This is a genomic window from Pseudomonas sp. NFX224, assembly GCF_048565165.1.
Classification (GTDB): Bacteria; Pseudomonadota; Gammaproteobacteria; order Pseudomonadales; family Pseudomonadaceae; genus Aquipseudomonas.
Window position 1 is genome coordinate 3,036,357 of sequence record NZ_CP183416.1, and the last position, 453,880, is coordinate 3,490,236.

Annotated in this window: 414 protein-coding genes, 2 tRNA genes, 4 rRNA genes, 1 other RNA gene, 5 pseudogenes and 1 riboswitch (2 of these 427 only partly in view); of the genes and pseudogenes, 237 read left to right on the forward strand and 189 right to left on the reverse strand. The window is 59.6% G+C overall.

Annotated elements, in window-relative coordinates; translation table 11 throughout:
* From ACNYC6_RS13645 to ACNYC6_RS13675, 7 genes are all read left to right on the forward strand, one after another.
* Positions 1 to 887, forward strand: the 3' portion of a protein-coding gene (locus ACNYC6_RS13645; protein WP_419712704.1) for an AMP-binding protein. It extends 718 nt beyond the left edge of the window; the window shows 887 of its 1,605 coding nt (coding positions 719-1,605); its start codon lies off the left edge, out of view; the stop codon is at positions 885 to 887.
* Positions 888 to 917: 30 nt separating this feature from the next.
* Positions 918 to 2,039 carry a saccharopine dehydrogenase family protein gene (locus ACNYC6_RS13650; RefSeq protein WP_419712705.1) on the forward strand — a complete coding sequence of 374 codons (1,122 nt, stop codon included), beginning with the start codon at positions 918 to 920 and terminating at the stop codon, positions 2,037 to 2,039.
* Between the two features lie 85 nt (positions 2,040 to 2,124).
* The gene (locus tag ACNYC6_RS13655) at positions 2,125 to 2,898 is read left to right on the forward strand and encodes a methyltransferase family protein (RefSeq protein ID WP_419712706.1); all 774 of its coding nucleotides are present in this window, start codon (positions 2,125 to 2,127) and stop codon (positions 2,896 to 2,898) included.
* Entirely contained in the window at positions 2,892 to 3,269 is a 378-nt protein-coding gene (locus ACNYC6_RS13660; protein WP_105641075.1) for a hypothetical protein, read from the forward strand. Before ACNYC6_RS13655 ends, ACNYC6_RS13660 begins: the two co-directional genes overlap by 7 nt.
* Positions 3,270 to 3,295: 26 nt before the next feature.
* On the forward strand, positions 3,296 to 4,111 hold the full coding sequence (locus ACNYC6_RS13665) for an SDR family NAD(P)-dependent oxidoreductase (protein WP_105641074.1): 816 nt from the start codon (positions 3,296 to 3,298) through the stop codon (positions 4,109 to 4,111).
* A 24-nt stretch (positions 4,112 to 4,135) separates the two neighbouring features.
* Entirely contained in the window at positions 4,136 to 4,912 is a 777-nt protein-coding gene (locus tag ACNYC6_RS13670; protein ID WP_419712707.1) for a glucose 1-dehydrogenase, read from the forward strand.
* A gap of 188 nt (positions 4,913 to 5,100) precedes the next feature.
* Positions 5,101 to 6,597 carry a DUF1254 domain-containing protein gene (locus tag ACNYC6_RS13675; RefSeq protein WP_419712708.1) on the forward strand — a complete coding sequence of 499 codons (1,497 nt, stop codon included), beginning with the start codon at positions 5,101 to 5,103 and terminating at the stop codon, positions 6,595 to 6,597.
* 110 nt (positions 6,598 to 6,707) lie between these two features.
* Here the strand turns inward: ACNYC6_RS13675 and ACNYC6_RS13680 are convergent, their stop codons facing one another.
* Positions 6,708 to 8,075, reverse strand: a complete 1,368-nt coding sequence (locus ACNYC6_RS13680) for a DUF1329 domain-containing protein (protein WP_419712709.1) — start codon at positions 8,073 to 8,075, stop codon at positions 6,708 to 6,710.
* A 286-nt stretch (positions 8,076 to 8,361) separates the two neighbouring features.
* Between ACNYC6_RS13680 and ACNYC6_RS13685 the strand changes: the two genes are divergently transcribed.
* Complete coding sequence (locus tag ACNYC6_RS13685) at positions 8,362 to 10,242, forward strand: DUF1302 domain-containing protein (RefSeq protein WP_419712710.1); 1,881 nt, start codon at positions 8,362 to 8,364, stop codon at positions 10,240 to 10,242.
* 484 nt (positions 10,243 to 10,726) lie between these two features.
* On the opposite strand, the gene ACNYC6_RS13690 is transcribed toward ACNYC6_RS13685, so the two are convergent.
* On the reverse strand, positions 10,727 to 10,882 hold the full coding sequence (locus tag ACNYC6_RS13690) for a hypothetical protein (protein WP_371919693.1): 156 nt from the start codon (positions 10,880 to 10,882) through the stop codon (positions 10,727 to 10,729).
* A gap of 796 nt (positions 10,883 to 11,678) precedes the next feature.
* On the opposite strand from ACNYC6_RS13690, the gene ACNYC6_RS13695 reads away from it, so the two are divergent.
* From ACNYC6_RS13695 to ACNYC6_RS13730, 8 genes are all read left to right on the forward strand, one after another.
* Positions 11,679 to 12,899, forward strand: a complete 1,221-nt coding sequence (locus tag ACNYC6_RS13695) for a LuxR C-terminal-related transcriptional regulator (protein WP_419712711.1) — start codon at positions 11,679 to 11,681, stop codon at positions 12,897 to 12,899.
* A gap of 397 nt (positions 12,900 to 13,296) precedes the next feature.
* The gene (locus ACNYC6_RS13700; protein WP_158259209.1) at positions 13,297 to 14,679 is read left to right on the forward strand and encodes a DUF1254 domain-containing protein; all 1,383 of its coding nucleotides are present in this window, start codon (positions 13,297 to 13,299) and stop codon (positions 14,677 to 14,679) included.
* Positions 14,680 to 14,690: 11 nt separating this feature from the next.
* Positions 14,691 to 15,698, forward strand: a complete 1,008-nt coding sequence (locus tag ACNYC6_RS13705; protein WP_105641067.1) for an AAA family ATPase — start codon at positions 14,691 to 14,693, stop codon at positions 15,696 to 15,698.
* Between the two features lie 5 nt (positions 15,699 to 15,703).
* Complete coding sequence (locus ACNYC6_RS13710; RefSeq protein ID WP_419712712.1) at positions 15,704 to 16,639, forward strand: DUF58 domain-containing protein; 936 nt, start codon at positions 15,704 to 15,706, stop codon at positions 16,637 to 16,639.
* Positions 16,636 to 17,106, forward strand: coding sequence for a DUF4381 family protein (locus ACNYC6_RS13715; RefSeq protein WP_419712713.1), 471 nt, complete (start codon positions 16,636 to 16,638; stop codon positions 17,104 to 17,106). Before ACNYC6_RS13710 ends, ACNYC6_RS13715 begins: the two co-directional genes overlap by 4 nt.
* Positions 17,096 to 18,097 carry a VWA domain-containing protein gene (locus ACNYC6_RS13720; protein ID WP_419712714.1) on the forward strand — a complete coding sequence of 334 codons (1,002 nt, stop codon included), beginning with the start codon at positions 17,096 to 17,098 and terminating at the stop codon, positions 18,095 to 18,097. The genes ACNYC6_RS13715 and ACNYC6_RS13720 overlap by 11 nt, the downstream gene beginning before the upstream one ends.
* Positions 18,090 to 19,667 (forward strand): VWA domain-containing protein, encoded by a 1,578-nt coding sequence (locus ACNYC6_RS13725; protein WP_419712715.1) that lies wholly within the window; start codon positions 18,090 to 18,092, stop codon positions 19,665 to 19,667. The genes ACNYC6_RS13720 and ACNYC6_RS13725 overlap by 8 nt, the downstream gene beginning before the upstream one ends.
* The gene (locus ACNYC6_RS13730; protein ID WP_419712716.1) at positions 19,667 to 20,995 is read left to right on the forward strand and encodes a hypothetical protein; all 1,329 of its coding nucleotides are present in this window, start codon (positions 19,667 to 19,669) and stop codon (positions 20,993 to 20,995) included. Before ACNYC6_RS13725 ends, ACNYC6_RS13730 begins: the two co-directional genes overlap by 1 nt.
* 1,712 nt (positions 20,996 to 22,707) lie before the next feature.
* Here the strand turns inward: ACNYC6_RS13730 and ACNYC6_RS13735 are convergent.
* The 3 genes and pseudogenes from ACNYC6_RS13735 to ACNYC6_RS13745 all read right to left on the reverse strand — a co-directional run bounded on the left by ACNYC6_RS13735 (position 22,708) and on the right by ACNYC6_RS13745 (position 25,110).
* Positions 22,708 to 24,273 carry an EAL domain-containing protein gene (locus ACNYC6_RS13735; RefSeq protein WP_419712717.1) on the reverse strand — a complete coding sequence of 522 codons (1,566 nt, stop codon included), beginning with the start codon at positions 24,271 to 24,273 and terminating at the stop codon, positions 22,708 to 22,710.
* A 157-nt stretch (positions 24,274 to 24,430) separates the two neighbouring features.
* Positions 24,431 to 24,622: pseudogene (locus ACNYC6_RS13740) on the reverse strand (hypothetical protein); the annotation flags it as partial.
* Positions 24,623 to 24,691: 69 nt separating this feature from the next.
* Positions 24,692 to 25,110: pseudogene (locus ACNYC6_RS13745) on the reverse strand (diguanylate cyclase domain-containing protein).
* A gap of 369 nt (positions 25,111 to 25,479) precedes the next feature.
* Here ACNYC6_RS13745 and ACNYC6_RS13750 point away from each other — a divergent pair.
* The 17 genes from ACNYC6_RS13750 to ACNYC6_RS13830 all read left to right on the forward strand — a co-directional run bounded on the left by ACNYC6_RS13750 (position 25,480) and on the right by ACNYC6_RS13830 (position 47,192).
* Positions 25,480 to 26,328: a response regulator transcription factor gene (locus ACNYC6_RS13750; RefSeq protein WP_419712718.1), complete on the forward strand. Its 849-nt coding sequence runs from the start codon at positions 25,480 to 25,482 to the stop codon at positions 26,326 to 26,328.
* Between the two features lie 87 nt (positions 26,329 to 26,415).
* Positions 26,416 to 27,561 (forward strand): ABC transporter ATP-binding protein, encoded by a 1,146-nt coding sequence (locus tag ACNYC6_RS13755; protein WP_419712719.1) that lies wholly within the window; start codon positions 26,416 to 26,418, stop codon positions 27,559 to 27,561.
* A gap of 38 nt (positions 27,562 to 27,599) precedes the next feature.
* The gene (locus tag ACNYC6_RS13760; protein ID WP_419712720.1) at positions 27,600 to 28,742 is read left to right on the forward strand and encodes an ABC transporter substrate-binding protein; all 1,143 of its coding nucleotides are present in this window, start codon (positions 27,600 to 27,602) and stop codon (positions 28,740 to 28,742) included.
* A gap of 31 nt (positions 28,743 to 28,773) precedes the next feature.
* Positions 28,774 to 29,691 (forward strand): ABC transporter permease, encoded by a 918-nt coding sequence (locus ACNYC6_RS13765; protein ID WP_419712721.1) that lies wholly within the window; start codon positions 28,774 to 28,776, stop codon positions 29,689 to 29,691.
* 1 nt (position 29,692) lies between these two features.
* The gene (locus tag ACNYC6_RS13770) at positions 29,693 to 30,520 is read left to right on the forward strand and encodes an ABC transporter permease (RefSeq protein ID WP_419712722.1); all 828 of its coding nucleotides are present in this window, start codon (positions 29,693 to 29,695) and stop codon (positions 30,518 to 30,520) included.
* A complete protein-coding gene (locus tag ACNYC6_RS13775; protein ID WP_419712723.1) occupies positions 30,513 to 31,985 on the forward strand; it encodes an aldehyde dehydrogenase family protein in 1,473 nt (490 codons plus the stop codon). The genes ACNYC6_RS13770 and ACNYC6_RS13775 overlap by 8 nt, the downstream gene beginning before the upstream one ends.
* 309 nt (positions 31,986 to 32,294) lie before the next feature.
* Positions 32,295 to 33,386: an iron-containing alcohol dehydrogenase PsrA gene (gene psrA / locus ACNYC6_RS13780; RefSeq protein WP_419712724.1), complete on the forward strand. Its 1,092-nt coding sequence runs from the start codon at positions 32,295 to 32,297 to the stop codon at positions 33,384 to 33,386.
* A gap of 114 nt (positions 33,387 to 33,500) precedes the next feature.
* Positions 33,501 to 34,796: an MFS transporter gene (locus ACNYC6_RS13785; protein WP_419712725.1), complete on the forward strand. Its 1,296-nt coding sequence runs from the start codon at positions 33,501 to 33,503 to the stop codon at positions 34,794 to 34,796.
* 55 nt (positions 34,797 to 34,851) lie between these two features.
* Positions 34,852 to 35,724 (forward strand): LysR substrate-binding domain-containing protein, encoded by an 873-nt coding sequence (locus ACNYC6_RS13790; protein ID WP_419712726.1) that lies wholly within the window; start codon positions 34,852 to 34,854, stop codon positions 35,722 to 35,724.
* An 87-nt stretch (positions 35,725 to 35,811) separates the two neighbouring features.
* Positions 35,812 to 36,639, forward strand: coding sequence for a phosphonoacetaldehyde hydrolase (gene phnX / locus ACNYC6_RS13795; protein ID WP_419712727.1), 828 nt, complete (start codon positions 35,812 to 35,814; stop codon positions 36,637 to 36,639).
* Between the two features lie 950 nt (positions 36,640 to 37,589).
* A complete protein-coding gene (locus ACNYC6_RS13800) occupies positions 37,590 to 38,906 on the forward strand; it encodes an MFS transporter (RefSeq protein WP_419712728.1) in 1,317 nt (438 codons plus the stop codon).
* 20 nt (positions 38,907 to 38,926) lie between these two features.
* A complete protein-coding gene (locus ACNYC6_RS13805; RefSeq protein WP_419712729.1) occupies positions 38,927 to 39,892 on the forward strand; it encodes a 2-hydroxyacid dehydrogenase in 966 nt (321 codons plus the stop codon).
* Positions 39,893 to 40,008: 116 nt separating this feature from the next.
* Positions 40,009 to 40,911, forward strand: coding sequence for a LysR family transcriptional regulator (locus ACNYC6_RS13810; RefSeq protein ID WP_419712730.1), 903 nt, complete (start codon positions 40,009 to 40,011; stop codon positions 40,909 to 40,911).
* 130 nt (positions 40,912 to 41,041) lie between these two features.
* Positions 41,042 to 41,668 (forward strand): glutathione S-transferase family protein, encoded by a 627-nt coding sequence (locus ACNYC6_RS13815; protein WP_419712731.1) that lies wholly within the window; start codon positions 41,042 to 41,044, stop codon positions 41,666 to 41,668.
* Between the two features lie 63 nt (positions 41,669 to 41,731).
* Positions 41,732 to 43,762 carry a pyridoxamine 5'-phosphate oxidase family protein gene (locus ACNYC6_RS13820; protein WP_419712732.1) on the forward strand — a complete coding sequence of 677 codons (2,031 nt, stop codon included), beginning with the start codon at positions 41,732 to 41,734 and terminating at the stop codon, positions 43,760 to 43,762.
* Positions 43,763 to 43,891: 129 nt separating this feature from the next.
* Complete coding sequence (locus ACNYC6_RS13825; protein WP_419712733.1) at positions 43,892 to 45,088, forward strand: DUF3142 domain-containing protein; 1,197 nt, start codon at positions 43,892 to 43,894, stop codon at positions 45,086 to 45,088.
* Positions 45,075 to 47,192, forward strand: a complete 2,118-nt coding sequence (locus ACNYC6_RS13830; RefSeq protein WP_419712734.1) for a hypothetical protein — start codon at positions 45,075 to 45,077, stop codon at positions 47,190 to 47,192. Before ACNYC6_RS13825 ends, ACNYC6_RS13830 begins: the two co-directional genes overlap by 14 nt.
* Before the next feature lie 3 nt (positions 47,193 to 47,195).
* On the opposite strand, the gene ACNYC6_RS13835 is transcribed toward ACNYC6_RS13830, so the two are convergent.
* On the reverse strand, positions 47,196 to 47,825 hold the full coding sequence (locus ACNYC6_RS13835) for a LysE family translocator (protein WP_419712735.1): 630 nt from the start codon (positions 47,823 to 47,825) through the stop codon (positions 47,196 to 47,198).
* A 145-nt stretch (positions 47,826 to 47,970) separates the two neighbouring features.
* Here ACNYC6_RS13835 and ACNYC6_RS13840 point away from each other — a divergent pair, with 145 nt between their 5' ends.
* Positions 47,971 to 48,444 carry an Lrp/AsnC family transcriptional regulator gene (locus ACNYC6_RS13840; protein ID WP_419712736.1) on the forward strand — a complete coding sequence of 158 codons (474 nt, stop codon included), beginning with the start codon at positions 47,971 to 47,973 and terminating at the stop codon, positions 48,442 to 48,444.
* A 45-nt stretch (positions 48,445 to 48,489) separates the two neighbouring features.
* Here ACNYC6_RS13840 and lpdA read toward each other — a convergent pair whose 3' ends face one another.
* Positions 48,490 to 49,890 (reverse strand): dihydrolipoyl dehydrogenase, encoded by a 1,401-nt coding sequence (gene lpdA, locus ACNYC6_RS13845; RefSeq protein ID WP_419712737.1) that lies wholly within the window; start codon positions 49,888 to 49,890, stop codon positions 48,490 to 48,492.
* A 213-nt stretch (positions 49,891 to 50,103) separates the two neighbouring features.
* Here lpdA and hflK (ACNYC6_RS13850) point away from each other — a divergent pair, with 213 nt between their 5' ends.
* The 5 genes from hflK (ACNYC6_RS13850) (at position 50,104) to cfaB (ending at position 57,443) form a co-directional block, all read left to right on the forward strand.
* Complete coding sequence (gene hflK, locus ACNYC6_RS13850) at positions 50,104 to 52,062, forward strand: protease modulator HflK (RefSeq protein WP_419712966.1); 1,959 nt, start codon at positions 50,104 to 50,106, stop codon at positions 52,060 to 52,062.
* Positions 52,059 to 53,099 carry a protease modulator HflC gene (gene hflC, locus ACNYC6_RS13855; RefSeq protein WP_419712738.1) on the forward strand — a complete coding sequence of 347 codons (1,041 nt, stop codon included), beginning with the start codon at positions 52,059 to 52,061 and terminating at the stop codon, positions 53,097 to 53,099. Before hflK (ACNYC6_RS13850) ends, hflC begins: the two co-directional genes overlap by 4 nt.
* Complete coding sequence (hflK, locus tag ACNYC6_RS13860; RefSeq protein ID WP_419712739.1) at positions 53,096 to 54,154, forward strand: protease modulator HflK; 1,059 nt, start codon at positions 53,096 to 53,098, stop codon at positions 54,152 to 54,154. Before hflC ends, hflK (ACNYC6_RS13860) begins: the two co-directional genes overlap by 4 nt.
* The gene (locus ACNYC6_RS13865) at positions 54,151 to 56,061 is read left to right on the forward strand and encodes a heavy metal translocating P-type ATPase (RefSeq protein ID WP_419712740.1); all 1,911 of its coding nucleotides are present in this window, start codon (positions 54,151 to 54,153) and stop codon (positions 56,059 to 56,061) included. Before hflK (ACNYC6_RS13860) ends, ACNYC6_RS13865 begins: the two co-directional genes overlap by 4 nt.
* Before the next feature lie 194 nt (positions 56,062 to 56,255).
* Complete coding sequence (cfaB, locus tag ACNYC6_RS13870; protein ID WP_419712741.1) at positions 56,256 to 57,443, forward strand: C17 cyclopropane fatty acid synthase CfaB; 1,188 nt, start codon at positions 56,256 to 56,258, stop codon at positions 57,441 to 57,443.
* Here cfaB and cls read toward each other — a convergent pair.
* A complete protein-coding gene (cls, locus tag ACNYC6_RS13875) occupies positions 57,440 to 58,879 on the reverse strand; it encodes a cardiolipin synthase (protein WP_419712742.1) in 1,440 nt (479 codons plus the stop codon). The two genes, cfaB and cls, sit on opposite strands and share 4 nt — an antisense overlap.
* A 132-nt stretch (positions 58,880 to 59,011) precedes the next feature.
* Between cls and ACNYC6_RS13880 the strand changes: the two genes are divergently transcribed.
* Positions 59,012 to 59,533: a DUF3617 domain-containing protein gene (locus ACNYC6_RS13880; RefSeq protein ID WP_419712743.1), complete on the forward strand. Its 522-nt coding sequence runs from the start codon at positions 59,012 to 59,014 to the stop codon at positions 59,531 to 59,533.
* A gap of 35 nt (positions 59,534 to 59,568) precedes the next feature.
* Here the strand turns inward: ACNYC6_RS13880 and ACNYC6_RS13885 are convergent, their stop codons facing one another.
* The 7 genes and pseudogenes from ACNYC6_RS13885 to ACNYC6_RS13915 form a co-directional block, all read right to left on the reverse strand.
* Positions 59,569 to 60,462 (reverse strand): His/Gly/Thr/Pro-type tRNA ligase C-terminal domain-containing protein, encoded by an 894-nt coding sequence (locus tag ACNYC6_RS13885; RefSeq protein WP_419712744.1) that lies wholly within the window; start codon positions 60,460 to 60,462, stop codon positions 59,569 to 59,571.
* 128 nt (positions 60,463 to 60,590) lie between these two features.
* Positions 60,591 to 60,800: pseudogene (locus tag ACNYC6_RS13890) on the reverse strand (carbonate dehydratase); the annotation flags it as partial.
* Positions 60,797 to 61,672 (reverse strand): metal ABC transporter substrate-binding protein, encoded by an 876-nt coding sequence (locus ACNYC6_RS13895; protein ID WP_419712745.1) that lies wholly within the window; start codon positions 61,670 to 61,672, stop codon positions 60,797 to 60,799. The pseudogene ACNYC6_RS13890 and the gene ACNYC6_RS13895, both read right to left, overlap by 4 nt.
* An 11-nt stretch (positions 61,673 to 61,683) precedes the next feature.
* Positions 61,684 to 62,550 (reverse strand): metal ABC transporter permease, encoded by an 867-nt coding sequence (locus tag ACNYC6_RS13900; RefSeq protein WP_419712746.1) that lies wholly within the window; start codon positions 62,548 to 62,550, stop codon positions 61,684 to 61,686.
* The gene (locus ACNYC6_RS13905) at positions 62,550 to 63,218 is read right to left on the reverse strand and encodes a metal ABC transporter ATP-binding protein (RefSeq protein ID WP_419712747.1); all 669 of its coding nucleotides are present in this window, start codon (positions 63,216 to 63,218) and stop codon (positions 62,550 to 62,552) included. Before ACNYC6_RS13905 ends, ACNYC6_RS13900 begins: the two co-directional genes overlap by 1 nt.
* Positions 63,215 to 64,111 carry a GTP cyclohydrolase FolE2 gene (gene folE2 / locus ACNYC6_RS13910; RefSeq protein ID WP_419712748.1) on the reverse strand — a complete coding sequence of 299 codons (897 nt, stop codon included), beginning with the start codon at positions 64,109 to 64,111 and terminating at the stop codon, positions 63,215 to 63,217. The genes ACNYC6_RS13905 and folE2 overlap by 4 nt, the downstream gene beginning before the upstream one ends.
* A gap of 143 nt (positions 64,112 to 64,254) precedes the next feature.
* A complete protein-coding gene (locus ACNYC6_RS13915) occupies positions 64,255 to 64,632 on the reverse strand; it encodes a glutamine synthetase (protein ID WP_419712749.1) in 378 nt (125 codons plus the stop codon).
* A 142-nt stretch (positions 64,633 to 64,774) separates the two neighbouring features.
* Between ACNYC6_RS13915 and zigA the strand changes: the two genes are divergently transcribed.
* Positions 64,775 to 65,980: a zinc metallochaperone GTPase ZigA gene (zigA, locus tag ACNYC6_RS13920; RefSeq protein WP_419712750.1), complete on the forward strand. Its 1,206-nt coding sequence runs from the start codon at positions 64,775 to 64,777 to the stop codon at positions 65,978 to 65,980.
* A 4-nt stretch (positions 65,981 to 65,984) separates the two neighbouring features.
* Here the strand turns inward: zigA and ACNYC6_RS13925 are convergent, their stop codons facing one another.
* Entirely contained in the window at positions 65,985 to 66,341 is a 357-nt protein-coding gene (locus tag ACNYC6_RS13925; RefSeq protein ID WP_419712751.1) for an NADH:ubiquinone oxidoreductase, read from the reverse strand.
* 25 nt (positions 66,342 to 66,366) lie between these two features.
* Between ACNYC6_RS13925 and ACNYC6_RS13930 the strand changes: the two genes are divergently transcribed.
* A complete protein-coding gene (locus ACNYC6_RS13930) occupies positions 66,367 to 67,332 on the forward strand; it encodes a CobW family GTP-binding protein (RefSeq protein ID WP_419712752.1) in 966 nt (321 codons plus the stop codon).
* A gap of 3 nt (positions 67,333 to 67,335) precedes the next feature.
* Here the strand turns inward: ACNYC6_RS13930 and ACNYC6_RS13935 are convergent, their stop codons facing one another.
* Positions 67,336 to 67,749, reverse strand: coding sequence for a DUF3301 domain-containing protein (locus ACNYC6_RS13935; RefSeq protein WP_419712753.1), 414 nt, complete (start codon positions 67,747 to 67,749; stop codon positions 67,336 to 67,338).
* A gap of 119 nt (positions 67,750 to 67,868) precedes the next feature.
* Between ACNYC6_RS13935 and pdxY the strand changes: the two genes are divergently transcribed.
* On the forward strand, positions 67,869 to 68,741 hold the full coding sequence (pdxY, locus tag ACNYC6_RS13940) for a pyridoxal kinase PdxY (protein WP_419712754.1): 873 nt from the start codon (positions 67,869 to 67,871) through the stop codon (positions 68,739 to 68,741).
* Positions 68,742 to 68,833: 92 nt separating this feature from the next.
* Here the strand turns inward: pdxY and ACNYC6_RS13945 are convergent, their stop codons facing one another.
* Positions 68,834 to 69,316 carry an acyl-CoA thioesterase gene (locus tag ACNYC6_RS13945; RefSeq protein ID WP_095194575.1) on the reverse strand — a complete coding sequence of 161 codons (483 nt, stop codon included), beginning with the start codon at positions 69,314 to 69,316 and terminating at the stop codon, positions 68,834 to 68,836.
* A gap of 286 nt (positions 69,317 to 69,602) precedes the next feature.
* Here ACNYC6_RS13945 and ACNYC6_RS13950 point away from each other — a divergent pair, with 286 nt between their 5' ends.
* Positions 69,603 to 71,366, forward strand: a complete 1,764-nt coding sequence (locus tag ACNYC6_RS13950; protein ID WP_419712755.1) for a cation:proton antiporter — start codon at positions 69,603 to 69,605, stop codon at positions 71,364 to 71,366.
* Between the two features lie 21 nt (positions 71,367 to 71,387).
* On the opposite strand, the gene ACNYC6_RS13955 is transcribed toward ACNYC6_RS13950, so the two are convergent.
* The 4 genes from ACNYC6_RS13955 to uvrD form a co-directional block, all read right to left on the reverse strand.
* Complete coding sequence (locus tag ACNYC6_RS13955) at positions 71,388 to 71,795, reverse strand: SMI1/KNR4 family protein (RefSeq protein ID WP_003187120.1); 408 nt, start codon at positions 71,793 to 71,795, stop codon at positions 71,388 to 71,390.
* A gap of 138 nt (positions 71,796 to 71,933) precedes the next feature.
* Positions 71,934 to 72,812 carry a Tim44 domain-containing protein gene (locus tag ACNYC6_RS13960; RefSeq protein ID WP_419712756.1) on the reverse strand — a complete coding sequence of 293 codons (879 nt, stop codon included), beginning with the start codon at positions 72,810 to 72,812 and terminating at the stop codon, positions 71,934 to 71,936.
* A 179-nt stretch (positions 72,813 to 72,991) separates the two neighbouring features.
* A complete protein-coding gene (locus tag ACNYC6_RS13965; protein WP_419712757.1) occupies positions 72,992 to 73,432 on the reverse strand; it encodes an EamA family transporter in 441 nt (146 codons plus the stop codon).
* Between the two features lie 83 nt (positions 73,433 to 73,515).
* Complete coding sequence (gene uvrD / locus ACNYC6_RS13970; protein ID WP_419712758.1) at positions 73,516 to 75,699, reverse strand: DNA helicase II; 2,184 nt, start codon at positions 75,697 to 75,699, stop codon at positions 73,516 to 73,518.
* Positions 75,700 to 75,958: 259 nt separating this feature from the next.
* On the opposite strand from uvrD, the gene ACNYC6_RS13975 reads away from it, so the two are divergent.
* Positions 75,959 to 78,829, forward strand: a complete 2,871-nt coding sequence (locus ACNYC6_RS13975; RefSeq protein ID WP_419712759.1) for an EAL domain-containing protein — start codon at positions 75,959 to 75,961, stop codon at positions 78,827 to 78,829.
* A 62-nt stretch (positions 78,830 to 78,891) separates the two neighbouring features.
* Here ACNYC6_RS13975 and ACNYC6_RS13980 read toward each other — a convergent pair whose 3' ends face one another.
* A complete protein-coding gene (locus ACNYC6_RS13980) occupies positions 78,892 to 79,206 on the reverse strand; it encodes a hypothetical protein (protein WP_419712760.1) in 315 nt (104 codons plus the stop codon).
* A gap of 347 nt (positions 79,207 to 79,553) precedes the next feature.
* Here ACNYC6_RS13980 and hexR point away from each other — a divergent pair, with 347 nt between their 5' ends.
* Both hexR and ACNYC6_RS13990 read left to right on the forward strand, forming a co-directional pair.
* A complete protein-coding gene (gene hexR, locus ACNYC6_RS13985) occupies positions 79,554 to 80,420 on the forward strand; it encodes a transcriptional regulator HexR (protein WP_007927594.1) in 867 nt (288 codons plus the stop codon).
* 201 nt (positions 80,421 to 80,621) lie between these two features.
* Positions 80,622 to 80,834 carry a PA3496 family putative envelope integrity protein gene (locus ACNYC6_RS13990; protein WP_419712761.1) on the forward strand — a complete coding sequence of 71 codons (213 nt, stop codon included), beginning with the start codon at positions 80,622 to 80,624 and terminating at the stop codon, positions 80,832 to 80,834.
* On the opposite strand, the gene ACNYC6_RS13995 is transcribed toward ACNYC6_RS13990, so the two are convergent.
* Positions 80,776 to 81,738: a LysR family transcriptional regulator gene (locus ACNYC6_RS13995; RefSeq protein ID WP_419712762.1), complete on the reverse strand. Its 963-nt coding sequence runs from the start codon at positions 81,736 to 81,738 to the stop codon at positions 80,776 to 80,778. The genes ACNYC6_RS13990 and ACNYC6_RS13995 overlap by 59 nt on opposite strands.
* Positions 81,739 to 81,928: 190 nt before the next feature.
* On the opposite strand from ACNYC6_RS13995, the gene ACNYC6_RS14000 reads away from it, so the two are divergent.
* Positions 81,929 to 83,344, forward strand: coding sequence for an acetyl-CoA carboxylase biotin carboxylase subunit (locus tag ACNYC6_RS14000; RefSeq protein WP_150704976.1), 1,416 nt, complete (start codon positions 81,929 to 81,931; stop codon positions 83,342 to 83,344).
* A gap of 11 nt (positions 83,345 to 83,355) precedes the next feature.
* On the forward strand, positions 83,356 to 85,164 hold the full coding sequence (gene oadA / locus ACNYC6_RS14005) for a sodium-extruding oxaloacetate decarboxylase subunit alpha (RefSeq protein ID WP_419712763.1): 1,809 nt from the start codon (positions 83,356 to 83,358) through the stop codon (positions 85,162 to 85,164).
* Positions 85,165 to 85,335: 171 nt separating this feature from the next.
* On the opposite strand, the gene ACNYC6_RS14010 is transcribed toward oadA, so the two are convergent.
* The 4 genes from ACNYC6_RS14010 to ACNYC6_RS14025 all read right to left on the reverse strand — a co-directional run bounded on the left by ACNYC6_RS14010 (position 85,336) and on the right by ACNYC6_RS14025 (position 89,528).
* Complete coding sequence (locus tag ACNYC6_RS14010; RefSeq protein ID WP_419712764.1) at positions 85,336 to 87,492, reverse strand: autotransporter domain-containing protein; 2,157 nt, start codon at positions 87,490 to 87,492, stop codon at positions 85,336 to 85,338.
* A 268-nt stretch (positions 87,493 to 87,760) separates the two neighbouring features.
* Positions 87,761 to 88,432: a GNAT family N-acetyltransferase gene (locus ACNYC6_RS14015; protein ID WP_419712765.1), complete on the reverse strand. Its 672-nt coding sequence runs from the start codon at positions 88,430 to 88,432 to the stop codon at positions 87,761 to 87,763.
* A 17-nt stretch (positions 88,433 to 88,449) separates the two neighbouring features.
* Positions 88,450 to 88,896: an N-acetyltransferase family protein gene (locus ACNYC6_RS14020; protein ID WP_419712766.1), complete on the reverse strand. Its 447-nt coding sequence runs from the start codon at positions 88,894 to 88,896 to the stop codon at positions 88,450 to 88,452.
* A 2-nt stretch (positions 88,897 to 88,898) separates the two neighbouring features.
* Complete coding sequence (locus ACNYC6_RS14025) at positions 88,899 to 89,528, reverse strand: FMN-binding negative transcriptional regulator (RefSeq protein ID WP_419712767.1); 630 nt, start codon at positions 89,526 to 89,528, stop codon at positions 88,899 to 88,901.
* A 92-nt stretch (positions 89,529 to 89,620) separates the two neighbouring features.
* Here ACNYC6_RS14025 and ACNYC6_RS14030 point away from each other — a divergent pair, with 92 nt between their 5' ends.
* A complete protein-coding gene (locus tag ACNYC6_RS14030) occupies positions 89,621 to 91,174 on the forward strand; it encodes a PLP-dependent aminotransferase family protein (RefSeq protein WP_419712768.1) in 1,554 nt (517 codons plus the stop codon).
* On the opposite strand, the gene ACNYC6_RS14035 is transcribed toward ACNYC6_RS14030, so the two are convergent.
* The 4 genes from ACNYC6_RS14035 to ACNYC6_RS14050 all read right to left on the reverse strand — a co-directional run bounded on the left by ACNYC6_RS14035 (position 91,175) and on the right by ACNYC6_RS14050 (position 102,793).
* Positions 91,175 to 95,779, reverse strand: a complete 4,605-nt coding sequence (locus ACNYC6_RS14035; protein WP_419712769.1) for a dermonecrotic toxin domain-containing protein — start codon at positions 95,777 to 95,779, stop codon at positions 91,175 to 91,177.
* A 142-nt stretch (positions 95,780 to 95,921) separates the two neighbouring features.
* The gene (locus ACNYC6_RS14040; RefSeq protein ID WP_419712770.1) at positions 95,922 to 100,499 is read right to left on the reverse strand and encodes a dermonecrotic toxin domain-containing protein; all 4,578 of its coding nucleotides are present in this window, start codon (positions 100,497 to 100,499) and stop codon (positions 95,922 to 95,924) included.
* A gap of 149 nt (positions 100,500 to 100,648) precedes the next feature.
* The gene (locus ACNYC6_RS14045) at positions 100,649 to 101,749 is read right to left on the reverse strand and encodes a polyamine ABC transporter substrate-binding protein (protein ID WP_419712771.1); all 1,101 of its coding nucleotides are present in this window, start codon (positions 101,747 to 101,749) and stop codon (positions 100,649 to 100,651) included.
* A 15-nt stretch (positions 101,750 to 101,764) separates the two neighbouring features.
* Positions 101,765 to 102,793 carry a histone deacetylase family protein gene (locus ACNYC6_RS14050; protein WP_419712772.1) on the reverse strand — a complete coding sequence of 343 codons (1,029 nt, stop codon included), beginning with the start codon at positions 102,791 to 102,793 and terminating at the stop codon, positions 101,765 to 101,767.
* 190 nt (positions 102,794 to 102,983) lie between these two features.
* On the opposite strand from ACNYC6_RS14050, the pseudogene ACNYC6_RS14055 reads away from it, so the two are divergent.
* From ACNYC6_RS14055 to ACNYC6_RS14070, 4 genes and pseudogenes are all read left to right on the forward strand, one after another.
* Positions 102,984 to 103,188 (forward strand): annotated as a pseudogene (locus ACNYC6_RS14055) (hypothetical protein); the annotation flags it as partial.
* Between the two features lie 10 nt (positions 103,189 to 103,198).
* Positions 103,199 to 104,656, forward strand: coding sequence for a DUF1254 domain-containing protein (locus ACNYC6_RS14060; protein WP_419712773.1), 1,458 nt, complete (start codon positions 103,199 to 103,201; stop codon positions 104,654 to 104,656).
* A gap of 41 nt (positions 104,657 to 104,697) precedes the next feature.
* Positions 104,698 to 106,110: a DUF1254 domain-containing protein gene (locus ACNYC6_RS14065; RefSeq protein WP_419712967.1), complete on the forward strand. Its 1,413-nt coding sequence runs from the start codon at positions 104,698 to 104,700 to the stop codon at positions 106,108 to 106,110.
* A 12-nt stretch (positions 106,111 to 106,122) separates the two neighbouring features.
* The gene (locus ACNYC6_RS14070) at positions 106,123 to 107,070 is read left to right on the forward strand and encodes a SphA family protein (protein WP_419712774.1); all 948 of its coding nucleotides are present in this window, start codon (positions 106,123 to 106,125) and stop codon (positions 107,068 to 107,070) included.
* A gap of 129 nt (positions 107,071 to 107,199) precedes the next feature.
* Here the strand turns inward: ACNYC6_RS14070 and ACNYC6_RS14075 are convergent, their stop codons facing one another.
* The 3 genes from ACNYC6_RS14075 to ACNYC6_RS14085 form a co-directional block, all read right to left on the reverse strand.
* Positions 107,200 to 108,192 carry an AraC family transcriptional regulator gene (locus ACNYC6_RS14075; RefSeq protein WP_419712775.1) on the reverse strand — a complete coding sequence of 331 codons (993 nt, stop codon included), beginning with the start codon at positions 108,190 to 108,192 and terminating at the stop codon, positions 107,200 to 107,202.
* Between the two features lie 173 nt (positions 108,193 to 108,365).
* Complete coding sequence (locus tag ACNYC6_RS14080; RefSeq protein ID WP_419712776.1) at positions 108,366 to 109,370, reverse strand: asparaginase; 1,005 nt, start codon at positions 109,368 to 109,370, stop codon at positions 108,366 to 108,368.
* Between the two features lie 140 nt (positions 109,371 to 109,510).
* Complete coding sequence (locus ACNYC6_RS14085) at positions 109,511 to 110,956, reverse strand: alanine/glycine:cation symporter family protein (RefSeq protein ID WP_419712777.1); 1,446 nt, start codon at positions 110,954 to 110,956, stop codon at positions 109,511 to 109,513.
* 370 nt (positions 110,957 to 111,326) lie between these two features.
* Between ACNYC6_RS14085 and ACNYC6_RS14090 the strand changes: the two genes are divergently transcribed.
* Positions 111,327 to 112,223 (forward strand): peptidoglycan DD-metalloendopeptidase family protein, encoded by an 897-nt coding sequence (locus tag ACNYC6_RS14090; protein ID WP_419712778.1) that lies wholly within the window; start codon positions 111,327 to 111,329, stop codon positions 112,221 to 112,223.
* Between the two features lie 22 nt (positions 112,224 to 112,245).
* Here ACNYC6_RS14090 and ACNYC6_RS14095 read toward each other — a convergent pair whose 3' ends face one another.
* The 3 genes from ACNYC6_RS14095 to phoB all read right to left on the reverse strand — a co-directional run bounded on the left by ACNYC6_RS14095 (position 112,246) and on the right by phoB (position 116,030).
* Positions 112,246 to 113,586, reverse strand: coding sequence for a hemolysin family protein (locus tag ACNYC6_RS14095; protein ID WP_416128716.1), 1,341 nt, complete (start codon positions 113,584 to 113,586; stop codon positions 112,246 to 112,248).
* A gap of 387 nt (positions 113,587 to 113,973) precedes the next feature.
* Positions 113,974 to 115,260, reverse strand: a complete 1,287-nt coding sequence (phoR, locus tag ACNYC6_RS14100) for a phosphate regulon sensor histidine kinase PhoR (protein ID WP_419712968.1) — start codon at positions 115,258 to 115,260, stop codon at positions 113,974 to 113,976.
* An 80-nt stretch (positions 115,261 to 115,340) separates the two neighbouring features.
* Positions 115,341 to 116,030, reverse strand: coding sequence for a phosphate regulon transcriptional regulator PhoB (phoB, locus tag ACNYC6_RS14105; RefSeq protein WP_034149326.1), 690 nt, complete (start codon positions 116,028 to 116,030; stop codon positions 115,341 to 115,343).
* A gap of 151 nt (positions 116,031 to 116,181) precedes the next feature.
* Between phoB and ACNYC6_RS14110 the strand changes: the two genes are divergently transcribed.
* Complete coding sequence (locus ACNYC6_RS14110) at positions 116,182 to 116,568, forward strand: hypothetical protein (protein WP_419712779.1); 387 nt, start codon at positions 116,182 to 116,184, stop codon at positions 116,566 to 116,568.
* Positions 116,569 to 116,613: 45 nt separating this feature from the next.
* Here ACNYC6_RS14110 and ubiA read toward each other — a convergent pair whose 3' ends face one another.
* The gene (gene ubiA / locus ACNYC6_RS14115; protein ID WP_419712780.1) at positions 116,614 to 117,504 is read right to left on the reverse strand and encodes a 4-hydroxybenzoate octaprenyltransferase; all 891 of its coding nucleotides are present in this window, start codon (positions 117,502 to 117,504) and stop codon (positions 116,614 to 116,616) included.
* Positions 117,504 to 118,055 (reverse strand): chorismate--pyruvate lyase family protein, encoded by a 552-nt coding sequence (locus ACNYC6_RS14120; RefSeq protein ID WP_419712781.1) that lies wholly within the window; start codon positions 118,053 to 118,055, stop codon positions 117,504 to 117,506. Before ACNYC6_RS14120 ends, ubiA begins: the two co-directional genes overlap by 1 nt.
* 198 nt (positions 118,056 to 118,253) lie before the next feature.
* Here ACNYC6_RS14120 and ACNYC6_RS14125 point away from each other — a divergent pair, with 198 nt between their 5' ends.
* The 3 genes from ACNYC6_RS14125 (at position 118,254) to ACNYC6_RS14135 (ending at position 120,060) form a co-directional block, all read left to right on the forward strand.
* Positions 118,254 to 118,421 carry a rubredoxin gene (locus ACNYC6_RS14125; RefSeq protein WP_007954349.1) on the forward strand — a complete coding sequence of 56 codons (168 nt, stop codon included), beginning with the start codon at positions 118,254 to 118,256 and terminating at the stop codon, positions 118,419 to 118,421.
* A gap of 20 nt (positions 118,422 to 118,441) precedes the next feature.
* Positions 118,442 to 119,590 (forward strand): NAD(P)/FAD-dependent oxidoreductase, encoded by a 1,149-nt coding sequence (locus tag ACNYC6_RS14130; RefSeq protein ID WP_419712782.1) that lies wholly within the window; start codon positions 118,442 to 118,444, stop codon positions 119,588 to 119,590.
* 194 nt (positions 119,591 to 119,784) lie between these two features.
* Positions 119,785 to 120,060 carry an HU family DNA-binding protein gene (locus ACNYC6_RS14135; protein WP_003213368.1) on the forward strand — a complete coding sequence of 92 codons (276 nt, stop codon included), beginning with the start codon at positions 119,785 to 119,787 and terminating at the stop codon, positions 120,058 to 120,060.
* Positions 120,061 to 120,191: 131 nt separating this feature from the next.
* Here ACNYC6_RS14135 and ACNYC6_RS14140 read toward each other — a convergent pair whose 3' ends face one another.
* From ACNYC6_RS14140 to ACNYC6_RS14160, 5 genes are read right to left on the reverse strand one after another with little or no spacing between them, the layout of a single operon-like run.
* A complete protein-coding gene (locus ACNYC6_RS14140) occupies positions 120,192 to 120,827 on the reverse strand; it encodes an SCO family protein (protein WP_419712783.1) in 636 nt (211 codons plus the stop codon).
* Positions 120,824 to 121,723, reverse strand: coding sequence for a heme o synthase (gene cyoE / locus ACNYC6_RS14145; RefSeq protein WP_419712784.1), 900 nt, complete (start codon positions 121,721 to 121,723; stop codon positions 120,824 to 120,826). Before cyoE ends, ACNYC6_RS14140 begins: the two co-directional genes overlap by 4 nt.
* A complete protein-coding gene (locus ACNYC6_RS14150; protein WP_419712785.1) occupies positions 121,711 to 122,784 on the reverse strand; it encodes a COX15/CtaA family protein in 1,074 nt (357 codons plus the stop codon). The genes cyoE and ACNYC6_RS14150 overlap by 13 nt, the downstream gene beginning before the upstream one ends.
* Positions 122,785 to 122,794: 10 nt before the next feature.
* Positions 122,795 to 123,388, reverse strand: coding sequence for a hypothetical protein (locus tag ACNYC6_RS14155; RefSeq protein WP_419712786.1), 594 nt, complete (start codon positions 123,386 to 123,388; stop codon positions 122,795 to 122,797).
* Complete coding sequence (locus tag ACNYC6_RS14160) at positions 123,354 to 124,094, reverse strand: SURF1 family protein (protein ID WP_419712787.1); 741 nt, start codon at positions 124,092 to 124,094, stop codon at positions 123,354 to 123,356. Before ACNYC6_RS14160 ends, ACNYC6_RS14155 begins: the two co-directional genes overlap by 35 nt.
* A 70-nt stretch (positions 124,095 to 124,164) precedes the next feature.
* Between ACNYC6_RS14160 and ACNYC6_RS14165 the strand changes: the two genes are divergently transcribed.
* On the forward strand, positions 124,165 to 124,368 hold the full coding sequence (locus tag ACNYC6_RS14165) for a twin transmembrane helix small protein (RefSeq protein ID WP_008064738.1): 204 nt from the start codon (positions 124,165 to 124,167) through the stop codon (positions 124,366 to 124,368).
* 3 nt (positions 124,369 to 124,371) lie between these two features.
* On the opposite strand, the gene ACNYC6_RS14170 is transcribed toward ACNYC6_RS14165, so the two are convergent.
* The 4 genes from ACNYC6_RS14170 to coxB form a co-directional block, all read right to left on the reverse strand.
* Entirely contained in the window at positions 124,372 to 125,259 is an 888-nt protein-coding gene (locus ACNYC6_RS14170) for a cytochrome c oxidase subunit 3 (RefSeq protein WP_419712788.1), read from the reverse strand.
* Positions 125,260 to 125,284: 25 nt separating this feature from the next.
* A complete protein-coding gene (locus ACNYC6_RS14175) occupies positions 125,285 to 125,836 on the reverse strand; it encodes a cytochrome c oxidase assembly protein (protein ID WP_034149469.1) in 552 nt (183 codons plus the stop codon).
* Positions 125,837 to 125,914: 78 nt separating this feature from the next.
* Complete coding sequence (gene ctaD / locus ACNYC6_RS14180) at positions 125,915 to 127,501, reverse strand: cytochrome c oxidase subunit I (protein WP_419712789.1); 1,587 nt, start codon at positions 127,499 to 127,501, stop codon at positions 125,915 to 125,917.
* A gap of 82 nt (positions 127,502 to 127,583) precedes the next feature.
* Complete coding sequence (gene coxB / locus ACNYC6_RS14185) at positions 127,584 to 128,711, reverse strand: cytochrome c oxidase subunit II (protein WP_419712790.1); 1,128 nt, start codon at positions 128,709 to 128,711, stop codon at positions 127,584 to 127,586.
* 371 nt (positions 128,712 to 129,082) lie between these two features.
* On the opposite strand from coxB, the gene ACNYC6_RS14190 reads away from it, so the two are divergent.
* On the forward strand, positions 129,083 to 129,733 hold the full coding sequence (locus ACNYC6_RS14190; RefSeq protein ID WP_419712791.1) for a hypothetical protein: 651 nt from the start codon (positions 129,083 to 129,085) through the stop codon (positions 129,731 to 129,733).
* 110 nt (positions 129,734 to 129,843) lie between these two features.
* Here the strand turns inward: ACNYC6_RS14190 and ACNYC6_RS14195 are convergent, their stop codons facing one another.
* From ACNYC6_RS14195 to ACNYC6_RS14205, 3 genes are all read right to left on the reverse strand, one after another.
* Positions 129,844 to 131,370, reverse strand: a complete 1,527-nt coding sequence (locus ACNYC6_RS14195) for a SulP family inorganic anion transporter (protein ID WP_419712792.1) — start codon at positions 131,368 to 131,370, stop codon at positions 129,844 to 129,846.
* A gap of 90 nt (positions 131,371 to 131,460) precedes the next feature.
* The gene (locus ACNYC6_RS14200; RefSeq protein WP_419712793.1) at positions 131,461 to 132,192 is read right to left on the reverse strand and encodes a carbonic anhydrase; all 732 of its coding nucleotides are present in this window, start codon (positions 132,190 to 132,192) and stop codon (positions 131,461 to 131,463) included.
* A gap of 242 nt (positions 132,193 to 132,434) precedes the next feature.
* Positions 132,435 to 133,493 (reverse strand): PA0069 family radical SAM protein, encoded by a 1,059-nt coding sequence (locus ACNYC6_RS14205; RefSeq protein ID WP_419712794.1) that lies wholly within the window; start codon positions 133,491 to 133,493, stop codon positions 132,435 to 132,437.
* A 219-nt stretch (positions 133,494 to 133,712) separates the two neighbouring features.
* On the opposite strand from ACNYC6_RS14205, the gene ACNYC6_RS14210 reads away from it, so the two are divergent.
* Both ACNYC6_RS14210 and ACNYC6_RS14215 read left to right on the forward strand, forming a co-directional pair.
* Positions 133,713 to 134,015, forward strand: a complete 303-nt coding sequence (locus ACNYC6_RS14210) for a hypothetical protein (protein WP_419712795.1) — start codon at positions 133,713 to 133,715, stop codon at positions 134,013 to 134,015.
* Positions 134,016 to 134,499: 484 nt separating this feature from the next.
* Positions 134,500 to 135,144 carry a tyrosine-protein phosphatase gene (locus ACNYC6_RS14215; protein ID WP_419712796.1) on the forward strand — a complete coding sequence of 215 codons (645 nt, stop codon included), beginning with the start codon at positions 134,500 to 134,502 and terminating at the stop codon, positions 135,142 to 135,144.
* Positions 135,145 to 135,186: 42 nt separating this feature from the next.
* Here ACNYC6_RS14215 and ACNYC6_RS14220 read toward each other — a convergent pair whose 3' ends face one another.
* Both ACNYC6_RS14220 and prlC read right to left on the reverse strand, forming a co-directional pair.
* A complete protein-coding gene (locus tag ACNYC6_RS14220) occupies positions 135,187 to 135,474 on the reverse strand; it encodes a YheV family putative zinc ribbon protein (protein ID WP_419712797.1) in 288 nt (95 codons plus the stop codon).
* A complete protein-coding gene (gene prlC, locus ACNYC6_RS14225; RefSeq protein WP_419712798.1) occupies positions 135,471 to 137,522 on the reverse strand; it encodes an oligopeptidase A in 2,052 nt (683 codons plus the stop codon). The genes ACNYC6_RS14220 and prlC overlap by 4 nt, the downstream gene beginning before the upstream one ends.
* 89 nt (positions 137,523 to 137,611) lie before the next feature.
* Here prlC and ACNYC6_RS14230 point away from each other — a divergent pair, with 89 nt between their 5' ends.
* Both ACNYC6_RS14230 and ACNYC6_RS14235 read left to right on the forward strand, forming a co-directional pair.
* On the forward strand, positions 137,612 to 138,157 hold the full coding sequence (locus ACNYC6_RS14230) for a gamma carbonic anhydrase family protein (protein ID WP_419712799.1): 546 nt from the start codon (positions 137,612 to 137,614) through the stop codon (positions 138,155 to 138,157).
* A 28-nt stretch (positions 138,158 to 138,185) separates the two neighbouring features.
* On the forward strand, positions 138,186 to 138,836 hold the full coding sequence (locus tag ACNYC6_RS14235) for an HAD family hydrolase (protein ID WP_419712800.1): 651 nt from the start codon (positions 138,186 to 138,188) through the stop codon (positions 138,834 to 138,836).
* A 42-nt stretch (positions 138,837 to 138,878) separates the two neighbouring features.
* On the opposite strand, the gene ACNYC6_RS14240 is transcribed toward ACNYC6_RS14235, so the two are convergent.
* A complete protein-coding gene (locus ACNYC6_RS14240; RefSeq protein WP_419712801.1) occupies positions 138,879 to 139,952 on the reverse strand; it encodes an aminopeptidase in 1,074 nt (357 codons plus the stop codon).
* Positions 139,953 to 140,011: 59 nt separating this feature from the next.
* Between ACNYC6_RS14240 and ACNYC6_RS14245 the strand changes: the two genes are divergently transcribed.
* Both ACNYC6_RS14245 and ACNYC6_RS14250 read left to right on the forward strand, forming a co-directional pair.
* Complete coding sequence (locus ACNYC6_RS14245) at positions 140,012 to 140,434, forward strand: hypothetical protein (RefSeq protein ID WP_419712802.1); 423 nt, start codon at positions 140,012 to 140,014, stop codon at positions 140,432 to 140,434.
* 40 nt (positions 140,435 to 140,474) lie between these two features.
* Positions 140,475 to 140,894 (forward strand): hypothetical protein, encoded by a 420-nt coding sequence (locus tag ACNYC6_RS14250; RefSeq protein WP_419712803.1) that lies wholly within the window; start codon positions 140,475 to 140,477, stop codon positions 140,892 to 140,894.
* A gap of 6 nt (positions 140,895 to 140,900) precedes the next feature.
* Here ACNYC6_RS14250 and ACNYC6_RS14255 read toward each other — a convergent pair whose 3' ends face one another.
* Together ACNYC6_RS14255 and ACNYC6_RS14260 are read right to left on the reverse strand one after the other, a co-directional pair.
* Positions 140,901 to 141,134 (reverse strand): DUF1161 domain-containing protein, encoded by a 234-nt coding sequence (locus ACNYC6_RS14255; protein ID WP_419712804.1) that lies wholly within the window; start codon positions 141,132 to 141,134, stop codon positions 140,901 to 140,903.
* Between the two features lie 165 nt (positions 141,135 to 141,299).
* Positions 141,300 to 141,731: an OsmC family protein gene (locus ACNYC6_RS14260; RefSeq protein WP_419712805.1), complete on the reverse strand. Its 432-nt coding sequence runs from the start codon at positions 141,729 to 141,731 to the stop codon at positions 141,300 to 141,302.
* A gap of 241 nt (positions 141,732 to 141,972) precedes the next feature.
* Here ACNYC6_RS14260 and ACNYC6_RS14265 point away from each other — a divergent pair, with 241 nt between their 5' ends.
* Entirely contained in the window at positions 141,973 to 142,974 is a 1,002-nt protein-coding gene (locus ACNYC6_RS14265) for an LLM class flavin-dependent oxidoreductase (RefSeq protein ID WP_419712806.1), read from the forward strand.
* A gap of 67 nt (positions 142,975 to 143,041) precedes the next feature.
* On the opposite strand, the gene ACNYC6_RS14270 is transcribed toward ACNYC6_RS14265, so the two are convergent.
* The gene (locus ACNYC6_RS14270) at positions 143,042 to 143,263 is read right to left on the reverse strand and encodes a DUF1161 domain-containing protein (protein ID WP_419712807.1); all 222 of its coding nucleotides are present in this window, start codon (positions 143,261 to 143,263) and stop codon (positions 143,042 to 143,044) included.
* A gap of 123 nt (positions 143,264 to 143,386) precedes the next feature.
* Positions 143,387 to 143,602: a dodecin gene (locus tag ACNYC6_RS14275; RefSeq protein WP_008027736.1), complete on the reverse strand. Its 216-nt coding sequence runs from the start codon at positions 143,600 to 143,602 to the stop codon at positions 143,387 to 143,389.
* Positions 143,603 to 143,759: 157 nt separating this feature from the next.
* Here ACNYC6_RS14275 and ACNYC6_RS14280 point away from each other — a divergent pair, with 157 nt between their 5' ends.
* Entirely contained in the window at positions 143,760 to 144,086 is a 327-nt protein-coding gene (locus tag ACNYC6_RS14280) for a DUF883 family protein (protein WP_416128692.1), read from the forward strand.
* On the opposite strand, the gene ACNYC6_RS14285 is transcribed toward ACNYC6_RS14280, so the two are convergent.
* The gene (locus ACNYC6_RS14285; protein ID WP_419712808.1) at positions 144,083 to 144,976 is read right to left on the reverse strand and encodes a LysR family transcriptional regulator; all 894 of its coding nucleotides are present in this window, start codon (positions 144,974 to 144,976) and stop codon (positions 144,083 to 144,085) included. The genes ACNYC6_RS14280 and ACNYC6_RS14285 overlap by 4 nt on opposite strands.
* Before the next feature lie 112 nt (positions 144,977 to 145,088).
* Between ACNYC6_RS14285 and trpB the strand changes: the two genes are divergently transcribed.
* The 3 genes from trpB (at position 145,089) to ACNYC6_RS14300 (ending at position 147,685) form a co-directional block, all read left to right on the forward strand.
* Entirely contained in the window at positions 145,089 to 146,309 is a 1,221-nt protein-coding gene (gene trpB, locus ACNYC6_RS14290) for a tryptophan synthase subunit beta (protein WP_419712809.1), read from the forward strand.
* Complete coding sequence (trpA, locus tag ACNYC6_RS14295) at positions 146,309 to 147,121, forward strand: tryptophan synthase subunit alpha (RefSeq protein WP_419712810.1); 813 nt, start codon at positions 146,309 to 146,311, stop codon at positions 147,119 to 147,121. The genes trpB and trpA overlap by 1 nt, the downstream gene beginning before the upstream one ends.
* A 120-nt stretch (positions 147,122 to 147,241) precedes the next feature.
* Positions 147,242 to 147,685 (forward strand): anti-virulence regulator CigR family protein, encoded by a 444-nt coding sequence (locus ACNYC6_RS14300; protein WP_419712811.1) that lies wholly within the window; start codon positions 147,242 to 147,244, stop codon positions 147,683 to 147,685.
* A 51-nt stretch (positions 147,686 to 147,736) separates the two neighbouring features.
* Here ACNYC6_RS14300 and ACNYC6_RS14305 read toward each other — a convergent pair whose 3' ends face one another.
* The 10 genes from ACNYC6_RS14305 to ACNYC6_RS14350 all read right to left on the reverse strand — a co-directional run bounded on the left by ACNYC6_RS14305 (position 147,737) and on the right by ACNYC6_RS14350 (position 157,594).
* Complete coding sequence (locus tag ACNYC6_RS14305) at positions 147,737 to 149,698, reverse strand: DUF4105 domain-containing protein (RefSeq protein WP_419712812.1); 1,962 nt, start codon at positions 149,696 to 149,698, stop codon at positions 147,737 to 147,739.
* On the reverse strand, positions 149,695 to 150,015 hold the full coding sequence (locus ACNYC6_RS14310; protein ID WP_419712813.1) for a DUF2388 domain-containing protein: 321 nt from the start codon (positions 150,013 to 150,015) through the stop codon (positions 149,695 to 149,697). Before ACNYC6_RS14310 ends, ACNYC6_RS14305 begins: the two co-directional genes overlap by 4 nt.
* A 28-nt stretch (positions 150,016 to 150,043) precedes the next feature.
* The gene (locus ACNYC6_RS14315; protein WP_419712814.1) at positions 150,044 to 150,361 is read right to left on the reverse strand and encodes a DUF2388 domain-containing protein; all 318 of its coding nucleotides are present in this window, start codon (positions 150,359 to 150,361) and stop codon (positions 150,044 to 150,046) included.
* Between the two features lie 106 nt (positions 150,362 to 150,467).
* Positions 150,468 to 150,785, reverse strand: a complete 318-nt coding sequence (locus tag ACNYC6_RS14320) for a DUF2388 domain-containing protein (protein WP_338584074.1) — start codon at positions 150,783 to 150,785, stop codon at positions 150,468 to 150,470.
* A 333-nt stretch (positions 150,786 to 151,118) separates the two neighbouring features.
* Positions 151,119 to 151,271, reverse strand: a complete 153-nt coding sequence (locus ACNYC6_RS14325; protein WP_370694728.1) for a DUF1127 domain-containing protein — start codon at positions 151,269 to 151,271, stop codon at positions 151,119 to 151,121.
* 383 nt (positions 151,272 to 151,654) lie between these two features.
* Positions 151,655 to 153,148 (reverse strand): acetyl-CoA hydrolase/transferase family protein, encoded by a 1,494-nt coding sequence (locus ACNYC6_RS14330; RefSeq protein WP_419712815.1) that lies wholly within the window; start codon positions 153,146 to 153,148, stop codon positions 151,655 to 151,657.
* A gap of 214 nt (positions 153,149 to 153,362) precedes the next feature.
* A complete protein-coding gene (locus ACNYC6_RS14335; protein ID WP_419712816.1) occupies positions 153,363 to 154,799 on the reverse strand; it encodes an NAD(P)(+) transhydrogenase (Re/Si-specific) subunit beta in 1,437 nt (478 codons plus the stop codon).
* Complete coding sequence (locus ACNYC6_RS14340; RefSeq protein WP_003187010.1) at positions 154,799 to 155,122, reverse strand: NAD(P) transhydrogenase subunit alpha; 324 nt, start codon at positions 155,120 to 155,122, stop codon at positions 154,799 to 154,801. Before ACNYC6_RS14340 ends, ACNYC6_RS14335 begins: the two co-directional genes overlap by 1 nt.
* A gap of 15 nt (positions 155,123 to 155,137) precedes the next feature.
* Positions 155,138 to 156,259 carry a Re/Si-specific NAD(P)(+) transhydrogenase subunit alpha gene (locus ACNYC6_RS14345; RefSeq protein WP_419712817.1) on the reverse strand — a complete coding sequence of 374 codons (1,122 nt, stop codon included), beginning with the start codon at positions 156,257 to 156,259 and terminating at the stop codon, positions 155,138 to 155,140.
* Between the two features lie 435 nt (positions 156,260 to 156,694).
* On the reverse strand, positions 156,695 to 157,594 hold the full coding sequence (locus tag ACNYC6_RS14350; protein WP_419712818.1) for a LysR family transcriptional regulator: 900 nt from the start codon (positions 157,592 to 157,594) through the stop codon (positions 156,695 to 156,697).
* A 157-nt stretch (positions 157,595 to 157,751) separates the two neighbouring features.
* On the opposite strand from ACNYC6_RS14350, the gene ACNYC6_RS14355 reads away from it, so the two are divergent.
* The 8 genes from ACNYC6_RS14355 (at position 157,752) to rrf (ACNYC6_RS14390) (ending at position 166,188) form a co-directional block, all read left to right on the forward strand.
* A complete protein-coding gene (locus ACNYC6_RS14355; protein ID WP_419712819.1) occupies positions 157,752 to 158,933 on the forward strand; it encodes an acyl-CoA dehydrogenase in 1,182 nt (393 codons plus the stop codon).
* Positions 158,934 to 158,945: 12 nt separating this feature from the next.
* The gene (locus ACNYC6_RS14360) at positions 158,946 to 160,166 is read left to right on the forward strand and encodes a CaiB/BaiF CoA transferase family protein (protein ID WP_419712820.1); all 1,221 of its coding nucleotides are present in this window, start codon (positions 158,946 to 158,948) and stop codon (positions 160,164 to 160,166) included.
* 575 nt (positions 160,167 to 160,741) lie between these two features.
* A 16S ribosomal RNA gene (locus ACNYC6_RS14365) occupies positions 160,742 to 162,278 on the forward strand.
* Between the two features lie 80 nt (positions 162,279 to 162,358).
* Positions 162,359 to 162,435: transfer RNA gene (locus ACNYC6_RS14370), tRNA-Ile, on the forward strand.
* Positions 162,436 to 162,465: 30 nt separating this feature from the next.
* A tRNA-Ala gene (locus ACNYC6_RS14375) sits at positions 162,466 to 162,541 on the forward strand.
* Positions 162,542 to 162,787: 246 nt separating this feature from the next.
* A 23S ribosomal RNA gene (locus tag ACNYC6_RS14380) occupies positions 162,788 to 165,679 on the forward strand.
* Positions 165,680 to 165,848: 169 nt separating this feature from the next.
* Positions 165,849 to 165,964, forward strand: a 5S ribosomal RNA gene (rrf, locus tag ACNYC6_RS14385).
* Positions 165,965 to 166,072: 108 nt separating this feature from the next.
* Positions 166,073 to 166,188, forward strand: a 5S ribosomal RNA gene (rrf, locus tag ACNYC6_RS14390).
* The 16S, 23S and 5S rRNA genes sit together here with 2 tRNA genes alongside, the layout of an rRNA operon.
* Positions 166,189 to 166,322: 134 nt before the next feature.
* On the opposite strand, the gene ACNYC6_RS14395 is transcribed toward rrf (ACNYC6_RS14390), so the two are convergent.
* The 8 genes from ACNYC6_RS14395 to ACNYC6_RS14430 all read right to left on the reverse strand — a co-directional run bounded on the left by ACNYC6_RS14395 (position 166,323) and on the right by ACNYC6_RS14430 (position 177,614).
* Positions 166,323 to 168,824: a TonB-dependent siderophore receptor gene (locus ACNYC6_RS14395; protein ID WP_419712821.1), complete on the reverse strand. Its 2,502-nt coding sequence runs from the start codon at positions 168,822 to 168,824 to the stop codon at positions 166,323 to 166,325.
* A gap of 89 nt (positions 168,825 to 168,913) precedes the next feature.
* On the reverse strand, positions 168,914 to 169,930 hold the full coding sequence (locus ACNYC6_RS14400; protein WP_419712822.1) for a FecR domain-containing protein: 1,017 nt from the start codon (positions 169,928 to 169,930) through the stop codon (positions 168,914 to 168,916).
* A complete protein-coding gene (locus ACNYC6_RS14405) occupies positions 169,927 to 170,427 on the reverse strand; it encodes a sigma-70 family RNA polymerase sigma factor (protein ID WP_419712823.1) in 501 nt (166 codons plus the stop codon). Before ACNYC6_RS14405 ends, ACNYC6_RS14400 begins: the two co-directional genes overlap by 4 nt.
* Positions 170,428 to 170,622: 195 nt before the next feature.
* Entirely contained in the window at positions 170,623 to 171,090 is a 468-nt protein-coding gene (locus tag ACNYC6_RS14410) for an SRPBCC family protein (RefSeq protein ID WP_419712824.1), read from the reverse strand.
* A 29-nt stretch (positions 171,091 to 171,119) separates the two neighbouring features.
* A complete protein-coding gene (locus tag ACNYC6_RS14415; protein ID WP_419712825.1) occupies positions 171,120 to 174,536 on the reverse strand; it encodes an amino acid adenylation domain-containing protein in 3,417 nt (1,138 codons plus the stop codon).
* 13 nt (positions 174,537 to 174,549) lie between these two features.
* On the reverse strand, positions 174,550 to 175,479 hold the full coding sequence (locus tag ACNYC6_RS14420) for a diiron oxygenase (RefSeq protein WP_419712826.1): 930 nt from the start codon (positions 175,477 to 175,479) through the stop codon (positions 174,550 to 174,552).
* On the reverse strand, positions 175,476 to 176,252 hold the full coding sequence (locus ACNYC6_RS14425; protein WP_419712827.1) for a DUF3050 domain-containing protein: 777 nt from the start codon (positions 176,250 to 176,252) through the stop codon (positions 175,476 to 175,478). Before ACNYC6_RS14425 ends, ACNYC6_RS14420 begins: the two co-directional genes overlap by 4 nt.
* A 651-nt stretch (positions 176,253 to 176,903) precedes the next feature.
* A complete protein-coding gene (locus ACNYC6_RS14430) occupies positions 176,904 to 177,614 on the reverse strand; it encodes a GntR family transcriptional regulator (protein ID WP_419712828.1) in 711 nt (236 codons plus the stop codon).
* A 198-nt stretch (positions 177,615 to 177,812) separates the two neighbouring features.
* Here ACNYC6_RS14430 and lapG point away from each other — a divergent pair, with 198 nt between their 5' ends.
* Entirely contained in the window at positions 177,813 to 178,505 is a 693-nt protein-coding gene (gene lapG, locus ACNYC6_RS14435) for a cysteine protease LapG (protein ID WP_419712829.1), read from the forward strand.
* A 14-nt stretch (positions 178,506 to 178,519) separates the two neighbouring features.
* The gene (gene lapD, locus ACNYC6_RS14440) at positions 178,520 to 180,466 is read left to right on the forward strand and encodes a cyclic di-GMP receptor LapD (protein ID WP_419712830.1); all 1,947 of its coding nucleotides are present in this window, start codon (positions 178,520 to 178,522) and stop codon (positions 180,464 to 180,466) included.
* A gap of 138 nt (positions 180,467 to 180,604) precedes the next feature.
* Here the strand turns inward: lapD and ACNYC6_RS14445 are convergent, their stop codons facing one another.
* A complete protein-coding gene (locus ACNYC6_RS14445; protein ID WP_419712831.1) occupies positions 180,605 to 180,970 on the reverse strand; it encodes a tryptophan synthase subunit beta in 366 nt (121 codons plus the stop codon).
* 231 nt (positions 180,971 to 181,201) lie between these two features.
* Here ACNYC6_RS14445 and ACNYC6_RS14450 point away from each other — a divergent pair, with 231 nt between their 5' ends.
* From ACNYC6_RS14450 to ACNYC6_RS14465, 4 genes are read left to right on the forward strand one after another with little or no spacing between them, the layout of a single operon-like run.
* Complete coding sequence (locus ACNYC6_RS14450) at positions 181,202 to 182,098, forward strand: TauD/TfdA dioxygenase family protein (protein WP_419712832.1); 897 nt, start codon at positions 181,202 to 181,204, stop codon at positions 182,096 to 182,098.
* A gap of 18 nt (positions 182,099 to 182,116) precedes the next feature.
* Complete coding sequence (locus ACNYC6_RS14455; protein WP_419712833.1) at positions 182,117 to 183,142, forward strand: ABC transporter substrate-binding protein; 1,026 nt, start codon at positions 182,117 to 182,119, stop codon at positions 183,140 to 183,142.
* Between the two features lie 5 nt (positions 183,143 to 183,147).
* Positions 183,148 to 184,008 carry an ABC transporter ATP-binding protein gene (locus ACNYC6_RS14460; protein ID WP_419712834.1) on the forward strand — a complete coding sequence of 287 codons (861 nt, stop codon included), beginning with the start codon at positions 183,148 to 183,150 and terminating at the stop codon, positions 184,006 to 184,008.
* Between the two features lie 21 nt (positions 184,009 to 184,029).
* Positions 184,030 to 184,896 carry an ABC transporter permease gene (locus tag ACNYC6_RS14465; RefSeq protein WP_419712835.1) on the forward strand — a complete coding sequence of 289 codons (867 nt, stop codon included), beginning with the start codon at positions 184,030 to 184,032 and terminating at the stop codon, positions 184,894 to 184,896.
* Between the two features lie 24 nt (positions 184,897 to 184,920).
* Here the strand turns inward: ACNYC6_RS14465 and ACNYC6_RS14470 are convergent, their stop codons facing one another.
* Complete coding sequence (locus tag ACNYC6_RS14470; RefSeq protein ID WP_419712836.1) at positions 184,921 to 185,895, reverse strand: RHS repeat-associated core domain-containing protein; 975 nt, start codon at positions 185,893 to 185,895, stop codon at positions 184,921 to 184,923.
* 224 nt (positions 185,896 to 186,119) lie between these two features.
* Here ACNYC6_RS14470 and ACNYC6_RS14475 point away from each other — a divergent pair, with 224 nt between their 5' ends.
* From ACNYC6_RS14475 to ACNYC6_RS14490, 4 genes are all read left to right on the forward strand, one after another.
* Complete coding sequence (locus ACNYC6_RS14475) at positions 186,120 to 187,037, forward strand: LysR family transcriptional regulator (protein ID WP_419712837.1); 918 nt, start codon at positions 186,120 to 186,122, stop codon at positions 187,035 to 187,037.
* Positions 187,038 to 187,256: 219 nt separating this feature from the next.
* Positions 187,257 to 188,789 carry an MFS transporter gene (locus ACNYC6_RS14480; RefSeq protein ID WP_419712838.1) on the forward strand — a complete coding sequence of 511 codons (1,533 nt, stop codon included), beginning with the start codon at positions 187,257 to 187,259 and terminating at the stop codon, positions 188,787 to 188,789.
* Positions 188,790 to 188,815: 26 nt separating this feature from the next.
* The gene (locus tag ACNYC6_RS14485) at positions 188,816 to 189,880 is read left to right on the forward strand and encodes an HlyD family secretion protein (RefSeq protein ID WP_419712839.1); all 1,065 of its coding nucleotides are present in this window, start codon (positions 188,816 to 188,818) and stop codon (positions 189,878 to 189,880) included.
* The gene (locus ACNYC6_RS14490; RefSeq protein WP_419712840.1) at positions 189,877 to 191,412 is read left to right on the forward strand and encodes an efflux transporter outer membrane subunit; all 1,536 of its coding nucleotides are present in this window, start codon (positions 189,877 to 189,879) and stop codon (positions 191,410 to 191,412) included. Before ACNYC6_RS14485 ends, ACNYC6_RS14490 begins: the two co-directional genes overlap by 4 nt.
* 7 nt (positions 191,413 to 191,419) lie before the next feature.
* Here ACNYC6_RS14490 and ACNYC6_RS14495 read toward each other — a convergent pair whose 3' ends face one another.
* On the reverse strand, positions 191,420 to 192,178 hold the full coding sequence (locus ACNYC6_RS14495; RefSeq protein ID WP_419712841.1) for a slipin family protein: 759 nt from the start codon (positions 192,176 to 192,178) through the stop codon (positions 191,420 to 191,422).
* A gap of 2 nt (positions 192,179 to 192,180) precedes the next feature.
* Positions 192,181 to 192,711 carry an NfeD family protein gene (locus ACNYC6_RS14500; RefSeq protein WP_419712842.1) on the reverse strand — a complete coding sequence of 177 codons (531 nt, stop codon included), beginning with the start codon at positions 192,709 to 192,711 and terminating at the stop codon, positions 192,181 to 192,183.
* A gap of 196 nt (positions 192,712 to 192,907) precedes the next feature.
* Here ACNYC6_RS14500 and ACNYC6_RS14505 point away from each other — a divergent pair, with 196 nt between their 5' ends.
* The 8 genes from ACNYC6_RS14505 to ACNYC6_RS14540 all read left to right on the forward strand — a co-directional run bounded on the left by ACNYC6_RS14505 (position 192,908) and on the right by ACNYC6_RS14540 (position 199,611).
* Complete coding sequence (locus tag ACNYC6_RS14505) at positions 192,908 to 193,369, forward strand: aminoacyl-tRNA deacylase (RefSeq protein ID WP_419712843.1); 462 nt, start codon at positions 192,908 to 192,910, stop codon at positions 193,367 to 193,369.
* A gap of 131 nt (positions 193,370 to 193,500) precedes the next feature.
* Positions 193,501 to 193,746 (forward strand): DUF2789 domain-containing protein, encoded by a 246-nt coding sequence (locus ACNYC6_RS14510; RefSeq protein WP_419712844.1) that lies wholly within the window; start codon positions 193,501 to 193,503, stop codon positions 193,744 to 193,746.
* A gap of 103 nt (positions 193,747 to 193,849) precedes the next feature.
* A complete protein-coding gene (locus ACNYC6_RS14515) occupies positions 193,850 to 194,278 on the forward strand; it encodes a MarR family winged helix-turn-helix transcriptional regulator (RefSeq protein ID WP_419712845.1) in 429 nt (142 codons plus the stop codon).
* Complete coding sequence (locus tag ACNYC6_RS14520; protein ID WP_419712846.1) at positions 194,275 to 196,347, forward strand: FUSC family protein; 2,073 nt, start codon at positions 194,275 to 194,277, stop codon at positions 196,345 to 196,347. The genes ACNYC6_RS14515 and ACNYC6_RS14520 overlap by 4 nt, the downstream gene beginning before the upstream one ends.
* Entirely contained in the window at positions 196,344 to 196,553 is a 210-nt protein-coding gene (locus tag ACNYC6_RS14525; RefSeq protein WP_338584109.1) for a DUF1656 domain-containing protein, read from the forward strand. The genes ACNYC6_RS14520 and ACNYC6_RS14525 overlap by 4 nt, the downstream gene beginning before the upstream one ends.
* A complete protein-coding gene (locus ACNYC6_RS14530; RefSeq protein WP_338584110.1) occupies positions 196,550 to 197,437 on the forward strand; it encodes an HlyD family secretion protein in 888 nt (295 codons plus the stop codon). Before ACNYC6_RS14525 ends, ACNYC6_RS14530 begins: the two co-directional genes overlap by 4 nt.
* A complete protein-coding gene (locus tag ACNYC6_RS14535; protein WP_419712847.1) occupies positions 197,434 to 198,882 on the forward strand; it encodes an efflux transporter outer membrane subunit in 1,449 nt (482 codons plus the stop codon). Before ACNYC6_RS14530 ends, ACNYC6_RS14535 begins: the two co-directional genes overlap by 4 nt.
* 93 nt (positions 198,883 to 198,975) lie before the next feature.
* Positions 198,976 to 199,611, forward strand: a complete 636-nt coding sequence (locus ACNYC6_RS14540) for an NADH:ubiquinone oxidoreductase subunit N (RefSeq protein ID WP_419712848.1) — start codon at positions 198,976 to 198,978, stop codon at positions 199,609 to 199,611.
* A gap of 15 nt (positions 199,612 to 199,626) precedes the next feature.
* On the opposite strand, the gene ACNYC6_RS14545 is transcribed toward ACNYC6_RS14540, so the two are convergent.
* Both ACNYC6_RS14545 and ACNYC6_RS14550 read right to left on the reverse strand, forming a co-directional pair.
* Complete coding sequence (locus ACNYC6_RS14545) at positions 199,627 to 201,120, reverse strand: YifB family Mg chelatase-like AAA ATPase (RefSeq protein WP_419712849.1); 1,494 nt, start codon at positions 201,118 to 201,120, stop codon at positions 199,627 to 199,629.
* Between the two features lie 178 nt (positions 201,121 to 201,298).
* A complete protein-coding gene (locus tag ACNYC6_RS14550; protein ID WP_419712850.1) occupies positions 201,299 to 201,559 on the reverse strand; it encodes an accessory factor UbiK family protein in 261 nt (86 codons plus the stop codon).
* A 419-nt stretch (positions 201,560 to 201,978) separates the two neighbouring features.
* On the opposite strand from ACNYC6_RS14550, the gene glnK reads away from it, so the two are divergent.
* The 4 genes from glnK to sutA all read left to right on the forward strand — a co-directional run bounded on the left by glnK (position 201,979) and on the right by sutA (position 204,755).
* Positions 201,979 to 202,317 carry a P-II family nitrogen regulator gene (gene glnK, locus ACNYC6_RS14555; protein WP_002555808.1) on the forward strand — a complete coding sequence of 113 codons (339 nt, stop codon included), beginning with the start codon at positions 201,979 to 201,981 and terminating at the stop codon, positions 202,315 to 202,317.
* A 35-nt stretch (positions 202,318 to 202,352) separates the two neighbouring features.
* Complete coding sequence (locus tag ACNYC6_RS14560) at positions 202,353 to 203,690, forward strand: ammonium transporter (RefSeq protein ID WP_419712851.1); 1,338 nt, start codon at positions 202,353 to 202,355, stop codon at positions 203,688 to 203,690.
* 214 nt (positions 203,691 to 203,904) lie between these two features.
* A complete protein-coding gene (locus ACNYC6_RS14565) occupies positions 203,905 to 204,330 on the forward strand; it encodes a secondary thiamine-phosphate synthase enzyme YjbQ (RefSeq protein ID WP_419712852.1) in 426 nt (141 codons plus the stop codon).
* A gap of 101 nt (positions 204,331 to 204,431) precedes the next feature.
* Positions 204,432 to 204,755, forward strand: coding sequence for a transcriptional regulator SutA (sutA, locus tag ACNYC6_RS14570; protein ID WP_419712853.1), 324 nt, complete (start codon positions 204,432 to 204,434; stop codon positions 204,753 to 204,755).
* Positions 204,756 to 204,862: 107 nt separating this feature from the next.
* Here the strand turns inward: sutA and ACNYC6_RS14575 are convergent, their stop codons facing one another.
* Genes ACNYC6_RS14575 through lptM form a run of 6 tightly spaced genes read right to left on the reverse strand, consistent with a single transcriptional unit; the run spans position 204,863 to position 209,473 of the window.
* Complete coding sequence (locus ACNYC6_RS14575; RefSeq protein ID WP_419712854.1) at positions 204,863 to 205,570, reverse strand: HAD family hydrolase; 708 nt, start codon at positions 205,568 to 205,570, stop codon at positions 204,863 to 204,865.
* The gene (xerC, locus tag ACNYC6_RS14580; RefSeq protein WP_419712855.1) at positions 205,567 to 206,466 is read right to left on the reverse strand and encodes a tyrosine recombinase XerC; all 900 of its coding nucleotides are present in this window, start codon (positions 206,464 to 206,466) and stop codon (positions 205,567 to 205,569) included. Before xerC ends, ACNYC6_RS14575 begins: the two co-directional genes overlap by 4 nt.
* Before the next feature lie 2 nt (positions 206,467 to 206,468).
* Positions 206,469 to 207,194: a DUF484 family protein gene (locus tag ACNYC6_RS14585; protein WP_419712856.1), complete on the reverse strand. Its 726-nt coding sequence runs from the start codon at positions 207,192 to 207,194 to the stop codon at positions 206,469 to 206,471.
* Positions 207,195 to 207,207: 13 nt separating this feature from the next.
* Complete coding sequence (gene dapF / locus ACNYC6_RS14590) at positions 207,208 to 208,038, reverse strand: diaminopimelate epimerase (protein ID WP_419712857.1); 831 nt, start codon at positions 208,036 to 208,038, stop codon at positions 207,208 to 207,210.
* Positions 208,039 to 208,042: 4 nt separating this feature from the next.
* Positions 208,043 to 209,290 carry a diaminopimelate decarboxylase gene (lysA, locus tag ACNYC6_RS14595; RefSeq protein ID WP_419712858.1) on the reverse strand — a complete coding sequence of 416 codons (1,248 nt, stop codon included), beginning with the start codon at positions 209,288 to 209,290 and terminating at the stop codon, positions 208,043 to 208,045.
* 9 nt (positions 209,291 to 209,299) lie between these two features.
* Positions 209,300 to 209,473 (reverse strand): LPS translocon maturation chaperone LptM, encoded by a 174-nt coding sequence (gene lptM / locus ACNYC6_RS14600; protein ID WP_419712859.1) that lies wholly within the window; start codon positions 209,471 to 209,473, stop codon positions 209,300 to 209,302.
* Positions 209,474 to 209,676: 203 nt separating this feature from the next.
* On the opposite strand from lptM, the gene cyaY reads away from it, so the two are divergent.
* The 3 genes from cyaY (at position 209,677) to rnk (ending at position 210,775) form a co-directional block, all read left to right on the forward strand.
* Positions 209,677 to 210,009: an iron donor protein CyaY gene (gene cyaY, locus ACNYC6_RS14605; RefSeq protein WP_150734040.1), complete on the forward strand. Its 333-nt coding sequence runs from the start codon at positions 209,677 to 209,679 to the stop codon at positions 210,007 to 210,009.
* 4 nt (positions 210,010 to 210,013) lie between these two features.
* Positions 210,014 to 210,238, forward strand: a complete 225-nt coding sequence (locus ACNYC6_RS14610) for a DUF1289 domain-containing protein (protein WP_419712860.1) — start codon at positions 210,014 to 210,016, stop codon at positions 210,236 to 210,238.
* 126 nt (positions 210,239 to 210,364) lie between these two features.
* A complete protein-coding gene (rnk, locus tag ACNYC6_RS14615) occupies positions 210,365 to 210,775 on the forward strand; it encodes a nucleoside diphosphate kinase regulator (protein WP_419712861.1) in 411 nt (136 codons plus the stop codon).
* Between the two features lie 7 nt (positions 210,776 to 210,782).
* Here rnk and ACNYC6_RS14620 read toward each other — a convergent pair whose 3' ends face one another.
* The 3 genes from ACNYC6_RS14620 to ACNYC6_RS14630 form a co-directional block, all read right to left on the reverse strand.
* Entirely contained in the window at positions 210,783 to 213,629 is a 2,847-nt protein-coding gene (locus ACNYC6_RS14620) for a class I adenylate cyclase (RefSeq protein WP_419712862.1), read from the reverse strand.
* 193 nt (positions 213,630 to 213,822) lie between these two features.
* Complete coding sequence (locus ACNYC6_RS14625) at positions 213,823 to 214,068, reverse strand: TIGR02647 family protein (protein WP_057712785.1); 246 nt, start codon at positions 214,066 to 214,068, stop codon at positions 213,823 to 213,825.
* Positions 214,069 to 214,294: 226 nt separating this feature from the next.
* Entirely contained in the window at positions 214,295 to 214,579 is a 285-nt protein-coding gene (locus ACNYC6_RS14630) for a hypothetical protein (protein ID WP_075946455.1), read from the reverse strand.
* Between the two features lie 124 nt (positions 214,580 to 214,703).
* Here ACNYC6_RS14630 and ACNYC6_RS14635 point away from each other — a divergent pair, with 124 nt between their 5' ends.
* Both ACNYC6_RS14635 and ACNYC6_RS14640 read left to right on the forward strand, forming a co-directional pair.
* Positions 214,704 to 215,363, forward strand: a complete 660-nt coding sequence (locus ACNYC6_RS14635; protein WP_419712863.1) for a glutathione S-transferase family protein — start codon at positions 214,704 to 214,706, stop codon at positions 215,361 to 215,363.
* Positions 215,364 to 215,562: 199 nt separating this feature from the next.
* A complete protein-coding gene (locus ACNYC6_RS14640; RefSeq protein ID WP_419712864.1) occupies positions 215,563 to 216,237 on the forward strand; it encodes a glutathione S-transferase family protein in 675 nt (224 codons plus the stop codon).
* A 50-nt stretch (positions 216,238 to 216,287) separates the two neighbouring features.
* Here ACNYC6_RS14640 and argH read toward each other — a convergent pair whose 3' ends face one another.
* Positions 216,288 to 217,682, reverse strand: a complete 1,395-nt coding sequence (argH, locus tag ACNYC6_RS14645) for an argininosuccinate lyase (RefSeq protein WP_150705413.1) — start codon at positions 217,680 to 217,682, stop codon at positions 216,288 to 216,290.
* 455 nt (positions 217,683 to 218,137) lie between these two features.
* On the opposite strand from argH, the gene ACNYC6_RS14650 reads away from it, so the two are divergent.
* The 7 genes from ACNYC6_RS14650 (at position 218,138) to rsd (ending at position 224,567) form a co-directional block, all read left to right on the forward strand.
* The gene (locus ACNYC6_RS14650; RefSeq protein WP_075946453.1) at positions 218,138 to 218,884 is read left to right on the forward strand and encodes a LytR/AlgR family response regulator transcription factor; all 747 of its coding nucleotides are present in this window, start codon (positions 218,138 to 218,140) and stop codon (positions 218,882 to 218,884) included.
* A gap of 138 nt (positions 218,885 to 219,022) precedes the next feature.
* Positions 219,023 to 219,964 (forward strand): hydroxymethylbilane synthase, encoded by a 942-nt coding sequence (hemC, locus tag ACNYC6_RS14655; RefSeq protein ID WP_419712865.1) that lies wholly within the window; start codon positions 219,023 to 219,025, stop codon positions 219,962 to 219,964.
* Entirely contained in the window at positions 219,961 to 220,728 is a 768-nt protein-coding gene (locus ACNYC6_RS14660; RefSeq protein WP_419712866.1) for a uroporphyrinogen-III synthase, read from the forward strand. Before hemC ends, ACNYC6_RS14660 begins: the two co-directional genes overlap by 4 nt.
* Positions 220,729 to 220,744: 16 nt before the next feature.
* Positions 220,745 to 221,896 (forward strand): uroporphyrinogen-III C-methyltransferase, encoded by a 1,152-nt coding sequence (locus ACNYC6_RS14665; RefSeq protein ID WP_419712867.1) that lies wholly within the window; start codon positions 220,745 to 220,747, stop codon positions 221,894 to 221,896.
* Positions 221,893 to 223,131: a heme biosynthesis protein HemY gene (locus ACNYC6_RS14670; protein ID WP_419712868.1), complete on the forward strand. Its 1,239-nt coding sequence runs from the start codon at positions 221,893 to 221,895 to the stop codon at positions 223,129 to 223,131. The genes ACNYC6_RS14665 and ACNYC6_RS14670 overlap by 4 nt, the downstream gene beginning before the upstream one ends.
* A gap of 254 nt (positions 223,132 to 223,385) precedes the next feature.
* Positions 223,386 to 223,937 carry a disulfide bond formation protein B gene (locus ACNYC6_RS14675; protein ID WP_419712869.1) on the forward strand — a complete coding sequence of 184 codons (552 nt, stop codon included), beginning with the start codon at positions 223,386 to 223,388 and terminating at the stop codon, positions 223,935 to 223,937.
* 171 nt (positions 223,938 to 224,108) lie between these two features.
* Entirely contained in the window at positions 224,109 to 224,567 is a 459-nt protein-coding gene (gene rsd / locus ACNYC6_RS14680) for a sigma D regulator (protein ID WP_419712870.1), read from the forward strand.
* A gap of 59 nt (positions 224,568 to 224,626) precedes the next feature.
* On the opposite strand, the gene ACNYC6_RS14685 is transcribed toward rsd, so the two are convergent.
* Positions 224,627 to 225,292, reverse strand: a complete 666-nt coding sequence (locus tag ACNYC6_RS14685) for an FKBP-type peptidyl-prolyl cis-trans isomerase (protein WP_419712871.1) — start codon at positions 225,290 to 225,292, stop codon at positions 224,627 to 224,629.
* 194 nt (positions 225,293 to 225,486) lie between these two features.
* Here ACNYC6_RS14685 and ACNYC6_RS14690 point away from each other — a divergent pair, with 194 nt between their 5' ends.
* Complete coding sequence (locus ACNYC6_RS14690) at positions 225,487 to 226,623, forward strand: AlgP family protein (RefSeq protein ID WP_419712872.1); 1,137 nt, start codon at positions 225,487 to 225,489, stop codon at positions 226,621 to 226,623.
* Here ACNYC6_RS14690 and ACNYC6_RS14695 read toward each other — a convergent pair.
* Positions 226,620 to 227,084 (reverse strand): TIGR02444 family protein, encoded by a 465-nt coding sequence (locus tag ACNYC6_RS14695; protein WP_419712873.1) that lies wholly within the window; start codon positions 227,082 to 227,084, stop codon positions 226,620 to 226,622. The genes ACNYC6_RS14690 and ACNYC6_RS14695 overlap by 4 nt on opposite strands.
* Positions 227,085 to 227,134: 50 nt before the next feature.
* Here ACNYC6_RS14695 and ACNYC6_RS14700 point away from each other — a divergent pair, with 50 nt between their 5' ends.
* The 3 genes from ACNYC6_RS14700 (at position 227,135) to rhtB (ending at position 230,366) form a co-directional block, all read left to right on the forward strand.
* Positions 227,135 to 229,045, forward strand: coding sequence for an ATP-binding cassette domain-containing protein (locus ACNYC6_RS14700; RefSeq protein WP_419712874.1), 1,911 nt, complete (start codon positions 227,135 to 227,137; stop codon positions 229,043 to 229,045).
* On the forward strand, positions 229,045 to 229,626 hold the full coding sequence (locus ACNYC6_RS14705) for a mechanosensitive ion channel domain-containing protein (RefSeq protein WP_419712875.1): 582 nt from the start codon (positions 229,045 to 229,047) through the stop codon (positions 229,624 to 229,626). The genes ACNYC6_RS14700 and ACNYC6_RS14705 overlap by 1 nt, the downstream gene beginning before the upstream one ends.
* 107 nt (positions 229,627 to 229,733) lie before the next feature.
* Positions 229,734 to 230,366 (forward strand): homoserine/homoserine lactone efflux protein, encoded by a 633-nt coding sequence (gene rhtB, locus ACNYC6_RS14710; protein ID WP_223443875.1) that lies wholly within the window; start codon positions 229,734 to 229,736, stop codon positions 230,364 to 230,366.
* 55 nt (positions 230,367 to 230,421) lie between these two features.
* On the opposite strand, the gene ACNYC6_RS14715 is transcribed toward rhtB, so the two are convergent.
* The 4 genes from ACNYC6_RS14715 to ACNYC6_RS14730 are packed head-to-tail and all read right to left on the reverse strand — an operon-like array spanning position 230,422 to position 233,574.
* The gene (locus tag ACNYC6_RS14715) at positions 230,422 to 231,162 is read right to left on the reverse strand and encodes a penicillin-binding protein activator LpoB (protein WP_419712876.1); all 741 of its coding nucleotides are present in this window, start codon (positions 231,160 to 231,162) and stop codon (positions 230,422 to 230,424) included.
* 3 nt (positions 231,163 to 231,165) lie between these two features.
* Positions 231,166 to 231,753 carry a penicillin-binding protein activator LpoB gene (gene lpoB / locus ACNYC6_RS14720; RefSeq protein WP_419712877.1) on the reverse strand — a complete coding sequence of 196 codons (588 nt, stop codon included), beginning with the start codon at positions 231,751 to 231,753 and terminating at the stop codon, positions 231,166 to 231,168.
* Positions 231,754 to 231,789: 36 nt separating this feature from the next.
* Positions 231,790 to 232,161: a DUF1425 domain-containing protein gene (locus tag ACNYC6_RS14725; protein WP_419712878.1), complete on the reverse strand. Its 372-nt coding sequence runs from the start codon at positions 232,159 to 232,161 to the stop codon at positions 231,790 to 231,792.
* Between the two features lie 15 nt (positions 232,162 to 232,176).
* Positions 232,177 to 233,574, reverse strand: coding sequence for a COG3014 family protein (locus ACNYC6_RS14730; protein WP_419712879.1), 1,398 nt, complete (start codon positions 233,572 to 233,574; stop codon positions 232,177 to 232,179).
* A 305-nt stretch (positions 233,575 to 233,879) separates the two neighbouring features.
* Here ACNYC6_RS14730 and ACNYC6_RS14735 point away from each other — a divergent pair, with 305 nt between their 5' ends.
* Both ACNYC6_RS14735 and ACNYC6_RS14740 read left to right on the forward strand, forming a co-directional pair.
* Positions 233,880 to 235,778, forward strand: a complete 1,899-nt coding sequence (locus tag ACNYC6_RS14735; protein ID WP_419712880.1) for an FTR1 family protein — start codon at positions 233,880 to 233,882, stop codon at positions 235,776 to 235,778.
* A gap of 108 nt (positions 235,779 to 235,886) precedes the next feature.
* The gene (locus ACNYC6_RS14740; RefSeq protein ID WP_419712881.1) at positions 235,887 to 236,342 is read left to right on the forward strand and encodes a YaiI/YqxD family protein; all 456 of its coding nucleotides are present in this window, start codon (positions 235,887 to 235,889) and stop codon (positions 236,340 to 236,342) included.
* 120 nt (positions 236,343 to 236,462) lie between these two features.
* On the opposite strand, the gene elbB is transcribed toward ACNYC6_RS14740, so the two are convergent.
* Complete coding sequence (elbB, locus tag ACNYC6_RS14745; RefSeq protein WP_419712882.1) at positions 236,463 to 237,131, reverse strand: isoprenoid biosynthesis glyoxalase ElbB; 669 nt, start codon at positions 237,129 to 237,131, stop codon at positions 236,463 to 236,465.
* 115 nt (positions 237,132 to 237,246) lie between these two features.
* Here elbB and ACNYC6_RS14750 point away from each other — a divergent pair, with 115 nt between their 5' ends.
* Positions 237,247 to 238,479, forward strand: a complete 1,233-nt coding sequence (locus tag ACNYC6_RS14750) for a sterol desaturase family protein (RefSeq protein ID WP_419712883.1) — start codon at positions 237,247 to 237,249, stop codon at positions 238,477 to 238,479.
* Here ACNYC6_RS14750 and ACNYC6_RS14755 read toward each other — a convergent pair.
* Positions 238,463 to 239,092, reverse strand: coding sequence for a DedA family protein (locus ACNYC6_RS14755; RefSeq protein ID WP_419712884.1), 630 nt, complete (start codon positions 239,090 to 239,092; stop codon positions 238,463 to 238,465). The two genes, ACNYC6_RS14750 and ACNYC6_RS14755, sit on opposite strands and share 17 nt — an antisense overlap.
* Positions 239,093 to 239,352: 260 nt before the next feature.
* Between ACNYC6_RS14755 and hemB the strand changes: the two genes are divergently transcribed.
* Positions 239,353 to 240,366 (forward strand): porphobilinogen synthase, encoded by a 1,014-nt coding sequence (gene hemB, locus ACNYC6_RS14760; RefSeq protein ID WP_419712885.1) that lies wholly within the window; start codon positions 239,353 to 239,355, stop codon positions 240,364 to 240,366.
* Between the two features lie 18 nt (positions 240,367 to 240,384).
* Positions 240,385 to 242,607, forward strand: a complete 2,223-nt coding sequence (gene ppk1 / locus ACNYC6_RS14765; RefSeq protein ID WP_419712886.1) for a polyphosphate kinase 1 — start codon at positions 240,385 to 240,387, stop codon at positions 242,605 to 242,607.
* Between the two features lie 159 nt (positions 242,608 to 242,766).
* On the opposite strand, the gene ppx is transcribed toward ppk1, so the two are convergent.
* The 5 genes from ppx to ACNYC6_RS14790 form a co-directional block, all read right to left on the reverse strand.
* Positions 242,767 to 244,269: an exopolyphosphatase gene (gene ppx, locus ACNYC6_RS14770; protein WP_419712887.1), complete on the reverse strand. Its 1,503-nt coding sequence runs from the start codon at positions 244,267 to 244,269 to the stop codon at positions 242,767 to 242,769.
* Positions 244,270 to 244,475: 206 nt separating this feature from the next.
* Entirely contained in the window at positions 244,476 to 245,213 is a 738-nt protein-coding gene (locus ACNYC6_RS14775) for an amino acid ABC transporter ATP-binding protein (protein ID WP_419712888.1), read from the reverse strand.
* The gene (locus tag ACNYC6_RS14780; protein WP_419712889.1) at positions 245,200 to 245,850 is read right to left on the reverse strand and encodes an amino acid ABC transporter permease; all 651 of its coding nucleotides are present in this window, start codon (positions 245,848 to 245,850) and stop codon (positions 245,200 to 245,202) included. Before ACNYC6_RS14780 ends, ACNYC6_RS14775 begins: the two co-directional genes overlap by 14 nt.
* Positions 245,847 to 246,515: an amino acid ABC transporter permease gene (locus tag ACNYC6_RS14785; protein WP_338583790.1), complete on the reverse strand. Its 669-nt coding sequence runs from the start codon at positions 246,513 to 246,515 to the stop codon at positions 245,847 to 245,849. Before ACNYC6_RS14785 ends, ACNYC6_RS14780 begins: the two co-directional genes overlap by 4 nt.
* Before the next feature lie 22 nt (positions 246,516 to 246,537).
* On the reverse strand, positions 246,538 to 247,323 hold the full coding sequence (locus ACNYC6_RS14790; RefSeq protein WP_338583789.1) for a transporter substrate-binding domain-containing protein: 786 nt from the start codon (positions 247,321 to 247,323) through the stop codon (positions 246,538 to 246,540).
* Positions 247,324 to 247,579: 256 nt separating this feature from the next.
* Between ACNYC6_RS14790 and ACNYC6_RS14795 the strand changes: the two genes are divergently transcribed.
* From ACNYC6_RS14795 to ACNYC6_RS14820, 6 genes are all read left to right on the forward strand, one after another.
* Entirely contained in the window at positions 247,580 to 248,287 is a 708-nt protein-coding gene (locus ACNYC6_RS14795) for a FadR/GntR family transcriptional regulator (protein ID WP_419712890.1), read from the forward strand.
* A 121-nt stretch (positions 248,288 to 248,408) separates the two neighbouring features.
* Positions 248,409 to 248,738, forward strand: a complete 330-nt coding sequence (trxA, locus tag ACNYC6_RS14800) for a thioredoxin TrxA (protein WP_003206727.1) — start codon at positions 248,409 to 248,411, stop codon at positions 248,736 to 248,738.
* Positions 248,739 to 248,985: 247 nt separating this feature from the next.
* A complete protein-coding gene (rho, locus tag ACNYC6_RS14805; RefSeq protein WP_003206716.1) occupies positions 248,986 to 250,245 on the forward strand; it encodes a transcription termination factor Rho in 1,260 nt (419 codons plus the stop codon).
* A 140-nt stretch (positions 250,246 to 250,385) separates the two neighbouring features.
* Positions 250,386 to 251,852 carry a 4-hydroxy-3-polyprenylbenzoate decarboxylase gene (ubiD, locus tag ACNYC6_RS14810; protein WP_419712891.1) on the forward strand — a complete coding sequence of 489 codons (1,467 nt, stop codon included), beginning with the start codon at positions 250,386 to 250,388 and terminating at the stop codon, positions 251,850 to 251,852.
* Positions 251,852 to 252,820 (forward strand): CDP-6-deoxy-delta-3,4-glucoseen reductase, encoded by a 969-nt coding sequence (locus ACNYC6_RS14815; RefSeq protein ID WP_419712892.1) that lies wholly within the window; start codon positions 251,852 to 251,854, stop codon positions 252,818 to 252,820. The genes ubiD and ACNYC6_RS14815 overlap by 1 nt, the downstream gene beginning before the upstream one ends.
* Before the next feature lie 206 nt (positions 252,821 to 253,026).
* Positions 253,027 to 253,695 (forward strand): gamma-glutamylcyclotransferase, encoded by a 669-nt coding sequence (locus ACNYC6_RS14820; protein WP_419712893.1) that lies wholly within the window; start codon positions 253,027 to 253,029, stop codon positions 253,693 to 253,695.
* Here the strand turns inward: ACNYC6_RS14820 and glpT are convergent.
* Positions 253,671 to 255,020 carry a glycerol-3-phosphate transporter gene (gene glpT / locus ACNYC6_RS14825; RefSeq protein WP_419712894.1) on the reverse strand — a complete coding sequence of 450 codons (1,350 nt, stop codon included), beginning with the start codon at positions 255,018 to 255,020 and terminating at the stop codon, positions 253,671 to 253,673. The genes ACNYC6_RS14820 and glpT overlap by 25 nt on opposite strands.
* A gap of 328 nt (positions 255,021 to 255,348) precedes the next feature.
* On the opposite strand from glpT, the gene ACNYC6_RS14830 reads away from it, so the two are divergent.
* Positions 255,349 to 255,963, forward strand: a complete 615-nt coding sequence (locus ACNYC6_RS14830; RefSeq protein WP_419708060.1) for an energy transducer TonB — start codon at positions 255,349 to 255,351, stop codon at positions 255,961 to 255,963.
* A 47-nt stretch (positions 255,964 to 256,010) separates the two neighbouring features.
* On the opposite strand, the gene ACNYC6_RS14835 is transcribed toward ACNYC6_RS14830, so the two are convergent.
* Positions 256,011 to 256,988 carry an NADPH:quinone oxidoreductase family protein gene (locus ACNYC6_RS14835; RefSeq protein ID WP_419708061.1) on the reverse strand — a complete coding sequence of 326 codons (978 nt, stop codon included), beginning with the start codon at positions 256,986 to 256,988 and terminating at the stop codon, positions 256,011 to 256,013.
* A gap of 150 nt (positions 256,989 to 257,138) precedes the next feature.
* Here ACNYC6_RS14835 and ACNYC6_RS14840 point away from each other — a divergent pair, with 150 nt between their 5' ends.
* Positions 257,139 to 257,546 carry a flagellar basal body-associated protein FliL gene (locus tag ACNYC6_RS14840; RefSeq protein ID WP_419708062.1) on the forward strand — a complete coding sequence of 136 codons (408 nt, stop codon included), beginning with the start codon at positions 257,139 to 257,141 and terminating at the stop codon, positions 257,544 to 257,546.
* A 124-nt stretch (positions 257,547 to 257,670) separates the two neighbouring features.
* Here ACNYC6_RS14840 and ACNYC6_RS14845 read toward each other — a convergent pair whose 3' ends face one another.
* Positions 257,671 to 258,123 carry an EVE domain-containing protein gene (locus ACNYC6_RS14845; RefSeq protein ID WP_419708063.1) on the reverse strand — a complete coding sequence of 151 codons (453 nt, stop codon included), beginning with the start codon at positions 258,121 to 258,123 and terminating at the stop codon, positions 257,671 to 257,673.
* Positions 258,124 to 258,320: 197 nt separating this feature from the next.
* On the opposite strand from ACNYC6_RS14845, the gene ACNYC6_RS14850 reads away from it, so the two are divergent.
* Positions 258,321 to 258,476: a hypothetical protein gene (locus tag ACNYC6_RS14850; RefSeq protein WP_008048702.1), complete on the forward strand. Its 156-nt coding sequence runs from the start codon at positions 258,321 to 258,323 to the stop codon at positions 258,474 to 258,476.
* Positions 258,477 to 258,510: 34 nt separating this feature from the next.
* Here ACNYC6_RS14850 and ACNYC6_RS14855 read toward each other — a convergent pair whose 3' ends face one another.
* The 4 genes from ACNYC6_RS14855 to ACNYC6_RS14870 form a co-directional block, all read right to left on the reverse strand.
* Positions 258,511 to 259,116: a 5-formyltetrahydrofolate cyclo-ligase gene (locus ACNYC6_RS14855; RefSeq protein WP_032831317.1), complete on the reverse strand. Its 606-nt coding sequence runs from the start codon at positions 259,114 to 259,116 to the stop codon at positions 258,511 to 258,513.
* 86 nt (positions 259,117 to 259,202) lie between these two features.
* Positions 259,203 to 259,381: non-coding RNA, 6S RNA (gene ssrS, locus ACNYC6_RS14860), on the reverse strand.
* Positions 259,382 to 259,411: 30 nt separating this feature from the next.
* A complete protein-coding gene (locus ACNYC6_RS14865; protein WP_008055229.1) occupies positions 259,412 to 259,729 on the reverse strand; it encodes a cell division protein ZapA in 318 nt (105 codons plus the stop codon).
* A complete protein-coding gene (locus ACNYC6_RS14870) occupies positions 259,726 to 259,935 on the reverse strand; it encodes a TIGR02449 family protein (RefSeq protein WP_007982902.1) in 210 nt (69 codons plus the stop codon). Before ACNYC6_RS14870 ends, ACNYC6_RS14865 begins: the two co-directional genes overlap by 4 nt.
* A gap of 193 nt (positions 259,936 to 260,128) precedes the next feature.
* Here ACNYC6_RS14870 and ACNYC6_RS14875 point away from each other — a divergent pair, with 193 nt between their 5' ends.
* The 10 genes from ACNYC6_RS14875 (at position 260,129) to gcvP (ending at position 272,510) form a co-directional block, all read left to right on the forward strand.
* Positions 260,129 to 260,686: a YecA family protein gene (locus ACNYC6_RS14875; RefSeq protein WP_419708064.1), complete on the forward strand. Its 558-nt coding sequence runs from the start codon at positions 260,129 to 260,131 to the stop codon at positions 260,684 to 260,686.
* 27 nt (positions 260,687 to 260,713) lie between these two features.
* Positions 260,714 to 262,048, forward strand: a complete 1,335-nt coding sequence (pepP, locus tag ACNYC6_RS14880) for a Xaa-Pro aminopeptidase (RefSeq protein ID WP_419708065.1) — start codon at positions 260,714 to 260,716, stop codon at positions 262,046 to 262,048.
* Positions 262,045 to 263,232: a 2-octaprenyl-6-methoxyphenyl hydroxylase gene (gene ubiH, locus ACNYC6_RS14885; RefSeq protein WP_419708066.1), complete on the forward strand. Its 1,188-nt coding sequence runs from the start codon at positions 262,045 to 262,047 to the stop codon at positions 263,230 to 263,232. Before pepP ends, ubiH begins: the two co-directional genes overlap by 4 nt.
* Positions 263,225 to 263,710 (forward strand): DUF4442 domain-containing protein, encoded by a 486-nt coding sequence (locus tag ACNYC6_RS14890; protein WP_419708067.1) that lies wholly within the window; start codon positions 263,225 to 263,227, stop codon positions 263,708 to 263,710. Before ubiH ends, ACNYC6_RS14890 begins: the two co-directional genes overlap by 8 nt.
* Positions 263,711 to 263,719: 9 nt before the next feature.
* Positions 263,720 to 264,937 carry a 2-octaprenyl-3-methyl-6-methoxy-1,4-benzoquinol hydroxylase gene (locus tag ACNYC6_RS14895; protein WP_419712969.1) on the forward strand — a complete coding sequence of 406 codons (1,218 nt, stop codon included), beginning with the start codon at positions 263,720 to 263,722 and terminating at the stop codon, positions 264,935 to 264,937.
* 123 nt (positions 264,938 to 265,060) lie between these two features.
* Positions 265,061 to 266,065: an extracellular solute-binding protein gene (locus ACNYC6_RS14900; RefSeq protein WP_419708068.1), complete on the forward strand. Its 1,005-nt coding sequence runs from the start codon at positions 265,061 to 265,063 to the stop codon at positions 266,063 to 266,065.
* Positions 266,066 to 266,207: 142 nt separating this feature from the next.
* Complete coding sequence (locus tag ACNYC6_RS14905) at positions 266,208 to 267,824, forward strand: ABC transporter permease (protein ID WP_419708069.1); 1,617 nt, start codon at positions 266,208 to 266,210, stop codon at positions 267,822 to 267,824.
* A gap of 156 nt (positions 267,825 to 267,980) precedes the next feature.
* A complete protein-coding gene (gene gcvT, locus ACNYC6_RS14910; protein WP_419708070.1) occupies positions 267,981 to 269,063 on the forward strand; it encodes a glycine cleavage system aminomethyltransferase GcvT in 1,083 nt (360 codons plus the stop codon).
* Between the two features lie 50 nt (positions 269,064 to 269,113).
* Positions 269,114 to 269,497, forward strand: coding sequence for a glycine cleavage system protein GcvH (gene gcvH, locus ACNYC6_RS14915; protein WP_419708071.1), 384 nt, complete (start codon positions 269,114 to 269,116; stop codon positions 269,495 to 269,497).
* Between the two features lie 139 nt (positions 269,498 to 269,636).
* The gene (gene gcvP, locus ACNYC6_RS14920) at positions 269,637 to 272,510 is read left to right on the forward strand and encodes an aminomethyl-transferring glycine dehydrogenase (protein ID WP_419708072.1); all 2,874 of its coding nucleotides are present in this window, start codon (positions 269,637 to 269,639) and stop codon (positions 272,508 to 272,510) included.
* 66 nt (positions 272,511 to 272,576) lie between these two features.
* Here the strand turns inward: gcvP and ACNYC6_RS14925 are convergent, their stop codons facing one another.
* The 3 genes from ACNYC6_RS14925 to ACNYC6_RS14935 form a co-directional block, all read right to left on the reverse strand.
* Positions 272,577 to 272,894 carry a DUF2388 domain-containing protein gene (locus ACNYC6_RS14925; protein ID WP_416129568.1) on the reverse strand — a complete coding sequence of 106 codons (318 nt, stop codon included), beginning with the start codon at positions 272,892 to 272,894 and terminating at the stop codon, positions 272,577 to 272,579.
* Positions 272,895 to 272,970: 76 nt separating this feature from the next.
* Positions 272,971 to 274,755, reverse strand: a complete 1,785-nt coding sequence (locus ACNYC6_RS14930) for a GspE/PulE family protein (protein WP_419708073.1) — start codon at positions 274,753 to 274,755, stop codon at positions 272,971 to 272,973.
* Between the two features lie 90 nt (positions 274,756 to 274,845).
* Complete coding sequence (locus ACNYC6_RS14935) at positions 274,846 to 275,184, reverse strand: hypothetical protein (protein ID WP_419708074.1); 339 nt, start codon at positions 275,182 to 275,184, stop codon at positions 274,846 to 274,848.
* 126 nt (positions 275,185 to 275,310) lie between these two features.
* Between ACNYC6_RS14935 and ACNYC6_RS14940 the strand changes: the two genes are divergently transcribed.
* Positions 275,311 to 275,775 carry an Lrp/AsnC family transcriptional regulator gene (locus ACNYC6_RS14940; protein WP_419708075.1) on the forward strand — a complete coding sequence of 155 codons (465 nt, stop codon included), beginning with the start codon at positions 275,311 to 275,313 and terminating at the stop codon, positions 275,773 to 275,775.
* 101 nt (positions 275,776 to 275,876) lie between these two features.
* Here ACNYC6_RS14940 and ACNYC6_RS14945 read toward each other — a convergent pair whose 3' ends face one another.
* Positions 275,877 to 277,247: an inorganic triphosphatase gene (locus tag ACNYC6_RS14945; RefSeq protein ID WP_419708076.1), complete on the reverse strand. Its 1,371-nt coding sequence runs from the start codon at positions 277,245 to 277,247 to the stop codon at positions 275,877 to 275,879.
* Positions 277,248 to 277,403: 156 nt separating this feature from the next.
* Between ACNYC6_RS14945 and argE the strand changes: the two genes are divergently transcribed.
* Both argE and argA read left to right on the forward strand, forming a co-directional pair.
* Positions 277,404 to 278,552, forward strand: a complete 1,149-nt coding sequence (gene argE, locus ACNYC6_RS14950) for an acetylornithine deacetylase (protein WP_419708077.1) — start codon at positions 277,404 to 277,406, stop codon at positions 278,550 to 278,552.
* Positions 278,553 to 278,696: 144 nt separating this feature from the next.
* The gene (argA, locus tag ACNYC6_RS14955) at positions 278,697 to 279,995 is read left to right on the forward strand and encodes an amino-acid N-acetyltransferase (protein WP_075946396.1); all 1,299 of its coding nucleotides are present in this window, start codon (positions 278,697 to 278,699) and stop codon (positions 279,993 to 279,995) included.
* 59 nt (positions 279,996 to 280,054) lie between these two features.
* Here argA and tauA read toward each other — a convergent pair whose 3' ends face one another.
* A complete protein-coding gene (tauA, locus tag ACNYC6_RS14960; protein ID WP_419708078.1) occupies positions 280,055 to 281,044 on the reverse strand; it encodes a taurine ABC transporter substrate-binding protein in 990 nt (329 codons plus the stop codon).
* Between the two features lie 353 nt (positions 281,045 to 281,397).
* Here tauA and ACNYC6_RS14965 point away from each other — a divergent pair, with 353 nt between their 5' ends.
* From ACNYC6_RS14965 to ACNYC6_RS15005, 9 genes are all read left to right on the forward strand, one after another.
* Complete coding sequence (locus ACNYC6_RS14965) at positions 281,398 to 282,735, forward strand: OprD family outer membrane porin (protein WP_419708079.1); 1,338 nt, start codon at positions 281,398 to 281,400, stop codon at positions 282,733 to 282,735.
* A gap of 417 nt (positions 282,736 to 283,152) precedes the next feature.
* Positions 283,153 to 284,490: an OprD family porin gene (locus ACNYC6_RS14970; protein ID WP_419708080.1), complete on the forward strand. Its 1,338-nt coding sequence runs from the start codon at positions 283,153 to 283,155 to the stop codon at positions 284,488 to 284,490.
* Between the two features lie 296 nt (positions 284,491 to 284,786).
* A complete protein-coding gene (locus ACNYC6_RS14975; protein WP_419708081.1) occupies positions 284,787 to 285,425 on the forward strand; it encodes a peroxiredoxin in 639 nt (212 codons plus the stop codon).
* A gap of 873 nt (positions 285,426 to 286,298) precedes the next feature.
* Entirely contained in the window at positions 286,299 to 286,892 is a 594-nt protein-coding gene (gene ssuE / locus ACNYC6_RS14980; RefSeq protein WP_338583761.1) for an NADPH-dependent FMN reductase, read from the forward strand.
* Positions 286,893 to 286,981: 89 nt separating this feature from the next.
* A complete protein-coding gene (locus ACNYC6_RS14985) occupies positions 286,982 to 287,947 on the forward strand; it encodes a sulfonate ABC transporter substrate-binding protein (protein WP_419708082.1) in 966 nt (321 codons plus the stop codon).
* Between the two features lie 39 nt (positions 287,948 to 287,986).
* Positions 287,987 to 289,135: an FMNH2-dependent alkanesulfonate monooxygenase gene (gene ssuD / locus ACNYC6_RS14990; protein WP_419708083.1), complete on the forward strand. Its 1,149-nt coding sequence runs from the start codon at positions 287,987 to 287,989 to the stop codon at positions 289,133 to 289,135.
* Between the two features lie 8 nt (positions 289,136 to 289,143).
* Positions 289,144 to 289,926: an aliphatic sulfonate ABC transporter permease SsuC gene (gene ssuC / locus ACNYC6_RS14995; protein ID WP_056854057.1), complete on the forward strand. Its 783-nt coding sequence runs from the start codon at positions 289,144 to 289,146 to the stop codon at positions 289,924 to 289,926.
* Positions 289,923 to 290,729: an aliphatic sulfonates ABC transporter ATP-binding protein gene (ssuB, locus tag ACNYC6_RS15000; protein ID WP_419708084.1), complete on the forward strand. Its 807-nt coding sequence runs from the start codon at positions 289,923 to 289,925 to the stop codon at positions 290,727 to 290,729. Before ssuC ends, ssuB begins: the two co-directional genes overlap by 4 nt.
* Positions 290,730 to 290,762: 33 nt before the next feature.
* A complete protein-coding gene (locus ACNYC6_RS15005) occupies positions 290,763 to 290,978 on the forward strand; it encodes a TOBE domain-containing protein (protein WP_007967989.1) in 216 nt (71 codons plus the stop codon).
* A 64-nt stretch (positions 290,979 to 291,042) separates the two neighbouring features.
* Here ACNYC6_RS15005 and ACNYC6_RS15010 read toward each other — a convergent pair whose 3' ends face one another.
* Positions 291,043 to 291,681, reverse strand: a complete 639-nt coding sequence (locus ACNYC6_RS15010) for a TetR/AcrR family transcriptional regulator (RefSeq protein WP_419708085.1) — start codon at positions 291,679 to 291,681, stop codon at positions 291,043 to 291,045.
* Positions 291,682 to 291,919: 238 nt separating this feature from the next.
* Entirely contained in the window at positions 291,920 to 293,296 is a 1,377-nt protein-coding gene (locus tag ACNYC6_RS15015; RefSeq protein ID WP_008026026.1) for a glutamine synthetase family protein, read from the reverse strand.
* A gap of 678 nt (positions 293,297 to 293,974) precedes the next feature.
* Here ACNYC6_RS15015 and ACNYC6_RS15020 point away from each other — a divergent pair.
* From ACNYC6_RS15020 to ACNYC6_RS15050, 7 genes are all read left to right on the forward strand, one after another.
* Positions 293,975 to 295,333 (forward strand): glutamine synthetase family protein, encoded by a 1,359-nt coding sequence (locus ACNYC6_RS15020; protein ID WP_419708086.1) that lies wholly within the window; start codon positions 293,975 to 293,977, stop codon positions 295,331 to 295,333.
* Positions 295,334 to 295,392: 59 nt separating this feature from the next.
* Positions 295,393 to 296,757 (forward strand): aspartate aminotransferase family protein, encoded by a 1,365-nt coding sequence (locus tag ACNYC6_RS15025; protein ID WP_419708087.1) that lies wholly within the window; start codon positions 295,393 to 295,395, stop codon positions 296,755 to 296,757.
* Between the two features lie 173 nt (positions 296,758 to 296,930).
* Positions 296,931 to 298,043 carry a polyamine ABC transporter substrate-binding protein gene (locus ACNYC6_RS15030; RefSeq protein WP_419708088.1) on the forward strand — a complete coding sequence of 371 codons (1,113 nt, stop codon included), beginning with the start codon at positions 296,931 to 296,933 and terminating at the stop codon, positions 298,041 to 298,043.
* A gap of 189 nt (positions 298,044 to 298,232) precedes the next feature.
* On the forward strand, positions 298,233 to 299,330 hold the full coding sequence (locus ACNYC6_RS15035; RefSeq protein WP_419708089.1) for a polyamine ABC transporter substrate-binding protein: 1,098 nt from the start codon (positions 298,233 to 298,235) through the stop codon (positions 299,328 to 299,330).
* Between the two features lie 73 nt (positions 299,331 to 299,403).
* Entirely contained in the window at positions 299,404 to 300,546 is a 1,143-nt protein-coding gene (locus ACNYC6_RS15040) for an ABC transporter ATP-binding protein (RefSeq protein WP_419708090.1), read from the forward strand.
* Positions 300,547 to 300,581: 35 nt separating this feature from the next.
* Positions 300,582 to 301,463 (forward strand): ABC transporter permease subunit, encoded by an 882-nt coding sequence (locus ACNYC6_RS15045; protein WP_419712970.1) that lies wholly within the window; start codon positions 300,582 to 300,584, stop codon positions 301,461 to 301,463.
* A complete protein-coding gene (locus tag ACNYC6_RS15050; RefSeq protein WP_419708091.1) occupies positions 301,460 to 302,353 on the forward strand; it encodes an ABC transporter permease subunit in 894 nt (297 codons plus the stop codon). The genes ACNYC6_RS15045 and ACNYC6_RS15050 overlap by 4 nt, the downstream gene beginning before the upstream one ends.
* Before the next feature lie 142 nt (positions 302,354 to 302,495).
* On the opposite strand, the gene ACNYC6_RS15055 is transcribed toward ACNYC6_RS15050, so the two are convergent.
* The gene (locus ACNYC6_RS15055) at positions 302,496 to 303,137 is read right to left on the reverse strand and encodes an HD domain-containing protein (protein WP_419708092.1); all 642 of its coding nucleotides are present in this window, start codon (positions 303,135 to 303,137) and stop codon (positions 302,496 to 302,498) included.
* Positions 303,138 to 303,345: 208 nt separating this feature from the next.
* Between ACNYC6_RS15055 and ACNYC6_RS15060 the strand changes: the two genes are divergently transcribed.
* A complete protein-coding gene (locus tag ACNYC6_RS15060) occupies positions 303,346 to 304,311 on the forward strand; it encodes a GlxA family transcriptional regulator (RefSeq protein WP_419708093.1) in 966 nt (321 codons plus the stop codon).
* A gap of 68 nt (positions 304,312 to 304,379) precedes the next feature.
* On the opposite strand, the gene ACNYC6_RS15065 is transcribed toward ACNYC6_RS15060, so the two are convergent.
* Positions 304,380 to 306,791 (reverse strand): penicillin acylase family protein, encoded by a 2,412-nt coding sequence (locus tag ACNYC6_RS15065; RefSeq protein ID WP_419708094.1) that lies wholly within the window; start codon positions 306,789 to 306,791, stop codon positions 304,380 to 304,382.
* A 111-nt stretch (positions 306,792 to 306,902) separates the two neighbouring features.
* A complete protein-coding gene (locus ACNYC6_RS15070; protein ID WP_419708095.1) occupies positions 306,903 to 307,484 on the reverse strand; it encodes a DUF6436 domain-containing protein in 582 nt (193 codons plus the stop codon).
* Between the two features lie 95 nt (positions 307,485 to 307,579).
* On the opposite strand from ACNYC6_RS15070, the gene ACNYC6_RS15075 reads away from it, so the two are divergent.
* Positions 307,580 to 308,527 carry an alpha/beta hydrolase gene (locus tag ACNYC6_RS15075; RefSeq protein ID WP_419708096.1) on the forward strand — a complete coding sequence of 316 codons (948 nt, stop codon included), beginning with the start codon at positions 307,580 to 307,582 and terminating at the stop codon, positions 308,525 to 308,527.
* A 92-nt stretch (positions 308,528 to 308,619) separates the two neighbouring features.
* On the opposite strand, the gene ACNYC6_RS15080 is transcribed toward ACNYC6_RS15075, so the two are convergent.
* A complete protein-coding gene (locus tag ACNYC6_RS15080) occupies positions 308,620 to 309,372 on the reverse strand; it encodes a DUF2059 domain-containing protein (protein ID WP_419708097.1) in 753 nt (250 codons plus the stop codon).
* Positions 309,373 to 309,480: 108 nt separating this feature from the next.
* Between ACNYC6_RS15080 and ACNYC6_RS15085 the strand changes: the two genes are divergently transcribed.
* Complete coding sequence (locus ACNYC6_RS15085) at positions 309,481 to 310,113, forward strand: 2OG-Fe(II) oxygenase (RefSeq protein WP_419708098.1); 633 nt, start codon at positions 309,481 to 309,483, stop codon at positions 310,111 to 310,113.
* Positions 310,114 to 310,115: 2 nt separating this feature from the next.
* On the forward strand, positions 310,116 to 310,601 hold the full coding sequence (locus ACNYC6_RS15090; RefSeq protein ID WP_419708099.1) for a DUF523 domain-containing protein: 486 nt from the start codon (positions 310,116 to 310,118) through the stop codon (positions 310,599 to 310,601).
* A 75-nt stretch (positions 310,602 to 310,676) separates the two neighbouring features.
* Here the strand turns inward: ACNYC6_RS15090 and ACNYC6_RS15095 are convergent, their stop codons facing one another.
* Positions 310,677 to 311,261 (reverse strand): transporter substrate-binding domain-containing protein, encoded by a 585-nt coding sequence (locus ACNYC6_RS15095; RefSeq protein WP_419708100.1) that lies wholly within the window; start codon positions 311,259 to 311,261, stop codon positions 310,677 to 310,679.
* A gap of 135 nt (positions 311,262 to 311,396) precedes the next feature.
* Here ACNYC6_RS15095 and ACNYC6_RS15100 point away from each other — a divergent pair, with 135 nt between their 5' ends.
* Together ACNYC6_RS15100 and ACNYC6_RS15105 are read left to right on the forward strand one after the other, a co-directional pair.
* Positions 311,397 to 311,822, forward strand: coding sequence for a DUF4399 domain-containing protein (locus ACNYC6_RS15100; RefSeq protein ID WP_419708101.1), 426 nt, complete (start codon positions 311,397 to 311,399; stop codon positions 311,820 to 311,822).
* A gap of 67 nt (positions 311,823 to 311,889) precedes the next feature.
* Positions 311,890 to 311,985: pseudogene (locus ACNYC6_RS15105) on the forward strand (N-acetyltransferase); the annotation flags it as partial.
* 77 nt (positions 311,986 to 312,062) lie between these two features.
* On the opposite strand, the gene serA reads toward ACNYC6_RS15105, so the two are convergent.
* Complete coding sequence (gene serA, locus ACNYC6_RS15110) at positions 312,063 to 313,292, reverse strand: phosphoglycerate dehydrogenase (protein WP_419708102.1); 1,230 nt, start codon at positions 313,290 to 313,292, stop codon at positions 312,063 to 312,065.
* Between the two features lie 206 nt (positions 313,293 to 313,498).
* On the opposite strand from serA, the gene ACNYC6_RS15115 reads away from it, so the two are divergent.
* From ACNYC6_RS15115 to ACNYC6_RS15130, 4 genes are all read left to right on the forward strand, one after another.
* Positions 313,499 to 314,893 (forward strand): FAD-binding oxidoreductase, encoded by a 1,395-nt coding sequence (locus tag ACNYC6_RS15115; protein ID WP_419708103.1) that lies wholly within the window; start codon positions 313,499 to 313,501, stop codon positions 314,891 to 314,893.
* Between the two features lie 38 nt (positions 314,894 to 314,931).
* Positions 314,932 to 315,597: a fumarylacetoacetate hydrolase family protein gene (locus ACNYC6_RS15120; RefSeq protein WP_419708104.1), complete on the forward strand. Its 666-nt coding sequence runs from the start codon at positions 314,932 to 314,934 to the stop codon at positions 315,595 to 315,597.
* Positions 315,598 to 315,680: 83 nt separating this feature from the next.
* A complete protein-coding gene (locus tag ACNYC6_RS15125) occupies positions 315,681 to 316,607 on the forward strand; it encodes an SdiA-regulated domain-containing protein (RefSeq protein WP_419708105.1) in 927 nt (308 codons plus the stop codon).
* Between the two features lie 116 nt (positions 316,608 to 316,723).
* Complete coding sequence (locus ACNYC6_RS15130) at positions 316,724 to 317,641, forward strand: SdiA-regulated domain-containing protein (RefSeq protein ID WP_419708106.1); 918 nt, start codon at positions 316,724 to 316,726, stop codon at positions 317,639 to 317,641.
* A 145-nt stretch (positions 317,642 to 317,786) separates the two neighbouring features.
* Here ACNYC6_RS15130 and rpiA read toward each other — a convergent pair whose 3' ends face one another.
* A complete protein-coding gene (gene rpiA / locus ACNYC6_RS15135) occupies positions 317,787 to 318,461 on the reverse strand; it encodes a ribose-5-phosphate isomerase RpiA (protein WP_207267642.1) in 675 nt (224 codons plus the stop codon).
* Positions 318,462 to 318,608: 147 nt separating this feature from the next.
* On the opposite strand from rpiA, the gene ilvA reads away from it, so the two are divergent.
* Positions 318,609 to 320,123 carry a threonine ammonia-lyase, biosynthetic gene (gene ilvA / locus ACNYC6_RS15140; RefSeq protein WP_419708107.1) on the forward strand — a complete coding sequence of 505 codons (1,515 nt, stop codon included), beginning with the start codon at positions 318,609 to 318,611 and terminating at the stop codon, positions 320,121 to 320,123.
* A 39-nt stretch (positions 320,124 to 320,162) separates the two neighbouring features.
* Positions 320,163 to 320,588: a DUF2269 domain-containing protein gene (locus ACNYC6_RS15145; protein WP_419708108.1), complete on the forward strand. Its 426-nt coding sequence runs from the start codon at positions 320,163 to 320,165 to the stop codon at positions 320,586 to 320,588.
* A 93-nt stretch (positions 320,589 to 320,681) separates the two neighbouring features.
* Here the strand turns inward: ACNYC6_RS15145 and ACNYC6_RS15150 are convergent, their stop codons facing one another.
* A complete protein-coding gene (locus tag ACNYC6_RS15150) occupies positions 320,682 to 321,338 on the reverse strand; it encodes an HAD family hydrolase (RefSeq protein WP_419708109.1) in 657 nt (218 codons plus the stop codon).
* A gap of 143 nt (positions 321,339 to 321,481) precedes the next feature.
* Here ACNYC6_RS15150 and ACNYC6_RS15155 point away from each other — a divergent pair, with 143 nt between their 5' ends.
* Both ACNYC6_RS15155 and ptsP read left to right on the forward strand, forming a co-directional pair.
* Positions 321,482 to 321,961, forward strand: a complete 480-nt coding sequence (locus tag ACNYC6_RS15155; RefSeq protein WP_007897732.1) for an RNA pyrophosphohydrolase — start codon at positions 321,482 to 321,484, stop codon at positions 321,959 to 321,961.
* Positions 321,962 to 321,983: 22 nt separating this feature from the next.
* Positions 321,984 to 324,263, forward strand: a complete 2,280-nt coding sequence (ptsP, locus tag ACNYC6_RS15160; protein WP_419708110.1) for a phosphoenolpyruvate--protein phosphotransferase — start codon at positions 321,984 to 321,986, stop codon at positions 324,261 to 324,263.
* Positions 324,264 to 324,336: 73 nt separating this feature from the next.
* Here ptsP and ACNYC6_RS15165 read toward each other — a convergent pair whose 3' ends face one another.
* Entirely contained in the window at positions 324,337 to 325,083 is a 747-nt protein-coding gene (locus ACNYC6_RS15165) for an NRDE family protein (protein WP_419708111.1), read from the reverse strand.
* A gap of 131 nt (positions 325,084 to 325,214) precedes the next feature.
* Between ACNYC6_RS15165 and ACNYC6_RS15170 the strand changes: the two genes are divergently transcribed.
* The 3 genes from ACNYC6_RS15170 to ACNYC6_RS15180 all read left to right on the forward strand — a co-directional run bounded on the left by ACNYC6_RS15170 (position 325,215) and on the right by ACNYC6_RS15180 (position 327,907).
* Positions 325,215 to 325,997 (forward strand): sulfite exporter TauE/SafE family protein, encoded by a 783-nt coding sequence (locus tag ACNYC6_RS15170; protein ID WP_419708112.1) that lies wholly within the window; start codon positions 325,215 to 325,217, stop codon positions 325,995 to 325,997.
* Between the two features lie 76 nt (positions 325,998 to 326,073).
* Positions 326,074 to 326,886: a prolipoprotein diacylglyceryl transferase gene (gene lgt, locus ACNYC6_RS15175; RefSeq protein ID WP_338583725.1), complete on the forward strand. Its 813-nt coding sequence runs from the start codon at positions 326,074 to 326,076 to the stop codon at positions 326,884 to 326,886.
* A 49-nt stretch (positions 326,887 to 326,935) separates the two neighbouring features.
* Positions 326,936 to 327,907, forward strand: coding sequence for a thymidylate synthase (locus ACNYC6_RS15180; RefSeq protein WP_419708113.1), 972 nt, complete (start codon positions 326,936 to 326,938; stop codon positions 327,905 to 327,907).
* Positions 327,908 to 328,034: 127 nt separating this feature from the next.
* Here the strand turns inward: ACNYC6_RS15180 and cadR are convergent, their stop codons facing one another.
* Positions 328,035 to 328,484 carry a Cd(II)/Pb(II)-responsive transcriptional regulator gene (gene cadR, locus ACNYC6_RS15185; protein ID WP_075946353.1) on the reverse strand — a complete coding sequence of 150 codons (450 nt, stop codon included), beginning with the start codon at positions 328,482 to 328,484 and terminating at the stop codon, positions 328,035 to 328,037.
* Positions 328,485 to 328,569: 85 nt separating this feature from the next.
* On the opposite strand from cadR, the gene ACNYC6_RS15190 reads away from it, so the two are divergent.
* The 6 genes from ACNYC6_RS15190 (at position 328,570) to ACNYC6_RS15215 (ending at position 336,486) form a co-directional block, all read left to right on the forward strand.
* Positions 328,570 to 330,828, forward strand: a complete 2,259-nt coding sequence (locus ACNYC6_RS15190) for a heavy metal translocating P-type ATPase (protein WP_419708114.1) — start codon at positions 328,570 to 328,572, stop codon at positions 330,826 to 330,828.
* Positions 330,829 to 330,844: 16 nt separating this feature from the next.
* Entirely contained in the window at positions 330,845 to 331,708 is an 864-nt protein-coding gene (locus ACNYC6_RS15195; RefSeq protein ID WP_419708115.1) for a LysR family transcriptional regulator, read from the forward strand.
* A 219-nt stretch (positions 331,709 to 331,927) separates the two neighbouring features.
* Positions 331,928 to 333,004, forward strand: coding sequence for a putative 2-aminoethylphosphonate ABC transporter ATP-binding protein (locus ACNYC6_RS15200; protein ID WP_419708116.1), 1,077 nt, complete (start codon positions 331,928 to 331,930; stop codon positions 333,002 to 333,004).
* On the forward strand, positions 333,004 to 334,728 hold the full coding sequence (locus ACNYC6_RS15205) for a putative 2-aminoethylphosphonate ABC transporter permease subunit (RefSeq protein WP_419708117.1): 1,725 nt from the start codon (positions 333,004 to 333,006) through the stop codon (positions 334,726 to 334,728). The genes ACNYC6_RS15200 and ACNYC6_RS15205 overlap by 1 nt, the downstream gene beginning before the upstream one ends.
* 39 nt (positions 334,729 to 334,767) lie before the next feature.
* Entirely contained in the window at positions 334,768 to 335,793 is a 1,026-nt protein-coding gene (locus ACNYC6_RS15210) for a putative 2-aminoethylphosphonate ABC transporter substrate-binding protein (protein ID WP_419708118.1), read from the forward strand.
* A 135-nt stretch (positions 335,794 to 335,928) separates the two neighbouring features.
* Positions 335,929 to 336,486 carry a phosphonate degradation HD-domain oxygenase gene (locus ACNYC6_RS15215; RefSeq protein ID WP_419708119.1) on the forward strand — a complete coding sequence of 186 codons (558 nt, stop codon included), beginning with the start codon at positions 335,929 to 335,931 and terminating at the stop codon, positions 336,484 to 336,486.
* Positions 336,487 to 336,535: 49 nt separating this feature from the next.
* Here ACNYC6_RS15215 and ACNYC6_RS15220 read toward each other — a convergent pair whose 3' ends face one another.
* Positions 336,536 to 337,900, reverse strand: coding sequence for a GTPase/DUF3482 domain-containing protein (locus tag ACNYC6_RS15220; protein WP_419708120.1), 1,365 nt, complete (start codon positions 337,898 to 337,900; stop codon positions 336,536 to 336,538).
* Positions 337,893 to 339,263: a DUF2868 domain-containing protein gene (locus ACNYC6_RS15225; protein ID WP_419708121.1), complete on the reverse strand. Its 1,371-nt coding sequence runs from the start codon at positions 339,261 to 339,263 to the stop codon at positions 337,893 to 337,895. Before ACNYC6_RS15225 ends, ACNYC6_RS15220 begins: the two co-directional genes overlap by 8 nt.
* 85 nt (positions 339,264 to 339,348) lie before the next feature.
* On the opposite strand from ACNYC6_RS15225, the gene ACNYC6_RS15230 reads away from it, so the two are divergent.
* Positions 339,349 to 339,861: a dihydrofolate reductase gene (locus ACNYC6_RS15230; RefSeq protein WP_419708122.1), complete on the forward strand. Its 513-nt coding sequence runs from the start codon at positions 339,349 to 339,351 to the stop codon at positions 339,859 to 339,861.
* 122 nt (positions 339,862 to 339,983) lie between these two features.
* On the opposite strand, the gene ACNYC6_RS15235 is transcribed toward ACNYC6_RS15230, so the two are convergent.
* Positions 339,984 to 341,375 carry an L-cystine transporter gene (locus tag ACNYC6_RS15235; protein WP_419708123.1) on the reverse strand — a complete coding sequence of 464 codons (1,392 nt, stop codon included), beginning with the start codon at positions 341,373 to 341,375 and terminating at the stop codon, positions 339,984 to 339,986.
* A gap of 241 nt (positions 341,376 to 341,616) precedes the next feature.
* Between ACNYC6_RS15235 and ACNYC6_RS15240 the strand changes: the two genes are divergently transcribed.
* Both ACNYC6_RS15240 and ACNYC6_RS15245 read left to right on the forward strand, forming a co-directional pair.
* Positions 341,617 to 342,672 (forward strand): haloacid dehalogenase-like hydrolase, encoded by a 1,056-nt coding sequence (locus ACNYC6_RS15240; protein WP_419708124.1) that lies wholly within the window; start codon positions 341,617 to 341,619, stop codon positions 342,670 to 342,672.
* Between the two features lie 471 nt (positions 342,673 to 343,143).
* A complete protein-coding gene (locus tag ACNYC6_RS15245; RefSeq protein WP_419708125.1) occupies positions 343,144 to 343,431 on the forward strand; it encodes a DUF6124 family protein in 288 nt (95 codons plus the stop codon).
* A 178-nt stretch (positions 343,432 to 343,609) separates the two neighbouring features.
* On the opposite strand, the gene ilvD is transcribed toward ACNYC6_RS15245, so the two are convergent.
* The 3 genes from ilvD to ACNYC6_RS15260 form a co-directional block, all read right to left on the reverse strand.
* Positions 343,610 to 345,451 (reverse strand): dihydroxy-acid dehydratase, encoded by a 1,842-nt coding sequence (ilvD, locus tag ACNYC6_RS15250; RefSeq protein ID WP_419708126.1) that lies wholly within the window; start codon positions 345,449 to 345,451, stop codon positions 343,610 to 343,612.
* Between the two features lie 256 nt (positions 345,452 to 345,707).
* On the reverse strand, positions 345,708 to 346,910 hold the full coding sequence (locus ACNYC6_RS15255; protein WP_419708127.1) for a multidrug effflux MFS transporter: 1,203 nt from the start codon (positions 346,908 to 346,910) through the stop codon (positions 345,708 to 345,710).
* Positions 346,911 to 347,040: 130 nt separating this feature from the next.
* The gene (locus tag ACNYC6_RS15260; RefSeq protein ID WP_419708128.1) at positions 347,041 to 348,237 is read right to left on the reverse strand and encodes a class I SAM-dependent rRNA methyltransferase; all 1,197 of its coding nucleotides are present in this window, start codon (positions 348,235 to 348,237) and stop codon (positions 347,041 to 347,043) included.
* A 231-nt stretch (positions 348,238 to 348,468) separates the two neighbouring features.
* On the opposite strand from ACNYC6_RS15260, the gene ACNYC6_RS15265 reads away from it, so the two are divergent.
* Genes ACNYC6_RS15265 through ACNYC6_RS15275 form a run of 3 tightly spaced genes read left to right on the forward strand, consistent with a single transcriptional unit; the run spans position 348,469 to position 350,502 of the window.
* On the forward strand, positions 348,469 to 349,284 hold the full coding sequence (locus tag ACNYC6_RS15265) for an HDOD domain-containing protein (protein ID WP_419712971.1): 816 nt from the start codon (positions 348,469 to 348,471) through the stop codon (positions 349,282 to 349,284).
* A gap of 31 nt (positions 349,285 to 349,315) precedes the next feature.
* Positions 349,316 to 350,128: a bifunctional DNA-formamidopyrimidine glycosylase/DNA-(apurinic or apyrimidinic site) lyase gene (gene mutM, locus ACNYC6_RS15270; protein WP_419708129.1), complete on the forward strand. Its 813-nt coding sequence runs from the start codon at positions 349,316 to 349,318 to the stop codon at positions 350,126 to 350,128.
* A gap of 53 nt (positions 350,129 to 350,181) precedes the next feature.
* Positions 350,182 to 350,502, forward strand: coding sequence for a multidrug transporter (locus ACNYC6_RS15275; RefSeq protein WP_419708130.1), 321 nt, complete (start codon positions 350,182 to 350,184; stop codon positions 350,500 to 350,502).
* A 133-nt stretch (positions 350,503 to 350,635) separates the two neighbouring features.
* Here the strand turns inward: ACNYC6_RS15275 and ACNYC6_RS15280 are convergent, their stop codons facing one another.
* The 5 genes from ACNYC6_RS15280 to ACNYC6_RS15300 all read right to left on the reverse strand — a co-directional run bounded on the left by ACNYC6_RS15280 (position 350,636) and on the right by ACNYC6_RS15300 (position 355,263).
* Positions 350,636 to 350,887, reverse strand: a complete 252-nt coding sequence (locus ACNYC6_RS15280) for a YfhL family 4Fe-4S dicluster ferredoxin (RefSeq protein ID WP_003195146.1) — start codon at positions 350,885 to 350,887, stop codon at positions 350,636 to 350,638.
* A gap of 102 nt (positions 350,888 to 350,989) precedes the next feature.
* A complete protein-coding gene (gene coaD, locus ACNYC6_RS15285) occupies positions 350,990 to 351,469 on the reverse strand; it encodes a pantetheine-phosphate adenylyltransferase (protein ID WP_419708131.1) in 480 nt (159 codons plus the stop codon).
* Between the two features lie 115 nt (positions 351,470 to 351,584).
* A complete protein-coding gene (locus ACNYC6_RS15290) occupies positions 351,585 to 353,180 on the reverse strand; it encodes a GMC family oxidoreductase N-terminal domain-containing protein (protein WP_419708132.1) in 1,596 nt (531 codons plus the stop codon).
* Positions 353,181 to 353,258: 78 nt separating this feature from the next.
* Entirely contained in the window at positions 353,259 to 353,804 is a 546-nt protein-coding gene (locus ACNYC6_RS15295) for a twin-arginine translocation pathway signal protein (protein WP_419708133.1), read from the reverse strand.
* A 28-nt stretch (positions 353,805 to 353,832) separates the two neighbouring features.
* On the reverse strand, positions 353,833 to 355,263 hold the full coding sequence (locus tag ACNYC6_RS15300) for a coniferyl aldehyde dehydrogenase (protein WP_419708134.1): 1,431 nt from the start codon (positions 355,261 to 355,263) through the stop codon (positions 353,833 to 353,835).
* A 147-nt stretch (positions 355,264 to 355,410) separates the two neighbouring features.
* Here ACNYC6_RS15300 and ACNYC6_RS15305 point away from each other — a divergent pair, with 147 nt between their 5' ends.
* On the forward strand, positions 355,411 to 356,079 hold the full coding sequence (locus ACNYC6_RS15305; RefSeq protein WP_419708135.1) for a TetR/AcrR family transcriptional regulator: 669 nt from the start codon (positions 355,411 to 355,413) through the stop codon (positions 356,077 to 356,079).
* Between the two features lie 49 nt (positions 356,080 to 356,128).
* Positions 356,129 to 356,983: a sulfurtransferase gene (locus ACNYC6_RS15310; RefSeq protein WP_419708136.1), complete on the forward strand. Its 855-nt coding sequence runs from the start codon at positions 356,129 to 356,131 to the stop codon at positions 356,981 to 356,983.
* Between the two features lie 85 nt (positions 356,984 to 357,068).
* On the opposite strand, the gene ACNYC6_RS15315 is transcribed toward ACNYC6_RS15310, so the two are convergent.
* From ACNYC6_RS15315 to ACNYC6_RS15335, 5 genes are read right to left on the reverse strand one after another with little or no spacing between them, the layout of a single operon-like run.
* Positions 357,069 to 357,896, reverse strand: a complete 828-nt coding sequence (locus tag ACNYC6_RS15315; protein WP_419708137.1) for an AraC family ligand binding domain-containing protein — start codon at positions 357,894 to 357,896, stop codon at positions 357,069 to 357,071.
* A 3-nt stretch (positions 357,897 to 357,899) separates the two neighbouring features.
* Positions 357,900 to 358,898 carry a hydrolase gene (locus ACNYC6_RS15320; protein WP_419708138.1) on the reverse strand — a complete coding sequence of 333 codons (999 nt, stop codon included), beginning with the start codon at positions 358,896 to 358,898 and terminating at the stop codon, positions 357,900 to 357,902.
* A gap of 60 nt (positions 358,899 to 358,958) precedes the next feature.
* Positions 358,959 to 359,573, reverse strand: coding sequence for a 16S rRNA (guanine(966)-N(2))-methyltransferase RsmD (gene rsmD / locus ACNYC6_RS15325; protein WP_419708139.1), 615 nt, complete (start codon positions 359,571 to 359,573; stop codon positions 358,959 to 358,961).
* On the reverse strand, positions 359,573 to 361,063 hold the full coding sequence (locus tag ACNYC6_RS15330; protein WP_419708140.1) for a M16 family metallopeptidase: 1,491 nt from the start codon (positions 361,061 to 361,063) through the stop codon (positions 359,573 to 359,575). The genes rsmD and ACNYC6_RS15330 overlap by 1 nt, the downstream gene beginning before the upstream one ends.
* Positions 361,056 to 362,411: a M16 family metallopeptidase gene (locus ACNYC6_RS15335; protein WP_419708141.1), complete on the reverse strand. Its 1,356-nt coding sequence runs from the start codon at positions 362,409 to 362,411 to the stop codon at positions 361,056 to 361,058. Before ACNYC6_RS15335 ends, ACNYC6_RS15330 begins: the two co-directional genes overlap by 8 nt.
* Before the next feature lie 343 nt (positions 362,412 to 362,754).
* Between ACNYC6_RS15335 and ftsY the strand changes: the two genes are divergently transcribed.
* The 4 genes from ftsY (at position 362,755) to rpoH (ending at position 366,896) form a co-directional block, all read left to right on the forward strand.
* A complete protein-coding gene (gene ftsY, locus ACNYC6_RS15340) occupies positions 362,755 to 364,239 on the forward strand; it encodes a signal recognition particle-docking protein FtsY (protein ID WP_419708142.1) in 1,485 nt (494 codons plus the stop codon).
* Positions 364,236 to 364,907: a cell division ATP-binding protein FtsE gene (ftsE, locus tag ACNYC6_RS15345; RefSeq protein ID WP_095057385.1), complete on the forward strand. Its 672-nt coding sequence runs from the start codon at positions 364,236 to 364,238 to the stop codon at positions 364,905 to 364,907. The genes ftsY and ftsE overlap by 4 nt, the downstream gene beginning before the upstream one ends.
* On the forward strand, positions 364,904 to 365,926 hold the full coding sequence (ftsX, locus tag ACNYC6_RS15350) for a permease-like cell division protein FtsX (protein WP_419708143.1): 1,023 nt from the start codon (positions 364,904 to 364,906) through the stop codon (positions 365,924 to 365,926). The genes ftsE and ftsX overlap by 4 nt, the downstream gene beginning before the upstream one ends.
* Positions 365,927 to 366,041: 115 nt before the next feature.
* Entirely contained in the window at positions 366,042 to 366,896 is an 855-nt protein-coding gene (rpoH, locus tag ACNYC6_RS15355) for an RNA polymerase sigma factor RpoH (protein ID WP_047534555.1), read from the forward strand.
* A gap of 73 nt (positions 366,897 to 366,969) precedes the next feature.
* Here the strand turns inward: rpoH and mtgA are convergent, their stop codons facing one another.
* Positions 366,970 to 367,692 (reverse strand): monofunctional biosynthetic peptidoglycan transglycosylase, encoded by a 723-nt coding sequence (gene mtgA, locus ACNYC6_RS15360; protein ID WP_419708144.1) that lies wholly within the window; start codon positions 367,690 to 367,692, stop codon positions 366,970 to 366,972.
* Between the two features lie 74 nt (positions 367,693 to 367,766).
* Between mtgA and ACNYC6_RS15365 the strand changes: the two genes are divergently transcribed.
* The 4 genes from ACNYC6_RS15365 (at position 367,767) to trmB (ending at position 370,019) form a co-directional block, all read left to right on the forward strand.
* A complete protein-coding gene (locus ACNYC6_RS15365; protein ID WP_419708145.1) occupies positions 367,767 to 368,138 on the forward strand; it encodes a DUF423 domain-containing protein in 372 nt (123 codons plus the stop codon).
* Positions 368,139 to 368,228: 90 nt separating this feature from the next.
* Complete coding sequence (gene thiS, locus ACNYC6_RS15370; protein WP_160386128.1) at positions 368,229 to 368,429, forward strand: sulfur carrier protein ThiS; 201 nt, start codon at positions 368,229 to 368,231, stop codon at positions 368,427 to 368,429.
* A gap of 60 nt (positions 368,430 to 368,489) precedes the next feature.
* Positions 368,490 to 369,284 carry a thiazole synthase gene (locus ACNYC6_RS15375; RefSeq protein ID WP_150701761.1) on the forward strand — a complete coding sequence of 265 codons (795 nt, stop codon included), beginning with the start codon at positions 368,490 to 368,492 and terminating at the stop codon, positions 369,282 to 369,284.
* Positions 369,285 to 369,293: 9 nt separating this feature from the next.
* A complete protein-coding gene (gene trmB, locus ACNYC6_RS15380; RefSeq protein WP_419708146.1) occupies positions 369,294 to 370,019 on the forward strand; it encodes a tRNA (guanosine(46)-N7)-methyltransferase TrmB in 726 nt (241 codons plus the stop codon).
* 132 nt (positions 370,020 to 370,151) lie between these two features.
* Here trmB and ACNYC6_RS15385 read toward each other — a convergent pair whose 3' ends face one another.
* The 9 genes from ACNYC6_RS15385 to ACNYC6_RS15425 all read right to left on the reverse strand — a co-directional run bounded on the left by ACNYC6_RS15385 (position 370,152) and on the right by ACNYC6_RS15425 (position 376,879).
* Positions 370,152 to 370,475 (reverse strand): DUF3392 domain-containing protein, encoded by a 324-nt coding sequence (locus tag ACNYC6_RS15385; protein WP_175387412.1) that lies wholly within the window; start codon positions 370,473 to 370,475, stop codon positions 370,152 to 370,154.
* Positions 370,476 to 370,484: 9 nt separating this feature from the next.
* On the reverse strand, positions 370,485 to 371,690 hold the full coding sequence (gene hemW / locus ACNYC6_RS15390) for a radical SAM family heme chaperone HemW (RefSeq protein ID WP_419708147.1): 1,206 nt from the start codon (positions 371,688 to 371,690) through the stop codon (positions 370,485 to 370,487).
* Positions 371,687 to 372,283: an RdgB/HAM1 family non-canonical purine NTP pyrophosphatase gene (gene rdgB / locus ACNYC6_RS15395; RefSeq protein ID WP_419708148.1), complete on the reverse strand. Its 597-nt coding sequence runs from the start codon at positions 372,281 to 372,283 to the stop codon at positions 371,687 to 371,689. The genes hemW and rdgB overlap by 4 nt, the downstream gene beginning before the upstream one ends.
* Positions 372,280 to 372,714, reverse strand: coding sequence for a DUF4426 domain-containing protein (locus ACNYC6_RS15400; protein WP_338583686.1), 435 nt, complete (start codon positions 372,712 to 372,714; stop codon positions 372,280 to 372,282). The genes rdgB and ACNYC6_RS15400 overlap by 4 nt, the downstream gene beginning before the upstream one ends.
* 26 nt (positions 372,715 to 372,740) lie before the next feature.
* Positions 372,741 to 373,361, reverse strand: a complete 621-nt coding sequence (gene metW, locus ACNYC6_RS15405; protein ID WP_150718507.1) for a methionine biosynthesis protein MetW — start codon at positions 373,359 to 373,361, stop codon at positions 372,741 to 372,743.
* A gap of 7 nt (positions 373,362 to 373,368) precedes the next feature.
* Positions 373,369 to 374,508 carry a homoserine O-succinyltransferase MetX gene (gene metX / locus ACNYC6_RS15410; RefSeq protein WP_419708149.1) on the reverse strand — a complete coding sequence of 380 codons (1,140 nt, stop codon included), beginning with the start codon at positions 374,506 to 374,508 and terminating at the stop codon, positions 373,369 to 373,371.
* Positions 374,509 to 374,714: 206 nt separating this feature from the next.
* Positions 374,715 to 375,302 (reverse strand): YggT family protein, encoded by a 588-nt coding sequence (locus ACNYC6_RS15415; protein ID WP_419708150.1) that lies wholly within the window; start codon positions 375,300 to 375,302, stop codon positions 374,715 to 374,717.
* Positions 375,303 to 375,326: 24 nt separating this feature from the next.
* Positions 375,327 to 376,145 (reverse strand): pyrroline-5-carboxylate reductase, encoded by an 819-nt coding sequence (gene proC, locus ACNYC6_RS15420; RefSeq protein WP_419708151.1) that lies wholly within the window; start codon positions 376,143 to 376,145, stop codon positions 375,327 to 375,329.
* Positions 376,146 to 376,180: 35 nt separating this feature from the next.
* On the reverse strand, positions 376,181 to 376,879 hold the full coding sequence (locus tag ACNYC6_RS15425; protein ID WP_419708152.1) for a YggS family pyridoxal phosphate-dependent enzyme: 699 nt from the start codon (positions 376,877 to 376,879) through the stop codon (positions 376,181 to 376,183).
* Between the two features lie 56 nt (positions 376,880 to 376,935).
* On the opposite strand from ACNYC6_RS15425, the gene ACNYC6_RS15430 reads away from it, so the two are divergent.
* Positions 376,936 to 377,970: a type IV pilus twitching motility protein PilT gene (locus tag ACNYC6_RS15430; RefSeq protein WP_419708153.1), complete on the forward strand. Its 1,035-nt coding sequence runs from the start codon at positions 376,936 to 376,938 to the stop codon at positions 377,968 to 377,970.
* A gap of 92 nt (positions 377,971 to 378,062) precedes the next feature.
* Here the strand turns inward: ACNYC6_RS15430 and ACNYC6_RS15435 are convergent, their stop codons facing one another.
* Entirely contained in the window at positions 378,063 to 378,683 is a 621-nt protein-coding gene (locus tag ACNYC6_RS15435; RefSeq protein ID WP_419708154.1) for a C40 family peptidase, read from the reverse strand.
* A gap of 249 nt (positions 378,684 to 378,932) precedes the next feature.
* Here ACNYC6_RS15435 and ACNYC6_RS15440 point away from each other — a divergent pair, with 249 nt between their 5' ends.
* Positions 378,933 to 379,364: an NINE protein gene (locus ACNYC6_RS15440; protein WP_419708155.1), complete on the forward strand. Its 432-nt coding sequence runs from the start codon at positions 378,933 to 378,935 to the stop codon at positions 379,362 to 379,364.
* A gap of 94 nt (positions 379,365 to 379,458) precedes the next feature.
* On the opposite strand, the gene ACNYC6_RS15445 is transcribed toward ACNYC6_RS15440, so the two are convergent.
* From ACNYC6_RS15445 to gshB, 7 genes are all read right to left on the reverse strand, one after another.
* Positions 379,459 to 380,730, reverse strand: coding sequence for a dihydroorotase (locus tag ACNYC6_RS15445; RefSeq protein ID WP_419708156.1), 1,272 nt, complete (start codon positions 380,728 to 380,730; stop codon positions 379,459 to 379,461).
* Entirely contained in the window at positions 380,727 to 381,731 is a 1,005-nt protein-coding gene (locus ACNYC6_RS15450) for an aspartate carbamoyltransferase catalytic subunit (protein WP_419708157.1), read from the reverse strand. The genes ACNYC6_RS15445 and ACNYC6_RS15450 overlap by 4 nt, the downstream gene beginning before the upstream one ends.
* A gap of 27 nt (positions 381,732 to 381,758) precedes the next feature.
* Positions 381,759 to 382,262 (reverse strand): bifunctional pyr operon transcriptional regulator/uracil phosphoribosyltransferase PyrR, encoded by a 504-nt coding sequence (gene pyrR, locus ACNYC6_RS15455; protein WP_419708158.1) that lies wholly within the window; start codon positions 382,260 to 382,262, stop codon positions 381,759 to 381,761.
* Positions 382,263 to 382,342: 80 nt separating this feature from the next.
* A complete protein-coding gene (gene ruvX, locus ACNYC6_RS15460; RefSeq protein WP_150734164.1) occupies positions 382,343 to 382,780 on the reverse strand; it encodes a Holliday junction resolvase RuvX in 438 nt (145 codons plus the stop codon).
* A complete protein-coding gene (locus tag ACNYC6_RS15465; RefSeq protein WP_419708159.1) occupies positions 382,780 to 383,352 on the reverse strand; it encodes a YqgE/AlgH family protein in 573 nt (190 codons plus the stop codon). The genes ruvX and ACNYC6_RS15465 overlap by 1 nt, the downstream gene beginning before the upstream one ends.
* Positions 383,353 to 383,454: 102 nt before the next feature.
* Entirely contained in the window at positions 383,455 to 384,354 is a 900-nt protein-coding gene (locus ACNYC6_RS15470) for a TonB family protein (RefSeq protein WP_419708160.1), read from the reverse strand.
* Between the two features lie 64 nt (positions 384,355 to 384,418).
* Positions 384,419 to 385,372 (reverse strand): glutathione synthase, encoded by a 954-nt coding sequence (gene gshB, locus ACNYC6_RS15475; RefSeq protein WP_419708161.1) that lies wholly within the window; start codon positions 385,370 to 385,372, stop codon positions 384,419 to 384,421.
* 225 nt (positions 385,373 to 385,597) lie between these two features.
* On the opposite strand from gshB, the gene pilG reads away from it, so the two are divergent.
* From pilG to madM, 16 genes are all read left to right on the forward strand, one after another.
* Positions 385,598 to 386,002: a twitching motility response regulator PilG gene (pilG, locus tag ACNYC6_RS15480; RefSeq protein WP_056854372.1), complete on the forward strand. Its 405-nt coding sequence runs from the start codon at positions 385,598 to 385,600 to the stop codon at positions 386,000 to 386,002.
* 57 nt (positions 386,003 to 386,059) lie between these two features.
* Positions 386,060 to 386,425, forward strand: coding sequence for a twitching motility response regulator PilH (gene pilH, locus ACNYC6_RS15485; protein ID WP_056853968.1), 366 nt, complete (start codon positions 386,060 to 386,062; stop codon positions 386,423 to 386,425).
* 10 nt (positions 386,426 to 386,435) lie between these two features.
* Positions 386,436 to 386,969 carry a chemotaxis protein CheW gene (locus ACNYC6_RS15490; RefSeq protein WP_419708162.1) on the forward strand — a complete coding sequence of 178 codons (534 nt, stop codon included), beginning with the start codon at positions 386,436 to 386,438 and terminating at the stop codon, positions 386,967 to 386,969.
* A 153-nt stretch (positions 386,970 to 387,122) separates the two neighbouring features.
* Complete coding sequence (locus ACNYC6_RS15495) at positions 387,123 to 389,183, forward strand: methyl-accepting chemotaxis protein (protein WP_419708163.1); 2,061 nt, start codon at positions 387,123 to 387,125, stop codon at positions 389,181 to 389,183.
* 48 nt (positions 389,184 to 389,231) lie between these two features.
* Complete coding sequence (locus ACNYC6_RS15500; RefSeq protein WP_419708164.1) at positions 389,232 to 395,261, forward strand: Hpt domain-containing protein; 6,030 nt, start codon at positions 389,232 to 389,234, stop codon at positions 395,259 to 395,261.
* A complete protein-coding gene (locus ACNYC6_RS15505) occupies positions 395,254 to 395,721 on the forward strand; it encodes a chemotaxis protein CheW (RefSeq protein ID WP_419708165.1) in 468 nt (155 codons plus the stop codon). Before ACNYC6_RS15500 ends, ACNYC6_RS15505 begins: the two co-directional genes overlap by 8 nt.
* A gap of 346 nt (positions 395,722 to 396,067) precedes the next feature.
* Complete coding sequence (locus ACNYC6_RS15510) at positions 396,068 to 397,168, forward strand: RHS repeat-associated core domain-containing protein (RefSeq protein ID WP_419708166.1); 1,101 nt, start codon at positions 396,068 to 396,070, stop codon at positions 397,166 to 397,168.
* Positions 397,169 to 397,271: 103 nt separating this feature from the next.
* The gene (gene mdcA / locus ACNYC6_RS15515) at positions 397,272 to 398,942 is read left to right on the forward strand and encodes a malonate decarboxylase subunit alpha (RefSeq protein ID WP_419708167.1); all 1,671 of its coding nucleotides are present in this window, start codon (positions 397,272 to 397,274) and stop codon (positions 398,940 to 398,942) included.
* Positions 398,942 to 399,817 (forward strand): triphosphoribosyl-dephospho-CoA synthase, encoded by an 876-nt coding sequence (locus ACNYC6_RS15520; protein WP_419708168.1) that lies wholly within the window; start codon positions 398,942 to 398,944, stop codon positions 399,815 to 399,817. The genes mdcA and ACNYC6_RS15520 overlap by 1 nt, the downstream gene beginning before the upstream one ends.
* Complete coding sequence (locus ACNYC6_RS15525) at positions 399,817 to 400,116, forward strand: malonate decarboxylase subunit delta (RefSeq protein ID WP_034147532.1); 300 nt, start codon at positions 399,817 to 399,819, stop codon at positions 400,114 to 400,116. The genes ACNYC6_RS15520 and ACNYC6_RS15525 overlap by 1 nt, the downstream gene beginning before the upstream one ends.
* The gene (locus tag ACNYC6_RS15530; RefSeq protein ID WP_419708169.1) at positions 400,109 to 400,960 is read left to right on the forward strand and encodes a biotin-independent malonate decarboxylase subunit beta; all 852 of its coding nucleotides are present in this window, start codon (positions 400,109 to 400,111) and stop codon (positions 400,958 to 400,960) included. Before ACNYC6_RS15525 ends, ACNYC6_RS15530 begins: the two co-directional genes overlap by 8 nt.
* Positions 400,957 to 401,760 (forward strand): biotin-independent malonate decarboxylase subunit gamma, encoded by an 804-nt coding sequence (mdcE, locus tag ACNYC6_RS15535; protein ID WP_419708170.1) that lies wholly within the window; start codon positions 400,957 to 400,959, stop codon positions 401,758 to 401,760. The genes ACNYC6_RS15530 and mdcE overlap by 4 nt, the downstream gene beginning before the upstream one ends.
* Positions 401,754 to 402,374: a malonate decarboxylase holo-ACP synthase gene (locus tag ACNYC6_RS15540; RefSeq protein WP_419708171.1), complete on the forward strand. Its 621-nt coding sequence runs from the start codon at positions 401,754 to 401,756 to the stop codon at positions 402,372 to 402,374. The genes mdcE and ACNYC6_RS15540 overlap by 7 nt, the downstream gene beginning before the upstream one ends.
* Positions 402,371 to 403,282 carry a malonate decarboxylase subunit epsilon gene (gene mdcH / locus ACNYC6_RS15545; RefSeq protein ID WP_419708172.1) on the forward strand — a complete coding sequence of 304 codons (912 nt, stop codon included), beginning with the start codon at positions 402,371 to 402,373 and terminating at the stop codon, positions 403,280 to 403,282. The genes ACNYC6_RS15540 and mdcH overlap by 4 nt, the downstream gene beginning before the upstream one ends.
* A 64-nt stretch (positions 403,283 to 403,346) precedes the next feature.
* A complete protein-coding gene (gene madL, locus ACNYC6_RS15550) occupies positions 403,347 to 403,739 on the forward strand; it encodes a malonate transporter subunit MadL (RefSeq protein WP_338583659.1) in 393 nt (130 codons plus the stop codon).
* A 5-nt stretch (positions 403,740 to 403,744) separates the two neighbouring features.
* Positions 403,745 to 404,509, forward strand: coding sequence for a malonate transporter subunit MadM (madM, locus tag ACNYC6_RS15555; protein ID WP_419708173.1), 765 nt, complete (start codon positions 403,745 to 403,747; stop codon positions 404,507 to 404,509).
* Between the two features lie 112 nt (positions 404,510 to 404,621).
* Here madM and ACNYC6_RS15560 read toward each other — a convergent pair whose 3' ends face one another.
* Entirely contained in the window at positions 404,622 to 405,536 is a 915-nt protein-coding gene (locus tag ACNYC6_RS15560) for a LysR substrate-binding domain-containing protein (protein WP_419708174.1), read from the reverse strand.
* A gap of 131 nt (positions 405,537 to 405,667) precedes the next feature.
* Between ACNYC6_RS15560 and trhA the strand changes: the two genes are divergently transcribed.
* Positions 405,668 to 406,285 (forward strand): PAQR family membrane homeostasis protein TrhA, encoded by a 618-nt coding sequence (gene trhA / locus ACNYC6_RS15565; RefSeq protein ID WP_419708175.1) that lies wholly within the window; start codon positions 405,668 to 405,670, stop codon positions 406,283 to 406,285.
* A 107-nt stretch (positions 406,286 to 406,392) separates the two neighbouring features.
* Here trhA and ACNYC6_RS15570 read toward each other — a convergent pair whose 3' ends face one another.
* Positions 406,393 to 407,112 carry a 16S rRNA (uracil(1498)-N(3))-methyltransferase gene (locus ACNYC6_RS15570; RefSeq protein ID WP_419708176.1) on the reverse strand — a complete coding sequence of 240 codons (720 nt, stop codon included), beginning with the start codon at positions 407,110 to 407,112 and terminating at the stop codon, positions 406,393 to 406,395.
* Between the two features lie 87 nt (positions 407,113 to 407,199).
* Positions 407,200 to 408,606 carry an adenosylmethionine--8-amino-7-oxononanoate transaminase gene (locus tag ACNYC6_RS15575; protein ID WP_419708177.1) on the reverse strand — a complete coding sequence of 469 codons (1,407 nt, stop codon included), beginning with the start codon at positions 408,604 to 408,606 and terminating at the stop codon, positions 407,200 to 407,202.
* Between the two features lie 221 nt (positions 408,607 to 408,827).
* Here ACNYC6_RS15575 and ACNYC6_RS15580 point away from each other — a divergent pair, with 221 nt between their 5' ends.
* A complete protein-coding gene (locus ACNYC6_RS15580) occupies positions 408,828 to 410,582 on the forward strand; it encodes a flavin monoamine oxidase family protein (protein WP_419708178.1) in 1,755 nt (584 codons plus the stop codon).
* Between the two features lie 413 nt (positions 410,583 to 410,995).
* Here the strand turns inward: ACNYC6_RS15580 and ACNYC6_RS15585 are convergent, their stop codons facing one another.
* Positions 410,996 to 411,268 (reverse strand): hypothetical protein, encoded by a 273-nt coding sequence (locus ACNYC6_RS15585; RefSeq protein ID WP_419708179.1) that lies wholly within the window; start codon positions 411,266 to 411,268, stop codon positions 410,996 to 410,998.
* Positions 411,269 to 413,175: 1,907 nt separating this feature from the next.
* Between ACNYC6_RS15585 and ACNYC6_RS15590 the strand changes: the two genes are divergently transcribed.
* Complete coding sequence (locus tag ACNYC6_RS15590; RefSeq protein ID WP_419708180.1) at positions 413,176 to 413,727, forward strand: cytochrome b; 552 nt, start codon at positions 413,176 to 413,178, stop codon at positions 413,725 to 413,727.
* Positions 413,728 to 413,759: 32 nt separating this feature from the next.
* The gene (locus tag ACNYC6_RS15595; protein WP_419708181.1) at positions 413,760 to 414,347 is read left to right on the forward strand and encodes a YceI family protein; all 588 of its coding nucleotides are present in this window, start codon (positions 413,760 to 413,762) and stop codon (positions 414,345 to 414,347) included.
* A 176-nt stretch (positions 414,348 to 414,523) separates the two neighbouring features.
* On the opposite strand, the gene ACNYC6_RS15600 is transcribed toward ACNYC6_RS15595, so the two are convergent.
* From ACNYC6_RS15600 to ahcY, 5 genes are all read right to left on the reverse strand, one after another.
* Positions 414,524 to 416,398 (reverse strand): DEAD/DEAH box helicase, encoded by a 1,875-nt coding sequence (locus ACNYC6_RS15600; RefSeq protein WP_419708182.1) that lies wholly within the window; start codon positions 416,396 to 416,398, stop codon positions 414,524 to 414,526.
* A gap of 223 nt (positions 416,399 to 416,621) precedes the next feature.
* Positions 416,622 to 417,437, reverse strand: a complete 816-nt coding sequence (locus tag ACNYC6_RS15605; protein ID WP_419708183.1) for a substrate-binding periplasmic protein — start codon at positions 417,435 to 417,437, stop codon at positions 416,622 to 416,624.
* 87 nt (positions 417,438 to 417,524) lie between these two features.
* Positions 417,525 to 418,607, reverse strand: coding sequence for a hypothetical protein (locus ACNYC6_RS15610; RefSeq protein WP_419708184.1), 1,083 nt, complete (start codon positions 418,605 to 418,607; stop codon positions 417,525 to 417,527).
* A 77-nt stretch (positions 418,608 to 418,684) separates the two neighbouring features.
* The gene (gene metF, locus ACNYC6_RS15615; RefSeq protein WP_419708185.1) at positions 418,685 to 419,530 is read right to left on the reverse strand and encodes a methylenetetrahydrofolate reductase [NAD(P)H]; all 846 of its coding nucleotides are present in this window, start codon (positions 419,528 to 419,530) and stop codon (positions 418,685 to 418,687) included.
* A gap of 158 nt (positions 419,531 to 419,688) precedes the next feature.
* Entirely contained in the window at positions 419,689 to 421,098 is a 1,410-nt protein-coding gene (ahcY, locus tag ACNYC6_RS15620; protein ID WP_419708186.1) for an adenosylhomocysteinase, read from the reverse strand.
* 23 nt (positions 421,099 to 421,121) lie between these two features.
* Positions 421,122 to 421,223: riboswitch (S-adenosyl-L-homocysteine riboswitch) on the reverse strand.
* A 198-nt stretch (positions 421,224 to 421,421) separates the two neighbouring features.
* Between ahcY and ACNYC6_RS15625 the strand changes: the two genes are divergently transcribed.
* Both ACNYC6_RS15625 and ACNYC6_RS15630 read left to right on the forward strand, forming a co-directional pair.
* Positions 421,422 to 421,826, forward strand: a complete 405-nt coding sequence (locus ACNYC6_RS15625; RefSeq protein WP_419708187.1) for an acyl-CoA thioesterase — start codon at positions 421,422 to 421,424, stop codon at positions 421,824 to 421,826.
* A 72-nt stretch (positions 421,827 to 421,898) separates the two neighbouring features.
* Positions 421,899 to 422,795: a formate/nitrite transporter family protein gene (locus tag ACNYC6_RS15630; protein ID WP_419708188.1), complete on the forward strand. Its 897-nt coding sequence runs from the start codon at positions 421,899 to 421,901 to the stop codon at positions 422,793 to 422,795.
* A 3-nt stretch (positions 422,796 to 422,798) separates the two neighbouring features.
* Here the strand turns inward: ACNYC6_RS15630 and ACNYC6_RS15635 are convergent, their stop codons facing one another.
* On the reverse strand, positions 422,799 to 423,968 hold the full coding sequence (locus ACNYC6_RS15635) for an MFS transporter (RefSeq protein ID WP_419708189.1): 1,170 nt from the start codon (positions 423,966 to 423,968) through the stop codon (positions 422,799 to 422,801).
* 232 nt (positions 423,969 to 424,200) lie between these two features.
* Between ACNYC6_RS15635 and ACNYC6_RS15640 the strand changes: the two genes are divergently transcribed.
* Positions 424,201 to 425,034, forward strand: coding sequence for an EamA family transporter (locus tag ACNYC6_RS15640; RefSeq protein WP_419708190.1), 834 nt, complete (start codon positions 424,201 to 424,203; stop codon positions 425,032 to 425,034).
* Positions 425,035 to 425,065: 31 nt separating this feature from the next.
* The gene (locus ACNYC6_RS15645; protein WP_419708191.1) at positions 425,066 to 425,449 is read left to right on the forward strand and encodes an MAPEG family protein; all 384 of its coding nucleotides are present in this window, start codon (positions 425,066 to 425,068) and stop codon (positions 425,447 to 425,449) included.
* Between the two features lie 97 nt (positions 425,450 to 425,546).
* Here the strand turns inward: ACNYC6_RS15645 and ACNYC6_RS15650 are convergent, their stop codons facing one another.
* Entirely contained in the window at positions 425,547 to 426,719 is a 1,173-nt protein-coding gene (locus tag ACNYC6_RS15650; protein WP_419708192.1) for a murein transglycosylase A, read from the reverse strand.
* 128 nt (positions 426,720 to 426,847) lie between these two features.
* Here ACNYC6_RS15650 and ACNYC6_RS15655 point away from each other — a divergent pair, with 128 nt between their 5' ends.
* Entirely contained in the window at positions 426,848 to 427,297 is a 450-nt protein-coding gene (locus tag ACNYC6_RS15655; RefSeq protein WP_419708193.1) for a c-type cytochrome, read from the forward strand.
* A 65-nt stretch (positions 427,298 to 427,362) separates the two neighbouring features.
* On the opposite strand, the gene ACNYC6_RS15660 is transcribed toward ACNYC6_RS15655, so the two are convergent.
* From ACNYC6_RS15660 to ACNYC6_RS15675, 4 genes are all read right to left on the reverse strand, one after another.
* Positions 427,363 to 427,758 carry a DUF1090 domain-containing protein gene (locus ACNYC6_RS15660; protein ID WP_419708194.1) on the reverse strand — a complete coding sequence of 132 codons (396 nt, stop codon included), beginning with the start codon at positions 427,756 to 427,758 and terminating at the stop codon, positions 427,363 to 427,365.
* Between the two features lie 99 nt (positions 427,759 to 427,857).
* On the reverse strand, positions 427,858 to 429,537 hold the full coding sequence (gene ligB / locus ACNYC6_RS15665; RefSeq protein WP_419708195.1) for an NAD-dependent DNA ligase LigB: 1,680 nt from the start codon (positions 429,535 to 429,537) through the stop codon (positions 427,858 to 427,860).
* 206 nt (positions 429,538 to 429,743) lie between these two features.
* Positions 429,744 to 430,934, reverse strand: a complete 1,191-nt coding sequence (gene metK, locus ACNYC6_RS15670) for a methionine adenosyltransferase (RefSeq protein ID WP_419708196.1) — start codon at positions 430,932 to 430,934, stop codon at positions 429,744 to 429,746.
* 18 nt (positions 430,935 to 430,952) lie between these two features.
* A complete protein-coding gene (locus ACNYC6_RS15675; protein WP_419708197.1) occupies positions 430,953 to 431,948 on the reverse strand; it encodes an ArsR/SmtB family transcription factor in 996 nt (331 codons plus the stop codon).
* 271 nt (positions 431,949 to 432,219) lie between these two features.
* Between ACNYC6_RS15675 and tkt the strand changes: the two genes are divergently transcribed.
* The 6 genes from tkt (at position 432,220) to fba (ending at position 438,494) form a co-directional block, all read left to right on the forward strand.
* Positions 432,220 to 434,217: a transketolase gene (gene tkt, locus ACNYC6_RS15680; protein ID WP_419708198.1), complete on the forward strand. Its 1,998-nt coding sequence runs from the start codon at positions 432,220 to 432,222 to the stop codon at positions 434,215 to 434,217.
* A gap of 184 nt (positions 434,218 to 434,401) precedes the next feature.
* The gene (gene epd, locus ACNYC6_RS15685; RefSeq protein ID WP_419708199.1) at positions 434,402 to 435,460 is read left to right on the forward strand and encodes an erythrose-4-phosphate dehydrogenase; all 1,059 of its coding nucleotides are present in this window, start codon (positions 434,402 to 434,404) and stop codon (positions 435,458 to 435,460) included.
* Between the two features lie 24 nt (positions 435,461 to 435,484).
* Positions 435,485 to 436,648: a phosphoglycerate kinase gene (locus ACNYC6_RS15690; RefSeq protein WP_419708200.1), complete on the forward strand. Its 1,164-nt coding sequence runs from the start codon at positions 435,485 to 435,487 to the stop codon at positions 436,646 to 436,648.
* Between the two features lie 35 nt (positions 436,649 to 436,683).
* Positions 436,684 to 436,905 (forward strand): hypothetical protein, encoded by a 222-nt coding sequence (locus ACNYC6_RS15695; protein ID WP_419708201.1) that lies wholly within the window; start codon positions 436,684 to 436,686, stop codon positions 436,903 to 436,905.
* 56 nt (positions 436,906 to 436,961) lie between these two features.
* Positions 436,962 to 437,291: an MliC family protein gene (locus tag ACNYC6_RS15700; RefSeq protein WP_419708202.1), complete on the forward strand. Its 330-nt coding sequence runs from the start codon at positions 436,962 to 436,964 to the stop codon at positions 437,289 to 437,291.
* 138 nt (positions 437,292 to 437,429) lie between these two features.
* Positions 437,430 to 438,494: a class II fructose-bisphosphate aldolase gene (gene fba, locus ACNYC6_RS15705; RefSeq protein ID WP_007913760.1), complete on the forward strand. Its 1,065-nt coding sequence runs from the start codon at positions 437,430 to 437,432 to the stop codon at positions 438,492 to 438,494.
* Positions 438,495 to 438,731: 237 nt separating this feature from the next.
* Here fba and ACNYC6_RS15710 read toward each other — a convergent pair whose 3' ends face one another.
* The gene (locus tag ACNYC6_RS15710; protein WP_419708203.1) at positions 438,732 to 439,034 is read right to left on the reverse strand and encodes a hypothetical protein; all 303 of its coding nucleotides are present in this window, start codon (positions 439,032 to 439,034) and stop codon (positions 438,732 to 438,734) included.
* 762 nt (positions 439,035 to 439,796) lie between these two features.
* Positions 439,797 to 440,465: a polysaccharide lyase family 7 protein gene (locus tag ACNYC6_RS15715; RefSeq protein ID WP_419708204.1), complete on the reverse strand. Its 669-nt coding sequence runs from the start codon at positions 440,463 to 440,465 to the stop codon at positions 439,797 to 439,799.
* A gap of 320 nt (positions 440,466 to 440,785) precedes the next feature.
* Between ACNYC6_RS15715 and ACNYC6_RS15720 the strand changes: the two genes are divergently transcribed.
* From ACNYC6_RS15720 to ACNYC6_RS15730, 3 genes are read left to right on the forward strand one after another with little or no spacing between them, the layout of a single operon-like run.
* A complete protein-coding gene (locus ACNYC6_RS15720; RefSeq protein WP_419708205.1) occupies positions 440,786 to 442,909 on the forward strand; it encodes a putative bifunctional diguanylate cyclase/phosphodiesterase in 2,124 nt (707 codons plus the stop codon).
* Positions 442,910 to 442,954: 45 nt separating this feature from the next.
* A complete protein-coding gene (locus ACNYC6_RS15725; protein WP_338583623.1) occupies positions 442,955 to 443,455 on the forward strand; it encodes a M48 family metallopeptidase in 501 nt (166 codons plus the stop codon).
* Positions 443,456 to 443,476: 21 nt separating this feature from the next.
* Entirely contained in the window at positions 443,477 to 443,776 is a 300-nt protein-coding gene (locus ACNYC6_RS15730; RefSeq protein WP_419708206.1) for a winged helix-turn-helix domain-containing protein, read from the forward strand.
* A gap of 66 nt (positions 443,777 to 443,842) precedes the next feature.
* On the opposite strand, the gene ACNYC6_RS15735 is transcribed toward ACNYC6_RS15730, so the two are convergent.
* The gene (locus ACNYC6_RS15735) at positions 443,843 to 444,295 is read right to left on the reverse strand and encodes a GNAT family N-acetyltransferase (RefSeq protein WP_419712972.1); all 453 of its coding nucleotides are present in this window, start codon (positions 444,293 to 444,295) and stop codon (positions 443,843 to 443,845) included.
* 256 nt (positions 444,296 to 444,551) lie between these two features.
* Between ACNYC6_RS15735 and ACNYC6_RS15740 the strand changes: the two genes are divergently transcribed.
* The gene (locus tag ACNYC6_RS15740) at positions 444,552 to 445,289 is read left to right on the forward strand and encodes a substrate-binding periplasmic protein (protein WP_419708207.1); all 738 of its coding nucleotides are present in this window, start codon (positions 444,552 to 444,554) and stop codon (positions 445,287 to 445,289) included.
* 27 nt (positions 445,290 to 445,316) lie between these two features.
* Here ACNYC6_RS15740 and yccS read toward each other — a convergent pair whose 3' ends face one another.
* The 6 genes from yccS to ACNYC6_RS15770 all read right to left on the reverse strand — a co-directional run.
* Complete coding sequence (gene yccS / locus ACNYC6_RS15745) at positions 445,317 to 447,500, reverse strand: YccS family putative transporter (protein WP_419708208.1); 2,184 nt, start codon at positions 447,498 to 447,500, stop codon at positions 445,317 to 445,319.
* A gap of 130 nt (positions 447,501 to 447,630) precedes the next feature.
* A complete protein-coding gene (locus ACNYC6_RS15750; RefSeq protein ID WP_419708209.1) occupies positions 447,631 to 448,809 on the reverse strand; it encodes an NAD(P)/FAD-dependent oxidoreductase in 1,179 nt (392 codons plus the stop codon).
* Between the two features lie 144 nt (positions 448,810 to 448,953).
* Positions 448,954 to 450,291: an ATP-dependent RNA helicase DbpA gene (gene dbpA, locus ACNYC6_RS15755; RefSeq protein ID WP_419712973.1), complete on the reverse strand. Its 1,338-nt coding sequence runs from the start codon at positions 450,289 to 450,291 to the stop codon at positions 448,954 to 448,956.
* A 105-nt stretch (positions 450,292 to 450,396) separates the two neighbouring features.
* Entirely contained in the window at positions 450,397 to 451,824 is a 1,428-nt protein-coding gene (gene mdtD, locus ACNYC6_RS15760; protein ID WP_419708210.1) for a multidrug transporter subunit MdtD, read from the reverse strand.
* Between the two features lie 153 nt (positions 451,825 to 451,977).
* The gene (locus ACNYC6_RS15765; RefSeq protein ID WP_419708211.1) at positions 451,978 to 453,315 is read right to left on the reverse strand and encodes a TldD/PmbA family protein; all 1,338 of its coding nucleotides are present in this window, start codon (positions 453,313 to 453,315) and stop codon (positions 451,978 to 451,980) included.
* Positions 453,315 to 453,880, reverse strand: partial view of a TldD/PmbA family protein gene (locus ACNYC6_RS15770; protein ID WP_419708212.1) — the end only. Its footprint extends 877 nt past the window's final position; only the last 566 of its 1,443 coding nucleotides appear in the window; its start codon lies beyond the right edge, outside the window; it ends in the stop codon at positions 453,315 to 453,317. Before ACNYC6_RS15770 ends, ACNYC6_RS15765 begins: the two co-directional genes overlap by 1 nt.

A 453,880-nucleotide genomic window follows, 5' to 3' on the forward strand; every position in this document is an offset into this window, starting at 1 on the left:
CCTTGGCATTGGGGTTGTCCTGTGTGTTGTCCAGGCGTTTCACCAAGTCCAGGCTTTGGGAGATTACCCGGCGTTTTGGCTGTACCAGCTTCACGCTGTTGGGCGGCATGACCACCGCGTTGTACGCAGAGCCCAAGCGGGCGGATGACGCCGACAACCCCGTGCGCTTCGTGATTTCCGCTGGCATGCCGAAAGCCATCTGGAGTGATTTCGAGCAGCGTTTCGGCGTGCAGATGCTGGAGTTTTACGGCGCGGCCGAAGGTGGCTTGACCATCAAGCCGATTGGCGTCGGCCCGGTAGGCAGCATCGGCAAGGTCGCCCCCAATCTGCGTTACCGAATCGTCGATGATCATGGTCAGGACTGCCCTCCGGGTACGCCGGGTGAATTGTTGTTCCAGCCGGTCGATGGCAGCCCGTACAGGGTCGAGTACTTCAACAACCCCCAGGCTTCGGCAAAGAAGTGCATGGGGGGGTGGTTGCACATGGGCGATGTCGTGCTTGAAGACGCCGAAGGCTGGCTGTTTTTCCAGTACCGCCAGGGCAATGGCATTCGCCGCAACGGTGACTTCATCAACAGCGCTTTTATCGAGAAGGCCATCGCCGAGTGTCCGCAAGTCGATGACGTTTATGTCTATGGCATTCCGGCAGCCAACGGCGTGCCCGGCGAGAAAGATGTGGTGGCGGCCGTAGTGCCCAAAAACCTGGAAAGCTTTGATCCGCAGAGCATCTATCGCGTCTGCCGCGAAAAGCTCGAATCCAACTTTGTGCCGAGTTACCTGCAGGTACTGGCACAGATCCCCAAGACCGCTTCGGAAAAACCCCAGGACCGATTCCTGCTCGAAGCGTTTGAACAGCAGCCGGGTTGTGTTCATCACGAAGCCCGTTAAGACCCAGAACCAATAACAAGAGGAACCACCATGTCTGCAGCTCGTAAGGTATTGATCTATGGCGCCAGTGGTTACACCGGCAAATTGATTGCCGAATCCCTGGCCCGACGCAACATTCCATTTTTCATGGCCGGACGCACCCGTGCACGCCTTGAGGCGGCACTGGCCGTGGTCGAAGAGCGTCATGGCCAGGCCGTGGACGCCGAAATTGTCACCGCCGACAACACCGTTGAAGCACTGCTGCCGCTGTTCGCCGACGTCGACGTTGTGATCAACGTCGCCGGTCCTTTCATGCAGATCGGCTGGCCGGTGGTAGAGGCTTGCCTGGAAGCCGGCTGTCATTATCTGGACACCACCGGTGAGCAGGACTGGACCGCCGCTATCGGCGAAAAATTCGGCCCGGCGTTCGCGGCCAAGGGCCTGCTGTTGTGCCCGGCCAACTCGTTCATGTGGGCCGCCGGTGCACTGGCCGCCGAAGTGGTACTGGAAAACCCGGAAGTCGACAGCCTGGACATCTGCTACCAGATCGACAATGGCCTGCCTTCCGAGGCTTCGACCAAGTCATTCCTGCGCATGGTCTGCAACGACGTCTCGCAGTATTACCTGGAGCAGAACGAGTATAAGGCCTGGCCGAACGATGTGGCTTACCAGGTGGCGGTGCCGTATCGCAATGCGATGCTCAGCGCCCATCCATGGGGTGGCGCGTGTGAGCCGGTGTGGTTCAAGAACGACCCGCGCGTACGCAATTGCAAGGTGCTCACCGCCGTTGGCGAGCACATGATCGGCCCGGTGATCCAGGCGATCAAAGCCTTTAACGCCGCCGCCCCGGGGATGAATCAGGAGCAACGTGAAGCGTTCACCAACGCCATGGGCGACCAGATGGACAGCGGTGAGCCGCCGAAGGATTCGGTCGATGTGCAGCGCGGTGTGATTGTCTGCCTCGGTCAGGGTCGACAGGTCACCACCAGCTACGTGATGAACCTGTCCGCGGCCTACACCTGGACCGGCGAGATTTGTGCCGAAGCGGCCCAGCGTCTACTCGACGGCCAGTTGAAGAACAATGGCTTCCAGTCCTCGGCCAAGGCATTTGGTCATCGTGAACTGATCCAGCGCTTCCATGAGTTGGGCTACTGCAGCGCATTGCCTGCCTGATTTATTTTCCGGGTCCGGGGTTCGGTCGTGCGTTGCCAACGCCCGTGCCGCACCCTGGACGACTGAGTGCCGATGGAGAACAATAATGACCCGCTCCAGCCTGCCTGCTACTCAACCCGCACCGATGTGGGTGCGGCAAGCGCAACGTATTACGACTTACTTGACTGAAGACCTGGGTGGCGGTCCAAGGCCGTTGAAAATGGCTTGGGCCGTCAACACGCACAAGGTCATTACCGGTTTCATCATTTTCGCAATGATGTGCCATTTCGATAATTTCAGCGTCGGCGCCTGGGTCTATCTGGGATTGCATGGCATCTACGGCTACTGCTGGCTGATCAAGGACGCGACCTGTCGCGATGCCAACTTCGATCGCCGCATTACCCTGGCCGGGACCGCCGTGCTGTACTTGGGCCTGATCGCCTGGTACTGGGCGCTGCCCTACCTTTTCATTTCCAGACACATCGAGCCCGGATACCCATTGCTCGCAGCGTGCATTGCCGTGCACACCCTGGGCGTGGTGTTGATGGTCGCCGCCGATTTGCAAAAGAACTTCATCCTCAAGTTGCGCAAAGGGCTGATCACCGACGGTGTATTTGCCTACACCCGCAATCCCAACTACCTCGGCGAAATCATGATCTACGGCACCTATGCCGTGCTCGCGGCACACTGGCTGGGTTGGGTTGTCGTGCTCTGGTGCTGGCTCGGCCTGTTTTTGCCACGCATGCTGGCCAAGGACGCCTCGTTGTCGCGCCACCCGGGTTGGGAAGACTACAAAGCCGGTAGTGGCCTGTTGCTGCCCTCACTGCGCATTGTGCTGGCGCCTTTCAAGGCTGACGCCAAGGAGGGTGGCGTATGCTGATTCATGCGCGCTGGCTGTTTGGATTGGCCGCACTGTTCAACTTTTCAGTGGCCTTTGGCTTGCTGTTGCTTGATACCTGGCTGGGCCCTTTGCTGCAACTCAATGAGGCCACCGGCAGCAATCTTGCGCTGCGTGACCTGGGCTTGATGCTGATTGCCTCTTTCGGTTTCGCTTACCTGTGCACTGCCTATTCACCCGGCCGTTTCAGGCCTTATGTCGGTCTCGGCGCAGGGGCCAAAATCCTGGTAGTGGTTGCCATTTTTGGCCACTGGCTGGCCGGCAATATTGGCTGGCAACTGCCTGCACTGGCGCTGGGTGATGTGCTGTTCGCCTGGTTGTTTCTGAGTTTCCTGCGCCAATACCCCGCCTAACCTAAAACAAAAATAGAGAGTCGACTATGAACACGGTATTCAAATGCTTTGAGCTTGAAGGCAAAGTCGCCTTGGTAACCGGCGCAGCACGTGGCCTCGGTGCAGAAACAGCTGAAACCCTGGCAAAGGCAGGCGCGAAAGTGGTGGTTAGCGATGTCTTGATGGCTGAGGCCGAAGCGACGGCCCAGCGTATTCGCGAGTTGGGCGGTGAGGCGTTGGCACTGGGGCATGACGTCACCAACGAGCAGCACTGGGAACAGGTGGTACAGGCGACCGTCGAGGCTTTTGGCGGTCTGGACATCCTGGTGAACAACGCCGGCATTGAGAAGATGGCGCTGTTCACCGAAGCCTGTGTCGAGGACTTCCGCCTGATGCATGAGGTCAACGTCACGGGAGTATTCCTGGGCATCAAGCATGCGGCGAGGGCCATGCGCCCGGAGGGTTCGGCGGGCAAGGGTGGTTCGATCATCAACCTGTCTTCGGTGGCCGGCCTTGTCGGTATGCCAGCGCTGGGTGGCTACTGCTCGTCCAAGGGAGCCGTGCGGCTGATGACCAAATCCGCGGCGGTGGAGTTTGCGCGACTGGGCTATGGCATCCGTGTCAACTCGATCCATCCAGCCATCATCAAAACTGAAATGGGCATCAATGTGGTGCGCGGACTCGCAGCCGTCGGCCTTGCACCGGATGAAGCGAGCGCCGATGCCTATGTCGAATCCTTGCATCCCATTGGCTATGGCCAGCCTCAGGACGTGTCCAGTGCAGTGCTGTTCCTGGCGTCAAGCGCTTCGCGCTGGAGCACCGGCAGCGAACTCGTCATCGACGGTGGCGCCAGCGCCTGCTAACTCGTTTATCTGGAGATATGTGCAATGACTCGTTTATTGGAAAAAGTGTGCCTGGTCACCGGGGCCGCCAACGGTATTGGTTTGGCGATTGCCGAGGCGTTCCTGCGTGAAGGCGCCAAAGTCCTGTTGACCGACATCGATGAGGCACGCGGTACGCAGGCAGTCGAGCGCTTGCAGGAACAAGGTTTCAACGCCGCCTTTTTGCGTCACGATGCCAGTTGCGAGGAGCAATGGACGCAGGCGATTTCTACTGTGGTTGAGCGCTGGGGCCAGCTTGATGTGTTGGTGAACAACGCCGGGATCGCCATTCTCGCCGACGTTGAGCAATTGACCCTGGCACAGTGGCGAAAAACCAACGCGATCAACCTCGACGGAGTGTTCCTCGGCACCCAGCAAGCCATTGCCGTCATGAAAAACCGTGGCGCTGGCTCGATCATCAACGTGGCCTCGATCGAGGGCATCATTGGTGAGCCGATGGTGCCGTCGTATAACGCCAGCAAGGGGGGCGTGCGGATTTTTACCCGCGCGGCCGCCGCCCATTGTGCCCGTAAGGGCTATGGGATCCGGATCAATAACCTCTGCCCCGGCTATGTTGCGACCTCAATGATCAGTGGCGGACTGGAGAGCATTGGCGGTGATCTGGCGCAGCAGTTCCAAAGTTACCTGCAGCAGCGCATTCCCATGGGGCGGCTCGCCGCACCGGAAGAAATCGCCAAGGTGGCACTGTTCCTGGCCTCAGACGATTCAACCTACATGACCGGCTCCGACCTGGTGGTCGATGGCGGCTACCTAGCGCAGTAACCCTCAGTACTGCGCTGGTTTTGGCGAAGCATCGGCAACCCTGGTGCTTCGCTTTTTTTTGCCTGCTGCAAACACCGCCCCCCACGCGGGGGATCCAAGCCCACAGGGGTTTTTTGCATAGTCCTGGCTGCCCAGATAGGTCCAGGCCAACGCGGGGCTCGCAGACAATCATAAAAAAGGAAATGCGTATGCGCTATTCGATGCATCCGGGCGTACTCACGGTTGCGCTCATGAGTACCACCGTACTCGCTGCTGTTCCCCATCAAAGTATCCAGCCGCCGCCGGTCGATAGCATTCGGGTCGACCGTGTCGAGCCCGGCGACAAGCCCGCCCTCAAGGTGATGTATCGTGCACGACAACTGGATGCCTATTCGCTTGGCATTCAGGCGTATGTCTACGGATGGCCGGCAGTGGAGAACTATCGGGTGTGTTCGCGCATGCTTGATCCGGACTTTCGCCATCACGCGGCACTCAACAGTTTTCGCCACGAGCCGACACCCGCCGATGACCAATACCGCCTGTTCGTGACGCCCAATGGCGACCTGCTGTACTCGGAAGCCTGTCTGGACTTGAGCCAGGAACCTGTGATTTTGCATGTCCCCGACACTCAGGGCATGCGCTACTGGACCGCCCAGGTCACCGATGGCTACACCGAGACCGTGGCCAATATTTCCAAGCGTTCGGTGGGCAATGGGCCTGGTGACTATGCCCTGGTCGGGCCGGGCTGGAAGGGCACCTTACCCAAGGGCGTCACTGCGGTGCCGGTCGATACCAACAGCGGATTTATCCTGGTTCGCACCTTCTTTGAAGACCAGGATGATCTGGCTCAGCGCACGCGGGTGGTCCAGCAACAGTTCAGTCTCAAGCCGCTATCGGTATTCGTCGGTAAAAAAGACTGGAAAGCCCCAGAGTTGCCAGCCGATGACCCTCGCCGCAAGGTGCCGGTCGAACAGCAGGAACTGTCGACGTCGCTGGAATTCTTCCGCGTTCTCAACCAGGCCATGGCCGCCGCCGGCCCGCGTCCCGGCGAAGAAGCGCTGTGGGCACAGTTGCGTCGTATCGGGATTGGCCCTGGACTGGAGTTCGATCCGGAAAAACTCGATACCGCTACCCGCGAGGCGTTGCAGAGAGCGATCACCGACGGCTGGCAACTGGTCCAGGACCGCTCCGCAACGGCGCGCACCAAGTTGGTCAACGGCTGGGGGGTACCGCAACTGGGCCAGCCCGTCGGCGCCTTTGGCTATGACTACTTGCAGCGAGCCGGCGTCGGTCACCGTGGCATCTATTCCAATACCGCTGACGAGTATGCAGCGATGGCGGGAATTGCCGATACCGACGGCCAGCCACTCAATGGCAACAATCACTATGTCCTGCATTTTGACAAGGGCGCTTTCCCGGCCGTGCAGGCCTATTGGGGTCTGACCATCTACCGGCTGCCGGAGCGGCTTTTCTATCCCAATCCGACTGGACGCTGGACGGTAAACAGCGTCGACAAATCCCTCAAGTACAACGACGATGGTTCTCTGGACGTGTACATCCAGCGACAAGCGCCGCAAGGGCAGGAGGCCAATTGGCTGCCGAGCCCGGATGGGCCGTTCCAGCTGATTCTGCGGGCTTATCGCGCAACCGATCCGGGCATCTTCAATGGCGATTGGGCGCCTCCGGCGATTCGCCGGGTGAACTGATTCAGGGGGTTGATGGCGGGCTTGTCGGAGATCGGCAAACCCGCGCAACGAGCAAAAAGAAGCCACCCGAAGGTGGCTTTGCAAAGGGAAGTTGATTTGCTGTCAGGCGTTTATTTCACCCCGGCAGAGCGTAGGGCGGCCGGGCTGTAGTCAGTCGTCGACGCCTGGAAGTCGAAGTCATAGAAACGCTTCTCTTCGTTGGCCATGCCCAGCGCCAGATAGCGACCCGATTGCAGGTCGTAAAGGGTTTCCAGCGCATAGAACGGTACTTGATGGTCGTAGAGTTGCATTTCATGGGCTTCGGCGACGCGCCAGAGCATGCCGCGGCCATCGTAATGATCGATCTCGGCTGCCTGCCAGGTGTCCTCGTCGAAGTAGAAGTGGCGCTTGGCATAGATATGGCGCTCGCCGGTTTTCAGGGTCGCCTCGACTTCCCAGACGCGATGCAGTTCATAACGTGCCAGGTCCTGATTGATATGACCGGGTTGCAGGATGTCGTTGTATTTGAGCTTGGTCGAGGCCAGCGCGAAGCTGTTGTAAGGGATGTAGATTTCTTTCTTGCCGATCAGCTTCCAGTCATAACGATCAGGGGAGCCGTTGTACATGTCGTAGTTGTCGGAGGTCCGCAGGCCATCGGTGGCAACCCCCGGTCCGTCATAGGAAACCTGCGGGGCGCGGCGCACCCGGCGCTGACCGGCACTGTACATCCAGGCCATGCGCGGTTCCTTCACCTGATCGATGGTCTCGTGGACCAGCAGGACGTCACCCGACAGGCGCGCCGGTTGCAGTACCCGTTGGGTAAAAAAGAACATGACGTTACTGTTTTCGGCGGGGTTGTAGTCCTTGAGCTGGGTGCGGAACGTGAATTGATCCTGGAAGGTCACCAGCGTGTTGCTGCCGTTGGTTTGCGGCGTGGCCTGGGTAATGACCCGACGGAAACTGCCGCCGCGATAGCGGGTGATGTGGTTCCACACGACTTCCACGCCGCTCTTGGGGATGGGGAATGGAATGGCCGTGTCAAAGTTCTGCAGGCCGTTGCCACCTTCGATGAGCTGGGTGGTGGTGGCATTCTTTTTCGCCGCGGCGTACACCGAGTCGGGCAGGGCAGCCGTGCGATGGGTCGTGTAGACCGGCATCCGGTAGCTGTCGCCGTAACGCTTGAACATCTCGATCTGGCCAGGCGTGAGTTTGTCCTTGTATTGATCCATGTTCGCCTTGGTGATGGTGAACAGGGGTTTTTCGTTGGCGAACGGGTTGCCCAGGAAACCATTGGCATCGACTGGTGCTGCGGTTTTTCCCATGCCACCGGTCCACGCCGGAATACTGCCGTCGGCGTTGCCTGCCTGTTGGGCGCCGATTGGGGTCAGGGTCTTGCCCAACTGGGCGGCTTCGTCGGCGGGAACCGCGGCAAGTACTGCACCAGAGAGTGCTGTGAGCGACAGAGCCCCGGCTTTTAGCCAGGTTGTTATTGGAGTCATTGAGTCTTTCCTCGACGAGCAAAAGTGAGACGGACTTGCATGAAGACGCCCGGAGAAACGGGCGAAGGCAATTGCCTTGAGCACAAACTAGCGATCACGCACTGGCTAGAACGTCCCCCGGATGGGGGGCGGCAGTGGGGGGCAATATCGGCCGCAGGCTCTGGCATCGGGATCGCAAAACTCATCCCCCGGGATGAGTTTTGCGATTCACTCCTTCGTCTCTTACCGCACCGGCAAGCAAGCCTTTAGCGTTGGCAACCAACAATAAAACCAATAGGGAAGCCACATGCATAACCTCAACAAGGGCTGGATTTTCCAGCGCGCGGTGCTGGCTGCCGCCATCGCCCTGGGCTGTGTCGTCGACGCACAGGCCGTTGCCTTCAACATCGGTGAAATCGACGGTTCGTTCGACTCCTCGTTGTCCGTGGGTGCCAGTTGGGCGACCAGCAGCCCCGATCGCGATCTGATCGGTGGCAACAATGGCGGCGACGGCCTGGCGCAGACCTCCGATGATTCGCACCTGAACTTCAAGAAAAATGAAACCTTCTCGAAGATCTTCAAGGGCATCCACGACCTGGAACTCAAGTACGGCGACAGCGGTGTCTTTGTACGCGGCAAGTATTGGTACGACTTCGAACTCAAGGACGAAAGTCGCCCGTTCAAGGACATTGATGACCACGGCCGCAAGGAGGGCGCCAAATCTTCCGGCGCGCAAATTCTCGACGCGTTCGTCTATCACAACTATCAGGTTGCCGATCAACCAGGCTCCGTGCGCCTTGGCAAGCAGGTGGTGAGTTGGGGGGAGAGCACGTTCATCCAGAACGGCATCAACTCGATCAACCCGATCGACGCCGCCGCTTTTCGCCGCCCGGGTGCCGAAATCAAGGAGGGCCTGATTCCGGTCAACATGTTCTATGTGTCGCAGAGCCTGACGGAAAACCTGGCGGCCGAAGCGTTCTACCAGCTTGAGTGGGACCAGACCGTCGTCGACAACTGCGGGACCTTTTTCGCCCAGCCCGATGTGGTGGCCGATGGCTGCAACAACAACCTGCGGGCGTTGGCACCGCGCTCGGCGATTCCGGCGGGCGGCCTGGCCGCCTTGCAAAATGTCTTTGGGGCCGACATCGATCAGGAGGGTGTGAAGGTTCCCCGAGGCCCGGATCGGGATGCACGTGACGACGGTCAGTTTGGTATTGCCCTGCGCTACATGTCCGACGCACTCGACACCGAGTTCGGTGGCTATTACATGAACTATCACAGCCGCCTTCCATTCTTCAGCGCCACGGCGGCCAGCCAGCAGGTGTACAACCAAGCGCAGGCAGTGCTGACCGGTCCTGCAGCCGCCTTGCAGCCAATCGCCGTGGCGGCCAATTCCCAGTACTTCATCGAGTACCCGGAAGACATTCACCTGTACGGCCTGAGCTTTTCCACGACGCTGCCGACCGGTACCGCCTGGTCGGGTGAAATCAGCTATCGGCCCAATGCACCAGTGCAGTTGAACACCCAGGACATTTTGTTCTCCGCGGTCGGTCCGTTGGGCGGGCCGGTCCTGCCCAACGCTTCGCTGCTGAACGTCGCTCCTGGCCAGGACTTGCACGGCTATCGTCGCAAGGAGATCACCCAGTTTCAGAGTACCCTTACGCACTTTTTCGACCAGGTCATGGGCGCCGATCGCCTGACGCTGGTCGGTGAAGTGGGCGTGGTGCATGTCGGCGGCCTGGAAAGCAGTTCCGACGCCCGCTACGGTCGTGATCCGGTCTACGGCCAGGGGCCGCTGCCGGCGAGTGCCGGGGGAGCCATCGATACCTGTCGCCAACTCAACCTGGGCACGGTGGGAGCCAATGGCAAAAACCTGACCCGTTTCTGCAAGGACGATGGCTATGTCACCAGCACTTCCTGGGGTTACCGTGCCCGGGCAATCTGGGACTACAACAACGTGTTCGCCGGAATCAACCTGAAGCCGAACATTGCCTGGTCCCACGACGTCGAGGGGTACGGCCCGAACGGTCAGTTCACCGAAGGCGCCAAGGCCGTCAGCCTTGGGCTCGATGCGGTGTACAGCAACACCTATAGCGCAAGCCTGTCTTACACCAACTTCTTTGGCGGCGACTACAACACCTCGGTTGATCGTGACTTTGCTGCGTTGAGTCTCGGCATGAACTTCTGATTGCTGCCGGTTTTTCCCATCGGATTTAGGCGGCTCACGAGCCGCTCTTTTTTGTTTTCATCGGCGGCCGGACATCCCCCATCGAGGGGGTCATAGCGTTGCATTCGCTTCGATACCCTTAGTCGAACTCAAGATGCGAGTTCCCCATGTCTTTGGCAATCACCCATAAAAAACCGCACGCGCCGCACTGTGTCCAAGCCATTGTGCCGCGCCCGCGTTTGCGCCGGGCGTTGCTCGACGCCCCTTGGCCGGTGCGCCTGCTCTGCGCCCCGGCAGGCAGTGGCAAGACCTTTTTGCTGCATGAATGCGCCCAGCACTGTCCCGTCGATACGCGCCTGCTTTGGTGCGACCTGAAAGGGCAGTCATTCGGAGCAGACGGTTTCATCGAAGTATTGGCCCGGCAATTAGGCGTGTCGCATGACATGGCCAGCGTACAAACCTGCCTTGAACAACAGGCGACCCCTCTGTGGCTGATGGTCGACGATTATCCCCGCACCACCGACAATGCCTTGGACAGCGTGCTCAACAGCTTTCTGCTGTCGACTTCCCACCAGGTCCACTGGTGGATCGCCAGCCGTCGACGACCCAATTGCCAACTGATGCGCTTGTTACTGGAAGGGAAACTGCTGGAACTTGGCATTCGCGAATTGGCCTTGACGAACTCTGAGCTGGAGGAGTTGCTGGGACGTGAAACGCTTCAACTCGCTCCGTGCGCTGCGCAGCAAATGCTGGATTCGACTGGGGGCTGGTACGCGGGGATTCGGATGCAGCTCCTTGGCCAGCGGCGTGGGGTGAGGCCTGTCAGCCCCCATAACGGCTTGCTGATAGAGCGATACCTGGAGAGCGAAGTGCTCAATGGGCTACCGCCGCAGTGGCGTGAGTGGCTTTGCACTTTGGCTTGTTTGCCAGGTTTTGATGCCGCGCTTTGCGATTACCTGATCGGAACAGTCGGTGGCGGCCGACTGATGAGGCAGCTGTATGAGACGGGCCTGTTTGTCGACTCGATGTACTGTGGCGCTGCACGCTACCGTGTGCAGCCTGCGGCAGCCGGGCTGTTATCGGCACGACTGTCCCTTGAGCAAAAAAAAGCATTGTTCATTCGCGCATGCCACTGGTGTATTGCTGCGAAACAGGAGCACCAGGCCATCGAATATGCGTTGCTGGCCGGACAGGAGGACGTCGCTGTGTCCGTACTGCAGACGTTCAGCCACGATCGTTTACTGCAAGGTCAGGAGCTGGCGCGGGTACTCCACTGGTGCGAGCAGTTGTCGGTGCCGAGGTTGAGCGACTCGCTTGAACTCGTGACCCTGGTTGCATGGGCGCAGCTACTTGGTGGTCGTCTGGCACAGGCACAACGCTGGACGAACCGTTTGCAGCGCTTTATGCCGCAGCCTGATGCGAACAGGCAACGCGCGGGACTGGCACAGTGGCAAGTATTGACCGCGACCATCGCCTGTCATCGAGCTGATACCCCAAGCCAGGAGCTGGCGCTGGAAGACGCCGTGGACTGTCTGGCGGAGGATGCCTGGGTGCAACGGTCGCTGGGGCAGGCCACGCTAATAGAACTGGCGCTGAGCGAAGGACGGCTAGGGCTCGCTCGGCAGCGCATTCGCAGTGCCTTGGCGATGGCTCGTCGACACGCCAGCCTGGCGATTGAAGGGATTTTGTTGCTGCAGTATGTCGATTTTCTGGAAGTTCGTGGCGAGTTGAAGCGTGCAGACATGCTGCTTGATCGAATGTATTTCGAACTCAAAACCGTTTCCAATACCGAGACTGACTTTTTGGGTGCCCGTATACGCATACGACACGCCGGGGTCCTGGTGCAATTGGGTCGCTGTTCAGAGGCGACGCGTTTTTTTCAGTCGGGCCTCGAGGCGTCGCTTGCGTGTCAGGATCCGCTGGCTATTCGGGGGTATCTGGGCCTTGCCGACATGGCGGCGACAAAGAACGAACTGGAGCAGGCATTCATTCACTTGGGCAACGCCAGTCGCTTGCTGCAATGCCAGCAAGTCGCGCAACCGCTCTATGAGTGCCAACTGACGCTGGCCTACTCAAGGCTTTGGTTATGCCAGGGACAGCACGCTAAAGCAGAGCGCGCATTGGCTCAGTGCCTGGCGTTGTATCAAGGCCGAACGGTTCTCGGTCATCCGGAGTTGCTGCCACGTCTAGCGCTGCAGCTTGCGCAAGTGCAGATGGCCGCAGGTCACAATGTCATTGCCGGGCTGGAGGACATGCGCCTGGAGGCGCAAGCGCAAGGCCGCTGGGCACTGGTGTGCAAGCTGTGGCTCTGCCTCGCCCAGGCATTCGATTTCAATGGTCAGAGAAGCCAGGCCGGGCATGCCTTGATGGAAGGCTTGAGGTTGTCCCGCCGACTCGGATTGAGCGGCATCGAGCGAAGTTTCAAGATGCAGGGGCATGGGCTAATGGTGATCGATCAAGCATCAAAAATTTCAGTCAGCGATGTCAGGCTCAGCCGGCGGGAACTCATTGTCCTGGAAATGATTGCCCAGGGATTGTCCAACCGGGAAATTGCCGAAGGGCTGCACCTTTCATTGCATACCATCAAAAGTCACGCGCAGAAGATTAACGCCAAGCTGGGGGTATCGAGCAGAAGCCAGGCCATTGCCCAGGCAAAGTTATTGGGGATGATCGCCTGAGCCTTGTGTGATGAGTCAGCACCCGAAAACAGGCACCGATTTCCCCCATCAGGGGGATCAAGCCCGGGTGAATATGCCGCCAAAGTCTTGGCTGTCTATGACCTGAGTGCTGTGGCAATTTCATGGACAGTGACTATGCTCAGGCCCGGATATTTCCGTCGTCGTTACCCTGCGCATTCACCGGGAGGCGAACATAAGGGGTGCGAGCGGAGAGCGCGAAGTCGGGATCGGACAATACTTTCCCAGCGCTGCCGAGTATCAAGCGACCTTCACTCCGGCTTTGTTTTTTTGACCATTTTTCAAGGGACTACCCGCTATGACGTTCACCAGGAACCTGCTCGCTTCGCTCATCAGTTGTTCGATATTAGCCCTGTCAGCCCCAGCGATGGCGGGGAAGATGGAAAGCGAGGACTCCGCGATTGGAAAACTGGAGTTCGATGGTGGTTATCCTACCCAGCCCACCATGACCAAGCTGCTGGGCGAGATGGATTTGATGCGGGCGACCGACGCCTATCTCTGGGGTATTCCTGCTGCCGGGATGATCGAATGGAAGAACGCCCAGAACAACGTCTTCAAAATCCAGGATGGCCAACTGGTCTCCTACATCACCCAGAAGCAGAAGCAGGGCATTCTCACGCCTAACTACACAACCCCCTACATTGCTACCTTCGCCGATCTGTCCAAGACCGGCCCGATTGTGCTGACCCTGCCCAAGGGCCTGATGGCGGGCATGGTCATGGATGTACATCAGCGTGTTCTGGAAGACCTAGGTGTGGTAGGCCCGGATAAGGGCGAAGGTGGCAAATACCTGTTCCTTCCGCCGGGGCACGAGCCCATCGCGCCTGAGGGTTACTTCGTGATACCGGCGAAGTCCAACATCGTGTTTTTCGGCGTGCGCTTGTTGGGCAAGGACAAGGCCGAGGCTGTCAAGACCCTGGTGCCGCAGATCAGTACTGCGCTCTATAAAGACGGCAAGCTCGGTGAGAGCTGGCCCGTGCTCCCGGCCGGCGAGCAGCCATGGAGCCAGACGCCACGCACCGGCATGGACTATTGGAAGAGCATCAACCAACTGGTGCAGCAAGAAGTGGTTGAGGATCGTGACCGCTTCATGATGGAACACTTGCGGTCCCTCGGCATCGAGAAGGGTAAGCCCTTCGAACCGGACGCCAATCAGAAAACAGCCCTCGAAAAAGGTGCCGTGCTGGGCCAGGCCATGGCCAAGGCCAACAACTACGCCAAACGTTTCGAACCGCCATTCTGGAAAGGGACGCACTGGAAACATGCCATCACCGTGAGTACCAATCAGCGCGCGGAGAACTGGGACCAGTTCGACGAGCGCGCCTCCTGGTTCTATGAAGCGGTCTCGATCTCCAAGGCCATGCTCACCCAAACCCCGGGTGTGGGGCAGCGGTATATCGTGACTTACCAGGACAAGGACGGTAACTGGCTGACCGGCGAGAACACCTACAAACTGCACGTTCCCGCGAATGTACCCGCCAAGCAGTTCTGGTCCTCCACAGTGTATGACGAGAAAGAGCGGCAGATGATCGTCAATGACGAAAAAGCGCCGGACATTGCTGCCGGCAAGCAGGGGCTGAAGGAGAACGCCGACGGTTCGGTGGACATTTACTACGGACCCAAGCCGGTGAAAGGCTTCGAACAGAACTGGGTGCAAACCAATCCCGGCGATGGCTGGTTCACCTACTTCCGCTTTTATGCGCCGACCGAAGCTTTCTTCGACAAGTCCTGGACGCTGGGCGATATCGAAAAGGTCAAATGAGTACCGGTCCCATGACCGCACTGGCGCAGGTTCTAGCCCTGGAACAACGCATGAGCCGCTCGATCATCGGTCAGGAGCGGGTCGTGCGCAGTATTCTGCTGTGCCTGTTATGCGATTCCAACCTGCTGCTTGAAGGCATGCCCGGGCTAGCCAAGACCCGTGCCATACGCAGCCTGGCCAATAATCTGGATGCGAGCTTCCGGCGCATCCAGTTCACCCCGGACCTGCTTCCTGCCGACATCACAGGCTCGGAAATCTACGTGCCGGATGCGGCCTCGCTGGAGGCCGCGTTCCAGTTCCGACAGGGGCCGGTGTTCGGCAACCTGGTGCTGGTGGACGAGATCAATCGAGCCCCGGCCAAAGTACAGTCGGCGTTGTTGGAGGCCATGGAGGAACGGCAGATTACCGTCTCCGGCAAGACCTATCGGCTGCCCCGACTGTTCATGGCCCTGGCCACACAGAACCCGGTGGAGCAGGAGGGCACCTATAATTTGCCAGAGGCGCAACTCGACCGCTTTCTGATGAAGATTCAGGTCGATTACCCGTCGGCAGACAGCGAAAAAGGCATCCTCGACCTGGTCCGCGGTGAACAACAGCGCTCTTACGCCGAAGCCGAATCTGCGTCCGACGAAGTAACGGCGAGCGAGGCACCCGAGCGACTCTCGGTGGAGGTGGTGTACCAAGCCTGGCGCGCGGTGGCTGAAATCCACGTCAGCGAGCCGATCAAGGACTACATCGTCGGCATCGTCCAGGCCAGCCGCTATCCCGGGCAGCACGATGAGGAACTTGCACAATGGCTGTCGATCGGGGGCAGCCCGCGAGCCACCCTTGGACTGGAACGTGCCGCGCGGGCTCACGCCTGGCTGGCAGGTCGAGATTATGTCGACGATGGTGACGTGCGCGCGGTAGCCCATGACGTTTTGCGCCACCGTCTGGTGCTGTCGTTTCAGGCGGCAGCCTCGGGAGTGACGGTCGAACAGGCGATTGACCGGATCCTGAGTCTCGTCATTGCGGGTTGATACCGATGAAAACCGATGAGGGTGTCTACGTCGACCTGGAGGAATTGATCGCCTACGGCGCGGTGACCCAACAGATGGCCGTCAGCTTCTCACGGGTGAGCAATAACCTGCAGCTGGGTAATCGGCCGTCGCGCCTGAATGGTCGCGGGGGGGCATTCGATCAGATCAGGCCCTACCTGCAAGGCGATGACGTGCGCGACATCGACTGGAACGTTACCGCGCGCATGGGCGGTGCACCCTTCGTACGGGTCTTCAACGAGGAGCGGCAGCGCACGCTGCTGGTACTGGTCGATCAGAGCAGCGATATGTTCTTCGGCACCCGCGTACAGCTCAAGTCGGTGCTGGCGGCCAGGACCGCCGCGCAGTTGCTTTGGCTCGCGCAACATCGTAAACAGCCCTTCGGCGTCGTCATCGCCAGCGAGCAGCAGGTCTTCAGTTGTCCACCACGCCAGCACCGAGGGCACTTGATCCACGTATTCGCGCAACTGGTGCACGCTAACCGTGCGCTGGCTGCCGACGCTGGCGAGACTCACGCGGTGGCGCAGATTCCACTGGCCTTGCGCCGGCTGCTCCGACTGGTGTCCCGTGATGCCCTCGTAGTCCTAATCAGCGATTTCCACAATTTCCACGACGAAGCCTGGTTGCTGGTCGACGAAATCGCCGCCCGGACACAGGCCTTGGCGATTCCGGTCTTCGACGGAATCATCGACAAATGGCCGAAGCAGGGACAGTTCCTGGCCACCTACGGCGGCATCACGGCAGAATTACGTTTTTCCTCCGGCCAGCAGCGCCAGGGTATCGAGAACCGCGCCCGACGTAATCTTTCTGTACTGGAGGCGCGCCTCGCCCAGGCGGGGATGGGGGTGTCGCCGTTTTGCACCTATGAGTCGGCGCAGACCCAATTGAGTAGGGCGCTGAGCCTGGTGGGCGGTGGAAGATGAGTACGCCGATGCGCAGCGAAGTGCCTGGAATGGACTTGCCTGACCTGGCTGAGCTGGTTATGCCCACGCCGGTGAGCCTGTTTCCGCAGACCCTGGCCTGGCAGTTGCTGCTCGCTGCCATCGTGCTCGTGCTGTTGATTTACCTGCTTGTGCATTACCGTCGCTATGTGCGTCGACGTTGGCGACGCCAAGCGGTAAGTCTGGCATCGGCGGCGCGAGTAAGTGGCAGCAGCAATGACTGGTTCGTACTGATCAAGCGCGTGTGCCTGCTGCACATGCCCCGCGGGCAAGTGGCGGCGCTTGACGATGACGCAGTATTGGCGCGTCTGACAATGCTGGATGAATCTGCACGCCAGGCGTTGCTCGACCGTCATTATCGGCACGCAGATCGGTTGACCGATTCGACCAACGAGAAGGTGGCCGACGCGTTTGACCACTGGCTCAAGGGGCTGCCTGATGCTCGATAGCGTGTTGGCGCTGCTGCACAGGCTCACATTCGAATGGCCGTTAATGTGGCTGGCGCTGCCGATGCCACTTCTGGTTCGACTGCTGCCGGCGCCACGCCTTGTCCACCGTGACAGTGTGCGCGTGCCCAACCTTGCGAATCTGTTGGGGCCTGATCAACGACCTGCCTCCGTGCCTGGGCAGGATCGGCTTCTCTGGGCCGCGTTTGCTTTCTTCTGGTGCTGCCTGGTGTTTGCCACCACTCGCCCGCAGTTGCTCATGCCAGCCAGTTACCGCGAGGTCCCGGTGCGTGATCTGGTGCTGGTTCTGGACGTTTCGGCATCCATGGCCACCGAGGACATGCAAGACGGCAAGGGTGGCAGGATCACCCGCATGGCTGCTTTGCAGGAGGCGGTGCGCGCCTTTATCGAGGCACGCAAGGACGACAACATTGGCCTGATCGTTTTCGGTAGCCAGGCCTATCCGTTCGCGCCGCTAAGTCGCGATCACCGCGTACTGTTGGAGCGTGTGGACGAGTTGAAACCGGCCATGGCAGGGCCACAGACCAGTATCGGCGACGCGCTTGGCAGTACGGTGAAGCTGTTCCGCAATGTGCCAGCTTCGGGTGAGGGCATGGAGCGCGTGGTGGTACTGCTGACCGATGGTAAGGACACCTCATCGGTATTGCCCCCCGAGGTGGCCATTCGCCTGGCCCGTAAGGAACACGTGAGCATCCATACCATTGCACTCAGCGAGGGCACGGATGAAGGCAGCGACTCGCAATTGTTGCGCAGGATCGCCAGCGAGACGGGGGGCACCTTCCACATTGCCAGCCAGAGTGCCCGATCGCTGCAGGAGGTTTATGCCAACCTTGACCGCATTACCCCACGCAAAGTGCGCAAGCTGGGCTGGTCCTACCGCCAGCCGCTGTACTGCTATCCATTGCTGGCGGCGTTGGGTGGCCTCGGCTTGATCGTCTTGCGGCTGAGGCGAAAGCGAGGCGGGCATGACTGACCTGCATTTCCTGCGTCCCTGGTGGTTGCTCGGCGTCGTGCTCTGCGCCCTGTTGACCGTCGTCGCTCGACGGCGACGTACCGGCCGTTCGCAATGGCATCAGGTACTGGACGCCAAACTCGCCAGCGCACTGATCCGGGCCCACACAGGCCGCTATAGTGTGGGTACGGTTGAACTACTGGGGCTGCTGGTTTGCCTCGGACTGCTGGCCTTGGCTGGACCGACCTGGAGCAAGCAGTTGCCGGACGAACTCAAGGACCAGGCGGCGGTAGTCATTGTGTTGGGCAACGGCAACAGCATGTATGCCGGGGACATTGCTCCCAATCGCAACCGCGCGGCCAAGGGCAAGATCGAGGGCCTGCGGCGCCTGATGCCGCAAGCTACGTTCAGTGTGATCGCCTATGCCGGTACCGCTCACCTGGTGATCCCTGCGACCCGTGACGACAGCTTCTTCGAGCTGTTTCTCAACCCTCTGGAACCGGACATCATGCCGGCCAATACGCTGGCAAACTCCGGCCTAAGCATGGCCCTCGACCTGGCGCGGCAGGCCGCTGCCAGCGCCAGCATGCCGGCTAATATCGTTCTGATCACAGATCGTCTGTCTGCCCAGGAGCGCGATGATCTCGAGGCGTTCTACAAGGATTTTACCTCCATCGAAGTGTTGGTCGTTGGCACCGCAGAGGGAGGCCCCCTGCGCTTCGCTCCGGCGAATATGGCACCGTCGGAAACGGGAGTTTCGCTGGACTACTTCGCCGCTCTGAAGGCAGAAGGCATGCCTGTCACGGGAATTGGCAGTGACGATCAGGACCTGACCTGGCTGCAACAGAACATTCGCCGCACTCTGACCCGGACGCACAACGGTGATAACCAATGGCACTGGCAGGATAGCGGCTACTGGCTGGTACTTGCCATGTTGCCGTTGGGACTGCTGCTGCAGCGCCAACTACGCGCGCTCAGCTTCTTTCTGCCTTGGGTGCTGCTGACGGGGGCGTACACCCCCGATGCCCGTGCGGACTGGCAGGATCTGTGGTGGACTGCCGATCAGCAGGGCCAGCAGGCAATGGACAACGGGGATTACGCACGCGCGGCGCAGCGCTTTACTGATCCTTACCGTAAGGGGCGGGCCTATTATTTGGCCAAGGACTATCCCCAGGCTGCCGCGGCGTTCAGCCAGGTTCAAACGGCACAGGGATACTTCTATCTTGGCAACAGCCTGGCCCAGCAGCAGCGCTACCAGGCAGCGCTCAGTTCCTACCGCCAGGCTTTGTTCCTGAAAAGCGATTTCGTCGAGGCTCGCGATAACGCCAAGGCGATGCAGGCACTGCTGGACGAGTTGGCGAAACATCCTGGTGAGCGGCAAAAAGCACAGCCCGGTGACAATGACTTTAGCTCCATTCGCATCGACCTCCAGCCTCGACAAATCTCGCAGGGTGCTGGCCCCATCGCGCACACCATGAGCGATGGTGAGTTGAACCAGTGGATGGCCAACGTGAAGTCATCGCCAAGGGATATGCTCAAAGCGCTGTTCCTGTTACAGACACAGGAACGCTACCAGCAGGAGGGGCGCTGATGTCCAGGTGGTTGTTGGCCGTCGCGACGTTGTTTGTGTCATCCATGTTGGCCGCCGCAACACTTCCTGCGTGGCAGGCTACAGTGGACATACAGCCGCTTGGCATGGCGAAGTTGCCGGACGTTGTGGTGCCCAAACAGAGCGTGATATTAAAAGTCACTGTGTGGATGCCGGAGAAGGTCAATTGGTATCCGCGCTATCCGCAGTGGGACATGCCCGGTGCAGTCCTGTTGCCGCTGCTGATGTTGTCGCCGACAATTGAACGCGAACAGGCCGGCTCCACTCAGCGGGGCGCGACCCAGAATTACCTGCTCACACCGCTGGCGGAAGGCACCCTGCGACTGGCGCCGACGCAGATCACGGTTTACCCGGATTTAGCGGATTCGCCCGTCTTGCCGTTCGCGCCTATGCAATTGCAGGTGGCGTTGCCAAACGCTGCCGGCTCAATCGAACAGTTCCTCCCGGCAACGGCCCTCAAGGCCACCCAGCAGTTCTATTTGCAGACGGGTGAAAATGAGCCGCAGGAGGTTGCCCCGGGTAATCTGGACCAGTTGATGCTGCAAAACGGACAGGTACTTGAACGCCGAATTACTATCGAAGCTCAGGGCATCCAAGGTAACCAGATCCCACCACTGCCTGTCGATGGCGATTCGCTGCAGCATCAGGCGCAAGCGCTCGACCTGAACAATTATGGCGATTTCACAGGTGGCAGGCGTATCGAACACTGGTTTTATGCACCTGGGGAGCAAAATCGCATCCAGCTGCGACCCCTCGCGGTCCGCTGGTACGATCTGGGCTCGGGTACATTCAAAACCGAGCATTTGGCCGGGAGCACGATTCACGCGGTGGCGCACGAACAAGTTGATTCGCGGCTGCGGCTTTCCTGGTGGGAACGACTGACACTGCTGTCGTCGCGGCAGATGGTCGTGTTACTTGCAATCTGCGTCTTATTGGTCGCTATCATCCGTTATCGGCGATTCATTCTATTTGCTTTGCAGCATGGGATGAACAGTGGCCGTCGCTGGGTGCGTGAGACCGAGGGTTTTCAGTTCCTCAAACTGTGCGGTTACATCGGCGTATGCGGCTTGGGCAACGGCGGCGCACAGCATGCTCTCCAGCATTGGTTACAGGGCGGGGTCGTTGGTGAGCATCTGGAAAGCTGCGAAGCTATTCAGCGATTGAATAGGAGTCGGTACGGTGTGCAAATTTCGAAGATGCCGTCACGCTTGGACGTTCTCGGTGAATTGCTGATCCTGCGTCGTCGACTTGAGACCGTTGGTAGAACCCCGCTCAGGAGTCGATACGACTTACCTGGGCTGGAATGCTGACTCTCCTGGCGTTACGCATGTTCGCCCCGGCCTCGAACGCGGTAGAGGGATAATATGAGGCGCTAGCGTTCCGCGCCGACAGAGCAGAGTAGGAGATGGAGGACACTCGAGTGTTGACGCCAATGTCGAATTGACCCATCTGCTGACGCAAGACTACCTCACCTTTAAATCGGCACAACTCCAGTAAAGGTAGTCGTTCGCGAGGAGTCTGACCGGGTCAATGAGATCTTGGCAACTGGGTCAATTTGGCGTCGGCGCCTACACTACCATTGGCTAAAGGCAGAGTTCGGCTAGATGCATCGGTGGCTAGGTCCGGGTTTACGGGAATTATCTCGAATTATCTCGCCAACTATAATTGGTCATTTTTTAACCAGGGAAGCGTTACTGCCTCTACTTTCAACCCTCTGCCAACATAAGGCCGAAAGATCTCGCCGAGCGGCAACCGCCAGATCCGGTGGAACCTATATTCCGGATGCTAGAAACTGGTAAGGGGTGAACAGCGATGAAGATCACTGGACGAGTCGAGATTGAGGCAGTCACTGATGTACAGTGCGACGTTTGCCGGTGCTCAACCCGTTTAGATACTGGTGGGCTTCAGTTCGCCACTGTTCAAACGCACTGGGGGTTCGGTACCAAGCATGACGGCGAGCGCTATGAACTTCATCTCTGTGAAAAACTGCTTCTTCGGAACGGTTGCCTACCTCAAGCAAGAGCGGTGCATACAGAATCTTTTCGATCAGAATGACCAGACATCAACCGCTGATGATTTTGGTTTGATCGCCAGAAATGATTTTTTCGGTGACTCCCACTAGGAAGGGGCGTCGCCTGCGTAGAATGCGGAGCTGAGTCCCATCACTTGGGCTTCTTGGGCGTTGGCGGTGCTGGTACCAAATCCATGCAGTCATGGAACGCTCTAGTCGGATCTTCGATCTGTCGCCTTTGGCACCGGCAGTCGGCGGGCTGGTTTATTGGGGGGAGCGTGCACCTGGTGACAGATCGATAATGCTTCAATGCGGACCGCTCACTTTCGGTGAGAGCCGAATCAAAAACCTTCGCGATCACCCGATGTCCGGTCTGCATGAGTAAGTTTCACCACGTTCGACTTCATCTCGTCTGGCAGCTCAAATGGGCACCGAAGGTCCAGATGGGTACCAGGGCGGCTTGTTTATCGCCTGCAGATGCTGCTCTTCGACTTCCTTCAAATTGCTGAAATACGCGCTGGAACAATACGCCCGACTGAGATCAGTGCGCACCCTTTTGCGGTTTTCGTAACCCCGAAGGCTTGTGACAATCTTTATTGTTTGCAATTGAGCCATTTATTTGGAGATATGGAGATTTGTGACAAACTTTATTTTCAAAGTGCTAGCTCAGTAATGCCATACAGGCCGCGGATTACGCAGGGGGTTGTGACAATCTTTATTGTTTCGTCACACTTTGGTTTTAGAGAATTAAAACTGTCGCAGGGGCCGGTGAGGTCTGTCTGTTAGCGCTGATGCGATTTTAACCCAGGGGCTGATTTTAACTGACCCAAATGCAGCTTCTGATATCCCGCGAAGGCTATCGTTTGCTGAGTACCCGGTTGGGGCAATGAATTCCGGTAACCTGGTCAAAATCGCATCAGCGTTAACAGCTCAGGAGTTCTTCGAGAGGTTCGAATTCACTCATAGCTATGTAAGCAACCCCGGCGAGTTTATTTGCGAATGCCGATGGTGCTAGATAATACGCGCATCGGTGCAAGGTCGACTGTCCAAATACAGTTGTTTGAACTGCGCACAGTCCAAGGCTTTAGCGAACAGCCACCCCTGCACATACTGAACCTTATTCGCGCGCAAATAGTTGAGCTGCGCCGGTGTCTCGACGCCTTCTGCTATGAGCGTCAGCCGCAACGCGTGGCCCATCTGAATAACGTGAGTGACCAGGAGGGTCTTGTCCTCTGCTTCACCGATCTGTTCTACAAAGGATCGGTCAATCTTGAGGACATCCAGCGGCAATTGCTGCAAGTACTGCAAACTCGAGTAGCCGGTGCCGAAGTCATCCAGTGCGACAATAAACCCGGCATTTCGCGCGCGCTCCAGTGTGATTTTTGCCGGCGCGAGGTCGATGATGCTGCGCTCTGTCACTTCGAGCCATATCTGAGCGGGCTGCACGTCGAGGCGACGGATTTCATTCAACAGCGTCGGTATCAGCCGTCCGGAACACACGTCGGCGGCAGCCAGGTTCAAGGCCACGTGCAGCGAACGGTCACTGGCCAGCATCGCTCCAAGGTCTTCGAAAACGCTGTTGATCACTTGGTCAGTGATCGCTTCAATCAAACCGCTGGACTCTGCTAAGGGAATGAACACGTCAGGATAGACCAACGTCCCGTTGGGTTGTCGCCAGCGGACCAGCGCTTCGACGCCGATGCATCGCTGCGTTTCGATTTCAATGATTGGCTGGTAGTGAACAAAGAACTCGTGCCGCTGCACGGCGCGCTCCAACGCAGCCAGCGGAGACAGCTTGCGACGCCACCAGCGCAACGTGACAAACACCAGACCTACTGCAGCGGCAAGACCGATCGGCAGTAGATAGAGGAAGTGTTGCCAGAGGCTGCGCAGCAGCTCCTGTCGCGGGATCGCGGCGATTACGGTGAAATTGCCCTGGGCCACAAGCGTATAGAGAAAGCCGTCCTTCAGGCCATGAGTCGGACCTTTATGCACCAAGGCGAGGAAGCTCGCCATGTTCGAGTCTGCCGAGCCCAGCAAGCGGCCCTGCCTGGTACCGACTGCCAGTCTGACGCCTTCATCCAGCAGGATCTCGCGAAACTGTTCCGGGTCGACAAGCACATGGAACGCTGCGAACTGCAACGCCAGCATCGGCTTGATCAGGTCGTTGTCGTCATGCGCATCAATGGACACTTTCACCCCGTCCTCAGTGACGAAATCCTCCGCCCATTTTTTCGAGCGAGACGGTGTGGCCCCCCAGGAGGTGCAGGCGAACACATCCTCTTCGTAGCCTACCGCCTCGACCGAAAAGGAATTCATGGCGATCATGCGCATCTGCTCGATGCCTTGTGGCGAGCATGGTTCGAGGTCAGTGAGGGCGATGTTTTTCAGGGCCTGGGAGGCCTGTGTGAATGTTTGGCTGGCGCGATCATTGGCAATCGCAGCGAGCGTTTGGAGCCGGTCGTGAGCGGCGTAAATCGACAGCATCCAGCCAGCCGCGAAGGTTATGCCTAACGGAACGATCACCGCAAGGGCGGCCAGCAGTATTCCCCGCCGCATGATCTTTGAACGCTTCATTTCACCGCCTGAGAGTTCTGGCCCGTGACGTGTCTTCGCGATTGCTCGACGTGTCGTTTGCTCGGTACCTACTGCTGCTTGTAGCGTGGAATCGAGGGAGAATCAACAGGCCAGCCGGTTAGTTGAAAGACTGTAGATGTGCATAAATGCCGTATTCTCATCCTAAGGTTTTTAGGCCGTGGGCGGGTACGATTCCATACGATTGCGCCCGCCCTGCTGGGCTCGGTGGGGGCACGTTGACTGTAATGCTCCAGTCCTGATGACCGTGGTCATGCCATTGGCGCATCTGTCGGCAGGCTTCGTCGATCGCGCAATCACCAATAGGGATGATCAGGCCGGTTCTTTGCGCGAGTGGTGAGAAACGGTCTGGTGGAACCGGACCGTGATCCGGGCTTTGCCAGCGTAACCTCGACCCCGATCATCGGGCCATTGGGTGCGAGCATTTCAGGTGGGTAATGCAGAGGGAATTCACCTCGACCGAGCGCCTGGCGATTTCCCTGGCGTGGTACATCGCGGCATCCGCATTGACCATCAGATCGTGTGAGGTAACACCATCATTGGCGAACAAGGCAATATCAATGCTGGCTGATATGTGCAGGTTGTTGCGGGCGATGCTGAAGGGGGTGCAATGGACTCAATCAGCCTTTGCCCCAGTATCGAAGCATCTTCGGGCTCACCCGGATTAATTAATAAGACAAACTTGTCACTACTCAGATGCGGCGCAGTGTCTACGCTGCGTTTGGCGTCGAGGGTCCGTCGCGAGACTGCGATCAGCAAAAGATCACGAATGTGATTTCCGTAAGTGTCGTTGATGGCCTTGAGGCCATCAAGTGGCACTCAATCAGAGCAAAAGCACTGATCCCACCGAGAAAAAACCGGCCATTTCCACAACCTGGCTGAAATCCTCGCGGGTATCGTGACGGATGGATCTGACGACGAGTAATCCAGTCCAGCAAAGAACACGGATCCAGCCGCGGGGGATTCTTAAAAAACTCCATTCGCTGACGGTCTGACACGCTCTGCAGGAGCAGGACTGTGTGCCGATACGATAGTTTCTGCTACCAACCGTGTAGCACTCGGTAACATCCAGCCCTGTTGCGGTGCGTCTTTTCACTGACGTACCGGCGCCCGCCCCGCGCTGCAAGACGCACTCACCATGGCATAGTTTGTGCGTCTAATCGCACTCCAATCCTGTCTGAAACCGCCATGCGCCCAAAGGAACTCAAACTCTGGACCACCGGTGTCGCCCACCTGCTTGACCTACCTGCAGGGCATGCGCGGTTATCGGCGCTGAGCCATTGGTTGCGCCAGGTGTGTCCGGTCGATCATTTCGTCCTGTTTGTCTACGAAGGCAATCACCGACCGTTGGCGCTGTTCGACACCTTTGCCGCCGACAAGCGTGCGGTGTATGTCGATGACTACCAGTGCGGTCCGTATCTGCTCGATCCGTTCTACCTCGCCTGCACCCGCGGACAAGCGGCAGGACTGTGGCGCTTGCGCCAGTTCGCGCCCGACCACTTCTACCTCGGCGAGTACTACCTGACTTATTACCAGCAGACCGGCCTGGCCGAAGAAGTGGCATTTTTTGTCGAACTCGGCGACAACGCCATGGCCGTTCTATCGCTGATGCGCTCCTCTGCCAGTTGCGCGTTCAGTCGTGACGAAATGCAGTTGATCGAGTGCGCACAGGCAGTCGTCGAACAAGTGGTCAACGAAGCCTGGCGCTTGCGTCAAGCGCAACAGCCGCGTCCGGCACAAGACCTCGACTTCAAGATCCGCGAAGCTTTCGATCAGTTCGGTGCGCACATTCTTACCGGCCGCGAGCAGGAAGTGGTGCAGTTGCTGCTGCGCGGTCACTCCAGTGCCTCGGTGGCCGAGCAACTGAGCATCAGCCCCGGCACGGTGAAGATTCACCGTAAGAACATGTACGCCAAGCTCGGCATCGGCAGCCAGTCCGAGTTGCTTGGGCTGTTTATCCGCGATCTCACAGAAAATCAGCTGCAATCTTCAAGCGACAAGCTGCAAGAAAACCGTAGTCGCACCGTCAATTTGTAACGTGCCACTGGCAGCTTGAAGCGGACCCTATCCCCCAAGGGATATATACAGCGCAAAACCGCGATTGCTAGTTTGGCTCCCGACGCAATGATTGATCACTGCAAGGGGAGCCGCACCGTGAATGACCAACAGTCAAACGATATTGAATTCTGCAATGTGGTCAAACGCTATGGCGAGGTGCCGGCCGTCAATGGCCTGAATTTCGCCGTGCGTCGTGGCTCATTCCATTCTTTCCTCGGTGGCTCGGGCTGCGGCAAAACCACGACCCTGCGCATGATCGCCGGCTTCGAACAGCCCACCAGCGGCGAAGTTCGTCTGGCTGGTAAAAGCGTGGCCGGTGTGCCGGCGTTCGAGCGGCCGGTGAACATGGTGTTCCAGCATTACGCGTTGTTCCCGCATTTGACCGTGGCGCAGAACATTGCCTATGGCCTGCGCTATCGCACGCCGCGCCCGGATAAAAAACAGCAACTTCGCATGGCCGATGAAGCGCTGGAGATGGTGCGCCTGAGCGGTTTTGGCCAGCGCAAGCCGAGTGAACTGTCCGGCGGCCAGCAGCAGCGCGTCGCCCTCGCTCGCGCCTTGGTCAACAAGCCGACGGTATTGCTGCTCGATGAGCCGCTGGCCGCGCTGGACCGCAAGCTGCGCAAGGAGATGCAATCGGAGTTGCTGCGTCTGCAGCGCGAGGTCGGCATCACCTTCGTGCTGGTCACCCACGATCAGGAAGAAGCCTTGTCGATGAGCGACAGCATCAGCGTGATGCACAACGGTTCGATCATCCAGACCGCCACCCCTGAACAACTCTATGAAGCGCCGGCGAGTCGTTACGTGGCCGACTTTATCGGCGAGTCCAACCTGTTCGACGGCACTGTGCGCCAGCTCAATGGCAACTCCGTGGTGCTACGCACCGAGCAGGGCCTGGAGCTGATCAGCCCCCTCACTCCCACCGGCAAGGGCCTGAGCACCAACGCGGCCGGGTGCATCGCGGTGCGCCCGGAGCTGATCAGCATCGCCAGCGCCAATACCGAGATGAGCCGCGAAGTGAAGCTGCAAGGCTGCGTCGAAGATCGCATTTACCTGGGCAATTCCACCGAATACCGAGTGCGCACCCAGGCCTTCGGCGTGGTCTGCGTGCGGGTGCCGCGCCAGCAGGATCACGGTGCCAATGCATTCGAACACGGCGCAGCGGTTCGCGTCGGCTGGGATCACGCCAATGGCCTGGCCATGGCGTTGTAAATCATCGATTCGTTTCATCAACCGGATGGGAGCGTGCTATGGACCAGAAGACTTTTATAAAAACCCTGCGCAGCTGGCAGAACGGCTCGATCAGTCGTCGCGAGTTCCTTGGCCGCACCGGCCTTGGGATCGCCGCCGCCGTGGTCGCCACCAACATGCCCGGCCTGCTGACCTCCAGCGCCGAGGCCGCCGAACAAGCCAAGCTGGGTGATCGCCTGTCGCTGGCGACCTGGCCGAACTACCACAGTCAGGAAAACCTCGACACCTTCGCCAAGACCACTGGCGCCCGGGTGTCGATGAGTGTGTTTGGTTCCAACGAAGAAATGCTCGCTAAATTGCAGGCCGGCGGCAGTGGCTGGGACGTGCTGGTACCGACCAACTACACCATCAGCACCTACGTTGGCCTGGGGCTGATCGAGCCGCTGGACTTGTCGCGCATCCCCAACTTCGACGCCTCGGCGTTCCAGCAGAAGTTCATGGCCCAGGGCACGGTGGACGGCAAGGTCTATGCGGTGCCGAAAAACTGGGGCACCACCGGCATGCTCTACGACACCGGCAAACTGAAAAACGGCCCGACCAGTTGGAAGGAGTTCTGGGCCGCCGCTCAAGGCCCGGCCAGCGGCCGCACGATGGTCCATGACTATCAGTTGACCGCCATCGGCAACGCGCTGAAAAGTTTCGGCTATAGCTTCAATTCCCTGGACCCGAAAGAGCTGGCCGACGCGGAAAAGCTGCTGATCGAGGTCAAGCCGCACCTGTTCGCGATCAACTCCGACATCCAGCCGTCGATGCGCAGCGGCGATGCCTGGCTGGCGATGTCCTGGACCGGCGATGCCTCGCAACTGCACCGCGACAACGCGCAAATGCAGTTCGAACTGGGCAAGGAGGGTGGCGAGTTGTGGAGTGACTTCTTCGCGATTCCGAAAAGCTCAGAGCACAAGGACGCGGCCTACGCGTTCATCAACTACCTGCTCGACCCGCAGCACAACAAGCTGGAAGTGCTAAGCCACGGCTACCCGAGCGGCGACAAGCGTGTCGACGCGCTACTGCCGGTGGCGATGCTCGACGATCCGATCATGTACCCGGCCGCCGAGGCCCTGAGCCCGCTGGAGTTCGGTGCCGCCGCGACGCTGACCAGTCCGGCGCGCGCCGAACTGATGGCGCGTTTCAAGTCTGCCTGATCGCCTGACCATGGCCAATGAGGAGTCACCCATGAATGCCGCCGCCCACCCGCAAACGGTGCAGCCGGGCGATGCCCTGTCGGTCGAGGTTCGCCAACGGCGCAGCCTCGGCCGGCGCATCAGCCTGCTGATGCTCTTGCCTTCGACCCTGTGGTTCCTGCTGCTGTTGTTGATGCCGCTGGTGATCATCCTGGTTTTCAGTTTCGGCGAGCGCAGCGCCGTGGGTGGTTACGCCGGTGGCTTCACCCTGGCCAACTACCTGAACCTCGGTTCTCGCGGCGCGGCGTTCAGTAATACGCTGATGCTGGCGCCGCTGGGCACCCTGGTGTGCCTGGTGGCGGCCTATCCGCTGGCGTACTTTCTTGCGGTCAAGGTCAGCAGGAATCGCTCGCTGCTGCTGACCCTGGTGATCGTGCCGTTCTGGACCAGTTTCCTGATCCGCACCTACGCATGGATTTTCATCCTCAGCGGCAAGGGCATTCCGGCGCTGCTGGCCAGCCTGGGGCTTGAGGACGTGCGGCTGATCAACACGCCGTGGGCGGTACTGATCGGCATCGTCTACGGCTACCTGCCGCTGATGGTGTTCCCGATCTACGTCAGCCTGGAAAAGCTCGACAAGCGCCTGCTTGAAGCCTCGGCGGACCTAGGCGCCAGCGCCTTCGAAAGCTTCCGCCGCATTACCCTGCCGCTGTCCGCACCGGGGATCATCACCGGGGTGATGCTGGTGTTCATCCTGTTGATGGGCGAGTTCCTGATCCCGGCCATTCTCGGCGGCGGCAAGGTGTTCTTTGTCGGCAACGCACTGGTCGACCTGTTCCTGCAATCGCGCAACTGGCCGTTCGGCAGTGCGCTGGCCATGACGCTGGTGGCGATGATGCTGCTGATAATTGGCGTGTACTTGAAACTGGTGGCGCGCTACGGCGGCCGCCCTGCCGACGGAGGTCTGTGACATGTGGCTGCGCAGCTATTCCACCTCGCTGTACCTGTTCCTCTACGCGCCGATTGCCCTGATCGTGCTGTTCAGCTTCAACGCCGGGCGCAGTGGCCTGGCGTTCCAGTGCTGCTCGGTGCAATGGTTCGGCACTGCGTTCGGCAACCCGTTCATCATGGAAGCACTGGGCAACAGTGCGCTGATCGCCTTCAGTTCTGCGCTGATCGCCACGCTGTTCGGCACCCTGGCGGTGTTCGGCTTGCAGCGCTGTGGCGCCAAAGTGCGCCTGCTGTTCGACGCGCTGACCTATTGCGCGATCATCGTGCCGGGCATCGTCATCGGTATCTCAACGCTGATCGCCTTCATCAGCCTATTCGACCTGATCAACCCGCTGCTGGCGAGCTGGCTGCCGACGGTGCCGAAGTTGAACATGGGTTTCTTCACCGTGATCGCCGCACACTCGCTGTTCACCATGGCCCTGGTGATGGTGATCGTGCGCAGCCGCGTCGACTCGCTGGACAAGGCCTTGCTCGAAGCTTCTGCCGACCTGTACGCGCCACCGATGGACACCTTCTGGCGAGTGACCCTGCCGCAGATAAGTCCGGCAATCATGGCCGGGTTCCTGTTGGCCTTCACCTTCAGCTTCGACGACTTCATCATCGCGTTCTTCGTCGCCGGCTCCGAAACGACGTTGCCGATCTACATCTTTTCCTCCATCCGCCGCGGCGTGACGCCGGAGATCAATGCGATTTCCACGGTGATCATCTGTGTGTCGCTGGCCCTGCTGTTCACTTCCCGCCATCTGCAAAACCGCCGCACCGGCGTCCAGGAGTCGCACCATGCGTGATCAGCTCTACATCAACGGCGAATGGGTCAGCCCGGACCTGGGCGGCTATCTGGACGTGATCGACCCGGCTACCGAGCAGGTCTTCCACCGGGTGGCGGCCGGCACAGAAGAAGACGTCGACCATGCCGTGCGCGCAGCCCGTCGCGCCTTCGATAATGGCTGGAGCCAGACCCGCGGCGCCGAGCGCGCGCAATGGCTGGAGGCATTGGCCGATGAACTGGAAACCGGCAAACAGGCACTCTCGGAACTGGAAGTGCATGACAACGGCAAACCCTTGCCTGAGGCGCAGTGGGACATCGGCGATGCCATCGCCTGCTTCCGTTACTACGCCGGTCTGGCTCGCGATCTGGACCAACAGCAGGATCAGCCGCTGGCCTTGCCGGATGAGCGTTTCCGTTGCCGCATCCGCCACGAACCGATTGGCGTGGCCGGGCAGATCATCCCCTGGAACTACCCGCTGCTGATGGCCGCATGGAAGGTTGCACCAGCCCTGGCCGCCGGGGCCACGGTGGTGTTGAAACCGTCCGAGCTGACGCCGCTGACCGCACTGGAACTGGCGGCCGCCGCCGACCGTATCGGCCTTCCCGCCGGGGTCTTGAACGTGGTCACCGGCCTCGGCGCCGACGCCGGCAGCCCGCTCACCGAGCATCCGGGTGTGGACAAACTGGCCTTCACCGGCAGCGTGCCCACCGGGGCGAAAATCATGTCGGCGGCGGCGCGGGACATCAAGAACATCAGCCTGGAACTGGGCGGTAAATCGGCCTTTATCGTGTTCGATGACGCTGATGTCGACGCGGCGGTGGAGTGGATTCTGTTCGGGATATTCTGGAACCAGGGTCAGGTGTGCAGCGCCACCTCACGCCTGCTGGTGCAGGAAAGCATCGCCCCGCGTCTGATCGAACGGCTGGTGGAAGAAACCCGCAAGATCAGCATCGGCCCCGGTATGCAGCCCGGGGTTCTGCTCGGGCCGCTGGTCAGCCAGGGCCAGTACGACAAGGTGCTCGGTTTTATCGACCAGGGCCTGGCCAGCGGCGCCCGTTTGCTCACCGGCGGACGCCGCCCGGCACATTTGAGTGAAGGCTACTTCGTCGAGCCGGCGATTTTCGATGAACCCGGTCACAGCAGCATTCTGTGGCGCGAGGAAGTGTTTGGCCCGGTGCTGTGCATCAAGCGTTTCAAGACCGAAGAGCAAGCGGTGCAAATGGCCAACGCAAGCCGCTTCGGCCTTGCCGCCGCGGTAATGAGCGCTGATTTGCAACGCACCGCCCGCGTCGCCAACCAGTTACGCGCGGGAATCATCTGGGTCAACTGCTCGCAGCCGACCTTCGTCGAAGCCCCGTGGGGCGGGATGAAACACAGCGGGATTGGCCGCGAGTTGGGGCAGTGGGGACTGCACAATTACCTGGAGGTGAAGCAAGTCACCGAGTACGTCAGTGACCAGGCGTGGGGCTGGTACCTGAAATAGGCGCTCTCAGATCAGCAGGCAGGAACCGACTGGCTGGCGATCGCGTTTGATCAGCGACAAACGATCGCCAGCAAGCTGGCTCCTACAACTTCTTTCTCCGTTCAGATACCAGCCCCACGACTCGCCGTTGTACCGGGTGATTCGCTTGGTGTCGGGTGGTCTGACTCGGGTGCGCGAGAGGGGACGCGAGCAACCCCGCTCTGCCGTTATTGGCTCAGCCGATTCAAACCTTCGAATTATCGATTTGTGGTGCTATCAATAGAACTTGAGTATGGGGCCCTTCCAACAACAAAAAGTAGAAGGCCCATCATGATCGCCCGATTCCATAATCCTGTTGATACACGTTTCGGTTGGGATAGCCTCCAAGAGCTTGCTTCAATTACCGAAAACCAGACTGTAGCCCTTGTGATTTTTCCCGAAGCACGAGAACTGGGACTCGTGGATCGTATTCAGGATCTGTTGGGTGACCGACTGGTGTACATCGTCGAAGATGTTCAACCCAACCCTGATGTAGCTCAACTGCGCAGCACCTATGAGCGGTTCTGGCAGGAGGCGGGGGAATGCCACGCCGTCATCGCCGTGGGGGGGGGTAGTGCGATCGACACCGCCAAAGCGCTCATCGTCGGCACTGAATCAGGCAGCTTTGATGAGTTGCTCGCTTTGTTGGCTGCGGGCAAACCCTTCGTTCCTGCCCGCAGCAAACAACTGATTGCGGCGCCCACCACGGCGGGTACCGGAAGTGAAGTCACACCATGGGCCACGATCTGGGACACCGAGAATCAAAAGAAATACTCCCTGCATCTGGACTGTACCTGGCCCAAGGTCGCCATTATCGACCCGAAGTTGATGCTGACGGTACCTGCCGGTGTCACCGTTTCTACCGGCCTTGACGCCCTGTCGCATGCGCTGGAGTCGATCTGGAACATTAACGCCAATCCGATTTCGGACACCTTCGCTATTTCCGCCATTGAGGACATCCTCGAGTGCCTGCCGCTGTTACGCCGTGACCTGACCAGTAAGGAACTGCGTTCACGAATGGCACTGGCCGCACTTAAAGCCGGGATGGCCTTCTCCAACACCAAGACTGCGTTGGCCCACTCCATTTCCTACGAGATGACTCTGCGCCACGGCCTGCCTCATGGCATCGCCTGCTCCTTCACCTTGCCGTTGGTCCTGGGCCTGGCTTGGGGGCATGACGAAGCGCGTGATCGGACCCTGCAACGCGTGTTCGGCAATGACCTCGCCCAAGCGCAGGCTCAACTTCGTGCCTTCCTGCACAGCCTCGATGTGAAAACCGAGTTTACCGACTACGGGGTCACGGCAAAGGAAGCCGAGGAGATGATTAATTTCGCCATGCAAGGCGCCCGAGGCAAGAACTTCATCGGCGCGAAAGCAGCCTAGCGGTTCTTTCTCGAAGCACTGTCGCGGCATGAGGGCCGCGACAATTTCCTACTGCACCAAGAGTGCACCCTCCGATTCCATACGGAGGGATCGAACAATAATAAGGAAAAGATCATGAATCGTGCCCAAACAATGCCAGGTCTTGCTACATCCACCTCGTCGTTCCGTGTGGCCCAGTGGCGCATGCTGCTGGCGGCCATGTTCTGTTATTTATTTTTCTACACCGGGAGGCAAACCTTTGGTTTTGCCATTCCAGGTATCCAGGCCGAGTTCGGATTTACCAAGGAACACCTTGGCTGGGCATCTGCCGCCATGCTTTGGGCTTATGCCATTGGCCAAGCCATCAACGGTAACCTTGCCGACAAGTTCGGCGGCCGACGCATCATGACGGCCGGCGCAGTGTTGTCCTGTGCGGCGAACTGGCTGACCAGTTTCGCCCAAGGGTTTACTGCGCTGATCCTGCCTTGGGGGATTAACGGCTACTTCCAGGCCTTGGGTTGGGCTCCGGGCAGTCGACTCATTTCCAATTGGTGGAGTGCCGGCGAGCGCGGAAAAGTCTATGGCTTCTATGTGTTCGCTGCGGGCTGCGCCTCGGTTCTATCTTATGTCACTTCCATCATCGTACTCGAAGTGCTGCAACTGGAGTGGCGCTGGATCTTCCGCTTGCCCGTGCTGCTGATGCTGGCGGGAGGCATTGTCTTCTACCTGGTGGCCCGTGAACGCCCACAGGACCTGGGTTTTGAACCGCTTGCCGACACAGGCGTGGCGAACGCAGATGACAAGAGTCACGAAGTCGCGCACGGTGAAACCGAAACCTCCGCGCAACGCTACAAAGCGGTGCTGAAGAATTTCCGCCTGATCATCGCTGCCGTTTCCCTGGGGTTTCAGAACGCCGCCCGCTATGGCTTGATTGTCTGGGTTCCGGTGCACTTTCTGGGCGCCAATTGGAAAAGCGGCGACAGCATGATCGATCCGAAGTGGATCACGGTAGCCTTGCCGGTTGGCATGGCCATCGGTGCCCTGAGCAACGGTTGGATCTCTGACAAGCTGTTTGGCTCCAAACGCTACTTGGCGATCATGCTTTACATGTTCCTTGGTGCCGGTACGAGCTTGTGGATGTGGACCCTGGCGCCACACAGCGCGACCGGTTTGGTGGCCTTATTCCTCTGCGGTTTCTTCGTCTACGGCCCGGCTTCCAGTTTCTGGGCGCTGTGTCCAGACTTGGTTGGAGCAAAACGAGCAGGCACAGCCACCGGGGTGATGAATTTTTCATCCTACCTGTTTGCGGGGCTGGCGGAGCCACTGATCGGGAGCATGCTTGATGCTACCGGCAATACCTCACTGATCTTCATCGTGGTCACCGCTGCCTGCCTGTGCAGTGCCACAGTGGCGCTGTTTATCCGACGTTGATTGCCTGGCGACAAATGCTTGAATTAAAGATGGCAAGCTCAGGAATAGGAACTTTATGTACCAGTACCATAAGTGGTTGCGTTCCTTTCATGCGGTGGCAAAAACCGGCAGCTTCACCCTTGCCGCCGAATACCTGAGCGTCGGGCAACCCACGGTCAGTGAGCAAGTCACTGCACTGGAAAAAAAGTTTTCCGTGGAATTGTTTCATCGCCGCGGCCGCTTTATCGAAATGAGTTGGGCCGGACACCAACTCTATGCGATCACCCAGGGGCTTTTCGGCCAAGAGGATGAAGCCGTGCAACTTCTGCAAAGTTTCAAACAACATAAATCTGGAATGCTGCGACTGGGTGCGGTTTCACCGCCCATCGCAATGAACCTGACTTACGAATTGATGCAGCGACATCCGGACATCGAGCTGGAAACCTCGTTCTCTCCCGAAAAAGAGACGCTGGATCGTCTCTTCAACTTTGATATCGATGTAGCGATTCTTGCTCTTTCGGAATTTGACCAGCGTTTTCACACTCAGCTTTACCGGCGCTGCCCGATCATCGCCGTTGTCCGCGACGATCATCCTTGGGCCAATCAGGAAGAAGTGCACATTAAGCAGATCAGCGCTGAAAGGTTAGTCCTTCGTGAACAAAGTTCGCGGACTCGCCAACTGGTGGAAGAAAGCTCCCAGCGTCTTGGTGTCGCCTTGAATTGCGTCATGCAATTGAACAGCCGTGAGGCGATCGTCCATGCCATCGCCAAGGGCATTGGAATTGGCTTCGTGTCTGCTGTCGAGTACGCCGAAACCCCCGGCACAAAACCGATCACCTTTGTGGATCACCCCTTTTTTATTGATTACCACCTGTGCTGCCTGGGTATTCGAAGGAATCGTCCAATGATCTCAGAGTTGTTCGAATCCAGCCCTACACCGACAACCTGATCCCGTAACGCGTTTGAACAATCAACAGGCCTACTTCTTGATGATGAGAGGGACGGTCTTCACATTCCCAAAAAATGGAGTCTTACCATGCATTACCAACAACCTTCCCAACTGCAAGCCGTGGTTCTGGACTGGGCTGGCACCGTCGTTGATTTTGGTTCCTTTGCACCGACGCAGATTTTTGTCGAAGCCTTCGCCGAGTTCGGCGTAGAAGTTTCCCTCGCAGAAGCCCGTGGACCGATGGGTATGGGCAAGTGGGATCACATCCGCACGCTGTGCAATGAGCCCCAGATCGCCGAACGTTACCATGCGGCCTTCGGACGCCTGCCGACCGATGACGATGTGACGGCCCTTTATGAGCGCTTCATGCCCTTGCAGATTGAAAAGATCGCCCTGCACTCGGCGTTGATTCCCGGTGCCCTCGATACGATCAATGCGTTGCGCGATAAGGGTCTGAAAATCGGTTCATGCTCCGGTTATCCGGCCGTAGTCATGGAGAAAGTGGTCGAGCTGGCACGCAAGAACGGCTATGTCACTGACCACGTCGTGGCGACTGACGAAGTCCCCAATGGCCGCCCGCACCCGGCCCAGGCGCTGGCCAACGTGATCGCACTGGGAATCAGCGACGTCGCCGCTTGCGTCAAGGTCGACGATACCTGGCCCGGCATTCTCGAAGGTCGCAGCGCGGGTATGTGGACCGTCGCGTTGACCTGCTCCGGCAATGCACTGGGCCTGACCTATGAAGAATTCAAGGATCTATCCCTGGAGGAACTGACCGAGGAACGCGCGCGTATCACCAAGATGTTCGAAGGTTCGCGTCCGCACTACCTGATCGACACCATCGTCGATCTCCCGGCCGTCATTGAAGACATCAATGCGCGTCTGGAACGTGGAGAAACGCCACAGGCTTCCTGAAGGATGCGATATTGAAGTGCCAAGCGGCCGTCTAACAGGATGGCTGCTTGATCTTAATAATCATAAGGTGCTATCGCCAGCGCAGGATTGACCCAGCTACCAAAGTTTCTCTGATCCAGGCTCCTATCTTGTGAACCATTACCCGTGCTGGATTTTTGCCGATAGGTGTTGGATCAGTGTGGTATCGGCCAATGGGTCAATTCGGCGTCAGCACCAACACCCTGATCTGGACCGGCTCCGACAGGTAGAGTCCAAAATTCAATCCAGTCCCCCTGCACCGCTGCCAACTATCCTCCGGCAGCGGTTTCAACTGCACAGCACGCATGCCCGACATATGAGCGAGTACGGAACGGCGCGAAATCCACCATAGGAATCGCCGCGCTACGGGGTAACGCGTGCCTAGCGCTTCAGCAATGCAGACCATTCATTGGCCTTATATGGTATGACTAAATAGATGTTTTGTGCGCTGCTATAGTCAAAATAATGGCCATTTGGCAGAGTTGCCAATCAAATAGTATTACTATAAGGTCGATTTCCTCAATGAATGGTTCTGGCGTTCACACGCCTGAGGCCACTCTAGAGGTGTTAGAACAAAAACAATTGGCGACCGCTTCTTGAGCCAGGAACTCCGGCTTGTTCGTCGCGTTACGCTCAAGCTCATTCCGTTTCTGATGCTGCCGTCGGTGCTTTATGTGCTTGTGGCCATCGGTCTGGGCCATCACAACGGATGACGCCGTGTTCGCCCCTGACGCCATCGGCACGCTTTAAAGGAGAGCCCCATGACTCAGATTTTCGGCCACAACTATATCGGCGGCCAACGCAGCGCCGACCGGCAACTGACTGACCACGCTATCAACTGATACCGACGCTTGTCGCTGCCACGGCCTTTCAGCGATGGCAGCTACGAGCGTACCTGTGCAATGCCTTACAACAATAATCAAAGGTGCACTATGACTACGGACTCCCTTGCAGCGACGCATTCGCCTGCGCAATCTCTGGACGAAGCCCTCTACCGAAAAGTGAACTGGCGGATTATCCCACTGTTCATCGTGTGTTTTCTGTTTGCCTACCTTGACCGAGTCAACATCAGTTTCGCCAAACTGCAGATGCAAAGTGATCTGGGGTTCAGCGATACGGTGTATGGCCTGGGCGCCAGTCTGTTCTTTGTTGGCTACTTCCTGTTTGAAGTACCCAGCAATGTTTTGCTGCACAAGATCGGCGCTCGCGTGTGGATCGCCCGCATCATGGTCACCTGGGGCATCACCTCGGCGTGCATGATGTTCGTGAACAGCGAGTTCTGGTTCTACACACTGCGGTTTTTGATCGGGGTCATGGAGGCCGGTTTCGTGCCCGGTGTTCTGTACTTCTTTACCCAGTGGTACCCAAGCAGTCGCAGGGCACGGGTCAATGCCTACTTCAAAAGTTCGATTTGTCTGTGCGGCATCATTGGCGGGCCGTTGGCTGGGCTTATTCTTCAGCACTTCGATGGTGTGTACGGCTTGGCCGGTTGGAAGTGGTTGTTTCTGCTGGAGGGCTTTCCTTCGGTGATCCTGGGCCTGGTCGTGCTGTGGCTGCTGAGCGATAGAATCGAAGATGCCCCCTGGCTGACGGCTGACGAGAAGCGGGTATTGCTGGCACACATGGCCAGTGAACCCAAGACCGAATCCTCCGGCGGCTTTGCCGATGTCTGGAGACAACCGACCACCTACGTGATGTCGGCCATTTATCTGTGCCTGGTAATGGCCCTCACCGGCCTGCTGTTTTGGATGCCGCAGCTGATCAAGACAGCCGGAGTAGCAGACACCTTCGATATTGGTTTGTTGACCATGATCCCGTACCTGGTAGCGGTCGTGGGTAACCTGATCATCGGCCGCAGCTCCGACCTACGCCGCGAACGTCGTTGGCACATGGCTGGCTGCGCCTTGCTGACTGCCGCTGGCTACCTGTTGTGTGCATGGTTCCCGGGGCAACTCTTGCCGCTGATGGTCGGCATGAGCATGGTGCTTACCGGGATCATTGCCTGGATGCCAATCTTCTGGACCATCCCTCCGCGTTTTCTCACCGGCCTGGCCGCCGCCGCGGGCATCGCCCTGATCAACTCCCTGGGGCAACTAGGCGGGATCATCGCGCCCTTCATGGTCGGAAGGATCAAGGATCTGAGCGGGAGTGCGACGCCCGCGTTGTATGTGTTGAGTGGCGTGTGCCTGGTGGCTACGGCCTTGGTGATCTGGGGCATTCCCGCCCGCTATTACCGTGTCAATCAATGAGCAATACCCACGGAGTGAACATGAAGCCAAATCTGCTGATCTTCAGCCGCGTGTCCTCGGAGCAAGTGCTGGCCGAGTTGGACGCCTCGTACAATGTTACCTACTGCGTCGATCCCCTTGGGGCAGACAAGGAGCGCTTCCTGTCGGCGCTCACTGAGGCCGATGCGTTGCTTGGCGCCAGTCTGAAACTGGATCGCACCCTGCTTGCACGTGCACTACGCCTGAAAGTGATCGCCAGCGTCTCGGCCGGGTACGACAATTACGATCTGGATTACTTGCGTGAGCGCAATATTCGCCTGACCAATACGCCGGACGCCGTAACCGAGACCACTGCCGACACGGCCTTCTTGCTGTTGATGATGGCGGCACGCCGGGCTCTGGAAATGGCCGATCTGGTGCGCCAAGGTAAATGGCAGGAGAAAAACATCGCCGACTCGCTATTTGGTACCGATGTCCACGGCAAGCGCTTGGGGATCATCGGCCTGGGCCGGATCGGCGCTGCAATCGCCAGGCGCGGGCACTTTGGCTTTGGCATGTCGATCCTGTACAGCGGCCAGTCCGATAAACCGGCGTTGGAGCATGAACTGGGCGCCCAACGAATGGCACTTGATCATTTGCTGGCTGAAGCCGATTTCATCTGCGTGTGCGTGCCCTTGTCAGATGCCACCCGGCATCTTATCGGGGCGCGGGAGTTTGCCCAGATGGGCGCGCAGAGTATCTTCCTCAACGTGTCCCGAGGCCAGGTAGTGGATGAGGCCGCGCTGATCGATGCGCTTCAAAAGCGCAAAATCCGTGCGGCGGCACTCGATGTATTTGCTCAGGAGCCATTGCCCGCGGATTCGCCGTTGCTAGCGTTGAATAATCTGTTGGCGCTGCCTCACATCGGTTCAGCAACCCGCGAGGCCCGGGCACTGATGGCACGCACGGCAGCGGCTAATCTGAAGTGTGCGCTTGAGGGAAAAATGCCACCAGATGCCGTGGTCTAGGATGACACCGGCGCAGGCTCTGAGCCGCGCAGGTGTAAGATTGGGTGTTTTCGTCACACCTTAAAAATCGCAGCCCCCGGGTTGCGATTTTTATTACCCGAATCGAGGACACACTCATGGACCGCTTCCAGGAAATGCAGGTCTTCGCTGCTGTCGCCCAGGACCAGGGATTTTCTGCTGCGGCGCGGCGGTTGGGCCTTTCGGCGGCCAGTGTCACCCGGGCGGTGGCCGCGCTTGAGAGGCGCATCGGCACGCAATTGCTCACCCGCACGACACGCAGTGTGCATCTGAGTGAGGCCGGTCAGCGTTATCTGGAAGATTGTCGGAGGATTCTTGCCGAGGTGCAGGAAGCCGAGGATTCGGCGGCGGGTAGTCACGCCCAGCCTCGTGGGCAACTGACGATCACCGCGCCGGTTTTGTTCGGTGAATTGTTTGTCACACCGTTGATGGTGGATTTTCTGACTCAGTTTCCGGACGTCATGATCAATGCGCTGCTGGTTGACCGGGTGGTGAGCGTGGTGGAGGAGGGCGTCGATGTGGCGGTGCGCATTGGCGATCTTCCCGATAGCAACCAGCATGCAATCCGCGTGGGTGAAGTGCGGCGAGTCATCGTTGCGTCACCGCAGTTTCTGGCGGCCAATGGTCGACCGACACATCCGCAAGATTTGGCTCAGGTACCGATCATTGCGACGTCGTCGATCGGTCAACAGAGAAGCTGGCCGTTCCTTGAAGGTGACGAGCCACTGAGTGTGCGCACTGAGCCGCGTCTGGTGGTGACGGCGAATCAGGCCGCGATTACCGCCGCGGCGCTTGGTCTGGGTTACACCCGAGTCTTGTCCTATCAAGTGGCGAGCAAGATTGCGACCGGGGAGCTGGAAATCGTTCTGGCCGAATTCGAAGTCCCGCCACTGCCAATCCACGTGGTTTACCAAGGGGGACGCAAAGCGCCGGCACGGGTCCGCAGTTTTGTCGACTTTACGGTGAAGGCACTCAGGGAGCATCCGGCCTTGCAGGACTGACCGGTTGTTTCACTGGGTGAAATAATGGATTGCGTTTGCTGGTTATTCTGTTGTTTCCGTGACTGGTAGAAGATGACTGCCATCGGTGCTGATCTCTCCCGAACAGCGCCACTCACTCGCGGAGTCGTCCATGCAAGCCATCAAACTCTACAACTTCCCACGTTCCGGCCACGCTCACCGCGTGGAACTGATGCTTTCGCTGCTGCAACTGCCGACTGACTTGATCTTCGTCGACCTCGCCAAGGGCGAACACAAGAAGCCCGAGTTCCTGGCGCTCAATGCGTTTGGTCAAGTGCCGGTGCTGGACGATCAGGGTGTCGTGTTGGCCGATTCCAATGCGATCCTGGTTTATCTGGCCCAAAAATATGGCAACGGTCGCTGGTTGCCTGCCGATCCGGTTGGCGCTGCAAAGGTGCAACGCTGGTTGTCCGCCGCCGCGGGTCCCATCGCTTTTGGCCCCGCGCGGGCAAGGTTGATCACGGTGTTTGGTGCGCCTTACAACGCTGACGAAGTGATCCCTTACGCCCACACCGTGCTCAAGGTGGTCGATAAAGAATTGGCCAACACGTCGTTCCTGGCCGGCAGCGAGCCGACCATCGCCGACGTGGCTGCCTACAGCTACATCGCCCATGCACCGGAAGGCAACGTGTCGCTCGACGACTACGCCAACATCCGCGCCTGGCTGGCACGGGTCGAAGCCTTGCCCGGTTTTGTCGGCATGCCGCGCACTGTCGCCGGCCTGCAAAAAACTGCCTGACGTTTGTGGCCCGACCTTGTCGGGCCCTTTACGCTGTGCCGCTGGCGCAGGGGAGAAGCCGTAATGGAACGTTCACCGTGGCATGCAGGCGAGATCCAATTGCAGGCTCATATCGGTGTCAGCGAGCGAATGGAGGTGCTCGGTCGCAGGGTGATTCGCGATCACATGCCGGACCAGCACCGTACGTTCTATGAGCAACTGCCGTTTATGTTGTACGGCGCTGTGGATGCAGACGGAAACCCGTGGGCCAGCGTGCTTGAAGGGGATGCCGGTTTTGTTCAATCACCAGAGCCTCAGTTGTTGCAGTTCAGCAGCTTGCCTGCGGCAGATGATCCAGCGCAATTGGACGGTGGCGCGGCCATTGGTCTTCTGGGTATCGAACTGCATACCCGTCGGCGCAACCGCATCAATGGCCATATTGGCGCGATGACGGCGAATGGTTTTGCCGTGACGGTGGATCAGTCTTACGGCAATTGCCCGCAGTACATCCAATTAAGGCAGTTCCGTTCGGTGCCGTTGGCGGATCCGGCAACACGTCCTGCGCAGCACTTCAACGAGTTGGATGATGCGGCCAAGGCCATGATCGCCGAAGCAGATACCTTCTTTGTCGCCAGTTATGTGGACGTCGATGGCGTACGCTCGGTGGATGTTTCACACCGGGGTGGCCAGTCGGGTTTCGTACAAGTGGAAGGCGATCGCCTGACCATCCCGGACTTTGCCGGTAACCTGTTTTTCAACACGTTGGGCAATCTGCTGGTCAATCCTCGAGCCGGTTTATTGTTCATCGATTTCAACTCGGGAGACCTGCTGCATCTCAGTGGGCGCACCGAAATCATCCTTGATGGTCCGCAGGTCGAAGCCTTTCAAGGTGCCGAACGTTTGTGGACGTTCCACGTGGAACACGTCGTGCGTCGTCCCGCCGCTCTGGCCCTGCGCTGGCGTTTTGACGGTGTCTCGCCCACCAGCTTGCTCACCGGCACCTGGGAGCAAGCTGCCGCTCGTCTGCAAGCCAAGGCACTGGGCGATCAATGGCGGCCACTGCGGGTGGTGCGGATCGAAGCGGAAAGCCAGCATATTCGCTCGATTTATCTTGAGCCCGCTGATGGAGCCGGGTTGCCACTGTTTCAGGCTGGGCAGCATTTACCGCTGCGCTTCAACATTGATGGCGAGGTGCATGTCCGCACCTACAGCCTGTCGAGTGCGCCGTCCGATGATTTTTTCCGTATCAGCGTGAAGCGTGACGGCCGGGTATCTTCGCACCTGCATGAACACATCCGCGTTGGTGATTTGCTGGAGGCGCGCTCACCTCAAGGGCATTTCACCGTCGCGCCCCATGAACGTCGGCCACTGGTGTTGCTCGCTGCCGGGGTGGGTATCACGCCGCTGCTGTCGATGCTGCGCGAGGTGGTCTATCAAGGTTTGCGCACCCGTCGAATTCGCCCGACCTTGTTTTTGCAGAGTTCGCGCACCCTCGCAGACCAGCCGTTTCGTCCTGAGGTGGATTCCTTGCTTGAGAGCGCCGGTGACGCGGTCAAGGTGGTTCGCCTGCTCAGTCAACCGGAGCTCGACGCACGGGAAGGTGAAGACTTCGATTTGACTGGGCGGATCGATGTCGCACGACTCTCAGAACTGCTTGAGGTCGAGGATTACGATCAACTGGATTTTGTCCTCTGCGGCCCCGGCAGTTTTACCCAGGCGCTGTACGACAGCCTGCGAGAACTGGACATTCGCGACGCACGGATTCATGCCGAAACCTTTGGCCCTTCAACGCTGCGCCGACAACCCGACCCTGACGCGGTCGTGATCGAGCAGCCGCCCGCCGCGACCACTTCAGTGCCGGTGGTATTCCAGCGGTCGGCCAAGGAAGCGCGGTGGCAACCCGATGGCGGCAGTCTGCTGGAGTTGGCGGAAAGTCGTGGCTTGCACCCGGAGTTCAGTTGCCGTGGCGGCTCCTGTGGCACCTGCAAAACACGCTTGATCAGCGGTCAGGTGAATTATCCACAACCACCGGCAGAAGTACCGGATAAAGGGCATGTGCTGATTTGCTGCGCGATTCCGGCTCAGGGTTCGCAACCTTTGGTCCTGGATTTGTAGCAGGTGCTGAAGGCAGCAAAGCAGACGTAGAATCAGACACCGCGATCCGTCAGCATGGACGACTGCTGCGCAGCCGAACGCAGCCTTTGGCAGCGGCTACAAAGGGTCTGATTCAACTCTGGGAGCTTTATGTATTTTTTCGTTCGTCTGGCGGTTTTTCTTACCGCGTGGGCGCTTCTTACGGGTTGCGAACGCCAGGTCTCACCACCGCTCGACCAACAACTCTACATCTGGCAACGGCGATGGACACCGGCCCATGAATCGGCCCTGCGGGACAGTCGCGCAGATTTCTCCACCTTGCGCGTGCTCGCTTTGCAGGCCTTTCCTCGGGCGGGTTGGAGTCGGGCACACATAGATCCGCAGCTGCTCAAGCGCGACGGCCGACCGCTGATTGGGGTGATTCGCCTTGATGGTCAACTCAAGTCGTTGAATCAGGACGACGTCACGGGGCAGATTCAACAACTGATCAGTGATTGGCAGGCACAAGGCCTGAACCTTGCCGGCGTGGAAATCGACCACGACGCAGGCAACGCCCGGCTACCGGCCTACCGCGACTTTCTGGCGCACTTGCGCGCGGTGCTGCCGGCGTCTTTGCCGCTGAGCATCACCGCATTGCCGGCTTGGCTCGACAGCCCGGAATTGCCGGCGCTGTTATCCACAGTCGACAGCAGCGTATTGCAGGTGCATGCGGTGAGTGATCCGCGTCGTGGCCTGTTTGATCCGGATCAGGCCCGGCAATGGGCGAAGGCCTGGAGCCACATCACCGCGAAACCCTTCTATCTGGCATTGCCGGCCTATGGTGTGGCGCTGTTGCCCGGCGCCAGCGGTGCACCCGTCGTTGAGAGCGAAATACGCATTGAACGTGATGGCGAGCGCCGGGAGTTGCTGGCCGATCCGCAGCAGCTAAGCAAGCTTGCGACCCAATTGCGCGATGATCCACCGGTGCATCTGGCCGGCCTGATCTGGTTTCGTCTCCCGTTAGCCAATGACCGTCGGGCCTGGAGTTTGACGACGCTTCGCGCCGTGTCGCGTGGTGATGCCCTCGATAGTCGATTGGCGCTGAAACTCTCAGTAAATGAAGGCCTCTATGACATCGCCATCACCAACGATGGCAACCTCGACAGTGCCTGGCCTGAGCGATTGACACTGGCGGTGCAGGGCTGTGAGGGTGCGGATGCGCTGGCCGGTTATGCGTTGCAACAAAGCCCGGATCTGCTTACCTTCACCCGCCTGCGTGAAGGTCGGATAGCGGCCGGCGGTGAGCGCGCCATCGGTTGGGCGCGCTGCGCAAAAATTGATCAAGGAGCTTCGAATGTTCACCCGTAACTGGCCACGCCATCTGCTCTGCCTCAGTCTCAGCTTACCGCTGGGGTCGGCGCTGGCGTGCGGGCCGGACTTCCCCATGCGCCTGTTGGACAACCGTGGCCAGTCGCTGGCGGAACTGCCGGAAGGCAACTTCAATTTTGAAGTCAGTCGGTTAGGGCATGCGATCGCCGGGCTGAAAAATGTCAGCGTAACGGCCTACAGCATGGAAGAGTCCGACCATGCCGAACAGCGCAGCGAGGCCGAGCAAAACGGTTTGAGCGCCGAGCAGCAAGCCTTGGTGAAGCAGCTGCGTGGCCTGACCGATGCCCGTCAGGTCGAAGCGCAAGGCGCGAGCCTGCCAACCGAGATCAGACTGTATCTGGCGGGTGCCGTGGCGTTTGCAGCCGAGGACCAGGGTTTGGCGGCGGACTATTTTCAGACGGTGCTCGCGCTGCCAGCGGATCAGCGGACTTTGCGCAGCACGTGGGCGGCCTATTCCTTGGGTCGGGCATTGTTCGCCATGAGCTCTGAAGCGGGCGCGACGCCAGACCTGCTGGCGCAATCACGCAAGGCGTTCGAGCAAACCCGGCAATTGAGTATCGACGGCTTCAGTGACCCATTGGAATTGGGCGTCGCCAGCCTCGGTGAAGAGGCTCGCGTGGCTCGGGCTGCGGGCGACTGGAACAGCGCCATCGAACTTTACGCTACGCAAAACCTTCACGGTTCGGCGGTGGGCTACACCTCGTTGAAGGTGTTGATGGCCGATCTGGCAGCGATGCCCGAGGCGGAACTGGCTGACTTGCTCAAGAATAAACCGGTGCAGCAATTGGTGACCGCGTCGCTGATCAGTCGAGTGGGTTGGTCATTCGGCGAACAACCACCGAACGAACTGAAATTGATCAAAGTGCTGCAAAGCAGCACTCGCGGCAGCCTCGATAACGCCGATCGCCTGGCTGCTGTGAATTATCAACAAGGCGACTACGCCAGTGCCAAGGGGCTCCTCGAGCACGCCGGCGATGGTGGGCTGGCGTGGTGGTTGCGGGCCAAACTGGCGATGCGTGATGGCGACAAAATCGCCGCGGCGGCAGCTTATGCCAAGGCCGCTCAGGCCTTCCCGCAGAATGAGTCCTGGGGCGATCGGCGAACGCCTGACTACGATTACGAAACGCTTCAACCCAAGTGCCGGGTCGAGGGTGAAAGCGCGATTCTGGCCCTGCAGCGCGGGGATTACCTGCAAGCGTTCGATCAGCTCTATCGCAGCCAAAGTATCTATTGGTTCGACGCGGCAACGGTTGCCGAGCGTGTACTGACCCTCGAAGAACTCAAGCACTACGTCGACACTCAAGTTCCGGCACCGCCGCCGCTTACCCAGCAGGAGCGCGATAGCTACGTGCCGTTGCCAGTGGCGGCGAGCCTGCGCAATTTGCTCGGGCGGCGTTTGTTGCGTGAAGGGCACTATGAAGAGGCGCCGGCCTATTTCGATAACGACGGTTTGCGCCATAAGGCCAAGCTGTATGGCGAGCAACGTCTGGCGGCCGATGCCGCGTGGTGGCCGACCCGTCGCGCTGCCGCCTTGTTCAATGCCGCGTGGACGGCCCGCGAGTGGGGCATGGATATCCTCGGCTATGAAATGGCCCCGGACTACGCCACATTCGGCGGTAACTACAGCCTTGAAAATGTGGAGTTGAAGGTCAGTCCGCTGGTGGCCGAGGACGAAGTGAAGCGTCAGCAGGCCAGTGCCGCCCAACCCGACCTGCGTTACCACTACCGATTTGTCGCCACGGGTTTGGCCAGCCGCGCTGCCGACAATTTGCCGCCTACCAGCCAGGCGTTTGCCGCGGTGTTATGCGAAGCGGCCGGGTGGAACAGCAGCCTTGAAGATCAAAGCGCGCTCTATCAGCGTTACGTCAAGGAAGGCCCGTTTGTGGAGTGGGCAGCGGACTTCGGCCATCAGTGCCCTTATCCCGACTTCGAGAACGCCGACAAGCGCTATGTCACCCAAGTTACCGACTCGGCTCGTTCGGCGCTGCGCCCCTACAAGGCAGCGCTGCAGGTCGGCAGCGTGCTGGTTGTTGTGGCGGCGGCGTTGTGGCTGATTGTTCGTCGTCGGCGCAAGGTTGAGTGACGTTCAAGCCTGTTGAACGAAGGTCAGCCGCACGGCGAAACCAATCAACAGGCTGCCGAACAACCATTGTTGCAGGCGTTGGGCCGATGGGCTGCGTTGTAACCATCTGCCGAGCGCGGTGCCGGCCAGGGCGTAGGCGCTATCGAACAGCAACCCCACGGCGACCAGCACCACGCCCAGGATGGCGAATTGCGCGAGTACCGGTCCAGCCTGCGGGTTAATGAACTGCGGTAACAGGACCGAGCAGAACAGCAGCGCTTTGGGGTTGAGCAGGTTGGTGAGCAAACCGCGCTGGACGGCGTCCCGACAACGCGGCTTTTCGCCAGTGGGAGGTGCGCCGTTCAGGTTCGGCAACAGGGGTGAGCGCAGGCACTGAATGCCGAGCCACAGCAGGTAGGCGGCGCCGGCGAGACGGACCACGTCGAACGTCCAGGGCGCTGCCTTGAACAGGGCCGCCAATCCCAAAGCTGCCAATGCCACATGGCAGCCTCGAGCGATGGCCAAACCCACGGCAGTTGCCAGCGCCGCGCCTTTGCCCTGGCGAGCACCGGTTTGCAAAAGCAGGATCATGTCGGGGCCGGGCAACAGATACACCACCGCCAGCGCCATGAAAAACAGCCAGAGTCCCGCCATGTTGCACCCCATTCGTTGTCGATTCGGTACGGCCAGTCTAGGGCGCAGAGGCAGGGCAGGTGCTTGCGTAGTTTGCTTCTAATGCACCATGGATTGGCATAATCTGCCGCTCTGTAAGAGAGAAACCATCAGGATCTGCCAAACAATGAAACTCGATTTTTTTGATCGCAAGATTCTCGCCGCGCTGCAACGGGATGGGCGCTTGAGCAATGTGCAACTGGCGGACGAGATCGGCCTGTCCGCGTCGCCCTGTTTGCGGCGGGTGCGGATGCTTGAGGAGGCCGGGGTGATTCGCGGTTATCAGGCCAATCTGGATCGCGATGAAATCGGGCTCGGTTTGACGGTTTTCGTCGGTGTGAAAGTCGAGCGCCACAACGACGAACAGGCCGACGCTTTTCGCCTGGCGGTGACGGCATTACCGGAGGTGATTTCGGCGTTTCTGGTGTCGGGGGAATCGGATTTTCTGTTGCAAGTGGTGGTGCCGGACCTGCGTGCCTATGACCGGTTTCTCACGGGACGGTTGTTGAAGCTGCCGGGCGTGAGCGATATCCGCAGCAACTTTGCGATTCACACGGTGAAGTCGCCGGGGGCGTTGCCGTTGGAACATTTGCCTGTGTAAAGCGCAAAGATCGCAGCCTGCCGCAGGCTGCGATCTTTTGATGGGTTACATCTGCGTCGCCATCCCCTCCACATTCATCGCCGCCTGGCGCAACGCCTCGGAGCGGGTCGGGTGTGGGTGACAGGTCAGGGCAATGTCTTCGGCGGAGGCGCTGAACTCCATGGCCACGCAATACTCGCCAATCATTTCACTGACGCTCGGGCCGACCAGGTGCACGCCGAGAATTTCGTCAGTGCGTTCATCGGCCAGCACTTTGGCGAAGCCTTCGGTTTCGTGGTTGATCTTCGCCCGGCTGTTGGCGGTGAAGGGGAACTTGCCGACCTTGTAGGAGCGGCCCTCGGCCTTCAATTGCTCTTCGGTTTTGCCGACGCTGGCTAGTTCCGGTTTGGTGTAGATCACGTTGGGAATCAACTCGTAGTTGACTTCGCCAGCCTTGCCGACGATCTGCTCGACGCAGGCCATGGCTTCATCCTCGGCCTTGTGCGCGAGCATGGGCCCGGACGTCACGTCACCAATTACCCAGACCCCGGCCGCTTCGGTGCGATGCCCTTTATTGGCGAGCATGCCGCGTTTGTCCGTGGCCAGACCGACGTTCTCTAGCCCCAGGTACTGTGTATAAGGTCGGCGTCCGATGGCCACCAGCACATAATCGGCCTCCAGCATTTCAGCGGTGCCACCTGCGGCGGGTTCAACGCTGAGCTGCACGCCGGTAGCCGAGGTGGTGGCACTGGTCACTTTCGAACTCAATTTGAAGCTGATGCCTTGCTTGCTCAACGAGCGTTGCAGGGTTTTGCCTGCTTCGCCGTCGACGCCAGGGCAGATTCGGTCGAGGAATTCGACCACTGTCACCTGTGCACCCAAGCGACGCCACACCGAGCCCAACTCCAACCCGATCACACCCGCGCCGATCACCACCAAATGCTTTGGCACTTCTGTCAGCGACAGGGCGCCGGTGGAGTCGAGGATACGTTTGTTATCGATGTCTACGCCGGGCAGGGGAGTGGGCTCGGAACCGGTGGCGATGATGATGTCTTTGGCGCTCAGGTCGGTCTTGCCGCCTGCGCTATCCGTCACCGTCACTTTGCCCGGTCCGTCGATATGACCCCAGCCCTTGATCCAGTCGACTTTGTTTTTGCGAAAGAGAAACTCGATGCCCTTGGTCAGGCCGGTCACGCTTTCATCTTTCTGTTTCATCATCTGGAGAAGATTGAGCGTCGGTTTGACTTCGATGCCCAGGTTGGCGAATTCCGCGCCCATGGCCGCGTCGTAGAGTTCGGAGGCGTGCAGCAACGCCTTGGACGGCATGCAGCCGACGTTCAGGCAGGTGCCGCCCAAGGTTGCGCGTCCTTCTACGCACGCCGCTTTCAAGCCGAGTTGGCCGGCGCGTATCGCCGCGTTGTAACCGCCGGGGCCACCGCCCAAAATCACGACGTCATAAGTGCTCATGGATCTACTCCTGGAAAGGGGATCGGGAGGGGTAAACGTAGTTCCTGAATAAAATTACGAACATAATATGTGCGTTGTAACGCGTTTCGGTCAAGGCTTCAGCCAAGCGACAGGTTGAGCATCTTTAGATAGTGCAATTAAGCACGAAAATTTCACTGTTTTCGTTATATCGTAACGAATTGCTATGTGAGCAACGCTGAACACTGGGGTGGTATGCAAGTCGATCTCGATGTAGAGGGGGCGCAGGTGGCGGAGCTGCCGCGCTTCCAGCAGGCGGTTTTTCAAGGGCGGCGCCTGCGTTTGTTCGCCATTGGCCTGGGTGCGCTGGCGGCAGTGGGGCTGGTGCTGGGTTTTTTTGTCGGGCTGTTTGCGTCGCAGTCGCTTTGGCCGGCGCTGTTGTTCAATCAAAGCGCCGCGTTGCTGGTGTTGGTGGCCGGTCTGCAATCTGCCTGGTGGGTGACGCAATGGCGAGCGCGGGCGATGAATCCCGTGTTGCCGGTGGTCGTCGAGCAAGCAGTCGAAGCGCCGACGGGTTGGTATGAACGGCTGCTGGATCGCATGGGTCAACGCTGGCTGAACCTGCTCAAACAAATCGGTGCACCGACGTTGTGGCTGGGCGGTTGGGCTTTAGTGATATTGCTCAGCGTCAAACAGGTCTGGAACCTTGGTTTACCACCCGCAGCGCTGGGCTTGTCGGCCACTGTCGGCGCAGCCCTGGCGTTGTTGCTGGCTTTCGGTTTGCTGGTGCTGGAGCGCCAACTGGCTCAGGAAAACTCGGCCGCGTGGCCCGAAGCCGGCGCAGTGGCGCAGCTGTCTCGCGTAGCGATCATCAGCCTCGTGCTCGGTGCGTTGTGCCTGTTGTTCGGCAGTGAAACCTCGGTGTGGCCTGTGCGACTTGCGGTACTGATCGGCCTGTTGCCGGGTTTGGTTGCCGTGGAGTTGTTGTTGCGCGCCGTGTTGTCACTGTTCAGTCCTCGCCGTGAACAGATCGAACCGACATTGCTGGCGCGTAGTTTTGTCGCGGACATGCTGCGTTGGCCACCGCAACCGCTGCTGGCGTTGCAGCACGAATTGCACAACCGCTTTGGCATTGATCTTCGGCAGATCTGGGCATTCACTTACATGCGTCGGGCGTTTTTGCCGGTGCTGGCGGTGGTAGCAATTGTGGGTTGGTCCCTTACCGGCATCCACGAAATACCGCTGCAAGGCCGCGGAATCTATGAGCGTTTCGGCAAACCGGTGGCGGTGTTCGGCCCCGGTTTGCATGCGGGTTTACCGTGGCCATTGGGCCGAGTACTGAGCGTCGAGAATGGCGTGGTCCACGAGTTTGCCACCAGTGTCGGCGATGCTTCCGCCTCGATACAGGTTGCCCCCGCCGAAGGTCCGGCGCCGATCACGGCCAACCGCTTGTGGGACGCGAGCCATGTGAATGACAAATCCCAGGTCATCGCCAGCAGCCGTGCCGACAAGCAGAGCTTTCAGATCGTCAACATGGACGTGCGCTTCGTCTACCGTATTGGCTTGAGCGATCAGGCGGCGTTGGCGGCAACTTACAACAGTGCGGATGTGCCGACATTGATCCGCAGCACCGCCAGCCGGATTCTCGTTCACGACTTCGCTTCGCGGACCCTCGACGGTTTGCTCGGTGAGGACAGGGTAGGGCTCGCTGAAGACATTGGCAGGGCCGTGCAGGCGGACCTGCAGAAGCTCGACAGTGGCGTGGAAATTCTCGCCACGGTGGTCGAAGCGATCCATCCGCCAGCCGGGGCAGCCAATGCCTATCACGGTGTGCAAGCAGCGCAGATTGGTGCCCAGGCATTGATCTTCCGTGAGCGTGGCGCGGCGGCCGAAGCCACCAATCAGGCGCAATTGCAGGCCAGCATCGCTCGCGATCAGGCAACGGCGAGTGCCCGTGAAATCAACGCCAGTGCACAAGCCACAGACCTGAAATTCAGCGCCGAGCAAAAGGCTTACGCCAGTGCTGGTCAGGCCTTTGTGCTTGAGCAATACCTCAGTCAACTGTCCCAAGGCTTGGCCAACGCCAAACTGCTGATCCTTGACCATCGCCTGGGCGGCAGCAGCAATGCGCCAACCATCGACCTCCGTACCTTCACGCTGCCGGTTGACCCTGCGCCGTCGCGTCAAACCGCCCAGCCAGGAGCTGCCCATTGAGCCAGTCGCACACTCATGATCACGATGATCACACCGGCCACGATCATGGCCATGGCGGGCATCATCACCACGGTCACCATCACCATCACGGTGATCCACAGGAAGCTGGCCCGTTTCCCTGGCGGCGCATGGCTTGGGCAGCGTTGCTGGTGGCATTCGCCGTTGGCGCCGCGAGCCTGGTGCAGGTGAGGTCGGGGGAGGCCACGGTGATTACCCGTTTTGGTAACCCGTCGCGAGTGTTGCTGGAGCCAGGCCTTGGCTGGCGTTGGCCGGCGCCATTCGAAGCGGCGATTCCGGTTGATTTGCGTCTGCGCACCACGTCCAGCGGTTTGCAGGACGTGGGCACGCGGGATGGTCTGCGCATCATCGTTCAGGCTTATGTGGCGTGGCAGGTGCAAGGCGATCCGGACAATGTGCAGCGTTTCATGCGCGCTGTGCAGAATCAGCCGGACGAAGCCGCGCGGCAGATTCGTACCTTTATCGGTTCGGCACTGGAAACCACGGCCAGCAGTTTCGACCTGGCCAACTTGGTGAACACCGATGCCAGTCAGGTGCGTATCGCTGATTTTGAAGCGCAGCTGCGTCAGCAAATCGATCAGCAGCTACTCACCACCTACGGCGTGCGTGTGCTGCAAGTGGGCATCGAGCGGCTGACGTTGCCGTCGGTCACGCTCACCGCCACGGTCGATCGCATGCGCGCCGAGCGCGAAACCATTGCCACCGAACGCACCGCCATCGGCAAACGTGAAGCGGCGCAAATTCGCTCCGCCGCCGAGCGTGATGCGCGAATCGTGCAAGCCGATGCCACCGTCAAAGCGGCTGACATCGAAGCGCAATCCCGTGTCGAAGCTGCACAGATTTACGGTCGTGCATACGCGGGCTCGCCGCAGCTTTACAACTTGCTGCGCTCGCTCGACACGTTGGGCACGGTGGTCACACCAGGCACAAAACTGATTTTGCGTACCGATGCCGCGCCCTTCCGGGTGTTGGTGGACGGTCCGCCGAGCCTTGATAACAAGCCCGGATCGCAGCCATGAGTTTGGTTCCACGTGGAACAAATGAGTTGAGCAGCCCCTGGATTCAAGCCGGGCGCCTGGCGTTTCTTGCGTTGTACGCAGTCACGGTACTGGCTGCGTTGGCGTGGGCATTCTCCAATGTTCGGCAAATCGATCCGCAGAATCGCGCAGTGGTTTTGCACTTCGGTGCGCTGGATCGCATCCAGAATGCCGGGTTGTTGTTGGCCTGGCCGCGACCGTTTGAACAAGTGATTTTGTTGCCAGCTACGGATCGGGTGATCGAGCGTCGAGTGGAAAATCTTCTGCGCAGTGATGCGGCGTTACAAGCCGATCGCGTGGCCAGTTTTGCCACACCGATCAGCGATGCCCTGGCGGGCTCCGGTTATCTGCTGACCGGTGACGCCGGGGTAGTGCAACTCGATGTCCGGGTTTTCTACAAGGTGACCGATCCCTACGCTTTCGTGCTGCAAAGTGAACACGTGCTGCCTGCACTGGATCGCCTCGTCACCCGCAGTGCTGTGGCACTGACGGCGGCGCGTGATCTGGACACCATTCTGGTGGCACGTCCGGAGCTGATCGGCGCCGATAATAAAGCGGCTGAAAGACGCGAACGCCTGCGCGGTGATCTGGTGCAAGGCATCAATCAACGACTCGCGGAATTGACGGCAACCGGACAGGGGCTGGGGATCGAAGTGGCGCGGGTCGATGTGCAATCGAGTTTACCCGGCCCTGCGGTGAACGCGTTCAATGCGGTACTGACGGCCAGTCAGCAGGCCGACAAAGCCGTGGCCAATGCTCGCACCGAAGCCGAGAAACTGACCCAGACCGCCAACGAGCAAGCCGACCGCACGTTGCAAGTCGCCCACGCCCAGGCGAGTGAACGGTTGGCCAAAGCGTCGGCTGACACGGCCACGGTATTGAGTCTGGCCAAAGCTCAACAACAAGGCACCGATCCGCAAATGCTGCTGCGACTCTACCGTGAGCGGATGCCGAAAATTCTGAATCAGGCTGGCTCGGTGACCACGGTCAATCCGAAAGATGATTCCCGCCTGATCATTCAGGGAGCTGCACAATGACTGCGCAAACCGCCGCTGCACCGAGCCTGTTGTCCTCGGCCGAACAACGCAGCGCCGCCCGCCAACTGACCCTGGCCATGCTCGCACTTGGCTTGCTGGCGCTCGGCCTGGCCTGGCGCTGGTTGTCGCCGGAGCAGACCGGTGTCAGCCAATTGCTGCTGGGTTTTGCATCCTTATTGGTGGCCGTGCCGGTGATGCGTTCGGCTTGGTACAGCCTGCGCTATCCGAGCTTGCACGGCATCACGGATCAGTTGATCGCGTTGGCCATGCTCGGTGCCTGGGCCACCGGCGATCTACTGACGGCTGCGTTGCTGCCGATCATCATGATCTTCGGCCATGTGCTGGAAGAGCGCAGCGTGATCGGCTCACAGGAGGCCATTCATGCCCTCGGCAAACTGACGCGCAGCCACGCACGAAAGCTCCAGGCCGACGGTTCCATCATCGAAGTCGACAACGGCACGCTCAAGGCGGGTGACCAGGTGGAAGTGCGTGCCGGTGATCATGTACCGGCGGATGGTCGGGTGTTGTCCGGTCAGGCGAGCCTGGACACCGCTTCGATTACGGGCGAATCGGTGCCGATGGAGGCCGGTGTCGGCATGTCGGTGTTTGGTGGCGCGATCAACCTCGATGGCCTGCTGCGCATCGAAGTGACCCGTACCGGCCACGAATCGACCCTCGGCAAAGTCATCGCACTGATGCAAAACGCCGAGCGCTCCAAGCCACCGATCACGCGATTGCTCGAACGCTACGCCGGAAGCTACATGGTGTTGGTGTTGCTGTTGGCGGCGGTGACCTGGTTCATCACCAACGATGCCCAAGCGATGCTCGCGGTGTTGGTGGCCGCGTGCCCTTGTGCGTTGGTGCTGTCGGCACCGGCGACCGCGATCGCCGGGGTAGCGGTGGCGGCGCGGCACGGGATTCTGATCCGCAGTTCGGCGTTTCTCGAAGAGCTGGCGGACCTGACGTCGCTGGTGGTCGACAAGACCGGTACCCTGACCTTCGGCACGTTGCGCCTGCAGTCAATCGACAGTCCGCTGGAGGATCGCAGCCATGTGCTGAAGCTCGCCGCCAGCCTCGGTTCCGCCAGCAGCCATCCGGTCAGCCGCGCGTTGGCCGGGCTGGTGACCCAGGAGCATTTTCTGCTGCTCACGGATATTCATGAACGTCAGGGTTTGGGCGTGGTGGCGATGACGGAGCAGGGCGAGGCTGCACTCGGGCGACCTGAACTGTTCGCTCAGTTGCAGATTCCCACCTCAGCCGTTCCCGAACACGACGGCCCGATTGCCGGGCTGGCGCTCAACGGTGAATTCCTCGCCTGGCTGTTACTGGCCGACAGCGTCAAACCCGAAGCCAGGTTTGCCCTGAGCGAATTGCGCGACTTGGGATTGGGTCGGCAACTGTTGCTCACCGGTGACCGGCAAAGCGTCGCGCACACGCTGGCGCGGGATGTTGGCATCAGCGATGTCGAGGCGCAGGCCTTGCCCGAGGACAAGCTCAATCGCGTGCTGAAAGAAATCGGTAACGGATTCAGGCCTATGGTGGTGGGCGACGGCATCAACGATTCGCTGGCCCTCAAGGCCGGTGTGGTCGGCGTGGCCATGGGCGCGGGTGGTGCGGACATCGCGTTGGCCTCGGCCGACATCGTCTTGATCGGCAGTGACTTGCGCCGCCTGGGCACCTGCGTGCGCTTGAGTCGCCAGTGCCGGCACACCTTGCAGGTCAACGTGATTATCGGTATGGGCTGGACGCTGGCAATCGTTGCATTCGCAGCCTTCGGCTGGCTCGGTGCGGCGGGGGCGATGATTGCCGCGTTGCTGCATAACCTCAGCACTTTGTTGGTGTTGGGAAATGCCGGGCGCCTGCTGCGGTTTCAGGAGCCATTGCTCAAGCTCAAAGACGAGACCTGAGTGAAGTGAGCTTTTTTAGAACTGTCTGCTGTGTTCGCAGTCATTTAGGGTGAGGACACAGCAGTTTTTTGTGGGTTCGTGAGGGTGTTTTCAGCCTTGGGAATCATAGAAAACGGCTATTAAATCGATAGCCTGCTATTTTTCAAGGATGGTCTACCCTCTCATCAGACGTCTGAAACAAGGGGGGATTATCCATGCTCGCGCAACTTCCACCGGCCTTACAGAATCTGCAATTACCGCTTCGCTTGCGACTCTGGGACGGCCATGAATTCAATCTGGGGCCGACACCCAGCGTCACGATTGTGGTCAAGGACCCACAACTGGTCACCCAGTTCACCCATCCAAGCCTCGACGCGCTCGGAGCGGCTTTCGTCGAGGGCAAACTGGAACTTGAAGGCTCCATCAGCGACGTGATCCGCGTCTGCGATGAATGGACTCAGGCTTTACTGGATGAGGACGACGACAATCAGCCTGTGCGCACCGTCCACGACAAGGATACTGACGCCAAGGCAATTTCCTATCACTACGACCTTTCCAACGCTTTCTATCAGCTGTGGCTCGACAGCGACATGGCGTACTCCTGCGCTTACTTCGAGACGGGCAGTGAAACCCTTGAACAGGCTCAGCAGGCAAAATTCCGCCATTTGTGCCGCAAGTTGCGTCTGCAACCTGGCGAGTATTTGCTGGACGTCGGTTGTGGTTGGGGCGGGCTGGCGCGGTATGCCGCCCGGGAGTTCGGCGCAAAAGTGTTCGGCATCACCCTCAGCAAGGAACAACTGGCCCTGGCCCGCGAGCGCGTAAAAGCGGAAGGGCTGGAAGACATGGTCGAGTTGCAGTTGCTCGATTACCGCGATCTGCCCCAAGACGGGCGCTTCGACAAAGTGGTCAGCGTCGGCATGTTCGAACATGTCGGTCATGCGAACCTGGCCGAGTATTGCAAAACCCTGTTCGGCGCGGTGAAAGAGGGCGGCCTGGTGATGAACCACGGAATCACCGCCAAGCACATCGATGGTCGACCGGTGGGACGTGGTGCCGGTGACTTCATCGAGAAGTACGTGTTCCCCAACGGCGAGCTGCCGCACCTGTCGATGATCTCTGCCGAAATCAGCGAAGCAGGGCTTGAGATCGTCGATGTCGAGAGTCTGCGCTTACACTACGCACGCACGCTGGATCACTGGAGCGAGCGCCTTGAAGACAACCTTGAGGCCGCCGGGAAACTGGTGCCGGAACAAGCGTTGCGCATCTGGCGTTTGTACCTGGCGGGTTGCGCCTATGCGTTCGCCAAGGGCTGGATCAATCTGCACCAGATCCTTGCGGTGAAGGCTCATCCCGATGGCAGCCATGAACTGCCATGGACCCGCGACGATATCTACACGCCTTAAAGAATCGGAGAAATGAGCCGGGCGACCCGCATTCCGACCTTTTGCAGGCGGTGGGTCTCCTGGCCTTCGTCCTTGGCGATTTCGTGAGCCTGGGCGAAATCATCGTTGAGCATCTGTTCCACCTTGGCGGCAAACACGCTGTCGACGGTCAACAACATCACTTCGAAATTCAGCCGGAACGAACGGTTGTCCATGTTGGCGCTGCCAATCGCGCTGATTTCGTTGTCGATCAACACCACTTTCTGATGCAGGAAACCGGGTTCGTAGCGGAACACCCGCACGCCCGCGCGCACCGCTTCAAAGGCATACAGGCTGGAGGCTGCGTACACGATCCGGTGATCGGGTCGTGACGGCAGCAAAACCCGCACATCGACACCGCGCAAGGCCGCCAGGCGCAACGCCGCGAATACCGGTTCGTCGGGGATGAAATACGGGCTGGTGATCCACACTCGTTCAGTTGCTGCGTGGATGGCTTCGACGAAGAACAGTGAACACGTTTCGTAGGAATCCGCCGGTCCACTGGCGAGCAATTGGCACAGTACGCCGTCCTCCGGGTAGACCTCCGGCAGGATCAGCGGCGGCAGCGAGCGGGCGGCCCAGAACCAGTCTTCGGCGAAGGATTCCTGCATACAGGCGACCACCGGACCGCGTACTTGCACATGGGTATCGCGCCAAGGTGCGAGGGGCGGCTTCTCGCCCATGTATTCGTCGCCGACGTTGTGTCCGCCGACGAAGCCGAGAATGCCGTCGACCACGACGATCTTGCGGTGATTGCGGAAGTTGACCTGGAAGCGGTTGAGCCAGCCGCTGCGGGTCGCAAAGGCTTTGACCTCGACGCCACCATCGCGCAGCGCCTGCACATAACTGTGGGGCAGGGAATGGCTGCCGATGCGGTCGTAAAGCAGGTAGATCGCCACGCCTTCAGCGGCTTTTTCCAGCAGCAGGTTTTGCAGCCGTTGGCCGAGGCGATCGTCGTGAATGATGAAGAACTGGATCAGTACCGCTTCTTTGGCTTGGCGGATGGCATCAAAAATCGCATCGAAGGTGGCCCGGCCATTGATCAGCAGCTGCACTTCGTTGTTTGCCAGGCAGGGCATGCGTCCGAGCTTCGGCATCGCCCTCAGGGATGCATAAGCGTTGGATGCACGAGCGGTCAGCGCTTCTTCGACCCACGGCCGCCAGTTGAGATCGGAGATGGCCTTGCGCATTTCTTCGTTGGCCTGGCGCCGCGCCTTGATGTAGCCGTCGAAGGTACTCCGGCCGAACACCAGATAGGGGATAAGTGTCAGGTAAGGCATGAACACCAGGGACAGGGCCCATGCGATCGAGCCTTGGGCGGTCCGAACGGTCAACACGGCATGGATCGCGGCGAGCGTGCCCAGGGAGTGCAGCAGTGCGATGGCGTAGCCGAAAATATGCGGTCCGAAATAATCCATGGGGGCAGCCTTGCTCCTGAAGATTCAATGCGTAACAGACCATGTTCCGGGCAGAATGTCGCTATTTAATTGGCCCATGAACCGAAGCCCGCGGCTGACGTCTAACGGCCACTACTGATCAGGAGTTACACGATGAACGTTCGTCTGCTGGGTTTGGCCTTTACGCTGGGTTTGGCACTTCCTGTGGCTGCTCAGGCGCAGATGCTGCAACCGGGTTTGTGGGAGTTGACCACCAGCAACATGAAGGTAGATGACCAGAACCTGCCGGATCTGCAACTGATCCTCGGTCAAATACAAAGCCAGATGACCCCTGAACAGCGCGCGCAGCTGGAGAAACAGGGCATCACCATGGGTGGCAAAGGGATCCGGGCGTGCCTGACGCCAGAGCAGGTCAAGAGCGATGATATTCCGCTCACCGACCCGCAATCGGGCTGCAAGCAGGAAATCACCGATCGCACCGGCAACCAGTGGAAATTCCGCTTCAGCTGCCCGAAAGCGCAAGGTGCGGGAGTCGCCACGTTCCTCAGTGACCGTGAGTTCACCACCAAGGTCAACGGCACGTTCAATGCCACCGGCATCAACCAGAAGGGTAGCCTCGAGAGTCGCGCCGTGTGGTTGGGGCAAGATTGCGGCACGGTCAAACCACGCGCTTAAAGCCTCGCAGGCAAGCCGCGCTCCCACGGGTCAGATCATCCCGGTGGGAGCGCGCCTGATGAGCTCAACCACTCACACACCGCCTCAACCTTCATCCTGCCGAAATCCTCTCCGGTGCGACTGCGCACACTGACAAATTCGCCGGCCTTTTCCTTCTCGCCGACCACCACCAGGTACGGCACCGTCTGACTGTGATGGCGAATCTTGTAGCGGACCTTTTCGTTACGCAGGTCTGCGCGGGCGCGCACACCGCTGCGGCGCAGACGCTCGGTGACTGCATGGGCGTAGGTTGTCTGCCGGTCATCCATGCTGACGACCATCACATGGGGCGGCAGGCGCCACTGCTGCAGTTCCTGGTGGCTGGACCAACAAGTTCCATAGATGCGTTGTTGCAGGGTGCCGTTGATGTGATCGAGGGCAAATGCCTGCAACACCTTGGTGGTGGGCACATGCGGTCCTGTCGTCAAATACTCGGTGTCGCCGAGGCGATACAGCGCCAGGTTGTCGGAGGGCGTCTGGCGTCGGCGGATCGAATGGTTGGTCGCCGCCAGTGATTGCATGCGTGCTTCGATCAGCGGCAGGTCAGTCGACGACAGCGGGCGCTCGACATCAAACTCACAATAGAACCCGTCACCCAGCACCGAGCCCGTGCGCAATTGCGCATGGGCGTGCAGTTGCTTGACCGCCATCGCCAGCATCAGCGAACAAGAGCGTCGCAGGATCTCCAGGCCGTCGGGCTCTTGTGACGTCACGATGCTGACCCGGGCATCGGCCCGGATCATAAATTCACAGTCCACCAACACGCCGTCCACCCGGCCCGCTACCACAGCGTTGGCCAGCCCGGGGCCAATACTCGCGGCAACTTCATGAACGGACAGCGGTTGATCGTATTCTCGCAATGAACCATCGGGCAGGGTGATCTGGATCATGATTGTTGTTCTCGAATGCTTCGATCACACGCACTAGCGGATAAACCTTAGAACCAAAACCGGGCCGCTGTCATGTAGACATTTGTCGTGCCGGTTTAAAACTCGTTCTGCAGGGCTTTATAGCTGCGCACCACGCCGTCCTGGATGTTCGAGTTAGCACCGATAGAGATCGGCTGCATATCGCCGCAGCCGTCTACTTCATCTGCGCGGATCGCCGCGTAGGGACCGACGAGGACGTTCTCGCCGATCACCACTTTGCCGCCGATGATTGCGGTTTTATCCACGTAGGCCGACTCGGCAATGACCGGCAAATCACCAGAAGGGTTCTTGCGGATCATGGCTTGCTCAACGCGTTGTACAGGGTATTGAGGTTGTATTCGAACAACCCGGTAAAAGTGCTCGCCGGACCACTCGCCGCGAGCGCATCCGAGTACAGGGTGCCGCCAATCCGGGCGCCGCTTTCGTCGGCGATCTGCTTGAGCAGACGCGCATCCTTGATGTTTTCCATGAACACCGCTTTGACCTTGGCCTGACGGATCTGAGTGATCAACGAAGCGACTTCGCTAGCCGAAGGCTCGCGTTCGGTGGACAGACCTTGCGGCGCCATGAAGTCGATGCCATAGGCCTGACCGAGGTAACCGAAGGCATCATGGGACGTCACGATCTTGCGGTTGCCCGGCGGCAACGAACCGAGCTTGGCCTTCGCTTCTGCGAGCAGGGCATGGATCTGTTTCAGGTAAGCCTGGCTGTTGCGCTGGTAGTCGACCTTGTTGGCCGGATCGGCAGCGATCAATGCCTTGGTGATGTTGCTGATGTACAGCTCGGTGTTCGCCAGATTGTGCCAGGCGTGCGGATCGGGAACGGTTTCGCCGTCTTCATCCAGATCGCGCGGAATGATGCCGTGACTCGCACTGATCACTGGCGCTTTGGTTTCGGTACTGGTGACCAGGCGATCCAGCCATGGCTCGAATCCCAGGCCGTTCTTGATGATCAGTTTTGCTTTCAACAGGGCTTGGGCGTCGTCGGGTGTCGGCTCGTAAGTGTGAGCATCGGCGTCGGGGCCGACCATATTGGTGATCTGGATGTGGTCACCGCCGACCTGATGGGTCATGTCAGAGAGGATGCTGAAACTGGTGACCACCTGAAGTTTCTCAGCGGCAGACAGCGACATCGACAGCATCAAACTGAACAGCACGAGTAAAGCGCGCATCGGGAAACACCTCATTGGGATGTGAGCAAAGGTGGCCGACGCAGCAAACCGTGCACCGGCCCGAACACCACGGACAGCAGATACCAACCGCCAGCCACCAACACGATGGCCGGGCCGCTGGGCAGCGAGTAATGGAACGACAGCAACAAACCGAACCACACCGAGAGGCTGCCGAGCACCGCGGCAATGGCTATCAGTACTGGCAAGCGGCGACTCCAGAAGCGTGAAGCGGCCGCGGGCAGCATCATCAGACCGACTACCATCAAGGCACCAATGGCCTGGAAACCGATCACCAGGTTCAGCACCACCAGTGTCAGGAAAACGCCATGGGCCAGGGGACCGAGTCGGCTCACGGATCGCAGAAAGAGTGGGTCGAGGGTGTCGAGCAACAGGGGGCGATAGATCAACAGCATGGCGATCAGGCTCACTGCGCAGACCCAAAGCATGCCCGTGAGGGTCGGGCCATCAACCGCCAATGCCGAACCGAACAGCAGGTGCAACAGGTCCAGGCGTTTGCCCGCGATGCCGAGAATCAACACGCCGCTGGCCAGGGAAATCGGGTAGATCGCTGCGAGGCTGGCGTCCTCTCGCAGGCCGGTGCGACGGGTAATCCAGGCAGCGAGTCCGGCCATGCTCAGGCCGGCACCGAGGCCGCCGAGGGTCAGCGCGGGAAGGCTCAAACCGGCAAACCAGAACCCCAACGCTGCGCCGGGCAAAATGCCGTGCGCCACCGCATCACCGATCAGGCTCATTCGTCGCAGGATCAGAAACACGCCTAGCGGCGCTGTGCTGCAGGCCAGTACCAGACCGCCGAGCAGCGCCCGACGCATGAACACGAATTCGTGGAACGGTTGCCAAAGTTGAGCGGCGGCAAGCATCAGGCCACCTGTGCTTGCGGTCGCTGATGGATGAGGTCGGTGCTCGCCCCAAAGACGCAACCACTGCTTTTGATCAGCAGTATGTGTGGAATGTGATGGCGAGCGGCGGCAAGATCGTGGCACACGACAACCAGGGTTCTGCCTTCTGCGTGCCAGGCGTGGAGGTGTTTCCACAGCAGTAGCTGACCGAGTTCATCCAGCGCGGCATGGGGTTCGTCGAGTAGCAGCAAAGGTGCTTCAGCGAGACTCAAGCGAGCGAGTAGGGCGCGTTGCAATTCGCCGCCGGAGAGCGCCATTAAAGGGCGTTGCTCCAGGCCACTCAGGTGCCAATCATCGAGGACCAATTCCAGGCGTTGGCGACATTGTTCCGGCGATTGCTTACTGCGCCAGAAACCGGCAGCGACCAATTCCTGAAGGCTGATAGGGAATTGGCGATCCAGATGTTGCTGCTGTGGTAGGAACGACAGTCCGCCCTTGCGTGGCGCGTCCACCAGGATTTTTCCCGCGAGCGGTTTTTGCAGGCCGGCGATGACTTTCAACAGGCTGCTTTTCCCGCTGCCGTTGGCGCCTATCACGGCGGTCAGGCTTCCCTTTGGTAACTCGATATCGAGGGACGGTGTCAGTGGCTGCCCCGGAGCGCCCCAACGCAAATGCTGACAACGAATCATGCGACCTCCCGGTTCCATCGACTCTCGGCGACCGCGTCGTGAGCGTGGAGGCTTTCAGCGTGGATCACTCGTATGTGAAATCCGTTGATACCGGGTGAACGCTTGAGGGCCAGATTCAAGCGTCGGGCAGCGTCTTCGCAGAACATCAGGTTCTGTCCGTTGGCGAGGGCGAAGGCTTGTTCGTCGGCACGCTTCACGGCGGTTTGCACGGCGGTGCCGAGGGCTGCTTCTGCATCGTTGATCAGTGCGATCAGCGGTAACTCATCCAGACAATCGTCCAGACGCAAACGTAGTTGCGCGGAGCTGCGTTGACTGTGCGGTGTGGCGACGATGCCCTTAGGGGAGCCGAGCCAGGCCAGTACTTCTGCGTGATACAAAGCGCGATTGGCAAAATCATCCACGAATTGCTGCTGAATCAGTTGCCGGGAAAGCGCTGCTGAGCAAGGGCACGTTGAGGAATAACGCACGTCGATTTTTAGTTCCACGTGGAACATCGCGTTTTTCAGATGCGCTTCGATGCTGATGGGATAGGTTTTCCAACCGGCCAACGGACTGAGCAACGCCGGTCTTTTCAGCAGTAAATCGGTGTGAATGTTCAGATAAGCACTGTTTGAAAGTCCTTCATGACTGTTCAGGAAACTCTGCAATACCCGTCGAAGCAGAACGGGCGAAAGAGTTTCCTGCGCCAGCATTTCCAACGCGAGGTAGAGCCGCGACATATGAATGCCGCGCGCCTCGCCATTATCGAGACTTACGCCGGCATCGGCTGTTGCGGGCAGTCTTTGGCTATCGAGCAAAACAGGAAGAGCAATGCCACACATGCCTACCCACTCAAGTGGCAAGGCTTGGCGTGAGGCCTGCGCGGCGATATCCGGCAGAGTCAGCGCATTCATGAGCAGGTCCATCGTGGGAGTTGATTTGGCATGTTATATTGTAACAATGAAATCGACGATGCCTTTTTCATGAACGGGTTTTCATCATGCATAGACGTACCGTGCTCAACCTGATTCTGGCCAGCGCAGCAAAAGTCCCAGTCCTAACAACCGGCAATTCGGCTACAGGTGAACTTGGCGCTGTTGCCTCCGGAACTGGAAAACCGGTTGATCGTGGTCCAGCCGACGCGCTGGTTGTAGCCGACCCACGCCTCTCCGTCGGAAGCGATGCCGGTGAAAAACGTCATCTGGCCATATCGGCTGTTGGTCTGCGCCCAGTAGCGTTTTCCAGCCGCTTCGAAGCCCCGCAAGTAAATCGTACTGCTGGCAGTATTGACGCTGTAGGCATTGCCTTCGCCATCCACGCAGGCCAGCACGTTGGCGCTGCGGGTGCAGTTGGCCAACGTTGGAATTTGCGCCCAGGCATCGGCCGCACCCAGCAGTGAAATGCTCAACAGCGCCAGTTTCAGGGCATTACGCATAGCGTTTCTCACCAGCGGGAAGGTTTCCAGCATCGTGCCCTTTGATGTTGTGGGCAAGAGGGGAGTGGCTTGATTGTGTTGTTATACTATAACATAAAAACAAGCCCGACGATTTGACCGGGTACCCTGTGAGGAACATCTGATGCCCAATCGCCTACCTGTTACCGTCCTGTCGGGCTTTCTTGGTGCCGGAAAAAGTACACTTCTCAATTACGTACTACGTAATAGAGAAAATTTGCGGGTCGCTGTCATCGTCAACGACATGAGTGAAATCAATATCGACGGCAGTGAAGTCCAGCGTGATGTCAGCCTCAATCGCGCAGAAGAAAAACTCGTGGAAATGAGCAACGGCTGCATCTGCTGCACCTTGCGCGAAGACTTGCTGGAGGAAGTGAGCAAGCTCGCCCGGGAAGGTCGTTTTGATTATCTGCTGATCGAATCAACCGGTATTGCCGAACCGCTGCCAGTGGCGGAGACGTTTACGTTTCGCGACGAAAACGGCCAGAGCCTTACTGACATCGCCCGACTCGACACCATGGTTACCGTGGTCGATGGCATGAATTTCCTGCTCGACTACCAGGCCGCCGAGAGCCTCGCTTCCCGCGGCGAAACACTGGGCGAAGATGACGAGCGTTCGATTACTGACCTGTTGATCGAGCAGGTCGAGTTCGCCGACGTCATCTTGATCAGCAAGATCGACCTGATCAGCAGCCGCGAGCGTCAGGAGCTGATCGCGATACTTGAACGGCTCAACGCCCAGGCGGAAATCATCCCGATGGTCATGGGTGAAGTGCCGCTGGAGAAAATCCTCAACACTGGTTACTTCGACTTCGAAAAAGCCGCTCAGGCGCCGGGCTGGCTGCGAGAGCTGCGCGGCGCACGTGTACCGGAAACCGAGGAGTACGGAATCGCCTCCAGCGCTTACCGTACGCGCCGCCCGTTCCATCCACAGCGCTTCTTCAGCTTCATCGACCGGCCATGGGTGAACGGAAAGCTGTTGCGCTCCAAAGGTTTTTTCTGGCTGGCGAGCAAGCACATGGATGCCGGGAGCTGGTCACAGGCCGGTGGGTTGATGCGCCATGGTTTCGCCGGGCGATGGTGGCGTTTCGTGCCGAAGAATCAATGGCCGCAAGATGCGGAGAGTACCGCCGCGATCATGGAGAACTGGACGGCTGCCAACGGTGATTGCCGACAGGAACTGGTGTTCATCGGCCAGAACATCGACTTCGCGCGGCTCAACGCCGAGCTCGATGATTGTCTACTGACGGATGAAGAAATGGCACTGGGTGTCGAAGGCTGGCGATTGCTGCCGGACCCATTCGGCCCTTGGAACGAAGACGCCGCGTGACGCCTCAAGGCTTGAGCCAGGTCCCCTGGCTCTGGGCTTCGCAAAACGGCTTCAGATACGCCGCATCCGTGGCTACGCCGTAATAGTGAATATCCTGCCGGTAGGGCATATTGGCGACTTGGGCGTTGCTGCACACGCCGAACGCCCCGCTTGGGCATTGCTCGACGTACTGCACCTCGACCTTCTGCCCGGCCAGTTTCGGCTGGCAGAAACTGTCGGCGAAGAGTTTTTCCGGGATGTTGCGGTTCTGCTGGCAGACTTTCACGTCGAGCCGTTCCGCCTGGCTGTGGACGACGCAGGCCTGGGCCAATGCTTCGCCGCAGGGCAGAATCAGCAGCAACGACCATCCCATCCACCGCATCCTTACCTCCTCAGAACCTTCGATCATGTTGCAGAACATACCCACCCACGTCATCGCCGGGCCATTGGGGGCCGGCAAGACCAGCCTGATCAAGCACCTGCTGGCGCAGCGTCCCGCCGGTGAGCGCTGGGCGGTGTTGATCAACGAGTTCGGCCAGATTGGCCTCGATGCCGCGTTGTTGACCCGTGACGCCGATGGTATCGCACTGGGCGAAGTGGCCGGGGGCTGTTTGTGTTGCGTCAATGGTGCGCCGTTTCAGATTGGTCTCGGTCGTTTGTTGCGCAAGGCGCGGCCGGATCGACTGTTCATCGAGCCTTCGGGGCTGGGCCATCCGATGCAGCTTTTGCAGCAGTTGAGCGAGGCGCCATGGCAAGGCGTTCTGAATGTGCAACCCAGCGTGTTGGTGCTCGATGCGCAGGCGCTCATCGCAGGCAAGCCGCTGCCTGCGGCGCAACAGGAGGCATTGAGCCGCGCGGGTCTGTTGCTGATGAACAAATCCGAAGGTCTTGAGGAAGGTGATCGCCAGCGGATCGCCGAATCGTTGCCGTTACGTCCTTTGTATTGGACACAAGAATCCGCGTTGCCATTGAGCGAGTTGCCCGGTCTTGAGGCGCGGGCGGTGGCGGGTGTGGATAACTTTGTGATGCCCAAGCCTCTGGCGCAGCTCCCGGGGATCTGGACTGACCCGACGCTGCCGATTCGTTTAAGTCAGGCGCAGGAGGGCGGTTGGAGTATCGGGTGGCGCTGGCATCCGAGTCAGACCTTCGATGCGGCACTTGTCGGCCGGTGGCTGGAAAGCCTTGTCTGGCGGCGGGCGAAGCTGGTTATCCACAGTAGCAGTGGCTGGGTTTCGGCCAATGCGCTGGATAACTCGGTGTTGGCGTGGCAGCCCAGCGAGTGGCGACAGGATTCGCGAATCGAGTTGATTTTCAATGAGTCGCAGGATGTGGATGTGTTGCAAAGAGGCCTGGCCGACTGCCGGTCGATTTGAAGATCACGGCCGCCATTTGTTGTGTTCCTGCCGCCAATGGCTCAGCTCGATCACCTCGGCGCTCGGTTTGACCACATCAACGACGGGCGGCGCATCGTCAAACGGCATCGGATAAGGCGCCAGCTCGATCTGCGCACTGTGGGCGCCGAACTGGGTGATGGTGCCGTTATGCCGGCTTTCGCCGGTCACCGTGAATTCGAAGTTATACACTCGGGCCAGGCGCCGCCGGCCACGGGCATCCTTGAGAAACGCGATTTTTTTCAGCGCCACGTTACCATCCAGCAATTCGATGCCGACGTTGCTGCAATGCTGCTTGACCCGCTCCAGCGCGCGTTCGCGCAGGCCGTGGTTGTGCCACAGCCAGGCGCCGACGGTGGCAAGCAGCATCAGCACGAAAATATTTCCAAGGGTCAACATCAACAGGGCGCTCCAACAAGATAGTGTCAGCTTAACTGCGTCGCCGGTCTGTCGTACAGGCTGCGTTTAGTCGCATACTGCGCCGCTCGAATTTCAATCGTTTTACGGAAACTCACCGCATGAAACGTACGCCCCATCTGCTCGCTATCCAGTCCCACGTGGTGTTTGGTCACGCAGGCAACAGTGCCGCGGTTTTCCCGATGCAGCGGGTCGGGGTGAATGTCTGGCCGCTCAACACCGTGCAGTTCTCCAACCACACGCAGTACGGGCAGTGGACCGGTGACGTGCTGGCGCCACACCAGATCCCCGATCTGGTCGAAGGCATCGCAGCCATTGGCGAGCTCGGCAATTGCGACGCGGTGCTGTCGGGTTACCTCGGCAGCGCGGCGCAGGGTCGGGCGATCCTCACGGGTGTGGCGCGGATCAAGTCCATGAATCCCAAAGCGCTGTACTTGTGCGACCCGGTGATGGGCCATCCGGAGAAGGGTTGCAGTGTGCCGGCGGAAGTCAGCGATTTCCTGCTGGAAGAAGCCGCCGCCGTGGCCGATTTCATGTGCCCGAACCAATTGGAGCTCGACAGCTTTTCGGGGCGCAAGCCGCAGTCGTTGTTCGATTGCCTGGCCATGGCACGAGCGCTGCTGGCACGCGGGCCAAAAGCGGTGCTGGTCAAGCATCTGGACTACCCGGGCAAAACCCCGGACGTGTTCGAGATGCTGCTGGTGACAGCCGAAGGCAGTTGGCATCTGCAACGTCCGTTGCTGGCGTTTCCGCGTCAGCCGGTGGGTGTTGGCGACCTGACGTCCGGGTTGTTCCTGGCGCGGGTGTTGTTGGGTGACAGCCTGGTGGCTGCTTTCGAGTTCGCCGCGTCGGCGGTGCATGAGGTGTTGCTGGAAACCCAGGCCTGTGCGAGCTACGAGCTGGAACTGGTGCGGGCGCAAGACCGGATTGCCCATCCGCGGGTGCGGTTCGAAGCGACTTCGATTAGCTTGTAACCGGATCAGAACAAAAAGATCGCAGCTTGCGGCAGCTCCTACAGGAATTCGCATTTCTCAGTAGGAACTGCCGCAGGCTGCGATCTTTTGCTTTAGGCGTCGCCCTTGATTTCCTGATAACGCTTTTCCAGCTCCTGACGGATCTGACGGCGTTGCTGGGCCTGAATGTATCGGCGCTTGTCCTCGCTGTTTTCCGGTTGCAGCGGCGGCACCGGGGCGGGTTTGCGCTGGTCATCCACCGCGACCATGGTGAAGAAGCAGCTGTTGGTGTGGCGCACCGAGCGCTCACGAATGTTTTCGGTCACCACCTTGATACCCACCTCCATTGAGGTGTTGCCGGTGTAGTTGACCGAAGCGAGGAAGGTCACCAGTTCGCCGACATGGATCGGCTCACGGAAAATCACCTGGTCCACCGACAGGGTCACTACGTAACGGCCGGCATAACGGCTGGCGCAGGCGTAGGCGACTTCGTCGAGATACTTGAGCAGGGTTCCGCCGTGAACATTGCCAGAGAAGTTGGCCATGTCGGGGGTCATCAGTACCGTCATCGACAGCTGGGCGTTTCCGGGTTCCATAGCGTTCTCACGGATCAAGGCAAGGTTTGAGGGGCGCACCTCTGCGGGTGCCTGCGTGGTTTTTTCAAACCAACAGTTATCGGGACGCCGGGCGGGAAGCCGCCGTCACGCCGGATCGATCTGTTTCCATATATTGCACCGCCTTTCTGCCGGAAGTCGCGGTGTTACCCTGCAAAAGCCCACCCAGAAGGGCAAATTCCTACGTGAAAAGCAGATTTGTATCCCGCTCAATCGGACGTTTCCTGCGTCTGCTGGTTGAGCCATGTCACCCAAGGAGCCCCACGCCATGCATGCCATCAGTTTCATTCAGGATCTGGCAGTGATCATGTTGATTGCGGGTGTGGTGACTGTGGTTTTCCATCGCCTCAAACAGCCAGTGGTTCTGGGCTACATTGTCGCGGGTTTTATCATTGGCCCGCACACCCCACCGTTCGGGCTGATCCACGACGAAGAGACCATCAAGACCCTGGCGGAACTCGGGGTGATTTTCCTGATGTTCTGCCTGGGCCTGGAATTCAGCCTGCGCAAGTTGTTCAAGGTGGGTGCCACAGCGTTTATCGCGGCGTTCCTGGAAATCGTCCTGATGATCTGGATCGGCTACGAAATCGGCCGCTGGTTCGACTGGAACACCATGGACTCACTGTTCCTCGGCGCGATCCTGGCGATCTCCTCGACCACCATCATCGTCAAGGCGCTCAACGACCTGAAGATGAAGAATCAGCGCTTTGCGCAGCTGATTTTCGGTGTCCTGATCGTCGAAGACATCCTCGGTATCGGCATCATCGCCTTGCTGTCGAGCATCGCGGTCAGCGGCACGGTCAGCTCCGGTGAAGTGTTCTCCACGGTTGGCAAGCTCTCGTTGTTCATGATCGTCGCATTGGTGATCGGCATTCTGCTGGTACCGCGATTGCTGGCATACGTGGCCAAATTCGAAAGCAACGAAATGCTGCTAATCACCGTGCTGGGCCTGTGTTTCGGCTTCTGCCTGTTGGTGGTCAAGCTCGAATACAGCATGGTCCTGGGCGCGTTCCTGATTGGTGCGATCATGGCCGAATCTCGGCAACTGCTGAAAATCGAACGCCTGATCGAGCCGGTTCGCGACCTGTTCAGTGCGATTTTCTTCGTCGCCATCGGTCTGATGCTCGACCCGATGATACTGCTGCAGTACGCCTGGCCCATCGCGGTGATCACAGTGGCGGTGGTGCTCGGCAAAATGTTGTCCTGCGGTCTTGGCGCCTTTATCGCCGGAAATGACGGGCGCACCTCACTACGTGTCGGGATGGGTCTTTCACAGATTGGCGAATTTTCTTTCATCATCGCTTCGCTGGGCATGACCCTGCAGGTCACCAGCAACTTCCTTTATCCGGTGGCCGTGGCGGTTTCGGTGATCACCACGCTGCTGACGCCTTATCTGATTCGAGCGGCAGACCCGCTGTCGATCAAATTGGCCGCAGTAATGCCGCAGCGGCTGGGTCGGGTGCTGGGGATTTATGGCGAATGGCTACGCAGCATCCAGCCGCAGGGCCAGGGGGCGCTGCTGGCGTCGATGATTCGACGGATTTTGCTTCAGGTGGGGGTCAATCTGGCGCTGGTGGTCGCGATTTTCTTCGCGGGCGCTTACTTCGCCGAACGAATCTCTACGTACCTGCAAGACTGGGTCAGCGATCCGAGCTGGCAGAAGGCATTGATCTGGGGCGGTGCGTTGCTGCTGTCGTTGCCATTCCTGATTGCCGCGTATCGCAAGCTCAAGGCATTGTCGATGTTGCTCGCGGAAATGGGCGTGAAGCCTGAAATGGCGGGGCGCCACACAGAGCGAGTGCGCCGGGTGATCGCCGAAGTGATCCCGATTCTCTCGCTGCTGGTGATTTTCCTGCTTTTGGCAGCCTTGTCGGCCAGTATTCTGCCGACCAACAAGTTGCTGGTGCTGATCGCTGTGGTCGCAGCCGCCGTGGCGGCGCTGCTGTGGCGCTGGTTTATCCGCGTCCACACGCGCATGCAGGTGGCGTTGCTGGATACCCTGGACAACCACAAGGATTCACCAGGGCACTGACCCAGTGGGGCGTCAGCTGACTCAGCTTTCCAGCCAGACGTCCCGCGCCCAGTGCCAAACCGACTCCCAGGTTTCTTCGGCGATCAGCTCTTCTTCCGCCTGCCAAAGCACTACGGTGCCGTCCTCTTCGACGCAGTAGTAGTCATCACCGTCCTGGCAAATCGGGATCAGGCTACGATCGACACCGGCGTCCCAGGCGTTGGCAGCAACATCCGGCAGGTAGGTGTGGGATTGCGGGTCGGTGACGGTCACCGGTTCCAGGCTGCCGTAGACAACGTCGCTGACGGTCAGCAAAAACTCTCTGAAGACGAACGGAATATCGATGAACAGTTGTTCTTCGATTTCCACCAGCAGATCTTCGTCGGGCAACTCCAAGGGGACCGGTACCGGTTCGTTGGCTTCACGCAGTTGTTCGATGATTTCTTCCACGTCCGGGATCCTCTTGCTTGTATGGCGCGGTTTATATGGGGCGGTTTATACAGTAGCTTGCTATAGATGCAACCGCGAAATAGAAAACCCCAGCCGAGGCTGGGGTTTTTATTGCAGCAAGTGAAGCGCGGAGGATGATCAGCCGTTCTGGCGGATACCTGCCACCAGCCAAGGCTGGTTTTCACCCTGTGCACGTTCCATGTTCCAGCTTTCGCTGAACACTTCGCCCTGGTCGAAACGCGAGGATTTCGACACGCCACTGAAGGTCAGGGTGGCGATGGTCTTGTCGGCGCGGTCATCTACGCCGTCCAGCTGCACATTGAGGTTATCAATGTAGGTGGACTGGAAGGCGTCACCCAGGTCAGCGCGTTCGCGCTTGAGGAACTCCAGCATCTGCGGGGTCACGAACTCGGAGATCTTGTCCATTTCGTTCGCGTCCCAGTGCTGTTGCAGCGACTGGAAATGGTTGCGCGCGGCTTCTACGAAGCTCTGTTCGTTGAACCAGGCCGGAGCGTTGATCACCGGACGAGCGGCAACGGGTGCGGCCGAACCACCGAAGATCGAGCCCATGGCTGGCTTCTGTTCGAACGCTTCACGTTGCATCGGCGCGTGGCCGGCCGGAGCGAACTGCTCCTGCTGCTTGCGACGACGAGCGGCGATGAAGCGGAAGACCAGGAATGCGATGACCGCCATGATCAGGATGTCGAAGATCTGCATGCCCTGGAAGCCGTCGCCCATGAACATGGACGCCAGCAGACCGCCGGCAGCGATACCGGCCAGGGGGCCGAGCCAGCGCGAAGCACCGCCAGCCTTGGCCGCAGCGCCAGCGGCACCGGCAGCACCCGCGGTCGCCGCAGCGCCGCCCATGCCAGGAGAAGAAGGAGCCATCTGGCTGGTTTGGTGAGTCGGCGCAGCGCCTGCGCTTTTGCCGCCACCGAAGCGCTTGGCGGCATTGACGTCGAGACTCATCGTCAGGCCGATGCACAACGCCATGGCGATGCTAAGAAAACGTTTCATAAAGGGAATTCCCATTTGTGGAAGGCACGCGCGCCATGTTGCACAGCTGAAGTGTTACTGGCTAGCGGCAGAGTGTTTCCGGCTTTTGCCTGACAGGTCGGGTTCAGCTTCAGTCAGCGCAATAAGGCCTGTTAACTTTGGTCTGTAGGATGAGTGGATAAGTTCTGTAGGAAGGATGTCTAGCGTCGCAGCGCGAGCAACACGACCCCTGCGGTAATCAGGCCGATTCCACCCCATTGGCGCAGGTCTAGTTTTTCACCCAGTAACATCACGCCAAGTACGGCCACCAGCACCACGCTGAGCTTGTCTACCGGGGCGACCAATGAAGCCGGGCCGACTTTGAGTGCACGGAAATAACAAATCCACGATGCACCGGTGGCCAGGCCTGACAACAAAAGGAACAGGTAGCTCTTGGGAGAGATCGATCCTAATGACTGATATTGGCCCGTGGCGTACAAAATCAAGGCCAGGCTGACCAACACCACCACGGTACGCAGCAGGGTCGCGAAGTCGGAGTTAACGTTTTCGACACCGACTTTGGCGAAAATCGCGGTCATGGCCGCAAATGCCGCCGACAACAGCGCCCAGAATGTCCAGGATGAAAAGAAGCCTGAGCCCATCTCATCTCACCTTTAAATTCAGATATCGGTCTGGAGCCTGCCTATAACCTGTGGGAGCAAGTGTCCTCGCTCCCACAGAAAAGCTAGATCGCTTCCAGCTTCGCGTACCCCAGCATCAGCCACTTGCTGCCTTCGCCGAAGTTCACCTGGACCCGGGCCTGTGCGCCGGCGCCTTCGAAGTTCAGAATCACCCCGTCGCCAAACACCGAATGCCGTACTGTCTGGCCGAGACTGAAACCGGTCTGCGGAATCTCGCTGCCGCTGAACAGGCTGCCGCCGCTCATCGACTGGTTGCCACCAAACGGACGACTGACGCTATTGGAAAGCCGCACTTCCTGGATCAGGCCTTTGGGCACTTCGCGTACGAAGCGCGACACCTTGTTGTAGGTTTCGCTGCCGTACAGGCGTCGGGTTTCAGCATAGGTCATCACCAGGTTCTGCATGGCGCGGGTGATGCCGACATAGGCAAGACGGCGTTCCTCCTCAAGACGGCCGGGCTCTTCCAGACTCATCTTGTGCGGGAACAGGCCTTCTTCCATGCCCACCAGGAACACGTAAGGGAATTCCAGGCCCTTGGCGCTGTGCAGCGTCATCAGTTGAACGCTGTCTTCGTGCTCGTCGGCCTGGGTATCGCCAGCCTCCAGTGATGCGTGACCGAGGAACGCCGCCAGCGGCGTCAGGTCCTCGTCTTCTTCACTGTTTTCGAAGTTGCGCGCAGCGCTGACCAGTTCCTCAAGGTTTTCTACCCGGGCCTGGCCTTTCTCGCCTTTCTCCGCTTCGTGGTAGGCGATCAAGCCTGACTGCTCGATGACCGTCTGGGTCATCAGGTGCAGCGGCATTTCCATGCACTTGGCGGCGAGGTTTTCGATCAGTTCGATAAACGCGCCGAGCGCGCTGGCCGCACGACCGGTCAGGCCTTTATTGGCCACCAGTTGGCGCATCGCTTCCCACATCGACACATCGCTGTGGCGCGCATGGTCGCGGATCGCTTCGACGGTTTTTTCGCCAATGCCACGGGCCGGGACGTTAATCACCCGTTCCAGCGCGGCATCGTTGCCACGGCCTTCCAGCAAACGCATGTAGGCCATGGCATTCTTGATTTCAGCCCGTTCGAAGAAGCGCTGACCGCCATAAATGCGGTACGGAATGCGTTCACGCAGCAAGGCTTCTTCCAAAACGCGCGATTGGGCGTTGGAGCGGTACAGAATCGCGATATCGCTGCGAGACAGGCCGGTTTTCAGCGCGCTTTCGATGGTTTCAACAACGTAGCGGGCTTCATCGTGTTCGTTGAACGCGGCATACAAGTTGATGGCTTCGCCATCACCGCCATCGGTCCACAGTTCTTTGCCCAGACGCCCGGTGTTGTTGGCGATCAAGGCGTTGGCGGCCTTCAGGATGCCGGCGGTGGAGCGATAGTTTTGCTCCAGACGAATGGTTTCAGCGTCCGGGAAGTCCTCGGAGTACTGATAGATGTTCTCGATTTTCGCGCCGCGCCAGCCGTAAATCGACTGATCGTCATCGCCCACCACCATCAGGCTGTCGCCACCCTTGGCCAGCAGGCGCAACCAGGCGTACTGCACGGCGTTGGTGTCTTGGAACTCGTCCACCAAGATGTGCCGGAAACGCTTTTGATAGTGCGCCAACAGGCCCGGATGATCGCGCCACAGGTCGAGCGCACGCAGCAGCAATTCGGAGAAGTCGATAACCCCGGCGCGCAGGCACGCAGCCTCATAGGCTTCATAGATGCCGCGCATGGTCGCCAGGAACAGGTCGCCGCTGGCTTGAATGTGTTGCGGGCGCAGACCTTCGTCTTTCTGCCCGTTGATGAACCATTGGGCCTGACGGGCTGGCCAGCGTTGTTCATCCAGGCCGAGCTCGCGGATTACCCGCTTGACCAGCCGCTGCTGGTCGTCGCTGTCGAGAATCTGGAAGGTCTGGCTCAGCCCGGCTTCCTGCCAGTGCGCCCGCAGCAAGCGGTGCGCCAGGCCGTGGAAGGTACCGACCCACATGCCGGCCGGGTTGATACCCATCAGCTGCTCGATGCGATGGCGCATCTCGGCAGCGGCCTTGTTGGTGAAGGTCACCGACAGAATGGAGTGGGGCGACGCGTTTTCGACCTGGATCAACCAGGCGATACGGTGCACCAGCACTCGGGTTTTACCGGAACCAGCACCGGCCAGGACCAACTGACGACCCACGGGGGCCGCTACGGCCTGCCGTTGGGCATCGTTGAGGGAGTTCAGCAGAAGGGAGAGATCATCGCGCATCGGGGCATTCTAGGGGGCGACGTCACACCGGGCAAACCCCGCTTTGCTTTAGCCGATGAAAGAGGCGTGCGGGACGACCGGTCGGTCATTGGCTGTAAGCGTGGGCCGGTCTCGTCTGGCCGCTCGCGGGGTGAGCCGGGTGCCCGATTTTTTTGTTTGTTTTTTGACCGGGGGCAGTTTGGTCCGGGCACTGGCTTGTGTATGCTCCGTCGACGTTTCGGGCCCCATGCTCGTCATTATAAGAACAAGAATATTGCCTATGACCTTCAGCTCCGACCTGTCGGGCCCCACCGTGGAGCCCCGGGTTATCCGAAAACAGTACGCCATGGAAATGGCGGTCGAACGCACGCGACTGCTCTATCAGGGCTCTTTGCTGCCGACACTGTTCATGTTGATCAATGGTCTGGTCTGCGCCGGGTTGCTCTGGAGTCCGCAGCGCTACTTCCTGGTTAGCGTCTGGCTGGTGTGGTTGTTGTCATTGGTGGCGCTGCGGGTGATTCAGGTGGCGGCCTTCGATTCAGCCATTCCCAATCGGCAGGCCCATCCCATCTGGCGGCGGATGTTTTTACTGGGTTCCGGCCTCACCGGCCTGACCCTGGCCGGTGCCGGTATCGCCTTGGTTCCCGCCGATTACTTCATTCAGCAAGCCTGGGTATTCGGCCTGATCGGCGCGGCAGCCCTCTCGGCCAGCGTGGCCTACGCGGTCAGTTTGCCGGCATTCCTGTCTTTCACTTTGCCTTGCCTGTTGCCGGCCATCGCCTTCATGTTCTGGGGTGGTGACGAGCAACAGCACGGTTGGGGTTGGTTCGGCTTGATTCTGCTGGGCGCATTGAGTGTGGTCGCCTGGCAGGTCAATCGCCTTATCGATCGCGGCCTGTTGCGACGCTTTCAGAATCAGGCGCTGATCGAGCATCTGCAACAGGCACAGAACGGTAGCGATCAGCTCAATCAGAAACTGGCCAGGGAAATCGAGCAGCGCCGGCGTGCAGAAGACGAGTTGCGCGAAATCCAGATCGATCTGGAAAGCCGCGTCGCCCAGCGCAGCCTGGAGCTGGACGCCGCCAACCAGGCGCTGAGCAAGAGTGAGGCGCGCCTGGCGCTGGCATTGAAGGCCAGTGAACTGGGGCTGTGGGACTGGAACCTGCAAACCGACGAAGTGCATCACACGCAGATTCAGGAGTTGTTCGGCCTGAAGCCGGAACAGGTGACGGCAATCCTGCGCCACCTCAAGCCACGCCTGCACCCCGAGGATCTTCCTGCGCTGAAAAGGGCGCTGGTCGAGCATTTGAAGGGACGCACCGAGGATTACCAGATCGAATACCGCGTGCGGCATGGCGACGGTCACTGGGTGTGGATCGAAGACCGTGGGCGCGCAGTCGAGCGTGCAGAAAACGGCCGGGTGATCCGCATGGTCGGCACTCGCCGCGACATTAGCGTCAGCAAGGCGCTTGAAGAACAGCAGCAATTGGCGGCGACGGTGTTCGAGGCCGCCAGCGAAGGCATCGTGATTTTTGACCCTGATTACGCGTTGATCGCGGTCAATCAGGCCTTCAGCCGTGTGACGGGCTATGACATCGAGGAAATTCTGGGTCGAAACGTGATCGAGTTGCCGTGCAGTCGCGATGCGCGCCGGCATTACACCGCGATTCATCAGGCGCTGGAGCAGCACGGCAGTTGGCAGGGCGAATTGGTGGAGACCCGCAAGAACGGCGAGATGTACCCGCAATGGCTGCACCTGAATACAGTCCGCGATCCCCGGGGAAAGGTGAGTCATATTGTCGGCTTCTTCGCTGATCTCTCCGCCCGGCGAGAATCCGAAGAGCGCATGCGTTATCTGACCCATTACGACGAACTCACTGGTTTGGCCAATCGCTCGATGTTCCGCGAACGGCTCAGCGAGGCGCATCAACGGGTACGACAGGGCGGTTACCGCAGCCTGGCGTTGCTGCACATCAATCTCGATCGTTTCAAACAACTCAATGACAGCCTGGGTCATGAAGTCGCCGACCAGTTGTTGCAGAAAATGGCGCGGCGGCTGGTCAATGCATTGCCGGAGGCAGACACGATCGCGCGCCTGTCCGGTGACGAGTTTGCTGTGTTGTTCAACGCCTACGGCAACCTTTCGAGTCTCGCGCGGGTGGCGACACGCTTATCGAACAAGTTGCGCATACCGGTGACGGTCGAGGGTCATGAACTGGTGGTCAGTGCGTCGATGGGCATCAGTTTGCTGCCGGACAGTGCCCGAGAGATTTCCGCCTTGGTCAGTCAGTCGAACATGGCCATGCAACACGCCAAGCATCTGGGCGGCAACAACTTCCAGTTCTACACCGACAGCCTGCAAGCCAGCACGCTGGAGCGGTTGCAGCTGGAAAACCAGTTGCGCAAAGCGGTTGAAGAGAAGCAGTTGAAGGTGTTTTACCAACCGAAACTGTGCCTTGCCACGGGCAAATTGAATGCCGCCGAGGCGCTAGTGCGTTGGGATCATCCGACCATGGGACGCGTGCCTCCGGGGGATTTCATCGGTCTGGCCGAAGAAACCGGGTTGATTGGACCGATCGGTGAGTTCGTATTGCGCCAGGCCTGCTGGCAAGCCTGTGAGTGGCAGCGCCAAGGCCTTGAAGCGATCCGGGTGTCGGTGAATCTGTCGGTGCATCAGTTGCGCCAGGGAAAACTGGTCAGTCTGGTGCGCCAAGTACTGGAAGAGACCGGGCTGGCGCCGCGTTTTCTGGAGCTGGAACTCACCGAAAGCCAGTTGCTGGACAGCGTTGAGCACATCATCGCGACCTTCCAGCAACTGCGAGATTTGGGTGTGAAACTGGCGATTGATGATTTCGGCACCGGCTATTCATCCCTGAGCTATCTCAAGCGGATTCCGGTTGATTACGTGAAGATCGATCAGGCATTTATTCGAGGCTTGGGGGAGGGCAGCGAGGATGCGGCAATCACTCGGGCGATCATCGCCATGGCGCACGGCCTGTCGTTGAAGGTGGTGGCGGAAGGGGTCGAGCGGCGCGAGCAGCTTGAGTTTTTGAGAACCGAGCGCTGCGATGAGGTGCAAGGGTATCTGATCAGTCGACCCATCGAAGCGGACGGATTGGCGAGTCTGCTACGAGAGCAATGTGCCGTGTGAACGGTTCAACTTCCCGCCGGACACGTTCGGTGCCGACGGGAAGCCAGGAAGCTGATGGGTTATTAGTGGGTAATAAAAACTTTGTCGATGTGGTGCAGCAACTTTCCATCGTAGAAAATGCTGACGCCAGTGACATTCGAGTCCCCCATCACTTTATATTCTACAAACTTGTCGGTTTCTACCTGCAAGAAAATCTCGTTGGACTTCACCAGTTTAAGTTCCAGGCGCAAATCGAAGGATTTGTCCTGGATTGCAGTTTTTTCCAGCGTAGGCGTAATGCCGGGATGGCCAACGGTTACGGTGCCAAAGGTACGGAATGATGCAGCGCCGGGCATGCGATCGATTTGTGCGGTCCAGTCTTTTGTTTTAATGCTCATAATGTGTAGTTCCTTTAATTACGTGTTTGCTTCCTGCGCAATTAATATATCCAGATCAACTTGTGAGTGGGTGATTTTTATTGGTCGTATTTGTAAGGCTGTATGTTGTGTTGGGATGCAGGCATAACTATGCTTTGAACTTTTCAGAACTGCCAACTTGTTTTTTACCCCTCAAGACTGATGTTGGGGGGGGCGATCAGATCTCCGACATGAGTGCTACATGAAGCGCGGGCACCTGAAATCGAGGGATTCGGTAACGCATTGAGCAGGCAAAATGCCGATTCATGTAGTATAACTACAAGCGTGCTACATCCCCGGCACCTGCCAATAACAAAGAGTCCAGCCCCTTGAATCTGCTGCAACACATCGCCCAGTCTCGCCACCTGTTACGCAAGTCGGAGCTCAAGGTCGCCGATCACGTGCTGCTTGACCCCGCGGCTGTGATGCACAGCTCCATGGCCGACCTGGCCCATAGCGTCGGCATCAGTGAACCGACCATCGTGCGTTTTTGCCGCGCCATCGGCTGCTCCGGGTTCCAGGACCTGAAGCTCAAGCTGGCCCAGAGCCTCGCCGCGGGTGCGAGTTTTGGCCAGTTCGCGATCCACGAAGATGATTCGGTCGCCGACTACAGTCTGAAAATTTTCGACACCACCCTGCACACCTTGATGGAGGTTCGCGAAAAGCTCGATCCGGTGGAGTTGCAGCGAGCGGTGACGCTGATGTCCCAGGCCCAGCGCGTCGAGTTCTATGGCTTCGGCGCCTCGGGTGCGGTAGCGGCGGATGCGCAGCACAAGTTTTTCCGTTTGCTGCTGACCGCGGCGGCGTATTCGGACCCGCACATGCAGGCGATGTCGGCGGTGACCCTGAAACCGACCGATGTGGCGATCTGTATTTCACAGTCCGGACGTTCCAAGGATCTGCTGATTACCGCGAACCTGGTGCGCGAAAGTGGTGCTTCGTTGATCACCTTATGCCCGAGCCAGACGCCATTGGCCGAGCTGTCGACCGTCAACCTGGCGATCGATGTGCATGAAGACACCGAAATCTATACGCCGCTGACCTCGCGTATCGCTCACCTGGTGGTGATCGATGTGCTGGCGATGGGCGTGGCCATGGCGCGGGGACCGAGCCTGGTCAACCACCTCAAGAGCGTCAAGCGCAGCCTGCGCAGCTTGCGGTTGTCGCCCAAGTCGGTGAAAGCGCTTGACGACTGACGTCGTCGTAAGGTCGTTCCGACCTTAATCGCGAGCAGGCTCGCTCCCACCTTTGACCGCGTTCTCCTGTGGGAGTGAGCTTGCTCGCGATGGCGGCCTCGAATACACCGCAATTTTCATCAGTCTGTAACGCCCGAGCCGCCAAACCGTCATCCCCCGCGCCTATCGTGAAACTCCCGTACTCGTCTTGGGAGACTCGAAATGGCCCTGCCTTACGAAGAACGCAACAGCGCTGTCAAAACCCGTCGTCAGCAAGAAGACCAGCGCCGCATGGAATTTCGCCGCGCTATCGAAGATCGCTGTGAGCGCCGTCAGCTTCTGGCCGAGATTGGCGATTATCCTGAAGAACTCGAACTCAATTACTGGCAGGCCGCACCGACAACTTCCCGTCGAAGCGCTCAACCAGGCCGCTGATCTGCACTCGCTCGCTGCGCACAAACGCAAGGAATGCGTGGGCCACCGGTGACAACCGTTTAGCCTTGGCCTGCACCAGGCACCAACTTCGGTACAGCGGCAGTTCTTCGACCGGCAACTCGATCAACCCGCCGGTCGCCAGTTCCAGGTTCAGGGCGTGGCGCGTCAACAGCGCTACGCCCAGACCTGCCAGCACGCATTCACGCTGGGCTTCGGCTGACGAGACTTCCTGAGTCTGGTTGAAGTGCACGCGTTTCTCTTTGAAGTACTCTTCGCATGCCATGCGCGTCCCGGAGCCGGATTCGCGCAACAGCAGGGTGTAAGGCTCAAGATCCTGTAAACGTAGCGGCCCCATGTGACACAGCGGATGATCCGGTGGTGCCACGGCGACAATCGGGTTATTGAGGAACGGCAAGAACTCCAGGCCCATGTCTTGCGGCACCATCGACATGATCACCAGGTCATCCCGGTTGTCGGAGAGGCGTCGAATCACTTGGCCTCGGTTGACCACCGTCAGTTGCAGATTGACCTCAGGATGCTGGCGCTTGAACGCGGCAAACAGGTGGGGCACGAAATATTTGGCGCTGGATTCCACCGCCAGTTTCAACTGGCCCTGCAACGAGCCCTGCATGTCGGACAGTTGCATGTCGAGGTTTTCCAGGCGCCCAAAAATGTCCCGACTGGCGCGTTGCAGTGCTTCGGCTGCTTCCGTCATGTAGAGTTTTTTGCCGACGTAATCGAACAAAGGCTGGCCAATCAGCTCTTCAAGCTGACGAATCTGTAGGCTTACGGCCGGTTGTGTGAGCGACATTTCGTCGGCCGCGCGGCTGTAGGACCGCAAATCACAGACTTCATTGAAAATCTGCAACTGACGCAATGTCATACGCATCAATGACTTACGCATTTTATGGGTGCTCTCGCCGTAGGCTGGTGTCTCAACTATAAGTCTTTACTTATGCATGACCCAATAATTATTCATTTTTGTTAATCCCTTGTGGGCGCTAGTGTGGACCTGCGACCGAATTGAAACATTTGGTCACGCGTCGACCTGGTCTAGCAGGTCGTGGGTACCACCGGCTCAAGGGAAACTCCAAGTGATAACAAAGATCCTGATCGCCAACCGTGGTGAGATTGCCGTACGAATCGTGCGTGCCTGCGCCGAAATGGGCATTCGCTCGGTCGCGATCTATTCCGACGCCGACCGCCATGCCTTGCATGTGAAGCGTGCGGACGAGGCCCACAGCATCGGTGCCGAGCCGCTGGCCGGTTACCTGAACCCGCGCAAGCTGGTGAACCTGGCTGTGGAAACCGGTTGTGATGCACTGCATCCCGGCTATGGCTTCCTGTCGGAAAACGCCGAGCTGGCGGACATCTGTGCTGAGCGCGGAATTAAATTCATCGGTCCATCGGCTGAAGTGATTCGGCGTATGGGCGACAAGACTGAAGCCCGCCGCAGCATGATCAAGGCTGGCGTGCCGGTCACTCCGGGCACCGAAGGCAACGTCGCGGACATCGCAGAAGCCCTGACCGAAGGCGATCGCATCGGTTATCCGGTGATGCTCAAGGCCACGTCCGGTGGTGGCGGTCGCGGTATCCGTCGCTGCAACAGCCGCGAAGAACTCGAACAAGCCTTCCCACGGGTCATTTCCGAAGCCACCAAGGCATTCGGTTCCGCGGAAGTGTTCCTGGAAAAATGCATCGTTAATCCAAAGCACATCGAAGCGCAGATCCTCGGTGACAGCTTTGGCAACGTGGTGCACCTGTTCGAGCGTGACTGCTCGATCCAGCGTCGTAACCAGAAACTGATCGAAATCGCCCCGAGCCCGCAACTGACCCCTGAACAGCGCGCCTACATTGGCGACCTGTCGGTGCGTGCGGCCAAAGCCGTGGGTTACGAGAACGCCGGTACCGTGGAGTTCCTGCTCGCCGAGGGCGAGGTGTACTTCATGGAGATGAACACCCGGGTGCAGGTGGAACACACCATCACCGAAGAAATCACCGGCATCGACATCGTCCGTGAGCAGATTCGCATTGCTTCTGGTCTGCCGCTTTCGGTGAAACAGGAAGACATCCACCACCGTGGTTTCGCCCTGCAATTCCGGATCAACGCCGAAGACCCAAAAAACAATTTCCTGCCGAGCTTCGGCAAGATCACCCGTTACTACGCACCCGGCGGCCCCGGCGTACGTACCGACACGGCGATCTACACCGGTTACACCATTCCGCCGTTCTACGATTCCATGTGCTTGAAACTGGTGGTGTGGGCGTTGACCTGGGAAGAAGCGATGGACCGTGGCTTGCGCGCCCTCGACGACATGCGTCTGCAAGGGGTCAAGACCACCGCCGCGTACTACCAGGAAATCCTGCGTAACCCGGAATTCCGTAGCGGCCAGTTCAACACCAGCTTCGTTGAAAGCCATCCTGAACTGACCAACTACTCGATCAAGCGCAAACCCGAAGAGCTGGCCCTGGCCATCGCCGCCGCCATCGCCGCCCACGCAGGCCTGTGAGGAATAGAACAATGAGCAAGCAAATCCACGTTACCGACACAATCCTGCGCGACGCCCATCAATCGCTGCTCGCGACCCGCATGCGCACCGAAGACATGCTGCCGATCTGCGATAAGCTCGACAAAGTCGGCTACTGGTCGCTGGAGTGCTGGGGCGGCGCGACGTTCGACGCCTGCGTACGTTTCCTGAAAGAAGATCCGTGGGAGCGTCTGCGCCAGTTGCGCGCCGCGCTGCCTAACACCCGCCTGCAGATGCTCTTGCGCGGTCAGAACCTGCTGGGCTACCGCCACTACAGCGACGACGTGGTCAAAGCCTTCGTCGCCAAAGCCGCGGTCAATGGCATCGACGTGTTCCGCATCTTCGACGCGATGAACGACGTGCGTAACCTGCGCGTTGCCATCGAAGCCGTGAAAGCTGCCGGCAAACACGCCCAAGGCACCATTGCGTACACCACCAGCCCGGTGCACACCATCGAGGCCTTCGTTGCGCAAGCCAAGCAAATGGAAGCCATGGGTTGCGACTCGGTGGCGATCAAGGACATGGCCGGTTTGCTGACCCCGTACGCCACGGGCGAACTGGTCAAGGCACTGAAAGCCGAGCAATCGCTGCCGGTGTTCATCCACTCGCACGACACCGCTGGCCTGGCCGCGATGTGCCAGATGAAGGCCATCGAAAACGGTGCCGACCACATCGACACCGCAATCTCCAGCTTCGCCTGGGGCACCAGCCACCCAGGCACCGAGTCGATGGTCGCCGCCCTTAAAGGCAGCGAATTCGATACCGGCCTGAACCTGGAACTGCTGCAGGAAATCGGCTTGTACTTCTACGCCGTGCGCAAGAAGTACCACCAGTTCGAAAGCCAATTCACCGCCGTCGACACCCGCGTGCAGGTCAATCAGGTGCCGGGCGGGATGATTTCCAACCTCGCCAACCAGCTCAAAGAGCAGGGCGCACTGAATCGCATGAGCGAAGTGCTGGCAGAGATCCCGCGTGTTCGCGAAGACCTCGGTTTCCCGCCGCTGGTGACCCCGACCTCGCAGATCGTTGGCACCCAGGCGTTCTTCAACGTGCTGGCCGGTGAGCGCTACAAGACCATCACCAACGAAGTGAAGTTGTACCTGCAAGGCGGCTACGGCAAGGCGCCGGGCACTGTGAACGAGAAGCTCCGTCGCCAGGCCATTGGCAGCGAAGAAGTGATCGACGTGCGTCCGGCTGATCTGCTCAAGCCGGAAATGGCCAAGCTGCGTGCCGACATTGGTGCCTTGGCCAAGTCTGAAGAAGATGTGCTGACCTTCGCCATGTTCCCGGATATCGGCCGCAAATTCCTCGAAGAGCGTGCCGCCGGCACCCTGACTCCTGAAGTACTGCTGCCGATTCCGGAAGCGGGCAAAGTGGCCTCGGCTGGCGGCGAAGGCGTACCCACCGAGTTCGTCATCGACGTTCACGGCGAAACCTACCGCGTCGACATCACGGGTGTCGGCGTCAAGGCGGAAGGCAAGCGTCACTTCTACCTGTCCATCGACGGCATGCCGGAAGAAGTGGTGTTCGAACCGCTCAACGAATTCGTCAGCGGCGGCAGCAGCAAGCGCAAGCAAGCCACTGCGCCGGGCCACGTCAGCACCACCATGCCGGGCAACATCGTCGATGTGCTGGTCAAGGAAGGCGACACCGTCAAGGCCGGCCAGGCTGTGCTGATCACCGAAGCGATGAAGATGGAAACCGAAGTCCAGGCAGCGATTGCCGGCAAGGTCACCGCGATTCATGTGGCCAAGGGTGACCGGGTCAACCCGGGCGAGATCCTGATCGAGATCGAAGGCTGAGTTAACGGCCTCGATCCAACGCTTTAAACCTCGGGGGGGCATGTGCTCCCCTTTTTTTGCTTTTTTTAACCCTGTAGGAGCTGCCGCAGGCTGCGATCTTTTGAAGTTGTTTTCTGAAAAAAGACAAGATCAACAGATCGCAGCCTGCGGCAGCTCCTACGGGGAGATCGGTTAGAACGCCATGCGCCATTGGCCCATTACGCCGGCATTGCGGCTGTCGGTCGCTACTTCACCGGTGACGCCCATACCCAGCGTGTGGTTGGTGGACAGGGCCAGGTCGAGGCCGGCATCGAGTGTCAGGCTGTTGCGATCCAGTGGCGCCCCGGCGATTTCGAAAGTGATGCCACCGTTGAGCAATTGCTGGCGGGTGTGCAGGTCGAGTTCGCCGTAAGTGTGCTTCCAGCCGGCACTCAGTCGAGGGGTCAGTTGCATGCCGTTGCCCAGGGTGTTGGTTTTTGCCACACGCAGACCGAAGGTGCTGATCAGGTTGTTTTGCGATTGCCCGTGGACTTTCAACGCGGCGTCGCCGCCTTTTTCGCTGTAGCCGTCGCGCTGATAGCGCTGGTAGCCCAGGTTCGCAAAGGGTTCGAGCGTGACGCCGCCCTGACCGAAGTTGTAACCCGCCTCGACGAAGGCCTGTTGGGTGCTGGCGTCGTAATGGCCTTTGAGGCGGTCGTTGAAACCATTGAACGCCACTCGACGTTTGCTGCTGCCGTCGTGGCTGGCATACGTGGCGCCGAAACGCAGCGCCAGAGGGCCGTCCTGGCGAACGGCATAAGCACCGACGTGCCAGCTGTCGAGGTCGCCATCGGAATGCCGGGCATCCAGCGTGGTCTGCGATTTGCCGCCGATAAGCCCGACATGCCATTGCTCGTCGAGACGCCAGTCGGCACCCGCGACCAGGCCCTCGGTGGCGTGTTTCAGTGTGCTGTCGGTGTCGCGATCGATCTTGCCACCATCGCCCAGTACCTGGATCCAGATTCTGCCATTGGCATCACTTGCGTTGCTCGATGTTTTACCACTGTCCAACTGACGCATCGCCAGCCGCATGCTGTCGTTGACCGGGCTCACGGCGCTCAACGTGGCTTTTGCCAGGTTGGCATTGCTGCCGGCGGCGAGTTGCTCAAGTGCCAGCGCGGCGGTGTTTCTGTTGCTGCCGAGCAGGGCGACGAGGGCTTTGCTTGTCGGAGGGGAAGATTCAGTGCGCTGGGTGGGAGCAGTTGGAGAAGAAGTCACAGTGGATACGGCTGATACGGCCACCCCGGAAGCCACTCCCGAAGCCGTCTTCGGGGACGCTACCGCAGAGGGGGCAGCATTAGGCGTCTGATCAATTTTTTTGGCAATCTCGCGAGCACTTTCAGTGGTGGCTGCGTTTTCGATGGGCACCTCATTGCGAGCGTAAGTCAGGCTTACATCCTGAGCGTTGAAATCTAGCGTTGGCGTCATGAACGCGAGGTCGTGTTCGATAGCGCCAAAGCGACCTTCAACCTTTTCGGCTTTGAGCAGGGTGTGCTTACTGCTTTGTGGGTAGTCCCCGGCAGTCACCAGTTTGAGAGTCGCATCGCCGAGATTGGCAGTTCCACTCACCAGGATGGTTTCACTTGCACCGGCTGCATCCACCTCGTAAGCCAGTGTTGCACTGCGGGACAGGTTCAGATCGCCATTGATGTGCGGTGCGCCATGAGCGTGATCAACCGTCAGGCGGCCAAGCATATTCAATGTGCCGGTCGCTCCTCGGCCAGCAAAGTGGCCGTTTTCATTGACGGTGACACTACCGCCGATGATTCCCGGGTTGATCAGATCACCGCCAGCCATCACAACCGCTTCGCCACCAATTGCGCCTCTGTTGAGCAGAGCGCCTTGGACAATGGCATGACCCCAGATGTATCCCTCGTTGGTAAGGTTGGCTTTCGGCCGAACCATGACGCCTTTTTCGAAGCCCCCCAATCCTTCCTTGCTGAGGGTCCACTTACCTCTCATGACCTCCAGCCCGTCAATATTTCGGGTTTCACCCAAGGTGCCTTTCGCTGCATCGAGCTGCAGAACGTTGATGCCCCCGGCACCATCCAGTGGGCCGGCAAAGCTGCCTCGACCGGTTACGGTGATCAGGTCATCCCGATCATCGAAGAGATCGGTGTAGGCCTTTGTAGTAACCGGTGTTTTGTGAGTCGCCGGATCGCTGGCGAATTGGTCGAGCAAACCGATCAGTTCTTCAGGTGTCGGTACTTGGGCAGGCGGTTCTTGTGCCTGCGCGAATTGAGCGCAACCCACCGCGAGAGTGATGGCCAAGGCCAGTTGTTTTGGTCGAAATCTGTGTTGAACGGGCATCAAGCAAGGCCTCTTTTGACGGGAGGCCAAACTCTAAGTTGAAGGCCCGCAGGGCCGATGTCAGCTACTTCTCACAGGTTTGCGGCTTCTATCAGTTTCCTCTGTGGAAAATTTCCGTGACTGTGGGAACGGCTGGTTTTACCCCGTCGTTGCGGCGTTTTTTCCTACTGCGGTTACAGATGTAACCTGCTGGCAATCTCAAAAACTCATCTGCCACTGCCCGGTCAGCCCGTGATTACGGTGGACGCCGGCCCCTGCTGTTACAGACTCAGGAACGGCACTCGACCAACCCTTTCGCCTGCCCGGACGGCGTCTGGTTCTCGTCGCTCAGCCAGCGCTCGAACCCCGCCGCAATCGCCGGCCACTCCGAATCCAGAATCGAGTACCACGCGGTGTCGCGATTTTGTCCTTTGACCACCATGTGCTGGCGGAACACGCCTTCAAAACTGAAGCCCAGACGCTCGGCCGCGTATTTGGAGCGGGCGTTGCCGTTGTTGCACTTCCACTCAAGGCGACGATAGCCCAAGGAGAAGGATTCCTTGGCCAGCAGGTAAACGGCCTCGGTGCTTTTCGGTGAGCGCTGCATCGGTGCGCCGAAGGTCACGTGGCCGATTTCGATGCGACCCTGTGCCGGGACGATCGACATCAGACTGAGGATGCCTTGTACTTTTCCGCTGGCGCGATCGATCACGCTGAAGAAGTATGGGTCGCTGGCGGCGGCGTGATTGTTCAGCCAGTCATTGAAAGCGCTGCGCTCTGGGAAGGGGCCGTAAGGCAGATAGTCCCAGAGTTTCGGGTCGGCGCCGGGGCCTTGCAGGGCGTTGAACAAGTCGTCGCCATGCCGTGCCGGGTCGAGTCTTTCCAGGCGGATGAAGCGCCCTTCAATCAGTTGTGTCGTGGGGGCCGGGACGCCTTTCCAGTCTGCGAGTGAAGTCGACATGTTGTTCTCCTTGAACCTTAAATGGCTTTGCGAAACTGGATGAAACCCGGGCGTTCGGCGATGCGCTCATAGAGCTGGATCGCGGTGGCGTTGGTTTCGTGGGTCAGCCAGTGGACCTTGTTGCAGCCGTCGGCCTTGGCCGTGGTGTAGACGAACTCGATCAATTGCCGGCCAACACCGGTGCCGCGAGTTTCCGGCGCTACCAGCAAGTCTTGCAGGTAGCAGGAGTTTTCGATGGCCCAGTTCGAACGATGGTAGATGAAATGCACCATGCCCACCGCTTTACCATCAGCCCAGGCGAGAGCGGCATGGGTGGGTTCGTTCGGATCGAGCATGCGCTGCCAGGAGCTTTGGGTGACGGCCTCCGGCAATTCGGTTTTGTAAAAGCGCAGGTAGGCCTGCCACAACGGCAGCCAGGCGGCGTGGTCGTCGGCGCTGACCTGGCGGATTTCGATCTGGCTCATGTTCATTCCTTGGGCATTAATTGGGCGAGGGTTTGGTCGTTGACGTCCGGGCTGGCGGCCAGTCCATTGCGCACGCCGGCGATGTCGGCGGGGCTGCGGTTCTGGCTGAGCTTGCGCTTGCCTTCCAGACGGTCGATGGGAATAGCGAAACCGACGATGGCCTTGAGCATGCCGTCGATGTAATCGGCGGGGGCATCGGCCACTGACCACGGTTGGGCGCGGCCAGCTTCATGACGGTCGGTGAGGGTGCTGACGATGTCGAGCAACCGCCCGCCGTCGCTGAAGGTTTCGGCGTGACCGTAGGCGTGCACGGCGACGTAGTTCCAGGTCGGCACGACTTTGCCGTGTTCGGCCTTGCTCGGGTAGAAGCCTGGGCTGACGTAGGCATCGGCACCGGCAAAAATCAGCAGCGCTTCGGCGCCGTCGCGCAGGTCTTTCCACTGCGGGTTGGCTTTGGCCAAATGACCGTACAACGTCCCGTTCGCACCTTGTTCGCGATGCAGCAGCACCGGCACATGGCTGGCCTGCAGGCCACTTTTACCGTGGGTCACCAGAATGGCGAGACGGGTGGCGAGCATCAGTTCGTGCAGTTGGGACAATTCGTCGATGGCAAAGGCGCGGGGTTTGTACATGAAGAGATTTTCCTTGGCGAATGCCTGCATCCTAGGCACGCTATTGGTCTGTTGTAAGAGCCATTGATGACCAATTTCATAGGTCCATTGTCATGTCCGAATCGCCTACGCTGTCCATGCCGTTCAATCCGGCCGGTATCGAACTCGACCGCCGTCAGGGTTTGAGCCGTCAGCTCTATCAGGCGCTGCGTCTGCGCGTGCTGGACGGGCGTCTGGCCGGTGGCACGCGGTTGCCGGCCAGCCGTGATCTGGCGGCGGCACTGGCGATTTCCCGCAACAGCGTGGTGCGCGCCTACGATCAGTTGTACGCCGAAGGCTTTATTGAAGGGCGAGTCGGAGACGGGACGTATGTCGCCCAATTACCGCAAAACGCATTACCCTCGAAAAAACTATCCACAAAAGTATCCACAGGGTTTTCAACAGGCTTACCCACAGGTTTATCCACAAAATTGCCGGAATTACCTGTTGATTTATCCAGGAAAGTTATCCACAGCGATGCGTTGCAGCGGGTTGAAAAGAACCATCTGGCCTTGCCGCCCAGTGGTCCGCCGCGTGCTTTTCGGGTCGGCGTTCCGGCCTTCGATCTGTTCCCGTTCGACGTCTGGGCCAAGTTGAATGCGGCTTTCTGGCGCAAGCCGGATATGCAGCAGTTGTGTTATGGCGACCCGGCGGGCGATGCGCGGTTGCGCGGGATGATCGCGGCCTATTTGCGCAGCTCCCGTGGCATGCAATGCACGGCTGAGCAAATTGTGATCACCAGTGGCGCACAGCAGGGGATAAGTCTTTGTGCACAGTTGCTGGTGGAGGCGGGCGACGGTGTGGCGATCGAGAATCCAGGCTATCGTGCGGCCGGTCATGCCTTTGCCGTGGCCGGTGCCCGGTTGCACGGGGTGGCAGTGGACAGCGAAGGGATCGACTGTCACCAGTTGGCGGGTCTCAAGGATTGCCGCCTGACTTATGTCACGCCATCACATCAGTACCCCACGGGGGTGGTCATGAGTCTGGCCCGTCGGCTCGAGTTGCTGGCCTGGGCCGAGCGTACGCAAGGCTGGATCGTCGAGGATGACTACGATGGCGAGTACCGCTTCAGCGGTGCACCGCTGGCGCCTTTGGCCGCCCTCGATCGGCAAGGGCGGGTGCTGTATGTCGGAACGTTCGGCAAGGTCGCGTTCCCGGCGCTGCGTCTGGGCTATCTGGTGTTGCCGCCGGGCCTGGTGCAGGCGTTTGCCCGAAGGCGTGCGGTGGATGTGCGTCACTCTGAGGTCAGTACTCAGGCCGTGATGGCCGAATTCATGGCCGCCGGGCACTTCCAGCGACACATTCGGCGCATGCGCCGTGCGGCGTTGTCGCGGCGTAATTGTCTGTTGACGCACTGGCCGACAGGTATCGAAGGCGTGGGCGACCTCCCTGGGGTCATGGCCGGATTGCACTTGACGGTTGCGGTGAGCAGCGTAGCCCGCGAACAGGCGCTGATCGAAAAAGCTCAAGCCGTTGGAGTCGAGGTCAACGGCCTGAGCGATTACTGGTTAGCCGATTCGCAGACGCCACTGGATCAGCGTGCCGGGCTGGTGCTGGGGTTCGCCGCGGTGCCGGAGCCGGCGATCGAAGCCGCGCTGGACCGGTTGCGCAGGGTCTGGTGTGAGTGATCAGCCCTGTACAGAAACCGGCTGCGCAGGTTTTACAAACAGCGCTCGCACCTGCGGATTAACGATTCTGCGCAGGGCGTTGTCGACGCCATCGAAGTTTTCCAGTTGCTGGCGTGTCTGCGTCGGCAACTGTTGCAGAAAACTGTCGGCGAACTTGAGATGTGCTGCGGTGAATCGATCATCGGGGTCGTTGAGCCGGTCATAGTGAAAGTGTGCAACCCATAGCGGTCGGTCCTGCCGGGTCTTGTCGATTATCCGGTATTCCTGAAAGTAGTCCTTGCGCTGGCGGGTCTTGATTCGCCCGCGCTCGTCCTTGACGACTTCAACCTGGCCATGGTCATGCAGCCATTTCAGATACGCCTCCCGGGGTTTTCGGGTCATGAGCATGGCGCCATAGACGCGGATACCTTCGCGGCGGGCCTTCGCAGCCCCCTGGCGTAACTCCGTGCTCAGTTCGCCCACCGGGAAGTCGCCATGTCTGCGTTCCTGTACCGCATCGACCTGCGTGGCGGCCTGCTCCAGGCGTGTGGCCTGCTGATCGAACAGGTCCTGCATGTCCGCCGGAACACGCCAGGGCAGTCTGGCATCCGTGCGCAGGTGTTCGAGCAGGCCATTGAGGTCTACGGTCAACGCCAACGCATTGGCAATGGTTTCGTCGTCGTCCAGACTCGGAACCTTCACCGCATGCGCGCGCGGCGGCTTTATGACCGGCACGTCTTCAGCCGCTTCCGGTTTTTTGGTCGATGGGGTTTTCGGTGTCTCGACGAGACGTGGACGAGATTTGCTGACCTTGCCGATCATGCGTGAAGTCGAAGGTACCGGCTCAAGCCTGGCCATTGCCGCCACCGGCAGTTCCTCTGGCTCCGGTAGTAATGTGAGCAGGCGGTTACGTGCCCGTTGATGAAATTCGCCGACCAGCCTTTGAACGCGCGTGAATCGAATCGGTTCGAGCTGTTCGGCCGCACTGGCAGACAACTCCTTGAGGCGTTGTTCGGCGTCGGCCAGGCGGTCCACCATGACGGTGAGTTGATCGGCATCAAGCGCTTGAATGCCTGCTGGCTTGACAGCCCGTGGCCGTTCGACGAGGGCGTGGCCGGCTTCAGCGGCGTTGTCGAATATAGCGGCGACGAGCGGGCGTATCCTGGCGAGGTCGCTGTCGGGCGCGTCGCGCAAACTGAGCTCGATGGACATGCCTATTTCATTGGCCTCAAGATCATGGCGCGAGAAGGAAGGCATTAACCGCTCCAGATTGCCCGCGATCTTGCGAGTGATACCGGAATGCCCCGACAGCCGCGCCAGTGACGCCTGCATGCGCGCGAGGCGATCGATCATTTCATCGCTGACGGCGATGGCTTCTTTCGCCACCTCGATTTGTACTGCACGGGTTCGCGTGTCTCCACGCTCCAGGGCACTGAGTTGAGGCGCGACGATCCTGGCGTACTCACGCAATTTCATGCGCATCCAGCCGCTGTAATAGCGATGTTGTTCCACGGTGAGGCGCATCAGTTGCGACTGATAAAATGCGCCCGCACCGCCCGCCTCGCGCCAGGTCTCGAGGTCATCCAGAGCCTGGCCGTAGCCGCTGGCCAACTCATCGGCTTTGGCAATGTATGTGGTGAGTTCTTCCTCGGACAATACGGCGTTCGCGTCGCCTGTTTCCAGCGGTGCCAATGCCTCATCCAGGCTCGCCTTGCGAGCGGCCTCCTGCTCGATGAAGTGCTGCAGTGCAGCCCACGCCGACGCTTTTCGATTGGCCCGTTCACGCTGCAGCGCGGCAATCCGGCCGCCGGGGGCGCCGCCGCGCAAGCGCAGTTTGAGGTCCCAGTGCCAGTAACCGGCCGTTGTATCGAAGCGCAAGCCGAAGCTGGGGATGTCCGGATTTTTCGGGTCAAGGACAAACGCCGGCTCATCCGCTTCGGCACTCACCAGGAACCAGCGCGTTCCGACCTTCGCGTAATGTCTTTCGCCAACTACGTAGACGTGTTGAGCGTTGGGTTGCGCGCCTTCGGCCAGTTCTGGTGCCGCCACCTTGAGTTGATCGATGTTGGCCAGAAATTGGGCTCCGGCACTGCTGCGGGTTGGCCTGGCAGGTACCAGGGCAGACAAGTGGGGCTCAGGCAGCGGGGAGTCGAGCAAGACCGGGTCATGCTCGATAATGACGGCCTCTGTGGAGATGGGCGTGATCACAGGTGACTCGTGGACGACCGCACGTTTCGGGCCGGCTCCTTGCGGATGTGAAAGCCTGATTCGACGCGCCGCCACCCATTGCGTCAGTAATATGCCCAACGTCAGCAATACATCGCCAATCGATGACCACTGCACAATCGTGTCGCCGCGCTCATGGGCATCCAGCGCCTGCTGGATCTGATTGATACTTTGCCAGACCCAGATCGCGGTGCCTGCAGGACCACTGAGGAAATTGGTCGTGACACTGAACAGTGCCCAGCCACTTTCTGCCAGCAATGCCCAGCGACGCTCGGCGTTCGAGGTCGATTGGCGGTCGGCCAGCTCGGCCATGGCCTGACTGTTGTGGGTAAACAGGGTCGAGAACACGTCGCCCTGCAAAGGTGCATCCGCCAGATCGACGGACGCGGTCAGATCCAGATGGATCAGCGGTTCGAAGGCCAGTTCGGTAATGGTCCAGAGAGAGGGTAGCTCGCTGGAAAACACGTACTGGGCATAATCGAAACTCAGCGCGGGCGTGGGCAGCCAGGCCAGTATCGAGTCGCGTAGTTCTCCGGACTGGTAAAACGCGTACAGCATGTTTTGCTCGGACGGAAATTGGCGCAACGGGTGATCGAGCAGCGGGCGATAGAGCAGGCAGGGTCCCTTGAGTCCCTTTTGTGGCCCGATCACGTACATGTTGGTGACTGTGTCCGGTGTACTGCCCAGCCGGGCGCGGGGCATGAATGCCAGCGGACGTATCGATACCGGCCATTCGCTTGAGGGCGCGCCGCCCTGGATCGACTCGATCAACCGGCAGACCTGACGATAACCCACCTCATCGACGTTACCCTCGCCCTTGAGCTTGCACTCGAGCGCCAGCATGCGCAGGAGCGATGGTAATTGCCGACTGTAGCGTAGTCGGTGCCGTCGGGACTGCTCCGGGTCGTCGATGAGCGTTCGCTTGATCAGTTGTGGATAGGTTTCACCGACGTTGATTTGGTTGGCGATGCTCAGCACAAAGGCGTCCGTGAGCCAGGCAGGCGCGGGTGAACCGTCAACATAGGCGACGGTTGCAAGGTAGGGCGCAGTGTTTTTCAGGGCAAATTCGCCAAGCGTTTCGACTCTGACGCTACTTGGGTCGGGCAGCGTCAGGCTGTCGACTTCGAAGCTTTCGGTGATGCTGATTCGCAGCTCGTCCAGTCGCAACTGCGCCGCGGTTCTGGCGCTTTGATTGGCTTTGCTGGCGACGATGGCATCGCACATTTGTTTTTGCGCATAGGTTTGAATGGGCGGTATATCCATACTGTCGAACACCTCACTGTCGGCGGCACTCCGTAATTTGCCGAGTTCGAACAGACAGTTGCCGTAAGTCTGAATATCTTCGAGTGAGCTGGCCCTCAGCCATTCGGGGATCGCATTTTCCAGTTGCTCAAGACGCGTGTTTTCGCTGGCGCTGATGGTGTTGTCCTGGTCCTGCCGCATGGGCAGTCGAGCCAAGGGGGAGCGGGTGTTCGGGTCGAGTGCATCGATCGAATCGATCTGGCTGCCGATCAAGGCACAGACCATCGCATCGAACACACTTTCCTCGGGTTCGTAGAGCCGCCATTTGAGGGTCTGACCACCCAACTCGATGCCCATCCTGACCGCAAGCACCGAACCCAGTTGCGCCATGGAGCCGAACGATTCATAGCCGTCGGTGATGGTGTACATCACGATTAATTCGCGACTGCCCAGGGTTGCGCTCAGCACCAGCGCGCCGGCCAGCATCAGGTGTTGGGTCTTGCTGCTCTCTGCCAGTTCGAAGGTCAGATCGAGATCCAGCAGACAAGCGCGCACGTTTGACAACGCTCCGACGCCGGCTTGGCGCGCCGCTTTATCCGGGTATTGCGAAACAAGCCGCGCCAGTCTGCATTCATCCGCATCCCAGCCATTGACCGACTGCACATTCAAGGCTTGCTGCAATGTGTCGGCGAATACCTGCCAGCGTGGCAGCTGTTTCGTGAGGGCGTTCCAGTAGTCCAGTTGGCTCTGTTGAAAGGCGATGAACAGCGCTGGCGCGCACTCGTTCAACAGGGTGGTGATCGCATCCATGTCCACTGCCAGGTGTATAGGGTCGGCGGCGCGCGGGGTGAGGGTGACGAAGTGTTCGCCTTCGATGTAATTGGCTGAAGTCTGATTGAACGCCTGGCGCACCAGTGCGAGGGTCAACGATTCGAAATGGCTGCTGCGAGTGATCAGGACGACACCCTCCTGCTGCCAGATGGGTGTCATCAGCATGGCGTTGTCGGGGTCTATGTGGTGTTCGGGGAGGTTTTTTTTCAGAGCCGTGCGCAAGAGTTGCACAGCGGCGTCGTGCAGGGTTGGCCCACTGCTGGTCAACTCGACCAGACGGCTTTTGTTCAACAGTGGAGCAATGTTGATCGGGGAGGATTCGTGCATGGGTTGGGTACCGGTTCGAGGGGTAGGGCGGCGTTTGCCGGCTGCCACTGAAAGTACTCATGCGCCCTATAGGGCAGGTGGTACATATGTATGGGGACAAAAAAATGCCGGACGAACAGGTTCGCCCGGCACCCTCGATGAATCAGGAAAAGAACAGTGCGCTTGCTTGCGCGCGGCTGATGGTACTGCGGTGGATGGCGATCAACTCCTGATTGCTGCTGGTTTCGCGCCAGTCATAAGCACCGCCCAGACGTCGTTGGTCGACGGTCTTCAAGTGTGCGGCAGTGAATGATCCGATGGGGTCGCCAAGGCCTGCGTAGTGGAAGTGCGCGTACCAGAGAACCTTACGGGTCGGCTTGTCGACAATCTCGTACTCCGCCAGATAGTCTTTGCGCGGGCCTTTGAGACGTCGACGCGCGGTGGCTTTGCCAATCGTCACTTCACCCTCACTGATCAGCCATTGCACCCGCGCTGCAGTGGGCGCCTGCTGTTTGGTCATTTCGATGCGCGTGGTGCGGCCCTTGGCATACAGCGCGGTTGCTTCACTATCGAGTTGCTGGCGCAGGGTCGTGGCGGACGTGCCTTTGCTTTGTGTGAGATTGCCCGCGCTCAGGGCCTGATCAATTCGGTCCATGACTTCACGCAGCCGTCCGGCATGCAGATAGTAGATCTCCTCGATTTCCGTCGGGATTCGCTGCGCCCGGTCGATGTGAGCTTGAGTACGCCGCTTGAAGGCCGGCAACTCGTCGAGCAGCACCTGGCCGGCCTGAAGGCTTTTCGACAGGTCAGCTTTTGGTTTGGGCGGGGCTGGCGGTTTGACCGGAACCCTTTCCAGCCAGACCCCCGGCGATTTTTCATGAAAGGTCGCGATCACCTTGCCCGTCAATGGCGCCACCACATCGACCAGATGGCTTTCCTGACCCCCTTCGCTGCGACGTGGCTGGCCAACCAGTGTGCCCTGGTAGCGCGTTTTAATGATCTTGCGGATCGGTGTGGCTGACGCCTTCGACGGCCCGGCAATCGGCTTCAGCAGACGTTGCTCGCGCAGCATCGTTGACAGCGATTGCACGGCCTCCTGATGGAATTGGCCGACGCGTTTCTGGATGAGCTCAAGGCGCTCGATGATCAGGTGTTGTGGATACTCGGCCACAATGTCGATGAATCGCTGGTCGATGACGTCGAATTGCTCCACCAGATTGTTCAACGCCTCGACACGCTCATCCAATTGGTTGAAGCCTTCATCGCCAGTGAGGTCAAGCGCGCTCTGTATGTTGAGTGCGGCATCTTCGATCAGGCTTTCCAGGGCCTTTCGCGCGTCCTCGCGGGTTTCACCGGATCCGGCCCTGAGACACAGCTCCTGACCGAGCGTGATTTGCAGCATTTTCAGGTCGTGCAGCGAGAAGGGTGGAAGCTTGGCCTTGTACTCACGGCTGACCTCGGCGGCTTCTTTACCGAGCAGGCTGAGTTCGGCGAACCGGGTATGGGCGAACTCGATCTTGTCGATGATCCCCTGTGCCCGGTCGGTCATCTGCTCAAAGGGGCCCGAGCGATCGGCTTCGGGGGCGCTGCGATTCTCGTCGAGCAATTCAAGAGTGACACGCAGACTCTCGCGAAAAGTGGGATAACTTTCATCGATCCACGCCTGCATGAGGAACAGTTGCAGGGAGATCCGGTCAAGCATCGCGATGCGATAGTTGGGTATCGCCTCCAGCAGGTTCAATGCCTTCAGGTTTTCGATGTGGGACGTATATTCCTTGACCTGGGCGTCGAGCGTGTCGAGAAACTGCTGGCGCGCAACGTCGGCGGTTTGCGGCGTGGCTTCCAGCATCGCCCGTCGGACATTGACCAGTTGCAGGCGTTTGTCCGCTAACCCGGCGTCGAAAGCGGCAATGCTTACTTTCTGCTGACGCAACTGTTCCTGATTCTTTTTTTGCAATTGCTCGCGCCGGTTTTTCAAGCCGCCGCCGCGCAGTCGCAGGCCGGCATTCACAAACCATTTGCCGCGCACGGTACTGATCAGCAGTGGCCCGACGCGTGGCGGTTGCTGGCGCGAGTCAATGATCTGCACTTCATTTTCAGGGCTGAGCGCGACCTCGAACCAGCGCGTATCGACCTGGGCGTACCACGTTGTACCGTCGCTGCTCAGGTGTTTGTATGGACCTTCCGTGGATGGGGCGGCAAGGTTCTGTGGCGGATCGATCTTGAAGGCTTCAAGCACGCGGAAGAGATTCGCTGGCGCCTGGTTCAATGCACCCAAGGTGTGCAGCGACAGTTCGTGAGCGGTTGGCAACTGCGGGCCGTCGATATCGGGTAGCCGAGAGAATGGGACAGGTGCCGGCACTACTTTTTCCACCTCCGGCAGCAAGATTTTTTCGCGCTGGACAGCCATCTTGCCGGATGGTTTTTGGCGCATGGCGGCTTTGTGCGCGAGCACCATGCCGAGTGTCAGCAGGATATCGGCGATGGCTGTCCACACCTGGGATTTCTGCTGCGGCTGTTCCTGAGCATCGGCCACCTCCTGCAAGTCATCCATGATTTGCCAGATCCATGCCGCCGTGCCGAGGCTGCGCCCCAGAAACGGCAGTGCGGCATTGAACAGCGCCCAGCCGCCGCGCTTGCAGGTGGCCCAACGCGCTTCTGCATTGGACACCGACCGGCGATCGGCCTGGGTGATCAGCGCCTGCGCGTTAGTGCGGAACAGGGTCTGCAGCAGATCTTCTTCTATCACCCGGTTGCCCAGTCTCACGGGGCCGGCCAGATCGGGAGAGAGCGAGGGATCGACCAACAGTTGCGGCACGCTCCATACCGATGGCAGCGCTCCCGGAAACACATATTGCGCGTAGTTGAAACGGACACTGTCCGGCAACCAGGCAAGAACTGACTGGCGCAGGGTGTGGGAGTGCTTGATCGCATACAGCAGATTGGCTGTCGACGGGTACTGCAGCAACGGTGGTTCAAGCAGCGGGCGATACAGCAGGCAAGGGCCGGTATCCTGCACGCGGGGACCGATCACGAACATGTTGACCACCTCTGCGCGGGTGTCTGTTTCCTTTCCCGTGAGGAATGCAAGCGGGCGAACCACGATTTCCTGGCCATCGACAATACGGTCGATCTTTTCTGCTGCCAATGCGGCAGCGACATAACGGTAACCCTGTTCGTCGATGCCGAGCTCGCCGCGGATCTTGTGTTGCAGCGCCAGTAGCGGCAACTCAAGCGGTAATTGACGGGTGTAGAGCAATTGCAGGCGCGAGGCTTGGGCGCTGTCTTCGAACAGAAGGGTCTTCAGTCGGGTCGGGTAGGTTTCACCGATATTGACCTCAGTGACGAGACTTTCCAGATACGCCGGCGTCATCCAGGTCGGCACGGCGGTGCCGTTGCGATAGCGCACCGACTTTTCACCCAGAGGCAGACCCGCCAGGTTCTGCAGGGCCAGTTCGATGAGTGTCAGGGTCAGGGTCTGTTCTTGTCCCGGCGGGATGAAAGTGCCCCAGACCACCACACTGGTGACGGTTATTTCGACGTCTTGCAGATCGAAAGACTGCGTCGGCTGATGGCTGATTTTGCGCTCCAGCGCGTCGCGGGTGAATGTCTCGATGCCCGGGATTTCACCCTGAAAGGTGCTCCCGGCGTTCTGCCGTTGCACCGCCACCAGGTCGAGCAGGTGACGGCTGTAGCGGGTCTGGTCGGCGGGAGTGGCAGTGTCCAGCCAGCGTGGAAGCGAACGCTTTGTGTGCGCGAACCTCGGGTCGCTGCGCTCGTCCATGGGGTGTCGGCTCTGGACTGCGGCTCTTGAAGGCTGCAGGACCGCATTGTCCAAGTGTTGGAAGTGATTGATTTCGCCGATCGCCTGGGCTTCGAGCGCAATCAACGCGCAGGCCCAGTGGTGGAAGAAGTTGCCTTGCGGTTCGAACAGTCGCCAGTTCACCGTCATGCCGGTGACATCGTTCTCCAATGGCCATTGCAGCGATTGTCCCAATGCCTCGAACGAATCGAAACATTGAAATCCCTGGGTGATCGAGTGGGTGATAATCAGCGTCCGATCGCCCAGCGTGCCTGCCAGTACCGCAGTGTCGAGGATAATTTGGTGTACAGATTCGGCACCCTCACTCAGATCGAGGTCGATCAGGCAGGCACGGGTCTGATAGTTGTCATCGGGTAATCGGGTGGTCTTGTCTGGGCGATTGAACACCGCATGGGCCATGGCCCTTTGGTCTTCATCCCAGCCGTTGTCAGCGCCGACATTCCATTGTTGCTGCAAGGCACGTGACAGTTGGTGCCAGCGTGGTTGTGCCGCAGCGGTGTTCTGGTTCCAATAGGCCAGTTGCTGCTCCTGATACGCGGTGAACAGCAACGGCGCAAACTCGTTGAGCAGGGCTCCGATTTCCTCGATCGCCACCGCAAGCTGGACCATCGATTCGCGCCCGGGCTGCTCGACGAGAAAATGCTCGTCATTGATGTAGACCACGACTGTGCCGGACAAGGCCAGCCTGACCAGCACATCGCTGAGCGACTCGAACCACACGGGGCCGGCGACAACCCCGGTGTCCTCGATCAGCCAGGTCGGTGTGCCGACCATGGCCAGGTCCGGGTCAATTGTCAGCTCTGGATACTGTTGCGAGAGCGCCGCCCGCAAGGTTGTCGAGGCAACTTCGGTGAGCGAGGGGCCGCTGACCAGTTGAGTGAATGCATCGGGTGCGCCGGGCGTGGTGATTTCGGGCATGAGCTTATCCTTGCTGAGGGTAGAGGCCGCCGTGCTTTACGGCGGCGGATCAACGCAAGGTAGTGGTCGGGACAGGTCGCTTGGCGGTAGATAGATATCGCACCCAAAAAAAGACCCGCATCAGTGCGGGTCTCGTTTTTGGGGCTGTATCAGGTCCCCGACTTGATTTTGGTCCAGGCCCGGGTCCGCGCACGTTCGGCATCACGGGGTAGCGGTTGCAGGGTGTAGAGCGTGCTCATCGCCGTGTCGGTCGGGTACAGGTTCGGGTTGTTGCGGATCGCTGGGTCGACCCGTTCCGTGGCGTCCTTGTTCGGGTTCGGGTAGCCGACGAAGTCGCTGACCGGTGCGATCACCGCTGGTTGCAGCAAGTAGTTGATGAAGGTGTAAGCGTCGTCGGTGTTTTTCGCACCCTTCGGAATCGCCAACATGTCGAACCAGATCGGCGCACCTTCTTTTGGCAAGCGCATGTCGACGACCACACCGTTCTTGGCTTCCTTGGCGCGGTTGGCCGCTTGCGAGAAGCTGCCGGAATAACCGACCGCAACGCAGATGTCACCGTTGGCGATGTCAGCCATGTATTTCGACGAATGGAAATAGGTCACGTACGGGCGGATCTTCATCAACAAGGCTTCAGCCTTGTCGTAGTCCGCCGGCTTCTTGCTGTTGGGGTCCAGGCCAAGGTGTTGCAGGGCCAGCGGCAGGATTTCCGATGGCGAGTCGAGCAGGGCGACGCCGCACTGCTTGAGTTTGCTGATGTTCTCTTCCTTGAAGATCAAATCCCAACTGTCTACCGGCGCATCGGCACCGAGGGCGGCCTTGACCTTGTCCGGGTTAAAGCCGATCAGGATGGTGCCGTACATGTACGGCACGGCGAATTTGTTGCCCGGATCGTTGGCCTCGATCAGCTTCATCAGCTTGGGATCGAGGTGGTTCCAGTTCGGCAACTTGCTGCGATCCAGAGGCTGGAACACCCCGGCCTCGATCTGCTTGGCGAGGAACACATTGGACGGCACCACCACGTCATAACCGGAGTTGCCGGTCAGCAGCTTGGCTTCCAGCGCTTCGTTGGTGTCGAAGATGTCATAGATCAGTTTGGTCTGGGTGTTCTGCGCCTTGAAGTCTTCCAGGGCCTTGGGGGTGATGTAGTCGAACCAGTTGTAGACGCGCAACGTTCGTTCTTCGGCGTGCGCCGCGCCGCTGAGCACCGTGGCGCACAGGGCTGGAACAATAAAGCGCTTAAGACTTTTCATGCTTGTACTTCCTCGTTAAGCGCTTTCAAAACCTTCGAGAACGTTCACGGCATTGATGCCGATTTCTTCGACGGCGTAACCGCCTTCCATGACGAACAGCGTCGGCACGCCCAGGCCGGCAATGCGCTTGCCCATGGCCAGGTAATCCGGGCTGTCGAGTTTGAATTGCGAGATCGGGTCGTCCTTGAACGTGTCGACGCCCAGGGACACGACGACGATGTCGGCGCCGTAGCGTTCGATCTCTTTGCAGGCCTGTTCGAGCGCTGTGCTCCAGGTCTCCCAGCCTGAACCGGCGGCCAACGGATAGTTGAAGTTGAAGCCTTCACCGGCACCTTCGCCCAGCTCATCTTCGTAGCCGAGGAAGAACGGGAACTCGGCTTCCGGGTGGCCGTGGATCGAGGTGAACAGCACGTCGCTGCGTTCGTAGAAAATCGATTGGGTGCCGTTGCCGTGGTGGTAGTCGACGTCGAGGATCGCGACTTTTTTGTGGCCCTGATCGAGGAATGCCTGTGCGGCGATGGCGGCGTTGTTGAGGTAGCAATAACCGCCCATCAAATCGCCGGCGGCGTGGTGTCCCGGTGGACGGCACAGGGCGAAGGCACTGCGGGCGCCGCGCTGGATTTCCGCTTGAGCGGTCAACGCCACTTGCGCCGCGCTGTACGCCGCTTGCCAGGTGCCGGCGGTAATCGGGGCGCCGCCGTCGAAGCTGTAATAACCGAGTTCACCGTGCAGGCTGGTGGGTTTGATGCGGCGCAGCGTGCGCGCTGGCCAGGTGTAAGGTAGCAAGTCACCGTCGGTGTTGAACTCTGTCCAACGGGCCCAGGCGCCTTTGAAGAAGTCGAGATAGTCGCGGCTGTGAATGCGTTCGATCGGCCCGAGGCCGAAATCCTTCGGTGCTTCGACGGGGCCGAGGTTCTGTTTTTGCACCCGTGAAAGCACGTGGTCGGCACGCGAAGGCATTTCGAAACAGGGCTTGAGTTGCCCGTCTATCAATTCGCAACGGCCGTGGTGCAGGTGGTGATCGTCCGAGTAGATCGTCAACATTTCTTGTTCTCCGCAGGCTGATTCGGTTGAACACAGTCTTGCGGCGATGACGGATTTGGAGAACGGCAGGAAAGGCCAAAAGGGGATTGATATGGCCAATAAGTTTGACCGAAATTCGCCCCTTGTTAGTGCGGCACACTCAGGACCGCGATCGCCTGGAGTTAGAGAGTTAAAACTGTCGCAGCACGGGATGCGCTCCACCGCTATTTGGACCGTCGATCTGAAAAAACAGCGTCTACTATATTCCGATTGGTTTCGGCGTTGGCAAGGCCTGGAAGTCTGGTAGCAACGTTCTTAACACCTTCGTTGAGCCGCAGTGAACCGTAGAACGCACAGGCGATGGCCTACCGCAGTTCACCCTGTTCGCCGGGATCAACGTCACCCTTGGAAAATAAGGATATTTTTATGCATGGTTTGCTTCGTTCCGCAGGCTTCAGCGTGATGGGTCTAGCCTTAAGTTGCGGTGTGGTTGCACAGGCGGCCCCCCTTGATACACGTATAGGTCAGGTGGCCATGGAAGGCGAGCTGCCTGCCCGTGAGTCCATCGCCAAACTCTATGCCGAATTGGATTATCAGCAGGCCACTCAGGCTTATCTTTGGGCCTTGCCATTGGTGTCCTACGCCCAATGGCAGGAAGAGTTTCGCGATAAACTTGGCGCCCGCAATGGCGACTTAATGGTGCTCAACAGCTACGAAGACAAACTCGGGGTGATCACCGCCAACGCGACTACGCCGTATATTCTGGGCTTCGTCGACCTCAACGAAACCGGCCCGCTGGTTATCGAGTTACCCCCAGGTCCTACCGCTGGCGGAGTCGGCGACTTCTGGCAACGGGCAATTATCGACATGGGCCAGACCGGGCCGGACAAGGGCAAGGGTGGTAAATACCTGATCTTGCCGCCGGGCCAGGAGCCACCGGCCAATGCCGGTCAATATTACCTGGCCAAATCAGAAACCATGAACGTGCTGGTGGGCTTTCGCGTACTCGATCCGGACCCGGTCAAGGGCAAGGCGCTGGTCGAACAGTTCAAGATGTACCCGTATGCGAAGCGCGCCGAACCGAGCAAAACCAAACTAATGTCGCCTGGCGGCAAACCCTGGTCGGGTACCCAGCCGCGAGGCATGGGGTACTGGGAGCGTTTGCATCAGATCGTCCAAAAAGAGCCGGTCAACGAACGTGACCGCTTCTACATGGCCATGCTCGCCAGTCTGGGCATCGAAAAAGGCAAACCGCTCAAACCGACCGAAGCTCAACGCAAGGCTCTGGAGCAAGGCGCGCAAATGGGTGAATTGATCGCCAAAGCCAACACCTTCGCCAAGCGCTTCCCTGGCGCTCAGTTCTGGCCGGACCGCCAATGGGACATGGTGCTGAACATCGCCGATCCGTCACAGCGTGTGGCCTACTACGACCAGTTGTGGGAGCGCACCGCCTGGTTCTATGAGGCAGTGACCAATACCAAAGGCATGGTTTCCAAAACACCAGGGTTGGGTCAGACCTATCTGGGGGCCTACACCGACAGCGCCGGCAATTGGCTCGATGGCGCCAAGCATTATCGCCTGCATGTTGGAGCCAACCCGCCTGCAAAGCAGTTCTGGTCGATGACCCTGTACGACATCGACAGCCGATGCTTGATCGATAACCCACAACGCAAGGCTGATTTGTCTTCACGTCAGGATCTGAAGAAAAACCCTGACGGCTCGGTTGATCTGTACTTCGGCCCGACCGCACCCAAAGGCTTCGAAAACAACTGGGTGCAAACCGTACCGGGTAAACACTGGTTCAGCTACTTCCGACTGTATGCGCCGACAGAAGCTTATTTCGATAAAAGCTGGAAACTCGATGACATCACGGCTGTGAAGTAACACCTGAAACGCTGACTGATCATCCAAGGGACGAAATCATGATCATTGAACGACCGACTCGTTTGTTACTTGCCAGCCTCTCAGTATTGCTGAGCAGTTCCGCCTTGGCAGATTTCAGTGCCAGCCCCGAAGAGGCTCGCCGGATCGCCAAAGAGGCTTATCTCTATGGTTTCCCGGTGGTAGAGATGTACAAGACCTTGTATGCCCAGGCAGTGGACAAGGGCGGCTCGAACTTCAAGGCACCGTTCAACCAGATCGGCAATACCGCCAAGGCGTTCACCGCGAAAGACACCGCAATCATTACGCCCAACGCAGACACACCTTACTCGTTTGTCTGGATGGATTTGCGGACAGAGCCGGTGGTCCTGACGCTACCCAAGGTCGAGGACAGCCGTTACTACTCAGTGCAACTGATCGACCTTTACACCCAGAACTTTGCCTATCTGGGCACCCGCAGTACAGGCAACAATGGCGGGCACTTCATGATTGCGGGTCCCGACTGGAAAGGCCCGCAACCGGCCAACATCGACCGGGTGATCAATAGTGAAAGCAGCATTGCTTATGCCTTGTACCGCACGCAACTGTTCGACGATAAGGACTTGGAGAAGGTCAAGGCCATTCAGAAAGGCTACAAGGTCCAGCCGCTGAGCGGTTACCTGGATCAGCCCGCACCGAAACCTGCGTCCAAGGTGGATTGGCCAAAACTTGAAGCCAATATGAGCGACAGCCCGGAGCTGTTTCGCTACCTGAATTTCATGCTGGCCTTTGCCCCGTCTCAGGACGTGGAAAAAGACTTGCTCGAGCGATTCGCGAAAATCGGCATCGTGGCAGGCCAGCCATTCAACGTCGGCGCACTCACGGTCGACCAACGTAAGGCCCTGGAGGACGGCATCAGCGATGCCAAGGCTGAATTCGCCGAGTTCAAGAAAACCAGAGTCGACACCCACGAAGTGACCAGCGGTGACTTTTTCGGTACTCGCGACCACCTTAAGGGCAATTACCTATACCGCTACGCCGGCGCTGAAATGGGGATCTTCGGCAACTCAGCCGAAGAAGCGAACTACATCGGTTACTTCACCGACAAGAACGGCCAACCGGTCGACGCCTCCAGGCACGACTACACGCTGCACTTCGACAAGGGGGCACTCCCCCCGGCCGAGGCGTTCTGGTCGCTGACGATGTACGACGGCAAGAACAAATTGCTGTATGCCAACCCGCTCAATCGCTACCTTATTAACTCGCGCATGTTGCCTGACCTCAAACTCGACAGTGACGGCGGGTTGACCCTCTACGTGCAAAACAAGGCGCCGGCCAAGGACTTGCAAAGCAACTGGCTGCCAGCACCAAACGGACCGTTCTACGGCGTGCTGCGCTTGTATCTGCCGAAACCGGAAGTCACCAACGGCCAATGGAAAATGCCGCTTCTGACGCCCGTAAACCAACAGAATCAGTAAACGGATTTAGTCATGATCAAGCCTTTCATAATGCGTCCCTTGCTGGCGCTGTGCATGGTCGGCGGTAGTCCGCTAGTAATGGCGGTCGAAGGCGGAGTTGGCCGTCCTATCACTGGCCAGCAGGTGTTTTCCAATGCCGGTATCGTGCCGCCCGAACCCGGTTGGGTGATGTCCCTGACCAGCATCTGGTACGACGGCGATCTTAAGGGCAATGCCCAGATACCCATTGTGGGCGCCTTGAGTACCGGCCTGGACTTGAATATTTCCTACACCATGGCCAACTTCACTCACATCTGGGATACCGGCAAGGGCCGCTGGAACTACGCCTCGGCCGTAGGCGTACCGGTGCAGTACACCGATATCACGGCGAGCATTACCGGCCCCCGTGGCGGAGTCCTGGGTGGTGACGACCAGGCCACGCAATTCGCCGACATGCTGGTCACACCGATCGCCGCCGGCTACCACTTCGACACGGTCAACCATATCTCGTTTTCGCTGCCGATCTATGTGCCGACGGGTGCCTACAACGACGATCGCCTGGCCAATGCCGGGCAGAATACCTACACCTTCGTGCCCACCGTGGCCTTCACCCATCTGGACGGCAAGGGCGGTGAATTCACGCTGTCCAGTGGTCTGGAGTTCTACACCGAGAACGACGCCACGGATTATCAGAACGGTGACCTGTTTACCCTTGATGCCCTGTGGACACACGGCTTCGGCAATGGCTGGGCGGCAGGGTTAGCGGCGGGTTATATCCAGCAAATCAATGATGACACCGGTGATGGTGCGAGCAGCGGGTTTCGCGGGCGTTCGGTAGGCGCTGGCCCAGTGGTGAGCTGGGCCGGAAAATTCGCTGACGCCCAGGCCAATTTCAGTGTGCGCTGGGTGCCGGAGTTCGATACCAAGAACCGGCCTGAAGGTAACGGTGTAGCCGTTAACATGACGCTGGCATTCTTCTAGGTGGAGGATGCTGGAGGCCGCGAAATACGAGGCCTCCATGCGAATCTTCAGTGAATGCAGTATTTGCGCACAAAGCAAAACCCCTGTGGGAGCCTGCTCGCGATGGCGGCGGCTCAAGCACTCGATTACTCAAGGCCTGAACTGGCTCGGCGCCACACCACTCCAGCGCACAAACGCATGCCGAAAACTTGCGGTCTCACTGAAACCCAACGCCTCGGCGATCTGATAGATCGGCAACTGATCCTCACAGAGCATTTGCTTGGCCTGCTCGAAGCGCAGTTCATCGAGCAATTCTTGATAGCTGCAACCCATATCCTTGAGGTGCCGGCGCAAGGTCCGCGCCGAGCAGTTCATCTGTTCGGCCAGGCCTTCCAGCCCGGGCGCGGCGTTCAATTGCGCACTGAGCAACTGCCGGATTCGCCCCAGCCACGCCTGGCGCCCGGTGAACTCAAGGTTCTGTTTGCGGCATCGCTCGGCCATGGCTTGATGGGTAATCGCATCAGCGAGCGGCAACGGTTGATCGAGCCAGCGCCGGTCGAAGGCGAAGGCATTGTTCGGTGCGTCGAAGTGCAGCGGGCAGTCGAAGTGTTGCGCGTAGCTCGCTTCGTAGTCGGGCGCGGCATGCTCGAAGCGTGCGGCAACCAAGGGCAGGGGATGGCCGAGCAGATCGTCACACGTGACTTTCAGCGATACCAGGCAGAACTCAGCATTGAACGTCGCCATGGACGGGCTCTCGCGGTAGTCGGCGGCAGCGAACCAGACACGCTCGCCGTCGTCTTCCAGGCTCAGTTCGAAAAGTGTTCCCAGCAACGCCGGATAGCGCATCGCCAACCGCAAAGCGTCACCGAAGGTGGCACTGGTGAGCAGCGCGTAACCGAGAATGCCGTAGCAGGAAACGTGCATCCGCCGGCCCAGCTCCAGGCCGATATCGCGTTTGAGTGCGACAGCGTTGGCGCAAACCTGCATCTCCTGATTGGTGGTGATGCGTGTGTCGGCACGGTTCAGATCCGCCGCACTGATGCCGCTGCCGGCCAGCAGCGCCTCGCTGGACAAGCCTTCGTCCTTGAAGGTGTTGAGCACCAGAGAGACAGCATTGAGCGTGGTGAGGTGGGAGTGGAGCATAGGAATTTCCAGCCTTGGGATGGCTGTAGCGCAGCAAGTTACATGCCGACGCGAAAAACTGTAGGAGCGAGTTCGCTCGCGAAAAATTCAAAGGCGCCGTTGGACATTTGGTTTACGCGTAATCGTTCACTACCTTCGTGAGCAAGCTCGCTCCTACAGGGATTTGAACCGTGTCAGTTGAGTTCGCCGCAGAGGTCGAGCTCGATCAAGCGTCGGACTTGCGCCGTGTCGAGCCCCGACCCCAGCAGTGCATGCAATTTGCCGAACGCCGCCTCACGGGTCATGCCGCCACCGGACAACACGCCCACACCGCGCAAGCGACTGCCAGCTTCATAGACATCCAGTTCAACACCGCCCTCATGGCACTGCGTCACCGCGACCACCACCACGCCGTTGTCCCGCGCACGGCCGAGGCTGGCGAGGAACTCAGGGTTATCGCTCGGGCCGGTGCCGCTGCCGTAACACTCCAGCACCAGACCCGGAATGCCGCTGTCGAGCAGGCCATCAACGATTGCGGCGCTGATACCTGGAAACAGCGGCAACACGGCGACATTCGCCAATTGTTTAGGTTGGTTGTAATTCAGTTGTGTTGGAATCGAAGTCGCCTTCACGCCACCGCCCTGACGCTCCAGGCGCTTGAACGGATGCCGACCGAAGCTGCGTACCTTCGCGCAACGGGTCGGGTCCAGCCGTTCGCCGTGGAAGTACAAATGCACACCCGGCGCCAGGCCCTGGCCCAAGGCAACCAGCGCACCACTGAGGTTCTCCCAGGCATCGCTGTCGGTCACGCCGGCCGGCAGCATCGAACCGGTAAAGCACACGCGGGCATGCAGCCCCAGCAGCTGAAAACTCATCGCCGCAGCGCTGTAGGCGAGGGTGTCGGTGCCATGCAGGATCAGCACGCTATCGCAGCCCTGAACGTCCACCGCATCGACCACCGCTTCGCGCAGTTGCTGCCAATACGTCGGGGTCATGTTGGCGCTGTCTATCAGCGGTGACATCTCACGAAAGCGCCATTGCGGCACCACCAGCTCCGGCTGGCTGTGCAGGTATTCGCGCATCCGCGCTTCGAAACCGGACGCCGGAGCCAGGCCATTGGCGCTGGCCTGCATGCCGATGGTGCCACCGGTGTAGAGCACCATGACGTGCTGGGCGGCAGGGTAGGTCGAGGAATTCATGGGGATCTCCGAAATCGATGACTTCCTTGTGGGAGCGAGCTTGCTCGCGATAGCGGTGTGTCAGTCGATATGAATATTGAATGTCAGTCCGCATTCGCGAGCAGGCTCGCTCCCACATGGGATTTCCGCACTTTAACCGATCAGTGTTGCGCTGCGGTCGTGGCCTTTAGCGTCGCTTCAGCCTGAGGTGCAGGTGGATTGGCCGGCCAGGCCTGGCGATCCAGATCCAGGTCCGGGAACTTGGCAGAGTCGAAAACCGGCGTTTTGATCCCTGCGGCGCGCTGGTCATCGTAATCACCCAGGATGCGCATGCCGACCTTGAACAGCAGGAACAGCGCGATCAGGTTGACGAACGCGAGCAGGGTCATGGTGATGTCGGCGAAGGCAAACACGGTGCCGAGGTTCTCGATGGCGCCCCAGAAAATCAACACCAGCACCAGTGCGCGATAGCCCATCAACGCCTTGCGGTTTTCACCGATCAAAAAGCGCAGGTTGCTCTCGCCCAGGTAGTAGTTGTAGAGAATCGAGGTGAACACGAACAACGCCAGCGCCACCGAGATGAACATCCGGCCCCAGTCACCGACCACGGCGGCCAGCGAGTTCTGGGTCAGGGCAATGCCATCGCCTTCGAAGCCCGGGGTGTAGAAACCCGAGAGCAGAATCAGCAACGCGGTGCAGGTGCAAATCACGAAGGTATCGAGGAACACGCTGAACGCCTGCACCACGCCTTGCGCCACCGGGTGTTCGACCGCTGCAACCGCTGCCACGTTCGGTGCACTGCCCAGGCCCGCTTCGTTGGCGAACACGCCACGCTTCACGCCCATGACAATGGCGCTGCCAATCAGACCGCCGAAGGCCTGGTCGAGACCGAACGCGCTCTTGACGATGGTCATCAGCATGCCTGGCACCTGATCGAATTGCAGCACGATCACATAGATCGTCACGCCGATGTACACCAGGGTTTTAACCGGCACCAACAAGTCAGCGACCTTCGCGATGCGCTTGATCCCACCGATGAACACAAGGCCCAACAGCACGGCCAGGCCGATGCCGGTGTAAGTCGTGTCCAGACCGAACGCATTGTTCAACGAGTGAGTCACGGCATGGGCTTGCAGGCCGTTGAAGGCGAACCCGAAAGTCACCAGCAACAGGAACGCCATGAGCATCCCCAACCAGCGTTTTTGCAAACCGTGCTGGATGTAATAGGACGGGCCGCCACGGAACTGGCCTTCGGAATCGCAACGCTTGTAGAGCTGGCCGAGGGAGCATTCGAAGAAGCTGCTGGACATGCCGACCAGTGCGGTCACCCACATCCAGAACACCGCACCGGGCCCGCCGAGGGTCACGGCAATACCGACGCCGGCAATATTGCCCGCACCGACGCGGCCGGCGAGGCTGAGCATCAACGCCTGGAACGAACTGAGTTGCCCGGCGCTGCTTTTGAGGCTGTCGCGGAACACCGCGAACATGTGGAAGAAGTGACGCAGTTGAACGAAACGCGAGCGGATCGTGAAGTAGCTACCGAGCCCGACAATGAGCACGATCAGTACTTTCCCTGAGAGGAAGTCGTTAATGACTTCGAGCATGGATAATTCCTCGCTGTTTGTTGTGTAGGCAAATGCTCGCCGGAACAGACACATCGCGTTAACCCGCTGGCGCACGGCACAACAGGCGAGGCGAAGAGTTCGTCCCGGTTTCATATCGCGGGTTGGTTATTAGTTCGGGTTTCGCATGGGTTGAGGTCTCGCTACCGACGACCGCTCATGCGAAGAGGGGCGGCACTATACCGATGCTTTCATGCGGGAGCGAGCCTGCTCCGGGCGGCGCTACGACGAAGGGGCCGGAACGATCACCGCTCATCCCCCGTCACGCCTATTTTGAAACATCTGTCGACCACGCCGGTCAATTCCGACTGCTAGGCTCAATTTCAGGCCTTATTCGACAGAATCCTTCCCCATGTTCGCCCGTCTGCTGTTTTTCTGTGGTCTGTGCATGGCCTGCGCTTCGGCCATGGCCATGACAATCTACAAGTCCACCGATGCCAATGGCGTGGTCTCTTACAGCGACCGCCCCACAAAAGGCTCCAAGGTGTTCGTTTTTCGTGATCGGATGGTCGAGAACCTGGGGCGTCAGGTGTATTTCGTCATCATGAAGAAGGGCGGCGTCGACAGCGTGTATGTGCGCAACGACCTGTATGCGCCGGTGGAGATCGAATTGAGTTTTACCGGTGTGAAGAACGTCAGCGGCGCACCGGGCCGGCCGATCCGGCGGGTGATACCGCTGCGCACCAGCGTTCGTCTGGCGCAGCTCACGGCGAAACAAGCCACTAAACCGCTGGCGTACATCCCCAAGCTCAAGTATTCGCTGGGTGACCCCTCGGGCACCGCCGTGGGCTATCGGTATCCGTTGCCCTGGCGTGGTGGCCCGTTCCGGATCAGTCAGGGCGCCAATGGTCCCTATAGCCATTTCGGCCCCAAGAGCCGTTATGCCATAGACATTGCCATGCCTGAGGGCACGCCGATCATTGCCGCGCGGGGTGGGGTGGTGGTGAAAACCGAAAACAGCCAGGCTGGGCGCGGCACCGATGCGTCCGGCAATTTCGTGCGGGTGCTGCACAATGACGGGACCATGGGTGTGTACCTGCACCTGAAGAAAGGCTCGGTCAGGGTTCGAGAGGGTCAGAAGGTAGCGGTGGGTAGCGCATTGGCCCTGTCGGGCAACACCGGCAACAGCACCGGGCCACACCTGCACTTCGTGGTGCAGCGCAATACCGGGCTGGGGCTGGTGTCGATTCCGTATCGGTTCAGTCAACCGGTGGGGGCGCTGCCCAACTTTGCGTTGGGCAAGCAATAAAGCCTAGAAGCAAAAGATCGCATCAATCCAGCATCAACACCTTGGCCAGAATGATCTTCGGCCCTTTCATCTTCTTGATGATGATCCGCAGGCCTTCGACTTCCAGCACTTCTTCCTCTTCCGGCACGCGCTTCAGGCTTTCATAGACCAGCCCGGCGAGGGTTTCGGCTTCAACGTGATCCAGATCGATACCCAGCAGGCGTTCCACCTTGAACAGAGGCGTATCACCGCGCACCAGCAACTTGCCCGGCTGATACGCGAGGATGCCGCGCTCGGCCTTGCGGTGTTCGTCCTGGATGTCGCCGACCAGCACTTCCAGCACGTCTTCCATGGTCAGGTAGCCGATGATGTTGCCGTCGGCCTCTTCGACCACGGCGAAGTGCGAGCCGCCCTTGCGGAACTGTTCCAGTAACTGCGACAGCGGCATGTGCCGGGAGACGCGCTCCAGCGGACGGGTCAGTTCGGCCAGGTTGAACGACTCGGGAATGTGGTCCAGGGCCGCCAGTTCCAGCAGCAGGTCCTTGATGTGCAGCAGGCCGACGAACTCCTGGCGCTCGCTGTCGTACACCGGATAACGGCTGAACTTGTGGCGACGGAACATCGCCAGGATTTGCTTGAGCGGGGCGTTGAACTCCAGGGTGACCAGGTCTTCACGGGAGTTGGCCCAGTCGACCACTTCCAGTTCGCCCATCTCGACCGCCGAGGCCAGCACGCGCATACCTTGGTCGCTCGGGTCCTGGCCACGGCTGGAGTGCAGGATCAGCTTCAGTTCTTCACGGCTGTAATGGTGCTCGTGATGCGGGCCGGGCTCACCTTGGCCTGCAATGCGCAGGATGGTGTTGGCGCTGGCGTTGAGCAGGTAAATCGCCGGGTACATGGCCCAGTAGAACAGGTACAGCGGTACGGCGGTCCACAGCGACAGCAGCTCGGGTTTGCGGATCGCCCAGGATTTCGGGGCCAGCTCGCCGACCACGATGTGCAGGTACGAAATGATGAAGAACGCGGTGAAGAACGACACACCTTTGACGATCTCGGCCGACTCGACGCCCACAGCGCTCAGCAATGGCTCAAGAATGTGCGCGAACGCCGGTTCACCAACCCAGCCAAGGCCCAGCGAGGCCAGGGTGATACCCAATTGGCACGCCGACAGGTAGGCATCGAGCTGACTGTGCACCGTACGCAGGATGTGCCCGCGCCAGCCGTGCTGTTCAGCAATGGCTTCGACCCGGGTCGAGCGCAATTTGACCATGGCAAATTCCGCCGCAACGAAAAAACCGTTGAGCAAAACCAGGATCAGAGCAAAAAGAATCATGCCGAAGTCGGCGAAAATTGTAGCGAGGGTCAAGCCAGGGGAAGGGTCCATGATGGAGTTTTGCGGTTTCCGTGTATTCGAAAGGAAAGAAAAATGTGCACCTGAAGTGCAGGCACAAGTCAGCCAATGTAGCGGCTGACTTGGCGATTGCCTAGGGGGCGTTCTCAATTAGTTTCCCCACCGCGCCGGGTCTGCTGTTGTGCAGGACAAGGCGCGAGAAGCGCGGTTTGGTTATTCCAAATAAGCTTCGAGCAACGCAGCCCTGCACAACAGCAGGCCCGGCCCTTCGGGTTGTGCCTTAAAGTGGGCCAGGCTGCGTTGCAGGCCTTGGAAAGGGAACACCATTCCCAGCGGCCTGCGCCTTGCCTGGCCCGCTTTAAGGCGACAACGCGGTGGGGAAACTAATTGAGAACGCCCCCTTGCGTGTGCTGGTCGGTATCAATCGGCGGTGCTGATGACCCTGGATTTGCTGACCTGCGCGGGCGCGAAATGGCAGGTGAAGGTGCTGCCATGGCCCGGTACGCTGCTGATTTCCATCCGCGCGCGGTGGCGCAGCAGCACGTGTTTGACGATCGCCAGGCCCAACCCGGTGCCGCCGGTGTTGGAGTTGCGGCTGGAGTCGACGCGGTAGAAGCGTTCGGTCAGACGCGGCAGGTGTTTACTGTCGATGCCGATCCCGGAGTCTTGCACGCTCAGGTGCGCGCCCTGTTCGTCACCCCACCAGCGAATGCGGATATTGCCTTCGGCCGGGGTGTATTTCACCGCGTTGAACACCAGATTGGAGAACGCACTGCGCAATTCCGCTTCGCTGCCCTTGAGCAGGGTGGTCGGATCGGCTTCCAAAGTAATGCGCTGGTTTTTCTGCCCGGACAGTTGCTGCGCATCGCTCTTGATCGATTGCAGCAGACCGTCGATGGCCACGGGCTGGTTGTCCGACGGGTAATCGGTGGCTTCCAGCTTGGCCAGCAACAGCAAGTCGTTGAGCAAGGTCTGCATGCGCCCGCCCTGCTGTTGCATTTGTTGCAGGGCGCGGGTCCAGCGCGGGTTCACTTCCTCGACGTTGTCGAGCAGGGTTTCCAGATAGCCGCAGATCACCGTCAGCGGCGTGCGCAGCTCGTGGGAGACGTTGGCGATGAAGTCTTTGCGCATCTGTTCCAGTTGATGGATGCGTGTGACGTCGCGCACCAGCATCAGGTGTTCATTGTTGCCGTAGCGGGTGATGTACAGCTGAATGCGCACGCGGTCGTTGGTCGGCGACGGAATTTCCAGCGGCTCGGCGTAGCTGTCCTGCTCGAAGTATTCCTTGAAGCGCGGATGGCGTACCAGGTTGGTCACCGGTTGGCCGCTGTCCTGCGGCGTCTTCAGGCCCAGCAGGGTTTCAGCGGCGCGGTTCCACCATTCCAGGTTGCCGTCGGTGTCGAGCATGATCACCGCGTCTTTCAGCGCGGCGGTGGATTCCTGGACCCGATCGATGACTGCTTGCAAGCGTCCGCGTACTCGCTGGTCGCGGCGTTGCAGGTGATAGATGCTGTCGAACACCTCGCCCCACAGGCCATAGCCATCGGGCGGTGCTTCATCGGGTTTGTGCAGGCGCAGCCATTCGTGCAGGCGCAGCAGTTGCTTGAGGGTCCAGGCCAGGTAAATACCCAGGCCTGCGGCGAGGCTCCAGCCGTAGTAGCCGGTGATCAGGCCGATCACCAGGCAGGCGGTGACCAGCAGCAGCATGTGGCGAATCAGGGTGCCATGCCAGTTTTGGTTCACTTGACGCGCGTCCTTGTCAGCTTGTCGGGCGGTAAAGGTCCGGGTCAGGCTTTGGTAGAAAAGCGGTAACCGGTGCCGCGCACGGTTTGTACCAGATTTTCGTAGGCATCGCCGAGGGCTTTGCGCAGGCGACGGATGTGTACGTCGACAGTGCGTTCCTCAACGTAGACGTTGCCGCCCCAGACCTGGTCCAGCAACTGGCCACGAGTGTAGGCACGTTCCTGGTGGGTCATGAAGAATTGCAGCAGGCGGTATTCGGTCGGGCCCATTTCCGCGGGTTTGCCATCGATGGTCACGCGGTGACCGATCGGGTCGAGCAGCAGGCCGCCGACTTCAATCGGCGCTTCGCCATCGGTAGGGCCGGCGCGGCGCAGCACGGCTTTGAGGCGCGCCACCAGCTCACGAGGGGAAAACGGTTTGGTGATGTAATCGTCGGCGCCGACTTCCAGGCCCTGGATCTTGTTGTCCTCTTCGCCCTTGGCGGTGAGCATGATGATCGGGATATCCCCGGTCAGCTCATCGCGCTTGAGGCGGCGGGCCAGTTCGATACCGGACGTGCCGGGCAGCATCCAGTCGAGCAGGATCAGGTCCGGCTTGCGGTCGACGATGATGGCATGCGCCTGCTGGGAGTTCTCCGCCTCCAGGCAGTCATAGCCGGCCATTTCCAACGCAACGGCGATCATTTCGCGAATGGGCGCTTCGTCGTCGACGATCAGAATGCTCCTGCCAACCATGCCTTAATCCTCTTGTCATTTAACTGTCTTGCGCGCATTAGATAACGGAATTATTGCAGTCGTGTGACAGTATTTTAGTCGGCCGGCGATTGCCACGATCCTGGACTAAGCTCTAAGTCCGAATCCTGACAACTACAAAAGGAAGGTTTCCATGAATCACCTTGCTCAATCCTGGAAGGCACTGCTGGTCACGGCTGCGCTAACGCTGCCGACGCTGGCCTTTGCCGCCGACCCGGCGATGATGAAAGACGGCATGATGGTCGACCACAAAGGGATGACCCTGTACACGTTCGACAAGGACTCGGGCGGCAAGTCGATGTGCAACGACGACTGCGCCAAGAACTGGCCACCGATGATGGCACCGGCGGACGCTACGGCCGAAGGCAAGTGGAGCGTGATCAAGCGTGACGACGGCAAGATGCAATACGCCTACGACGGCAAGCCGCTCTATACATTTGTGAAAGACACTAAACCCGGCGACATGACGGGCGACAAAATGAAGGACGTCTGGCACGTGGTCCACGAGTCGCAGAAGTAACGCACGCGAGTGCAAACCTGCCCCGGTTTCCGGGGCAGATTTCGTTTAGCGCAACCCGTAATCCAGCACGATCCCGACGAAAATTGCCAGCCCGGCCCAATGGTTGTGCAAAAAGGCCTTGAAACAACGCATCCGGTCCTTGTCGCGGGTGTACCAGAACTCCCAGGCAAAGCAGCCTGCCGCCACCGCCAAACCAAGGTGGAACCAGCCACCGAGCTCGAATTTCGACCCCGCCAGCAGCAGGCAGCCCAGCGCCAGGCCTTGCAGGATCAGGATGATCACCCGATCCGCCTCGCCAAACAGGATGGCCGTGGATTTCACGCCGATTTTCAAATCGTCATCACGGTCGGTCATTGCGTAATACGTGTCGTAGCCCACCGTCCACAGCAGGTTGGCGATCCAGAGCAGCCACGCCGCTGCCGGCAGTTCTCCGGTCTCGGCGGTGAACGCCATCGGCATGCCCCAGGAAAACGCCGCGCCCAGCACCACTTGCGGGTAATAGGTGTAGCGCTTCATGAACGGGTACGTGAAGGCCAGCGCCAGCCCGCCCAATGACAGCCAGATCGTCGGCGCATTGGTGCACAGCACCAGCAGAAAACTCACGCCCATCAGCAGCGCAAAAAACACCAGTGCCTCTTTGGAGCTGATCTTGCCGCTGGCCAATGGACGTTGCGCGGTGCGCTTCACATGGCCGTCGACCTTGCGGTCAGCCCAATCGTTGATCACGCAGCCGCCCGCGCGGGTCAGCACCACGCCGAGGACGAAAATCACGATGTTGGCCAGTGACGGCGAGCCTTTACCGGCAATCCACAGCGCCCACAACGTTGGCCACAGCAGCAGGTAAATGCCGATCGGCTTGTCCATGCGCGTCAACTGAATGAAATCCCAGGCCCGAGGGTTCAAGCGGTTGAGGGACTTGAGCAGGCTCTGGTACATCAGCAGTTCTCCGGATGGGCGCGGGCGGCGCTCCACAGGGTCGGCAGGAAAATCTCGGCCACCAGCACGCTCAGGGTGCCGCGATCGAAGCGCGAGCGGCGGCCCCACAACTCGGGGGCTTGTACTTCGGTCGGGAGCCAGTCTTGAGGATAGTGGCAAACCTCGATGGCGCGGCGCTGGAACGCGTGGTCGCAAAACAGCAACTCGCCCAATGAGCGGCTGCCCAATTCGTCCATGTGCAAACCGTCACCCTGCAATGCACTGCGCGATGCGACGCTGCGGGCAAACACCCACGCCTGGCCATGCCCGCGCAAATACACCTCGCGCACCCAGCCCTCGCTGCCTTCGGCCAGGTCCAGCGCGGCGCATTCATCGGCGCGCAAGGTCTGCCAGCCTTCGAACAGCGGCGTGACGCTGAAGCCTTCATTCGACAAGCGGGTCAGGCGCCGAGTCAGCGATCCTTCGTCGAACAGCCAGTCGAGGGTAGAGGCGTCGGGGAGCGGAGCGAGTTGGCTTCTGGGAACCCAGAACGGGGATTTTGAGTGCGGCACAGTACGTCATTATTGGCAGCAAAGGAGGCGGCGAGCTTAACATGTCAGCTGATAAATTTGAGTGATCCGGCCGCCCGTTGCGCCGAACAGGCTTGCATCTGCGCGGCCCCATCAGTACAAAACGCCCTGAGCCGAACGGCAGCGCTGCAATCATCGACCGTCCGGCCGGCAAAAAGCCTGAACTGAGGAAGTACCTGAATGAAAAAGTGGCAATGTGTGGTCTGCGGCCTGATCTATAACGAAGCCGACGGCTGGCCGGATGACGGCATTGCGCCGGGCACCCTGTGGCAAGACGTGCCGGAAGACTGGCTGTGCCCGGATTGCGGCGTCGGCAAGATGGATTTCGAAATGATCGAAATCAACTAAGACATTTTGAGGAGTAAGGAATGAACGCACCTGTCGTGATCGTCGGCACCGGCCTGGCTGGCTACAACCTGGCCCGGGAGTTTCGCAAACTCGATAGCGAAACCCCGCTGCTGCTGATTACCGCCGATGATGGGCGCTCCTACTCCAAGCCGATGCTCTCCACCGGCTTCGGCAAAAACAAGGACGCCGACGGCCTGAGCATGGCCGAGCCCGGCGCGATGGCCGAGCAGTTGAAAGCCGAAGTGCGTACCCACACGCGCATCAGCGGCATCGACCCGGGCCACAAACGCCTGTGGATCGGCGAGGAAGCAGTGGTTTACCGCGACCTGATCCTGGCCTGGGGCGCCGAAACCGTGCGGGTGCCCATCGAAGGCGACGCGGCGGATTGCGTGTTTCCTATCAATGACCTGGAAGACTACGCGCGTTTTCGGGCGGCTGCGGCCGGCAAGCGTCGAGTGTTGCTGCTCGGCGCCGGCCTGATTGGCTGCGAGTTTGCCAACGACTTGAGCCTCGGCGGCTATGAGGTGCAACTGGTTGCACCGTGCGAACAGGTGATGCCGACGCTGCTGCACCCGGCGGCGGCCGCGGCGGTCCAGGCCGGGCTGGAAAGCCTCGGTGCGCGCTTCCATCTGGGGCCGGTGCTCACTCGCCTGCAATGTGTTGGCGATGGCCTGGAAGCGCATCTGTCCGATGGACAGGTCATCCCGTGCGATGTGGTGGTCTCGGCGATTGGCTTGCGTCCGCGCATCGATATGGCCGCTGCGGCCGGTTTGCAGGTCAATCGCGGTGTGATGGTTGACCGTCACCTGAAAACGTCCCACGCCAACATCTACGCATTGGGTGACTGCGCCGAGGTCGACGGGCTGAATCTGTTGTACGTGATGCCCCTCATGAGCTGTGCGAGAGCGCTGGCCCAGACCCTCGCCGGCAACCCGGCAGCGGTCAGCTACGGCCCGATGCCCATCACCGTGAAAACCCCGGTGTGCCCGTTGGTGGTGTCCCCGCCGCCACGGGGTTCGGAGGGTGTCTGGACGGTTGAAGGGAAGGGCGCCGACATCAAGGTTTTATGCCGCGATGCCTCAGGCAAACTGCTGGGTTATGCCCTGACAGGCACCGCCGTCATGGAGAAACTGGCCCTGAACAAAGAGCTTCCGGCGCTGCTGGCGTAAATAGCAGTCGTTCTGTCGGAATCACCCCCATTTTGCCCATACATTGGCCGCGTCGACACTGGCGCGGCTGGGCTCTGCGTGCCATCCTCACTCCCGTCTGCCGCAGAGTAGAGCATCTGCGGCGCTTTGGGCGCTGCTCCGCAGAGAGCAGCACGGACATAACAAAAACAAACCGTCAAAGGGGCTTCACTAATATGCGTAAACCAGAACTCGCCGCAGCCATTGCTGAAAAAGCAGACCTCACCAAAGAGCAGGCCAACCGCGTCCTCAACGCCGTTCTCGAAGAGATCACCGGCGCCCTGCACCGCAAAGACAGCGTGACGCTGGTAGGTTTCGGCACCTTCCTGCAACGCCACCGCGGCGCCCGCACCGGCAAAAATCCGCAAACCGGTGAGCCCGTCAAAATCAAGGCCAGCAACACCGTCGCGTTCAAGCCAGGCAAATCGTTGAAAGACAGCGTTAATCCGTAATTGCGGTGAACGCCTTCCCGAATAGGGAGGACCGCAATAAAAAATGGGCATACCGATTTAATCGGATGCCCATTTTTTATGCCTGGAAACACTGTGGCCCTTGTGGGAGCCTACAGGGTTTGGTGGTGCTGTTACTTGCGGTTCAGCATCACCGGCAACTGCGCGATCAACTTCACATTGTTCAACGGCGCCCGAATAAACCCGCGCTGCGTCCCGTCCGGCCCGATCACCGCCAGGTTGCCGCTGTGATCAACGGTGTAATTCGGCTTGCTGGTATCCGCCGGGATGAACGGAATACTCACCGCGTTGGCGATTTTTTGCAGCTCTTCCACCGAGTTCGGCGTCAGGCCGATGAACTGCGGATCGAAGTAGCCCAGATACTGTTTGAGTTGCTTGGGCGTGTCGCGATTAGGGTCGACGCTGACCAGCACGATCTGCAACTTGTCCGCTGCCTCGGGCGGCAGTTCGCTCTTGATTTGCCGCAGCTGGGCGAGGGTGGTCGGGCAGATGTCCGGGCAGAAGGTGTAGCCGAAGAACAGCAGCGACCATTTGCCTTTGAGCTCATTGACCGCCACCGGTTTGCCGTCCTGATCGGTCATCGTCACATCCGGCAGGTTGCGGCTTTGCGGCAGCAGGATGATCCCCGCATCGATCAGCGCTGTCGGGTCGCCCTGGCCTTTGCCGGACAGCACTTTGTTGATGGTCAGGCCCAGGACCAGCGCGATCAGGGCGACGAGGATGAAGACGGTTTTCTGGGTTCGAGTCATAGGTTCAACAATAAGTAGTGGTCTACGAGCAGCGCGATAAACAGCAGGAACAAGTAATAGATAGAGTACTTGAACGTGTTGATCGCCGCGTGCGGCCGAGTGCCACGGTACAGCACCACGGCCCATTGCAGGAACCTCGCGCCCAGGACAATCGCGCAAGTCAGGTACAGCAGGCCGCTCATGTGGATCACGTAGGGCATCAGGCTGACAGCCAGCAGTGCGCCGGTATAAAGCAGGATATGCACCTTGGTGTAATGCTCGCCGTGGGTCACTGGCAGCATTGGAATGTCAGCCTTGGCGTATTCCTCTTTGCGATGGATGGCCAGCGCCCAGAAGTGTGGTGGGGTCCAGGCGAAGATGATCAGCACCAGCAGCAACGGTTCGGCGCTGATGTGGCCGGTGGCGGCGGTCCAGCCAAGAAGCGGTGGAGCGGCACCCGCGAGGCCGCCGATGACAATATTCTGTGGCGTCGCGCGTTTGAGAAAACCGGTGTAGACCACGGCATAACCGAGCAGGGAGGCGAGGGTCAGCCACGCTGTCAGTGGATTGGTGAAGGCCAGCAACAAGGCTTGGCCGAGCACCGCCAACGCCAATGCAAACGTCAGGGCTGCAGCCGGAGACACCCGACCTTCAGCCAGCGGTCGTTTGTGGGTGCGCGCCATGACCGCATCGATCCGCCGGTCCACCACATGGTTGACCGCTGCCGCACCGCCTGCACACAAGGCGATCCCCAGATTGCCGAACACCAGCACGGTCCATGGCACCCCGGCGCGAGTGGCGAGGAACATCCCGACCAGCGAGGTGATGAGCATCAGCACCACCACTTTCGGTTTGGTCAGTTCCAGATAGTCACGCCAGATCGCCTGGCTGTGACGTTCGCCGATTAGAATCGCCATGGCATCTCTCCTTTTATTGTTATGGGCCCGGCTGAATGTTTACGCGGGCTGAAGCGCCAGCGCGAAGGTTGCTTGACCCGAACCAGACTGGTTCGCGCGTGATAATTGACCAGCACCATCGTCAGCAACAGCGCCGCACCGCCAGCGTTGTGCGCGACGGCTACCGGCAGCGGCAGATGAAACAGCACGTTGCTGATGCCCAGGGTGATTTGCGCCGCGAGTGCAACCGACACCAGGCCTGCCAGTCGCGTCATGCCGACCACCTTCAATTGCCAGGCGAGGCCGAGCAGCACCAGCGTCACCAACAAGGCGCCGATACGGTGCGTCAGGTGAATCGCCGTGCGCGCATCGCTGTCGAGTTGCCCGCCGAGGTAGTTCGGGCCGATGTGTTGGGTCAGGTGAAAGCCGTTGGCGAAGTCGGCAGGAGGCAGCCATTGACCGTGGCAGGTCGGGAAGTCGATGCAGGCCACGGCGGCGTAATTGGAACTGACCCAGCCTCCGAGGGCGATTTGTCCGATCACCAGCAGCAGCCCGGCGGTCGCCCAGTGCTGTAAACGCCGTGGCACCGTCAGCGCCGGGAGCACGCCGGACAGGCGCAAGGTCAGCAGAAACAACAGGCTCAACGTGGCAAAGCCGCCAAGCAAATGCCCGGTCACCACTTGCGGCCAGAGCTTGAGCGTCACCGTCCACATGCCGAACGCCGCTTGCGCGAACACCACCGCCAACAGGAACAGCGGCAATTTCACCGGTTGCCCCGGATGCCGGCGATGCGTCCATGCGCGAGCGGCCAAGGCCACAATCAACAGCCCCAGCGTGCCGGCAAAGTAGCGGTGGATCATCTCGTTCCAGCCCTTGTGGGCTTCGACCGGTGTGTCCGGGAAATGCAATTCGGCATGGGCCAGCTGGGCTTCGCTTTTCGGCACGCTGATGAAACCGTAGCAGCCGGGCCAGTCCGGGCAGCCGAGGCCGGCGTGGGTCAGGCGGGTATAGGCGCCGAGCAACACCACAATCAGTGCCAGCAAGGTGGCAAACAGCGCGAGGCGAAATCCAGGTTTGGCCATGACGATGCCCTTATCCGATGTTGGACAGTTTCAGCAGGTGACGCAGGTCGTTCAGCAGGTCCTTGCCTTTCACCGCAGGGTCGTAGCGCAACACCAGATTGCCGTGCGGGTCGATGATCCACAGTTGCGGTGCGGCTTTGTCGCCATTGGCCTTGCTGAAGGTGTTGAGGTCCAGCGGGTAGCGTTGCAGCTGCGGATATTCGCGGGTCAGCTTGGCCTCGTAATCGGTGGCCAACGGCTGCGCGACGGCGATGGCGTGGCTGGCACGCCCGGCGTCGCGGCCCAGGCCGATCTGAACCTGCCGCGCCAGATACACCAGTTGCTGGCAATCGACGGCGCAGTCCTTGGGCGCGGTCACCAGCAACTGCCAGCGCTCTTCCTGTGCCTGCACGCCAAGGTCGGCGCGGGTCTGGCCGTTGCCGATCAGTTCGCCGTGATAGCTGCGGCCTTCCGGCACCCAGAACTGCAATTTGTACATGCCGGTGGCGAGGACCATCGGCCCGATCACTCCGAGCAGAATCAGCAGCAACTGCAAACGTCCTTTGCGCCGGTTCACCGACGGTTTTGCCTCAGACATGCTGGGTGGATTCATGGCCGCTCCCATGGTGTTTCTCCTTTGCGTTGTGCCAGCCGAGGTAGAGAAAAAGACCGAACAGAGCGATCGACATGGCGAACCACTGCACGGCATAAGCGATGTGTTTTTCCGGGCCCATGGCAACGACCGGCCAATCGGCCTGATAGGTCGCCGGCCCGGTTTCTGCGCGTAATTCGTAGGCGAAGCCTTCGCGGCCGAGGGATGTCCAGAGTTTTGCCGGGTCAACCGCCGTGACCAGTTGCGGCCAGAGTGCGCTGTCGGGGTCGGCGTGGAGCTGGAAGGTCGCGCCGGGGGAAACGTAGACCCAGGCGTCCAGGCTCAACGCTTGAGTCGGTGTGGTGAATTGCGGCGGTGTACGTCGGTCCGGCCACGGCAGCCAGCCACGATTGACCAGCAGCCAGAGCCCGGTCGCCTGATCCTGGAAGGGTTGCAACAATTCGACGCCGACCTTGCCGTTACGCTGGCGGTTATCCAGCAACAGACTGTGGACGGCATCGAACTGACCGTGCAGGCGAACGCGGCGGAAGGCTGGATCGACGCTGTGTTGCAGCTCGGTGCTGGCCATCGGTTCGGCAGTTCGGCGCTCGGTGTAGGTTTGCAGCAGCGCGCTTTTCTCCGCGCCCCGGCTCAATTGCCAGAACCCGAGTGACACCAGCAGCGGCAGCAGCAGGGCGACCACCAGTGTCGGCACGATGCCCGGCCGGAAGCGCTTCATGGCATCGCCAGAAAGTCAGTCGGTGCGATAGCTATACTCAAGTGCATCGCTAGTCCCCCGGAGTCTCACCATGCTCAAAGCAGCCATCGTCCTGATGCTGATTGCCACGGTTGTCAGCCTGTTCAGCGGCCTGTTTTTTCTGGTCAAGGACGACAGCAGCTCGAACCGCCTCGTCATTGCCTTGAGTGTTCGTGTAGCGCTGGCCGCCATTACCGTCGGCTTGATCGCCTGGGGTTTTTTCAGCGGCCAGTTGGTTTCTCATGCCCCCTGGTAGGGTTCAGAGCACGTAGACGAAAACGAACAATCCGATCCACACCACGTCCACGAAGTGCCAGTACCAACTCGCCGCCTCGAAGCCGAACTGATGCTCGTTATCGAAGTGCCCGCGCATGATCCGCATCAACATCACGAACAGAATGATGGTGCCGATGGTCACGTGTGCGCCGTGGAATCCGGTGAGCATGAAGAACGTGGCGCCATAGATGCCCGAGCCCAGAGTCAGGCCCAGTTCGTGGTAGGCGTGGATGTATTCTTCGGCCTGGAAGCCGAGGAACGCGCAACCCAGCAACACAGTGATCGCCAGCCACAGTTTCAGCGCACCGCGATGGCCTTTTTTCAGGGCATGGTGGGCGATGGTCACGGTGACGCTGGAACTCACCAACAGCACGGTGTTGAGCAGCGGCAAGCCCCAGGGGCTGATGACATCCTTGGGTGGCGGAAAGAGTTTGGAATCCGGGTTGTTCAGCAATGGCCAGGTGAACTCGAAGGCCGGCCACAGCATATGGGCGATGCCTTTGGTGCCTTCACCACCGAGCGCCGGCCCGGAAACGTGGCGCACATAAAACAGTGCGCCGAAGAAGGCGATGAAGAACATCACCTCCGAGAAGATGAACCAGCTCATGCCCCAGCGGAACGAGCGGTCCATCTGCGCGCTGTACAAGCCGCCACGACTTTCCTTGATCACCGTGCCGAACCAGCCGAACAGCATGTAGGCCAGCAGCAGGCCACCGACGAAAAAGATCAGCGGGCCGTGGGATTCCGGCCGCGCTGCTTTCAGATCGTTGAACCAGGTGGCCAGGCCGAACACCGTGACGAACATCCCGACCGTGGCGATGATCGGCCATTTGCTCTGGGCCGGAACGTAATAATGTTCATGAGTTGCCATTTATTGTTCTCCTTATCGGGCACGCTCAACCGCCAGTGTTTACTGCGACCGGTGGATGTCGGGCGGTGATATCGAACAGCGTGTAGGACAGCGTCAAGTGCTTCACATCCTTGGGCATGTCACGGTCAACGATGAAACGTACCGGCATCTCGATCCGCTGACCGGGCTGCAGCACTTGCTGGGTAAAGCAGAAACATTCGGTCTTGTGGAAGTACGCCGCTGCCGCGCTGGGCGCGATGCTCGGTACAGCCTGGGCGCTCATCGGTTTGTCGGTGGGGTTGTGCGCGATGAAGATCATCTCGTTCACCGCCCCTGGGTTGGCCGTCAGTTCATCGTGCTTGGGATAGAAATCCCACGACATGTCGGCGGAATTGGTCGACAGAAACTGCACGCGCACCTGCCGCGAGGTATCGACCGTTTGCTCGCCCTCGTACTGCCCGGCCGTCTTGCCGTTGATGCCGAAGGCCTTGCACATCACGTCGTAGATCGGCACCAGCGCAAATCCGAACACAAACATCGCGACCACCACCAGCAACAGACGAGTGACCAGCTTCTTCATCGAAATCGAATCAGCCATGACCTATGCCCTCTACCGAGAACCCTGTGGAAGCTGGCTTGCCGACTCCCACAGACGTTTCCACAAGGCAGAAATTATTCATTTCACTTCCGGCGGCGTAGTGAAGGTGTGATACGGCGCCGGTGACGGAATGCTCCACTCCAGGCCTTCCGCCCCGTCCCACGGTTTGGCCGGTGCAGGCGGGCCGCCGCGAATGGTCTTGATCACGATGAACAGGAAGAACAGCTGCGTGGTACCAAACACGAACGCGCCGATTGACGACACCATGTTGAAGTCGGCGAACTGCAGGTTGTAGTCCGGAATCCGCCGCGGCATGCCCGCCAGACCCACGAAGTGCATCGGGAAGAAGGCCATGTTCATGCCGATGAACGACAGCCAGAAGTGCAGCTTGCCGAGGGTTTCGTCGTACATGTGACCGGTCCACTTCGGCATCCAGTAGTAGGCGGAAGCGAAGATCCCGAAGATTGCACCCGGCACCAATACATAGTGGAAGTGCGCGACCACGAAGTAAGTGTCCTGATACTGGAAGTCCGCCGGGGCGATGGCCAGCATCAGCCCGGAGAACCCGCCGATGGAGAACAGAATCACGAATGCCACCGCAAACAGCATCGGCGTCTCGAAGGTCAGCGAGCCTTGCCACATGGTGCTGGCCCAGTTGAACACCTTCACCCCGGTCGGCACGGCGATCAGCAGTGTGGCGTACATGAAGAACAGCTCGCCCACCAGCGGAATACCAACCACGAACATGTGGTGCGCCCAGACGATGAACGACAGGAACGCAATACTTGCCGTGGCGTAGACCATCGAGGTGTAGCCGAACAGCGGCTTGCGCGAGAAGGTCGGGATGATCGAGCTGACGGCACCGAAGGCCGGCAGGATCATGATGTACACCTCGGGGTGCCCGAAGAACCAGAACACATGCTGGAACAGCACCGGGTCACCGCCACCGGCAGCACTGAAGAAGCTGGTGCCGAAGTGGATGTCCATCAGCATCATCGTTACGCACCCGGCCAGTACCGGCATCACCGCGATCAGCAGGAATGCGGTGATCAGCCAGGTCCAGACGAACAGCGGCATTTTCATCAGCGTCATGCCGGGGGCGCGCAAGTTGAGGATGGTGGCGATCACGTTGATCGCGCCCATGATCGAACTGATCCCCATCAAGTGGATGGCAAAGATGAAGAACGTCACGCTTTCCGGCGCATAGGTCGTCGACAGCGGCGCGTAGAACGTCCAGCCGAAGTTCGGACCACCACCGGGCATGAACAGCGTCGACACCAGTAGCAGGAACGCCGCCGGCAACAGCCAGAAGCTGAAGTTGTTCATCCGCGGCAGGGCCATGTCCGGCGCGCCGATCATCAGCGGCACCATCCAGTTGGCGAGGCCGACGAACGCCGGCATCACCGCACCGAAGACCATCACCAAACCGTGCATGGTGGTCATCTGGTTGAAGAATTCCGGCTGGACGATTTGCAGCCCCGGCTGGAACAGCTCGGCGCGAATCACCATCGCGAACGAGCCACCGAGCAGGAACATGGAAAACGCGAACCACAGGTACAGCGTGCCGATGTCCTTGTGGTTGGTGGTCAGCACCCAGCGCATCAGGCCTTTGGCGGGGCCGTGGGCGTGGTCGGCATGACCATGGTCATCGATGACGGCGCTCATGGCGTGTCTCCTGCAAACAGATGGGCTGGGCAGGCCGGGGCGCGCTGCCCCGCCCGATTCCTGAGGTATGCAATAGACCGGGTCATTTGCTTTCCGCCTGTTTCAGCTCCAGCACTTCTTTTGGCGTGACCATGTCGCCCTTGTTGTTACCCCAGGCGTTACGTTCGTAGGTCACGACCGCTGCGATATCGACTTCCGAAAGCTGCTTGCCGAACGCCGCCATGGCGGTGCCGGGCTTGCCGTGGAAGACAATGCTCAGGTGTGCGTCTTTGGGGCCGGTGGCGATTTTCGAGCCTTTGAGCGCCGGGAACATCGGCGGCAGGCCCTGGCCCTCAGCCTGGTGACAGGCCACGCAAGTGGTGTGATAAACCTTGTCGCCGCGCTCCTTGAGCTCGTCGAGGGTCCATTCCTTGCTGGTCAGCTCTTTGAGTTGCGCCGCTTCAGCCTTGCGCTCAGCCAGCCATTTTTCGTAATCGGCCTTCTCCTTGACCTCGACCACGATCGGCATGAACCCATGGTCCTTGCCGCACAGCTCGGCACACTGGCCGCGGTAGATGCCAGGCTTTTCGATACGGGTCCAGGCTTCGTTGACGAACCCCGGGATCGCATCGCGCTTGACCGCAAAGGCCGGCACCCACCAGGAGTGGATCACGTCGGCAGAGGTCACAAGGAAGCGCACCTTGGCGCCAATCGGCAGCACCAGCGGCTTGTCGACTTCGAGCAAGTAGTGCTCGCCCTTGGCTTCCTTGTTGTGGATCTGGTCAGCGGGGGTGGCCAGATTGCTGAAGAACTCAACGTCCTGGCCCAGGTATTTGTAGTGCCATTTCCATTGGTAGCCGGTGACCTGGATATCGATATCCGGCTCACTGGCGTCGTACATCTTGATCAGGGTTGCCGTCGCGGGAACCGCCATGGCCACCAGAATGATGAAGGGCACGATGGTCCAGAGAATTTCGACGGTGGTGCTTTCATGGAATTTGGCGGCCACCTGCCCGGTCGAGCGACGGTGCAGGATCATCGACCAGAACATGGCGCCAAAAACGATGATGCCGATCACTACACAGATCCAGAAAATGGTCATGTGCAGGTCAAACACAGCGTGACTGATTTCAGTCGCTCCAGGCGCCATATTCACAGTCCAGGCCGCTTGCGCCTGACTGAAAATCGACCACAACAGGAGGCCCATCCAGACATGTGGATGTCGCATCATTGCGGGTTCCCCTTATCGTTCTTGTTATCCCGCCGGCTTTCACCTGCGGCAAGGGAGCGGCTGCATCAGACTACGAACTTGAATTGCCGGGCCTTGCTGCGTGTGCAGTCGGGCGTCATCAGCTAACTCCATTCCAACCCGAGTATAGACAGCGACTCTCACCTCGCAATGTGAAGGCGTAAATCATCTGAAACAGCATTAACTTGCATTGCAGGGCACGAATGGAGAAGGATGCAGACGAGTGGTGGCAAACCGATATAACGGGGGCGTCTCAAGGATGAAACACTTATGAAAAATGCGTCTTAGCATTTATCGTAAGCCAGCTAAGTTATGTCTTCCCTATTTCATTGCCTTTGTTTCCTGGAGTTTTCATGAACACCGCCGCATTGCGCGAGCAGATCCAAAAAGCCCAACAACACGAAGCCGAAACCGGACTGCTGACTCGTCAGCTGGAAAGCAAACTGCCTCATTTACACCCGGCGATCCAATTGCCGGAGAACGACGCCAATGGCGTGCTGACGCGTTTTGTCGCCGCTTATATTGATGAAGTTCCTGATCTGCTGGATGCAGCCAATGAAGTCGCCAGGGAAGCGGGTATCGAGTCACAGATCAAACCGGTGCTGAAAATCGCCGAACAGTACTTCCTCCAGCCGCCCGCCATCATGGCCGGGCACGTCGGGCTCGACAGCCTGCTGGACGAAGCCTATCTGGCGCACCGTTTTGTCGAAGAGGTCAACGACCTGTACATCAAGCACTTTGGCCAGCCACTGATCCCCTTGGACATGACTGTCGCCAACCTGATCGCTCACCAGTTGATCGGTGAGGAATTTGCCAACCAACTCGATGAGGTCGTGCATCACGCCTTCGACGAAATGTTGAGCGAGGAGAGTTTCGCGCTGGAGTCGGTGGAAGCCTACCGCGAGAAGCTCAGCAGCCCGGACACCGGCGCTGCGTGGAAACGCTGGCCGTGCATGTCACGCCGTTTGGGCGTGGGTCTGGAGCTGGAACAAACCGGGGCCTGATCCAACACAGAATCTGTAGGAGTGAGCCTGCTCGCGATAGCGTTGTATCAGTCGACAACAATGTTGAATGATCCATTGTCATCGCGAGCAGGCTCGCTCCTACAGGTTTATTAGCCAGCCGCACCTATACCGATATTAGTCCGCACCCGTCCCTCCAGCCTGCGCTTCAACCCCCGCGACTCAATCAACAACTTCGAGCCCTTGGCTGCATTCGCCCGGCCCCATTCCTCCAGCAATGCCAGACACGAGTGATCGATGTAGCTCAGGTTGTTGAGCGGCACATGCACCGTCGTGCCTGGCGCAATGCTGCCCAGCACCTTGGTCAGTGCCGGCACTTTGAGAAACGTTGCCGCGCCCACCAGACGTAACTCCATCTCGCCGTCCCGGGGCAGATCGATCAGGCTGATTTTCAACCGTGAAGCCTTCAGCGCCAGTTTCACCAGGGTCAGGCCGAAACCGATCAGGACACCGGTCAACAAGTCAGTGAAGATAATCGCCAAGGCTGTCGCGGCGTAGGTGAACATCGGCATCCGGCCATAGCGCCCCAAACTGCGGAAGGCCTTGAGGTCGACCAGTTTGAAACCCGTGTAAACCAACACGCCGGCCAGGCTCGCCACCGGAATGCGTTGCAGCACACTCGACAGCAACAACACGAACGCCAGCAGCCATAACCCGTGGAGAATCGTCGAGTAGCGGGTGGTGGCACCGGCCTGGACGTTGGCCGAACTGCGCACGATCACCCCGGTCATCGGCAACGCGCCGAGCAAGCCGCAGAGCATGTTGCCTACGCCTTGGGCTGACAGCTCGCGATCGAAGTCAGAGCGTTGACCGTTGTGCATGCGATCCACGGCCGCGGCGGACAGCAAGGTTTCGGCGCTGGCGATGAAGGCCACGGCGAATGCGGCGATCAGCAGGCTCGGATCGGCGAAGTTGAGCAGGTCCGCCGGGCGCAGCCAGTCAATTGCCTCCGCCAGGTTCGCCGGGACCTCAACACGTTTGACGGGCAATGCCAGCAGCAGACTGGCGATTGTCGCCAGACCCACCCCAAGCAACGCTCCGGGAACGAAGCGCAATGAGTGCGGGCGGAATTTTTCCCACAGCCACATCACGGCGATGGTCGAGAGACCGAGCAGACCGGCCTGCCAGCCGAACGATGGCAATGCCTGGGCCACCGCACCGGGAAACGCCGTGAGGTTATCCAGGCCGGAAGGTTTTGGCGCAGCGTCGAGCATCACATGCACCTGCGAAAGTACGATCAGCACGCCGATCCCAGCGAGCATGCCGTATACCACCGCTGGCGCGGTGACCCGAAACCAGCAACCGAGTTTCAAGCGCCCGGCCACCAGTTGCAGAAAACCCGCGAGCAATAGAATCGGCCCGAGCATGGTCACGCCGTGCTGGCGCACCAGTTCGAACACCAGGACCGCCAAACCCGCCGCGGGCCCGCTGACTTGCAGCGGAGAGCCCGCCAACCAGCCCACGACCAAACCACCGACGATCCCGGTGATCAGGCCTTTGGCTGGCGGCAGCCCTGAGGCGATGGCAATGCCCATGCACAGGGGCAGGGCGACCAGAAACACCACCACCGAAGCCAACAGCTCCCGTGGCAGAACAGCTTTGAGTTGCGCAGCACGCATGATGATTCTCCCGAAGTTTTCTTCAGGCATGGCAAAGCCGGACTGCCTGTTCGGCAGCCACGGCTTATCCACACAAATTTTTAGGAGGTTTTAGAAGCGCGCTTTGGGCGTCGCCACCGGAATGGGCAGGCTGCCATTGAGTGGCAGGAAACAACCCTGATCGGCGTCGTAAGCTTTTATTTCGCTGGTTTCGATGTCGTACACCCAGCCATGGATGAACAGATGACCGTTCGCCATGCGCGAGGCTACCGAGGGGTGGGTACGCAAGTGCTGCAATTGAGCGATGACATTTTCCTCGGTGAGGATATGCATGGTCTCGTTTTCGTCGGCGCAGTTGCAGTTGTCGTGCACCATGGTTTTGGCGACTTCCGCATGCCGTAGCCAGGCTTTGACCGTGGGCATTTTTTCCAGGCTGTCGGGGTTGAGCACCGCCCGCATCGCACCGCAATCGGAGTGGCCGCAAATGATGATGTGCTGCACACCCAGCGCTAGCACTGCGTACTCGATGGCGGTGGAAACGCCACCATTCATCTGTCCGTAAGGCGGTACGACGTTGCCGACATTGCGGGTCACGAACAAATCGCCAGGTGAGCTGTGGGTGATCAGTTCAGGCACGATGCGCGAGTCGGCGCAGGTAATGAACATCGCCCGTGGCTGTTGCGCCGTGGCGAGTTTTTTGAAGAGTTCTTCCTGCTGCGGAAAGACCTCATGATGAAAATGCAAAAAGCCGTCAACGATATGCTTCAACGCTGCATCGGCGGTTTCCGCCTCGGGTTGGGCAGAAGCCGACGCAGCCAACGGCTGTTTATCCTTGTCACTCATGATTCATCCTCTTTGGCGGAGTCAGGGAATTACCCGTATTGTCCGGTATGAAGCCAGTGGCTGTATAAAAAACATCCAGGCCGAAGATCTCGACCCGTCAGTCACTCGATGAACAAGGTAGCGGCCGAATCTTAACTCAAACTGAATAAAACGCTCTAGAACGTGTGTTCCAGGTCACAAAAAACGTGACCGGCCTAATCGTTGAGCACGTTCTCCAGTACTCAACCATAGGCCAATTGTCCTCAAATCAGTGACATTTGGCGACCCGGCGGACAAAAGGCGTCGCAGTCCAGATTGAAACCTTCCCGGTGGTTGAGTCCCAAGCGCTTGATGGTTTTGGCAAAGCGCTGCGCCAACAGTTCAGCAAAGGGACCCTCGCCACGCATCCGAGCACCAAAACGGCTGTCGTACAGCTCACCGCCACGGCTCTGACGGATCAGGCTCAGCACATGCGCCGCGCGTTGCGGGTAGTGGGCGAGCAGCCAGTCTTCGAACAGCGGGGCGACCTCCAGCGGCAGGCGCAGCATCATGTAAGCGGCACTCTGCGCGCCAGCCGCCTGGGCTTCGGTGAGCAGGTTTTCGAGCTCGCAGTCGTTGATCATCGGAATCATCGGCGAACACAGGACGCCCACCGGAATACCCGCCTCGCGCATGACCCTGATCGCCCGCAACCGGGCCTTGGGCGCGGCGGCGCGGGGTTCGAGGATGCGTTTGAGCTCGTCGTCCAGGGTGGTCAGGCTGATCATCACCGCCACCAGCCGCTGTTGGGCAAGCTCGACCAGCAGATCGAGGTCGCGCAAAATCAACGAACCTTTGGTGACGATGGTCACCGGATGCCGGTAACGCAGCAGTACTTCAAGGGTTTGTCGGGTGATCTTGTAATCGCGCTCGATCGGCTGATAAGGATCGGTGTTGGAACCGAGGTTAATTGGCGCACATTGATAGCCGCGTTTGGACAGCTGCTGCTCGAGCACATCCACGGCGTTGGTCTTGGCGATCAGCTTGGTCTCGAAATCCAGCCCCGGTGACATATCCCAATAAGCATGGCTGGGCCGCGCATAGCAATAAATGCAGCCGTGTTCGCAACCGCGATAGGGATTGATCGAGCGATCGAAGGGCAGGTCCGGTGAATTGTTTTTGGTGATGATGGTTTTCGCCGTTTCGATGCGCACTTCGGTGCCTTGAGTCACGGGTGCTTCCTGATACCAGCCGTCATCCTCGGCCACCGATTGAAGAGGGGCAAAGCGGTTGTGCGGGTTGGTGGCGGTGCCACGACCGCGGGGAGGTAGAGGAGTGACCATCGGCGAATTCCTTTATCTGTATATGCATACAGTATCCGAGGTCGAGTGCTACGACCAGTACCGTTCAGCCTTTGATTAAGTTCATGTGTATCCGAGACTGGTAAAGCAAGTAAGACGCAAATTAATGAAACATATAGAGTCTGGATGGCTTTCACGTTCGATCGTATATTCACTTCGCCAAGTAGTGCTAATAATCTCAAACGAATAAGGGAACTATTCATGTCTTTTTTTAATCAGCGCGGTATCTTTCTTCAACTCATGCAGCCAAGCCCTTCGGAGCCCAATACGCTTGTTTCGTTGCAACTTGCTCGTAAGGAGTTAAGTTGGGATGCAGAGAATCAACAGCAAGTGGAAGCACTGGTGGACTCGGTCTTTTTCAATGCTGTTTCCACTGACAGTGGTAACTCTTTCAATATCAGGAGTGTTGGCCAGGACGTAGACGGCGACGGCGATATCGATGCCGATGACAGGGCCAAGCTTGAGGCTCTGGCCAGGGCGTATGCGACAATCGTCAATCCTTGATCTCAAGTAGATCACTTGTCGATAAATAAGCCATGGTCGAGTGCACGCCGTTCACGGTGTGCACTTTAAATATCTGCCAGAATAAAATATGTTTGCGCTAATGATCTCGGGGATATATCTCCAGCAAATAGAAGCCGTCGATGACAAGTTAAATCGATTGCTTTAAAACTCTACATTTTTGACGTCCACATAAAGGATCAGGGGAGGGCGCTAAAATGCAAGGAAGCCCGCGGACTTCTACGTAGCGAATTTCGATGAGGAAACCCATAGCCGGATAGAATTGGGGGATGATCTGCAACTGTTAGCCCGCGCGTTTATCAAGCTGAAACTATGAGCATTGGTCTTTCAGCGAGGCAGGACGACCGGTTTTTTCGCTGGCCTGACTGCTTCACGTTTCTTTGACAGACAGCTCACAAGCCTTTGACCGCTAGGGAATCAAGCTCGGCACCACTATCCAAGCCTCTTTCCTGATGGTCACCCGAGCATGTCCCTACTGCGTTTTATCCCTGCGATGTGCCTGTCGTTGGTCGCATTGTTCAACCTCGCACCTGCTCTTGCCGACGACAGTCACTCGACTCGTCCGACCGAGTGGGCGCAGCCAGTCGAGGCCCGGTACAACCTTTTCCAGATGTCACCGACGTTGTACCGCAGTGCATTACCGGACAAGGGGGCCGTTGCGTTGCTGGAAAGTCTCAAGGTGGGAACGGTGATCACCTTCCTGCCGGAGTCCGATGCCGACTGGTTGTCCGCGCCGGGCATCTCCCAGGTTCAGTTGCTTTATCGCACCAACCATGTCGATGACGCCGATGTCCTTAAAGCCTTGCGCGCCATTCAGTCTGCAGAAGCCAATGGCCCGGTGCTGATGCATTGCAAGCACGGTTCTGATCGCACTGGTTTGATGGCGGCGATGTATCGCGTGGTGGTTCAGGGCTGGAGCAAAGAGGACGCACTAAGCGAAATGACCCAAGGTGGTTTTGGTGACAGCACCCACTTCAAGGACGGTATTCGTTACATGATGCAGGCTGACGTGGACAAGCTTCGCACTGCATTGACCAATGGTGATTGCAGTACAAGCCCGTTCGCGGCGTGTTCGATGAAAAACTGGTTCCAGTCTGCTCATCTCCAGTAGTCGTGCCTTCCACTGCATTGCACAGTGGAAGGCGTTTGCGACTCAGGACTGTTCGTCAGTTTTCTTTTTCAGCTTCGGGTTCGGGAAAAACTGTACAGCCTGAACCTTGGTATCCGGTGCCTTCAGGGCGGATGTATTGACCCGTGTGCCCAATTCCTTGGGCACCGACAGGCCTTGTTCATTCAGCGTGTCGGAGTAACCGCAGGCCACGCATTCGCGATGTGGCACGCTGTCTTCATTCCACATCATCAACTTGTCCGGCTCGCTGCAGGCCGGGCAAACCGCGCCGGCGATAAAGCGTCGTTTGGTAATCACGGGACCCTCACTCATGCTGCCGCGTCCTCACTCAGGCCGCTGTGACGCAAGAGTGCGTCAATCGATGGCTCACGGCCACGGAAGTCGACGAACAGCACCATCGGCTCCTGGGAACCACCGCGCGCGAGAATCGCTTCCCGGAACGCGCGACCGGTGGCCGCGTTGAGTACGCCTTCTTCTTCAAACTTCGAAAACGCATCGGCGGACAGTACTTCAGCCCATTTATAGCTGTAGTAACCCGCGGCGTAACCGCCCGCGAAAATGTGGGCGAAGCTGTTAGGGAAACGGTTGTAGGCCGGTGGGCGCATGACCGAAACCTCGTCGCGCACGCCTTCGAGCACTTGCAGCACACTGCGGCCGTCGCCATGGGTGGCGTGCAGTTCGAAGTCGAACAGGGAAAACTCCAACTGGCGAACCATCATCAGGCCGGACTGGAAGTTTTTCGCCGCGAGCATTTTTTGCAGCAGGTCCTGCGGAAGTGGCTCACCGCTTTCATAATGACCGGAAATCAGCGCCAGGCCTTCCGGTTCCCAGCACCAGTTCTCCATAAACTGGCTCGGCAACTCGACTGCATCCCAGGCCACGCCGTTGATGCCGGAGACACCGGCATGCTCGACGCGGGTCAGCAGGTGATGCAGGCCGTGACCGAACTCGTGGAACAGGGTGGTCACTTCATCGTGGGTCAGCAGCGCAGGCTTGCCGCTGTCGGCCGGGGTGAAGTTGCACACCAGGTTGGCGACCGGGCTTTGCAGCACACCGCCAGCGGTGCGGCGACGGTCTCGGGCGCCGTCCATCCACGCGCCGCCACGCTTGTTGGCGCGGGCGTAGAGGTCAAAGAAGAAGCGGCCGACGTGCTGACCGTTTTCCTTGATTTCGAACAGACGAACATCCGGGTGCCAGGTGTCGAAGCCTTTTTGCTCGGCAATCTCGATGCCGTACAGGCGTTGCACGATGGCGAACAAGCCGCCTAACACTTTATCGATCGGGAAGTACGCGCGCAGGGCTTCCTGGGCAACGCTGTAACGCTGTTCGCGGAGTTTTTCACCGTAGAAACCGCTGTCCCAGCTTTGCAGGTCCGGACAACCTTGTTCGGCGGCGTAAGCCTTGAGCTGTTGCAGGTCCTGGGCGGCGAACGGTTTGCTGCGCTGGGCCAGGTCACGCAGGAAGCTCAACACTTGATCGCTGGACTCGGCCATTTTGGTGGCCAGGCTCAACTCCGAGAAACTGCCGAAACCCAGTAGTTTTGCAAGTTCCTGACGCAGGTCGAGGATGTCTTCCATGACCGGGCCGTTGTCGTTCTGCCCGGCATTCGGACCCTGGTCCGACGCGCGGGTGCAGTAGGCGGCGTAGACTTCTTCGCGCAGGGCACGGTCGTGGGCGTAGGTCATCACCGCGTAGTAACTCGGGAATTCCAGGGTGATCAACCAGCCATCCAGACCCTTGGCTTGAGCGGCGGCGGCCATTTGCGCCTTGGCGGAATCGGTCAGGCCGGCGAGGGCGGCTTCATCGGTGATGTGCTTGGTCCAGGCCTGGGTGGCGTCGAGCAATTGGTTGGAAAAACGGCTGCCCAGTTCCGACAGCTTGCTCTGCACTTCGGCGTAGCGCTTCTGCTCGGCTTCCGGCAGGTCGATACCCGACAGACGGAAATCACGCAGGGCGTGTTCCAGGATTGTTTTCTGCGCCACATCGAAACCGGCGGCTTCCGGGCTGTTGGCCAGGGCTTCATAGGCCTGGAACAGTTCACGGTTTTGGCCCATTTCGGTGGAGTAGGCGCTCAAGGCTGGCAGGCACGATTCGTAGGCTTCGCGCAATTCGGCGCTGTTGCACACGGCATTCAAATGGCTGACCGGGCTCCAGGCGGCACCCAGGCGATCGTTCAGTTCGTCCATCGCCAGCACCAGGCCGGCCCAGGTCGGTTGTTTGCCCTGAGTCTTGAGGATCTCGATAATGGCGGCGCGGTTGTCAGCCAGGATCTGTTCAATGGCCGGTTGCACATGCTCGGCACGGATCGCGGAGAATGGCGGCAGGTCGTAGGACTGCAAAAGAGGGTTGTTCACGCTCACGGTTGGCACCTTGGCTGGAAGAAACATGCAGCCATCTTAATTACAATCGACGTTCACCGCAGCTATCAGCAACAGAGAGAAACCCTATCGTGAACCTTCGCAACTATCAGAACCACACGCCGTTGCTGGGCAAAGGCGCTTTTGTCGACCGTTCAGCGGTGGTGATCGGCGATGTCGAGATCGGCGAAGACAGCTCGGTATGGCCATTGACAGTGATCCGCGGCGACATGCACCGCATCCGCATCGGTGCGCGCACCAGCGTGCAGGACGGTTGCGTGCTGCACATTACCCATGCCGGGCCGTTCAACCCTGACGGTTTCCCTTTGCTGATCGGCGATGACGTGACCGTCGCCCACAAAGTCATGCTGCATGGCTGCACCGTCGGCAGTCGGGTTTTGATCGGCATGGGCAGCATTGTCATGGACGGCGCAGTGGTCGCCGACGATGTGATCATTGGGGCCGGCAGCCTGGTGCCACCGGGCAAGCGCCTGGAAAGCGGGTTCCTGTATGTCGGTAGCCCGGTGAAACAGATCCGGCCACTGACTGACAAGGAACAAGCGTTTTTCACTTACAGCGCGGCGAACTACGTGAAACTCAAGGATCTGCATCTGGCCGAAGGCTACGACCAGTTCTGAAACGTCTTGCTATTGCCCAGGAATTTTCATGCATTACCAAACCGTTCTGTTCGACCTCGATGGCACCCTGACCGACCCGCGCGAAGGCATCACCCGTTCGATTCAGTTTGCCTTGAGCAAGCTCGGCATTGATGAGCCCGACCTGTCCAGGCTCGAACATTTTATTGGCCCGCCGTTGTTGCAGGCGTTCATGCAGTTTTATGACTTCGATGAGCCAAAAGCCTGGGAGGCGGTGAATTTTTATCGCGAGCGTTTCAAAGTCACCGGCCTGTACGAAAACCGCGTGTTCGATGGCGTCACGCCGCTGCTGGAAACCCTCGCTGGACAAGGGCGACAGCTGTACATCGCAACCTCCAAGCCATGGGTTTTCGCCCGGGAAATCGCCCGGCATTTCGACTTCGCCAAACACTTCAAAGTGATCTACGGCAGCGAACTGGACGGCACCCGGACCAACAAGGTCGAGTTGATCGCTCACCTGATGGCCGAAGAAGGCCTGGACCCGGCCAGTACCCTGATGATCGGCGACCGCAAACACGATTTGATCGGTGCGCGCAGCAATGGCCTGGATGCGGCGGCGGTGGGGTACGGGTTTGGCAGTCGGGAAGAGCTGAGTGCGCAAGCACCGACCTATCATTTTGAAACGCTGGACGAGATGCACCGGGCGTTTTTGCGACGTTAGTCAAACCGCCTTCGCGGGCTTGCCCGCGAAGGCGTCAGTTGATTAAGCAGCCAATACCTTCAGCGCCGCCTTACGCTCATCGATCGGCAACGCCCCCAGCCTCTCGACTTCGGCATAAAACTTCACCCAATCCCCACCCACCTGTTCAAACAGCGCAGCAAACGCCGGCACCCATTGGTCATACAGGCCAAAGGGCAGCAGTCGCGCATTGTTCATCGGCGCATTGATCCACGCGTTGTAACGTTTGTCCCCGGCCCATTGGCTATCACGCATCTGTCGATATTCGCTGCGCAATTGCTCGAACGCTTCAGCTTTGCGCTGGCGCATTTGCTCGGGCGACAGCGGCAGGGCGTACAGTTTTTCAAGGCGGGTGCGGGTGTCCAGCACCAGCTGAATGAATTGATCCCGTTGTTGCGCCTGTGTCCCGCTTTCAGGCGGCAGGCTGCGGTAAGCGCGCCATTGGCGGGTGCCCTCCTGCTCGACGAAGGTGGCGAATGATTCGTTGAACTCCGTGTCGTCTTTCACATAAACGCGCTGGTGCGCCAGTTCGTGAAAGATCAGCGTGGCCAGGCGCTCATCGCCCCAGCCCATCATCGAGTTCATGATCGGGTCGTTGAACCAGCCCAGGGTCGAATACGCCTCGACACCGCCGATCGACACGTCCATACCCTGCAAACGTTGCAGCGCCGCCTCACCGCGAGCCGCACGCTGGCTGTAGTACCCGCGATAGGCCACGCAACCGGCAATGGGGAAGCAATGGTTCTGTGGCTTCAGGGAAAATTCCGGCGTAACGAACACGTTCCAGACTACATAGGGCCGGCCAATGTCGGCATACAGGCGATAGCTCTGATTGTCCGGCAGGTGCAGTTGTTGGCTGGCGAAGGTTCGGGCCTTTTGTGATTGGGCCAGATGCGCACGCAGTTTCTGATCACGCTGCGGGTCGGCAATCACCCTGGAAACCGGCTCTCGTGCCCGCAGCAGTTGCAGCTGACCGCTGGCCAATTGGCTGTAGTAGCTGACGCTGGAACAACCGTTGAGCAACAAAAACAACACACCCGGAAACAAAACGCGCAAAACGCGATCAAGTAACCCAGGGCTTGGACGCAGCCTTATCAAAATAAAAAATTCCCGGAGAGTCTGCTCGCAAGACTATCCCGCTTGACTGGAGCTCCGCTATGCGCAAATTGATGCTGACGGGAGGCCTGCTGACGCTGGCCGGTTGTGCTGGATTCGGATTGCCTCACCATGATCCGACGCAAGCATGGATCGATCTGGAGTCGCATCAGGAAGACACGGCCCTGTTGGCGGTGGAAGTGGATAACAAGGCGGCCACCGATAAACGCTATTTTGAGGTGCAGCCCGGCAGCCATGAGCTGACGGTCCGCTATCAATTCCCGGTCCAGCCCACCAATATCGGGCCCGACGCCCAGCCACTCTGGCGTGATTGCCAGATGAATGTGAAATTCAACGATTTCAACGCGGGCGAGCGCTATCAATTGCAAGCGGGGAATATCGGCTTTCGACCATGGGCCAAGCTCTACGATCAGCAGCGAAAAGTAATTGGCCAAGGCACACCTGCAGGCTGCCAACGCACCTGATCGGCGCTATTCTGAAGATCCCGACATTGGGACATTCATCATGCGCAGGTTGATGCTGTTACTGGCCGCGAGTGCGATGGCCGGCTGTTCGACTCCGATGCCGGCGGCCAATCCGAATATGGCGTGGGTCGACTTCTCTACGCCATTCCCCAATGACAAGTTGCTGATGGCCGAGCGACTGGACAATCAGCGATTGCGAGAGGGGCGTTTTTTCCAGGTCACTCCGGGTAGCCACGAACTGACCGTGCGTTTTGACTTCGAAGTGCCGAGCGGCGGTTCGGAATTGTTTGGCGGTGGCACGGAGCGGTTGTGCTACATGATCATCAAGTACGATCACTTCGAGGCCGGTCAGCGATATCTGCTGCAAGCCCGCTCCATGGCGTTCACCCCCGAAGCACGGCTGTATAACGCCAAGCATGAAATTGTCGCAGAAGAGCGCCAGATCAACTGTGTGCCGTGAGGCCGGTCAGCGGTCATTCTTCTGGTAGATGATTTTCTTGGTACCGTTCTCGCACGAGCCTACGACCATGTTCTGATCGTGTACTTCGTCATTGCGAACGATCTCCAGGGTGTAGGACGTCACCCCTCGGGCCTGGATCTTGGCTTCGATTTCGGCCTTGAGTTCTTCACAGGGTTTCGGTGCCGCCAAAGCCGAAGTGGCCATTGCGAAACAGATAACCGCCAAGGCAAAACGTTTCATGGTTGAAGCTCCTTTGAGGCAGCGCACATGGACATGCGTTTTTGCTGCTGTCATTTATTCGACCATAGTTTTGCGCGTGTTGTTTTGTTTCAAGGCAAAAAGATCGCAGCCTGCGGATTCACTCGCCGCTGTAGCGCTGCCGAAAGCTGCGATCTTCAAACTGGTTTAATTCACCAAAGTCGCGTCCAGACTGATCTTGGCATTCAGCACCTTGGAAACCGGGCATCCTTCCTTGGCCTTGTTGCTCAACTCTTCGAATTGCGCCTGGCTGGCGCCGGGAATTTTCGCCTTGAGGATCAGTTTCACCGCCGTGATCGCAAAGCCGCCATCCACTGGGTCCAGGGTGACTTCGGCATGAGTATCGATACTGTCGGCCTTGAGGCCGGCGTCGCCGAGAATCATGGAGAAGGCCATGGAGAAACAACCCGCATGCGCGGCGCCGATCAGCTCTTCCGGGTTGGTGCCCTTGCCGCCTTCGAAGCGCGCCTTGAAGCCGTAGGGTGCTTCCCTGAGTACGCCGGTTTCCGTGGAAATCGAGCCGATGCCGGTTTTCAGATCACCTTCCCAATGGGCCGATGCTTTCTTGATGATAGCCATGCCTTGTCTCCTCAAGATCCGGCGCGGAGCGTCGCGCCTTTGTGGTGTGGGTCGCTAGGGTTCTGAGGATAGACCGTCACGCAAAGTTCACTTCATCCGATCGGTCCGCTTTTTTGGTAGGAATTTTTCCTGTGCTATTGAAACTCGGGTATATGCCCACATTGCATGAAACACGCTTTTAGAATCGGCAGGTTTTCGTTCGCAAGAAAAAACCTGCGCCCTCAATTGGAGATGCAGGTTTATGAAACGACTGCCCGATATCAAGTTCTCGACCCTCGATCTGGTGCCTGTGCGGGAAAACGGCAGCGCGGCCCAGTCGCTGCGCAACTCGCTGGACCTGGCGCAGCATGTCGAGAAATTCGGCTATCACCGCTTCTGGGTTGCCGAACACCACAATATGGACGGCATCGCCAGTTCCGCGACCTCGGTGCTATTGGGTTATCTCGCGGGTGGCACGTCGACCATTCGCGTGGGTTCCGGCGGCGTAATGTTGCCTAACCACGCGCCGCTGGTGATTGCCGAACAGTTCGGCACCCTGGAAAGCCTGTATCCGGGCCGCATCGACCTGGGTCTCGGTCGTGCACCCGGTTCCGATCAGATGACCGCCCGTGCGCTACGCCGCGAGCGTTCCGGTAGCGCCGACGACTTCCCGGAAGATGTGGCCGAGCTGGTGCGCTATCTCGGCTCGCGCACCCCGGATCAACGCGTCATCGCAATGCCCGGCACCGGAACCCATGTGCCGATCTGGCTGTTGGGCTCTAGCTTGTTCAGCGCACAACTGGCAGGCGAGCGCGGTTTGCCCTACGCCTTCGCGTCACATTTCGCACCGCGCTTCATGCACGAAGCCATTCGTGTCTATCGCAATCACTTCAAGCCTTCAGCCGTACTGCACAAGCCCTACGTGATGCTCGGCGTGCCATTGGTGGCCGCCGACACCGATGAGCAGGCCGATTACCTGGCGACTTCGGTGTTCCAGCGCATTCTGGCCTTGATGCGTGGTCAGAGCCTGGTGCAGCGTCCGCCGGTGCAAACCATGGATGGCCTGTGGCTGCCCCATGAGAAAGCCGCGGTGCAGGACTTCCTGGGGTTGGCCATGATTGGCAGCCCGCAGAAAATCCGGGCGAAACTGGACGTGCTGATCGAGCAAACTCAGGCTGACGAGCTGATTTTTACCTGCGACCTGTACGAACATGCCGATCGTCTGCATTCCTACGAGTTGTTGGCGCAAGTCATGAAGGGCTGACATTTCGTTCACGCGCACAAAAAAAGCCGACGTTATGCGTCGGCTTTTTCTTACGCAGCGGATCACCCTAGCGTTTGTAGACGATTTCCTTCGTACCCTTTTCACAGGTGCCGACGACTTTTCCGTCAGCCGCAGTGCCTTTATCGACAATCTCCAGCGAATAATTGGAAACGCCCTTGGCATCAAGCTTTGCTGCGATCTCTGCTTTTAGCTCTTCGCAGGATTTGCCGTCAGCGAAGGCAGTACCCGCCAGGCTCAACAAACCTACCGCCAAAATAAACTTCTTCATCGGTTGCATTCTCTGGTCGGATTAAAAAGGGGCATCCAGACACTGGCCGGACACGCTCATTCAGCGTTTTGCCATTCCCTGTGGCACTCGGCCAGCGCGCAAGTTCAGAAGGCTAGACCAACGTTAGCTGCTGGCAATCCGGAATCCGACCTTGAGGGTGACCTGGAAGTGCGCTGCCTTGCCGTCCTTGATATGCCCACGGGTTTCGGTGACTTCAAACCATTCCATGTACTTGAGACTTTTACTGGCTTCGGCCAGTGCGTTGTTGATCGCGTCTTCGATGCTGCTGGTGGACGAGCCAACCAGTTCGACTTTCTTGTAGGTGTGATGGTCAGTCATGGCGTTCTCCTTAGGGTGTGAAATACAGCCTAGCAGTGAATTTCCGTCTTACTTCTGTCGGTTCGTCCGACATGGAAGTTCACATTTACTGCACTTTCTCGAGCCCCTGAAGTCCCAACCAACACACGCTACTCATCAACAATGCAGGAGAGCCACCATGGCCAACAGCTCGTTACGTAAAGCCTCATTGCAAAGCATGGAAGCGGAGATCGAGAGTCTGCTCAAATCCTTGGAAAACCTGAAGGACGACGCCTCGGACGAGTCGCGTAAAACCCTCAAGGTGCTTAAAGGCAACGCTGAGAACGCGCTGAGACACTCGCGCCATCTGCTCGCCGATGCTTATGAAGAGGTCAAGGTTAAAACCCGGGAGACCGGAATCGCGACCCGGGACTACGCCCAGGAACACCCTTGGACTACAGCCGGTGTTGCGGTGGGTGCGCTGGGCTTGCTGGCGGCTTACCTGTTGTTCAAACGCGGTGACTAATCTGCCTGGCGCAGCTCGTTTTTGAGCCATTGCGCCAGTTGCCGGGCGCGCCCGTCCGCGGCGCGCTTGGGTAACCACAACGCCAGATGAGCCGGGGTTTCGCTGAAACCCCATGGTGCGACCAGGCGACCCGCCTTCACGTCTTCGGCCACCAGCGGTTCAGGGGCAATCGCCACGCCCAGCCCGGCCACGGCCGCTTCCAGCAAGTAATACAAATGTTCAAAACCCTGCCCGTACTTCAACGTCTTGGCGTCGAGGCCGTTTTGCTGCGCCCAACTGGGCCAGGCTTGCGGACGCGAAGTGGTGTGCAGCACCGATTCGCTCAGCAGCGCTGTGGCGGGTCCCGACTTGAGCCGTTCATATCCGGCAAACCGTGGACTCATCACCGGACCGATCCGTTCGCTGGCGAGCTCGAATACCTGCATGTCCGCCGGCCAGGGTGGCTCGGCAAACACCAGCAAGGCGTCCAGGCCTGGACGGCGGGGGTCGAGATCGCCTTCTCCGGCCGACAGGTGCAATCGAAGGTCGGGCAAGTCGGCATTCAGCCGTCCAAGACGCGGAATGAACCATCGGGCCAGCAAGCTTCCCGAACAGCCGAGGACAAAAGGCGCATCGACTGTGCTTTGTGTGAGTTCTGCGCAGACCGTACGCAAACGCTCGAAGGCTTCAGCGCTGGCGTCACGCAAACGCAGGCCGGCATCTGTGAGTTTCAGGCCGCGACCATCCTTGATGAAAAGACTCACGCCGAGGTGCTCTTCAAGCACTTTCAGCTGACGACTGACTGCACCATGCGTGACGTGTAGCTGTTCGGCGGCCTGACTGACACTGTTCAGGCGGGCCGTCGCTTCGAAGGCGCGCAGGGCATTCAGCGGTGGAAGGTCGTGGCTCATGGGATCTGTGAGTTTTCCTGACAGGTTGCGGCGATCTTATCGGTTTTCAGCCGGGTACGTCAGGGGTAGAGTGGACTTCATTGTCACTTCACGCATTCAACTGGAGCGCCCCATGACCCAGACTAATCTGCGCAACGGCCCTGACGCCAACGGCCTGTTTGGCGCGTTCGGTGGCCGTTACGTCGCTGAAACCCTGATGCCGTTGATCCTCGATCTGGCCCGCGAATACGAAGCGGCCAAGGAAGATCCTGCATTCAAGGAAGAATTGGCCTACTTCCAGCGCGACTACGTCGGTCGTCCAAGCCCGCTGTATTTCGCTGAGCGTCTGACCGAGTTCTGCGGCGGCGCGAAGATTTACCTCAAGCGTGAAGAGCTGAACCACACCGGCGCGCACAAGATCAACAACTGCATCGGCCAGATCCTGCTGGCGCGGCGCATGGGCAAGAAACGCATCATCGCCGAGACCGGCGCTGGCATGCACGGCGTGGCGACCGCTACCGTGGCCGCGCGCTTTGGCCTGGACTGCGTAATCTACATGGGCACCACTGACATCGAACGTCAGCAGGCCAACGTATTCCGCATGAAGCTGCTGGGCGCGGAAGTGATCCCGGTCGTGGCCGGCACCGGCACCCTGAAGGACGCGATGAACGAAGCCCTGCGTGACTGGGTGACCAACGTCGACAGTACCTTCTACCTGATCGGCACCGTGGCCGGTCCGCACCCTTATCCAGCGATGGTTCGCGACTTCCAGGCCGTCATCGGCAAGGAAACCCGTGACCAGTTGCAAGCCCAGGAAGGCCGCCTGCCGGACAGCCTGGTGGCGTGCATCGGCGGTGGATCCAACGCCATGGGCCTGTTCCACCCGTTCCTCGACGACAAGAGCGTGGACATCATCGGTGTTGAAGCGGCCGGCTACGGTATCGAAACCGGCAAACACGCAGCGAGCCTGAACGGCGGCGTACCGGGTGTGCTGCACGGAAATCGCACCTTCCTGTTGCAGGACGACGATGGCCAGATCATCGACGCCCACTCGATTTCCGCCGGCCTGGACTACCCAGGCATCGGCCCGGAACACGCCTGGTTGCATGACATCGGCCGCGTCCAGTACACCTCGGTGACCGACGATGAAGCCCTCGCCGCGTTCCACCAATGCTGCCGCCTGGAAGGGATCATTCCTGCCCTGGAAAGCGCCCACGCGTTGGCTGAAGTGTTCAAGCGCGCACCGAGCCTGCCTAAAGATCACCTGATGGTGGTCAACCTGTCCGGCCGTGGCGACAAAGACATGCAGACCGTGATGCACCACATGGAACAATCGCAGCAGGAGAAACACTGATGAGCCGCCTGCAAACACGCTTTGCCGAACTCAAGGAACAGAACCGCGCCGCCCTGGTGACCTTCATCACCGCTGGCGACCCGAGCTACGACACCTCGTTGGCGATCCTCAAGGGCTTGCCGGCAGCAGGCGCCGACGTGATCGAGTTGGGCATGCCCTTCACCGATCCAATGGCCGACGGTCCGGCCATCCAGCTCGCCAACATCCGTGCGTTGGCTGCCAGGCAGAACCTGGCGAAAACCCTGCAAATGGTTCGCGAGTTCCGCGAAGGTAATACCGAGACGCCACTGGTGCTGATGGGGTACTTCAACCCGATCCACATGTACGGCGTGCCGCGCTTCATTGCCGAAGCCAAAGAGGCCGGTGTTGACGGTCTGATCGTGGTCGACCTGCCTCCGGAGCATAACGGTGAGCTGTGTGACCCGGCGCAGGCTGCAGGTCTGGACTTTATCCGCCTGACTACGCCGACCACCGATGACGTGCGTTTGCCGACTGTTCTCAATGGCAGCTCCGGGTTTGTGTACTACGTGTCGGTGGCCGGTGTGACCGGTGCTGGTGCGGCGACACTGGAGCACGTTGAAGAGGCGGTCGCTCGTCTGCGTCGCCATACCGATCTGCCGATCAGCATCGGTTTTGGCATTCGCACACCGGAGCAAGCGGCGAACATCGCGCGTCTGGCCGATGGTGTGGTGGTGGGCTCGGCCTTGATCGATCACATCGCCAACGCGACGACGCCGGAGCAGGCAGTGGATGGCGTACTGAGCCTTTGCTCGGCGTTGTCCGAGGGCGTGCGTAAGGCTCGCGTCAGCTGAAGGTAAAGTTCCTGATACAGAGGAATTAGAGCCTTCCGGCACGGACTAACCAGCAAGACCGAGGGCTTCAGGACTACGTTCTGAAGCCCTTTTTGCTGTTTGTGTTGTGAGGAATACCTGATGAAAATGCCGAAACGTCTGATTGCCAGCCTGGGTGTGCTGATGCTTAGTGCGACGCCGTTGCTGCACGCCAGCGCCGATCAACGCGACGATCATGACCACGGCGGTCCGCAGCAGGGGCATTACGATAGCCACGATAACGATCATCGTGGCGGGCAAGACAACCATCGCGGTGGACCGCCGCCACGGGACTTTGGTCCGGTGCGCCAGACGATTCACGACCATCATGACTATTTCGTTCGTGGCGCGCCGCCGCCTCCAGGCATTCATCTGGAGCGCGGCCGGCCACTGCCTCGCGGCTATTACGGCGAACGTCTGGACAACCGCGCGCTGAGTCGGCTCCCGTACTACCCAGGTTACGAATGGCGCCGGGCGGGTGGGGATGTCGTGCTGATCGCCGTAGCAAGCGGAGTGGTTTATGAAATTCTTGAGGGGGTGCTCTGATTAGCGTTTAGAAAAAGGGGTCTCGCGGCGGTTTCGCCACGAGGCCCTTTTTTACGGCAGCTCCAGGCCACCCGCTGCTTTGTGCAGCTTGCGCAGATGTTCACCAATCTGTTTCACGTTGGCTTCGTTGGCCGCCATCTCGGCCGCGCGCTCGGGCTCAAGCAGTGCTCGAACTTCCTTGTCCAGATCCCCGGTCAGTGCCTGAAGCTGTTTCTGGCGCAGGCTGCTTTCCGATTCCAGGCGTTGCCATTCATTCGGTTGCGGCAAGCCATAGCCACCGCTGCCGAGGAGCTCCGCCGGACGGCTGAGGAAACCGCTGTTATCGAGAATTTGCCTGAGTGTCGCGTTAGCCTTGTCCATTCCGCCGTTTTTCAGTTCACGAGCGCCCAGATAACGCTGTTTGACTTCGTCCTGCGCCAGCAACAACTGGCGCCTGAAACTCGCCTGTTCCAGCAACAGCAGTGCTGCGCTGGTGCGCAAGTCAGCCTGTTCGAACCATTTACGGCGGTCTTCGGCCTTCAAATCCAGCCAGTCTTCGACGGTTTCCTGTTTGACCGGCAAGTGTTTTTTCAGCACTTCGAACATTGCTTGATAGCGATCGCGGAAGGAGTCGAACCGATAGCCCAGGCGCAGTGCTTCCCGAGGATCGTCCAGCACACTGGTATCTGCCAGCTCGCGCCCTTTCAGCACCTCCAGCAAACCGTTGGGCATGATGTTGTCCAGGGCAACCAGTTTTGAATTGTTGGTGCCGCTGCGCAGCAACTTCAGTTCCTCCACCGCGCAGTTGTTGGACAGGAAGAAGTAGTTACCGTCGTAGCTCCAGTGCATCTCGGCGGCACGCTCGACCACGCCTTCAATCTCGCTGCGCGACAGTTTAAGTGGCACGGAAGCGAGGCTGCGCAATTCAGTCTTGGTGTATTCGTCGATCACTTGGGCCAACGGCAACACAAACAGGCGCGACGGATACTTACCCACCAATCCATCCCAGCTCGACAGCTGCACATCGCCGACGAAGGCGCGGTAGGACAGCACCAAGTGCTGATCCAGGTCCAGGCGACAGTCCGGACCGCGTGGTCGGCCCGGCTTGCAGATCACCAGCCGCAACATGCTGTGGCCCCAACGGCTGACCCAGTTCTGGTTGGCCTCGGCCAGCAGGTAGTCGACGGCATATACCCGCTCTGGATCGACCTGACCCAAGGGTGTCTTGGCGAAGTCGTTGCCGGCATTGAGGAAGGCGAAGGTTTTGCCGCAGGCGTCTTTGGCGGCGGGTGCCCAGCCGAAGTGTTCTTTGTAGTAGCGGTACAGGGCAGGGCGACGGCAGGCGTAACTCGGGTCGAGGAGGAAATACTCCATGTTGACCGCGACAAACTCCTTCGGGCTGCTGGTTTCGTAGATGTCCGGGCTGCGCGCAATCTGACGGTTGTGCTGTTCGCGTTCGCCGCGACGGCCAACGTATTGCTGCCAACCGGCGAGGTCGAGCAGGCGCGGGTCATCGCTGAGGGTGAAGCGACGGCCGGATTGGCCACGACACTGATCGGGTATGCCAACCAGCCCCGAGCTGCTGTCCTGACGGCCGCAACGTTGGATCAAAGTGCGCTCCGCCTGCGTCCACAGGCGCGAGCGGTCGTAGATGTGGGTCAGTTCGTGCAACACCGTTGCGAGCATTTCCCGGCGCACGGTGCCATGGGGGCGGTAGGTTTTCTTGGTTGCGGCGCTACCGTCGGTGAGGCTGGCCAGCAGCTTGCGATTCAAATCGAGCTCAGACACCAGCGACGCCTGGCCGTAGGCGTTAGCGGGCATGTCGTCGGTCCAGCCGACATCGATGCGCCGGTCCAGTTGCTCGACGAAACGTGGTGGCAGCGCCTGCATGGCTTCATCGAGCAAGGCCTGACTGGCTTGCTGCTGCTCAGGACTCAGGCCGTCAGTCTTGAGGTGTAACTCAAGGCCGGCGTTGGCGCTGGTGCCGAACAGCAACAGCGCCCCGGCCAACAGCCAGGCTGTTGGCCGCCTCACAGTGCGAGGATGGCTTCAGCTAGATCCTGGTCACTGGCATCGCGAGCTTCCGGCACTCGGGTGCGCAACAAGTCGAACGCGGACTCCAGGTGTGCGCCACGAATATCGCCATTGCTGGCGACGAAACTGGCGGCATCGTCCTGGGCTTCGCGGACGATTTTCGAGTCGCGAATCGACGTGGTGGTATCAGACGTGAAATCGAGTGTGCGCTGGGTGGCACGAATGAGCATGTTGCTGGTGGCAACCAGGGTATGGGCCTGGGCCACGTCAGCCAACAGCAGCAGGCCAAGGGTGGCGACAATCAGCGGGTTACGCATGGAACGGCTCCGGGGAAACAGGGAATAACTATTGGACGAGAATTGCCTGCGCCAGTTCAAGGTCGCTGACGTGAAGTTTTGGCTGGGTCTGGTGCAGGTAACGCAGGGCCGACTCCAGTTGTGCGCCTCTCAGTTGGCCGTCAGTGGCAATGAATGCCGCGGCATCATCCCGGGCGGCGAGCAGCAGTTTATGGTCGAAGGGCGCGGAGGTCACCAGGCTTGTGGCATAACCGCTGGCCACGGTGCCTTGGGTCGACAGGTTGAACGCGTCGAAAGCGCAGGCCGAACCCGAATAGCTGACAGCAAGAAAGATTGAAGTGGCGAACAGATTTGAAAGAAAACGCATGAGACTCGACAGTCGAAGGTGAGTCCCAAGGCTAGCGCAACGCCCGGTCTAGAGCCAGCGCTGAAACATTGGGACACGCTGGGCGTGTCCCACGTCAGTACGTTGCTTAGATCGTCAGGATCGCTTGAGCCAGTTGTGCATCGGTTGCGTTCAACTGTGGTGACTGATGGCGAATGTGATCGAGCGCGCTTTCCAGTTTTACGCCACGAATGGCGCCTTCACTGGCGACGAAGCTGGCGGCGTCGTCACGGGCGGCGAGCACGATCTTGTCATCTTTAAACGAAGACGTGACGTCGGAGGTCGCATCGGAGGTGGCTTTGAGTGCACCGACGACGGCATCGGTGGTCACGATGAAGCTGGTGGCGTGGGCATTGGCAGCCACGGCAAGCAGGGCTGCAGCGCTGAGCAGGCGAAGTCGGGACATGGTGTAACTCCTTTGGGTAAGCCGATTGAGAAGTGGCGCAGTATCTGATGTGTCAGACGTCAGGGGTGTTTGTTCGCCACGTTCTGGATTGATAGTAGGCCTCTGCATGGCGCCGCGACAATCTGATCGTGCTGATCTGGCGCATCGTCCAGGTCAGACCAAGTCTAGCGGTTTAACTGTACAGGTGTAATTAAGTATTTTTGAAACTGTACTGCCTCCGGCTTTTCAAACGCTAAAACGACAAAACCCGTCGTGGTTTCCCACGACGGGTTTTGTTTGTTCAATTCGGGTTGCTGGCGATGGACCCTTAAGGTCAGAACCAGCGACGCTAACTTAGCGCCAGAACGGCTTGCTCAGCTCTTCGTAGCGTTGTGCTTCGCTAATCCCGGCGTCAGCCAGCAGACGCGAATCCAGGCGAGCCAGTTGGTGGCGGCTGGAGATGCGGCGCTGCCACAGCATCAGGTTGGCGATAACGCGCAGAGGCATGGAAGCCTGGGTTTTTGCAGCAGTGTCTTGAAAGAACAGATCGGAACTGATTGTACGTTCCATGGTGGGTCATCCTTCCGCTTGTGGCGGGATTAGGTAGTGGTTTAACTGGTGCCCATGATCCTCTTGTTTGCCTAGTCTCTGTAGATACAGTTCATCTGTATTGTGAGAGCTCAGTTAACTGTTTATAGGTGGTGTACTGGTCGAAAATGAGGCAACTGTATCTGTCTGCTCGCTTATGGTGCGTTTTTGCTGATTTGAAGGATGAGCGTAGGAAAAGTCCGTAGGAAATGACCAGTACAGCAGTACAGTTTTTTAAGGAAAATGACTTGGCAACAGCAAGCTGACGAAACCGGGGTTGCGTCAGCTGCTATCTGTACCCATCACACGGCGAGCATTTGCCCGGTTTCTTCCAGGTTCATGTGCCAACTCAGGGCATCGCGCAGGATGTGGGGCGTGTGTCCGCCGAGTGCGCACGCGGCTGTGAAGTAGTCGTTAAGGGCTTGGCGATAATCCGGGTGCACACAGTTATCGATGATGACGCGCGCGCGTTCGCGAGGCGCCAGACCGCGCAAGTCGGCCAGACCGACTTCGGTGACGAGGATGTCGACGTCATGCTCGGTGTGGTCAACATGGCTGACCATCGGCACTACGCTGGAAATCGCGCCGCCCTTGGCGATCGACTTGGTCACGAAGATCGCCAAGTGCGCATTGCGTGCGAAATCTCCCGAACCACCAATGCCATTCATCATCCGCGTGCCGCACACGTGGGTGGAGTTGACGTTGCCATAAATGTCGAACTCGAGCGCCGTGTTGATCCCGATGATACCGAGGCGACGTACCACTTCAGGGTGGTTGGAAATCTCCTGCGGGCGCAGAACCAGCTTGTCCTTGTAGCGTTCCAGGTTGCCGAACACGTCGGCGTTACGGCGGCTCGAGAGCGTGATCGAGCTGCCCGAGGCAAAGCTCAGTTTGCCGGCGTCGATCAGATCGAAGGTCGAGTCTTGAAGGACTTCGGAGTACATCGTCAGGTCTTCGAATGGCGAATCGATCAGACCGCACATCACCGAGTTGGCGATCGTACCGATCCCGGCCTGCAGCGGACCGAGCTTGTTGGTCATGCGCCCGGCATCCACTTCCTGCTTGAAGAAGCTGATCAGGTGGTCGGCAATGGCTTGGGTCTCCACGTCCGGCGGCAGCACGGTGGACGGCGAGTCGGATTGATTGGTGATCACGATCGCGACGATTTTTTCCGGTGGAATCGGGATGGCCGTGCTGCCAATGCGATCGTCGACCTTGACCAGGGGAATCGGCGTGCGGGTCGGGCGATAGGTCGGAATATAGATGTCGTGCAGCCCTTCGAGATTCGGGTTGTGCGCAAGGTTGATCTCGACGATCACCTGTTTGGCAAAAATCGCAAAGCTGGCCGAGTTGCCCACGGAAGTGGTCGGCACGATATGGCCTTGCTCGGTGATGGCGACCGCTTCGATCACCGCGATGTCCGGCAGCTTCAATTGCTGGTTGCGCAGTTGCTCGACGGTTTCCGAGAGGTGCTGATCGATGAACATCACTTCGCCGGCGTTGATCGCCTTGCGCAGGGTGCTATCCACCTGGAAGGGCATGCGTCGTGACAGAGCACCCGCTTCGGTGAGCTGCTTGTCGAGGTCGTTGCCAAGGCTGGCGCCGGTCATCAGGCTGATCTTCAGCGGTGTGACCTTGGCCCGTTCGGCCAGTGCGTGGGGTACGGCCTTGGCTTCGCCGGCGCGGGTGAAGCCGCTCATGCCGACGGTCATGCCGTCTTCAATCAGAGCGGCAGCCTCGGTGGCGCTCATCACTTTATCCAACAACGAAGGCAGGCGAATACGGTCACGGTACATGGATTGTTATCTCGGGCAACGGGTAGCAGGATGCGCAGTCTAGTGAATTTCACTAGCCTGTGTCCCGCTACCAAGGTCGCAAACGAGGCGTCTATTCCGGGTATTTCAAGCAAAACACCATTACCGTATCGGTAATAAAGGCGCTGATTGTTTGACGTTTTGCGCAAACAAAAACGCCCCGACGAGTCGGGGCGCTTCAGTGTTGCGAAGCGCTTTACTCGACGGCTTTAACCATGTCTTCGATGACCTTCTTGGCGTCACCGAACACCATCATGGTTTTGTCCAGGTAGAACAGCTCGTTGTCCAGACCGGCATAGCCGCTGGCCATTGAGCGCTTGTTGACGATGACTGTCTTGGCTTTATAGGCCTCGAGAATTGGCATGCCAGCAATCGGCGATTTCGGATCGTTCTTCGCCGCCGGGTTGACCACGTCGTTGGCGCCGAGCACCAGTACCACGTCGGTCTGACCGAATTCGGAGTTGATGTCTTCCATCTCGAACACTTGCTCGTAAGGCACTTCGGCCTCGGCCAGCAGCACGTTCATGTGCCCCGGCATCCGCCCGGCCACCGGGTGGATCGCAAACTTCACGGTGACACCACGATGGGTCAGCTTCTCTGCCAGTTCCATCAGTGAGTGCTGGGCACGGGCCACAGCCAGGCCATAGCCCGGCACGATGATCACGGTGTCGGCGTTGGTCAGCAGGAACGCGGCGTCGTCGGACGAACCGGACTTCACCGGGCGGGCTTCCTTGGCGCCAGCCGGGCCTGCGTCATCCGCTGCGCCGCCGAAACCACCGAGGATCACGTTGAAGAACGAACGGTTCATCGCCTTGCACATGATGTACGACAGGATCGCACCGGACGAGCCCACCAGGGAACCGGCAATGATCAGCATCGAGTTGTTCAGCGAGAAGCCGATACCCGCCGCAGCCCAGCCCGAGTAGCTGTTGAGCATCGACACCACGACCGGCATGTCGGCACCGCCAATCGGGATGATGATCAGCACGCCCATGATGAAAGCCAGGACCAGCATCAGCGCGAACGCCGTGAGGCTGCCGGTCACCATGAAGGTCACACCCAGGGCCAGCGTCGCCAGGCCCAGCAGCAGGTTGAGCTTGTGTTGGCCGCCGAACTGTACTGGTGCGCCCTGGAATAGACGGAACTTGTACTTGCCCGACAGCTTGCCGAAGGCGATTACGGAGCCGGAGAAGGTGATCGCACCGATGGCCGCACCGAGGAACAGCTCCAGACGGTTACCCGCCGGAATCGAGTCGCCCAGTTGCTTGACGATACCCAGCGATTGCGGCTCAACGACAGCGGCGATGGCAATGAACACCGCGGCCATACCGATCATGCTGTGCATGAAGGCGACCAGTTCCGGCATCTTGGTCATTTCAACGCGCTTGGCCATGATCGAGCCGGCGGTGCCGCCGACCAACAGGCCGACAATCACGTAGCCGATACCGGCGGTGGCCAGTTCAGCACCCAGCTTATAGATGAGGCCGATCGTGGTGATGATCGCCAGCGCCATGCCGAGCATGCCGAACAGGTTGCCGCGGCGCGAAGTAGTGGGGTGCGACAGGCCTTTGAGGGCCTGGATAAAGCAGATCGACGCGATCAGGTAGAGCGTCGTGACAAGATTCATGCTCATTACTTCGGCGCCTCTTCTTTTACGGCTTTCGGGGCTTTTTTCTTGAACATCTCAAGCATGCGGCGGGTGACCAGGAAACCACCGAACACGTTGACCGCCGCCAGTGCCACCGCCAGGGTGCCCATGGTTTTGCCCAGTGGCGTAACGGTCAGGGCTGCAGCGAGCATGGCGCCGACGATCACGATCGCCGAGATTGCGTTGGTCACCGCCATCAGAGGGGTGTGCAGCGCAGGTGTAACGTTCCAGACCACGTGATAACCGACATAAATCGCCAGCACGAAGATGATCAGGTTGTAGATACCGGGGGAGATAAGCTCTTCCATCGTCTGAATCCCTGCTTAGGCGTTTTTGCGGATGACTTGGCCGTCGCGGCACATCAGGCACGCGGCGACGATGTCGTCTTCGAGGTTGATCTCGAACTGGCCTTCCTTGGTGAAGACCAGTTTCAGGAAGTCCAGCAGGTTGCGGGCGTACAGCGCCGAAGCGTCAGCGGCCACTGCGCCGGCCAGGTTGGTCGGGCCGACAATGGTCACGCCATTTTCGACGACCACTTGGTCCGCTACGGTCAACGGGCAGTTGCCGCCCTGAGCGGCTGCGAGGTCGATGACCACCGAGCCTGGCTTCATCTGCGCCACGGTTTCCGCGCTCAACAGCGTCGGTGCCTTGCGGCCCGGAATCAGCGCGGTGGTAATGACGATGTCAGCCTGTTTGGCGCGTTCGTGTACGGCCAGGGCCTGGCGCTGCATCCAGCTGGCCGGCATTGGTCGCGCGTAACCACCGACTCCGACGGCGCATTCACGCTCTTCATCGGTCTCGTACGGCACGTCGACGAACTTGGCGCCGAGGGATTCGATCTGCTCTTTAACTGCAGGACGCACGTCAGACGCTTCGATCACTGCTCCCAGGCGTTTCGCCGTGGCAATCGCCTGCAACCCGGCAACGCCGGCGCCGAGAATCAGCACGCGCGCCGCTTTCACGGTGCCCGCAGCCGTCATCAGCATTGGCATGAAGCGCGGATAGTAGTGAGCGGCCAGCAACACGGCTTTATAGCCGGCGATGTTGGCTTGCGAGGACAGCACATCCAGGCTCTGGGCGCGGGAGGTACGTGGCGCAGCTTCCAGCGCAAACGCGGTAATGCCGCACTCGGCCAGTTTGGCGATGGTCTCATTGCTGAACGGGTTGAGCATGCCCACCACAACGGTGCCGCTCTTGATCAGAGTCAGCTCGCTGTCGCTGGGAGCGACCACTTTCAGAATCAGCTCGGCACCAAAGGCTTCGCTGGCGCTGCCAATGCTTGCACCTGCCGCTTCATAAGCACTGTCGACAACACTGGCATTAATGCCGGCACCGCTCTGAACAGTGACCTTATGACCCTGGCCGATCAGCTTCTTAATGGTTTCCGGGGTTGCAGCAACCCGTGTTTCACCGGTCTGGGTTTCGAGAGGAACACCAATGTGCACGTCAAATCTCCTGCGTGATCTTATTGAGTAAACCCATGCACTACGGATGGTGCGGCTGGGGCGGCCGATCAGCACGATCCCGCTAAATCAGGGCGGGGCGCGGCATTTTGCAGGCGAACTTTGTGCCCTTCAAGGGATTATGATGGGTGACGGAAAATTAACTACAAGTCACCCCGTGACCGAATGTCGCAACTACCCCGCTCAATCCCTTGCAGGCTGTGCCTTGGAAGGATTCTGGCCGAAATTCAAGAATTTACACATCGGCCATATGAATGATGCGCCATTGCTCCTAAATAGAGGCTCAAAGCCACGATTTCAGGCGCTTGTGGGACGTCTGTACGACTTTCAATTACAGTTTGTTGTTTTGCGACAAATACTTATATCTGTAGGGTTTTGTTTTTGCTGACTACGGGGTCAGCTAAGCTCTGAAGGCCTTTATTCTTCTGTGTTGTAGCTGTGTGCCTGGTTTACCAACCAATCTCGAAAAGCCCTTAAAGATGCAGATTCGACCTTTCGCTCAGGAATCATCAGGTAATACGCCTTGATGCTGGAGAGTGCCTGGGGGTTAGCAATCACCAAGCGTTTCTCGGCCAGTTCGCGCTGAATCAGAAACGGTGGGATCAAGGCGATGCCCATATCGTGCATGGCTGCCTGGGCCAGCATGGAGAATAGCTCGTAGCGTGGGCCTGTCATGTCGCGAGGAACATTCAGGTGCTGGGAATCGAACCATTGCCGCCAGGCGTAGGGGCGAGTGGTTTGTTGAAGGAGGGGCAACTCGGCGATCTCACTGGCGGTAAGAAGGTTTTTTTTTCCGAGTAGGCCGGGGCTGCACACGGGCAGCGGATGTTCACCCATCAAGCGGTGGGATTCTGTACCTGACCAGTCCGCGTCACCGAAGTAAATCGCGGCGTCAAAGTCCGTGTCGGCAAACAGGAACGGACGCGTCCGGTTCGTCAGGTTGACCGTCACCTCCGGGTGCTTTTGTTGGAAATCCTTGAGTCGTGGGAGCAGCCATTGGGTGCCAAACGTCGGAACCACCGCCAGTTCGATCACATTGGCGCCTTGCTGACCCATCACCGATAGGGTGTCCCGCTCGACCGCATCAAGTTGCGTGGCGACTCGGCGGCTGTAGGAAAGGCCGGCTTCCGTCAGCTTCACTCCGCGCCGCGAGCGTCGGAACAATTCCACGCTGAGGAACTCCTCAAGACTGGCGATCTGTCGGCAAATCGCCCCTTGGGTCAGTGAAAGCTCCTGCGCTGCCTTGGTAAAGCTCTCATGGCGAGCAGCCGCTTCGAAGCTGATCAGTGCGGTTGTGCTGGGTATTTTTCTGCGCATGTACGTCTACCTCACTAATGCATCGAAATAAATGCGTTTTACGACGTTTCGGAGTGAGAAATTAGCACAACAGTATGCGAAATCCTCGTTTGCCGAGACGCCGAACCCGGCCTAGGATCAGTCCACGTTATTTGACTCGTTTCGAGAGGACACACTCATGGCCGGTAAAGCTAGCTTCAACTGGATCGATCCTTTGCTGCTGGATCAACAGCTCACCGAAGAAGAGCGCATGATTCGCGACACAGCTGCGCAGTTCGCTCAGCAAAGTCTGGCTCCGCGTGTGCTCGAAGCGTTCCGTCATGAGAAGACCGATCCGGCGATCTTCCGCGAGATGGGTGAGGTGGGCCTGTTGGGCGCCACCATTCCCGAGCAATACGGCGGCAGCGGTCTTAACTACGTCAGCTACGGTCTTATTGCGCGTGAAGTCGAACGTGTCGACTCTGGCTATCGCTCGATGATGAGCGTGCAGTCTTCGTTGGTCATGGTGCCGATCAATGAATTTGGTAGCGAAGCGCAGAAACAGAAATACCTGCCGAAACTGGCCTCGGGTGAATGGATCGGCTGCTTCGGTCTGACCGAGCCTAACCACGGTTCCGACCCGGGTGCGATGATTACTCGTGCACGCAAAGTCGAAGGCGGCTACAGCCTCACTGGCAGCAAGATGTGGATCACCAACAGTCCGATCGCCGACGTGTTTGTGGTATGGGGCAAGGACGACGCAGGTGACATCCGTGGTTTCGTTCTCGAGAAGGGCTGGAAAGGCCTGAGCGCTCCGGCGATTCACGGCAAGGTCGGCCTGCGTGCGTCGATCACCGGCGAAATCGTCATGGACAACGTGTTCGTGCCGGAAGAGAACATCTTCCCGGATGTCCGTGGCTTGAAAGGTCCTTTCACCTGCCTCAACTCGGCGCGTTATGGCATTTCCTGGGGGGCGCTGGGTGCCGCTGAGTTCTGCTGGCACACCGCTCGCCAATACACTTTGGATCGTCAGCAATTCGGTCGTCCATTGGCAGCCACTCAACTGATCCAGAAGAAGCTGGCCGACATGCAGACCGAAATCACCATGGCGCTGCAAGGCTGTCTGCGTTTGGGTCGGATGAAGGATGAAGGCACTGCGGCGGTCGAAATCACTTCAATGATGAAGCGCAACTCTTGCGGCAAGTCCCTGGACATCGCGCGCATGGCTCGCGACATGCTGGGTGGCAACGGTATCTCGGATGAATTCGGCGTTGCCCGTCACCTGGTCAACCTGGAAGTGGTGAATACCTATGAAGGTACGCATGACGTCCACGCGCTGATCCTCGGTCGCGCGCAGACCGGCATCCAGGCGTTCTATTAATAGGAGAATGCCATGGGCGCGCTTTCGCATTTGCGGGTACTGGATTTGTCGCGAGTATTGGCCGGGCCGTGGGCTGGGCAGATTCTTGCGGACCTTGGCGCTGAGGTGATCAAGGTCGAGCGTCCGGGCAATGGCGATGACACGCGCGCCTGGGGGCCGCCCTTCCTTAAGAACGCCTATGGCGAGAACACCAGCGAGGCCGCCTATTACTTGTCGGCCAATCGCAACAAGCAATCGGTCACCATCGACTTCACGCGCCCGGAGGGGCAGAAGCTGGTGCGTGATTTAGCGGCCAGGTCGGACATCCTGATCGAGAACTTCAAGGTCGGTGGTCTGGCAGCGTACGGTCTGGATTATGAAACGCTGAAGGCGATCAACCCGGATCTGATCTATTGCTCGATCACCGGATTTGGCCAGACCGGTCCATATGCCAAGCGTGCCGGTTATGACTTCATGATCCAGGGGTTGGGTGGTCTCATGAGTCTGACGGGGCGGCCTGACGGGGATGAGGGCGCGGGGCCGGTGAAGGTCGGTGTTGCGCTGACCGACATTTTGACCGGGCTCTACTCGACCGTGGCGATCCTTGCCGCGCTTGCGCATCGGGATCATGACGGTGGTGGGCAGCATATCGATATGGCTTTGCTGGATGTCCAGGTGGCGTGCCTGGCTAACCAGGCCATGAACTACCTGACGACGGGCAATGCTCCGAAACGCTTGGGCAATGCTCATCCAAACATCGTGCCTTATCAGGATTTTCCTACGGCGGATGGCGACTTCATCCTTACCGTGGGTAATGACGGGCAGTTCCGCAAGTTTGCGGAAGTGGCAGGGCAGCCTCAGTGGGCAGATGATCCGCGCTTTGCGACCAACAAGTTGCGGGTGGCCAATCGGGCTGTGCTGATTCCGCTGATCCGTCAGGCGACGGTGTTCAAGACCACGGCTGAATGGGTGGCGCAATTGGAGCTGGCTGGTGTGCCGTGCGGGCCTATCAATGATCTGGCACAGATGTTTGCCGATCCTCAGGTCAAGGCGCGTGGGTTGGCGATCGAGTTGCCCCATGCACTGGCCGGGATGGTGCCTCAGGTGGCGAGTCCTATTCGCTTGTCGCAGACGCCGGTGGAGTATCGTCATGCTCCTCCTTTGTTGGGCGAGCATACGCTGGAGATTTTGCAGCGGGTGTTGGGGCTGGATGCCGATGCAGTGGCGGCATTCAAAGAGGCGGGCGTCCTCTGATGGCTCCTTCTATATAGAAGGAGTGGTTATGCTGCCTGTGGGCCGGCTGTTTTCTTGCCTTCTGTAAGTTATTGATAGAAAACCAAAATCAGTGCTTGACGGCAGATCTCAGGTGTCTATAATTCGCCCCACTTCCGGCGCAGTCGAAACGGAAAACTCCTTGGTAAACAACGAGTTACGAAGTTTTCGGCAGCAAGTTGCTTCAGTTCATCGAAGCCAAAAGGAAGTTGAAAAAGAGGTGTTGACAGCAGCGTGTAACGCTGTAGAATTCGCCTCCCGCTGATGAGAGATCTGAGGCGCAAGTGGTTGAAGTTGTTGAGGAATTCCTCGAAAGCTTCTGAAAATAATCACTTGACAGCAAATGAGGCTGCTGTAGAATGCGCGCCTCGGTTGAGACGAAAGATCTTAACCAACCGCTCTTTAACAACTGAATCAAGCAATTCGTGTGGGTGCTTGTGGAGTCAGACTGCTAGTCAACAGATTATCAGCATCACAAGTTACTCCGCGAGAAATCAAAGATGTAACCAACGATTGCTGAGCCAAGTTTAGGGTTTTCTCAAAACCCAAAGATGTTTGAACTGAAGAGTTTGATCATGGCTCAGATTGAACGCTGGCGGCAGGCCTAACACATGCAAGTCGAGCGGATGAAGAGAGCTTGCTCTCTGATTCAGCGGCGGACGGGTGAGTAATGCCTAGGAATCTGCCTGGTAGTGGGGGACAACGTTTCGAAAGGAACGCTAATACCGCATACGTCCTACGGGAGAAAGCAGGGGACCTTCGGGCCTTGCGCTATCAGATGAGCCTAGGTCGGATTAGCTAGTTGGTGAGGTAATGGCTCACCAAGGCGACGATCCGTAACTGGTCTGAGAGGATGATCAGTCACACTGGAACTGAGACACGGTCCAGACTCCTACGGGAGGCAGCAGTGGGGAATATTGGACAATGGGCGAAAGCCTGATCCAGCCATGCCGCGTGTGTGAAGAAGGTCTTCGGATTGTAAAGCACTTTAAGTTGGGAGGAAGGGTTGTAGATTAATACTCTGCAATTTTGACGTTACCGACAGAATAAGCACCGGCTAACTCTGTGCCAGCAGCCGCGGTAATACAGAGGGTGCAAGCGTTAATCGGAATTACTGGGCGTAAAGCGCGCGTAGGTGGTTCGTTAAGTTGGATGTGAAAGCCCCGGGCTCAACCTGGGAACTGCATTCAAAACTGACGAGCTAGAGTATGGTAGAGGGTGGTGGAATTTCCTGTGTAGCGGTGAAATGCGTAGATATAGGAAGGAACACCAGTGGCGAAGGCGACCACCTGGACTGATACTGACACTGAGGTGCGAAAGCGTGGGGAGCAAACAGGATTAGATACCCTGGTAGTCCACGCCGTAAACGATGTCAACTAGCCGTTGGGAGCCTTGAGCTCTTAGTGGCGCAGCTAACGCATTAAGTTGACCGCCTGGGGAGTACGGCCGCAAGGTTAAAACTCAAATGAATTGACGGGGGCCCGCACAAGCGGTGGAGCATGTGGTTTAATTCGAAGCAACGCGAAGAACCTTACCAGGCCTTGACATCCAATGAACTTTCCAGAGATGGATTGGTGCCTTCGGGAACATTGAGACAGGTGCTGCATGGCTGTCGTCAGCTCGTGTCGTGAGATGTTGGGTTAAGTCCCGTAACGAGCGCAACCCTTGTCCTTAGTTACCAGCACGTTATGGTGGGCACTCTAAGGAGACTGCCGGTGACAAACCGGAGGAAGGTGGGGATGACGTCAAGTCATCATGGCCCTTACGGCCTGGGCTACACACGTGCTACAATGGTCGGTACAGAGGGTTGCCAAGCCGCGAGGTGGAGCTAATCCCATAAAACCGATCGTAGTCCGGATCGCAGTCTGCAACTCGACTGCGTGAAGTCGGAATCGCTAGTAATCGCGAATCAGAATGTCGCGGTGAATACGTTCCCGGGCCTTGTACACACCGCCCGTCACACCATGGGAGTGGGTTGCACCAGAAGTAGCTAGTCTAACCTTCGGGAGGACGGTTACCACGGTGTGATTCATGACTGGGGTGAAGTCGTAACAAGGTAGCCGTAGGGGAACCTGCGGCTGGATCACCTCCTTAATCGACGACTCAGCTGCTCCATAAGCTCCCACACGAATTGCTTGATTCATTGAAGAAGACGAAAGAAGCAGCCCGAAATTGGGTCTGTAGCTCAGTTGGTTAGAGCGCACCCCTGATAAGGGTGAGGTCGGCAGTTCGAATCTGCCCAGACCCACCAATTTTGTGTGGGAAACGCCTGTAGAAATACGGGGCCATAGCTCAGCTGGGAGAGCGCCTGCCTTGCACGCAGGAGGTCAGCGGTTCGATCCCGCTTGGCTCCACCACTACTGCTTCTCTTGTATAAAGCTTAGAAATGAGCATTCCATCGGTAAGATGGTGAATGTTGATTTCTAGTCTTTGACTAGATCGTTCTTTAAAAATTTGGGTATGTGATAGAAAGATAGACTGAACGTTACTTTCACTGGTAACGGATCAGGCTAAGGTAAAATTTGTGAGTTCTCTTAGTTGAGAAATTCGAATTTTCGGCGAATGTCGTCTTCACAGTATAACCAGATTGCTTGGGGTTATATGGTCAAGTGAAGAAGCGCATACGGTGGATGCCTTGGCAGTCAGAGGCGATGAAAGACGTGGTAGCCTGCGAAAAGCTTCGGGGAGTCGGCAAACAGACTTTGATCCGGAGATGTCTGAATGGGGGAACCCAGCCATCATAAGATGGTTATCTTGTACTGAATACATAGGTGCAAGAGGCGAACCAGGGGAACTGAAACATCTAAGTACCCTGAGGAAAAGAAATCAACCGAGATTCCCTTAGTAGTGGCGAGCGAACGGGGACTAGCCCTTAAGTGGCTTTGAGATTAGCGGAACGCTCTGGAAAGTGCGGCCATAGTGGGTGATAGCCCTGTACGCGAAAATCTCTTGGTCATGAAATCGAGTAGGACGGAGCACGAGAAACTTTGTCTGAATATGGGGGGACCATCCTCCAAGGCTAAATACTACTGACTGACCGATAGTGAACTAGTACCGTGAGGGAAAGGCGAAAAGAACCCCGGAGAGGGGAGTGAAATAGATCCTGAAACCGTATGCGTACAAGCAGTGGGAGCCCACTTTGTTGGGTGACTGCGTACCTTTTGTATAATGGGTCAGCGACTTATTTTCAGTGGCGAGCTTAACCGAATAGGGGAGGCGTAGCGAAAGCGAGTCTTAATAGGGCGTCTAGTCGCTGGGAATAGACCCGAAACCGGGCGATCTATCCATGGGCAGGTTGAAGGTTAGGTAACACTGACTGGAGGACCGAACCGACTACCGTTGAAAAGTTAGCGGATGACCTGTGGATCGGAGTGAAAGGCTAATCAAGCTCGGAGATAGCTGGTTCTCCTCGAAAGCTATTTAGGTAGCGCCTCATGTATCACTGTAGGGGGTAGAGCACTGTTTCGGCTAGGGGGTCATCCCGACTTACCAAACCGATGCAAACTCCGAATACCTACAAGTGCCGAGCATGGGAGACACACGGCGGGTGCTAACGTCCGTCGTGAAAAGGGAAACAACCCAGACCGTCAGCTAAGGTCCCAAAGTTATGGTTAAGTGGGAAACGATGTGGGAAGGCTTAGACAGCTAGGAGGTTGGCTTAGAAGCAGCCACCCTTTAAAGAAAGCGTAATAGCTCACTAGTCGAGTCGGCCTGCGCGGAAGATGTAACGGGGCTCAAACCATACACCGAAGCTACGGGTATCACTTAGGTGATGCGGTAGAGGAGCGTTCTGTAAGCCTGTGAAGGTGAGTTGAGAAGCTTGCTGGAGGTATCAGAAGTGCGAATGCTGACATGAGTAACGACAATGGGTGTGAAAAACACCCACGCCGAAAGACCAAGGTTTCCTGCGCAACGTTAATCGACGCAGGGTTAGTCGGTCCCTAAGGCGAGGCTGAAAAGCGTAGTCGATGGAAAACAGGTTAATATTCCTGTACTTCTGGTTATTGCGATGGAGGGACGGAGAAGGCTAGGCCAGCTTGGCGTTGGTTGTCCAAGTTTAAGGTGGTAGGCTGGAATCTTAGGTAAATCCGGGATTCTAAGGCCGAGAGCTGATGACGAGTGTTCTTTTAGAACACGAAGTGGTTGATGCCATGCTTCCAAGAAAAGCTTCTAAGCTTCAGGTAACCAGGAACCGTACCCCAAACCGACACAGGTGGTTGGGTAGAGAATACCAAGGCGCTTGAGAGAACTCGGGTGAAGGAACTAGGCAAAATGGCACCGTAACTTCGGGAGAAGGTGCGCCGGTGAGGGTGAAGGACTTGCTCCGTAAGCCCACGCCGGTCGAAGATACCAGGCCGCTGCGACTGTTTATTAAAAACACAGCACTCTGCAAACACGAAAGTGGACGTATAGGGTGTGACGCCTGCCCGGTGCCGGAAGGTTAATTGATGGGGTTAGCTAACGCGAAGCTCTTGATCGAAGCCCCGGTAAACGGCGGCCGTAACTATAACGGTCCTAAGGTAGCGAAATTCCTTGTCGGGTAAGTTCCGACCTGCACGAATGGCGTAACGATGGCGGCGCTGTCTCCACCCGAGACTCAGTGAAATTGAAATCGCTGTGAAGATGCAGTGTATCCGCGGCTAGACGGAAAGACCCCGTGAACCTTTACTATAGCTTTGCACTGGACTTTGAATTTGCTTGTGTAGGATAGGTGGGAGGCTTTGAAGCGTGGACGCCAGTTCGCGTGGAGCCATCCTTGAAATACCACCCTGGCAACTTTGAGGTTCTAACTCAGGTCCGTTATCCGGATCGAGGACAGTGTATGGTGGGTAGTTTGACTGGGGCGGTCTCCTCCTAAAGAGTAACGGAGGAGTACGAAGGTGCGCTCAGACCGGTCGGAAATCGGTCGTAGAGTATAAAGGCAAAAGCGCGCTTGACTGCGAGACAGACACGTCGAGCAGGTACGAAAGTAGGTCTTAGTGATCCGGTGGTTCTGTATGGAAGGGCCATCGCTCAACGGATAAAAGGTACTCCGGGGATAACAGGCTGATACCGCCCAAGAGTTCATATCGACGGCGGTGTTTGGCACCTCGATGTCGGCTCATCACATCCTGGGGCTGAAGCCGGTCCCAAGGGTATGGCTGTTCGCCATTTAAAGTGGTACGCGAGCTGGGTTTAGAACGTCGTGAGACAGTTCGGTCCCTATCTGCCGTGGACGTTTGAGATTTGAGAGGGGCTGCTCCTAGTACGAGAGGACCGGAGTGGACGAACCTCTGGTGTTCCGGTTGTCACGCCAGTGGCATTGCCGGGTAGCTATGTTCGGAATAGATAACCGCTGAAAGCATCTAAGCGGGAAACTAGCCTCAAGATGAGATCTCACTGGAACCTTGAGTTCCCTGAAGGGCCGTCGAAGACTACGACGTTGATAGGTTGGGTGTGTAAGCGCTGTGAGGCGTTGAGCTAACCAATACTAATTGCCCGTGAGGCTTGACCATATAACACCCAAGCAATTTGACGCTCCTCGTTGAAGAAACGAGAGAGACCAGATTGCGGTGTGTGAAGACGCAATGAACCGAAAGTTCGATGCTCGCAAAACACCGAAAGCTATCACATACCCAATTTGCTGAAGCGAGACCATCTGGTCACGAGTCAGTACCCGAATTTCTTGACGACCATAGAGCGTTGGAACCACCTGATCCCATCCCGAACTCAGAAGTGAAACGATGCATCGCCGATGGTAGTGTGGGGTTTCCCCATGTGAGAGTAGGTCATCGTCAAGATTAAATTCCGAAACCCCAATTGCGAAAGCAGTTGGGGTTTTGTCTTTATAGTAGAAACATCAAGAATTCGCTGACACGTCGCTACAGACGGGTCGGCACACAGAATTTCTTGACGACCATAGAGCATTGGAACCACCTGATCCCATCCCGAACTCAGCAGTGAAACGATGCATCGCCGATGGTAGTGTGGGGTTTCCCCATGTGAGAGTAGGTCATCGTCAAGATTAAATTCCGAAACCCCTGTCTGCTAATGCAGGCAGGGGTTTTGTCGTTCCGGGCCTGCAAAAAACCATAGACGTAAAAAAGCCAGCCCCTGGATTCAGGGGCTGGCTTTTTCATGTGTGTGTGAGAGAAATGCTTAGAACTGGTAGCTCACCGTCGCGGCGACATTACGCTCTTCACCCATGTAGCAGAAGTTCAGGCTGGCACAAGAGGCCACATAGGACTCATTGGTCAGGTTGTTCGCGTTCAGGCGTACATCCACGCCTTTCAACCCAACCTTGCCCAGGTCATAGCCGACAGAGGCGTCAAACAAGGTATACGACGGCACTTTCATGGTGTTCTCCGCATCGGCCCAACTGTAACCCACATATCGCACGCCGCCGCCCAGACGCAGACCCGCCAGTGCTGCGCTGTCGAATGCGTAGTCAGCCCAGATGGAAGCCATATGCCGCGGCGCCTGGGTCGGTGAGTTGCCCTTGTTCTCGATCACGTCGGTAGCGGTACTCAACGTGCTGATCATCGACTTAGAGTATTCGATGTCGGTGAAGGTGTAGCTGCCGAGTACTTTCAAGTTGTCGGTCAGTTGCATGTGCGCTTCCAGTTCCAGACCCTGGGAGCGGACTGCACCTACGGCGCGATAGAAGTTTTCCTGCGGCAGTTTGGTCGCCAGGTTTTCCTGATCGATGCGGAACAGCGATGCAGTGAACAGGTTCTCAGTGCCTGGTGGCTGATACTTCAAGCCCACTTCCCACTGTGTGCCATCGGTAGGTGCCAGCGGATTCCCGGCGCTGTCCGAGTAGGAGTTCGGGTTGAACGACTCGGAATAGCTGATATACGGCGCGATACCGTTGTCGAACAGGTACAGCGCTCCGGCGCGCCCGGTCAGCTTGGTTCGCTTGTCATTGATTTCGGTGCCTTGCGGGCGTCCGGTTTCCGCCAACCGATTCTCATCGGAGGTTTCAACCCAGTCTTGGCGCACCCCGAGGGAGAAACGCCACTTATCCATCTCGATCAGGTCTTGCAGGTAGACGCCGGTCTGCTCAAGGCGACGCAAGTAACTGGTCTCGCCGTAAAGGTCGATCGTCGAGTTGCCGTACACCGGATTGAACGCATTGATCGGCGCCAGGCCGCCGCTGGTCCAGTCAACCACGGTCTTGCGCCGCTGGTAGTCCGCGCCCAGCAATACGGTGTGCTTGGTGGCACCCGTAAAGAATTCCGCTTGCAGCATGTTGTCGACGATGAACGCATGCAGCCTCTCATCGCCACCGGTGTAGTAGCGGTTCAGCTCGTTGCTGGTCGGTGTGGTCCAGCCATAGGCGTAGACCTGATCCATGTTCACTTTGGAGTCGAGGTAACGAAAGTTCTGCCGCGCAGTGAAGACGTCGTTGAAGCGATGCTCGAACTGATAGCCGAAGGACTGCTGGTCGCGTTCGTAGCCATCGATACTCGGTTCGCCTTCGAAGAAGTGTGTGGAAATTCGATTGCCGTTGCGCTGGTGAAGGGTGCCATCGGCCGGGACGCCACCGTGATAGCCGCCATCGGGGTCGTGTTGCAGATAAGCCTGCAGAGTCAGCGAAGTGTCTTCGGTGAAATCGATGCTGACCGTTGGCGCGAGGGCGAAGCGTTTTTCCTCGTTGTGATCGAACTGTGTGTCGGACTGATCCGCCAGACCTGTCAGGCGATAGGCAATGCGCTTGTCGTCATCCACAGGGCCGCTGAAGTCGAAGCCCATGCCACGTTGGCCCTGATTGCCTACGGTGGCCTGAATCTGATGATAAGGCTCATACAGCGGTTTCTTGCTGGTCAGCGCCACCAGGCCTCCGGGTGAACTGCGACCGTAAAGCACCGATGAAGGCCCTTTGAGAATATCGACGCGCTCAAGGAAATACGGGTCGACCTGCATAGTGCTGTAAGTGCCGCTATCCCCCATGGATTTGAGGCCATCGAGGTAGATGTTATCCACCGAGCCATCGTTGAAGCCGCGCATGGCCACGTAATCGTAGCGGTGGGTCGCGCCGTAAGGATTGGTCAGCACGCCGGGCGTATAGCGCATAGCCTGCGATACCGTTTGCGACCCTTGGTCGTCCATCTGCTCGCGAGTGACGACGGACACGCTTTGCGATGTTTCCAGCAATGCGGTACTGGTCTTGGTGGCGATCTGGCTGTGCGTCGCGTTGTAGCCTTCCATGCTGCCCAAGGCGTTACCGAGGGCAAAGCCTTTGATGTCCGTGGTCGGCAGCGCCAGTGCTCCGCTGTTGCTGGCCGGTCGCAGCACATAGCTGCTGCCATCCGGGCTAACGGCCATGAGGCCCGAACCACTGAGCAAATGGCTCAAGGCCTGATCCGCCGAATATTCACCCTGCAAACCCGGTGATTGATGATCCTGGACTTGATCCGGTGTCATCGACAAGGTGATGCCGGCCTGACGCGCAAACTGATTGAGAACATCGCTCAACGGCCCGGCAGCGATGCTGAAGCGTTGGCTGCTGGCCTCGCTACCCTCGGCGGCATGGCCAATGCTCGGAACAAGGCCGACACCCAATGCGGTGGAGAACAGAGCGGCACGAACGGCATGGCGCAAGACGCCTGATTTCGCCGTGAAATGAAGAGGATTCTTACTGATGGAGCGGGCAGTCATTGTCGGTTTCCGTAGGAAGTCGCTGAGGCTGAGTTGAAGTGCTTACTGACTAAGCCGGACTTGCTCGGAAAACCCGCCAAAAAAGTTGTTCAGACTTGACGCTCCAGCGTCACCCACCAGCGGGTGCGATAACGCAGCTGCACCGGCAGGGTCTGCGGCAGGATGGCCAGCAACTTGTCGGTGTCCTCCAGGCGGAAAACCCCGGAAAGTCGCAAGTCGGCAATGTCGGCCGCGCACGTCAAGTAGCCGTGGCGATAGCGTCCGACCTCCTGAAGGAAATCCCCCAAGCGCATGTTGCGGGTCACGATCAACCCGTCCGTCCAAGCGCCGACATCCATGTCCAGCGGCGGCGCCAACCTCGCCTGCTGGTGATCTATCAAGTAACTATGACCGGCCTGAGCTGTTATCGGTTGGCCATCGGCACCCAATGGCGAATGAATCACCACTTGACCATTGGTAACGCTGAGCCGCGTGCAGTTGGCCTCGTGACGCAGGATGAAACGCGCGCCCACGCCTTCATACACACCGTGACGACTGTGAACTCGCATGGGACGATCGAAAGAAGCCCCTTCATCGGCGCCGCCGCAGGTGACGATAATTTCGCCGCGGGTCAGCCTGATCAGCCGTTGCTGCGGCGTGTAATCCAGATCCACGGCGCTGTCGGTGTTGAGTTCAAGCCGCGTGCCGTCCGGCAGCTGGAAAGCCCGGCGTTCACCCGTGGCGGTGGCGAAGTCGGCGCTCCATTGCTGCCAGCCGATAGCATCCTTGCCCAGCCACGCGGCCGAGCCCATGAGCACTGCGCCCGACAGCAACTTCATCGCCTGGCGTCGACCCAATCCCTGAGCACTGTTTTCCAACGTGTTGAAAGCGACTTGCGCGCCAGACACGGCGCGCAAGTTATTGCTCAACTCTGAGTGCAGCGACTGCACCCGCTGCCAGGCCAGTTCGTGTTCATGGTGTGCGGCGCGCCAGACATCGCATTGCTGACGCAGCTTTGAGTTGGCAGCGTTGTTGCGCAGACGCAGCAGCCAGTTGATGGCCTGCTTGACCACCTGTTGCGGCGGTTCACCGTGCCGGTTCAACGACAAGTTATCCACAGGCGTCACGCTTGATACCGCAACGTGTAGCAATGGAAAAGCGCATCGGCGACATAGCGCTCCACCGAGCGCAGTGACAATCCCATCCGTTCGGCAATCTGTTTATGAGTGAAGCCTTCGCACTGCGCCAGCAGAAATGCCTGACGCACTTTCGGCTTCAATCCTTCAAGCATGCGGGCGATGCTTTCCAGCAATTCGAGCACCAACGCACGGGATTCGGCGCTTGGCGTTTCGGCTTCAGGCAGATGGGCGATGGTTTCCAGATACGCGCGTTCGATTTCTTCGCGACGCCAATGGTCGATCACCAAGCCTCGGGCAATGGTGCGTAAAAAAGCGCGAGGGGCTTTCAGCTCCAGGCGTTCGGTTCTTTGCAGCAGACGGACAAAGGTGTCCTGAGCCAGATCAGCAGCATCGGCGGCATTGCCCAGGCGAGCACGCAGCCACGCGTTGAGCCATCGGTGATGGCTGCTGTAAAGCACCTGTACTGCAAACTCGGGTGAGGACATGAACGCGACTGCTCGGACGTCACAAATGATAATTAGTCGCATTGTCATCAAGGGATGGGGAATTTGCAACTGCTGTGAAACTCCGTCAGACCGCGTCATCGTTCAATTGTGAGCAGGCTCGCCCCCACATGGATAATCCTGTAGGAGCGAGCCTGCTCTTGATAGCGCTTTATCCGTCACCGTTGAACGAATGCCTTATACAAACAACTTCAACACATTGCTCATCGCATCATCGGCAAACCCCTGGACGAAATCCTTGAACCCCGGCAGTGCTTCGGCGCCGCCCTGAGCGGGTTCTGCAATGATGGTCCAGGTCGCCCGCGACTTGTCCGCATCCAGCGGCTCAACACGCATCGCCGCCCACAGGTTCGCTACGCCCAAGGTGTTGTAGATCGTGGTCCAGGTCATGTTCAGCGCCTGATCGTCGCGGGAGTTGAGTTGCTCGACCACCAGGTTGCCGTCCTTGAAAAATTTCTTGCGCAGGGACGTCACTCCCTCGCCAGTCATTTCGATGTGCGACAGCGCCGGAATGAACCGGTCGAAACCGGCAAAGTTACCGACAACGGCCCAGACCTGTGCGGCATCGACGGGGACTTCCACCGAGGACACGACGTGGCAGCCTTGCGGATTTTTGATCAGGGTATCGGGTTGCAGAGTGTTCATGGTTTTGCTCCGTGCTGGGTTGGGATGAATCAAATGAAATTGATTTCCTTGAGGTAGTCGCAGCCGCGCCGCAGCAGCGCCGGGGATTTTTCCGGATAGCGCGCGCCCATCTGCCACACGCCGGCCTGGGCGTTGTCGTGGCCAATCATCGAGATGTCGCCGATGTCTTCCTCGAAGCCGTTGAGATAAAAACCGAGTACGCCAAACAGCGCGTTGTCGCTGTCGACCCGGCCCAGTTGCTGCTGCCAGTCGGCGACGCTGACCAGAGAGAACTCCCGCCCCGCTTCGCGAAAGGACGCTACATAACTGTCCCAGCTCAGCGGCTCGGGGTTGTGCAGGTTGAACACCGGTTTATCCGGCTGATACCGGCTCGCATGGAAGGCGATGAAGCGGGCGAGGAAATCCACCGGCATCAGGTCGAAATTCAGCGCGAACTCCGGGACCTGGCCAAGCTGGATCGAGCCCTTGAGCATCAACATCAAGCGGTTCTTGTGCGGCTGGCACACGCCCGTGAGGCTGTTGAAACTGATGTTGCCGGGGCGATAGAGATTGACCTGCACACCGCGTTCCCGTGCGCGTTCCAGGATTCGTTCGCCGACCCATTTGGACAGGTTGTAGCCGTTCTTGATGTAGATCGGTGGGGTCTGCGCGGCGGGCAGTTCAAGAACTCGGCCATCGGCGGAAATCGTGCTGGACGCCGAGAGCGTCGAGACGAAATTGAAGATCTTTTTACTGCGCCCTTCGCACAGCCGTAGGCATTCGAATATAGGCTCGACGTTGTCCCGTGCCAGCGACTCATAGTCGAGGACGTGATTGACGTTGGCGGCGTTGTGCACCAGTGCGCCGAACTCTCGATCCAGTCGCTCGTAAACCTCGTCGGCCAACCCCAATTGCGGGCGCGTGATATCCGCTGCGTAGACCCGTACTCGACTCAGGTCCAGATGCTCCAGACGGTTCTCGTGCAACGCCTGAGCGAACCGCTCGACAGCCGATCGCCCATTGCCGTCGCGAACCAGACAGGCGACCTCAATGACGCCCCGCGCTAACAACGCTTCGACAATATGAACGCCGACAAAGCTGTTGGCGCCGGTGACGATCACTTTGTGTGCATCGCCCATACAGCTGGTCGGCAGTGGCTGCACATCCAGTGCGCGCGAGGCATCGATCATCGCTTGTTCGCTCAATACTTCCTCGCTGCCGGAGCCGCGCACCAGTGTTGCCAATTTGGCGATAGTGGGTAGTTCGATGAAGCGGTTGATCGAAATGCTGCGACCGAACTCTTCGCGCAAACGCAGGAGCATGCGCGACAGCAGGATCGAGTGCCCGCCCAGATTGAAGAAGCTTTCGTCGGTGGAAATATCGCTGGCCGGCAACTCCAGCAGCTCAGCCCAGATATCCAGCAACAGCGCTTCATCGGCACTGGCGGGCAGACATGGGGTGGTGTTTTCGCTGACGCTGACCGGCAGCTCCAGCAATGCCTTGCGATCGACCTTGCCGTTGCTGGCGTACGGCATGCTCGCCAGTTCCGTCCACGCTACAGGCTGCATGTAGTCCGGCAGAAACTGTATGGCGTGGGCCTTCAGTGCATCACGAGCCGCCCCGGTCCGGTCTTCCTGAGGTTGGGCGAGGAAGGCCAGAATCCGCCGATGGCTGTCGATGACCACCGCCACCTGACGGTACAACTGGCTGTCGCGCAGGCAGCGTTCGATCTCTTCCGGCTCGACCCGAAAGCCGCGAATCTTCACCTGATTGTCGCGCCTTCCGCACAGCTCGATGCCTTCGCTCGTCCACTTCGCCATGTCGCCTGTGCGATAGGCACGCAGGTTTCGGCCTCCGGGCAACAGCAGGTTCAGATAGCGTTCGGCGGTCTGCTGCGGGTTGTTCAGATAACCCAGGCACACGCCGGGACCTGCGATGTACAACTCACCGACGGTCTGCTCGGTCACCGGTTGCAAATCCTCGTCGAGAATCAGCACCTGACTGTTGGCGATCGGATCGCCGAGCGTCCGGTTGTTGTCGCCGGATTGCAGTCGTCGCGCGGTGATCAGCACCGTGGCTTCGGTTGGACCATAGAGGTTGTAGAGCTTGCCCTGGCGGGTCAGTTGCTGGATGACCCAAGGCTCGCAGACATCGCCGCCGGTCATTACGTGGTTGAGGTTTTGCAATTGTTCCAGCGGCAGAATGCTCAACAGCGCGGGCGGCACAAAGGCATGGCTCAGTTGCTGATGACGGATCAACTCGACCAGTTGCAGCGGGTCGCGACGCTGGTCGTCGCTGGGCACGACCAGCTCGGCACCCTGCAGCAGGGTCGGGAAAATATCGATCAGCGACGAGTCGAAACTCAGCGAAGAAAATTGCAGCACCCGACTCTGTTCGGTCAGTTGCACATAGTCGGCGTACCACGCGCTGAAGTGAGCGAGGTTGGCCTGGCTGAGCAACACGCCTTTGGGATGGCCGGTGGTGCCCGAGGTATAAAGCGCCATGCACGGCGCGTCGAGAGCAGGGCGCTGGCGCATCAGCGGTAGCGCCGGATTCACCGCTTCAACGTCGATAGCGGTGATGTCGAGGCCCGGCATTTGGGCTGCAAGCGGATGCTGCCCGTCATGCAGCAGCAACACCGCGCCGGCATTCGACAGGATGTACTGCTGACGTTGCAACGGATGGCTCGGCTCCAGCGGCAGGTACACCGCGCCGCTGCCCAGGATCGCCAGAATCCCCGCATACAATGCACTGCATTTTGGCAGGCAGATTCCGACCACCAACGGACCTTCCTGCTGATCGAGCAAAGGCTGCAGTCGTTGCTCAATTGCACGGCTCATTGCGTGCAGTTGGCGATAGTCGAGACTGGCACCGGCAATGTTCAACGCGAGTCGCTCGCCGCTCTGAACGAAGCGCTGTTCAAGTCGCTCGATCATCGGCACTTGAGCGAGTTCCAGCAACCGTGGTTCGGCGGTCGCATTACGGCGATGAACGAACGCCAGGCTGTCGAGAAACAGCAGGTTTTCAAGCGTGTCGAAGTGAGCGGGAGCGGTGGGCTCGCAAAGCTGAAAATACCCGGCATCCCGGGAGTAACGGCTGACCAGCAGCGCCACGTGATCCACCAGCTCCGCCACCGCTCGCAGACGCAGCGCCTGACCGTTGCCCGAAGATTCATCGGCGATCGTCACGCGAGAGAGTAGCGTGGAGCCGACGGTGCAAAGCAGATCCAGCGAAGGCAATCCAGATGCGCTCGATAGGCCGATGCCCAGTTGCAGTGTCAGGTGCGGTGCCTCATTGAAAACCTGCGCAGGCAGGCTGGCATCATCGATCACAAGATCTGGGTGCTCCGGCGCTCGGTCGTCGAGTGTCGTTATCCGCGTCAGTGCATGACCGTGTTGTTCGAGTTCCAGCGCCAAGTCGGTCAGGGCCTGGCTTTGTCCAGCGAGCAGAATGTCGAGACGTCTCATGACGGGTTCCTCGTCAAATCAGGTAGTCGCTCAAGGCGTTTTGCACGCACGGCGAGTCGAGCAGCGAACTGCTGCGGAAAAACCGCACGATGTTGGCCACCAGCGGATGATGCCGGTTGATCGGGAAGGCCAACCCGGACACCTCGTTCTTGAGTGCTTGGCGTGCGGCGTCGCTGATCTGCAAGGCGTCGATCAGGCGAAAGTCGAAGGACTTCTGGATGTCGTTGGTCAGGTAGTGACCGATGAACACTGGCAGGATTTTCGCGATGCATTGGCGGTCGTCGTCGCTTGCGGTGTGCCAGTAGATGCGCACCATCCGCGACCAGAATCCGGAGTGCCGGCCTTCGTCGAGCAAGTGGTCGGCCATCAAGCCCTTGATCGATTGCTTGACCGTGTCGTCCTTGGCGAACGCCGCCACATCACCGGTCACGGTGTTCTCGGCGATGGCCACGCAGATCAGCTCCACGGCACTGCGCAGATGCTCCGGCGCGAGTGCGATAGCCGCCGGAATCGCCCGGCTCAACTCGATCTCGTCGGGCAACTCGATGGGCGTGATGCCAGTCATGGCGACGGTCTGCTGCATGAAGTCCATCGCCACCAGCGCGTGGTAATCCTCATCCACCACCACGGTCATCGCGTCGTAGCGACAGGCGAACGGGAACGCCACGGCGAAGCGATTCTTGGCGATGCTGCGGGCGGTCTTGTCGACGATCTCGGTTTCGAAGATCACCACGTCGTTGATGAATTTGTAGAGCGTCTGCACCAGAGCGAAGTCGCGCTGCTCCGGGCATTCGCGCAGAAACGTCTCACTGAGCACCAGCGGTTGCCGGCTCAAGGGATAGATCAGTTTGTCGTCGTTCTCCAGCAGGCGACGCGGACGGGTGCGGATGGTGGCGCGGCTTTCCCAGGCGTCGGCGAACGACAGATAGTCGGCGGCGTTCATGCGTTCATCTCCGCCAGTGATTCGCTCATGCTCAGGCGCAGGCCGTCCCACAGAGCGATGCGGCTTTCCACGGCCGCGATGGCGCTGGCGTACACGTCTGCCTCGCGCTGCGGGTTGCCGTCGACCAGGCGGGCGAGGAGTTTTTCCGCAGCCGGGCCGTGGTCTTCAGAATCGACTTCAATGTGCCGTTCGAGGTAGTAGCGAAAGGTCGGGGCCTGTTCGATGCCGATCCCCCAGTCGTCGAGAATGCGCTGGAACATCTGTGGGATCACACTTTCGCGACCATGCAGAAACGCCGCCGCAACGCTGTGGCCCGGTGAATGCAATGCGGTGTGCAGCGTATGGCGTACGAACCGTGCAGCTGCCGGATCGACCTCGATACTTTGCAACGCCACGTCGTAACTCACGCCTTCCTGTTGCAGGGCCACGAAGCGCTCGACGGCGGCGGTACTCGCGCCAACTTCACGCATCGCATCCAGGTACAACTCGAAATGGCTGTAGTGACCCCGGCCCGGGCGGTCATCGGATTCTTCACCCAGCACGATTTCATTGATCAAGCGTGCCGCCTGCGGATCACGCGGCGGCAGCCAGGGCAATTGCGTGCAGGTCAGCTCCTGCTGCAAACGCTTGGTCAGCGACATGAAGTCCCACACCGCAAACACATGACTTTCCATAAAGCGCTGCAACACCGGCAGCGAATGTATTTCGGAGAAAATCGGGTGCGCACTCAGTTCAGCTTTCTTTTGTTCAAGATGCTCTTTAGTTGTTTTCATTGGTGAACCTCTAGGTCGTCTAGTGTGAAGGTGTGATCAAACCCGTCATGTTGTTTTAAGTTTTTTTGGCGAGCGAATGCCTCAAGCGAATTGATCGGTGTGAGTTATTTTCGTATTTCTACTTCAGGGCTTTGCAGCCAGCATCAATGGCGGCTTAGAAAAACTAGTACATAAATAAAGTCTTGGGCAAGTCCTTTTTATTTGATATTTAAAGTTTAACTTTCTTGGATGTGACAAGTTTCAATAAGACTTTCTGTTTAAGTTTTATTTGGGCGTGGCTGCTCCTTCCGTCTTATATAAGTCAGAATTTAAGGTAAAGAGTGAATGCCTCACTCGAAGCAACTTTCTTATTGAACGCATTGACGTGATCTGAGGGGTGGAAGTTGGCCGGGGTGAGGCCGATTCTTCCGTTCCCGTGACAAGGCTCCTTCCGTAGGTTCTTGGTGCGGGGACTGCTCCGCGCTGGCGGTGCGTCGCCCGTTCATTGGTGTCGGCACCCCCAGAGTGAGCGTAATTCAAGGCAGCCGCCATCGCCGAACCCAGCAGAATCGGGGAGGGCTGTAGAGGAGGGAGATTTGTAAGCGGATCGTTCGGCTTCAAACGGTCTGGCTGCTGCACAGCCGAGAGGGAGCAAGCTCCCTCATCACTGATCTACTTCGAGGTTTTTCGGCTCTGCGCTTCAGGGCTGTTGAGGTAACGGGTGATGACCTCGACCCCACGGTTGAGGTGATGTACGAGCAACTTCACCGAGCCTTCGACATCCCGCTCTTCGGCGGCCCGCAACATGGCCCGGTGATCTTCCTGGGACAACTTGCCCAGGCCCATGGCTTCCAGGTTGAAGCGCAGGAAGCGTTCTTCCTCGTTCAACCCGTCTTCCACCAGTATCAGCAGACGTTTATTGGGTGCCTTGCAGTAAAGCGACATGTGGAAGAGGCGATTGAGCCGGCCGATTTCGGTGTAATCGTGTTCCGTTTCCAACGCGTCGATATAGCCGGCAGCCCGTTCCAGATCGACGATTTCAAGCAAAGGGACCGACAGGCGCAAGGCTTCGGACTCCAGCAGGATGCGCAGGGCGTAGGTTTCCGCCGCATCGCCCTGAACCAGCGGCGCGACCACCGCGCCTTTATGGGCCACCACGTTGAGCAACGCTTGGGCTTCGAGTTGGCGCAAGGCTTCGCGCACTGGCATGCGGCTGACACCGAAAAGATCGGCCAGGTCCTGCTGACGCAGGGCAATACCGCAAGGCAGGCGGCCGTCGAGAATGGCCGAGCGCAGGGTTTGTTCGATCACCGAGCGTGCCAGATGAGCGGGGATCGGCCCGTTAACCTTGATACTGCTGAGGGGGTTGGGCTTTTGTGTCACTACTACGCACCCTGATTGGCTGAGTTGTATTTTTGGATCCAACTGACACTAGTAACAGCCTGACGGCTTGTCAAACGTGTAACCGAGCGCCTTCCTTTCAGTCTAGCGCGCCGTGGTGATCTCACCGTGCCATTGTTTTTTAACGGGCTAACCTACACCATCAACTGACTCCCACCTGCCTCTCCTGGATGCCTCGCATTGGCGGTACGTTTCCCCATCTCCCGGATGTTACGCTGGCTGTGCGGCGCGTTGCTGCTGGCCGGCATGATGCTGGGCAGTGTGCTGGCCGATTGGGATTTTTCCCTGATCAGCCGGCGGGCGCAGGCATTGTACGGACCTTTGGGCGAAGGTCAGCAGCGCATTGATGATTGGCAACACTTGCTGGCGACCCAGAAGCAGGTGAATGAGCTGGATCAGCTCAACCGGGTCAACCGGTTCTTCAACCAGCGTATGCGTTACGTCGAAGACATCGACCTGTGGTACCAGACCGATTATTGGGAAACGCCGATCGAAGCCTTGTGGAAAGGCGCCGGCGATTGCGAAGACTACGCTATCGCCAAGTACTTCAGCCTGCGTCACCTCGGCGTCGCCAGTGACAAGCTGCGCATTACCTACGTAAAGGCGTTGCGCCTGAACCGCGCGCACATGGTGCTGACCTACTACGCGACGCCGGACGCCATGCCGCTGGTGCTCGACAGCCTGATCGACGATATCCGCCCGGCTAGCCAACGTACGGATCTGCTGCCGGTCTACTCTTTCAATGCAGAGGGGTTGTGGTTGGCGGGTGCCAAGGGCAACCAGAAGGTCGGTGACACCAAACGCCTGTCCCGTTGGCAAGATGTCCTGACAAAAATGCAGGCCGAAGGATTCCCGCTCGAGACGACTCACTAGGAGCACACCCACAGATGTCATTGTTCAAACAGTTGTTGCTCGCTATCTGTCTGTTCCTGGTCGTCGCGTTCACCGGCAGCTTCATGGTCAGCCTCGAGAGCTCGCGTACCCAATACGTCAACCAGTTACGCTCCCATGCCCAGGACGCGGCGACGGCGCTGGCGCTGTCCCTGACGCCGAACATCGACGACCCGGCGATGACCGAGTTGCTGGTCAGTTCGATCTTTGACAGCGGTTACTACGCGAGCATCCGCGTGGTCGATCTGTCCAACGACAAGACACTGGTGGAGCGTAGCGGCATCCCGGCCGATACCCACGTGCCGGACTGGTTCGTCAAACTGATCGGCCTGGAACCGGCCGGCGGCGATGCGATTGTCAGCCGTGGCTGGGAGCAGGCGGCGCGGGTCGAGGTGGTCAGCCATCCGATGTTCGCGTTGGCCAAGCTGTGGCAGAGCGCTTTGGGCAGTCTCGTCTGGCTGCTGATCTGCGGTGTGGTCAGCGCGATATTGGGTGCGCTGTTGTTGCGTCGGCAATTGAAGCCGCTCGATTACATGGTCCAGCAGTCCCACGCGATTGCCCGTCGCGAGTTTCTCAGCCTGCCGCAACTGCCACGCACGCCGGAATTGCGGCGCGTGGTGCAGGCCATGAATCAGATGGTCGAGAAGCTCAAGGCGTTGTTTCAGGAGCAGGCCGAGCGCAGTGAAAAACTGCGGGTCGAGTCCTATCAGGACAACCTGACGGGGTTGGCCAACCGTCGATATTTCGAAATGCAATTGAACGCGCGGGTGAGCAACCCGGAACAGGCCAGCTCCGGTTACTTGCTGTTGCTGCGAGTTCAGGATCTGGCGGGTCTGAACCAGCGTTTGGGCGGTCAACGTACAGACGAATTTTTGCAGGCAGTCGGCGAGCAACTGTCTCGAGAGTGCGCTCGATACCCGGAAACCCTGAACCTGGTCACGCGGATTCGCGGTGGCGAATTTGCCGTGCTGGCGCCGGGGTTGATGCGCGAAGAAGCGTTGCAACTGGCGCAGCACCTCGACAGCGCCATGGCCAGCCTGCATGCGACCGGCGCAACGGACGTGGCTTCAGTCGCCGCGATCGGGCTGGCGCCGTTCGTGTATGGCGACACCCCGCAAGCGGTGCTCGCGCTGGCAGACCAGGCGCTGGCGCAGGCCGAAGGCCAGACCGATTCTAACTGGATCTGCCTCGATCACAGCGCCTTGGCCGGTGTTGGCGACGATCACCATGCCTGGCACAACTTGCTGGATCAGGCGTTGAATCAGCGGCGGTTCATCTTGTATTTCCAACCGGTCGTGGCCAGTCAGGACCCGCAATTGGTGCTGCATTACAAAGTGCTTTCACGGCTGATCGACGACCAGGGCCAGAGCATTCCGGCCGGGCGCTTCCTGCCGTGGCTGGAGCGGTTCGACTGGACGGCGCGGCTGGACCGCTTGATGTTGGAGCGGGTGCTGGAACAGATGGCCGACCACGAATCGTCCCTGGCGCTGAACCTGTCTTCGGCAACCCTGGAAGACCCGCAGGCGTTGAATGGGGTCTTCGAATTGCTGCGTTCGCACTCCAATCTGGGAGCGCGGCTGACGTTGGAAATCGGCGAAGAACAGCTGCCGGACCAAGCCGTGCTCGAAGACCTGACACGGCGATTGCGCGAGCTCGGGTTCTCTTTGAGCCTGCAACATTTTGGCGGGCGTTTCAGCATGATCGGCAACTTGGCGCGGCTCGGGCTGGCGTACCTGAAGATCGATGGCAGCTACATCCGTGCAATCGATCGGGAGAGCGACAAGCGCTTGTTTATCGAAGCGGTTCAGCGTGCGGCCCACAGCATTGATCTGCCGTTGATTGCCGAGCGGGTCGAGACCGAGGGCGAACTGGCGGTGATTCGCGAGATGGGGGTTTACGGGGTTCAGGGGCGGTTGATCGGTGAGCCGAAGCCTTGGGGGTAGGGGCTTGGATCTTTAGGCGTCTGTGAGGCCTTCATCGCCAGCAGGCTGGCTCCCACAATGGATCTGCGGGCACCGGCCGCCTGTGGGGGCTAGCTTGCTAGCGATTGCGTCAGAGCAGGCGAATAAGAAACTAGAGAATCAGATCAACCCATCCTCGTCATCTCCCACCAAATGACTCAACCCCCCCAGCGCCTCCCGGGCCTGGGACCGGTCCATGAGTTTGGCCTGTGCCGGCGCTGGCAGGTCGGTGACCAGAATCACGCCTTTGCTGATCAGTACTTCGATCAAGTCGTCGAGCACCCGGATCATTTCCAGGTCACTCTGGCGCAGTTGCTTGAGTTGTTTAATCTGCTTGAGCTGTTTGACGCTGGTGGCCATGACCTCGTTGGCGAACCAGGCCTGCAGATCGGGGTGGTCGGCCGGCAGCGTTTCCGTGGACTCGGCGTAGGCTTCGGCTTCCACGCGCATCAGTTGTCCGTCTGTATTGCGTTGCACGTAGAACATGGAACATCCCTCTGAGAAGAACCGCGTCATGCTGTCAGCAGCATAGGCGAAATCAGCCATATGGTTATTCGCTAACGGTATTTAAAATAGTCTTCTTATATCTATAAAGTCACTCTCCTGCGTACCTGCCGACCAATCGGCGCGCCGCACGACACGAACCAACACGGGACCTCCGTGAGTTTCTGATCGACGCGCGCGCCTTTGAGAGCGTGCCGTGCGTGGGAGTGATTTATGTCTGCAGCTACCGCTACTCCAAGCGCCGCGACCATCGCGCCGCAAGTGTTTGAAATCCGTCCGTTCAGCGGTGCCGTCGGCGCCGAAATCATCGGCCTCGACTTATCCCGCCCGATCAATGACCAGGACTTCGCCCGCATTCACCGTGCGCACCTGGATCATCACGTCGTGGTGTTCCGCGACCAGCGCATAACGCCTGAGCAACAGATCGATTTCAGCCGCCGATTTGGCGTATTGCAAATCCACGTGCTCAAGCAGTTTTTGCTGGCGAATCACCCGGAAATTCTCATCGTTTCCAACGTCGTCGAGAACGGCCAGAACATTGGCCTGGGTGACGCCGGCAAGTTCTGGCATTCCGATCTCTCCTACAAAGAACTGCCAAGCCTGGGCTCGATGCTGCACGCTCAGGAATTACCGTCCGAGGGCGGCGACACGTTGTTCGCCGACATGCACAAAGCCTGGGACAACCTGCCGCTGGCGCTGCGTAAAGCGGTGGCAGGTCGTTCCGCAGCGCACTCCTACACGGCGCGTTACAGCGAGACCAAATTCGAAGGCAACTGGCGCCCGACCCTGACACCGGAACAGCTCGCCCAAGTCGCCGAGGTGGTGCACCCGGTGGTGCGCACGCACCCGGAAAACGGCCGCAAGGCGTTATTCGTCAGCGAGGGTTTCACCACCCGTATCGTTGGCCTTCCCGAGGACGAGAGCCAGCAACTGCTGACCGAGCTCTACGCCCACAGCGTGCTGCCGCAAAACATCTACCGCCATCAATGGCAGGCCCATGACCTGGTGTTCTGGGACAACCGTTCGCTGATCCACCTTGCCGCCGGATGCCCCAGCTATCTGCGCCGCAAGCTGTATCGCACCACCATCCAGGGCGACGCGCCTTTCTGATTTGTCGGAGATTTTAACATGTCCAAACGTCTTCCTTTTGCACCGCTGGCAGCGGCCATTGGCTTGGGTTTCAGCCTGATCGCTGGCAGCCTGGTGGCGCCGACCGTGGCCCACGCCGAAGGTGAAATCCGCATCGCCGAACAGTTCGGCATCGTTTACTTGCTGCTTAACGTGGTACGCGATCAGAACCTGATCGAGAAGTACGGCAAGCAGGAAGGCATCGACATCAAGGTCGACTGGACTCAGCTCTCGGGCGGCGCGGCGGTCAACGATGCGTTGCTGTCGGGCTCGATCGACATTGCCGGTGCCGGCGTCGGTCCATTGCTGACCATTTGGGACCGCACCCACGGCAAGCAGAACGTCAAAGCCGTGGCGTCCCTCGGCAACTTTCCGTACTACCTGGTGAGCAATAATCCGAAGGTCAAAACCATCGCCGACTTCACCGAGAAGGACCGCATCGCCGTGCCGGCCGTGGGTGTTTCGGTGCAGTCGCGCTTCCTGCAATACGCCGCCGCCAAGCAGTGGGGTGACAAGGAATTCAACCGCCTCGACAAATACACCATTGCCGTGCCGCATCCTGATGCGACTGCCGCGCTGGTGGCTGGCGGCACAGAGCTGACCGGGCACTTCTCCAACCCGCCGTTCCAGGATCAGGCGTTGGCCAATCCGAACGTGCACGTGGTGCTCAACACCTATGATCTGCTGGGTCCGAATTCGCCGACCGTGTTGTTCGCTACCGAGAAATTCCGCAACGAAAACCCGAAAACCTACAAAGCCTTCATCGACGCGCTGACTGAGGCGGCGACGTTTGCCCAGAACGATAAAGGCGCGGCAGCCGACACTTACATCCGCGTCACCAAAGCCAAAATCGACCGCGCCGCGTTGCTGAAAATCATCGACAACCCGCAGTTCGAATTCAGCGTCACGCCGAAAAATACGTATCCGCTGGCGGAGTTCCTGTACCACGTCGGCGCGATCAAAAACAAACCGGATTCATGGAAGGATTACTTCTTCCAGGACGCCAAACCGCTGCAAGGGAGCTGACCGAAATGAACGCCCCCTTGCAAGGCCACACGGTCAGCAAACCGATCGCGGCAGCCCAGGCGCTGCTGTCGGTCGATAACGTCAGCCTCGAATACCGCACGCCGCAGCGTGTGGTGCGGGCGACCCATCAAGTGAGTTTCGAGATCGACCCGGCAGACCGCTTCGTCCTGCTCGGGCCGTCCGGTTGCGGCAAGTCGACGCTGCTCAAAGCCGCCGCCGGCTTCATCCAGCCAGTGGAAGGCGAGATTCGTCTGCAAGGTCAGCGCGTCGATGCGCCGGGGCCGGACCGGATTGTGGTGTTCCAGGAGTTCGATCAACTGCCGCCATGGAAAACCGTCAAACAGAACGTGATGTTTCCACTGCTGGCCTCGAAAACCCTCAAGCGCAAAGAGGCTGAAGAGCGGGCGCTGCACTATCTGGAAAAGGTCGGTCTGGCGGCGTTTGCCGATGCCTATCCACACACCTTGTCGGGCGGCATGAAGGCGCGGGTTGCGATTGCGCGAGCGCTGGCGATGCAGCCGAAAATCTTGTTGATGGACGAACCCTTTGCTGCGCTCGATGCGCTGACCCGACGCAAGATGCAGGAAGAACTGTTGCTGCTCTGGGACGAAGTGCGTTTCACGCTGTTGTTCGTCACGCACTCCATCGAAGAAGCATTGGTGGTGGGTAATCGCATCCTGTTGCTGTCACCGCATCCGGGTCGGGTGAGGGCGGAAGTGCACAGCCATCAATACGATTTGCACAGCCTTGGCGGCGTGGCGTTTCAAGAATCGGCGAGGCGTATCCACCGGTTGTTGTTCGATGAAGACCAGTCGCCGGAAACCGAACGCGAGCTGGATTTCACCGACATCCGCATCGCTTATTGAGCCAGTTGAGAGGAGGGCCCGATGAGCCATTTATCATCCCCGCGTGAAGCGTTTGAAACGGTATTGCAACCACTGGCCAGCGTGCCGCTGGAGCGCGAATTACCCCTCGGCCAACGCCTGTGGCAACAGGGCTGGCTGCGTAAAAGCCTGATCCTGATTTTGCTCGCCGTACTGTGGGAAGCCGCTTCGCGTTACACGAATAACGACCTGCTGCTGCCGAGTTTCGTGCAAACCGCTCATGCGCTGTACGACGGTCTGCTCAGCGGCGAATTGCTCGGCAAGGTATGGATTTCCTTGGTGGTGTTGCTCAAGGGTTACCTGATCGGCATCGTCCTGGCGTTTGCCCTGACGACGCTGGCGGTGTCGACGCAGTTTGGTCGCGATCTGCTCAGTACCCTGACCTCGATGTTCAATCCCTTGCCGGCCATCGCCCTGCTGCCGTTGGCGCTGCTCTGGTTTGGATTAGGCCAGAACAGCCTGATTTTCGTGCTGGTGCATTCGGTGCTCTGGGCGCTGGCGCTGAACACCTACGCCGGGTTCCTCGGCGTCTCGGAAACCCTGCGCATGGCCGGGCGCAACTACGGCCTCAAGGGCATGCGCTTCGTGCTGTTCATCCTGATCCCGGCAGCACTGCCATCCATCCTCGCTGGCCTGAAAATCGGCTGGGCGTTCGCGTGGCGCACGTTGATTGCGGCTGAGTTGGTGTTTGGCGCAACCAGCGGCAAGGGTGGGTTGGGGTGGTACATTTTTCAGAATCGTAATGAGCTGTATACCGACAAGGTATTTGCCGGGTTGGCGGTGGTGATTCTGATTGGGTTGCTGGTGGAGAATCTGGTGTTTGATTCGTTGGAAAGGGTGACGGTTAGACGGTGGGGGATGGTGCGGTGAGAGGGATCTCTGCGCCCAGTATACTCAACCTCTTCGCACCCCTGCTTGCGTCAATGCAAATGTTGTTCTCAGATTGTCCAGTTCAGGATCATCAAACAGATCTGCTGGTGGGGGGGTGAATACAGAGTCCACAGGAGGTTTTGGCCAGTATTCCGGAGCCGGCGGAGCATCCGTACCCAGTAGACGCATGTGTTCTCTTTGTGGTTCCGGCGCTGGGGAGCCCTTGTATGTAGTTCTTGTTGACCAAACGCTGCCCCGTCTAGAGCCGTCGGGACCGTGGGGCGTTGTGGAATATTGGCCTGAAACCATAGGACGGCGATTCGCGGTTGTATTTCTTCCTGTCGATGGATACTGGGCAAAGTGGGTGTCTTTACCCCATGGCATTCCATGCGTGCTGCCATCTCCCTTCGATGGATACCTACCCGTGGTGACGACTGTCGGTGATCTCGCCGCAACTGCTCCGCCAACATTGCTTATCCCTACCCAATCACCGTGTTCAACACCCATTTTCCTACCTGTACTTTCCGTTGCCTTGAGTGCTCGCGTACGACTTGGCCCGGTAACGTCGCTGCCGCCAAAAATGAATTTGGCTACGTTTCTAGCGAGTGTCTTAAACCAGGGCTCTATCCATGGAACATGCCCAGTCGGATCCGCCCGATTCACCGGATCCCCCACGCAATACATATACGCATTTAACCCACCCCCCCGAAACGGGCTCCAGCTGTCCGGACTATGAAAACGCATCAATCGCGGGTTGTAGGCGCGATAGCCATTACCCAGCAAATACCAACCGATATCCGCTTCACGCAATTGGCCATTGAAGCCCAGACCTGTCTCGACTTTCTGTGGCGCGGATTGTTCGCCGTAGGCGGAGTAACCGATGGTGTGGGTCTGGCCATCGACCATTTCACCAATGATTGATTGGCTGCGGTCGGTTGCCAGAAGCACTACGCGTTGTCTGCTGCGGTTGTCTTGATCAACAGGTTTGGCTTGACTCATATCGGCGTCTTCTCGGCAGTGGGACAGGTCTTGAGTTTTACTCGCTTGAGCCGGGCCTGAGAACTATCAAAACTGATAGTGGCCAGCACAAACTTTGCGACCGGATCAGATCCTTAGTGGGAGCGAGCCTGCTCGCGATGGGGCCGGTGCTGCTGACACATCACCCAGAGGATGTTTGCTAGCATTGCGTCTGAATCAACCACGATCCGTCACGAGTGCTCGCCATGCAATTGCCAGACATGAACCTCTTGGTCGCCCTCGATGCGTTACTCGACGAGGGCAGTGTGGTGGGTGCGGCGCGGCGGATGAATTTGAGTCCGGCGGCAATGAGCCGGACGCTGACGCGCATTCGCGAGGCCATCGGCGATCCGATCCTGGTACGTGCCGGTCGAGGTCTGGTGCCCACGCCCAAGGCGTTGGAGCTGCGTGAGCAGGTGCGCGATGTGGTGGAGCATGCTGCGCAATTGTTTCACTCGGCCCGGGTGGTGGATCTGGGCAGTTTGCGTCGGCGATTCAGCATTCGCGCCAACGACTTTTTCATCGGCATCTACGGCGGCAAGCTGTTCGACACCATGGAGCGTCAGGCGCCGCATTGCGAATTGCGCTTTGCGCCGGAAGGCGATGGCGATGACGAGGCGTTGCGCGAGGGTCGTATCGATATCAGCGTCAGCAATAACCGGCCGCGGATGCCGGAAGTGAAGGTGCAGAACCTGTTTTCCACCCAGTTTGTCGGGCTGGTACGCGAGGATCATCCCTTGCTCGATCAGGAGATCACTGCCGAACGTTTTGCCGGGTATTCACATATCAGCATGTCCCGCCGCGGCATTGCCCGCGGGCCGATCGATACGGCACTCAATGCGTTGGGACTGGAGCGGCGGGTGGCGGTGATCGCGCCGAGTTTCCATGCGGCAATGTTCGCCTTGCCCGATTCCGATCTGATTCTGCCGGTGCCCAGGGAGACGCTGTTGAGCGTGCGTAGACTGGGGCTGAAGCTGCGTTCGTTCACCCTGCCGATTCCGTTGCCGACCATCGTGCTCAGTCAGGCCTGGCACCCGCGATTCGACAATGACCCCGCCCATCGCTGGTTGCGTGAAACGCTGAAAGCCTGTTGCGACGAGACCTGGCTCGCCGCTCAACCTTGATGGCCGCAAGGGGTCATTAACACCTATGGATGGTGGTTGAACTGATGCGGCGGTGTTAGTTTTTTCCGTCATTTCCTGTGCGAGGCGCGTGTCCGTCCTCGTTTGATTGCCGTCGCTCGAATGCTGCGTTCCACGCACTTATAAAGTGCTGATAAGTCAGTTTTCGACAGCGATGGGCATTCGTAGACTGCCACCTTCTATTTTCGGAGTTGAGAACCGATGACCTCCTTGACGGCCTCGGTGCCTTTGGCTGCCCCTATGCCGGCTGCCGCGCCCATGGTGTTTGGTCCACGGCTCGTCATTGGTTTGGTCGGTGTGTTGCTGGCGGTGCTGGTTTCAGGCCTGAACGAGATGGTGACCAAGGTGGCCCTGGCTGACATTCGTGGTGCGTTGGCCATCGGCTATGACGAAGGCACGTGGCTGGTTGCCAGCTACGCCGCCACCTCGGTGGCGGCGGCGGCGTTTGCGCCGTGGTGTTCGGTGACGTTCTCGTTGCGCCGCTTCACCCTGTGCGCCATCAGTGCATTCACGCTGTTGGGGGTGTTGTGCCCGCTGGCGCCAAACTACGAAAGCCTGCTGGTGCTGCGTACCTTGCAAGGCCTGGCCGGCGGCGCATTGCCACCGATGCTGATGACCGTCGCCCTGCGTTTTTTGCCAGCCAACGTGAAACTGTACGGCCTGGCCGGTTATACCCTGACCGCCACTTTCGGCCCGGGACTGGGCACGCCGCTGGCCGGGCTCTGGACCGAGTATGTCGGTTGGCAGTGGACCTTCTGGCAAATCGTCGTGCCCTGCCTGATTGCCATGGTCGCGGTGGGTTACGGCATTCCTCAGGACCCGCTGCGACTGGAGCGTTTCAAACAGTTCAACTGGCGCGGTTTGCTGTTGGGTTTTCCGGCGATTTGCATGCTGGTGATCGGCATCCTGCAGGGCAATCGGCTGGACTGGTTCGAGTCGAATCTGATCTGCGGTTTGCTGGTGGGCGGGGTGCTGTTGCTGGTGCTTTTTTTAATCAACGAGTGGTCGCAACCGGTGCCGTTTTTCAAGATGCAGATGCTCGGCATCCGCAACCTGTCGTTCGCGTTGATCACTCTCGCCGGGGTGCTGGTGGTGTTGTCGGCGGTGGTGATTATCCCGTCGAGCTATCTGGCGCAGGTCCAGGGTTATCGCCCGGTACAGACCGCACCGATCACGCTGCTGGCAGCGTTGCCACAGTTGATTGCGCTGCCGTTGGTGGCGGCGTTGTGCAACCTGCGCTGGGTCGATTGCCGTTGGGTACTGGGGCTCGGCCTGAGCATGTTGGTGCTGTCTTGCATCGGCGGTTCGCAGCTGACTTCGGAATGGATTCGCGACGACTTCTACGTGCTGCAACTGCTGCAGATATTCGGGCAGCCGATGGCAGTGTTGCCGTTGCTGATGCTGTCGACCGGGAGCATCAACCCGATGGACGGCCCGTTCGCCTCGTCCTGGTTCAACACCGTGAAAGGCCTGGCGGCGGTAATCGCCACCGGCGTGCTGGAAACCCTGACCACCCAGCGCCTGCACTTTCATTCGACGATGCTGGTGGACCGTCTTGGCAATTCACCGCTGGTCGACAGCGACACTCCGGGCCTTGCCCATCGGTTGCATGAACAAGCCGTGGTGCTGGCCGCCTCGGACCTTTACCTGTGCATGGCCGGCGTCGCCGTGGCGCTGATCCTGCTGATTTTCTGGCTGCCGACGCGGATCTATCCGCCGCGCGCACCGACCTGATTGCTCCACTGAAACTGAAGGTTTTTATGACGACTCAAACAAAGCAAAAAGTGACCGTGGGCGTCGCGGTCCTGATCGCGGTTGGCGTGGTGGTGTATCTGCTGGCGCCCAACCTGTTCGGCCAGCGCACGCAACAGAGCACCAATGACGCGTACGTCTCGGCGGACTACACCCTGGTGGTGCCGCGCGTTGCCGGGTTCATCAAGCAAGTGCTGGTGGAAGACAACCAGCAGGTCAAGGCCGGGCAGTTGCTGGCGCTGATCGATGACCGCGATTTGCGCGCTGCCGCCGAAGCCGCCGCTGCGGAATCATTGGTGGCGCAGGCGCAACTGCAAAATGCTCGGGCCACTCTCGATCGTCAGGCATCGCTGATCGCTCAGGCGCAGGCAAAAGTGGTATCGGCCAAGGCTGAAATGGCGTTCGCCGAACATGAACTCAATCGCTACAACCACCTCGCCGGAGTCGGCGCGGGCACCGTGCAAAATGCGCAGCAGGCGCGTACGCGCATCGATCAGGCCAGCGCGCAATTGACCAACGCCACGGCAGTGCTGGCGGCGGAACGCAAGCAGGTGGATATCCTGACGGCGCAGCGTGACGCGGCGGAAGGTGGCTTGAAACGCGCACAGGCGAAGCTGGAAATCGCCAGTTACGAGCTGTCGTACACGCGCATTGTCGCGCCGCAGGATGGCATGGTCGGCGAGCGTGCTGTGCGGGTCGGCGCCTACGTCACGCCGGGCAGCAAACTACTCGCCGTGGTGCCGCTGGCGCAGGCGTATGTGGTGGCCAACTTTCAGGAAACCCAATTGACGAATGTCCAGCCAGGGCAGGACGTGCAGGTGCGCGTCGATACGTTTGGCGGCACGGCATTGAACGGGCGTGTCGAGAGCATCGCCCCGGCCACTGGCGTGACGTTTGCCTCGGTCAAGCCGGACAACGCGACCGGTAATTTCACCAAGGTTGTGCAGCGAATTCCGGTGAAGATCGTGCTGGAACCGGGGCAACCGTTGGCTGAGCGGTTGCGGGTGGGGATGTCGGTGGAGGCGCGGATTGATACGGCCAGTGTTGGGGCGAATGAGGTAGTTCAGCGATGAGATTTTTCATTGATCGTGCTGACGCCATCGCGCGCAGGCTCGCTGCTGCAGAGGAGCGCATTTCAATGTCGCAGCTGACGTGCCCGCGAAGAGGCCCGCCACTCACCCTTTGTGCCTTGCTTGTGATGAGCCTTACAGCTTGTACCGTCGGCCCCGACTTCCAGAAGCCCGAAGCACAGCAAATCGCCGAGTGGTCGAAACCGTCAAATGCCGCCGCCAGCCAGGCGATCACCGAGACCATGAACGAGCGCTGGTGGGAGGTCTTCAACGACCCCAAGCTCTCGGCTCTGAGCCAGCGCGCCCTCACCGACAACCTTGACCTGAAACTCGCCAGCAGCCGCTTGCAACAGAGCCGCGCCATACGCCAGGTGGTGACAGCTGATCGCTATCCGACCAGCGCCGCCGGCGGCAGTTACGCACGTAAACGCAACAGCGGCGAAGGCTTGATGGACCCGTCAGGGAACAACGGAAGCTCGGCGTTCAACCTTTGGGATGCCGGTTTTTCCGCATCCTGGGAACTGGATTTCTGGGGCCGCGTGCGCCGCGAAACCGAAGCCGCCGACGCCTCCCTGGAAGTCGCGGAAAACGACCGCCGCGGCGTGTTGTTGTCAGTGCTCGCCGAGACCGCGCAAAACTACATTCAGTTGCGCGGGGTGCAAAACACCCGCGCTGTCACCGAGCAGAATCTCGACGTCGCTCGCCACAGCCTGAAGCTGTCGCAGCTGCGTCTGGCGGATGGCGTTGCGACCGATCTGGATGTCGCCGAAGCTGCCGCACAGGTCGCCGCTATCGAGTCGCGACTGCCGGCGCTTGAGCAGCGTCAGGCGCAACTGATCAACGCCCTGAGCCTGTTGATGGGCGAGCCGCCACACGCGCTGGCGTCCGAGTTATCCAGCGACGCACCGGTGCCACAAACGCCGCGTCAGGTCGCCATCGGTTTGCCGTCGCAACTGGCCGAGCGTCGCCCGGACATCCGCGAGGCCGAAGCCCGCTTGCATGCCGCAACCGCGAGTATCGGCGTAGCGAAGGGGGATTTTTATCCGCGCATCACGCTGTCGGGCAATGTCGGTTCGCAAGCCATGCAACTCGGCGACTTCGGATCCTGGGGCTCGCGCACGTTCGGTATCGGCCCACAGTTCAGCTTGCCGTTGTTCGATGGAGGGCGTCTGCGCGGCGTGCTGAATCTGCGTGAAGCACAACAACAGGAAGCGGCCATTGCCTACCAGCAAACCGTGCTGCGGGCCTGGCATGAAATCGACGATCAGTTGAGCGCCTACAACGCCAGTCAACTGCGCCGCGACAGCCTCGCCGAAGCGGTGCGGCAGAACCAGATCGCCTTGGAAACCGCGCAACAGCAATATACGGAAGGCGTGGTGGATTTCGTCAACGTACTCACCGTTCAAAGCGCCTTGCTGGCGACTCAGGAACAATGGGTCGAGAGTTCCACTGGCGTGTCGCTGGCAGCCGTCGGCTTGTACAAGGCGCTGGGTGGCGGATGGCAGTCGGTGTATCCGCTGACGGCGCAACGCTGAGTGTTGTTCAAGGTTTCGGCGACAAATCCGCCATCCCTTTGAGCAACTCGATCGGCAGCGGGAAGACGATAGTCGAGCTCTTGTCGCCGGCAATCGAGCTCAGCGTCTGCATGTAACGCAGCTGCATGGCCCCGGGTTGGCGGCCGAGCATTTCGGCAGCCTGCATGAGTTTTTCCGAGGCTTGCAGTTCGCCTTCGGCGTGGATCACTTTGGCCCGGCGTTCCCGTTCCGCTTCGGCCTGTTTGGCGATGGCGCGGATCATCGATTCGTTGAGGTCAACGTGCTTGATTTCGACGTTGGCCACTTTGATCCCCCAAGCGTCGGTCTGGGCGTCGAGTACTTGCTGGATGTCGATGTTCAGCCGTTCGCGTTCAGCCAGCAGTTCATCGAGTTCATGTTTGCCGAGCACGGCGCGCAAGGTGGTTTGCGCCAATTGGCTGGTGGCCATGAGAAAGTCTTCGACCTGGATAATTGCTTTCTGCGGATCGAGCACGCGGAAGTACAGCACGGCGTTGACCTTGACCGAAACGTTGTCACGGGTGATCACGTCTTGCGTTGGTACGTCGAGGACCACGGTGCGCAGGTCGACGCGAACCATTTGCTGGACCACCGGAATCAACAGGATCAGGCCGGGGCCCTTGACCTGCCAGAAGCGTCCGAGCTGGAACACCACCCCGCGCTCGTATTCGCGCAGGATGCGGAAGGTCGCCCCTGCCAATGCGATCAACAGCAGTAGCAGTGCGACAAAACCCAGTTGCAATCCCATGGCTATTCTCCAGCCGTCACCGCGTCAGTCGCGGCCACTTCCAGCAATAAACCCTTGCGTGCCTCCACCCGGACCCGTTGCCCGATGTGCAACGGTTTGGCGCTCGACACTTGCCAGCGCTCACCCTGTAAATGCACCCAACCGTGGCAGTCATCGCCGGCCTGCAACGACAAAACCGGCGTCACGCTGCCCAGCAGTCCGGCATCGCCGCTGACGTTTTCACGCGGTCGGGTTTTCAGTGCGCGGATCAGCAAGAACATCAGCAGCAGTGCGCTGATCAGTCCCAGGCCGATCATCATTGGGATGGGCATTTCGGTGTTGGTCAGGATCACCGCACCGATCACGAACATCACGATCCCGCCCAGGCCGATCACGCCGTAATTGGGCAAGGCTGCCTCGGCGATCAGAAACGCGATGCCGAAGGTGATCAGCCAGATTCCGGTCGGGTTGGCAGCGAGTAATCCAGCGTCGGCGGCAAGGGCTTGGCTGCTCAACGCCAGCAAAAATGCAATGGCACAACAACGTGTGTTCACGTGACCCTCCGCGAGAGTCGCTGGTGGTTCTGTATACAGTTTAGTTGACTGATCGATTGTATGAATTTTGCTCAAATGTCGACCTGTCCGATGGGCGGATTTCCCGCCGGATCGCCGCTTCGGGCCTAGACTTTCAGTACGTGGAAACGTGTTAACCATCGTCCGCCAGGCGTTAATGCGGACACCGAGGTGCATCATGCGTATGGCAAGAACCGTGCTGAGAAGCCTGGAAAAGGCTCAATGCGACTACGACATCGTCACCCACCCTCATTCGGCCAGCAGCCTTGAAACGGCGCGGGTCGCGGGCATTCCTGCCGAACGGGTGGCCAAATCGGTGATCCTGGATGATCACCATGGGCATTACCTGATGGCCGTGCTGCCTGCCAGCCGTCATCTGGACTTGAGCAAAGTCCGCAGCAGCGGCGAATGGCAGGTGTCACGGGAAAGCACTCTGCCGCACCTGTTCGATGACTGCGAACGTGGCGCCATACCGGCCCTGGGCGAGGCCTATGGGCTGGACGTGGTCATCGATCCCATGCTGACCCGACAGAAAGACATCTATCTGGAGGCTGGCAACCACACCAATCTGCTGCACATGAACATGCCGGACTTCCTGAAAATGGTGCCGCATGCGGAAGTGCGGGAGTTGAGTAACTGAGTCTTGCAGTGTTTTGTCTGCCGCTATCGCGGGCAAGCCCGCTCCCACAGGTTTTTCGCAAGACTTGTGGGAGCGGGCTTGCCCGCGATTGACCGCGCAGCGGTCCCTCGATCAGTTCACAGGAGTTCGACATGGAAAACCCAAACCACAGCCTCCCATCCCTGTTCAAGCAACTCGGCCTAGCCGATGACGCCGAAAGCATCGACAAATTCATCGCCACCCATTCACCGCTCAAACCTGAACTGCATCTGGCGGATGCGTTTTTCTGGACCAAGGGTCAGGCGGAGTTTTTGCGTGACGAGATTTTGGATGACGCCGATTGGGCGGAGGTGGTGGATCAGTTGGATGTGATGTTGAGGAAAGGGCGTGGGGTGTAGAAACTCAACACTTGACGGAAAATCCCTCCCAATGCAATATTGATAGTTAGCAAACTAACAATGTGTGTTTTCCCTCGTGCCGAATAAACTCGACGCTCTCCAGATGAACATCAGTAGCTCCATGGTGGTGGCCGCCCGGCATTGGCGCAAGATCTGCCAGACCACGCTGGTCAACTATGGAATCTCCGAAGCCTGTGCCGTCCCGTTGTTGATGATCGGGCGTCTGGGTGAGGGCGTGCGGCAGGTGACGGTCGCGCAGGCGGCGGGGATGGAGAGTCCGTCTCTGGTGCGTTTGCTGGATCAGTTGTGCCACGCCGGTTATGTCTGCCGCACCGCCGATGCCCAGGACCGCCGTGCCAAATGCCTGAGCCTGACCGATACTGGTCGTACCCTGGTGCAAGCGGTCGAGGTTGAATTGGTGCGGTTGCGTAATGAGGTACTTGAAGGCATCGATCAGCGAGATCTGGAAGCCGCCCTGCGCGTATTGAAGGCCTTTGAATCGGCCGGACAACCCTCGGACGACCACCCTTGAGCGGCTTCTTTTCAGGGATGCCACCGGCTCGGGACTGGTTCTACGGCGTGCGCACCTTCGCGGCCTCGATGATCGCGCTGTACATCGCCATGCTCATGCAAATGCCGCGTCCGTATTGGGCGATGGCCACGGTGTACATCGTCTCCAACCCGTTTCTCGGCCCGACCACTTCCAAGGCACTGTACCGCGCGGTCGGTACTTTTCTCGGCGCCGCCGCGGCGGTGTTTTTCGTGCCGATGTTTGTCCAGAGCCCTTACGTGCTGGTGGTGGTGATTGCGCTGTGGACCGGGACGCTGTTGTTCCTGTCACTTCACCTGCGTACCGCCAACAACTACGCCTTGATGCTCGCCGGTTACACCTTGCCGCTGATCGCCCTGCCGGTGGTGGATAATCCGCTGGCGGTGTGGGATGTGGCTGAGGCGCGTACCGAAGAAATTTTCCTCGGCATCGCTGTCGCGGCGGTGATGGGGGCAATGTTCTGGCCACGACGGCTGGCGCCGGTGTTCAACGACTCGGTGAGCAAATGGTTCGCCGACGCTTCGACCTACAGCCAGCGCTTCCTCAGCCGCAACGTGCAGCCGGAGGAAGTCAGTGCATTGCGTTCATCGCTGGTGGCGACGTTCAACACCCTTGAATTGATGATCGGCCAGTTGCCACACGAAGGTTCGCGGCGGCAAACAGTCAGCAATACCAAAGAACTGCGCGGGCGGATGATCCACTTGCTGACGGTGGTGGATGACCTCGACGACGCGCTCTATGCCCTGGAACGACGTACGCCGGAGCTTGTGGACAGGATCGCGCCGCTACTGAGCGCAACCACTGAATGGCTTGCGCATAAAGACGCCGACGTCGATCGCTGGCAGGCACTGAAAGATCAGCTCGAAGCCGTGCAACCCGGTGCCCAGGAGCTGGATGATCGCAAGCAACTGCTGTTCTCCAACGCGGTTTATCGCCTCGGCGAGATGATCGACTTGTGGCAAGACTGCCGTAGCCTGCAACGCGCCATCCAGTGCGAAAGCCAGGACAGCTGGCGCGCGGTCTATCGGCATTGGCGCCTGGGCCGTCTGACACCGTTTATCGATCGTGGTCTGATGCTCTATTCCGCCGCTTCCACCGTCATGGCGATCATTGTCGCCTCGGTGCTGTGGATTCTGCTCGGCTGGACCGACGGCGGCGCGGCAGTGATCCTGGCTGCCGTGGCGTGCAGTTTCTTCGCCTCGATGGACGACCCCGCGCCGCAGATTTACCGGTTCTTTTTCTGGACGGCGATGTCGGTGTTGTTCGCCAGCCTTTACCTGTTTTTGGTACTGCCCAACCTGCATGACTTTCCAATGCTGGTGCTGGCGTTTTCCGTGCCCTTCATCATCGTCGGCACGCTGACGGTCAAGCCGCAGTTTTATCTGGGCATGCTGCTGACCCTCGTCAACACCTCGTCTTTCATCAGCATTCAAGGCGCCTACGACGCGGACTTCCTCAGTTTTGTGAACTCCAACCTGGCAGGCCCCGTCGGCTTGCTGTTTGCCTTCGTCTGGACCCTGATCGCCCGGCCATTCGGTGCCGAGTTGGCGGCCAAGCGCCTGACCCGTTTCAGCTGGCGCGACATTGTCAGCCTCACCGAGCCGGCCACGCTAGCCGAGCACCGACATCTGGGCGTTCAGATTCTGGACCGCCTGATGCAGCATTTGCCGCGTCTGGCCATGACCGGCCAAGACACCGGCATCGCCCTGCGGGAAGTGCGCGTGGCGTTGAATCTGCTGGACCTGCTCGCCTACACGCCGCGCATTCACGGCACGCCGCAGGTGCTGTTGCATCAGGTGGTGGCCGAGGTCGGCGAGTACTTCAAGGCATGCCTCAAGGCCGGTGAACGCTTGCCGGCCCCGAGTCCGTTGCTGATGACGCTCGACCGCTCCCGCCGCGCCCTGGCTGGCGCGGGTGATGATGAAACCCGTCGGCACCTGCTGCACGCCTTGAGCGGCTTGCGCCTGGCGTTGTTGCCCGGCGTCGAGTTTGTCGGTTCTGCCGACGTTGAAGAACCGCTTCCCCATGGCATCGATGGAGCGCCTTTATGATCGGTGATCTGGATATCAGCGGGGTGTTCCTGCCTACGCTGCTGGTGCTGATGGGCATTACGTATGTGTTGTACCTGTTGGTGCACGGGGTGCTGATGCGCCTGCACTTTTACCGTCTGGTCTGGCACCGGGCATTGTTCAACGTGGCCCTCTACGCCTTGCTGCTTGGCGCCGTGGACTCACTCAGTCGATACCTGATGACATGAAAAAACCGTTTTTAACCCTCGGTCGCGTCGTGCTGACCCTGTTGATCGTGACCTTCGCCGTCGTCGTGGTCTGGCGCATGGTGATGTATTACATGTTCGCGCCCTGGACCCGCGACGGGCACATCCGTGCCGATATCGTGCAGATCGCGCCGGACGTGTCCGGGCTGATCCAGCAGGTGGACGTGCGTGACAACCAACTCGTCAAGCGTGGCCAGGTGCTGTTCACCATCGATCAGGACCGTTTCAAGCTGGCCCTGCGTCAGGCGAAAGCGGCGGTCGCCGACCGTGAAGAAACCCTGGCCCAGGCCCAGCGCGAGGCCAAGCGCAACAAGGGCCTCGGTAATCTGGTGCCGGGCGAGCAACTCGAAGAGAGTCAGTCCAGGGTCGCCCGCGCCCAAGTGGCGTTGATGGAAGCTCAAGTGGCGGTTGATAGCGCGCAACTGAACCTCGACCGCTCGGTGATCCGCAGCCCCGTGGACGGCTACGTCAACGACCGCGCGCCACGCACGCAGGAATTCGTCAGCGCCGGTCGGCCGGTGTTGTCGGTGGTCGACAGCAATTCCTTCCACATCGACGGCTACTTCGAAGAAACCAAACTCGACGGCATCCATGTCGGCCAGAGCGTTGATATCCGGGTCGTCGGCGACCGTGCGCGGCTGCGCGGGCACGTCCAAAGCATCGTCGCCGGTATCGAAGACCGCGACCGCACCAGCGGCAATAACCTGCTGCCCAACGTCAACCCGGCGTTCAGCTGGGTGCGGCTGGCCCAGCGGATTCCGGTGCGGATCGCCTTCGATGATGTGCCGGCGGATTTCCGCATGATCGCCGGGCGTACCGCGACGGTATCGATCATTGACGACAAGAACCGGGAGCCCGCGCAATGAGCAAGGCCTCGGGTTTGGCGATCGCCGGTTTAGGCTTGCTGTTGTCGGCGTGTCAGATGGTAGGGCCGGATTATCATGTGCCGGACGAGGCCGCGATCCAGCGTGACGACTTGCAGGGAGAGCTGGCGGTGAACGGCAAACCGGTGGTTTCGGCGCCGGTGCCGGACGATTGGTGGCGCCTGTATCAAGACCCGCGACTCGACCAATTGGTCCAGCAAGCGTTGGCATCCAACACCGATTTGCGCGTGGCAGCGGCGAGCCTGCAGCGGGCCCGTGCTCAAGTCGACGAGGCCAACGCGGCAGGCGGCTGGAGCGGCGGCGTGAAGATGGGCGCCCAGCGCTTGCAGGAATCCGGTGAAGCCTTTTTGTTGCCGGAAAAAGTCCCGGTGGCCAATATTGGCGACATCGGTATCAGTGCGTCGTATCAATTCGACCTGTTCGGCACCTTGCAGCGCGGCATCGAAGCGGCCAAGGCCAATGCCGATGCGACCCAGGCTGCCGCCGACACGGCGCGTATCACCTTGGTTGCCGATGTGGTCCGGGCCTACACCCAAGTGTGCGCGGCGAACGAAGAGCGGGAAATTGCCCAGCACTCCCTCGACCTGCAATCGCAAAGCACCACGTTGATTCAGCGCTTGCGCGACGCCGGGCGTGGCGACGAAACCCAGGTCACACGCTCGCAAACCCAATACAAATCCCTGCGCGCTGACATGCCGCGATATGAAGCGGCGCGTCAGGCCGGGTTGTATCGCTTGTCGATGTTGCTGGCCAAACCGCTGGATCAGTTGCCGGCAGGCACCGCCACCTGTGACGAGTTGCCGAAGATCGCGCAACGGGTGCCGGTGGGTGACGGCGCATCGTTGCTCAAGCGTCGTCCCGATGTGCGGCAGGCCGAACGTCGATTGGCGGCAGCGACCGCCGGTATCGGTGTCGCCACGGGTGAGCTGTACCCGAATATCAGCATCGGCGCGACGGTTGGCACCGTTGGCATTCTGGATAATCTCGGCGAACCGTCCACCAACCGCTGGGGCTTCGGCCCGTCGTTGACCTGGAACGTGCCGACTAACGGCGCCCGCGCCCGAATCCGTGAAGCCGAAGCGGTAGCGCAGGCAACGCTGGCGCACTTCGATGGTGTGGTGCTCAACGCCATTCGTGAAACCCAGACCGGCCTCGCGCAATACAGCGCGATGCTGCAACGTCGCGATGCACTGGCGGACGCCGAGCAGTCGGCGAAATTGGCCGCTGATCAGACTCACCGCTTCTTCCAGGCCGGCCGCGCATCGTTCCTGGCGGACTTGCAGGCGACCCGCACCTACATCGACGTCACGGCGCAACTGGCTGCCGCCAACACTCAAGTGGCTGCGAGCCAGATCGATTTGTTCCTCGCCTTGGGTGGCGGTTGGGAAAGCGGACGAACGCAAGCGTCGAACTCCGGCAAACCCTGAGGCCGTTGCTATGCTTTGAAGTGTTGGAAGGGCGCCCCGTGCAAAGCGCCCTTTCTTCGCACAAGGCTCGCGCAGGTCAGGGGGAAACCAATAATGAAAAACCCTTATGCTCTCGGTTTCTGGTGCGCCATCGTGGCGCTGGTGCTGCTCACGGGCACCTATTTCTACGGCATCATGCTGGCTCACCAGATCGACAAGGCGATGGTGTTCCTCGACAGTGCCGCCGCGCTGATTGCCGTGATGTCGATTGCGGTGGTGGCCTGGGCGTCAGTCCAGAACCAGCGGATCAAAAAAAGACAACTCGAACAAGGCAAGACGTTGGTGCTGATCTGGGACACCAAGGTGGCGCTGCGTCGTGTCGAAACCGTGTTCGATCGCTATTTCTGGGGCAGCTACTGGCAACCGGGGCGTACGTTCCAGGAAGTCATGGGCGAACTGACCGGCACGCCGCTGGAAAAAAGCCTCGAAACCTTGAAGAAACAATGCCTGGAGCTGGACAAGCAAGTGGCCGACGATGGCCGGCACTGGCTCAACAACGCCCGGGAACTGGCCGACGTCGCGACAGCCATGGCCCGCGAGCGTTATCAATTGGACTTCTGCGATCCTCGTGGGGAAGTAACGGGCGGGGCGGTGATCAATCGGGATTTTGAAGTGCTGGTGTACACCTGGACCGCGCGGCTGAAAACCTTTGATCATCAGTTGGATGAGATCGAGGTTCAGTACTCCTGATGACTAAAAGATTTCTTACTGCGTCGCCGGCCGATACTGCAATGCCTCGGCCAGATGCTCCCGCGTGATCCCGTCTACCTGCTCAAGATCCGCCAATGTGCGCGCCACCTTGAGCAGCCGATGCGCCGAACGCAACGACAGGGTCAATCGTTCACACGCCGTTTCCAGCCAGTGTTCATCGGCTGTGGATAAGGTGCAGTGACGACGCAGTCCCGGCAAATCCAGGAAGGCATTCGCGCAGCCCTGGCGCTTCTGTTGCCGTTCACGGGCGTCGGCCACCAACGCGGCAGCGCTGGCGCTGTCTTCACCCGGTTTCGGCGTCGGGTTCAATGCCGTCGCTTCCCGAGCAACCGTCAGGTGCAAATCGATCCGGTCCAGTAACGGTCCCGACAGCTTGTTACGGTACCGCTGCACCATGTCCGGGGTGCAAGAACACTTGCCGCTCGGCTCGCCAAGATATCCACAGGGGCACGGGTTCATGGCTGCGACCAACTGAAAACGCGCGGGAAATCGAACGCGGTCCTTGGCCCGGGAAATCACGATATGCCCGGACTCCAATGGCTCCCTGAGTACTTCCAACACCTTTCGATCGAATTCCGGCAGCTCATCGAGGAACAGCACACCGTGATGGGCCAGGGTAATTTCGCCGGGTTGTGGCTTGGAGCTGCCCCCCACCAACGCCGGGCCTGAGGCGGAGTGATGTGGCTGGCGAAACGGACGTTGCGGCCAGTGGGTCAACGGTACGCAACTGGCGACCGACTGGATCGCCGCCACTTCCAGCGCTTCGCATTCGGCAAGCGGAGGCAACAGCCCTGGCAGACGACTCGCCAGTAACGTTTTACCCGTCCCCGGCGGCCCACTAAACAGAAGGTTATGCGCACCGGCCGCCGCAATCAGCAATGCGCGTTTGGCGGCTTGCTGACCCTGCACTTCACTCAGGTCGGGATAAGGTTTGCTGGCATGCATCAAGCCATCGGAAACATACGGCTCAACCGGCGTGTGCCCATTGAAATGGGCCACGGCTTCCAGCAGATGGTCCACCGCAATCACCTTCAAACCCGACGCCAGGCACGCCTCCTCGGCATTCGCCCGCGGCACCATCAGCGACCGCCCGGCCTTGCGCGCAGCCAGTGCTGCCGGTAAAACGCCGCGTACTGCCCGAACCGCGCCCGACAGCGCCAACTCACCCAGACATTCCACATCATCGAGCGTCAGCGTCGGCACCTGAACACTGGCGGAAAGAATCCCCAACGCAATCGCCAGATCGAACCGCCCACCGTCCTTGGGCAAATCCGCCGGCGCCAGATTCAACGTGATCCGCCGCGCCGGAAATTGCAGCCCTGAATTAATGATCGCACTGCGCACCCGGTCCTTGCTCTCCTTCACTGCCGCCTCGGGCAGGCCAACCATGGTCAGCGATGGCAAGCCGTTAGCCAGATGGACTTCGACAGTAACGGCGGGCGCTTCCACACCCACCTGGGCGCGACTGTGGACGATGGAGAGGGACATGGTCGTTCCTTGAGCTGACGTGGGGGCCGCTTCCTGCGGGTTTTTGAAGGGTAGTCAGGAGATGAGGGTTTCGTGTGGTGAGAGGGACGATGAATTTTCGCAGGATGTTGCGAGTCACCGTTCAGAGGACTGACAAAAAAACCGCCATTCAGGCGGTTCTTTAGCAGCGATTGCAGCGTTACTCGGCTGGAGGGGTGAGCTTCGCTTCCATCTCCGCGACTTTCGCCTCAAGCGCTTCCAGCCGTGCCCGGGTGCGCGCCAACACAACCATCTGGCTATCGAACTCTTCGCGACTCACCAGATCCAGTTTGCTGAAGCCGCTCTGCAGCAACATTTTGAACTGACTTTCTATTTCAGCTTTCGGCAGAGGCGTGTCGCCACTGAAGAGGCGGGAGGCGGTGCCGGTCAGGGCGTCGAGGAAGTCTTTGGGCGCGAGCATGGGAAGAGGTCCTGGTAACAATGGCGGGCAGTGTATCACGCAGTGTCTATAGTCATTTTCGCGGGCAATGGATGCACGCTTTTCGCGCATGCGGACGGACGGCATCGCACCGTTGTTGTGCGTATCGCGTCGGGTGTTGTGGTGAAGTTGTAGTCATCTGCAAGCAAAGTCTTGAAAACAGAGGATTTTGTGGAGATGGCAAGCTTTCTGCTTAGACCCAGGTGACCCATGCACTGATGCAGTCGCTGTGACGAATGCAGTGCGCCGAGCGAAACGGGGAGAGTTTCGCAAGGAGCGGTTAACTGGCGTCGGACGGGCAGGTTAGGGCCGACGATGCGTTACAAAGCCAGGCACTGCGCTTAGACTTGAGACGGGTTTGTTTTCCTGGGGCAAGTCCACCAATTCGGGAGAGAGTTTTCATGAAGCTAGTCACTGCCATCATCAAGCCGTTCAAGTTGGACGACGTGCGCGAGTCGTTGTCCGAGATCGGCGTGCAGGGCATTACCGTTACTGAAGTCAAAGGCTTCGGTCGGCAGAAGGGTCACACCGAGCTGTATCGCGGCGCGGAGTATGTGGTCGATTTCCTGCCAAAGGTGAAGATTGATGTCGCCATTGACGACAAGGATCTCGACCGGGTTATCGAGGCGATAACCAAGGCCGCCAACACCGGCAAGATCGGTGACGGCAAGATCTTCGTGGTCAATCTGGAACAGGCGATTCGCATCCGTACCGGCGAAACCGATACCGACGCAATCTAAGCCGCCACAAACCCAACGCCCCAGGAGAAAACAATATGACTCTGCGTAAATTCGCAGGGCTAGGAGCCCTGTTGTCCCTCGTAATGCCCAGCCTGGCCATGGCGGCAGACGAAGTGGCAGCCCCAGTCCTCAACTCCGGCGACACCGCCTGGATGTTGACCTCGACAGCCCTCGTGCTGTTCATGACCATTCCCGGCCTCGCGCTGTTCTACGGCGGCATGGTTCGGTCGAAAAACATTCTTTCCGTGATGATGCAGTGCTTCGCCATTACCGGTCTGATCAGCATCCTGTGGGTCATTTATGGCTACAGCATCGCGTTCGACACCACCGGCATGGAGCAGGGCGTCGTCAACTTCAACTCGTTCTTCGGTGGCATGGGCAAGGCGTTCCTCGCCGGTGTCACGCCAGCCAGCCTGACCGGCCCGGCGGCGCTATTCCCTGAAGCGGTGTTCATCACCTTCCAGATGACCTTCGCCATCATCACCCCGGCGCTGATCGTCGGTGCCTTCGCCGAGCGGATGAAATTCTCCGCAATGCTGATCTTCATGGGCATCTGGTTCACTCTGGTTTATGCGCCGATCGCGCACATGGTCTGGTCCGGCAACGGCGGCCTGATGTGGGACTGGGGCGTGCTGGACTTCGCCGGTGGCACCGTGGTGCACATCAACGCCGGTGTGGCCGGTCTGATTGCCTGCCTGGTACTGGGCAAGCGCAAAGGCTTCCCGACCACCCCGATGGCGCCGCACAACCTCGGTTACACCCTGATGGGTGCGGCCATGCTGTGGGTCGGCTGGTTCGGTTTCAACGCGGGTTCCGCCGCAGCTGCCAACGGCACTGCCGGCATGGCGATGCTGGTGACACAGATCGCAACCGCCGCTGCTGCACTGGGCTGGATGTTCGCCGAGTGGATCACCCACGGTAAGCCAAGCGCACTGGGCATTGCTTCGGGTGTGGTTGCCGGTCTGGTCGCCATCACTCCGGCTGCCGGCACCGTTGGCCCGATGGGCGCACTGGTGATCGGTCTGGCCGCTGGCGTGGTGTGCTTCTTCTGCGCCACCACCCTGAAACGCAAACTCGGTTATGACGATTCCCTCGACGCGTTCGGCGTGCACGGTATCGGCGGTATCCTCGGCGCGATCCTGACCGGTGTGTTTGCTGCACCGTCGCTGGGTGGCTTCGGCACTGTGACCGACATCGCCGCACAAGTGTGGATTCAGTGCAAAGGCGTGGGCTTCACGGTGATCTACACCGCGATCGTCACTTACATCATCCTCAAGGTCCTGGACGCTGTCATGGGCCTGCGGATCACCGAAGAAGAAGAGGCTGTCGGCATCGATCTGGCGCTTCACAACGAACGCGGCTACAACTTGTAAGTACGCGCACGAAAAATTTGCCCGGCTTGCCGGGCATTTTTTTGTCCGCGATTTATCATTGAAGGGGGAGCTGAAAGGTTTTTTCTTACAGGTTTATGAACGTTTACGACGGGCGTTTTTGTGCCGCCGATGGCTTACAAAACAGAAGGAGTATTAGGGCCTTTGTTTTTTCCCAGAGCGCGCTAGAATGCGCCCCGAACGTGCGGAGAACTGTATGTGGCAACAGACTCTGATAACCCTGCGGGCGAGGCCCCGGGGCTTTCATCTGGTAACGGACGAGTTACTCGCCGGCCTGCCTGAACTCAAGGCGTGTCGGGTTGGTCTGTTGCATTTGTGGCTGCAGCATACCTCGGCGTCGTTGACCATCAACGAGAACGCCGATCCGGCGGTACGTCGCGACTTCGAACGATTTTTCAATCGTCTGATCCCACAAGGAACAGACGGCTATGAGCACAACGACGAAGGCCTGGACGACCTCCCGGCGCACTTCAAGGCCAGCGTACTTGGCTGTCAGCTCAGTTTGCCGATCTCGGCAGGCCGACTGGCGTTAGGGACCTGGCAAGGCATTTACCTGGGCGAGCACCGCGATCATGGCGGTGCCCGTAACGTCCTCGCCACCGTGCACGGTGATGGGGCATAACCGCTGGTCAGCAGCGGTTGTTGATTTTTTTCCGGCAGCCTTCGACAGGGGGCAAAGCTGGGCTATAACTAATCTGCTTTTCGCAAGTCATGAGGTAGAACATGAGCGACGATGATCTGGAAAACGACGACCTCGAAGTAGGCGACGAAGACGAAACCGAAGAAGGTCTGGAAGCAGCGGCGGAAGACGTCGCTGAAGACGACGGCGGTGATGCGCCCGCGCCGACTGCCAAAGGCAAAGCCAAGGCAGCGGTATCGGTCGATGAGTTGCCGAGTGTCGAAGCCAAGAACAAGGAACGCGATGCTCTCGCGCGGGCCATGGAAGAGTTTTTGGCCAAGGGTGGCAAGGTGCAGGAAGTGGAGGCCAATGTGGTCGCCGATCCGCCCAAGAAGCCTGACAACAAGTACGGTAGCCGGCCTATCTGAGGCTGCTACGCGCTTGTTGAAAAAGCCCGCCGTCGCTGCGGGCTTTTTCATGTCTGAAACAAAAACAAAAGATCGCTGCCGAAGGCTGCGATCTTTTCAGGACACCATCACTTTCTGGGGGCGTTCCACAGCCCCAACAACGCCGGTAACTCGGTCAAGCTGCGAATCTCCGCATCCGGCAACCGCTCCGCTTCCCAGACCTTGCCCGCCGGGTTGAACCAGATCGCCCGCAGCCCTGCCTGCTGGGCACCCGCGATGTCGTCGCCCGGGTGATCGCCAATGTGCACTGCCGTTTCGGCGGTCGCGCCACCGCGCTGCAACGCCTCCTGGAACAATCGCGCATCGGGTTTGGCGATGCCGATGTCTTCGGCGCACAGCGCAAACTTGAAGTAGTCCGCCAGCCCCAGCCGCCGCACATCAGCGTTGCCGTTGGTGACCACGCCAAGGGCGTAGTGGTTGGCCAGCACTTCCAGGGTTGGTTGCACCTCGGGGAAGATTTCCAGTTGGTGCCGGGCATGCAGGAATACTTCGAAGCTCTGGTCGGCCAGGTCTGACGCTTGCGTGTGGGCGTAACCGGCTTCTTCGAGGGCCTGGAACAACACGCGCCGGCGCAAAGCGCTGATGCGGTGCTTGAGGTTCGGCTCGATGCTCAGGATGCGTTCGCGAATGGCCCACAAATGTTCTACCGGCACCGTTCCCAGGTTGGGCGCATGCTCGGTCAGCCATGCGCGCAAAACGGCCTCGGCGCTGACGATCACCGGCGCGGTGTCCCACAGGGTGTCGTCGAGGTCGAAGGTGATCAACTGAATACTCATGAATCATCGCCCTTAATGCGTTTGGCCCGTGGATGGGCACTGTCGTAGACCGTGGCCAGGTGCTGGAAGTCCAGATGGGTATAGATCTGCGTGGTCTTGATGTCCGAGTGGCCGAGCAGTTCCTGCACGGCGCGCAGGTCCTGCGAAGACTCCAACAAATGGCTGGCGAAGGAATGCCGCAACATGTGCGGATGGAGATTTTGTCCCAGCTCGCGTTCGCCGGCCGCCTTGACCCGCACCTGTATCGCCCGTGGGCCAAGCCGTCTGCCTTGCTGGCTGATAAATACCGCGTCGTCCGCCGGGTTGGCCATGGCCCGCAGCGGCAACCACTGTTCCAACGCCTCGCGAGCCTTTTTGCCGACCGGCAGCAGCCGGGTCTTGCTGCCTTTACCGAGCACCTGGACCATGCCGTCCGCCAGGTCCAGTTGATCGAGATTGAGCCCGGTCAGCTCTGACAGGCGCAACCCGGAGGAATAGAACAGTTCGAGAATCGCCTGATCCCGGCGCGCCAGAAAGTCGTCTTCAACCCCGCCTTCAAGCAGTTGCAGCGCGCGGTCGGTGTCGAGGGTTTTCGGCAGGCGGCGTTCACCCTTGGGTGGCGCCAGGCCGTTGGCCGGGTCGTGATCGCAAAGGCCTTCGCGGTTCAGGTAATGATAGAGCCCGCGCACCGCCGACAGCAGTCGTGCCAGGCTGCGCGAGGATTGGCCTTGTGCATGCAGGCGAGCGATCAGGCCGCGCAGGCGCTGGATGTCCAGTGCGGCCCAGCTGCTGATGTGCTGTTTGACGCACCAGCCCAGCACTTTGTCGAGGTCGCGGCGATAGGCAGAGAGCGTGTGGGGCGACACCTGGCGCTCACTGCGCAGGTGTTCGCAGTAAGCGTCCAGTTGCCGTTCCATGATCAGCGTACCGAGCGCAGGGAACTGTTGACCCGAGGCAGCACGCGGCCCATGACTTCGGCGATGTAGCTCAGGAACAGCGTGCCCACCGAGCTTTTGTAGTGTTGCGGATCACGGCTGGCGATGGCCAGGATGCCGTGGATGCCCTGATGACTGATGGCGACCACGGCGGTGGAGCCGATCTGCTTGCGCTGCTCTTCGCCGAACAGGAAGTCCAGTTCATGCTCGCGCAGGGTGCCACTGACGCTTTTGTCCTCTTGCAAAAGGCCGCCAATCGCCACTTGCGCTTCGGCGTGAGTCACCCAGCGGCCAACAGGTGTCGGGTTATCACCCAGCAGGATGAGGCTGACGAAGGGCACCTGGAAGTCCTGGCGCAGGCTGTCTTCGACGCAGATCACCACATCTTCCAGGCTGGTGGCATCCATCAGCGCGAGTATCAGGCGGCGGGTCTTGTCGAAGAGGCGATCGTTGTCGCGGGCCACGTCCATCAAGTGCGAAAGACGATGACGCAGCTCGATGTTGCGGTCGCGCAGGATGGTCATCTGCCGTTCGACCAGGGACACGGTGTCGCCGCGCCGGTGAGGAATGCGCAAGGCCGGCAGCAGTTCTTCGTGCTCGACGAAGAAATCCGGATGAGCCTCCAGGTACGCGGCAATCGCCGCTGCCTCGAGGCTTTCGGACGCTGATTCGTCGGCTTGTCGTGCGGGTACCTGAGGCTTATCGGTCATGGCTTTGGCTCACTCAAAGACGCACTTGTCCTTCGTATACGCGCACTGCCGGTCCGGTCATCATCACCGGTTGGCCAGGTCCCGCCCATTCAATGGACAGGCGCCCGCCAGGCAGGTCGATCAATAGCGGCGAATCCATCCACCCCTGGCTGATCGCAGCGACTGCGGCGGCACAGGCGCCAGTCCCGCAGGCCTGGGTTTCCCCGGCGCCGCGTTCCCAGACACGCAACTGTGCGCGACCCCGGTCGATGACTTGGAGAAAACCGACATTGACCCGTGCCGGAAAGCGCGGGTGGTGTTCGATTTTAGGCCCCAGCTCATGCACCGGTGCATTGTTGATGTCGCTGACCCGCAGCACGGCATGCGGGTTGCCCATGGACACGGCGGCCAGCTCGACCGGTGTGCCATCGACGTCGACCTGATAGTTCAGGGCCTGCTCCGTTGCCTGGAACGGAATATCCGCCGGCACCAGGCGCGGGGCGCCCATGTTGACGCCGATTTGCCCATCGTTGCGCACATCCAGCTCGATGACGCCGCTCTTGGTTTCGACGCGGATCAGCCGCTTGGTGGTCAGGCGCTTGTCGAGCACGAAGCGCGCGAAGCAACGTGCACCGTTGCCGCACTGTTCAACTTCGGAGCCGTCGGAATTGAAGATCCGATAGCGGAAATCCACGTCCGGGTTGCTCGGTGCTTCGACGATCAGCAACTGGTCGAAACCGATTCCCGTATGCCGATCACCCCACAGCTTGGCGTGCTTGGGCAGAATATGCGCGTGCTGGCTGACCAGGTCGAGGACCATGAAGTCATTGCCCAGGCCGTGCATCTTGGTAAAACGCAGCAGCATGGGTTTACTCCGGCAGCAGGCTTTCGCCAGCAAACAACTCGGCTACCGTCTCACGGCGACGCACTTCAAATGCCTGATCACCGTCCACCAACACTTCGGCGGCACGGCCACGGGTGTTGTAGTTGGAACTCATGACAAACCCGTAGGCGCCAGCCGAATGCACGGCGAGCAGGTCGCCTTCTTCCAGGGCCAGTTCACGCTCCTTGGCCAGGAAGTCGCCGGTCTCGCAGATCGGGCCGACGATGTCGTAGGCGCGGGCAGCGGTGGTGCGCGGGCGCACAGCGGTGACGTCCATCCAGGCTTGATACAGCGCCGGGCGGATCAGGTCGTTCATGGCCGCGTCGACGATGGCGAAATCTTTGTGTTCGGTGTGCTTGAGGTACTCGACCTGAGTCAGCAGCACGCCAGCGTTGGCCACGATGAAGCGGCCCGGCTCGAACACCAGCGCCAGATCGCGACCGTCGAGACGCTCGCGCACAGCCTTGATGTAGTCAGCGGCCATTGGCGGCTCTTCATCGCGATAACGCACGCCCAGACCGCCACCGAGATCGATGTGGCGCAGGTAGATGCCGCAATCGCCGAGGCGGTCGACCAGGCCCAGCAGGCGGTCGAGGGCGTCGATGAACGGCGGCAGGGTGGTCAGTTGCGAACCGATGTGGCAGTCGACGCCAACCACTTCCAGGTTCGGCAACTGCGCGGCGCGCACGTACACGTCTTCGGCGTCGGCAATGGCGATGCCGAACTTGTTCTCTTTGAGACCGGTGGAAATGTATGGGTGGGTGCCGGCATCAACGTCCGGGTTCACGCGCAGCGAGATCGGTGCGCGAACGCCCAGCTCGGCGGCCACCACTTGCAGGCGTTCCAGCTCGTCGGTGGATTCGACGTTGAAACAGTGCACGCCGACTTCCAGGGCGCGACGCATGTCGTCACGGGTCTTGCCGACACCGGAAAACACGATCTTGTCGGCACTGCCGCCAGCGGCCAGTACGCGTTCCAGCTCACCACGGGAAACGATGTCAAAACCGGCGCCGAGACGCGCCAGGACATTCAATACACCCAGGTTGGAGTTGGCCTTGACCGCAAAGCACACCAGGTGCGGCATGCCGGCCAGCGCATCGGCGTAAGCCAGGTACTGGGCTTCGATGTGTGCGCGCGAGTAAACGTAGGTCGGTGTACCAAAGCGATCGGCGATAGCAGACAGGGCAACACCTTCCGCGAACAGTTCACCGTCACGGTAGTTAAAAGCGTCCATGGTGATCCCTTATTGGTAAACGTCGTGCTTGTGTGCTTTTGACGGCTGCTTTTGTGAAGACTGGGCCTGCTCTGCAGGGTCCTGGTCGTCATCGGGCAGGTACAGCGGGCCTTTTTGGCCGCAGGCCGAAACAAGACAGGCAACCGCGAGGAGCGCAGCAAGGGAAGAGATCAGGCGCTTCATGGCGAAATCCTTGAAAATGCATTAATTGCGCCGGAGTATACCGGCCACCCGGCAGCTTGCCTATGCGATGGGGCTCCCGTCCGGCGGGCCTCGCCAGATGCCCACGGGGATGGCCCCCTTGGTCGTTATCCTTTGCAATCGACAGGACTCGGTCGTATCTTGCGGCGCTTGAGCCTGATCAGACAATTTTTGAGGTTGCCGCAATGAGTTTGTCCGAAGCCCGTTTCCACGATCTGGTCGATGAAACCCAGGAAAAGCTGGAAGACATCTTTGACGAAAGCGATCTGGATATTGATCTGGAGAGCTCGGCCGGTGTGCTGACCGTCAAGTTCGAGAACGGCACGCAGCTGATTTTCAGCCGCCAGGAACCTTTGCGCCAGTTATGGCTGGCAGCGGTATCCGGTGGTTTCCACTTCGATTATGACGAAGAAAGCGAGCGCTGGATGTGCGACAAGAGCGAAGAGCAGCTGGGCGAAATGCTTGAGCGCATCGTCAAGCAGCAGGCCGGTGCCGAATTCGATTTCGAGGGCCTGTAACGTCGTGACCCAGCCCGCTCCCGTCCGTCCGCCCAAGCCGCTCTACAGCAATGTCAGTCCGGCCGTGCCGTCGCCGTGCAGCGGTGTCTGTCGGCTGGATGAGCAGAAAGTCTGCCTCGGATGTTTCCGACATGTCGAAGACATCCGCGAATGGCGCTCGGCGGATGACGAGCGTCGGCGGGTGATTTGCGCGCAAGCTGTACAGCGTAAACAGGGCTCCGGGCCATGACTTGTATATTTTTTGAGCTGTGATAGTGTCCGGGTACGCCTCAACCCATCGAGGCTTGTGAAAACCCCGCCTTTTTCTGGCGGGGTTTTGCTTTTTTCGTGCAGAAGAAAGGAGTCTGCCCTGATCATGACCGCACCTTCCATCACCCTTACCCGTCTGGACGTTCAACGTCTGGAGCGCCTGATCGACAGCCTGGATGACACGTTGCCGGGCGTTATCGCGCTGCAAACCGAGCTGGATCGCGCCGATACACTGGTCGGTCACGATGAAGTGCCCGCCGATGTCGTGACCATGAATTCCCGCGTTCACTGCCGTGAAGAGAGCAGTGGCAAGGACTACCACCTGACGCTGGTGTACCCGAAGGATGCCAATGCCGACGAAGGCAAAATCTCGATTCTGGCACCGGTCGGCAGTGCGCTGCTGGGCCTGAAAGTCGGCCAGCATATTGACTGGCCTGCACCGGGCGGCAAGACCCTGAAACTGACCCTGCTGGAAGTCGAATCGCAGCCGGCCAATGGCGGCGATTACAGCGTTTGACCGCGTCTCAGACCTGCTCGAGCGCCTCGTTCAATGCGCGCTCCAGGTCGGCTTTGTAACGCAGATACAGATTGCTTGAACCCTGACCATCACCGAGCAGGCCCGACAGGTCCAGGTCGGTGATGTAGCAGCGATAGCGCTCGGTCTCGCGGCGTTGCCCGACGATTTCCCGGGCGACCACACTGAACAGTTGGTCGCCATGCTCCAGCTCTGAAAACTCCCGCTGATTGCAATACAACGTGACGTGCACCTTGCCCGGTGCGGCTTTGCCAACGATCGCCTGTACGTCATAGAACGGTTTGTTGACCGGGGTTTGCGGGGCCGGACGGGCTTCGACCCGACGCGCGCGGCCGGTACCTGAGGGCAGCAGTTGGTAATACAGGGTGTCCAGGCTCGGAGGTTGAGCGGCGTCCATGGGCTGCAAGGCGTCGCGCCGGTACTGAATCGATTGCAGGAACCGTTGCAGCGGCACCAGCAGACTTTGCTCGTCATGCCACGGCAAACGCTGGTGCCACAAGGCATTGAATTCATCGAGTACGTACAGGTCGGCCTGGTCTTCATTGATCCGGTAGAACACCTGAATGCACTCCGGCTGGCCCATGGGCAGGAGCAGCGCCAGGTCGTGATCTTCCAGTGCCATCGGGTCCAGGTGCAGCGGGCTGTAACGGGGTAATTCTTCGCCCAGGTAATCGAACAGCGCGGGCAGCGTGGCGGCGGCGACGTGTTCGACCTTGCCGGGCACCAGCTCCAGCACGTGGTAATGCTGCTGGACCTGAATCACGTAGCGATGATGGAGTTTGCTCAGCAGCAGGTTTTGCGCCGTGTCGAGGATGTCTTCGACACGCTGGGCAATGAACTGCGCGCGGTTGTGGCAGAAGCAGCGCACGCGCAACCGGGGTTGTCGCGGGCCGTCCGGCAAGTTGTTGAGGTAGTCGCGCATGCAGTCGAGCAGGGCGTGGGGGCCGTCGTAGCGGTTGACCAGTACTTCGTTCCAGCTGTTGAGCGTGACCTGATCCAGGGTCAATACCAGGTTTTCCCGAACGCCGGCGTAGCTCAGGGAGTCGGTGCGCTCGGTGGTCATCAGGATGTTCAAGTCGCGGTGGTGCTTGAGCGGGTCGACGCCGACGTTCACCAGGATCAGCACTTCGCTGGGCACGCTGGCGCGTAGCAACGGCTCTTCGGCGACAGTTGGCAGAGGCAGGGGGATGCTCTGTTGCAGGCTGCCGAGCAGGTTGAACAACTCGAACTCGCTCAAGTCGCTGCTGCCCGGGTGCAAGGCCAGGCGGGTGCTGCTGTCGATCACGCCGTTGCGGTGGCACCAGGTGAGCAGTTCGAGCAATTGGCGGCTGCGCTTGATCGGCGCGAAATGCTCCCACTCAAGCGCGGTCAAACTGCCGTTGTACAGGCCCCATTGGGTTTGCCCCGCTTCTTTTTTGTCGACCGAGTGCACCAGCGTCAGGGTGTCTTCAGCCAGGTCCGGAGCGATGCCGGGGTTGATGAATTCGACCTTGTCCGCCTTGCGTTCGAAGGCGGCATACAGGCGTCGGCCGAGCACGCTGAGATCGCGCTTGTTGATCAGGCTGACGGTTTGTTCATTACGGGCAAACTGGGTCAGGAAGCGGTAGCTGTAATTCAATTCGTTAACCAGGGCGCGGCGTTCCGAACTGACCTGCCGGACTTTCCACTGGCTGCGACTGTCGAGCAGGGCCAGTTGCCGTTGGTCCCACTTCCATTCATGGGCCAGGCGTTCGAGCAGTGAGCGTTGCCAACTCTGTGTGCGGTTGCCGCTCCCGGTCAACTTGCGATTGACCTTCAGATACAGCGCGCGACGCACCAGCTCCAAGCGCTCCGGTTCGTTGCGGGCAATCAGGTATTCCTCGATACGCCGGTAAACCACGACGTACGGGTCCAGCTCATCAAGGTCGAGCTGATCGGCAAACACCGCTTGTTTGAAGCGCAGGCTCAGGCACTGGACCCTGGGGTGTTCGCTGGCGTAAACCTCAGTCAGCAGCAGCTTGAGCACCGACTTGTAGGGCGACTCGATGCCCTTGAACAACTGCCAGAGCCCGGCACCAACGAACTCGCCGGGCGGGATAAAGGCCAGGTGCCCCAGGTCCAGTGTTTCGTCGGCGCGAATAAAACGTTTGGATAGCAGCGTGTGGGTATAGCGGTCGTAGCTTGCCTCTTCATAGACCGGCACCAGCCACCAGATGGGTGTGCGCCCGGCCAGCCAGATGGCGGTGCGATAGAACTCGTCCAGCAACAGATAGTGCTGGGTGGTGCCGCAGTCTTCCGAGCTCAACTGGTTATCGCGCTCGCCCCGCACGAAGCGCACCGGATCAATCAGGAAGAAATGCGCCTCGGCGCCTTGGCTGGCGGCCCATGCTTCAAGCAGCTGACATTTCTTGCGCAGCTCGGCCAGCTCGGTTTCGCTCAGGTCCGAGCCGTGACAAACCCACACGTCCATATCGCTTTGGTCAGCCTGGGCCAGGGTGCCGAGGCTGCCCATCAGGAACAGGCCGTGAATCGGTCGTGGCGGATTGCTGCCGTGACGTGGCTTGTAGGAAAACGAACGGGTCAGGCGCTGGGCTTCGGCGAGGACATTGGCGTCCGGCTCGTAATTCGACAGCCCGGCCGGTGTGCTGCCTGAGACGTAGCCCGGCAACAGCGGGTGATTGACGTGGAAAAACAGCGGCAGGAGGCTCAACACTCCCTGTTGACGGGGCGACAAGCCTTCCATGGCGCGTGCCATGCGGCCGTCGTTGAGCTTCAGGAAACGCGCGCGCAGCTGACTGAGAACCTTGCGGTCGATGCCTTCGTCCAGATCGGGGCGGATTTCATAGGTGCGGGTCATGTCAGCTCAAACCGGCTCGCAGGGCTCGGATGTGGGGCCTCGGAATGGGTGGCAGTTTAGCGCCTCGACCCCGGGACATTTAAGCTGATTTTATTTTTTTGGCGTCAGATTCCTACCGTATGACACCAGTAGAGAACCGAGTCTGCCCGCGGAAATCCCGTGGCAGGGGTTCCCGTGGGCGATGCGGAGGAATTCAGGCTGTTACTTCGGCATTAAGAATGGTCAGCACGGTTTGCACATTTTGCGCGGCGTCACGACCCAGGCTGGTCAGGTAACCGCCATCGGGCTGGTCAGTGAGTTCTTTTTCAAAGAGGCGTTTGGCAGCGGCAATGTGTTTCGGGGCAGCGGTCTGATGAATTTTCAGACCTTCCTGGGAACTGTCCAGGTTGAAGAGTGCGAGGACTTCCAGTTCGGCAACCAACTCAGGGGTAAGCGACATAAGGACTCCAGACTTTCTAGGAATTGGACGACAGCGCCCCTAAGGTGATCCCACTCGTGCGGCATGTCCAGTGCTCGCGACAGGGTTTTTTCGATTGGGGGCTACGATCCCCGGTGGGTGGTGTGGCGGCGGGGTGGATTGAGTGTAGTCGGGGTCTGGGGAAGGGCAGGATGGATTGGTCACAAAGTGTGAGGGAAGCAAGTCTGCAACCCTCACGGCGTTCGATTTACTTCTTTTCCGGCGGCAACTCTGGCAATGCCCGCAACGCAGCTTCGTACCATTCGGTATTGAACGCGCGGTCTTCTTCGAGGATTGCGTCGATTTCTACCGCCAAAACGTGGGCCATCAGGTTGAGGATTTCTTCTCGCTCATAGCCCACCAGGGTCAGCTTGTTGAACGTTGCCTTGGCCGCTGGCGGGTTGTCGCTTTCAATCTGGTTTTCGATGGCTTCGACCAGGGTGTTTTCGGCGAACTCTTCTTCGTCGGCATCGATATCGGTTGGCTCGCTCATGGCAGGCTCCTTGGGAAAAGGCCGCCAGTTTACCTGCATTCAGCTGCGTGATGCTGCTGGCAAGAATCACCGGAGCGTTCTATAAACAGGCACTGCCCACCCCGCACGGCCTGGAGGCTTTGTGATGCTTAAGCTTTACGGATTTTCTGTCAGTAACTACTACAACATGGTGAAGCTGGCGCTGCTCGAAAAGGGACTGCCGTTCGAAGAGGTGCCGTTCTACGGCGGCCAAACGCTCGAAGCGCTGGCCATCAGCCCCCGCGGCAAGGTGCCGGTGCTGGGGGTGGAGCAGGGTTTCATCAATGAAACCAGTGTGATTCTCGAATACATCGAGCAAAGCCAGAAGGGTACGCCGCTGCTGCCGGCTGATCCTTTGGAGCGTGCACAGGTGCTGGCGCTGGCCAAGGAGATCGAGTTGTACATCGAGTTGCCCGGGCGGGCCTGCTACCCGGAAGCGTTTTTCGGCATGACGCTGCCTGACGCGATCAAGGAAAAGACCAGGACCGAATTGCTGCTGGGGATTGCGTCACTGGGCAGGCACGGCAAATTCAGCCCTTACGTGGCGGGCGAAAGCCTGAGCGTGGCGGATTTGTATTTCCTGTACAGCGTGCCATTGGCTTGTGGGGTCGCCAAGAAGCTGTTTGACATCGATCTGTTGGCCGAGCTGCCAGCGGCCAAGGCGCTGTTGCAGCGACTGGAGCAGAATCCGAACGTACAGCGGATTGCAGCGGACAAGGAAGCGGCGATGCCGGCATTCATGGCAATGGTCGCCGCCAAAAAGTAAAACTTGCGGGGGGCGGCCAGAGTGTCAGGCGATTCGCAATCTTCTGACTCATATGGCCTCCGTCCTTGTAGGACAGCACCTTCAGGTGTGTTCGTCGTAAGCGGTAATAACCGAAGCCTTCCCGGATTCGGGACAGTGTTTACCTTGAGCATCAGATCGTTTTTCGATCAATCAACCACACGGTCAAGGAGACCCGGTGATGCTCAAACTTTACGGTTTTGCGGCAAGTAACTACTTCAACATGGTCAAACTGGCGCTGCTGGAAAAAGGCGTAGCTTTCGAAACCGTGCCTTTTCACGGCTGCCAGAATCCGCAGATCCTCTCGGTCAGTCCTCGGGGAAAAGTACCGGTTCTGGAAACCGGGCAGGGTTTTCTCAGCGAGACCGATGCCATCCTCGATTTCATCGAGGAGACTCAGGCAGGCGCTCCGTTGCTGCCGACAGACCCGTTTGCCCGCGCCACTGTTCGGGCGCTGGCCAAAGAAATCGAGCTGTACATCGAGCTGCCGGCGAGGGTGTGTTACGTCGAGGTGTTTTTCGGTGGGCGGCCGACGCCCGAGGCGCTGAGGGCCAAGGCCGAGCGGGATTTGATCAAGGGTTTTACAGCGTTGAAGCATCGGTCGCGGTTTGCGCCTTATGTGGCGGGGGAGCACTTCACTGTGGCCGATTTGTATTTTCTCTACAGTGTCGACCTTGCCGTAGACGTCGGGCAGCGCCTGTTCGGCATCGACTTTCTCTCTGGCATGCCAGGTGCCAAGGCGTTGCTGGAGCGCCTGGCGGAGAATCCGAATGTGCAAAAGGTCGCTGCCGACAGGCGTGCCGAGGCACCAGCGTTTCTGGAACGCGTGCGGGCCGTGGGGAATTCGGCTCGATGAAAGAGCGAGTCCGGTGGTTATAGCCACCGGGCTCAGGTGTCGCTTTTGGCTTAACGGCTGGCGAGCAGGGCCTGACCGCGAGCCACGGCGGCCTTGACCTGCGCCGGCGCAGTGCCGCCGATGTGGTTACGGGCATTGACCGAGCCTTCCAGGGTCAGCACGGCGAACACGTCCTGGTCGATCTGGTCGCTGAACTTGCGCAGTTCTTCCAGGCTCATTTCCGCCAGATCCTTGCCACTTTCCACGCCGTACTTCACGGCATGGCCAACGATTTCGTGGCAATCACGGAACGGCAGGCCACGGCGCACCAGGTAATCGGCCAGGTCGGTGGCGGTGGAGAAACCGCGCAGGGCCGCTTCGCGCATCATCGCGTGCTTGGGCTTGATCGCCGGGATCATGTCGGCGAAGGCGCGCAGCGAGTCGCGCAGGGTGTCGGCGGCGTCGAACAGCGGCTCCTTGTCTTCCTGGTTGTCCTTGTTGTAGGCCAGTGGTTGGCCTTTCATCAGGGTCAGCAGGCCCATCAGCGCACCGAATACACGGCCGGTCTTGCCACGCACCAACTCCGGCACGTCCGGATTTTTCTTTTGCGGCATGATCGAGCTGCCGGTGCAGAAGCGGTCTGGCAAATCGATGAACTGGAACTGCGCGCTGGTCCACAGCACCAGTTCTTCGGAGAAACGCGAGAGGTGCATCATCGCGATGCTGGCGGCCGAGCAGAATTCGATGGCGAAATCGCGATCGGACACGTTGTCCAGCGAGTTGCCGCCGACGGCGTCGAAGCCCAACAGTTGTGCGGTGTATTCGCGGTCGATCGGGTAGGTGGTGCCCGCCAGCGCAGCGCTGCCCAGTGGCATGCGGTTGGTACGCTTGCGGCAGTCGACCAGACGCTCGTAGTCGCGGCTGAGCATTTCGAACCAGGCCAGCATGTGGTGCCCGAAAGTCACCGGTTGCGCGGTTTGCAGGTGGGTGAAGCCCGGCATGATGCTGCCCGCTTCGCGCTCGGCCTGTTCCAGCAAGCCTTTTTGCAGGCGGGTGATTTCGCTCAGGATCAGGTCGATTTCGTCACGCAGCCACAGGCGGATGTCGGTGGCGACCTGGTCGTTACGGCTGCGGCCGGTGTGCAGCTTTTTACCGGTTACGCCGATGCGGTCGGTCAGGCGCGCCTCGATGTTCATGTGCACGTCTTCGAGGTCCACGCGCCAGTCGAACTGGCCGGCCTCGATTTCACCCTGGATGGTCTTCAGGCCATCGGTGATGCTGTCGCGCTCGGCATCGGTCAGCACGCCGACCTTGGCCAGCATGGTGGCATGGGCGATCGAACCCATGATGTCGTGGCGATACAGGCGCTGGTCGAAGGTGACGGAGGCGGTGAAGCGGGCGACGAAGGCGTCGACGGGTTCACTGAAGCGGCCGCCCCAGGACTGATTGGTCTTGTCAGTGCTCATGAATTCGCTCGTATCGGCTGAAGAAAAATGGCGTTGAAAGCTGGCGCGGATAATAACAGGGTTGCCAATCCTGTCGCTGACACTGGTCGACTGGTTTTTGCAGCGTGCGTCACGCCCAAGGCGGCGTCTCAACATTTTGCACAATGATATTTCCCATTTGAGCAATATCGCTCCGGCAACCGTCTACAGTTGGTCAGTAGGAACAGTGCACTTCTTGGTGCAACCGCTGACTATAAGAAGAGGGGGGTGTTCATATTGCGTATCAGCAAACCCTGTGGCGATGTGTCGCCAAAGCGGGCCTGGGCCGCTAATCGCCCGGCAGATGAAAATTTAGCTGCCCGACCAGCGGCACTTTTTGACGCTCGCGCTAGTCTTAGCGTGGATCGCGGTGACGGACGTCACTTCACCTGTCTACGCTATCCTTGTGCGAGACTCACGCAGGAATCCAGCGCAATATGAATGTCCTGATCGTTGATGACGACCCCCTTGCCCGCGAGCGCCTGAGCCGAATGGTTGGCGAACTCGAGGGATACAGTGTCCTGGAGCCCAGCGCCACGAACGGCGAAGAAGCGTTGGCACTGATCGACAGCCACAAGCCGGATATCGTGCTGCTCGATATCCGCATGCCAGGCCTCGATGGCCTGCAAGTGGCCGCGCGATTGTGCGAACGCGAAACCCCGCCCGCCGTGGTGTTTTGCACCGGGCCCGATGAATTTGCCGTGGAAGCCTTACAGGCCAGTGCCGTAGGCTATCTGGTGAAACCTGTGAGAACTGAACATCTACATGACGCGTTAAAAAAAGCCGAACGCCCCAATCGTGTTCAGCTGTCGGCCCTGACCCGTCCGGCCGCCGAAAGTGGCAGTGGCCCCCGCAGCCATATCAGCGCCCGCACCCGTAAAGGGATCGAGCTGATTCCGCTGGATCAAGTGGTCTACTTTATTGCCGATCACAAATACGTGACCTTGCGCCACGAAGCCGGCGAAGTGTTGCTCGATGAACCGCTCAAGGCCCTTGAAGACGAATTCGGTGACCGCTTCGTGCGCATCCACCGCAATGCACTGGTCGCCCGCGAGCGCATCGAACGCTTGCAACGAACGCCTCTGGGGCATTTTCAGCTGTTCCTCAAAGGCTTGAACGGCGATGCATTGATCGTCAGTCGGCGTCATGTGGCCGGCGTACGGAAAATGATGCAACAGCTTTAATTCGCTGCTCGCAGACGAATCTCACACCCGATTGCCGGACATCCGGGGCCAGGGAGGCCGAGTAGTTTCTGATACAAGTCAAAGTGGATTTGGCTGAGCTGTTATTATCCGCCGTATCTATTCAGTACGGATTGATCCATGTCCTCTCGCCAAATCCGCATCGCCACCCGCAAAAGTGCTCTCGCCCTGTGGCAGGCCGAATACGTCAAAGCCCGTCTGGAGGAGGCCCACCCCGGTCTGCTCGTGACCTTGGTGCCCATGGTCAGTCGCGGCGACAAGCTGCTCGATTCGCCGCTGTCGAAAATCGGCGGCAAGGGCCTGTTCGTCAAGGAACTGGAAACCGCGCTGCTGGAAAACGAAGCCGACATCGCCGTGCATTCCATGAAAGACGTGCCGATGGACTTCCCCGAAGGGCTCGGCCTGTTCTGCATCTGCGAGCGCGAAGATCCGCGTGACGCTTTTGTCTCCAATACCTACGCCAGCCTCGATGAGTTGCCGCAAGGCAGCATCGTCGGCACGTCGAGCCTGCGTCGCCAGGCCCAGTTGTTGACCCGTCGCCCGGATCTGGAAATCCGTTTCCTGCGCGGCAACGTCAACACCCGTCTGGCCAAGCTGGATGCGGGCGAGTACGACGCGATTATTCTCGCCGCCGCCGGTTTGATTCGGCTGGGGTTTGAAGATCGCATCACCTCGGCCATCAGCGTCGACGACAGCCTGCCGGCCGGCGGCCAGGGCGCAGTGGGGATTGAATGTCGCACCGCCGACAGCGAAATTCACGCGCTGCTGGCGCCGCTGCACCATCAGGACACCGCGACTCGCGTGACTGCCGAACGTGCTCTCAACAAACATCTGAATGGCGGTTGCCAGGTGCCAATCGCCTGCTACGCCGTGCTTGAGGGCGAGCAGGTCTGGTTGCGTGGCCTGGTGGGCGAACCGAGCGGCGGCCTGCTGCTCAGTGCCCAGGCGCGCGCGCCGCGTGGCGAGGCTGAAGCTTTGGGTGTGCAAGTGGCCGAAGACCTTTTGAGCCAGGGTGCCGCCGATATTCTCAAAGCGGTCTATGGCGAGGCAGGTCACGAGTGACGGGCTGGCGCCTGCTGCTGACGCGTCCGGCGGATGAGTCGGCAGCGCTGAGCGGAGTCTTGGCCGAGCAGGGCGTTTTCAGCAGCAGCCTGCCGCTTTTGGACATAGCGCCGATACCGGCCTCTGAGACAATGTGCGACGTGATCCGCGATCTGGATCGCTATTGCGCCGTGATCGTGGTCAGCAAACCTGCCGCGCGAATCGGCGTTGAACTGCTTGACCGGATCGGCCTGCAACCGCGAGGTGTGAAGTGGTTCAGTGTCGGTGCGGCCACCGCGCAAATCCTCGAGGATAGCGGTCTGGATGTGAGCTTTCCCGAAGGCGGCGATGACAGTGAAGCCTTGCTTGAATTGCCCGGGTTGCGCGAGGCTGTCGCCCGGCCTGATCCGCGTGTACTGATTTTGCGCGGCGAGGGCGGGCGCGGACTGCTGGCCGAGCGCTTGCGCGAGCGAGGTGCTAGTGTCGAGTATCTGGAGTTGTACCGTCGCGAGCTGCCGCAATACCCGCCGGCAACATTGGCGCAGCGGATTGAAGCGGAACGCCTGAACGCACTGGTGGTCAGCAGTGGACAAGGTTTTGAGCACCTGCATCGATTGGCGGGTGATGCCTGGCCGCAATTGGCGCGGTTGCCGTTGTTTGTACCAAGCCCCAGGGTCGCCGAGCTGGCACGTGCCGCCGGGGCCATAACAGTTGTGGATTGTCGTGGTGCGAGCGCCGCGGCTTTGCTGACGGCGTTACGGGAGCATCCCGAACCCGTTCTCTAATGCAAAGGATGGATACGTGAGCGAAACAGCCTTGCCTAAAAATGACTCGCGACCTGTGATTGATGCGCCGGTTGATGTGCCTGTTGATGAAGCGCTACCTCCACCTGCTGCCGGGCAGCGTCGAGGCAATGGGCTGGCAATCGTCGCGCTACTGCTGGGCGCCGCCGGTGTTGCGGTGGGCGGTTGGGGTGTCTGGCAGGTGCGCCATCTGCAAGCGACCAACCAGCAGCAGTTGAGCCAGGTGCAGGCGTTGAGCGACGAGGCGCAAAGTCTGAAGCTCAATGAGCAACGCTTGAGCGCACGTCTTGAACAACTGCCCGGCGCCGACGTGCTGGAAGAGCGCAGCCGTCTGGTGAACCAGTTGCAGGGTGATCAGCAGCGACTCAATCAACGTCTGGAAACCGTCCTCGGCGCCAGCCGCAAGGATTGGCGTCTGGCCGAGGCCGAGCACTTGTTGCGTCTGGCCAGCCTGCGACTGTCGGCATTGCAGGACATCAGCAGTGCCCAGGCACTGGTGCAGGGCGCCGATGAAATTCTCCGTGAGCAGAATGATCCGGGCTCTTTTGCCGCTCGCGAGCAAGTGGCCAAGACCTTGGTGGCCTTGCGCAGCACCGAGCAGCCGGATCGCACCGGTTTGTTCCTGCGGCTGGGCGCGCTGCGTGATCAAGTCATCAGCCTCACCGAGTTGGCACCCGAGTACAAGGACCGCGGCGAGTCGCTGCTGGGCCTGACCGCCGATGGCGATGGCGCCAGCCGTTGGGCGCAATGGTGGGACCAGATTTCGCGCTACATCCGCATCGATTTCAACGCTGACAAAAATGTCCGTCCACTGCTGGCCGGGCAGAGCCTGAGCCAAGTGCGCCTGGCGCTAAGCCTCGCGCTGGAACAGGCGCAATGGGCCGCGCTTAACGGTCAGGCCGCGGTTTACACCCAGGCGCTGGATGAGGCGCGGGATGTGCTCAAGGGCAACTTCAACCCGGACAACCCGCAGAGCAAAGTGATGCTTGAGCAAGTGGCCGAGCTGAGCAAGCAACCGGTCACGGTGGTGACCCCGGATCTGACTGGCACGCTGAGCGCGGTACAGGGGTATCTAGAACGGCGTAACGTCAATGCTGAAGACTCGATCAAGCCGCTGGCCAAACCTGTCACCCAGGAGGCCACGCCATGAAGCGCCTCTATGTGATCGTGTTTCTGGTCATCGCCGCTGCGGCTGCGCTGGGGCTGGCGATCGCCGAGCATTCCGGTTACGTGCTGATCGCCTACAAGAGCTTCCGCTTCGAATCGAGCCTGTGGGCAACGTTGGCGTTGGTGGCGGTACTCTGGCTGGTGTTCTGGGGCATCAAGGCGTTGATCGAGCTGGTGACGACCTCCGGTGGTGTGGTCAATCCCTGGTCGCGGCGTAATCGCAGTCGCCGGGTACAAGTGGCGATCGAACATGGTCAACTGGACCTGGCCGAAGGTCGCTGGGCCAGTGCACAGCGTCATTTGCAGCGTGCTGCGGAAGCCGAACGTCAACCGTTGCTGTACTACCTCGGTGCTGCGCGTGCGGCGAACGAACAAGGACATTACGAGGAAAGCGACAACCTGCTGGAGCGTGCACTGGAGCGTCAGCCTCAGGCGGAATTGGCGATTGCCTTGAACCATGCGCAATTGCAAACCGATCGCGGCGATGTCGACGGCGCCCTGTCGACCCTGCAAGCGATGCACGAGCGTCATCCTCATAACGCTCAGACCCTGCGTCAGTTGCAGCGCCTGCACCAACAACGCGGCGATTGGTCGGCGGTGATCCGACTGCTACCCGAATTGCGTAAGGATAAAGTCCTGCCCAAGGCCGAACTGGCCGAGCTGGAGCGCCGTGCCTGGGGTGAGAACTTGTCCCTGGCTGTGCATCAGGAAGCGGACGGCAGCGTTGGCTTGCAAGCGCTTGAGCACGCTTGGCAGCAACTGACGTCTGCTCAACGCCAAGAGCCGCAACTGGTACTGGCCTATGCCGAACAACTGCGCCAGTTGGGCGCTCAGGCCGAAGCCGAAGAGATCTTGCGCAATGCGCTCAAGCGCAACTACGACAGCCATCTCGCACGCCTCTACGGATTGGTGCGCGGCAGTGATCCGGCGCGCCAGCTGCAACTCGCCGAAGGCTGGCTCAAGGATCATCCTGCTGATCCGAGTCTGTTGCTGACCCTGGGGCGCCTGTGCCTGCAAACCAGCCTGTGGGGCAAGGCCCGGGACTATCTGGAAAGCAGCCTGCGTGTGCAGCGTAATCCGGAAGCCTGCGCCGAACTGGCTCGGCTGCTGGCGCAAATGGGCGACACTGAACGCAGCAATCAGCTGTTTCAGGAAGGCCTGGGCTTGTTGGATGAGCGCTTGCTGGCCGCACCGCTACCGGTGCCGGTAAACGCTTGATAGCTGCACTTGTAGCAGCTGACGCAGCCTGCGCCAGCTGCTACAGGACGCAGTGTGGAAGTGGCGAAAGTCACTCTGTTTTTTGCCTTCCTATCGCATCTTAAGCAAAGTCCTACAAGGGACTACACCTGATCCTCTGGCGTCTGTCGGGAATTCCCTACGTCCCTGCTGAAGTGTCGCTGCGGACCTGCCTTGAAAGGCTGGCGCGCTTTCCTCTACCGTAGCCGTCGGTCCTTAATTGTCACGGAAAAGCCATGTCTTTGGCCTGCTCACGCTCCTTGTTTTTCACGGTTTTCGTTACGTGCACCCTGGTCCTGGGCGCGTCCTACTATCTGGAATATGCCGTCGGCCTCACGCCCTGTGGCTTGTGCCTGTTGCAACGGGTTTGCCTGGCGTTGCTGACCGGTGTCTGCCTGCTGGCTGCCGTGCAGGGGCCTGGTCAGCTCGGTGCTTTCCTGTATTGGTTGTCGGGCCTGCTCTGTAGCCTGGCGGGTACGGTCACGGCGTGGCGGCAGGTGTTGTTGCAAAGTGACCCGGTGCATCAACTGTCGGCCTGCGCGCCGAATCTGACAGAGCCGTTCGCCAACGCGCCGTGGATGTGTGTCATGCAGCAGATGTTCAAAGGCACTGTCGACTGCGTGGAGATCACCTGGACACTGTTCGATCTGAGCATTCCAGAGTGGAGTCTGCTGTTCTTCGTCGCGATGATGATTCTGTGTGTTTATCAGCTGTTGCGCCTTGTCTGGAGCGCTTTGCAACGACCGCTCAGCGGCGAGTCGTCGCACCGGGCCTTTGTGCGTGATTAAACACTTGTATGAACTTTATCGCGTGCGTACCTTGAAGCCACAGTCGTGCGGGCATAATCTGGCCCGCACGTGTCATTGGAATTCTGTTGCTCGATGACGCTCTGTCCGACCGCCCATTACAAGAGGCGAGCGGGCATAGAGCAGCTGACCCACAAGGGAAGAGAGATCACCATGCTCGAAAGTTGTCAGAATGCTCAGGAACGCTGGGGTGGAGTGCACCTGCTGATCGATCGCTGGTTGCAGGAGCGACACGAACTGATCGGGGCTTATGATGATCTCGGCGCAAAGCCTGAAGCGTTGGGCGAGAACCGAAAGCCTTTGCAGGAGTTCTGCGGCGTGCTGGTCGATTACGTCTCCGCCGGGCACTTCGAGATCTATGAGCAGCTGACGGGGGAGGCCAAGGCCTTCAACGACAAGCGAGGCCTGGAACTCGCCGAGACTATCTACCCGCGCATCGACGTCATCACCGAGAAACTTCTCGCGTTCAACGACCTGTGCGATGAAGGAAAGTGTGTCGCAGAGAAGTTCAAGGAGCTCGGCGGCCTGTTGCATGAGCGCTTCGAACTGGAAGACTGCCTGATCGAAGTGCTGCACACTGCGCACAAGGAAGCCGATCCGGTCCAGGCTTGAAGCGCTTCCCGCAAGATCCCGAAACGGCGTGCCAAGGCACGCCGTTTTTCATTCTGCTTTCAACCGTTAGCGCCGCGTAACTCGACCTCGAACACCAGAGGTGTGAAAGGCGCGATCAGGTCGCCGGCACCTTCGGCGCCATAGGCTTGCGACGAAGGAATCACCAGCCGCCATTTTGCGCCCACCGGCATTTGCTGTAATGCACTGCGCCAGCCGCTGATTACGCTGTCGAGACTGAACCACTGTGGCTGACTGTTTTGGTCGAACACAGTGCCGTCGGGAAGGCGCCCGATGTATAGCACCTGAACTTTTCCGTTCGGTCCGGCCTTGACGCCATTACCGGGTACCAACTCGGTCAGCAGAATTCCATCAGCCAGTTCGCGAACACCGGGCTTGGCTTTTTCCTCGGTGAGAAAACGTTTTTCGTTTTCCAGCGCCAACTCGCTTTGCGGTGCAGGTGATTGCATGGCAACCCGGGCTTCGTGCTCGGTGAGAATCTGCTCGATCTGCTCGTCTTTCAACGCCAGTGGCTTGCCTTGGTAAGCCTGCTGCAAACCTTCGACCAGCGCTTTGAGTTGCAGGTCGGGAACCTCCTGGCGCAGGCGTTCGCCGAGGCTCGCTCCCAAGCTGTAAGCAAGATCGTGGGCGTCATTTTCCGGGGTTTTTTCAGCGGCCTGAGCCACGGAAAAAATTACGCACAGCGACAAAAAAAGGTAGCGCGACATGGGCACTCTCCAGCCTGAGATGCGGGCGATTATGCCAGTGTGAATGCCCACAAAGGTGAACTGCTTTTTGCGTCGACGAAGAAGATTTTCGTTCGTTTGCAACGCACCGCTTTCGATAGTGTCAACATGCCCTAGCGGCGGTTGCAGCAGAGGTCTAGTATGAGCCGCAACTCACTTCAGCCAGGAGGTAAACCATGTCGGCCACCAAGAAGCCAGTAAACACTCCGTTGCACCTGCTCCAACAACTCTCGAGCAGCCTGCTCGAGCATCTGGAAACCGCTTGTTCCGAAGCCTTGGCTGATGCTGAAAAACTGCTCGCCAAGTTGGAAAAACAGCGCGGAAAAGCGCAGGAAAAATTGCATAAATCCCGCACCAAATTGCAGGACGCTGCGGCGGCCGGCAAGGCCAAGGCACAAGCCAAAGCCAAGGACGGAGTGACAGAACTCGAAGACCTGCTTGATGCTCTCAAAGAGCGTCAGTCGGACACTCGTGGCTACATCCTGCAACTCAAGCGCGACGCTCAGGAAAGCCTGAAACTGGCCCAAGGCGTTGGTCGTGTTCAAGAGGCTGTCGGCAAGGCGTTGTCCCTGCGTGCGGCCAAGTCTGCTGCGGCCCCTGCGAAGAAAGCCGCTGCCAAACCGGCTGCTGCCAAAGCACCGGCCAAGCCTGCCGCCAAACCGGTTGCCAAAGCACCGGTGAAAGCCGCAGCCAAGGCTGTTGCGAAACCTGCCGCTAAAACGGCTGCTGCGAAGCCTGTCGCCGCCAAACCTGCTGCCGCAAAAACAGCAACTGCCAAACTTGCCGCGGCGAAAACTGCAGCAGCAAAACCAGCAGCAAAACCAGCCGTAAGAACTGCCGCTAAACCAGCTGCAAAACCTGCTGCCAGAACCGCTGCGGCGAAGCCTGCTGCCAAGCCGGCCGCCAAACCTGTTGCAGCCAAAACCGCAGCCAAGCCCGCGGCAAAACCTGCAGCGAAAGCAGCGACTAAACCAGCTGCAAAACCGGCCGCTAAAACCGCTGCTGCGAAACCTGCCACTGCCGCCAAACCGGCAACTGCCAGCGCCGCGAAAACTGCCGCAGCCAAACCCGCTGCCAAGCCAGTCACTGCCAAGCCTGCTGCAAAACCAGCGGCCAAACCTGCTGCTAAACCAGCAGCCAAACCGGCAGTGAAAAAACCGGTTGTTGCCAAGCCAGCGACTGCCCCTGTTGCCAAACCGGCTACCCCAGCCGCAGCACCTGCTTCGACAGCTTCCACCTCGACAACTACGCCAGCTCCAACGCCGGCCACCGTTTCGAGCGCAGCAACCTCCACCCCAACCAGCGCTTCCTAAGTGCCGGTTACCGCGACGCGCAGCTGATGCAGCGCGTCGCGGTCGAGGTGGGCGGCGTCTGCCGCCACACCTTCCAGCCAGGCCGATAGATCGGTCTTCTCTTCTTGCGGCCAGTTCTGTGCCGATCGTTCCAGTCGCTGTAACAGATGCCGCTCGGCTTCCAGCTCCAGCGTCTTCACTTGCTCACGCAACTTGCTCAGCTCGCCATCCTTCGTGGCGGCGTCTTTCCATTGCATGCGCAGTGCCCGCAACGGTCGCACGACTTCAGCGTCCCAGGACGTGGTCTCACTGCGAAGTTGCTGCAAGCGTTGTTCGTTGCAGGCGATGCCTCGTTGGCCAAGCCATGCCGCGCAAAGCAGCAGACACACATTGACCCCCGTCGACTGTAATTGCAGGCACGCCGGCTCGACGCCCGGCTTGGCGTAAGTGCTGAGGGAAAAGCTCCACAGGTCAGAGGACATAGTGCTACTCGCGCCAGTTGCGAGCGAAGCTGGTAGACTCCGCCGCCATTATGATTCGACTTCAGAACCTGACTTTACAGCGTGGCCCGCAACGTCTGCTAGAAGACGCCGAGCTGACCCTGCACGCCGGCCAGAAAGCCGGCCTGATCGGTGCCAACGGCGCCGGCAAATCGAGCTTGTTCGCCTTGCTTCGGGGCGAACTGCACCCGGACTCGGGTGATTGCTTCCTGCCGGCCGACTGGCGTATCGCCCACATGCGCCAGGAAGTCGACACCCTCGAACGCCTGGCGGTCGACTACGTGCTTGATGGCGACCTGCGTCTGCGCCAGGTGCAACGCGACCTCGCGGCAGCCGAAGCGGCCCATGACGGTGCCGCACAGGCCCGCCTGCACTCCGAGCTCGACAGCGCCGACGGTTACACCGCCGACGCCCGGGCGCGCAAGTTGCTGGCCGGCCTGGGCTTCACCAACGAGCAGATGGACCGTCAGGTCGGGGACTTCTCCGGTGGCTGGCGGATGCGTCTGAACCTGGCGCAGGCCTTGATGTGCCCATCGGACCTGTTGCTGCTCGACGAACCGACCAACCACTTGGACCTCGACGCCATCATCTGGCTCGAAGAATGGCTCAAAAGCTATCCTGGCACCTTGATGCTGATTTCCCACGACCGGGACTTCCTCGATGCCGTGGTCGATCACGTCGCGCACGTCGATCAGCGCAAGATCACCCTCTATCGCGGTGGCTACAGCGCCTTCGAACGTGCCCGTGCCGAACGCCTGGCCCAGCAACAGCAGGCCTTTGAGAAGCAGCAGGCGCAACGTGCGCACATGGAAAGCTACATCGCCCGCTTCAAGGCCCAAGCCACCAAGGCCCGCCAGGCCCAGAGCCGGATCAAGGCGCTGGAGCGGATGGAAGAACTGACCGCGGCCCACGTCGATTCGCCATTTGATTTTGTTTTCCGCGAATCGCAGAAAATCTCCAGCCCGCTGATTGACCTGTCCGATGCCCGCTTGGGTTACGGCGACAAAGCCGTGCTCGAGAAGGTCAAGCTGCAACTGACCCCAGGTGCGCGGATTGGCTTGCTCGGTCCGAACGGTGCCGGTAAGTCGACCCTGATCAAGAACCTCGCCGGTGAGCTGTCGCCATTGGCCGGTCGCTTGACCCGTGGCGAGAACACCGTCGTGGGTTACTTCGCCCAGCATCAGCTCGACTCGCTGGATTCCAAGGCCAGCCCGTTGCTGCACTTGCAACGTCTGGCACCGACCGAGCGCGAGCAGACCCTGCGCGACTTCCTGGGTGGTTTCGACTTCCGGGGTGCGCGAATCGACGAGCCGGTGCTGAATTTCTCCGGTGGCGAGAAAGCGCGTCTGGCGCTGGCGTTGATCGCCTGGGATCGGCCGAACCTGCTGTTGCTCGACGAACCGACCAACCACCTGGACCTGGAAATGCGCCTCGCGCTGACCATGGCCCTGCAGGAATTCAGCGGTGCGGTATTGGTGGTTTCCCACGACCGTCATTTGCTCAAGAGCACCACCGATAATTTCTATCTGGTGGCGGACGGCAAGGTCGAGGAATTCGACGGCGATCTTGAAGACTACACCCGCTGGCTGGTGGAGTATCGCCAGCGTAATGCACCGGTTAGCAACACGCCGGTCAACCCGGACAAGACCGACAAGAAAGCCCAGCGTCAGGCCGCTGCTGCGTTGCGTCAGCAACTGGCGCCGCACAAACGCGAAGCGGAAAAGCTCGAAGCCGAACTGGGCAAGCTGCACGAGAAACTGGCGAAGATCGATACCAGCCTCGGTGACAGTGACCTCTACGAGCCGGCGCGCAAGAACGACCTGCGTGACCTACTGGCCGAGCAGGCCAAGCTGAAGGTGCGTGAAGCGGAGCTGGAAGAAGCCTGGATGGAAGCGTTGGAACTGCTGGAAAGCATGCAGGCGGAGCTGGAGGCGCTGTCCTGATGGACGCTTTCAAGCTGCCGCTGCCGGCGGTGTGGGTCGAGCCGATCTGGCTCGGCGTGCAGATTCTGATGATCCTGCTGGCCGGTTACGTCGCCCAGCGTTTCATCGCCAAATGCCTGACCCGCCTCGGTGAGCGCTACCCGTTTCCGCCGCAGCTGCTGATGCCGCTTCGTGGCGGCCTGCGCTGGCTAGTCATGGGCAGTGCGCTGATTTTCGTACTGGAGCGCCTTGGTGTGTCGGCGACGGTGCTCTGGACCGCGTTGTCCGGGTTTGTCGCCGTCGCGGCGGTGGCGTTTTTCGCCATGTGGAGCGTGCTCTCCAATCTGCTGTGCGCGATCCTGATTTTCACCGTCGGCCCGTTTCGCATCGGTGATGTGGTCGAGTTGGTGGACACCACCGACAAGCCTGGCGTCAAAGGTCGGGTAGTGGCGATCAATCTGCTCTACACCACGTTAATTGAGGCTGAAGAGCTGGGCACCGGCAGCGCCATGGTGCAAGTGCCCAATAACCTGTTCTTCCAGCGCTCGGTGCGGCGCTGGCGCGGGACGGACGTTTTCCCGTCGAGCGGCTTTGAGAAGTAGGCGCAATCGCTGCTCGACAGTCGCCATCTCCTACAAAAAATCGGTAGTCACCGGCCCAAAGCCGCATTAGCTTAGACGTCTGTCACGAGTCTGAGTCGAGGTGTGCAATGGAGCTTCAAACATGGCTGGCGTTTTTTGCCGCCTGCTGGGTGATCAGTTTGTCCCCAGGCGCCGGCGCCATTGCGTCGATGTCCAGCGGTCTGCAATACGGTTTCTGGCGCGGTTACTGGAACGCCCTGGGCCTGCAATTGGGCCTTGCGGTGCAGATCGCCATTGTCGGCGCCGGTGTGGGCGCGATTCTCACAGCGTCGGCTACAGCCTTCTATGCGATCAAATGGTTCGGTGTGGCGTACTTGGTCTATCTCGCCATCAAGCAATGGCGCGCGCTGCCCAGCGACATGAGCGATGACGCGGCCGTGCGCCAGATCGGCAAGCCAATGGCCCTGGTGTTCCGTGGTTTCCTGGTGAACATCAGCAACCCCAAGGCACTGGTGTTCATGCTCGCGGTGTTGCCGCAGTTCATCGACCCGCATGCGCCACTGCTGATCCAGTACGTGATCATCGGTGTGACCATGATCTGCGTCGATCTGATCGTCATGGCCGGGTACACCGGGCTGGCGTCCAAGGTGCTGCGCTTGTTGCGCACGCCGAAACAGCAGAAGCGCATGAACCGCACTTTTGCCGGCCTGTTCATCGGCGCGGCGGCGTTCATGGCTACGTTGCGTAAAGCGGCGGTTTAAAAGCGTCAGGCACAAAAAAGGCGACCTTTTCAGGTCGCCTTTTTCATTTCGGGTATCAGCGCAAAATGACCGGTGCGGTATCCGCCGGCAGGTTGTTGCGCAATGGGGCCTGCCCAGGTTGCTCGTAACCGCCGCCGAGCTGTTGGCTCAATTGTGCCGCTACGTCCTCACCCAGCGCCTTGGACACCTCGCGCACGACGCGCGGGCGGTTCAGGGAGACTTTGATGTCGCGACCGTTTACCAGCTTGGTGTCCTGACCTTCGCCCATCGCCGTGAAGGCCGAGGTGATTTCGTAGGTACGGGTATTGATCAGGCTGAAGTCCGCCACCAGTGTCAGTCCCAGCACCGCGGAATGACTGTCGGTGTTGGCCAGTTCGGTAACGTCGCGGGTGAAGTCGATGTCCGACACCGTGCCGAACAGTACGTAATCAGCACCCTTGAAGTTGCCAGCCTTGATGCGCTTGATCACATCGTAGATGTCACCCTTGGACGAGGCCGTGTATGGCGTGCCCTGCACCAGCTGGAACATGCCGGTGCGAAGGATCTCGCCCTTGATGTCACCGGTGAATTTACGCAGCTCGGCTTGTTCGATGTAGCTGGTGGTGGCTTCGATCTCGTTGTAGTTCGACGACCCGCTGGCACCGTATTCACTGTGGTTGTAGTTGGTCTGGGCCGAGACGATGTGGATGTACTGTTCCACCCGCTCTTGATACGCCAGGTCCGTCACCGCGACCTTTGGGGCTGCCTGCACGCCGAACGCATAGGCCAGGGCCATCAAGCCAATCCATGCGCGCATTGATTAACGCTCCGTGGTCTTGCGGATCTCTTTTTCGTCCATCCACTCGGCCAGACCGCTTTCAACGTCGATCAGTTGCAGGCTGAATTTGTAGAAGACGTCCTTGTAGTCGCTGCTGCGCTTGACGATCGAGCTGATCGAACCTTCGAGACGGTACTGGGCGGCGATCATGTTGCCGGTCTTGGCCACGGTGCTTTTCTTGTACAGACCGCTCTGGTTTTGCAGCTTGAGCTGATCAACCTGGCTCTGCATCTGGGTGTTGTCGCTGGCGAAGCGGGCGGTGCCGGTCTTCATCAGTTGGGTCTTGATGCTGGTGGTGATTTCGCGGGTATCGATGTACTCGCTGGTCTTGTTCTTCACGTCATAGACCTGCACCACCGGACGGCCTTGCAGAATGCCGGACTGGGCCAGGGAGCGGGTCATGGTTTCGGCGATCATTTGCAGATCGGTCGAGCCGAATTCGTTGGTCACGGTTTCAACCGCTTTGGTATCGCCGTAGCTGATGTTCTTGCTGCCCAGGGTTGGCGAGGTATTGGCGCAACCACTGGCGAGCAGGGCGATGACAGCGATGAAAGAAAAGCGTGCAAACATGGGAGTGCTCTCTGAAACGGGAATAGGGTGTCGTGCTTAAGGCGTCTTGATTTCCAGACGGAAATCCACGGCTTTGGCCGTCGGGGCGATGGCCTGAATGAAACTGCTCTGTTCGCCGTACATCATTTGGCTTTTCCAGACTTCTTCTTCGGCAATCGGGAAACCTTCAGGGCCAAGCCACGCGAAGCGGTAGTAGAAAGTCTTGTTGTTGAAGCTGGTATTGCTCAGTTGAGCGTTAACCGTCATGAAGCCGTTTTCACGCGCTACACGCATGGCGCCGACCGCGATGTTCTTCAACTTGCCTTGGGCCACGACTTTGCTGGCGGCGCTGCCCGGCTCCGGTGGCGGCGGGGTGGCACAGCCGGCCAGCAGCGCCAGGCCGAGGACGGCGATGAATTTGAATCGCAAGGGAAGACTCCGTTCTTAAGGTTGAGTGAGGCTGGCCACAGCGGTCGGGCTGACACGAGGGATCACTTGAGCGGCGACACCGCCAGCGAACACCTGATTGCCCACGGCGCGCAGGCTGATCACCTGATAACGCTGGTCGACCGTAACGTTCACCGTCGAGCCACCCACCACGTTCGGTAGCGTGAGTTGGTGCTCGCCCTTCTTCAAACGCAGACGCACCACTTGGGTGTTGTCGGGCAGCGTGCGCCACGTACGGGTATCGGCGCCTTCGAGCACGGCTGAAGTGAGGCCGACCGCCAGGCCTGCCAACGGGTTGGTTTCGTTGATCTTTTTCTGCGCCACGCCACGGGTCACCGCGCGAACGGTCGTGCGCACGATGATGCCCGGCATATCGTCTCGCAGGGCGCGTTGGGACATGGCCGTGGTGCTGTTGAGTTGCGTCAGGTTGAGCTGCTGACCGTCCACGCCGATCTGGGCGAATGCCGCGGTGGAGGTGTCAGGCTTGATGACCGGAAACGACAGCGGCGTGATCACCACGCTACCGCTGATCGGCAGCGGCAGCGGAATGCGGATCGAGTCCCGAGCCGGCGCCAGACCGCTTTGCACGACGATCAGGATATCGCTGTCCTCATCCTTGGCGCCTTTCTTGTCGAGGTCCTTCAGCGCTTGTTCCAACAGTGGGGTGTTCGGGCGCAGCTCGGCGGCTTTGCGATAACCCGGTGCGGCCAGGTCTTTTTCACCCAGGGCTTCATAGACGAAACCGGCCAGATAATGGCTGAACGCACTCTGGTAGCTGTTTTTCAGGCTGACCACTTCCGGCGCATCGAGGCTGGCGACCGGGTAACCCTGCAAGTCCTTGTACTGAGTGGTGATGCCTTCTTTCTCGGCTTCCTCTTCACTCTTGAGGTATTCCTTGTCACGCAGATCAGCGATCACGGCCTCGCGTTCGTGAGTCCTCTTGATCGCGGTGCGTGCGCCGTCGAAGTCGTTCGCGGCCAACAGATTAAGAGCCATTTGCGTGGTCAGCATGACTTTTTCGTAGTCGTAGCCTTCGTAACGACGGACCTTGTCATTGACCAGGAAACTACCGAACTGGGCCAGGTATTTGGCTGAGTCGAGTTTGACCGAGTCTTCCCATTGGCTGACCACTTGATCGGCACTGCCCCAGGCAATCTGGCTTCCGGAATAATCACCTTTGGCGCGCAGCAGCTCACCTTTCTCAAAGTAGTAGAGAAGGTCCTTATCGGTGCCGGAGTTGTTTTTTTCCAACAAGGTCAGCGCGGCGTCGACATTGCCCGAGGCCAGTTGCTGATTGGTTTGAGCCAGTTCGGAGTCATAGTTGCGAAAAGCCGAGCAGCCGGACAATAGCGTAACGGCGCTGAGCGCGACGACTAGAAGGGCGCGGGATGCCATGAGTACGTCTTCCCTGAGTATTTGAACAGCCGCACTTGCTGGTCGGGCTGATGGGACCCACTGACGGGCACCGGGGTGTCCTGTCAATTCCTCAATAAGAAGAGGAGCTTAAATGCCGTATCGCGATAACGAGGGCGCGGCATTATAGGTGCGGATACTGGCAATGTAATGGCTTTTTGAGATCTTTATTTCAAAAAGTGCCATCAGCTCACGCGATGCCTTGCGGCCAAAGCACAACAAAGCTTGAGTGAAAGCCATTGGGAGGGAACAATATGTTACTTCGTGTTTCCAATTGAGATTCATTCATGATTGCCCCCTCCCGTTTCCTGGCCTGGCTGCTAGCGCCGGTGTTTGCCTTGTGCAGTTTCAACCTGCTGGCGGACACGGTGGAAGGCGCGCCGCAAGCCCTGCATTTACTCGACTACATCGGTGCGGACTACCCGCACGCGGTGCAGGCAGGCAAGGTCGTCAACGACTCCGAATACCGCGAGCAACTGGAGTTCGCCCAGGCCTTGCAAGGTTTGGTGGCGGCAATGCCGGCCAAACCGGAAAAGGCCGCGCTGGAGCAGGGCATCGGTACGCTGCGCAGCGCGATCGCCGCGCGCCAGGAGGGCGCTGACGTCGCCCGTCAGGCGCGGCAACTCGGCGCAAAACTGGCCGTGGCCTATGAGGTCAGCCAGGCGCCGATCATTACCCCGGACCCGACCCGTGGTGCGCCGCTCTACGCTCAGCACTGTTCGGTATGCCATGGCGACACCGGCGCGGGCGACGGCCCGGCAGGCGTCGGCCTGACGCCGCCACCGGCCAATCTGCGCGATAACGCACGTCTTGATCACTTGAGTCTCTACGCGATCTACAACACGCTGGGCCTCGGGGTGGAAGGCACTGACATGCCGGCCTTCGCCGATCAGCTGGATGATCGGCAGCGTTGGGACCTGGCCACCTACATCGCCAGCTTCAGCGCCGATCCGGCGACCGTCAGCAGCGACAAGGTCTACAACATTGCCGACCTGGCCCGTCAGACGCCGTCCGAAGTGCAGGCCGCTGACGGCCCGCAAGCCGCCGCGACGTTCCGCACGCAACGGGCGCAGCCGCCGCAGGTCAAGCGTGGCCCGGCACAGTTGCTCGACTACACCGCTGCGACCCTGGACAAGAGCGTCGCGGCTTACCGCGCGGGCGATCACGATCAGGCCTACGACCTGTCGGTAGCGGCGTACCTGGAAGGCTTCGAACTGGTCGAAAGCTCGCTGGACAACGTCGACGCCAACGTGCGCAAAGACACGGAAAAATCGCTGATGGCTTACCGTCAGTCGCTGCAGGATGGCTTGCCGATCGATCAGGTCGAGCAGCGTCTGGAAGCCGCCAAGGCGAAGTTGAAGACATCCGCCGGTTTGCTGGGCAGCGATGGCTTGAGCTGGTCGCTGAGCTACATCTCCGGCCTGTTGATCCTGCTGCGTGAAGGCCTGGAAGCGATTCTGGTGCTGGCGGCAATCCTCGCTTTCCTGCGCAACACTGGCCAGCAGTCGGCCGTTCGCAGCGTTAACGTCGGTTGGGGGCTGGCGCTGCTGGCCGGTCTGGGAACCTGGGCGCTGGCGGCGTATGTGATTGATGTCAGCGGTTCGCAGCGTGAATTGCTGGAAGGTGCGACGGCGTTGTTCGCCAGCGTCATGGTGCTGTGGCTCGGCGTGTGGATGCATGACCGTCGCCACGCCGCGGCCTGGCAGGATTACATCAAGAGCAGCCTGGTGGGTGGTGGCGGGCGTTTCGGCTTTGCGATCCTGGCGTTCTTCTCGGTGTATCGCGAATTGTTCGAAGTGATCCTGTTCTATGAAACCCTGTGGTTGCAGGCAGGTCCTGCGGGTCATGACGCGGTATTGGCCGGTGGTGCCACGGCGCTGGTGCTGCTGGTGGGGCTGGCATGGGTGATCCTGCGCGGCTCGGCAAAACTGCCACTGGCGCTGTTCTTCAGCATCAACGCTGCTTTGTTGTGCGCGCTGTCGGTGGTGTTCGCCGGGCATGGCGTGAAGGCATTGCAGGAGGCCGGAATCTTTGGCACGCGGCCTGTACCGTTCTTCGAGTTTGACTGGCTGGGGATTCATGCGGATGCGTATTCGCTGACGGCCCAGGCGGTGGCGATTGCTGCGATTGTTGTGTTGTATGGTCGTAGCTGGGTGGCTGAGAAACGTCGGGTGCAGGTTTCCTGATCGAGTCATTCTTTAAAAGATCGCAGTCTTCGGCAGCGCCTACAGGTGTACGTTAACCCCTGTAGGAACTGCCGAAGCCTGCGATCTTTTGCTTTTAGGAGGAAAAACATGCGCGTGTGGATCGATGCCGACGCCTGCCCTCGGGCGGCCAAGGACCTGGTGGTGAAGTTCGCCCTCAAGCGCCGCTTTGAAGTGGTGTTGGTGGCCGGGCAGCCGCAGATCAAGCCGGGGCTGGCGCTGGTCAAGCTGATCGTGGTGCCGAGTGGCCCGGATGCCGCCGATGACTACCTGGTGGAGCACGCGGTTCCCGGTGAACTGGTCATTTGCAGTGATGTGCCGCTGGCCGACCGTCTGGTGAAGAAGGGCGTTGCGGCGCTGGACCCACGGGGTAAGGAGTTCGATGCGCAGAACATGGGCGACCGGCTGGCGGTGCGCAACCTGTTCACTGATTTGCGCGAGCAAGGGCAGATGAGCGGCGGCCCGGCACCGTTTGGCGAGCGCGAAAAGCAGGCGTTTGCCAATGCGCTGGACCGGATCCTGACGCGGCTAACCCGCAAAGTTTAAGGAACACGGTGGTCCCTGTGGGAGCTAGCCCTGCTAGCGATGGGACCGGTACATCCAACATAAATGTTGACGGTTAGACCGCTATCGCGAGCAGGCTCCCTCCCACAATGTTGAAAAGTGTCAGGCGTCGTTTTCGTGGCTCAGTTCGAGCACGCGGTCGACCAGTTTGTTGATCCCGCCCGCGGCTTCACTGATCGTTTGCGCCAGCATGTACGCCGGGGTGCTCACCAGTTTGCGTGCCTTGTCTTCAACGATGTCGCTGACAGCGCACTCTTTATGAGTAGCGCCCATTTTGTTCAGGGCCGCTGCGGTTTCGGCGTCGTTGCCGATGGTGCAGGTCACGCCGGGGCCGTAGATTTTCGCCGCCAGCGCCGGCGAAATGCAGATAAGACCGACCGGTTTACCGGCCTCGGCGAACGCTTCGGTCAAGGCCAGAACGTCCGGTTGTACGGTGCAACCGGTACCTTCGATGGCGAAGTTGGAGAGGTTCTTGGCCGAGCCAAAACCGCCGGGAATGATCAGCGCATCGAAATCCTCGGCGTCTGCATCACGGATGTCCTTGATCTCGCCGCGGGCGATCCGCGCCGACTCCACCAGCACATTGCGCGACTCGGGCATTTCTTCGCCGGTCAGGTGGTTGATGACGTGCAATTGCGCGATGTTCGGTGCGAAGCACTGCACTTGCGCGCCACGCTGGTCCAGGCGCAGCAGGGTGATGACGCTCTCATAGATCTCGGCGCCGTCGTACACGCCACAACCGGAAAGGATCACTGCAACTTTTTTGCTCATGGGCTTTTCTCCAGATTCATGGCGTTAAATGTCCACTAATTTGTCACTCGTTGCCATAGGGTTAATTCGCGGCTACACCTAGCATCTGTCCTCAAGATTCCGATCAGGGCGCGTCATGGACTTCATTCTGTATGCGGTGCCGTTTTTCTTTGTGCTGATTGCCGTCGAATTGCTGGCCGACCGTTGGCGCGGGGTCAGTAACTATCGGGTGGCGGACGCGATCAACAGCATCAGCACCGGCGTGCTCTCGACCACCACGGGCCTGCTGACCAAGGGCGTGGGCCTGGTGACCTACGCATTTGCCCTCAAGCATCTGGCGCTGTTCGAGCTTTCGGCCGATAGCGTGTGGGTCTGGGTGTTTGCCTTCGTCTTTTATGACTTCTGCTACTACTGGCTGCACCGCATGGGCCACGAGCGCAACATCCTCTGGGCCGCGCATTCGGTGCATCACCAGAGCGAGGACTACAACCTCTCCACCGCGTTGCGCCAGACCAGTACCGGGTTCCTCCTGAGCTGGATCTTCTACCTGCCCATGGCCGTCGTGGGCGTGCCGTTGCTGGTGTTTGTCAGCGTCGCGGCGCTGAACCTGCTGTACCAGTTCTGGGTGCATACCCGGCACATTCCCAAGCTCGGCTGGTTCGAGTGGTTCTTCGTCACGCCATCCAATCATCGGGCCCACCATGCACAGAACGCTCTCTACATGGATCGCAACTACGGCGGGGTGTTCATTATTTGGGATCGTCTGTTCGGCTCGTTCCAGGAAGAAGACGACAATGAGCCGGTGATTTTCGGCGTAACCACGCCGCTGGCGAGCTGGAATCCGATTTGGGCGAACGTGCAGTTCTACGCGCAGTTGTGGGCGGATGCACGGCGGGCCGAAAGCACCTGGGACAAGCTGCGGATCTGGTTCATGCGCACCGGCTGGCGACCGGCGGACGTGGCGGCGAAATACCCGATGAACAAGACGGATTTGAGCCAGTTCCGAAAATTCGAGGTGCCGCTGGACGGGCGTCAGCAGCTCTACGTGCTGTTGCAGTTCTGCGTCTACATCGCGCTGGGCAGCTATCTGATGAACCTGGAGCCGAGCCTGTCGACCGCCGCCCTGGTGTTGGGCTGGAGTGCGGTGGCGCTGGGATTGTTTGTCTTGGGCGTGGCCCTGGAGAATCGCCCGTGGGCGTTGAAGCTGGAGCTGTTGCGGCTGGCGTCGAATGTGCCGCTGGTATGGCTGGCACCGCTGGTGGGGCTGTGGCCGGCCAGCGCGGTGGGCTGGATCGGCCTGCTCAGCTACAGCCTGCTCAGCGGTATCGGTCTCTATTGCTGTAGAAACCGATTCACTCGACTGGCTTAGTTTCGCCGGTCTTGGCCTGTTCGGCCTTCAGGGCTTGCTCGTCGGCGTAGATCTGTTTAGCCAGGCGAGCGTTCTTGAAGCGCCGGCGCAGCCACAGGCCCAGGCCCAGGATGAGCAGGGCGCCGAGGACCCATAGCTCGTATTTCTTGATGCTGCCGAGCATGCCTTCCAGTACCGCGCCAAAGTGATAGGCGGCGGCCGCCAGCGCGGTAGCCCAGATCGCCGCGCCAATCCCGTTGAGCAACAGGTAGCGTCCCGGCGGGTAGCCCGACAGGCCGATCGCCACCGGCATCACCGTGCGCAGGCCGTAGACGAATCGGAAGCTCAAGACCCAGATGTCCGGGTGCTTGCGGATGTGTTCCAGCGCCCGGTCACCCATCAACTGCCAGCGCGGCTTGCGTGCCAGCAACTTGCGCCCGTGCTTGCGTCCCAGGAAGTACCACAGCTGATCGCCGGCATAACTGCCGCAGAACGCCACGACCACCACCAGGTTGATGTCCATGTAACCACGGAACGCGAGGAAGCCCGCGAGCACCAGAATGGTTTCGCCTTCGAAGAATGTGCCGAGGAACAAGGCAAAGTAGCCGAAGTCATGCAGAAATTGTTGGAGCATTGTCTGGGTGCTGGCGAAATGAACGCGCAGCCTAACCCTTCGGACACATTCAGGAAAGTGTCCAAATGTGTCTCGACGTGAACATTTCCTACAACGACAATGGAATGTGGCTACATGTCACAGACAACGCAGCCTGCCGACAAAAGACGCCGCTGCGGCTGAACAGTGGCGTCAAGATGAGACACTTTTGTCATCTGTTCGTCATAATGGCCGCCTATAACTGTCACGCTCGCCCGCCTGCGCGGGCTCAGGAGTCTGCCGTGAGCTTTACCCCCGCCAACCGTTTGTTCCCTGCAACCCGCCTGCGCCGTAACCGTCGCGACGATTTCTCGCGTCGACTGGTCCGTGAAAACGTGCTGACCGTCGATGACCTGATTCTGCCGGTGTTTGTGCTGGACGGTGAAAACCGTCGTGAAGCGGTGGCCTCGATGCCGGGCGTCGAACGCCTGACCATCGACCTGTTGCTCGAAGAAGCGGCCAAATGGGTCGAACTGGGGATTCCGGCGCTGGCACTGTTCCCGGTCACGCCGTCGGAACTGAAATCGCTGGACGCCGCCGAAGCGTGGAACACTGAAGGTATTGCCCAGCGCGCCACCCGTGCCTTGCGCGCGCAGTTTCCCGAGCTGGGTGTGATCACCGACGTCGCGCTGGACCCGTTCACCACTCACGGTCAGGACGGCATCCTCGACGAAGAAGGCTATGTGCAGAACGACATCACCGTCGACGCACTGGTCAGGCAGGCCTTGTCCCATGCCGAAGCCGGCGCTCAGGTGGTGGCCCCGTCGGACATGATGGACGGCCGCATCCAGGCGATCCGCGAAGCCCTCGAAGTGGCCGGTCACGTCAACGTGCGGATCATGGCCTACTCGGCGAAGTACGCCAGCGCCTACTACGGGCCGTTCCGCGATGCGGTCGGTTCGGCGCTGAATCTGGGCAAGGCCAACAAGGCCTCCTATCAGATGGACCCGGCCAACAGCAACGAAGCCCTGCACGAAGTGGCGGCGGACTTGTCAGAAGGCGCAGACATGGTCATGGTCAAGCCAGGCATGCCCTATCTGGACATCCTTTGCCGGGTCAAAGAAGAATTCAAAGTGCCGACTTTTGTTTATCAAGTCAGCGGCGAATACGCCATGCACATGGCGGCGATCCAGAATGGCTGGTTGAGCGAAGGGGTTATCCTCGAATCCCTGACCGCCTTTAAACGTGCAGGCGCTGATGGCATCCTGACGTACTTTGCCGTTCGTGCCGCTCAATTGTTACGAGAGCAAAAATAGCCCTCCCAGGAACATGTGATGAATACCGAAGGACTCACTGAAGTTGCCGTACAAGACGCTCAACCCGTGGTCGAGCAAATCGCCGAAACCCCGCCGGAGCTGGAGCCTGCTCCACCCGCGGTGGTAGCCGAAGCCGCGGCGGCGGCACCGGCGATTGCCATTCCCGGCCTGGATGACAGCAGCCTGTACATCCACCGCGAGCTGTCGCAACTGCAGTTCAATATCCGCGTGCTGGAACAGGCGCTGGATGAGTCCTATCCATTGCTGGAGCGGCTGAAGTTTCTGCTGATCTTCTCCAGCAACCTGGACGAGTTCTTCGAGATTCGCGTCGCCGGCCTGAAGAAGCAGATCACCTTCGCCCGTGAACAGGCGGGCGCCGACGGTCTGCAACCGCATCAGGCGTTGGCGCGCATCAGCGAGCTGGTGCACGGTCACGTCGACCGTCAGTACGCGATCCTCAACGATATTCTGTTGCCGGAGCTGGAAAAGCATCAGGTCCGCTTCATCCGTCGCCGCCACTGGACGACCAAGCTGAAAACCTGGGTCCGCCGCTATTTCCGCGACGAAATCGCGCCGATCATCACCCCGATCGGCCTCGACCCGACGCACCCGTTCCCGTTGCTGGTGAACAAGAGCCTGAACTTCATCGTCGAGCTCGAGGGTATCGATGCCTTCGGACGGGATTCCGGTCTGGCGATCATTCCGGCACCACGCCTGCTGCCGCGGATCATCAAGGTTCCGGAAGAGGTTGGCGGCTCTGGTGATAATTATGTGTTCCTGTCGTCGATGATCCACGCCCATGCCGATGACCTGTTCCAGGGCATGAAGGTCAAGGGCTGCTACCAGTTCCGCCTGACCCGCAACGCCGACCTGGCGCTGGACTCCGAGGACGTCGAAGACCTGGCTCGCGCCCTGCGCGGCGAACTGTTCTCCCGTCGCTACGGTGACGCAGTACGCCTGGAAGTGGCCGACACCTGCCCGAAACATCTGTCCGACTACCTGCTCAAGCAGTTCAACCTGAGCGAGACCGAGTTGTATCAGGTCAACGGTCCGGTGAACCTGACGCGGCTGTTTAGCATCACCGGTCTGGACAGCCAGCGTGAGCTGCAATACCTGCCGTTCACCCCACAGATCCCGAAACTGCTGCAAAACAGCGAGAACATCTTCAGCGTGATCAGCAAGCAGGACATCCTGCTGCTGCACCCGTTCGAGTCGTTCACCCCGGTGGTCGACCTGCTGCGCCAGGCCGCGAAGGACCCGCATGTGTTGGCGGTGCGCCAGACGCTGTACCGTTCCGGCGCCAACTCGGAAATCGTCGATGCGCTGGTGGATGCGGCGCGTAACGGCAAGGAGGTCACCGCGGTGATCGAATTGCGCGCGCGGTTCGACGAAGAGTCCAACCTGCAATTGGCCAGCCGTCTGCAAGCGGCCGGTGCGGTGGTGATCTACGGCGTGGTCGGCTTCAAGACCCACGCCAAGATGATGCTGATTTTGCGTCGCGAGGCCGGCGAAATCGTGCGTTACGCGCACCTCGGCACCGGTAACTACCACGCCGGCAACGCACGTCTGTACACCGACTACAGCTTGCTGACCTCCGATGACGCCTTATGTGAAGACGTCGGCAAACTGTTCAGCCAGTTGATCGGCATGGGTAAGACGTTGCGCATGAAGAAACTGCTGCATGCGCCCTTCACCCTGAAAAAGGGCATGCTTGACATGATTGCCCGCGAAACCCAGTTCGCCCTCGACGGCAAACCGGCGCACATCATCGCCAAGTTCAACTCGCTGACCGATCCGAAGATCATCCGCGCGCTGTACAAGGCCAGCCAGTCGGGCGTGCGTATCGACCTCATCGTGCGTGGCATGTGCTGCCTGCGCCCGGGCATCGCCGGGGTTTCGCACAACATTCATGTGCGTTCGATCATCGGGCGCTTCCTCGAACACACCCGGGTCTTCTACTTCCTCAACGGCGGTGACGAGCAGATGTTCCTGTCCAGCGCCGACTGGATGGAGCGCAACCTCGACAAGCGCGTCGAGACTTGCTTCCCGGTGGAAGGTAAGAAGTTGATCATGCGGGTCAAGAAAGAGCTGGAGTTGTATCTCACCGATAACACCCACAGCTGGAGCCTGCAGTCGGACGGCCGCTACATCCGCAACACGCCAACTGGCAACCAGAACCCGCGCAGCGCCCAGGCGACGTTGCTGGAGCGGTTGGGCAGTCCGATTCTGGCTGTGCGGTAACGCTGGCGAGCTATAAAAAATGGCGATCCCTATGGATCGCCATTTTTGCTTTTCAGTAGGAGCGAGCTTGCTCGCGAAGGACGTGAACGATGACGCGTACAACCTGGATAAACGCGGTGCTCTCAGTTTTTCGCGAGCAACTTCGCTCCTACAAGGGTACTAGCGAACGCTGAGGACGATATCGACCCGCGTGAGCCATTCCGCTTCGATGGCGAAGTCGGCCTGGGTCAGCTGGTTTTCATCCAGCCAGTTTTCCGGGAACACCACTTCAAGGTGGTTGCCATTGGCGTTCAGCTCAACCTGAGGCATTTGCTGGGTGCCGCGGATGTGGTGGAACAGGATCGCAAAACGCAGCAGAACGCACAGGCGAATCAGCTTGATGCCGTCATCGTCGAAATCGGCGAACTTGTCCTTGGGGATGTTGCGGCGGTGGCCACGCACCAGCAGTGCGAGCATCAACTGGTCTTCGCGGGAGAACCCCGCCAGGTCGGAGTGCTCGATCAGGTAGGCGCCGTGCTTGTGGTACTGATAGTGAGCGATGTCCAGGCCCACTTCATGGACCTTGGCCGCCCAGCCGAGCAGTTCGCGCCAGACGCCGTCTTCCAGATCCCAATCCTTGGCCACCTGATCGAAGGCATGCAGGGCTTTGCGCTCGACGCGCACAGCCTGTTCCAGATCGACGTGATAACGCTCCATCAGCGAGGTCAGGGTACGTTCACGCACGTCTTCGTGGTGATGGCGGCCCAGCAGGTCATACAGCACGCCTTCACGCAGGGCACCTTCGCAGTGATCCATGCGTTGCAGTTCGAGGGAGTCGAAGATCGCTTCGAGAATCGCCAGGCCTGCCGGGAAGATCGCCCGGCGATCAGGCTTGATGCCCTCGAAGTCGATCTTCTCAACGTCGCCGAGTTTGATCAGCTTGCGCTTGAGCCACGCCAGGCCTTCGGCGTTGACTTCGCCGCTGCCGTGGCCGCCGGCCTTCAGCGCCAGACCGATGGCGCGGATGGTGCCCGAGGAGCCAATGGCTTCATCCCAGGTCAGGCGATGCAGGGCGTGTTCGATGCTCATGATCTCCAGCCGCGCCGCGGTGTAAGCCTGAGCGTAGCGGGCCGGAGTGATCTTGCCGTCCTTGAAATAGCGCTGGGTGTAGCTCACGCAGCCCATTTGCAGGCTTTCGCGCAGCAACGGTTCGAAGCGCTGGCCGATGATGAATTCGGTACTGCCGCCGCCGATGTCGGCCACGAGGCGCTTGCCCGGGGTGTCAGCGAGGGTGTGGGACACACCGAGGTAGATCAGGCGCGCCTCTTCACGGCCGGAGATGACTTCCACCGGGTGGCCGAGGATTTTTTCGGCGCGGTGGATGAACTCAGCCCGGTTGCGGGCTTCGCGCAGGGCGTTGGTGCCGACGATCCGTACGGCGCCGAGCGGCATACCGTTGATCAGTTGGGCGAAACGCTTGAGGCAATCGAGCCCGCGTTGCATCGATTCTTCGCTGAGACGGCGCTCTTCGTCGATGCCGGCGGCCAGCTGAACCTTCTCCCCGAGACGCTCGAGAATACGGATTTCGCCGTTCTGGGCCTTGGCCACGACCATGTGAAAGCTGTTGGAGCCCAGGTCAATTGCGGCGATCAGGGACAGATTCTTGGCTTGGGATTGCGGCATGGTCAGGGGGTCTCGGTCGATAACCTCGACATCGTGCCACGATCAAAGGCTGGCGCCAACGCGCAGTGTTCAAAGCCTTGATCCAGTAGAGGAAAGTCGGTGACCGCTGCGCGGTCAATCGCTAGCAGCTAGCTCCCACATTGGAATGCGCACCCCTGTGGGAGCTAAGTGCTAGCGATGAGGGTATTAAAGTCACTGAGGCTCTTTCAGCCAGCCGCTTCAACCGTCCCAATGAAATTCGCCAGCTCCGCCGTCTGCGGGTTGGCAAACAGCACTTTCGGGTCGCCCACTTCATGCACCTTGCCCTGGTGCATGAACACCAACTTATCCCCAACCTCCCGGGCGAAGCGCATTTCGTGGGTCACCATGATCAGCGTCATGCCTTCCTTGGCCAGTTGCCGGACCACGCTCAGCACCTCGTTGACCAGCTCCGGGTCCAGCGCCGAGGTGATTTCATCGCACAGCAACACCTTTGGCGACATCGCCAGGGCCCGGGCAATCGCTACACGCTGTTGCTGGCCGCCGGACAACCGATCCGGGAACGCATCAAACTTTTCCCCAAGACCCACGCGTTCAAGCATCTCGCGCGCCAGTTCCGCCGCTTTGGTCTTTGGCACTTTCTGCACCACTTGCGGCGCGAGCATCACGTTCTCGCCCACCGTCAGGTGCGGGAACAGGTTGAACTGCTGGAACACCATGCCGACCTTCTGCCGCAGGCTGCGCAGATCGGCGCGGGCGGCGTCGAGGTATTCGCCGTCGACTTCGATGACGCCGTCGTTGATCGATTCCAGGCCGTTGAGCGTGCGCAGCAAAGTCGACTTTCCGGAGCCACTGCGGCCGATGATCGCCACCACCTGGCCTTCCTCGACGCTCAGGTCGATGCCTTTGAGCACATGGTGATCGCCGTAGTATTTATGCAGGGCGGAAATTCTAAGCAGAGGCATGCAGTCTCCTTTCCAGGTATCGCGCACTGAGCGACAAGGGGTAGCAAAGCAGGAAATAGCCGAGGGCCACGAGGCCGTAGACCATGAACGGTTCGAAGGTGGCGTTGGCGAGCATGCCGCCGGTCTTGGTCAGTTCGGTAAAGCCGATGATCGAGGTCACGGCGGTGCCTTTGACCACTTGCACCGAAAAACCCACGGTCGGCGCCACGGCAATGCGCAGGGCTTGCGGCAGGATCACATAACGCAGTTGCTCCAGCGGGTTCAGCGCCAGGCTCGACGAAGCTTCCCACTGGCCATTGGGGATCGAGTCGACGCAACCGCGCCAGATCTCCGCCAGGTAGGCGCTGGTGAACAACGTCAGGGCGATCGCCGCCGCCATCCACGGTGAAATCTCGATTCCCGCCAACGCTACGCCGAAAAACACCAGGAACAGCTGCATCAACAGCGGCGTGCCCTGGAACAGTTCGATGTATGTGCGGGCAAAACTGCGTGGCAGGGATTTTTTCGAAATGCGCATGACCATAATGAGCAAACCGATCACGCCACCACCAATGAACGCCACCAGCGATAGCGCCAGTGTCCATTGCAGGCCGGTGAGCAGGTTGCGCACGATGTCCCAGAAAGTGAAGTCGCTCATCGGCTGCTCCTGGAGATGTAGCGCGTTCCGATCCAGTTCAGGAGCTGACGGATCAACAGGGCCATGCACAAATACAACAACGTGGTCAGCGCGTAGGTTTCAAAGGCGCGGAAGTTGCGCGATTGAATGAAGTTGGCGGCGAAGCTCAGCTCTTCGGTGGCGATTTGCGAGCAGACTGCCGAACCGAGCATGACGATGATGATCTGGCTGCTCAGCGCCGGCCAGACCTTGCCCAGCGCCGGCAGCAGCACCACATGGCGGAACGCTTCGAAGCGTGTCATCGCCAGTGCCGCCGCGGCTTCCAGTTGCCCCCGGGGGATCGCCTGGATGCCAGCGCGGATAATCTCGGTGGAATAGGCGCCGAGATTGATCACCATCGCCAGCACCGCCGCCTGCCATTCGGAAATCTGCACGCCCAGTGACGGCAAGCCGAAGAAGATGAAAAACAACTGCACCAGAAACGGTGTGTTGCGGATCAACTCCACATAGACCGCGAAAACCCCGGCGAACGGGCGGATGTTCCACGCCCGCACCAGCGCCCCGACGATGCCCAGCCCCACGCCGAGCACCGCGCCGATGGCCGTCAGCTCAAGGGTGAACAATGCACCGCGCAGCAACAGATCGGTGTTGTGCACCACCGGCAAGAAATCGAACTGGTAAGCCATAGCGTGTCTCCTGCGCGCCGGATCAGAGGTCGGCCGGCAGCGGTTCTTTCAGCCAGGTCAGGGCGTTCTTTTCCAGCGCGCCGTCGCCCTTGGCGGTGACAAGGATCTGGTTGACCTTGTCCAGCAGCGCCGGCTCGTTCTTGTTCACGCCGACGTAGACCGGCGAATCCTTGAGCTTCACTTTCAGCGCCGGCACGCGTTTCGGGTTCTTCTCGCTGATGGCGACCATCACCACGTTGCCGCTGGCGATCAGGTCGACTTGCCCGGCCAGGTAAGCGGCGATGGTCGAGTTGTTGTCTTCGAAGCGCTTGATGGTCACGCCTTCGGGAGCGACCTTGGTCAGCTCGATGTCTTCGATGGCGCCGCGGGTGACGCTGATGGTCTTGCCCTTGAGGTCGTCCAGGCCCTTGATGTCGGCGTCTGGTGGACCGAACACGGCGAGGTAGAACGGTGCGTAGGCGCGGGAGAAGTCGATGACTTTTTCACGCTCCGGGTTTTTGCCGAGGCTGGAAATCACCAGGTCGACTTTGCCGGTGGTCAGGAACGGGATGCGGTTGGTGCTGTTGACCGGCGTCAGTTCGAGTTTGACCTTGAGCTGGTCGGCCAGCAGTTTGGCGGTGTCGATGTCCAGGCCACGAGGCTTCATGTCCGGGCCGACCGAGCCGAACGGCGGGAAGTCCTGGGGCACGGCGACCTTGAGGACGCCGCGCTTGACCACATCCTCCAGACCGTCGGCGTGGGCGGGTGCCTGGCTCAGCATCAGGCTGGCAAACAGGGCGGCGAGGAGGGCGCTGTAACGCTGGGTCATGGCAAATCTCCGAATCGGCGAGAAGTAATTTCTGCGGATCGACAGAGCATGGGCCATGCCAACATAGGGCTTTGGGGGCGCCAGAGCGCGGTTTTGCTGGTGTCGCACGGTCTTACTGGTCTGAACAGTCAGGTTGTGTTTCGCACCCCGATGGCGCAGCCGTGAAAATCTTCGAACCCCCATGGGGCACGACTTGCCGGGCGTCGCGAATAGCTTTACAACTGAGCGCACATTGACCTGGTTCGTCTGGAAAACCATGAACTCGATCTCCCGCGCCGTACCCGAAGTGGCGTTACAAGCCATCCGCAAACTGATCACCGAGCAGGGCTTCGGGCCGGGGGACGCCTTGCCCTCGCAACGGGACCTGGCGGTGCAATTGGGCGTGAGTCGGGCGTCATTGCGTGAGGCGCTTTCATCGCTGAGTGCGTTGGGCGTGATCAGCATCCAGCCGGGCAAAGGCGTGTTCGTGCAGTCGCCGGTGGAGCTGCCGCGAGGCGACGCGGCGCCGGGTTGGCCGTTCGCGGCGCAAGCTTCGCCGCTAGACATCTTCCAGTTGCGCTATGCGCTGGAGGGCTTTGCGGCGGGGTTGGCGGCGGTGACGCTGAGCACCGATGAGCTCGATGCGCTGGAAGACAATGTCGCTGCCATGCGCAACGAACTGAAGGCCGGCGACTTCGAGGCCGCGGCGCGTCTGGACTTCGAATTCCACCGCCGAATCCTGCTCGCCAGCGGCAATCAGGCCATGTTGAGCATCCTGACCGCCAGCGCCGACATTTTCCTGGAGAGCCAGAAGCTACCGTTCATCCGGGTAGAGCGGGCCATGGAAACCTGGCAAGAACACCGCAAAATCCTTCGCGCCCTGGCTCGCCGAGCGTCCGGCGCTGCGCAAAAAGCCATGCACGAACATGTGCGCAATGCCGCGTTGCGCACTGGAATTGCCTTCGTCGCTCCCGCCACGGCGTGACCGGGGCTATACCCAAACTCATGGACCACCATAGCGAGACTCAATCATCTGCACCTTCCTGAACGAGGGAAGGGCAGCTATGATGGGCCACGTTTTTTTGCTTACAACCCTGGAGAATTCCATGAGCAGCGATCTTATCAAACACGTTAGCGACGCTAGCTTCGAGGCCGACGTACTCAAGGCTGAAGGCGCTGTACTGGTCGACTACTGGGCTGAGTGGTGCGGCCCTTGCAAAATGATCGCTCCTGTTCTGGACGAAATTGCCGAGACCTACAAAGGCAAGCTGACCGTTGCCAAACTGAACATCGACGAAAACCAGGAAACCCCGGCCAAGCATGGCGTGCGTGGTATCCCGACCCTGATGCTGTTCAAGAACGGCAACGTTGAAGCGACCAAGGTCGGCGCACTGTCGAAGTCGCAACTGGCGGCTTTCCTCGACGCCAACATCTAAGCGTCGTCGTAGCGTGTCAAAAAAAGGCCCCGCAAATAGCGGGGCTTTTTTCGTTGTTGAGGGCTAGACGCTCCGAAACTCAGGTGATACATTCGGCCCCGCGCTGGTTTCTCCAGTGCCCCCTGCTAGCCGTCGCCGACGCTCTCCTTTTCGAATAAGTACGCGATCCTGTCGCCTTCTCCGCGGCGCGGCCTCATTAAGCCAAAAGCTTAATTTCCCCCTCCATAAATGATTACGTCATTCCTATATGAATCTGACTGAACTCAAGCAAAAGCCGATTACCGAACTGCTCGAATTGGCCGAACAGATGGGCATAGAAAATATGGCCCGTTCGCGCAAGCAGGACGTGATTTTCTCCCTGCTGAAAAAGCACGCTAAAAGCGGTGAGGAAATCTCCGGTGATGGCGTGCTGGAGATTCTCCAGGACGGCTTCGGCTTCCTCCGCTCTGCAGACGCCTCCTATCTCGCCGGCCCTGACGATATCTACGTCTCGCCGAGCCAGATTCGTCGCTTCAACTTGCGCACCGGTGACACCATCGTTGGCAAGATCCGCCCTCCAAAGGAAGGCGAGCGGTATTTCGCCCTGCTCAAGGTCGACACGATCAACTTCGATCGTCCTGAGAACGCGAAAAACAAGATTCTCTTCGAGAACCTGACCCCGCTGTTCCCGACCGTGCGCATGAAGATGGAAGCCGGTAACGGTTCCACCGAAGACTTGACCGGTCGTGTGATCGACCTGTGCGCCCCGATTGGCAAAGGCCAGCGTGGTCTGATCGTTGCACCGCCGAAAGCCGGTAAAACGATCATGCTGCAGAACATTGCTGCGAACATCGCCCGCAACAACCCTGAAGTTCACCTGATCGTGTTGCTGATCGACGAACGTCCGGAAGAAGTGACCGAAATGCAGCGCACCGTGCGCGGCGAAGTGGTTGCCTCGACGTTCGATGAGCCGCCAACCCGTCACGTGCAGGTTGCCGAAATGGTGATCGAGAAGGCCAAGCGCCTGGTCGAACACAAGAAGGACGTGGTGATCCTGCTCGACTCCATCACCCGTCTGGCCCGTGCCTACAACACCGTGATCCCGAGCTCCGGCAAGGTACTGACCGGTGGTGTCGATGCCCATGCCCTGGAGAAACCGAAGCGTTTCTTCGGCGCCGCGCGGAACATCGAAGAAGGCGGCTCGCTGACCATCATCGCCACCGCGCTGGTTGAAACCGGCTCGAAGATGGACGAAGTGATCTACGAGGAATTCAAAGGCACCGGCAACATGGAGCTGCCTCTGGATCGACGTATCGCTGAAAAACGTGTGTTCCCGGCCATCAACATCAACCGTTCCGGTACCCGCCGCGAAGAGTTGCTGACGGCCGACGACGAGTTGCAGCGCATGTGGATCCTGCGCAAGCTGCTGCACCCGATGGACGAAGTCGCTGCCATCGAGTTCCTGGTCGACAAGCTGAAAACGACCAAGACCAACGATGAGTTCTTCCTGTCGATGAAGCGCAAGTAAGTCGAGCAGGCACAAAAAGCCGGGGAAACCCGGCTTTTTGCTATCCGATTTTTGATCAAGCGGCAGTTCGTGGTTCTGAACCGCATGGTTCGGCGCTAAACTGCCTGCCCCGAACGCCACGGCCAACACGAGGCTCACGCATGCAGTATCGCGACTTGCGCGACTTTATCAGCGGGCTGGAACAGCGCGGCGAACTCAAGCGCATCCAGGTTCCCGTGTCCCCAGTGCTCGAAATGACCGAGGTCTGCGACCGCACCCTGCGCGCCAAAGGCCCGGCCCTGCTATTCGAAAAGCCTACCGGCTACGATATTCCCGTGCTCGGCAACCTGTTCGGCACACCCGAGCGCGTAGCCTTGGGTATGGGCGCCGAAGCGGTCAGTGAACTGCGCGAAATCGGCAAGCTACTGGCGTTCCTCAAGGAGCCCGAGCCGCCGAAAGGGTTGAAAGATGCGTGGTCCAAGCTGCCGATCTTCCGCAAGATCATCTCGATGGCGCCCAAGGTCGTCAAAGATGCGATCTGCCAGGAAGTGGTGATCGAAGGCGATGACGTCGATCTCTCGACGCTGCCAGTGCAGACCTGCTGGCCGGGCGACGTTGCCCCCCTGATTACTTGGGGCCTGACTGTCACCAAAGGTCCGAACAAGGATCGGCAGAATCTCGGTATCTACCGTCAGCAAGTGATCGGCCGCAACAAGGTCATCATGCGCTGGCTGAGCCACCGTGGCGGCGCGCTGGATTACCGCGAGTGGTGCGAAAAGCATCCCGGCCAGCCGTTCCCGGTCGCCGTGGCGCTGGGCGCTGACCCTGCAACCATTCTTGGCGCCGTGACGCCAGTGCCCGACAGCCTGTCCGAATACGCCTTTGCCGGCCTGCTGCGCGGCAACCGTACCGAACTGGTGAAGTGCCGGGGCAATGACCTGCAAGTGCCGGCCACCGCCGAGATCATCCTTGAAGGCGTGATCCACCCAGGCGAAATGGCTGACGAAGGTCCGTACGGCGACCACACCGGTTACTACAACGAAGTCGACAGCTTCCCGGTGTTCACCGTCGAGCGCATCACCCACCGGATCAAGCCGATCTATCACAGCACTTACACCGGCCGTCCGCCGGATGAGCCGGCGATTCTCGGTGTGGCGCTGAACGAAGTGTTCGTGCCGATCCTGCAGAAGCAGTTTCCGGAGATCACCGATTTCTACCTGCCGCCCGAAGGCTGCTCGTATCGCATGGCCGTCGTGACCATGAAGAAGTCGTATCCGGGCCACGCCAAGCGGGTAATGCTCGGTGTCTGGTCGTTTTTGCGACAGTTCATGTACACCAAGTTCGTTATTGTCACTGACGACGATATCAACGCCCGGGACTGGAACGACGTGATCTGGGCCATCACCACGCGCATGGACCCCAAGCGCGACACAGTGATGATCGAGAACACGCCGATCGACTACCTCGACTTCGCCTCGCCGGTGTCCGGCCTGGGTTCGAAGATGGGGCTCGATGCCACGCATAAATGGCCTGGTGAAACCACGCGGGAGTGGGGTCGGGTGATCGTCAAGGACGACGCCGTGACCCAGCGGATCGATGCCATCTGGAATCAGTTAGGAATAGATTGATGCGTGTAACCTTGCAGCCTTCCGGAGCAGTGCTTGAGATTCTGCCCGGCGAGCGGATTCTCGATGGCGCACGCCGCCTGGGCTATGAATGCCCGCAAAGCTGTCGCAACGGCAACTGTCATGTATGTGCCGCGTTGCTGGTGGAAGGTCGAGTCGAACAGGCCGGCGGTGTGCGCGACCATGGCGAGTTCTACACTTGCATAGCAGAGCCGCTGGAAGACTGCATCGTGCTGTGGGATGGCGTGCTCGCGCTGGGAGAATTGCCGGTGCGCAGTCTGTCGTGTCAGGTCACCAGTTGCACCGAGGTCGGTGGTGATACCTGGCGGGTGCGCCTGCGGGCGCCAGCGGGCAAGCCTCCGCGTTATCACGCGGGCCAGTACTTGATGATCCATCGGGACAATGGCGAAAAATCGTCCTTCTCCCTGGCGTCGGCACCTTCGGGTGGGCGAGACCTGGAAATCCACGTGCTGGCGCGCGAAGCCAGTGCGATAAACCTGATCCAGCAACTGCAACGCAACACGATGGTGCGCATCGACATGCCTTTCGGTGATGCGCACCTGGCCGAGTTGCCGGACGGTCCGCTGGTGCTGATTGCCGCTGGCACCGGCATGGGCCAGGTCCACGGCTTGATCGAACACTGCCGCGCCGAAGGCTTCAAGCATCCCGTGCATTTGTACTGGGGCGTGCGTCGTCCGGAAGACTTCTATGAAGTCGAGCATTGGGACGAGTGGCTGAAGTTGCCCAACCTGTTCCTGCATAAAGTCGTTAGCGATCAATGCGGCTGGCAGGGGCGCTGCGGCATGTTGCATGAAGCGGTGTGCGAAGACTTTCCCGATCTGAAGACCTTGCACGTCTATGCCAGTGGTTCGCCGGCGATGGTCTACGGCACGCTGGATGCACTGGTAGAGGCGGGGATGGACGCCCATCAGATGCGCGCCGACGTGTTTGCGTACGCGCCGCGCGCTTGAGCCACGGCGTCTCGTTATAACTCTCTATATAGCCTATCGGTATTTATACAGTCGTATAAATGTCGGTAGGTTATATGTCATTCAGGCAATTAATTAATAACTGTGCCATGGCACTTAAATTGCCTTAAAACTTATGTGCCTTATTGTTACAACGGTGCGTTCTATTAAGTAATACATCGATCGCGGGGAGCTGAAAGCTATTCGCCATGAGCGCCATTGAATCTTCGTTTCTGAACCTGGCTTACCCGCCGCAGCTCGATCTGGGGCCGCAGCTCACTCACGAACAATTACTCAGCTCGATGCAATCAACCATGGCGCGCCACAAGGGTGGGCCGGTGTGGCTCTTTGCGTACGGTTCGCTGATCTGGCGCCCCGAGTGCACGGCCGTTGAACGCGTTCGCGGACGGGTGCATGGTTATCATCGCGGATTGTATTTGTGGTCCCACGAGCATCGTGGCACCCCGGAAATGCCCGGGCTGGTGTTCGGTCTGGATCGCGGCGGTTCATGCAGTGGTTTTGCCTACCGCTTGCCGGAAGAGCAATTGGACGCTTCGCTGTATGCGCTCTGGAAGCGGGAAATGCCGTTTCCATCCTATCGCCCGCACTGGCTCAATTGCCGGCTCGAAGACGGCAGCCAGGTTCAGGCATTGGGGTTTGTTCTGGAGCGGCACTTGCCCAGCTACGCTGGCAACTTGCCGGATCACGTACTGAGCCACGTGTTCGAAAACGCTTGCGGGCGTTACGGCACCACTCGCGATTATGTCGAGCAGACCGCCCACGCCCTGCGTAGCCACGCCATGCCAGACCGGAATCTGGAGGCGCGGCTCAAGCGCTGTAAATCAAAGGCTGATCAAGCGATAGCTTCGCGGCTCTGACTGGCAACTTGCTTGTGCCACAGCGTTGGCGCAAGGAACGCCATCGCCAGCAGGCACGCACCGATCAGCAAGACGAAACCGCCGTCCCAACCGAAATGGTCCACGGTGTAGCCCATCGCTGCACTGGCCGCGACCGAACCACCCAGATAACCGAACAGACCGGTGAAGCCCGCAGCCGTACCGGCGGCTTTCTTCGGTGCCAGCTCCAGCGCTTGCAAACCGATCAGCATTACCGGGCCGTAGATCAGGAAGCCGATGGACACCAGCGCGATCATGTCGACGGTCGGGTTGCCGGCCGGGTTGAGCCAGTACACCAGCGTCGCCACGGTCACCAGCGCCATGAACACCATACCGGTCAGGCCGCGGTTGCCACGGAAAATCTTGTCCGACATCCACCCACACAACAGCGTGCCCGGAATACCCGCCCACTCGTAGAAGAAATACGCCCAGGACGTCTTGTCCACGGTGAAGCCCTTGGCTTCCTTCAGGTAAGTCGGTGCCCAGTCCAGAACGCCGTAGCGCAGCAGGTAGACAAAGACGTTGGCGAGGGCGATGTACCAGAGCATTTTGTTGCGCAGCACGTATTTGACGAAGATTTCCTTGGCGCTGAATTCTTCTTCATGGCTGGCGTCGTAGCCTTCCGGATAGTCGTTCTTGTACTTCTCGATTGGCGGCAGGCCGACCGACTGCGGGGTGTCGCGCATGGTGACAAAGGCAAACACCGCGACCGCCATGGCCACCGCCGCCGGCACGTAAAACGCAGCGTGCCAGTCATTGAACAAACCCATGCCTATCAGGAACAGTGGGCCGATCAGGCCACCGCCGACGTTATGCGCCACGTTCCACAGCGACACCACGCCGCCGCGTTCCTTCTGCGACCACCAGTGCACCATGGTCCGTCCACTTGGCGGCCAACCCATGCCCTGTGCCCAGCCATTGATGAACAGGAGGATGAACATGATGGTCACGCTGGACGTCGCCCAATGCGCGAAACCGAAAATGAACATCACGGCAGCCGAAACCATCAGGCCGAACGGCAGGAAGAAGCGCGGGTTGGATCGGTCGGAAACGATGCCCATCAGGAACTTGGACAGGCCGTAGGCGATGGCAATTGCCGACAGCGCCACGCCCAGCTCACCGCGGGTATAGCCCTCTTCGATCAGGTAAGGCATGGCCAGGGAGAAGTTTTTGCGCAGCAGGTAGTAACCGGCGTAGCCGATAAAGATACCGGCGAAGATTTGCCAACGCAGGCGGCGGTAGGTGCTGTCTATTTTCTCTTCAGGCAGTGGAGCCTGATGTGCGGCAGGACGAAAGAAAGCAAACATTCAAGAGCTCCAGTTTTCTTGTTTTGACTGCGGATGCGAATGTTACAGTTTCATTACCGAAAATAGCATCGCTTCTCATCGGCCAAACAGCGGAAATGTTGGAATACGAGCATTCCTTTATGAACATGTCGCTCAGATATAAATGAAGGGCGTTGTAGGAGTTGTTACTGCTTTCGGTTTTTCGGCTGCAGGCTGGCAGGGATAACGCAGGTCTTTGGGAAATGTCCTGCGCTGTTACCGGAAGTCATGATCTTCAGCTCAACACCGCCTCTCTTTAACCTTTGTCCTGTTGCCAACACTGGCATTTGAGGTGCAATGGGGAGGGGTTATGCGGTGGTTTGTGTTGATGGTGATGTGGGCGCTGTCCGGCGCGGTAGTGGCGGCGGAGGTGTTTCTGATACCCGAAAACAACCCCCGGCCGGTTTACCCGGTTGCACTGCAAAGGGCCGGGATCATTGGTGATGTCCGGGTCAGGTTCATGGTCAATGCCGATGGTTCGGTCAGCAAGGTGAGCATCCTGCAAAGCGATCACCACGACCTGGCCGAGGCCACCCGGGTTGCTATCGAGCAATGGCGATTCAAGCCGTGGACGGTTGAAGATGGCAGGCCGGCAGAACAGGAAGTGGTCGCGCCCATGCAATTCCGGTTCGACACGACTTTGCCGCTCCACACCAACAAATGGCTCAAGGAATTGAGATGTCGCGACCTCAACGAGGTCATCGTTCACACCGCAGAGCAGTCGTGGGTTGATTCAGCCGCGTTTCACTACACCCGCGCTTATCTGTCGAACGCGTTCTCTACGACAACGCTGTCGACTGAGCGACGCCTGGCTCTGATAGCCAAGCTGAACAGGACGGTGCCGATCATCGTCCGGCAATGCTTGAAAAACCCGGTTTCGCGATATGTGCGGTATTTGCCGGAGGAGATTCGCAAGCTGCTTTAACTAGACGGGTCTGGACGACGCCAGGCGAAGTCCAGACCTTTTGGGTCTCAGCGAACCTGCACCACCACTTTCCCGACCGCCTTGCGCTGACCGAGATCATTGATGGCTTGAGCTGCATTGCTCATCGGATAAACCTGCGACACTAATGGTTTCAACTTGCCCTCAGCAAACCAGCCAAACAGTTGCTTGAAGTTCGCAGCGTTGTCTTGTGGTTGGCGTTGCGCAAAGGAGCCCCAGAACACGCCGAGTACTGCTGCGCCTTTAAGTAATGCCAGGTTCACCGGCAGTTCGGGAATGCGGCCGCTGGCAAAACCGACCACCAGCAGGCGGCCGTTCCAGGCGATGGCGCGGATGGCCTGGTCGAACAGGTCGCCGCCCACCGGGTCGTAGATCACGTCGGCGCCCTGGCCATCGGTCAGGCGTTTGATTTCATCCTTGAGGCTGGTTTCGCTGTAGTTGATCAGCTCATCGGCACCCGCAGCCTTGGCCACGGCGAGTTTTTCGGCGCTACTGGCGGCGGCGATTACGCGGGCGCCCATGGCTTTGCCGATTTCCACGGCGGCGAGGCCGACGCCACCGGAGGCACCGAGCACCAGCAGGGTTTCGCCCGGTTGCAGGTTGCCGCGCTGCTTGAGCGCGTGCATCGAGGTGCCGTAGGTCATGCTGAACGCAGCGGCGGTGTTGAAGTCCATGGACGGCGGGATTGGCAGCACGTTGTAACCCGGCACGGCGACCTGTTCGGCGAAGCTGCCCCAGCCGGTCAGGGCCATGACCCGGTCGCCGACTTTCAGGTGGCTGACCTTTTCACCCACTTCGCGGACCACACCGGCTGCTTCGCCGCCTGGGGAAAACGGGAAGGGCGGCTTGAACTGGTACTTGCCCTCGATGATCAGCGTGTCGGGGAAATTGACCCCGGCGGCGTGCACGTCCAGCAGGATTTCGTTCTTCTTCGCGACAGGACTGGCGACGTCTTCCAGCACCAGCGATTCGGCAGGGCCGAAGGCTTTGCACAGCACGGCTTTCATCAGGGCTATTCCTTTGGGAGTGATGGCCGATAAGTGTAGGTGTGTGAGTCGACGGGTCAACGAGCATGCCCGGCCCTGATAGTCAGCCATAAGCTTGTGCTTGAGCGGCGGGTCGTTATGCTAGGCCGCAAACCGGATAAGGAGCGAATTGTGAAAGCGTGGATCATGTTGATGCTGGCCCTGTCTCTGCCTGTGGCAGCGGTGGCCGAAGAAGCCAAAGAAGGTGAAGCTCCGAAGGTCAATTACATCACCCTGAGCCCGCCGTTCGTGGGTAACTACGGGTTGGACGGTACGCAGAAGCTCAAGGTCTACAAGGCCGATGTGGCGTTGCGGGTGACCGGTGAGGAAGCGACCAAGGCGGTCAAGGCCAATGAGCCGCTGATCCGCAACCAACTGGTAGCGCTGTTTGCCCAGCAGACCACCGAGACGATGAACAACGTCGAGGCCAAGGAGAAGCTGCGTCAGGAAGCGTTGAAGCAGACCCAGCAGATCTTGAATGATGAAACCGGCAAGCCGGTGGTTGAGGATTTGTTATTCAACAACCTGATTATCCAGTAAGACATCTATTGCCTGCGCCGACCTCTTCGCGAGCAGGCTCTCTCCTGCATCGGATCTCCATTCGCTGAGATCCCCTGTGGGAACGAGCCTGCTCGCGATTGCATTCTGAAAGACGCTGCAAATCTTACGGCTTGAGCGCAATCACCGCCGCCCACTGCTCTGGCGTCACCGGCATCACCGACAGTCGCGACCCCTTCTGCACCAACGGCATCTCGGACAGCGCCGTCTGCTGCTTTAGATAGTCCAGCTTCAACACCCTGGAAAACGACTCGACATGCGCGACATCAATCGCGCTCCAGGCGTTTTTTTCCGCCGTTGCCTTCGGGTCGTAGTAATGACTCTCAGGTTCCAGCGCCGTCGGGTCCGGATACGCGGCTTCGACAATCTTGCCAATCCCGGCAATCCCTGGCTCCGGGCAGCTGGAGTGATAGAAGAAAAACTCGTCCCCGACCGCCATGGCTCGCAGGAAGTTTCGCGCCTGGTAGTTGCGAACCCCGTCCCAGCGCGCTGTGCCCAGCTTCTCCAGGCCTTTGATCGAGAGTTCGTCGGGCTCGGATTTCATCAGCCAATAGGCCATGCTTTTTGCTCCTTGCGAAGTGGGTGGGCGGGTTGTCCGGCAATTTTATGACAAACCGACAGTCGGTTGACGCCAGCATTTGCGCAGCGGTTCACGTTGTCGCAAAATGCCGGCCTTTAAAGCTTGACGCTGCTGCACGGCCTACAAAACGGAAACCGCTGCTGTCATCGTGTTGATATGCCTTTGGGGGGCAGTCGATGAAACGCAAACCGGATTTACTATGGATTTTGGTCATTTTGTTCGGCCTCGGCGTCGTGACCACTGGCTATGCCCAAAGCCTGTGGGCCAACAAGACCGATGCGCCGGTCGAAGTGGCTCAATTGCAGCAACAGTCGACAGCGTTCAAACGCTAAACCTGTCTTTCGACGCCGCTGAGTCCAGTGGCGTTTAGCCTGCGTAATACCAGGCCTTGTCCGTGACCGTTCCTTGCAGCGGCACATCCCAGCTCGCCTGTGCCAATCGCTCGACCTTCTGACATTCATGGGCCAGCCCCAATAGCGTCGGCTTGCGCCAGTCATTGCGGCGCGCCAGATAGGCCAGGCTGCGGTCATAGAAGCCGCCGCCCATGCCCAGTCGCCCGCCGACATCGTCAAACCCCACCAACGGCAGCAGCACCAGGTCCAGCGCCCAGACTTTGCGTTGTCGGGCGAGATTGTGCCTGGGTTCGAGAATGCGGAAGCGGTTGGGTTTCAGCTTTTCACCGGGGCGGATGCGCTGGAACACCATCTTGGTTCGTGGCCAGGCACTGAGCACCGGCAGATAGGTGGCCTTGCCCCGACGCTGGGCGGCACGCAGCAGCAGGCGCGGATCGATTTCACCGTCGGTAGGCAGATAAAGAGAGATGTGTTTTGCCCGGCGGAACAGCGGTTGCTGGGCCAATTGCTTATATAGCCCGCGAGCGGCCTGGCGCTGCTGACTGGGTGTCAGTGCGCGGCGGGCCTTGCGCAGCATGCGTCGAAGTTGCGGGCGGGGCAGCAGCGCAGGTTCGGTCATGAATTCGGGCTTCAACAAGGCGGATACGTGGAGCGTACCCGTAAAAACGCCAATGCCGGTATCAAAACCGGCATTGGACTGAAATCAGGCTCCCCGAATGTGTCGCTGTCGACTTAGCCCTTGAACCCGAAAGTTCAAGGTGGAAGATGCAGTAGGCTTTAAGGCTTTCCGTCTAGCGGACATGCACACCAGCCCAACGTGCAACCTCCAGGGTATAGCAAATCGGCTCAGGGACATCGCCAACTGGCAAACACCCCAGGGAGTGATCGGAGTATACCCCAAGCGGTGAGGCGAATCAGCCTTTGGTGACGTCCGGATCGGTAGCGAGTACCAGATCGACGCGATCGAGCAGGTCGCGCACCTGCTCACGGGTCGAGCCGCTGGCCTGGATATCCGGGCGTTCTTCCTTGTGCAGCAGGTCGTGGGTGATGTTCAGCGCGGCCATCACGGCAATGCGATCGGCGCCGATGACTTTGCCGCTGCTGCGGATCTCGCGCATTTTTCCGTCCAGGTAACGGGCGGCGCTCACCAGGTTGCTGCGTTCTTCCTGGGGACAGATGATCGAATACTCTTTGTCGAGGATCTGCACGGTGACGCTATTGCTTGAACTCATGAGTCTTGCTCCAGGGCCTTGAGGCGCGAAATCATCGATTCGACCTTACGCCGGGCGATTTCGTTTTTTTCAATGAGGTGAGCGCGTTCCTCGCGCCAGGTCTTTTCCTGAGCTAGTAAGAGTCCGTTTTGGCTCTTTAGTTGCTCGACTCGGGTAATCAGCAGCTCGAGTCTGGCCATCAGCGCTTGCAGGTCGGTGTCTTCCATTGTCTTCACTGTCTGATGGGTTTGGACTGTAGGCACAAGCTTGCTCGCGATGAGCCTGAGAACGCCGCGAGGTGTCAGCGCCCCAGCGTTAACGTTGACGACCATCACGAGCAAGCTCGCTCCTACAGGGGTAGTCGATGTAGGATACAAGGCCTTCATTCTAGACATAGCGCCGTCTGGCGCCTAGCTGCCCATGACCATTCAGAATTCCCCTTACAACGCCTTCGCCACTCTGCTGACTTCCAGCGGTCACAATGTCTCGCCTGCCGAACTGCATGGCCTGTTGCTCGGTCGCAGCTGCGCCGGCGCCGGTTTCGATGCAGAAGGCTGGTTGATCGACGCCGCCGAGCTGCTGGAAAGCGAGCCACAGGACAACGTTCGCAACGCCTTGATCGGCCTGCAAGAAATGGTCAAGGGCGAGCTTACCGGCGACGACGTGACGGTTGTTCTGCTGCTGCCAACCGACGATGCTCCGCTCGCCGACCGTGCCGCCGCACTGGGCCAATGGTGCCAGGGCTTCCTCAGCGGATTTGGCCTTAACTGCCGTGACAGCAGCGCCCTGAGCACCGAAGCCACCGAAGTGCTACAGGATCTGGCGGCCATTTCCCAGGTGCAAGACGCTCTGGAAGAGTCCGACGACGGCGAAAACGACTATATGGAAGTTATGGAGTACCTGCGCGTCGCACCGCTGCTGCTGTTCTCCGAGACTAAAAAAGACGTGCAGGCCGCTGCCAAACCGTCTTTGCATTAATCGTAAGAAAGGGAAAACCATCTGCCCATGATCCATATCCCGAAATTGGAATACAGCCGTCGCCGCAAGGCCTTGATGGCGCAGATGGAGCCCAACAGCATCGCGATCCTGCCCGCCGCCGCGGTGGCCATCCGCAACCGCGATGTCGAACACGTCTACCGTCAGGACAGTGATTTTCAATACCTCAGCGGGTTTCCCGAGCCACAGGCCGTTCTGGTACTGATGCCGGGGCGTCTGCATGGCGAATACATTCTGTTCTGCCGTGAGCGCAATGCCGAACGTGAGTTGTGGGACGGCCTGCGTGCCGGGCAGGAAGGCGCAATCCGCGACTTCGGTGCCGACGACGCCTTTCCGATCACCGACATCGACGACATCCTGCCGGGCCTGATCGAAGGTCGCGACCGGGTGTATTCGGCGATGGGCAGCAACCCGGAGTTCGATCGCCACTTGATGGAGTGGATCAACGTGATCCGTTCCAAGGCCAACCTCGGTGCCCAGCCACCGAACGAATTCGTTGCCCTGGATCATTTGCTTCACGACATGCGCCTGTATAAATCGGCGGCAGAAGTGAAGGTGATGCGTGAAGCCGCACGGATTTCTGCACAGGCGCACGTACGCGCCATGCAAGCCAGCCGTGCCGGGTTGCATGAGTTCAGCCTGGAAGCCGAACTCGATTACGAATTCCGCAAGGGCGGGGCGAAGATGCCGGCCTACGGTTCGATCGTCGCGGCGGGGCGCAACAGCTGCATCCTGCATTACCAACAGAATGACGCGGTGCTCAAGGATGGCGATCTGGTGCTGATTGATGCCGGTTGCGAAATCGACTGCTACGCCAGCGACATCACTCGCACCTGGCCGGTCAACGGCAAGTATTCGGCGGAGCAGAAGGCGATCTACGAACTGGTGCTGGCGGCGCAGGAAGCTGCGTTCACCGAGATCGCACCGGATAAACACTGGAATCAGGCCCATGAAGCCACGGTTCAGGTGATTACCAAAGGCCTGGTCGAATTGGGTTTGTTGCAAGGCGATGTCGATGAATTGATCGCCAGCGAAGCCTACAAGGCGTTTTACATGCACCGCGCCGGGCACTGGCTCGGCATGGACGTGCATGACGTCGGTGAATACAAGGTCGGCGGTGAATGGCGCGTGCTGGAAGTTGGCATGGCGTTGACCGTGGAGCCGGGGATCTACATTGCCCCGGACAATCGCAACGTGGCGAAGAAATGGCGCGGCATTGGTGTGCGCATCGAGGACGACGTGGTGGTCACTAAAACCGGCTGTGAAATCCTCACCAAGGGCGTGCCGAAAACGGTCGCCGAAATCGAGGCCTTGATGGCGCAAGCACGGACACAAGCGGCATGAGTCGAGTCAATCTGGCGATTATCGGAGGCGGTCTGGTCGGTGCCAGTCTGGCGCTGGCGTTGCAGGCCGGGGCCAAGTCCCGTGGCTGGAAGATCGTGCTGATCGAGCCGTTTGCCCCCGGCGACACCTATCAACCGAGCTATGACGCACGCTCCACGGCATTGTCGTTTGGCGCCCGGCAGATTTATCAGCGCTTGGGCGTCTGGCAGGCGATCTCCCGTCGCGCCGAACCGATCAAGCAGATTCACGTCTCCGACCGGGGGCGGTTTTCCACAGCGCGACTGTCGGCGATGGAAGAGGGCGTTCCGGCGCTGGGCTACGTGGTGGAAAACGCCTGGCTCGGCCAATGCCTGTGGCAAGGCCTGGACAAGGACGTGATCAGTTGGCGTTGCCCGGCGGAAGTCACGGGCATGGAGCCGCTCACCGACGGCTACCGCCTGACCCTCAATGACGAAACCACGCTGGAATGCGACCTCGCGGTCCTGGCGGATGGCGGCCGGTCAGGTCTGCGTGAGCAACTGGGGATCGGCATCAGAAAACGTCCGTACAACCAGAGCGCGCTGATCGCCAACATCACTCCGAGCGAAGCCCACAACGGCATGGCGTTCGAGCGTTTCACCGACGATGGCCCGATGGCGTTGCTGCCGTTGCCGGACAACCGCTGCGCGCTGGTCTGGACCCGTCTGGGGATGGACGCGCAACGCTTGGCTGCCCTCGATGAGCGTAGTTTCCTCAGCGAATTGCAGGACGTGTTCGGTTATCGCCTCGGCACGTTGAAGCAGGTGGGGGCGCGGCATCTGTACCCGCTGTCGCTGGTGGAAGCCGAAGAGCAGGTGCGACCGCATCTGGCGATACTGGGTAATGCTGCCCACAGCCTGCATCCGATTGCCGGCCAAGGTTTTAACTTGTCGCTGCGCGATGCCCAGGCGCTGGCCGATGCGTTGCTCGCCAGTGAGCAGCCATTGGGCGACTTCGCGACCTTGCAGGCCTATCGCGAGCGCCAGCGTCTGGATCAGAACCTCACTGTTGGCTTCTCCGATCAGGTCACGCGCCTGTTTGGCAGCACGCAGCCATTGGTTTCGCTGGGCCGCAATCTCGGCCTGCTCGGCCTCGATCTGCTGCCGCCGGCCAAACGCTGGTTCGCCCGGCAGGCCATGGGTTTGGGTACTCGCCCGGATGCTTAAGTGGCTGATTCGCACATTCGGTAAAGCACGGTTGATGCGCAGGTTCATGAGCCTCTACCCGCCGTACCTTGGCGCCGGGGTTCGGGTTCGGCACATCAGTGACGATTTCCGGGACATTCAGGTGTCCATGGGCCTGGGCTGGTACAACCGCAACTACGTCGGCACCCAGTTTGGTGGCAGCCTGTATTCGATGGTCGACCCGTTCTTCATGCTGATGCTGATGGAGAACCTGGGGCACAACTACATCGTCTGGGACAAGGCTGCCGACATCGATTTCATCGCGCCGGGCAAAGGTCCGGTGTTTGCCCGCTTCAACATCGACGACACCCTGCTCGACGAGATCCGCCGGCAGACGGCCAACGGCGAAAAATACCTGCCGCAATTGCAGGTCGATATTCATGACGGCGCCGGTCACCTGGTGGCGCGTGTCGGAAAAACCCTTTACGTGCGGCTCAAGCCGCAAGCGAGACAGGCTTAAAGCATGGAAATGCGCGCAGATCTGCTGATTGTCGGAGCCGGAATGGTCGGCAGCGCCCTGGCGCTGGCGTTGCAGGACAGCGGGCTGGAAGTCCTGCTGCTGGACGGCAGCCCGATGAGCGTCAAACCGTTTGATGCCAAAGCCCCGTTCGAACCGCGGGTGAGCGCGCTGTCCATCGCCAGTCAGCGAATTCTCGAACGCCTCGGTGTCTGGGACGGCATCGCCAACCGACGCAGCAGCCCTTACGGCGAGATGCAGGTCTGGGATGGCAGCGGCACCGGGCAGATCCACTTTTCGGCAGCCAGCGTGCATGCCGAGGTGCTGGGGCATATCGTCGAGAACCGCGTGGTTCAAGACGCGTTGCTTGACCGTTTGCACGACGGTGACTTGGGGATGTTGGCCAACGCTCGTCTGGAGCAGATGCGACGCTCCGGCGACGACTGGCTGCTGACCCTGGCCGATGGCCGCACCCTGCGCGCGCCGCTGGTGATCGCGGCGGATGGCGCGAACTCGGCGGTGCGGCGCCTGACGGGTGTCGCGACGCGCGAATGGGATTACTTGCACCACGCGATCGTCACCAGTGTGCGTAGCTCAAAAAATCATCAATCGACAGCCTGGCAGCGCTTTACCGATACCGGCCCGTTGGCGTTTTTGCCTCTGGAACGTGATGGTCAGCAGGACTGGTGTTCGATCGTCTGGTCGACCACGCCGAGCGAAGCCGAGCGTCTGATGGCGCTGGATGACGAGGCTTTCTGCCTGGAACTGGAGCGCGCCTTTGAAGGTCGACTCGGCAGCGTGCTCAGCGCCGACCCGCGTCTGTGCGTGCCGCTGCGTCAGCGTCATGCGAAACGTTACGTGGCTGAAGGCCTCGCCCTGATCGGCGACGCGGCTCACACCATTCACCCGTTGGCCGGGCAGGGCGTCAATCTTGGTTTCCTTGATGCCGCCGTGCTCGCCGAAGTGCTGTTGCAAGCTGCTGCCCGTGGCGAGCGTCTGGCGGATGTAAAGGTGCTTAGCCGTTACGAGCGTCGGCGCATGCCGCACAACCTGGCGCTGATGGCCGCGATGGAAGGTTTTGAGCGGTTGTTCCAGGCTGATCCATTGCCGGTGCGCTGGTTGCGTAATACCGGGTTGAAAATGGTCGACCGGATGCCTGAGGCCAAGGCGTTGTTTGTGCGCGAGGCGTTGGGGTTGATCGGGGATTTGCCGGCCCTCGCCAAGGCCTGAGATCTGCAGTCGTTTCACGGGCTTATGCAACATCTGGTAACTCCTCCGCGAACTGTTCGATTGAGATGGCAAATGTGAGTCCTTATCATTTGGCCTCACTTTTTCAATCGAGAGACCGCTCCCATGTTGGCACCGAAGCGTCTACTGACCGCACTGGCCCTGACCCTGATTGGCAGCAGCTTTGCCCAGGCCGCCGACGAGGTGGTTGTCTACTCCTCGCGTATCGACGAGCTGATCAAGCCAGTCTTCGATGCCTACACCGCGAAAACCGGCGTGAAGGTGAAGTTCATCACCGACAAGGAAGCGCCGCTGATGCAGCGCATCAAGGCCGAGGGCGAGAACGCCACGGCCGACCTGCTGCTGACCGTCGATGCCGGCAACCTCTGGCAAGCCGAGCAAATGGGCATTCTCCAGCCCTTCACCTCGAAAACCATCGATGCCAACATCCCGCTGCAATATCGCGCCGCGTCCCATGCCTGGACCGGCCTGAGCTTGCGCGCACGGACCATCGCCTACTCCACCGAGCGGGTGAAGCCGGGCGAACTGACCACCTACGAAGCACTGGCCGACAAGAACTGGGAAGGTCGCCTGTGTCTGCGCACGGCGAAGAAGGTCTACAACCAGTCGCTGACCGCCACCATGATCGAAGTCCACGGCGCCGAAAAAACCGAGAAGATCCTCAAGGGCTGGGTCAACAACCTGTCCACCGACGTGTTCTCCGACGATGTTGCGGTGCTGGAAGCCATCAACGCCGGCCAATGCGATGTCGGCATCGTCAACACCTACTACTACGGTCGCCTGCACAAGCAGAAACCGGATCTGCCGGTGAAACTATTCTGGCCGAACCAGGCGGATCGCGGCGTGCACGTCAACCTGTCGGGTATCGGCCTGACCAAGCATGCGCCGCACCCGGAAGCCGCCAAGGCCCTGGTGGAGTGGATGACCACGCCTGAAGCGCAGAAAATCTTTGCTGATGTGAATCAGGAATTCCCGGCCAACCCGACTGTTCAGCCATCCGCTGAAGTCGCAGCGTGGGGCAAGTTCATTGCCGATACCTTGCCGGTGGAAGTCGCCGGCAAGCGTCAGGCTGAAGCGATTCGCATGATGGACCGTGCTGGCTGGAACTGACGCCTGCTGGTTTAAAGAGTAAAAGATCGCAGCCTTCGGCAGCGTCTACAGGGTGATCACCAACTCACTGTAGGCGTTGTCGGAGGCTGCGATCTTTTCACGTTTAACGTACATTTCGTTGATTTCTCCAGAGAGCTTTTCCTTGGCCCACCCCGCCCAACGCCGCTGGTATCCCCTGGTCTTCGCCATCGCTGCGCTGGTCCTGCTGCCCCTGAGCGTCTTGCTGCTGTCCTGGCAAACCATCGATCAACAGATCTGGTCCCATCTCTGGGAAACACAGATGCCACGGTTGCTGGGCAATACCCTGACGCTGGTGCTCGGCGTGGGTGTCGGTGTGACCGTTCTCGGTGTGAGCCTGGCCTGGCTCACCAGCCTCTGCGAATTTCCCGGTCGGCGTTGGCTGGACTGGGCGTTGATGCTGCCTTTCGCGATTCCGGCCTACGTGCTGGCGTTCGTCTTTGTCGGTCTGCTGGATTTCGCCGGTCCGGTGCAAACCTTGCTGCGCGAGTGGTTCGGCACCGGGCTGCGCTTGCCGCGCGTGCGCTCCACCGGTGGCGTGATTCTGGTGCTCGTGCTGGTGTTCTATCCCTACGTTTACCTGTTGGCGCGCACGGCGTTCCTGGCTCAGGGCAAAGGCCTGATGGAAGCCGCGCGGGTGCTTGGGCAGTCACCGTGGCAGGCGTTCTGGCGGGTGGCCATGCCGATGGCGCGTCCCGCCATCGGTGCCGGTGTGGCGTTGGCGTTGATGGAAACCCTGGCGGATTTCGGCGCGGTGTCGGTGTTCAACTTCGACACCTTCACCACGGCCATCTACAAGACCTGGTACGGGTTCTTCAGTCTCTCTACCGCCGCACAACTGGCCAGCCTGTTGCTGCTGGTGGTGATGGTCGTGCTGTACGGCGAGCGTCGTGCCCGCGGTGCCAACCGGGCAAGCAACGAACGGCCACGGGTCAAGGCGTTGTATCACCTGCATGGTTTCAAAGCGCTGCTGGCCACCGCTTGGTGCGGTCTGGTGTTCGCCTGCGCCTTCGTCATTCCGATGCTGCAACTCGTGGTGTGGTTCTGGCAGCGTGGGCGCTTCGACCTGGACGAGCGTTACACCGGCCTGATCGTTCACACGTTGTACCTTGGGGCGATGGCGGCGCTTATCACTGTCAGTGTCGCCCTGATCCTGGCATTTGCCCGACGATTGGCGCCGACTCAGGGGATCAACGCCGGGGTCGGCCTGGCCAATCTTGGCTACGCCTTGCCCGGTTCGGTGCTCGCGGTGTCGATCATGCTGGCGTTCAGTTATCTGGACCGGGAGCTGGTGGTTCCGCTGTCCGGCTGGCTTGGTGGTACCGGCAAGCCGCTGCTGTTGGGCAGCCTGGCGGCGTTGCTGCTGGCCTATCTGGTGCGTTTCATCGCCGTGGCCTATGGGCCATTGGAAAGCAGCCTGGCACGTATACGGCCATCTTTGCCCGAAGCGGCACGTAGTCTGGGTGTCAGTGGGCCGCGACTGTTTTTCAAAGTGTATCTGCCGTTGTTGTTGCCCGGTTCGTTGAGCGCGGCATTGCTGGTGTTCGTCGATGTGCTCAAGGAAATGCCTGCGACCCTGCTGATGCGCCCGTTTGGCTGGGACACGCTGGCCGTGCGGATCTTCGAAATGACCAGCGAAGGCGAGTGGGCGAGGGCGTCTTTGCCGGCGCTGACCCTGGTTTTGGTCGGGCTGCTACCGGTCATCGGATTGATACGACGTTCGGCGCATCGAAACAGCTAGGTGTCAGTCCTACACCTTGCGGCTACAATGCGCGGCATTCGGTGCGGTCCGTCTGACAGACAAGGTAGTAGTAATCGGCTGGAAGCCTTTTGTTTCAACGCTTTCACTCGATAGAGCACTCGCCCGCACCTTCGCCACGCCCGGAAGGAGAAACCCATGGGACAGCGTACGCCTCTGTATGACCTTCATCTCGCCCTCGGCGCGAAGATGGTCGATTTTGGCGGTTGGGATATGCCACTGCATTACGGATCGCAGGTCGAGGAACACCACCAGGTGCGCCGCGATTGCGGTGTTTTCGATGTATCCCACATGACCGTGATCGACGTCGACGGCTCCCAGGCCAAGGCCTGGCTCCAGCATTTGCTGGCCAATGATGTCGAACGCCTGCACAGCCCCGGCCGTGCGTTGTACAGCACCATGCTCAACGAGCAGGGCGGCATCGTCGACGACATGATCGTCTACCGTCTCGATGACGGTTATCGCCTGGTGGTCAACGCCTCCACCCGCGACCAGGACATGGCCTGGATGCACGCCCATCTCGACAGCTTCGACGTGCAGCTCAGCGAGCGTTCCGAGTTGGCGATGCTGGCGATCCAGGGGCCCCACGCCCGACACAAGATTGCCGAGCTGGTCAACCAGTCACGCGGCAACCTGATTCAGCTGCTTAAACCTTTCGAAGGTCAGCCTGACGGCGAGTGGTTCATTGCACGCACCGGTTACACCGGTGAGGACGGACTGGAAATCATCTTGCCGGCCGATCAGGCTCCCGGCTTCTTCAACGATCTGGTGGGCGCCGGGATCTCCCCAATCGGCCTTGGCGCGCGGGATACCTTGCGGGTCGAAGCCGGCATGAACCTTTACGGTCAGGACATCCAGCAAGACGTTTCACCGCTGGCCTCCAACATGGCCTGGACCATTGCGTGGGAGCCGGCCACCCGGCAGTTCATCGGGCGCACGGCGCTGGAAGCCGAACGCCGCGGTGGCGTACAGCACAAACTGGTCGGTCTGGTCCTTGAGGAACGCGGTGTTTTACGCGCTCATCAAGTGGTCCGCATCGCCGATGTTGGCGAAGGGGAGATCACCAGTGGTAGTTTCTCTCCTACGCTTAGCAAGTCGATTGCACTGGCGCGCGTGCCGATGGCAACTGCCGACCGCGCAGAAGTGGAAATCCGTGGCAAGTGGTACCCGGTTCGAGTGGTCAAACCGACCTTCGTACGCCACGGCAAAACCCTGATCTAATCTTTTCCGGCGGGCTTGGACCGCTGACAATTTTCCTGAGGACACAGAACATGAGCGATATCCCTGCCGAACTGCGTTTTGCCGAAAGTCACGAATGGGCACGTCTGGAAGCCGATGGCACCGTTACCGTGGGCATCAGCGATCACGCGCAGGAAGCGCTGGGTGACGTGGTGTTTGTTGAACTGACCGAAGTGGGCAACGTGTTTGCTGCACAAGATCAGGCCGGTGTCGTCGAGTCGGTGAAAGCGGCTTCCGACATCTACTCCCCGATTGCCGGTGAAGTGATTGCGGTCAACGAAGCGCTGAGCGGTGAGCCTGAGCTGCTGAACTCCGATCCGTATGGCGCGTGGATCTTCAAGCTCAAGCCAAGCAACACGGCTGATCTGGACAAGCTGCTCGACGCCGCCGGTTACAAGGCCGCCATCGGCGAGTAAGTCTTTAGCGTCACCCCCAAAGCCCCGACCCGTCGGGGCTTTTTCATGTCTGGCTGCGATCTTTTGATCGGCTATCGGCTGCTATGCTGGTTTGACCGTGTTGCATCGACGTTGAGCGCCAGTCAAGAGAGAGCCCGTCATGTCCCAGTTGCCGTCCCTGAGTCAGTTACGCGACCCCAATGCCTTCCTTCGCCGTCACCTCGGGCCGGATGCCGCCGAGCAGCAGGCGATGCTCGACAGCCTGGGTCTGGGCAGTCGGGTCGAACTGATCGAGCAGACGGTGCCGCCAGGCATTCGCCTGAACCGGCCGCTCGATCTGCCGCCGGCATTGGACGAAGAAGCGGCACAGGCCAAGCTGCGCGGTTATGCCGAGCAGAACCAGGTCTGGACCAGCCTGATCGGCATGGGCTACCACGGCACCCTCACGCCGGCCGTCATCCTGCGCAACGTGCTGGAAAATCCCGGCTGGTACACCGCTTACACGCCTTATCAACCGGAAATCGCCCAAGGGCGACTCGAAGCGCTGCTCAATTTTCAGCAATTGACCATCGACCTCACGGGCCTGGAACTGGCCAACGCCTCGCTGCTGGACGAAGCCACCGCTGCGGCGGAAGCCATGGCACTAGCCAAACGGGTCGCCAAGTCGAAAAGCAATCTGTTCTTCGTCGATGAAAACTGCCATCCGCAAACCATTTCCGTGGTGCAGACCCGTGCTGAGGGTTTCGGTTTCGAGCTGATTATCGACGCTGTGGATAACTTGAAGCAGCACCAGGTGTTCGGTGCATTACTGCAATATCCCGACACCCACGGCGAGATTCGTGATTTGCGCCCGCTGATTGATCACCTGCATGCGCAACAGGCGCTAGCGTGCGTCGGCACCGATCTGTTGAGCCTGCTGTTGCTGACCCCGCCGGGGGAGTTGGGCGCCGACGTGGTATTCGGTTCATCCCAGCGTTTCGGTGTGCCCATGGGCTACGGCGGACCGCACGCGGCGTTTTTTGCCAGTCGTGACGAGTACAAGCGGGCGATTCCCGGGCGGATCATCGGCGTGTCGAAAGACGCCCGCGGCAACGTCGCACTGCGCATGGCCCTGCAAACCCGCGAGCAACATATTCGCCGCGAGAAGGCCAATTCGAACATTTGCACCGCCCAGGTGCTGCTGGCCAATATCGCCAGTTTCTACGCGGTGTATCACGGTCCCGAAGGGCTCAAGCGCATTGCCCAGCGCGTGCATCGACTGACCTGCATCCTCGCCGCCGGCCTTGAGCGCAAGGGCATCACCCGTCTCAACCAACATTTCTTCGACACCCTGACGCTGGAAGTCGGCGGCACCCAGACCGCGATCATAGAAAGCGCCGTGGCCGCACAGATCAACGTGCGCATCCTGGGCCGTGGGCGATTGGGCCTGAGTCTCGACGAAAGTTGCGACGAGTCCACCGTGGCGAAACTGTTCGATGTGTTTCTCGGCGCCGATCATGGACTCAACGTCGACGAACTGGACGCTGAAACCCTGGCCTCTGGCATTCCGTCCGGGCTGGCACGCACCACGCCTTATCTGCGCCATCCGGTGTTCAACGCCCATCACAGCGAAACCGAGATGCTGCGCTACCTCAAGCAACTGGAAAACAAAGACCTGGCGCTCAATCAATCGATGATCCCGCTGGGCTCGTGCACCATGAAACTCAACGCCACCAGCGAGATGATCCCGATTACCTGGCCGCAGTTCGCCAATCTGCATCCGTTTGCGCCGAAAGAGCAGGCGGTTGGTTATTCATTGATGATCGAGGAACTGGAGCGCTGGCTCTGCGCGATCACCGGCTTCGATGCGATCTGCATGCAACCCAACTCCGGTGCCCAGGGCGAATACGCGGGGCTGCTGGCGATCCGCAAATACCACGAGAGCCGTCAGCAGGGTGGGCGGGATATCTGCCTGATTCCGTCGTCGGCCCACGGCACCAATCCGGCGTCGGCGCAGATGGCCGGAATGCGCGTGGTGATCGTCGAGTGCGACGAAGCGGGCAACGTCGATCTGGATGACTTGAAGGAAAAAGCCGCAGACGCCGGGGACAAACTCTCCTGCCTGATGGCGACGTATCCGTCGACCCATGGCGTGTACGAGGAAGGCATCAGCGAAATCTGCGAAGTTATCCACAAGCACGGCGGCCAGGTGTACATGGACGGCGCCAACCTCAACGCGCAGGTCGGCTTGGCGCGGCCGGCGGACATCGGCGCCGACGTGTCGCACATGAACCTGCACAAAACCTTCTGCATTCCCCATGGCGGTGGTGGGCCGGGCATGGGGCCGATCGGTGTGCGCGCGCATCTGGCGCCGTTCGTGGCCAATCACCCGGTGGTGCCGATCGACGGGCCATTGGCACAGAACGGCGCGGTCAGCGCCGCGCCGTGGGGCAGTGCGAGCATTCTGCCGATCAGCTGGATGTACATCGCCATGATGGGACCGCAGTTGGCCGATGCCAGCGAAGTGGCAATCCTCGCTGCGAATTACCTGGCGCGTCATTTGTCCGGGGCGTTCCCGGTGCTCTACACCGGTCGCAACGAACGCGTGGCCCACGAATGCATTCTCGACCTGCGGCCCTTGAAGGCACTGACTGGCATTAGCGAGGAAGACGTTGCCAAGCGCCTGATGGACTATGGTTTCCATGCGCCAACCATGTCGTTTCCGGTGCCGGGGACATTGATGGTGGAACCCACTGAAAGTGAATCGAAGGCGGAGCTGGACCGTTTTATCGGCGCGATGCTGAGCATCCGTGCGGAGATTACCGAGGTGCAGAACGGCAACTGGCCAGCCGAGGACAATCCGTTGAAACGTGCGCCGCATACGCTGGCCGACATCACCGGAATCTGGGAGCGGCCCTACAGCATCGAGCAAGCGGTTACGCCGGATGCGCACACCAAGGCCCACAAATATTGGCCGGTGGTGAACCGGGTGGACAATGTTTATGGGGACCGGAACCTGTTTTGCGCGTGTGTGCCAGTGGATGATTACCGCTAGGAAAATCAAAAGATCGCAGAGATGAAAATGCCGCTCATATGAGCGGCATTTTCATTGCGGCATCAATTACTCGGCAGCCACGGCATTCTTCGCTAGGATCGCGTTCGCCAGTTCCATGTCCGTAGCCTGCAGGCCCGGATTGTCGGCGCGGACTTGCTGCATGGCGGCCTCCAGATACGGGCCGCGGATGCCACCGTCACTGGCGACGAAACTGCCGGCATCGTCCTGGGCGGCGACGATCAGCTTGTGATCCTTGAAGGTCAGGTAAGTCGAACCGGTGGTGGCACCGGACGAGATGACGTTACGCCAAAAGCTGTCAGCCATCGCCGAACCGACAGGCAGGGACAACAAGGCGATGGTAGCGACAGCAAGTTTGAAACGCATGATGGGTGACTCCACTGGGGGCTTTAACTACGGCGTTGGATCGCCATTTCCCCAATCGAGTTCCATCACCGCACACCTACTTCTGCTCGCTCTGCGGCGTCACGCGCAACACCTCTTCGACGGTGGTCAAACCGGCCGCGACCTTTTGCGCACCTGATAATCGCAAGCTGCGCATGCCTTCCTTGAACGCCTGTCGCCGCACTGCCAGCAAATCGGTGTCGGGGTTGATCAGGGCTTTGAGGCCGTCGGTCAGTTGCATGATTTCGTAGACCCCGGCGCGGCCGTGATAGCCGGTGTCACGGCATTCCATGCAACCGATGGCGCGTTGGGTATTGCCCGGCAGCGGTGCTTGCCAGGGCCGGGTCAGGGTTTGCCAGTCCTCTTCATTCAAGGCCTGTGGCGCCTTGCAGTGCGGGCACAAGGTACGCACCAGACGCTGGGCCATGACGCCGAGCACCGTGGCCTTGATCAGGTAATGCGGCACGCCAAGTTCCAGCAAACGGCTGATGGCGCTGGGTGCGTCGTTGGTGTGCAGCGTCGACAGTACCAGGTGCCCGGTGAGGGCGGCCTGTATGGCCATTTCGGCGGTTTCCAGATCGCGAATCTCGCCGATCATGATGATGTCCGGGTCTTGCCGCATCAGCGCGCGTACCCCGGCGGCGAAGGTCAGGTCGATGTTGTGCTGGACCTGCATCTGGTTGAACGCCGGTTCGACCATTTCAATCGGGTCTTCGATGGTGCAGAGGTTGACCTCCGGCGTCGCCAGCTTCTTCAGCGTCGTGTAAAGCGTGGTGGTCTTGCCGGAACCGGTCGGCCCGGTGACCAGAATGATGCCGTTGGGTTGACGGGTCATGTCCTGCCAGCGCCGCAGGTCGTCGGCGGAAAACCCAAGCTGATCGAAATCCTTGAGCAGCACTTCCGGGTCGAAAATCCGCATGACCATTTTTTCGCCGAAGGCCGTCGGCAAGGTCGATAGGCGCAACTCCACTTCGCCGCCATCCGGGGTCTTGGTTTTCACCCGGCCGTCCTGGGGTTTGCGCTTCTCCGCGACGTTCATCCGCCCCAGGCTTTTCAGGCGACTGACGATGGCCATGGTTACTTGCGGCGGGAATTGATAGACGTTGTGCAGCACGCCGTCGATGCGAAAGCGCACCGTGCCTTGCTCGCGCCGGGGCTCGATGTGGATATCGCTGGCGCGTTGCTGGAAGGCGTACTGGAACAGCCAGTCGACGATGTTGACGATGTGCGCGTCATTGGCGTCCGGTTCCTGGTCGCTGGCGCCGAGGTTAAGCAACTGTTCGAAGTTACCGAGGGTGTTCACCTGCTGATCGGCGTTGGTTGCCCCGGTGACCGATTTGGCCAGACGAAAGAATTCCACGCTGAAGCGCTGGATATCCACGGGGTTGGCCACCACACGTTTGATCGGCAGCTTCAGCACATGGGTCAGGTCGGCCTCCCACCCGGTGACATAGGGCTGGGCGCTGGCAACGGTCACGGCGTCGCGGTCGATGGAGACCGCGAGGATCTTGTGGCGCTGGGCGAAGGCGTAGGACATCAAAGGCGTCACGGCGGCGACGTTGATTTTCAGCGGATCGATGCGCAGGTAAGGCTGACCCGCCTGTTGGGACAGCCACAGGGTCAGGTTTTCCAGATCGAGGTGTTTGCCGGGGCGGCTGAGGTCGTCCAGCTGCTGGCCGGCGATGAATTCCAGTGGGTGCATCTGCCCATGGGCAGCATGGCGACGACGGGCATTGAGCGCCTGCTCGGCCGAATCCTGGCTGATAAAGCCTTGGGCAACCAGCTCGCGCAGCACATCATTGAGATCCAGCCAGCGGTCCTGAATGGCGAATTGAACGGACATGCGGGCTCCTTTTGAACAACAGTGCGCAAAGGATAGTCGTGGCGCCACAGACCGTTGGGCCACTACCCGACGAAGCCGTATCGAGTTTTTTCAGCTCGCCGCTTGAGTGGCTTCAGCCCAGGCAGCGTCAGCGGTTTGCAGATCGACCGAGCAGACACTGATGAGGTTACGAAGTTTTTCCGCGATCACCTGGGCGCGATGCCAGCTCAAACCATCGATGACAATCTCGATCTCCAGCAGGTCTTCCTGGCGCTGCACGTGTACCTGTTCCGGCGTCAGACACTGCAAGGCGAACAGATTGAGCGCACGGCACAGCAGATCCGGTTCGGCTTCGGCCAGCAATTGGTAGCGTACGCAGCAATGGGCATTGCCGACATGCCAGACATCGGCGCGGGCGGGTGGGGTGTTGACGGCTTCCAGGTGCGGCATGGTCGTTCTCCAAAATCACTGGAGAAATTTTTACATTCGGGGCCGGGTATTACTTCTCTATGATGGCCTGTATTGCGGTTTTTTCGAATCGCACAATTCGACTGGTCATCCATTTAGGGTTTTTTTATGCAGAGCGAGTTGGACGGCTACGACCGCAAGATCCTGGCGTTGCTGCAAGAGGACGCGTCGCTCTCCAGTGCGCAAATCGCCGAGCAGGTGGGGCTTTCACAGTCGCCATGCTGGCGGCGGATTCAGCGGATGAAAGAGGAGGGGATCATTCGCGGCCAAGTGACGTTGCTCGACCGCAAGAAAATCGGCCTGAACACGCAAATCTTCGCGCAGGTAAAACTTAACGCCCACGGCCGTTCGAACTTCACCGAATTCACCGAAGCGATTCGCGGTTTTCCCGAAGTGCTGGAGTGTTATGTGCTGATGGGCGCGGTGGATTTCATGCTGCGGATCGTCGCGGCGGACATCGAGGCTTACGAGCGCTTCTTTTTCGAGAAGCTGTCGATGGTGCCGGGGATTCAGGAGGTGAATTCGGTTGTGGCGTTGTCGGAGATCAAGGCGACCACCCGTTTGCCGGTTTGAAATTCTGCGGGCTCCATCGCCAGCAGGCTGGCTCCCACAGGGGCGTTGTGACGTACACAAAACCAATGTGGGAGCCAGCCAGCCTGCTGGCGATAGCGGTGTTACATGCGCAGAAGCATCTTCCAGGCACGATTCTGATAAACCGCAATCGCCTGCTGCTTGCGCGCATCCAGCAATTCATCAGTGATCGTCGGCTCGTTGGCCAGTTGCGCCAGTTTGTTCAGCTCACCGTACAGGCGATCCATTTCCGGGATCTCCAGCACGTTGCGCGCATGGTGCAGCCACGCCTGAATGCGTTCGATGCGCGGCAATTGCTCGGCGAGGTCTTCCGGCTGTTGCTGGTAACGCTGCAATTGCAACGAAGTGGCTTCTTCGCCCAGTAGGCGTGGCAACCAGCTGCCCAGTTGCGCAGCGCCCTGGCGATTGCCACGGGTGTTGCGCTCGGCGGTCCAGGTCCGGGCCAGCAACCAGCGTGAAGTATTCAGCGAGAACAGGCCCCAGCGCGGGTCTTCGAGTTCTTCGAGGAATTGTTCCGGCGCGGCTTTGCGCACGTCTTCATCGTCCAGACCTGCCTGGACCAGTGGGCGCCAGTCTTCCAGCAAGGCGTCCAGCGAGACACGTAAATCGTGGGTCGACTGACGCGGCGCGGCTTGACCAAGACTGCTGACCAGCGCACGCAGTTCGGCGAGGTTTTCAACCCAGTCCAGCAGCAGGCGCCAGTGACCATTGAAGCGATACTGCTCGGCCAGACGCTGGCTGCTGCCGAGCAAATGCCAGCACATCGCGGCGAAAGCGTCGTCCAGCGGGGTTTCGGCGGTGAGTTGCGGCGCCGGCAGGCTCAACGAGTAGCTGTTGGCGTCGTACAGGCGATAACCGCGCTCGGCCTTGCTGATGTCGCACGGCATCAGGGCCAGTTTCTCGGCCAGTTCGGCGGCCAGCTCCAGCAACGCAGCGGGTTCGCCTTCGCGCAATTCCAGTTCCAGCTCGCAGATTTCTTCTTTCTGCTTGCCGGCTACGACATGGCCCAGGTCCAGCGCAGCTTCGATGACCACTTTGGTCTTGCCACGGCCCCAGGCGATTTCCGCGCGCTCGCGGACGAAATCGGTGGTGAAGATCGGCTTCAGGGTTTTCTTGTCCAGTTCGGCGAGTGCCTCGGGCCAGCATTCGCCGTCGAGTTTTTTCAGGTCGAGCTTGGCTTTGGGCAGGTTCCAGTCGTACTCATTGCGCACGGACAGACCGGCGACGCTCTGGCCGCGGGTCTTGAGGGTCTGAATCACTTCTTCGCCATCCTTGCGCAGGCGCAGGGCGACTTTGGCCTGGGCCAGGTCACGCTCTGGGGTGTCGAAGTACTGGTTCATCAACTCACGGCGTTCCCAGCCACTTTTGTTGCGTTTTTTCAGTAACGGGTGCTCGCGCAGGGCGGCGAGGGTTTCGCGGCTGACGCGGAGTTTGATTTCGGTTTCTTTCTGCATGGCCGGAAAATCCAGGATCGGGAGCGCAGCCGGGGGAATGTGTGGCTGCCAAGGTCGTGCAGTGTACAGGACTCACCGGTCCTCCGTGCCGCGACGGTTTATTCCTGTCGCCGGATGGCTCTATGATGGTCTTCAATTCGGGAGTTGGAGTCAGCGATGCCTTTGCCGTCCATGAAAGATCAGTTCGCTGCACTGATCGCTGCACCGTCCGTCAGCTGCACCCAGGCAAGCCTCGATCAATCCAATCGCCCGGTGATCGACTTGCTGGCTGCATGGCTCGGCGATCTGGGTTTCGCCTGCGACATCCAGCAGGTCAGCCCCGGCAAATTCAACTTGCTGGCCAGTTTCGGTTCCGGCCCTGGTGGCTTGGTGCTGGCCGGGCACAGTGACACGGTGCCGTTCGATGGCGCGCTGTGGCAGACCGATCCGCTGAAGCTGACCGAAGTCGACGGTCGCTGGGTCGGGTTGGGCAGTTGTGACATGAAGGGTTTTTTCGCCCTGGCCATTGAAGCCGTCAAACCGCTGCTCGACCAACCGTTCAAGCAACCGTTGCTGATCCTTGCCACCTGCGATGAAGAAAGCTCGATGTCCGGTGCCCGTGCGCTGGCCGAAGCGGGTCGTCCGCTCGGACGTGCGGCGGTGATCGGCGAGCCGACCGGGCTCAAGCCAATCCGCATGCACAAAGGCATCATGATGGAGCGCATCGACATCCTCGGGCAGAGCGGCCACTCCTCTGACCCGCGCCTGGGCCACAGTGCGCTCGAAGCCATGCACGACGCCATCGGTGAGCTGCGCGGCCTGCGCCTGTTGTGGCAACGTGAATTCCGCAACATGCAGTTCGGTGTGCCGATGCCGACCATGAATTTCGGCTGCATCCATGGCGGCGACAACCCCAACCGCATCTGCGGCCAGTGTTCGCTGGAATTCGATCTGCGGCCGTTGCCGGGCATGGACCCCAAAGCCCTGCGTGCCGAAATCTTGCAGCGGCTCCAGCCGGTTGCCGAGCGGCATCAGGTCAAGATCGACTACGCGCCGCTGTTCCCCGAAGTACCGTCGTTCGAGCAGGCAGAAGACTCAGAACTGGTGCGTATCGCCGAAAAGCTGACCGGCCATGGCGCCGAAGCAGTGGCGTTCGGCACCGAAGCGCCTTATCTTCAACGGCTTGGCTGCGAAACACTGGTGCTTGGCCCGGGCGATATCGCCTGCGCCCACCAGCCGGGGGAATACCTTGAAATGTCACGTTTGCAGCCTACGGTGCATCTATTAAGGCAACTGATCGAACACTATTGCCTGACACCGGCCTGAACCCGTTAAATTGCCGGCATCAAAACCCGTATTCATGAGGAGAGCGCGCGTGTCGCCAAGCCTGTTCCGACGATAACCATCAGCCCGCTGTGCGTTTTCTGTTTCGCCCTTTTTTCGGCTGCTATTTATTACAGGCCCAGGTTCATGCCCGAATACGTCAATTGGCTTCGTCACGCTTCGCCTTACATCAACGCCCACCGCGATTGCACCTTTGTCGTCATGCTGCCCGGCGACGGCGTTGAGCATCCGAACTTCGGCAATATCGTCCACGACCTGGTGCTGTTGCACAGCCTGGGTGTACGGCTGGTGCTGGTTCACGGTTCCCGTCCGCAAATCGAAACGCGCCTCGCCGCGCGTGGCCTGACCCCGCATTACCACCACGGCATGCGCATCACCGATGCCGCGACGCTGGAGTGTGTGATCGATGCCGTGGGCCAACTGCGTATCGCGATCGAGGCGCGGCTGTCGATGGACATGGCCTCGTCGCCGATGCAGGGCTCACGCCTGCGTGTTGCCAGCGGCAACCTGGTGACCGCGCGGCCGATCGGTGTGCTTGAAGGTGTCGATTACCACCACACCGGCGAAGTGCGCCGGGTCGACCGCAAGGGCATCAATCGCTTGCTGGACGAGCGCTCCATCGTGCTGCTGTCGCCATTGGGTTACTCGCCGACGGGTGAAATTTTCAATCTCGCCTGTGAAGACGTTGCCACCCGCGCGGCCATCGATCTGGGGGCGGACAAGCTGCTGCTGTTCGGCGCCGACCTTGGTTTGATTGATGAGAACGGGCGCCTGGTGCGCGAGTTGCGCCCGCAACAGGTGCCGGCGCATCTGCAGCGCCTGGGCAGCAACTATCAGGCAGAACTGCTGGATGCTGCCGCCGAAGCCTGCCGAGGCGGCGTGGCGCGCAGCCATATCGTCAGCTATGCCGAGGACGGCGCGCTCCTGACCGAACTGTTCACCCGCGACGGTGGCGGTACGTTGGTAGCACAAGAGCAGTTCGAAGTGGTGCGCGAAGCCGCCATCGAAGACGTCGGTGGATTGCTGGATTTGATCAGTCCACTGGAAGAGCAGGGTATTCTGGTGCGGCGTTCCCGCGAAGTGCTGGAGCGTGAAATCGAGCAATTCAGTGTGGTCGAGCGCGAAGGCATGATCATCGCCTGTGCGGCGCTGTATCAGATTGCCGATTCCGACGCCGGTGAGCTGGCGTGCCTGGCGGTGAACCCGGAGTATCGCCATGGCGGTCGTGGTGATGAGTTGCTGGAGCGTATCGAAACCCGCGCCCGGGCGCAGGGCCTGAAGACTTTGTTCGTCCTCACCACTCGCACGGCGCACTGGTTCCGTGAGCGTGGCTTTGTGCCGAGCAGCGTTGATCGCCTGCCGTCGGCGCGGGCGTCGCTGTACAACTATCAACGTAATTCGAAGATTTTCGAAAAAGCCCTTTGATCACACTGCCCCTGTAGGAGCTGTCGCAGCGTGCGGCAACTCCTACAGGCGTTATTGCATTACTCCTGCACAAACTTCGCGCTGACATACGGCGAGTAGTCCGGCAGCACCGTTTCAGCCTTCCCCTGTTCCTTCAAGAACTTCGCCGTCTCGCCAATCGCCTTGGCCGTGCCGCCATCCAGCAGTGCGCTGGTCAGTTGCGCCTTGGCATCCGGGAACGCGGAGCCGGCCAGTAATTCCGGCACATCGGCGGCGTTGGCACCGGTCAGTTTGGCAATTTTCTGTACGGGTACCGAGTCGGCGGTCCAGGTGTCCTTGTGCGCCGCATAGTCGGCGAATGAGTCGAGGGTGACCTTGGCGAATTTGGCGATCACCTCCGGATGCTGCTCGGCGTAATCCTTGCGCGCCACCCACACTTCGAAGGTCGGCGCGCCCCATTGGCCGACCTGCGCGGCGTCGGTCAAGGTCTTGCCCGTCTTGCGAATCTCCCCCAGCGCGGGCGACCAGACGAACGCGCCATCAATGTCCCCGCGTTTCCACGCGGCGGCAATTTCCGCCGGTTGCAGGTTCACCACTTTGACTTTCGACGCGTCCAGGCCCCAATGCTTCAGCGCACCCAGCAAACTGTAATGAGAAGTTGATACAAACGGCGTGGCGATGGTCTTGCCGATCAGATCCTGAGGTTTTTCGATGCCGCTGCCGTTGCGCACCACCAGCGCTTCCGCCGCATTGATCTGGGCGGAGACGATGAACGCGACAATCGGCAAATTACGCGAAGCCGCCGCCGCCAAAGGGCTGGACCCCAGGTTGCCGATCTGCACATCGCCGGACGCAATGGCAGTGACCACTTCCGGCCCGCTGTTGAAGCGCCGCCAGTCGATTTTCTCGCCGATGGTTTTTTCGTACAGGCCATCCGCCTGGGGGACTTTGCTGGGATCGATACCGGTCTGGTAACCAACCGTGAGGCTCGTTGCGTGGGCGGACAGAGAATAAATCAGCGACACACAAACTGTAACAATTGATCTGGATAGTGCGCGTTTGGTCGACATGGAGTGGCCTTTTGAGATGGATATGTTTCCGAATTGCTTCAGAAACTAATCGAACTAAAAAAAGGCTAACAAATACTCTTTAGGAATTAGCTTATGAGTCGGCAGCTCTGAGCCGGACCCGTGAGTGAAATTCCTAAACGGTATGAGAAAAGAATGAATCAATTCTTTTCAGGTTTATGACAAGCGCGTGAACCTGCAAGGACCAAAAAACTGGGGATTAGACTATGGTCGTAGACACACAAAGTTACGATTGACTTGTGAGTCACCGTCCGGCGCTAATCGCGCATCTTAGGATTCCAGGCACTTGACCCGGAACCAGGACTACAAGAATTAGAGACTAGAGGAGCTTCACCATGAACAAGTCCACCTTGGCTCTGGCCGTGGCCGTAGGGGTGTTGGCGCAGCAGGCAGGCGCCGCCGGTTTCATCGAAGACAGCAAGGCATCCGTTAGTTCGCGAACTTATTATTTCGACTCCGATAGACGTGAAGGCGCCAGCACTCCTGCCAACCGCCAGCGCGAGGCCGCTGAAGGTCTGAAGTTCGATTACCAATCGGGCTTCACCCAAGGTGTCGTAGGTTTCGGTATCGACGCTCAGGCGCTGGTTGGCATCCATTTGGACGGTGGCAAGGGCCATCACCCGGATAACAACTCGTTCAATCCTAGTGACACTGATCAGTCGGCAGAGAGCTCGTGGAGCCGTGCGGCAGCGAACGTCAAGGCACGCTTCTCGAAGACTGAGGCTCACCTGGGTGGCGCTCTTCAGCCAAACATGCCAATCCTGATCGCGAACGACAGCCGCGTGCTGCCGCAAACCTTTGAGGGTGGCACCATCTCCTCGAAGGAAATCGACAACGTGACCTTCAACCTGGGTCAGTTGGAGCACGCGACCGGTCGCGCATCGAGCAACAGCACCGGCCTGGCCGTGGCGGGTGGTACTCAGGACAGCAACCAGTTCCGCTACGCGGGTGCTGACTGGAAGATCACCAAAGACCTGATGCTGCAGTACTACTTCGCGAACCTGGAAGACTACTACAAGCAGAACTTCCTCGGTCTGGTGCACGTTTACCCGATCGCGCCGAACCAGTCGTTCAAAACCGATCTGCGTTATTTCGACAGCAGCTCTGACGGCAAGAACGGCACTGCCGGCTACCAGTTCAACAACAACAACGGTTACGCCAAAAATGCGGGCGAGGTCGACAACAAGACCTGGAGCGCTACGTTCACCTACACCCTGGGTGGCAGCGCGTTCCTGCTCGGTCACCAGCGTGTCAGCGATGACGGCGGTTTTGTCTTCCTGAACCAGGGCAACGTGGTTGACGGCCGAGGCCGCAATGAAGGCGGCGGCGGTGCCAGCTTCTACTCCTTCACCGATGCCACCGTTGGCAGCTTCATCCGTGCCGGTGAAAACACCACCTACGGTCAGTACTCGTATGACTTCGCCTCGTTGGGCGTACCGGGCTTGAAAGCTTCGGCTGCTTACCTGTATGGCCAGGACATCAAGGCCACCAACGGCGTGGGTGATGACCTGAACGAGCGCGAGACCGACCTGCGTGTGGACTACGTGATTCAAACCGGTCCACTCAAAGGTTTCGGCACCACGCTGCGTCACGGTATGTACCGTGGCAACACCAGCACCCTTGATGAAGACCAGACCCGCCTGATCTTCAACTACACCTACAGCTTCATGTAACAGCGTTTGCGAAAAGAGCCTCACCGAAAGGTGGGGCTTTTTTTGGGTCTGTTTTTAATATTCCATAATGTTAGCTAATGTGTATTTTTTATTCTTTTTAGCTTTTCCCGTCAGCGATTACAGTAAGACCGTCCGACACGCACCGTAAGCCGCGGACCCCGCTTCAAATCCCTCGAAGATCAAAAAAGTTCAGGAATCGGCATTCACGCCGATACCCCGGATCTGTGCTGTCGAGGCTTATTTCCCAATGCGATTAAAACTGGCTTGATGATTCTTTTTAGGATTATGAAGAGGTATTCTGCGCGCCCGAAAAATGACCGCTTCAGACGGTCCGGCGCGAATGGCGCGTCTGTGGCTCCAGGGCATTCGACCCAGGGTCGGCAGCACAAGAATTAGAAAACGATAGGAGCAAAACAAATGAACAAGTCCACCTTGGCACTGGCAGTGGCCGTAGGGGTTTTGGCGCAGCAAGCAAGCGCCGCCGGTTTCATCGAAGACAGCAAGGCAACATTGGGGCTGCGCAACTTCTACATCAACCAGGACTTCCGTGACGGCACCGGCAACGTCCCGAACAAGTACGAGGAATGGGGCCAAGGCTTCGATCTGCGCTTCATCTCCGGTTACACCCAAGGTACCGTCGGCTTCGGTGTTGATGCGATCGGCCTGTTGGGTGTGCGATTGGATTCGGGCGGCGGTACTAACGGCGCCACGTCGACTTCTTACGGCGGTACTGTTTTCCCCAGCAAATCTAACGGCGAGGCGGTTGATAACTTCTCCAGCCTGGGCCTGACCGCCAAAGCCAAGATCTCTCAGACTGAACTGAAGCTGGGTACCTTGCAGCCGAAGAACCCGGTAATCGTGACCAACGACGGTCGTCTGTTGCCACAAACCTGGGAAGGTGGGCAGATCACTTCCGGCGAGATCAAGGACCTGAACCTAGTCGGTGGCCAGATCGAACACGTCAAAGGCCGTAACTCCAGCAACAACGAGCAGTTAGCGATCAATGGAGCTTCCCCACGTACCATCAATAGCAACAAGTTCATCTATGCCGGTGGTGACTACAAGCTCACCAAGGACCTGACGGCCCAGTATTACTACGGCAACCTTGAAGATTTCTACAAGCAACACTTCCTGGGTCTGGTGCACAACTGGGCCATCGGCCCGGGCGTATTGAAGTCTGATTTCCGTTACTTCAACAGCTCCGACGATGGTGCCAACGGTCACGACCCGCTTTATTACAGCTCCGGTAACTACAACGCGCCGAGCGGCAGAGGCAAGGTCGACAACAACCTGTACAGCGGCCTGTTCCTGTACACCGTGGCCGGTCACACCTTCGGTGGCGGGTATCAGGTCAGCAACGGCAGCAGTGACTTCCCTTGGCTGAACCAGGGCGACGGTTCGTCGAACTACACCATCACCGACTCGCAAATCCAGAAGTTCGCCCGTGCGGGCGAGAAAACCTGGCAGGCACGCTACTCCTTTGACTTCGCCAAGGTCGGCGTACCTGGCCTGACGGCGGGTGTGGTTTATCTGCATGGCGACGACATCGACACGGTGAACGCTGCCGGTCGTCAAGCTGCTAACGGCGCTTCCGAGTGGGAACGCGACCTGACCGTGGGTTACGTCGTTCAGTCGGGCGCCCTGAAAAACCTCGGCGTGACGTGGAAAAACGCCATGTGGCGCACCGATCTGCCGAACACCCGTTCCCAGGACGAAAACCGCCTGATCGTCAGCTACTCGATCCCGCTGTTGTAATAGTGATCGCATAACTGCGAGGCAAAAAAAGCCCCGCCCGGCATCACGCCGGGCGGGGCTTTTGCGTTTTCAAGGCGGGGTCACCCCCGTAATCCCGCTTTGAAATTCCCCTCTTTTGCAGCAACTCAAGGCCTTCTCGAACCTTGGGGCCGATGTTCGGCGGGATGCGTGACCACGTCCAGTGAACAGATCTTTAATATTTCTTTATGGTCTAAATAAATCGATATTTATTCTTTTTAATGGATAAAAAACACAGGCACAGTTGAGGTCAACCAGCACTCACCAGGAGCTACACCATGGGCATCAGACTCGGCGATATCGCCCCCGATTTCGAACAGGATTCCAGCGCCGGTACCATCCGTTTCCATCAGTGGCTGGGCGATAGCTGGGGCGTGCTGTTTTCCCACCCGGCGGACTTCACGCCGGTGTGCACCACCGAACTCGGCTTTACCGCCAAGTTGAAAGATGAATTCGCCCAGCGTGGGGTCAAGGCCATCGCACTGTCCGTCGACCCGGTGGATTCGCACCACAAATGGATCGAAGACATCAACGAAACCCAGAACACGATCGTCAACTTCCCGATCCTCGACGACACCGACCGCAAGGTCTCGGACCTCTACGACCTGATCCATCCCAATGCCAACGACACCCTGACGGTGCGTTCGCTGTTCGTGATCGATCCGAACAAAAAGGTCCGGTTGACCATCACCTATCCAGCCAGCACCGGCCGTAACTTCAATGAAATCCTGCGGGTGATCGATTCGCTGCAACTCACCGACAACTACAAGGTGGCTACCCCGGCCAACTGGCAGGACGGTGACGAGGTGGTAATCGTGCCGTCGCTCAAGGATGAAGACGAAATCAAACAGCGCTTTCCCAAGGGCTATCGCGCCGTTAAACCGTACTTGCGCCTGACGCCGCAGCCGAATCGTTGAAGCTATCCAAAAAGCAGGGGATTTCAGGCCGTTTCGACGGCCTGTTTTTTTGGTGCGCCAGGCATGGCGCGTTGCGCGAAGCGCAACCAGCTTGGCTGTGGTGGTCATGCTGGTGACTTGGAGGTGAAAGTCCTCTACACACCCGGCAAGGGGAAGTGTTAGCCAGAGGCAAGGGTGTCGCGGGCGACTGCGAATCTGAAGGAAGCCCGAGGCAAAATGCTGGCCTGACGAACAGGAAGCGGATTAGGCGGTGCAGCGGGGTAAGGTAGCCAAAATTGCCAAAGCCCAATACTTGCACGGAACGCTGTGACGTAGATCCGACAGGCATAAGCAGGAAGGTCGCGCGAATTACCCTGGGAGATCTGTATAGCCTGCCATGTGCTACCGGCGTCGCGAGATGACGGGATGGGCGACAGAAGTCAGCAGAGGCCGTAGTAGTTGCTCGACACCGGAGTAACGAAGGGCTGAACCTGCCATGAGTGGATAGTCGGGTGTGATCTCTGTTGGAGCGTAAAGCAGAAACACCGCATAGCGGGGGTCGAGACCATCAGGAGGTAGGAGCCGGAAGCTCCGAGGGCCGGTCTGGGCGCTTAGATACCACAGGCGACACATCAACGGAACCAAGCTCGCTGACGTTGTATGTCAGTAGGCAGGAACCGCCGTATACGGAACCGTATGTACGGTGGTGTGAGAGGACGGCGGGGGCAACCCCGCCTCCTACTCGATCCTGGGAGAAATGATTGTTATATGCCATAAAAGAATAACCAAATGAATAAATATGATTTATGGATATATAAATCACCTGTTAAGGTCACTCCATCGAAGCGAGATCGCAAATCGCGAATCGCCAACACCGTTCAAGGAATCGTCTAAATGCTGGTCGTCTCACTCGGTGGCAGTCCCAGCCAACGCTCCCGTTCCGGGGTGTTGCTGGAGCGCTCTCAGCGTTGGTTGCAAGGGCAGGGTGTGGAAGTGGTGAGTTACCAGGTACGGGACTTCCCGGCCGAAGACTTGCTGCATGCACGCTTCGACAGCCCGAAGGTGATCGACCTGTTGCAACAGATTGAAAACGCCGATGGCTTGCTGATTGCCACGCCGGTCTACAAAGCATCGTTCTCCGGTGCGTTGAAAACCGTACTGGATTTGCTGCCCGAGCGCGCCCTGAGCCACAAAGTGGTTCTTCCGATGGCGACCGGGGGCAGCATCGCCCACATGCTGGCGGTGGATTACGCGCTCAAGCCAGTGTTGTCGGCGTTGAAAGCCCAGGAACTGCTGCAGGGGATTTTCGCGGTCGACAGCCAGATCGCTTATGGCGAAGGCAGCGCACAAGCGCAGTTGGCGCCGGAGCTGGAGCAACGATTGAATGAGTCGCTGGAGCTGTTTTTCAGCGCCATGGCGCGACGGCCTAAGCCGCTTGATCCGAACCTGCTGAACGATCGTTTGTTGACTGCTCGCTGGAGCATTTAAGCCTTACCCAAATTTTATGTACTGGCCTTACTCGCCCGCTAACGGGCAAGCAGGTGCAGCCAAAACCCAACTGCAAATAGGAGAGCGCCATGCGCCCTGTCATTTTGCGTCGTGGTCTGGTCGCTCTGTTTGCTGCGGCTGTTACCTTCGGCGCCATTACTCAAGCTCAAGCTGAAACTTTACGAATCGGCTATCAGAAATACGGCACTCTGGTGCTGCTCAAAGCCAAAGGCACCCTGGAAAAACGCCTCGCCGCCCAAGGCGTGGACGTGCAATGGACTGAATTCCCAGGCGGCCCGCAACTGCTCGAAGGCCTGAACGTCGGCTCCATCGACTTCGGCGTCACCGGCGAAACGCCGCCAGTGTTCGCTCAAGCGGCCGGTGCTGATTTGCTCTATGTCGCCTACGAACCGCCAGCGCCTCACAGCGAAGCGATCCTGGTGCCGAAGGACTCGCCGATCAAATCGGTGGCCGAGCTCAAGGGCAAGAAAGTCGTCCTGAACAAAGGCTCCAACGTGCACTACTTGCTAGTGCGTGCGCTGGAAGACGCCGGCCTCAAATACACCGATATCCAGACCGTATTCCTGCCGCCGGCCGACGCCCGCGCCGCGTTCGAACGTGGCAGTGTCGATGCCTGGGTCATTTGGGACCCGTACCAGGCGGCCGCCGAACAGCAACTGCAAGCGCGCACCCTGCGCGATGGCAAAGGCATCGTCGACAATCATCAGTTCTATCTCGCAACCAGGCCTTATGCGCAGAAAAATCCCGAGGTGATCAAGACCCTCGTGGATGAAGTGCGCGCGGTCGGTGAGTGGTCAAAAGCCAACCCGGAAGATGTAACCAAACAGGTCTCGCCACTGCTCGGCCTGCCGGCGGACATCACCCTGACTTCGGTGAAACGCCAGGGCTACGGTGCGCTGTTCCTCACCCCGGAAGTGGTCAGCGCGCAGCAGAAAATCGCTGACAGCTTCTACCAGCTCAAGCTGATTCCCAAGCCGTTGAGCATCAAAGACGTGATCTGGACGCCACCGGCGGCCGTTGCCAACGCTCAGTAACTAAAGCCCGGTCAATCGATTCCCCAAGGAGACCACTCCATGAGCCTCAATATCTTCTGGTTCCTGCCTACCCACGGCGACGGCCATTACCTTGGCACCGCCGAAGGCGCTCGCGCCGTCGACCACGGTTACCTGCAACAAGTCGCACAAGCGGCAGATCGACTGGGCTTCGGCGGCGTACTGATTCCCACCGGCCGTTCCTGCGAAGACTCGTGGCTGGTAGCGGCGTCGCTGATCCCGGTGACCCAGCGTTTGAAGTTTCTGGTCGCCCTGCGTCCCGGGATCATTTCCCCGACGGTGGCAGCGCGTCAGGCCGCGACACTTGATCGTCTGTCCGGCGGACGCGCCTTGTTCAACCTAGTCACGGGCGGTGATCCGGAAGAGTTGGCCGGTGATGGTCTGTTCCTCAGCCACGAAGAGCGCTATCAGGCATCGGTGGAATTCACCCGCATCTGGCGCCGCGTACTGGAAGGCGAAACCGTCGATTACGACGGACAGCACATCAGTGTGAAGGGCGCCAAGTTGCTCTATCCGCCGATCCAGCAACCGCGTCCGCCGCTGTACTTCGGCGGGTCTTCGGAAGCGGCGCAGGCTCTCGCGGCAGAGCAGGTCGAAATGGTCCTGACCTGGGGCGAACCACCGGCCGCCGTGGCAGAAAAAATTGCACAAGTTCGCGCCAAAGCCGCCAAGCTCGGTCGGACCGTCCGCTTCGGCATTCGCCTGCATGTGATCGTTCGCGAAACCAATGCCGAGGCCTGGCAGGCGGCGGATCGACTGATCTCGCACCTGGACGACGACACCATCGCCCGTGCCCAGGCATCGTTGGCGCGTTTCGATTCCGTGGGCCAGCAACGCATGGCGGCACTGCACGGCGGCAGTCGCGACAACCTGGAAGTCAGCCCGAATCTTTGGGCCGGTGTCGGCCTGGTGCGTGGGGGGGCCGGTACGGCGCTGGTGGGTGATGGTCCAACCGTGGCCGCACGTGTGAAAGAGTATGCGGACCTCGGTATCGACACCTTCATCTTCTCCGGTTATCCGCACCTGGAAGAGTCGTATCGCGTTGCCGAGTTGCTGTTTCCGCACCTCGACATCGAACGTCCCGAGTTGCCGAAAAGCGCCGGTTACGTCAGCCCGTTCGGCGAGATGGTCGCCAACGACATTCTCCCTAAAGCCGCGTCCCAGAGCTGAGGCGCGCCATGAAGAAAATCATCCACAGTCTCGCGCCCTGGGCGTTGCCGGTGTTGCTGCTGGCGGTGTGGCAGTTGTCTGTGTCGGCGGGCTGGTTGTCGACGCGAATTCTGCCGGCACCGATCGCCGTGATCGAAGCCGGCGTGAGTCTGGTGCGCAGCGGCGAAATCTGGACGCACCTGGCAATCAGCGGCTGGCGTGCAGCGCTGGGCTTCGCCATCGGCGGTGGCATCGGCCTGACCCTGGGCTTCATCACCGGCCTGTCGAAATGGGGCGAGCGCCTGCTCGACAGCTCGGTGCAAATGATCCGTAACGTGCCGCACCTGGCGTTGATTCCGCTGGTGATCCTGTGGTTTGGCATCGACGAGTCGGCAAAGATTTTCCTGGTGGCGCTGGGCACGTTGTTCCCGATTTACCTCAACACCTACCACGGTATCCGCAACGTTGATCCGGCGTTGGTGGAAATGTCACGCAGCTACGGTTTGTCCGGTTTCAGTCTGTTCCGCCAAGTGATCCTGCCGGGGGCGTTGCCTTCGATTCTGGTCGGTGTGCGATTTGCTCTGGGCTTCATGTGGCTGACGCTGATCGTCGCGGAAACCATTTCCGCGAGCTCCGGCATTGGCTACCTGGCGATGAATGCCCGGGAGTTCTTGCAGACCGACGTGGTGGTATTGGCGATCCTGATGTACGCGGTGCTCGGCAAGCTGGCCGATCTCGCGGCCCGTGGACTTGAACGCGTGTGGCTGCGCTGGCATCCGGCCTATCAGGTCGTCAAGGGAGGTGCCGCATGACCGCTCAACAACCTCCACGCCTGCTGCGCGGGATTCCGCTGGCGGTGCGCAAGCTGCAAAAAACCTTCGGCTCACGGCAGGTGCTGCGCGAGATCGATCTGCATATCCCGGCGGGGCAATTCGTCGCCGTGGTCGGTCGCAGCGGTTGTGGCAAAAGTACTTTGCTGCGCTTGTTGGCCGGGCTCGATGAGCCTACGGGCGGTGACTTGCTGGCCGGTTCCGCGCCGTTGAGCGAAGCCCGGGAAGACACCCGGCTGATGTTCCAGGAAGCACGTCTGCTGCCGTGGAAAAAGATCATCGATAACGTCGGCCTCGGGCTCAAGGGCAACTGGCGTCCCAAGGCTTTGGAAGCGCTGGAAGCGGTCGGTCTGGCCGATCGCGCCAACGAGTGGCCGGCGGCGTTGTCCGGTGGGCAGAAGCAACGTGTGGCCCTGGCCCGCGCGCTGATTCATCAACCGCGCTTGCTGCTGCTCGACGAACCTTTGGGCGCGCTGGATGCACTGACCCGAATCGAGATGCAGCAACTGATCGAACGGCTCTGGCAACAGCATGGTTTTACCGTGTTGCTGGTGACCCACGACGTCAGCGAAGCCGTGGCGATTGCCGATCGGGTGATCCTGATCGAAGACGGCGAAGTCGGTCTCGACCTGCACGTGGAACTGCCGCGCCCTCGGGTCCGTGGTTCTCATCGACTGGCGGCGCTGGAAACCGAAGTGCTCAATCGTGTGCTGTCTCTGCCCGGCCAACCGCCGGAACCGGAACCTGTTTCACCGTTGCCAACGCAATTGCGCTGGGCTCAATAACTCAAGTCTTATCCAACGACAGGAATCAACATCATGACTATCAAAGCCATCAACGTACGCAACCAGTTCAAAGGCTCCATCAAGGAAATCGTCCTCGGTGACGTGCTGTCGGAAATCGACGTGCAGACCGCCTCCGGCATCGTCACTTCGGTGATCACCACGCGTTCGGTGAAAGAGCTGGAACTGGCGGTGGGCAGTGAAGTGATCGCGTTTGTGAAATCCACCGAGGTATCGATCGCCAAGTTGTAAACCGTGCACGCAAACAACAACCCCGAAGGGTTTTAGCCCTTCGGGGTTTTTTGATTCCTTAAAATCAAAAGATCGCAGCGCGCTTGGGCAAATACGGTGGCAAATACAACCCAAGGTAAGCATCAAACACCCGCATCCCTTCCTCGGCCATGCGCGACGTGATCTGCCCGTGCTGTTGCACCGAGCGTGCGTAGACCCGATCACCCAGCTCCATGGCCAACGCAAACACATCCACATCCTCCGGCAGTTTCGGCAGCTGGAAATGGTGATCGAAGAGTTTGTGCATCAAGTCGCCGAGTTCGATGTCGTGCTGGCGGTCGGCCTGGGTGACTTCGGTCAGGCCGTGTTGCGCAAGGATCAGTTGGCGGGCGGCGGCATCCTCATCGTAGATGTCCAGCATGCGTTGTTCCACCAGGCGCGACAGGTCACGCCAGCCGCTCAATGCATCGTGGTCGATGGGCGCTTGCAGGCAGGCGCGGAACGCGGCATGGACGTCGGCGGTCAGGGCTTCGAGCAGCGCCGGGACGCTGGCGAAGAAATGGTAGACGGAGGAGGGCGGGATCTCCGCACGCTCGGCAACGCTATAGATCGACAGGCTGGCCACACCCTCGGCAGCCAGCAGCGTGCGCGCGGCATCGAGGATCGAATCGATTCGCGCCTGGCTGCGTGCGCGGGGTTTGCGGGGAGTGGCTACGCGTGTCATTGAAGTCTCCTGCGGGGCAGCGGGCATTGTACGCAGAGCGGGCAGATGTTCCATATCCCCTGTGGCGAGGGAGCTCGCTCCCGCTGGGTCGCGGAGCGGCCCCATACTGGCATCGCAAATACAGGGAGTCCTCCGGCCTCCAGCGGGAGCAAGCTCCCTCGCCACAGGATTCGATGGCACTCATAAAAAAAACGCCGCAGGCTGTGAGGCCGGCGGCGTTGTTGTTTACAGCAACCGCTTACACGGTATGCAGATACCAGTTGTACTCAAGGTCGGAGATGGAGTGTTCGAACTCCTCCAGCTCACTCTCTTTGCACGCGACGAAGATATCGATGTACTTCGGATCGATGTACTTGGCCATGACTTCGCTGTCGTCCAGCTCGCGCAGTGCATCGCGCAGGTTGTTCGGCAGGCTCTGCTCGTTCTGCTCGTAGCTGTTGCCTTCGACCGGAGCGCCCGGCTCGATCTTGTTGGTCAGGCCGTGGTGCACGCCTGCCAGGACCGAAGCCATCAGCAAGTACGGGTTGGCGTCGGCACCGGCCACACGGTGCTCGATGCGCACGGCATCGGCGGCACCGGTGGGTACGCGGATCGCTACAGTGCGGTTGTCCAGGCCCCAGCACGGCGAGTTCGGCACGTAGAACTGTGCGCCGAAACGACGGTACGAGTTGACGTTCGGGCAGAGGAAAGCCATCTGCGCCGGTAGGGTCTCGAGCACACCGCCGATCGCGTGACGCAGTGCGGCGTTCTGCTCGGGATCCTCACTGGCAAAAATATTCTTGCCATCTTTGTCGAGAATCGAGATGTGGACGTGTAGACCGTTGCCCGCCTGGCCTGGGTAAGGCTTGGCCATGAAGGTGGTGTCCATTTCATGGTCGTAGGCGATGTTCTTGATCAGGCGCTTGAGCAGGACCGCGTAGTCGCAGGCCTTGATCGGGTCGGCCACGTGGTGCAGGTTCACTTCGAACTGCGCCGGGGCACTTTCCTTGACGATGGCGTCGGCCGGAATGCCTTGCTCTTTGGCACCTTCCAGAATGTCCTGGAGGCAGTCGACGTATTCGTCGAGGTCGTCGATCAGGTAGACCTGTGTCGAGTGCGGGCGTTTGCCGGAAACCGGTGAGCGAGGCGGTTGCGGTCGACCGTTCACGTTCTCCTGGTCGATCAGGTAGAACTCCAGTTCGAACGCGGCGCAGATGGTCAGGCCCATTTCGTCGAACTTGCGCACGACATTGGCCAGCACTTCACGCGGGTCGGCGAAGAACGGCTCGCCTTCGAGTTCGTGCATGGTCATTAACAGTTGCGCGGTCGGACGCTTCTGCCATGGCTCGTTGCACAGGGTGTCGGGAATTGGATAGCAGATTCGGTCAGCATCACCGATGTCCAGGCCCAGGCCGGTGCTTTCCACCGTCGAGCCGTTGATATCCAGAGCAAATAGAGAGGCCGGCAGGTTGATGCCTTTCTCGTAAACCTTGTGGAGGCTGGTGCGTTCTATGCGCTTGCCGCGCACCACACCATTCATATCCGCAATCAGAAGGTCAACGTACAGAACCTCAGGATGTTCCTTAAGGAACGCGTTCGCTTCGTTAAGCTGAACGGCACGCGGGGGTACCGACATGATGCAACACCTTTGTTGTTAAAAATATCAATCATTGATCTTTTCTGGTTTCAGTCAACCCGAACGGCCTGCCGAAGTCAAGCGAGGCCTTTTATGCCCTGAAAAAGCGCCGCAAGGGCATTTATGGGGCACTTTGGGGCATTTTTTTGCCCTTCGTCGGCTGGGCACCCGCACAGTTGAGCGGGCCGTGTTGTATTTTTTACGGGGGTGTTGTGTAAAAAAATGAACAAGGCTAAGCTCGAATCAAACCCATAACAGCAATAATACCGGGGTGCTTCATGTCTCGCCTGCCGTTAATCGGCCCCACCGACTGCTCTGCGCAGAACGGTCTGCATGCTTGCCACATCAGTGGCGACATCTGCATCAGCGCCGAGGTCTTAGCGGCTTCGGGCCTGGCGGTGATCCTTGCTTCCCCGGCGGATCGACCATCACCGTCCGATATTCTGGACGTTCGAGATGGCACACCCATTACGGTTACTCCATTCAATATAGAACCGATTCACAATAGCGGCTCGGCCATTGCGCAGGGCACCGCTCGTGATTCTGCACGCCCCGTGTTTATCGGGCTGCCTAGAAAAACACGATAGCCTGTCGTAGACACGCATTTCAACGCGACGCCGATGCGTCAAACATCGCCTGACTCCCAAGAGTCTGGAAACTCAAAGCCTAGAGGCATTTATGAGTCACAACCTCGACCAGCTCACCGATTGGTTGAAAGACCACAAGATCACAGAAGTCGAATGCATGATCGCCGACTTGACCGGGATCACCCGGGGCAAGATTTCGCCGACCAACAAATTCATCGCCGAAAAAGGCATGCGCCTGCCAGAAAGCGTTCTGCTGCAGACCGTGACCGGCGACTACGTTGAAGACGACATCTACTACGAACTGCTCGACCCGGCCGACATCGACATGATCTGCCGCCCAGACCAGAGCGCGGTGTACGTAGTGCCTTGGGCCATCGAGCCGACCGCGATCGTCATCCACGACACCTATGACAAGCAGGGCAACCCGATTGAGCTGTCGCCGCGCAACGTGCTCAAGAAGGTCCTGAAACTCTATGCCGACAAGGGCTGGCAGCCGATCGTGGCGCCGGAAATGGAGTTTTACCTGACCAAGCGCAGCGACGACCCGGACTACCCGTTGCAACCGCCGATCGGCCGTTCCGGTCGCCCGGAAACCGGTCGCCAGTCGTTCTCCATCGAAGCGGCGAACGAATTCGATCCGTTGTTCGAAGACGTCTACGACTGGTGCGAATTGCAGGAGCTGGACCTCGATACGCTGATCCACGAGGACGGCACGGCGCAGATGGAAATCAACTTCCGTCACGGCGATGCCCTGTCCCTCGCCGACCAGATCCTGGTGTTCAAGCGCACCATGCGCGAAGCTGCGCTCAAGCACGACGTGGCCGCCACCTTCATGGCCAAGCCGATGACCGGTGAGCCGGGCAGTGCCATGCATTTGCACCAGAGCATCATCGACCTCGAGACCGGCAAGAACATCTTCTCCAATGAAGACGGGACCATGAGTCAGTTGTTCCTGAACCACATCGGTGGTTTGCAGAAACTGATTCCCGAGTTGTTGCCGCTGTTCGCACCCAACGTCAACTCGTTCCGCCGCTTCCTGCCGGACACCTCGGCACCGGTGAACGTGGAGTGGGGCGAAGAAAATCGCACTGTGGGCCTGCGGGTTCCGGATGCCGGGCCGCAAAACCGTCGGGTGGAAAACCGCCTGCCGGGTGCCGATGCCAACCCGTACCTGGCGATTGCCGCGAGCCTGCTCTGCGGTTACATCGGCATGGTCGAAGGCCTGAACCCGAGCGCGCCGGTGGTGGGCCGTGGCTATGAGCGCCGCAACCTGCGCCTGCCGCTGACCATCGAGGACGCGCTGGAGCGCATGGAAAACAGCAAGACCATCGAGAAATACCTGGGCAAAAATTTCATTACTGGCTACGTCGCGGTCAAGCGGGCCGAGCATGAGAACTTCAAGCGCGTGATCAGTTCGTGGGAACGGGAATTCCTGCTCTTCGCCGTCTGATGCGCCGGGCGCTGCTGTTATCGGGCAGTGCCTTCACCTGATTTTTTTAGGAGATTCGTATGACCAGCAACAACCCGCAAACCCGTGAATGGCAAGCCCTGAGCAACGATCACCACCTGGCCCCGTTCAGCGATTTCAAGCAGCTGAAAGAGAAAGGCCCGCGGATCATCACCACCGCCAAGGGCGTGTACCTGTGGGACAGCGAGGGCAACCAGATCCTCGACGGCATGGCCGGTCTGTGGTGCGTGGCGATCGGTTACGGTCGTGACGAGCTGGCCGATGCCGCCGCCAAGCAAATGCGCGAACTGCCTTACTACAACCTGTTCTTCCAGACCGCTCACCCACCGGTGCTGGAACTGGCCAAGGCCATCGCCGACATCGCGCCTGAAGGCATGAACCACGTGTTCTTCACCGGTTCCGGTTCCGAAGGCAACGACACCATGCTGCGTATGGTCCGCCACTACTGGGCGATCAAGGGCCAGCCGAAGAAGAAAGTCATCATCAGCCGCAAGAACGGTTATCACGGTTCGACCGTGGCCGGCGCGAGCCTGGGTGGCATGACCTACATGCACGAACAGGGCGACTTGCCGATCCCGGGCATCGTCCACATCGCCCAGCCGTACTGGTTCGCTGAAGGCGGCGACATGACTGCGGACGAGTTCGGGATCTGGGCTGCCAACCAGCTGGAAGAAAAGATTCTGGAAGTCGGCGTCGACAACGTCGGTGCCTTTATTGCCGAGCCTATCCAGGGTGCCGGCGGCGTGATCATTCCGCCAGACAGCTACTGGCCACGCATCAAGGAAATCCTCGCCAAGTACGACATCCTGTTCGTGGCTGACGAAGTGATCTGTGGTTTCGGTCGCACCGGTGAGTGGTTCGGTACCGATTTCTACGGCCTCAAGCCCGACATGATGACCATCGCCAAAGGCCTGACTTCCGGCTATATCCCGATGGGTGGCCTGATCGTGCGTGACGAAGTGGTCGACGTGCTCAACGAAGGCGGCGATTTCAACCACGGTTTCACCTACTCCGGGCACCCGGTGGCCGCTGCCGTGGCGCTGGAAAACATCCGCATCCTGCGTGAAGAAAAAATTGTCGAGCGTGTGCAGGCAGAAACGGCACCGTATTTGCAGAAACGTCTGCGGGAACTGAATGATCACCCGTTGGTAGGGGAAGTTCGTGGGGTGGGTCTGTTGGGGGCCATCGAACTGGTTCAGGACAAGGCCACACGCAAGCGCTACGAAGGCAAGGGCGTCGGCATGATCTGCCGGCAGTTCTGCTTCGATAACGGCCTGATCATGCGCGCCGTCGGCGACACCATGATCATCGCGCCGCCGCTGGTGATCACGCCTGCGGAAATCGATGAGTTGGTAGCCAAGGCACGCAAGTGCCTGGACCTGACCCTGAGTGCATTGCAGGGCTAAGTGCTAGGCTCTGAGCGAAGGTGCTGCGGCGCCTTCGCTTGGGGACATCAGAAAGGTTGGCCTTTTCTTGAAAGACCGCCTCGGATCTTGCCAGACTAGCCGCGGTTCCAGTTGTCGGGGTTCGGCCGCTGAACAAAGTGGTTCAAAAAAGAAAAAATTTGGAGCATTAACGCATGAAGGCATTAGGCAAAAAGCTTGCTGGCAAGACTCTTCTCGCCATGTCCCTGATGGGCATTATGGCGGGCGCGGTTCAGGCGGATGACAAGGTGTTGCACGTCTATAACTGGTCCGATTACATCGCTCCGGACACCATCAAGAAGTTTGAAGACGAGTCGGGCATCAAAGTGGTCTACGACGTCTTCGACAGTAACGAAACCCTGGAAGCCAAGTTGCTGGCAGGCAAGTCCGGTTATGACATCGTCGTACCGTCGAACAACTTCCTGGCCAAGCAGATCAAGGCCGGCGTCTACCAGAAACTGGACAAGTCCAAACTGCCTAACTGGAAAAACCTGAACACCGACCTGCTCAAGGCGGTATCGGTCAGTGACCCGGGCAACGAACACGCTTTCCCATACATGTGGGGTTCGATCGGTATCGGCTTCAACGCCGAGAAGGTCAAGGCTGCACTGGGTGCCGATGCTCCGGTCGATTCCTGGGACCTGATCTTCAAGCCTGAAAACGCCGCCAAGCTGAAGTCCTGCGGCATCAGCCTGCTGGATTCGCCAACCGAGATGATTCCGGTGGCGCTGCATTACCTGGGCCTGCCAACCGACAGCCAGAAGAAAGAAGACATCGACAAGGCTGAAGCGCTGATCATGAAGGTCCGTCCTTCGATCGCCTACTTCCACTCGTCCAAGTACATCTCCGACCTGGCCAACGGCAACATCTGCGTGGCCGTGGGTTACTCGGGTGACATTTACCAGGCCAAGTCTCGCGCGGCTGAAGCCGGTGACAAGGTGAAAGTCAGCTACAACATTCCGAAAGAAGGTGCCGGCAGCTTCTACGACATGGTCGCCATCCCTAAAGATGCCGAAAACGTCGAAGGCGCCTACAAATTCATGACCTTCCTGCAGAAGCCGGAAATCATGGCTGAAATCACCAACGCCGTGCGTTTCCCTAACGGTAACGCGGCTGCCACTGCCCTGGTTGATAAAGACATCACCAGCGATCCAGGCATCTACCCGCCAGCGGACGTGCTGGCCAAGCTGTACGCGATTGCCGACTTGCCGGCCGCGACCCAGCGGATCCTGACTCGCAGCTGGACCAAGATCAAATCCGGTAAATAAGCCGGTTTGATGGAACAACCTGTTGCCGTCGTCTGTGCGATGGCGGCAGCAGGTGTAATCAAATAACAGAAAGTTTTGCTGGAACGGTTTTTCGAGGGTAAGTTGCGCGCCGGTTTTGTTGCTGGGCAACCACGGTTGTCATGTAACGCGGGGCAACTTGGGCCCAACTAACTTTTAGAGGACCTCCACTTGCCTATTTTTTCTTTGTTGCGCAATGCCATGCTGTTCGGCGCCGGACTGACGCTTGCCGCCAGTGTCCAGGCCGCCGGCACCGTGCATATTTATAACTGGTCGGATTACATCGGTGAGACCACCCTGGCCGACTTCCAGAAAGAGACCGGCATCAAACCGGTCTATGACGTGTTTGACTCCAACGAAACCCTGGAAGGCAAGTTGCTGGCCGGTCGTACCGGTTACGACGTGGTCGTGCCGTCCAACCACTTCCTCGGCAAGCAAATCAAGGCAGGCGCGTTCCAGAAGCTCGACAAGTCGCTGCTGCCGAACTATTCGAACCTCGACCCTGTATTGCTCAAGCGTCTGGAGCAGAACGACCCCGGCAACCTGTACGCCGTGCCTTATCTGTGGGGCACCAACGGCATTGGCTACAACGTCGACAAGATCAAGGCCGTGCTGGGCGTCGACAAGATCGATTCCTGGGCCGCGGTGTTCGAGCCGGAAAACATCAAGAAACTGCACAGCTGCGGCGTGGCGTTCCTCGACTCCGCCGATGAAATGATGCCCACGGTCCTCAATTACATGGGCCTGAACGCCAACAGCACCAACCCTGAAGATTACAAAAAGGCCGAAGCCAAGTTGCTGGCTGTGCGGCCTTACGTGACTTACTTCCACTCTTCCAAATACATCGCGGACCTCGCCAACGGCGACATCTGCATCGCGATCGGTTTCTCCGGCGACATGTTCCAGGCCAGGAATCGCGCGGCGGAAGCGAAGAAAGGCGTGAACATCGCCTACTCGATTCCGAAAGAAGGCGGCGCACTCTGGTTCGACATGCTGGCGATTCCGAAGGACTCGGCCAACGTCAAAGAGGCGCACGCGTTCATCAACTATTTGCTGAAACCTGAGGTGATTGCCCAGGTCAGTGATTACGTCGGCTATGCCAACCCTAACCCGGGGTCGGACAAACTGATGGAACAGTCCATACGCACCGACGAAGCGGTTTATCCACCGCAGGCCGTACTCGACAAGACCTACGTGTCCATCGAGTTGCCACCGAATATTCAACGTTTGATGACCCGCAGCTGGACCAAGGTCAAGTCGGGCAAATAGCTTCAAGGCTCAAATTATCCAAGGTTGGCTCACCTTGAGCGAACTGCACTCTTTTTTTCTGGGAGTTTCGTAAATGGCAGTTGCCTCCGGCGCCTATAAGAAAGCCCTCGAGGGCGACCAGACACCTAAACAGGTGCTGGTCAAAATCGACCGGGTCACGAAGAAGTTCGACGAGACGATTGCCGTGGACGATGTGTCCCTGGAAATCAAGAAAGGCGAGATTTTCGCCCTGCTCGGCGGTTCGGGATCGGGCAAATCCACCTTGCTGCGCATGCTCGCAGGTTTCGAACGGCCCACGGAGGGACGCATTTTCCTCGATGGCGTAGACATCACTGACATGCCGCCGTACGAGCGGCCGATCAACATGATGTTCCAGTCGTACGCCCTGTTCCCGCACATGACCGTGGCGCAGAACATCGCCTTCGGCCTCAAGCAGGACAAACTGCCTGCCGCGGAAATCGATGCCCGCGTGGCCGACATGCTCAAGCTGGTGCAGATGAGCCAGTACGCCAAGCGCAAGCCGCATCAATTGTCCGGCGGTCAGCGTCAACGTGTGGCCCTGGCCCGTTCGCTGGCCAAGCGACCGAAGCTGTTGTTGCTCGACGAACCGATGGGTGCGCTGGATAAAAAGCTGCGCTCGCAAATGCAGCTGGAGCTGGTCGAGATCATCGAGCGCGTCGGCGTGACCTGCGTCATGGTGACCCACGACCAGGAAGAGGCCATGACCATGGCCGAGCGCATCGCGATCATGCACCTGGGCTGGATCGCCCAGATCGGCAGCCCGATCGACATCTACGAAACCCCGACCAGCCGCCTGGTCTGCGAATTCATCGGCAACGTCAACATCTTCGATGGTGAAGTGATCGACGACGCCGAAGGTCACGCGACCATCACCTGCAAAGACCTGGATCGCCAGATCTACGTCGGTCACGGCATCAGCACCTCGGTGCAGGACAAGTCCGTCACCTACGCGATCCGTCCGGAAAAACTGCTGGTGACACCAACGCAGCCGACCTGCGAATACAACTGGTCCAGCGGCAAAGTGCACGACATCGCCTACCTTGGCGGTCACTCGGTGTTCTACGTGGAGCTGCCGAGCGGCAAGATCGTCCAGTCGTTCGTGGCGAACGCCGAACGCCGTGGCGCACGTCCGACCTGGGGTGATCAGGTTTACGTCTGGTGGGAAGACGACAGCGGCGTGGTACTTCGCTCATGAACATGCGCAAATTCAAACGTCGCCTCAATCGAATAATTCCCGGTGGCCGCCAACTGGTCATCGGGGTTCCCTTCATCTGGCTATTCCTGTTCTTCATGTTGCCGTTCTTCATCGTATTGAAGATCAGCTTCGCCGAAGCCGACGTGGCCATCCCGCCATACACCGAAATCTACAGCTACGCCGAACAGAAATTGCAGCTGCTGCTGAACCTTGGCAACTACGCGATGCTGGCCGGCGACGAGTTGTACATCGCCGCTTACCTCGGCTCGCTGAAGATGGCGCTGATCAGCACCATCCTCTGCCTGCTGATCGGCTACCCGATGGCCTACGCCATCGCCAGCGCCCGCAAAGAGATGCAAACGGTGCTGGTGCTGCTGATCATGATGCCCACCTGGACCGCGATCCTGATCCGCGTCTACGCGTGGATGGGCATTCTCAGCAACAACGGCCTGCTCAATGGTTTCCTGATGAGCATGGGCTGGATCAACGAGCCGCTGCAGATCCTCAACACCAACCTCGCGGTGTACATCGGCGTGGTCTATTCGTACCTGCCGTTCATGATCCTGCCGCTGTACGCCAACCTCGTGAAGCATGACAACAGCTTGCTGGAAGCCGCCTCCGACCTCGGTTCGAGTACTTTCAACAGCTTCTGGAAGATCACCATCCCGCTGTCCAAGAACGGCATCATCGCCGGCTGCATGCTGGTGTTCATCCCGGTGGTGGGTGAGTTCGTGATCCCGGAACTGCTCGGCGGTCCGGAAACCCTGATGATCGGTAAAGTGCTCTGGCAAGAGTTCTTCAACAACCGTGACTGGCCGGTGGCGTCCGCCCTGGCGGTAGTGATGCTGGCGATCCTGATTGTGCCGATCATTCTGTTCAACCGCAGTCAGGCCAAGGAAATGGAGGGTAAAGAATGAAGCGCTTCCGTTTCTCCAGCCTGATGCTGGTACTGGGTCTGCTGTTCATCTACCTGCCGATGCTGATCCTGGTGATCTACTCGTTCAACGCCTCGAAACTGGTGACGGTGTGGGGTGGCTGGTCGATCAAGTGGTACGTCGGCCTGCTCGACAACACCCAACTGATGGGCTCGGTGGTGCGCTCGCTGGAAATCGCCTGCTACACGGCGATTGCAGCCGTCGCACTGGGGACGTTGGCGGCGTTCGTTCTGACCCGCATTACGCACTTCAAGGGCCGCACGCTGTTTGGCGGCCTGGTGACCGCGCCGTTGGTCATGCCGGAAGTGATCACCGGTCTGTCGCTGTTGCTGCTGTTCGTGGCGATGGCACAGATGATCGGTTGGCCCCAGGAACGCGGCATCGTCACGATCTGGATCGCTCACACCACGTTCTGTGCGGCGTATGTGGCGGTGGTGGTCTCGGCGCGCTTGCGTGAGCTGGACCTGTCCATCGAAGAAGCGGCCATGGACCTCGGTGCGCGGCCGTGGAAGGTGTTCTTCCTGATCACCATCCCGATGATCGCGCCATCCCTGGGCGCGGGTGGCATGATGTCGTTCGCCCTGTCGCTGGATGACCTGGTGCTGGCGAGCTTCGTGTCCGGTCCGGGTTCCACGACCCTGCCGATGGAAGTGTTCTCCGCGGTGCGACTGGGTGTGAAGCCTGAGATTAACGCCGTGGCCAGCCTGATTCTGCTGGCGGTCTCGCTGATGACTTTCCTGGTGTGGTTCTTCAGCCGCCGCGCCGAAGAAAGCCGCAAGCGTGCGATCCAGCAAGCCATCGAGGAAAGCGCTGCCGACTCGTGGAAGCAGCCGGACGTGCGCCGCGCGCAGCAGGCGCCGGAAGCGGCTTGAGCAATGCCGGGTTGGCCTCATGATCGAGTTCAACCCAAGTCCAAAATGTAGGAGCGAGCCTGCTCGCGATGACGGCGTGTCGGTCGACTTAATTGTTGCCTGACACGCTGCTATCGCGAGCAGGCTCGCGCCTACATTGGTTTTAGGCAACCCAAGGTGACTTGCGGATGACCTCAACGAAGTTCATCGGCTTGAAGCCTGGTTCGCTGTCCACCAGCACGTCAGCATTCACTGTACCGAACGTGGTGTCCGGCTTGTGTTTGAAGCCGTTGGCAAACGCGCAGAGGATGCACTCCTTGAACCCTTCCCCCCGTGGATGCGCATGCACCACCGCTTCGCGCTGCGTGGTGGGAAATGCCGCGTAGTCGATGCCCAACACATCCATTTCAACACCCGCGGTGACCAGCGCCACGTTGGGGCGCAGGTGGTGCACCACATTCGGTGTAGTGTGCAGAGCAATCGATAGCCACACTTGCTCGATATCGTCATCCGAAAAGCCGTACGGCTGAAGGAACGCTTTGGCGGCGTTGGCGCTATCGACTTCGAAGCGTTCGTTGTCAGAGCGATGACCTTCCACCAGGCCCAGGTCATGGAACATGGCGCCGACGTACAACAGCTCAGGGTTATAGGCCAGTTGCTTGCGTTCACCGCTCAGCGCGCCGAACAGAAATACCCGGCGTGAGTGGTGATACAGCAGGTCGGATTCGACGTCACGGATGTATTCGGTGGTGGCTTTGGCCAACGCGCTGTCGGGGATTTTGATACCGGCAATGGTGGTGGTCATGGGCGTTTCCTCATGGTGAGCGTCGTGGCGGCGCTGAGGTGTCCAGTCTGTTCGCCCCCCTGAAACCGGACAATCGATCCATGGCTGCGATCCCGGCCAATGAGCATGCATATCGCGCCAGCCTCGCTTGTTGGGCCTGGATTGGCTAGGGTGCATGCAGACCCTGCAGGGGGCGGTGTGATCCGATCCGGAAAAGGCCATTCACGTTATGAGTAAAACCGTTGCCATCGTGGTGTTCGCCGGCGTTCAGTCGCTGGACGTCACCGGTCCTATGGATGTGTTTTCCGAGGCCAATCGCTTCCTCGCGCCGCAGGATCACTATCGGCTGGAAGTGATTGGTGTGGAGCGTGGGGTGATGGCGTGTTCCAACGGATTGGCGCTGAGTGCGCATCTGCATTTCAGCGAAGCATCGCAGGCCTACGACTTGCTGCTGGTGGCCGGTGGTCCGCAATTGCCGTTCATGGATTTCGGCGCCGCGTTCGACGCCTGGCTGCGTGATGCCTGCGCGCTGGCGCAGCGCTTTGGTTCGATCTGCAACGGTGCGTTCATGCTCGCCCGGGCCGGGTTGCTGGAAGGGCGGACGGTCACCACGCATTGGAGCGATGCGGCGGGGCTGGCGGCGTTGTGTCCGTCGACCCACGTCGAGGCCGATCGCTTGTACGTGCAGGACGCTGAGCTTTACACCTCGGCCGGGGTCACGGCGGGGATCGATTTGTCGCTGTACCTGCTGGGCCGCGATCACGGGCCGGAAGTGGCGCTGAATGTGGCGAAACGACTGGTCGTGTTCACCCAGCGCTCGGGCGGGCAGTCACAGTTCAGCCCGTTCCTGACGCCCCACGCCGAGCCGACTTCTGCAGTGGCGATGGTCCAGCACTATGTGTTGGCCAACCTGACGGGCGACCTGGCCATCGCCGACCTGGCCAACGCGGCCAACATGAGTGCGCGCAATTTTTCCCGGGTGTTCGCCAAGGAAGCGAAAATCACCCCGGCCGAATTCGTCGAGCGGGCGCGGGTGGATGCGGCGCGGGTGATGCTGGAGAGCACCAGCGCTCCGCTCAAGACCGTCGCCTATCAGTGCGGCTTTCGCGATGCCCAGCACATGCGCAGCGTGTTCAACCGCAGGCTGGGGGTGACGCCGCAGCAGTTCAGGCTGAATTTTGCGGCGATGGTTTGAGCCGGGATTTGCGTTGGTCTTGCGGGCCTATCGCTGCTAGCGATGAGGCCTGACCAGCCAATACAAATCTACTGAGCACCCCGCGCCGGCAACAGCTTCAAGGTACTGCGGGTATTGGCCGTCACCTCTTCATCATTGAGATGCGCCTGGTAGTAAACCCCTTCGATGTACGCTTCGGCCTGATCCTCATAGTGACTGTCAAACAGCACGCCGCTCTGGCCTACCGGGTTGACGGTCAGGCTGTGGGTCGGGTCGGCGAAGTCGATCAGGCGCCGGGTCGACGGGCCGTAGGTCACCGGCCACGGGGCCGGGCCAATCTTGGCTGACAGGTTGTTCGGCACTTCATGGCTGCCGGGCGCTGCAAACGGACCGACGTTGAACAGACGATCCAGCGGCTTTTGCTGGCCCAGTGGATGACCATGGGTGAGGGTGTGCGCGTTGCCCCACTGCCATTGCGCGAAATCCGCGCCGAGGGTGGTTTTTAGGTGGGTGATGCTGGCCTGCCAGGCAGCCTTGACCGTCTCGACGCGGGTTTCCTTGCCGAGGGTGTTGCGGTTGTCCCACCACGGTGAATCGGCGTTTGCCGCCAGGCGCGGCAGCGCTGCGTCGATCACGCGGGTCGAGAGCAGGGTTTCGAAAAAGTCGTTGCCCAGCTCATCGTGCATCGCCGCGTCGGCGAGGTTGAACAGAAATTGGTTGAATACGGTGGCGTTTGTGGATTCGAGAGGGTAATCGCCTTTCCACTGCGCCAGTTGCTCCACCAGTTTGAGTTCTGCAGGATCGCTGACCACTTCACGCAACACCGGTAGCAGTGGCGCCAACAAGCGCGGGCCGTAACCGGTGGTGGTGCCCAGTTGCAGCTTCTGGCTGGCGTCCAGATCCCACTTGATGCCTTTGTCGCTGAGCTGATGATTGAGCTGCTGACCTCGGTCGGCCAGGTTGTAGTAACCGGGAATCTCCATGCCCGTCGCCGACACCGGCTGGAAGTTGGCCGAGACGATGTAGCCCCGCGCCGGGTTCTCTTCCTGCGGGTTGGCGCTGAACGGGTAGAACCCGTCCTTGTCCGCCTCGGCACTGCTGCCGTCGAGGATGAACCACGGTTTTACCCCGACAGGCCGCTTGGGCAATTGCGCCGCCGCCCACCAGCCGATGTCGCCCTTGGCGTTGGCCCAGACAACGTTCAGCCCCGGCGCCTGGATCTTTGCTGCTGCGCTACGGGCCATGGCCAGGGTGTCGGCGCGGTTGAGCTGATAGAAGCCTTCAAGGATCGGGTTCTGGCTTTCGAGAAAGCCCCACCACATGGCGATCGGTGTTTTGCCGACGCTGTTGCTCAGGGCACCGTTGACGATCGGGCCGTGAGGCGACTGACGCAGCACCAAGGTGACGGGTGCCTGGCCCTTGACCGCGATCTGCTGTTCGCTGCTCACCATGTCGACCCATTTGCCGCGATACCACACCTGATTGGGATTGGCCGGGTTGACCTTTTCGGCGATCAGGTCGAGGTCATCGTTCTGGAACATGGTGATGCTCCAGCCGAAATCACGGTTCATGCCCAGCGAGGCGAATGGCATCAAGGCCTGATAGTGGCCGTAGAGCTCGAAGCCCGGTGCCGAGAGGTGCGCCTCGTACCACACCGACGGTGCGGAAAAGCGGATGTGCGGGTCACCTGCCAGCAGCGGCTTGCCGCTTTTGGTGCGATTGCCGGCGACCGCCCAGGCATTGCTGCCCTCGAACTGCGGCAAGCCGTTGTCGGCCAAGGCCTGTTCACTGAGGCGGGCGAGTGCGTTGAGGTCCTTCCAGTCGGCGCTGGCGAGCGTCGGCCCGGCGCCGCTGTGTTGCTTCGCCAGCACGCCCTTGGGCTGCCAGTCGAGATCGAATACGTTGAGATAGTCGGCGCCGAGTTGATCGCGCACGTAGGTCAGCAGCGGCTCGGTGCGAAACGCCGCGGCAAAACTGTAGGCCATGTAACCGGCGATGCTGATGGTGTCCTGGGCGGTGAACGGGCGCTTCTGAATGCCCAGCACATCGAACTCCACGGGTTTGGCGTGGCTGTCCTGATACTGGTTGATGCCATCCAGATAGGCCTGCATGGCGATGAAGGTCGGTGATTGCTTATCAAGATTCGCCAGGTAGGTTTCGGCGCGTTCGCGAATGCGCAGGCTGCGCATCAGCTTGTCGGTGTCGAGCAGTTTCGGTCCGAGCACTTCGGCCAGCTCGCCGCGGGCGAGGCGGCGCAGGACTTCCATCTGGAACAACCGGTCCTGGGCGTGGACGTAGCCTAAGGCGCGGTACAGGTCGGGTTCGTTTTCGGCGCGGATGTGCGGGATGCCGCGCTCGTCATAGCGCACGGTGACCGAGCCTTGCAGGTGTTGCAGTTCCACCATGCCCTGGCGTGTCGGTTGCTTGCTGTAGACGTACCAGCCGCCGGCTGCGGTGAGCGCGACAATCAGCAGACCGAGAGCGGTCAGGCTTCGTTTCATGGTGACTCCTTGTTGTTATGAGTGGCAGCAGTTCCCTGGTGCCACTGTTTAACACGGCTCATCGAAACGGCCCATCGCCCGTAGGAGGGATTCGTATTGCCGTGTTTTTCGCTACTTTGGCGTATCGACCGGCCACGGGCAGTAACAACCCACCGCCAGTGTGTGCGTGGCACTCACCGGTCGGCCCTGGTGCAGCGCTTGCAGGATCGGCTCGATAAAACTGTTACTGGAGTTGCAGGTCAGGCCTTCGCTGTACGGGCCGAAGTACGCCAGTTTGCCGCTGCGATCCCAGATCGCCACGGCGGGGCTGGCGGGGATTTGCTCGGAGCCGGGCAGGACCGTGATGGTTTTCAGGTTGCTCAAGGTGCTCGGCAACTGGCCGTGACTGCCGGGCTTTTGCACGGAGTAGAACTCGATACCTTGCGGACCATACTGCTCGACCAGTTCGCTGAGGTGCTGTTGATTGCCGACATTGCACGGGCAGGCCGGGTCCCAGAAGTGCACGAGGCGGATGGCGCCAGGACCGGCAAGCGTGTCGGGCAGGCGCAGCGGATCGCCGGAGAACACCGCCGTGTGCTCGCTGAATGCGCGCAGGTAGCGCCCTTGAAACCAGTCGTAAGCCGCCCACAACACGCCGGCGCACAGCAGAGCGAGCAGGCTGATAAATACGGTGGCACGAACGGGCGAGCGCATAGGGTCAATCCTCGAAGGTCGGCTAGCTTGCCATGCTTGCCGCGACAGATGAATATCGCAGATCCATAAACCCTGTTTCGTGTTCGGAATTGTCCATGCCTGCCACCTTCGACCCTGATCATCTGCGTGCCAGTCTGCGGCCATTGGCCGAGGGACAGCCGCTGTCAGCGGAGGCACAGGCCTATCAGCGGTTCTACGGGCTGGATTTTTCCTCGCGCAATGTCGGCAGTGGGCTGGGGTGCTTTCAGATTGATGGCTACGAGTTGGTCAGCCAGGTCTGGTGGCCGGCGCAGGCGAAGGCGACCTTGTTTGTTTTCCACGGTTTCTATGATCACACCGGGCTCTACCGGCATGTGATCGAGTGGGCGCTCGATCAGGGGTTTGCCGTGATTGCCTGCGACCTGCCGGGGCACGGTCTGTCCAGTGGCGAGCGGGCGAGCATCAACGACTTCGCCGAGTATCAGGACACCTTGCAAGGGCTGTTTGCCGAAGCGCAGTCCCTCGACCTGCCGCAACCGTGGCACCTGTGTGGGCAGAGCACCGGCGGGGCGATCGTGATCGATCATGTGTTGAATGCGGGGGCGAGCAGTCCGGCCCAGGGCCAGGTGATTCTGCTGGCACCGTTGGTGCGGCCACGGGCCTGGGGCTGGTCGCATTTGAGTTATTACCTGCTCAGGCCATTCGTCAAAGCCATCGCCCGGCGCTTTAGTGAGAACTCCAACGACCCGGCCTTTCTGCCGTTCCTGCAAGCCGATCCGTTGCAGCCGCTGCGACTGCCGACGGCGTGGGTAGGGGCATTGGCGCGCTGGATCAAGCGTGTCGAAGCCGCACCGGTCAGCACTCGGCGACCACTGATTGTGCAGGGGCAGGCCGACATGACAGTGGATTGGCAGCACAATCTTGAAGTGCTGCGGGCGAAGTTCGATCGGCCGCAGGTGTTGATGCTGCCCGAGGCGCGGCATCATCTGGCGAATGAAGCGCTGGTGTTGCGGGGGGAGTATTTCGGGTTTTTGAGCAAGCGGATCAAGGGGCGCAATCTTTAGCGATTGACAGGGCCTCATCGCCAGCAGGCTGGCTCCCACAATGGATCTGCGTGCGCGCTTGCTAGCGATGGCGATCTGTAAGGCGCCGAAGTTCACTGGCCGAGATTGGAAGAGCTCTGCCCCACCGCCAACCCCGCCTTGATCGCCGCCAGCGCCGCCTGGTAATACGCCTTGCCTTCAGTCGACTCGGCAAACGTGGCGAATTCTTCCAGCTCTTCATCCGACAGGTCGCGATAGACATACAGCAGCGTGTTGTTCAGGTCGCTGCCGATCTGGTCCATCAAACGCTGCCGCTGCCCATTCAACATGCCTTGCGCCTGACCTGCGCCGAGCAGGCCCGGGATCATCGAGCTCAGGCTGTCAGCCGCGACACCGGCAATCGCCAGGCTGACTTCTGCGCCGGCCTCGCGCGCCGGCAATGCCTGGGCCAGGTGGCCAATGATCAGCAAACGGCTGTCGCTGGCCTGCATCTTCGGCAAGCCCTTGGCGTTTTTCGCCAGTTGATCGCGACGGGTGGCGAGCAATTCGGCGGCAACGACTTTCTTGCCCAGCGGGGATTGAAAGAACGCCAGTGCAGGCTTCGGATCGGCGAGGTTCTTGCGCAATTGTGCTTCGGCGCGCTGATCGACAGCCTTGGGTTCGAAACGCTGGTTGCTGTTGTTGACCAGGGCCTGAAACACCGCCGGTGGCAGGCTGCTTTGATAGCGTTGCTGCGCAGCCGAGAGGGCGTCGCTGAAATGCGCGCGTTGTTCCGGCCAGCCCGCGACCTTGTACAACTGGTCGTGGCCGTCTGCCCAGGCGGGCAAAACGCAGAACATCAGCAGGGAGAAAAGCAAACGGCGCATAGGGACTCCTGTCAGCAGGCGACTATTCTCCGTGTGGCACAAGGTCTTGTCGAGAATTCGTATCAACCCGCTGCGTGGCTCTGTCGGATTTTCAGGCGCCGGAATACTATGCGCGCCATGCAAATACCTTCTGATCACCCGCTGCTGTTACGAATCGTCGACGACCTCGCTGCCAACGGCTGGTCGCAGCAGAATATTTTCCTGCCTCTGGATCTGACCCGAGCACTGGCGGCCGAGTGCCTTAAACGTGCCGCCGAAGGTGAATTGGCCCCGGCAGCGGTGGGGCGCGGGCCTTTCTCGGAGATCCGCGAGGGGATTCGCGGCGACCACATCCAGTGGATCGAGCCCGGCCAGGCCGAGGCGTGTGACAGTTATCTGCGGTTGATGGACAGCCTGCGCGAAGCGATGAACCGCGGTCTGTTCCTGGGGCTGGAAGATTTTGAAAGCCATTTCGCGATGTACCCGCCCGGCGCGTTTTACCTCAAGCATGTCGATCGCTTTCGCGATGACGACAAGCGGATGGTATCGGCGGTGGTCTATCTCAATGACGCGTGGCTTCCCGAGCATGGCGGCCAGTTGCGCATGTACCTGGACGAAAACGCGGAATACGATGTGGTGCCGACCGGAGGCTGCCTGGTGGTGTTCCTGTCAGGCGAGGTTCCCCATGAAGTCCTGCCCGCGACCCGGGACCGCCTCTCGTTGACGGGCTGGTTCCGGCGTCGGGGCACCGAGCCGTTCTGATCATGCAGAAGATATTGGTAAGCCGCTGCCTGTTGGGTCACCGCGTTCGTTATGACGGCGGCGCCAGCGGTCCGTTCGATCAGCTTCAGGCTTGGCTCGATGAAGGTCGGGTCGTGCCGCTGTGCCCGGAAGTCGCCGGGGGCTTGCCAACGCCAAGGGCGGCTGCGGAGATTCCTGGCGGGCAGGGCAGTGAAGTACTTGAAGGTCATGCATCGGTGATCACCACCGAGGGCGAGGACGTCAGTGCACAATTTCTGTCCGGGGCTTATCAAGCGCTGGAGCTGGTGCAACAACACGACATCCGCATCGCCATCCTCAAGGCCAACAGCCCGTCGTGCGGCAATCTGCTGACGTATGACGGGACGTTCAGTGGGGTGAAGGTCAATGGCGAAGGGGTGACGGCGGCATTGCTCAAGCGCCATGGGGTGTTGGTGTTCAGTGAGCTGGAGTTGGCGGAAGCGGCGCAGGTGCTGGCCACACAGGGCTAGCTGCCAACACCGAACAACTGTGGGAGAGAGCCGCCATCGCCAGCAGGCTGGCTCCCACAGGGTTGCTCTTTGATGTCAGGGCTTGGGCACCGCCCCCGATTCCGCCCCAAACCACTTCTCTTCCAGCGCCGCCAGTCGGCCATCGGCCTTGATCCGCTGCAACGCGTTTTCCAGGCTGGCATGAAACGCCGGGTTTCCCTTCTGAAACGGAATCGCCAGGTTCACCGCCGGGTTGGCTTTGGGCTTTTCTTCCGTCAGCGACTGCACCAGCAGGATGGATTGCGGCGCTTCTTTCTGCGCGATCAATTGCGCATGGGTCTTGATGTAGGGTTCGCTGAAGTCGAAACGATCCGTGAGCGCCGGGGTCTGTGTAATGTGATTGATGGCGATGTCGTATTTGCCGCTCTCCACGCCATTGAGCAGATCGCTGGCGTCGGTGACGACAAAATCAGCGCGCACATCCAGTTCGTTGGCCAGCAGTTGACCCAGTTCGACTTCGAACCCCGCGAGTTTGTCGTCTTCCTTGAAATTGAAGGGGGGCGTATTAGCCTCAATGGCAATACGTAATTCGCCGCGGTCGTTCACGTCGTCAATCAATTCGGCATGAGCCAACGGACTCAAAAGGGGTAGCAGGCAGATCAGGCCAGGCAGAAAGCGCATGGTCACTCCTTTGAATTTTTTATCGCGACCCTCTGATTCAGGCTCGCTTTGCTATGGTTGTCGAGTGCCTTCGACAACGATTGACCATGAAGTTGTCATGGTCACGCAGATTTTACGGAAAAACTGGAGAAGAGAATGAAAACCTTTATGTCACGTGCTGCTTTGGCTGGCCTGTTGATGGGTGTTTCGGTGCTGGCCAGTGCGGCGACGCCGGCCCCGAAAGGCGCTGAAGTGTCCATCGTGTCTCCTAAAGACGGTGGGACTGTTCCGCAAACCTTCAGGGTCAAGTTCGCTGTCGAGAACGTTGCGCTGGCGCCAGCGGGCGACGCCACCAAGAATACCGGTCACCACCATCTGCTGATCGACGCCACAGAGGTAGTTGCTGCGGGGCAGGTTATTCCCGTAGACGCTAATCACGTGCATTTCGGCAAGGCACAAACCGAAACCGAGGTGACACTGACGCCCGGCGAGCACACGTTGCAACTGGAGTTGGGCGACAAGAACCACATGGCCTTCGATCCACCGATCGTGTCGGAAAAAATCACAGTCAAGGTCAAGTAACCTGGCAGCGTGCATGAAAAAGGGAGCCCGAAGGCTAATGCTGTTCACTTAAGGACGAACACTGAATCTGTGGCGAGGGAGCTTGCTCCCGTTGGGGCGCGAAGCGGCCCTGAAAAATGGGACTGCTGCGCAGTCCAGCGGGAGCAAGCTCCCTCGCCACAGGTTTTCGGTTGTTTGCTCTATCGTTTAAGTGAACAACATTAGCCCGAAGGCTCCCTTTTTTTGTCGCTCAAGTCGCTATCAGAACAGCACGCGGCTACGGATGGTGCCGTTGACGTGTTGCAGCTTCTCTTGCGCCAGGTCCGAGTACTCGGCGTCGACGTCGATCACCACGTAGCCGACTTTCTCGTTGGTTTGCAGGAACTGACCGGAGATGTTGATGCCGTTTTCGGCGAAGACCTTGTTGATCTCGCTGAGGACGCCCGGAATGTTCTCGTGGATATGCAGTAGGCGGTGCTTGCCAGGGTGAGCCGGCAGGGCCACTTCCGGGAAGTTCACGGACGATACCGAAGTACCGTTATCGCTGTACTTGACCAGCTTCTCTGCGACTTCCAGACCGATGTTGGCCTGCGCTTCAGCGGTGGAACCACCGATGTGCGGGGTCAGGATCACGTTGTCCAGGCCACGCAGCGGGCTTTCGAACTCTTCTTCGTTGGAGCGTGGCTCCACCGGGAAGACGTCGATGGCCGCGCCGATCAGGTGCTTGTCCTTGATGGCCGCCGCCAGGTGGTCCAGCTCGACCACGGTGCCGCGTGCGGCGTTAATCAGGATGCCGCCTTTCTTGATCGCGCGGATTTCCTTCTCGCCCATCATCCACTGGGTGGCGGCGGTTTCCGGAACGTGCAGCGAAACGATGTCGGACATCGCCAGCAGATCGTGCAGCTTGCCTACCTGAGTGGCGTTACCCAGTGGCAACTTGGTGATGGTGTCGTAGAAGTACACCTGCATGCCGAGGCCTTCAGCCAGGACCGACAGTTGAGTACCGATCGAACCATAACCGACGATGCCCAGCTTCTTGCCGCGGATTTCGAAGGAGTTGGCCGCGCTCTTGATCCAGCCGCCACGGTGGCAGGAAGCGTTTTTCTCAGGGATGCCGCGCAGCAACAGGATCGCTTCGGCCAGCACCAGCTCGGCGACGGAGCGCGTGTTGGAGTACGGCGCGTTGAACACGGCGATACCGCGCTCGCGGGCAGCATCCAGGTCGACCTGGTTGGTGCCGATGCAGAAACAGCCGACAGCGACCAGTTTCTTCGCGTGATCGAAGATCTCTTCGGTCAGTTGAGTGCGGGAGCGAATGCCGATGAAGTGAGCATCAGCGATCTTTTCCTTGAGCTGGGCTTCCGGCAGAGAACCTGTGAGGTACTCGATGCTGGTGTAGCCCGCCGCCTTGAGGACGTCGACAGCCGATTGGTGGACGCCTTCGAGAAGAAGGAACTTGATCTTGCTCTTATCGAGAGAAGTCTTGCTCATCTGCGTAAACCTGTATCCCGGAGAAAAATGGCAGGAAAGGGAGCAGCCCGGAGCTGACCCGCACGGCAAGAAAGCCGTCACCGCAGAACAGCCCTTGGGCACTATCCTGCGGGGTCGTTATGCTAGCATAGGCGCCCCGCTAAACACTCATTCCTGCGACGTGAAGCGTTCTCAGGATGACCATGAATTGTTCGAGAGTTCTGTCGATGACCAATCCTGCCCTGATTGATGAGCTGAAGACCCTGGTTGAGCCTGGCAAGGTGCTGACCGATGCCGACTCCCTGAATGCTTACGGTAAGGATTGGACCAAGCATTTCGCCCCGGCCCCGACCGCCATCGTGTTCCCCAAGACCACCGAGCAGGTCCAGGCCATTGTCCTGTGGGCCAACAAACACAAGGTGGCGCTGGTGCCGTCCGGCGGTCGTACCGGTTTGTCGGCCGCTGCCGTGGCCGCCAATGGCGAAGTGGTCGTGTCCTTCGACTACATGAACCAGATCCTCGATGTGAACCTCACTGACCGTACTGCCGTCTGTCAGCCGGGCGTGGTCACCAAGCAACTGCAGAACGTCGCTGAAGAAACAGGCCTGTACTATCCGGTGGATTTCGCGTCGTCCGGTTCGAGCCAGATTGGCGGCAATATCGGCACCAATGCCGGCGGGATCAAGGTGATTCGCTACGGCATGACCCGAAACTGGGTCGCCGGCATGAAAGTCGTTACCGGCAAGGGCGACGTACTGGAACTGAACCGCGACCTGATCAAGAACGCCACCGGCTACGACATGCGTCAGTTGTTCATCGGCGCCGAAGGCACCCTCGGTTTCGTGGTTGAAGCGACTATGCGCCTGGATCGCGCGCCGAAAAACCTCACCGCGATGGTCCTCGGCACCGCCGATTTCGACTCGATCATGCCGGTGCTGCACGCGTTCCAGAACAAACTCGACCTGACAGCCTTCGAATTCTTCTCCGACAAAGCCCTGGCCAAAGTCATGGGCCGCGGCGATGTTCCGGCGCCATTCGAAACCGATTGCCCGTTCTACGCGCTGCTGGAATTTGAAGCGACCACCGAAGAAGTGGCCAACCACGCCCTGGAAACGTTCGAGCACTGCGTTGAGCAGGGCTGGGTGCTGGACGGCGTGATGAGCCAGAGCGAAACCCAGCTGCACAGCCTGTGGAAGCTGCGCGAATACATCTCCGAAACCATTTCCCACTGGACGCCGTACAAGAACGACATTTCGGTCACCGTATCGAAAGTCCCGGCGTTCCTGAAGGAAATCGACGCGATCGTCGGCGAGCATTACCCGGACTTCGAAATCGTCTGGTTCGGCCACATCGGCGACGGCAACCTGCACTTGAACATCCTCAAGCCGGATAACCTGAGCAAGGACGAGTTCTTCGCCAAGTGCGCCACCGTCAACAAGTGGGTGTTCGAAACCGTCGAGAAGTACAACGGTTCGATTTCCGCCGAGCACGGTGTGGGCATGACCAAGCGTGATTACTTGACCTACAGCCGTTCGCCGGTTGAGATCGAGTACATGAAAGCCGTCAAAGCGGTGTTCGACCCGAACGGCATCATGAACCCGGGCAAGATTTTCGCTGTTTGATTTTCGAACTTTAAGAGCCAACGAAGCAGGAGTCGGTAATGAGCTATCAGCACCAGTATGTCGACGGTACGCGCATTCACTTCCCGCTGGGAAAAGTGGTGTGCATCGGCCGTAACTACGCCGAACACGCCAAGGAACTGGACAATCCGGTACCGACCGAGCCGCTGCTGTTCATCAAGCCGGGCAGTTGCGTGGTGCCGCTGGAAGGCGGTTTCAGCATTCCGACCGAGCGCGGTTCGGTGCATTACGAAGCAGAAATCGCGGTGTTGATCGGCAAGCCATTGTCGACCAAGCCGAGCGTTGAAGAAGTGCTCGACGCCATTTCCGGTTTCGCCCCGGCCCTGGACCTGACCCTGCGCGACAAGCAGGCCGAGCTGAAATCCAAGGGCCTGCCTTGGGAAATCGCCAAGTCGTTCGACGGCGCGGCAGTGATCGCCCCGTTCGTGTCCGGCAGCACCTTCGCTGACCTGACCGACATCGGCATCCGCCTGACCATCAACGGCGAAGTGCGCCAGGACGGCAACAGCAGCGTGATGCTCAACCCGATCGTGCCGATGATCCAGCACATGGCTGGTTGCTTCTCGCTGCAGGCCGGTGATGTGATCCTCACCGGCACGCCAGTGGGCGTTGGTCCGCTGAATGTCGGCGACGAAATCGTTCTGGAACTGCCGGGCGCCAGCAGCTTCACCAGCAGCGTTCGCTAAACCCTGCGGGAGCGAGCCTGCTCGCTCCCGCATTGGTTTTCGTGCTATCACCCCTAGCCTGAATTTCTGGAACGCATCCCCTGATGGCCACTCCACCGCTCTCCACGCTTAAACCTGTCCGTCGTTCACGCTTTGCCCTGCGTTGGTATTCCTGGCTATTGCTGGTGGCCGCCATTGCCTACGGCATTGCGTTTGCCATGCATTGGGATGATCGCGGCGTGCTCTGGTTGCAGGAGCGCTTCAAAAGCCCGGCCGAACGCCAGGAAAGTATCTGGCTGCCGGACTATCAGGCAGTGATCGACGCCAAGCCACTGCCGGGCCTGGAAAAGGACGAAGCCTCGGACCTGGCCTACGACCCTCAAAGCAAAACCCTGTTTTCGGTCATGGGCAAAAATCCGTTCCTGGTCGAGTTGAGCTTGCAGGGTGACGTGCTGCGCAAGATGCCGCTGGTGGGCTGGAGCAATCCAGAGGGCGTGACGGTGTTGGGCAATGGCCTGTTGGCCATCGTCGATGAACGTGATCATCTGATTACCATCGTCAAGGTCGATGCCGACACTCGCGAACTCAACATCGCCGATTTCCCGAAATACGATCTCGGTCCGTCGAAAGACCAGAACAAAGCCTTCGAAGCCATCGTCTGGGATTCGCGCAATCAGCAACTGCTGTTGGGTGAGGAGCGTCCACCGGCATTGTTCACCTGGAAGGGTGACGGCCAGAAACTGATCGGCGACAAGCAAAAACTGGCCAGCGATGAACTGGACGTACGCAATCTGTCCGCCTTGGCCATCGACCCGCGCACCGGTCACACCCTGGTGTTGTCCGCTGATTCGCATCTGTTGCTGGAACTGGACGAGAAAGGCGAGCAAGTCAGTTTCATGACCTTGCTGGGTGGCTTCAACGGCCTGAAGAAAACCATTCCTCGTGCCGAAGGCGTGACCATGGACGAGGCGGGCACGCTGTACATGGTGAGCGAGCCGAACCTGTTCTACCGCTTCGAAAAGCAGCGTTGAACCCTGCCTGTAGGAAATTCGTTACCAGGTTGTAGGAGCGGGCAAGTGGCCATTAAGCTTTAATTCAGACTCGCGTGGTATTTCATCCGCCTGTTTTGATTCCGAGCCCGCCTCCAATGCGTCGATTTGCCCGCCCCAAACCCTTGATCCTGCTCCTGTCGGTGATCGCGCTGATCGTGTTGATCGCTTTCGGTCAGCACCTGCGGTTGTTTGAGCGTGCCTGGTTCAACCTGCACACGCTCTGGCAGCCGCTGGGCCCCCAGTCCATTGGCCTGGACCAATATCAGGTGGTATTGGAGGCACAGGTTATCGAGGGGCTGGACGACGATGTTTCAGCGTTGACCTACGACCCGGTGCGCAAAAGCCTGTTTACCGTTACCAATCAAAACTCCGAGCTGATCGAACTCTCTCTCGACGGCAAGATCCTGCGCCGCATCGCGTTGGTCGGCTTCGGCGATCCGGAGGCGGTGGAGTACATCAGCGCCGACACCTACGTGATCACCGACGAGCGTCAGCAGCGGCTGATCAAGATTCATCTGGAACACGACACCACGTTCCTCGATGCGGCGGATGCCGAACAGATGACGCTCGGCGTGCACATGAGCGGCAACAAGGGGTTTGAAGGGCTGGCCTACGATTCGGTGGGCAAGCGCCTGTTTGTCGCCAAGGAGCGCGACCCGATGCTGATCTACGAAGTGCACGGCTTTCCGCATTTCAACCCGGAAAAATCCTACGCGGTACACGTCATCAACAACCCCAAGCGTGATGCCGGGATGTTCGTACGCGATCTGTCGAGCCTGCAATACGACGAGCGCAGCGGCCACTTGATGGCGCTGTCCGACGAGTCGAGGCTGATTCTGGAACTGGATGTGGACGGACGCCCTCTGAGCACCATGTCACTGAACAAGGGGCGACAGGGGCTGCAAAAGACGGTGCCGCAAGCAGAAGGAATCGCCATGGATGACGACGGTACGATGTACCTGGTGAGCGAGCCGAATCTGTTTTACGTCTTCAAAAAGCCAGCACAACCCTAACCAACAACACAAAACACTGTGGGAGCGAGTCTGTTCGCGATAGCGGTCTGTCATTCAACATCTCTGTCGATTGACACGGCCTCATCGCGAGCGGGCTCACTCCCACAGGTTTTTCATGTGCCCGCCAATGAGTGGGCAGCCACGATTACTCAGCGCGCAGTGTTTTCACGCCTTCGCTGGTTCCCAGCAACAGCAGATCCGCCGGACGCGCCGCAAACAAACCATTGGTCACCACGCCGACGATCGCATTGATCTGCGTCTCCAGTTCCACCGGGTTGGTGATCTGCAAGTTGTACACGTCGAGGATGATGTTGCCGTTGTCGGTCAGCACGCCTTCACGGTAAACCGGGTCGCCGCCCAGTTTCACCAATTGGCGGGCCACGTGGCTGCGGGCCATCGGGATCACTTCGACCGGCAGTGGGAACGCGCCGAGCACCGGTACCAGTTTGCTGGCGTCGGCGATGCAGATGAAGGTCTTGGCCACGGCCGCGACAATCTTCTCGCGGGTCAGGGCTGCGCCGCCGCCCTTGATCAGGTTCAGGTGTTCGTCGCTTTCATCGGCGCCGTCGACGTAGAACTCCAGGTCGCTGACGGTGTTCAGTTCGTACACCGGAATCCCGTGGCCCTTGAGGCGTGCGGCGGTGGCTTCGGAACTGGCGACCGCGCCATCGAACGCGCCCTTGTGCTGGGCCAGGGCGTCGATGAAGCAGTTGGCGGTGGAACCGGTGCCGACCCCGACGATGCTCTTGTCATCGAGTTTCGGAAGGATGAAGTCGACGGCGGCCTGAGCCACTGCCTGTTTGAGTTGATCCTGGGTCATGCGGGCTCCGGAAGCGGGCAAGGTAAGAACGGAAAGGCCGGCATTATAGCCCCATGTCAGGCTAAAACCTCTGCATTCGTGTGGTCGTCCGCCCGAAAGCCGGGTTAGACTCCTGGGTCCTGCCCAGCCGCTCAGTGATGCTTTCCGATGCTTGAACAGTACGTCAAAAAGATCCTCAACTCGCGCGTTTACGACGTGGCCGTAGAAACCCCCTTGCAGACTGCCCGTCAGCTCTCCGAGCGGCTGGGCAACGATATTTGGCTCAAGCGTGAAGACTTGCAGCCGGTGTTCTCGTTCAAGATTCGCGGCGCTTATAACAAGCTGACCCAGTTGAGCGATGAAGAGCGCGCTCGCGGCGTGGTCACCGCTTCGGCAGGCAACCATGCACAAGGCCTGGCCCTGGCGGCCAAGGTGTTGGGCGTGAAAGCGACCATCGTCATGCCCAAGACCACCCCCGAGATCAAGGTTGAAGGCGTGCGCTCGCGCGGCGGCAAAGTGGTGCTGCACGGTGATTCGTTCCCGGAAGCCCTGGCCTACTCGCTGAAACTGGTCGACGAAAAAGGCTACGTCTACATTCACCCTTACGACGATCCGCACACCATTGCCGGGCAGGGCACGGTGGCCATGGAGATTTTGCGCCAGCACCCGGCGCCTCTGGACGCGATTTTCGTCCCGGTGGGCGGTGGTGGCCTGATCGCCGGCATCGCGGCGTACGTGAAGTACCTGCGTCCGGACATCAAGGTCATCGGCGTCGAGCCGGACGACTCCAACTGCCTGCAAGCGGCGATGGCAGCGGGCGAGCGCGTGGTGCTGCCGACCGTGGGCATCTTCGCCGACGGTGTGGCGGTGGCGCAGATCGGCCAGCACACGTTTGATATCTGCAAAGATTACGTCGACGAAGTGATCACCGTCAGCACTGACGAAATCTGCGCGGCGATCAAGGATATCTACGACGATACCCGCTCGATCACCGAACCTGCCGGCGCCTTGGGCGTGGCCGGGATCAAGAAATATGTCGAGCAGCGCGGCGTCAGCGGGCAGACTTTCGTGGCCATCGACTCCGGCGCCAACGTCAACTTCGACCGCCTGCGCCACGTCGCCGAGCGTGCGGAGCTGGGTGAAGGCCGCGAAGCGATCATCGCCGTGACCATCCCCGAGCAGCCGGGCAGCTTCAAGGCGTTCTGCGAGGCCATCGGCAAGCGCCAGATCACCGAATTCAACTACCGCTACAACACCGGCAGCGAAGCGCACATCTTCGTTGGCGTGCAGACGCACCCGGAAAACGACACGCGCAGCGCGCTGATCGCCAGCCTGAGCGAACAAGGTTTCCCGGTGCTGGACCTGACCGACAACGAACTGGCCAAGTTGCACATCCGCCACATGGTCGGTGGTCGCGCGGCGCATGTGGTCGACGAAGTGATCCTGCGCTTCGAATTCCCGGAGCGGCCGGGAGCGCTGTTCAACTTCCTCAACAAGCTCGGCGGGCGCTGGAACATCTCGATGTTTCACTACCGCAACCATGGCGCAGCCGATGGCCGTGTGGTCGCGGGCTTGCAAGTGCCTCACGATGAACGCCAACTGGTGCCGGCGGCGCTGGAAGAAATCGGCTACCCGTACTGGGACGAAAGCGATAACCCGGCCTATCAGTTGTTTCTTGGCTGAACGGCTACGCTGATGGGCATGTAATAAGGGAATCGAACCATGGAAACGTTATCTGCCCTGAAAGCGGCGCATATGGTGGCAACGGTTGTATTGCTGGCGAGTGCGCTGGGGCTGGGGATCTGGGTTTTTCTGGCAAAGCGCAAAGGTGATGCGACGGCGGGCAGTCGTACGTTGCAGCGACCACGGGTGTTTGTCTGGCTGCTGATGGGCCAGGCATTGCTGAGCATGCCCTTTACCGGCTGGGGGATGGTGCATCTGGTGGGCTGGCCGCTGGGGCAGACCTGGTTGCTGGCTTCCAGTGTGCTTTACACCGTGGCGGCGCTGGCGTGGTTCTGGTTGCTGGTGCGGCTGAACAAACTGCGCAAGGCGCCGGGTGGCGTGGGTAAATTTACCTTTGCCTTGGCGTTGTTCAGTTTTGTCTGCTTTGTGGCGATTGCCGGGTTGATGGGCGCCAAACCTGTTTAGGGTTTGAAACCGGGTTGACCCCATCGCTGGCAGGCCAGCTCCCACAGGGGAACGCATTCCAATGTGGGAGCTGGCCTGCCAGCGATGGCGTGATCAATCGCGCAACGAAATAACCGGCCAGCCACGCCTCTCGGCTTCGGCCCGCAGATTCGGATCGGGATCGACGGCAACCGGATTCGTCACCTGCTCCAGCAACGGCAGGTCATTCATCGAGTCGCTGTAGAAATAGCTGTCTTGCAGGTTGTACCCGGTCTCTTCCAGCCAACGATTCAACCTCGTCACCTTGCCTTCACGGAAGCACGGCACGTCGGTGCTGCGCCCGGTGTAGCGGCCGTCAAGCATTTCGCACTCGGTAGCGATCAGGGTTTCGACGCCCAGGCGTTCGGCAATCGGGCCTGTGACGAAGCGGTTGGTGGCGGTGATGATCACCAGTTTGTCGCCGGCGTCGCGGTGCTTGGCCAACAGTTCGATTGCCTTGGGCAGCATGATCGGCTCGATGCAATCGCGCATGTAATCGCTGTGCCATTGATCAAGCGTGGCCATTTCGGTGCGGCCGAGCACTTCCAGGCAGAAATTCAGGTAGGCGGCGTTATCCAGCTTGCCGGCCAGGTAGTCCTGGTAGAACTCGTCGTTGCGTGTCTTGTAGGCAACGGCGTCGAGGAAGCCGCGCTCACACAGGTAATCGCCCCAGGCGTGATCACTATCGCCACCCAGAAGCGTGTTGTCCAAGTCGAATAAAGCCAGCCGCATTGCAGTTACTCGCTGAAAAGTCTGTAGAAAGGCGTCCAGAATACGGACTTTTCACAAGAGTGCACATAAGGTCGGCCGGCGCGTTGCTGCCTTCACAACCTTTGTGGAACAATGCGGCGACATGCGTTTGCGAGGTTGTTGCCGTGATCGACCCCGATGGTTTCCGTCCTAATGTCGGGATCATTCTCACGAATGATGCCGGCCAGGTGCTATGGGCTCGCCGAATCAATCAAGATGCCTGGCAGTTTCCTCAAGGTGGGATCAACCCCCAGGAGACGCCGGAAGACGCCTTGTACCGCGAGCTGAACGAAGAAGTGGGCCTGGAGCGCGAAGATGTTGAAATACTCGCCTGCACCCGGGGCTGGTTGCGCTATCGTTTGCCGCAACGTCTGGTCAGGACCCACAGCCAACCGCTGTGCATCGGCCAGAAGCAGAAATGGTTTCTCCTGCGCCTGATCTCCAACGAGCAGCGGGTGCGGATGGATTTGACCGGTAAACCGGAATTCGATGGCTGGCGCTGGGTCAGCTATTGGTATCCGTTGGGCCAGGTGGTGACATTCAAGCGCGAGGTGTATCGACGCGCTCTCAAAGAGCTTGCCCCGCGCCTTTTAGCGCGCGACTGACGACGGAGTTCGACCCCGAGCCATGCTCAATACGCTGCGCAAGATCGTCCAGGAAGTTAACTCCGCCAAGGATCTCAAGGCGGCGTTGGGGATTATTGTGTTGCGCGTCAAAGAGGCCATGGGCAGCCAGGTCTGCTCGGTCTACCTGCTTGACCCCGAGACCAACCGTTTCGTGCTGATGGCCACCGAGGGCTTGAACAAGCGCTCGATCGGCAAGGTCAGCATGGCGCCCAATGAAGGTCTGGTCGGCCTGGTCGGCACGCGTGAAGAACCCCTGAACCTCGAGAACGCGGCGGACCACCCGCGCTACCGTTACTTCGCCGAGACCGGTGAAGAGCGTTACGCCTCGTTCCTCGGTGCACCGATCATTCACCACCGCCGCGTCGTCGGCGTGTTGGTCATCCAGCAAAAAGAGCGTCGCCAGTTCGACGAAGGTGAAGAAGCCTTCCTCGTGACCATGAGCGCGCAGCTTGCTGGCGTTATCGCCCACGCTGAAGCCACCGGCTCGATCCGTGGCCTGGGCCGTCAGGGCAAGGGCATTCAGGAAGCCAAGTTCGTCGGCGTCCCGGGTTCGCCTGGCGCTGCGGTGGGTACGGCAGTGGTCATGCTGCCACCGGCCGACCTGGACGTGGTGCCCGACAAGACCATCACTGACATCGACGCTGAGCTCGGTTTGTTCAAGACCGCCATCGAAGGCGTACGCGCCGACATGCGCACCTTGTCGGCCAAGCTCGCCACGCAGTTGCGCCCGGAAGAGCGCGCCTTGTTCGACGTCTACCTGATGATGCTCGACGATGCTGCGCTGGGCAGCGAAGTCACTACCGTAATCAAGACCGGGCAGTGGGCGCAGGGTGCCTTGCGCCAAGTCGTCACTGATCACGTCAACCGCTTTGAACTGATGGACGACGCCTACCTGCGTGAGCGGGCCTCGGACGTCAAAGACCTTGGTCGCCGTCTGCTCGCCTATTTGCAGGAAGAGCGCCAGCAAACCCTGGTCTACCCCGACAACACCATTCTGGTCAGCGAAGAACTGACGCCGGCGATGCTCGGCGAGGTGCCCGAAGACAAACTGGTGGGCCTGGTGTCGGTACTCGGCTCGGGCAACTCCCACGTCGCGATCCTGGCCCGGGCCATGGGTATTCCGACGGTAATGGGCCTGGTCGACCTGCCGTATTCCAAGGTCGATGGCATCGGCATGATCGTCGACGGTCATCGCGGCGAGGTCTACACCAACCCCAGCGACGTGCTGCGCAAGCAGTTCGCCGAAGTGGTGGAAGAAGAGAAGCAACTGGCGCTGGGCCTCGATGCACTGCGTGATCTGCCGTGCGTGACGGTCGATGGTCACCGCATGCCGCTGTGGGTCAACACCGGCTTGCTGGCAGACGTGGCACGGGCGCAAAAACGCGGTGCCGAAGGCGTAGGCCTGTATCGCACCGAAGTGCCGTTCATGATTAACCAGCGTTTCCCGAGCGAAAAGGAACAACTGGCGATCTACCGCGAACAACTCGCCGCGTTCCACCCGCAACCGGTGACCATGCGCAGCCTGGACATCGGCGGCGACAAGGCGCTGTCGTACTTCCCGATCAAGGAAGACAACCCGTTCCTCGGCTGGCGCGGTATACGCGTCACCCTCGACCACCCGGAAATCTTCCTGGTGCAGACCCGCGCCATGCTCAAGGCCAGCGAAGGCTTGAACAACCTGCGAATTTTGCTGCCGATGATCTCCGGCACTCACGAACTGGAAGAAGCGCTGCACCTGATCCACCGGGCCTGGGGCGAAGTGCGCGACGAAGGCACCGATGTGCCGATGCCGCCAGTTGGCGTGATGATCGAGATTCCGGCGGCGGTTTATCAGACCAAGGAACTGGCCCGGCAAGTGGATTTCCTTTCGGTCGGCTCCAACGACCTGACGCAGTACCTGTTGGCCGTTGACCGTAACAACCCGCGTGTGGCCGACCTTTACGACTACCTGCACCCGGCGGTGCTGCAAGCGTTGCAAACCGTTGTGCGCGACGCCCATGCCGAAGGCAAGCCAGTGAGTATCTGCGGCGAGATGGCCGGTGATCCGGCGGCGGCGGTGCTGTTGATGGCGATGGGCTTCGACAGCCTGTCGATGAACGCCACCAACCTGCCGAAGGTGAAGTGGATGCTGCGTCAGATCAACCTGAGCAAGGCCAAGGAATTGCTCGCCGAACTGATGACCATCGACAACCCGCAAGTTATCCACAGCTCGCTGCAATTGGCGCTGAAAAACCTTGGGTTGGCACGGATGATCAACCCGGCGGCGGTCAAGCCTCACTAGTAAGATCGCAGCTTGCGGCAGCGCCTACAGAAATGAGGCGAACATCTGTAGGAACTGCCGCAGGCTGCGATCTTTAGATTCTGATCTCCACTTCCCCAAGATGCCCACCAAACGGCCCGAAACTCCTTTCGACCAAATGCCGTGACCCATCCGCCTGCACGATCAATGCAGTACTCGCCCGTGTCCCATAACTCTGGCTGGCAATAAACACACTCGACAGCAACGTCTCGGTCGCCAACCCGACGCCGGTATCCGGCAAATCGGCAAACGGGGCGGTCTGCGCGTCGCTCAATAACGCCAACAGCGCCTGAGGCTGCGGATCGTCCAGCACCTCGCTCAACGCCGCTCTCGCCTTGAGCAGTTTCGGCCACGGTGTATCCAGACCGGCGTTCGACAGTCCGTAAACCCCCGGTGGGAGCATCACTGCTTCCGATTCCCGGGCATTGAAGTGCCAGAGCTCGTTATTGTTGCCAATTAGCAGGTTAAAGCCACCATATTCCGGCGATCGTGCAACAACGTCGGCTAAGTAGTCGTCAATCGGCAGGCTCCCGTTGAGAAAACGCGCAACCAGTTCACCGCGGGACTTGCGCCCCGGTGGACGATGCGGATCACGAATATTGGTCAGCGCAGCAAAGCGCCCGTTGGTGCCGACACCGAGCCAGGTGCCACCGGCCTCCAGATCGCGACCGGCGTAAACCTGCGGTGCGTCAGACCATTGCGCCAGCGGCAGGCTGGGGCGGGCGTAGAACTCGTCGCGGTTGGCCGCCACGATCAGCGGCTGGGCATGGTCCGGTCGCCAGGCGAAAACAATCAGGCACATAAGGTGATCCTTGTGTGTTTTTTGCCCACTCTACGCAGTCAACGTGCGGGTATCCATCGCCATCCAGTGGAGCCCGAGGCCGTGCATCCGTTACCATGCCGCTCCGGTTTTGGGGTTGGGTGGGGAAACACATGGAATTTCTGCTCTATCTTGCACTTGGAGCCTGCGCGGGAGTGCTGGCCGGGCTGTTCGGCGTGGGGGGCGGCATCATCATCGTTCCGGTGCTGGTCTACAGTTTTACCCTGCAAGGCTTCGATCAATCGATCCTGACCCACCTGGCTGTCGGCACATCGCTGGCGACGATCATTTTCACGTCGGTCAATGCGGTGCGCGAGCATCACCGTCGCGGCGCCGTGCGCTGGTCGATTTTCGTCTGGATGACCGTGGGTATCCTGATCGGCGCCGGTTTCGGTGCACTGACTGCCGAAGCGATCTCCGGGCCGAACCTGCAGAAAATCATCGGTGTGTTCGCCCTGGTGATCGCTGCGCAATTGGCGCTGGACCTCAAACCCAAGGCCAGCCGAGCGGTGCCGGGTAAAGCAGGTCTGACCGTGGCTGGCAGCGTGATCGGCTGGGCTTCGGCGATTTTCGGCATTGGCGGCGGCTCGTTGACCGTGCCGTTCCTGACCTGGCGCAGCGTGTCGATGCAGCAAGCCGTGGCCACGTCGTCGGCCTGTGGCTTGCCGATCGCGTTGGCAAGTGCATTAAGTTTCATGATTCTGGGCTGGCACGATCCACTGTTACCGGCCCATAGTCTCGGTTTTATTTATTTACCGGCGCTGCTGGGCATTGCCTTGACCAGCATGGTTTTCGCCCGGTTCGGTGCGCGACTGGCCCACAAGCTGTCGCCGAAGTTGCTGAAAAGACTGTTCGCCGCTTTGCTGTTCTGCGTAGGTCTGAGTTTCCTGCTCTGACGCACGGCACAATCCTGGCTTAATCCTGAGGTGGCAGCGTCGCCCGGGAATTGATTTGAACTCATGAGGAGTCGCAATGCTGCCTTACCCGCAGATCGACCCGGTGGCCCTGGCCATCGGTCCGCTGAAAATCCACTGGTACGGTCTGATGTACCTGATCGGCATCGGCGGCGCCTGGCTGCTGGCGTCCCGCCGATTGAACCGCTTCGACCCGACCTGGACCAAGGAGAAACTCTCCGACATGGTGTTCTGGATGTCGATGGGGGTGATTGTCGGCGGCCGTCTGGGTTATGTGCTGTTCTACGATCTGAGCGCCTACCTCGCCAACCCGACGCTGATTTTCGAAGTGTGGAAGGGCGGCATGTCGTTCCATGGCGGCTTCATCGGCGTGATGCTGGCGGCATTGTGGTTCGGGAAAAAGAACAACAAGTCGTTCTTCCAGTTGATGGACTTCGTTGCGCCGATGGTGCCGATCGGCCTGGGTGCCGGGCGTATCGGTAACTTCATCAACGCCGAGTTGTGGGGCAAGCCGACTGACGTGCCGTGGGCGATGGTTTTCCCGCCGTTCAGCGATCCGGCGCAGCTCGCGCGTCACCCGTCGCAGCTGTATCAGTTCGCGCTGGAAGGCGTGGCGCTATTTCTGATCCTGTGGCTGTTCTCGCGCAAACCGCGGCCAACCATGGCGGTATCGGGGATGTTCGCGCTGTTTTATGGCATTTTCCGTTTCATCGTCGAATTCGTTCGCGTGCCGGACGCGCAACTGGGCTATTTGGCCTGGAACTGGCTGACCATGGGTCAGGTGCTGTGCGTGCCGATGATCCTCGGCGGGCTGTTCCTGATCTGGCTGGCGTATCACCGCGCCCCGGCGACTCCAGCGGCAGCCGTATAAAATTCGAACCCCGCAGCGACGGCTGCGGGTTCAAGGACACAGGTAATTCATGAAGCAATATCTCGAACTGGTCGCCCACGTCATCAAGAACGGCACCAAACAGGCCAACCGCACCGGCGTGAACACCATCAGCTTCCCGGGTGCGATGCTGCGTTATGACCTGCAGGAAGGTTTTCCGGCGATCACCACGCGCAAGATGGCCTTCAAATCGGCCATCGGCGAAATGTGCGGATTCCTGCGTGGCGTGAACAACGCGGCCGAATTCCGCGCATTGGGCTGTAAGGTCTGGGACCAGAACGCCAACGAAAACGCCCAGTGGCTGGCCAACCCGTTCCGCCAGGGCGACGACGACCTCGGCGAGATCTACGGCGTGCAATGGCGCAAATGGCCGGCGTACAAGCAGATTCCGGTCAGCAACCCGGCCGCCATCGAGCAGACCCTGAAGCAAGGCTACCGTCAGATCGCTGAAGGCGAAGAAAACGGCCAGGCCTACGTGGTGCTGTACAAAGCCATCGACCAGGTTCGCCAGTGCATCGACACCATCATCAAGGACCCGGGCAGCCGCCGCATCCTGTTCCACGGCTGGAACTGCGCGCAACTCGATGAAATGGCGTTGCCGCCGTGCCACTTGCTGTACCAGTTCCACCCGAATGTCGAGACCAAGGAGATTTCCTTGACCCTCTACATCCGCTCCAACGACCTGGGCCTGGGCACGCCGTTCAACCTCACCGAAGGCGCCGCGCTGCTGAGCCTGATCGGTCGTCTGACGGGCTACACGCCGCGCTGGTTCACCTATTTCATCGGTGATGCCCACGTCTACGAAAACCACCTGGACATGCTCAACGAGCAGCTCAAGCGCGAGCCGTTCCCGATGCCGAAACTGAAGATTTCCGATCGCGTACCGGAGTTTGCCAAGACTGGGGTGTATCAGCCGGAGTGGCTGGAGCAGGTGGAGCCGAACGACTTCTCGCTGGAAGGCTACGAACACCATGCGCCAATGACCGCGCCGATGGCGGTCTGACAATCTCCACGCAATACCCCTGTGGGAGCTAGCCTGCTAGCGATAGCGGCGGCACATCCAGCAATGATGTGACTGAAAAATCGCTATCGCCAGCAGGCTGGCTCTCACATTGGGTTCTGCGGTGGGGTCAGTGGCCGTGACTACGGCCTACGTGGGAGTGTTCAACCTCCGTTGCGACAACCCCGCCACTCACTTCCAACCGCTGCAAAATCCCGCACTGATCGACATCCGGCCCTTCGCCACAGCGTTGGCGCAGGTCGAGCAGTTGTGCCTGCAACGCCAGTAACCCGTCGATCCGCGCTTTCACATGGTGGATGTGCTCGTCGATCAGCGCATTCACGCTTTCGCACTGGTCCTGCGGACTGTCACGAAGGGCCAGCAGGCTGCGGATTTCTTCGAGGGTCATGTCCAGGGTGCGGCAATTGCGGATGAAGGTCAGGCGTTCGGCGTGGGCCTGGGTGTAGACGCGGTAGTTACCATCGCTGCGGGCCGGCTCCGGCAGCAGGTTTTCGCGCTCGTAGTAGCGGATCGTTTCTACCGCGCAATCGGTGAGTTTCGCCAGTTCTCCGATCTTCATAACGAGGATCTCCAAAAAGGATGCTTGACCCTATAGTGGCTACAGGGTCTTTACTTGGCAACAGGTACTCTTATGGACGCAACCAATGAGCGATTCCCTGCACAGCCACAAACCTGACGATGCTTGCTGCAGCAGCAAGTTTAAGCCCGTGCCCAAACACGTACATGGCGGTCATGGTGATTCCTGTTGCTCGTCGAAAGCCGAAGCGCCCGCGCTGATCCCGTTGAGCGAAGCGCCAAGCGCCGATGCGCGGGTGAGCCGTTTCCGCATCGAGGCCATGGACTGCCCGACCGAGCAGACGCTGATTCAGAACAAACTAAGCAAACTGACCGGGGTGCAGCAGCTGGAGTTCAATCTGATTAACCGCGTGCTGGGCGTGACTCACAACTTGCCGGGCACCGCGCCGATCATCGACGCCATCAAGACCCTCGGCATGCAGGCCGAGCCGCTGGAGCAGGGCGTTGAAGCACCTGCGCCCGCGCCCGAGAAAAAAGCCTGGTGGCCATTGGCGTTGTCCGGTGTCGGTGCGTTGGTGGCCGAGGTGATTCACTTCACCAGCGCCGCGCCGAACTGGGTGGTGGCGATCATTGCATTGGTTTCGATCCTCGGCGGCGGCCTCGGCACCTATAAAAAGGGCTGGATTGCCCTGAAAAACCGCAACCTGAACATCAACGCCCTGATGAGCATTGCGGTGACCGGCGCGATCCTGATCGGCCAGTGGCCAGAAGCGGCGATGGTGATGTTCCTGTTCACCGTGGCCGAGTTGATCGAAGCCAAATCCCTCGATCGTGCGCGCAACGCCATCAGTGGCTTGATGCAGATGACACCGGAACAAGCGACGGTGTTGCAGGCTGACGGCAGTTGGGTCACGCAGGACGTGAAGGCCATCGAGCTCGGCGCCCGGGTGCGCGTGCGTCCCGGTGAGCGCATCGCGCTGGACGGTGAAGTGCTGGCGGGTAACTCGACCATCGATCAGGCGCCGATTACCGGTGAAAGCCTGCCGGTGGAGAAAACCATCGGCGACAAAGTATTCGCCGGCACGATCAATCAGGCCGGTTCGCTGGAATACGCCGTGACGGCGGCAGCCAACAACTCGACGCTGGCGCGGATCATCCACGCGGTCGAGCAGGCCCAGGGTGCGCGGGCTCCAACCCAGCGCTTCGTCGACAGCTTCTCGAAAATCTACACGCCGGCCGTGTTTGTTCTGGCGCTGGCGGTGGCGGTGATTCCACCGTTGTTCATGGATGCGCTGTGGTTCGACTGGATCTATCGCGCCTTGGTGTTGTTGGTCGTGGCCTGTCCGTGTGCGTTGGTGATTTCCACGCCGGTGACCATCGTCAGCGGCCTGGCCGCGGCGGCGCGCAAAGGGATCCTGGTGAAGGGCGGCGTCTATCTGGAAGGCGGCTACAAGCTCGATTACCTGGCGCTGGATAAAACCGGCACGATCACCCACGGCAAGCCGGTGCAGACCGATTACCTGTCGTTGGACCCCACCGCCGATGCCGCAGCCCCGGCCATTGCCGCGGCGCTGGCCGGGCGTTCGGACCACCCGGTATCGCTGGCCATCGCCCAGGCGGCTGTGGATAAACAATACGCGTCGCTCGCTGTGGATAACTTCGAAGCCCTTGGCGGGCGCGGGGTGCGCGGCGAAATTAATGGTCAGCTCTACCATCTGGGCAACCATCGTCTGGTTGAAGAGCTAGGTCTGTGCTCGCCAGCATTGGAAGAGAAATTGTTTGCCTTGGAGAAACAGGGCAAGTCCGTGGTGCTGCTGCTCGATTCATCCGGCCCACTGGCGCTGTTCGCGGTGGCTGACACGGTGAAGGAATCCAGCCGCGAGGCGATCCAGCAGTTGCACGAGTTAGGCATCAAGACCCTGATGCTCACCGGCGATAACGTCCACACCGCGCAGGCCATCGCTGCGCAGGTCGGCATCGACGAGGCCAAGGGCGATCTGCTGCCCACCGACAAGTTGCAGGCGATCGAAGCGTTGTATGCGAAGGGGCATAACGTCGGCATGGTCGGTGACGGCATCAACGATGCACCGGCGTTGGCTCGGTCCGAGATCGGTTTCGCCATGGCCGCCGCCGGCACCGATACCGCCATCGAAACCGCCGATGTCGCCCTGATGGACGATGATTTGCGCAAAATCCCGGCATTCATCCGCCTTTCGCGGCAGACGTCGAGCATTCTCAAGCAGAACATCGCCCTGGCATTGGTCATCAAGGCGATCTTTCTTGGGGTAACCTTCGCCGGGCTCGCTACCATGTGGATGGCAGTGTTTGCCGACATGGGCGTGAGCCTGTTGGTGGTGTTCAATGGTTTGCGCCTGTTGCGCAAATAAAGGATGAGGGACGGTTGTGCTGAGTGCCGAGCTGAAGGCGTTTTACATGGTTGCCCGTCTGGGCAGCATTACCCAGGCAGCGAAGAAGCTCGGCCTGAGCCAGCCCACGGTGACGACGCAGATCCGAAATCTTGAAAGTCAGTACTCAGTGGAGTTGTTCTACCGCGGCGGCCGCCGCCTGAGTGTCAGCGATGAAGGCGCGCGGCTGTTGCCGATGGTCAAAACGCTGATGCAGCAGGAAGCCGACATCGAGTTTTTCCTGCGCAACTGCGGTCAGGTTCAGGGCACATTGCGCATCGCCGCCACGGCGCCGTATTACATCCTCGACCTGGTGAAGACCTTTCGCGAGCGCTTGCCGCAGGTGGAGGTGTCGGTGGAAATCGGCAACTCTCAGCAGGTGCTCGAAGCGCTGGAGGAGTACCGCGTGGATGTCGCGGCGTCCTCGCAGTTGCTGGAAGATGCGCGGCTGATTCGGCGGGTGCTCGGCAGCGATCCACTGGTGCTGGCGGTGCATCGCAATCATCCGCTGGCGGCCCACGACCATGTGCCGCTCAGCGCACTGGCCGGGCACACTTTGTTGATGCGCGAACCGGGTTCCACCACTCGCCGCATGACCGAAGAGTTGCTGGCCGGTGCCGGCGTGAGTGTCGGGCCGCTGCTGGAGATCGGCAGTCGCGAGTCGATCCGCGAGGCGGTGTTGCGCAACATTGGCATCAGTCTCATTGCCCGCCAGGAAGTGCCCCACGATCCACAACTACGGGTGCTCACCATCGAGAGTGCGCCGTTGCTGCCGGAGTATTTGTACTGCCTCAAGGAGCGAAAAAACGCACGGCTGCCGGCGGCGTTTCTGGGGTTGGCGCAGGAAATGTCCCCCGCCTAGAACTCTGTAGCAAGGGAGCTTGCTCCCGTTGGACTGCGCTGCAGTCCCATTTTTAGGGCCGCTTCGCAGCCCATCGGGAGCAAGCGCCCTCGCCACAAGTTAGTCATTGTCCAATACCCAAAAATCTCGAATACCACTATCGGCAGTTTTTGCCTTACTGCCATATGACGGACTCATTACAACTCTAGGATGGCTTCATCTGCCAGATGAGGTCCGTCCATGAACAACTCGATCGCAACTGCCCTGACCAACCCCGGCGCACCGATGAAAGTGCGCGGCGTACAGAAGCGCTTTGGCGCCTTTACCGCGCTGGATAACGTGTCCCTCGACGTGGCGGCCGGTGAGCTGGTGTGCCTGCTCGGCCCGTCGGGCTGCGGCAAAACTACCTTGCTGCGTTGCATCGCCGGTCTGGAGAAACAGGACAGCGGCGAGTTGTACCTGGGCGATCGCAACGTTTCCCATCTGGCACCGCAAGCGCGGGACTACGGCATTCTGTTTCAGTCCTACGCGTTGTTCCCCAATCTTACCGTCGAAGCGAACATTGCCTACGGCCTGGCCGGCAGTGGCCGCGATCAGGTGCGTCAGCGCGTTGGCCAGATGCTGGAACTGGTCGGTCTGAGCGGCAGCGAGAAAAAGTACCCCGGTCAATTGTCCGGCGGCCAGCAGCAGCGGGTTGCACTGGCCCGCGCGTTGGCACCGGCACCTTCGCTGTTGCTGCTCGACGAACCGATGTCGGCTCTCGACGCCCGCGTTCGCGAGCATCTGTGCACCGAACTGCGCCAACTGCAACGCAGCCTCGGCATCACCACCCTGATGGTCACCCACAATCAGGACGAAGCCATGCTGATGGCCGACCGCATCGCCGTGATGAACAACGGCAAGGTCGAGCAATACGCCACGCCTCAGGAAATCTACAACCGCCCGGCCACGCCATTCGTGGCGGAGTTCGTCGGTCAGGGCAACTGGCTGCCGTTCCACAGCAGCAGCGACAGCCATGCCCAAGTCGGCGGGATGAACATACGCCTCGCCGATGGCAGCGCCAAGACTGCATCGGGCCGGCTGTTCTGCCGCCCTGAAGCGATCAACGTCAATCCTGTGGTCCACGAGGAAAACCTGTTCCCGGCCAAGGTTCGCGAAATCACGTTCCTCGGCAACCGCTGCCGCATGAGCTTCGAACTCGATCACCTGCCGGGTCACGCCTTGTTGGCCGAACTGGCACCGGAAGCCATGCCGCGCCTCGGCGCGCAGCAGATCATGGTCGCCTTGCCGCCGCGCAGCCTGCAGGTGTTTGCCTGATGAGCGCGAACATCGCGCTGCCGATACCGCACAAGCAGGCTCGGCAGGTCTCCTGCGCCGAGATCGGTGATCGGGTTTTCGTGGTCGGCGGCAAGGTGCTCTTGCTGGTGCTGCTCGGTGTCGCCGTGTTGATGCCATTGCTGGCGATCTTCTGGCGCGGCTTCAGTTCCGAGGCCGGGCAGGGCGGTGGCTGGCTCGCGGCGAAAGAACTGGTGAGCAGCGAAAACTTCCACTGGCTGCTGGGTAACAGTCTGAAGGTTTCCCTCAGCGTCGCGGCCATCGTCGTACCGCTGGCCTACCTGTTTGCCTACGCCCTGCAACGCACGTTGATTCCCGGTAAAGGCATCTGGCGTGGCATCTCGCTGCTGCCACTGATGGCGCCATCGATGTTGCCGGGGATTGCACTGGTTTACCTGTTCGGCAATCAGGGCATGTTGCGCGGCCTGCTCTCGGACAACATTTACGGCTTCTGGGGCATTGTGCTTGGCGAGGTGATCTACACCTTCCCACACGCCTTGATGATTCTGCTGTCGGCGTTGTCCCTGGCGGATGCGCGATTGTTCGATGCCGCTTCCAGCATGGGCGCCAGTCCGGCGAAAGCCTTCCGCAGCATCACCTGGCCGGCGACCCGTCAGGCCGTATTCGCCGCGTTCTGTCTGGTCTTCACCTTGACCATTACCGACTTCGGCGTGCCGGTGGTGGTCGGGGGCGACTACCAAGTGCTGGCGTTGGAGGCCTACAAGGCAGTGGTCGGCCAGCAACAGTTCGGTCGCGGGGCGTTGATCGGCATGGTGTTGTTGCTGCCTGCATTGTTCAGCTTCGGGGTCGATGCCTGGCTGCGTCGGCGTCATGGCGACTCGATGAGTGGTCGTGCGCAAGTGTTCAAACCCGCGCCGTCGAAGCTGCGCGACGGTTGCTACCTGACCATCGTGCTGCTGATCTGCGCCTCGTTGCTGCTGGTGTTCGGCATGGCGGTGTTCTCTTCTCTGGTGAAGTTCTGGCCGTACAACCTGTCGCTGTCGCTCAACCATTACCAGTTCAACGACACCGCCGGCGGTGGCTGGCTGGCCTACGGCAACAGCGTGAAGATGGCGTTGTGCACGGCGTTGATCGGCAGCGTGCTGATCTTCACCGGCGCCTACCTGATGGAAAAAACCAAGGGCCAGCGTGGGCTGAATCTGACACTGCGCATGCTCAGTTTCGTACCGATGGCGGTGCCGGGCCTGGTGCTGGGGTTGGGTTACGTCTTCTTCTTCAACCTGACCGGCAACCCGCTGCACGTGCTCTACGGGACCATGACCCTGCTGGTGGTCTGCACCATTGCTCACTATTTGACCACTGCGCAAATGACCGCCACCACTGCGCTGCGCCAACTCGATGCCGAGTTCGAAGCCGCCGCGCTGACGCTCAAGGCGCCGCTGTACCGCCACTACTTGCGCGTAACCGTGCCGATTTGCCTGCCGGCGCTGCTGGACATCGTGCGCTACCTGTTCGTCTCGGCCATGACCACCGTTTCGGCGGCGATCTTCCTCTACAGCCCCGACACCATTCTCGCGGCGGTGGCGGTGCTGAACATGGACGACGCCGGAAACGTCGGCGGCGCAGCGGCGATGTCGACCCTGATTCTGTTCACCTCCGCGGGCGTGTCCCTGCTGCTGGCCTGGGCTTCGCGCGGTTTGCTGCGCCGTTCACAGGCCTGGCGGCAGACCGCGCCCGGTCATTGAAACCGTATAACCCCTCAACTCAAAAAACAGGAAAAGATCATGTTCAAGCCTATGGCCCTGGCCGCTGCTGTCCTCACCGCTTTCAGCCTGAACGCCTTTGCGGCGAAAACCGAGTTGACGGTGTACACCGCCCTCGAAGCCGAACAACTGAAGACCTACAAAGAAGCTTTCGAGAAGGCCAACCCGGACGTCGAAATCAAGTGGGTGCGCGATTCCACCGGCATCATCACCGCCAAACTGCTGGCCGAAAAAGCCCGTCCGCAGGCTGACGCCGTGTGGGGCCTGGCCGCTTCCAGCCTGGCGATCCTCGACCAGCAAGGCATGCTGCAAAGCTACGCACCGAAAGACCTGGGCAAGATCGGCGCGAACTACCGCGACGCTGCCAACCCGCCAGCCTGGGTCGGCATGGACGTTTGGGCTGCGACCATTTGCTTCAACACCGTCGAAGCCGAGAAGCAGGGCCTGACCAAACCCGTGAGCTGGCAAGACCTGACCAAGCCTGAGTACAAAGGCAAAATCGTCATGCCGAACCCGGCCTCGTCCGGCACCGGTTTCCTCGACGTCAGCGCGTGGCTGCAAACCTTCGGCGAGAAGCAGGGTTGGGCCTACATGGACGGCCTGCACCAGAACATCGGCCAGTACGTTCACTCCGGTTCCAAGCCGTGCAAACTGGCGGCGGCTGGCGAATTCCCGATTGGTATTTCCTTCGAATACCCGGCTGTTCAGTTGAAGCGCCAGGGCGCACCGCTGGACATCATCCTGCCGAAGGAAGGCCTGGGCTGGGAGATCGAAGCCACTGCCGTAATCAAAGGCACGCCACACGAAGACGCGGCGAAGAAACTGGCTGACTTCTCCGCCAGCCCTGAGGCCATGGAGCTCTACAAAGAGAACTTCGCTGTTCTTGCGCAGCCGGGCATTGCCAAGCCGCAGACCGAATTGCCGGCCGACTACGAGCAGCGCCTGATCAAGAACGACTTTGCGTGGGCTTCGAAAAATCGCGACGAGATCCTGACCGAATGGCGCAAGCGCTATGACGGCAAGTCGGAGAAAGTCGCGGCCAAGTAAGGTCGTCATTGGCTGACAGGCCTCATCGCAAGCAGGCTCGCCCCCACGTTGGAATACGTTCCTTTGTAGGCGTGAGCCTGCTCGCGATAGCGGTCTACAGTTCACAGCAACTTTCACTTCATCGGGAGACTTCTGATGGACCGCAACGAACAAGCGATCGCCGAAGTATTCGGACTCTACGAACGCTTCGGCACCGACGATTACATCGGCGAGCCGGTGTCGCAGATCGAGCACATGTCCCAGGCTGCCGAGCTGGCCATGGCCGAAGGTTTCGATGACGAAGTGGTGCTGGCCGCGTTCTTCCACGACATCGGGCACATTTGCGCCGAAAGCGCCGAGAACATGGGCGGCTTTGGTGTGGTCAGCCATGAACGACTGGGCGCCGACTACCTGCGTCGCGCCGGCTTCAGCGAGCGCATGGCGCGCTTGGTGGAGTACCACGTGCAAGCCAAGCGTTACCTGACCTTGCGCGAGACCGGTTACTACGAGCGACTGAGCGAAGCCAGCCGCCGAACCCTGGAATATCAGGGCGGCGTGATGACCGAGGCCGAAGCCGACGCATTCGAGCAAGACCCGTTGTGCGCGGTCAGCCTGCGCATGCGCCAGTGGGATGAACTGGCCAAGGAGATGCACGTGCCGGTGATCGATCTGGCGGTGTTGAAGGCCAAAGCGGTGCGGTTGTTGGCGGCGTAAAACTCCGCTTCCACCGCGAGCAGCCCAGACAATGCAAGTGTTCCTGCCTCTAAAGCTGTTGTGCCAGAACCTCAACCTGTTCCTGCCGCTCCGCCTGATTCAATTTCGCATGGGCATTGAGCGACGACCACTGCGGGTGCGCTCGCGCCTTGCTCAGCGCCTCAGGCAGTTTGCCCTCACGCCAGGATTTATCCTGAGGCGTAGCCACTTGAATGCTGTCCATCGCCGCATGCCCCCGGGCATCCAGTGCTTGCAGCAATTGCCGCTGGCGCAACGCCAAAAGCCGCAGCACATTGTCATCAACCGTCAATTCCCGCTGACCCTTGATCTTGCCCAGCAACCGGCTGCCATAAGTGCGCGCGGTTTGCAGGGCACCGCCGGCGATGGCCCCGGCCAGTGCGGCGGCGCCGAGGGTAATCCCGCCGACCAGCAAATCCACTCCGGCACCGGCAGCAGCACCCGCAGCGATACCACCGCCAACGCGAACACCCAGTTGCTTGAGGGTTTCCGGGTTGAACAAGTCATCTCCCCAGCGGCCATCAAGCAGCGGCAAGTCGCTCGCCGCCGCATCCTGTGGGCGGAAGGCGTAGAGCTTGAGCAACGCTTCCACGCAGCGCTGCTCTCGTTGACGCACAGATTTGCGCAGTTCGCTGATCGCTTGTTGTTCCTGTTCGGCATCGCTGACCACGCTGCGTCGGCAGGCTGCGCAATCGATCAGCAATTCGGCAATCAACCGCGCGGCGCTTTCTTGACGGGCCAGGCGTTGGGCTTGCTGATCGGCGATCAGGCGCTCCAGTTGCGGTCGCGCCGTTTCCAGCAGCAGGGCGAGGCTTTCATAGAGGCGGCGCTCGCCGTCCTCTGGCGGCGCGACACTGTCGAAGCGCACCAGTGCATGCAGACCCAGTCTCGCCAACGCTTCACGCCACGCTGGTTCCCGGTGGTTGGCGCTGCTGACGAAATTCAACACGGGCAGCAGCGGTTTACCGCAGCTGGCCAACACTTCCAGCTCATCGCGGTACTTGGCCAGCACCGGTTCCCGGGCGTCGATCACGTAGAGCCCGGCATCCGAAGCCAGTAACTGACGCAGGACTTTGGCTTCCTGCTCGAAACGCTGCCGCGCTTCGCTGCCATCGAGGAAGCGGGTCAGTCGTGCCGGGCCGTCGAGGCGTTCGCCCGGACGCTCCAGGCGTTCGAGGTAATCGAGCAGGGCGATGGCGTCTTCCAGGCCGGGCGTGTCGTAGAGATCGAGCAGCGGCTCGCCGTCTACCGACAACCGTGCGCCTTCGACATGTCGCGTGGTGCTGGGGCGGTGGGACACTTCGCCGAAACCGACATCGCGGGTCAGGGTGCGCAGCAATGAAGTCTTGCCGACGTTGGTGTGGCCGACGACGGCGAGTTTCAGAGGGTTAGTCATGACCCGTCTCCAGCCAGTTCAGTGGCGCACAATCAGCAAACGGCAGCTCCAACTGTTGCAACGCCACATGCCAGTCGCCGAGACGGTCGGCGTCCAGCGCTTCACCGGGGGGCGCTTGCAGCAGCCAGACGCGGGTGGCACTGGCGCTGCGGGCCAGTTCGGCGATCAATGCAAGGCTGCCGCGATCCGGCGAACGCCGTGGATCGCACGCAATGGCCAGGCGCGCCGGCGGAAAACGGCTCAGTTGTTCGAGGAGTTTGTTCCGCGATTCACGGCTGTCGAGGATGCCGGCGTTGCTGACGTTATTCGGCAGTCGCGGCGGCCAGGGGCGGTCGTCGTCCAGTTCGATGGCGACCAATAACGCACCCTCGCTTTGCTGTTCACTGACGCCGCTTTCCACGCGATGAAGTTGCTCCGGCGCGGCATCGCTGACGCCGAGACGTTCGCTGGTAGGCATCAACCGTTCGCGCAGTGGCGCGTAGCCGGGCAGGTTCAAATCCAGGCGCAGGGCCGCTTTCCCGGATGCCCAGCGCCACAGGCAAAACACGGCGAGCAACAAGCGCGGCACCACGCCGTACACCAGCAGCACACCCACCAGCCATGCGGCCCACGCCTGCCGGGCGCTTTCGACGTTCAGAGCGGCATCGCCACTGGCGCGGATCATTTCTTCGGTTGGCACGCTGAAGCCGAGGAGGGCCGGCAGCGCGCCGAGTGCCTGGGTCACAGCAATGAACGTGTCGGCGCTGAGGATCGTGGTTTCCCAGACGAAGCCATAGCGCCGGGTTGCCATCAGCGTCAGCAGAATCACCAACGCGCTGACCATCGCCAGCAACCACAGGCTGTTGACCAGCACGCCGATGGCCCAGCGATTGAGTTTCTGCCGTTGCAGCAACAGCAGCAGGGCCGGCGCCAGCTGTGCGGCCTTGGCGTCCCGGGCAAATTTTTCACTGAGCCACAGCCAAAGGCGCCCGAGGCTGGCACCGTGTTCGCCGGCAAATACCAGGCCCAGCGCCCAGCTCAACAATAGAATCAGATTGAGCCCGAGCAAACTGCCCAATGCCCAGAACACATTCACCGGGTGCAGGCCGTCGCCCATGGCGGCAAAGGCCAGGCCGGCGCCGCTGACCACGGCCAGCACCGCCATGACGATCAGCGCCAGGCGTGCACCTTGCAGCCAGTGGTTCAGCGCGGCGCTCAAGCCATCGCGCTCGGCCAGCCACAAGGCACGGCGTTGAATGCGCGACGGCAAATCGCCGCCAGCACTACGGGCCAGTCGGTTGGCTTCGAGGTCTTCCAGAGGCCCGGCGTGCTCTTCGCGCAGGCGGATGGTTTCTGTCAGCCAGAGGTTATTCAGTTCAGTCACGCGGCATCCCGTCGCTTAATTGAGCTGTGAGCATAACCGTTGTGGCGCTTATCGGCGAAAGCGCGGCTCTGGTATCCTCGCCGGCATGAATAAATCACTCCCCCTCAGCCTGATCGCAGCCCTCGGTGAAAACCGTGTGATCGGCGTCGACAACAGCATGCCCTGGCACCTGCCGGGGGACTTCAAATACTTCAAGGCCACCACCCTCGGCAAGCCGATCATCATGGGTCGCAAGACCTGGGATTCCCTCGGTCGCCCACTGCCGGGGCGCTTGAACATCGTGGTCAGCCGGCAAACGGATCTGGTGCTTGAAGGCGCTGAGGTTTTTCCGTCGCTGGAAGCTGCGTTGGTTCGCGCCGAAGCGTGGGCGAAGGAGCAGGGCGTCGATGAGCTGATGCTGATTGGCGGGGCGCAGTTGTATGCGCAAGGATTGGCGCAGGCTGATCGCTTGTATCTGACCCGCGTGGCGCTGAGTCCCGAGGGGGATGCGTGGTTTCCGGAGTTTGATTTGAACGAATGGAAACGGGTGTCGAATGTGCCGACCCCGGCCGAAGGCGACAAACCGGCGTACAACTTCGAAGTCTGGGAAAAAGTCTGAAAGCATCGCCAACAGGCTGGCTCCCACAGTGGGTAAGAGGTGAACCACAGATTGTGTGAACACCCATAATCCCTGTGGGAGCCAGCCTGCTGGCGATGAGGCCAGATCAGGCGCTAAAGAATTTAAGCCTGCGCCAACGCCGAATGCTCATCCGCATCCAGCAATTCTTTATCGGTCTGCTGCATCACCTGACTGGTAATTGCCCCCGCCGTCATCGACCCGCTGACGTTCAGCGCCGTACGCCCCATATCAATCAGCGGCTCGACCGAAATCAGCAACGCCACCAGCGAAACCGGCAAACCCATCGCCGGCAATACGATCAGCGCGGCAAACGTCGCACCGCCGCCCACCCCGGCCACACCGGCCGAACTCAGCGTGACAATCGCCACCAGCGTCGCGATCCACAACGGGTCCAGCGGGTTGATGCCCACGGTCGGCGCCACCATCACTGCCAACATCGCCGGGTACAGACCGGCACAGCCGTTCTGGCCGATGGTCGCGCCGAACGAAGCGGCGAAACTGGCGATGGACTGCGGAATGCCCAAACGGCTGGTCTGCGCTTCGATGCTCAACGGGATCGTTGCAGCGCTCGAACGGCTGGTGAAGGCAAACGTCAGCACCGGCCAGATTTTGCGGAAGAAGCGCAGCGGGTTGATCCCGGCGGCCGATACCAACACGCCGTGAACCACAAACATCAGACCGAGGCCGAGGTAGGACGCCACCACAAAACTGCCGAGCTTGATGATGTCTTGCAGGTTGGAGCCCGCGACCACTTTGGTCATCAGCGCCAACACACCGTACGGGGTCAACTTCATCACCAGACGCACCAGACGCATCACCCAGGCTTGCAGGGTGTCGATGGCGTTGATCACTTTCTGACCTTTTTCCACGTCATCCTTGAGCAGTTGCAGCGCAGCGACACCGAGGAAAGCGGCGAAGATCACCACGCTGATGATCGACGTCGGCTTGGCCCGCGCCAGATCGGCGAACGGGTTCTGTGGGATGAATGACAGCAGCAGTTGCGGCACATTCAGGTCGGCGACCTTGCCCGCGTAATCGGTCTGGATGGTTTGCAGGCGCGCCATTTCCTGAGTCCCGGCTACCAACCCCTCAGCGGTCAGACCGAACAGGTTGGTCAGGCCGATGCCGATCAGCGCCGCGATGGCCGTAGTGAACAGCAGCGTGCCGATGGTCAGGAAGCTGATTTTGCCCAGCGACGACGCATTGTGCAGACGGGCCACGGCGCTGAGGATCGAGGCGAACACCAGCGGGATCACGATCATTTGCAGCAGTTGTACGTAACCGTTGCCCACCAGATCGAACCAGCCGATCGAGGTTTTCAGCACCGGGTTTCCGGCACCGTAAATCGTGTGCAGCGAAACACCGAACCCCACGCCCAATACCAGCGCGAGCAGGACTTTTTTCGCCAGGCTCCAATTGGTGTGACGGGTTTGCGCCAAGCCGAAAAGCAGGGCGAGGAACACCAGCAGATTGAGAATCAGCGGCAGATTCATTGGAACTCCCATTAGACATGTGCCAACTGCCTTCCGGGGCAGCTGCGAACCGGCAAGCCTAACAGTTTGATTTTCAATGAATTAATACTAAAAACGTCTGGTAACTGTCGTTTTTGGAATAAGCCGGCGTCGCTCTTGGGGATGCACGTGGCGCGAAGGGCACGTTCGCGGTCGCTGACAGACGAGGGCTGTCACACATATTTGTTAGCGTCGATGTCTTTCTATCAGGGAGAAAATGCCGATGAAGTTCGCACCGAAATTTCTGGCGGCCGCCATCTGTTTTGGCCTTGCCAGCCAGGCCTTCGCAACGGATCTGAAACACTGGCCGGCCGATCAGGCAAAGGCGCTGGACGCGATGATCGCGGCCAACGCCAACAAGGGTAACTACGCGGTGTTCGACATGGACAACACCAGTTACCGCTACGACCTCGAAGAGTCGTTGCTGCCGTTCATGGAGAACAAGGGCCTGATCACCCGCGAGAAGCTCGACCCCTCCCTGAAACTGATACCGTTCAAGGACAGCGCCGACCACAAGGAAAGCCTGTTCAGCTACTACTACCGCCTCTGCGAAGTCGACGACATGGTTTGCTATCCATGGGTTGCGCAAGTGTTCTCCGGCTTCACGCTCAAGGAACTCAAGGGCTATGTCGACGAGATGATGGCATCCGGCAAGCCGGTGCCGGCCACTTTTTACGAAGGCGACGTGGTCAAGAAGCTCGACGTCAACCCGCCGAAAATCTTCACCGGCCAGCAAGAGCTGTTCAACAAGCTGATGGAGAACGGCATCGAGGTCTACGTGATGACCGCCGCCTCCGAAGAACTGGTGCGCATGGTCGCGGCCGATCCGAAGTACGGCTACAACGTCAAGCCGCAGAACGTGATCGGTGTGTCGCTGCTACTCAAGGACCAAAAAACCGGCGACCTGACCACCGCGCGCAAACAGATCACCGCCGGCAAGTATGACGAGAAGGCCAACCTCGGCCTCGAACTGACCCCATATCTGTGGACCCCGGCGACCTGGATGGCCGGCAAGCACGCGGCGATCCTGACCTACATCGACGAATGGAAAAAGCCGGTACTGGTCGGTGGCGACACCCCGAGCAGCGATGGCTACATGCTGTTCCACGATGTCGACGTGGCCAAGGGCGGCATCCACCTGTGGGTCAACCGCAAGGACAAATACATGACCCAGATTCAGGGCATGATGGCCAAGAACGCCGCGGCCCAGGCCAAGGAAGGGCTGCCGGTTACCGCGGATAAAAACTGGGTGATCGTCAAGCCTGAAGAAATCCAGTAAGACCGAGGCGCTGCAAATCGCGGGCAAGCCCGCTCCCACAAATTCTCGGTGAAACACAAATTGTGTGAACACTGAAGAAACCTGTGGGAGCGGGCTTGCCCGCGATGGGGTCAGTGGCGGCAATGAAAGGCTACGCTTGATTGACCTCTCTGACAGTCGCACCCTACGCATTCTTGCGTAAGGGACTACGACTACGCCAGAATCCGCCGGCTTGTGCGCCTGGGTGCCGGCTTCTATCGTTTCCGCGTCACTGAACATCAGTGATCGGGTTTGGTAGCCCGTGTTCACCTCGGCGCATTGCGCCACCCTTTGCAGGGTTCGTTTCTGTCTCTGCTCATATGGTGGCCATGCGCAGGGCATCTTCGGACGCGCCGGGTACCTGGTGACCGGTCTACCAACCTGCGTATGGCCGCCACCCTTCGTTTGGTAGCGAGGGTGATGGCTCCTTTTTTCTCACCCGGAGTTCCATCAATGCTGAAAATTACCCCCGATCCACCAAATTCCGACAACCTCTCCGCCCGCATCAACTCCACCCCGCGCAAACCCAGCCGAACATTCGTCATCGCACCGGGCCTCGACACCGAAACCCTATTGGCCCACGCCTGCGAATCCCTCGCCTCGGCCAATGTCATGGCCAGCGATTTCGCCGCACTGCTGGAAGGCTCGCAACGCAGCACAATGCTGGGGATTGCGCAGGTGATCATGCTGGGCGAACTGGCGGTGAATCAGGCGCTGGACAACCTCGATCCGCAGGACTAATGGATCGATGCACCCTGTAGGAGCGAGCCTGCTCGCGATGAACGAAAGGACGACGCGTTAAACCAGAATAGACGCGTCATCGTTAACGACCATCGCGAGCAGGCTCGCTCCTACAGGGGATCGCCGCAAAAAAAATACCCCGCACTTGGCGGGGCATTTTTTGTTCGACGCTTAAGCCTTACAGCCCATCAAGCATCGCCTTGTTACGCACAGCACCCTTGTCGGCGCTGGTGGCCAGCAGGGCATAGGCTTTCAACGCGGTGGTCACTTTGCGCGGACGCACTTCCACCGGTTTCCAGCCTTTCTTGTCCTGTTCGACGCGGCGAGCGGCCAGTTCTTCATCGCTGACCAACAGGTTGATCGAGCGGTTCGGAATGTCGATCAGCACTTTGTCGCCGTCTTGCACCAGACCGATTGCACCACCGGCAGCGGCTTCTGGCGAAGCATGGCCGATGGACAGACCGGAAGTGCCGCCGGAGAAACGGCCGTCGGTGAGCAGGGCGCAGGCTTTGCCCAGGCCTTTGGATTTCAGGTACGACGTCGGGTACAGCATTTCCTGCATGCCCGGGCCGCCTTTCGGGCCTTCGTAACGGATGATCACGATGTCACCGGCCTGCACTTCGTCCGCGAGGATGCCGCGTACGGCGCTGTCCTGGCTTTCGAAAATCTTGGCGTTGCCTTCGAAGACGTGGATCGACTCATCGACGCCGGCGGTTTTCACCACGCAACCGTCCAGCGCGATGTTGCCGTACAGCACGGCCAGGCCGCCTTCTTGCGAATAGGCGTGCTCGACACTGCGGATGCAGCCGTTTTCACGGTCGTCGTCCAGGGTGTCCCAGCGGGTCGACTGGCTGAACGCGGTTTGCGTCGGGATGCCCGCAGGGCCAGCCTTGAAGAAGTGATGCACGGCTTCGTCGTTGGTCTGGGTGATGTCCCACTTGGCGATGGCTTCTTCCATGCTGCGGCTGTGCACGGTCGGCAGCTGGGTGTGCAGCAAACCGCCACGGGCCAGCGAGCCGAGAATGCTGAAGATCCCGCCAGCACGGTGCACGTCTTCCATGTGGTACTTCTGGATGTTCGGCGCGACTTTGCACAGTTGCGGCACGTTACGGGACAGACGGTCGATGTCGCGCAGGTCGAAATCGATCTCGGCTTCCTGGGCAGCGGCCAGCAAGTGCAGGATGGTGTTGGTGGAACCGCCCATGGCGATGTCCAGGGTCATGGCGTTCTCGAACGCCTGGAAGTTGGCGATGTTGCGCGGCAGTACCGAGTCATCGTTCTCGCCGTAGTAACGCTTGCACAGCTCGACGATGGTGCGGCCGGCTTGCAGGAACAGCTGCTCGCGGTCGCTGTGGGTGGCCAGGGTCGAACCGTTGCCCGGCAATGCCAGGCCCAGGGCTTCGACCAGGCAGTTCATCGAGTTGGCGGTGAACATGCCGGAGCACGAGCCGCAGGTCGGGCAGGCGCTGCGCTCGTACTCAGCGACTTTCTCGTCAGAAGCGCTGGAGTCGGCGGCGATCACCATGGCGTCGACCAGGTCGAGGCCGTGGGAAGCGAGTTTGGTCTTGCCGGCTTCCATCGGGCCGCCGGAGACGAAGATTACCGGGATGTTGAGGCGCAGGGACGCCATCAGCATGCCAGGGGTGATCTTGTCGCAGTTGGAGATGCAGACGATGGCGTCGGCGCAGTGGGCGTTGACCATGTACTCGACGGAGTCGGCGATGATCTCGCGGCTCGGCAGCGAATACAGCATGCCGTCGTGACCCATGGCGATGCCGTCGTCGACTGCGATGGTGTTGAATTCTTTTGCCACGCCGCCAGCGCGTTCGATTTCGCGGGCGACCAGTTGGCCGAGGTCCTTGAGGTGGACGTGGCCCGGTACGAACTGGGTGAACGAGTTGGCAATGGCGATGATCGGCTTTTTGAAGTCGTCATCTTTCATCCCCGTGGCGCGCCACAATGCGCGGGCACCGGCCATGTTGCGGCCGTGGGTGGATGTTTTCGAGCGGTAATCAGGCATGAAGCACTCCGGGCGGCTAATCAGGTATCAAAAGGGAAGTGAGCTTCTATTGACGTCTGGAACACTCAGAAATGGCCGTGTGTCCGGAAGTTGCCGATAACTTTGCGGGATCGCCGCGCGCTTCAGCTTGAGCTCATAAACCCGCCGGGGATGACTGGCGATGAATGTCGCGATTCTACACGGCTGGCGGCTGGAGGGAATGCCGGGAAGCGTTGATACAGTGTTGATGGGGCGTGTGGGATGACGACTGGCAGTGTCAGCCGATATCGGGCATCTGTTTATTCCTGTGGGTGATCAATGCATTCAGTCCAAGGCCCGCGAGGCTCAATGTCAGGAAGCAAAGGGCCAGAATGGTGATCAAGTCCTCGGGCGACGCACTGATTAGCGCGCTGATCACGCCGCCAGTGAGGAACATCAGCACACCGCCTACTGAGGTAGACGTGCCGGCATGTTCAGGGTGGATGCTCATGGCCATGGAGTTGACGATGGGTCTGGTAATGGTGGTTCCGAGCGTACACACCAGCATGGGTATCAACACCGTAGTGGCAGAGAGGCCGAACTGATGAGTCAACCACAACATGACCGGGCCCGAAGCTGCAATCAGCCACAGGCCAGCATTGATTTGCGTGTTGGCCGGCAGGTGTCGATGCAAGACGCTGGCGACCACGCCACCCAGAACATAGGCAACGCCATACAGCAGCAACGCCCAGGCGAATTCGTACGGTGAGAGTGCCAGATGTTCCATGAAAATAATGGGTGAACTGACGATGAAGGAAAAATGGCAGGCGAAGGCCAGGGCCGAAATCAGCCAGTAACCCATGAACCGTGCATCCGAACATACCCGCCAATAAGCGCTGAAAAATCGGCCATGTGAAGCCGTGCGCACCGGCGGGGTTTCCTTGAACAGCCAGAAAGCGCTCAGCCAGACAATAGCTGCCAGTGTGACAAACACATAAAAGCTGCCCTGCCAGCCGAACTGCAATTGCAGCCATGTCCCCAGCAGCGGCGATATTGAAATGAATACGCCGCCCGCGGTCACCATCCAGATCCGCAGTCGCTGCCTTTCCCGGCCGATGAACAAATCCTGGACCAAGGCCTGGGACAGCGAAAAGGATCCGCAACCGATGGCCTGGATCACCCGAAAAACCAGAAACCAGCTGTATTCGCTGGAAACCGCGCATCCGATCGCCCCCGCCATCGCGACAGCCATACCGCCCAACAGCAGCTTCTTGCGGCCCCACATGTCCGACAGCGGCCCCACCAGCATGATGGAAAACGCCAGGCTGACGGCGAACAGGCTGACAGACAGGGCAACCTCAGGCGGCGAGATATGGAAATAGGCCGAAAGGTCGGGAAAGGAGGGGAGAACCACGTCCAGCGGGAGCACGCCTAGCAGCGTCATTGTCATCAGCAACAGGATGATCAACGGCTTTTCGTTGGCGTTTTTGGCAGAGGGCATCGATCCATTCTCTCGCTCCGTGAGGGTCGAAGGAGAATTGATTTCATGAGGACGCGAGTCAATGCCAATACGCGTGGGGCAATTCTGAATCTGTTGTAGGAGCGAGCTCGCTCGCTCCTACAGGTGGTTTTTAGCTGTTTGGCAGCAACCGGCAGGTGATGCTCTTGATGTAGCGTGTTTCAGCGATAGCAGGGTGAACCGGATGATCCGGGCCCTGGCCGCCGCGTTCCAGCATCTGGATGTTGCGGTCCAGGTGGCGGGCGCTGGTCAGCAGGATGTTCTGCAGGTCGTCTTCCGGCAGGTGCATCGAGCACGATGCGCTGACCAGGATGCCGTCCTTGGTGAGCAGGCGCATGGCTTGCTCGTTCAGGCGACGGTAGGCGCCTTCGCCGTTTTTCATGTCTTTCTTGCGTTTGATGAACGCTGGCGGGTCGGCCACGATCACGTCGAAACGCTCTTCGCCGGCTTTCAGCTCTTTGAGGGCTTCGAACACATCGCCTTCGATGCAGGTCATTTTCTCGGCGAAACCGTTCAGCGCGGCGTTGCGCTCGACGCCGTCGAGGGCGAAGGCCGATGCGTCGACGCAGAACACTTCACTGGCGCCGAACGCGGCGGCTTGCACGCCCCAGCCACCGATGTAGCTGTACAAGTCCAGTACGCGCTTGCCTTTGGCATACGGCGCCAGGCGTGCGCGGTTCATGCGGTGGTCGTAGAACCAGCCGGTTTTCTGGCCCTGGATGACCGGTGCTTCGAATTTCACGCCGTTCTCTTCCAGCGCAACCCACTCCGGCACCAGGCCGAATACGGTTTCGACGTAGCGGTTGAGGCCTTCGGCGTCACGGGCCGCGGAATCGTTCTTGAACAGAATGCCGCTTGGCTTGAGCACTTGGGTCAGCGCCGCGATCACGTCGTCCTTGTGGGCTTCCATGGTCGCCGAAGCGATCTGCACCACCAGGATGTCGCCAAAACGGTCGACCACCAGGCCTGGCAGCAGGTCGGAATCGCCGTAGACCAAGCGATAGAACGGCTTGTCGAACAGACGATCGCGCAGCGACAGGGCGACGTTCAGACGATGCACCAGCAGCGATTTGTCCAGCGGCAACTTGATGTCACGCGACAGCACGCGAGCGCAGATCAGGTTGTTCGGGCTCATGGCAACGATGCCCAGCGGCTTGCCGCCGGCGGCTTCGAGGATCGCCTGGTCGCCGGCCTTGAAACCGTGCAAAGGTGTAGCGGCTACATCGATTTCGTTGCTGTAGACCCACAAATGACCGTTGCGCAGACGACGGTCGGCGTTGGCTTTGAGGCGCAGGCTAGGCAGGGACATGACGTCGCTCCGGAAAAAAGAGCGGGAGTATAGCGCGTTGCGCAAGGCCTCGGCGCGGTGGATGGACATGCGGTGTTCAGTCCGGGAATTGGATGAAACTTCCACCGATGGACCACCCAAGGTGTCGGATCCAAGTTTTAGAAGCTAGAATCGGCGCCTGGCCCAGAGTGTGTACTTATGTCCCAAGAGCTGACTTCCGAACAGATCCAACAGTCCCTGCAAGGCATCAGTGTGCCTGCCCAACCGCAGATCATGGTGGATCTGCAGATGGAGCAATACATGCCCGATCCGGATCTGGAAGTGATCGCGAAGCTGATTTCCCAAGACCCGGGTCTGTCTGGCGCCTTGTTGAAAATCGTCAACTCGCCGTATTACGGCCTGACCAACAAGATCGCCTCGATTCAGCGCGCAGTGAATCTGCTGGGCAGTCGCTCAATCATCAACCTGATCAACGCGCAGTCGATCAAGGGCGAGATGAACGACGAAACCATCGTCACGTTGAACCGCTTCTGGGATACGGCGCAGGACGTGGCGATGACCTGCCTCACCCTGGCCAAGCGCATCGGCGCCCAGGCTGGTGATGAAGCGTATGCGCTGGGTCTGTTCCACGACTGTGGCGTGCCGTTGATGCTCCAGCGTTTCCCCGAGTACATGACCGTGCTCGAACAGGCCTACGCCAATGCCGGTCCCGATTGCCGAGTGGTGGACACCGAAAACCAAGCGTTCAACACCAACCATGCGGTGGTCGGTTATTACACGGCCAAGTCCTGGCGTCTGCCGGAGCATGTGAGCACGGCCATCGCCAATCACCACAATGCCCTGGCGATTTTCAGCGATGAGTCGTCGCGCAACAGTTCGTTGAAAAACCTGCTGGCGATCCTGAAAATGGCCGAACACATTTGTGCGTCTTACCGGGTGCTGGGTAACCAGACCGAAGACCATGAATGGAATAGTATCGGGCCTCTGGTGCTCGATTACATCGGGCTCTCGGACTACGACTTCGAAACCCTCAAGCAGACGATTCGCGACCTCGGCACTCACCGCTGAGTCGCACCTGCCAGCCTGATTCGAGAGCACCATGCCTGAATTGCCAGAAGTCGAAACCACCCGCCGTGGCATTGCGCCGCACCTGGAAGGCCAACGTGTCAGCCGGGTGATCGTGCGTGACCGGCGTCTGCGCTGGCCGATTCCCGAGGACCTCGACGTGCGCTTGTCGGGCCAGCGCATCGTGCTGGTGGAGCGGCGTGCCAAGTACCTGCTGATCAATGCCGAGGTTGGCACGTTGATCAGTCACCTGGGGATGTCGGGGAATTTGCGTCTGGTGGAAGCTGGCCTGCCGGCGGCCAAGCATGAGCATGTGGATATCGAACTGGAGTCGGGCCTGGCCCTGCGCTACACCGACCCGCGGCGGTTTGGCGCGATGCTCTGGAGCCTCGACCCGCTTAACCACGAGTTGCTGATTCGCCTGGGGCCGGAGCCGCTGACCGACCTGTTCGACGGTGAGCGTTTGTTCCAGTTGTCTCGCGGGCGTTCGATGGCGGTCAAGCCGTTCATCATGGATAACGCGGTGGTGGTTGGCGTTGGCAACATCTACGCGACCGAAGCGCTGTTCGCTGCCGGGATCGACCCGCGTCGCGAAGCCAAGAGCATTTCCCGGGCGCGTTATCTGAAGCTGGCAATCGAGATCAAACGCATCCTCGCCGCTGCCATTGAGCGCGGCGGCACCACGTTGCGGGACTTTATCGGCGGTGACGGCCAGCCTGGCTACTTCCAGCAGGAACTGTTCGTGTACGGCCGAGGCGCCGAGCACTGCAAAGTCTGTGGTGCGCAGTTGCGGGAAGTGAAACTCGGGCAGCGCGCCAGCGTCTTTTGCCCGCGCTGCCAGAGCTGAAACGCCTACGGTCTATAGTCAGTGTTCTGACTGTCTCGCCGAAGGACCGTGCCATGAACCTGTTTCGGACCCTTGTCGTCGCGTTGCTGCTGAGCGTTGGTGCATCAGCCGCGGCCAGCGGCGGCAGCGGTGATCCGCTGTACACCATCCAGAATCCACCGGCTTACGCCATGATTGGCGACTTGCTGATTGCCCGGCCTTTGCTGGTCGCGGCGACGGTGATCGGTGCTGGGGTGTTTGTGGTGTCGTTGCCGTTTACCGCGTTGGGCGGCGGCGTGGGCGATGCCGGGCAGGCGCTGGTGGTTGATCCTGCGAAAGCGGCGTTCGTGCGGTGTCTGGGGTGTATCGGGGAAGGGTTTGAGCAGACTGAGTGAGCTGATCTGGATGATTGGCTGCGGCCGATGGTCTCATCACCAGCAGGCTCGCACACAGTGAACTTGCGTCGATCACAAATTCCCCTGTGGGAGCTAGCCTGCTGGCGATGAGGCCCGACAGGCGCTAGAGCATTCAAGCCTTACCGGTAATCTTCCGGTACTTCTCCATCAACTGCTCTTCAGTCTCCGGATGGGCTTCGTCCAGCGGAATGCAATCGACCGGGCAGACCTGTTGGCACTGCGGTTCGTCGTAGTGGCCGACGCACTGGGTGCACAGGTTCGGGTCGATCACGTAGATCTCTTCGCCTTGGGAAATGGCGGCGTTCGGGCACTCGGGTTCGCAGACGTCGCAGTTGATGCAATCGTCGGTAATGATCAGGGACATGCTAACTCCAGCCGGGGCGGCAGGCCCGGGCGCAATAAATCAATGCGCGTAATTGTGCCGCATTGGCGCCTGCGTTGCACGCGGGCGCCGCTTGAGCGGTGCTTACTTCTTGAAGCGCTCGGTCAGCGCATCCGCCACCGCAGGGTGGACGAACTTGGTGATATCGCCGCCCAGGGCAGCAATTTCACGGACCAGCGTCGAGGAAATGAACGAATAACGCTCGGACGGGGTAAGAAACAGACTTTCCACATCCGGGGCCAGTTGACGGTTCATGTTGGCCAGCTGGAATTCGTATTCGAAGTCCGACACTGCGCGCAAACCACGCAGGAACACGTTGGCGCTCTTCTCTTTGGCGAAATGCGCCAACAGGGTCGAGAAGCCGACGACTTCAACGTTCGGCAGATGTTTGGTGACCTCGCGGGCCAGCTCCACACGCTGTTCCAGAGGAAACAACGGGTTTTTCTTCGGGCTGGCGGCAACGGCAATGATTACGTGGTCGAACAGGCGCGCGGCGCGTTCGACCAAGTCGCCATGGCCCTTGGTAATAGGGTCGAAGGTACCTGGGTACAACACTCGGTTCATCGCGTCGTCCTGGCGGGAGTGCGTTGGGGAGTCGGATGGTATCGCAGCCTTCCCGGTCGGCCAAGTCGCCTGTTGGGTAAGAAAGCACTATAGACGATAGGAATATTCGTCATTTTCATGGGTTTTTCAAACGTTCTGCCAGGGACGTCGCCAGTTGCGCTGTCAGGCCGTAGACCGACAGCTGCGGGTTTGCGCCAATGCTGGTGGGGAATAGCGAGCCGTCGTGAATCGACAGATTAGCCAATTGATGATGCCGGCCGAGGCTGTCGGTCACGGCGTTTTGCGGGTCTTCGCCCATCGCGCAACCGCCCATCACGTGGGCACTGCCCAGCCGCGTGCGGTACAGCTCCAGGCTCAGGCTATCGATCAGGGTGCGTGCTTCCGCGAGGGTTTTCACATAGCGCGCATCGGCGTGCATAGGCATCACTGCCTTGGCGCCACCGGCGAACTGGATCTCTGCCATGGTGTGGAAGGCCCGGCGCAAACCGTCCCAGGCATAAGGCGAGACCTGATAATCGAGCACGGGCGTGTCGTCGCCGCGCAATTCGACGCTGCCGCCCTGGCTGTCCGGGTGAAACCCGTCGCGCAACAGCGCCAGCATGGCGTGGGTGTGCGGCAGATTGGCCATGTGCTGCGCATTTTCCCGGCCGAAGCCGCCGAGCAGTGTGGTCGCCAGGGCCGGGTGCAACGGCGGAACTTCCAGTTTGTAGGCCATTGGACCGGTGGTGCCGTCCTGCCATTGAAAATGGTCGGAGTAGATCGACTGCGGCGCACCATAGAACGGGTTGACCACCTCGTCGAACAGCGCGGCGGACATGTTCACCGGGTGCAGGAACGTGCGCTTGCCCAAGCGTTTGTGCGGATCCGGTGCCCCGGAACGCATCAGCAGCCCCGGCGTGTTGATCCCGCCGCCGGCCAGTACATAGTGCCGCGCCTTGACCGTAATCTGGCGGCCGGTGGGCTCGACGCAGCGCTCGTCCATCGCCGAGCATTGCAGGCCGGTGATCTTTTCGCCGCTGATCAAGAGCTTTTCGGCGCGGGCCAGATAGAGCAGTTCGCCGCCCTTTTCCAGGGTCGCCGGAATGGTCGTGACCATCATCGATTGTTTGGCGTTGGTCGGGCAGCCCATGCCGCAGTAACCGAGGTTCCAGCAACCACGCACATTGCGCGGGATGACATGCCAGCTGTAGCCGAGTTTCTCGCAGCCTTTGCGGATCACGTCGTTGTTGGCATTGGGCGGGACCAACCACGGCGCGACGCCCAGACGCTGCTCCATTTTTTCGAACCACGGCGCCATTTCCGCTGGGCTGTGGCCCTTGACGTTGTGTTCCTTGGCCCAGTGTTCCAGGGTCGGTTCCGGGGTGCGGAAACTGGAGGTCCAGTTGATCAGCGTGGTACCGCCCACCGCACGGCCCTGAAGGATGGTGATCGCGCCGTCCTTGCTCATGCGGCCGATGCCTTCCTGATAGAGGCTGGCGTAGGCCTGATCCTCGAGCAGCTTGAAGTCGCTGCTGGTCTTGAGTGGGCCTTCCTCGATCAGCAGCACTTTGTAGCCGGCTGCGCTGAGGATTTCAGCCGTGGTTCCACCGCCGGCACCGCTGCCGATGATCGCCACATCCGCTTCGAGGGTCAGGTCCTGGCTCAGTTGTGAGCCGTTATAGGTTTTCCAGCCACGGGCCATGCCTTCGCGGAACAGATCGGGTACGGGCATCTTCGGGTTCTCTTTTTATTATTGGAGGGCACGGTCTGATGTGGGTGCGAGCCTGCTCGCGATGGAGGCGACTCGGTTTCAAACGGTCGGCGGTCCGGGGTACCCGCAATGCGCCCACGACTCCTTGCGCCCATACCACGCCATCAACACCAGTTGCTGCAATGAGCTGTGACCCATGCGCAGCAGGCTCAAGGAGCTGTTTTCCCAGCGATTGAGGAAGTGCCGGATATCATCGGCGCTGGCGTTTTCCCAACTGCCCCAGATCCCGGTCAGTGGACCGCGGGTGACGGCCATGCCCAGCACATCGAACAGTTGCCGGGTCAGCTTGAGCATCTCCGGCGACAGGTGATCGAGGTTGTAATCCAGACTTTTGAGCGTGCCGTCGACGGCAGCCGGCATGTGGTCGGCGGTCACGGCACCGCTGAGCATCACCGGCAGCAGTGCCCGCAAAAACAGCAGGTCGCCACTGCGCAGTGTCGCGAAGCCGCTTTGCGCAACGCTTGACGAACAGCCACTGAGGCTGGCGCCCAGTCCGGCCGTCGCGAGAAAGGCACTGGCGCCGAGGCTGAATTTGAGCAGGCCGCGCCGTGACAACGCGGGTGTATCGGACAGGCTTGGGTTCATTGTTGTTATTACCCGAGTGTGACGTCCATTAGCGGATAAACAGCTTCTGGATCAGTTTCTGAATGGATTTGCCGTACGGCGGGTAAATCAACTTTGCCGCGTTAAAGCGCTGTTTGATCAACACACCCTTGGCCTTGCTGAAGGTGAGGAAGCCTTCGTGGCCGTGGTAATGGCCCATCCCCGAAGGCCCGATGCCGCCGAACGGCATGTCATCCTGGGCCACATGCAGCAGCGTGTCGTTGAGGCACACGCCACCAGAATGGGTTTCGTGCAGTACGCGGTTTTGTTCGCGCTTGTCGTAGCCGAAGTAGTACAGCGCCAGTGGGCGAGGGCGCTGGTTGATGTAGGCAAACGCCTGATCGAGATCCTTGTACGGCACGATCGGCAGCAGCGGGCCGAAGATTTCGTCCTGCATCACCGTCATGTCGTCGGTGACATTGAGCAGCAGGCTATGCCCCATGCGCCGGCCCTGGCTTTGCTCGAACAGCGGAATCAGCAGCGCGCCCTTGCTGGTGGCGTCGCTGACATAGCCGTTAAGGCGTGCCAGTTGTCGGTCATTGATGATCGCGGTGTAGTCGGGGTTATCCGTAAGCGTCGGATAAAACCCGCGAACCACCTGACGGTAGGCTTCAACGAAAGACCCAACGCGTTCTTCCGGCACCAGCACGTAGTCAGGGGCCACGCAGGTCTGGCCAGCGTTGAGCGTCTTGCCGAAGGCGATACGTTCGGCGGCATCCTTGAGCGGCACGTCGTGGGACACGATGGCCGGGGACTTGCCACCCAGTTCCAGGGTGACCGGCGTCAGGTTCTCTGCCGCCGCGCGCATCACGTGTTTGCCGATGCTGGTGGCGCCGGTGAACAGCAGGTGATCGAAACGCAGCTGCGAAAACGCCACGCCGATATCGGCCTCGCCCAGCACCACGCCGACCAGGTCTTCGGGGAAAATGCGCCCCAGCAGTTCTTTCATCAGCAAACCGGTGGCCGGGGTGGATTCGCTGAGTTTGAGCATCACCCGATTGCCTGCCGACAAAGCGCCGACCAGAGGCCCGATGGCCAGGTACAGCGGGTAGTTCCACGGGACAATCACCCCGACGACGCCCAGCGGCTGGTAAACCACTTTGGCCGAGGCCGGCTGGAAAGCAGCGCCGACTTTGCGCCGCGAGGCGCGCATCCAGCCCTTGAGATGGCGGCTGGCGTAGTGGATGCCGTGCAGGCTCGGCATCAATTCGGCGAGCAAGGTTTCATCGGCGCTGCGATGGCTGAAATCCTGGCTGATCGCGTCGATCAAGGCCTGACGCTCGGTGTTCAATAAATCCTTCAACGCCTTGAGCCATTGCTGACGCTGGGCCGCCGGGGGCATTGGATTGGCTGCATAAGCGGCGCGCTGCGCATCGAACAGGGATTGAAGCTCTTCCAGAGGCTGCTGGAGGTTTTGCAGGTAGGAAATATCAGCAGTCATGGTCGGCTCCGGATTTATTGTAATGAAGCGCTTTTTAGAGTGTATGCTCTATAAAGTCAAATGCCGTCCTCGGCGCGGCGATGTTCCATCCGCTCGCAGATAGGTCGTAAGATGCCCGCCAACGCACTCTGAATTAAAGCTCAAGCCATGGCCCCACGGATCAAAACCAGCGAGCGCATCGTGCAGAACAGCCTGGAGCTGTTCAATCAGCAGGGTGAGCGCAGCATCAGCACCAACCATATCGCTGCCCATATGGAAATTTCCCCGGGCAACCTGTACTACCACTTCCCGAACAAGCAGGCGATCATCGCCGTGCTGTTCAGCGAGTACGAAAGCCTGGTGGACAGCTTCCTGCGCCCGCCACAGGGGCGCGCCGCGACGGTGGAAGACAAGCGCTTCTATCTGAAGGAATTGCTGTCGGCGATGTGGGGCTACCGGTTTTTGCATCGCGACCTTGAGCATCTGCTCGACAGCGATCCGGAACTGGCCGCCCGTTACCGGCGTTTTTCCCAGCGTTGCGTCATCCAGGGCATGGCCATCTACGAAGGTTTCGTTGCCGCCGGCATTCTGAAAATGGACCGGGTGCAGATTGAATCCCTGACCCTCAACGCCTGGATCATCCTCACGTCCTGGGTGCGCTTTCTGTGCACCACGCGGGAAAACTCCAGCCACCTCAGTGAGCAGGCGATCAAGCGCGGCGTCTATCAGGTGCTGGTGCTGGAGGCCGGATTCGTCACGGATCAGGCGCACGAGGCGGTCAACGCCTTGTTCGAGGAGTTTTACGTACCGCTGGCCCAGGCGCTCGAAGAGCTTTGAAGGCGAGAGTGCAGTAGGATCGAAATCCGCCTAATCACAGGAGCCCGTTATGCCCATTGCGCAACTGATCAGCCCGCAAGCACTGGACCTGAAAAAGGACCAGCCGGGGTTGGTGATTCTCGATTGTCGTTTTGCCCTCGAAGACCCGGATTACGGTCAGCGCAGCTACGCCGAAGGGCACATCGCCGGGTCGGGTTTTGCCGATCTCGAGCGCGATCTCAGCGGCAAAGTGGTCAAGGGTGTGACCGGTCGTCATCCGCTTCCCGAGCCAGCCGAGCTGATCGAGCGCCTGCAAGCCTGGGGCATCAACAACGACAGTGACGTGGTTTTGTACGACGACGGTCCAGGTGCCTACGCGGCGCGGGCCTGGTGGTTGCTGGCCTGGCTGGGCAAGCGTGATGGCGTGTTCATTCTCGATGGCGGGCTCAAGGCGTGGCACGCGGCGGGTTTGCCGCTGAGCCTTGATTCGCCGTCGATCACTCGCGGCACTTTCGCCGGTACGCCTGATGGTTCGTTGCTGCTCAGTGCAGAACAGCTGCACAAGCGTCTGGCTCAACCGGAACTGACCTTGCTCGATGCGCGCGCACTGCCGCGTTTCAAAGGTGAAGTGGAGCCGATAGACCCGATTGCCGGGCACATTCCCGGTGCCCAATGCGCGGCGTTTACCGACAACCTCGGGGGTGATGGGCACTTCCTGCCGGCCGATCAACTCAAGCAGCGCTTTGCCGCGAAACTCGGAAATCGTTCGCCGGACGATCTGGTGGCGTATTGCGGCTCTGGCGTGACGGCGTGCCACAACCTGTTTGCATTGTGTCTGGCGGGTTATTCGTTGGGGGCGTTGTATGCCGGGTCTTGGAGCGAGTGGATCAATGACCCTGCGCGGGGAATCGCGAAGGGCGAGTAAAGATCAATAGATCGCAGCCTCCGGCAGCGCCTGCTTGGGCATTCAAACCCTGTAGGCGCTGCCGGAGGCTGCGATCATTTCGTTTCTAAAGCCGAGCGCTTCGATACGCCCCCGGCCCCACCCCATACACCTGCTTGAACTGCCGACTCAGATGACTCTGGTCAGCAAATCCCAACTGCGTAGCCACTTCCAGCGGCAAACAACCGCTCTGCAATAAGCCTCGCGCCCGGGCGATGCGCTGCTGCATCAGCCAGGTGTGCGGCGGCATGCCTGTGGCGCGGCGAAACACTCGGGCGAAATGGAAGGGTGACAGGTTCACCGCCGCCGCCAGTTCCTCCAGTGAGGGCGGTGCAGCGAGTTGCGCATGCAGTAATTCCTTGGCCAGCCTCACTGCCCGATGCTCTTTACCGGGTTTGCCAGCGTCCGCCACCGCCGCATGACGCTGCAACAACGACAGCATCAATTCCCGCCAGGCAGTCTGCTGTTGCAGGGCCGTCGACGGACTTTCCAGTAGACGATGCAACTGACAGAAACCGTTCACCAGATCCGGGTCGCGATACAGCGTGGCGCCGAATGCCGGCGGGTTAGGGGTCGGCAGTTCAAGTTCGGCCAACAGTGACAGGATCTGCCCGCTGTCCGGATAAAAAGCCCGGTACAGCCAGCCGTCCTCCGTGCCCTTGTGGCCGGTGTGCAGTTCATCAGGGTTGATCAACACCAGCGTGCCGCTGTCTGCCAGGTGTTCGGCGCCGCGATAGCGATAACGTTGGGCACCGGCCATGATCATGCCGATCACGTAGCCGTCGTGCACGTGTGGGGCGAAGCGCTGTTCAATGTAGCGCGCCGACAACAACTCGACCCCGGCCAACGGCGCCGTTTGCCAGAAACGGATCGATTCGCCCTGATCGACGTCCACGGCTTACGCGCGACCTGCGTTGGCCAGCCAGTGCGGGATGCGCCGCTCCAGGTAGTAACCCGGTTGCCTGACCGAACCGTCGATAAACCCGACATGCCCACCCTTGGCCTGCAATTCGAACTGCGTGCAGGCCGACAATTCGTCGGCGTGCGGCAGGCTGTGGGGAAACACGAACGGATCGTCGGCAGCCTGAATGATCAGGGTCGGCGTGCGGATTTCCCCGAGGAAATAGCGGCTCGACGCGCGGCGATAATAATCCTCGGCATCGACAAAACCGTTCAGTGGCGCAGTGACCCGGCCATCGAAATCCCAGAAAGTGCGCATGTTCTCCAGCGAGCCGAGCGCCGCTAACGTCGCCAAGCCATCCTCGCGCCCGTCATGCTGGAACTGCCGCTGCTTGTTCTTGATGTAGGCGAGCATCTCGCGCATGAAATGCGCCTGATAGACCTTTGAGAACCCTTGGCCGATCCGGTCGGCGCACTGGTCCAGACGAAACGGCACTGACACCGCTACGGCGCCCATCACGCCGCTGTCACTGCCGGATTCACCCAAATGTTTGAGCAGGACATTGCCGCCCAGGGAATAACCGACCGCATACAGCGGCGCCAGAGGCCGCTTGGCCCGCAGATGCTTGATGGTTTCGGCAAGGTCTTCGCTGGCGCCGGAATGGTAGCTGCGCGGCAGCAGATTGGGTTCGCCGGAGCAGCCGCGCCAGTTCAGCGCAACGCTGGCCCATCCTCGGTCGGCCAGGGTTTTTTGCATACCGGCAACATAGGGCGAATTCGACGAGCCGGTCAGCCCGTGCAGCACCAGCACCAACGGCGCATCGACGCTGCGCGGGCCGTGCCAGTCGAGGTCGAGGAAGTCGCCATCTTCGAGCCACAAGCGTTCACGTTCGCGTTCGATGTGCGTGGTTTTTCGCCACAGCGGCCCCCACAAGGTCTGCAAGTGCGGGTTGCCGAGGCCGAAGGCGGGGGTGAAGCGTTCTGACGGATGGGACACGATTGTTCTCGATGCAGCGGCGCGCGCCTGTGCGGTGCGCGCCTTGTTCAGGCCGGTCGATTAACCGGCGATCTCTGCCATACGTTGCCACAACGAATAATAGACCCGCCCGGATTTTTGCTCGCGGTGCAGGCGCCAGTTGCCCGGCAGGCCGAGCGTCGACGGTGCGGATTCGCTTTCGGTGTACACCCACGCGTCCTCGGCCAGCCATTGGCGCTCTTCGAGCAACTTGCACACGGCGGGCAGCAGGTTCTGGTTGAACGGCGGGTCGAGGAACACCAGGTCATAAGCCGTGGCGGTCTGGGTTTCCAGATAGCGCAGGGCATCAGCGGTCTGGACCTGGCCGGTGGTGCAGCGCAGCGTACCCAGATGCTCTTTCAGGCTGGACACTGCAATACTGCTGGCATCCAGCGCCTGACCCATGGCCGCGCCACGGGACAAGGCCTCGAGGAACAGCGCGCCGCTGCCGGTGAACGGGTCGAACACCTTGGCACCCGGAACGTACGGCGCAAGCCAGTTGAACAGGGTTTCACGCACCCGGTCCGGCGTCGGGCGCAGGCCCGGGGCATCGGGGAAGCTCAACTTGCGGCTGCGCCATTCGCCGCCGATGATGCGCAGTTGGTTCACGCCGTTGTGTACGTTGTGAACGGGTTTTTTAGGACGGGAAGTAGCCATTAATGCTCCGGAACCCCGAGCGGTTGCTCGGCAGGTTTATCAGTAGGGGCCGGTAACGGCTTTTGCGGCACGGTCGGGCCAGCGCTGACGATGACCATTTTGTCCGTGCTCAGGTGTTTGTTCATGGCCGCTTTGACCTGCTCGACGGTCAGGTTCTGGGACTGCTGCATGAAGTCTTCCAGATGACTCAACGGCAGATTATAGAAGCCGATGGCGCCCAACTGACCCACGATATCGGCGTTGCTGGCGGTGGACAGCGGGAAGCTGCCGGCCAGTTCACGCTTGGCGTCGTCGAGTTCTTTTTCGGTCGGACCGGTTTTAAGGTAGTCCGCGAGGACGTCCTGCACCAGCTTCAGCGTGCCTTCGCTCATCTCGGCGCGGGTTTGAAGGTTAATCATGAACGGGCCGCGCGCCTGCATCGGGCTGAAACCCGAATAAACGCCATAGGCCAGACCGCGCTTCTCGCGCACTTCGCTCATCAGTCGAGTGCCGAAGCCGCCGCCACCGAGGATCTGGTTGCCCATGGACAGTGCTGCGTAGTCCGGATCATCACGGTCGATACCCAGTTGCGCGAGCATCAGGTTGGTCTGCTTGGACGGAAACTCGATGTGGCCGATGCTGGCCTTGGGTTCAGTCGGTTGGGCGATTTTCGGCAGGGCCGGGCCTTTTGGCAGGGCAGCGGAAACCTGTGCGGCGATGGCTTCGGCATCGGCGCGAGACAAGTCGCCGACCAGTGCGATCACCACGTTGCCGGCCGCATAGGCTTTCTCGTGGAAAGCACGCAGTTGCGCCAGGGTGATGGCAGGAACGGTTTTCGCCGTGCCATCGCTGGCGTGCGCGTAGGGATGGTCGCCATACAAGCGGTTCATCAGTTCGAGACTGGCCAGTTTGCCGGGGTTTTGTTTCTGGTATTCGAAGCCGGCGAGCATCTGGTTCTTGATGCGGGTAAACGAGTCGGCAGGGAAGGTCGGTTTGCCGATGACTTCAGCGAACAGCTTCAACGCCGGTTCACGTTTGTCCGCGGCGCTGAGGCTACGCAGCGACGCAACCGCCATGTCTTTGTAGGCACCGTTGCCGAAATCGGCGCCCAGGCCTTCGAAGCCTTGGGCGATGGCGCTGACGTCTTTGCCAGCCACGCCTTCGTTGAGCATGGCGTTGGTCAGCAGGGCCAGGCCAGGTGCATCACCGTCCTGGCTGCTGCCAGCGGAAAAAATCAGGCGCATGTCGAACATCGGCAGCTCACGGGCTTCGACGAACAAGACCTTGGCGCCTTCGGCGGTGCTCCAGGTTTGCACGTCGAGTTTGCGGTGGCTTGGTGCCTTGCCGTTGAGTTCGGTCAGCGATTGCAGCTTCTGGCTGGCCTTGGCCTTGTCCAGTGCTTCGCTGGCGTTGGACTCGTCGGTCTTCGAGAAATAGAACGCGGCGGACCCGATCAGGGCAGCGGCGATCAGGCCGAGCAAGGCCAGGCGCGGCTTTTTATGTTCACTCATGAGTCGTCTCCTCCGGCAGTACATGGGCGACGCTGAGACGTTCGCGGGTGAAATACAGCTTGGCGGCTTTCTGGATGTCTTCCGGGGTCACGCTTTCCAGATCGGCGAGTTCGGTATCCATCAGTTTCCAGGATAGGCCTACGGTTTCCAGTTGACCGATAGCGGTGGCCTGGCTGGTGATCGAGTCGCGCTCGTAGACGAGGCCAGCGATAACCTGTGCGCGCACGCGCTCCAGTTCTTCAGTGGTCGGCGCGGTGGTTTTCAGCTGTTCAAGCAGCTTCCACAAACCGGCTTCGGCCTGGGCGATGGTTTTGTTTTTCTGGCTGTTCGGCGTTGCCGAGAGGGTGAACAGGCTGTCGCCGCGGGTGTAGGCGTCGTAGCTCGACGAACCGCCGGACACCAGCTCTTCGCCGCGTTCCAGTTGAGTCGCAATGCGCGCGCTGTAGCCGCCGTCGAGCAGCGCGGAAATCAGGCGCAATGCATTCACCGAACGCTTGTCTTCAGCGGTCGCGATACTCGGCACGTTGAAGGCCAGCATCAGGCTCGGCAATTGGGTCTTCACGTGCAGGGTGATCTGGCGTTCGCCGGGCTCGGCCAGTTCCAGCGGTTTTTTCGCGGCCGGCACATCACGTTTGGCGATCGGGCCGAAATAACGCTGGGCCAGGGTTTTGACTTCTTCCGGCGTCACGTCGCCAACCACCACCAGCGTGGCGTTGTTCGGTACGTACCAGGATTCATACCAGTGGCGCAGCTCTTCGACTTTCATGCGCTCCAGGTCCGCCATCCAGCCAATGGTCGGCGTGTGGTAGCCGCTGGCGGGGTACGCCATGGCCTTGAAACGCTCGTAGGCCTTGGACATGGGTTTGTCGTCAGTACGCAGGCGACGCTCTTCTTTGATGACTTCGATCTCGCGGGCGAACTCGTCCGGCGGCAGACGCAGGCTGGCCATGCGGTCGGCTTCGAGTTCGAAGGCCACGCCGAGGCGGTCGCGGGCCAGTACCTGGTAGTACGCGGTGAAGTCGTCGCTGGTGAAGGCGTTCTCTTCGGCGCCGAGATCGCGCAGGATCAGCGACGCTTCGCCGGGGCCGACTTTCTCGCTGCCCTTGAACATCATGTGTTCCAGGGCGTGGGACAGGCCGGTCTGACCCGGTGTCTCGTAGCTGGAACCAACCTTGTACCAGACCTGGGAAACCACCACCGGCGCACGATGGTCTTCGCGCACGACGACCTTCAAGCCGTTGTCGAGGGTGAATTCGTGGGTCGGTTGTGGATCGGCAGCCAGGGCCGAGAGGGGCAGGCAAACTGTGCTGAGCAGCAGGCCTGCGGCGCGGCGGGCTAGAGCATTCATTCGTTTTTAAACCTTTGGGGCTGCCCGCTTGTTCTTAGCGTCAGCGGGCGAGAGGGTGCTAGGATACTGATCCGTTTTAGCGGCGGCCACGCCTATCAGGCCTTTCTGCATGATCAGGTTGAATGGGTTTGCGACGGAAGGTGTGAATTTATCAACTGAATTCCGCTTTTTCGCCGATTTTGCTGCTTTAGTCCTATGACAAATCGATTCTTTGAGGTGCCGATGAGCACCTCGACAAAATGTTGCGCGTGAACAAGCTGGGTCAATCGCAGTCTGTTCTGCATCGAATATTTATTTGCCGGGGCGCCATTGGCGCGTCGCTACCGTGAGATAGCCGTCCTCCATGTTTGGTTCCAACGACGACAAGAAGACCCCAGCTGCGGCTGGCGAGAAGAAAAGCCTGTTCGGATGGCTGCGCAAGAAACCGCAGGAAACCGTCGTCGAACAGCCACAGCCACTTCCTGAGCCAGCAACCGCGCCGGTAATAGAAGCAGAACCTGCGCCGGTGGTGTTGCCGATCGCCGAACCGGTGCTGCAACCGGTCGTCGAGCCTGTAAACGATGTCGCGGCCGAATTGCCGCTGACTCCGACGGCCGAGCCGTGGCTGACCTTGCCAGTGGCGGAAGAGCCGGTGGCATTGGTCGAAAATGAGCTGGCGCCGCATGTGACGCCGCCGATTCCAGCGCCGACGGCATTTGCTCCTGAGCCGGTTCAGGTTCCGGTGGTTGAGCCGGTTCTCGAGCCTGTCGTTGAACCTGCCCCTGAACCTGTCGCCCCGGCATTCGTTGCGCCGCCGGAACCGGTTGTTCAAGCACCTGCACCTGCACCTGTCATCGATCCTGTTGGCGTCGCGCCAGTCGAAACCCTGGTCGAGCCTGCACGCACCGAAGAGTCCAAGGCCGGTTTCTTCGCCCGTCTCAAGCAAGGCCTGTCCAAAACCAGTGCTAGCATCGGCGAAGGCATGGCCAGCCTGTTCCTGGGCAAGAAAGCCATTGATGACGAGTTGCTCGATGACCTCGAAACCCGCCTGTTGACCGCTGACGTAGGCGTCGAGGCCACTTCGGTGATCATTCAACGCCTGACCCAAAAAGTCGCGCGCAAAGAACTGGCCGATGCCGATGCGCTGTACAAATCCCTGCAAGCCGAGCTGGCAGCGATGCTCAAGCCAGTCGAGCAACCGCTGAAAATCGCCTCGCAGAACAAGCCGTTCGTGATTCTGGTGGTCGGCGTCAACGGTGCCGGCAAGACCACCACCATCGGCAAACTGGCGAAGAAGCTGCAACTGGAAGGCAAGAAAGTCATGCTCGCCGCCGGCGACACCTTCCGCGCCGCCGCCGTTGAGCAATTGCAGGTCTGGGGTGAGCGCAACAAGATCCCGGTGATCGCCCAGCACACTGGCGCCGACTCCGCTTCGGTGATCTTCGACGCCGTGCAGGCCGCCAAGGCCCGTGGCATCGACGTGCTGATCGCCGACACCGCCGGTCGTCTGCACACCAAAGACAACCTGATGGAAGAACTGAAAAAGGTTCGCCGGGTGATCGGCAAGCTCGACGCCGACGCGCCGCACGAAGTGCTGCTGGTGCTCGATGCCGGCACCGGCCAGAACGCCATCAACCAGGCCAAGCAATTCAACCAGACCGTCGAGCTGACTGGCCTGGCGCTGACCAAACTCGACGGCACCGCCAAGGGCGGGGTGATCTTCGCCCTGGCCAAGCAGTTTGGCTTGCCGATCCGTTACATCGGTGTCGGCGAAGGCATCGACGATTTGCGTACTTTTGAAGCTGAACCCTTTGTCCAGGCACTGTTTGCCGAGCGGGAGCGTTCATGATTCGTTTCGAACAGGTCGGTAAACGCTACCCGAACGGTCACGTCGGCTTGCATGAGCTGAGCTTTCGAGTCCGCCGGGGTGAGTTTCTGTTTGTGACTGGCCATTCCGGTGCGGGTAAATCCACGCTGTTGCGCCTGTTGCTGGCCATGGAGCGCCCGACCAGCGGCAAATTGCTGCTCGCCGGACAAGACCTGAGCACCATCAGCAACGCGCAGATTCCATTCCTGCGCCGGCAAATCGGCGTGGTGTTCCAGAATCACCAGTTGCTGTTCGATCGCACCGTCTTCAACAACGTTGCGCTGCCGTTGCAGATTCTTGGCCTGTCCAAGGCCGAAATCGCCAAACGCGTGGATTCGGCCCTGGAGCGCGTGGCGCTGTCGGACAAGACCGATTTGTACCCCGGCGACCTGTCCACCGGTCAGCAACAGCGCGTCGGCATTGCCCGTGCGATCGTTCACCGCCCGGCCTTGCTGCTGGCGGACGAACCGACCGGTAACCTCGACCCGCGTCTGGCGGCAGAAATCATGGGCGTGTTTGAAGACATCAACCGCTTGGGCACCAGCGTACTGATCGCGAGTCACGACTTGGCGCTGATTGCGCGTATGCGCCATCGCATGCTGACCCTGCAACGCGGTCGATTGATCGGTGACGGGGAGGCTGCAGAATGAGCGCGACACGCAGTCCGAAGGTTTCCGAACGCGTGGCCCCGAAAGCCGCCGATCCACAACCGAAGAAGAAAAAACACGACGACGATGACGGCCCGGACTTTGCCACGCTGTTCCGTGCCTGGGTCGAAAGCCACCGCGCCAGCCTGCTGGATAGTCTGCGGCGCCTGGGTAAACAGCCGATTGGCAGTTTTTTCACCTGCATGGTGATGGCGGTGGCCCTGAGTTTGCCCATGGGGCTGTCACTTCTGCTAAGTAACGTCGAGCGTCTGGGCGGTTCCTGGCAGCGGGCGGCGCAGATTTCCCTGTACCTGCAAATTGAAGCCAGCCCGGCTGAAGGTGAGTCCCTGCGCGAGCAGATCAAGGGCATGCCTGGCGTGGCGGATGCTGAATATGTCGGGCGGGATCAGGCGCTGGAAGAGTTCCAGCAGCAGTCCGGCCTGGGTGAGGCGCTCAAGGAACTGCCGGAAAACCCGCTGCCTGGCGTGATCCTGGTGACACCGACCGAAGTCGACAAGCCAGCCCTTGAAGCATTAAGACAAAAACTTTCCGAACTGCCCAAGGTACAACAGGCACAACTTGATCTAGTCTGGGTCGAGCGTCTGGCAGCCATCCTCAAGCTGGGTGACCGTTTTGTCTTCGGTCTGACCGTGCTTCTGGTTTCTGCATTACTTTTGGTGATAGGCAATACCATTCGTCTTCATATTGAAAACCGCCGCACAGAGATAGAAGTGATTAAACTCGTGGGCGGCACTGACAGCTATGTGCGCAGGCCCTTTCTGTATATGGGCGCGCTGTATGGTTTCGGTGCGGGGATCCTTTCCTGGGGCGTACTGGCGTTCGGCCTTGACTGGCTGAACGACGCGGTCGTCGGGCTGGCCGGTTTGTATGGCAGTGATTTCGCACTGGCCGGCGTACCGGTAGCCGATGGTCTATCTCTCTTGCTTGGCGCGGTGCTGTTGGGTTATATCGGTGCATGGATTGCAGTCGCACGCCATCTCAGGGAGCTGGCGCCGAAGTAGAGTCTATTTTTTGCGCGTGATTGACCTTACGGTTTTTAAGGGAACTTGTCTTTCGGTTTCCGGTCAATTTTCGCAGTGCCACTGGCACGAGTCTGTAAGTCGGAGGTTTTTTCGTATGACCAATTCTTTGCAACCTGCGTACGCGTTGGTTCCGGGTGCAAACCTGGAAGCCTATGTGCACACCGTCAACAGCATTCCATTGCTGACGCCGGAGCAGGAGCGTGAACTGGCCGAGAGTCTCTATTATGAGCAGGATCTTGAGGCGGCTCGGCAGATGGTGCTCGCCCACCTGCGTTTTGTCGTACATATCGCCCGTAGCTATTCCGGCTACGGTCTGGCTCAGGCTGACCTGATCCAGGAAGGTAACGTCGGCCTGATGAAGGCCGTGAAGCGCTTCAACCCGGAAATGGGCGTGCGCCTGGTGTCCTTTGCCGTGCACTGGATCAAGGCTGAGATTCACGAGTTCATCCTGCGCAACTGGCGCATCGTGAAAGTCGCGACCACCAAGGCCCAGCGCAAGCTGTTCTTCAACCTGCGCAGCCAGAAAAAACGTCTGGCCTGGTTGAACAACGAGGAAGTCCATCGTGTGGCGGAAAGCCTCGGCGTAGAGCCTCGGGAAGTGCGCGAGATGGAGAGTCGCCTGACCGGCCATGACATGGCCTTCGACCCGGCTGCCGAAGCCGACGACGACAGCGCTTTCCAATCGCCGGCCAACTATCTGGAAGACCACCGGTACGACCCGGCCCGTCAACTGGAAGATGCTGACTGGAGTGACAACTCCAACCACAACCTGCATGAAGCGCTGGAAGTGTTGGACGACCGCAGCCGTGACATCCTTTACCAGCGCTGGTTGGCAGAAGAAAAAGCCACGCTGCACGACCTGGCGCAGAAGTACAACGTCTCGGCCGAGCGTATTCGTCAGCTTGAAAAGAGCGCGATGAACAAGCTCAAGTTGTCGATCGCCGCATAACCGGCGAGCAGGCAATAAAAAACGCCCCGATCATTGATCGGGGCGTTTTTGTTTGTGGCTTTTGATTTTTCAATCATTGGGACCAAGGCGCCCGACGCGAATCGTTCAGCCCCACCAGATAACTATCGCCACCCAACTGACTCATCTGCCGCCGGATCCAGCCCGCACGCCGCGCCACGTACGGGGTCGGATGGCTGGCGCTCCACACCCGCGGGTTGGGTAGAACGGCCGCCAACAAGCTCGATTGCTGGCGACTGAGACCTTTGGCGCTCACCCCAAAGTGATGCCTGGCCGCCGCTTCGGCACCAAACACGCCGTCATCCCATTCGACACTGTTGAGGTAGACCTCAAGAATCCGTTGCTTGGGCCAGAACACTTCGATCAGCCCGGTAAACCAAGCTTCCAGACCTTTGCGCAGCCAGCTGCGGCCGGACCACAGGAACAGGTTTTTCGAGACTTGCTGGCTAAGGGTGCTGGCGCCGCGAATCGAACCGCCCAGTTCGTTGTGGGCCAGGGCAGCCTTGATCGCATTGACGTCGAAGCCCCAGTGCTCAGGGAATTTCTGGTCTTCGCCGGCAATCACCGCCACTTTCAGGTCGTCAGAAATTTCATCCCACGGCTTCCACGTGCGTTGCAGATCGATGGGCTCGCCGTCGATCCAGGACTCGATCTTGCGCTCGACCATCAACGCCGTTCCCGGTGGCGGCACCACGCGAAAAATCAGCACCAACAAGACGCTGCCGCCCATGAACCAGAGCACGGCCTTGGTAAAACGACGGAAATAGATACGCAGCATAGAGATGGCTTGGCCGAACCCGTGGAGCGGGCCATTATACAGACCCTGTTGATCGAGTCTGACTGGAGTTCTTCATGCTGCGTGGCTTTCTGATGCTGGCCGCTTTTTTCGGCTTCACCGGTGTCGGCCTTGGCGCCTTTGCCGCCCATGGCCTGAAAAACCGCCTGAGCGCCGAGTACCTGGCGATTTTCCATACCGGCGTGACCTATCAGTTAGTGCATACCCTGGCGTTGCTGGGCGTCGCAGTGCTGGCCACGCAGATTCCCGGTCGCCTTGTCACTTGGGCTGGCGCATCGTTTGCCATCGGCATCCTGTTATTTTCCGGCAGCCTGTACGTGTTGACGCTGACCGGTGTCAGCAAGCTCGGCATCATCACGCCGTTCGGCGGCCTGGCGTTTCTGGTGGGTTGGTTCTGCCTCGGGCTAGCCGCCTGGCGGTTGAGCTGACCGTGCAGTCCATTTCATGACGAATGGCTTGGGTCGGCCTGACTGATCGGGCTAGAATGCCAGCCCCTAAAAATGATGGCGGCATCCGGCATGCGCATTCAGTTGAACGGCGAATCCTTTGAACTGCCCGACGGTGAAACCGTTGCGGCCCTGATCACCCGTCTAGACCTGACCGGACGCCGGGTGGCGGTCGAACTCAATCTGGATATCGTCCCGCGCAGTCAGCATGCAGATACCACGTTGAACGACGGCGACAACGTCGAAGTCGTGCACGCCATCGGCGGCGGCTAGCCGCCTCGGCCGTATGGCCACAGAATTCTGCAAGTACCTCACCCCTACAGAGGATTTCCCATGAGCATCGTTCGTAGCGACAAGCCTTTCGTCCTGGCCGGTCGTACTTACCAGTCGCGTTTGCTGGTCGGTACCGGCAAGTACCGTGACATGGAAGAAACCCGCACGGCCATCGAAGCCTCGGGTGCCGAGATCGTCACTTTCGCCGTGCGCCGCACCAACCTTGGCCAGATCGAGGGCGAGCCGAACCTGCTCGAAGTGCTGTCGCCGGATCGCTACACCTTCCTGCCGAACACCGCCGGTTGCTACGACGCTATCGAGGCCGTGCGCACCTGCCGCCTGGCCCGAGAACTGCTCGATGGCCACAACCTGGTGAAGCTGGAAGTGCTGGCCGACCAGAAAACCCTGTTCCCCAACGTGATCGAAACCCTCAAGGCCGCCGAAACGCTGGTCAAGGAAGGTTTCGACGTGATGGTCTACACCAGCGATGACCCGATCATCGCCCGTCAATTGGCGGAAATCGGCTGCATCGCGGTCATGCCGCTGGCCGGTCTGATCGGCTCCGGTCTGGGCATCTGCAATCCGTATAACCTGCAGATCATCCTCGAAGAAGCCAAGATTCCCGTGTTGGTGGATGCCGGTGTCGGTACCGCTTCCGACGCTACCATTGCCATGGAGCTGGGCTGCGACGCGGTGCTGATGAACTCGGCCATCGCCCATGCCCAACAACCGGTCATGATGGCTGAAGCCATGAAACACGCCATCGTTGCCGGTCGCCTGGCCTACCTCGCCGGCCGCATGCCGAAAAAACTCTATGCCAGCGCCTCTTCGCCGCTGGATGGTCTGATCAAGTAAGAGCCATTGATGACTGAATCGAACGACACGCCTATCCAGACGGAAGAAGGCGACGAGCGCCAACACCGCCGCATCAAGAGTTTCGTGATGCGCGCCGGGCGCATGACCGAAGGCCAGCAAAAGGGCCTGGAGCAGGGCACTCCGCTGTTCGTACTGCCGCTGGCCGACGCGCCGATGGACTTCGACCAGGTGTTCGGTCGCTCGGCACCACGCTCGCTGGAAATCGGTTTCGGCATGGGCCACTCCCTGCTGGAAATGGCCGCCGCTTCGCCGGATCAGGATTTCATCGGCGTGGAAGTGCACCGTCCGGGTGTCGGCGCACTGCTCAATGGCGTACTGACCCAAGGGCTGACCAACCTGCGAGTCTACGATTGCGATGCGATCGAAGTGCTCAATCGTTGCGTGGCTGACAACAGCCTCGACCGCCTGATGCTGTTTTTCCCGGACCCGTGGCACAAGAGCCGCCACCACAAGCGCCGTATCGTTCAGGCGTCGTTCGCTGAGCTGGTACGCAGCAAGTTGAAGGTCGGCGGCATTCTGCACATGGCCACCGACTGGGAACCGTATGCCGAGTACATGCTGGAAGTGATGAACGTCGCGCCGGGTTATCGCAACCTCGCCGAAGACGGCAAATGCGTACCGCGCCCGGCCGAGCGCCCGATCACCAAGTTCGAACGCCGCGGCGAACGTCTTGGGCATGGGGTTTGGGATTTGAAGTTCGAAAAACTGTCCTGAGCCGTAACGCTGTAAAAACTGTAGGCGCAAGCCTGTTCGCGATGAGGCCATGACATTCAACATCTGAGTTGACTGTCAGAACGTTATCTCGAGCAGGCTCATTCCTACAGTTGTTTTGTATTCGGCAAAAAATCAGCGGCGGTCAGCAACCACGCCGATCAACACCAGTACCACCAACAACACCGGCGCCAGGCTGTAGTTGTTGAACTGGCTCAAGCCCCGAACGATCCACGGCGTTGCGTAGATCAGTGCCGCGCCGCTGCCGATCATGCACAGCAGGGCCATCAGCGGTACGCGCAAGGCGCCGGCGATGCTGCCCAAGCGTTGCTCGACCCAGCCTTTGAAATCCGCACCGAACAGCACCAGCAGGCAGCCCACCAGGGCCAGGGCGATTTCCGAGAGGTTGCTGCGGCTCCAGCGAGACACGGTGGCAAGCAGGTCGAGTACCAAATCCATTCGATTTCCTTATGTCAGAAACTTCTGCAGCAAGTCGTTGAGGAAGAGTTGTCCGCGCTCGGTGGCTACCAGGCGTGACGGTTCGACCTGCAACAGGCCGCTTTGTTCGGCTTCACGGCGCCCTTCGGCAAGGCTTTCCAGGGTCATGGCGGTGCGTTCCGGGTACAGCCGCGATTCGACGCCTTCAGTCAGACGCAGCGCGTTCATCAGGAACTCGAACGGCATCTCATCATTGGTCAGCGCTTTCTCGCCCGCCTGAAAGCGTTTTGCCGGATTCAGGTAATCCTTCGGCAAGCGGGTCTTCCAGGTGCGGATGATGCGCCCGTCCGGGTGGCTGAGCTTGCCATGGGCGCCGGCACCGATGCCGATGAAGTCGCCAAAACTCCAGTAGTTGAGGTTGTGGCGCGCCGGGCGACCGGGCAGGGCATAGGCCGAGACTTCGTATTGTGCGTAACCGTGTTCAGCCAGCAGCGCTTGCCCGGCCTCCTGAATGTCCCACAGCGTGTCGTCTTCCGGCAGCGTCGGCGGCTGGTTCCAGAACACGGTGTTCGGCTCCAGGGTCAGCTGATACCACGACAGGTGCGTGGGTTTCAGGGCAATGGCGGTGCGCAGGTCTGCCAGGGCATCGTCCAGGGACTGATTCGGCAAGCCATGCATCAAGTCCAGGTTGAAGTTATCGAACCCGGCCTGACGCGCCATGCCGGCGGCTCGCACCGCTTCGTCGCCGTTGTGGATGCGACCCAGAGCCTCAAGTTTTTCCTGCTGAAAGCTCTGGATGCCGATCGACAGGCGATTGATCCCCAGTTTGCGGTACGCCACGAATTTGTCCTGCTCGAACGTCCCCGGGTTGGCTTCCAGGGTGATTTCGATGTCGCTGGAAAATGGAATGCGCTGTGCCACGCCCTTGAGCAGGCGCCCCAGCGATTCAGCGCTGAACAGGCTCGGCGTACCGCCACCAAAGAAAATCGAACTCAGCTCACGGCCATAGACCGCGTGTAAGTCTTGATCGAGGTCGGCCAGCAATGCGTCGACATACTCTTCTTCCGGCAGCACGGGGCTGGCGGTGTGGGAGTTGAAATCGCAATAAGGGCATTTGCGTACACACCACGGAATGTGGATGTACAGCGCCAAGGGCGGCAGCACGGGCAGGGCCGCCCGAGGCGACGGTGCGTCGCCGCCGAAGATCAGCGGCGACGCGGATGATTCACGGGTCATTTCAAGCCCAGACGCTGGCGCAGCAGATCCATTGCACGGGCGCGGTGGCTGATCTGGTTTTTGTCGCTCGGGCTGAGCTCGGCGCTGGAGCAGTCGCGCTCCGGCACCCAGAACAGCGGGTCGTAGCCAAAACCGTGTTCGCCGCTGGCCTGGGTCAGAATGCGCCCGTGCCACAAGCCTTCGCAGAGGATCGGCAGCGGATCGTCAGCGTGACGCACCAGCGCCAGCACACACACGAACTGCGCGCCGCGCTCGGCTTCCGGCACGTCCTTCAACGCATCGAGCAGCTTGGCGTTGTTCGCCGCATCGCCTTTGCCATCGGCATAACGGGCGGAGTAGATGCCCGGTGCGCCGCCAAGGAAGTCCACCGCCAGCCCGGAATCGTCAGCCAACGCCGGCAGGCCGGAGATGCGCGCGGCATTGCGGGCTTTGAGGATGGCGTTCTCAACGAACGACAGACCGGTTTCTTCAGGCTCGATGCTGCTGAACTCGCCGATCGAGCGCAGTTGCACCGAGTCGCCGAGCATGGCCTGGAGTTCCTTGAGTTTGCCGGCGTTATGGCTGGCCAATACGAGTTGCGTGAAGTTGATCATTCGCCGGGGAAGAGCTCTTGGTTGAAGTTGATGGTGTTGATTTTGTCACCGGTCTGCACCTTGATGTCGAAGGTGCGGGTTTCCTGCTGCGGGACCGGGTATTGGGCAATGTAGTAGATCGCGCCCTGCTCGGTAATCTGTTTGAATTCCAGCGGTACGCTTTGGCTGGTCAGGTCTTTCACCGTGCCAGTGACCTGCGCCGTCAGCGGTTTGCCATCCTTGAGCACCGAGATGTTGATCACGCCCTGGTTCTTGCTGCGGTTGAGCTCCGCGGCTTTGGCGATGTCCGGTGTCAGGAACGTGGAGTTGAAGGTGTTGTAGTGCACCGTCACGTCGCCAAATTTTTCCTGACGATCACCTTTGATCGCATCGGCGGCCATGGCCGTGACGCTCAGGCAGGCGGTGAGTAGAAACAGCGCTAGACGACCCATGATCATTCTCCTCGCAATGGGGTGAATCAGACCGCGACCTTGTGGTCTGTAAGCCCCGGGCTGCTGACGCGGTAAATGCCGATCTCACCTAACAGATTAGGCCAAAGCTTGCTGGCCCACCCGTGTCGATGCTGTTGATCCACGGCCAGCCGATCAATGACCTTGGCTTCACGTTCGCGACACAACGCTTCAAAGTCCGCGAAGGTGCAGAAGTGAATGTTCGGCGTGTTGTACCAAGTGTAAGGCAGGAATTCGGAAACCGGCATGCGGCCCTTGCTCGCCAAGTACCAGCGGCAGCGCCAGTGACCGAAATTCGGGAACGTGATGATGCACTGGCGGCCGACCCGCAGCATTTCCTCGAGGATCCTGTCCGGGTAGTGCACCGCTTGCAGCGCCTGGGTCATGACCACGACATCAAAACTGTTGCTGGCAAAGTTGCCCAGGCCCTTGTCCAGGTCCTGTTCGATGACGTTGATACCTTTGGCCACGCACTCGGCGATGTTGTCCGCGTCGTTTTCCAGGCCGTAGCCGGTGACTTGCTTGTTGTCGCGCAGCCAGGTCAGCAGTTCGCCGTCGCCGCAGCCGAGGTCGAGCACGCGGCTGCCGGCGGGGATCCATTCCTGGATGATTTCCAGATCAGCTCTCATGGCTTTCTCACAACGTAATGCGGTTCATGTAATTGCCGAACGCCTGCAAGTAGCGCGGGATCGGAATCAGGAAGGCGTCGTGGCCTTGCGGCGCGTCGATCTCCAGGTAGCAGACGTCCTTGCGCGCGGCCATCAGCGCGTCCACCAGTTCCCGCGAACGGGCAGGCGAGAAGCGCCAGTCGGTGGTGAACGACATCACGCAGAATTTGGCGGTGGCGCCGGCGAAGGTTTTCGCCAGGTTATCGTCGAAACCGGCCGCCGGGTCGAAGTAGTCCAGGGCCTTGGTCATCAGCAGGTAGGTGTTGGCGTCGAAACGCCCCGAGAACTCTTCACCCTGATAGCGCAGATAGCTTTCGACCTGGAACTCGACGCTGTGGAAGTCGTAGTTGAGCTTCTCACTCTTCAGGCCGCGGCCGAATTTCTCGCCCATGGAGTCGTCGGACAGGTAGGTGATGTGCCCGACCATCCGCGCCAGCATCAGCCCGCGCTTGGGGATCACGCCTTGTTCCTGGAACGAGCCGCCGTGGAACTCGGGGTCGGTGAGGATCGCCTGACGCGCCACTTCGTTGAAGGCGATGTTCTGCGCGGACAGCTTGGGCGCCGAAGCAATGGCCAGGCAGTGACGGATGCGGTCAGGGTAGGTGATGCTCCATTGCATCGCCTGCATGCCGCCGAGGCTGCCGCCGATCACGGCTGCAAATTGGGTGATGCCGAGGCGATCGGCCAGACGCGCCTGGCTGTGCACCCAGTCTTCCACGGTCAGCACCGGAAAATCGGCGCCGAAGGGCTTGCCGGTCTCCGGGTTGATGCTGCTCGGGCCGGTAGAGCCGTTGCAGCCGCCGAGGTTGTTCAGGCTGACCACGAAGAACTTGCTGGTGTCGATGGGCTTGCCGGGGCCGATGCAGCTGTCCCACCAACCGGGTTTGCGGTCGTCGGGGCTGTGATAACCGGCGGCGTGGTGGTGACCGGACAAGGCGTGGCAGATCAGCACGGCGTTGCTCGCCGTGGCGTTCAGCGTGCCGTAGGTTTCGTAAATCAGGTCATAGGCTGGTAGCGAACGACCGCAGGCCAATGCCAGGGGTTCGCTGAAGTGCGCCAATTGCGGCGTCACCAGACCAACAGAATCGGGGGGGAAGGCAGCTGGCATCGACCCTGCTCTCGTTGAAATGAGGCGTAAGTCTAATGACCGCTGGGGTTAGCGGCAAGCAAAGGCCGGGCCTGATTTTTTCCTGTCAGGCCGCGGTGCGGCCATCGCAGGCAAGCCTCGCTCCCACAGGGGTACGCATTCCATTGTGGGAGCGTGGCTTGCCCGCGAAGAACGATGATGCGGTCAATCAGAATGTCGCAGCAGAATCAGATCAGCCCGAACAATTCCTTCGGCATCAGCGCGTAGTACGCCAGGCGCGGGATCAGCCAGCTTTGCAGCAATTGCAGGGCAATGAACGCGAAGATCGGCGAGATATCGAGGCCGCCCAGGTTCGGAATGATCCGGCGGAACGGCGCGAGCACCGGCTCAGTGATCTGCTGGACCAGTTCGGCGCCCGGGTTGTGGCTTCCCGGCGCGACCCAGGACAGGATCACACTGATGATCATCGCCCAGAACAGGATCTTCAAAAACAGCGCAAAGATGCCGATCAACGCCCAAGGCACCAGGAACAACACGTCGACCCCGTAGCCGCTGAGCAGCAGGATCACCGCGAACAGCGCCATTTGCACGAGCAGGGCCAGGACCAGCGAAGACATGTCCAGGCCGAACATGCTCGGGATAACCCGGCGCAGTGGCTTGAGCAACGGTTGAGTGGCTTTCACGGCGAACTGGCAGAGCGGGTTATAGAAGTTGGCCCGCACCAATTGCAGGATGAAGCGCAACAGCACGATCAGCAGGTACAGGCTGCCCAGGGTTTGAATCACAAAAATGGCAGCGTCATTGAGTCCGAGCATTATTGATTCCTTATTAAGAGCTGATTAGCGACCGAGTTGCTCAGCCATTTCGGCGGAGCGGTGCGCGGCGGCGCCCAGTGCTTTTTCGACCAGTGCTTCGAAACCGCTGGCCTGGAACGACTTGATGGCCGCTTCCGTAGTGCCCGCAGGTGAGGTGACGCGGCGACGCAGTTCGGCGGCGTCGACATCACTGCTCACAGCCATGTGCGCGGCGCCCAGGGCGGTTTGCACGGTGAGCTGCGCAGCGATGTCTGCTGGCAGGCCGAGCTTCACGCCGGCGGCGGTCATGGCTTCGATCAACAGGAAGAAGTACGCCGGGCCAGAACCGGAAACGGCGGTGACCGCGTCCAGTTGCTGTTCTTCGCTTAGCCACACAGCGATACCCACGGCAGACAGCAGTTCTTGAGCTTGCTGACGCTGTTCGGCGGTCACTTCTGCGGTGGCGAACAAACCGCTCACGCCCTGGCGCAGCAGTGCCGGGGTGTTAGGCATGCAGCGCACGATCGGCTGGGCGCCGAGCCAGTTGTTCATGCTGGCGCAGGTGATGCCGGCGGCAATCGACACCATCAGTTGCCCGGGCTTCAGGTTCGTTCGAATGGCTTCGCACACGGCTTTCATCGCCTGTGGCTTGACCGCCAGCACCACCACATCGGCGCCTTCAATGGCCTGGGCGTTGTCGGCGAACACCTCGATGCCATGCTCGGCGCTCACGCGGGCACGGGCTTCTTCACCCGGGTCGCTGGCGCGGATCTGCGCCGCGTCCAGACCTTTGGCCCGCAGGCCGCCGATCAGGCTGGCGGCCATGTTGCCGGCACCGATAAAGGCAATACGTGTCTTGCTCATGTCAGGTCCTTATTCATAAGTGTGTCAGCCATCGCTTATGGCTGGCTGTGCATTTGTGAAGAGCCGCGAGCACCGAACAGCGCGGTGCCGATTCGGACCCAAGTGGCGCCCATGGCAATGGCCGACTCAAGGTCGTGGCTCATGCCCATGGAAAGTGTGTCCAGCGGCAGGTTCAGGCTGGCTTGCAGGCTTTGCACGGCAGCGAAAGCGGCATCCTGTGCGGCGCGATCTTCAGTCGGCTCGGGAATGGCCATCAACCCGCGCAACGTCAGGCGCGGCAGGGCGCTGATGGCGTTGGCCAGGGCCGGCAGGTCCGCCGGGGCGCAGCCGGATTTACTGGCCTCACCGCTGACGTTGACCTGGATGCAGATGTTCAATGGCGGCAGATCGGCAGGACGTTGTTCGGACAAGCGTTGTGCAATTTTCAGGCGATCCACGGAATGCACCCAGTCGAAGTGCTCGGCGATGGCGCGAGTCTTGTTCGACTGAATGGGGCCGATGAAGTGCCAGATCAAGGGCAGGTCGGCCAATTCGAGCTGCTTGCCCAGGGCCTCTTGCAGGTAGTTCTCGCCAAAGTCGCGCAGGCCGGCGGCATAGGCTTCACGCAGGGCTTGTGCGGGTTTGGTCTTGCTCACGGCCAGCAGTTGGACGCTATTTTCGGCGCGGTTGGCGGCGAGTGTTGCGGCATGTATGCGCGAACTAACCAGTTGAATGTTGTCTGCTATGGTGGACATCAAGAGGCGCCAACGGTCTGAAGGTTCGCGGCATTCTACTGGAATTGAGAGACGCTATGGATATCACTGAACTGCTGGCGTTCAGCGCCAAACAGGGCGCGTCCGACCTGCACCTGTCCGCCGGCCTGCCACCGATGATCCGGGTGGATGGGGATGTTCGACGGATCAATCTGCCGGCTCTGGACCACAAGCAGGTGCAGGCGCTGATATACGACATCATGAACGACACCCAGCGGGTGGACTTCGAAAAACACCTGGAAACCGACTTTTCCTTCGATATGCCCGGCGTGGCGCGCTTTCGGGTCAATGCGTTCAACCAGAGCCGTGGCGCCGGCGCGGTGTTCCGCACGATCCCGTCCAAAGTCCTGAGCATGGACGAATTGGGCATGGGCGACGTGTTCCGCAAGATGACCGACGCGCCTCGCGGCCTGGTGCTGGTGACCGGGCCGACGGGCTCCGGCAAGTCCACCACGTTGGCGGCAATGATCGATTACCTGAATAACCATCGCCATCACCACATCCTCACCATCGAAGACCCCATCGAGTTCGTCCACGAATCGCGCAAATGCCTGATCAATCAGCGTGAGGTTCACCGAGATACCCGCAGCTTCGCCACGGCGCTGCGCTCGGCTTTGCGCGAAGACCCGGACGTGATTCTGGTGGGGGAGATGCGTGATCTGGAGACCATTCGCCTGGCGCTGACCGCCGCCGAAACCGGTCACTTGGTGTTTGGCACGCTACACACCACGTCGGCGGCGAAAACCATCGACCGGATCGTTGACGTGTTCCCGGGGGACGAGAAGTCCATGGTGCGCTCAATGCTGTCCGAGTCGTTGCTGGCGGTGGTGTCGCAGACGCTGGTGAAGAAAATCGGCGGCGGGCGCATTGCAGCGCACGAAATCATGCTGGGAACGTCGGCGATCCGGAATTTGATTCGCGAGGACAAGGTGGCGCAGATGTACTCATCGATCCAGTCGGGTGGTTCGTTGGGGATGCAGACACTGGATATGGGCTTGAGGGACTTGGTGACCAGAGGGTTGGTCAGTCGGGAGCAGGCGCAGGAGAAGGCGCGGTCACCGGATGGGTTTTGAGATCCCTGAAAGCGAAAAATCGCAGCCTTTGGCAGCTTCTACAAATGTAGGAGCTGCTGCCAAAGACTGCGATCTTTTGATCGTGTGTCAGATCAGCGCTGAACAACCCGCAACGCATTCTGTTCTTTAGGCAGAACCCGCTTGGCAACCACGTAATGTTTTTCCCAGTACGGCTTCTTCAAGGTGTCGATGGTCACCGATTTACCACGGCGAGGCGCGTGGATGAAGCGGTCGTTGCCCAGGTAGATGGCAACGTGGTTGACTCGACGGCTCTTGATGTTGAAGAAAATCAGGTCGCCCGGTTTCAAATCGTTGCGATCGACTTTCTCGCCGTGACCGCTGGCCATGGCATTGGAAGTACGTGGCAGGTCAAACGTGGCGTCGTTGAACGCGTATTTCACCAGGCCGCTGCAGTCGAAGCCTTTGCTCGGGCTGCTGCCGCCCCAACGGTACGGCGTACCGAGGACGTTCACGGCGCGGCTCAGCACGTTGCTGCTTTCCTTGCTCGCCATTGGCGGAACAAGGCTGCTTTTGCTGCTGCTCAATTGCGGAGCGGTCTTGAGCGATTTTTTGCTTTTGCTTGAAGGAGCAGAAGCATGGGATTTTGGGGTGTAACCATTAACGTTCGGAAGACGTTGCTCACGATTGGTGGCGTGGGCGGCCAGTGGCAATAATAGGCAAATGGTTAGCCATGTCTTGAAAAATGGACGCATTAGGCAAGGCTCGTATGGGTTAGCGCGAAACTTTATAACAGCTTTTTTTGGCATTCCGAGGCCGTTTGTCGATTCCACTTGGTTCTAACGGAACCAAATAAGCAGAAAAAGGACGCAATTGTCGGACAGAACTCAGCGGCTACAGGGCTTTGGCGGGAGTGAAGGTAGCATTTGCCATACGTCGGGTGCCTGTAAAAAAGTCACAAAGATTTAAAGAATATTTATCTATCGTGTGAATCGAGGTCATCCATGAACACCTATCAATCGCCCGTTCCGCATCAAGACACGCACAGTAAAGTGATTGGTTACCTGCTGTGGATTTTCGGTTTTACCGGTGCTCACCGCTTCTACTATGGCAAGCCGGTGACCGGGACAATCTGGTTTTTCACCTTCGGATTATTGGGGATTGGCTGGTTGATCGACCTGTTCCTGATCCCGGCCATGGACCGTGAAGCGGATTTGCGGTTTACCGCAGGCCCCATCGAATACAACGTGGCGTGGATTCTGCTGACGTTTCTCGGGGTATTCGGCGTGCACCGGATGTATCAGGGGAAGTGGATCAGCGGGTTGCTGTACCTGGTGACGGGCGGGTTGTTCTTTCTGGGGGTTTTGTATGACTTCTGGACGCTGAATGATCAGGTTTCGGTGCGCAACGCGCAGAATCGTGGGACCTTCCAGTAAGCCATCGCTAGCAGGTTAGCTCCCACAGGGGATTTGTGTTATTCACAGATCCTGTGTGGGAGCCAGCCCTGCTGGCGATTGGGGCGACGCGGTCTTAAGCCTGGTGGCTGATACGCCCATCCACCAAGGTGTAACGCACAACACCCGGCAAGCTATGCCCAATGAACGGGCAATTCTCGCCCTTGGACAGCCAGGTCTCACCGGCCACGGTCGAAGCCGCAGGGTCGAACAGCACGATGTCCGCCGCACCGCCTACCGCCAGTTTGCCTGCCGGTAGGCGCAAGGCCTCGGCCGGGCCAGCGCTCAGGCGCGCCAGCAATGTAGGCAAGTCCAGCAAACCGTCTTCCACCAAGGTCATCGCCAGCGGCAGCAACAGCTCAACGCTGCTGATGCCCGGCTCCGTGGCGCCGAACGGTGCCAGTTTGGCGTCCCGCTCATGAGGCTGGTGATGACTGGAAATGGCCGAGACCACACCCGATTTCACCGCCTCACGCAGGCCGTCGCGGTCGGCGCGGGTGCGCAGCGGCGGTTGCACGTGGTACAGGCTGCTGAAATCGATCAGTGCTTCGTCGGTCAGGATCAGTTGATACAACGCGACATCGGCGGTGACCTTCAAGCCACGGGCCTGAGCCTGCGCGATCAAGGCCACACCGCGAGCGCTGGTGAGCTGGCTGAAGTGTGCACGCACGCCGGTTTGCTCGACCAGCAGCAGATCTCGGGCCAGCGCCACGGTTTCGGCGGTTTCCGGAATGCCCGGCAAACCAAGGAAACTCGCGGTCGGGCCTTCATGGGCCAGGCCACCGTCGGCGAGGTCGTGATCCTGAGAGTTGAAAATCACCGTCAGGTCGAAGGTTGCCGCGTAATCCAGCGCCCGACACAGGGTGCGGGTATTGCGAAAGCTCTCCAGACCGTTGCCGAAGGCCACGCAACCGGCGTCGCGCAGGGCGACCAGTTCGGCCAGCTGTTCGCCGTCCAGACCTTTGCTCAGGGCGCCGATCGGGAAAACTTTGGTGTTGCCGGCCTCGCGGGCGCGGTCGAGGATCAGTTCGGCCACGGCGGAGGTGTCCAGCACCGGTTTGGTCTTCGGTGGGCAGCACAGGCTGGTGACACCACCGGCGGCGGCGGCGCGGGTTTCGCTGACGATCGAGCCTTTGCGGCTGTAGCCCGGCTCGCGCAGGGCGACGTTGAGGTCGACCAGGCCAGGCGCGGCCACCAGGCCGTTGGCGTCAATGGTGTCGACAGCGACGAAACCGGCCGGTGCGGCGCCCAGGGCGACGATCTTGCAGGCTTCGATGTGAATATCGGTGACTTGATCCAGGCCGCTGGCCGGATCGATGACGCGTGCGCCGAGAATGCTGAGCTTCACTGGGCGTTCTCCTGCTCGAATTGGCGCTGGGCAGTCTGCCCGCTCATGGCCATGGACAGCACGGCCATACGAATCGCGATGCCATAGGTCACCTGGTTGAGGATCACCGAGTGCGGGCCGTCGGCCACCGCCGACTCAATCTCCACACCACGGTTGATCGGCCCCGGGTGCATGACGATGCAATCGGGTTTGGCGCCGGCCAGGCGCGCGGTGGTCAGGCCGAACAGGCGATAGAACTCGCCTTCGCTCGGCAGCAGGCCGCCGGTCATGCGCTCGCGTTGCAGGCGCAGCATGATCACCACGTCGACGTCCTTGAGGCCTTCGGTCATGTCGGTGTAGACCTTCACGCCGTATTGCTCGATGCCGATTGGCAGCAGGGTTTTCGGCGCGATCACACGGATGTCCGGGCAACCCAGGGTTTTCAGGGCCAGCATGTTCGAGCGCGCCACCCGCGAGTGCAGGATGTCACCGACGATGGCCACCGAGAGGTTTTCGAAGCCGCCCTTGTGCCGGCGGACGGTGAGCATGTCGAGCATGCCCTGGGTCGGGTGCGCGTGACGGCCGTCACCACCGTTGATGATCGCCACTTGCGGGCAAACATGTTCAGCGATGAAGTGCGCGGCGCCGGAGTCACCGTGGCGCACGACAAACATGTCGGCGGCCATGGCTTCCAGGTTGCGCAGCGTGTCGAGCAGGGTTTCGCCCTTGCTCGCCGACGATGTCGAAACGTTCAGGGTGATCACGTCCGCCGACAACCGCTGGGCTGCCAGTTCGAAAGTGGTGCGGGTGCGGGTGGAGTTCTCGAAGAACACGTTGCACACGGTCTTGCCGCGCAGCAACGGGACTTTCTTCACCGCCCGGGCGCCGACTTCGAGGAAGGAGTCGGCAGTGTCGAGGATTTCCGTCAGCAACTCGCGGCGCAAACCGTCGAGCGAGAGGAAGTGGCGCAGCTGGCCCTGATCATTGAGCTGCAGCGGGCGCTTGGTATCTAGAGGCGTCATCGCGAGGGGGACTCTCAATAGGGCGGATTAAAGGGCGAGGTCTTGCAGTTCGAGCGCAAGCTCCGGGCCGGACAGCTTCACGCGCTCGTGAGCGGCCAGCGACAGGGTTGCGCCGACCACGTTCGGGCGGATCGGCAGCTCGCCGGCGTCCAGGTCCAGCAGGCACACCAGCGTCACGCTGGCCGGGCGACCGTAGTCGAACAATTCGTTCATGGCGGCGCGGATGGTGCGGCCGCTCATCAGTACGTCATCGATCAGCACCAGGTGCTGGCCTTCGATTTCGAACGGCAGGGCAGAGGGGCGCACTTGCGGGTGCAGGCCGTTCTGGCTGAAGTCATCGCGGTAGAAGGACACGTCCAGAGTGCCGAGCGGTTCTTCGCTGCCCAGTTCCTTGAGCAGGGCCTGGGCGACCCAGACGCCGCCGGTACGAATGCCGATGAAGCGCGGGTCGCTGATGCCGCGGTGTTCCAGGTGGGCCTTCAGGCGGGTGGCCATCTGGCTGATCAGTTCGGCGGGATTGGGCAGGCTCATGGTTGCTCCTTCTTGGGCCCGAGCCGGTTCGTGTAGCGGGTGGCTCGGGTTGTAGCTATATAGAGGCGCGTAGCGGCTCTTCAGGATTCGAACAGTGCGCCGTTTTCGTCGAGCCAGCCTTGCAGCAGCAGGGCGGCGGCGATGGCGTCGACCGGGTTGTCTCGGTAGCTGCCCTTTTGTCCGCCGCGATCACGTCGCTCGCCTTTGGCTTCAAAGGTCGTCAGGCGTTCATCGTGGGTGTAGAAGGGCAGGTTGAAGCGGCCATTGAGGCGGCGGGCAAATTTTTCGGCGCGCAGGCACATGTCGCTCGGCGTGCCGTCCATGTTCAACGGCAGGCCGACCACCACGGCGTCGGGCTTCCACTCTTTGATGAGGGCTTCAACCTGATCCCAGTCGGGAATGCCGTTCTGCGCTTTCAACGTGCACAGCTCGCGGGCCTGGCCGGTAATCACCTGGCCAACCGCAACGCCGATCTGTTTGGTGCCGTAGTCAAAACCCAGAATCAACCGCAGGGCCATCAGGCGTGCCCCGCCTGACTGGTGAGCAGGCTGAGGTTGACGCCCAGGTGTTTGGCCGCGGCTTCCAAGCGCAGCTCGCTGCTGGTGTTGAACAGGATGTCGGCGTCGAACGGGCAGGTCAGCCAGGCGTTCTGCGCCAGTTCGGCTTCCAGTTGCCCGGCTTCCCAACCGGCGTAACCGAGGGCGATCAGACTCTTGGGCGGGCCGAAGCCGTCGGCGATGGCGAACAGCACATCCTGGGAGGTCGACAGGGACAATTCGTCTTCCAGATCAACGGTCGCCTGAAAGCTCTGCCCTTTGGGGTGTAGGACGAAGCCGCGATCGGTCTGCACCGGGCCGCCGATGAAGATCGGCACATGCTGGCAGAGCGCTGGCGGTTCGATATCCGGGCGCAATTGCTCAAGGATGTCTGCCAGGCTCAGCTCTTGCGGACGGTTGACCACCAGCCCCATGGCGCCATTGGCCGTGTGCTCGACAATGTAGGTCAAGGTGTGCGCAAAGTTCGGGTCGGCCATGTGTGGCATGGCGATCAGGAATTGATGCTTGAGGTAGCTGGGGCTGACGTTTTTCATGACCGCTAGTGTGGCGTTCGAGGGGCGAACTGACAAGCTTGAACAAGGCAAAAGATCACACCTTCGGCAGCTCCCGGAGGGGAGTGTGTAGGCTGCGATCTTTTAATTACTGGACAATCTGTCGCCGCGCGCAAACTTCCATGTGCGGATGATCTCCAGTCGGTCGATGTCCGACAAATCCCCGGTAAACGGTGCAAACGGCGCCGCCAGCCGCACGATGCGCTGCGCCGCCTGATCCAGCAGCGGTTGCCCGGAGGACTCCAGCACCAGCACTTCATACAGCGAACCGTCGCGGTTGATCGACACCATCAGCCGCAAATTGCCGTAAATCTGTTTGCGCCGGGCTTCGTCGGGGTAGTTGAGGTTACCGATGCGCTCGACCTTCTTGCGCCATTCGTCCTTGTACCAGGCGCCCTTGTCGCGCATGGTCGAGGCGGCGCTCAGGCGGTGGATGCGCGGGCGCTTGGCGTACAGCTGTTGCTCGTTGGCCAGTTCTGCTTCCAGGCTGGCGATGTCGCTGGACAGCTGTTCAGTGTCGAACGTCGGCGCGGCCACCGCAGGTTTGGTGACAGGCTTGGGTTCTTCGGTTTTGGCGGGGGCTTTTTTCGGCGTCGGCGCGACGGTGGTCACGGCAGCCTTGGGCGGGGCTTGCTGTTGTTCAGGCTTGGCCGCTGGCGGTGGCGTGACTTTCTGCACCTTGTTGTCCTGGAAGGGAGCAATCTCGGTGGTCTTGGGGATCGCTTTTTTATCCAGGGTGCCGCTGCCTTGCTGGTTTTCCTGGGCGAGGAAATCGGCCTTTTCCGGCTTCTTTTCGCTCTTGAACGTGGCGAGGGTGATTTCCAGGGTCCGGCTGATCTGCTTGGGCTCGACCACGGCAAACCCGACACCCAGCAACAAGGCCAGGTGAATCAGCGCCGCCAGAAACAGGGTAAAACCCAGGCGATCGGCCGGGCGCACGCCACGGTGGGCGAGTTCGGTGGGCAGATCGGACGGGAGGGTCATGACAAGGAAACCAACATCGCGTTTTCACAGGTCGCGCATGATAACGCAATGTTGGTTTGGCTAATCAACGTGCCTTGAGCTTCTGATCGATGGCATCCATCAGCAGGCCGCCGATGTCGGTGCCGAAGGCATTGTCGATCTCGCGGATGCAGGTCGGGCTGGTGACGTTGATTTCGGTCAGGTGCTCGCCGATCACGTCGAGGCCGACGAACAGCAGGCCTTTTTCACGCAGGGTCGGGCCGACTTGTGCGGCGATCCAACGATCCTTTTCGGTCAGCGGGCGCGCTTCGCCACGGCCACCGGCGGCGAGGTTGCCACGGGTTTCACCGGCAGCAGGAATGCGCGCCAGGCAATAATCCACAGGCTCGCCGTCGATCATCAGGATGCGTTTGTCGCCGTCCTTGATTGCCGGCAGGTAAGCCTGGCCCATGATCTGCTGGGCGCCCAGGGCGGTCAGGGTTTCGAGGATCACCGACAGGTTCGGGTCGCCGGCGCGGTGACGGAAGATCGACGTGCCGCCCATGCCGTCCAGCGGCTTGAGAATCACATCGCCGTGTTTGGCGGCGAATTCACGCAGCACATCGGCGCGGCGGCTGACCACGGTCGGCGGCGTGCACTGCGGGAACAGCGTGGCGAACAGTTTCTCGTTGCAGTCGCGCAGGCTCTGCGGCTTGTTGACCACCAGCACGCCGGCGCTCTCGGCCTGTTCCAGCAGATAGGTGGAGTAGACGAACTCCATGTCGAACGGCGGATCCTTGCGCATCAGGATCACGTCCAGGTCGCTCAACAGCGAATCCTGCTCGGCACCCAGTTCGAACCACTTTTCCGGGTTGGCGAACACTTGCAGCGGACGCATCCGCGCCCGCGCCTGGCCTTCGCCCTGGTACAGGTCGCGCTGTTCCATATAGAACAGTTCCCAGCCACGCTTCTGCGCGGCCAGCAGCATGGCCAGCGAGCTATCCTTTTTATAGGAGATGCTGGCGATAGGGTCCATGACAATCCCGACGCGAACGCTCATTGGGTTTTCCTCGAAAATTGGCTACCGGATCGGTGCGAAAAAAGTGGCGTCAGAGTGGCGCTGAGTGTGTTCCCGGTCAAGGAAAAACCACCGTGCCGGTCGGCCGATAGATTGGTTATTGAGACTGTGCTAAAAAGACTGCCATGTTGTGGTGGCCCTTGAGTATCAAGGGTTTCGAGCCGCCAAACGGACAAATTGATTCACAAAGGCGACGGTAGAGCATTTATGGAACAGCACCCCAGCGCCTTGAAGGTCATGGTGATCGACGATTCGAAGACGATTCGCCGCACCGCCGAAACGCTGCTCAAGAACGTGGGTTGTGAGGTCATCACGGCCATCGACGGTTTCGATGCCCTGGCCAAGATTGCCGACAATCACCCCGGCATCATCTTTGTCGACATCATGATGCCGCGCCTGGATGGCTATCAGACCTGCGCTTTAATCAAGAACAACAGTGCATTCAAGTCCACGCCGGTGATTATGCTGTCGTCCAAGGACGGGCTGTTCGACAAGGCCAAGGGACGCATCGTCGGCTCCGACCAGTTTTTGACCAAGCCTTTCAGCAAGGAAGAACTGCTGAACGCGATCCAGGCCCATGTTCCGGGCTTCGCCGCCGTTTTGCCGCAGTAAGACACGCACAGTGACGCTCGGCCAGCGGGCCTTGCGTCGACAAGAATGGGGAAGACCATGGCACGTATTCTGATCGTCGATGATTCGCCGACTGAAATGTACAAACTGACCGGCATGCTGGAAAAGCACGGTCATGAAGTATTGAAAGCCGAAAACGGCGCCGACGGCGTGGCCCTGGCCCGCCAGGAAAAACCCGATGCGGTGCTGATGGACATCGTCATGCCCGGCCTTAACGGCTTCCAGGCGACCCGCCAGTTGACCAAAGACCCTGAAACCGGGCACATCCCGGTGATTATCATCACCACCAAGGACCAGGAAACCGACAAAGTCTGGGGCACGCGCCAGGGCGCCAAGGATTACCTGACCAAACCGGTCGATGAAGAAACCTTGCTGAAAACCCTGAACAACGTGCTGGCCGGTTGATCGTCCGGCCATGACCGAGTCGCTGACGGCTTTTGAGCTGCTGCTGCAGATCGACGAGCGCTGTCGCCTGTTGGCGGCGGACTTGCCGTCGCAGCCGACCCGGCAGGACAGCTGGAGCGGTATCGGTTTCCGCTTGGGCGAACACTGGTACGTCGCGCCCATGAGCGAAGTCAGCGAAGTGCTGCACGAGCCGCGGTTTACCCAGGTGCCGGGCGTCAAATCCTGGGTCAAGGGCGTGGCCAACCTGCGTGGGCGCTTGCTGCCGGTCATGGATCTGGGAGCGTTCGTCGGGCACGAACTGTCGGTGGCGCGCCGGCAACGGCGGGTGCTGGTGGTGGAGCATCAAGAGGTGTTCGCCGGGCTGATGGTCGATGAGGTCTTCGGCCTGCAGCATTTTGCTCAGGACAGTCTGGAGCCGGTCGATACCTTGAATGGGCCGATGGCGTCGTTCATCAAGGGCCGGTTTCAGCGGGAGCAGCCATGGCAGGTGTTCAGCCCGTTTGCGCTGGCGACCTCACCGGGGTTCATGAGCATCGCGCTGTAAACGGCAAATATGAACCCTGTGGGAGCGAGCCTGCTCGCGATTGAACGATAACGCGGTGTTGCGGATACACCGCGGCGCCTGAATCGCGAGCAGGCTCGCTCCCACAGGGGTTTGGGCAAGGCTGAAAAGGGTGTGGTTAACAGGCGAAGACCGATGATAAAAGCAAAAACAGGCAAGCCAATGGAAGGGTCGCGCAGTCGTTCGCAGATCATCGCGTTGTTCATCGCGCTGATCATTTTCATCATGCTGTTGTTCGCCAACTTCGCGTACCTCAACACCCAGGCTACTTACGACAAACAGTACATCGGTCACGCCGGCGAACTGCGCGTGCTGTCGCAGCGTATTGCCAAGAACGCCACCGAAGCCGCCGCCGGCAAGGCCGCGGCGTTCAAGTTGCTCAGCGATGCGCGCAACGATTTTGCCCAGCGCTGGAGCTACCTGAAAAAGGGTGATCCTTCCACCGGCCTGCCCCCGGCACCCGCCACCGTGCGCCCGGAAATGCGTGCCGTGCAGATGGACTGGGAACGCCTGCTGAAAAATACCGACGCCATTCTGTCCAGTGAGCAGACGGTGCTGTCGCTGCATCAGGTCGCCGCGACCCTGGCCGAAACCGTGCCGCAGTTGCAGGTCGAGTACGAGAAGGTCGTGGAAATCCTCTTGCAACGCGGCGCCCCGGCCGCTCAGGTAGCGGTGGCCCAGCGTCAATCGCTGCTGGCCGAACGCATTCTGGGTGCGGTGAACACGGTGTTGTCCGGCGACGAGAGTTCGCAACAGGCCGCCGACGCCTTCGGTCGCGATGCGGCGCGATTCGGCCAGGTGCTCAACGGCATGCTCCAGGGCAACGCGGCGCTGAAAATCAGTCAGGTTGAGGATCAGGATGCACGGGCGCGGTTGAGTGAAATCTCCGAGCTGTTCGAATTCGTTTCTGGCTCGGTGGATGAAATCCTCGAAACCTCGCCGGAGCTGTTCAAGGTGCGCGAGTCGGCGACCAATATTTTCAGCCTGTCGCAAACCCTGCTCGATGAAGCCTCGCACCTGGCCGGCGGTTTTGAAAACCTTGCCGGCGGACGCAACACCGACACCATCGGCGGTTATGTGCTGGGCCTGGCGGCACTGATGTCGATCATCCTCATCGGTCTGGTGATGGTTCGCGAAACCAATCGCCAGTTGCGCGAAACCGCCGAGAAAAACGAGCGCAACCAGAACGCGATCATGCGCCTGCTCGATGAAATCGAGGACCTGGCCGACGGCGACCTGACCGTGACCGCCTCGGTGACCGAAGACTTCACCGGCACCATCGCCGACTCGATCAACTACTCCGTCGACCAATTGCGCGACCTCGTGGCCACCATCAACCTGACCGCCGGACAAGTCGCCGCCGCCGTGCAGGAAACCCAGGCCACCGCCATGCACCTGGCGCAAGCCTCGGAGCATCAGGCGCAGCAGATTTCCGAAGCCTCCACCGCGATCAACGACATGGCCGAGTCCATCGATCAGGTGTCGGCCAACGCCGCCGAATCCTCGGCGGTGGCCGAGCGCTCGGTGGAGATCGCCAACAAGGGCAACGAGGTGGTGCACAACACCATCCACGGCATGGACAACATTCGCGAGCAGATCCAGGACACCGCCAAACGCATCAAGCGCCTGGGCGAGTCTTCCCAGGAAATCGGCGACATCGTCAGCCTGATTGATGACATTGCCGATCAGACCAACATCCTCGCCCTCAACGCAGCGATCCAGGCATCGATGGCCGGTGATGCCGGGCGCGGTTTCGCGGTGGTTGCCGACGAGGTGCAACGTTTAGCCGAACGCTCTTCAGCGGCCACGCGACAGATTGAAACCCTGGTGCGGGCGATCCAGACCGACACCAACGAAGCGGTCATCTCCATGGAGCAGACCACCACCGAAGTGGTGCGCGGCGCCCGTCTGGCGCAGGATGCCGGCGTGGCCCTGGAAGAAATCGAAGGGGTGTCGAAAACCCTTGCGGCGCTGATCCAGAGCATTTCCAACGCAGCACAACAACAGACGTCGTCTGCCGGTCAGATTTCCCTGACGATGAACGTGATCCAGCAGATCACCACGCAGACCTCGTCCGGCTCTACCGCCACCGCCGAGAGCATCGGCAACCTGGCGAAAATGGCCAGTCAGCTGCGCCGTTCGGTGTCCGGTTTCACCTTGCCGGCCACCAAGACGCAAGTGACGGACAAAGCTTGAACCGCCCATGGGCGTAGGTGAATGACTGAAGTGGGAACTGGAGTGGTTATGGGTGATCGGCACGACTATGTGGCCCTCGAATGGGTCAAAGGCGAGATTGCCGAAACGTTGAAGCAGGCTCATCACGCGATCGAAACCCAGCTTGATGACCCGCAGGCGACGCACGCCCTGAGCGAATGCCTGGCGTGCATCCATCAGGTTCACGGCAGTTTGCAGATGGTCGAATTCTACGGCGCGGCCCTGCTTGCCGAAGAAATGGAACAACTGGTCAGCGCCTTGCAACAGGGGCGTGTCAGCCATCGTGACGAAGCGCTGCACCTGATGCTGCAAGCCCTAGGGCAACTGCCGATTTACCTCGACCGGGTACAAAGTGCCCGCCGCGACTTGCCGCTGGTGGTGCTGCCGTTGATCAACGACCTGCGCAGCGCCCGTGGCGAAAGCCTGTTGTCGGAAACCAGCCTGTTCAGCCCGCAATTGCCGGACCTGCCGCCGCTGGACGCAGAGTCCCTGGCATTGCTGGAACCGGCGGACCTGCCGAATGTGCTGCGCAAGTTGCGGCAGATGTTGCAGATGGCTTTGGTTGGTTTGTTGCGCGAACAGGATGATGATACCCACCTCGGTTATCTGGCCAAGGTCTTTACCCGTCTCGAAAGCCTGTGCGGCAACGCGCCGCTGAGCCCGTTGTGGCAGGTCGCTTCGGCGCTGGTCGAAGGCATGCGCGGCGGCGCGATCGCCAATAGTCCGGCCTTGCGCAGCCTGTTCAAGGACGCCGACAAAGAACTCAAGCGTCTGCTCGAACAGGGGATGGGCGCAATCAACGAACCGGCGCCGCCGGAGCTGCTCAAAAGTTTGCTGTTTTACATTGCCAAGGCCGAACACCCCACCGGGCAGATGCTGACCATGAAAGATCGCTACGGACTGGACGATGCGCTGCCCAACAGCGCGATGGTCGATGAAGAACGCGCACGGCTGGCCGGTCCTGACCGCGATGCCATGCGTTCGGTATTGGCCGCGTTGTGCGAAGAACTGGTGCGGGTCAAAGAGCGCCTGGACCTGTTCGTGCGCAGTGACCGGCAACACACCGCCGATCTCGACAGCCTGCTGGCGCCGCTGCGGCAAATCGCAGACACCCTGGCGGTGCTGGGTTTCGGCCAGCCGCGCAAGGTCATCATCGATCAACTGGCGGTGGTGCTGAGCCTCGCGCAGGGCCAGCGCGCGCCCGATGACGCGATCCTCATGGACGTCGCCGGGGCCTTGCTCTACGTCGAAGCCACGCTGGCCGGCATGGTCGGTACGGTGGAGCCCGAGAGCCAGGAAGACAGTCGCCTGCCGACCACCGACCTGACACAGATCCATCAGATCGTGATCAAGGAAGCACGCATCTGCCTGCAACAGGCCAAGGACATGATCGTCGACTACATCGACGCCGACTGGGATCGTCAGCATTTGCAGGCACTGCCGGCCTTGCTGACCCAGGTGCGTGGCGCGCTGGCGATGATTCCGTTGAGCCGCGCCGCGAGCCTGATCGAAACCTGCAACCACTTCATCCGCGAACATCTGCTGCTCGACCCCGGCCAGCCCGGCTGGCAGGAACTCGACAGCCTGGCCGACGTCATCACCAGCCTCGAATATTACCTTGAGCGCCTCAGCGACGACCCCGAGGCGCCCGGTGAACAATTGCTCGATGTGGCGGAAAAAAGCCTGGCATCGCTCGGTTTCTTCCCTAATGAAAAGCCCAGCGAACAACATGTGCCAGTGCTTGACGATGTGCTGAGCCCCAGCGAAGCGCAAATCATGCAACAGCGCCAGGAACTGGACGCTCCGACCATCGTCCAGACCCTGGCCGATGTGCTCGCCAATCCGGTTTCGACCCTGAACCCGCCCGCCCTGAATACGCCGGGCAGTCTGTTGCCGCCCCCTCTTGGCGAGGAGCCGGTGGACGATGAATTACGCGAAGTGTTCCTCGAAGAAACCGATGAAGTCCTGGAAATTCTTCGCGAGTATTTGCCGCGCTGGTCGATCAATCCCGACAACCGTTCGGCCCTGAGTGAATTGCGCCGCGCTTTCCATACCCTCAAGGGCAGCGGTCGCATGGTCCGTGCGCTGGTGCTCGGTGAACTGGCCTGGGCCGTGGAGAACCTGCTCAACCGCGTACTGGAAAACAGCGTGGAACCGGGCGCCACGGTGCAGCAACTGATTGGTGATGTACTTAACCTGCTGCCGGAACTGGTGGCTGAATACGCCGCCAATGCCCAGCGCCAACGCAATGATGTCGATCAATTGGCCGCTCGCGCCCATGCCTTGGCCAAGGGTGAAGAGCCGATATCCGAGGAAGACACCCGAGACGTCTCGGCACTGGATCCGCTGTTGCTGGAGATCTTCCGCAAAGAAGCCGAAACCCATTTGGGCAGCCTCAATCGTTTCCTCGACCGGGCCGCCGAACATGTGCCGTTGCAGGCCAGTGACGAATTGCTGCGTGCCTTGCACACCCTCAAGGGCAGTGCGTCGATGGCCGGGGTTTTGCCGATTGTCGAACTCGCCACGCCGCTGGATCAACTGGCCCGGGAATACAAGGCCCACCAGATCGCCCTGGACCTGGATGAAGTCGAAGTGCTGCTGGAGGCCGAAGGTTTGTTCCGGCTCGGTTTGCGTCAGCTCAGGACCGATCCGCTGGCCGAGATCCCCCACGCCGGAGCGTTGATCGAGCGGGCTCGGGCGATGCTGGCCGAGCGTCTGCAAAACCTCCTGGATACTCCGAGCAGCGGCTTGCGCATCAAGCGTGATCCCCAGCTGATCAACAACTTCCTGGCCGAAGGCATGGACATCCTGCTCGACGCCGAAAGCCTGTTGCAACGCTGGCAGCAACACCCCGGCGAGCGTCAGGAACTGAGTGCGTTGCTGGACGAATTGACCACCCTCGGCGAAGGCGCGCACCTGGCCGATCTGCATCCGGTGGATGAACTCTGCGAAGCCTTGCTTGACCTCTACGGTGCCGTCGAAGAAAGCAGCCTGGCCGTCAGCGAGGCGTTTTTCCACGAGGCGCAAAGTGCCCACGAAGCGCTGATCAACATGCTCGACGAACTGGCCGCCGGCCAGGAAGTCACGCCGCGCCCGGATCGGGTTCGCGCCTTGCACGATTTGCTCGACCAGAGCCTCGACCCGTCGGCCATGGGCCTGATTCGCAGCGACGGCAGCCGTTCGGTCAGCATTCGTGACCTGTCTGATGCCACCGCCGAACTTGAAAACACCTTGCCCTCTGACCCTGTAGGAGCAAGCTCGCTCGCGATGGACTCACAGACGCCGCGTTTATCCCATGACAACGCGTCATCGTTAACACCCTTCGCGAGCGAGCTCGCTCCTGCAGGAGAGCGTGAGCTGGACGACGAGATCGTTTCGATCTTCCTCGAAGAAGCGGTGGACATCCTCGAAAGCGCCGGCCAGGCCTTGCAGCGCTGGTTGAACGAACCGCAAAACGGCGCACCGCTCTCGTCCTTGCAACGCGACCTGCACACCCTCAAAGGTGGCGCGCGGATGGCCGAGGTCGAGCCGGTCGGTGATCTGGCCCATGAGCTGGAAAGCCTCTACGAAGGCCTGGTGGATCGCCGCTACAGCCACAGTGAAGTGCTTGCGCAGTTGCTGCAGCACAGCCATGACCAGTTGGCCCAATTACTTGAGCAGTTGCAGAATCGCCAGCCATTGGGCGACCCGAGCGAGCTGGTCGAGGCGATTCGCGCGTTCCGTCAGGGCCACGCGGGCCACGCCGAGGTGATCGAGCCGGCGGCCGGCAACGATTCGGCGCATCACGACAGCGAGCTGCTGGACATCTTCCTCGAGGAAGGTTTCGACATCATCGAGAGCTCCGGCGCGGCGCTGGTGCGCTGGCAGGCTGAGCCTTCGAGCCGCCAGGAAGTGGAAACCCTGCTGCGCGACCTGCACACCCTCAAGGGCGGTGCGCGGATGGTGGAAATTACCCCTATCGGCGACCTGGCCCATGAGCTGGAATTTCTCTACGAAGGCTTGTCGGCCGGTGCACTGAAACCGACAGGCGCGCTGTTCGAACTGCTGCAACGCAGCCATGACCGGCTGGCGCAAATGCTCGACGCGGCCCGTGCCGGTGAGCCGTTGCCGCCGGCCGACCGACTGATCGACGCGATCAAGAACTTCAGTCACCCGGCAGTGCCCGAAGCCCCGCCTCCCATCGTGTTGTCCGCAGCGGCAAAACCTGAGGCGCCGCCGTTGCAAGCGGATGCCGGTGCGGACATGGTCAAGGTCTCGGCGGAACTGCTCGACGACCTGGTCAACCTGGCCGGCGAAACGTCGATCTTCCGTGGCCGGATCGAACAGCAGGTCAGCGATGCCCAGGTGGCGCTGAACGAGATGGAAACCACCATCGAGCGGATACGCGACCAGTTGCGCCGCCTCGATACCGAAACCCAGGGGCGGATTCTAAGCCGCCAGCAAGTCGATGCCGAGCGCCTGGGTTACGAAGAATTCGACCCACTGGAGATGGATCGTCACTCGCAGTTGCAGCAACTGTCGCGTGCGCTGTTCGAATCCGCCTCCGACTTGCTCGACCTCAAGGAAACCCTCGACCGGCGTAATCAGGACGCGGAAAACCTGCTGCAACAGCAGGGCCGCATCAACACCGAGTTGCAGGAAGGCTTGATGCGCACGCGCATGGTGCCGTTCGAGCGGATGTTGCCGCGCTTGAAACGCATCGTCCGTCAGGTGGCCGGTGAGTTGGGCAAGGACGTGGAGTTCATCGTCGGCAACGCCGAAGGCGAGATGGACCGCAACGTGCTCGAACGCATGGCGGCACCACTGGAGCACATGCTGCGTAATGCTGTGGACCATGGGCTTGAGTCTGCTGAGGTGCGGGTCGCGGCGGGTAAACCGGCGCAGGGGCGGATCACCCTCGACCTGTTGCGCGAGGGCGGCGACATCATTTTCGACATCCGCGACGACGGTGCCGGCGTGCCGCTGGACGCCGTGCGGCGCAAGGCAATCAAGCGCGGTTTGCTCGATCCGAACAGTGAAATCAGCGACCGCGACGTGTTGCAGTTCATCCTGCAACCGGGATTTTCCACCGCCGAGAAAATCACCCAAATCTCCGGTCGCGGTGTCGGCATGGACGTGGTGCACGAAGAGGTGCGGCAACTGGGCGGCAGCATGAGCATCGACTCGGTACCGGGGCAGGGCGTGCACTTCCGCATCCGCCTGCCGTTCACCGTGTCGGTCAATCGGGCGCTGATGGTGCAATGCTTTGAGGATCAGTATGCGATCCCGTTGAACACCATCGAAGGCATCGTCCGCGTGTTGCCCAACGAACTCGAAGGGCATTTCCGCCTCGATCCACCGACCTACGAATACGCCGGGCAACGCTACGAGCTGTGCTACCTGGGCGAGTTGCTGAAGACCAGCCCCCGGCCAAAACTCTTGGGCCAGAGCTTGCCGCTGCCGGTGCTGCTGGTGCAATGCAACGATCGGCACATCGCGGTGCAAGTCGATGCCATGGCCGGCACCCGCGAGATCGTGGTCAAGAGCCTCGGCCCGCAGTTCGCAGCGGTCCAGGGTGTCTCCGGAGCGACGATTCTGGGGGATGGCCGGGTGGTGCTGATTCTCGATTTGCTGGCGCCGATTCGGGCGATGCAGGCCTACGTACCGCAACGCCCGGTGAGTCACGAAACCGAGGCCGAACCGCAGCGACCATTACTGGTGATGGTGGTCGACGACTCGGTCACCGTGCGCAAGGTCACCAGTCGTTTGCTTGAACGTCACGGCATGCACGTACTGACCGCCAAGGACGGTGTCGACGCCTTGCTGCTGCTCGAAGAACACCTGCCGGACGTGATGCTGCTGGACATCGAAATGCCGCGCATGGACGGCTTCGAAGTGGCGACCCAGGTACGCAATGACGAGCGCTTGCAGCACCTGCCGATCATCATGATCACCTCCCGCACCGGCCAGAAACATCGCGACCGGGCCATGGCCATCGGCGTCAACGACTACCTCGGCAAGCCGTACCAGGAATCGGTACTGCTCGAAAGCATCGCCCTGTGGAGCAAAACCCATGCTTGAGCGGCGCATCAATCAGCACAGCATCAACCTCACCGGGCTGCTGCTGCCTCTGGCCGACCGCAACCTGATCCTGCCCAACGTGGCGATCGCCGAGCTGATCGATTACCAGCCTGCGGCGTTCGATCTGGATACTCCGCCGTGGTATCTGGGGCGGGTCGCCTGGCGCAACCGGCAGATCCCGCTGCTCAGTTTCGAGTCGGCATGCGGGCAGAAAATCGTCATCGGCGAACGCGCGCGGATCGTCATTCTCAATGCGCTCGGCGGCCGGCCTGAACTGAAGTTCATTGCCATGCTGGTGCAGGGGATTCCACGTTCGTACAAGCTCGACAGCCAGTTGAGCTATGTCGATGTGCCGTTGTGTTCGCTGGAGACAGCGGCGGTGCAGGTGGCGGATCAGGTGGCGAAGGTGCCGGATTTGTTGGCGCTGGAGGCGTTGCTTGTGAATGCGGGGTTGACCTGACGGGCCCCATTGCGAGCAGTCTTGATTCAGCTCGCTCGACGAACAACTGCAACTAATTCGCTGTTCGCTGGGGGATCGGAGTCTTTATTTCAAAGAGAGGGAGTGGCTTTGAATAAGAGAGCCTCCATATTTGTGCGGGCAAACTTGCTCATGCAGCGATTCAGTCATCAATAAAATACAGTCGAACGGAAACAGTGGCGCGCAATTTTCCGAGTTTTTTAATTCGTTAGATTACCCAACACCTTAAGTTGAGGCGAAACTACCTATCAGTTCTGATAGTAGACAAGTCCAGCGCGATCAAGGACTCTGGAAATCGTGCATCCAAGGGTTCAAGGGAGTTTCCGCAATGCATCTTCAACAGGATTCCATTTGCTGCCGTTATGAATATGATCCGTTGGATCGTCTTATTGGCTTGAAACCTTCGGAAAAGGAGGGGCGCCAGCGTTTCTATTGCGATGGTCGACTGGTTACAGAGATTCAAGGTCTTTCTCAATGCTCGATAATGCAGCAGAGTGATCAACTGCTGGCTCAACAGTTGCGTCGGGATGAAAGTGTGGAAACTAACTTGTTGGTCACGGACAGGATGAGTTCGGTATTGCACATGACGGGCAAGTACCTGCAAAGTTCAATTGCGTACACACCTTATGGTCATTTTCGTCCAGAAATCGGATTGACCAGCATGCTGGCTTTCAATGGTGAACGGCGCGACCTCTTCACTGGATGTTATCTGTTGGGTAATGGTTATCGAGCTTTTAACCCAGTGTTGAAGCGTTTTAATAGTCCCGACAGTTTGAGCCCGTTTGGTAAAGGGGGGTTGAATTCATACGCCTATTGTTTGGGCGATCCAGTGAATATGAGTGATCCAACGGGGAATGTTGCATGGTTTAATTTAACTACACGTGAAGTAATGCGCTTGTCTGGAATTGCGCGAGCAGCAGGTAGATCCTCTAAGGGCTTTTTTCCGGAAGTTAATTTCCCCTATCGAGGAGGAAGGCGGAGGTTGCCTTTTGGGCAGGATCACTTATCGAAGTCGATTAATCATAAAGAGGTAGGGGGTGGGCCTAAGAAGCTCTCAGCTCTTGCCGGCGAGGTTATTCGCGAGTATGCAGATGAGCTTGAGATGGCTCCGGGGTTGCGTAAGGTTTTGAAGAGTTTGTCTCCGTCCAATAGAGATGCTTTGGAAGAATTCTCCAAGTCACGAAAAAGCTCTGGAACTATTTTGGATTTGCCTGATAAGTTTGGCGTATTTAATAAGCAACATAAAATAAGAAAAGAAGTGCACGAACAAATTACAACTCTTTCGAGCTACGCTACAGCAGTCAGAACAAGCTTTTCTCCGTCTAACATTACTGATCTACAGTCTAAACTGCCTGGTTTTTTTCGCGGGGGAGATCCCGAGTCCTATTTTCAGGTGGATATGACGTTGCGTCGCGGGATGGATAACTAGTCTTTCATTACTCTGAGCGTAACGATCTGTCGCCATGCTTGATTGATACCGCGTACCCATCACTCCTAAGGTAGCTCCACGACAGCGAACCCGTGGAGTGGTCATGACAACAACAATATCCCCCGACTCGCGATGGACGCGGCGGCGCAGCGAAAAGCAGCGGCGTCTGGCGCAAGTGGCGAGTCTGGCTGACGGTGTGGTGTTGCCCACCGACAACATCGTCGCGGCGCTTGAGGCGTTGATCCTGCCTGGCGACCGCGTGGTACTGGAGGGCAACAACCAGAAACAGGCGGATTTTCTTTCGCGCTCCCTGGCCAAGTCCGATCCGGGCAAGCTCCACGATCTGCACATGATCATGCCCAGCGTCGGCCGCTCCGAGCATCTGGACCTGTTCGAACGCGGCATTGCCCGCAAGCTCGATTTCTCCTTTGCCGGTACGCAAAGCCTGCGCATCAGCCAGTTGCTCGAAGACGGCCTGCTGGAAATCGGCGCGATCCACACCTACATCGAACTCTATGCGCGACTGGTAGTGGACCTGATTCCCAACGTCGTGCTCTCCGCCGGTTTCATGGCCGACCGCGCCGGCAACATCTACACCGGACCGAGTACCGAAGACACCCCGGCGCTGATTGAACCGGCGGCGTTCAGCGACGGCATCGTCATCGTTCAGGTCAACCAATTGGTGGACGACGTCAGCGACTTGCCGCGTGTGGACATCCCGGCGTCCTGGGTCGATTTCGTGGTGGTGGCCGACAAGCCGTTCTACATCGAACCACTGTTCACCCGCGACCCGCGGCACATCAAGCCTGTGCATGTGTTGATGGCGATGATGGCGATTCGCGGGATCTACGAAAAACACAACGTGCAGTCGCTCAACCACGGCATCGGTTTCAACACCGCCGCCATTGAACTGATCCTGCCGACCTACGGCGAATCCCTCGGCCTCAAAGGCAAGATCTGCCGCAACTGGACGCTCAATCCGCACCCGACCCTGATCCCGGCGATTGAAAGCGGCTGGGTCGAAAGCGTGCATTGCTTCGGCACCGAACTGGGGATGGAAAACTACATCGCCGCCCGGCCTGATGTGTTCTTTACCGGGCGCGATGGCTCCCTGCGTTCGAACCGGATGTTCAGCCAATTGGCCGGGCAATACGCGGTGGACCTGTTCATCGGCGCCACCCTGCAAGTCGATGGCGACGGTCATTCTTCCACCGTCACCCGTGGGCGCCTGGCCGGTTTCGGTGGGGCGCCGAACATGGGCCACGACCCACGCGGCCGTCGCCACGGCACGCCGGCCTGGCTCGACATGCGCAACACCGACGTGGCCGAACCGATGCTCGAGCGCGGTAAGAAACTCGTGGTGCAAATGGTCGAAACCTTCCAGGAGGGTGGCAAACCGACCTTCGTCGAAACCCTCGATGCGGTCGAGGTAGCGAAAAAAAGCGGCATGCCGCTGGCGCCGATCATGGTGTACGGCGACGACGTCACCCACCTGCTGACTGAAGAGGGCATTGCCTATCTGTACAAGGCGCGCTCGCTGGAAGAGCGCCAGGCAATGATCGCTGCCGTCGCAGGCGTGACCGCCATCGGCCTGCGCCATAACCCGAAAGACACCGCGCGGATGCGCCGCGAAGGCTTGATCGCCTTGCCCGAAGACCTCGGCATCCGCCGCACCGACGCCACCCGTGAATTGCTCGCCGCGAAAAGCGTGGCCGATCTGGTCGAGTGGTCCGGTGGTCTCTACAACCCGCCCGCCAAGTTCAGGAGCTGGTAATGCACGCATTCAACCTGCAACCGAAAACCCTGAGCCTGGCCGAGCGGCTGGCAGATATGGCCGTGGACGCGTTGATTGACGAAGCGGACCTGTCGCCAAAACCGGCACTGGTCGACCGTCGCGGCAATGGCGCCCACACCGATTTGCACCTGGGGCTGATGCACGCTTCTGCACTTTCTCTATGGCCAGCCTTCAAGGAAATGGCCGAAGCCGCCATTGAGATCGGCGAGATCGGTTTGCCGCTGCGCGAAGCCATTGGCCTGATCGGTCGTGAAGGCGAGCAAGCGATGCTCGCGACCACCCATGGCGTAAATACCCATCGCGGCGCAATCTGGGCCTTGGGATTGCTGGTCGCTGCCGCCGCGCTGGTGCCGCAATCCAATGCCGCAAGCGCCATCACCTTGCGCGCTGCGCGGCTGGCCTTGCTCGACGATCGTTACGCGCCGCGCCCCCTCAGCCACGGTGCGCAAGTCGCCCAACGCTACGGCGCTCGCGGTGCCCGTGAAGAAGCGCAACTGGGCTTTCCGGCGGTGACTCAACGCGCTCTGCCGCAACTCAAGCGCAGCCGCGCCAGCGGGCAGGGCGAGCAGAACGCCCGACTCGATGCGTTGCTGGCGATCATGACCAACCTGGCCGACACCTGCGTGCTGTACCGCGCCGGGGAACAAGGCTTGCAGACCATGCAGCTCGGGGCCCAAGCGGTGCTCGACGCAGGCGGCAGTGCCAGCCTCGCCGGTCGTCGTCGGTTGCATGAACTGGACGAACAACTCATCGCATTGAATGCCTCGCCCGGCGGTGCTGCCGACCTGCTCGCAGCCTGCCTGTTCATCGACCGTGTCGAGTCGGGCGACAGCCTTATCCAGGGAGCGTTTTGATGGAAACCTTATCCTTTGAATTCCCCGCCGGACAGCCGCCACGCGGTCGCACGCTGGTGGGGTGTGTCGGCTCCGGCGATCTCGAAGTGTTGATTGAACCGGGACAGGCCGGCAAATTGACCATCACCGTGCAGACCTCGGTCAACGGCAGTGAGCAACGCTGGCAGCATCTATTCGCACGGATGTTCGACGGCCAGACGCCACCGGCCATGGACATCGACATCCACGACTTCGGCGCCACGCCTGGCGTAGTTCGCCTGCGTCTGGAACAAGGCTTTGAGGAGATCGGCCATGACTGACAGCGCAGCCTTGCTCAACAAGCACAGCTTCGTCGAACTGGGGGCGCGGCAACGGGCGAAGGCCTTGCTCGACGCCGGCACCTTTCGCGAATTGATCGATCCGTTTCAGCGCGTCATGTCGCCCTGGTTGTCGCGTCAGGGCGTCGTGCCGCAAGCCGATGACGGTGTGGTCATCGCCAAGGGCAGCATCGACGGATTGCCAGTGGTAATCGCCGCCATCGAAGGCGCTTTCCAGGGCGGCAGCCTCGGCGAAGTCGGCGGGGCAAAAATTGCCGGTGCACTGGAACTGGCCGCCGAAGATAACCGCAAAGGCATACCGATCCGCGCCGTGCTGCTGCTGGAAACCGGTGGCGTGCGCTTGCAGGAGGCCAATCTTGGTTTGGCAGCGATTGCCGATATCCACGCGGCGATTGTCGACCTGCGCCAGTACCAACCGGTGGTCGGCGTGGTCGCAGGCAGCGTCGGTTGCTTCGGTGGCATGTCGATTGCCGCCGGGTTGTGCAGCTACTTGCTGGTGACCCAGGAAGCGCGGCTTGGCCTCAACGGCCCGCAGGTGATCGAACAGGAAGCCGGGCTCGAGGAGTACGATTCGCGCGACCGTCCGTTCATCTGGAGCCTGACCGGTGGCGAGCAGCGCTTCGCCAGTGGCTTGGTGGACCGCTATGTCGCTGACGATGCCGCGCAGATCCGCGAACAAGTCGGTGAATTGCTCAAGCAGGGTTTGCCCGCGCAGCAACGCAGCCGTCAGGCCGACCTGTTCCTGCAACGCTTGGCGCGTCTTGACGCCGAACCGCAAATCGAACCGTCGGTGGTTCGCGACCTGTATCAAGGAGGGCGCTCATGAGCTCGTATTCCCTAAGAGGCTTGAACTGGTTCAACGCCTTGAGCGCCGATGCCAAACCGGTCGACGGTTTGCCGGCCTCGTTGAAAGTCGCCGATGGTTTTCTGGCCGGGCAGCCTGTGCGGTTTATCGCCGTGGTGGCTGACCCTGACAATCGCTTCGTCCGTGCCCGCAATGGCGAGGTAGGTTTGCTCGAAGGTTGGGGGTTGGCCAAGGCTGTGGATGAAGTGATTGCGGCGGATCAGGACAAACCGCAGAAGCGCGCCCTGATCGCCATCGTTGACGTACCAAGTCAGGCTTACGGTCGTCGTGAAGAGGCGCTCGGCATTCATCAGGCGTTGGCCGGCGCGGCGGACAGTTATGCCCGCGCTCGTCTGGCCGGGCATGCTGTCATCGGTCTGCTGGTCGGCAAAGCGATGTCCGGGGCGTTTCTCGCTCACGGATATCAAGCCAACCGCCTGATCGCATTGCGTGATCCGGGCGTGATGGTGCACGCCATGGGCAAGGCGTCGGCGGCGCGGGTAACGTTGCGCAGCGTCGAAGAACTGGAAACCCTGGCCGCCAGCGTGCCGCCGATGGCCTATGACATCGACAGCTATGCCAGCCTTGGTTTGCTGTGGGAAACCTTGTCGGTGGAGCAGATCGACCAGCCGACTTCGGTGGATCTGGCGCGGGTGACTGACTGCCTGACGCAAGCGATGGGCGATGTCGCCGAGAAGGGCGCCGATCTCAGCGGGCGTCTCGGCGCAACCAATCGCGTGGCATCGAGCAAGGTCCGCCAATTGCTGAGAGAACAGTGGTGAACACGTTTCTGGCCCACGACCTGCTCTGGGGCATGACCCCGGCGCAGTTGCCGGCAGACGCGCCTGCGTGGGTGGTCGAATCGCTCACTGCCGGGCAACCGGTGGTGGTGCGTCGCGCGGTGTCGGCGGTGGATCGAATAGCGGTCGGCGTGCGTGGGCGTTTGCGGGAGCAGCGTTATGCGACGTCGATGGCGATGGCTTCGATCAGCCGTCGTGTGACACCGGAAGAACTCTGCCATGTCGATGTCGCCCGCGATTTGCCGGCACTTGATGCCTTGGCGCAATTGCGACTTGCACTCGATGCCTGCGGTTGGGCCTGGGGTGTCAGCGGCAGTGCCGGGTTTGAATTGGCCAGCGGGTTTTCAGCCCTTCATCAGGGCAGTGATCTGGATCTGATTTTGCGCACGCCACAACCTCTGGCGCGTGACCGGGCTCGTGAGCTGGTGGCGTTGCTTGATACGGCGACGTGTGTGGTGGACATGCAATTGCAGACGCCGTTTGGCGCCGTTGCCTTGCGCGAATGGGCCGGTGCGTCGAATCGCGTGTTGCTGAAAACCGCCATCGAAGCTTGTCTGGTGACCGATCCGTGGAACCCGCAGGAGCAAGCAGCGTGAGCAGCTTGCTGGTGTTCCCGGGGCAAGGCGCGCAGCAGCCGGGCATGCTCCAGCGCTTGCCTCGGGAAATCCTGAGTGAGGCGAGCGATGTCCTCAGTGAAGACGTTTTGCTGCTGGATTCTGCCGAGGCATTACGGTCAACAAGGGCGGTTCAGCTTTGCTTGCTGATCGCCGGCGTGGCGGCTTCACGGCAGTTGTCGAGGTCGCCGGATTACGTCGCGGGGCTTTCCATCGGCGCCTATCCGGCAGCGGTGGTGGCCGGTGCCCTGGGTTTCAGCGATGCGTTGCATCTGGTCAGCCTGCGCGGTGAACTGATGCAACGGGCGTATCCGCAGGGCTACGGCATGACCGCGATCATCGGTCTCGATCTGGCCACTGTGGAAGGTTTGCTGGCGCAGGTTCACAGCCTCGATACACCGGTTTATCTGGCCAACATCAACGCCGATAACCAGGTGGTGATTGCCGGCAGTGACGCGGCGATGAAAGCCGTGGCCGAGTTGGCCGGAAGTCGCGGGGCAGGGCTGGCCAAGCGTCTCGCAGTCAGCGTGCCGTCGCACTGTCCACTGCTGGAAGCGCCCGCGAATACCCTCGCAGAAGCCTTCGCCAAGGTGTCATTGCAAACCCCTAAGATCGGTTACCTGAGCGGCAGTCGCGCCCGGCCGGTGATCAAGGTCGATGCGTTGCGCGACGACCTCGCGTTCAACATGTGCCGCGTGGTGGATTGGCGCGGCACTGTGCAAAGCGCTTACGAGCGTGGCGTACGCCTACAGATCGAACTGCCGCCCGGTGCGGTGCTGACCGGGCTGGCGCGCCGGGTGTTCGAGCAAGGCACCGTGATTGCCTTCGACGGTGCACGGCTCGATACCCTGCAGGCGCTGATGCGTGAGGAGGGAAGCCGCCACCCTTAGATCACCGACTCAGGCTTCGAACAACAAAAACAACATTCGACGATGCACTTTGAGGACAACAACAATGATTATTTACGGTGTGGCGTTTCTCGCCTTTTGTACCCTGGTGGGTATCTTCATTGGCGAACTGCTCGGCAAATTGATTGGTGTACCGGCCAACGTCGGCGGCGTCGGCATTGCGATGCTGCTGTTGATTGGACTGGGCAGCTATCTCAATAAAAACGGTTGGTTCAAAGGCAAGACCGAACAGGGCGTGGAGTTCTGGAGTGCGGTCTACATCCCGATTGTCGTGGCGATGGCGGCGCAGCAAAACGTGTATGGCGCGCTCAAGGGCGGGCCGATGGCGATCCTCGCGGGGACTGTGGCGGTGGTGATTGCCTTTGCCCTGGTGCCGGTGCTGGTGCGTATCGGCAACAAACAGCCGACTTCGATTAATCCTGCGAAGACAGTGGGGTAATCGCCATGTACGAATCAATGATGAAGGTGATTACCGGCTACGGCCTGATCAGCGGTTTTCTGATTGTCGGCGTGACCATGTGGGTGTCCTACTGGATGTCCAACACATTCACAAAGGGGCGCCTGCACGGTTCGGCCATCGCCATTCTCCTGGGTCTGGTGCTGTCCTATGTTGGTGGTGCGTTGACCGGTGGCCAGAAGGGCGTGGTGGACATTCCCTTGTTGTCCGGTATCGGTCTGTTAGGCGGCGCGATGCTGCGCGATTTCGCCATTGTTGCCACGGCGTTTGGCGTGAGTGTCGATGAACTCAAACGTGCCGGGTTTGTCGGGGTTTTGGCGTTGTTTGTCGGCGTTGGCACCTCGTTCATCGCCGGTGTCGCCGTGGCGATGGCGTTCGGTTACACCGATGCGGTGAGCCTGACCACGATCGGCGCGGGCGCCGTGACCTACATCGTCGGCCCGGTGACCGGTGCGGCCATCGGTGCCAGCTCCGAAGTCATGGCGCTGTCAATTGCGGCGGGGCTGATCAAGGCGATTCTGGTGATGGTGATGACGCCGTTTGTGGCGCCGTTGATCGGTCTGAACAACCCGCGTAGTGCAGTGATTTTCGGCGGCTTGATGGGCACTTCCAGTGGCGTGGCCGGTGGCTTGGCGGCGACTGATCCGAAGTTGGTGCCTTATGGTTGCCTGACGGCGGCGTTCTATACCGCGCTAGGTTGTTTGCTCGGGCCTTCGGTGTTGTTTTTGATCATGCGTGGACTGCTGGGGTAAGGCGTTGGTTTTTCGTTGAATGGATAGACGCCATCGCCAGCAGGCTGGCTCCCACACTGGAATGCAATCCCCTGTGGGAGCCAGCCTGCTGGCGATGGGCGGCGACCCGGTTTCAGGCTTGCCGATTGGCATACATCCGACACTCCGCCAACAACGCCAGCAGATTCGGATCGCGTTCCTTGGCTTTCAAAAACACCACGCCGATGTGCTGCTGCAACCGGTACTTTTCCTGCAGCGGGATCAGTTTCACCCGGTTCTCGTACACCGCCGCAATCCTCCCCGGCAGCAACGCATAACCCACGCCTGAGCTGACCATGCTCAGCAGGGTGAAGATGTCGTTGACCTGCATCGCCACCTTCGGCTCAAACCCCGCCTGCTCGAACACCCGCTTGCCATCCTGATGTGTGGCGAAGCCCTGGGTCAGGGTGATGAAGGTTTCGTCGCGGACTTCCGCCAGGTCCACTTCGGTCCGTTGCGCGAACTTCGAATCGGCCGGCGTGGCAAGGAAAATATCATCGGAAAACAGCGGGATCTGTTCGCAATCGGGGTCGTTGACGCTGTCGTCCAGCGAGACCAGGATCGCATCGACTTCCATGTTCTTGAGCTTGTAGAGCAAGTCGATATTGGAGCCGAGAATCAGATCGATGTTGAGCTCGCTACGACGGATTTTCAGGCCCATGATCAACTGCGGCACGGTCTTCACCGTCAGCGAATACAGCGAACCCAACTTGAAGCGTTCAGCGGAAAACCCGGCAGCTTCGCGGGTCAGGCGCACGCTTTCGACCACGTCCTGAATCAGCTTCTGCGCCCGTTCTTCCAGCACAAAAGCACTTTCCAATGGCGTCAGGTTGCGGCCCTCGTGCTTGAACAGCGGGCAGCGCAAGGCGCTTTCCAGAGAGTGGATCGCCCGGTGTACGCTGACGTTGCTGGTCTGCAACTCGGCAGCGGCACGGGCGAGGTTGCCGGTGCGCATGAAGGCCAGGAACACCTCAAGTTTTTTCAGGGTCAACTCTTCATCGATCAGCATGGGGCGGACTCTTTTTGGAATGACCCGATTGTGCCCAATTCGACCGGGCGCGTCGTTCGGAAACATTGCGCTTTTACGCTCGAGGCCTGAGCCTTGCGCATTGCGGTAAAGCATCTTGAGGTAAGCGACACATGTATCACGGGGAAAGATTGAACGCCTGGACGCATTTGGTCGGGGCGGTGGCGGCGACGGTCGGTGTGGTATGGATGCTGGTGATCGCCAGCATGGACGGCAGTCCGTGGAAGATCGTCAGCGTGGCGATCTACGGGTTCACCTTGATGTCGCTCTACAGCGCATCGACCGTTTACCACAGCGTGCGCGGGCGCAAGAAAGCGATCATGCAAAAGGTCGATCACTTCTCGATCTACCTGCTCATCGCCGGCAGCTACACGCCGTTTTGCCTGGTGACCCTGCGCGGACCGTGGGGCTGGACGCTGTTCGGGATTGTCTGGGGCTTGGCGCTGATCGGCATCCTGCAAGAGATCAAGCCGCGCTCGGAAGCACGGATCCTGTCGATCGTGATTTATGCGGTGATGGGCTGGATCGTGTTGGTGGCGGTCAAGCCATTGCTGGCGGCACTGGGCGGCGCCGGGTTCGCCTGGCTGGCATCAGGCGGCGTGTTGTACTCCGTGGGCATCCTCTTTTTTGCCCTCGATCACCGCCTGCGCCATGCCCATGGCATCTGGCATCTGTTCGTGATCGCCGGGAGTGTGCTGCACTTTGTGGCGATTTTCTTTTATGTCCTCTAGATCGAGTCGCTGCCAATCGCTAGCAGGCTAGCTCCCACAGGAGATCTTCAGTGATGAACACCAAACATTCAGTGTGGGATCACAGCTAGCCTACTAGCGATGACGGCTTAGAAATCACCCCAAAGCTGCTGGGCCACCGCCAGCGCCACCACCGGCGCCGTTTCAGTGCGCAACACCCGCGGACCGAGGCGGGCGGCATGAAAGCCGTTGGCCTTGGCTTGTTCGACTTCGGCATCCGACAATCCACCTTCCGGGCCGATCAAAAACGCCAGCGTCGCAGGTTTGGCGTGACTCACCAACGGTTCGGCCACTGGATGCAGCACCAGCTTCAATTCAGCTTCAGTCTGTTTCAACCAGTCAACCAACAGCATCGGCGGATGAATCACCGGCACCCTTGAGCGACCACATTGTTCGCACGCGCTGATCGCTACCTGACGCCAGTGCAGCAGGCGTTTGTCGGCGCGTTCGTCCTTGAGTCGGACTTCGCAGCGGTCGCTGAAAATAGGGGTGATTTCTGTGACGCCCAGTTCCGTGGCTTTTTGAATCGCCCAGTCCATGCGTTCACCACGGGACAAGCCCTGGCCGAGGTGGATCTGCAGCGGCGATTCGACCTGGCCGGCGAAGCTTTCATCGATCTGCACCACCACGCGCTTCTTGCCGACTTCGAGCAGCCTGGCGAGAAACTCCTGGCCCGAACCGTCGAACAATTGCAACGCATCGCCCTCGGCCATGCGCAGCACGCGACCGATGTAATGGGCCTGGGCCTCGGGCAATTCGTGCTCGCCGGTACTCAGGGGGGCGTCGATGAAGAAGCGGGACAGTCTCATGATGAATCTCTAAAAAGGTATGGGTCATCTGGGTCGGTGTGGCCTTCTGTGGGAGCGAGCAAGCTCGCTCCCACATTGACCGCGTCATCAGCCCGGATCGCGGAAGCCCGGATGGAAGTCCTTCGGTACCGCCACGCTGACGCTGTCGCGGGTGGCGATGTCGATGCCTTCACTCGCCACTTCGGCCAGGAAGTCGATCTGCTCCGGCGTAATCACATACGGCGGCAGGAAATACACCACGCTGCCCAATGGACGCAGTAAAGCACCACGCTCCAGCGCATGCTGGAACACCTTGAGGCCACGGCGTTCCTGCCACGGATAAGCTTCTTTCGTTGCCTTGTCCTTGACCATCTCGATGGCCAGCACCATGCCGGTCTGGCGCACTTCCGAGACGTTCGGGTGATCGACCAGATGCGCCGTCGACGAGGCCATGCGCTGCGCCAGGGCCTTGTTGTTCTCGATGACGTTGTCTTCTTCGAAGATATCCAGTGTCGCCAGCGCCGCCGCGCACGCCAGCGGGTTGCCGGTGTAGCTGTGCGAGTGCAGGAAGGCGCGCAGGGTCGGGTAGTCGTCGTAGAACGCGCTGTAGACCTCATCGGTCGTGATACACGCCGCCAGCGGCAGGTAGCCGCCAGTCAGGGCCTTGGACAGGCAGAGGAAGTCCGGGCGGATGCCGGCCTGTTCGCAGGCAAACATCGTCCCGGTGCGACCGAAGCCGACAGCGATTTCGTCGTGGATCAGGTGCACGCCATAACGGTCACAGGCTTCGCGCAGCAGCTTGAGGTACACCGGGTGGTACATGCGCATGCCGCCGGCGCCCTGGATCAGCGGCTCGACGATGACGGCGGCGACACTGTCATGGTTCTCGGCCAGCGCCTGCTCCATCGCGGCGAACATGTTGCGCGAGTGTTCTTCCCAGCTCATGCCCTCGGGACGCCTGTAGCAATCCGGGCTCGGCACCTTGATGGTGTCCATCAACAGCGCCTTGTAGGTTTCGGTGAACAGCGGCACGTCGCCCACCGACATCGCCGCCATGGTTTCACCGTGGTAGCTGTTGGTCAGGGTGACGAAACGTTTTTTGTGCGGCTGGCCGCGGTTGAGCCAGTAGTGAAAGCTCATTTTCAGCGCGACTTCGATGCAGGACGATCCGTTATCGGCGTAGAAGCACCGGGTCAGGCCTTCCGGCGTCATTTTCACCAGACGCTCGGACAGTTCGATCACCGGCTGATGGCTGAAACCGGCGAGGATCACGTGTTCCAGCTGATCGACCTGATCCTTGATGCGCTGGTTGATCCGCGGGTTGGCGTGGCCGAACACGTTGACCCACCAGGAACTGACCGCATCGAGGTAACGCTTGCCTTCGAAATCTTCGAGCCAGACGCCTTCACCGCGCTTGATCGGGATCAGCGGCAGTTGTTCGTGGTCTTTCATCTGGGTGCAGGGATGCCACAACACCGCGAGGTCGCGTTGCATCCACTGATTATTCAGGCCCATTTTCTCTCTCCTCGAGGCGGTCCGCGGCAGGCGCGAACAAACAATCGCGCAAGCCTATGCAATGCGTGCCACGGGGACAACCCATTGTGTCGATTGAGCTACTTTGTATAGGTCGATAGACGCTGCTGGCGGGCGTCTGAAGGCTGACGTATCCTTCGCGGTTCTTGAGCCGTCTGGCTCGCAAAAACCGCTATTTTTTGTGTATTTCCGGAGTTCGCTGAATGTCTGTCGGTTGGCTGCGCGCCTGTGCGCTGGTGATGTTGGGGCTGTTCAGCGTGTCTGCGCTGGCCAAGGATAAAACCGCGATCGTGATCGGCGGCGGGGTCTCGGGCCTTACGGCAGCCTATGAGCTGCAGAACAAGGGCTGGCAGGTCACGCTGCTGGAAGCCAAGCCGAGCCTGGGCGGCCGTTCCGGCATGGCCACCAGTGAGTGGATCGGCAATGACAAGACCCAACCGGTCCTGAACAAATACGTGTCGACCTTCAAACTGAGCACCACGCCGGCGCCTGAGTTCGTGCGCACGCCAAGTTACCTGATCGATGGCGAGTATTTTTCCGCTGCCGACCTGACCACCAAGCAGCCGGCCACGGCCGAAGCGCTCAAACGCTACGAAAAGACCCTGGACGACCTGGCGCGCTCGATTGATGACCCGCTGAACCCGGCAGCCAACAACACGCTGCATGCCCTGGACCAGATCAATGTGTCCAACTGGCTGGATCGTCTGAACCTGCCGGCCACCGCTCGTCAGTTGGTGAACCAGCAGATTCGTACCCGTTACGACGAACCTTCGCGCATCTCGCTGCTGTACTTCGCGCAGCAGAGCCGCGTGTACCGTGGCGTGTCCGACCGCGACTTGCGTGCTTCGCGTCTGGTCGGTGGCAGTCCGGTGCTGGCCCAGGCCTTCGTCAAGCAGCTGAAAACCATCAAGACCAGCTCGCCGGTCTCGGCGATTATTCAGGACAAGGATGGCGTCACCGTCAAAGTCGGCAGCGTCGGCTATCAGGCTGACTACGTGGTGCTGGCTGTGCCTTTGCGCGCCCTGAACAAGATCCAGATGACCCCGGCGCTGGACGCTCAACACCTGGCCGCAATCAAGGGCACCAACTACGGTTGGCGCGACCAGATCATGCTGAAGTTCAAAACCCCGGTGTGGGAGCCCAAGGCGCGCATGTCCGGCGAGATCTACAGCAACGCCGGCCTTGGCATGTTGTGGATTGAGCCAGCCCTGAAGGGCGGCGCCAACGTGGTGATCAACCTGTCCGGCGACAACGCCCGCGTGATGCAGGCGTTCGGCGACAAGCAGATGGTCGACCAGGTGTTGATCCGACTGCATGCGTTTTATCCGCAGGCGCGCGGTTCGTTCACCGGTTATGAAATCCGCCGCTACAGCACCGACCCATCGATGGGCGGCGCTTACCTGGCCTTCGGCCCGGGCCAGATCAGCAAGTTCTGGCGCCTGTGGGAACGCCCGATTCAGCGCGTAGCCTTTGCTGGCGAACACACTGACACCTTGTATCCGGGCACCCTGGAAGGTGCACTGCGTACCGGTCAGCGTGCGGCCAGTCAAGTTGAAGACCTGGCGGCGGGCAAGTCGTTCGAGCCAGAGAAAGTGGCTCCGGTGGCGGCTGCGGCGGCAGGTGCGGTGGCGGCGAAGAAGGGTAACTTCTTCACGAACCTGTTCGGCGGCTCGGATGACGAGAAGAAGCCGGAGCCAGTCAAGGCGCCCGAGCCGGTAGCCCCTGCACCTGCTCCGACGCCAGCCCCGGCCGCTGCACCGGCGCCGGTGGAAGCGCCGAAGCCTGCGACGCCAGTAAAAGCCGAGCCTGCGAAGAAAACTCCAGCCAAGACCCCGGCGAAACCGGCAGCCAAAACCGAGGCCAAAAAAGCCCCGGCCAAGGCTCCGGCAAAAAAAGCTGAACCGGCGAAGAAGCCAGCAGCCAAACCGGCGGTGACTACTGAGAGCAAGGCTCAGTAACGTTCAGATGTAGAAAAGCGCGGCCTAAGAGTCGCGCTTTTTTTTGCTTGTCTATCAAGCGTGAGACATCACTTTTTTCCAGCGCGGTAATCAGGCGCCGCGTTTCATGATCCAAGTCCTACACGCTTCGACCATATATCAGATTCTTCCCACAAATTAATCAGACGCAAATGATGGGTGGCGCCTTGAATTAAAATCTATGCTTTCAGGAATTTAGGAGGGTGTATGAAAGCAATAGTGGTTTTAGTGGTGTTGATAACATTCTCAGGATGTGTTGATGGGGAATTCACTCTTAAAAGACATGCTCCTGAATTGGCCCATAAGTGTCATATTAATCCATACGACCCAGATTGTTTGGACCCGCCTCCAATTTTCAAAAGCTCTTAAGTGTTCGATTAATGAGTCACGAGGTGTTATGGAAATTTCCATATAGGAATTTCAGTACCATCCGGTAGCACTTTTACCCACCTTTCCTTTGGCTTTGGAATGCGGCCAGGGGTGAATCCAAAGCGGGCCCAGCACATACTCCCTGTCCGTTTGTCGTAGATGACTAGATTTCCGTCATCCTGAATAACCATACATGTGTTGTGCCAGAGCAATTTATCAATGCTGTGAGTGCTGTCAGCAATCCATAAACGCCTTCTGGATGGGTCATAAAGAAAACCATTGTTGCTAATAACAAACATCAGAGGCTCCCGCATCTTTTTTGGATATAAAGTTCTGCTGAAAATTTGATTGCCATCTGCAATTCAGACTGCGGCGCCGTTATCGGTGATCACTAAATTGCCATCCACTTGCAGTACCAATCGAAATCGTCCGTTTGGGGAGGTGAGATGTTGCCCCGGTGTCATCGTTTGATTGGGAGGTAGTACAGGGGAGCCACTCGTTTGAAATGGTGTGTATCTGATAGCCATGTTTCATTCCTTAATTAATGAGTTGTAGAGCACTCATTGAATCAAGTTCGAATACGGAAATGACGGTACATATGTATTGCAAGCCAATTAATTAAGCCGCAACACGTTCCGCATAGCAGCTGCCGAAGGCTGCGTTCGGCTGCGCAGCAGTCGTAAGCCAGTTGCACCGGCCCCAGCACCTGCTCCGACGCCAGCCCCGGCCGTTGCACCGGCGCCGGTTGAATCGCCGAAGCCTGCGACGCCAGTGAAAGCCGAGCCTGCGAAGAATCTCCAGCCAAGACCCCGACGAAACCGGCAGCCAAAACCGAGGCCAAAAAAGTCCCGGCCAAGGCTCCGGTGAAAAAGGCTGAACCGTCGAAGAGGCCGGCGGCGACTACTGAGACCAAGGCTCAGTAACGTTCAGGTATCAGATACTTCTCACAACATAATCGGAAGCGAATGATCGAACTGGTTGAGCTTGAAGTATAGGCTCTTCAAAAAATCTGGAGCCTATATGAAACTAATATCAGTACTTTCAATATCGATAATACTTTCTGGTTGTGTGGTTGGCAAATGCAGGGAGCCACTGAGGATTCAAATGCTTCCCAAGCGCGACGCTGAGTTGGCCCACAAATGTCGGATTGATCCTTATAAACCTGAATGTTCAGTCAATTAGATGTTAAAAGGGTTTTAATTCCGATAAGTGTTCTCGTAATCAAGATTAATTAAAGTTCCAGTGAAAGATAGGTATGCCCTGAACTATCACATTAAGCCGCTTTTGTTGAGGGAAGCGGCCAGGAACAAATCCAGAGCGAGCCCAACGCAAATCTCCTGTTCGCATATCGTAGATGAGCAAATTTCCATCATCTTGAATAATCATACAGGTGTTGTGCCAAAGCGATTTATCCGTGCTGTGAGTGCTCTCAGCAATCCACAACCGACCCCGAGATGGCTCATAAAGAAAACCACTATTGCTGATCACGAACTGCAAAGGCTCACGCATTTTTCGTCGGTGCAATGTTTGGCTATAGGGTTGGTTGCTGTCTGCAGTCCACGTTATAGTCTCGCCGTTCTTGATGACTAAGTTTCCGTCAGTTTGCAAGATTAGCCGAAACTGTCCATTTTGTGATGTGAGGAATTGTCCAGGCGACATCGTTTGGTTGGGGGGGTAACACCGAGGTGCCATTTGTTTGAAACGGGGTATAAGTGATAGCCATGTTTTTCCCTTGATCAATGAGTTGGCGAGCCTCATTGAATCAAGTTCAAATGTGTAAAATGCGGTACATATGGATTGCACGCCAATTAATGAAGCCGAAACGCGTTCCACGTAGCAGCTGCCGAAGGCTGCGTTCGGCTGCGCAGCAGTCGTGGATCCTGCGCCTGTGGTTTATCTGACAGACCGCGAGTTTTGACTTTGCGCCTGCTTCGCAGCCGAACGCAGCCTTCGGCAGCTGCTACCTCTTGCATATGGGCTCAGGGCCCGTGGCGAAAAAATCAGTAGCAGCCATCGAATAAACCGTTTGATACAGGTGTTCTCTGGTTTGTATTCACTTTTTTTCACAATTTCGACTTTAATCTTTCCTTAACTCGCTTGCTTCAGACTCTAGATCGGTTTTCTCGATATTTCAAAGCGAAATTTTCGGCTTTAATTCGATAGATAACTCGATAGTCTTGGGCCAGCACTTACAGGGATCTAGGCAATGCAGCTACGAAACTCTACTTCCCGCTACGGCTGGGTCAGCATTTTCATGCACTGGGGCGTGGCGCTGGCGGTTGTCGGTCTGTTCGCGTTGGGGTTGTGGATGGTCGGTCTCGACTACTACAGCACCTGGCGCAAAGACGCGCCGGACCTGCACAAGAGCATTGGCCTGGTGTTGCTGGGTGTGATGGTCCTGCGGGTGTTGTGGCGCTTTGTCAGTCCGCCGCCGCCGACCTTGTCCAGTTACAGCCGCATGACGCGCCTCGGCGCCAAGTTCGGCCATGGCTTTCTGTATCTCAGCCTGTTCGCTGTGATGATTGCGGGTTACCTGATTTCCACCGCAGAAGGTGTCGGTATCCCGGTGTTTGGTTTGTTTGAAGTGCCTGCACTGGTGTCCGGACTACCGGACCAGGCAGATACCGCTGGCGTGATTCACCTCTACCTGGCGTGGGTGCTGGTAATTTTTTCCGGCCTCCATGCGTTGGCAGCATTGAAGCACCACTTTATCGACCGTGATGTGACCCTCAAGCGAATGCTGGGTCGCAAAGCCTGAAGTTCAACCTCGACTCCAAAGGAAAACAAAGCATGTTGAAAAAGACTCTGGCCGCTCTGGCAATCGGTTCCGCCCTGTTGTCCGCCGGTAACGTTATGGCCGCTGACTACGTGGTCGACAAAGAAGGCCAGCACGCCTTCGTTGACTTCAAGATCAGCCACCTGGGCTTCAGCTACATCACCGGTACTTTCAAGGACATCGACGGCAAGTTCAGCTTCGACGCTGCCAAGCCTGAAGACAGCAAGATCGAGTTCAACGTGAACACCGCCAGCGTGTTCACCAACAACGCCGAACGTGACAAGCACATCTCCAGCAAAGACTTCCTGAACGCCAGCAAAGCGACGTTCGTTTCCACCAGCGTTAAACCTACCGGCAAAAACGCCGCTGGCAAGGACACTGCTGACGTGGCTGGCGACCTGACTATCCTCGGTGTCACCAAGCCAATCGTGGTCAAGGCTACTTTCCTGGGTGAAGGCAAGGATCCATGGGGCGGCTACCGTGCAGGCTTCGAGGGTAACTTCAGCCTCAAGCGTTCCGATTTCGGCAAGCAGAAAGACCTGGGTCCATCGTCCGATGCAGTTGACATGTACGTGACCTTTGAAGGTGTTAAAGCGAAGTAATGCTGAGACTGTAGGAGCGAGCCTGCTCGCGATGGACCTGAGAACGCCGCGGAGCACCAGGCTTCCGGGGTTATCGTTGACGACCATCGCGAGCAGGCTCGCTCCTACAGGATTTCATCAGCCAAAAAAATGCCCCGGCTCTCACGAACCGGGGCATTTTTTATTGCAGCGATAAATCAGCGATTGCGGGTCAGCAACGCCGGTTTTTCACCGCGAGGACGGCTTGGCAGTTGGTCCAGTTGCTCAGGTGTCGGGAAGCGGTCAGCCTTCGACTCCTTGTGCATGATCTTCGGTGCAGGACCACGCGGGTTCTGCACGGCCGGTTCCGAACGCGGTTGATCGTCACGGGCCGGGCGGCGGTTACGCGAATCTTCGCGACGGGCCTGGCCGTCACGTGGCGCACCGTTGCGAGGACCGCTGCGCTTGGCGGGTGGCGTGCCGGTGGTGGCGCCATCGCTGTTGCGTGGACCGCTCTGGCGACCCTGTGGCTTGCCGCCACGTGGTGCGCCCGAACCCGCGGCTGTGCCTTGTGCAGGAGCACCCGGACGACGGCCACGGCCCTGAGCCGGTTTCTGCTGCGGGACGTAGTCGACGCGGTTACCGAAGTTATCGATATCGTCGTCCAGGAACTCGTCCGGAGCACGGTCAGCAGCGGCGCGTGGCGGCTGGCTTGGCTGACGCTGCTCACGGGCCGGGGTGCCTTCGCGAGGCTTTTGCTGACGGGCTGGACGCTCGCCGCGTTCGCCCGACGCCGGTTTTTCCTTGCCCTTGTCCTTGCCCTTGTCCTTGCGACCGCTACCGCCGCCACCGCCATTCGGACCGTCGCCGCGCGGGCCACGTGGATTGCGCGGGTTGCGCATGTCCGGACGCTCGCGTACTTCAGGTTTTTCCGCTTCGATGGTGCTGGCATCGAAGCCCATCAGGTCGCCGTCGGCGATTTTCTGCTTGGTCATGCGTTCGATGCTTTTCAGCAGCTTTTCTTCGTCCGGGGCCACCAGCGAGATCGCCTCGCCCGAACGACCGGCACGGCCGGTACGGCCGATACGGTGCACGTAGTCTTCATCGACGTTGGGCAGTTCGAAGTTGACCACGTGTGGCAACTGGTCGATATCGAGACCGCGGGCAGCGATGTCGGTGGCGACCAGAATGCGCACGGTGCCGGCCTTGAAGTCGGCCAGGGCTTTGGTGCGGGCGTTCTGGCTCTTGTTGCCGTGGATCGCAACGGCGCTCAGGCCGTGTTTGTCCAGGTACTCGGCCAGCCGGTTTGCGCCGTGTTTGGTGCGGGTGAACACCAGCACCTGTTCCCAGGCACCCGCGGTGATCAGGTGCGCCAGCAGCGCACGCTTGTGGCTGGCATGCAGGCGGAACACACGTTGTTCAATGCGCTCGACCGTGGTGTTCGGTGGCGTGACTTCGATGCGCTCCGGGTTGTGCAGCAGCTTGCCGGCGAGGTCGGTGATGTCCTTGGAGAACGTCGCCGAGAACAGCAGATTCTGCCGCTTGGCCGGCAGGCGTGCCAGGACCTTCTTCACGTCATGGACGAAGCCCATATCGAGCATGCGGTCGGCTTCGTCCAACACGAGGATTTCCACGTGGGACAGGTCGACGCTGCCTTGGCCGGCCAGGTCGAGCAGGCGACCAGGGCAGGCTACCAGCACGTCAACGCCGCGGGACATGGCCTGAACCTGTGGGTTCATGCCGACGCCGCCGAAGATGCAGGCACTGACGAACTTCAGGTCACGGGCATAGACCTTGAAGCTTTCGTGTACTTGCGCCGCGAGTTCGCGAGTGGGGGTCAGGACCAGTACGCGTGGTTGGCGCGGGCCGTGACGCTGGGATTTGTCCGGGTGACCGTTAGGGAACAACCGCTCCAGAATCGGAAGGGCGAAACCGCCGGTTTTACCAGTACCTGTCTGTGCCGCGACCATCAGGTCGCGACCTTGCAACACGGCGGGAATTGCCCGCTGTTGCACCGGAGTAGGCTCGGTATAGCCCGCTGCCTCGATGGCGCGGACTAAAGCCTCGGAGAGACCGAGGGAAGCAAAGGACATGAGTAATCCTGTTTTAGTTAGGGCTTGGCCCAATGGGAGTCTTGCCTGGCGCGAATAGCGTTTAAGAGGACGCAATCCCGTCCGGTCCTGCTTCGGTCACGAAGGCTCGTCTGGAGCGCTCGCGCGGGCTGAAAAGCTGCGCTGTAGCGGGGTCGAGATGCCTTGAACGATTCCGAGCGTCCGGGCGCGAGCCTGGCGGGAAGGCCGGAGTATAACAGAGCAATCACTGCGCGCCGCTTTCCTGCTGCTCAACGGTTTTTGCGCGGGTGGTGGTCGCGCTGGCGGCACTCGTTGTGCTGGCCGGATCGGCACCGTAGCGGGCGCTCAGCTCCGCGTAGGCCGGTTCGCGCTTGAAGCGCTTGAGTTCGGCACCGAAGCGCTGCACCAGCAAATCCATGCCGGCATTGCGGCGTACCGCCAGAAACTGGCTTTGCTGACTGATGATGGTCGGGTTTTCAGTGATCTTGTCGCGGATCTTCAGCTCGTCGAGCAAATGCTGGCCGACCCGGCGGTCGGTGATCAGCAGGTCGATTCGTCCACGCAGCAGTTTGCCGAAATTGGCTTCATGGCTCGGTGCCGGTTCGCGGGTGAACAGTGTCGAGTCCCTGAAATCCTGGCTGTACAGGTAGCCCGGCGAGGTGCCGATGGTCAGGCCGCGCAGTTCGTCGAGGGTGCGGAACGGGTGCGGGCGCTCGTTGGCGTAGAACATCACGAACTGGACTTCCGAGAGCGGCTCGCCGGGGTAGAGCAGCATCGAATCGCGCTCATCGCTGTGGAAAATATCCAGCGCGCCATCTGCCTGACCGGTTTCGAGCATCGACAGGCAACGTTTCCACGGCAGGAACTGCCATTCCACTTCGATGCCCAGGCGCTTGAAGACGATCGCCGTGGTTTCGTAATCCAGGCCCAGGGCTTTGCCGTTCTCCTCATAGACATAAGGCGCCCATGGTTCCGTGACAATGCGCAGCTTCTCGCCCCAAGCGGTGAAGCTCAAGCAAGTAAAAAGCACAACGGTGAGCAACTGGGCAATGGCGGGCATGGCCTGAGGTTAGTATGCCTATCGCCTAATGAGAAGCTCTGGCGTGCATGTTTAACCGCTGTGTTGGGCAGATTGCGTGCGACTTCTCTATTTGCTTGGGGAATTGAGCAAGTGCTCGTGGATCGCCATTCGCCGTTGCCCAAGAATTCGTTTGACCAGGCCATTGGTGAACCAATGTTCGAGCAAATGCCGGCAAACCGGGGTGCCTAGGCGTTTCTGCTGGTTTTGCAGGGCCTTTTCCCACCAGACCGGCCCGCAGGCTTTGTCGAATTCGTTGGGGTGTTCATAGCAGCCGTAGAGAATTTCACGAACGAACTGACGCAGGTGTGCGGGCAGTGCCAGGGTGATGATCTTGTAAAGCATTCGCTGGGATCGTGGTGGCCGTGGAAGCTGGGCCGATACGCGACGGGTGTCATCCAAAGCTGCCTGGCTGGTCGGTTGCGCGGCATGTTTGACCACCCAGGCCTTGACCTTGGCCCTGAACAACTGCTTGCGGCTCCAGTAGTGATGGATCAGGTCCGGACACTTTCTGACCTCCAGTGTCCGATAGGCCGCCACCGACAGGCAGAACTCTTCGAGGGTGTAGGCGCCTTGCGCGGACGGGAACAACTCGTCGATCAGCGCGATCGAGCGATCCAGTACATGAGCATCCTGGCAGTGCAACCCGATGACGCCGGAGTTGAGCAGCATCATTTGATCGTTAGCCAGGCCTTTTTCCATGAGCGTGGCCGACAGCGCGCTGTAGAGCACGTTTTCTTTGTTGTTGCCGTAGTGGGTGTAGTAGTCGTTGCACAGCAGCGTGCCGGGTTGCACGCGCTCGAACAATTTGAGCGGCGAGCAGTGGAAGAACGTGTCTGTGTCGATCAGCAGCGCGGTTTCAGCCTCTTCGAGCACCGTACGCAAAGCGACGTGCTTGGCGCGGAAATGATAGCCGTGGGGTTCGTTCCAGCGTCGGCGTGTTTCCTCGTCGAGGGCGCGCACGCGCACCGGCAGGTGTTCATAGGGCTGCAGGTTGTCGCTGAAGACCTGGATGTCGAGCGCCGCATCGGGTGTTTCACGCAACCAGCTCAGGGCACTGGAGATACTGAACACGGCTTCCTGATGGTAAGTCTCGGAGCCGAAAGCCAGGTAGACAAGTTGCGGGCGTGACGTCGAGGGCGCGTTGATCATTGAACTACAGCATTCCGTGGGTTCGTTTAAATGTAAAAAGCCCTCCGAAGAGGGCCTGTTTAACTGTGTGGAAACGATCAGCGCGGTAGCTTCAGGTTGTTCCACACGGCCAGGCTGGCTTCTGCCTGGTTCAGGGTATAGAAATGCAAGCCCGGTGCACCGCCTTGCAACAAACGCTCACACATTTCGGTGATGACCTGCTCACCAAAGCGTTGAATGCTTGAGGTGTCATCGCCGTAGGCTTCCAGCTGCTTGCGGATCCAACGCGGGATTTCCGCACCGCAGGCATCGGAGAAGCGCGCCAGTTTGCTGTAGTTGGTGATCGGCATGATGCCCGGTACGATCGGGATGTTCACGCCCAGCGCCCGCACGCGATCCACGAAGTAGAAATAGCTGTCGGCGTTGAAGAAGTACTGGGTAATCGCACTGTCGGCGCCAGCATTGGCCTTGCGCACGAAGTTGGCAATATCGTCTTCGAAGTTGCGCGCTTGCGGATGCATTTCCGGGTAAGCGGCGACTTCGATGTGGAAATGATCGCCGGACTCTGCACGAATGAATTCGACCAGGTCATTGGCGTGGCGCAATTCACCACTGGCCATGCCCATGCCTGACGGCAGGTCGCCGCGCAGGGCGACGATACGGGTGATGCCGGCGGCCTTGTACTGGCTCAGCAGGTCGCGCAAGTCGTCCTTGCTGTCGCCCACACAAGACAAGTGCGGCGCGGCAGGGATTTTGGCTTCGCTTTCGAGCTGCAACACGGTGTTGAGGGTGCGATCACGGGTCGAACCGCCAGCGCCGTAGGTGCAGGAGAAAAAATCGGGGTTGTAGGTAGCCAACTGACGAGCAGTGGCGAGCAGCTTTTCATGCCCAGCATCGGTCTTCGTAGGGAAGAACTCGAAACTGTAGCGACGATCTTGGGACATGGTCATACCCTTGAAAACGCGTAAGGCGGATGCTGGCCCCCTGCAGGAGCGAGCTTGCTCGCGAAAAGCGTGAAGACAACGCGTTTATCCAGACAGAGCGCGTTATCGTTGACGTCCATCGCGAGCGAGCTCGCTCCTACACAGGAAGAACCGGCCGATCAGTAGCGGTAAGCGTGCGGCTTGAACGGACCTTCGACGGTCACGCCGATGTAGTCGGCCTGGGTCTTGGTCAGTTGAGTCACAACGCCGCCGAAGCCACGGACCATTTCCAGGGCCACTTCTTCGTCGAGTTTCTTCGGCAGTACTTCAACAGTCAGGCGCTCGGCTTTCTGGGCTGGCGACAGGTCGGCGTACTTCTGGCCGAACAGGAAGATCTGCGCCAGAACCTGGTTGGCGAACGAACCGTCCATGATGCGGCTTGGGTGACCAGTGGCGTTGCCCAGGTTAACCAGACGGCCTTCGGCCAGCAGGATCAGGTAATCGTCGTTCTGCGGATCGAAATCGCCAGCGCCGGTACGGTGGATCTTGTGAACCTGCGGCTTCACTTCTTCCCATGCCCAGTTCTTGCGCATGAAAGCGGTGTCGATTTCGTTGTCGAAGTGGCCGATGTTGCAGACAACAGCGCGCTTCTTCAGGGCTTTGAGCATGTTTGCGTCGCAAACATTGACGTTACCGGTGGTGGTCACGATCAGGTCGATCTTGCCCAGCAGGGCCTTGTCAATGCTGGCTTCGGTGCCGTCGTTGATACCGTCGATGAACGGCGAAACCAGTTCGAAACCGTCCATGCAGGCTTGCATGGCGCAGATCGGGTCGACTTCGGAAACTTTAACGATCATGCCTTCCTGACGCAGGGACTGAGCGGAGCCCTTGCCCACGTCGCCGTAACCGATGACCAGCGCTTGCTTGCCGGACAGCAGGTGGTCGGTTCCGCGCTTGATCGCGTCGTTCAGGCTGTGACGGCAGCCGTACTTGTTGTCGTTCTTGGACTTGGTCACCGAGTCGTTGACGTTGATGGCCGGGATCTTCAGCTCGCCCTTGGCCAGCATGTCCAGCAGGCGGTGTACGCCGGTGGTGGTTTCTTCGGTCACGCCGTGAACGCGATCCAGCACCTGCGGGTACTTCTTGTGCAGCAGCTCGGTCAGGTCGCCGCCGTCGTCGAGGATCATGTTGGCGTCCCATGGCTGGCCATCTTTGAGGATGGTTTGCTCCAGGCACCACTCGTACTCTTGCTCGGTTTCACCTTTCCAGGCGAAAACCGGAATGCCGGCGGCGGCGACGGACGCTGCGGCCTGGTCTTGAGTCGAGAAAATGTTGCAGGACGACCAGCGTACTTCGGCACCCAGGGCAACCAGGGTTTCGATCAGCACGGCGGTCTGAATGGTCATGTGGATGCAGCCGAGGATCTTCGCGCCCTTGAGCGGTTGCTCTTCGGAGTACTTGCGACGCAGACCCATCAGGGCCGGCATTTCGGATTCGGCGATGATGGTTTCGCGACGGCCCCAGGCAGCCAGGGACATGTCGGCGACTTTGTAGTCGGTGAAATCTGCAGGCGTGTTGACAGCGCTCATGAAGAGCCTCCATTCGTAATGTATGCGAATGGGCGCCGTTGTGCGTTTAGTGCCGGCCGGTCAAGGCCATGCAACGCCCCATCCGAGCCTGACAGGTTGAACCTGCTGCAGCGCCCCTCGGACAGGTGGCGGGAAAACGGTATCAAGTTGACGTTACCGTTTTGAAACGGGGGCGATTATAGCGGGCTATGCTGATCTTCCAAAGGGTTTCTGTTGGTCAATGTCCGAACGGTAATCGAGTCCATAGTGGATGCTTGATAGAGCTCTGGCGCGGGCTCTGCCATGATTGCGCGCATCAATCGGCAAGACGGTCAGGAGTGAATATGAATTTCCACACCCGCAAATGGGTCAAACCCGAAGACCTCAACCCCAACGGCACGCTGTTCGGCGGCAGTCTTCTGCGCTGGATCGACGAAGAAGCGGCGATTTACGCCATTGTCCAGTTAGGCAACCAGCGTGTCGTCACCAAGTACATTTCTGAAATCAACTTCGTCAGTGCTTCGCGCCAGGGCGACATCATCGAGTTGGGTATCACCGCCACCGAATTCGGTCGCACCTCAATCACCCTGACCTGCGAGGTGCGCAACAAGATCACCCGCAAGAGCATCCTCACCGTCGAAAAAATGGTGTTTGTGAACCTCGGTGAAGACGGCTTGCCGGCGCCCCATGGCCGGACCGAGATCAAGTACGTCAAAGATCAGTTCAAGGACGAGGAAGCTGTCGAATAATTCGAGGATGACGAACGGAATCTGAACCGCGCGGGTCGTAACTACATCGCACGCCAGCGGTTCAGGAGTTCCATGGACACTCGAAAAGACGGCAAGACCCCCGATCTCTCGGCAAAAGAGCAGCACGAGGTCGAAAAAAGCCAGCCACCGCGCGCGGCGGTGCTGCACGAAATCATCCGTACTCAAGGCGATAAGGAACTTGAGCGCAGCGTCGCCGCGCTATGGTGGTCAGCGCTGGCGGCCGGCCTGACCATGGGGCTTTCACTGATGGGCATGGGCTTGCTCAACTCCCGCTTGCCCGATGGCGAAGGGTTCAAAGTGATCGCCAGTTTCGGCTACTGCGCCGGGTTTCTCGCAGTGATCCTCTCCCGCCAGCAACTCTTCACCGAAAACACCCTGACCGCCGTACTGCCGATCATGAGCAAACCCACGCTGGGCAATTTCGGCCGGTTGCTGCGGCTGTGGGCGGTAGTGCTGTTCGGCAATCTCTGCGGCACGTTGCTGGTGGCTTACGTCATGCTGGAACTGCCGATTTTCGACAGCAAGACCGACGTGGCCTTCCTCGACATCGGCCGCAAGGTCATGGAAAACCACGCCAGCCAGATGTTCGCCAAGGGTATTATTTCCGGCTGGATGATCGCCACCATGGTCTGGATGATCCCCTCCATGGAGAGCGCCAAGATGTGGATCATCATCCTCATCACCTACTTCATGGCGCTGGGGGATTTCACTCACATTGTGGTTGGCTCGCTGGAGGTTTCGTACCTGGTGTTTGCCGGCGAGTTGCCGTGGCGTGATTTCTGGCTGGTGTTCGCCGGGCCGACATTGGCGGGGAATATCATCGGTGGCAGTTTTATTTTCGCGTTGATCAGCCATGCGCAAATCCGCAGTGAAAGCGGTGCGCCGAAGGAAACGGCGGATCAAGACAAAGAGCCCGATCCGCCACAGTTCAAGAAGGGATCACAGTGACGCTCAACCGGCCACATCCAGCGCACTGGCGCTGCGACGTTGCCGATAGATGAAGTACAGTGCGGTCAGCACGGTCAGGCCGCTGACCGCTGCGCCGGTCCAGGGCAGGTCTGCCAGATCGGCTCCGCTGGCGACTACCAGGCCGCCGATCCAGGCACCGGCCGCGTTGCCGAGATTGAATGCGCTTTGATTCAGCGTCGAGCCAAGGTTGGGGGCTTCATGGGCTTGATCGATGATCAGCAGTTGCAAAATCGGGCACAGCGCGAACGCAAAAATCCCCCACAGCACCAACGTTATCGCCGCCGGGATGACCGAGTGGCTGGTCTGGCTGAACGCGGCCAGCACCAGCACCACGGCCAGTGCCATGCCGACGAGTGACGGCAACAAACGGCTGTCGGCCAATCGACCGCCGAGCATGCTGCCCGCTGTCAGACCGACCCCGAACAACAACAGCATGATGGTCACGCCGTGGGGGCTGACGCCGGTGATGTCCTGCAGAATCGGCGCGATGTAGGTGAACACGCTGAAGAGGCTGGTCGACGCCAGTACGCTCATGCCGAGCGCCAACAACACGTTGGCCTTGCCCAGCACTTTGAATTCGCTGGCGAGGTTGGCTTTGTCCATCGCAATGTTTTTCGGTAACCAGAGCCATTGGGCAATGGCGGCAATCACACCGATCACCGACACCGCCCAAAACGTCGAACGCCATCCCGCGTACTGACCGAGTGCGGTGCCCAATGGCACGCCCAGCACATTGGCCAGGGTCAGGCCGGTGAACATCATGGCAATCGCCTGGGCCCGTTTGTTCGGCGCGACCAACCCGGCTGCAACCACTGAGCCGATCCCGAAAAACGCGCCGTGACACAGCGCCGTGACCACTCGCGCTGCCATCAGCGTGGCGTAGTTCGGCGCCAAGGCGCAGAGCATGTTGCCGAGGATGAACATCAGCGTCATGCCCAGCAACGTGGCTTTACGCGGCATATTGGCGGTGCCGACCGCGAGGATCGGCGCACCGAACACCACGCCCAGGGCGTAACCGGTGATCAACAATCCAGCATGGGGAATGCTCACCGCGAGGTCGCGGGCGACATCCGGCAGTAGGCCCATGATGACGAATTCAGTGGTGCCGATGCCGAACGCGGCAACAGCGAGGGCAAGCAAAGCGAGTGGCATGCGCAAGGTCTCTGTCGTTAGTCTTGACGCTGTGATCAGGCATACGCATGCCGAAGACCGTTCTCGACGAGAGCGGGCCAGGGCAGATTTTTATTGGAATTAGTCTGTGCGCAACTGAGTGCGGCGTGGTCGTTTGCAGTATAAACAGCCGCTGACATATGGCGAATCAATTCTCTGCCCAGCCCCCTGAAGGAGCGAGCAGGGGGGGCGGGACAAAAATAAGGAGTGTGCCGTGCTTGCGACGGCGTTGGTGTTGGTGGCGGCGCTGTTGCACGCGGCGTGGAATACCCTGATCAAATTCAGTGCGGAACGGTTGCTGGTCGTGGCCTGCATGGACAGCGTGGCGTTGCTGTTTGTCGCGATGATGTTGCCGTTCGTGTCTTTGCCGCCGCTGGAACTTTGGCCATGGATTCTGGCCTCGGCGGCCTTCGAATTGCTCTACCGCTATTTGCTCATCCAGGCGTATCGGGTCGGCGATCTGGGCCTGGTCTATCCGCTGATGCGCGGGTTGTCGCCGCTGGTGGTATTGGCGCTGACGCTGATTTTTGCCGGCGAGGTGCTGACGAGCCAGCAGATTTTCGGGATCTTGCTGATTCCGCTCGGCATGTTGTGCCTGCTCTGGCAGGGCGGAGGGGGCGCGCGCCTGCCGTGGTCGATGTTGCCGGTGGTGGCGCTGATCGGCTTGTGTATCGGTTGCTACACCTTCATCGACGGTCAGGCGCTGCGGCGCTGGTCGCATCCACTGGATTATCTGGTCTGGGTCACGCTGCTCAGTGCCTGGCCGTTCCCGTTGCTGGCGTGGGCGCGCAAGCGGCCGGCCTTCAAGTTGTTCTGGCGTGAACAGTGGCGATTGGGTTTGGCGGTCGGTTTTTGCGTGTTGTTCAGCTACGCTCTGGTGCTGTGGGCCATGCAGCTGGGCTCGATTGCCGAAGCGGCGGCCCTGCGTGAAATCAGCGTGATTCTGGTGGTGTTGTTCGGGATGCGCTACCTGAAAGAACCTTTCGGCCGACCTCGCCTTCTGGCCTGCGGGCTGGTGCTGATCGGCATGTTGGTGATGAAATTCTGACTGCTCTGAAACGTGAAGAAGGGACTGCTTTATGACGGTTGCTCTGTGGTGCATCTTGATCGCGATCTTCCTGCCGTACGTGTGCACGGGCGTGGCCAAGGTCAGCGGCGGATATGGCTTGAGACACAATCATGACCCTCGGGGGTTTCTTGATTCCCTGGAAGGACTGGGCAAACGGGCGAATGCGGCGCAGTTGAACAGCTTTGAAGTCACCCCGGCGTTCGCCGCCGCCGTGATCGTGGCTCACCTGGCGGGCAATGCCGAGTTGGTGACGATCAATGTGCTGTCGGTGTTGTTCATCACCAGTCGCCTGCTCTACATCATTTTCTATCTGACGGACCTGGCGACGCTGCGGTCGTTGATGTGGTTTGTGGGAATGGGGTTGATCGTGAGTTTCTTTGTGGTGTCGGCTTAAAAGCAAGATCAAAAGATCGCAGGCTGCGCCAGCTCCTGCATCGACCGTGTGAGCGTCGATATCTGTAGGAGCCGGCGAAGCCTGCGATCTTTTGTTTTTAGAGCTTGTCGGTAACTTGAGGCACTTGCGGCAGCGCTGCACCTTTGGGCCAGAACATCCAGATTTGACCCTGCTGCTTCATGTCTCCCGCCAGTTGACCCGCCGCGTCGCCGGTGCCCCAGAACAAGTCAGCACGCACTTCACCGGCAATCGCGCCACCGGTGTCCTGCGCCGCGACCGGTCGAACCAATGCGGTGCCGTCCGGTTTGGTTGTGGATAACCAAAGCAGGCTGCCCAACGGAATCACTTTGCGATCTACCGCAGCGCTGTATCCCGCAGTCAGCGGCACATTGAGCGAGCCGCGCGGCCCCTCGTTGCTGTCCGGGTTGCGAGTGAAGAACACATAGCTCGGGTTGCTGCCGAGCAGCTCCGGAATGCGCGACGGATTGGCCTTGGCCCAATGACTGATCGCACCCATAGTCACGTCTTCTTTCTTCAGCTCGCCTTGCTCCACCAGCCAGCGACCGATTGGCCGGTACGGATGGCCATTCTGGTCGGCGTAGGCAATGCGCAACTGACGGCCGCTGTCGAGCTGGATACGACCCGAACCCTGTATTTGCAGGAACTGCAGATTCATCGGATCGGTCAGCCAGGCCACTACCGGCGCCTTGACGCCTTTGGTCTCGATGGTTGCGGCATCGTCGTAAGGCTTGAGCACTCGACCTTCGAGTCGGCCGCGCAGGCGCTTGCCTTTGAGTTCCGGATAAATGCTGTCGAGCGAGACGATAATCATGTCTTCGGGAACGCCGTACACCGGGATGTTCGCCGTGGCGGTCTGGGTCAGGCTGCCGGGATAGACCGGTTCGTAGTAGCCGGTGATCAGGCCGTTGGGGTTGTCATTGGCGGCGCGCAGGCCGTAGACGTCGAGGTTCTGCTTGAGAAAGCCACGAATGTCGCTGGCCGTTTGCGGCACATTGGCAGCCGCGGCGCAGGTGCCGCCCCAGACCGGGTCGGCCTTGAGTCGGGTGCAGGCGCTGCGCCATGAGCCGAAACCGGCGACGAGGTCGGTGTCCGACACGGCTGGCAGCGCCTCCCATGTAGCACTGGTGTAAGTGGCCAGGGCATGGGTTTTCGGTTGTTGCTTGTCGCCACCGGTGCAGCCTGCGAGCAGGGCCACCATCGGCAGGGTCCAGGCCAGGCTTTGACGCCACGCCTTGAAACGGCTGTTCATGGAGTAATTCCTTTGCCGGTTGCCTGGGTGCTCCATGCGCTCAGGCAACCCGTATTGTTAATAGGGCTATTGGTGTTTGCCGATGACACGAGGATACTGGCCGCCGTTTCCCGTGACCTGAAGCCACCATGACTCTTAAAAGACTTTCTGTTGTATTGCTGGCCTGTTTGACCTTGTCCGCTTGCGGCGGTGTCGATCCCAATTCTCCGCTCGGTCAGCGCAAGACCATTTTCAAGCAGATGCTCAAGACCGGCGAAGACCTGGGCGGCATGTTGCGTGGCCGTATTCCGTTCGATGGGCCGAAGTTCGCTGACGGCGCGGTGAAACTCGACGCGTTGTCCCATGAGCCGTGGAAGCATTTTCCTCAGGTGCGTGAAGAAGACCACACCAGCGCCACAAGCGATGTCTGGGACAAACAGGCACGCTTCCAGGAAATGGCCCGCACCCTTGAAGCCGCCACCGGTGAATTGGTGATCGCCAGCCAGGTTCAGCCCTACAAGGCCAGCAACTTGGGGCCGGCGGTGCAGAAGGTCGAAGACGCCTGCAGTGCGTGCCATAAACAGTTTCGGGATCACTGATTGCTGAAAAGATCGCAGGGCAGGAGCTGCCGCAGGCTGCGATCTTTTGATCTCAGGATGAGCGCTTACTTGTCCAGCTCATCCACCGCTTCCTGCAACTCCTTGCGGGACTCGGCGAGTTTGTCTTTACGCTTGTTGATCTTCTCGGGATCGCCTTTTTTCATGGCCTTGTCGAGGTCGGCCTGACGCTTGCTGACTTCGTGCTTGGCGTCGAGCACCTTGTTTTCCCGTTCTTTCTTGAGCGAGGCGTCGGTGCAGTTGGCGGTGACTTCGCTCAAGGCTTTTTCCAGGCCGGCCTGCTGGTCGGCATTGCCATGGGATTTGGCCAGTTCGATCTGGTTGATGATGCCTTGTTTCTTGGCGGCACAGCCGGTCAGGCCCGGTGCTTCTTCGGCGGCCATCAATGGAGCGGCCATTATGCTGCAAAGGGTCAACAGGGCCAGCGGTGAAAGAAATTTCATAAAAGCTCCATGTGAAAAGGCAATCGGGTCGAAACGGCGATGGCTTGTTTGAGCCCATCGGTACTATTGGGTTCCCGGGTGGGAAGGCATTGTCGGCGGTTAAAAGCCGTCAATCCCTGCCTCACGTAATGTTTCACTCAAGGCCAGAACCTGAGGGTCGCGGAAAAAAGCGCTCAATTGCGTCGCGCGTCCGGGGCCGATACCAGGTTCGGCCTGCCAGTGTTCGGTGCTTCGTTGTGCGAGCGCCTGCCAGGAGTCTGCGAGGCGTGCCTGGCCGGTCGGCGGCATGCCCAGGGCTTTGAGCCATTGGGCAAAGGGGCGTTGCCGGGCACTCTCGAAACTGCTCAAAAGACGCGCAGCACTGCGCTCGCCGAAACCATCAATGGTAGCAAGCTCTTGAGCATCGAGGGTCAGCCAATCCAGCAGACGGTTCAGACGGCCTGTTACAAGAAGTTTTTCCCAAGTGCCAGGGCCGACGTGGGGCAAGGCCAGGCCCTGCTTGCCACTGAGCCAGATTAGCCGGGCGAGAAACTGACCTTCACATCCCGTTGTCGGCTGCCAACAACTTAGCGGGTGAAAATCCGCCGCCAGCGGCACGCTCAGTTCCGCGCGCTCGGTACTGTGCACTACCACTGAGTCCAGTCTGGGAATGGTCAGGCCGGCCAGGCTGATGGCGACCTGGTCGCCCGGTCGGATGTCCAGCGTTTGCCAGCGTTGCAGGGAACTCACACTGACGCGTCTGATTTGCCGGTCATCGAGCCTCACGGGGGTCAGTTCCAGCACCGGGGTGATTCGCCCGGTCCGGCCGATCTTGAAGTGAACCTTGCGCACTTCGGCCAGTGCTTGGGCTAAGGGGTACTTCCAGGCAACGCTCCAAAATGGCGGTTTGGCCTGCCAGCGTTCGGCGGGTGGGCGTTGGTCCTGACGCAGGACGATACCGTCGCTGGCGAACGGCAAGGGCGAGCGATACCAGTGCTCACGCCAGTGCTCGGCGTCGGCGAGTGTGCTGATCGGTTGGCTATACGGCGAGGTTGCCGGAAAACCCAGTTCATCCAGTTGCGCGGTGCGGTCCGGCAAGTTCGTCGGGCCTTGCGGCCAGTCCCAGACAAACAGGCCAATCCCGGTTGCCTGTTCGGTACTCAACGTTTTGCGGGCCATCAAACCTGCAACCGTGGAACGGGCATTGAGGCTGCCGGCCTGGGCCTGAATGTGATCGTGCAGGCGCCAGTAGAGCTCGCCTTGCACCAACAGGTCCAGCGGCTGTGACAGTTGCCGGGGAATAGCGGCGATCTGGCGGGCGGAAGTTGTCCAGTCCTGGCCGTGCGTACCGTCGCCGCGACTGATGGCTTGAATGAACAAGCCTTGCCAATAAATCAGGGTCACGGCAACGCCGTCGACCTTGGGCTGCACCCAGATGTCCGCACGGCCACGCAGCCAGTTTTCGGCCGCTTGGCCATTGCGTAATTTGTCCAGGCCGGTATGGGCGACGGGGTGCGCGAGCGTACCGCGTGCGGTGCGTAATGGCTCTGCGGACGCGCTCAGGTTGAAGCATTGGCGCCATTCGTTCAGTCGTGCGCGGGACTGATCGTAGAGTTCGTCGGCGACCAGTGAGCGGCCCTGGCGGTGATAGTTGTCGTCCCAGAGATCGATTTGATTTTGCAGTGCGTTGATTTCGTTCGAGGCGCGTTCAGGTGGCCAGGCGGGGCATTCCAAGGCGCGGGCGCCGAGGCAGGTCCACATCAGCAGAAAGGCGAAAAACAGGCGCGTTGACGGGAGCATCGTGAGCGTCCTTGCTCAATGGGATGCTTGAAGGTTAGGTCAGGATTCGAGGGGGCCAGGACCGGGTGTTTTGCCAGGTATTTCGGGTGGTTGAGCTGGCATCATCGTCGGTTCACCGCCCGGAGCAAACTCGCACAGGTAGGCGCAGACAACAAAAAGCCCCGCACGGCGAACCGTGCGGGGCTTTTGGTACCGCCAGGGAAGTCTTACAGGCCGGCGGCGGAACGCAGGTCGTCGGCGCGGTCGGTTTTTTCCCAGGTGAAGGTGGTGAATGTATCGTCACCGACAGTCTTGGTCGCCGGGGTGCGGCCGAAGTGGCCGTACGCTGCGGTTTCCTGGTACATCGGGTGCAGCAGGTCGAGCATCTTGGTGATTGCGTACGGACGCAGGTCGAACACTTCGCGGACCAGTTTGACGATCTTGTCGTCGCTGATTTTGCCGGTGCCGAAGGTGTTCAACGAGATCGAAGTCGGTTGAGCGACGCCGATGGCGTAGGAAACCTGGATCTCGCAACGCTCGGCCAGGCCGGCAGCGACGATGTTCTTCGCCACGTAACGACCGGCGTAGGCCGCGGAACGGTCAACCTTCGATGGGTCCTTGCCGGAGAACGCGCCACCGCCGTGACGGGCCATGCCGCCGTAGCTGTCGACGATGATCTTGCGACCGGTCAGACCGCAGTCACCTACCGGGCCACCGATGATGAACTGGCCGGTCGGGTTGATGTGGAACTGGGTGTCCTTGGTCAGCAGTTCGGCAGGCAGCACGTGCTTGACGATCAGCTCCATCACGCCTTCACGCAGGTCGTTGTACGACACTTCCGGGTTGTGCTGGGTCGACAGGACAACAGCGTCGATACCGACAACCTTGCCGTTTTCGTAGCGGCAGGTCACCTGCGACTTGGCGTCCGGACGCAGCCAAGGCAGCAGGCCGGATTTACGGGCTTCGGCTTGCCTTTGTACAAGCTGGTGCGAGAACGTGATCGGTGCCGGCATCAGCACGTCGGTTTCGTTGCTGGCGTAGCCGAACATCAGGCCCTGGTCACCGGCGCCCTGATCTTCAGGTTTGGCACGGTCGACGCCCTGGTTGATGTCAGGGGACTGCTTGCCGATGATGTTCATCACGCCGCAGGTCGCGCCGTCGAAGCCGACGTTGGAACTGGTGTAGCCGATGTCGGTGATCACGTCACGAACGATCTGCTCCAGGTCCACCCAGGCCGAAGTGGTGACTTCGCCGGCGATGATCGCCACGCCCGTTTTCACCAGCGTCTCGCACGCCACGCGGGCGAACTTGTCTTCGGCAATGATTGCGTCCAGCACCGCATCAGAAATCTGGTCGGCGATTTTGTCCGGATGCCCTTCAGACACGGACTCGGAGGTGAAAAGGGAGTATTCGCTCATCTCGATGTTTTCCTGGAATTACCGATGGTGAGTGTCGCCAGTCGGCCGCTGAAAGTGGCGGACCTGAATCTGGAAACCATTACGTAAGCCTACATAGAGGCTTTCCCCGGGAACGAGTCCCGCAGCGGTGGCCCAACGGGCCAGATCGTCCTGTTCAAACCCCAACCAGAGATCACCGCAGGCTTCCCTGGCCCAACTCTGGTTGTGGCTACATAACTCCGTCACTAACAGGCTACCGCCTGGTTGCAGCAAATGGGCCATGTGCTTGAGCGCATCGGCCGGCGCGGCAAAATGGTGCAGCACCATGTTCAATACAACGCAATCGGCCTTGAGGCTCACGCCGTTCAAGGCATCGGCCAGTTGCAGGCTGACGTTAGTCAGCATTTGCCGTTCGCACACCTGGCGCGCCAGTTCGAGCATCGCCTGGCTGTTGTCCAGCGCCGTGACCTGGGTGAAGCGGCGCGCCAGCTCCGGCAGAAAAGCACCGTCTCCGGGGCCTACTTCAATGGCGGTAGCGTCTGCGCTGAAACTCAGCTTGTCGAGCAAGGCCACCACGCTTTCGTGGTACTGCGGCAGGCCGGCGATCAAGTCTTGCTGGGCGCGAAACTTCTCCGCGACCCGTGAGAAAAAGTCCTGACTGGCCGCCGCCCGTTGTGCATGGACTTGAGTAATCCGCGACTGCACATCGGCAGGCAAGGTCAGGTCGTCCACTTCTTCGAGCAGGGCCGCGTGCAGTTTGCCGCCCAACAGATCGGTGTGGGGCAGGGCGCGACGATAGAAAATCGCGTTGCCTTCACGGCGGGTTGCCACCAGGTCGGCCTGGGCCAACACCTTGAGGTGATGGCTCATGCCGGACTGGCCGATGCCGAAGATCTGCGCCAGTTCCAGTACGCCGAACGAGTCGTTGGCCAGTGCGCGCAATACATTCAACCGCAGAGGATCGCCGCCGGCCTTGCACAGGGCCGCCAGCACATCGCAATCGTCATGGTGAATGGAAGGCGCGCGTAAATTCATAAGGCCGGCAGTCTAGTCACGCACCGATAGCATCGCAAGAGCAATATCAAAAAGTTTTGATATTGCTCGATAGATGGCACTTCTTAACGTTAGCTTCAGTCAACAAACGAATGGCGGAAAGGTTTCACCAGCCCAAACCGTCGTTATCCATTGGAAAAACGCCTCCAGATGACTATCTGTCATTGCCCCGAGGCGTCTGGGTGAGGGAAAATGCTCGCCTTTTTTCCGTTTCGATTATTCACCCTTGTTACAGAACCCCAGGAGATCAGCGATGCCTAGCCGTCGTGAGCGTGCCAACGCCATTCGTGCCCTCAGCATGGATGCCGTGCAAAAAGCCAACAGCGGCCATCCCGGTGCCCCTATGGGTATGGCAGATATCGCCGAAGTGCTTTGGCGCGACTACCTCAAGCACAACCCGAGCAATCCATCGTTCGCCGACCGTGACCGCTTCGTGCTGTCCAACGGCCACGGCTCGATGTTGATCTACTCGCTGCTGCACCTGACCGGCTACGACCTGTCGATCGAAGACCTCAAGCAGTTCCGCCAACTGCACAGCCGCACCCCGGGCCACCCTGAACTCGGCTACACCCCGGGCGTCGAGACCACCACCGGTCCACTGGGCCAGGGCCTGGCCAACGCCGTGGGCTTTGCCCTGGCTGAAAAAGTCCTGGCTGCCCAGTTCAACCGTGCTGGCCACAACATCGTTGATCACCACACCTATGTGTTCCTGGGTGATGGCTGCATGATGGAAGGCATTTCCCACGAAGTCGCTTCGCTGGCCGGCACCTTGGGCCTGGGCAAGCTGATTGCCTTCTACGATGACAACGGCATCTCCATCGACGGCGAAGTCGAAGGCTGGTTCACCGACGACACCCCGAAGCGTTTTGAATCTTACAACTGGCAAGTGATCCGCAACGTCGACGGTCACGACCCGGAAGAGATCAAGACTGCGATCGAGACTGCACGCAAAAGCGCCCAGCCGACCCTGATCTGCTGCAAGACCACGATCGGCTTCGGTTCGCCGAACAAGCAAGGTAAGGAAGACTGCCACGGCGCCCCGCTGGGTGACGCGGAAATCGCCCTGACCCGCGCGGCGCTGAAGTGGAATCACGGCCCGTTCGAAATCCCGGCCGACATCTATGCCGAGTGGGATGCAAAAGAAGCTGGCCGCGCAGTTGAAGCCGAGTGGGATCAGCGTTTCGCAGCTTACTCCGCTGCGTTCCCGACCGAAGCCAATGAACTGGTGCGTCGCCTGAGCGGTGAGCTGCCGGCGGACTTCGCCGAAAAGGCCGATGCCTATATCGCTGAAGTGGCTGCCAAAGGCGAAACCATCGCCAGCCGTAAAGCCAGCCAGAACGCCCTGAACGCGTTCGGCCCGCTGCTGCCTGAATTCCTCGGCGGCTCGGCTGACCTGGCCGGCTCCAACCTGACTCTGTGGAAAGGTTGCAAAGGCGTCACCGCCGAAGACGCCAGCGGCAACTACATGTACTACGGCGTGCGCGAATTCGGCATGACCGCGATCATGAACGGCGTTGCCCTGCACGGCGGCCTGGTGCCTTACGGCGCGACCTTCCTGATGTTCATGGAATACGCACGCAACGCAGTGCGCATGTCGGCCCTGATGAAGCAGCGTGTGATCCACGTCTACACCCACGACTCCATCGGTCTGGGCGAAGACGGCCCGACTCACCAGCCAATCGAGCAACTGGCCAGCCTGCGCTGCACGCCGAACCTCGACACCTGGCGTCCGGCGGATGCCGTTGAATCGGCAGTGAGCTGGAAGTTTGCGCTGGAGCGCAAGGACGGTCCTTCGGCCCTGATCTTCTCGCGTCAGAACCTGCAGCATCAAACCCGCAGCGCTCTGCAGATCGCGGACATCAGCCGTGGCGGTTATGTGTTGAAGGACTGCGCAGGCGAGCCTGAGCTGATCCTGATCGCGACCGGTTCGGAAGTGGGTCTGGCCGTTCAGGCCTTCGACAAACTGACCGAGCAGGGCCGCAAGGTGCGCGTGGTTTCCATGCCTTGCACCAGCGTGTTCGATGCCCAGGACGCCGGCTACAAGCAATCGGTTCTGCCGTTGCAGGTCAGCGCGCGTATCGCCATCGAAGCCGCCCACGCGGACTACTGGTACAAGTACGTGGGCCTGGAAGGCCGCGTGATCGGCATGACCACCTACGGCGAGTCGGCGCCTGCGCCTGCCTTGTTCGAAGAGTTCGGCTTCACCCTGGAAAACATCCTGGGTCAGGCTGAAGAACTGCTGGAAGACTAAGCACGACGCGGTGGCTCTGGCCGCCGTGATGCCCTGTAGGAGCGAGCTTGCTCGCGATGGTCGTTAACGATAACGCTGGCTGTCTGGATGAGCGCGTTGTCCTGAAGTCCATCGCGAGCAAGCTCGCTCCCACAAGGGTGTGTTGTTAACGAGATTTCGTCTGACTGCGTCTATCGAGAACCCCATGCCTCAACCGCGTCCCTACAAAGTTGCACTCAACGGCTACGGCCGGATTGGTCGTTGCGTCTTGCGTGCGTTGTTCGAGCGAGGCTCGGCGGCTGGGTTTGAAATTGTCGCGATCAACGATCTGGCCGACATGGCCAGCATCGAATACCTGACACGCTTCGACTCCACTCACGGGCGTTTTCCCGGTGAAGTGAAGGTCGACGGCGATTGTCTGCATATTAATGGCGACTGCGTGAAGGTCCTGCGCAGTGCCACCCCCGAAGGCATCGATTGGGCGTCGTTGGGCGTCGACCTGGTGCTGGAATGCTCCGGCGCTTACCACACCCGTGAAGACGGCCAGCGTTTTCTCGACGCCGGCGCGCCGCGTGTACTGTTTTCCCAGCCGATGGCCAGTGAAGCGGACGTCGACGCCACCATCGTCTACGGCGTGAACCAGGATTGCCTGACCGGTGACGAACTGCTGGTGTCCAACGCCTCTTGCACCACCAACTGCGGTGTACCGCTGTTGCGTCTGCTGGACCAGGCCATTGGCCTGGAATACGTGTCGATCACTACGATCCATTCGGCGATGAACGATCAGCCGGTGATCGATGCCTATCACCACGAAGACCTGCGCCGTACCCGTTCGGCGTTCCAGTCGGTGATCCCGGTGTCCACTGGTCTGGCGCGTGGCATCGAGCGCCTGTTGCCGGAACTTGCCGGGCGAATTCAGGCCAAAGCCGTACGTGTGCCGACGGTGAACGTGTCTTGCCTCGACATTACGATGCAAACGGTGAGCGACACCGACGCCACCGAGGTCAACCGGATCCTGCGCGAGGCGGCCACCAGCGGCCCGCTCAAAGGTCTTCTGGCCTACACCGAGTTGCCTCACGCCAGTTGTGATTTCAACCATGACCCACATTCGGCGATCGTCGATGCCAGTCAGACCCGTGTTTCCGGCCCACGGCTGGTGAACATCCTGGCCTGGTTCGACAACGAATGGGGTTTTGCCAACCGAATGCTCGACGTTGCAGAACACTATCTGCAAATAGCTACATCCAAAAAACCTGCTCTCTAAACAGCTACCCAGGAAATGCGACCCATGACCGTGTTGAAGATGTCCGACCTCGATCTGCAAGGTAAGCGCGTACTGATCCGCGAAGACCTCAACGTCCCAGTCAAGGACGGTGTTGTCACCAGCGATGCGCGAATCCTGGCTTCGCTGCCGACCATCAAGCTGGCCCTGGAAAAAGGCGCGGCCGTAATGATTTGCTCGCACCTTGGCCGTCCGACCGAAGGTGAGTTCTCGGCCGAGAACAGCCTCAAGCCAGTCGCCGACTACCTGAGCAAGGCCCTGGGTCGCGAAGTGCCGCTGGTAGCCGATTACCTGGGTGGTGTCGACGTGAAAGCGGGCGACATCGTGCTGTTTGAAAACGTGCGCTTCAACAAGGGCGAGAAAAAGAACGCCGATGAACTGGCCCAGCAATACGCCGCCCTGTGCGACGTGTTCGTGATGGATGCCTTCGGCACCGCTCACCGTGCCGAGGGTTCGACCCACGGCGTGGCCAAGTTCGCCAAAATTGCTGCTGCTGGTCCGTTGCTGGCCGCAGAACTGGATGCACTGGGCAAAGCCCTGGGCGCTCCGGCACAGCCAATGGCGGCCATTGTTGCCGGCTCCAAGGTATCGACCAAGCTCGACGTACTGAACAGCCTGAGCCAGATCTGCGATCAACTGATCGTTGGCGGCGGCATCGCCAACACATTCCTGGCCGCTGCCGGTCACCCGGTCGGCAAGTCGCTGTACGAGCCTGACCTGCTGGACACCGCCCGCGCTATCGCCGCCAAAGTCAGCGTGCCGTTGCCGGTTGACGTGGTGGTTGCCAAGGAATTCGCCGAAAGCGCTGCGGCCACCGTCAAGCTGATCGCTGACGTCGCTGCCGACGACATGATTCTGGACATCGGCCCGCAGACCGCGGCCAACTTCGCCGAGTTGCTGAAATCGTCGAAAACCATCCTGTGGAACGGTCCGGTCGGCGTGTTTGAGTTTGACCAGTTCGGCAACGGCACCAAAGTGCTGGCCCAGGCCATTGCTGAAAGCTCGGCGTTCTCCATCGCGGGCGGTGGCGATACGCTGGCGGCCATCGACAAATATGGCGTTGCTGACCAAATTTCCTACATTTCTACCGGCGGCGGCGCATTCCTCGAATTCGTCGAAGGCAAAGTGCTGCCAGCTGTTGAAGTCCTGGAAAGCCGGGCCAAGGCCTGAGGGTCGCCCGTTTGACCAGGCGAGGGAGTGTTGAAATGGTCAAGACGTTAGCGCTGTTGATCGTCGCGGGTTCGCTGGCGGCTTGCGGGAGTAACCCGAAAGCCACGCCGGAACCTGCGCCATCCGCGCCGGAAAAAGGCTGCTATCAGGCCGACTGGCAGGCGGAAACCAATCCGGTGCTCAACAAGCGTTCCGGGCCTGAAGGCCTGGACAAATACGAGACCCAGACGCCCGCCAAGGAACATGGTTGTCCTTGACGGGTCTGACTCTTTACTCAGGGCTGGTGGCGTGCGCTGTCAGCCGAGGAACACGGATGAAAGGTTTTATCGCCATTACGGCGCTGGCACTGCTGGCAGGGTGCGCCAACTTGAACCCGTTCCAGTCGTCCGCTGCGGCTGACAACTGGACCACCTGGACCTGCGACAGTCAGGCCAAGGTGCTGTGGCGCTACACCGATGACAGCCGCAAGCAAGTCGACGTCCGCCTGGGCGGTGCCGATCAGGTCTATCGCCTGAAGGAAGAGCCGGGCGCCTCGGGTTCGTTGTACAGCGACAACATGCTGGCGTTTCACGTGAAAGGTGAGGAAGGCCTGGTTTACTGGGTCGCCACCAATGATTTGATTGGCCGTGGCTGTCACCTGTAGGAACCGACGTTTTAGAGTTGATGTAACACCCGAATTCGCAGCCTGGGCCTAACCCCCGATCTGCAATAACTTGAATAGCCGCCGCCGCTCCGGCAGGCTGGCACGATTAACGACCCTCAACCGGGAGAGACACACACAATGGCACTTATCAGCATGCGCCAGATGTTGGACCACGCAGCCGAGTTCGGCTACGGCGTTCCAGCTTTCAACGTCAACAACCTTGAGCAGATGCGCGCCATCATGGAAGCCGCTGACAAGACTGACTCCCCGGTGATCGTCCAGGCTTCGGCCGGTGCTCGCAAATACGCCGGCGCGCCGTTCCTGCGTCACCTGATCCTGGCAGCCATCGAAGAATTCCCGCACATCCCGGTGTGCATGCACCAGGACCACGGCACCAGCCCTGACGTCTGCCAGCGTTCCATCCAGCTGGGCTTCAGCTCGGTCATGATGGACGGTTCCCTGGGCGAAGACGGCAAGACCCCGACCGACTACGACTACAACGTCCGCGTTACCCAACAAACCGTAGCCATGGCTCACGCCTGCGGCGTTTCGGTAGAAGGCGAGCTGGGTTGCCTGGGTTCGCTGGAAACCGGCATGGCCGGTGAAGAAGACGGTATCGGCGCCGAAGGCGTTCTGGATCACAGCCAGATGCTGACCGACCCGGAAGAAGCCGCTGACTTCGTCAAACGCACTCAGGTTGATGCCCTGGCCATCGCCATCGGCACCAGCCACGGCGCCTACAAGTTCACCAAGCCACCTACCGGCGACGTGCTGGCGATCGATCGCATCAAGGAAATCCACAAGCGCATTCCGAACACTCACCTGGTGATGCACGGTTCGTCTTCGGTTCCGCAAGAGTGGCTGGCGATCATCAACCAGTACGGCGGCGACATCAAAGAAACCTACGGCGTACCGGTTGAAGAAATCGTCGAAGGCATCAAGTACGGCGTGCGCAAGGTCAACATCGACACCGACCTGCGCCTGGCGTCCACCGGCGCAATGCGTCGCCTGATGGCCACCAACCCGAGCGAGTTCGACCCGCGTAAATTCTTCGGCGCCACCGTTACCGCCATGCGCGACGTGTGCATCGCTCGTTACGAAGCCTTCGGCACCGCAGGCAACGCTTCGAAGATCAAGCCGATCTCCCTGGAAGCGATGTATCAGCGTTACCTGAAAGGTGAGTTGAATGCCAAGGTCAACTAAGACTCTGTAGCGTTTGAGTTGCATTAAATACCCGCCACGAGGCGGGTTTTTAATACGTGGAGCTAATGAGTTCAATCGAGTGTTTTTTCATCGACACGCTCTTATTTTTAGTCATTACAATGTTGTAGCGAACTGTTGTTCCTGATGATGGTTGATGTTCTACGCTGCAGGAATATTTACATACCTCATAAATGTTTCTACGCTGCGTGTGAAACCGAGCCCGTCTGTTGGGGGGCCCTAGCAATTGTTGTTGGGGTCAAGATCAAGCTCGCGCATTGTATTGGTGATCCCTAGCTTTCTGAACGCTGATAGTTTGTTTGGTCTTTTGATGTACTCGCTGAGTGACATCGGGTTTGGAAGGGCTGTCAGCTCAACCGTGGTATCCCAATTGCTATCTTGATCAATAGTAGTAATTGTTGATGTGCGGATGAATGGTGACGAATTAGCGGGTTCTGCTGAGACTTCGGAAATCATAGTGTTTAATGGGAATTCCAGGGTTGATGTATTGTTTGTTTTCAAGGTTCCCATATTCTTAATCATGCTGTTCTCCTATAGATACGGTGTGAAGAGTTGCTGTATATAAAGCCTGCTCTTATGTCACGGTGGCTAGGGGGCTATTTCTTTTGTTTTTTCTATTTTAGTCACACCTACTTAGCCTGAGTTTTCCTTGGCAGTTGACGAGTTTTTCGACTTGCGGTTGGTAGACTGTGGATAGACTGTTTACTCGCTCGTTGATCTCTCTTGAGTTCCAGCTATTAGGGTCTTCTGGACGGGTATTTCCGGTTAGGCAACCGGTATTTATTTCGCAACTGGGAAATGGCTCCATACCATTGGTAGGCTCGATTAATTTGATTGGGGTTTTATTAAGTATGCAGGATTGTGCTGCGCTGCTTTTTGACCAAGAGTCATCGCAGATGTCGGCCTGGACGAGGCCTGGAAATATGCCTGTAAGTATTATTAGAAGAATTGTTTCTTTAGTGGGTTTCATTGTGGCGCCCTCATGGATTTCAACGATGTTCCGAATGGCTCATTGCTTGTGAGTTTGGGGGCGTAATGAGGATCGAAACAACTGTCATGTTTGACAGTTTTTTATACTTATTTGAAATTTGAGGGTTGGAAAATTTTTAGCTTGGTTATTTCTAGGTGGAAATATTATCGGTGAAAAAAACGAAAGCTTAATTTTGCGAAGCCTTCGATACCGCAGGTAACGCGTTCAAATGGACGCCAAGGTCAACTAAGTCTTCAACGTTTGAGTTGCATAAAAACCCGCCGAGAGGCGGGTTTTTTGTGGGCGCGTTTCGGCTATTTATCGTGATCGATATCCAGCTTGCTGAACGTCACTTTCCCGCCCTCACTGGTGTACCCGGTGTTGTCTTGCACATACACCCCAGCCTTGAAGTACAACGGTTTGTCGCGCCAGGTGGCGCTGATTTTGGTGTCCCACTGATAGCCCGCGGCACTGATGCCCAGCGCACCGCCAGGGCTGAGGTGGATAAGGTAGGAAAACTCCCGGTCCAGTTTCACACCGGTGGCGATGGTGATGACCCGGCCTTCGTCATCATCGGGACGCATACGCACCTTGGCGACGATGTTGCCGGTTTGGGTTTTGGTCTTGTACTGGTATTCAACCTTCACCAACGGCTTCTGGCTGTTATAGGCATGGATCTGCCCGATGACGATCTTGCCCGAGCTCGGCACCTGGTTCACCGCCAGCGTGGCATGCAGCAGGTTGTCTGCATCCGGGTAGTACCAGTTGCGCAGCGTACCGTTGCTGTAGGTTTCGCGCAGTTCGGTGCGTGGATAGATGGCGTTTTCAGTCTTTGAGCCTGTTACCGGGGACCAGAAAAACAGCGTGCCGGTGTCGGAGTGGAAGTATTGATCCTTGAAGCCCTTCACCAGTTTGGAGGTTTCAACGGTGTACGGCGGGCTGCCGACGGGAACACTGAGGTTCCAGGTTGCGAGGTCGATCATAAAAATAGCTTCCACGAATTGTGCTGCACGCACGTGCCAGAAGCTCTAGCGCGCGCCTTTGGGGGCGGTCTTTATAAGCGTAGGCGGGCGTTTTGTTAATGTCGGGCTGACAGAAGGGTGACGTCAAAATCCTGTTAAAAGGCCATCTTTCCCGGTTTTAGCGGGCTGCAGGGACGACCGTTAGTCGGCGAATTAACCCTTTAGTTAGAGGGTGGCGCACTGATGGCTTCTGCTTTTCTGGATCCAGGTCTAAAGTGGTGGCTGGATTTGTCCGGTTTTCACGAGAAGCCGGCCTGACGCCCCGAACATAGAGAAGCAGCATGGAATGCGCGCAGCCCCGGCCAACTGACGGCAACTCAACGTTATTAATTGTCGATGATTACCCTGAAAATCTGATCAGCATGCGCGCGTTGTTGCAGCGCCAGGACTGGCAGGTTATTACCGCTGCCTCGGGTTTCGAGGCGCTCAGTCTGTTGCTTGAACATGATGTCGACCTGGTGCTGCTGGATGTGCAGATGCCGGGCATGGACGGTTTTGAAGTGGCGCGCCTGATGCGCGGTAGCCAACGGACCCGCCTCACTCCGATTATTTTCCTGACCGCCAACGAACAGTCCCAGGACGCCGTGATCAAGGGCTATGCCAGTGGCGCGGTGGATTATCTGTTCAAACCGTTCGATCCACAGATTCTCAAGCCCAAGGTCCAGGCGCTGCTGGAGCACCAGCGCAATCGCCGGGCCTTGCAGCGCCTTAGCCATGACCTGGAGGTCGCTCGTGCCTTCAATGCCTCGGTGCTGGACAACGCCGCTGAAGGCATTCTGGTGGTGAGCGAGGACGGTCTGATCCGCTTCGCCAACCCGGCGATGTCGCGTCTGCTCAACGCCACGGTGCAGGAACTGCAAGGCAAGGAGTTTCTGGATTTCCTGCAAAAGCCGCATATCCCGGTGTGGGCCGAATCGGACCTGCTGGCCGGGTACAAGCGCGGCGAGACGTTTCGCATGCACGATGCGTTGCTGCGTACCGCTCCCGGCCAGCAAGTGCCGGTGGCGCTGTCGTGTGCGCCGTTGCCTGCGGAGCAGCACGCCATGGTGGTGACGGTGCTGGACATGTCGGTGGTGCGCCACCTGCACAAGCAACTCGAATTCCAGGCCGTTACTGATCCGCTGACCGGACTGCTCAACCGACGCGGTTTTTACCAGACCGTGGAAAACCTGCTGCTACGCGGCGAACGCACCGACAGCACCTGGGTCTTGATGTATCTGGACCTCGATGGTTTCAAGCGGGTCAATGATTCTCTCGGTCACGATGCCGGCGATCGGGTGCTGCGCGGGGTGTCCGAACAGTTGAAGGCTTGCCTGCGGCCCTTCGACATTCTGGCGCGCATGGGCGGTGACGAGTTCACCGCGTTGTTGGACCTGGAGTTCCCCGAACAAGCGGCCAAGATTGCCGAGAAACTGATTGAGCGCGTGTCAATCTGTCAGCAGATCGACGGCCTGGATATAGCCTTGGGCGCAAGCATCGGCATTGCCACATTCCCGGATTGCGGGGCCAATCTGGACGGTTTGTTGCGGGCTTCAGACATCGCGATGTACGAAGCCAAACGCGCCGGTCGCCAGCAATATCGCTTCTACGATCACGAAATGAACGGCCGTGCCCGCTCGCGACTTATGCTGGAAGAAAGCGTGCGCACCGCCATCGAGAACCGAGACTTCAACCTTGTTTATCAACCGCAGGTAGCCATCGTCGGCGGGCAGATTCGCGGGTTTGAAGCCTTGCTGCGTTGGCAGCACCCGAGCGTCGGCGACGTGCCGCCTGGGCTGTTTTTACCGTTGCTGGAAGAAGCGCGGTTGATCAGTCGCCTGGGTAGCTGGATTTACCAGCGCGGTGCCGGACAGCGCAAGGCCTGGGAAGCGCTGTTTGCCGAGGACCTGGTTCTGGGCGTCAGTTTGAGTGGCAGTCAGTTCGCCATGCCAAATCTGGTTGCCGAGTTGCGCCAGGTGCTGGAGCGTCACGGTTTGCAACCACGTCATCTGGAAGTCGAGGTGACGGAAGACGCCTTGATGCACAACCCGGAAGAAACCCGTAAACAACTGCGTTTGCTGCGCGGTTTGGGCGTCAGGGTGGCGCTGGATGATTTCGGTGCAGGGCCGTGCTCGCTAGCTCATTTACGCGATCTGCAACTGGACACGCTCAAACTCGACCGCCATTTGATCGCGCGACTGCCCGAGTCGTCGCGGGACGCAGTGCTGGTGCGCAATGTGATCGAACTGTGTAAACAGTACGACATGCTGGTGATCGCCGAAGGGGTGGAAACCGTGGCGCAATACGAGTGGTTGCAAGCCAATGGTTGCGAGTATGTACAGGGTTTTCTGGTGGCACGGCCGATGATGGCCGAAGACACCGGACACTTTGCACAGCCCTTTGACTGGAGCGCGCTCACTCGCTGAATTCGCTACACTGGCGACCTTTTCGTTATTTGTGTTGCCGCTGCGATGACCGCGTTGAAATACCTCCAGGCTTATCCCGCTTCGTTGCAGGATCAGGTGCGCCAGTTGATCGCCGACGGTCGGCTGGGCGAATACTTGAGCAAGCGTTACCCCGAACAACACAGTGTGCAGAGCGACAAGGCGCTGTACACCTACGCGTTGGACCTCAAGCAGGCATACCTGCGTAACGCTCCAACCATCGACAAAGTGCTGTTCGATAACCGCCTCGACCTGACCCACCGCGCCCTCGGCCTGCACACCACGATCTCTCGGGTACAGGGCGGCAAACTCAAGGCCAAGAAAGAAATCCGCGTTGCTTCGCTGTTCAAGGAGGCTCCGTCGGAGTTTCTGAAAATGATCGTGGTGCACGAACTGGCGCATTTCAAAGAGTCGGATCACAACAAAGCGTTCTACAAACTGTGCGAACACATGCAGCCGGGCTATCACCAGGTGGAGTTCGATGTGCGGGTGTATCTGACGTGGCGGGATTTGCAGACTGCGATTTGATCTTCAAGAAAAGGAGCGAACGTGACGGACGTAAGCAAGACCAAGAGCAGCTTCTACCGCCGCCTGTACGTGGCGTACCTGATCGACAGCGGTCTGGCCAGCAGCGTTCCGGCGCTGACCGAAGTCACCGGCATGCCGCGGCGCACCGCCCAGGACACCATCGCTGCGCTGGCGGATCTGGATATCATCTGCGAGTTCGAGCAGGAAGAAGGCGCGCGTAACCATGCCGGGCGCTACCGGATTCGCGAGTGGGGGGCGATTGATCGGGGGTGGATCGAGCGTAATCTGCGGCAGGTCAAAACGGTGTTGGAATATCCCTAGCTCCCACGCTGATCTTCGTTACGCCACCGATCAGTGTGGGAGCGAGCCTACTCGCGACGGGGGCCCTCAGGAGCGGCGCATCCCGATATGCGGAATGCCGTCCTCGACAAACTCCTCGCCCGCCACCACAAACCCGTATCGCCCGTAATACCCCTGCAAATGCGCCTGGGCCGAGAGGTAGATCGGCGTATCAGGCCAGCGCTTTGCAGCCTGAAGCAGCGCTTTTTCCATCATTACATGGCCCAACCCTTTGCCTCGACCGAGCGGCGCGGTCACAACCCGGCCGATGACCACGTCGCCGCCCTGTAACTCGGGGTCGAGCAAACGCAGGTAGGCCACCAGGCGATCCCCGTCCCATCCCATCAAATGGCAGGTATCACCTTCCAGATCCTGGCCATCGATATCCTGATAAATGCACTTCTGCTCGACGACGAACACCTCGTCACGCAACTGCAAAATGGCGTACAGCTGTTCTTTGCCCAGATCATTGTGGTGTTTGCAGACCCATTCGATTGCCATGTTTTGATTCCCTGAAAACGTCCCTCCGATACTAAGCGTCCTGACGCAGGATGTCTTTATGGCGGAGAAATCTGTGACAAAGACCAAAATGCCATCATTCATTTCGCGCGCCGCTTTCTTCTTTGTGTAATCTGGAATCAAGCGATGTGCAGTGGCTTCAATGAGCTAACGTTTAGTGCCTGGGTGTGCCGGTACGGGGTCTTGGAGTTTTGGCTGAAAACACGTCGGGCAGCCCGCCCGCTAAGGATTTTCTAGCATGCCGCGATTGCATCGAGCCTTTGCTTTGATTGGATTGCTGTTGCTGACTCAACATGCGGCAGCGGAAAAGCTGCGTCTGGTGGCTGATGCCTGGCCGCCTTTTACCGACGCCACGCTGGTCAATGGCGGGTTGGCCACGGACATTGTCAGCACCGCGCTGGCGCGGGCCGGCTATGCCAGTGATTTTGAACAGGTGCCTTGGGCGCGGGCCTTGCTGGGGGTAGGCGAGGGCCGCTACGACGTATTGGTGAACGCCTGGTACACCGACGAACGTACCAAGCTCGGGAAGTTTTCCGGTGAGTACCTGGTCAATCGCGTGCGCTTTCTCAAGCGCAAAGATGCGCCGATCGAGTTCAACAATCTGCAACAACTGCACACGTACCCGATAGCCGTGGTGCGCGGTTACGCCTATTCACCGGCCTTTGACGAGGACGAATCACTGCAGAAAATCCCGGTGCACAGTTTTGCGATGGCGGTGCGCATGGTGGCTGCCGACAGGGTCAAGCTGACGCTGGAAGACGAATACGTCGCGCGTTATTACCTGGCCCGCGAGTCTGCCAAGGTGCGCAATGCCGTAGAGTTCCTGCCCAAGCCGTTGAGCGAGAACGGCCTGCACATTCTGGTCAGCCTGAAGAACCCTCAGCATGAGCAGATCGTCGCCGGTTTCGACCGCGAGATTGCGGCGATGAAGGCTGATGGGAGTTATGCGCGGTTGATGAAGCAGCATGGGATGTAGAGGCCCGCTGCGACGCAAGGCGATCCATTAATCCTCACCCGTATCCTTGATTAAGTGCGCCGCCAGCGTGCGCAGCGGCCCCAACTGCCGGCAGATCAATGCCAGTTGCGTCTGCACCAATCGTTGGCCTTCATCGATTTCGTCAGGCATCTGCTCAAGTTCATTGGCCAGCGCTTCCTCCTCATCGCTTTGAATCGCAATCGCCGATTTGCTCGCCAACCCTTGGGCGATTTCGTCGATGCTGATGGCCAGTTTTACCCCGGCGTTTTCAATCAAGTGCTCGCGCACATCTGCCGGTAATTGGGTTTCCCGATGTGCACCCAGGCCGGACAAATAACTGAGCAAGGTGTGCGACAGCACCAGAAAACGGAACCCTACATCCGCTTCCTTACGGAAATGCCCCGGCTCCATCAGCATGTTGGCCAAAGTGGTCGATAGCGCCGCGTCAGCGTTGTGCGCGTTGCGCCGCGCCAGACGATAAGCCAGGTCGTCGCTTTTACCGGCGGCGTATTGCTGCATGATCTGGCGCAGGTAAATGCTGTTGCAGGTCAGGGTGTTGGCCAGCACTTTGTTCAGGCGCCGACCCTGCCAGTCCGGCAGGAACAGGAACACCGCAAGTCCGGCGATCAGGCTGCCGAGCAAGGTATCGAACAACCGCGGCAGGAATAACCCGTAACCGTCGCCCACCTGGTTGAAGCAGAACAGAATCATCAAGGTGATGGCCGCTGTCGCCAGAGTGTAGCGGGTGGTGCGGTTGGTAAAGAACACGATCCCGGCGGCGATGGCGAAGCAGGACTGGATCAGTGGATTGGGGAATAGATCAAACAGCGCCCACGCCAGGGTCAGGCCGATGGCGGTGCCGATGATCCGCTGGCCGAGCTTGCGCCGGGTGGCGCCGTAATTCGGCTGGCAGACAAACAGCGTGGTGAGGATGATCCAGTAACCCTGGGATGGGTGGATCAAGTGCACCATGGCGTAACCGATGCTCAAGGCCAGGGGCAAGCGCAGGGCATGGCGGAACAGCAACGATGTCGGCGTCAGCTGCGTGCGCAAGCGTACCCAGACGTCCTTGAGGTTGCGCGGCGAACGGTCAAGCAGGCTGCTGTCGGTGGCGTCGGCCAGGGCATCGGGGTTGCTGGCGTCGCTGAGCAAACGGTCGAGAGTGCCGAGATTGGCCGCCAGCGCCCGCAACGAACGCAGCAAACCGCGCCAGGCCGGATTGCTCTGGATGCGCAGGTGTTCGAGGGAAGCGTGCAGGTCGCTCAGGGCTTCTGCGAAGCTGGCGTCATAGATGAACGGCTGGCGCATCTGGATCGACTCGGCCAGCGCCCGGCAGGCCTTGCCTTGCTGGCGCAGCAGGCGCTGACAGCGGAACAGCACGTCGCTGTGGAAAAACGCATCGGCCAGGGCGTTGTAAGGGTAGTGCGAAGAGCTGGCGCGCTCGTGGATGTCCTGAGCGAGGAAGTACAGCTTCAGGTAACGGCTGACTTTCGATCCCGGCCGACCGTTGCCGACCCGGTGCAGGATGATTTCCTTGGCAGCGTTCAGTGCCGCGACCACGCGGCCGTTCTGTTGCGCCAGTTCCAGGCGCCGTGCTTCCACGTCCATCTGCCGGATCGGCTCGAACAGCGACGATTTCAACTTCAGGTAAAACCCAAGTTCCCGGAACAACCGCGCCAGGCTTTGCTGCACCGGTTGATTGGAAAACAGCGCCTGCCACAACACCGAGAGCAAGCCGTACCAGGCCGCACCGGCTACCAGTAGCACCGGTTCATGCCAGAAATCGGTGACCGCACCGCCGCGCTGGTCCACGCCGATCATGGTGTAGACCGACAGGATCAGCGTCGCCGAAGCAATCGCGCCATAGCGTTCGCCAAGAGCGCCGAGCATGGTCAGGCAGAACGCCGCGAGGGCGAAGGCAATGATGAAAAGAATGGGGTAGGGGAACAGCAGTTCGACCGACAGCGCCGCAACGGCGAAACACACCAGCGTCACTGCAAGCGCATTGAGGCGGCCCTGCCAACTGTCGTCGGTCTCGGCCAGGGCGCTGGCGATAATCCCGAGGAACAACGGGATCAGCAGCCCCATTTCATCTTGATACCAACACAGCGCCATGGTGCCGGTCAGGGCGATGAACACCCGCACGCTGTAGCTGAATTTATCCAGCGCCCAAAGGCGACGCAGAGACTGACGGAACGAAGTCGATGACATGAAATGCGAAGGCCTTCCGAGGCAATGACGCTAAATTGAGCCACTAATGACGCCGACGCAATGGCGCCGATCACATTGGGCAGCAAAATTTGTTCCTTATCAGGCTCGCTCCTACAGGTATTGCGTTGAATCAGACGTACTGAGCAGCCGCGTAACCCGAAGCCCACGCCCACTGGAAGTTGAAACCACCCAGATGCCCGGTCACGTCGAGCACTTCACCGATGAAGTACAGCCCCGGGCTTTTCAGCGATTCCATGGTCTTGGATGACACCTCGTTGGTGTCCACGCCGCCCAGTGTCACTTCCGCAGTGCGGTAGCCTTCAGTGCCGGCCGGCACGACTTTCCAGCTCGCCAGTTTTTCGGCGATGTCTGCAATCTCTGCGTGGGTGTACTGCTTCATCGGCTTGGAGGCAAACCAGTTGTCCGCCAGCAGGTTGGCCATCTTCTTGGTGAAGATTTCCCCGAGCAGGGTTTTCAGCTCGCTGTTGGGGCGTTCGGCCTGTTGCTGTTGCAGCCAGCTCGGCACGTCATGATCCGGCATCAGGTTGATTTCGACAGTGTCACCGGATTCCCAGAACGAAGAAATCTGCAAAATCGCCGGGCCGCTGAGGCCGCGGTGGGTGAATAGAATATTCTCGCGGAAACTTTGGTCGTTGCAGCTCACCAGGCAATCCACCGAGGTGCCGGACAGCTCGGTGCACAGTTCCTTGAGCTGATCGGTAATGGTGAATGGCACCAGACCGGCGCGGGTCGGCAGCAGTTCGTGGCCGAATTGCTTGGCCACTTGATAGCCGAAACCGGTCGCGCCGAGGGTTGGGATCGACAGGCCGCCGGTGGCGATCACCAGCGATTCGCACGTCACCTGCCCGAGCGTCGTATCGAGCAAATAGCCCTGCTCAAGCTTCTCGATGGTCTGGATCGAGGTGTCCAGGTGCAGGCTGACGCCGACCTGATCGCACTCGTTGAGCAGCATTTCGAGGATGTCGCTGGATTTGTTATCGCAGAACAACTGGCCGAGTTTTTTCTCGTGGTACGGCACGCCGTGCTTGGCGACCATGCCGATGAAATCCCACTGGGTGTAGCGGGCCAACGCCGATTTGCAGAAGTGCGCATTCTGCGAGAGGAAATTGCCGGGTTCGGTGTACATGTTGGTGAAGTTGCAGCGGCCACCGCCCGACATCAGGATTTTCTTGCCGGCCTTGTTGGCATGGTCGAGCAACAGCACCTTGCGCCCGCGCCCGGCGGCGGTCAGCGCACACATCAACCCTGCGGCGCCAGCGCCAATGATCACGACTTCGGTAGAGCGCAAAACGGTGTCCTCGCACAAAAACTGGTCTGGAATGCAATCAAATGTGGGAGCTGGCCTGCCAGCGATAGCATCGACTCGGTTTGCCAGCCAGACCGGGTGATGTCATCGCTGGCAGGCCAGCTCCCACAGGGGTATACGGCGTTTTTACAGGATGCGCACGCGCAGCGAACGGCCCTTGATCTTGCCGTCGTTCAGGCGTTGCAAGGCCTGCTTGGCAACGCCACGGTCCACAGCCACGTAAGCCTGGAAGTCGAAAATCGCGATCTTGCCGACCTGGGCACCTGGAATGCCGGCGTCACCGGTCAGTGCGCCAAGGATGTCGCCCGGGCGAACCTTGTCTTTACGACCGGCGCCGATGCACAGGGTGCTCATCTGCGGCAGCAGCGGACCGCCACCCTGAGAGACGAGGTTGTCCACCTGATCCCAGGTCAATGGCGACTTCTGCAATTGTTCGATGGCTTGTGCGCGCTGCGCTTCGGACGGCGCGACGAGGCTGATCGCGAGGCCTTTCTCACCGGCACGACCGGTACGGCCGACGCGGTGGATGTGGATTTCCGAGTCACGGGCCAGTTCGACGTTGATCACCATGTCCAGCGAATCGATGTCCAGACCGCGGGCGGCGACGTCGGTGGCGACCAGTACCGAGGTGCTGCGGTTGGCGAACATCGCCAGCACCTGGTCACGGTCACGCTGTTCCAGGTCGCCGTGCAGGCCGACGGCGGAGATGCCCTTGGCGGTCAGGTGATCAACGGTTTCCTGAACCTGCTGCTTGGTGAAGCAGAACGCTACGCAGGACGCCGGACGGAAATGGCCGAGGACCTTGGTCACGGCGCTCATGCGCTCTTCCGGGGAGATCTCGTAGAAACGCTGCTCGATCTGCGTGTCGTCGTGGAACGCTTCGGCCTTCACTTGCTGCGGGTTACGCATGAATTTCGAGGCCAGTTGCTTGATGCCCACCGGGTAGGTGGCCGAGAACAGCAACGTCTGGCGACGTTCCGGGGCCTGCATGATGATTTCTTCGATGGAATCGTAGAAACCCATGTCGAGCATGCGGTCGGCTTCGTCGAGGATCAGCGTGTTCAGGCCATGAAGGACCAGCGAGCCCTTGCGCAAGTGTTGCTGGATGCGCCCCGGGGTGCCGACGATGATGTGCGCACCGTGTTCCAGCGAAGCGATCTGCGGGCCGAGGGACACGCCGCCGCACAGGGTCAGGACCTTGATGTTGTCTTCGGCGCGGGCCAGGCGACGGATTTCCTTGGCGACCTGATCGGCCAGCTCACGGGTCGGGCACAGGATCAGCGCCTGGCAACCGAAATAGCGCGGATTGATAGGGTTCAACAGGCCGATACCGAAGGCGGCGGTCTTGCCGCTGCCGGTCTTGGCCTGGGCGATCAGGTCCATCCCCTTGAGGATCACCGGCAAGCTTTGCGCCTGGATCGGCGTCATCTGGGCATAACCGAGGGAGTCGAGGTTAGCCAGCATGGCGGCGGAGAGCGGCAAAGTATTAAATTCGGTGGCGATGGTGGTCACGGGACTGGCCTGCAAAACAAAATGTCGCGCAGTGTACCAGTCCGATGGCCATTCGCCCTAAGGTTCGATGTGCTCTTCCGGACGTTTGACGCGCCGTCCGTCTTCCTTTGAGAGCTGGGAAAAGATAGCCGCGGCCAGCATGGCCATGATTCCCACTGTCACGAATGTCAGCTGAAAGGCACCCAGAACCGTGTCTACACCGTCGTTTCCAATCTCCGCCGTGAACCCGCCCAACAGTGCACCGGCGCACGCGACGCCGAGGCTCAGGGACAATTGCGCGACCACCGACAACAGGCTGTTGCCGCTGCTGGCGCTGGCGTCGTCGAGGTCGATCAGGGTCACGGTGTTCATCGCGGTGAACTGCAAGGAGTTGATCGCACCGAGAATCGCCAGCAGGCACAGCAGCAGCCAGTACGGCGTCTGCTCGCTGACCAGGCCCATGCTCGCGAGCATGATCCCCAGCGCCAGGGTGTTGCCGGTCAACACGATGCGGTAGCCCAAGCGTTCGATCAGTGGCCGTGCCACCCACTTGGCGATCATCGCCGCCGCCGCCAGTGGCAGCATGCTCATCCCCGCTTGAGACGGCGAATACCCCAGCGCCACTTGTAACAGCAACGGCACCAGGAACGGCAGGGCGCCGCTGCCGAGGCGGGCGAACAGGTTGCCGAGAATGCCGACCGCAAAAGTCCGGGTCTTGAACAGCGACGGCGCGAACAACGGATTGTCGATATGCCCGGCGCGCAACCAGTACGCCGCCAGACACGCCATGCCGCCGAACAACAGCAGCATTACCCGCAGGTGCGGCAGGTGCAGTTCTCCCAAGCCTTCCATGGCGATGGTGATCAGGATCATCGCCGCGCCGAACAGCACGAAACCCAGGCTATCGAAGCGTGTGCGTTCTGAACCGCGCAGGTCGGGGATGAATTTCCACACGGCGTAGCAACCGACCACACCGACCGGCAGGTTGATCAGGAAGATCCAGTGCCAGGTGAGGTATTGCACCATCCAGCCGCCCATGGTCGGGCCGATCAGCGGGCCGAGCAGGCCGGGAATGGTGATGAAGCCCATGATTCGCACCAGTTCCGAACGCGGGTAGGCACGCAGCACCACCAATCGACCGACCGGCAGCATCAGTGCACCGCCCAGGCCCTGGATCACCCGAGCGCCGATCAGTTGGGTGAGGGTGGTCGACAACGCGCAAAGCAGCGAGCCGAGGCTGAATAGCAGAATCGCGCTGAAGAAGATTTTTTTGGTGCCGAAGCGGTCGGCGATCCAGCCGGAAGCGGGAATCAGCAAGGCGACCGTGAGCATGTAGGCGATGATCACGCCCTGCATGCGCAGCGGGTCTTCGGCCAGATCGCTGGCCATGGCCGGCAAAGCGGTGTTGAGGATCGTCCCGTCGAGGGACTGCATGAAAAACGCAATGGCGACGACCCACGGCACCCAGCGGGCGGTGACAGGATCGAGAGGCAGGCGATTGGGCATGGGACCTCTTGGAGGTTGAAGTGATCGCAGTCCATGTGGGAGCGAGCCTGCTCGCGATGAGGCCCTTTCATTCAACATTAACGTCGACTGAACTACTGCTATCGCGAGCAGGCTCGCTCCTACAGGATTCCCGGTGTGCCGGGATTTCTGTGTTTACAAGGTCAGGGTCAACCGGCTGACCAACGCCCCCGGCAACAATGCCGACGCCGTTGCCCTCTGGCTATAGGTACTCGCCGACAACAGCATCTCGCGCTCCTGGGTCAGTGCTTCCAACTGCAAACCGAGCAGGCTGAAGGCGCTGTCATCGAAACGCATGGTGCTGACCGGTGCCTGAATCTCGCCGTTCTCGACCCAGAACGTCGCGAAACGGGTCATGCCGGTCAGGCGTGCCGCCGGTTGATCCGAGAAATTCAGGTACCACAGGTTGCTGATGTACAAACCGGTGCCCAGTTGCTTGAGGATGTCCGCCTCAGGCAAGTCCCCTGCGTTCAAGTTCAACGCACTCGGCGATTCGCCGCCGCTGGCACCGTTGGCGGTCAAGCCGTATTCGGCGGCGCTGCGTGAACCGACCAGTTGCGCGCCGGCCTGACCCTCGACAATCAATTTCAGATCGCTGCGTGGATAGCCTTCGTCAGAGAATGCCGGACTCAGCGAACCACTGACTTTTTCATCCAGCGAGACCAACGGGCTGAAGTGTTGATCGCCCCCGTAGAGTTTCTGCAGCGGACTGCTTTTGCTGGCAATCGACTGCGCGGAAAAACCACCCCAGCACAGCATGCCCATGATTTCTTCCAGTGCGGCGGGCGCGAGGTAGGCGCGGTATTGGCCTGGCGGCACGGTGCGCAACGGCCGCCCCAAAAACTCAAGCTGTTCACGGGCCTGTCGGAAGCGCTTGGTAAAGCCTTCGCTGCTCCAGTCATGTCCGGCATAGCTGGCTTTCACCGCCTGGCCGTTTTCGTGGAACAGGCTGAAATCGAAATTGAAGCTGTTGGCCTGATGCCAGCCAAACGCCCCGGCAGAGCTGGCGAAACCACGGCTGATCGGACCGGCTGCATAAAAGCCGACCATGTCCAGCCCTTCAGCGGCCTGGGTGATTTCGGCGACGGCTTGCTCAGTGTCCGGCAGTGGGTGTTCCTGCACGTTCTTGCTTTGCCAGCCGTTGTAGTTGAGCAGCAGGTACGGGTCCTTTGGCAGCAACGGCAAGGTTTCGCGCAGCTGTTGCAGGCCTTCGGACAAACGCTGAAGGTCGACTTCGGGCTCGCCCGCCAGGGTGATCTGCAGATCCGCATGGCGACCCTCGTTGATCAGTTTCAGGCCGATGCTTGCCTGCTGCACCTGCCCGGCCTGCCGCACCTTGGCGTGATTGAAACGCACGAAGGCCGATGTTTCGGCGGCGTAACTGAGGGTGAATTGTTCCGGCTCGTGCAGCGCGGCGCGCAATCCGGCGACCAAGGCCTTGAACGACTCGGCCTGAGATTTTGAAGTGCTCATCAGGCGTCTCCCCCAAATACATCAACGTTGCTGAACACACACGCTGGCGACGCGTGGCCGACGCGAATGACCTGATTCGGCTCGCCCTTGCCGCAATTCGGCGTGCCGAGGACCTTGAAGGTGTTGGCATCGCCGACGGCGCTGAGGCTCTTCCAGAACTGCGCGGAAATCGCCCGGTAGTTCGGGTTTTTCACCACGCCCTTGAGCTCACCGTTCTCGATCAACTGGCCCCATTCGCAGCCGAACTGGAACTTGTTGCGCGCATCGTCGATGGACCACGAACGGTTGGTGCTCATCAGGATGCCGTGCTCGATGTTGCCGATCAGTTGTTCCAGCGGTTGATCGCCCGGCTCGATGTTCAGGTTGGCCATGCGGTCGATCGGTGGACGATTCCAGCCACAGGCGCGGCTATTGGCGACGCCATCCATGCCAGCACGGAACTGCGACAGCGCACCGCCCAACGGCCGCAACAACAGGCCTTCGCGGATCAGGAATTGTTTGCTGGCGGCCGTACCGTCGTCGTCATGGCCGTAGCTGGCGAGCTGTTCCGGGATGTCCGGATCGA

Bases quoted from the DNA above. Each gene is read 5' to 3' on its own strand.
- ACNYC6_RS13650 (WP_419712705.1), top strand. From the start codon at position 918: ATGTCTGCAGCTCGTAAGGTATTGATCTATGGCGCCAGTGGTTACACC.
- ACNYC6_RS13655 (WP_419712706.1), top strand. From the start codon at position 2,125: ATGACCCGCTCCAGCCTGCCTGCTACTCAACCCGCACCGATGTGGGTG.
- ACNYC6_RS13660 (WP_105641075.1), top strand. From the start codon at position 2,892: ATGCTGATTCATGCGCGCTGGCTGTTTGGATTGGCCGCACTGTTCAAC.
- ACNYC6_RS13665 (WP_105641074.1), top strand. From the start codon at position 3,296: ATGAACACGGTATTCAAATGCTTTGAGCTTGAAGGCAAAGTCGCCTTG.
- ACNYC6_RS13670 (WP_419712707.1), top strand. From the start codon at position 4,136: ATGACTCGTTTATTGGAAAAAGTGTGCCTGGTCACCGGGGCCGCCAAC.
- ACNYC6_RS13675 (WP_419712708.1), top strand. From the start codon at position 5,101: ATGCGCTATTCGATGCATCCGGGCGTACTCACGGTTGCGCTCATGAGT.
- ACNYC6_RS13680 (WP_419712709.1), bottom strand. From the start codon at position 8,075: ATGACTCCAATAACAACCTGGCTAAAAGCCGGGGCTCTGTCGCTCACA.
- ACNYC6_RS13685 (WP_419712710.1), top strand. From the start codon at position 8,362: ATGCATAACCTCAACAAGGGCTGGATTTTCCAGCGCGCGGTGCTGGCT.
- ACNYC6_RS13690 (WP_371919693.1), bottom strand. From the start codon at position 10,882: ATGCCAAGTTCCAGCAGTTTCCCTTCCAGTAACAAGCGCATCAGTTGG.
- ACNYC6_RS13700 (WP_158259209.1), top strand. From the start codon at position 13,297: ATGGAAAGCGAGGACTCCGCGATTGGAAAACTGGAGTTCGATGGTGGT.
- ACNYC6_RS13705 (WP_105641067.1), top strand. From the start codon at position 14,691: ATGACCGCACTGGCGCAGGTTCTAGCCCTGGAACAACGCATGAGCCGC.
- ACNYC6_RS13710 (WP_419712712.1), top strand. From the start codon at position 15,704: ATGAAAACCGATGAGGGTGTCTACGTCGACCTGGAGGAATTGATCGCC.
- ACNYC6_RS13715 (WP_419712713.1), top strand. From the start codon at position 16,636: ATGAGTACGCCGATGCGCAGCGAAGTGCCTGGAATGGACTTGCCTGAC.
- ACNYC6_RS13720 (WP_419712714.1), top strand. From the start codon at position 17,096: ATGCTCGATAGCGTGTTGGCGCTGCTGCACAGGCTCACATTCGAATGG.
- ACNYC6_RS13725 (WP_419712715.1), top strand. From the start codon at position 18,090: ATGACTGACCTGCATTTCCTGCGTCCCTGGTGGTTGCTCGGCGTCGTG.
- ACNYC6_RS13730 (WP_419712716.1), top strand. From the start codon at position 19,667: ATGTCCAGGTGGTTGTTGGCCGTCGCGACGTTGTTTGTGTCATCCATG.
- ACNYC6_RS13735 (WP_419712717.1), bottom strand. From the start codon at position 24,273: ATGAAGCGTTCAAAGATCATGCGGCGGGGAATACTGCTGGCCGCCCTT.
- ACNYC6_RS13750 (WP_419712718.1), top strand. From the start codon at position 25,480: ATGCGCCCAAAGGAACTCAAACTCTGGACCACCGGTGTCGCCCACCTG.
- ACNYC6_RS13755 (WP_419712719.1), top strand. From the start codon at position 26,416: ATGATTGATCACTGCAAGGGGAGCCGCACCGTGAATGACCAACAGTCA.
- ACNYC6_RS13760 (WP_419712720.1), top strand. From the start codon at position 27,600: ATGGACCAGAAGACTTTTATAAAAACCCTGCGCAGCTGGCAGAACGGC.
- ACNYC6_RS13765 (WP_419712721.1), top strand. From the start codon at position 28,774: ATGAATGCCGCCGCCCACCCGCAAACGGTGCAGCCGGGCGATGCCCTG.
- ACNYC6_RS13770 (WP_419712722.1), top strand. From the start codon at position 29,693: ATGTGGCTGCGCAGCTATTCCACCTCGCTGTACCTGTTCCTCTACGCG.
- ACNYC6_RS13775 (WP_419712723.1), top strand. From the start codon at position 30,513: ATGCGTGATCAGCTCTACATCAACGGCGAATGGGTCAGCCCGGACCTG.
- psrA (WP_419712724.1), top strand. From the start codon at position 32,295: ATGATCGCCCGATTCCATAATCCTGTTGATACACGTTTCGGTTGGGAT.
- ACNYC6_RS13785 (WP_419712725.1), top strand. From the start codon at position 33,501: ATGAATCGTGCCCAAACAATGCCAGGTCTTGCTACATCCACCTCGTCG.
- ACNYC6_RS13790 (WP_419712726.1), top strand. From the start codon at position 34,852: ATGTACCAGTACCATAAGTGGTTGCGTTCCTTTCATGCGGTGGCAAAA.
- phnX (WP_419712727.1), top strand. From the start codon at position 35,812: ATGCATTACCAACAACCTTCCCAACTGCAAGCCGTGGTTCTGGACTGG.
- ACNYC6_RS13800 (WP_419712728.1), top strand. From the start codon at position 37,590: ATGACTACGGACTCCCTTGCAGCGACGCATTCGCCTGCGCAATCTCTG.
- ACNYC6_RS13805 (WP_419712729.1), top strand. From the start codon at position 38,927: ATGAAGCCAAATCTGCTGATCTTCAGCCGCGTGTCCTCGGAGCAAGTG.
- ACNYC6_RS13810 (WP_419712730.1), top strand. From the start codon at position 40,009: ATGGACCGCTTCCAGGAAATGCAGGTCTTCGCTGCTGTCGCCCAGGAC.
- ACNYC6_RS13815 (WP_419712731.1), top strand. From the start codon at position 41,042: ATGCAAGCCATCAAACTCTACAACTTCCCACGTTCCGGCCACGCTCAC.
- ACNYC6_RS13820 (WP_419712732.1), top strand. From the start codon at position 41,732: ATGGAACGTTCACCGTGGCATGCAGGCGAGATCCAATTGCAGGCTCAT.
- ACNYC6_RS13825 (WP_419712733.1), top strand. From the start codon at position 43,892: ATGTATTTTTTCGTTCGTCTGGCGGTTTTTCTTACCGCGTGGGCGCTT.
- ACNYC6_RS13830 (WP_419712734.1), top strand. From the start codon at position 45,075: ATGTTCACCCGTAACTGGCCACGCCATCTGCTCTGCCTCAGTCTCAGC.
- ACNYC6_RS13835 (WP_419712735.1), bottom strand. From the start codon at position 47,825: ATGGCGGGACTCTGGCTGTTTTTCATGGCGCTGGCGGTGGTGTATCTG.
- ACNYC6_RS13840 (WP_419712736.1), top strand. From the start codon at position 47,971: ATGAAACTCGATTTTTTTGATCGCAAGATTCTCGCCGCGCTGCAACGG.
- lpdA (WP_419712737.1), bottom strand. From the start codon at position 49,890: ATGAGCACTTATGACGTCGTGATTTTGGGCGGTGGCCCCGGCGGTTAC.
- hflK (WP_419712966.1), top strand. From the start codon at position 50,104: ATGCAAGTCGATCTCGATGTAGAGGGGGCGCAGGTGGCGGAGCTGCCG.
- hflK (WP_419712739.1), top strand. From the start codon at position 53,096: ATGAGTTTGGTTCCACGTGGAACAAATGAGTTGAGCAGCCCCTGGATT.
- ACNYC6_RS13865 (WP_419712740.1), top strand. From the start codon at position 54,151: ATGACTGCGCAAACCGCCGCTGCACCGAGCCTGTTGTCCTCGGCCGAA.
- cfaB (WP_419712741.1), top strand. From the start codon at position 56,256: ATGCTCGCGCAACTTCCACCGGCCTTACAGAATCTGCAATTACCGCTT.
- cls (WP_419712742.1), bottom strand. From the start codon at position 58,879: ATGGATTATTTCGGACCGCATATTTTCGGCTACGCCATCGCACTGCTG.
- ACNYC6_RS13880 (WP_419712743.1), top strand. From the start codon at position 59,012: ATGAACGTTCGTCTGCTGGGTTTGGCCTTTACGCTGGGTTTGGCACTT.
- ACNYC6_RS13885 (WP_419712744.1), bottom strand. From the start codon at position 60,462: ATGATCCAGATCACCCTGCCCGATGGTTCATTGCGAGAATACGATCAA.
- ACNYC6_RS13895 (WP_419712745.1), bottom strand. From the start codon at position 61,672: ATGCGCGCTTTACTCGTGCTGTTCAGTTTGATGCTGTCGATGTCGCTG.
- ACNYC6_RS13900 (WP_419712746.1), bottom strand. From the start codon at position 62,550: ATGCTTGCCGCCGCTCAACTTTGGCAACCGTTCCACGAATTCGTGTTC.
- ACNYC6_RS13905 (WP_419712747.1), bottom strand. From the start codon at position 63,218: ATGATTCGTTGTCAGCATTTGCGTTGGGGCGCTCCGGGGCAGCCACTG.
- folE2 (WP_419712748.1), bottom strand. From the start codon at position 64,111: ATGAATGCGCTGACTCTGCCGGATATCGCCGCGCAGGCCTCACGCCAA.
- ACNYC6_RS13915 (WP_419712749.1), bottom strand. From the start codon at position 64,632: ATGCGTAATGCCCTGAAACTGGCGCTGTTGAGCATTTCACTGCTGGGT.
- zigA (WP_419712750.1), top strand. From the start codon at position 64,775: ATGCCCAATCGCCTACCTGTTACCGTCCTGTCGGGCTTTCTTGGTGCC.
- ACNYC6_RS13925 (WP_419712751.1), bottom strand. From the start codon at position 66,341: ATGCGGTGGATGGGATGGTCGTTGCTGCTGATTCTGCCCTGCGGCGAA.
- ACNYC6_RS13930 (WP_419712752.1), top strand. From the start codon at position 66,367: ATGTTGCAGAACATACCCACCCACGTCATCGCCGGGCCATTGGGGGCC.
- ACNYC6_RS13935 (WP_419712753.1), bottom strand. From the start codon at position 67,749: ATGTTGACCCTTGGAAATATTTTCGTGCTGATGCTGCTTGCCACCGTC.
- pdxY (WP_419712754.1), top strand. From the start codon at position 67,869: ATGAAACGTACGCCCCATCTGCTCGCTATCCAGTCCCACGTGGTGTTT.
- ACNYC6_RS13945 (WP_095194575.1), bottom strand. From the start codon at position 69,316: ATGGAACCCGGAAACGCCCAGCTGTCGATGACGGTACTGATGACCCCC.
- ACNYC6_RS13950 (WP_419712755.1), top strand. From the start codon at position 69,603: ATGCATGCCATCAGTTTCATTCAGGATCTGGCAGTGATCATGTTGATT.
- ACNYC6_RS13960 (WP_419712756.1), bottom strand. From the start codon at position 72,812: ATGAAACGTTTTCTTAGCATCGCCATGGCGTTGTGCATCGGCCTGACG.
- ACNYC6_RS13965 (WP_419712757.1), bottom strand. From the start codon at position 73,432: ATGGGCTCAGGCTTCTTTTCATCCTGGACATTCTGGGCGCTGTTGTCG.
- uvrD (WP_419712758.1), bottom strand. From the start codon at position 75,699: ATGCGCGATGATCTCTCCCTTCTGCTGAACTCCCTCAACGATGCCCAA.
- ACNYC6_RS13975 (WP_419712759.1), top strand. From the start codon at position 75,959: ATGACCTTCAGCTCCGACCTGTCGGGCCCCACCGTGGAGCCCCGGGTT.
- ACNYC6_RS13980 (WP_419712760.1), bottom strand. From the start codon at position 79,206: ATGAGCATTAAAACAAAAGACTGGACCGCACAAATCGATCGCATGCCC.
- ACNYC6_RS13990 (WP_419712761.1), top strand. From the start codon at position 80,622: ATGGCCCTGCCTTACGAAGAACGCAACAGCGCTGTCAAAACCCGTCGT.
- ACNYC6_RS13995 (WP_419712762.1), bottom strand. From the start codon at position 81,738: ATGCGTAAGTCATTGATGCGTATGACATTGCGTCAGTTGCAGATTTTC.
- oadA (WP_419712763.1), top strand. From the start codon at position 83,356: ATGAGCAAGCAAATCCACGTTACCGACACAATCCTGCGCGACGCCCAT.
- ACNYC6_RS14010 (WP_419712764.1), bottom strand. From the start codon at position 87,492: ATGCCCGTTCAACACAGATTTCGACCAAAACAACTGGCCTTGGCCATC.
- ACNYC6_RS14015 (WP_419712765.1), bottom strand. From the start codon at position 88,432: ATGTCGACTTCACTCGCAGACTGGAAAGGCGTCCCGGCCCCCACGACA.
- ACNYC6_RS14020 (WP_419712766.1), bottom strand. From the start codon at position 88,896: ATGAGCCAGATCGAAATCCGCCAGGTCAGCGCCGACGACCACGCCGCC.
- ACNYC6_RS14025 (WP_419712767.1), bottom strand. From the start codon at position 89,528: ATGTACAAACCCCGCGCCTTTGCCATCGACGAATTGTCCCAACTGCAC.
- ACNYC6_RS14030 (WP_419712768.1), top strand. From the start codon at position 89,621: ATGTCCGAATCGCCTACGCTGTCCATGCCGTTCAATCCGGCCGGTATC.
- ACNYC6_RS14035 (WP_419712769.1), bottom strand. From the start codon at position 95,779: ATGCACGAATCCTCCCCGATCAACATTGCTCCACTGTTGAACAAAAGC.
- ACNYC6_RS14040 (WP_419712770.1), bottom strand. From the start codon at position 100,499: ATGCCCGAAATCACCACGCCCGGCGCACCCGATGCATTCACTCAACTG.
- ACNYC6_RS14045 (WP_419712771.1), bottom strand. From the start codon at position 101,749: ATGAAAAGTCTTAAGCGCTTTATTGTTCCAGCCCTGTGCGCCACGGTG.
- ACNYC6_RS14050 (WP_419712772.1), bottom strand. From the start codon at position 102,793: ATGTTGACGATCTACTCGGACGATCACCACCTGCACCACGGCCGTTGC.
- ACNYC6_RS14060 (WP_419712773.1), top strand. From the start codon at position 103,199: ATGCATGGTTTGCTTCGTTCCGCAGGCTTCAGCGTGATGGGTCTAGCC.
- ACNYC6_RS14070 (WP_419712774.1), top strand. From the start codon at position 106,123: ATGATCAAGCCTTTCATAATGCGTCCCTTGCTGGCGCTGTGCATGGTC.
- ACNYC6_RS14075 (WP_419712775.1), bottom strand. From the start codon at position 108,192: ATGCTCCACTCCCACCTCACCACGCTCAATGCTGTCTCTCTGGTGCTC.
- ACNYC6_RS14080 (WP_419712776.1), bottom strand. From the start codon at position 109,370: ATGAATTCCTCGACCTACCCTGCCGCCCAGCACGTCATGGTGCTCTAC.
- ACNYC6_RS14085 (WP_419712777.1), bottom strand. From the start codon at position 110,956: ATGCTCGAAGTCATTAACGACTTCCTCTCAGGGAAAGTACTGATCGTG.
- ACNYC6_RS14090 (WP_419712778.1), top strand. From the start codon at position 111,327: ATGTTCGCCCGTCTGCTGTTTTTCTGTGGTCTGTGCATGGCCTGCGCT.
- ACNYC6_RS14095 (WP_416128716.1), bottom strand. From the start codon at position 113,586: ATGGACCCTTCCCCTGGCTTGACCCTCGCTACAATTTTCGCCGACTTC.
- phoR (WP_419712968.1), bottom strand. From the start codon at position 115,260: ATGCTGCTGCTGGTCACCGCCTGCCTGGTGATCGGCCTGATCACCGGC.
- phoB (WP_034149326.1), bottom strand. From the start codon at position 116,030: ATGGTTGGCAGGAGCATTCTGATCGTCGACGACGAAGCGCCCATTCGC.
- ACNYC6_RS14110 (WP_419712779.1), top strand. From the start codon at position 116,182: ATGAATCACCTTGCTCAATCCTGGAAGGCACTGCTGGTCACGGCTGCG.
- ubiA (WP_419712780.1), bottom strand. From the start codon at position 117,504: ATGTACCAGAGCCTGCTCAAGTCCCTCAACCGCTTGAACCCTCGGGCC.
- ACNYC6_RS14125 (WP_007954349.1), top strand. From the start codon at position 118,254: ATGAAAAAGTGGCAATGTGTGGTCTGCGGCCTGATCTATAACGAAGCC.
- ACNYC6_RS14130 (WP_419712782.1), top strand. From the start codon at position 118,442: ATGAACGCACCTGTCGTGATCGTCGGCACCGGCCTGGCTGGCTACAAC.
- ACNYC6_RS14135 (WP_003213368.1), top strand. From the start codon at position 119,785: ATGCGTAAACCAGAACTCGCCGCAGCCATTGCTGAAAAAGCAGACCTC.
- ACNYC6_RS14140 (WP_419712783.1), bottom strand. From the start codon at position 120,827: ATGACTCGAACCCAGAAAACCGTCTTCATCCTCGTCGCCCTGATCGCG.
- cyoE (WP_419712784.1), bottom strand. From the start codon at position 121,723: ATGGCGATTCTAATCGGCGAACGTCACAGCCAGGCGATCTGGCGTGAC.
- ACNYC6_RS14150 (WP_419712785.1), bottom strand. From the start codon at position 122,784: ATGGCCAAACCTGGATTTCGCCTCGCGCTGTTTGCCACCTTGCTGGCA.
- ACNYC6_RS14155 (WP_419712786.1), bottom strand. From the start codon at position 123,388: ATGGGAGCGGCCATGAATCCACCCAGCATGTCTGAGGCAAAACCGTCG.
- ACNYC6_RS14160 (WP_419712787.1), bottom strand. From the start codon at position 124,094: ATGAAGCGCTTCCGGCCGGGCATCGTGCCGACACTGGTGGTCGCCCTG.
- ACNYC6_RS14165 (WP_008064738.1), top strand. From the start codon at position 124,165: ATGCTCAAAGCAGCCATCGTCCTGATGCTGATTGCCACGGTTGTCAGC.
- ACNYC6_RS14170 (WP_419712788.1), bottom strand. From the start codon at position 125,259: ATGGCAACTCATGAACATTATTACGTTCCGGCCCAGAGCAAATGGCCG.
- ACNYC6_RS14175 (WP_034149469.1), bottom strand. From the start codon at position 125,836: ATGGCTGATTCGATTTCGATGAAGAAGCTGGTCACTCGTCTGTTGCTG.
- ctaD (WP_419712789.1), bottom strand. From the start codon at position 127,501: ATGAGCGCCGTCATCGATGACCATGGTCATGCCGACCACGCCCACGGC.
- coxB (WP_419712790.1), bottom strand. From the start codon at position 128,711: ATGATGCGACATCCACATGTCTGGATGGGCCTCCTGTTGTGGTCGATT.
- ACNYC6_RS14190 (WP_419712791.1), top strand. From the start codon at position 129,083: ATGAACACCGCCGCATTGCGCGAGCAGATCCAAAAAGCCCAACAACAC.
- ACNYC6_RS14195 (WP_419712792.1), bottom strand. From the start codon at position 131,370: ATGCGTGCTGCGCAACTCAAAGCTGTTCTGCCACGGGAGCTGTTGGCT.
- ACNYC6_RS14200 (WP_419712793.1), bottom strand. From the start codon at position 132,192: ATGAGTGACAAGGATAAACAGCCGTTGGCTGCGTCGGCTTCTGCCCAA.
- ACNYC6_RS14205 (WP_419712794.1), bottom strand. From the start codon at position 133,493: ATGGTCACTCCTCTACCTCCCCGCGGTCGTGGCACCGCCACCAACCCG.
- ACNYC6_RS14210 (WP_419712795.1), top strand. From the start codon at position 133,713: ATGTCTTTTTTTAATCAGCGCGGTATCTTTCTTCAACTCATGCAGCCA.
- ACNYC6_RS14215 (WP_419712796.1), top strand. From the start codon at position 134,500: ATGTCCCTACTGCGTTTTATCCCTGCGATGTGCCTGTCGTTGGTCGCA.
- ACNYC6_RS14220 (WP_419712797.1), bottom strand. From the start codon at position 135,474: ATGAGTGAGGGTCCCGTGATTACCAAACGACGCTTTATCGCCGGCGCG.
- ACNYC6_RS14235 (WP_419712800.1), top strand. From the start codon at position 138,186: ATGCATTACCAAACCGTTCTGTTCGACCTCGATGGCACCCTGACCGAC.
- ACNYC6_RS14245 (WP_419712802.1), top strand. From the start codon at position 140,012: ATGCGCAAATTGATGCTGACGGGAGGCCTGCTGACGCTGGCCGGTTGT.
- ACNYC6_RS14250 (WP_419712803.1), top strand. From the start codon at position 140,475: ATGCGCAGGTTGATGCTGTTACTGGCCGCGAGTGCGATGGCCGGCTGT.
- ACNYC6_RS14255 (WP_419712804.1), bottom strand. From the start codon at position 141,134: ATGAAACGTTTTGCCTTGGCGGTTATCTGTTTCGCAATGGCCACTTCG.
- ACNYC6_RS14260 (WP_419712805.1), bottom strand. From the start codon at position 141,731: ATGGCTATCATCAAGAAAGCATCGGCCCATTGGGAAGGTGATCTGAAA.
- ACNYC6_RS14265 (WP_419712806.1), top strand. From the start codon at position 141,973: ATGAAACGACTGCCCGATATCAAGTTCTCGACCCTCGATCTGGTGCCT.
- ACNYC6_RS14270 (WP_419712807.1), bottom strand. From the start codon at position 143,263: ATGAAGAAGTTTATTTTGGCGGTAGGTTTGTTGAGCCTGGCGGGTACT.
- ACNYC6_RS14275 (WP_008027736.1), bottom strand. From the start codon at position 143,602: ATGACTGACCATCACACCTACAAGAAAGTCGAACTGGTTGGCTCGTCC.
- ACNYC6_RS14280 (WP_416128692.1), top strand. From the start codon at position 143,760: ATGGCCAACAGCTCGTTACGTAAAGCCTCATTGCAAAGCATGGAAGCG.
- ACNYC6_RS14285 (WP_419712808.1), bottom strand. From the start codon at position 144,976: ATGAGCCACGACCTTCCACCGCTGAATGCCCTGCGCGCCTTCGAAGCG.
- trpB (WP_419712809.1), top strand. From the start codon at position 145,089: ATGACCCAGACTAATCTGCGCAACGGCCCTGACGCCAACGGCCTGTTT.
- trpA (WP_419712810.1), top strand. From the start codon at position 146,309: ATGAGCCGCCTGCAAACACGCTTTGCCGAACTCAAGGAACAGAACCGC.
- ACNYC6_RS14300 (WP_419712811.1), top strand. From the start codon at position 147,242: ATGAAAATGCCGAAACGTCTGATTGCCAGCCTGGGTGTGCTGATGCTT.
- ACNYC6_RS14310 (WP_419712813.1), bottom strand. From the start codon at position 150,015: ATGCGTAACCCGCTGATTGTCGCCACCCTTGGCCTGCTGCTGTTGGCT.
- ACNYC6_RS14315 (WP_419712814.1), bottom strand. From the start codon at position 150,361: ATGCGTTTTCTTTCAAATCTGTTCGCCACTTCAATCTTTCTTGCTGTC.
- ACNYC6_RS14320 (WP_338584074.1), bottom strand. From the start codon at position 150,785: ATGTCCCGACTTCGCCTGCTCAGCGCTGCAGCCCTGCTTGCCGTGGCT.
- ACNYC6_RS14325 (WP_370694728.1), bottom strand. From the start codon at position 151,271: ATGCCTCTGCGCGTTATCGCCAACCTGATGCTGTGGCAGCGCCGCATC.
- ACNYC6_RS14330 (WP_419712815.1), bottom strand. From the start codon at position 153,148: ATGTACCGTGACCGTATTCGCCTGCCTTCGTTGTTGGATAAAGTGATG.
- ACNYC6_RS14335 (WP_419712816.1), bottom strand. From the start codon at position 154,799: ATGAGCATGAATCTTGTCACGACGCTCTACCTGATCGCGTCGATCTGC.
- ACNYC6_RS14340 (WP_003187010.1), bottom strand. From the start codon at position 155,122: ATGGAAGAGCTTATCTCCCCCGGTATCTACAACCTGATCATCTTCGTG.
- ACNYC6_RS14350 (WP_419712818.1), bottom strand. From the start codon at position 157,594: ATGCGCAGAAAAATACCCAGCACAACCGCACTGATCAGCTTCGAAGCG.
- ACNYC6_RS14355 (WP_419712819.1), top strand. From the start codon at position 157,752: ATGGCCGGTAAAGCTAGCTTCAACTGGATCGATCCTTTGCTGCTGGAT.
- ACNYC6_RS14360 (WP_419712820.1), top strand. From the start codon at position 158,946: ATGGGCGCGCTTTCGCATTTGCGGGTACTGGATTTGTCGCGAGTATTG.
- ACNYC6_RS14395 (WP_419712821.1), bottom strand. From the start codon at position 168,824: ATGACTGCCCGCTCCATCAGTAAGAATCCTCTTCATTTCACGGCGAAA.
- ACNYC6_RS14405 (WP_419712823.1), bottom strand. From the start codon at position 170,427: ATGTCCTCACCCGAGTTTGCAGTACAGGTGCTTTACAGCAGCCATCAC.
- ACNYC6_RS14410 (WP_419712824.1), bottom strand. From the start codon at position 171,090: ATGAACACTCTGCAACCCGATACCCTGATCAAAAATCCGCAAGGCTGC.
- ACNYC6_RS14415 (WP_419712825.1), bottom strand. From the start codon at position 174,536: ATGAGACGTCTCGACATTCTGCTCGCTGGACAAAGCCAGGCCCTGACC.
- ACNYC6_RS14420 (WP_419712826.1), bottom strand. From the start codon at position 175,479: ATGAACGCCGCCGACTATCTGTCGTTCGCCGACGCCTGGGAAAGCCGC.
- ACNYC6_RS14425 (WP_419712827.1), bottom strand. From the start codon at position 176,252: ATGAAAACAACTAAAGAGCATCTTGAACAAAAGAAAGCTGAACTGAGT.
- lapD (WP_419712830.1), top strand. From the start codon at position 178,520: ATGTCATTGTTCAAACAGTTGTTGCTCGCTATCTGTCTGTTCCTGGTC.
- ACNYC6_RS14445 (WP_419712831.1), bottom strand. From the start codon at position 180,970: ATGTTCTACGTGCAACGCAATACAGACGGACAACTGATGCGCGTGGAA.
- ACNYC6_RS14450 (WP_419712832.1), top strand. From the start codon at position 181,202: ATGTCTGCAGCTACCGCTACTCCAAGCGCCGCGACCATCGCGCCGCAA.
- ACNYC6_RS14455 (WP_419712833.1), top strand. From the start codon at position 182,117: ATGTCCAAACGTCTTCCTTTTGCACCGCTGGCAGCGGCCATTGGCTTG.
- ACNYC6_RS14460 (WP_419712834.1), top strand. From the start codon at position 183,148: ATGAACGCCCCCTTGCAAGGCCACACGGTCAGCAAACCGATCGCGGCA.
- ACNYC6_RS14465 (WP_419712835.1), top strand. From the start codon at position 184,030: ATGAGCCATTTATCATCCCCGCGTGAAGCGTTTGAAACGGTATTGCAA.
- ACNYC6_RS14470 (WP_419712836.1), bottom strand. From the start codon at position 185,895: ATGAGTCAAGCCAAACCTGTTGATCAAGACAACCGCAGCAGACAACGC.
- ACNYC6_RS14475 (WP_419712837.1), top strand. From the start codon at position 186,120: ATGCAATTGCCAGACATGAACCTCTTGGTCGCCCTCGATGCGTTACTC.
- ACNYC6_RS14480 (WP_419712838.1), top strand. From the start codon at position 187,257: ATGACCTCCTTGACGGCCTCGGTGCCTTTGGCTGCCCCTATGCCGGCT.
- ACNYC6_RS14485 (WP_419712839.1), top strand. From the start codon at position 188,816: ATGACGACTCAAACAAAGCAAAAAGTGACCGTGGGCGTCGCGGTCCTG.
- ACNYC6_RS14490 (WP_419712840.1), top strand. From the start codon at position 189,877: ATGAGATTTTTCATTGATCGTGCTGACGCCATCGCGCGCAGGCTCGCT.
- ACNYC6_RS14495 (WP_419712841.1), bottom strand. From the start codon at position 192,178: ATGGGATTGCAACTGGGTTTTGTCGCACTGCTACTGCTGTTGATCGCA.
- ACNYC6_RS14505 (WP_419712843.1), top strand. From the start codon at position 192,908: ATGCGTATGGCAAGAACCGTGCTGAGAAGCCTGGAAAAGGCTCAATGC.
- ACNYC6_RS14510 (WP_419712844.1), top strand. From the start codon at position 193,501: ATGGAAAACCCAAACCACAGCCTCCCATCCCTGTTCAAGCAACTCGGC.
- ACNYC6_RS14515 (WP_419712845.1), top strand. From the start codon at position 193,850: ATGAACATCAGTAGCTCCATGGTGGTGGCCGCCCGGCATTGGCGCAAG.
- ACNYC6_RS14525 (WP_338584109.1), top strand. From the start codon at position 196,344: ATGATCGGTGATCTGGATATCAGCGGGGTGTTCCTGCCTACGCTGCTG.
- ACNYC6_RS14530 (WP_338584110.1), top strand. From the start codon at position 196,550: ATGAAAAAACCGTTTTTAACCCTCGGTCGCGTCGTGCTGACCCTGTTG.
- ACNYC6_RS14535 (WP_419712847.1), top strand. From the start codon at position 197,434: ATGAGCAAGGCCTCGGGTTTGGCGATCGCCGGTTTAGGCTTGCTGTTG.
- ACNYC6_RS14540 (WP_419712848.1), top strand. From the start codon at position 198,976: ATGAAAAACCCTTATGCTCTCGGTTTCTGGTGCGCCATCGTGGCGCTG.
- ACNYC6_RS14545 (WP_419712849.1), bottom strand. From the start codon at position 201,120: ATGTCCCTCTCCATCGTCCACAGTCGCGCCCAGGTGGGTGTGGAAGCG.
- ACNYC6_RS14550 (WP_419712850.1), bottom strand. From the start codon at position 201,559: ATGCTCGCGCCCAAAGACTTCCTCGACGCCCTGACCGGCACCGCCTCC.
- glnK (WP_002555808.1), top strand. From the start codon at position 201,979: ATGAAGCTAGTCACTGCCATCATCAAGCCGTTCAAGTTGGACGACGTG.
- ACNYC6_RS14560 (WP_419712851.1), top strand. From the start codon at position 202,353: ATGACTCTGCGTAAATTCGCAGGGCTAGGAGCCCTGTTGTCCCTCGTA.
- ACNYC6_RS14565 (WP_419712852.1), top strand. From the start codon at position 203,905: ATGTGGCAACAGACTCTGATAACCCTGCGGGCGAGGCCCCGGGGCTTT.
- sutA (WP_419712853.1), top strand. From the start codon at position 204,432: ATGAGCGACGATGATCTGGAAAACGACGACCTCGAAGTAGGCGACGAA.
- ACNYC6_RS14575 (WP_419712854.1), bottom strand. From the start codon at position 205,570: ATGAGTATTCAGTTGATCACCTTCGACCTCGACGACACCCTGTGGGAC.
- xerC (WP_419712855.1), bottom strand. From the start codon at position 206,466: ATGGAACGGCAACTGGACGCTTACTGCGAACACCTGCGCAGTGAGCGC.
- ACNYC6_RS14585 (WP_419712856.1), bottom strand. From the start codon at position 207,194: ATGACCGATAAGCCTCAGGTACCCGCACGACAAGCCGACGAATCAGCG.
- dapF (WP_419712857.1), bottom strand. From the start codon at position 208,038: ATGCTGCTGCGTTTTACCAAGATGCACGGCCTGGGCAATGACTTCATG.
- lysA (WP_419712858.1), bottom strand. From the start codon at position 209,290: ATGGACGCTTTTAACTACCGTGACGGTGAACTGTTCGCGGAAGGTGTT.
- lptM (WP_419712859.1), bottom strand. From the start codon at position 209,473: ATGAAGCGCCTGATCTCTTCCCTTGCTGCGCTCCTCGCGGTTGCCTGT.
- cyaY (WP_150734040.1), top strand. From the start codon at position 209,677: ATGAGTTTGTCCGAAGCCCGTTTCCACGATCTGGTCGATGAAACCCAG.
- rnk (WP_419712861.1), top strand. From the start codon at position 210,365: ATGACCGCACCTTCCATCACCCTTACCCGTCTGGACGTTCAACGTCTG.
- ACNYC6_RS14620 (WP_419712862.1), bottom strand. From the start codon at position 213,629: ATGACCCGCACCTATGAAATCCGCCCCGATCTGGACGAAGGCATCGAC.
- ACNYC6_RS14625 (WP_057712785.1), bottom strand. From the start codon at position 214,068: ATGTCGCTTACCCCTGAGTTGGTTGCCGAACTGGAAGTCCTCGCACTC.
- ACNYC6_RS14630 (WP_075946455.1), bottom strand. From the start codon at position 214,579: ATGAGCGAGCCAACCGATATCGATGCCGACGAAGAAGAGTTCGCCGAA.
- ACNYC6_RS14635 (WP_419712863.1), top strand. From the start codon at position 214,704: ATGCTTAAGCTTTACGGATTTTCTGTCAGTAACTACTACAACATGGTG.
- ACNYC6_RS14640 (WP_419712864.1), top strand. From the start codon at position 215,563: ATGCTCAAACTTTACGGTTTTGCGGCAAGTAACTACTTCAACATGGTC.
- argH (WP_150705413.1), bottom strand. From the start codon at position 217,682: ATGAGCACTGACAAGACCAATCAGTCCTGGGGCGGCCGCTTCAGTGAA.
- ACNYC6_RS14650 (WP_075946453.1), top strand. From the start codon at position 218,138: ATGAATGTCCTGATCGTTGATGACGACCCCCTTGCCCGCGAGCGCCTG.
- hemC (WP_419712865.1), top strand. From the start codon at position 219,023: ATGTCCTCTCGCCAAATCCGCATCGCCACCCGCAAAAGTGCTCTCGCC.
- ACNYC6_RS14670 (WP_419712868.1), top strand. From the start codon at position 221,893: ATGAAGCGCCTCTATGTGATCGTGTTTCTGGTCATCGCCGCTGCGGCT.
- ACNYC6_RS14675 (WP_419712869.1), top strand. From the start codon at position 223,386: ATGTCTTTGGCCTGCTCACGCTCCTTGTTTTTCACGGTTTTCGTTACG.
- rsd (WP_419712870.1), top strand. From the start codon at position 224,109: ATGCTCGAAAGTTGTCAGAATGCTCAGGAACGCTGGGGTGGAGTGCAC.
- ACNYC6_RS14685 (WP_419712871.1), bottom strand. From the start codon at position 225,292: ATGTCGCGCTACCTTTTTTTGTCGCTGTGCGTAATTTTTTCCGTGGCT.
- ACNYC6_RS14690 (WP_419712872.1), top strand. From the start codon at position 225,487: ATGTCGGCCACCAAGAAGCCAGTAAACACTCCGTTGCACCTGCTCCAA.
- ACNYC6_RS14695 (WP_419712873.1), bottom strand. From the start codon at position 227,084: ATGTCCTCTGACCTGTGGAGCTTTTCCCTCAGCACTTACGCCAAGCCG.
- ACNYC6_RS14700 (WP_419712874.1), top strand. From the start codon at position 227,135: ATGATTCGACTTCAGAACCTGACTTTACAGCGTGGCCCGCAACGTCTG.
- ACNYC6_RS14705 (WP_419712875.1), top strand. From the start codon at position 229,045: ATGGACGCTTTCAAGCTGCCGCTGCCGGCGGTGTGGGTCGAGCCGATC.
- rhtB (WP_223443875.1), top strand. From the start codon at position 229,734: ATGGAGCTTCAAACATGGCTGGCGTTTTTTGCCGCCTGCTGGGTGATC.
- ACNYC6_RS14715 (WP_419712876.1), bottom strand. From the start codon at position 231,162: ATGCGCGCATGGATTGGCTTGATGGCCCTGGCCTATGCGTTCGGCGTG.
- lpoB (WP_419712877.1), bottom strand. From the start codon at position 231,753: ATGTTTGCACGCTTTTCTTTCATCGCTGTCATCGCCCTGCTCGCCAGT.
- ACNYC6_RS14730 (WP_419712879.1), bottom strand. From the start codon at position 233,574: ATGGCATCCCGCGCCCTTCTAGTCGTCGCGCTCAGCGCCGTTACGCTA.
- ACNYC6_RS14735 (WP_419712880.1), top strand. From the start codon at position 233,880: ATGATTGCCCCCTCCCGTTTCCTGGCCTGGCTGCTAGCGCCGGTGTTT.
- ACNYC6_RS14740 (WP_419712881.1), top strand. From the start codon at position 235,887: ATGCGCGTGTGGATCGATGCCGACGCCTGCCCTCGGGCGGCCAAGGAC.
- elbB (WP_419712882.1), bottom strand. From the start codon at position 237,131: ATGAGCAAAAAAGTTGCAGTGATCCTTTCCGGTTGTGGCGTGTACGAC.
- ACNYC6_RS14750 (WP_419712883.1), top strand. From the start codon at position 237,247: ATGGACTTCATTCTGTATGCGGTGCCGTTTTTCTTTGTGCTGATTGCC.
- ACNYC6_RS14755 (WP_419712884.1), bottom strand. From the start codon at position 239,092: ATGCTCCAACAATTTCTGCATGACTTCGGCTACTTTGCCTTGTTCCTC.
- ppk1 (WP_419712886.1), top strand. From the start codon at position 240,385: ATGAATACCGAAGGACTCACTGAAGTTGCCGTACAAGACGCTCAACCC.
- ppx (WP_419712887.1), bottom strand. From the start codon at position 244,269: ATGCCGCAATCCCAAGCCAAGAATCTGTCCCTGATCGCCGCAATTGAC.
- ACNYC6_RS14775 (WP_419712888.1), bottom strand. From the start codon at position 245,213: ATGCCTCTGCTTAGAATTTCCGCCCTGCATAAATACTACGGCGATCAC.
- ACNYC6_RS14780 (WP_419712889.1), bottom strand. From the start codon at position 245,850: ATGAGCGACTTCACTTTCTGGGACATCGTGCGCAACCTGCTCACCGGC.
- ACNYC6_RS14785 (WP_338583790.1), bottom strand. From the start codon at position 246,515: ATGGCTTACCAGTTCGATTTCTTGCCGGTGGTGCACAACACCGATCTG.
- ACNYC6_RS14790 (WP_338583789.1), bottom strand. From the start codon at position 247,323: ATGACCCAGCGTTACAGCGCCCTCCTCGCCGCCCTGTTTGCCAGCCTG.
- ACNYC6_RS14795 (WP_419712890.1), top strand. From the start codon at position 247,580: ATGAACTCGATCTCCCGCGCCGTACCCGAAGTGGCGTTACAAGCCATC.
- trxA (WP_003206727.1), top strand. From the start codon at position 248,409: ATGAGCAGCGATCTTATCAAACACGTTAGCGACGCTAGCTTCGAGGCC.
- rho (WP_003206716.1), top strand. From the start codon at position 248,986: ATGAATCTGACTGAACTCAAGCAAAAGCCGATTACCGAACTGCTCGAA.
- ubiD (WP_419712891.1), top strand. From the start codon at position 250,386: ATGCAGTATCGCGACTTGCGCGACTTTATCAGCGGGCTGGAACAGCGC.
- ACNYC6_RS14815 (WP_419712892.1), top strand. From the start codon at position 251,852: ATGCGTGTAACCTTGCAGCCTTCCGGAGCAGTGCTTGAGATTCTGCCC.
- ACNYC6_RS14820 (WP_419712893.1), top strand. From the start codon at position 253,027: ATGAGCGCCATTGAATCTTCGTTTCTGAACCTGGCTTACCCGCCGCAG.
- glpT (WP_419712894.1), bottom strand. From the start codon at position 255,020: ATGTTTGCTTTCTTTCGTCCTGCCGCACATCAGGCTCCACTGCCTGAA.
- ACNYC6_RS14830 (WP_419708060.1), top strand. From the start codon at position 255,349: ATGCGGTGGTTTGTGTTGATGGTGATGTGGGCGCTGTCCGGCGCGGTA.
- ACNYC6_RS14835 (WP_419708061.1), bottom strand. From the start codon at position 256,988: ATGAAAGCCGTGCTGTGCAAAGCCTTCGGCCCTGCCGAATCGCTGGTG.
- ACNYC6_RS14845 (WP_419708063.1), bottom strand. From the start codon at position 258,123: ATGGCCTATTGGCTGATGAAATCCGAGCCCGACGAACTCTCGATCAAA.
- ACNYC6_RS14850 (WP_008048702.1), top strand. From the start codon at position 258,321: ATGAAACGCAAACCGGATTTACTATGGATTTTGGTCATTTTGTTCGGC.
- ACNYC6_RS14855 (WP_032831317.1), bottom strand. From the start codon at position 259,116: ATGACCGAACCTGCGCTGCTGCCCCGCCCGCAACTTCGACGCATGCTG.
- ACNYC6_RS14865 (WP_008055229.1), bottom strand. From the start codon at position 259,729: ATGAGTTCAAGCAATAGCGTCACCGTGCAGATCCTCGACAAAGAGTAT.
- ACNYC6_RS14870 (WP_007982902.1), bottom strand. From the start codon at position 259,935: ATGGAAGACACCGACCTGCAAGCGCTGATGGCCAGACTCGAGCTGCTG.
- ACNYC6_RS14875 (WP_419708064.1), top strand. From the start codon at position 260,129: ATGACCATTCAGAATTCCCCTTACAACGCCTTCGCCACTCTGCTGACT.
- pepP (WP_419708065.1), top strand. From the start codon at position 260,714: ATGATCCATATCCCGAAATTGGAATACAGCCGTCGCCGCAAGGCCTTG.
- ubiH (WP_419708066.1), top strand. From the start codon at position 262,045: ATGAGTCGAGTCAATCTGGCGATTATCGGAGGCGGTCTGGTCGGTGCC.
- ACNYC6_RS14890 (WP_419708067.1), top strand. From the start codon at position 263,225: ATGCTTAAGTGGCTGATTCGCACATTCGGTAAAGCACGGTTGATGCGC.
- ACNYC6_RS14895 (WP_419712969.1), top strand. From the start codon at position 263,720: ATGCGCGCAGATCTGCTGATTGTCGGAGCCGGAATGGTCGGCAGCGCC.
- ACNYC6_RS14900 (WP_419708068.1), top strand. From the start codon at position 265,061: ATGTTGGCACCGAAGCGTCTACTGACCGCACTGGCCCTGACCCTGATT.
- gcvT (WP_419708070.1), top strand. From the start codon at position 267,981: ATGGGACAGCGTACGCCTCTGTATGACCTTCATCTCGCCCTCGGCGCG.
- gcvH (WP_419708071.1), top strand. From the start codon at position 269,114: ATGAGCGATATCCCTGCCGAACTGCGTTTTGCCGAAAGTCACGAATGG.
- gcvP (WP_419708072.1), top strand. From the start codon at position 269,637: ATGTCCCAGTTGCCGTCCCTGAGTCAGTTACGCGACCCCAATGCCTTC.
- ACNYC6_RS14925 (WP_416129568.1), bottom strand. From the start codon at position 272,894: ATGCGTTTCAAACTTGCTGTCGCTACCATCGCCTTGTTGTCCCTGCCT.
- ACNYC6_RS14930 (WP_419708073.1), bottom strand. From the start codon at position 274,755: ATGTCCGTTCAATTCGCCATTCAGGACCGCTGGCTGGATCTCAATGAT.
- ACNYC6_RS14935 (WP_419708074.1), bottom strand. From the start codon at position 275,184: ATGCCGCACCTGGAAGCCGTCAACACCCCACCCGCCCGCGCCGATGTC.
- ACNYC6_RS14940 (WP_419708075.1), top strand. From the start codon at position 275,311: ATGCAGAGCGAGTTGGACGGCTACGACCGCAAGATCCTGGCGTTGCTG.
- ACNYC6_RS14945 (WP_419708076.1), bottom strand. From the start codon at position 277,247: ATGCAGAAAGAAACCGAAATCAAACTCCGCGTCAGCCGCGAAACCCTC.
- argE (WP_419708077.1), top strand. From the start codon at position 277,404: ATGCCTTTGCCGTCCATGAAAGATCAGTTCGCTGCACTGATCGCTGCA.
- argA (WP_075946396.1), top strand. From the start codon at position 278,697: ATGCCCGAATACGTCAATTGGCTTCGTCACGCTTCGCCTTACATCAAC.
- tauA (WP_419708078.1), bottom strand. From the start codon at position 281,044: ATGTCGACCAAACGCGCACTATCCAGATCAATTGTTACAGTTTGTGTG.
- ACNYC6_RS14965 (WP_419708079.1), top strand. From the start codon at position 281,398: ATGAACAAGTCCACCTTGGCTCTGGCCGTGGCCGTAGGGGTGTTGGCG.
- ACNYC6_RS14970 (WP_419708080.1), top strand. From the start codon at position 283,153: ATGAACAAGTCCACCTTGGCACTGGCAGTGGCCGTAGGGGTTTTGGCG.
- ACNYC6_RS14975 (WP_419708081.1), top strand. From the start codon at position 284,787: ATGGGCATCAGACTCGGCGATATCGCCCCCGATTTCGAACAGGATTCC.
- ssuE (WP_338583761.1), top strand. From the start codon at position 286,299: ATGCTGGTCGTCTCACTCGGTGGCAGTCCCAGCCAACGCTCCCGTTCC.
- ACNYC6_RS14985 (WP_419708082.1), top strand. From the start codon at position 286,982: ATGCGCCCTGTCATTTTGCGTCGTGGTCTGGTCGCTCTGTTTGCTGCG.
- ssuD (WP_419708083.1), top strand. From the start codon at position 287,987: ATGAGCCTCAATATCTTCTGGTTCCTGCCTACCCACGGCGACGGCCAT.
- ssuC (WP_056854057.1), top strand. From the start codon at position 289,144: ATGAAGAAAATCATCCACAGTCTCGCGCCCTGGGCGTTGCCGGTGTTG.
- ssuB (WP_419708084.1), top strand. From the start codon at position 289,923: ATGACCGCTCAACAACCTCCACGCCTGCTGCGCGGGATTCCGCTGGCG.
- ACNYC6_RS15005 (WP_007967989.1), top strand. From the start codon at position 290,763: ATGACTATCAAAGCCATCAACGTACGCAACCAGTTCAAAGGCTCCATC.
- ACNYC6_RS15010 (WP_419708085.1), bottom strand. From the start codon at position 291,681: ATGACACGCGTAGCCACTCCCCGCAAACCCCGCGCACGCAGCCAGGCG.
- ACNYC6_RS15015 (WP_008026026.1), bottom strand. From the start codon at position 293,296: ATGTCGGTACCCCCGCGTGCCGTTCAGCTTAACGAAGCGAACGCGTTC.
- ACNYC6_RS15020 (WP_419708086.1), top strand. From the start codon at position 293,975: ATGAGTCACAACCTCGACCAGCTCACCGATTGGTTGAAAGACCACAAG.
- ACNYC6_RS15025 (WP_419708087.1), top strand. From the start codon at position 295,393: ATGACCAGCAACAACCCGCAAACCCGTGAATGGCAAGCCCTGAGCAAC.
- ACNYC6_RS15030 (WP_419708088.1), top strand. From the start codon at position 296,931: ATGAAGGCATTAGGCAAAAAGCTTGCTGGCAAGACTCTTCTCGCCATG.
- ACNYC6_RS15040 (WP_419708090.1), top strand. From the start codon at position 299,404: ATGGCAGTTGCCTCCGGCGCCTATAAGAAAGCCCTCGAGGGCGACCAG.
- ACNYC6_RS15050 (WP_419708091.1), top strand. From the start codon at position 301,460: ATGAAGCGCTTCCGTTTCTCCAGCCTGATGCTGGTACTGGGTCTGCTG.
- ACNYC6_RS15055 (WP_419708092.1), bottom strand. From the start codon at position 303,137: ATGACCACCACCATTGCCGGTATCAAAATCCCCGACAGCGCGTTGGCC.
- ACNYC6_RS15060 (WP_419708093.1), top strand. From the start codon at position 303,346: ATGAGTAAAACCGTTGCCATCGTGGTGTTCGCCGGCGTTCAGTCGCTG.
- ACNYC6_RS15065 (WP_419708094.1), bottom strand. From the start codon at position 306,791: ATGAAACGAAGCCTGACCGCTCTCGGTCTGCTGATTGTCGCGCTCACC.
- ACNYC6_RS15070 (WP_419708095.1), bottom strand. From the start codon at position 307,484: ATGCGCTCGCCCGTTCGTGCCACCGTATTTATCAGCCTGCTCGCTCTG.
- ACNYC6_RS15075 (WP_419708096.1), top strand. From the start codon at position 307,580: ATGCCTGCCACCTTCGACCCTGATCATCTGCGTGCCAGTCTGCGGCCA.
- ACNYC6_RS15080 (WP_419708097.1), bottom strand. From the start codon at position 309,372: ATGCGCCGTTTGCTTTTCTCCCTGCTGATGTTCTGCGTTTTGCCCGCC.
- ACNYC6_RS15085 (WP_419708098.1), top strand. From the start codon at position 309,481: ATGCGCGCCATGCAAATACCTTCTGATCACCCGCTGCTGTTACGAATC.
- ACNYC6_RS15090 (WP_419708099.1), top strand. From the start codon at position 310,116: ATGCAGAAGATATTGGTAAGCCGCTGCCTGTTGGGTCACCGCGTTCGT.
- ACNYC6_RS15095 (WP_419708100.1), bottom strand. From the start codon at position 311,261: ATGCGCTTTCTGCCTGGCCTGATCTGCCTGCTACCCCTTTTGAGTCCG.
- ACNYC6_RS15100 (WP_419708101.1), top strand. From the start codon at position 311,397: ATGAAAACCTTTATGTCACGTGCTGCTTTGGCTGGCCTGTTGATGGGT.
- serA (WP_419708102.1), bottom strand. From the start codon at position 313,292: ATGAGCAAGACTTCTCTCGATAAGAGCAAGATCAAGTTCCTTCTTCTC.
- ACNYC6_RS15115 (WP_419708103.1), top strand. From the start codon at position 313,499: ATGACCAATCCTGCCCTGATTGATGAGCTGAAGACCCTGGTTGAGCCT.
- ACNYC6_RS15120 (WP_419708104.1), top strand. From the start codon at position 314,932: ATGAGCTATCAGCACCAGTATGTCGACGGTACGCGCATTCACTTCCCG.
- ACNYC6_RS15125 (WP_419708105.1), top strand. From the start codon at position 315,681: ATGGCCACTCCACCGCTCTCCACGCTTAAACCTGTCCGTCGTTCACGC.
- ACNYC6_RS15130 (WP_419708106.1), top strand. From the start codon at position 316,724: ATGCGTCGATTTGCCCGCCCCAAACCCTTGATCCTGCTCCTGTCGGTG.
- rpiA (WP_207267642.1), bottom strand. From the start codon at position 318,461: ATGACCCAGGATCAACTCAAACAGGCAGTGGCTCAGGCCGCCGTCGAC.
- ilvA (WP_419708107.1), top strand. From the start codon at position 318,609: ATGCTTGAACAGTACGTCAAAAAGATCCTCAACTCGCGCGTTTACGAC.
- ACNYC6_RS15145 (WP_419708108.1), top strand. From the start codon at position 320,163: ATGGAAACGTTATCTGCCCTGAAAGCGGCGCATATGGTGGCAACGGTT.
- ACNYC6_RS15150 (WP_419708109.1), bottom strand. From the start codon at position 321,338: ATGCGGCTGGCTTTATTCGACTTGGACAACACGCTTCTGGGTGGCGAT.
- ptsP (WP_419708110.1), top strand. From the start codon at position 321,984: ATGCTCAATACGCTGCGCAAGATCGTCCAGGAAGTTAACTCCGCCAAG.
- ACNYC6_RS15165 (WP_419708111.1), bottom strand. From the start codon at position 325,083: ATGTGCCTGATTGTTTTCGCCTGGCGACCGGACCATGCCCAGCCGCTG.
- ACNYC6_RS15170 (WP_419708112.1), top strand. From the start codon at position 325,215: ATGGAATTTCTGCTCTATCTTGCACTTGGAGCCTGCGCGGGAGTGCTG.
- lgt (WP_338583725.1), top strand. From the start codon at position 326,074: ATGCTGCCTTACCCGCAGATCGACCCGGTGGCCCTGGCCATCGGTCCG.
- ACNYC6_RS15180 (WP_419708113.1), top strand. From the start codon at position 326,936: ATGAAGCAATATCTCGAACTGGTCGCCCACGTCATCAAGAACGGCACC.
- cadR (WP_075946353.1), bottom strand. From the start codon at position 328,484: ATGAAGATCGGAGAACTGGCGAAACTCACCGATTGCGCGGTAGAAACG.
- ACNYC6_RS15190 (WP_419708114.1), top strand. From the start codon at position 328,570: ATGAGCGATTCCCTGCACAGCCACAAACCTGACGATGCTTGCTGCAGC.
- ACNYC6_RS15200 (WP_419708116.1), top strand. From the start codon at position 331,928: ATGAACAACTCGATCGCAACTGCCCTGACCAACCCCGGCGCACCGATG.
- ACNYC6_RS15205 (WP_419708117.1), top strand. From the start codon at position 333,004: ATGAGCGCGAACATCGCGCTGCCGATACCGCACAAGCAGGCTCGGCAG.
- ACNYC6_RS15210 (WP_419708118.1), top strand. From the start codon at position 334,768: ATGTTCAAGCCTATGGCCCTGGCCGCTGCTGTCCTCACCGCTTTCAGC.
- ACNYC6_RS15215 (WP_419708119.1), top strand. From the start codon at position 335,929: ATGGACCGCAACGAACAAGCGATCGCCGAAGTATTCGGACTCTACGAA.
- ACNYC6_RS15220 (WP_419708120.1), bottom strand. From the start codon at position 337,900: ATGACTAACCCTCTGAAACTCGCCGTCGTCGGCCACACCAACGTCGGC.
- ACNYC6_RS15230 (WP_419708122.1), top strand. From the start codon at position 339,349: ATGAATAAATCACTCCCCCTCAGCCTGATCGCAGCCCTCGGTGAAAAC.
- ACNYC6_RS15235 (WP_419708123.1), bottom strand. From the start codon at position 341,375: ATGAATCTGCCGCTGATTCTCAATCTGCTGGTGTTCCTCGCCCTGCTT.
- ACNYC6_RS15240 (WP_419708124.1), top strand. From the start codon at position 341,617: ATGAAGTTCGCACCGAAATTTCTGGCGGCCGCCATCTGTTTTGGCCTT.
- ACNYC6_RS15245 (WP_419708125.1), top strand. From the start codon at position 343,144: ATGCTGAAAATTACCCCCGATCCACCAAATTCCGACAACCTCTCCGCC.
- ilvD (WP_419708126.1), bottom strand. From the start codon at position 345,451: ATGCCTGATTACCGCTCGAAAACATCCACCCACGGCCGCAACATGGCC.
- ACNYC6_RS15255 (WP_419708127.1), bottom strand. From the start codon at position 346,910: ATGCCCTCTGCCAAAAACGCCAACGAAAAGCCGTTGATCATCCTGTTG.
- ACNYC6_RS15260 (WP_419708128.1), bottom strand. From the start codon at position 348,237: ATGTCCCTGCCTAGCCTGCGCCTCAAAGCCAACGCCGACCGTCGTCTG.
- mutM (WP_419708129.1), top strand. From the start codon at position 349,316: ATGCCTGAATTGCCAGAAGTCGAAACCACCCGCCGTGGCATTGCGCCG.
- ACNYC6_RS15275 (WP_419708130.1), top strand. From the start codon at position 350,182: ATGAACCTGTTTCGGACCCTTGTCGTCGCGTTGCTGCTGAGCGTTGGT.
- ACNYC6_RS15280 (WP_003195146.1), bottom strand. From the start codon at position 350,887: ATGTCCCTGATCATTACCGACGATTGCATCAACTGCGACGTCTGCGAA.
- coaD (WP_419708131.1), bottom strand. From the start codon at position 351,469: ATGAACCGAGTGTTGTACCCAGGTACCTTCGACCCTATTACCAAGGGC.
- ACNYC6_RS15290 (WP_419708132.1), bottom strand. From the start codon at position 353,180: ATGCCCGTACCCGATCTGTTCCGCGAAGGCATGGCCCGTGGCTGGAAA.
- ACNYC6_RS15295 (WP_419708133.1), bottom strand. From the start codon at position 353,804: ATGAACCCAAGCCTGTCCGATACACCCGCGTTGTCACGGCGCGGCCTG.
- ACNYC6_RS15300 (WP_419708134.1), bottom strand. From the start codon at position 355,263: ATGACTGCTGATATTTCCTACCTGCAAAACCTCCAGCAGCCTCTGGAA.
- ACNYC6_RS15305 (WP_419708135.1), top strand. From the start codon at position 355,411: ATGGCCCCACGGATCAAAACCAGCGAGCGCATCGTGCAGAACAGCCTG.
- ACNYC6_RS15310 (WP_419708136.1), top strand. From the start codon at position 356,129: ATGCCCATTGCGCAACTGATCAGCCCGCAAGCACTGGACCTGAAAAAG.
- rsmD (WP_419708139.1), bottom strand. From the start codon at position 359,573: ATGGCTACTTCCCGTCCTAAAAAACCCGTTCACAACGTACACAACGGC.
- ACNYC6_RS15330 (WP_419708140.1), bottom strand. From the start codon at position 361,063: ATGAGTGAACATAAAAAGCCGCGCCTGGCCTTGCTCGGCCTGATCGCC.
- ACNYC6_RS15335 (WP_419708141.1), bottom strand. From the start codon at position 362,411: ATGAATGCTCTAGCCCGCCGCGCCGCAGGCCTGCTGCTCAGCACAGTT.
- ftsY (WP_419708142.1), top strand. From the start codon at position 362,755: ATGTTTGGTTCCAACGACGACAAGAAGACCCCAGCTGCGGCTGGCGAG.
- ftsE (WP_095057385.1), top strand. From the start codon at position 364,236: ATGATTCGTTTCGAACAGGTCGGTAAACGCTACCCGAACGGTCACGTC.
- ftsX (WP_419708143.1), top strand. From the start codon at position 364,904: ATGAGCGCGACACGCAGTCCGAAGGTTTCCGAACGCGTGGCCCCGAAA.
- rpoH (WP_047534555.1), top strand. From the start codon at position 366,042: ATGACCAATTCTTTGCAACCTGCGTACGCGTTGGTTCCGGGTGCAAAC.
- mtgA (WP_419708144.1), bottom strand. From the start codon at position 367,692: ATGCTGCGTATCTATTTCCGTCGTTTTACCAAGGCCGTGCTCTGGTTC.
- ACNYC6_RS15365 (WP_419708145.1), top strand. From the start codon at position 367,767: ATGCTGCGTGGCTTTCTGATGCTGGCCGCTTTTTTCGGCTTCACCGGT.
- thiS (WP_160386128.1), top strand. From the start codon at position 368,229: ATGCGCATTCAGTTGAACGGCGAATCCTTTGAACTGCCCGACGGTGAA.
- ACNYC6_RS15375 (WP_150701761.1), top strand. From the start codon at position 368,490: ATGAGCATCGTTCGTAGCGACAAGCCTTTCGTCCTGGCCGGTCGTACT.
- trmB (WP_419708146.1), top strand. From the start codon at position 369,294: ATGACTGAATCGAACGACACGCCTATCCAGACGGAAGAAGGCGACGAG.
- ACNYC6_RS15385 (WP_175387412.1), bottom strand. From the start codon at position 370,475: ATGGATTTGGTACTCGACCTGCTTGCCACCGTGTCTCGCTGGAGCCGC.
- hemW (WP_419708147.1), bottom strand. From the start codon at position 371,690: ATGACCCGTGAATCATCCGCGTCGCCGCTGATCTTCGGCGGCGACGCA.
- rdgB (WP_419708148.1), bottom strand. From the start codon at position 372,283: ATGATCAACTTCACGCAACTCGTATTGGCCAGCCATAACGCCGGCAAA.
- ACNYC6_RS15400 (WP_338583686.1), bottom strand. From the start codon at position 372,714: ATGGGTCGTCTAGCGCTGTTTCTACTCACCGCCTGCCTGAGCGTCACG.
- metW (WP_150718507.1), bottom strand. From the start codon at position 373,361: ATGAGAGCTGATCTGGAAATCATCCAGGAATGGATCCCCGCCGGCAGC.
- metX (WP_419708149.1), bottom strand. From the start codon at position 374,508: ATGCCAGCTGCCTTCCCCCCCGATTCTGTTGGTCTGGTGACGCCGCAA.
- ACNYC6_RS15415 (WP_419708150.1), bottom strand. From the start codon at position 375,302: ATGCTCGGACTCAATGACGCTGCCATTTTTGTGATTCAAACCCTGGGC.
- proC (WP_419708151.1), bottom strand. From the start codon at position 376,145: ATGAGCAAGACACGTATTGCCTTTATCGGTGCCGGCAACATGGCCGCC.
- ACNYC6_RS15425 (WP_419708152.1), bottom strand. From the start codon at position 376,879: ATGTCCACCATAGCAGACAACATTCAACTGGTTAGTTCGCGCATACAT.
- ACNYC6_RS15430 (WP_419708153.1), top strand. From the start codon at position 376,936: ATGGATATCACTGAACTGCTGGCGTTCAGCGCCAAACAGGGCGCGTCC.
- ACNYC6_RS15435 (WP_419708154.1), bottom strand. From the start codon at position 378,683: ATGCGTCCATTTTTCAAGACATGGCTAACCATTTGCCTATTATTGCCA.
- ACNYC6_RS15440 (WP_419708155.1), top strand. From the start codon at position 378,933: ATGAACACCTATCAATCGCCCGTTCCGCATCAAGACACGCACAGTAAA.
- ACNYC6_RS15450 (WP_419708157.1), bottom strand. From the start codon at position 381,731: ATGACGCCTCTAGATACCAAGCGCCCGCTGCAGCTCAATGATCAGGGC.
- pyrR (WP_419708158.1), bottom strand. From the start codon at position 382,262: ATGAGCCTGCCCAATCCCGCCGAACTGATCAGCCAGATGGCCACCCGC.
- ruvX (WP_150734164.1), bottom strand. From the start codon at position 382,780: ATGGCCCTGCGGTTGATTCTGGGTTTTGACTACGGCACCAAACAGATC.
- ACNYC6_RS15465 (WP_419708159.1), bottom strand. From the start codon at position 383,352: ATGAAAAACGTCAGCCCCAGCTACCTCAAGCATCAATTCCTGATCGCC.
- ACNYC6_RS15470 (WP_419708160.1), bottom strand. From the start codon at position 384,354: ATGACCCTCCCGTCCGATCTGCCCACCGAACTCGCCCACCGTGGCGTG.
- gshB (WP_419708161.1), bottom strand. From the start codon at position 385,372: ATGAGCGTTCGCGTCGGGATTGTCATGGACCCTATCGCCAGCATCTCC.
- pilG (WP_056854372.1), top strand. From the start codon at position 385,598: ATGGAACAGCACCCCAGCGCCTTGAAGGTCATGGTGATCGACGATTCG.
- pilH (WP_056853968.1), top strand. From the start codon at position 386,060: ATGGCACGTATTCTGATCGTCGATGATTCGCCGACTGAAATGTACAAA.
- ACNYC6_RS15490 (WP_419708162.1), top strand. From the start codon at position 386,436: ATGACCGAGTCGCTGACGGCTTTTGAGCTGCTGCTGCAGATCGACGAG.
- ACNYC6_RS15495 (WP_419708163.1), top strand. From the start codon at position 387,123: ATGATAAAAGCAAAAACAGGCAAGCCAATGGAAGGGTCGCGCAGTCGT.
- ACNYC6_RS15500 (WP_419708164.1), top strand. From the start codon at position 389,232: ATGGGTGATCGGCACGACTATGTGGCCCTCGAATGGGTCAAAGGCGAG.
- ACNYC6_RS15505 (WP_419708165.1), top strand. From the start codon at position 395,254: ATGCTTGAGCGGCGCATCAATCAGCACAGCATCAACCTCACCGGGCTG.
- ACNYC6_RS15510 (WP_419708166.1), top strand. From the start codon at position 396,068: ATGCATCTTCAACAGGATTCCATTTGCTGCCGTTATGAATATGATCCG.
- mdcA (WP_419708167.1), top strand. From the start codon at position 397,272: ATGACAACAACAATATCCCCCGACTCGCGATGGACGCGGCGGCGCAGC.
- ACNYC6_RS15520 (WP_419708168.1), top strand. From the start codon at position 398,942: ATGCACGCATTCAACCTGCAACCGAAAACCCTGAGCCTGGCCGAGCGG.
- ACNYC6_RS15525 (WP_034147532.1), top strand. From the start codon at position 399,817: ATGGAAACCTTATCCTTTGAATTCCCCGCCGGACAGCCGCCACGCGGT.
- ACNYC6_RS15530 (WP_419708169.1), top strand. From the start codon at position 400,109: ATGACTGACAGCGCAGCCTTGCTCAACAAGCACAGCTTCGTCGAACTG.
- mdcE (WP_419708170.1), top strand. From the start codon at position 400,957: ATGAGCTCGTATTCCCTAAGAGGCTTGAACTGGTTCAACGCCTTGAGC.
- madL (WP_338583659.1), top strand. From the start codon at position 403,347: ATGATTATTTACGGTGTGGCGTTTCTCGCCTTTTGTACCCTGGTGGGT.
- madM (WP_419708173.1), top strand. From the start codon at position 403,745: ATGTACGAATCAATGATGAAGGTGATTACCGGCTACGGCCTGATCAGC.
- ACNYC6_RS15560 (WP_419708174.1), bottom strand. From the start codon at position 405,536: ATGCTGATCGATGAAGAGTTGACCCTGAAAAAACTTGAGGTGTTCCTG.
- trhA (WP_419708175.1), top strand. From the start codon at position 405,668: ATGTATCACGGGGAAAGATTGAACGCCTGGACGCATTTGGTCGGGGCG.
- ACNYC6_RS15570 (WP_419708176.1), bottom strand. From the start codon at position 407,112: ATGAGACTGTCCCGCTTCTTCATCGACGCCCCCCTGAGTACCGGCGAG.
- ACNYC6_RS15575 (WP_419708177.1), bottom strand. From the start codon at position 408,606: ATGGGCCTGAATAATCAGTGGATGCAACGCGACCTCGCGGTGTTGTGG.
- ACNYC6_RS15580 (WP_419708178.1), top strand. From the start codon at position 408,828: ATGTCTGTCGGTTGGCTGCGCGCCTGTGCGCTGGTGATGTTGGGGCTG.
- ACNYC6_RS15585 (WP_419708179.1), bottom strand. From the start codon at position 411,268: ATGTTTGTTATTAGCAACAATGGTTTTCTTTATGACCCATCCAGAAGG.
- ACNYC6_RS15590 (WP_419708180.1), top strand. From the start codon at position 413,176: ATGCAGCTACGAAACTCTACTTCCCGCTACGGCTGGGTCAGCATTTTC.
- ACNYC6_RS15595 (WP_419708181.1), top strand. From the start codon at position 413,760: ATGTTGAAAAAGACTCTGGCCGCTCTGGCAATCGGTTCCGCCCTGTTG.
- ACNYC6_RS15600 (WP_419708182.1), bottom strand. From the start codon at position 416,398: ATGTCCTTTGCTTCCCTCGGTCTCTCCGAGGCTTTAGTCCGCGCCATC.
- ACNYC6_RS15605 (WP_419708183.1), bottom strand. From the start codon at position 417,437: ATGCCCGCCATTGCCCAGTTGCTCACCGTTGTGCTTTTTACTTGCTTG.
- ACNYC6_RS15610 (WP_419708184.1), bottom strand. From the start codon at position 418,607: ATGATCAACGCGCCCTCGACGTCACGCCCGCAACTTGTCTACCTGGCT.
- metF (WP_419708185.1), bottom strand. From the start codon at position 419,530: ATGTCCCAAGATCGTCGCTACAGTTTCGAGTTCTTCCCTACGAAGACC.
- ahcY (WP_419708186.1), bottom strand. From the start codon at position 421,098: ATGAGCGCTGTCAACACGCCTGCAGATTTCACCGACTACAAAGTCGCC.
- ACNYC6_RS15625 (WP_419708187.1), top strand. From the start codon at position 421,422: ATGAATTTCCACACCCGCAAATGGGTCAAACCCGAAGACCTCAACCCC.
- ACNYC6_RS15630 (WP_419708188.1), top strand. From the start codon at position 421,899: ATGGACACTCGAAAAGACGGCAAGACCCCCGATCTCTCGGCAAAAGAG.
- ACNYC6_RS15635 (WP_419708189.1), bottom strand. From the start codon at position 423,968: ATGCCACTCGCTTTGCTTGCCCTCGCTGTTGCCGCGTTCGGCATCGGC.
- ACNYC6_RS15645 (WP_419708191.1), top strand. From the start codon at position 425,066: ATGACGGTTGCTCTGTGGTGCATCTTGATCGCGATCTTCCTGCCGTAC.
- ACNYC6_RS15650 (WP_419708192.1), bottom strand. From the start codon at position 426,719: ATGAACAGCCGTTTCAAGGCGTGGCGTCAAAGCCTGGCCTGGACCCTG.
- ACNYC6_RS15655 (WP_419708193.1), top strand. From the start codon at position 426,848: ATGACTCTTAAAAGACTTTCTGTTGTATTGCTGGCCTGTTTGACCTTG.
- ACNYC6_RS15660 (WP_419708194.1), bottom strand. From the start codon at position 427,758: ATGAAATTTCTTTCACCGCTGGCCCTGTTGACCCTTTGCAGCATAATG.
- ligB (WP_419708195.1), bottom strand. From the start codon at position 429,537: ATGCTCCCGTCAACGCGCCTGTTTTTCGCCTTTCTGCTGATGTGGACC.
- metK (WP_419708196.1), bottom strand. From the start codon at position 430,934: ATGAGCGAATACTCCCTTTTCACCTCCGAGTCCGTGTCTGAAGGGCAT.
- ACNYC6_RS15675 (WP_419708197.1), bottom strand. From the start codon at position 431,948: ATGAATTTACGCGCGCCTTCCATTCACCATGACGATTGCGATGTGCTG.
- tkt (WP_419708198.1), top strand. From the start codon at position 432,220: ATGCCTAGCCGTCGTGAGCGTGCCAACGCCATTCGTGCCCTCAGCATG.
- epd (WP_419708199.1), top strand. From the start codon at position 434,402: ATGCCTCAACCGCGTCCCTACAAAGTTGCACTCAACGGCTACGGCCGG.
- ACNYC6_RS15690 (WP_419708200.1), top strand. From the start codon at position 435,485: ATGACCGTGTTGAAGATGTCCGACCTCGATCTGCAAGGTAAGCGCGTA.
- ACNYC6_RS15695 (WP_419708201.1), top strand. From the start codon at position 436,684: ATGGTCAAGACGTTAGCGCTGTTGATCGTCGCGGGTTCGCTGGCGGCT.
- ACNYC6_RS15700 (WP_419708202.1), top strand. From the start codon at position 436,962: ATGAAAGGTTTTATCGCCATTACGGCGCTGGCACTGCTGGCAGGGTGC.
- fba (WP_007913760.1), top strand. From the start codon at position 437,430: ATGGCACTTATCAGCATGCGCCAGATGTTGGACCACGCAGCCGAGTTC.
- ACNYC6_RS15710 (WP_419708203.1), bottom strand. From the start codon at position 439,034: ATGATTAAGAATATGGGAACCTTGAAAACAAACAATACATCAACCCTG.
- ACNYC6_RS15715 (WP_419708204.1), bottom strand. From the start codon at position 440,465: ATGATCGACCTCGCAACCTGGAACCTCAGTGTTCCCGTCGGCAGCCCG.
- ACNYC6_RS15720 (WP_419708205.1), top strand. From the start codon at position 440,786: ATGGAATGCGCGCAGCCCCGGCCAACTGACGGCAACTCAACGTTATTA.
- ACNYC6_RS15725 (WP_338583623.1), top strand. From the start codon at position 442,955: ATGACCGCGTTGAAATACCTCCAGGCTTATCCCGCTTCGTTGCAGGAT.
- ACNYC6_RS15735 (WP_419712972.1), bottom strand. From the start codon at position 444,295: ATGGCAATCGAATGGGTCTGCAAACACCACAATGATCTGGGCAAAGAA.
- ACNYC6_RS15740 (WP_419708207.1), top strand. From the start codon at position 444,552: ATGCCGCGATTGCATCGAGCCTTTGCTTTGATTGGATTGCTGTTGCTG.
- yccS (WP_419708208.1), bottom strand. From the start codon at position 447,500: ATGTCATCGACTTCGTTCCGTCAGTCTCTGCGTCGCCTTTGGGCGCTG.
- dbpA (WP_419712973.1), bottom strand. From the start codon at position 450,291: ATGCTGGCTAACCTCGACTCCCTCGGTTATGCCCAGATGACGCCGATC.
- mdtD (WP_419708210.1), bottom strand. From the start codon at position 451,824: ATGCCCAATCGCCTGCCTCTCGATCCTGTCACCGCCCGCTGGGTGCCG.
- ACNYC6_RS15765 (WP_419708211.1), bottom strand. From the start codon at position 453,315: ATGAGCACTTCAAAATCTCAGGCCGAGTCGTTCAAGGCCTTGGTCGCC.